Source organism: Sphingomonas kyeonggiensis (assembly GCF_014204495.1).
Lineage (GTDB): Bacteria > Pseudomonadota > Alphaproteobacteria > Sphingomonadales > Sphingomonadaceae > Sphingomonas > Sphingomonas kyeonggiensis_A.
The window spans coordinates 279,413-727,489 of sequence record NZ_JACHLN010000001.1; the positions used below are offsets into that span (position 1 = coordinate 279,413).

428 protein-coding genes, 2 tRNA genes, 1 other RNA gene, 1 pseudogene and 2 riboswitches (2 of these 434 only partly in view) are annotated in these 448,077 nt (G+C 67.2%); of the genes and pseudogenes, 227 read left to right on the forward strand and 205 right to left on the reverse strand.

The features are described from left to right. Positions 1–198: the 5' end (the start) of an opacity protein gene (locus HNP52_RS01395; protein ID WP_184161427.1), read on the reverse strand. 417 nt of this gene lie to the left of the window's left edge; 198 of the gene's 615 nt are visible here — the first part of the coding sequence; the start codon lies at positions 196–198; its stop codon lies off the left edge, out of view. Between the two features lie 254 nt (positions 199–452). Between HNP52_RS01395 and HNP52_RS01400 the strand changes: the two genes are divergently transcribed. Then, the gene (locus tag HNP52_RS01400; RefSeq protein WP_269573851.1) at positions 453–803 is read left to right on the forward strand and encodes a GIY-YIG nuclease family protein; all 351 of its coding nucleotides are present in this window, start codon (positions 453–455) and stop codon (positions 801–803) included. Between the two features lie 839 nt (positions 804–1,642). On the opposite strand, the gene HNP52_RS01405 is transcribed toward HNP52_RS01400, so the two are convergent. The 4 genes from HNP52_RS01405 to HNP52_RS01420 are packed head-to-tail and all read right to left on the reverse strand — an operon-like array spanning position 1,643 to position 3,466. After that, positions 1,643–2,701 (reverse strand): ribonucleotide-diphosphate reductase subunit beta, encoded by a 1,059-nt coding sequence (locus HNP52_RS01405; RefSeq protein ID WP_184161433.1) that lies wholly within the window; start codon positions 2,699–2,701, stop codon positions 1,643–1,645. 5 nt (positions 2,702–2,706) lie between these two features. Next, on the reverse strand, positions 2,707–2,919 hold the full coding sequence (locus HNP52_RS01410) for a hypothetical protein (RefSeq protein WP_184161436.1): 213 nt from the start codon (positions 2,917–2,919) through the stop codon (positions 2,707–2,709). Next, entirely contained in the window at positions 2,916–3,137 is a 222-nt protein-coding gene (locus HNP52_RS01415; protein ID WP_184161439.1) for a hypothetical protein, read from the reverse strand. The genes HNP52_RS01410 and HNP52_RS01415 overlap by 4 nt, the downstream gene beginning before the upstream one ends. Beyond that, a complete protein-coding gene (locus tag HNP52_RS01420) occupies positions 3,134–3,466 on the reverse strand; it encodes a hypothetical protein (RefSeq protein ID WP_184161442.1) in 333 nt (110 codons plus the stop codon). Before HNP52_RS01420 ends, HNP52_RS01415 begins: the two co-directional genes overlap by 4 nt. Positions 3,467–3,582: 116 nt before the next feature. On the opposite strand from HNP52_RS01420, the gene HNP52_RS01425 reads away from it, so the two are divergent. Beyond that, the gene (locus HNP52_RS01425) at positions 3,583–3,846 is read left to right on the forward strand and encodes a DUF2171 domain-containing protein (RefSeq protein WP_184161445.1); all 264 of its coding nucleotides are present in this window, start codon (positions 3,583–3,585) and stop codon (positions 3,844–3,846) included. Between the two features lie 5 nt (positions 3,847–3,851). Here HNP52_RS01425 and HNP52_RS01430 read toward each other — a convergent pair whose 3' ends face one another. Together HNP52_RS01430 and HNP52_RS01435 are read right to left on the reverse strand one after the other, a co-directional pair. Beyond that, on the reverse strand, positions 3,852–4,352 hold the full coding sequence (locus HNP52_RS01430; RefSeq protein WP_184161448.1) for a contractile injection system tape measure protein: 501 nt from the start codon (positions 4,350–4,352) through the stop codon (positions 3,852–3,854). Between the two features lie 8 nt (positions 4,353–4,360). Further along, positions 4,361–6,310, reverse strand: coding sequence for a ribonucleoside-diphosphate reductase subunit alpha (locus HNP52_RS01435; protein WP_184161451.1), 1,950 nt, complete (start codon positions 6,308–6,310; stop codon positions 4,361–4,363). 944 nt (positions 6,311–7,254) lie between these two features. Between HNP52_RS01435 and HNP52_RS01440 the strand changes: the two genes are divergently transcribed. From HNP52_RS01440 to HNP52_RS01450, 3 genes are all read left to right on the forward strand, one after another. Further along, on the forward strand, positions 7,255–8,919 hold the full coding sequence (locus tag HNP52_RS01440; protein ID WP_184161454.1) for an MFS transporter: 1,665 nt from the start codon (positions 7,255–7,257) through the stop codon (positions 8,917–8,919). After that, positions 8,919–10,043 (forward strand): HlyD family secretion protein, encoded by a 1,125-nt coding sequence (locus HNP52_RS01445; protein WP_184161456.1) that lies wholly within the window; start codon positions 8,919–8,921, stop codon positions 10,041–10,043. Before HNP52_RS01440 ends, HNP52_RS01445 begins: the two co-directional genes overlap by 1 nt. A 91-nt stretch (positions 10,044–10,134) precedes the next feature. Continuing rightward, on the forward strand, positions 10,135–11,805 hold the full coding sequence (locus HNP52_RS01450; RefSeq protein WP_184161459.1) for an amidase: 1,671 nt from the start codon (positions 10,135–10,137) through the stop codon (positions 11,803–11,805). A gap of 19 nt (positions 11,806–11,824) precedes the next feature. Here the strand turns inward: HNP52_RS01450 and HNP52_RS01455 are convergent, their stop codons facing one another. Continuing rightward, complete coding sequence (locus tag HNP52_RS01455) at positions 11,825–12,286, reverse strand: DUF2721 domain-containing protein (protein WP_184161462.1); 462 nt, start codon at positions 12,284–12,286, stop codon at positions 11,825–11,827. A 45-nt stretch (positions 12,287–12,331) separates the two neighbouring features. Here HNP52_RS01455 and HNP52_RS01460 point away from each other — a divergent pair, with 45 nt between their 5' ends. The 3 genes from HNP52_RS01460 (at position 12,332) to HNP52_RS01470 (ending at position 14,856) form a co-directional block, all read left to right on the forward strand. Then, positions 12,332–12,688: an STAS/SEC14 domain-containing protein gene (locus HNP52_RS01460; RefSeq protein ID WP_184161465.1), complete on the forward strand. Its 357-nt coding sequence runs from the start codon at positions 12,332–12,334 to the stop codon at positions 12,686–12,688. A 185-nt stretch (positions 12,689–12,873) separates the two neighbouring features. Further along, positions 12,874–14,055 carry a GNAT family N-acetyltransferase gene (locus HNP52_RS01465; protein ID WP_184161467.1) on the forward strand — a complete coding sequence of 394 codons (1,182 nt, stop codon included), beginning with the start codon at positions 12,874–12,876 and terminating at the stop codon, positions 14,053–14,055. 102 nt (positions 14,056–14,157) lie between these two features. Beyond that, positions 14,158–14,856, forward strand: coding sequence for a Crp/Fnr family transcriptional regulator (locus tag HNP52_RS01470; RefSeq protein ID WP_184161470.1), 699 nt, complete (start codon positions 14,158–14,160; stop codon positions 14,854–14,856). Between the two features lie 119 nt (positions 14,857–14,975). On the opposite strand, the gene HNP52_RS01475 is transcribed toward HNP52_RS01470, so the two are convergent. The 6 genes from HNP52_RS01475 to lnt form a co-directional block, all read right to left on the reverse strand. Then, complete coding sequence (locus HNP52_RS01475; protein ID WP_311768380.1) at positions 14,976–16,205, reverse strand: aminotransferase class V-fold PLP-dependent enzyme; 1,230 nt, start codon at positions 16,203–16,205, stop codon at positions 14,976–14,978. Between the two features lie 17 nt (positions 16,206–16,222). Further along, entirely contained in the window at positions 16,223–16,903 is a 681-nt protein-coding gene (locus HNP52_RS01480) for a tRNA (guanosine(46)-N(7))-methyltransferase TrmB (protein WP_184161475.1), read from the reverse strand. Positions 16,904–16,941: 38 nt separating this feature from the next. Further along, positions 16,942–17,772: an EAL domain-containing protein gene (locus HNP52_RS01485; protein WP_184161478.1), complete on the reverse strand. Its 831-nt coding sequence runs from the start codon at positions 17,770–17,772 to the stop codon at positions 16,942–16,944. Between the two features lie 240 nt (positions 17,773–18,012). Further along, a complete protein-coding gene (locus HNP52_RS01490; RefSeq protein ID WP_184161481.1) occupies positions 18,013–18,777 on the reverse strand; it encodes an EAL domain-containing protein in 765 nt (254 codons plus the stop codon). A 231-nt stretch (positions 18,778–19,008) separates the two neighbouring features. Continuing rightward, a complete protein-coding gene (gene metK, locus HNP52_RS01495; protein WP_184161484.1) occupies positions 19,009–20,220 on the reverse strand; it encodes a methionine adenosyltransferase in 1,212 nt (403 codons plus the stop codon). A gap of 71 nt (positions 20,221–20,291) precedes the next feature. Continuing rightward, positions 20,292–21,830, reverse strand: coding sequence for an apolipoprotein N-acyltransferase (gene lnt, locus HNP52_RS01500; protein ID WP_184164883.1), 1,539 nt, complete (start codon positions 21,828–21,830; stop codon positions 20,292–20,294). Positions 21,831–22,000: 170 nt separating this feature from the next. On the opposite strand from lnt, the gene aguB reads away from it, so the two are divergent. Both aguB and HNP52_RS01510 read left to right on the forward strand, forming a co-directional pair. After that, on the forward strand, positions 22,001–22,867 hold the full coding sequence (aguB, locus tag HNP52_RS01505; protein ID WP_184161487.1) for an N-carbamoylputrescine amidase: 867 nt from the start codon (positions 22,001–22,003) through the stop codon (positions 22,865–22,867). A 134-nt stretch (positions 22,868–23,001) separates the two neighbouring features. After that, a complete protein-coding gene (locus HNP52_RS01510) occupies positions 23,002–23,664 on the forward strand; it encodes a sulfite oxidase-like oxidoreductase (RefSeq protein ID WP_184161490.1) in 663 nt (220 codons plus the stop codon). A gap of 10 nt (positions 23,665–23,674) precedes the next feature. On the opposite strand, the gene HNP52_RS01515 is transcribed toward HNP52_RS01510, so the two are convergent. Both HNP52_RS01515 and HNP52_RS01520 read right to left on the reverse strand, forming a co-directional pair. Then, positions 23,675–23,959 carry a hypothetical protein gene (locus tag HNP52_RS01515; protein ID WP_184161493.1) on the reverse strand — a complete coding sequence of 95 codons (285 nt, stop codon included), beginning with the start codon at positions 23,957–23,959 and terminating at the stop codon, positions 23,675–23,677. Between the two features lie 77 nt (positions 23,960–24,036). Further along, positions 24,037–24,630, reverse strand: a complete 594-nt coding sequence (locus HNP52_RS01520) for a uracil-DNA glycosylase (protein ID WP_184161496.1) — start codon at positions 24,628–24,630, stop codon at positions 24,037–24,039. 23 nt (positions 24,631–24,653) lie between these two features. On the opposite strand from HNP52_RS01520, the gene folK reads away from it, so the two are divergent. From folK to HNP52_RS01540, 4 genes are all read left to right on the forward strand, one after another. After that, positions 24,654–25,154, forward strand: coding sequence for a 2-amino-4-hydroxy-6-hydroxymethyldihydropteridine diphosphokinase (gene folK, locus HNP52_RS01525; protein WP_184161499.1), 501 nt, complete (start codon positions 24,654–24,656; stop codon positions 25,152–25,154). Beyond that, positions 25,145–25,220 (forward strand) — tRNA-Lys (locus HNP52_RS01530). The genes folK and HNP52_RS01530 overlap by 10 nt, the downstream gene beginning before the upstream one ends. A 284-nt stretch (positions 25,221–25,504) precedes the next feature. Continuing rightward, complete coding sequence (locus HNP52_RS01535) at positions 25,505–25,702, forward strand: hypothetical protein (protein WP_184161502.1); 198 nt, start codon at positions 25,505–25,507, stop codon at positions 25,700–25,702. A 6-nt stretch (positions 25,703–25,708) separates the two neighbouring features. Then, positions 25,709–26,383, forward strand: coding sequence for a Fic family protein (locus HNP52_RS01540; protein WP_184161505.1), 675 nt, complete (start codon positions 25,709–25,711; stop codon positions 26,381–26,383). 10 nt (positions 26,384–26,393) lie between these two features. On the opposite strand, the gene HNP52_RS01545 is transcribed toward HNP52_RS01540, so the two are convergent. The 13 genes from HNP52_RS01545 to HNP52_RS01605 form a co-directional block, all read right to left on the reverse strand. After that, on the reverse strand, positions 26,394–27,668 hold the full coding sequence (locus HNP52_RS01545) for a tyrosine-type recombinase/integrase (protein ID WP_184161508.1): 1,275 nt from the start codon (positions 27,666–27,668) through the stop codon (positions 26,394–26,396). Then, on the reverse strand, positions 27,668–27,910 hold the full coding sequence (locus HNP52_RS01550) for a hypothetical protein (RefSeq protein WP_184161510.1): 243 nt from the start codon (positions 27,908–27,910) through the stop codon (positions 27,668–27,670). The genes HNP52_RS01545 and HNP52_RS01550 overlap by 1 nt, the downstream gene beginning before the upstream one ends. Beyond that, positions 27,897–28,778, reverse strand: coding sequence for a hypothetical protein (locus HNP52_RS01555; RefSeq protein ID WP_184161512.1), 882 nt, complete (start codon positions 28,776–28,778; stop codon positions 27,897–27,899). Before HNP52_RS01555 ends, HNP52_RS01550 begins: the two co-directional genes overlap by 14 nt. Beyond that, positions 28,775–29,299: a DUF1643 domain-containing protein gene (locus HNP52_RS01560; RefSeq protein ID WP_184161513.1), complete on the reverse strand. Its 525-nt coding sequence runs from the start codon at positions 29,297–29,299 to the stop codon at positions 28,775–28,777. Before HNP52_RS01560 ends, HNP52_RS01555 begins: the two co-directional genes overlap by 4 nt. Further along, the gene (locus HNP52_RS01565; protein WP_184161515.1) at positions 29,296–30,168 is read right to left on the reverse strand and encodes a UvrB/UvrC motif-containing protein; all 873 of its coding nucleotides are present in this window, start codon (positions 30,166–30,168) and stop codon (positions 29,296–29,298) included. Before HNP52_RS01565 ends, HNP52_RS01560 begins: the two co-directional genes overlap by 4 nt. Continuing rightward, the gene (locus tag HNP52_RS01570; RefSeq protein ID WP_184161517.1) at positions 30,165–30,755 is read right to left on the reverse strand and encodes a J domain-containing protein; all 591 of its coding nucleotides are present in this window, start codon (positions 30,753–30,755) and stop codon (positions 30,165–30,167) included. The genes HNP52_RS01565 and HNP52_RS01570 overlap by 4 nt, the downstream gene beginning before the upstream one ends. Then, on the reverse strand, positions 30,755–31,348 hold the full coding sequence (locus HNP52_RS01575; protein ID WP_184161519.1) for a hypothetical protein: 594 nt from the start codon (positions 31,346–31,348) through the stop codon (positions 30,755–30,757). Before HNP52_RS01575 ends, HNP52_RS01570 begins: the two co-directional genes overlap by 1 nt. Further along, complete coding sequence (locus HNP52_RS01580; RefSeq protein WP_184161523.1) at positions 31,345–31,581, reverse strand: hypothetical protein; 237 nt, start codon at positions 31,579–31,581, stop codon at positions 31,345–31,347. The genes HNP52_RS01575 and HNP52_RS01580 overlap by 4 nt, the downstream gene beginning before the upstream one ends. Next, complete coding sequence (locus HNP52_RS01585; protein ID WP_184161526.1) at positions 31,578–32,141, reverse strand: hypothetical protein; 564 nt, start codon at positions 32,139–32,141, stop codon at positions 31,578–31,580. The genes HNP52_RS01580 and HNP52_RS01585 overlap by 4 nt, the downstream gene beginning before the upstream one ends. Further along, the gene (locus tag HNP52_RS01590; protein ID WP_184161529.1) at positions 32,141–32,281 is read right to left on the reverse strand and encodes a hypothetical protein; all 141 of its coding nucleotides are present in this window, start codon (positions 32,279–32,281) and stop codon (positions 32,141–32,143) included. The genes HNP52_RS01585 and HNP52_RS01590 overlap by 1 nt, the downstream gene beginning before the upstream one ends. Continuing rightward, entirely contained in the window at positions 32,278–32,469 is a 192-nt protein-coding gene (locus HNP52_RS01595; protein WP_184161532.1) for a hypothetical protein, read from the reverse strand. The genes HNP52_RS01590 and HNP52_RS01595 overlap by 4 nt, the downstream gene beginning before the upstream one ends. Next, on the reverse strand, positions 32,469–33,110 hold the full coding sequence (locus tag HNP52_RS01600; protein WP_184161535.1) for a hypothetical protein: 642 nt from the start codon (positions 33,108–33,110) through the stop codon (positions 32,469–32,471). The genes HNP52_RS01595 and HNP52_RS01600 overlap by 1 nt, the downstream gene beginning before the upstream one ends. 115 nt (positions 33,111–33,225) lie before the next feature. Next, a complete protein-coding gene (locus tag HNP52_RS01605) occupies positions 33,226–34,047 on the reverse strand; it encodes a LexA family transcriptional regulator (RefSeq protein ID WP_184161538.1) in 822 nt (273 codons plus the stop codon). Between HNP52_RS01605 and HNP52_RS01610 the strand changes: the two genes are divergently transcribed. From HNP52_RS01610 to HNP52_RS01770, 32 genes are all read left to right on the forward strand, one after another. Continuing rightward, entirely contained in the window at positions 34,046–34,330 is a 285-nt protein-coding gene (locus HNP52_RS01610) for a hypothetical protein (RefSeq protein ID WP_184161541.1), read from the forward strand. The two genes, HNP52_RS01605 and HNP52_RS01610, sit on opposite strands and share 2 nt — an antisense overlap. A 228-nt stretch (positions 34,331–34,558) precedes the next feature. Beyond that, complete coding sequence (locus tag HNP52_RS01615) at positions 34,559–35,005, forward strand: hypothetical protein (RefSeq protein ID WP_184161544.1); 447 nt, start codon at positions 34,559–34,561, stop codon at positions 35,003–35,005. A gap of 53 nt (positions 35,006–35,058) precedes the next feature. Further along, positions 35,059–35,241, forward strand: a complete 183-nt coding sequence (locus HNP52_RS01620; RefSeq protein WP_184161548.1) for a hypothetical protein — start codon at positions 35,059–35,061, stop codon at positions 35,239–35,241. Then, on the forward strand, positions 35,238–36,059 hold the full coding sequence (locus HNP52_RS23250; RefSeq protein WP_184161550.1) for a GP88 family protein: 822 nt from the start codon (positions 35,238–35,240) through the stop codon (positions 36,057–36,059). The genes HNP52_RS01620 and HNP52_RS23250 overlap by 4 nt, the downstream gene beginning before the upstream one ends. After that, positions 36,059–36,913, forward strand: coding sequence for a hypothetical protein (locus tag HNP52_RS01630; protein WP_184161553.1), 855 nt, complete (start codon positions 36,059–36,061; stop codon positions 36,911–36,913). The genes HNP52_RS23250 and HNP52_RS01630 overlap by 1 nt, the downstream gene beginning before the upstream one ends. Beyond that, positions 36,910–39,513, forward strand: coding sequence for a DNA methyltransferase (locus HNP52_RS01635; RefSeq protein WP_184161556.1), 2,604 nt, complete (start codon positions 36,910–36,912; stop codon positions 39,511–39,513). Before HNP52_RS01630 ends, HNP52_RS01635 begins: the two co-directional genes overlap by 4 nt. Further along, on the forward strand, positions 39,510–39,755 hold the full coding sequence (locus tag HNP52_RS01640; protein ID WP_184161559.1) for a hypothetical protein: 246 nt from the start codon (positions 39,510–39,512) through the stop codon (positions 39,753–39,755). The genes HNP52_RS01635 and HNP52_RS01640 overlap by 4 nt, the downstream gene beginning before the upstream one ends. Further along, positions 39,752–39,988, forward strand: a complete 237-nt coding sequence (locus HNP52_RS01645; protein ID WP_184161562.1) for a DUF2312 domain-containing protein — start codon at positions 39,752–39,754, stop codon at positions 39,986–39,988. The genes HNP52_RS01640 and HNP52_RS01645 overlap by 4 nt, the downstream gene beginning before the upstream one ends. Then, on the forward strand, positions 39,988–41,109 hold the full coding sequence (gene dnaN, locus HNP52_RS01650) for a DNA polymerase III subunit beta (protein WP_184161565.1): 1,122 nt from the start codon (positions 39,988–39,990) through the stop codon (positions 41,107–41,109). Before HNP52_RS01645 ends, dnaN (HNP52_RS01650) begins: the two co-directional genes overlap by 1 nt. Before the next feature lie 12 nt (positions 41,110–41,121). Then, positions 41,122–41,382 (forward strand): hypothetical protein, encoded by a 261-nt coding sequence (locus tag HNP52_RS01655; protein WP_184161568.1) that lies wholly within the window; start codon positions 41,122–41,124, stop codon positions 41,380–41,382. Beyond that, a complete protein-coding gene (locus tag HNP52_RS01660) occupies positions 41,382–43,895 on the forward strand; it encodes a DNA cytosine methyltransferase (RefSeq protein WP_184161571.1) in 2,514 nt (837 codons plus the stop codon). Before HNP52_RS01655 ends, HNP52_RS01660 begins: the two co-directional genes overlap by 1 nt. Beyond that, complete coding sequence (locus HNP52_RS01665) at positions 43,892–44,821, forward strand: hypothetical protein (RefSeq protein WP_184161574.1); 930 nt, start codon at positions 43,892–43,894, stop codon at positions 44,819–44,821. The genes HNP52_RS01660 and HNP52_RS01665 overlap by 4 nt, the downstream gene beginning before the upstream one ends. Beyond that, entirely contained in the window at positions 44,821–45,375 is a 555-nt protein-coding gene (locus tag HNP52_RS01670; protein ID WP_184161576.1) for a hypothetical protein, read from the forward strand. The genes HNP52_RS01665 and HNP52_RS01670 overlap by 1 nt, the downstream gene beginning before the upstream one ends. A gap of 46 nt (positions 45,376–45,421) precedes the next feature. Continuing rightward, a complete protein-coding gene (locus HNP52_RS01675; RefSeq protein WP_184161579.1) occupies positions 45,422–46,312 on the forward strand; it encodes a DUF1376 domain-containing protein in 891 nt (296 codons plus the stop codon). Then, positions 46,296–46,835, forward strand: a complete 540-nt coding sequence (locus HNP52_RS01680; RefSeq protein WP_184161582.1) for a hypothetical protein — start codon at positions 46,296–46,298, stop codon at positions 46,833–46,835. Before HNP52_RS01675 ends, HNP52_RS01680 begins: the two co-directional genes overlap by 17 nt. Before the next feature lie 67 nt (positions 46,836–46,902). Beyond that, positions 46,903–47,442 (forward strand): hypothetical protein, encoded by a 540-nt coding sequence (locus HNP52_RS01685; RefSeq protein ID WP_184161585.1) that lies wholly within the window; start codon positions 46,903–46,905, stop codon positions 47,440–47,442. Positions 47,443–47,764: 322 nt separating this feature from the next. Next, a complete protein-coding gene (locus tag HNP52_RS01690) occupies positions 47,765–48,262 on the forward strand; it encodes a terminase (protein ID WP_184161588.1) in 498 nt (165 codons plus the stop codon). Further along, on the forward strand, positions 48,231–50,234 hold the full coding sequence (locus HNP52_RS01695; protein ID WP_184161591.1) for a phage terminase large subunit family protein: 2,004 nt from the start codon (positions 48,231–48,233) through the stop codon (positions 50,232–50,234). The genes HNP52_RS01690 and HNP52_RS01695 overlap by 32 nt, the downstream gene beginning before the upstream one ends. A gap of 3 nt (positions 50,235–50,237) precedes the next feature. Then, positions 50,238–50,459, forward strand: coding sequence for a phage head-tail joining protein (locus HNP52_RS01700; protein WP_184161593.1), 222 nt, complete (start codon positions 50,238–50,240; stop codon positions 50,457–50,459). Further along, positions 50,459–51,994, forward strand: a complete 1,536-nt coding sequence (locus HNP52_RS01705; protein WP_184161596.1) for a phage portal protein — start codon at positions 50,459–50,461, stop codon at positions 51,992–51,994. Before HNP52_RS01700 ends, HNP52_RS01705 begins: the two co-directional genes overlap by 1 nt. Continuing rightward, positions 51,995–54,169, forward strand: a complete 2,175-nt coding sequence (locus HNP52_RS01710) for a ClpP-like prohead protease/major capsid protein fusion protein (protein ID WP_184161599.1) — start codon at positions 51,995–51,997, stop codon at positions 54,167–54,169. Between the two features lie 57 nt (positions 54,170–54,226). Then, positions 54,227–54,541 (forward strand): hypothetical protein, encoded by a 315-nt coding sequence (locus HNP52_RS01715; RefSeq protein WP_184161602.1) that lies wholly within the window; start codon positions 54,227–54,229, stop codon positions 54,539–54,541. Next, a complete protein-coding gene (locus HNP52_RS01720; protein ID WP_184161605.1) occupies positions 54,538–54,870 on the forward strand; it encodes a DUF2190 family protein in 333 nt (110 codons plus the stop codon). Before HNP52_RS01715 ends, HNP52_RS01720 begins: the two co-directional genes overlap by 4 nt. A 59-nt stretch (positions 54,871–54,929) precedes the next feature. Further along, entirely contained in the window at positions 54,930–55,271 is a 342-nt protein-coding gene (locus HNP52_RS01725; RefSeq protein ID WP_184161608.1) for a hypothetical protein, read from the forward strand. Further along, a complete protein-coding gene (locus tag HNP52_RS01730) occupies positions 55,271–55,906 on the forward strand; it encodes a DUF6441 family protein (protein ID WP_184161610.1) in 636 nt (211 codons plus the stop codon). The genes HNP52_RS01725 and HNP52_RS01730 overlap by 1 nt, the downstream gene beginning before the upstream one ends. Continuing rightward, a complete protein-coding gene (locus HNP52_RS01735) occupies positions 55,903–56,325 on the forward strand; it encodes a hypothetical protein (protein WP_184161613.1) in 423 nt (140 codons plus the stop codon). Before HNP52_RS01730 ends, HNP52_RS01735 begins: the two co-directional genes overlap by 4 nt. 11 nt (positions 56,326–56,336) lie before the next feature. Continuing rightward, a complete protein-coding gene (locus HNP52_RS01740; protein WP_184161616.1) occupies positions 56,337–57,302 on the forward strand; it encodes a phage tail tube protein in 966 nt (321 codons plus the stop codon). Then, entirely contained in the window at positions 57,302–57,868 is a 567-nt protein-coding gene (locus HNP52_RS01745) for a hypothetical protein (protein ID WP_184161619.1), read from the forward strand. The genes HNP52_RS01740 and HNP52_RS01745 overlap by 1 nt, the downstream gene beginning before the upstream one ends. Positions 57,869–58,080: 212 nt before the next feature. Continuing rightward, complete coding sequence (locus HNP52_RS01755; protein WP_184161622.1) at positions 58,081–60,573, forward strand: hypothetical protein; 2,493 nt, start codon at positions 58,081–58,083, stop codon at positions 60,571–60,573. A 1-nt stretch (position 60,574) separates the two neighbouring features. Then, on the forward strand, positions 60,575–61,171 hold the full coding sequence (locus HNP52_RS01760) for a hypothetical protein (protein ID WP_184161625.1): 597 nt from the start codon (positions 60,575–60,577) through the stop codon (positions 61,169–61,171). A 2-nt stretch (positions 61,172–61,173) separates the two neighbouring features. Next, positions 61,174–61,824 carry a hypothetical protein gene (locus HNP52_RS01765; RefSeq protein ID WP_184161628.1) on the forward strand — a complete coding sequence of 217 codons (651 nt, stop codon included), beginning with the start codon at positions 61,174–61,176 and terminating at the stop codon, positions 61,822–61,824. Further along, positions 61,821–62,255, forward strand: a complete 435-nt coding sequence (locus HNP52_RS01770) for a DUF6950 family protein (protein ID WP_184161630.1) — start codon at positions 61,821–61,823, stop codon at positions 62,253–62,255. Before HNP52_RS01765 ends, HNP52_RS01770 begins: the two co-directional genes overlap by 4 nt. Here HNP52_RS01770 and HNP52_RS01775 read toward each other — a convergent pair. Beyond that, positions 62,252–62,590, reverse strand: coding sequence for a hypothetical protein (locus HNP52_RS01775; protein WP_184161633.1), 339 nt, complete (start codon positions 62,588–62,590; stop codon positions 62,252–62,254). The genes HNP52_RS01770 and HNP52_RS01775 overlap by 4 nt on opposite strands. A 276-nt stretch (positions 62,591–62,866) precedes the next feature. Between HNP52_RS01775 and HNP52_RS01780 the strand changes: the two genes are divergently transcribed. The 8 genes from HNP52_RS01780 (at position 62,867) to HNP52_RS01815 (ending at position 70,352) form a co-directional block, all read left to right on the forward strand. Then, on the forward strand, positions 62,867–66,124 hold the full coding sequence (locus tag HNP52_RS01780) for a hypothetical protein (protein WP_184161638.1): 3,258 nt from the start codon (positions 62,867–62,869) through the stop codon (positions 66,122–66,124). Next, the gene (locus HNP52_RS01785) at positions 66,121–66,735 is read left to right on the forward strand and encodes a DUF4376 domain-containing protein (protein WP_184161641.1); all 615 of its coding nucleotides are present in this window, start codon (positions 66,121–66,123) and stop codon (positions 66,733–66,735) included. The genes HNP52_RS01780 and HNP52_RS01785 overlap by 4 nt, the downstream gene beginning before the upstream one ends. 2 nt (positions 66,736–66,737) lie before the next feature. Next, the gene (locus HNP52_RS23255; protein WP_221416073.1) at positions 66,738–68,087 is read left to right on the forward strand and encodes a tail fiber domain-containing protein; all 1,350 of its coding nucleotides are present in this window, start codon (positions 66,738–66,740) and stop codon (positions 68,085–68,087) included. Beyond that, positions 68,084–68,575: a hypothetical protein gene (locus HNP52_RS01795; RefSeq protein WP_184161644.1), complete on the forward strand. Its 492-nt coding sequence runs from the start codon at positions 68,084–68,086 to the stop codon at positions 68,573–68,575. The genes HNP52_RS23255 and HNP52_RS01795 overlap by 4 nt, the downstream gene beginning before the upstream one ends. A 22-nt stretch (positions 68,576–68,597) precedes the next feature. Further along, on the forward strand, positions 68,598–69,086 hold the full coding sequence (locus HNP52_RS01800; protein WP_184161647.1) for a lysozyme: 489 nt from the start codon (positions 68,598–68,600) through the stop codon (positions 69,084–69,086). Positions 69,087–69,133: 47 nt separating this feature from the next. Beyond that, positions 69,134–69,493 carry a hypothetical protein gene (locus HNP52_RS01805; protein ID WP_184161650.1) on the forward strand — a complete coding sequence of 120 codons (360 nt, stop codon included), beginning with the start codon at positions 69,134–69,136 and terminating at the stop codon, positions 69,491–69,493. A gap of 95 nt (positions 69,494–69,588) precedes the next feature. Then, the gene (locus tag HNP52_RS01810) at positions 69,589–69,957 is read left to right on the forward strand and encodes a hypothetical protein (protein ID WP_184161654.1); all 369 of its coding nucleotides are present in this window, start codon (positions 69,589–69,591) and stop codon (positions 69,955–69,957) included. Beyond that, positions 69,954–70,352 (forward strand): HIRAN domain-containing protein, encoded by a 399-nt coding sequence (locus HNP52_RS01815; RefSeq protein ID WP_184161657.1) that lies wholly within the window; start codon positions 69,954–69,956, stop codon positions 70,350–70,352. The genes HNP52_RS01810 and HNP52_RS01815 overlap by 4 nt, the downstream gene beginning before the upstream one ends. On the opposite strand, the gene HNP52_RS01820 is transcribed toward HNP52_RS01815, so the two are convergent. Together HNP52_RS01820 and HNP52_RS01825 are read right to left on the reverse strand one after the other, a co-directional pair. Further along, the gene (locus HNP52_RS01820) at positions 70,353–70,682 is read right to left on the reverse strand and encodes a hypothetical protein (protein WP_184161660.1); all 330 of its coding nucleotides are present in this window, start codon (positions 70,680–70,682) and stop codon (positions 70,353–70,355) included. A 30-nt stretch (positions 70,683–70,712) separates the two neighbouring features. Beyond that, positions 70,713–70,973: a hypothetical protein gene (locus HNP52_RS01825; protein ID WP_184161663.1), complete on the reverse strand. Its 261-nt coding sequence runs from the start codon at positions 70,971–70,973 to the stop codon at positions 70,713–70,715. A 283-nt stretch (positions 70,974–71,256) separates the two neighbouring features. On the opposite strand from HNP52_RS01825, the gene dld reads away from it, so the two are divergent. After that, the gene (gene dld / locus HNP52_RS01830) at positions 71,257–72,972 is read left to right on the forward strand and encodes a D-lactate dehydrogenase (RefSeq protein WP_184161666.1); all 1,716 of its coding nucleotides are present in this window, start codon (positions 71,257–71,259) and stop codon (positions 72,970–72,972) included. A 12-nt stretch (positions 72,973–72,984) separates the two neighbouring features. Here dld and HNP52_RS01835 read toward each other — a convergent pair whose 3' ends face one another. Continuing rightward, on the reverse strand, positions 72,985–73,827 hold the full coding sequence (locus HNP52_RS01835; protein ID WP_184161670.1) for an amidohydrolase: 843 nt from the start codon (positions 73,825–73,827) through the stop codon (positions 72,985–72,987). Positions 73,828–74,000: 173 nt separating this feature from the next. On the opposite strand from HNP52_RS01835, the gene HNP52_RS01840 reads away from it, so the two are divergent. Then, complete coding sequence (locus HNP52_RS01840) at positions 74,001–74,981, forward strand: bile acid:sodium symporter family protein (RefSeq protein WP_311768422.1); 981 nt, start codon at positions 74,001–74,003, stop codon at positions 74,979–74,981. Here HNP52_RS01840 and speD read toward each other — a convergent pair. The 13 genes from speD to HNP52_RS01905 form a co-directional block, all read right to left on the reverse strand. After that, positions 74,978–75,334, reverse strand: coding sequence for an adenosylmethionine decarboxylase (gene speD / locus HNP52_RS01845; RefSeq protein WP_184161676.1), 357 nt, complete (start codon positions 75,332–75,334; stop codon positions 74,978–74,980). The genes HNP52_RS01840 and speD overlap by 4 nt on opposite strands. Next, complete coding sequence (locus HNP52_RS01850) at positions 75,331–76,941, reverse strand: FAD-dependent oxidoreductase (protein ID WP_184161679.1); 1,611 nt, start codon at positions 76,939–76,941, stop codon at positions 75,331–75,333. Before HNP52_RS01850 ends, speD begins: the two co-directional genes overlap by 4 nt. Then, entirely contained in the window at positions 76,931–78,466 is a 1,536-nt protein-coding gene (locus HNP52_RS01855; RefSeq protein WP_184161682.1) for a polyamine aminopropyltransferase, read from the reverse strand. The genes HNP52_RS01850 and HNP52_RS01855 overlap by 11 nt, the downstream gene beginning before the upstream one ends. Continuing rightward, a complete protein-coding gene (locus HNP52_RS01860; RefSeq protein ID WP_184161685.1) occupies positions 78,459–78,671 on the reverse strand; it encodes a DUF350 domain-containing protein in 213 nt (70 codons plus the stop codon). Before HNP52_RS01860 ends, HNP52_RS01855 begins: the two co-directional genes overlap by 8 nt. Before the next feature lie 10 nt (positions 78,672–78,681). Next, positions 78,682–78,828, reverse strand: coding sequence for a hypothetical protein (locus tag HNP52_RS01865; protein ID WP_184161688.1), 147 nt, complete (start codon positions 78,826–78,828; stop codon positions 78,682–78,684). After that, entirely contained in the window at positions 78,825–80,198 is a 1,374-nt protein-coding gene (locus tag HNP52_RS01870) for a DUF4178 domain-containing protein (RefSeq protein ID WP_184161690.1), read from the reverse strand. Before HNP52_RS01870 ends, HNP52_RS01865 begins: the two co-directional genes overlap by 4 nt. Beyond that, positions 80,188–80,862: a DUF4178 domain-containing protein gene (locus HNP52_RS01875; protein ID WP_184161693.1), complete on the reverse strand. Its 675-nt coding sequence runs from the start codon at positions 80,860–80,862 to the stop codon at positions 80,188–80,190. The genes HNP52_RS01870 and HNP52_RS01875 overlap by 11 nt, the downstream gene beginning before the upstream one ends. Before the next feature lie 7 nt (positions 80,863–80,869). Next, complete coding sequence (locus HNP52_RS01880) at positions 80,870–81,871, reverse strand: SPFH domain-containing protein (protein ID WP_184161696.1); 1,002 nt, start codon at positions 81,869–81,871, stop codon at positions 80,870–80,872. 128 nt (positions 81,872–81,999) lie between these two features. Next, positions 82,000–83,022, reverse strand: coding sequence for an RNA 3'-terminal phosphate cyclase (gene rtcA, locus HNP52_RS01885; protein ID WP_184161699.1), 1,023 nt, complete (start codon positions 83,020–83,022; stop codon positions 82,000–82,002). Continuing rightward, positions 83,019–83,765 (reverse strand): nucleotidyltransferase domain-containing protein, encoded by a 747-nt coding sequence (locus HNP52_RS01890; RefSeq protein ID WP_184161702.1) that lies wholly within the window; start codon positions 83,763–83,765, stop codon positions 83,019–83,021. The genes rtcA and HNP52_RS01890 overlap by 4 nt, the downstream gene beginning before the upstream one ends. 108 nt (positions 83,766–83,873) lie before the next feature. Next, entirely contained in the window at positions 83,874–85,100 is a 1,227-nt protein-coding gene (locus HNP52_RS01895; RefSeq protein ID WP_184161705.1) for an RtcB family protein, read from the reverse strand. 572 nt (positions 85,101–85,672) lie between these two features. Beyond that, on the reverse strand, positions 85,673–87,220 hold the full coding sequence (locus HNP52_RS01900; protein WP_184161708.1) for an RNA-binding protein: 1,548 nt from the start codon (positions 87,218–87,220) through the stop codon (positions 85,673–85,675). An 18-nt stretch (positions 87,221–87,238) separates the two neighbouring features. Further along, positions 87,239–87,316, reverse strand: a tRNA-Pro gene (locus HNP52_RS01905). A gap of 259 nt (positions 87,317–87,575) precedes the next feature. Between HNP52_RS01905 and rtcR the strand changes: the two genes are divergently transcribed. Both rtcR and HNP52_RS01915 read left to right on the forward strand, forming a co-directional pair. Next, positions 87,576–89,174 (forward strand): RNA repair transcriptional activator RtcR, encoded by a 1,599-nt coding sequence (rtcR, locus tag HNP52_RS01910; RefSeq protein ID WP_184161711.1) that lies wholly within the window; start codon positions 87,576–87,578, stop codon positions 89,172–89,174. Between the two features lie 141 nt (positions 89,175–89,315). Then, positions 89,316–90,332 (forward strand): alpha/beta hydrolase, encoded by a 1,017-nt coding sequence (locus HNP52_RS01915; protein WP_260395859.1) that lies wholly within the window; start codon positions 89,316–89,318, stop codon positions 90,330–90,332. 234 nt (positions 90,333–90,566) lie between these two features. On the opposite strand, the gene HNP52_RS01920 is transcribed toward HNP52_RS01915, so the two are convergent. Genes HNP52_RS01920 through HNP52_RS01935 form a run of 4 tightly spaced genes read right to left on the reverse strand, consistent with a single transcriptional unit; the run spans position 90,567 to position 94,660 of the window. Continuing rightward, complete coding sequence (locus HNP52_RS01920) at positions 90,567–91,808, reverse strand: MFS transporter (RefSeq protein ID WP_184161714.1); 1,242 nt, start codon at positions 91,806–91,808, stop codon at positions 90,567–90,569. After that, the gene (locus tag HNP52_RS01925) at positions 91,809–92,531 is read right to left on the reverse strand and encodes an IclR family transcriptional regulator (RefSeq protein WP_184161717.1); all 723 of its coding nucleotides are present in this window, start codon (positions 92,529–92,531) and stop codon (positions 91,809–91,811) included. A gap of 39 nt (positions 92,532–92,570) precedes the next feature. Further along, positions 92,571–93,737, reverse strand: coding sequence for a mandelate racemase/muconate lactonizing enzyme family protein (locus HNP52_RS01930; protein ID WP_221416075.1), 1,167 nt, complete (start codon positions 93,735–93,737; stop codon positions 92,571–92,573). Between the two features lie 2 nt (positions 93,738–93,739). Continuing rightward, the gene (locus tag HNP52_RS01935; protein WP_311768382.1) at positions 93,740–94,660 is read right to left on the reverse strand and encodes a dihydrodipicolinate synthase family protein; all 921 of its coding nucleotides are present in this window, start codon (positions 94,658–94,660) and stop codon (positions 93,740–93,742) included. 210 nt (positions 94,661–94,870) lie between these two features. Here HNP52_RS01935 and HNP52_RS01940 point away from each other — a divergent pair, with 210 nt between their 5' ends. From HNP52_RS01940 to HNP52_RS02050, 23 genes are all read left to right on the forward strand, one after another. Beyond that, positions 94,871–97,546: a TonB-dependent receptor gene (locus HNP52_RS01940; RefSeq protein ID WP_184161720.1), complete on the forward strand. Its 2,676-nt coding sequence runs from the start codon at positions 94,871–94,873 to the stop codon at positions 97,544–97,546. A 27-nt stretch (positions 97,547–97,573) separates the two neighbouring features. Beyond that, complete coding sequence (locus HNP52_RS01945; RefSeq protein WP_311768383.1) at positions 97,574–98,302, forward strand: SDR family oxidoreductase; 729 nt, start codon at positions 97,574–97,576, stop codon at positions 98,300–98,302. After that, positions 98,286–99,203, forward strand: coding sequence for a 2-dehydro-3-deoxygalactonokinase (locus tag HNP52_RS01950; protein WP_184161723.1), 918 nt, complete (start codon positions 98,286–98,288; stop codon positions 99,201–99,203). Before HNP52_RS01945 ends, HNP52_RS01950 begins: the two co-directional genes overlap by 17 nt. Then, entirely contained in the window at positions 99,200–100,681 is a 1,482-nt protein-coding gene (locus HNP52_RS23260) for a 2-dehydro-3-deoxy-6-phosphogalactonate aldolase (RefSeq protein ID WP_184161726.1), read from the forward strand. The genes HNP52_RS01950 and HNP52_RS23260 overlap by 4 nt, the downstream gene beginning before the upstream one ends. 78 nt (positions 100,682–100,759) lie before the next feature. Then, complete coding sequence (locus HNP52_RS01960) at positions 100,760–101,992, forward strand: BNR-4 repeat-containing protein (RefSeq protein WP_184161729.1); 1,233 nt, start codon at positions 100,760–100,762, stop codon at positions 101,990–101,992. Positions 101,993–102,049: 57 nt separating this feature from the next. Continuing rightward, positions 102,050–102,319, forward strand: a complete 270-nt coding sequence (locus tag HNP52_RS01965; protein WP_184161732.1) for a hypothetical protein — start codon at positions 102,050–102,052, stop codon at positions 102,317–102,319. Between the two features lie 59 nt (positions 102,320–102,378). Then, positions 102,379–102,601, forward strand: a riboswitch (cobalamin riboswitch). Between the two features lie 174 nt (positions 102,602–102,775). Next, positions 102,776–104,716: a TonB-dependent siderophore receptor gene (locus tag HNP52_RS01970; protein WP_260395861.1), complete on the forward strand. Its 1,941-nt coding sequence runs from the start codon at positions 102,776–102,778 to the stop codon at positions 104,714–104,716. A 20-nt stretch (positions 104,717–104,736) separates the two neighbouring features. Next, a complete protein-coding gene (gene cobO, locus HNP52_RS01975) occupies positions 104,737–105,345 on the forward strand; it encodes a cob(I)yrinic acid a,c-diamide adenosyltransferase (protein WP_184161735.1) in 609 nt (202 codons plus the stop codon). A 119-nt stretch (positions 105,346–105,464) separates the two neighbouring features. Then, a complete protein-coding gene (locus HNP52_RS01980; protein WP_260395862.1) occupies positions 105,465–106,301 on the forward strand; it encodes an ABC transporter substrate-binding protein in 837 nt (278 codons plus the stop codon). Further along, complete coding sequence (locus tag HNP52_RS01985; RefSeq protein WP_184161741.1) at positions 106,298–107,290, forward strand: iron ABC transporter permease; 993 nt, start codon at positions 106,298–106,300, stop codon at positions 107,288–107,290. The genes HNP52_RS01980 and HNP52_RS01985 overlap by 4 nt, the downstream gene beginning before the upstream one ends. Continuing rightward, positions 107,284–108,057 (forward strand): ABC transporter ATP-binding protein, encoded by a 774-nt coding sequence (locus HNP52_RS01990; protein ID WP_184161744.1) that lies wholly within the window; start codon positions 107,284–107,286, stop codon positions 108,055–108,057. Before HNP52_RS01985 ends, HNP52_RS01990 begins: the two co-directional genes overlap by 7 nt. Continuing rightward, positions 108,054–108,746 carry a phytanoyl-CoA dioxygenase family protein gene (locus HNP52_RS01995; protein WP_184161747.1) on the forward strand — a complete coding sequence of 231 codons (693 nt, stop codon included), beginning with the start codon at positions 108,054–108,056 and terminating at the stop codon, positions 108,744–108,746. Before HNP52_RS01990 ends, HNP52_RS01995 begins: the two co-directional genes overlap by 4 nt. Beyond that, positions 108,745–108,929, forward strand: a riboswitch (cobalamin riboswitch). It overlaps the preceding gene by 2 nt. Positions 108,930–109,070: 141 nt before the next feature. Beyond that, complete coding sequence (locus HNP52_RS02000) at positions 109,071–111,032, forward strand: TonB-dependent siderophore receptor (protein WP_184161750.1); 1,962 nt, start codon at positions 109,071–109,073, stop codon at positions 111,030–111,032. A 14-nt stretch (positions 111,033–111,046) separates the two neighbouring features. After that, positions 111,047–111,583, forward strand: a complete 537-nt coding sequence (locus HNP52_RS02005; protein WP_184161753.1) for a hypothetical protein — start codon at positions 111,047–111,049, stop codon at positions 111,581–111,583. Then, positions 111,583–111,990 carry a DUF1636 domain-containing protein gene (locus tag HNP52_RS02010; RefSeq protein WP_184161756.1) on the forward strand — a complete coding sequence of 136 codons (408 nt, stop codon included), beginning with the start codon at positions 111,583–111,585 and terminating at the stop codon, positions 111,988–111,990. The genes HNP52_RS02005 and HNP52_RS02010 overlap by 1 nt, the downstream gene beginning before the upstream one ends. Beyond that, a complete protein-coding gene (gene cobT, locus HNP52_RS02015) occupies positions 111,987–113,000 on the forward strand; it encodes a nicotinate-nucleotide--dimethylbenzimidazole phosphoribosyltransferase (protein WP_184161759.1) in 1,014 nt (337 codons plus the stop codon). The genes HNP52_RS02010 and cobT overlap by 4 nt, the downstream gene beginning before the upstream one ends. Then, a complete protein-coding gene (locus tag HNP52_RS02020; RefSeq protein WP_184161761.1) occupies positions 112,997–113,566 on the forward strand; it encodes a histidine phosphatase family protein in 570 nt (189 codons plus the stop codon). The genes cobT and HNP52_RS02020 overlap by 4 nt, the downstream gene beginning before the upstream one ends. Then, a complete protein-coding gene (locus HNP52_RS02025) occupies positions 113,563–114,282 on the forward strand; it encodes an adenosylcobinamide-GDP ribazoletransferase (protein ID WP_184161764.1) in 720 nt (239 codons plus the stop codon). The genes HNP52_RS02020 and HNP52_RS02025 overlap by 4 nt, the downstream gene beginning before the upstream one ends. After that, positions 114,279–115,256 carry an aminotransferase class I/II-fold pyridoxal phosphate-dependent enzyme gene (locus HNP52_RS02030; RefSeq protein ID WP_184161767.1) on the forward strand — a complete coding sequence of 326 codons (978 nt, stop codon included), beginning with the start codon at positions 114,279–114,281 and terminating at the stop codon, positions 115,254–115,256. Before HNP52_RS02025 ends, HNP52_RS02030 begins: the two co-directional genes overlap by 4 nt. Then, positions 115,249–116,187: an adenosylcobinamide-phosphate synthase CbiB gene (gene cbiB / locus HNP52_RS02035; protein WP_184161770.1), complete on the forward strand. Its 939-nt coding sequence runs from the start codon at positions 115,249–115,251 to the stop codon at positions 116,185–116,187. The genes HNP52_RS02030 and cbiB overlap by 8 nt, the downstream gene beginning before the upstream one ends. After that, positions 116,175–117,632 carry a cobyric acid synthase gene (locus tag HNP52_RS02040; protein WP_184161773.1) on the forward strand — a complete coding sequence of 486 codons (1,458 nt, stop codon included), beginning with the start codon at positions 116,175–116,177 and terminating at the stop codon, positions 117,630–117,632. Before cbiB ends, HNP52_RS02040 begins: the two co-directional genes overlap by 13 nt. Next, positions 117,629–118,135, forward strand: a complete 507-nt coding sequence (gene cobU, locus HNP52_RS02045; protein WP_184161776.1) for a bifunctional adenosylcobinamide kinase/adenosylcobinamide-phosphate guanylyltransferase — start codon at positions 117,629–117,631, stop codon at positions 118,133–118,135. The genes HNP52_RS02040 and cobU overlap by 4 nt, the downstream gene beginning before the upstream one ends. 68 nt (positions 118,136–118,203) lie before the next feature. Beyond that, a complete protein-coding gene (locus tag HNP52_RS02050; protein WP_221416077.1) occupies positions 118,204–119,172 on the forward strand; it encodes a hypothetical protein in 969 nt (322 codons plus the stop codon). Here HNP52_RS02050 and HNP52_RS02055 read toward each other — a convergent pair. From HNP52_RS02055 to HNP52_RS02085, 7 genes are all read right to left on the reverse strand, one after another. Beyond that, on the reverse strand, positions 119,166–120,716 hold the full coding sequence (locus HNP52_RS02055; RefSeq protein WP_184161779.1) for a sodium:solute symporter: 1,551 nt from the start codon (positions 120,714–120,716) through the stop codon (positions 119,166–119,168). The two genes, HNP52_RS02050 and HNP52_RS02055, sit on opposite strands and share 7 nt — an antisense overlap. Positions 120,717–120,724: 8 nt before the next feature. Continuing rightward, positions 120,725–121,966 carry an exo-beta-N-acetylmuramidase NamZ domain-containing protein gene (locus HNP52_RS02060; protein WP_184161782.1) on the reverse strand — a complete coding sequence of 414 codons (1,242 nt, stop codon included), beginning with the start codon at positions 121,964–121,966 and terminating at the stop codon, positions 120,725–120,727. Further along, positions 121,963–123,165: a serine hydrolase gene (locus HNP52_RS02065; RefSeq protein WP_260395863.1), complete on the reverse strand. Its 1,203-nt coding sequence runs from the start codon at positions 123,163–123,165 to the stop codon at positions 121,963–121,965. The genes HNP52_RS02060 and HNP52_RS02065 overlap by 4 nt, the downstream gene beginning before the upstream one ends. Positions 123,166–123,251: 86 nt before the next feature. Next, positions 123,252–123,617 carry an EF-hand domain-containing protein gene (locus HNP52_RS02070; protein ID WP_184161785.1) on the reverse strand — a complete coding sequence of 122 codons (366 nt, stop codon included), beginning with the start codon at positions 123,615–123,617 and terminating at the stop codon, positions 123,252–123,254. A 29-nt stretch (positions 123,618–123,646) separates the two neighbouring features. Beyond that, positions 123,647–129,727, reverse strand: coding sequence for an autotransporter-associated beta strand repeat-containing protein (locus HNP52_RS02075; protein WP_184161787.1), 6,081 nt, complete (start codon positions 129,725–129,727; stop codon positions 123,647–123,649). A gap of 376 nt (positions 129,728–130,103) precedes the next feature. After that, entirely contained in the window at positions 130,104–130,850 is a 747-nt protein-coding gene (locus tag HNP52_RS02080) for a FadR/GntR family transcriptional regulator (protein WP_184161790.1), read from the reverse strand. A gap of 95 nt (positions 130,851–130,945) precedes the next feature. Further along, entirely contained in the window at positions 130,946–133,846 is a 2,901-nt protein-coding gene (locus HNP52_RS02085) for a TonB-dependent receptor (RefSeq protein ID WP_184161793.1), read from the reverse strand. A 129-nt stretch (positions 133,847–133,975) separates the two neighbouring features. Between HNP52_RS02085 and HNP52_RS02090 the strand changes: the two genes are divergently transcribed. After that, complete coding sequence (locus tag HNP52_RS02090; RefSeq protein WP_184161797.1) at positions 133,976–135,010, forward strand: sugar kinase; 1,035 nt, start codon at positions 133,976–133,978, stop codon at positions 135,008–135,010. A 326-nt stretch (positions 135,011–135,336) separates the two neighbouring features. On the opposite strand, the gene HNP52_RS02095 is transcribed toward HNP52_RS02090, so the two are convergent. From HNP52_RS02095 to HNP52_RS02125, 7 genes are all read right to left on the reverse strand, one after another. After that, positions 135,337–136,110 (reverse strand): TSUP family transporter, encoded by a 774-nt coding sequence (locus tag HNP52_RS02095; protein WP_184161799.1) that lies wholly within the window; start codon positions 136,108–136,110, stop codon positions 135,337–135,339. 82 nt (positions 136,111–136,192) lie between these two features. After that, the gene (locus HNP52_RS02100; RefSeq protein ID WP_184161802.1) at positions 136,193–137,071 is read right to left on the reverse strand and encodes a rhamnogalacturonan acetylesterase; all 879 of its coding nucleotides are present in this window, start codon (positions 137,069–137,071) and stop codon (positions 136,193–136,195) included. Positions 137,072–137,108: 37 nt separating this feature from the next. Next, complete coding sequence (locus HNP52_RS02105) at positions 137,109–137,861, reverse strand: SDR family NAD(P)-dependent oxidoreductase (RefSeq protein ID WP_184161805.1); 753 nt, start codon at positions 137,859–137,861, stop codon at positions 137,109–137,111. Next, positions 137,858–139,150 (reverse strand): MFS transporter, encoded by a 1,293-nt coding sequence (locus HNP52_RS02110; protein WP_184161808.1) that lies wholly within the window; start codon positions 139,148–139,150, stop codon positions 137,858–137,860. The genes HNP52_RS02105 and HNP52_RS02110 overlap by 4 nt, the downstream gene beginning before the upstream one ends. Positions 139,151–139,154: 4 nt before the next feature. Then, positions 139,155–141,350 (reverse strand): alginate lyase family protein, encoded by a 2,196-nt coding sequence (locus HNP52_RS02115; RefSeq protein WP_184161811.1) that lies wholly within the window; start codon positions 141,348–141,350, stop codon positions 139,155–139,157. Next, a complete protein-coding gene (locus HNP52_RS02120) occupies positions 141,350–142,729 on the reverse strand; it encodes a polysaccharide lyase 6 family protein (RefSeq protein ID WP_184161814.1) in 1,380 nt (459 codons plus the stop codon). Before HNP52_RS02120 ends, HNP52_RS02115 begins: the two co-directional genes overlap by 1 nt. Before the next feature lie 121 nt (positions 142,730–142,850). Next, positions 142,851–143,381 carry a hypothetical protein gene (locus HNP52_RS02125; protein WP_184161817.1) on the reverse strand — a complete coding sequence of 177 codons (531 nt, stop codon included), beginning with the start codon at positions 143,379–143,381 and terminating at the stop codon, positions 142,851–142,853. Between the two features lie 246 nt (positions 143,382–143,627). On the opposite strand from HNP52_RS02125, the gene HNP52_RS02130 reads away from it, so the two are divergent. Together HNP52_RS02130 and HNP52_RS02135 are read left to right on the forward strand one after the other, a co-directional pair. Then, on the forward strand, positions 143,628–145,751 hold the full coding sequence (locus HNP52_RS02130) for a TonB-dependent receptor (RefSeq protein ID WP_184161819.1): 2,124 nt from the start codon (positions 143,628–143,630) through the stop codon (positions 145,749–145,751). A 55-nt stretch (positions 145,752–145,806) separates the two neighbouring features. Further along, positions 145,807–146,502, forward strand: coding sequence for a phosphatase PAP2 family protein (locus HNP52_RS02135; protein WP_184161822.1), 696 nt, complete (start codon positions 145,807–145,809; stop codon positions 146,500–146,502). Positions 146,503–146,506: 4 nt separating this feature from the next. Here HNP52_RS02135 and galE read toward each other — a convergent pair whose 3' ends face one another. Next, complete coding sequence (gene galE / locus HNP52_RS02140; protein ID WP_184161824.1) at positions 146,507–147,505, reverse strand: UDP-glucose 4-epimerase GalE; 999 nt, start codon at positions 147,503–147,505, stop codon at positions 146,507–146,509. A gap of 65 nt (positions 147,506–147,570) precedes the next feature. Between galE and msrA the strand changes: the two genes are divergently transcribed. Further along, positions 147,571–148,119 (forward strand): peptide-methionine (S)-S-oxide reductase MsrA, encoded by a 549-nt coding sequence (gene msrA, locus HNP52_RS02145; protein WP_184161826.1) that lies wholly within the window; start codon positions 147,571–147,573, stop codon positions 148,117–148,119. A gap of 43 nt (positions 148,120–148,162) precedes the next feature. Here msrA and aqpZ read toward each other — a convergent pair whose 3' ends face one another. Further along, positions 148,163–148,900 (reverse strand): aquaporin Z, encoded by a 738-nt coding sequence (gene aqpZ, locus HNP52_RS02150; RefSeq protein ID WP_184161829.1) that lies wholly within the window; start codon positions 148,898–148,900, stop codon positions 148,163–148,165. A gap of 132 nt (positions 148,901–149,032) precedes the next feature. On the opposite strand from aqpZ, the gene HNP52_RS02155 reads away from it, so the two are divergent. Further along, complete coding sequence (locus HNP52_RS02155) at positions 149,033–149,689, forward strand: HAD-IA family hydrolase (RefSeq protein WP_184161832.1); 657 nt, start codon at positions 149,033–149,035, stop codon at positions 149,687–149,689. Between the two features lie 277 nt (positions 149,690–149,966). Here the strand turns inward: HNP52_RS02155 and HNP52_RS02160 are convergent, their stop codons facing one another. Beyond that, positions 149,967–150,986 (reverse strand): L-threonylcarbamoyladenylate synthase, encoded by a 1,020-nt coding sequence (locus HNP52_RS02160; RefSeq protein WP_184161835.1) that lies wholly within the window; start codon positions 150,984–150,986, stop codon positions 149,967–149,969. Between HNP52_RS02160 and HNP52_RS02165 the strand changes: the two genes are divergently transcribed. Further along, positions 150,985–152,676 (forward strand): acyl-CoA dehydrogenase, encoded by a 1,692-nt coding sequence (locus tag HNP52_RS02165; RefSeq protein ID WP_184161838.1) that lies wholly within the window; start codon positions 150,985–150,987, stop codon positions 152,674–152,676. The two genes, HNP52_RS02160 and HNP52_RS02165, sit on opposite strands and share 2 nt — an antisense overlap. Before the next feature lie 87 nt (positions 152,677–152,763). Here the strand turns inward: HNP52_RS02165 and HNP52_RS02170 are convergent, their stop codons facing one another. Together HNP52_RS02170 and HNP52_RS02175 are read right to left on the reverse strand one after the other, a co-directional pair. Further along, the gene (locus tag HNP52_RS02170) at positions 152,764–153,066 is read right to left on the reverse strand and encodes a hypothetical protein (protein ID WP_184161841.1); all 303 of its coding nucleotides are present in this window, start codon (positions 153,064–153,066) and stop codon (positions 152,764–152,766) included. 9 nt (positions 153,067–153,075) lie between these two features. After that, the gene (locus HNP52_RS02175; RefSeq protein ID WP_409372610.1) at positions 153,076–154,119 is read right to left on the reverse strand and encodes a glycerophosphodiester phosphodiesterase; all 1,044 of its coding nucleotides are present in this window, start codon (positions 154,117–154,119) and stop codon (positions 153,076–153,078) included. A gap of 97 nt (positions 154,120–154,216) precedes the next feature. On the opposite strand from HNP52_RS02175, the gene HNP52_RS02180 reads away from it, so the two are divergent. Both HNP52_RS02180 and HNP52_RS02185 read left to right on the forward strand, forming a co-directional pair. Then, entirely contained in the window at positions 154,217–155,128 is a 912-nt protein-coding gene (locus HNP52_RS02180; protein ID WP_184161844.1) for an XdhC family protein, read from the forward strand. Then, positions 155,115–155,762, forward strand: coding sequence for a nucleotidyltransferase family protein (locus HNP52_RS02185; protein WP_184161847.1), 648 nt, complete (start codon positions 155,115–155,117; stop codon positions 155,760–155,762). The genes HNP52_RS02180 and HNP52_RS02185 overlap by 14 nt, the downstream gene beginning before the upstream one ends. On the opposite strand, the gene HNP52_RS02190 is transcribed toward HNP52_RS02185, so the two are convergent. Genes HNP52_RS02190 through HNP52_RS02205 form a run of 4 tightly spaced genes read right to left on the reverse strand, consistent with a single transcriptional unit; the run spans position 155,731 to position 160,567 of the window. Then, positions 155,731–156,939, reverse strand: coding sequence for an ABC transporter permease (locus HNP52_RS02190; protein WP_184161851.1), 1,209 nt, complete (start codon positions 156,937–156,939; stop codon positions 155,731–155,733). The two genes, HNP52_RS02185 and HNP52_RS02190, sit on opposite strands and share 32 nt — an antisense overlap. Next, positions 156,939–157,754 (reverse strand): ABC transporter ATP-binding protein, encoded by an 816-nt coding sequence (locus tag HNP52_RS02195; protein ID WP_184161854.1) that lies wholly within the window; start codon positions 157,752–157,754, stop codon positions 156,939–156,941. The genes HNP52_RS02190 and HNP52_RS02195 overlap by 1 nt, the downstream gene beginning before the upstream one ends. Next, positions 157,651–159,093, reverse strand: coding sequence for an efflux RND transporter periplasmic adaptor subunit (locus HNP52_RS02200; RefSeq protein WP_184161857.1), 1,443 nt, complete (start codon positions 159,091–159,093; stop codon positions 157,651–157,653). Before HNP52_RS02200 ends, HNP52_RS02195 begins: the two co-directional genes overlap by 104 nt. Next, a complete protein-coding gene (locus HNP52_RS02205) occupies positions 159,083–160,567 on the reverse strand; it encodes an efflux transporter outer membrane subunit (protein ID WP_184161860.1) in 1,485 nt (494 codons plus the stop codon). The genes HNP52_RS02200 and HNP52_RS02205 overlap by 11 nt, the downstream gene beginning before the upstream one ends. Positions 160,568–160,726: 159 nt before the next feature. On the opposite strand from HNP52_RS02205, the gene acs reads away from it, so the two are divergent. The 4 genes from acs to HNP52_RS02225 all read left to right on the forward strand — a co-directional run bounded on the left by acs (position 160,727) and on the right by HNP52_RS02225 (position 166,052). Then, a complete protein-coding gene (acs, locus tag HNP52_RS02210; protein WP_184161863.1) occupies positions 160,727–162,670 on the forward strand; it encodes an acetate--CoA ligase in 1,944 nt (647 codons plus the stop codon). After that, a complete protein-coding gene (locus HNP52_RS02215) occupies positions 162,667–163,170 on the forward strand; it encodes an O-acetyl-ADP-ribose deacetylase (protein ID WP_184161866.1) in 504 nt (167 codons plus the stop codon). Before acs ends, HNP52_RS02215 begins: the two co-directional genes overlap by 4 nt. Before the next feature lie 73 nt (positions 163,171–163,243). After that, positions 163,244–165,280: a M13 family metallopeptidase gene (locus tag HNP52_RS02220; RefSeq protein ID WP_184161869.1), complete on the forward strand. Its 2,037-nt coding sequence runs from the start codon at positions 163,244–163,246 to the stop codon at positions 165,278–165,280. Between the two features lie 100 nt (positions 165,281–165,380). Continuing rightward, entirely contained in the window at positions 165,381–166,052 is a 672-nt protein-coding gene (locus HNP52_RS02225) for a spermidine synthase (RefSeq protein ID WP_184161873.1), read from the forward strand. A 369-nt stretch (positions 166,053–166,421) separates the two neighbouring features. Here HNP52_RS02225 and HNP52_RS02230 read toward each other — a convergent pair whose 3' ends face one another. Beyond that, positions 166,422–168,215 carry a peptide MFS transporter gene (locus tag HNP52_RS02230; RefSeq protein WP_184161876.1) on the reverse strand — a complete coding sequence of 598 codons (1,794 nt, stop codon included), beginning with the start codon at positions 168,213–168,215 and terminating at the stop codon, positions 166,422–166,424. 239 nt (positions 168,216–168,454) lie between these two features. Here HNP52_RS02230 and HNP52_RS02235 point away from each other — a divergent pair, with 239 nt between their 5' ends. From HNP52_RS02235 to HNP52_RS02255, 5 genes are read left to right on the forward strand one after another with little or no spacing between them, the layout of a single operon-like run. Further along, positions 168,455–169,054, forward strand: coding sequence for a nitroreductase (locus HNP52_RS02235; protein ID WP_184161878.1), 600 nt, complete (start codon positions 168,455–168,457; stop codon positions 169,052–169,054). An 18-nt stretch (positions 169,055–169,072) separates the two neighbouring features. Beyond that, positions 169,073–169,429, forward strand: coding sequence for a GntR family transcriptional regulator (locus HNP52_RS02240; protein WP_116840148.1), 357 nt, complete (start codon positions 169,073–169,075; stop codon positions 169,427–169,429). Positions 169,430–169,437: 8 nt separating this feature from the next. Then, complete coding sequence (locus tag HNP52_RS02245; RefSeq protein ID WP_184161881.1) at positions 169,438–170,067, forward strand: hypothetical protein; 630 nt, start codon at positions 169,438–169,440, stop codon at positions 170,065–170,067. 3 nt (positions 170,068–170,070) lie between these two features. Further along, positions 170,071–170,370, forward strand: a complete 300-nt coding sequence (locus HNP52_RS02250) for a putative quinol monooxygenase (RefSeq protein ID WP_184161884.1) — start codon at positions 170,071–170,073, stop codon at positions 170,368–170,370. Between the two features lie 11 nt (positions 170,371–170,381). Further along, positions 170,382–170,810, forward strand: coding sequence for a DUF5990 family protein (locus HNP52_RS02255; RefSeq protein ID WP_184161886.1), 429 nt, complete (start codon positions 170,382–170,384; stop codon positions 170,808–170,810). Here HNP52_RS02255 and HNP52_RS02260 read toward each other — a convergent pair. Next, positions 170,807–171,517, reverse strand: a complete 711-nt coding sequence (locus tag HNP52_RS02260; protein WP_184161889.1) for a triacylglycerol lipase — start codon at positions 171,515–171,517, stop codon at positions 170,807–170,809. The two genes, HNP52_RS02255 and HNP52_RS02260, sit on opposite strands and share 4 nt — an antisense overlap. Continuing rightward, positions 171,514–172,146, reverse strand: coding sequence for a TIGR02117 family protein (locus HNP52_RS02265; protein ID WP_184161892.1), 633 nt, complete (start codon positions 172,144–172,146; stop codon positions 171,514–171,516). Before HNP52_RS02265 ends, HNP52_RS02260 begins: the two co-directional genes overlap by 4 nt. Before the next feature lie 47 nt (positions 172,147–172,193). Here HNP52_RS02265 and phhA point away from each other — a divergent pair, with 47 nt between their 5' ends. Continuing rightward, the gene (gene phhA, locus HNP52_RS02270; protein ID WP_184161895.1) at positions 172,194–173,063 is read left to right on the forward strand and encodes a phenylalanine 4-monooxygenase; all 870 of its coding nucleotides are present in this window, start codon (positions 172,194–172,196) and stop codon (positions 173,061–173,063) included. Further along, positions 173,063–173,599, forward strand: a complete 537-nt coding sequence (locus HNP52_RS02275) for a DUF6882 domain-containing protein (RefSeq protein WP_184161899.1) — start codon at positions 173,063–173,065, stop codon at positions 173,597–173,599. Before phhA ends, HNP52_RS02275 begins: the two co-directional genes overlap by 1 nt. Positions 173,600–173,707: 108 nt before the next feature. Here the strand turns inward: HNP52_RS02275 and HNP52_RS02280 are convergent, their stop codons facing one another. The 5 genes from HNP52_RS02280 to HNP52_RS02300 form a co-directional block, all read right to left on the reverse strand. Beyond that, the gene (locus HNP52_RS02280; protein WP_184161902.1) at positions 173,708–174,682 is read right to left on the reverse strand and encodes a 50S ribosomal protein L11 methyltransferase; all 975 of its coding nucleotides are present in this window, start codon (positions 174,680–174,682) and stop codon (positions 173,708–173,710) included. Further along, positions 174,682–175,386 (reverse strand): hypothetical protein, encoded by a 705-nt coding sequence (locus HNP52_RS02285; RefSeq protein WP_184161905.1) that lies wholly within the window; start codon positions 175,384–175,386, stop codon positions 174,682–174,684. The genes HNP52_RS02280 and HNP52_RS02285 overlap by 1 nt, the downstream gene beginning before the upstream one ends. Next, positions 175,376–176,077 carry an SDR family NAD(P)-dependent oxidoreductase gene (locus tag HNP52_RS02290; protein WP_184161908.1) on the reverse strand — a complete coding sequence of 234 codons (702 nt, stop codon included), beginning with the start codon at positions 176,075–176,077 and terminating at the stop codon, positions 175,376–175,378. Before HNP52_RS02290 ends, HNP52_RS02285 begins: the two co-directional genes overlap by 11 nt. Before the next feature lie 115 nt (positions 176,078–176,192). After that, positions 176,193–177,563 carry a methyl-accepting chemotaxis protein gene (locus HNP52_RS02295; RefSeq protein ID WP_260395864.1) on the reverse strand — a complete coding sequence of 457 codons (1,371 nt, stop codon included), beginning with the start codon at positions 177,561–177,563 and terminating at the stop codon, positions 176,193–176,195. A 10-nt stretch (positions 177,564–177,573) separates the two neighbouring features. Continuing rightward, positions 177,574–178,917, reverse strand: coding sequence for a methyl-accepting chemotaxis protein (locus tag HNP52_RS02300; protein ID WP_260395968.1), 1,344 nt, complete (start codon positions 178,915–178,917; stop codon positions 177,574–177,576). A 193-nt stretch (positions 178,918–179,110) separates the two neighbouring features. Between HNP52_RS02300 and sdhC the strand changes: the two genes are divergently transcribed. The 10 genes from sdhC to HNP52_RS02350 all read left to right on the forward strand — a co-directional run bounded on the left by sdhC (position 179,111) and on the right by HNP52_RS02350 (position 188,799). Continuing rightward, the gene (gene sdhC / locus HNP52_RS02305) at positions 179,111–179,536 is read left to right on the forward strand and encodes a succinate dehydrogenase, cytochrome b556 subunit (RefSeq protein WP_260395865.1); all 426 of its coding nucleotides are present in this window, start codon (positions 179,111–179,113) and stop codon (positions 179,534–179,536) included. Beyond that, entirely contained in the window at positions 179,529–179,918 is a 390-nt protein-coding gene (gene sdhD, locus HNP52_RS02310; RefSeq protein WP_184161917.1) for a succinate dehydrogenase, hydrophobic membrane anchor protein, read from the forward strand. Before sdhC ends, sdhD begins: the two co-directional genes overlap by 8 nt. After that, on the forward strand, positions 179,915–181,717 hold the full coding sequence (gene sdhA / locus HNP52_RS02315) for a succinate dehydrogenase flavoprotein subunit (RefSeq protein WP_184164912.1): 1,803 nt from the start codon (positions 179,915–179,917) through the stop codon (positions 181,715–181,717). Before sdhD ends, sdhA begins: the two co-directional genes overlap by 4 nt. 217 nt (positions 181,718–181,934) lie before the next feature. Then, a complete protein-coding gene (locus HNP52_RS02320; protein ID WP_184161920.1) occupies positions 181,935–182,486 on the forward strand; it encodes a hypothetical protein in 552 nt (183 codons plus the stop codon). A gap of 84 nt (positions 182,487–182,570) precedes the next feature. Then, positions 182,571–183,545, forward strand: coding sequence for a C13 family peptidase (locus tag HNP52_RS02325; protein WP_260395866.1), 975 nt, complete (start codon positions 182,571–182,573; stop codon positions 183,543–183,545). A 277-nt stretch (positions 183,546–183,822) separates the two neighbouring features. After that, positions 183,823–184,425: an ATP-dependent Clp protease proteolytic subunit gene (locus HNP52_RS02330; RefSeq protein ID WP_184164918.1), complete on the forward strand. Its 603-nt coding sequence runs from the start codon at positions 183,823–183,825 to the stop codon at positions 184,423–184,425. A 58-nt stretch (positions 184,426–184,483) separates the two neighbouring features. Then, the gene (locus HNP52_RS02335; RefSeq protein WP_184161923.1) at positions 184,484–185,269 is read left to right on the forward strand and encodes a succinate dehydrogenase iron-sulfur subunit; all 786 of its coding nucleotides are present in this window, start codon (positions 184,484–184,486) and stop codon (positions 185,267–185,269) included. Positions 185,270–185,273: 4 nt separating this feature from the next. Continuing rightward, complete coding sequence (locus HNP52_RS02340) at positions 185,274–185,738, forward strand: PaaI family thioesterase (protein ID WP_184161926.1); 465 nt, start codon at positions 185,274–185,276, stop codon at positions 185,736–185,738. Then, the gene (gene zapE / locus HNP52_RS02345; protein WP_184161929.1) at positions 185,735–186,847 is read left to right on the forward strand and encodes a cell division protein ZapE; all 1,113 of its coding nucleotides are present in this window, start codon (positions 185,735–185,737) and stop codon (positions 186,845–186,847) included. Before HNP52_RS02340 ends, zapE begins: the two co-directional genes overlap by 4 nt. 119 nt (positions 186,848–186,966) lie before the next feature. After that, the gene (locus HNP52_RS02350) at positions 186,967–188,799 is read left to right on the forward strand and encodes a glycoside hydrolase family 2 protein (RefSeq protein ID WP_184161932.1); all 1,833 of its coding nucleotides are present in this window, start codon (positions 186,967–186,969) and stop codon (positions 188,797–188,799) included. Here HNP52_RS02350 and HNP52_RS02355 read toward each other — a convergent pair. Beyond that, positions 188,796–189,344: a winged helix-turn-helix transcriptional regulator gene (locus tag HNP52_RS02355; protein WP_184161935.1), complete on the reverse strand. Its 549-nt coding sequence runs from the start codon at positions 189,342–189,344 to the stop codon at positions 188,796–188,798. The genes HNP52_RS02350 and HNP52_RS02355 overlap by 4 nt on opposite strands. 52 nt (positions 189,345–189,396) lie before the next feature. Here HNP52_RS02355 and HNP52_RS02360 point away from each other — a divergent pair, with 52 nt between their 5' ends. The 7 genes from HNP52_RS02360 (at position 189,397) to lpdA (ending at position 198,245) form a co-directional block, all read left to right on the forward strand. Further along, the gene (locus tag HNP52_RS02360; RefSeq protein ID WP_184161938.1) at positions 189,397–189,804 is read left to right on the forward strand and encodes a VOC family protein; all 408 of its coding nucleotides are present in this window, start codon (positions 189,397–189,399) and stop codon (positions 189,802–189,804) included. Positions 189,805–190,019: 215 nt separating this feature from the next. After that, entirely contained in the window at positions 190,020–190,982 is a 963-nt protein-coding gene (gene mdh, locus HNP52_RS02365; protein ID WP_184161941.1) for a malate dehydrogenase, read from the forward strand. A gap of 2 nt (positions 190,983–190,984) precedes the next feature. Further along, the gene (locus tag HNP52_RS02370) at positions 190,985–191,599 is read left to right on the forward strand and encodes a hypothetical protein (RefSeq protein WP_184161944.1); all 615 of its coding nucleotides are present in this window, start codon (positions 190,985–190,987) and stop codon (positions 191,597–191,599) included. Between the two features lie 4 nt (positions 191,600–191,603). Then, positions 191,604–192,488: a succinate--CoA ligase subunit alpha gene (sucD, locus tag HNP52_RS02375; protein WP_184161947.1), complete on the forward strand. Its 885-nt coding sequence runs from the start codon at positions 191,604–191,606 to the stop codon at positions 192,486–192,488. A gap of 65 nt (positions 192,489–192,553) precedes the next feature. Continuing rightward, on the forward strand, positions 192,554–195,487 hold the full coding sequence (locus tag HNP52_RS02380; protein WP_184161950.1) for a 2-oxoglutarate dehydrogenase E1 component: 2,934 nt from the start codon (positions 192,554–192,556) through the stop codon (positions 195,485–195,487). 25 nt (positions 195,488–195,512) lie between these two features. Then, positions 195,513–196,718 (forward strand): 2-oxoglutarate dehydrogenase complex dihydrolipoyllysine-residue succinyltransferase, encoded by a 1,206-nt coding sequence (gene odhB, locus HNP52_RS02385; RefSeq protein WP_184161953.1) that lies wholly within the window; start codon positions 195,513–195,515, stop codon positions 196,716–196,718. Positions 196,719–196,850: 132 nt separating this feature from the next. Then, complete coding sequence (lpdA, locus tag HNP52_RS02390) at positions 196,851–198,245, forward strand: dihydrolipoyl dehydrogenase (protein WP_184161956.1); 1,395 nt, start codon at positions 196,851–196,853, stop codon at positions 198,243–198,245. Positions 198,246–198,414: 169 nt separating this feature from the next. Here the strand turns inward: lpdA and HNP52_RS02395 are convergent, their stop codons facing one another. Beyond that, complete coding sequence (locus HNP52_RS02395; protein ID WP_184161959.1) at positions 198,415–199,080, reverse strand: YoaK family protein; 666 nt, start codon at positions 199,078–199,080, stop codon at positions 198,415–198,417. 63 nt (positions 199,081–199,143) lie between these two features. Between HNP52_RS02395 and HNP52_RS02400 the strand changes: the two genes are divergently transcribed. Continuing rightward, entirely contained in the window at positions 199,144–199,779 is a 636-nt protein-coding gene (locus HNP52_RS02400; RefSeq protein ID WP_184161962.1) for a trimeric intracellular cation channel family protein, read from the forward strand. After that, the gene (locus HNP52_RS02405) at positions 199,779–200,153 is read left to right on the forward strand and encodes a hypothetical protein (RefSeq protein WP_184161965.1); all 375 of its coding nucleotides are present in this window, start codon (positions 199,779–199,781) and stop codon (positions 200,151–200,153) included. Before HNP52_RS02400 ends, HNP52_RS02405 begins: the two co-directional genes overlap by 1 nt. Position 200,154: 1 nt before the next feature. Here HNP52_RS02405 and HNP52_RS02410 read toward each other — a convergent pair whose 3' ends face one another. Then, entirely contained in the window at positions 200,155–200,922 is a 768-nt protein-coding gene (locus HNP52_RS02410; RefSeq protein ID WP_184161969.1) for a hypothetical protein, read from the reverse strand. A 156-nt stretch (positions 200,923–201,078) separates the two neighbouring features. Between HNP52_RS02410 and HNP52_RS02415 the strand changes: the two genes are divergently transcribed. Further along, complete coding sequence (locus HNP52_RS02415) at positions 201,079–201,633, forward strand: tetratricopeptide repeat protein (protein ID WP_184161972.1); 555 nt, start codon at positions 201,079–201,081, stop codon at positions 201,631–201,633. A gap of 198 nt (positions 201,634–201,831) precedes the next feature. Here HNP52_RS02415 and HNP52_RS02420 read toward each other — a convergent pair whose 3' ends face one another. The 3 genes from HNP52_RS02420 to sppA all read right to left on the reverse strand — a co-directional run bounded on the left by HNP52_RS02420 (position 201,832) and on the right by sppA (position 204,732). Then, positions 201,832–202,188, reverse strand: coding sequence for a hypothetical protein (locus HNP52_RS02420; RefSeq protein WP_184161975.1), 357 nt, complete (start codon positions 202,186–202,188; stop codon positions 201,832–201,834). Between the two features lie 91 nt (positions 202,189–202,279). Beyond that, positions 202,280–202,843 (reverse strand): GNAT family N-acetyltransferase, encoded by a 564-nt coding sequence (locus tag HNP52_RS02425; protein WP_184161979.1) that lies wholly within the window; start codon positions 202,841–202,843, stop codon positions 202,280–202,282. Continuing rightward, on the reverse strand, positions 202,840–204,732 hold the full coding sequence (sppA, locus tag HNP52_RS02430; protein WP_184161982.1) for a signal peptide peptidase SppA: 1,893 nt from the start codon (positions 204,730–204,732) through the stop codon (positions 202,840–202,842). The genes HNP52_RS02425 and sppA overlap by 4 nt, the downstream gene beginning before the upstream one ends. 218 nt (positions 204,733–204,950) lie before the next feature. Between sppA and groES the strand changes: the two genes are divergently transcribed. The 3 genes from groES to pepF all read left to right on the forward strand — a co-directional run bounded on the left by groES (position 204,951) and on the right by pepF (position 209,300). Further along, positions 204,951–205,238, forward strand: a complete 288-nt coding sequence (groES, locus tag HNP52_RS02435; RefSeq protein WP_184161985.1) for a co-chaperone GroES — start codon at positions 204,951–204,953, stop codon at positions 205,236–205,238. A gap of 62 nt (positions 205,239–205,300) precedes the next feature. Further along, positions 205,301–206,944 (forward strand): chaperonin GroEL, encoded by a 1,644-nt coding sequence (gene groL / locus HNP52_RS02440; protein WP_184161988.1) that lies wholly within the window; start codon positions 205,301–205,303, stop codon positions 206,942–206,944. Positions 206,945–207,437: 493 nt separating this feature from the next. Further along, a complete protein-coding gene (pepF, locus tag HNP52_RS02445) occupies positions 207,438–209,300 on the forward strand; it encodes an oligoendopeptidase F (protein WP_184161991.1) in 1,863 nt (620 codons plus the stop codon). Here the strand turns inward: pepF and HNP52_RS02450 are convergent. Beyond that, positions 209,297–209,632 (reverse strand): HNH endonuclease, encoded by a 336-nt coding sequence (locus HNP52_RS02450; protein WP_184161994.1) that lies wholly within the window; start codon positions 209,630–209,632, stop codon positions 209,297–209,299. The genes pepF and HNP52_RS02450 overlap by 4 nt on opposite strands. Next, positions 209,629–210,177, reverse strand: a complete 549-nt coding sequence (locus tag HNP52_RS02455) for an aspartyl/asparaginyl beta-hydroxylase domain-containing protein (protein WP_221416080.1) — start codon at positions 210,175–210,177, stop codon at positions 209,629–209,631. Before HNP52_RS02455 ends, HNP52_RS02450 begins: the two co-directional genes overlap by 4 nt. A 131-nt stretch (positions 210,178–210,308) precedes the next feature. On the opposite strand from HNP52_RS02455, the gene HNP52_RS02460 reads away from it, so the two are divergent. Further along, positions 210,309–211,421 (forward strand): sulfotransferase, encoded by a 1,113-nt coding sequence (locus tag HNP52_RS02460; protein ID WP_184162002.1) that lies wholly within the window; start codon positions 210,309–210,311, stop codon positions 211,419–211,421. Here HNP52_RS02460 and HNP52_RS02465 read toward each other — a convergent pair. Continuing rightward, the gene (locus tag HNP52_RS02465; protein ID WP_184162005.1) at positions 211,418–212,479 is read right to left on the reverse strand and encodes a mannose-1-phosphate guanylyltransferase/mannose-6-phosphate isomerase; all 1,062 of its coding nucleotides are present in this window, start codon (positions 212,477–212,479) and stop codon (positions 211,418–211,420) included. The genes HNP52_RS02460 and HNP52_RS02465 overlap by 4 nt on opposite strands. A 161-nt stretch (positions 212,480–212,640) precedes the next feature. Here HNP52_RS02465 and HNP52_RS02470 point away from each other — a divergent pair, with 161 nt between their 5' ends. Genes HNP52_RS02470 through HNP52_RS02485 form a run of 4 tightly spaced genes read left to right on the forward strand, consistent with a single transcriptional unit; the run spans position 212,641 to position 219,530 of the window. Next, the gene (locus HNP52_RS02470) at positions 212,641–214,029 is read left to right on the forward strand and encodes a TIGR03013 family XrtA/PEP-CTERM system glycosyltransferase (RefSeq protein WP_184162009.1); all 1,389 of its coding nucleotides are present in this window, start codon (positions 212,641–212,643) and stop codon (positions 214,027–214,029) included. After that, complete coding sequence (prsK, locus tag HNP52_RS02475) at positions 214,029–216,101, forward strand: XrtA/PEP-CTERM system histidine kinase PrsK (protein WP_184162012.1); 2,073 nt, start codon at positions 214,029–214,031, stop codon at positions 216,099–216,101. The genes HNP52_RS02470 and prsK overlap by 1 nt, the downstream gene beginning before the upstream one ends. Beyond that, positions 216,098–217,456, forward strand: coding sequence for a PEP-CTERM-box response regulator transcription factor (prsR, locus tag HNP52_RS02480; RefSeq protein ID WP_184162015.1), 1,359 nt, complete (start codon positions 216,098–216,100; stop codon positions 217,454–217,456). Before prsK ends, prsR begins: the two co-directional genes overlap by 4 nt. Then, positions 217,440–219,530, forward strand: coding sequence for a tetratricopeptide repeat protein (locus tag HNP52_RS02485; protein WP_184162018.1), 2,091 nt, complete (start codon positions 217,440–217,442; stop codon positions 219,528–219,530). The genes prsR and HNP52_RS02485 overlap by 17 nt, the downstream gene beginning before the upstream one ends. Here the strand turns inward: HNP52_RS02485 and HNP52_RS02490 are convergent. Continuing rightward, positions 219,490–220,161, reverse strand: coding sequence for a TetR/AcrR family transcriptional regulator (locus HNP52_RS02490; RefSeq protein WP_184162021.1), 672 nt, complete (start codon positions 220,159–220,161; stop codon positions 219,490–219,492). The two genes, HNP52_RS02485 and HNP52_RS02490, sit on opposite strands and share 41 nt — an antisense overlap. Before the next feature lie 84 nt (positions 220,162–220,245). Here HNP52_RS02490 and HNP52_RS02495 point away from each other — a divergent pair, with 84 nt between their 5' ends. From HNP52_RS02495 to HNP52_RS02510, 4 genes are all read left to right on the forward strand, one after another. Next, the gene (locus tag HNP52_RS02495; RefSeq protein WP_184162024.1) at positions 220,246–220,986 is read left to right on the forward strand and encodes a 3-oxoacyl-ACP reductase family protein; all 741 of its coding nucleotides are present in this window, start codon (positions 220,246–220,248) and stop codon (positions 220,984–220,986) included. Between the two features lie 74 nt (positions 220,987–221,060). Then, a complete protein-coding gene (locus HNP52_RS02500) occupies positions 221,061–221,873 on the forward strand; it encodes an ATP-binding protein (RefSeq protein WP_184162028.1) in 813 nt (270 codons plus the stop codon). Between the two features lie 65 nt (positions 221,874–221,938). Further along, on the forward strand, positions 221,939–222,289 hold the full coding sequence (locus tag HNP52_RS02505) for a DUF3060 domain-containing protein (protein WP_184162031.1): 351 nt from the start codon (positions 221,939–221,941) through the stop codon (positions 222,287–222,289). 109 nt (positions 222,290–222,398) lie between these two features. Next, positions 222,399–223,415: a sensor histidine kinase gene (locus HNP52_RS02510; protein ID WP_184162033.1), complete on the forward strand. Its 1,017-nt coding sequence runs from the start codon at positions 222,399–222,401 to the stop codon at positions 223,413–223,415. A gap of 3 nt (positions 223,416–223,418) precedes the next feature. Here the strand turns inward: HNP52_RS02510 and HNP52_RS02515 are convergent, their stop codons facing one another. After that, entirely contained in the window at positions 223,419–225,197 is a 1,779-nt protein-coding gene (locus tag HNP52_RS02515; RefSeq protein WP_184162036.1) for an ABC-F family ATP-binding cassette domain-containing protein, read from the reverse strand. Between the two features lie 104 nt (positions 225,198–225,301). On the opposite strand from HNP52_RS02515, the gene HNP52_RS02520 reads away from it, so the two are divergent. From HNP52_RS02520 to HNP52_RS02535, 4 genes are all read left to right on the forward strand, one after another. Continuing rightward, entirely contained in the window at positions 225,302–225,607 is a 306-nt protein-coding gene (locus HNP52_RS02520; RefSeq protein ID WP_260395867.1) for a hypothetical protein, read from the forward strand. Positions 225,608–225,627: 20 nt separating this feature from the next. After that, a complete protein-coding gene (locus HNP52_RS02525; RefSeq protein ID WP_184162042.1) occupies positions 225,628–226,296 on the forward strand; it encodes a response regulator transcription factor in 669 nt (222 codons plus the stop codon). A gap of 142 nt (positions 226,297–226,438) precedes the next feature. Next, positions 226,439–227,746, forward strand: coding sequence for a HAMP domain-containing sensor histidine kinase (locus HNP52_RS02530; RefSeq protein ID WP_184164921.1), 1,308 nt, complete (start codon positions 226,439–226,441; stop codon positions 227,744–227,746). Positions 227,747–227,969: 223 nt separating this feature from the next. Next, entirely contained in the window at positions 227,970–228,536 is a 567-nt protein-coding gene (locus tag HNP52_RS02535; protein ID WP_184162045.1) for a hypothetical protein, read from the forward strand. Between the two features lie 63 nt (positions 228,537–228,599). Here the strand turns inward: HNP52_RS02535 and HNP52_RS02540 are convergent, their stop codons facing one another. Beyond that, positions 228,600–229,589: an LLM class flavin-dependent oxidoreductase gene (locus HNP52_RS02540; protein ID WP_184162048.1), complete on the reverse strand. Its 990-nt coding sequence runs from the start codon at positions 229,587–229,589 to the stop codon at positions 228,600–228,602. Positions 229,590–229,702: 113 nt separating this feature from the next. On the opposite strand from HNP52_RS02540, the gene HNP52_RS02545 reads away from it, so the two are divergent. Genes HNP52_RS02545 through HNP52_RS02560 form a run of 4 tightly spaced genes read left to right on the forward strand, consistent with a single transcriptional unit; the run spans position 229,703 to position 233,111 of the window. Continuing rightward, positions 229,703–230,371 carry a pyrimidine 5'-nucleotidase gene (locus tag HNP52_RS02545; RefSeq protein WP_184162051.1) on the forward strand — a complete coding sequence of 223 codons (669 nt, stop codon included), beginning with the start codon at positions 229,703–229,705 and terminating at the stop codon, positions 230,369–230,371. Continuing rightward, complete coding sequence (dapD, locus tag HNP52_RS02550; protein ID WP_184162053.1) at positions 230,368–231,186, forward strand: 2,3,4,5-tetrahydropyridine-2,6-dicarboxylate N-succinyltransferase; 819 nt, start codon at positions 230,368–230,370, stop codon at positions 231,184–231,186. Before HNP52_RS02545 ends, dapD begins: the two co-directional genes overlap by 4 nt. A 57-nt stretch (positions 231,187–231,243) precedes the next feature. Next, the gene (locus HNP52_RS02555) at positions 231,244–232,008 is read left to right on the forward strand and encodes a tryptophan 2,3-dioxygenase (protein WP_184162056.1); all 765 of its coding nucleotides are present in this window, start codon (positions 231,244–231,246) and stop codon (positions 232,006–232,008) included. Beyond that, positions 232,005–233,111, forward strand: a complete 1,107-nt coding sequence (locus HNP52_RS02560) for a class V aminotransferase (protein WP_221416081.1) — start codon at positions 232,005–232,007, stop codon at positions 233,109–233,111. Before HNP52_RS02555 ends, HNP52_RS02560 begins: the two co-directional genes overlap by 4 nt. Positions 233,112–233,160: 49 nt before the next feature. On the opposite strand, the gene HNP52_RS02565 is transcribed toward HNP52_RS02560, so the two are convergent. Next, positions 233,161–233,451, reverse strand: coding sequence for a UrcA family protein (locus HNP52_RS02565; RefSeq protein ID WP_184162062.1), 291 nt, complete (start codon positions 233,449–233,451; stop codon positions 233,161–233,163). A gap of 163 nt (positions 233,452–233,614) precedes the next feature. Here HNP52_RS02565 and HNP52_RS02570 point away from each other — a divergent pair, with 163 nt between their 5' ends. Further along, positions 233,615–235,183 (forward strand): winged helix-turn-helix domain-containing protein, encoded by a 1,569-nt coding sequence (locus tag HNP52_RS02570; RefSeq protein ID WP_184162065.1) that lies wholly within the window; start codon positions 233,615–233,617, stop codon positions 235,181–235,183. On the opposite strand, the gene HNP52_RS02575 is transcribed toward HNP52_RS02570, so the two are convergent. Together HNP52_RS02575 and HNP52_RS02580 are read right to left on the reverse strand one after the other, a co-directional pair. Further along, a complete protein-coding gene (locus tag HNP52_RS02575; protein ID WP_184162068.1) occupies positions 235,180–235,611 on the reverse strand; it encodes a CoA-binding protein in 432 nt (143 codons plus the stop codon). The genes HNP52_RS02570 and HNP52_RS02575 overlap by 4 nt on opposite strands. A 4-nt stretch (positions 235,612–235,615) precedes the next feature. Then, a complete protein-coding gene (locus HNP52_RS02580; protein ID WP_184162070.1) occupies positions 235,616–236,572 on the reverse strand; it encodes a P-loop NTPase in 957 nt (318 codons plus the stop codon). A 70-nt stretch (positions 236,573–236,642) separates the two neighbouring features. Here HNP52_RS02580 and hflK point away from each other — a divergent pair, with 70 nt between their 5' ends. The 4 genes from hflK (at position 236,643) to HNP52_RS02600 (ending at position 241,951) form a co-directional block, all read left to right on the forward strand. Beyond that, positions 236,643–237,773 (forward strand): protease modulator HflK, encoded by a 1,131-nt coding sequence (gene hflK / locus HNP52_RS02585; protein ID WP_184162072.1) that lies wholly within the window; start codon positions 236,643–236,645, stop codon positions 237,771–237,773. Between the two features lie 59 nt (positions 237,774–237,832). Continuing rightward, positions 237,833–238,621, forward strand: a complete 789-nt coding sequence (gene hflC, locus HNP52_RS02590) for a protease modulator HflC (RefSeq protein WP_184164924.1) — start codon at positions 237,833–237,835, stop codon at positions 238,619–238,621. 94 nt (positions 238,622–238,715) lie between these two features. Beyond that, a complete protein-coding gene (locus tag HNP52_RS02595) occupies positions 238,716–240,212 on the forward strand; it encodes a Do family serine endopeptidase (protein WP_184162074.1) in 1,497 nt (498 codons plus the stop codon). Positions 240,213–240,283: 71 nt separating this feature from the next. After that, positions 240,284–241,951, forward strand: a complete 1,668-nt coding sequence (locus tag HNP52_RS02600; protein ID WP_184162076.1) for a helicase HerA-like domain-containing protein — start codon at positions 240,284–240,286, stop codon at positions 241,949–241,951. Positions 241,952–241,989: 38 nt separating this feature from the next. Here HNP52_RS02600 and HNP52_RS02605 read toward each other — a convergent pair whose 3' ends face one another. Genes HNP52_RS02605 through HNP52_RS02615 form a run of 3 tightly spaced genes read right to left on the reverse strand, consistent with a single transcriptional unit; the run spans position 241,990 to position 243,841 of the window. Continuing rightward, positions 241,990–243,051, reverse strand: a complete 1,062-nt coding sequence (locus tag HNP52_RS02605; RefSeq protein ID WP_184162078.1) for an AI-2E family transporter — start codon at positions 243,049–243,051, stop codon at positions 241,990–241,992. Between the two features lie 32 nt (positions 243,052–243,083). Beyond that, on the reverse strand, positions 243,084–243,512 hold the full coding sequence (locus HNP52_RS02610) for an SRPBCC domain-containing protein (protein WP_184162080.1): 429 nt from the start codon (positions 243,510–243,512) through the stop codon (positions 243,084–243,086). Then, a complete protein-coding gene (locus HNP52_RS02615) occupies positions 243,509–243,841 on the reverse strand; it encodes a helix-turn-helix transcriptional regulator (RefSeq protein WP_184162082.1) in 333 nt (110 codons plus the stop codon). The genes HNP52_RS02610 and HNP52_RS02615 overlap by 4 nt, the downstream gene beginning before the upstream one ends. Positions 243,842–243,928: 87 nt before the next feature. Between HNP52_RS02615 and HNP52_RS02620 the strand changes: the two genes are divergently transcribed. Together HNP52_RS02620 and HNP52_RS02625 are read left to right on the forward strand one after the other, a co-directional pair. Further along, the gene (locus HNP52_RS02620; RefSeq protein WP_184162085.1) at positions 243,929–245,962 is read left to right on the forward strand and encodes an OPT family oligopeptide transporter; all 2,034 of its coding nucleotides are present in this window, start codon (positions 243,929–243,931) and stop codon (positions 245,960–245,962) included. 4 nt (positions 245,963–245,966) lie between these two features. Next, positions 245,967–246,584: a hypothetical protein gene (locus HNP52_RS02625; protein WP_184162088.1), complete on the forward strand. Its 618-nt coding sequence runs from the start codon at positions 245,967–245,969 to the stop codon at positions 246,582–246,584. A 155-nt stretch (positions 246,585–246,739) separates the two neighbouring features. Here HNP52_RS02625 and HNP52_RS02630 read toward each other — a convergent pair whose 3' ends face one another. The 3 genes from HNP52_RS02630 to queF all read right to left on the reverse strand — a co-directional run bounded on the left by HNP52_RS02630 (position 246,740) and on the right by queF (position 250,917). Continuing rightward, positions 246,740–248,026 (reverse strand): glycoside hydrolase family 130 protein, encoded by a 1,287-nt coding sequence (locus HNP52_RS02630; RefSeq protein WP_184162091.1) that lies wholly within the window; start codon positions 248,024–248,026, stop codon positions 246,740–246,742. Between the two features lie 39 nt (positions 248,027–248,065). Next, on the reverse strand, positions 248,066–250,327 hold the full coding sequence (locus HNP52_RS02635) for a glycosyltransferase family 4 protein (protein WP_184162094.1): 2,262 nt from the start codon (positions 250,325–250,327) through the stop codon (positions 248,066–248,068). Between the two features lie 143 nt (positions 250,328–250,470). Beyond that, positions 250,471–250,917 carry a preQ(1) synthase gene (queF, locus tag HNP52_RS02640; RefSeq protein WP_184162097.1) on the reverse strand — a complete coding sequence of 149 codons (447 nt, stop codon included), beginning with the start codon at positions 250,915–250,917 and terminating at the stop codon, positions 250,471–250,473. 54 nt (positions 250,918–250,971) lie between these two features. On the opposite strand from queF, the gene HNP52_RS02645 reads away from it, so the two are divergent. Genes HNP52_RS02645 through HNP52_RS02660 form a run of 4 tightly spaced genes read left to right on the forward strand, consistent with a single transcriptional unit; the run spans position 250,972 to position 255,428 of the window. Next, positions 250,972–251,796: a sulfurtransferase gene (locus tag HNP52_RS02645; protein WP_184162100.1), complete on the forward strand. Its 825-nt coding sequence runs from the start codon at positions 250,972–250,974 to the stop codon at positions 251,794–251,796. Next, positions 251,793–252,980: a cystathionine beta-lyase gene (gene metC / locus HNP52_RS02650; protein WP_184162103.1), complete on the forward strand. Its 1,188-nt coding sequence runs from the start codon at positions 251,793–251,795 to the stop codon at positions 252,978–252,980. The genes HNP52_RS02645 and metC overlap by 4 nt, the downstream gene beginning before the upstream one ends. Further along, on the forward strand, positions 252,977–254,248 hold the full coding sequence (locus HNP52_RS02655; RefSeq protein ID WP_184162106.1) for a mechanosensitive ion channel family protein: 1,272 nt from the start codon (positions 252,977–252,979) through the stop codon (positions 254,246–254,248). Before metC ends, HNP52_RS02655 begins: the two co-directional genes overlap by 4 nt. 40 nt (positions 254,249–254,288) lie before the next feature. Then, entirely contained in the window at positions 254,289–255,428 is a 1,140-nt protein-coding gene (locus tag HNP52_RS02660; RefSeq protein WP_184162109.1) for a GNAT family N-acetyltransferase, read from the forward strand. Between the two features lie 70 nt (positions 255,429–255,498). Here HNP52_RS02660 and HNP52_RS02665 read toward each other — a convergent pair whose 3' ends face one another. The 6 genes from HNP52_RS02665 to HNP52_RS02690 form a co-directional block, all read right to left on the reverse strand. Continuing rightward, on the reverse strand, positions 255,499–257,280 hold the full coding sequence (locus HNP52_RS02665) for a hypothetical protein (RefSeq protein ID WP_260395868.1): 1,782 nt from the start codon (positions 257,278–257,280) through the stop codon (positions 255,499–255,501). 65 nt (positions 257,281–257,345) lie between these two features. Further along, positions 257,346–258,869 carry a hypothetical protein gene (locus HNP52_RS02670; RefSeq protein ID WP_184162113.1) on the reverse strand — a complete coding sequence of 508 codons (1,524 nt, stop codon included), beginning with the start codon at positions 258,867–258,869 and terminating at the stop codon, positions 257,346–257,348. Further along, on the reverse strand, positions 258,866–260,578 hold the full coding sequence (locus tag HNP52_RS02675; protein WP_184162116.1) for a hypothetical protein: 1,713 nt from the start codon (positions 260,576–260,578) through the stop codon (positions 258,866–258,868). The genes HNP52_RS02670 and HNP52_RS02675 overlap by 4 nt, the downstream gene beginning before the upstream one ends. Before the next feature lie 52 nt (positions 260,579–260,630). Continuing rightward, positions 260,631–261,797 carry a hypothetical protein gene (locus HNP52_RS02680; RefSeq protein WP_184162118.1) on the reverse strand — a complete coding sequence of 389 codons (1,167 nt, stop codon included), beginning with the start codon at positions 261,795–261,797 and terminating at the stop codon, positions 260,631–260,633. Positions 261,798–261,890: 93 nt separating this feature from the next. After that, positions 261,891–262,721 (reverse strand): hypothetical protein, encoded by an 831-nt coding sequence (locus HNP52_RS02685; RefSeq protein ID WP_184162121.1) that lies wholly within the window; start codon positions 262,719–262,721, stop codon positions 261,891–261,893. A gap of 123 nt (positions 262,722–262,844) precedes the next feature. Next, positions 262,845–264,062 carry an argininosuccinate synthase gene (locus tag HNP52_RS02690; protein WP_184162124.1) on the reverse strand — a complete coding sequence of 406 codons (1,218 nt, stop codon included), beginning with the start codon at positions 264,060–264,062 and terminating at the stop codon, positions 262,845–262,847. Positions 264,063–264,172: 110 nt separating this feature from the next. On the opposite strand from HNP52_RS02690, the gene HNP52_RS02695 reads away from it, so the two are divergent. After that, positions 264,173–264,592 carry a DUF1801 domain-containing protein gene (locus HNP52_RS02695; RefSeq protein WP_184162127.1) on the forward strand — a complete coding sequence of 140 codons (420 nt, stop codon included), beginning with the start codon at positions 264,173–264,175 and terminating at the stop codon, positions 264,590–264,592. On the opposite strand, the gene HNP52_RS02700 is transcribed toward HNP52_RS02695, so the two are convergent. The 8 genes from HNP52_RS02700 to HNP52_RS02735 all read right to left on the reverse strand — a co-directional run bounded on the left by HNP52_RS02700 (position 264,580) and on the right by HNP52_RS02735 (position 271,689). Next, a complete protein-coding gene (locus tag HNP52_RS02700) occupies positions 264,580–265,842 on the reverse strand; it encodes a cyclopropane-fatty-acyl-phospholipid synthase family protein (RefSeq protein ID WP_184162129.1) in 1,263 nt (420 codons plus the stop codon). The two genes, HNP52_RS02695 and HNP52_RS02700, sit on opposite strands and share 13 nt — an antisense overlap. Before the next feature lie 101 nt (positions 265,843–265,943). Then, the gene (locus tag HNP52_RS02705) at positions 265,944–266,681 is read right to left on the reverse strand and encodes a molybdopterin-dependent oxidoreductase (protein WP_184162131.1); all 738 of its coding nucleotides are present in this window, start codon (positions 266,679–266,681) and stop codon (positions 265,944–265,946) included. Beyond that, positions 266,678–267,370: a cytochrome b/b6 domain-containing protein gene (locus tag HNP52_RS02710; protein WP_184162133.1), complete on the reverse strand. Its 693-nt coding sequence runs from the start codon at positions 267,368–267,370 to the stop codon at positions 266,678–266,680. The genes HNP52_RS02705 and HNP52_RS02710 overlap by 4 nt, the downstream gene beginning before the upstream one ends. Positions 267,371–267,387: 17 nt before the next feature. Then, positions 267,388–268,146 (reverse strand): sulfite exporter TauE/SafE family protein, encoded by a 759-nt coding sequence (locus tag HNP52_RS02715; RefSeq protein ID WP_311768385.1) that lies wholly within the window; start codon positions 268,144–268,146, stop codon positions 267,388–267,390. Positions 268,147–268,188: 42 nt separating this feature from the next. Continuing rightward, entirely contained in the window at positions 268,189–268,611 is a 423-nt protein-coding gene (locus tag HNP52_RS02720; protein ID WP_184162135.1) for a GNAT family N-acetyltransferase, read from the reverse strand. 6 nt (positions 268,612–268,617) lie between these two features. Next, complete coding sequence (locus tag HNP52_RS02725; RefSeq protein WP_184162137.1) at positions 268,618–269,520, reverse strand: hypothetical protein; 903 nt, start codon at positions 269,518–269,520, stop codon at positions 268,618–268,620. Then, positions 269,517–270,725 (reverse strand): 23S rRNA (adenine(2503)-C(2))-methyltransferase RlmN, encoded by a 1,209-nt coding sequence (gene rlmN / locus HNP52_RS02730; RefSeq protein WP_184162139.1) that lies wholly within the window; start codon positions 270,723–270,725, stop codon positions 269,517–269,519. The genes HNP52_RS02725 and rlmN overlap by 4 nt, the downstream gene beginning before the upstream one ends. Positions 270,726–270,753: 28 nt before the next feature. Then, positions 270,754–271,689: an NAD-dependent epimerase/dehydratase family protein gene (locus HNP52_RS02735; RefSeq protein ID WP_184162141.1), complete on the reverse strand. Its 936-nt coding sequence runs from the start codon at positions 271,687–271,689 to the stop codon at positions 270,754–270,756. Positions 271,690–271,782: 93 nt separating this feature from the next. Between HNP52_RS02735 and HNP52_RS02740 the strand changes: the two genes are divergently transcribed. Together HNP52_RS02740 and HNP52_RS02745 are read left to right on the forward strand one after the other, a co-directional pair. Continuing rightward, on the forward strand, positions 271,783–272,661 hold the full coding sequence (locus tag HNP52_RS02740; protein ID WP_184162143.1) for a LysR family transcriptional regulator: 879 nt from the start codon (positions 271,783–271,785) through the stop codon (positions 272,659–272,661). A 105-nt stretch (positions 272,662–272,766) separates the two neighbouring features. Further along, entirely contained in the window at positions 272,767–273,189 is a 423-nt protein-coding gene (locus tag HNP52_RS02745) for a DUF4168 domain-containing protein (protein ID WP_184162145.1), read from the forward strand. Between the two features lie 334 nt (positions 273,190–273,523). Here HNP52_RS02745 and HNP52_RS02750 read toward each other — a convergent pair whose 3' ends face one another. Both HNP52_RS02750 and HNP52_RS02755 read right to left on the reverse strand, forming a co-directional pair. Beyond that, a complete protein-coding gene (locus HNP52_RS02750; RefSeq protein ID WP_184162147.1) occupies positions 273,524–273,988 on the reverse strand; it encodes an invasion associated locus B family protein in 465 nt (154 codons plus the stop codon). Then, positions 273,985–274,632, reverse strand: coding sequence for a histidine phosphatase family protein (locus HNP52_RS02755; protein ID WP_184162149.1), 648 nt, complete (start codon positions 274,630–274,632; stop codon positions 273,985–273,987). Before HNP52_RS02755 ends, HNP52_RS02750 begins: the two co-directional genes overlap by 4 nt. Before the next feature lie 309 nt (positions 274,633–274,941). On the opposite strand from HNP52_RS02755, the gene HNP52_RS02760 reads away from it, so the two are divergent. Then, complete coding sequence (locus HNP52_RS02760) at positions 274,942–275,544, forward strand: outer membrane protein (protein WP_184162151.1); 603 nt, start codon at positions 274,942–274,944, stop codon at positions 275,542–275,544. A 151-nt stretch (positions 275,545–275,695) separates the two neighbouring features. Then, a complete protein-coding gene (gene dnaN, locus HNP52_RS02765; protein ID WP_184162153.1) occupies positions 275,696–276,808 on the forward strand; it encodes a DNA polymerase III subunit beta in 1,113 nt (370 codons plus the stop codon). A 189-nt stretch (positions 276,809–276,997) separates the two neighbouring features. Here dnaN (HNP52_RS02765) and HNP52_RS02770 read toward each other — a convergent pair whose 3' ends face one another. Next, complete coding sequence (locus HNP52_RS02770; RefSeq protein WP_184162155.1) at positions 276,998–277,636, reverse strand: hypothetical protein; 639 nt, start codon at positions 277,634–277,636, stop codon at positions 276,998–277,000. Beyond that, positions 277,629–277,847 (reverse strand): helix-turn-helix transcriptional regulator, encoded by a 219-nt coding sequence (locus tag HNP52_RS02775; RefSeq protein ID WP_184162158.1) that lies wholly within the window; start codon positions 277,845–277,847, stop codon positions 277,629–277,631. The genes HNP52_RS02770 and HNP52_RS02775 overlap by 8 nt, the downstream gene beginning before the upstream one ends. 155 nt (positions 277,848–278,002) lie before the next feature. Between HNP52_RS02775 and HNP52_RS02780 the strand changes: the two genes are divergently transcribed. Continuing rightward, positions 278,003–278,767: a Coq4 family protein gene (locus HNP52_RS02780; RefSeq protein ID WP_184162160.1), complete on the forward strand. Its 765-nt coding sequence runs from the start codon at positions 278,003–278,005 to the stop codon at positions 278,765–278,767. Between the two features lie 15 nt (positions 278,768–278,782). Here the strand turns inward: HNP52_RS02780 and HNP52_RS02785 are convergent, their stop codons facing one another. Then, complete coding sequence (locus tag HNP52_RS02785; protein ID WP_184162164.1) at positions 278,783–279,532, reverse strand: hypothetical protein; 750 nt, start codon at positions 279,530–279,532, stop codon at positions 278,783–278,785. Positions 279,533–279,608: 76 nt separating this feature from the next. Between HNP52_RS02785 and recF the strand changes: the two genes are divergently transcribed. Beyond that, a complete protein-coding gene (gene recF / locus HNP52_RS02790; RefSeq protein WP_184164930.1) occupies positions 279,609–280,754 on the forward strand; it encodes a DNA replication/repair protein RecF in 1,146 nt (381 codons plus the stop codon). A gap of 111 nt (positions 280,755–280,865) precedes the next feature. On the opposite strand, the gene HNP52_RS02795 is transcribed toward recF, so the two are convergent. Next, the gene (locus HNP52_RS02795) at positions 280,866–282,257 is read right to left on the reverse strand and encodes a M20/M25/M40 family metallo-hydrolase (protein WP_184162168.1); all 1,392 of its coding nucleotides are present in this window, start codon (positions 282,255–282,257) and stop codon (positions 280,866–280,868) included. A gap of 111 nt (positions 282,258–282,368) precedes the next feature. On the opposite strand from HNP52_RS02795, the gene gyrB reads away from it, so the two are divergent. Beyond that, entirely contained in the window at positions 282,369–284,900 is a 2,532-nt protein-coding gene (gyrB, locus tag HNP52_RS02800; RefSeq protein ID WP_409372581.1) for a DNA topoisomerase (ATP-hydrolyzing) subunit B, read from the forward strand. A gap of 47 nt (positions 284,901–284,947) precedes the next feature. Here the strand turns inward: gyrB and HNP52_RS02805 are convergent, their stop codons facing one another. The 7 genes from HNP52_RS02805 to HNP52_RS02835 all read right to left on the reverse strand — a co-directional run bounded on the left by HNP52_RS02805 (position 284,948) and on the right by HNP52_RS02835 (position 309,958). Continuing rightward, entirely contained in the window at positions 284,948–286,360 is a 1,413-nt protein-coding gene (locus tag HNP52_RS02805; RefSeq protein ID WP_184162171.1) for an HlyD family type I secretion periplasmic adaptor subunit, read from the reverse strand. Beyond that, the gene (locus tag HNP52_RS02810; RefSeq protein WP_311768386.1) at positions 286,357–288,528 is read right to left on the reverse strand and encodes a type I secretion system permease/ATPase; all 2,172 of its coding nucleotides are present in this window, start codon (positions 288,526–288,528) and stop codon (positions 286,357–286,359) included. The genes HNP52_RS02805 and HNP52_RS02810 overlap by 4 nt, the downstream gene beginning before the upstream one ends. 63 nt (positions 288,529–288,591) lie before the next feature. Continuing rightward, positions 288,592–289,089, reverse strand: coding sequence for a toxin-activating lysine-acyltransferase (locus HNP52_RS02815; RefSeq protein ID WP_221416083.1), 498 nt, complete (start codon positions 289,087–289,089; stop codon positions 288,592–288,594). An 11-nt stretch (positions 289,090–289,100) separates the two neighbouring features. Further along, positions 289,101–305,423: a cadherin domain-containing protein gene (locus tag HNP52_RS02820; RefSeq protein ID WP_184162179.1), complete on the reverse strand. Its 16,323-nt coding sequence runs from the start codon at positions 305,421–305,423 to the stop codon at positions 289,101–289,103. 955 nt (positions 305,424–306,378) lie between these two features. Continuing rightward, positions 306,379–307,290, reverse strand: coding sequence for a hypothetical protein (locus HNP52_RS02825; RefSeq protein ID WP_184162182.1), 912 nt, complete (start codon positions 307,288–307,290; stop codon positions 306,379–306,381). Between the two features lie 332 nt (positions 307,291–307,622). Further along, the gene (locus HNP52_RS02830) at positions 307,623–308,486 is read right to left on the reverse strand and encodes a hypothetical protein (RefSeq protein ID WP_184162185.1); all 864 of its coding nucleotides are present in this window, start codon (positions 308,484–308,486) and stop codon (positions 307,623–307,625) included. Between the two features lie 11 nt (positions 308,487–308,497). Then, positions 308,498–309,958 carry a hypothetical protein gene (locus HNP52_RS02835; RefSeq protein ID WP_184162188.1) on the reverse strand — a complete coding sequence of 487 codons (1,461 nt, stop codon included), beginning with the start codon at positions 309,956–309,958 and terminating at the stop codon, positions 308,498–308,500. 356 nt (positions 309,959–310,314) lie between these two features. Between HNP52_RS02835 and HNP52_RS02840 the strand changes: the two genes are divergently transcribed. Then, positions 310,315–311,310, forward strand: coding sequence for a hypothetical protein (locus tag HNP52_RS02840; protein WP_184162190.1), 996 nt, complete (start codon positions 310,315–310,317; stop codon positions 311,308–311,310). 24 nt (positions 311,311–311,334) lie between these two features. Here HNP52_RS02840 and HNP52_RS02845 read toward each other — a convergent pair whose 3' ends face one another. From HNP52_RS02845 to HNP52_RS02855, 3 genes are all read right to left on the reverse strand, one after another. Then, on the reverse strand, positions 311,335–312,006 hold the full coding sequence (locus HNP52_RS02845) for a hypothetical protein (RefSeq protein WP_184162193.1): 672 nt from the start codon (positions 312,004–312,006) through the stop codon (positions 311,335–311,337). A gap of 35 nt (positions 312,007–312,041) precedes the next feature. Further along, a complete protein-coding gene (locus tag HNP52_RS02850) occupies positions 312,042–312,890 on the reverse strand; it encodes a hypothetical protein (protein ID WP_184162196.1) in 849 nt (282 codons plus the stop codon). 120 nt (positions 312,891–313,010) lie between these two features. Beyond that, the gene (locus tag HNP52_RS02855; RefSeq protein ID WP_184162198.1) at positions 313,011–313,151 is read right to left on the reverse strand and encodes a hypothetical protein; all 141 of its coding nucleotides are present in this window, start codon (positions 313,149–313,151) and stop codon (positions 313,011–313,013) included. Between the two features lie 178 nt (positions 313,152–313,329). On the opposite strand from HNP52_RS02855, the gene HNP52_RS02860 reads away from it, so the two are divergent. Both HNP52_RS02860 and HNP52_RS02865 read left to right on the forward strand, forming a co-directional pair. Next, positions 313,330–314,508: a hypothetical protein gene (locus HNP52_RS02860; protein WP_184162201.1), complete on the forward strand. Its 1,179-nt coding sequence runs from the start codon at positions 313,330–313,332 to the stop codon at positions 314,506–314,508. Positions 314,509–314,556: 48 nt separating this feature from the next. Continuing rightward, a complete protein-coding gene (locus tag HNP52_RS02865) occupies positions 314,557–315,573 on the forward strand; it encodes a triacylglycerol lipase (RefSeq protein ID WP_184162205.1) in 1,017 nt (338 codons plus the stop codon). On the opposite strand, the gene HNP52_RS02870 is transcribed toward HNP52_RS02865, so the two are convergent. Continuing rightward, positions 315,570–316,463: a LysR family transcriptional regulator gene (locus HNP52_RS02870; RefSeq protein WP_184162208.1), complete on the reverse strand. Its 894-nt coding sequence runs from the start codon at positions 316,461–316,463 to the stop codon at positions 315,570–315,572. The two genes, HNP52_RS02865 and HNP52_RS02870, sit on opposite strands and share 4 nt — an antisense overlap. Positions 316,464–316,575: 112 nt before the next feature. Here HNP52_RS02870 and HNP52_RS02875 point away from each other — a divergent pair, with 112 nt between their 5' ends. The 4 genes from HNP52_RS02875 to HNP52_RS02890 all read left to right on the forward strand — a co-directional run bounded on the left by HNP52_RS02875 (position 316,576) and on the right by HNP52_RS02890 (position 319,247). Then, a complete protein-coding gene (locus tag HNP52_RS02875) occupies positions 316,576–317,328 on the forward strand; it encodes an SDR family NAD(P)-dependent oxidoreductase (protein ID WP_184162211.1) in 753 nt (250 codons plus the stop codon). A gap of 44 nt (positions 317,329–317,372) precedes the next feature. Beyond that, the gene (locus tag HNP52_RS02880) at positions 317,373–317,798 is read left to right on the forward strand and encodes a nuclear transport factor 2 family protein (protein ID WP_260395869.1); all 426 of its coding nucleotides are present in this window, start codon (positions 317,373–317,375) and stop codon (positions 317,796–317,798) included. Positions 317,799–317,907: 109 nt separating this feature from the next. Then, positions 317,908–318,696, forward strand: coding sequence for a DUF4198 domain-containing protein (locus HNP52_RS02885; protein ID WP_184162213.1), 789 nt, complete (start codon positions 317,908–317,910; stop codon positions 318,694–318,696). 170 nt (positions 318,697–318,866) lie between these two features. Further along, entirely contained in the window at positions 318,867–319,247 is a 381-nt protein-coding gene (locus HNP52_RS02890) for a septal ring lytic transglycosylase RlpA family protein (RefSeq protein ID WP_260395870.1), read from the forward strand. On the opposite strand, the gene HNP52_RS02895 is transcribed toward HNP52_RS02890, so the two are convergent. Continuing rightward, positions 319,244–320,092, reverse strand: a complete 849-nt coding sequence (locus HNP52_RS02895) for an oxygenase MpaB family protein (RefSeq protein WP_184162219.1) — start codon at positions 320,090–320,092, stop codon at positions 319,244–319,246. The two genes, HNP52_RS02890 and HNP52_RS02895, sit on opposite strands and share 4 nt — an antisense overlap. A 103-nt stretch (positions 320,093–320,195) precedes the next feature. Between HNP52_RS02895 and HNP52_RS02900 the strand changes: the two genes are divergently transcribed. Together HNP52_RS02900 and ppc are read left to right on the forward strand one after the other, a co-directional pair. After that, on the forward strand, positions 320,196–321,203 hold the full coding sequence (locus HNP52_RS02900) for a L,D-transpeptidase (RefSeq protein ID WP_184162222.1): 1,008 nt from the start codon (positions 320,196–320,198) through the stop codon (positions 321,201–321,203). A 385-nt stretch (positions 321,204–321,588) separates the two neighbouring features. Beyond that, positions 321,589–324,261, forward strand: coding sequence for a phosphoenolpyruvate carboxylase (gene ppc, locus HNP52_RS02905; protein WP_184162226.1), 2,673 nt, complete (start codon positions 321,589–321,591; stop codon positions 324,259–324,261). A gap of 346 nt (positions 324,262–324,607) precedes the next feature. On the opposite strand, the gene HNP52_RS02910 is transcribed toward ppc, so the two are convergent. The 6 genes from HNP52_RS02910 to HNP52_RS02935 form a co-directional block, all read right to left on the reverse strand. Continuing rightward, entirely contained in the window at positions 324,608–325,003 is a 396-nt protein-coding gene (locus HNP52_RS02910; RefSeq protein WP_184162229.1) for a thioesterase family protein, read from the reverse strand. A gap of 131 nt (positions 325,004–325,134) precedes the next feature. After that, a complete protein-coding gene (locus HNP52_RS02915) occupies positions 325,135–325,527 on the reverse strand; it encodes an MliC family protein (protein ID WP_184162232.1) in 393 nt (130 codons plus the stop codon). A gap of 57 nt (positions 325,528–325,584) precedes the next feature. Next, positions 325,585–325,998, reverse strand: coding sequence for a biopolymer transporter ExbD (locus HNP52_RS02920; RefSeq protein WP_184162235.1), 414 nt, complete (start codon positions 325,996–325,998; stop codon positions 325,585–325,587). A gap of 95 nt (positions 325,999–326,093) precedes the next feature. Beyond that, entirely contained in the window at positions 326,094–326,684 is a 591-nt protein-coding gene (locus HNP52_RS02925; protein WP_184162238.1) for a YdeI/OmpD-associated family protein, read from the reverse strand. A gap of 46 nt (positions 326,685–326,730) precedes the next feature. Further along, positions 326,731–327,069, reverse strand: a complete 339-nt coding sequence (locus HNP52_RS02930) for a DNA primase (protein WP_184162241.1) — start codon at positions 327,067–327,069, stop codon at positions 326,731–326,733. A 76-nt stretch (positions 327,070–327,145) separates the two neighbouring features. After that, complete coding sequence (locus HNP52_RS02935) at positions 327,146–328,378, reverse strand: multidrug effflux MFS transporter (protein WP_184162244.1); 1,233 nt, start codon at positions 328,376–328,378, stop codon at positions 327,146–327,148. 217 nt (positions 328,379–328,595) lie between these two features. Between HNP52_RS02935 and HNP52_RS02940 the strand changes: the two genes are divergently transcribed. The 4 genes from HNP52_RS02940 (at position 328,596) to HNP52_RS02955 (ending at position 333,863) form a co-directional block, all read left to right on the forward strand. Further along, entirely contained in the window at positions 328,596–330,464 is a 1,869-nt protein-coding gene (locus tag HNP52_RS02940) for a hypothetical protein (RefSeq protein WP_184162247.1), read from the forward strand. A 252-nt stretch (positions 330,465–330,716) separates the two neighbouring features. Then, on the forward strand, positions 330,717–331,217 hold the full coding sequence (locus HNP52_RS02945) for a hypothetical protein (RefSeq protein WP_184162250.1): 501 nt from the start codon (positions 330,717–330,719) through the stop codon (positions 331,215–331,217). Between the two features lie 234 nt (positions 331,218–331,451). Next, the gene (locus tag HNP52_RS02950) at positions 331,452–332,402 is read left to right on the forward strand and encodes an isopenicillin N synthase family oxygenase (protein WP_184162253.1); all 951 of its coding nucleotides are present in this window, start codon (positions 331,452–331,454) and stop codon (positions 332,400–332,402) included. A gap of 168 nt (positions 332,403–332,570) precedes the next feature. Then, a complete protein-coding gene (locus HNP52_RS02955; RefSeq protein WP_184162256.1) occupies positions 332,571–333,863 on the forward strand; it encodes a homoserine dehydrogenase in 1,293 nt (430 codons plus the stop codon). Here the strand turns inward: HNP52_RS02955 and HNP52_RS02960 are convergent. Together HNP52_RS02960 and HNP52_RS02965 are read right to left on the reverse strand one after the other, a co-directional pair. Next, complete coding sequence (locus HNP52_RS02960; RefSeq protein ID WP_184162259.1) at positions 333,860–334,162, reverse strand: hypothetical protein; 303 nt, start codon at positions 334,160–334,162, stop codon at positions 333,860–333,862. The genes HNP52_RS02955 and HNP52_RS02960 overlap by 4 nt on opposite strands. A gap of 59 nt (positions 334,163–334,221) precedes the next feature. Continuing rightward, positions 334,222–334,575: a hypothetical protein gene (locus tag HNP52_RS02965; RefSeq protein WP_184164942.1), complete on the reverse strand. Its 354-nt coding sequence runs from the start codon at positions 334,573–334,575 to the stop codon at positions 334,222–334,224. Between the two features lie 148 nt (positions 334,576–334,723). Here HNP52_RS02965 and glpX point away from each other — a divergent pair, with 148 nt between their 5' ends. Continuing rightward, the gene (glpX, locus tag HNP52_RS02970) at positions 334,724–335,689 is read left to right on the forward strand and encodes a class II fructose-bisphosphatase (RefSeq protein ID WP_184162262.1); all 966 of its coding nucleotides are present in this window, start codon (positions 334,724–334,726) and stop codon (positions 335,687–335,689) included. 63 nt (positions 335,690–335,752) lie between these two features. Here the strand turns inward: glpX and HNP52_RS02975 are convergent, their stop codons facing one another. From HNP52_RS02975 to HNP52_RS02985, 3 genes are read right to left on the reverse strand one after another with little or no spacing between them, the layout of a single operon-like run. Continuing rightward, positions 335,753–336,511 carry a DNA-binding domain-containing protein gene (locus HNP52_RS02975; RefSeq protein ID WP_184162265.1) on the reverse strand — a complete coding sequence of 253 codons (759 nt, stop codon included), beginning with the start codon at positions 336,509–336,511 and terminating at the stop codon, positions 335,753–335,755. Beyond that, a complete protein-coding gene (locus HNP52_RS02980) occupies positions 336,501–337,352 on the reverse strand; it encodes a DUF692 domain-containing protein (RefSeq protein ID WP_184162268.1) in 852 nt (283 codons plus the stop codon). The genes HNP52_RS02975 and HNP52_RS02980 overlap by 11 nt, the downstream gene beginning before the upstream one ends. Before the next feature lie 13 nt (positions 337,353–337,365). Beyond that, on the reverse strand, positions 337,366–339,648 hold the full coding sequence (locus tag HNP52_RS02985; RefSeq protein WP_184162272.1) for a ferritin-like domain-containing protein: 2,283 nt from the start codon (positions 339,646–339,648) through the stop codon (positions 337,366–337,368). Between the two features lie 205 nt (positions 339,649–339,853). On the opposite strand from HNP52_RS02985, the gene HNP52_RS02990 reads away from it, so the two are divergent. Continuing rightward, positions 339,854–340,597 carry a CPBP family intramembrane glutamic endopeptidase gene (locus tag HNP52_RS02990; RefSeq protein ID WP_184162275.1) on the forward strand — a complete coding sequence of 248 codons (744 nt, stop codon included), beginning with the start codon at positions 339,854–339,856 and terminating at the stop codon, positions 340,595–340,597. Between the two features lie 56 nt (positions 340,598–340,653). Then, entirely contained in the window at positions 340,654–342,504 is a 1,851-nt protein-coding gene (locus HNP52_RS02995; protein WP_184162278.1) for a CocE/NonD family hydrolase, read from the forward strand. On the opposite strand, the gene HNP52_RS03000 is transcribed toward HNP52_RS02995, so the two are convergent. Then, on the reverse strand, positions 342,501–343,616 hold the full coding sequence (locus HNP52_RS03000) for an NAD(P)/FAD-dependent oxidoreductase (RefSeq protein WP_184162281.1): 1,116 nt from the start codon (positions 343,614–343,616) through the stop codon (positions 342,501–342,503). The genes HNP52_RS02995 and HNP52_RS03000 overlap by 4 nt on opposite strands. 55 nt (positions 343,617–343,671) lie before the next feature. Here HNP52_RS03000 and HNP52_RS03005 point away from each other — a divergent pair, with 55 nt between their 5' ends. After that, the gene (locus HNP52_RS03005) at positions 343,672–344,118 is read left to right on the forward strand and encodes a MarR family winged helix-turn-helix transcriptional regulator (protein ID WP_184162284.1); all 447 of its coding nucleotides are present in this window, start codon (positions 343,672–343,674) and stop codon (positions 344,116–344,118) included. Here HNP52_RS03005 and HNP52_RS03010 read toward each other — a convergent pair. The 6 genes from HNP52_RS03010 to HNP52_RS03035 form a co-directional block, all read right to left on the reverse strand. Further along, the gene (locus HNP52_RS03010) at positions 344,115–344,771 is read right to left on the reverse strand and encodes an FABP family protein (RefSeq protein ID WP_184162287.1); all 657 of its coding nucleotides are present in this window, start codon (positions 344,769–344,771) and stop codon (positions 344,115–344,117) included. The genes HNP52_RS03005 and HNP52_RS03010 overlap by 4 nt on opposite strands. Then, entirely contained in the window at positions 344,771–345,544 is a 774-nt protein-coding gene (locus tag HNP52_RS03015) for an ABC transporter permease (protein ID WP_184162290.1), read from the reverse strand. Before HNP52_RS03015 ends, HNP52_RS03010 begins: the two co-directional genes overlap by 1 nt. Further along, positions 345,541–346,491 (reverse strand): ABC transporter ATP-binding protein, encoded by a 951-nt coding sequence (locus HNP52_RS03020; RefSeq protein ID WP_184162293.1) that lies wholly within the window; start codon positions 346,489–346,491, stop codon positions 345,541–345,543. The genes HNP52_RS03015 and HNP52_RS03020 overlap by 4 nt, the downstream gene beginning before the upstream one ends. A 121-nt stretch (positions 346,492–346,612) precedes the next feature. Beyond that, the gene (locus tag HNP52_RS03025) at positions 346,613–347,395 is read right to left on the reverse strand and encodes a DsbA family protein (RefSeq protein WP_184162297.1); all 783 of its coding nucleotides are present in this window, start codon (positions 347,393–347,395) and stop codon (positions 346,613–346,615) included. Positions 347,396–347,400: 5 nt separating this feature from the next. Next, a complete protein-coding gene (locus tag HNP52_RS03030; protein ID WP_184162300.1) occupies positions 347,401–348,759 on the reverse strand; it encodes a M48 family metalloprotease in 1,359 nt (452 codons plus the stop codon). Between the two features lie 136 nt (positions 348,760–348,895). After that, positions 348,896–351,583: a ribonuclease E/G gene (locus HNP52_RS03035; protein WP_184162303.1), complete on the reverse strand. Its 2,688-nt coding sequence runs from the start codon at positions 351,581–351,583 to the stop codon at positions 348,896–348,898. A 497-nt stretch (positions 351,584–352,080) separates the two neighbouring features. Here HNP52_RS03035 and HNP52_RS03040 point away from each other — a divergent pair, with 497 nt between their 5' ends. From HNP52_RS03040 to HNP52_RS03055, 4 genes are all read left to right on the forward strand, one after another. Continuing rightward, positions 352,081–353,343, forward strand: a complete 1,263-nt coding sequence (locus HNP52_RS03040) for an N-acetylmuramoyl-L-alanine amidase (protein WP_184162305.1) — start codon at positions 352,081–352,083, stop codon at positions 353,341–353,343. Positions 353,344–353,525: 182 nt separating this feature from the next. Further along, positions 353,526–356,042, forward strand: coding sequence for a penicillin-binding protein 1A (locus tag HNP52_RS03045; protein WP_184162308.1), 2,517 nt, complete (start codon positions 353,526–353,528; stop codon positions 356,040–356,042). 128 nt (positions 356,043–356,170) lie between these two features. Then, entirely contained in the window at positions 356,171–357,298 is a 1,128-nt protein-coding gene (gene prfB / locus HNP52_RS03050; protein ID WP_184162311.1) for a peptide chain release factor 2, read from the forward strand. Positions 357,299–357,327: 29 nt separating this feature from the next. Then, a complete protein-coding gene (locus tag HNP52_RS03055) occupies positions 357,328–358,068 on the forward strand; it encodes a class I SAM-dependent methyltransferase (protein ID WP_184164945.1) in 741 nt (246 codons plus the stop codon). On the opposite strand, the gene HNP52_RS03060 is transcribed toward HNP52_RS03055, so the two are convergent. Beyond that, positions 358,054–358,452: a JAB domain-containing protein gene (locus tag HNP52_RS03060; RefSeq protein WP_184162315.1), complete on the reverse strand. Its 399-nt coding sequence runs from the start codon at positions 358,450–358,452 to the stop codon at positions 358,054–358,056. The genes HNP52_RS03055 and HNP52_RS03060 overlap by 15 nt on opposite strands. Positions 358,453–358,592: 140 nt before the next feature. Here HNP52_RS03060 and HNP52_RS03065 point away from each other — a divergent pair, with 140 nt between their 5' ends. The 5 genes from HNP52_RS03065 to HNP52_RS03085 all read left to right on the forward strand — a co-directional run bounded on the left by HNP52_RS03065 (position 358,593) and on the right by HNP52_RS03085 (position 362,559). Then, the gene (locus HNP52_RS03065) at positions 358,593–359,387 is read left to right on the forward strand and encodes a thymidylate synthase (protein ID WP_184162318.1); all 795 of its coding nucleotides are present in this window, start codon (positions 358,593–358,595) and stop codon (positions 359,385–359,387) included. A gap of 141 nt (positions 359,388–359,528) precedes the next feature. Beyond that, positions 359,529–359,999: a dihydrofolate reductase gene (locus HNP52_RS03070; protein WP_184164947.1), complete on the forward strand. Its 471-nt coding sequence runs from the start codon at positions 359,529–359,531 to the stop codon at positions 359,997–359,999. Further along, positions 359,996–361,168, forward strand: coding sequence for a dipeptidase (locus HNP52_RS03075; protein WP_184162320.1), 1,173 nt, complete (start codon positions 359,996–359,998; stop codon positions 361,166–361,168). Before HNP52_RS03070 ends, HNP52_RS03075 begins: the two co-directional genes overlap by 4 nt. A 4-nt stretch (positions 361,169–361,172) precedes the next feature. Next, positions 361,173–361,649, forward strand: a complete 477-nt coding sequence (locus HNP52_RS03080; protein ID WP_184162323.1) for a hypothetical protein — start codon at positions 361,173–361,175, stop codon at positions 361,647–361,649. Then, positions 361,636–362,559 carry a bifunctional riboflavin kinase/FAD synthetase gene (locus tag HNP52_RS03085; protein ID WP_184162326.1) on the forward strand — a complete coding sequence of 308 codons (924 nt, stop codon included), beginning with the start codon at positions 361,636–361,638 and terminating at the stop codon, positions 362,557–362,559. Before HNP52_RS03080 ends, HNP52_RS03085 begins: the two co-directional genes overlap by 14 nt. Here HNP52_RS03085 and HNP52_RS03090 read toward each other — a convergent pair. After that, positions 362,556–362,780: a hypothetical protein gene (locus tag HNP52_RS03090; protein WP_184162329.1), complete on the reverse strand. Its 225-nt coding sequence runs from the start codon at positions 362,778–362,780 to the stop codon at positions 362,556–362,558. The two genes, HNP52_RS03085 and HNP52_RS03090, sit on opposite strands and share 4 nt — an antisense overlap. Before the next feature lie 107 nt (positions 362,781–362,887). Between HNP52_RS03090 and ileS the strand changes: the two genes are divergently transcribed. Genes ileS through HNP52_RS03105 form a run of 3 tightly spaced genes read left to right on the forward strand, consistent with a single transcriptional unit; the run spans position 362,888 to position 366,763 of the window. After that, on the forward strand, positions 362,888–365,791 hold the full coding sequence (gene ileS, locus HNP52_RS03095; protein WP_184162332.1) for an isoleucine--tRNA ligase: 2,904 nt from the start codon (positions 362,888–362,890) through the stop codon (positions 365,789–365,791). Continuing rightward, positions 365,788–366,357, forward strand: coding sequence for a signal peptidase II (lspA, locus tag HNP52_RS03100; RefSeq protein ID WP_184162335.1), 570 nt, complete (start codon positions 365,788–365,790; stop codon positions 366,355–366,357). The genes ileS and lspA overlap by 4 nt, the downstream gene beginning before the upstream one ends. After that, a complete protein-coding gene (locus HNP52_RS03105) occupies positions 366,350–366,763 on the forward strand; it encodes a DUF3035 domain-containing protein (protein ID WP_184162338.1) in 414 nt (137 codons plus the stop codon). Before lspA ends, HNP52_RS03105 begins: the two co-directional genes overlap by 8 nt. A gap of 114 nt (positions 366,764–366,877) precedes the next feature. Here the strand turns inward: HNP52_RS03105 and HNP52_RS03110 are convergent, their stop codons facing one another. From HNP52_RS03110 to HNP52_RS03125, 4 genes are all read right to left on the reverse strand, one after another. Continuing rightward, the gene (locus HNP52_RS03110; RefSeq protein WP_184162341.1) at positions 366,878–367,672 is read right to left on the reverse strand and encodes a TorF family putative porin; all 795 of its coding nucleotides are present in this window, start codon (positions 367,670–367,672) and stop codon (positions 366,878–366,880) included. 252 nt (positions 367,673–367,924) lie between these two features. Next, positions 367,925–368,389, reverse strand: coding sequence for a RidA family protein (locus HNP52_RS03115; protein ID WP_184162344.1), 465 nt, complete (start codon positions 368,387–368,389; stop codon positions 367,925–367,927). 9 nt (positions 368,390–368,398) lie between these two features. Next, complete coding sequence (locus HNP52_RS03120; RefSeq protein ID WP_184162347.1) at positions 368,399–369,034, reverse strand: HAD family hydrolase; 636 nt, start codon at positions 369,032–369,034, stop codon at positions 368,399–368,401. Next, entirely contained in the window at positions 369,031–369,297 is a 267-nt protein-coding gene (locus HNP52_RS03125) for a DUF3572 domain-containing protein (protein WP_184162350.1), read from the reverse strand. Before HNP52_RS03125 ends, HNP52_RS03120 begins: the two co-directional genes overlap by 4 nt. Before the next feature lie 37 nt (positions 369,298–369,334). Between HNP52_RS03125 and HNP52_RS03130 the strand changes: the two are divergent. Continuing rightward, positions 369,335–369,694, forward strand: a pseudogene (locus tag HNP52_RS03130) (response regulator); the annotation flags it as partial. A 153-nt stretch (positions 369,695–369,847) separates the two neighbouring features. Here HNP52_RS03130 and rpmG read toward each other — a convergent pair. Then, complete coding sequence (gene rpmG, locus HNP52_RS03135; RefSeq protein WP_025560997.1) at positions 369,848–370,015, reverse strand: 50S ribosomal protein L33; 168 nt, start codon at positions 370,013–370,015, stop codon at positions 369,848–369,850. Positions 370,016–370,189: 174 nt separating this feature from the next. Between rpmG and HNP52_RS03140 the strand changes: the two genes are divergently transcribed. Continuing rightward, positions 370,190–370,753 carry a TMEM165/GDT1 family protein gene (locus HNP52_RS03140; RefSeq protein WP_184162357.1) on the forward strand — a complete coding sequence of 188 codons (564 nt, stop codon included), beginning with the start codon at positions 370,190–370,192 and terminating at the stop codon, positions 370,751–370,753. 96 nt (positions 370,754–370,849) lie between these two features. Then, positions 370,850–371,347, forward strand: coding sequence for a Dps family protein (locus HNP52_RS03145; RefSeq protein WP_184162360.1), 498 nt, complete (start codon positions 370,850–370,852; stop codon positions 371,345–371,347). A gap of 62 nt (positions 371,348–371,409) precedes the next feature. Here HNP52_RS03145 and HNP52_RS03150 read toward each other — a convergent pair whose 3' ends face one another. Then, positions 371,410–371,739, reverse strand: coding sequence for a hypothetical protein (locus HNP52_RS03150; RefSeq protein ID WP_184162363.1), 330 nt, complete (start codon positions 371,737–371,739; stop codon positions 371,410–371,412). A gap of 34 nt (positions 371,740–371,773) precedes the next feature. Beyond that, complete coding sequence (locus HNP52_RS03155; RefSeq protein ID WP_184162366.1) at positions 371,774–372,619, reverse strand: metallophosphoesterase; 846 nt, start codon at positions 372,617–372,619, stop codon at positions 371,774–371,776. Between the two features lie 49 nt (positions 372,620–372,668). Between HNP52_RS03155 and HNP52_RS03160 the strand changes: the two genes are divergently transcribed. From HNP52_RS03160 to HNP52_RS03170, 3 genes are read left to right on the forward strand one after another with little or no spacing between them, the layout of a single operon-like run. Further along, positions 372,669–374,246: a cisplatin damage response ATP-dependent DNA ligase gene (locus tag HNP52_RS03160; protein ID WP_184164950.1), complete on the forward strand. Its 1,578-nt coding sequence runs from the start codon at positions 372,669–372,671 to the stop codon at positions 374,244–374,246. 14 nt (positions 374,247–374,260) lie between these two features. Beyond that, positions 374,261–374,701 (forward strand): hypothetical protein, encoded by a 441-nt coding sequence (locus tag HNP52_RS03165; RefSeq protein ID WP_184162368.1) that lies wholly within the window; start codon positions 374,261–374,263, stop codon positions 374,699–374,701. Then, positions 374,698–375,531: a DMT family transporter gene (locus HNP52_RS03170; RefSeq protein ID WP_311768388.1), complete on the forward strand. Its 834-nt coding sequence runs from the start codon at positions 374,698–374,700 to the stop codon at positions 375,529–375,531. Before HNP52_RS03165 ends, HNP52_RS03170 begins: the two co-directional genes overlap by 4 nt. Here HNP52_RS03170 and HNP52_RS03175 read toward each other — a convergent pair. Then, positions 375,528–376,838, reverse strand: coding sequence for a S41 family peptidase (locus HNP52_RS03175; protein ID WP_184162370.1), 1,311 nt, complete (start codon positions 376,836–376,838; stop codon positions 375,528–375,530). The two genes, HNP52_RS03170 and HNP52_RS03175, sit on opposite strands and share 4 nt — an antisense overlap. Before the next feature lie 109 nt (positions 376,839–376,947). Here HNP52_RS03175 and HNP52_RS03180 point away from each other — a divergent pair, with 109 nt between their 5' ends. Further along, positions 376,948–377,421, forward strand: a complete 474-nt coding sequence (locus tag HNP52_RS03180; protein ID WP_184162371.1) for an Lrp/AsnC family transcriptional regulator — start codon at positions 376,948–376,950, stop codon at positions 377,419–377,421. A gap of 9 nt (positions 377,422–377,430) precedes the next feature. Here HNP52_RS03180 and HNP52_RS03185 read toward each other — a convergent pair whose 3' ends face one another. Continuing rightward, on the reverse strand, positions 377,431–377,799 hold the full coding sequence (locus HNP52_RS03185) for a hypothetical protein (RefSeq protein WP_184162373.1): 369 nt from the start codon (positions 377,797–377,799) through the stop codon (positions 377,431–377,433). Between the two features lie 73 nt (positions 377,800–377,872). Further along, the gene (locus HNP52_RS23265) at positions 377,873–378,691 is read right to left on the reverse strand and encodes a cold-shock protein (RefSeq protein WP_184162375.1); all 819 of its coding nucleotides are present in this window, start codon (positions 378,689–378,691) and stop codon (positions 377,873–377,875) included. 212 nt (positions 378,692–378,903) lie between these two features. On the opposite strand from HNP52_RS23265, the gene HNP52_RS03195 reads away from it, so the two are divergent. The 8 genes from HNP52_RS03195 to HNP52_RS03230 all read left to right on the forward strand — a co-directional run bounded on the left by HNP52_RS03195 (position 378,904) and on the right by HNP52_RS03230 (position 385,326). Then, on the forward strand, positions 378,904–379,740 hold the full coding sequence (locus tag HNP52_RS03195; RefSeq protein ID WP_184162378.1) for a TerC family protein: 837 nt from the start codon (positions 378,904–378,906) through the stop codon (positions 379,738–379,740). A 9-nt stretch (positions 379,741–379,749) separates the two neighbouring features. After that, positions 379,750–380,370, forward strand: a complete 621-nt coding sequence (locus HNP52_RS03200) for a ribonuclease D (protein WP_184162382.1) — start codon at positions 379,750–379,752, stop codon at positions 380,368–380,370. Then, positions 380,370–381,014, forward strand: coding sequence for an LPS export ABC transporter periplasmic protein LptC (gene lptC / locus HNP52_RS03205; protein WP_184162385.1), 645 nt, complete (start codon positions 380,370–380,372; stop codon positions 381,012–381,014). Before HNP52_RS03200 ends, lptC begins: the two co-directional genes overlap by 1 nt. 3 nt (positions 381,015–381,017) lie before the next feature. Further along, positions 381,018–381,617, forward strand: a complete 600-nt coding sequence (locus HNP52_RS03210; RefSeq protein ID WP_184162388.1) for an LptA/OstA family protein — start codon at positions 381,018–381,020, stop codon at positions 381,615–381,617. A gap of 122 nt (positions 381,618–381,739) precedes the next feature. Then, positions 381,740–382,516, forward strand: a complete 777-nt coding sequence (gene lptB / locus HNP52_RS03215) for an LPS export ABC transporter ATP-binding protein (protein ID WP_184162391.1) — start codon at positions 381,740–381,742, stop codon at positions 382,514–382,516. A gap of 6 nt (positions 382,517–382,522) precedes the next feature. Then, complete coding sequence (gene rpoN, locus HNP52_RS03220; protein ID WP_184162394.1) at positions 382,523–384,052, forward strand: RNA polymerase factor sigma-54; 1,530 nt, start codon at positions 382,523–382,525, stop codon at positions 384,050–384,052. A 17-nt stretch (positions 384,053–384,069) separates the two neighbouring features. Then, positions 384,070–384,888, forward strand: coding sequence for an endonuclease/exonuclease/phosphatase family protein (locus tag HNP52_RS03225; protein WP_184162397.1), 819 nt, complete (start codon positions 384,070–384,072; stop codon positions 384,886–384,888). Between the two features lie 51 nt (positions 384,889–384,939). After that, on the forward strand, positions 384,940–385,326 hold the full coding sequence (locus HNP52_RS03230) for a hypothetical protein (protein ID WP_184162399.1): 387 nt from the start codon (positions 384,940–384,942) through the stop codon (positions 385,324–385,326). Here HNP52_RS03230 and HNP52_RS03235 read toward each other — a convergent pair whose 3' ends face one another. Both HNP52_RS03235 and HNP52_RS03240 read right to left on the reverse strand, forming a co-directional pair. Continuing rightward, positions 385,327–385,776 (reverse strand): hypothetical protein, encoded by a 450-nt coding sequence (locus tag HNP52_RS03235; RefSeq protein WP_184162401.1) that lies wholly within the window; start codon positions 385,774–385,776, stop codon positions 385,327–385,329. A gap of 56 nt (positions 385,777–385,832) precedes the next feature. Next, the gene (locus HNP52_RS03240; protein ID WP_184162403.1) at positions 385,833–386,831 is read right to left on the reverse strand and encodes a ligase-associated DNA damage response exonuclease; all 999 of its coding nucleotides are present in this window, start codon (positions 386,829–386,831) and stop codon (positions 385,833–385,835) included. Positions 386,832–386,849: 18 nt separating this feature from the next. Here HNP52_RS03240 and HNP52_RS03245 point away from each other — a divergent pair, with 18 nt between their 5' ends. The 3 genes from HNP52_RS03245 to HNP52_RS03255 are packed head-to-tail and all read left to right on the forward strand — an operon-like array spanning position 386,850 to position 391,837. Continuing rightward, positions 386,850–389,267 (forward strand): ligase-associated DNA damage response DEXH box helicase, encoded by a 2,418-nt coding sequence (locus HNP52_RS03245; RefSeq protein ID WP_184162405.1) that lies wholly within the window; start codon positions 386,850–386,852, stop codon positions 389,265–389,267. A gap of 51 nt (positions 389,268–389,318) precedes the next feature. Next, positions 389,319–390,344 carry an aspartyl protease family protein gene (locus tag HNP52_RS03250; protein ID WP_184162407.1) on the forward strand — a complete coding sequence of 342 codons (1,026 nt, stop codon included), beginning with the start codon at positions 389,319–389,321 and terminating at the stop codon, positions 390,342–390,344. Between the two features lie 59 nt (positions 390,345–390,403). Next, the gene (locus HNP52_RS03255; RefSeq protein ID WP_184162409.1) at positions 390,404–391,837 is read left to right on the forward strand and encodes a mannitol dehydrogenase family protein; all 1,434 of its coding nucleotides are present in this window, start codon (positions 390,404–390,406) and stop codon (positions 391,835–391,837) included. A 252-nt stretch (positions 391,838–392,089) separates the two neighbouring features. Here HNP52_RS03255 and HNP52_RS03260 read toward each other — a convergent pair whose 3' ends face one another. The 3 genes from HNP52_RS03260 to HNP52_RS03270 form a co-directional block, all read right to left on the reverse strand. Continuing rightward, positions 392,090–393,190, reverse strand: a complete 1,101-nt coding sequence (locus HNP52_RS03260) for an ATP phosphoribosyltransferase regulatory subunit (protein WP_184162411.1) — start codon at positions 393,188–393,190, stop codon at positions 392,090–392,092. A 59-nt stretch (positions 393,191–393,249) separates the two neighbouring features. Continuing rightward, positions 393,250–394,827 (reverse strand): phosphoglycerate dehydrogenase, encoded by a 1,578-nt coding sequence (gene serA / locus HNP52_RS03265; RefSeq protein WP_184162412.1) that lies wholly within the window; start codon positions 394,825–394,827, stop codon positions 393,250–393,252. Positions 394,828–394,926: 99 nt separating this feature from the next. Continuing rightward, positions 394,927–396,087 carry a phosphoserine transaminase gene (locus HNP52_RS03270; RefSeq protein ID WP_184162413.1) on the reverse strand — a complete coding sequence of 387 codons (1,161 nt, stop codon included), beginning with the start codon at positions 396,085–396,087 and terminating at the stop codon, positions 394,927–394,929. Between the two features lie 158 nt (positions 396,088–396,245). On the opposite strand from HNP52_RS03270, the gene HNP52_RS03275 reads away from it, so the two are divergent. Together HNP52_RS03275 and HNP52_RS03280 are read left to right on the forward strand one after the other, a co-directional pair. After that, entirely contained in the window at positions 396,246–396,932 is a 687-nt protein-coding gene (locus HNP52_RS03275) for an extensin family protein (protein WP_184162414.1), read from the forward strand. A gap of 36 nt (positions 396,933–396,968) precedes the next feature. Further along, the gene (locus tag HNP52_RS03280; RefSeq protein WP_184162415.1) at positions 396,969–397,895 is read left to right on the forward strand and encodes an LOG family protein; all 927 of its coding nucleotides are present in this window, start codon (positions 396,969–396,971) and stop codon (positions 397,893–397,895) included. Here HNP52_RS03280 and HNP52_RS03285 read toward each other — a convergent pair. From HNP52_RS03285 to HNP52_RS03300, 4 genes are all read right to left on the reverse strand, one after another. Further along, on the reverse strand, positions 397,892–398,287 hold the full coding sequence (locus HNP52_RS03285) for a nuclear transport factor 2 family protein (protein ID WP_184162417.1): 396 nt from the start codon (positions 398,285–398,287) through the stop codon (positions 397,892–397,894). The two genes, HNP52_RS03280 and HNP52_RS03285, sit on opposite strands and share 4 nt — an antisense overlap. Before the next feature lie 12 nt (positions 398,288–398,299). Further along, entirely contained in the window at positions 398,300–399,385 is a 1,086-nt protein-coding gene (locus HNP52_RS03290) for an HD-GYP domain-containing protein (RefSeq protein ID WP_184162420.1), read from the reverse strand. 144 nt (positions 399,386–399,529) lie between these two features. Then, entirely contained in the window at positions 399,530–400,465 is a 936-nt protein-coding gene (locus tag HNP52_RS03295; RefSeq protein WP_184162424.1) for a hypothetical protein, read from the reverse strand. A gap of 74 nt (positions 400,466–400,539) precedes the next feature. Continuing rightward, entirely contained in the window at positions 400,540–401,214 is a 675-nt protein-coding gene (locus HNP52_RS03300) for a cytochrome c family protein (RefSeq protein WP_184162427.1), read from the reverse strand. Between the two features lie 102 nt (positions 401,215–401,316). Between HNP52_RS03300 and HNP52_RS03305 the strand changes: the two genes are divergently transcribed. The 3 genes from HNP52_RS03305 (at position 401,317) to HNP52_RS03315 (ending at position 403,096) form a co-directional block, all read left to right on the forward strand. Then, positions 401,317–402,213, forward strand: coding sequence for a prephenate dehydratase (locus HNP52_RS03305; RefSeq protein WP_184162430.1), 897 nt, complete (start codon positions 401,317–401,319; stop codon positions 402,211–402,213). Between the two features lie 119 nt (positions 402,214–402,332). Then, a complete protein-coding gene (locus HNP52_RS03310; protein ID WP_260395888.1) occupies positions 402,333–402,575 on the forward strand; it encodes a helix-turn-helix transcriptional regulator in 243 nt (80 codons plus the stop codon). A 14-nt stretch (positions 402,576–402,589) separates the two neighbouring features. After that, positions 402,590–403,096: a hypothetical protein gene (locus tag HNP52_RS03315; RefSeq protein ID WP_184162433.1), complete on the forward strand. Its 507-nt coding sequence runs from the start codon at positions 402,590–402,592 to the stop codon at positions 403,094–403,096. Between the two features lie 135 nt (positions 403,097–403,231). On the opposite strand, the gene nudC is transcribed toward HNP52_RS03315, so the two are convergent. Genes nudC through HNP52_RS03330 form a run of 3 tightly spaced genes read right to left on the reverse strand, consistent with a single transcriptional unit; the run spans position 403,232 to position 406,502 of the window. Beyond that, positions 403,232–404,104 carry an NAD(+) diphosphatase gene (gene nudC, locus HNP52_RS03320; protein WP_184162436.1) on the reverse strand — a complete coding sequence of 291 codons (873 nt, stop codon included), beginning with the start codon at positions 404,102–404,104 and terminating at the stop codon, positions 403,232–403,234. Further along, positions 404,101–405,444, reverse strand: a complete 1,344-nt coding sequence (locus HNP52_RS03325; RefSeq protein ID WP_184162439.1) for a serine hydrolase — start codon at positions 405,442–405,444, stop codon at positions 404,101–404,103. Before HNP52_RS03325 ends, nudC begins: the two co-directional genes overlap by 4 nt. Beyond that, entirely contained in the window at positions 405,432–406,502 is a 1,071-nt protein-coding gene (locus HNP52_RS03330) for an A/G-specific adenine glycosylase (RefSeq protein ID WP_409372582.1), read from the reverse strand. Before HNP52_RS03330 ends, HNP52_RS03325 begins: the two co-directional genes overlap by 13 nt. A gap of 27 nt (positions 406,503–406,529) precedes the next feature. Between HNP52_RS03330 and HNP52_RS03335 the strand changes: the two genes are divergently transcribed. The 8 genes from HNP52_RS03335 (at position 406,530) to HNP52_RS03370 (ending at position 414,024) form a co-directional block, all read left to right on the forward strand. Then, positions 406,530–407,063, forward strand: a complete 534-nt coding sequence (locus tag HNP52_RS03335; RefSeq protein ID WP_184162441.1) for a DUF721 domain-containing protein — start codon at positions 406,530–406,532, stop codon at positions 407,061–407,063. Next, a complete protein-coding gene (locus HNP52_RS03340; RefSeq protein ID WP_260395892.1) occupies positions 407,063–407,812 on the forward strand; it encodes a DsbA family protein in 750 nt (249 codons plus the stop codon). Before HNP52_RS03335 ends, HNP52_RS03340 begins: the two co-directional genes overlap by 1 nt. A gap of 31 nt (positions 407,813–407,843) precedes the next feature. Further along, positions 407,844–408,596 (forward strand): thioredoxin domain-containing protein, encoded by a 753-nt coding sequence (locus HNP52_RS03345; RefSeq protein WP_184162443.1) that lies wholly within the window; start codon positions 407,844–407,846, stop codon positions 408,594–408,596. A 22-nt stretch (positions 408,597–408,618) separates the two neighbouring features. Beyond that, positions 408,619–412,026, forward strand: coding sequence for a chromosome segregation protein SMC (smc, locus tag HNP52_RS03350; protein WP_184162445.1), 3,408 nt, complete (start codon positions 408,619–408,621; stop codon positions 412,024–412,026). Then, on the forward strand, positions 412,023–412,175 hold the full coding sequence (locus HNP52_RS03355) for a hypothetical protein (protein ID WP_184162447.1): 153 nt from the start codon (positions 412,023–412,025) through the stop codon (positions 412,173–412,175). The genes smc and HNP52_RS03355 overlap by 4 nt, the downstream gene beginning before the upstream one ends. A 225-nt stretch (positions 412,176–412,400) precedes the next feature. Beyond that, a complete protein-coding gene (locus tag HNP52_RS03360) occupies positions 412,401–412,877 on the forward strand; it encodes a hypothetical protein (RefSeq protein WP_184162449.1) in 477 nt (158 codons plus the stop codon). A 14-nt stretch (positions 412,878–412,891) separates the two neighbouring features. Continuing rightward, positions 412,892–413,041 carry a hypothetical protein gene (locus tag HNP52_RS23065; RefSeq protein WP_184162451.1) on the forward strand — a complete coding sequence of 50 codons (150 nt, stop codon included), beginning with the start codon at positions 412,892–412,894 and terminating at the stop codon, positions 413,039–413,041. After that, positions 413,038–414,024 carry a D-cysteine desulfhydrase family protein gene (locus tag HNP52_RS03370; protein WP_184162454.1) on the forward strand — a complete coding sequence of 329 codons (987 nt, stop codon included), beginning with the start codon at positions 413,038–413,040 and terminating at the stop codon, positions 414,022–414,024. Before HNP52_RS23065 ends, HNP52_RS03370 begins: the two co-directional genes overlap by 4 nt. A 107-nt stretch (positions 414,025–414,131) precedes the next feature. Here HNP52_RS03370 and HNP52_RS03375 read toward each other — a convergent pair whose 3' ends face one another. The 5 genes from HNP52_RS03375 to HNP52_RS03395 all read right to left on the reverse strand — a co-directional run bounded on the left by HNP52_RS03375 (position 414,132) and on the right by HNP52_RS03395 (position 418,939). Beyond that, the gene (locus HNP52_RS03375) at positions 414,132–415,139 is read right to left on the reverse strand and encodes a glycosyltransferase family 4 protein (protein ID WP_184162457.1); all 1,008 of its coding nucleotides are present in this window, start codon (positions 415,137–415,139) and stop codon (positions 414,132–414,134) included. After that, entirely contained in the window at positions 415,136–416,707 is a 1,572-nt protein-coding gene (locus tag HNP52_RS03380; RefSeq protein ID WP_184162460.1) for an alpha-amylase family glycosyl hydrolase, read from the reverse strand. Before HNP52_RS03380 ends, HNP52_RS03375 begins: the two co-directional genes overlap by 4 nt. 109 nt (positions 416,708–416,816) lie before the next feature. After that, complete coding sequence (locus HNP52_RS03385; RefSeq protein ID WP_184162463.1) at positions 416,817–417,938, reverse strand: glycosidase; 1,122 nt, start codon at positions 417,936–417,938, stop codon at positions 416,817–416,819. A 12-nt stretch (positions 417,939–417,950) separates the two neighbouring features. Then, the gene (locus HNP52_RS03390; protein ID WP_184162466.1) at positions 417,951–418,658 is read right to left on the reverse strand and encodes a hypothetical protein; all 708 of its coding nucleotides are present in this window, start codon (positions 418,656–418,658) and stop codon (positions 417,951–417,953) included. Beyond that, positions 418,655–418,939: a chorismate mutase gene (locus HNP52_RS03395; protein WP_184162469.1), complete on the reverse strand. Its 285-nt coding sequence runs from the start codon at positions 418,937–418,939 to the stop codon at positions 418,655–418,657. The genes HNP52_RS03390 and HNP52_RS03395 overlap by 4 nt, the downstream gene beginning before the upstream one ends. A gap of 76 nt (positions 418,940–419,015) precedes the next feature. On the opposite strand from HNP52_RS03395, the gene HNP52_RS03400 reads away from it, so the two are divergent. Continuing rightward, complete coding sequence (locus tag HNP52_RS03400) at positions 419,016–420,029, forward strand: polyprenyl synthetase family protein (RefSeq protein WP_184162472.1); 1,014 nt, start codon at positions 419,016–419,018, stop codon at positions 420,027–420,029. A 49-nt stretch (positions 420,030–420,078) separates the two neighbouring features. Here the strand turns inward: HNP52_RS03400 and HNP52_RS03405 are convergent, their stop codons facing one another. Beyond that, on the reverse strand, positions 420,079–420,291 hold the full coding sequence (locus tag HNP52_RS03405; RefSeq protein ID WP_184162475.1) for a hypothetical protein: 213 nt from the start codon (positions 420,289–420,291) through the stop codon (positions 420,079–420,081). A gap of 57 nt (positions 420,292–420,348) precedes the next feature. Between HNP52_RS03405 and hrpB the strand changes: the two genes are divergently transcribed. Then, positions 420,349–422,778, forward strand: a complete 2,430-nt coding sequence (gene hrpB, locus HNP52_RS03410; protein ID WP_184162478.1) for an ATP-dependent helicase HrpB — start codon at positions 420,349–420,351, stop codon at positions 422,776–422,778. 11 nt (positions 422,779–422,789) lie between these two features. Beyond that, positions 422,790–423,074 carry an ETC complex I subunit gene (locus HNP52_RS03415; protein WP_184162481.1) on the forward strand — a complete coding sequence of 95 codons (285 nt, stop codon included), beginning with the start codon at positions 422,790–422,792 and terminating at the stop codon, positions 423,072–423,074. Positions 423,075–423,238: 164 nt separating this feature from the next. On the opposite strand, the gene HNP52_RS03420 is transcribed toward HNP52_RS03415, so the two are convergent. The 5 genes from HNP52_RS03420 to HNP52_RS03440 form a co-directional block, all read right to left on the reverse strand. After that, positions 423,239–423,760, reverse strand: a complete 522-nt coding sequence (locus HNP52_RS03420; protein ID WP_184162484.1) for an NUDIX hydrolase — start codon at positions 423,758–423,760, stop codon at positions 423,239–423,241. Positions 423,761–423,765: 5 nt separating this feature from the next. Then, positions 423,766–424,437, reverse strand: a complete 672-nt coding sequence (locus HNP52_RS03425; RefSeq protein WP_184162487.1) for a TPM domain-containing protein — start codon at positions 424,435–424,437, stop codon at positions 423,766–423,768. Position 424,438: 1 nt separating this feature from the next. After that, positions 424,439–425,299: a YgcG family protein gene (locus tag HNP52_RS03430; RefSeq protein WP_184162490.1), complete on the reverse strand. Its 861-nt coding sequence runs from the start codon at positions 425,297–425,299 to the stop codon at positions 424,439–424,441. Further along, positions 425,296–425,739 (reverse strand): TPM domain-containing protein, encoded by a 444-nt coding sequence (locus HNP52_RS03435; protein WP_221416086.1) that lies wholly within the window; start codon positions 425,737–425,739, stop codon positions 425,296–425,298. Before HNP52_RS03435 ends, HNP52_RS03430 begins: the two co-directional genes overlap by 4 nt. Before the next feature lie 134 nt (positions 425,740–425,873). After that, positions 425,874–426,464, reverse strand: a complete 591-nt coding sequence (locus tag HNP52_RS03440) for a LemA family protein (protein WP_184162493.1) — start codon at positions 426,462–426,464, stop codon at positions 425,874–425,876. 160 nt (positions 426,465–426,624) lie between these two features. Between HNP52_RS03440 and mscL the strand changes: the two genes are divergently transcribed. Then, a complete protein-coding gene (gene mscL / locus HNP52_RS03445; RefSeq protein ID WP_184162496.1) occupies positions 426,625–427,056 on the forward strand; it encodes a large conductance mechanosensitive channel protein MscL in 432 nt (143 codons plus the stop codon). Here the strand turns inward: mscL and HNP52_RS03450 are convergent. Beyond that, positions 427,053–427,484 carry an Rrf2 family transcriptional regulator gene (locus HNP52_RS03450; protein ID WP_184162499.1) on the reverse strand — a complete coding sequence of 144 codons (432 nt, stop codon included), beginning with the start codon at positions 427,482–427,484 and terminating at the stop codon, positions 427,053–427,055. The two genes, mscL and HNP52_RS03450, sit on opposite strands and share 4 nt — an antisense overlap. A 61-nt stretch (positions 427,485–427,545) precedes the next feature. Between HNP52_RS03450 and ssrA the strand changes: the two genes are divergently transcribed. Together ssrA and HNP52_RS03460 are read left to right on the forward strand one after the other, a co-directional pair. After that, positions 427,546–427,926, forward strand: a transfer-messenger RNA (tmRNA) gene (ssrA, locus tag HNP52_RS03455). A 94-nt stretch (positions 427,927–428,020) separates the two neighbouring features. Continuing rightward, positions 428,021–428,215, forward strand: a complete 195-nt coding sequence (locus tag HNP52_RS03460; RefSeq protein WP_184162502.1) for a hypothetical protein — start codon at positions 428,021–428,023, stop codon at positions 428,213–428,215. Here the strand turns inward: HNP52_RS03460 and HNP52_RS03465 are convergent. From HNP52_RS03465 to HNP52_RS03475, 3 genes are read right to left on the reverse strand one after another with little or no spacing between them, the layout of a single operon-like run. After that, entirely contained in the window at positions 428,195–429,262 is a 1,068-nt protein-coding gene (locus tag HNP52_RS03465; protein WP_184162505.1) for an NAD(P)-dependent alcohol dehydrogenase, read from the reverse strand. The two genes, HNP52_RS03460 and HNP52_RS03465, sit on opposite strands and share 21 nt — an antisense overlap. 38 nt (positions 429,263–429,300) lie before the next feature. Then, complete coding sequence (locus tag HNP52_RS03470) at positions 429,301–429,525, reverse strand: 4-oxalocrotonate tautomerase family protein (protein ID WP_184162508.1); 225 nt, start codon at positions 429,523–429,525, stop codon at positions 429,301–429,303. Beyond that, complete coding sequence (locus HNP52_RS03475) at positions 429,525–430,022, reverse strand: cupin domain-containing protein (RefSeq protein WP_311768389.1); 498 nt, start codon at positions 430,020–430,022, stop codon at positions 429,525–429,527. Before HNP52_RS03475 ends, HNP52_RS03470 begins: the two co-directional genes overlap by 1 nt. A gap of 98 nt (positions 430,023–430,120) precedes the next feature. Here HNP52_RS03475 and HNP52_RS03480 point away from each other — a divergent pair, with 98 nt between their 5' ends. Beyond that, positions 430,121–431,035, forward strand: coding sequence for a LysR family transcriptional regulator (locus HNP52_RS03480; RefSeq protein WP_184162511.1), 915 nt, complete (start codon positions 430,121–430,123; stop codon positions 431,033–431,035). A 22-nt stretch (positions 431,036–431,057) separates the two neighbouring features. On the opposite strand, the gene HNP52_RS03485 is transcribed toward HNP52_RS03480, so the two are convergent. The 13 genes from HNP52_RS03485 to HNP52_RS03545 form a co-directional block, all read right to left on the reverse strand. Next, positions 431,058–432,626 (reverse strand): PQQ-binding-like beta-propeller repeat protein, encoded by a 1,569-nt coding sequence (locus tag HNP52_RS03485; RefSeq protein WP_184162514.1) that lies wholly within the window; start codon positions 432,624–432,626, stop codon positions 431,058–431,060. A gap of 183 nt (positions 432,627–432,809) precedes the next feature. Further along, positions 432,810–435,155 carry a polyribonucleotide nucleotidyltransferase gene (gene pnp / locus HNP52_RS03490; RefSeq protein ID WP_184162517.1) on the reverse strand — a complete coding sequence of 782 codons (2,346 nt, stop codon included), beginning with the start codon at positions 435,153–435,155 and terminating at the stop codon, positions 432,810–432,812. A gap of 174 nt (positions 435,156–435,329) precedes the next feature. After that, complete coding sequence (gene rpsO, locus HNP52_RS03495) at positions 435,330–435,599, reverse strand: 30S ribosomal protein S15 (protein ID WP_116839282.1); 270 nt, start codon at positions 435,597–435,599, stop codon at positions 435,330–435,332. Between the two features lie 20 nt (positions 435,600–435,619). Further along, positions 435,620–436,501 carry a tRNA pseudouridine(55) synthase TruB gene (gene truB / locus HNP52_RS03500; RefSeq protein ID WP_184162520.1) on the reverse strand — a complete coding sequence of 294 codons (882 nt, stop codon included), beginning with the start codon at positions 436,499–436,501 and terminating at the stop codon, positions 435,620–435,622. A 53-nt stretch (positions 436,502–436,554) separates the two neighbouring features. Further along, entirely contained in the window at positions 436,555–436,962 is a 408-nt protein-coding gene (locus HNP52_RS03505; protein ID WP_184162523.1) for a DUF6491 family protein, read from the reverse strand. 58 nt (positions 436,963–437,020) lie between these two features. Next, positions 437,021–437,596: a thymidine kinase gene (locus tag HNP52_RS03510; RefSeq protein ID WP_184162526.1), complete on the reverse strand. Its 576-nt coding sequence runs from the start codon at positions 437,594–437,596 to the stop codon at positions 437,021–437,023. Positions 437,597–437,667: 71 nt separating this feature from the next. Beyond that, positions 437,668–438,075: a 30S ribosome-binding factor RbfA gene (rbfA, locus tag HNP52_RS03515; RefSeq protein WP_184162529.1), complete on the reverse strand. Its 408-nt coding sequence runs from the start codon at positions 438,073–438,075 to the stop codon at positions 437,668–437,670. 57 nt (positions 438,076–438,132) lie between these two features. Beyond that, entirely contained in the window at positions 438,133–440,868 is a 2,736-nt protein-coding gene (infB, locus tag HNP52_RS03520; protein WP_184162531.1) for a translation initiation factor IF-2, read from the reverse strand. 8 nt (positions 440,869–440,876) lie between these two features. Next, positions 440,877–441,641, reverse strand: coding sequence for a DUF448 domain-containing protein (locus HNP52_RS03525; RefSeq protein ID WP_184162534.1), 765 nt, complete (start codon positions 441,639–441,641; stop codon positions 440,877–440,879). Continuing rightward, on the reverse strand, positions 441,622–441,852 hold the full coding sequence (locus HNP52_RS03530; RefSeq protein ID WP_184162536.1) for a 4-oxalocrotonate tautomerase family protein: 231 nt from the start codon (positions 441,850–441,852) through the stop codon (positions 441,622–441,624). The genes HNP52_RS03525 and HNP52_RS03530 overlap by 20 nt, the downstream gene beginning before the upstream one ends. Continuing rightward, positions 441,852–443,468 carry a transcription termination factor NusA gene (gene nusA / locus HNP52_RS03535; protein ID WP_184162539.1) on the reverse strand — a complete coding sequence of 539 codons (1,617 nt, stop codon included), beginning with the start codon at positions 443,466–443,468 and terminating at the stop codon, positions 441,852–441,854. The genes HNP52_RS03530 and nusA overlap by 1 nt, the downstream gene beginning before the upstream one ends. Next, complete coding sequence (rimP, locus tag HNP52_RS03540) at positions 443,468–444,016, reverse strand: ribosome maturation protein RimP (protein WP_184162542.1); 549 nt, start codon at positions 444,014–444,016, stop codon at positions 443,468–443,470. The genes nusA and rimP overlap by 1 nt, the downstream gene beginning before the upstream one ends. Before the next feature lie 234 nt (positions 444,017–444,250). Then, on the reverse strand, positions 444,251–446,086 hold the full coding sequence (locus tag HNP52_RS03545) for a S9 family peptidase (RefSeq protein WP_184162546.1): 1,836 nt from the start codon (positions 446,084–446,086) through the stop codon (positions 444,251–444,253). A 276-nt stretch (positions 446,087–446,362) separates the two neighbouring features. On the opposite strand from HNP52_RS03545, the gene HNP52_RS03550 reads away from it, so the two are divergent. Beyond that, positions 446,363–447,601, forward strand: a complete 1,239-nt coding sequence (locus HNP52_RS03550; RefSeq protein WP_184162549.1) for a PQQ-dependent sugar dehydrogenase — start codon at positions 446,363–446,365, stop codon at positions 447,599–447,601. 276 nt (positions 447,602–447,877) lie between these two features. Here HNP52_RS03550 and HNP52_RS03555 read toward each other — a convergent pair whose 3' ends face one another. Further along, positions 447,878–448,077, reverse strand: the 3' portion of a protein-coding gene (locus HNP52_RS03555) for a PaaI family thioesterase (RefSeq protein WP_311768390.1). The gene runs 175 nt beyond the window's last position; only the last 200 of its 375 coding nucleotides appear in the window; its start codon lies off the right edge, out of view; the stop codon is at positions 447,878–447,880.

Below are 448,077 nucleotides of genomic sequence, written 5' to 3' on the forward strand. Positions count from 1 at the left end.
GGCATTGGCCTGCTCGTCGAACCGCTCATAGCCGCCGAGGATGCCGACATAGGGCTCGATCCCGAAGGCGCGGGTGCCGTCGGGCGCGGTTTCGGCGACGCTGGTGGTGGTGGCGGTGCTGTCCGTGTCCTGGGCCAGGGCGGCGGGGACGGCGAAGGGCAGCGCGGCGAATGCCGCGGCGGCGAGGATGTTACGCATGTTGGGGGAAACCTCGTGATTACTTCAGACACACGCCCCGCCAATGCCGCCCTGGATACGCGGGCGCTGGCGGCGGGGCTGTAGGGGAAATGCACGAGGAGTCAGTAGGTTGCGGGGTGGGTTTGATTGCGGCTGGGGTGTTGCTTGGGGGACACGGTGCGCGTGGGGCGGCGTCGACAAACTTCGTCCGTTACCGACCCACTTCCGTCACCCCGGCCTTGTGCCGGGGGCCACCGCGCAGCACGCTGCCCCACGTGATCGAGCGCACGCCCTGTGTCTACATCCTCGCGAACCGCTATAACGGTGCGCTCTATGTCGGCGTGACCTCCAACCTGCTCGGCCGGATGATGCAGCATCGTGACGGAACCTTCGACGGCCACACTAAGAAATACGGCATCCGCCGGCTGGTCTATTTCGAGGTTGCCGAGACCATGGACGCGGCGATCGCGCGCGAGAAGCAGCTCAAGCGCTACCGGCGCGAATGGAAGCGCAACCTGATCGAGCGGCAGAATCCGGAATGGAACGACTTGGCGGTGGGGCTAGGACTGGAGCCGCTGGCGGCGTCACCCGGTGGCGCGGTGGACCCCGGCACAAGGCCGGGGTGACGGAGAGATTCTGTCGTCCTGCGTGACTCACGTAGGACAGGTCAGACGCTAGCGGTCATCGCGAAATCGGCAACTACCTTTGCGGATAGCCTGCCGCGGCTAGTCCCCCGCCGATCGTCGATATGGTACCTGCGACACCCCAATCCCTAGTCGTGAAAAGCACAGAAACATCGGTCAGAACGGTCATTAAGCCAGCAGCTTGGGCAGATGATAAGCTAGGCGACGCGATTTTACTCCGGCGCTCATTCTGCAGAGTGTCGATGATGCTCTGCGGCAGAGTAGACACGGTTCCTTTGGGCAGAGATAGCTCACCAATTCTCGCGGCTTCTACCTCCTTTTCATACTTGTCGATGACGGACAAGACTATCGACGAAACCCGCCCCCCCTACGTTGGAACGCGTCAGCAGCAAACGCTCCATTTCCCGAAAATGAGAGTATGACATTTCGTGCGGCGCTCGAAGTATTCCCCTATATCTCGGATTACTCTTAATTCTTCCAAATCTGCGGAGAAAATCGTCCCAGTGCGTGGAAGCCATAGCGCGAGACCTGCCATAGAATTTTCTCCATGACAGGAATATCTCGCGAATATCGGAGTCGTCTCCAATATTCTCCTGCGTCAGCCTCTCTACGAAATAAGAACCTTCAACAAATTTCTTAGTCGAGGCAAATTCTTCAAGCAGCTCGACCAGAAGGGCCGCCTCACTGTCAGATAGGACGGTTCTATCGGCCGGCAGGTTTGGCCCGATTCCAGAGCCCGTGACCAGTTGCGCTAGGAGAACCAGTAAGGATCGCTCCGTGGCGGAAAGCTTAGGTTGGGGCTCGTAGATCGCCACTCGGCCCTACTCCGCCGCAACCCCGGACCCCGAGAACATGTCCGGCCCGCCCTCAGCCGCGTCCTCATTGGCCACCGGGGTGGCCTTGGCCTTCTGGCGCTTGTCGAACGAGTCCCACACCTCGCCCCAGTTGCCGCGGGTCGCTGCCTTCGAATATTCGGTGGCGCGGGTCTCGAAGAAATTGGCGTGCTCGACGCCGTTGAGCAGCGGGGCGAGCCAGGGGAGCGGGTGCTCCTCGACCATGTAGATCGGCTTCATGCCGAGCTGGCCCAGGCGCCAGTCCGCGATGTAGCGGACATACTTCTTGATCTCCTTGGGCGTCATGCCGTTGACCGGGCCCATCTCGAAGACGAGGTCGATGAACGCGTCCTCGATGCGCACCGTCTTCTGGCACATGTCGAGGATGTCGTCGCGGACCGACGGGGTGAGGCAGTTGCGCTCCTTGCAGAAGGCGTGGAACAGCTTGATGATGCCTTCGCAGTGCAGGCTCTCGTCGCGGACCGACCAGCTGACGATCTGGCCCATGCCCTTCATCTTGTTGAAGCGCGGGAAGTTCATCAGCATCGCGAAGCTGGCGAAGAGCTGCAGGCCCTCGGTGAAGCCGCCGAACATGGCGAGCGTCTTGGCGATGTCCTCGTCGCTGTCGACGCCGAAGGTGCTCAGATAGTCATGCTTGTCCTTCATCTCCTTGTACTGGAGGAAGGCGGCATATTCGGTCTCGGGCATGCCGATCGTGTCGAGCAGGTGCGAATAGGCGGCGATGTGGACCGTCTCCATGTTGCTGAACGCGGTCAGCATCATCTTGATCTCGGTCGGCTTGAACACGCGGCCATATTTCTCGTGGTAGCAATCCTGCACCTCGACATCGGCTTGGGTGAAGAAGCGGAAGATCTGGGTGAGCAGGTTGCGCTCGTGATCGGTGAGCTTCTGCGCCCAGTCGCGGCAATCCTCGCCCAGCGGCACTTCCTCCGGCAGCCAGTGGATCTGCTGCTGGCGCTTCCAGAAATCGAACGCCCAGGGATATTCGAAGGGCTTGTAGGTCTTGCGGGCTTCGAGAAGCGGCATGGGGATTACTCCGTGACGAACTGTAAGAGGAAGATCGGGGCAGTGAAGAAGAGCGTTATGCTGCCGCCGAGAAGCGTGAAGAACATGCCCATGGCGCGGACATTGGACGTATCGCGCGCGGGGATCGGGCCGCGGCCGACATAGGGCTTGGGCTGCACGATCATGTGCAGGCCGACGAGCGTCACCAGCGCCATCAGCACGAGCAAGAGCAGGCTCATGCCGCGCCTCCCGCCAAGGTGAAGACGGCGGCGAAACCGCCGAGGAACAGGCCGAGCGCGAGCAGCATCATGCCGGCGATGCGCAGGGCGTAGGTGGTGGCCTCGGCCTCGGGCAGGCCGAGCGCGGCGCGCGCCGTGGCGGGCTTCACCAGCGTGGCGAGGCCGACGGCGCCCGCGGCTCCGGCGATGCCGGCCATCAAGGCGAGGCTGCGGGTCATTCGTGGTCGATCACCGTGGTGTTGCCGCGGCGGACGGTGCGGTCGCGGTAGACGACCTTGGTGACGCGGGTGCCGCGATTGGCGCCGACGCCGAACACGCAGATGCCGAGGAAATAGCCGAAATCATACCAGCCGCCATTATTGGGCACGGCATAGACCGCAACGTCGGGCACGATCAGCGAGAGGAACCAGGCGACCGGGAAGATGAAGCCGTGCCAGAGCCCCAGCAGGAAGCCCGGCGCCTCGGGCTGGACGGCCGTGGGGACCTGCTTCGCGCAGGCGGCGAGCAGCAGGAAGGCGGCGACGGACAGGGTGCGGAACGGCTTCATGCAATCCCCCGAACGGGTGAGTGACAGGGCGCACGGCCGGCTGCATCGTTTCCCCGCCGCGCGCGTTGAGCGTGCGAACGCGTCCCCAAGCGAGATTGGCCCCAAGGAGAATGGCGATGACCGACGTAAGTGCAATCAAGGAGCATATGGAAGTGATCGGCGCCGACGGCGTCCATGTCGGCACCGTCGATCATGTCGAGGGCGAGCGCATCAAGCTCACCAAGAAGGATTCGGGCGCCGAGATCGAAGGTGCCGAAGGCTCGCATGCCGGGCACCATCATTACATCTCGCTCGGCCTGGTCGCCGGCGTGGAAGGCGATCAGGTCCGCCTGAGCGCGAACGCCGATGTGGCGGTCGAGATCTTCGAGGAAGAAGCCTGAGGCCATCACCACACCACCTGCACCGGACCGGGCATCCACCGGTGCAGGACGGTGGTGAAGGACCAGGGGACCTGGTCGACCAGCACGTCCAGCGCCTTGCGCTGCACCTTCAATTGCCAGCCACCCTCCCCGCGCAGGGACAATTGCCCCTGACGCTGCAGGAAGGCCTCGCGCAGCCCCTGCGGCGAGGTGCTGCGTATCGCCGGCCAGTTGGCGATAAGCGATGCGATGATCGTCTCCGCCATCGCCCGATCGTCCTCGGCCAGCTCCACCGCCGGCACGTCCGCGTCCGGCGCCGACCCGCACAGGATCAGCGGCAGCGCGGGATCGCCCGCCTGCTCCGAATGCGTCGCGAGATAGCGCAGCATCGCCACCGCACGGCCGAGCTCCGCCGGAGCGACGCGCTGCGGGTCTCCCGCAAGCACGCCGATCCGGTTGAACAGGGCCGGCAGATAGGGCGTGAACAGCACCAGCCCCGCTTCGCCGACAAGGCGATCGGTCGGCACCGGTCAGATCACTGACAAGCCAGGCATTCGTCATAGTCGGTGCTTTCACCGAGGTTGAACTGCGGCTTGTCGATCGTGTTGTCGGCTTCCACGCCGCCCGCGAAGCCGGCGCGCTGCACCGACTTGGAGCGGAGATAGTAGAGCGACTTGATGCCAAGCTCCCAGGCCCGGAAGTGGAGCATCAGCAGGTCCCACTTCTCGACGTCCGCCGGGATGAACAGGTTCAGCGACTGAGCCTGGTCGATATAGGGGGTGCGGTCGCCGGCGAGCTCGAGCAGCCAGCGCTGGTCGATCTCGAAGCTCGTCTTGTAGACGTCCTTCTCTTCCGGGGTGAGGAAGTCGAGGTGCTGGACCGAGCCGCCCTGCTCGAGGATCGAGTTCCACACCGCATCCGAGTTCTTGCTCTTCTCCGAGAGCAGCTTCTCCAGATACGGGTTCTTGACCGAGAAGGAGCCCGACAGCGTCTTGTGCGTGTAGATGTTGGCCGGGATCGGCTCGATGCAGGCCGAGGTGCCGCCGCAGATGATCGAGATCGACGCGGTCGGCGCGATCGCCATCTTGCACGAGAAACGCTCCATCACGCCCATGTCGGCCGCGTCCGGGCACGGGCCGCGCTCGACGGCGAGCGCCATCGAGGCCTGATCGACCTGCGCCTTGATGTGCTTGAACATCCGCAGGTTCCAGCTCTTGGCCATCGCGCCTTCGAACGGGATGCCGCGTGCCTGGAGGAAGCTGTGGAAGCCCATCACGCCGAGGCCGACGCTACGCTCGCGGCTGGCCGAATAGGCGGCCTTCTCCATGCCCGGCTCGGCACGATCGATATAGTCCTGCAGGACGTTGTCGAGGAAGCGCATCACGTCCTCGATCAGGTTCTTGTCGTCCTTCCACTGGTCCCAGGTTTCCATGTTGAGCGACGAGAGGCAGCACACGGCGGTGCGCTCGTTGCCCAGATGGTCCTTGCCCGTCGGCAGCGTGATTTCCGAACAGAGGTTCGAGGTCGAGACCTTGAGGCCCAGATCACGGTGATGCTTGGGCATGTTCGAGTTCACGTGGTCGCTGAACACGATGTACGGCTCGCCGGTGGCGAGACGGGTCTCGACCAGCTTCTGGAACAGCGCGCGCGCATCGACCTTGCCGCGCTCGGACTGGTCCTTGGGCGAACGCAGCACCCACTCCTCGCCGTTGCGCACCGCTTCCATGAACGCATCGGGGATCAGCACGCCGTGGTGCAGGTTCAGCGCCTTGCGGTTGAAGTCGCCCGACGGCTTGCGGATCTCGAGGAACTCCTCGATCTCCGGGTGCGAGATGTCGAGATAGCAGGCGGCCGAACCACGGCGCAGCGAGCCCTGCGAGATCGCCAGCGTCAGCGAATCCATCACGCGGACGAACGGGATGATGCCCGAGGTCTTGCCGTTGAGGCCGACCGGCTCGCCGATGCCGCGCACCGAACCCCAATAGGTGCCGATGCCGCCGCCGCGCGAAGCCAGCCAGACATTCTCGTTCCAGGTGTCGACGATGCCGTTCAGGCTGTCCGGCACCGAATTGAGGAAGCAGCTGATCGGCAGGCCGCGGCCGGTGCCGCCGTTCGACAGAACGGGGGTGGCGGGCATGAACCACAGCTTCGAGATATAGTCGTAGATGCGCTGGGCGTGCGCCTGATTGTCGGCATAGGCCGAGGCGACGCGCACGAACAGGTCCTGGAAATTCTCGCCGGGCAGCAGATAGCGGTCGCGCAGCGTTTCCTTGCCGAACTCGGTGAGCAGCGCGTCGCGCGAATGATCGACCTCGACATCATACGCACGCGGCGCGACGGTCTTGGAATCGGTCTTCTTGCGCAGCTTGGGCGCGGCCTTCTCGGCAGCTGCCTTGGCTGCCGCATCCGTGGCGGCCTTGACGGCAGCGGTGGGGGCTTCGGCGACGGTATCGTTCACGCTGTTTTCCGTGTCCCTGAATTCCATGACAACACCCCTGATAAAGCTTCACGCGCCTCTCGCATTGGAGAGACATCAAATCCCGACTCAAGGGGCGCCGATACTATCACCGGCTCGGCCGATCGCGAAGAACAAAACATGTCCATCGCACCTCGCCTCAGGCACGAGTCGATCCCTTCCGCATATGGGTATGCGGCGGCGAGTCCACCAGTGCTTGAGCTTGCCCCTCAGTGCAACCACAACAGATTGTGCCAAACCGAGTCCGGGCACAAGAGCCGAAATGGTTAATATCCACAACGCTTCGTCGCTAAAATGACTCGCTTCACAGCAGCTGCGCAACTGCTGCAATGCCGCGACGCGCGGACTTTCCTAGGGTTTCCGAAAGGCAAGGGAACGAACGCGGAACGTAAATTTTTTTAACGTGGAGGACTCAGGGCGACCACAAGGGCTTGTGGTTGACCGTTCGGAAGCACCGCAGATGGTGGCGCTCGCGTCCAACCGGCATCGATCAACGAAGTCATCCCCGAAACTGATCCCCGGCGAAGGCCGGGGCCCAGTCGCGATGCCGTTCGAGAGGTTCCGGCGCCCGCGATACTGCGCCGAAACTGGGCCCCGGCCTTCGCCGGGGAACTAGGTGGGCGCGAGCGCGGGATGGCTGGAAGTACCGACATTCACGGGCGATAGGTTCACGCGCAAAAATCCTCTCCCGGAGGGAGAGGGGGACCGCCGCCAAAGGCGGTGGTGGAGAGGGAACGCCACAGGCGATGTTGCTCGCGGCAAGCCCCCTCCACCAGCTTCGCTGGCCCCCCTCCCCCTCCGGGGGAGGATTGTTGATGCCGATAAAGCCCGCCCCTCACCCCAATAGGCGATCGCCCGCTACACCGCGCGGCAATTGCTGATTGCGCCGCCGCCATGCGACTATACCAAGGTGCGCTTGCGGATCGTTCCGCCGCATGCGGAATTATATCGGGATGGCAACGAACGGGGCAGAAGCGGAGGATCGGGACGCCTGGCAACCGGCGCCGCATGAACGTTCGCCCATCCCCGGATCACCGCCCACCCCCTGGCATCCGCTGCCACGACGCATCGCCTATTTCTCGGTCGCGGTGCTGGTGGTGCTGTCGGGCTCGCTGGGCAATGCGATCGTCACCGCCAATCTGACCACGCTGCAGGGATCGCTGGGGCTCTATTCGGCCGAGATCCAGTGGCTGCCGACCGCCTATGTGATGACCAATGTCTGCGCCAACATGGTGCTCATCAAGTTCCGCCAGCAATTCGGCATAAGGCTGTTCACCCAGATCTTCCTGATCGCCTTCGCGCTGACCACCGCCTCGCACCTGCTGGTCCACAGCTTCGCCAGCGCGGTGGCGGTGCGCGCGATCAGCGGGATCGCGGCGGCGGCGTGCAGCACGGTGGGGCTGCTCTACATGGTGCAGGCCTGGACGCCCGAGCACCGGCTGAAGGGCATCGTGCTCGCCGTATCGCTGCCCCAGATCGCCGTGCCGCTGGCCCGGCTGTTCCCCAGCGAGGCCTTCGAGCCCGATCGCTGGCAGACCATGTATCTGTTCGAGCTGGGGCTGGCGCTGTTCTGCCTGGCCGGGGTGCGGCTGCTGGTGTTGCCGCCGGTCGAGCGGATGAAGGCGTTCGAGCCGCTCGACTTCGTGACCTTCCCGATCTTCGCGGTGGGCATCGCATTGCTCTGCGCGGTGCTGGGGCTGGGCCGCTCGGTCTGGTGGTTCGAGGCGCCCTGGGTGGCGCCGGCGCTGATCGGGGCGATCGTGCTGATCCCGATCGCGGTGGTGATCGAGCACAACCGCAGCAATCCGCTGCTCAACACCCGCTGGCTGGGCAGCGGCGACATCGTGCGCTTCGCACTCGTCTCGATCCTGACCCGGGTGGTGCTTTCGGAGCAGTCGATCGGGGCATCGGGCCTGCTGACCGTGCTCGGCATGGGCAATGACCAGATGCGCATGCTCTATCTGGTGGTGCTGCTCGCCACGCTGGCGGGAATCGTGATCGGCGCGCTCACCATCGATCCCAATTTCCTGGGCGGGCCGATCCTGGTGGCGCTGGCGCTGATCTGCGTCGGCGCGCTGATCGATTCGGGATCGACCAGCCTGACCCGGCCGCACGACTTCTATTTCAGCCAGGCGCTGATGGGGTTCGCCAGCGCGCTGTTCATCGGCCCGGCGCTGCTGATCGGGCTGACCCGGGCGCTCAAGGAAGGGCCGACCCATTTCGTCAGCTTCTCGGCGCTGTTCGGCATCACCCAGAATCTGGGCGGGCTGTTCGGATCGGCGATGCTCGGCACCTTCCAGGTGATCCGCGAGCATGCCCATAACAATGCGATCGTCGCGCAGCTGGCGGATGGCGACCCGCTGGTGGCGCAGCGGCTGCAGCAATATGCCGCCGCCTATGGCCGGGTGCTGGTCGATCCGGCGCTGCGCCAGGCCGAGAGCGCGGCGATCCTGACCCAGACGGTGACGCGGGAGGCCAATGTGCTCGCGTACAACGACACCTTCCTGCTGGTCGCGGCGATCGCGGCGGCGACGATCGTCTGGGCGAGTTTTCACATATTCCGGATCCGGCGCGAGAATCTGCGCCGGGCGGCGGAACAACAGGCGGGAGCATCCTGATGGCAGACGGGCAAGAACCGGCCCCTCCGGCGACCAGCGAAGGCGCCGATCCGCCCCCCGCGCCGGCGGCGGACGCGCGGCGCTGGAAGCCGCCGAAGCTCTCCTGGCTCTCGATCGCGATCGCGGCGGCGCTGATCCTGATCGGCGTGACCGCGGTGCTGATGGCGTGGCAGGCCTGGCCGTTCGGCGGACGCAGCCAGTCGACCGAGAATGCCTATGTCCGCGGGCAGGTGACGATCATCAGCCCGCAGGTGAGCGGCTATCTGACCAGCGTGCCGGTGCAGGACTTCGCGCGGGTGAAGGCCGGCGACGTGCTGGCGACGATCGACGACCGGATCTACGCGCAGCGGGTCGACCAGGCGAAGGCGAACGTCGCCAGCGCCGATGCGGCGCTCGCCAACAATCCGCAGCAGGTGGCGTCGAAGACCGCGACCCTGGGATCGCAGCAGGCGGCGGTCGCCTCGGCCCAGGCGCAGCTGGCCAAGGCGCAGGCCGATTATGCACGGATCGACGCACTGGCGAAGGACGGCTTCGTCACGCGGCGCGACCGGGATGCGGCGCTGGCCACGCTGCGCACCGCCCAGTCGGCGGTGGCGCAGGCGCAGGCGGCGCGGACGGTGGCGACGCAGGACATCCGCAGCGTCGATGTGAGCAAAAGCGGGCTGGTCGCCTCGGTCGACGCCGCCAAGGCCGCGCTGCGCCTGGCCGAGATCGACCTGGCCAACACGGTGATCCGCGCGCCGGTGGCCGGGCAGCTGGGCGAGATCGGCGGGCGGCAGGGGCAGTATGTCACCGCCGGCACCCAGCTGATGGCGCTGGTGCCGGAGACTTTGTGGGTGACCGCGAACTTCAAGGAAGCGCAGACCGCGAAGATCCGGCCGGGGGCGAAGGCGAGCTTCAAGGTGGATGCGCTGGGCGGGGCGCGGCTGACCGGGGTGGTCGAGCAGCTGGCACCGGCGGCGGGATCGGAATTCGCGGTGATCCGCAGCGACAATGCCACGGGCAATTTCGTGAAGATCCCCCAGCGGATCGCGGTGCGCATCCGGATCGACCCGGACCAGCCGCTGGCCGGCCGGCTGCGGCCGGGCATGTCGGTGGAGGCGAAGGTGGAGCTGGCCAGATGACATCTTCCCCTCCCTGGAAGGGAGGGGAGCGGCCTTGCAGCCCCCGCATCCCACGCTAGGTTGCCCTCGAAACGAGATTCGGGGACGGCATATGCGCACGGGACTGACGGCTTTGGCGGTGGCACTTGCCTGGGCATCACCCGCCTGGGCGCAGGAGGCGCCTGCCCCGGCGCCCGGGGCCGCGCCGGTGATCACCCCGACGCCGCTGCCCGCCGACGCGGTGGTCGTCAGCACCGACGACAATCCGGCGAACCTTGTCGTCGAGAAGTCGATCGACGAGCTGCAGGCGATGCTCGCCGCCGGCAAGGTCGAGGCGTGGAAGCTCGCCGACCTCTATGTCGAGCGGATCGGCAAGGTGGACCGCGACGGGCCGACGCTGCGCTCGGTGATCGTCACCGCACCGGCCAAGGACCTGCGCTATGACGGCCGCGCCAGCGACGACCGGCGCAAGGCGGGCAAGACGCTGGGGCCGCTCGACGGCATCCCGGTGCTGATCAAGGACAATATCGAGACGCAGAACATGCCCACCACCGCGGGCAGCCTGGCGCTCGCCAACAACGATACCGGGCGCGACGCGCCGCTGGTGGCGAAGCTGCGGGCGAAGGGCGCGGTGATCCTCGGCAAGACCAACCTCAGCGAATGGGCGAACATCCGCTCGAACCATTCGATGAGCGGGTGGAGCGCGGTCGGCGGGCTGGTCAGGAACCCCTATGCGCTCGATCGCTCGGCCTGCGGCTCGTCGAGCGGATCGGGCGCCGCGGTGGCGGCGAGCCTCGCGGCGGCGGCGGTGGGCACCGAGACCGACGGATCGGTGGTGTGCCCGGCGGCGATGAACGGGCTGGTCGGGTTGAAGCCGACGCTCGGCCTGATCAGCCGCACCGGGGTGGTGCCGATCAGCCATAGCCAGGACACGCCCGGGCCGATGGCGCGCACGGTCAAGGACGCGGCGATCCTGTTCGGCGCGATGATCGGCAGCGATCCCGCGGATCCGGCGACCAGGGATGCCGACAAGCACAAGGCGGACTATGCCGCCGGCCTGAGCCCCGATGCGCTGAAGGGCGTGAAGATCGGCTATTGGAAACCCGAGATGGCCGCCGACCTCGCCGCGCGCTTCGACAAGGCGCTCGAGGAGCTGACCGCGGCGGGCGCGGTGCTGGTCGAAGTGAAGATGCCCGAGCTGAAGGGGCTGGGCGAGGCCGAGGGGCTGGTGCTCTACACCGAGCTCAAGGCGGACATGGCGACCTATCTCGCCACCACCCCCGCCAGCGTGGGGCCGAAGACGCTCGCCGACCTGATCGCGTTCAACGAGGCCAACAAGGCCAGCGAGATGCCGTTCTTCGGGCAGGAGACCTTCATCAAGGCCGAGAAGACCAAGGGGCTGGACGATCCCGACTACAAGGCCGCGCGCGAGAAATCGGCGCGGATGGCGGGGCCGGAAGGGATCGACGCGATGCTGGCCGCCGGTGGCGTGCAGATCCTCGTCACCCCGACCTATGGCACGCCCTGGCTGAGCGACCCGGCGCATGGCGACCAGTTCCAGGGACCCTCGGCGAGCGAATTGCCGGCCGTGTCGGGCTATCCGCACCTCACCGTGCCGATGGGACTGGTGAACGGGCTGCCGGCGGGGCTGTCGTTCATCGGCACGGCCTATTCGGACGGGCTGCTGCTCAAGGCGGGGTACGCCTATGAGCAGGCCACGCACGCCCGGGTGGTGCCGCAATATCTACCGACGATCCCGGCGGACCTGGGGCCGCGGAAGTAACCCGTCGCTCCGGCGACGGTTACCGCTTCTTCTCGAGCTCGAGCAGTTCCTCGCGCACATGGATCGCCTCGAGCGACATGCGCACCTCGACCAGGAAATAGATCAGCCCGGCCATCAGCAGCAGCATCGAGATGATGAAGCTCGACGCCACCCAGATGCCGACATGGAGATTGGTCAGCCGCGCGACGAACATCATCGCCACGACCAGACAGATCGCCAGCGCGCTGGCGGTGCACAGGAAGATGGCGTTGTTGATGACCGAGATGCGGCGATCGATGATGCGCAGCTCCCAGACATGCCGGTCATGCTCGGGCCCGGTCGAGCGCGGGTGCAGCTGCTCGATGTTGCGCGCGCGATCGACGATTCGCGCCAGCCGCCCGACCATGACGTTGAGGAACGCCCCGATGCCGGCGAGCAGGAACACCGGCGCGATCGCGGCCTGGATGGTCTCGGAGACCGTGGAGAGATAGGGGCCTTCCATCGTTATCCTTATGCCGGGTGCGAAACGAGGAGTGAAGACGCGATGATGACCTTCGATACCGATACGCAGGCAGGCGTCGTCGAGTTCCTTGTCGATGGCGGCGTGACCCGCGCCGACTATGACGCGGGGGTGGCCGCGATGGAGGCCGTGATCGCCGACAAGGGCAGCCTGTCGGCGCTGGCGGTGATCCGAAACTTCTCCGGCATGGAGCTGGGCGCCTGGTGGAAGGACATCAGCTGGGGCGCCACGCACATGGGCAAGATCCGGCGCGCCGCGATCGTCACCGACAGCGGCTGGATCGAGATGGCGACCCGGGCGGGCAGCATGATGGTTTCGGCCGAGGTGAAGCTGTTCAAGCCCGACGCGCTGGAGGAGGCGCGGGCCTGGGTGCGGGAGGACTGAGGCTCTTTCGTTCCCCGGCGAAGGCCGGGGCCCAGTCTCGGCGCACCATCGATGGCGCAGGAGACTCACGAAAGACATTGCAACTGGGCCCCGGCCTTCGCCGGGGAACTGAGAAGGGGTCGAAGATGCCCCCCCAAGCTCCGTCATCACGGCTTGGTAACGGGTAGCGTAGTACAAGCACCCGCATGTCGAAGCCGATGCTGCTCGAGGAATTCACGCGCCTGCCGCCGGCGCTCACCGTCGATTGCGTGGACGGGCTGTCCGGCGCGATCGACGCAGTGGCCACGCGCGCGGCGCCGTCGCACCGCTTCCTGCGCTATGGCTGGTTCGCCGCAGGGCTGCGCGCCTATGGCGGCCATGCCCGCACCATCACCGTGTCACGCGAGGGCGAACCCGTCGCCGCGCTGCCGATCGTCCCCGCCGGCCCGGCCTGGGCGAAGCTGGTTGCCATTCCAGGCTGCTACTGGCCGTTCCGCAGCTTCCCCGTGCGCGAAGATGCCGGGGTGGAAGCCGTCGAGGCCCTGCTTCCCCGCCTGGCCCGCGAAGCTCGGGCGCTGCGCGTCGGCCCGGTCTATGATGGCGATCCGGGACTGGAGCTGTTCAAGGAAGCCGCGCGCAACCAGGGCTGGGCGCTGCTCGACCGCTTCGTGGCGGACAGCTTCGCGCTCGATATCGCCGCCGAACGCGCCGAAGGCACCTGGCCGCGCAATTCGACGCTGAAGAAGAACCGCTTCCACGAGAAGCATCTCGGCAGCCATGGCGCACTCGACTGGAGCTTCGTCAGCGGTGGCGACTGGAACGCCGCCGCGTTCGATGCGCTTGCCGAGATCGAGGAGAAGAGCTGGATCGCGGCGCGGACCGACGGATCGGACGCCAAGTTCACGACGACCGGCCACGGCGCCTTCTGGCGCGCGGCGGCGGAGGATCCGGTGCTGGCCGGCATGATGTGGGCGGCGATGCTGCGCGTTGACGACGCACCTTCCGCCTTCTCGTTCGACATGAACGCCGGCGCACTCAAATACGCGATCGCCAACAGCTATGACCCAGCCTTCGCCAAGCATTCGCCGGGCAAGCTGCTCTATTATCGCAACCTGGTCCGCGCGATCGAGGACGGGATCAGCGATGTCGACTGGGGTGCGGGCGACAGCGGCTACAAGCAGGTGATCGGCGCGGCCAAGGGCCCGGCGATCCGCGACTGGCTGTTCGTGCGCCCGGGCATCGACGCGCTGGCCGGCAAGCTGCTGCGCGGCGCGTGGAAGCGCACCGGCAGAAGCGAGACAGGCTCAGCGCCGGCTGAAGCGGAGCGCGTCCTCGATGCTGAGAAAGGCGACGACGCCCGTGAAAAGCGCGAAGGCGCCGACGACTAGGTAGAGGAACATCGCATTGCTCCATGCTGGCAATGTGTTCGCCATGCCCCCTGGGACAATCCGCCGCTTTGACGATTCTCAAATGGCGGCCATAGTAGGGGCATGACCGCTGCCCATATCTGCTCCGACTGCGCCGTGCGCGACCGGGCGCTATGCGCCAGTCTCGACGACGCGGAATTGAACGCGCTCAACACGCTCGGCCAGCGCCGGACGCTGCAGCGTGGCCAGGCATTGATCTGGGCGGGCGAGGAAAGCCCGGTCTGCGCCAATCTGATCTCCGGTGTGCTCAAGCTGAGCGCGACCACCCCCGACGGGCGCGAACAGGTGGTGGGTCTGCTCTATCCCGCCGATTTCGTCGGCCGTCCCTGGGCCAACACCGCCGATTTCACAGTGACCGCACTGGGCGAGGCCGAGCTCTGCGTGTTCCCGCGCGGCCCGTTCGAGCGCGTCCTCGAGGATCATGTCCGCATGGAGCGGCTGCTGCTCCAGCGCACCCTCGCCTCGCTCGACGAGGCACGCGCCCGCATGCTGACGCTCGCCCGGCTCTCGGCACGCGAGAAGCTGGCGGGCTTCCTGCTCGACCTGGCCGATCGCTCGCATGGCTGCCGCGCCACCGCCTTCGGTCCGGTGACCTTCGACCTGCCGCTCACCCGCGGCGAGATGGCCGACGTGCTGGGGCTGACGATCGAAACGGTGAGCCGCCAGCTGAGCAAGCTCAAGGCGGAAGGCGCGATCAACCTGATGGGCGCGCGCGGGATCACGATCCGGGATCGCGCCAAGCTGGAGGCGAGCAGCCAATAGGCTGCCGCACCGGCGCCAATATCGTCATCCCGGCGCACGCCGGGACCTCAGGCGAAGGCGCCGGGAAGGAGCCGCACGAGATCCCTGCTTCGCCGGGATGATGGATGACGCGGCGCAGGCTAGCCCGCGATCTTCCGCAGCGCTTCCACGAAGCGATCGACCTCATCGATCGTCGTCGCCAGCGCCGGCGTCACCCGCACGCAGCTGCCCGAGGCCAGGCCGTCGCGATGGACGGTGAAGATGCCATGTTCGTCGAGCAGCCGCTTCGCCAGCGCGACATTGGCCGCATGGCTGGTCTGCCCCTTCAGCCGGAACGCCGTGATCGCGCCGAAGAAGAGAGGATCGTCGGGGGTGAGCACTTCGATCCCCTTCATCTCGCGCGCCAGCAGCGCCCAGCGACAGCGCAGCATCTGGAGACGCGCCGCCTTGGCCTTGATCCCGATGCTCTCATGAAAATCGAGCGCGGCCGGCACGGTGAGTTGCGCCGCGAAATCGAGCGTGCCGGTATGCACGCGGCTGCGGATGTCGGCCGGGTCCGCGCCGAGTTCGGCAGGGTCGACATCGATGTCCGCCAGCCGTCCGCCGCGGATCACGATCGCCCCGACGCCCAGCGGCGCGCCGAACCATTTGTGCAGGTTGATGCCGATGAAGTCGGCGCCGAGCTCCGGCAGCCTGAAATCGAGCTGGCCGACGCTGTGCGCGGCATCGACGATCACATCGATCCCGTGCAGCTCCGCCATCGCCGCGATGTCTGCGACCGGCAGGACCAGCCCGGTCCGGTGGCTGACATGGGTGAGCAGCACCATGCGCAGGTTCGGATGGGCGATGAACGCCTTGGCATAGGCATCGATCACCCACTGATAGGTGGCGGGCTCGGGCAGCGCGATCTTCACCACCTCCACTCCGCGCCGGGCGTGCAGGCTCTCCATGCAGGCCTGCATCGAATCATAATCGAGATCGGCATGGAGCACCGCGTCGCCGGGGCGCAGCTTGTTGTAGCCGAGGATCAGCGCGCGCATCGCTTCGGTGGCGTTGCGGGTGAAGGCGATCTCTCCCGTCGCCACGCCGAGCGTCGCGGCTACCCGGGCGCGGATCGCCTCGATCTCGCCGGGCATCTCGCGCCGGGCATAGAAGCTGGTTTCGCGGTTCACCCGCTCGACATTGGCACGATAGGCGGCAAGCACCGGCCGGGCCATCATGCCCCAATTGCCATGCTCGAGCTGCACGACCTTGCGGGTGATATCGTACTGGGCGGCGATCTTCAGCCAGCGCTCGTCATCGGCGGCGAAGGCGGGCACGGGAGCGACGGAAGCGGCGGCGGCGGCGCCGAGCAGGGTCCTGCGGTCCATCATCTCCCCTCCCCTGTTCAGACCCGGATGTAGCGGAAGTACCAGACTTCGTGGCCGAGCCGCCGCGCCTTGCGCTCATAGCGCGTCTCGGGCCAGTCGTCAGGGCGGGTGAGGAAGTCCTGCGCGGTCTTCGCCTGCCACTCGAAATCGCGTCGCTGGTTCATGATCATCATCGCCCAGCGGACATAGACCGGATGATCGGTGCCGAGGCGGAACTCGCAGCCCGGCTTCAGCTTGGCGGCGATGATGTCCATCGGGCCGTGATTGACCATTCGGCGCTTGGCGTGGCGGGCCTTCCGCCAGGGATCGGGATGGAGCAGGTAAAGCCGGTCGAGGCTGGCATCGGGCAGCCGCTCGAGCACTTCGAGCGCGTCGCCCATGTGCAGGCGGACATTCTGCAGGTTGCCGTCGCGGATATGGCCGAGCGCGCCGACCACGCCGTTGAGGAAGGGCTCGCAGCCGATAAAGCCGTGATCCGGGCGCGCGGTCGCCTGGCCGGCGAGATGCTCGCCCGCGCCGAAGCCGATCTCGAATTCGACCGGTCGGTCATCGCCGAAGAGGATCTGGGAATCGAGCGGGCCGGATTCGGGCACGCTCAGCTGGGGCAGCGACGCCTCGACGAGCTCGGACTGGCCCTGGCGGAGCTTGTGGCCAGCGCGGCGGCCATAGAGGCGGCGGATGGAAACGGGATCGGACACGGGCCGCCTGTTAGCGTGCCGCGCGGAGAGAACAAGCTTTAGAGCGCCTGGGCGATCGACGCGGCGGCAACGGGACGGGTGGCGCCGCTGCGCTGGTGCGCGGCGAGGCGGCGATGCTGGGGCACGGTGACGCGCGGTTCGCGGCGGGCGATGTGCGGGCGCGGCAGCGGGTGCGCCATGGCCGGCGCGATCCAGTCGCCCTGCATGTGGCGGATGCCCATGGTGCCGAGCATCGCGAGATCCTCGCGGCGGACGATGCCGTTGGCGATCAGCGTCACGTCCATGTTGCGGGCGAGCCGGAGCACGCCTTCGACGATAACCCGGCGCGAGCTGCTGTCGGAGATGTTGCGGACCAGCCCCGAGTCGAGCTTGACGAAACGGGGGGTGAAGCGGCCGAGCAGGCGGACAGCGAGCGGGCCGACGGCGAAGCTGTCGAACGCGATGGCGATGCCACGGTCGACACAGGCCTGGGCAAGGCCGGCGACATGGTTGAGATCCCCGCGCTCGTCGGCATTGATCTCGACGACGATGCGATCGACCGGCACGCGGTGCTCGATCGCGGTGCGGAAGAGATGGGCGAGCAGCGCGTCGGGTGCGCCATGCGCGGCGCCGACCGGGATGGCGAGCAGTGCCTCGCCGTCGAGCAGCCCGGCATCGACCGCGCCGGCGATGGCGGCGCTGATTCGCGCCATTTCGAGGCTGGGGCGGTCCGCGGGGGCAAGCGCGGCGGCGATCTGTGGGAAGCTGCGGCCCTGGGCGGTGGCGATGACGGCCCAGGCGAAGGGCAGGCCGGTGGCGGTGGCGATCATCGGCTGGAAAGCGATGGCGAGACCGGACTGGCTGGCGTGCGAAACAGGATCGGCGTGCATGGAGCTTCCTTTCTGAGCCCCTTTAAAGATGGTTAACGATACCAACTCCATTCCGTGCGGTTGCGAAGGGGGATTCCCCCCATGGGGATTCTACCAAGCGCGACTCGCATGATTCCGCTTGAACCGCGGATTCCCGCGAGTCGCGGGCCGGCGGGAGACCGGGTCCCTAGCGCACGGATAGGGACCGGGAACCGCAAGCCCTTGGGTTTTATTGCAGATTTTTGTCCGGGGCGCCGCGAATCAGGCGGCGTTGCGCGTCGCCGTCTGGGGCAGGATGCCGGCGACCGGGGCGCCGACATAGCTGCCCTGGACCAGCGGCACGCCGAAGCTGCGCAGCCGCTCATAGGCCGATTCGCTGTCCACGCCCGCCGCAACGATGCGCAGGCCGAGGCTCTGCATGCGGCGGACCAGGTCTTCCATCGCGATCCGGCGCGACCAGCTGGAACCGACATTGCTGACCAGCTCGGGCTCGATCGTCACCATGTGCGGGGCGAACTTGCCGCAGGCGGCGAGGCCCGATTCGTTCGGGCCGATGCCGTGGAACGCGACGACCGGACCGAGCTTGTTGAAGACATGCATGATGTCGGCAAGCTGCGAGTTGGTGATCGACTGATAGTGATGCAGCGAGAACACCAGCCGCTCGGCGACGATGCCGTACTGGCGGGCAGTGAGCAGCGCGGGCTGGATATGCTCGGCGGGATCGCCAATCGCGGGCGCGCTCAACGGAATGGCGAGGCGGCCGCCCGAAGTGGCGAAGCCGGCCGTGGCGGCCCAGCGGATCGCGGCGACGGCGCAGCGGCGATCGACATCGCCGCGCTGCTCGGCCGAAAGCTGGTCGAAATCCTGCGCGGCCGGCGCGCCGTTGCGCAGCACCTGCGCCTCATAGGCGTGGATGCGGCTGCCGGCGATCTCCGCGATGGGCTGGAAGGCGATCGCGAGGCCCGCGCTGGCGCCAGCGGATGCTGCCCCGGCTTCCGGACCCATCATCGAATTCTCCGTCTCCACCGACTCGCTCCTTTCCATTCCTTCCTGATGAAGAATTGCGGTTGCTCAGTGCTTTATAGGCGCCTCGGGACGAATACGGAGCCGCGCGCCGCGGATTTTATCGCGTCGCGGAGCAGATATGCACCGATCTCAGTCGCTTCCCGCGCGCTTCTCAGCAACGCGCCCGGACAAAGAAAAGCCCCGCGCCGGTGGTCCGGCGCGGGGCTCCCTATCACTCGCCGAGGCGAAGGATCAGGCCAGGGCGGCCTTGAGGTCCTCGACCAGGTCGGTCTTCTCCCAGGGGAAGAAGTCACCTTCCGGCTTGCGGCCGAAGTGACCGTAAGCCGCGGTCTTGCTGTAGATCGGCTTGTTGAGCTGCAGGTGCGTGCGGATGCCGCGCGGGGTGAGGCCGCCCAGCTTCTCGATGCCCGCGATCGCGGCTTCGATCTTGTCGTCGGCGACGGTGCCGGTGCCGTGGGTGTCGACATAGAGCGACAGCGGCTTCGACACGCCGATGGCATAGGCCAGCTGGATCGTCACGCGCTTGGCGAGGCCGGCGGCGACGATGTTCTTGGCGAGATAGCGGGTGATGTACGCCGCCGAACGATCGACCTTGGTCGGGTCCTTGCCCGAGAAGGCGCCGCCGCCGTGCGGAGCCGCGCCGCCATAGGTGTCGACAATGATCTTGCGGCCGGTGACGCCCGCGTCGCCGTCCGGACCACCGATCTCGAACGAGCCGGTCGGGTTGATGTGGTATTCGGTGGCATCCGAAAGCAGCGCCGCCGGGATCACGTCCGCGACGACCTTCTTCACATAGGCCTTGAGCTCGGCTTCCTTGTCGCCTTCGTCATAACCCTTGCCATGCTGGGTCGACACGACGATCGCGGTGGCCGCGACCGGCACGCCATTCTCGAAGCGCAGCGTGACCTGGCTCTTGGCGTCCGGCTCGAGGAACGGCGCGGCGCCCGAGTGGCGGTCAGCCGCCATCTTGGCGAGGATCTTGTGGCTGTAGTCGAGCGTCGCCGGCATCAGATCCGGGGTCTCGTCGGTGGCGAAACCGAACATGATGCCCTGGTCGCCCGCGCCTTCGTCCTTGTTGCCCGAAGCGTCCACGCCCTGCGCGATGTGCGCCGACTGCGGGTGCAGGTTGTTCTCGAAGCGGAAGCTTTCCCAGTGAAAGCCGTCCTGCTCGTAGCCGATGCGCTTGACGGTGTCGCGGACGGTCTTCTCGACCTCTTCCTGCACGCCCGGGGCCCAGTTGCCCTCGGTGTCCATGATGCCCTTGCCGCGGATTTCACCGGCGAGGACGACCAGCTGGGTGGTGGTCAGCGTTTCGCAGGCGATGCGGGCTTCGGGGTCCTTCGAGAGGAACAGATCGACGATGGCGTCGGAAATCTGGTCGGCGACCTTGTCGGGATGGCCTTCCGAGACCGATTCGGACGTGAAGAGATAGTTGGAACGCATGGTTTTCCTCAGACAATGGGAGGAAAGCGCGGCCGTTGCCATGCCATATAAAGCTTTCCTTATATCCTGCCCTAGCGGGCCAGGCGCCGGAAGGCAATTGCCAACACTACGCAAGCGAGCGCGGCGAGCAGCGCCAGCCAGTTGCCCAGGCGGGAGAACAGCGTCGGCGGCGCGGCCTGCGGGAGCGGCGCTTCGATCGCGCCTTCCTGCTCCGCCGGCACTGTGCCGAGCAACCGACCACGCGCATCGATGATCGCGGAGATGCCGGTGGGCGTGGCGCGCAGGATCGGCAGCCCCTCCTCGATCGCGCGCAGCCGTGCCTGCGCCAGATGCTGCACCGGCCCCCAGCTGCCGAACCAGGCATCGTTGGAAGGATTGAACAGGAAATCGGGCCGATTGCGCTGATCGATGATCTGGCCCGAGAAGATGATCTCGTAGCAGATCGCCACGCCCGACTTGCCGAACCCCGGCACGTCCAGGGTCTGCGGGCCCGGGCCGGGCAGGAAATCGAAGTCGCCCATCACCACCCGGGCGAGGCCAAGCGGCGCGAGCAGCGTGCGCATCGGCAGATATTCGCCATAGGGCACCAGATGCGCCTTGTCGTAGCGCTTGCCGAGCATCCCGGCGGAATCGACCGTCCACACCGAATTGCCGACGCCGGCAAGCTTGCCTTCCGAGAAGATCAGCGCGTTGCCGCCCACCATCGCGCGATCCCGCGGCCCCAGCAGCCCGCCGATCCGCCCGCGCACCCATCGAGGATCGGCGTCGCGATAATATTCGCGCGGATAGCCGTCCTCGATCAGGTAATTGACCATGCCCTCGGGCCATACGACCAGCCGCGGCACCGCGCCCGGCTGGCCGCTCCAGTCCGCCAGCTTGTTGAGCACCCGCGGCGCATAGTCGGGCTGATCCACGCCCACCTGGCCGATATTGGGCTGGACGATGCGGACATGCGGGCGAGTCATATCCTCGACCGGACGACCGGGATTCAGCGCGAAGCCGGCGACCAGCAGCAGCACGGCGGTGGCCAATGGCACGCGATACTGGTGCTGGCTGGCGAGATAGAGCGCACCGGCAGCGAACAGCGTGACGCCCGACAGCGCATAGGTGCCGGTGAATGCCGCAAGCTGCGCGATCGGCGTCGGCACCCAGATCACGCCCATCGGATTCCACGGATAGCCGGTGAACAGCGTGCCGCGCAGATATTCGGTGACGATCCAGGCGCCGGCTGCGGCAAGGACAAAGCCGAGGTCTGGCTCCTCCCAGCGCGCCTTGACCAGCCGGGTGAAGCGCCAGGCCAGGCCCATTGCCACCGCCGGATACACGGCCAGATAGAGCGCGAGCAGCACCACGGCGAAATAGCCGAGCACCGGCGGCATCTTGTCCTGGAAATCGAAGGCGTGCTGGATCCAGTTGTTGCCGAGGGTGAAATGCCCGACCCCGAACAGCCAGCCGCGCAGCAGCGCGCTCTTCGTCGTCGGCGCGTGCCAGGTCAGGTGCAGCAGTACCGCGAGGCAGATCAGCGTTACCGGCCACCAGTCGAGCGGGGCGAATCCGGTAGCGGAGAGGAAGCCGGCGATCAGCGCGATGAGCAAAGGGCGGTTGAGCATCGGGTGGGTGCTTACCCGATCCATGCCCTTTTCGTCATCCCCGCGAAGGCGGGGATCCAGAGTCACAAGGGGCATCGCTCTGCCACCCTGGATCCCCGCCTTCGCGAGGATGACGGCTGAGGAGGGCGAACGGGTAGCGAATCCCCCTCGACCGCACTACATGGCGCGCCATGACCGAGATCACCGTCGCCGCCCTGCAGCTCGCCTTTTCCGACAATATCGACGCGAACATCGCGAACGTGTCGCGGCTTGTCCGCGAGGCGGCCTCGCGCGGCGCGCAGGTGGTGCTGCCGCCCGAGCTGTTCGAAGGCGAGTATTTCTGCCGGGTCGAGGACGAGGGCCTGTTCGCCAATGCGAAGCCCACCGCCGAGCACAAGTCGGTCCTGGCGATGCAGGAGCTGGCGCGCGAGCTGAAGATCCATATCCCGACCAGCTTCTTCGAGCTGGACGGCCATCATTATTACAACAGCCTCGCGATGATCGATCCGGACGGCAAGATCGCCGGCGTCTATCGCAAGAGCCACATTCCCGACGGCCCCGGGTACGAGGAGAAGTTCTACTTCCGCCCCGGCAATACCGGATTCAAGGTGTGGAACGGCCCAGCCAATGAATCGGGTGGCAAGACGACGCTCGGCGTCGGCGTGTGCTGGGATCAATGGTATCCCGAGACCGCGCGCGCGATGATGCTGATGGGCGCCGACATCCTGTTCTACCCGACCGCGATCGGCAGCGAGCCGCATGACGACAGCCTCGACACCGCGCGCCTGTGGCGCCGGGCGATGGTCGGCCATGCCGTGTCGAACGTCGTGCCGGTGGTCGCCGCCAACCGCATCGGCACCGAGCATGGCCAGACCTTCTACGGCACCAGCTTCATCACCGACGAGCGCGGCGACATCCGCGCCGAGCTCGGCCGCGAGGAAGAAGGCGTGATCACCGCCACGCTCGACCTGACGCTGGCCAAGCGCCACCGCGCCGCCTTCGGCTTCTTCCGCGATCGCCGCCCGGAACTGTACGGGCGGCTGGTGCAGGATATCTGATCGTCATCGGCTAGCCTGTTCCCCGGCGGAAGCCGGGGAACAGCAATAAGGGTTCGGCGGCTCTACACTTTCGGGTGGCTTGCGCGGAGCTGCAGGCGGGGCGCATGCTCCACGCCTGACCAGGAGCCGCGCCGATGGACGATCCCGAGCCCCCCGAGGACAGCAAGCTCACCCGCTCCAAGCAGCAATGGGCCGAACAGGGCAGGTTCCTGACCGGCGTTCACACAAGGGCCGAAGAGGAGCGGCTGCCGCCCGGCCAGCACCTGACAGTCAAATGGCCGGTGCTCGATCTCGGCCGCCAGCCCGACATCGCCCGCGAGCGCTGGAAGCTGGAAGTGACCGGCATGGTCGCCCGGCCGGTAACGCTCGACTGGGCGGGGCTCATGGCACTGCCGCAGACCCGACTGACCAGCGACATCCACTGCGTCACCAGCTGGTCGCGCTACGACAATGACTGGCAGGGCGTGCTGACCCACGACCTGCTGGCGCATGTCGAGCCGCGTGACGAGGCGCAGGCGGTGATGCTCCACGGCTATGATGGCTATACCACCAATGTGCTGCTCAGCGACTTCGCCGCTCCGCAAGCGATCGTCGCGCATGGCTGGGCCGGCCAGCCGCTGGCGCGCGATCATGGCGGGCCGGCACGGCTGGTGATCCCGCACCTCTATTTCTGGAAAAGCGCCAAGTGGATCCGCAAGATCGAGCTGATCGGCGCGGACAAGCCCGGCTTCTGGGAAGTGAATGGCTATCACATGCGCGGCGATCCCTGGACCGAGCAGCGCTACAGCCGGGATTAGCCGCGCAGGTTCACCGCTGCCTGTCGCCCAGCTCGTCGGCGATCTTCACGGGCTTGTCGCAGCCGTCTTCCATACGCTGCACGGCAAGGAACAGGCCGGCCTTTGGTTCCCGCCCGAGCGTGCCCGCACGCACCGGGTTACCGAAGGTGGGTATCGCGTAGCCCATGCGCGCATTCTGGCACTCGGCCTTGGGCGCGGCAGGCAAGGCAAGGTGCGACGCCGGAACCGATACGGCCCGCTCGCCCGCGAAAGCGGGGACAGACGCGAGGGCCAGACCGAGAAGCACGATACGCATGGGCACCTCCTTTAGCTGGAGCCATGCTAGCAGGGTTGCCGCCACCCGGCGTACCGCGAGATATCACCGATCCGGTGCTATGCGTCGCGCAGCGCCACGGCACGGGCGACCACCGCCTCGAGCATCTCTGGGGTCAGCCGGCCGGTATTCTGGTTGTAGCGCGAGCAGTGATAGCTATCGAGCAGCAGCTGCCCGCGGTGCATGCGATGCTCGGCCCCATGCGCGAAGCGATGCTTGGGCAGCTTGCCGCCCATCGCCTTGACCGCCGACTGGTGCGCGACCTGGCCGAGCGCGATCACGATCGGCGCCTTGAGCTCGGCGGCCAGGAATGGGCGGCAGGCATGGATCTCGGCCGGCTCGGGCTTGTTCTCGGGCGGCAGGCAGCGGACGGCGTTGAGGATCACCACGCCCCTGGGCTCGCCTGCCTCCGCCAGCCCGAACCTGGCGAGCGTCGCGAACAGCAAGTCACCCGAGGCATCGCCGGTAAAGGCGCGGCCGGTGCGGTTCGCGCCATGCTTGCCGGGGGCAAGGCCGACGATCGCGATCGGCGCATCGGGCTCGCCCAGCATCGGCACCGGCGCATTCCACCAGTCGGGATGGGCCGCACGCAGCTCGGTGCGAAGCGCGACGAGGCGCGGACAGAGCGGGCAATCACGGCTTGGCTCGAGCATCCGCGCGCGATAGTCGCCGAAGCGTGCCGAGGACAAGCTATGCCATCGCGATCGGATCGAACCGGCCGGGCCGCCATGGCGGGCCGCGGCGCGAAGTGCTGGCGGCGATCGCGGCGCTGGAGGGGGTCAGCGCGGTCTCGCCAATCCTCCTCACCCCGCCGCTCGGCCCGTCGAAGCGCCGCTTCGCCAATGCGGTGGCGCTGGTCGAGAGCGACGACGAGCCCCCCGCCCTTCTGCGGCGATTGAAGGCGATCGAGCGCAGCTTCGGCCGGCGACGCGGGCAGAACTGGGCGGCGCGGGTGATCGACCTGGACATCGTGCTCTGGTCGGGCGGCAGCTGGGGCGAACCGGGGCTCACCGTGCCGCACCGCCTGTTCCGCACCCGCGGTTTCGTGCTGGCGCCGCTGCTGCGAGTGGCGCCGGAATGGCGCGATCCGATCACGGGCCTGAACATCCGGCAGCTTCACGCCCGGTTGACCCGCCGCAAGCCCGCATCTAGGGGCAGGGCCGGTGTGGGTCCGTAGCTCAGTCGGTAGAGCAAGCGACTTTTAATCGAGAGGTCCCGGGTTCGAATCCCGGCGGACCCACCACCGGAAAGCCGCAGAAAACATGGGTTTTTCGCGCGTCCTCGGCCCCTCAGCCAAGGCGCGTTTTGACATGCATTTTGACATGCATTTTGACATTCCCGATTCGTTCTGACGCAAATATTGCGCAGCGGCATTGCGACTATCGTAGACAGAGTGTATCTAATCTCCGGCCGGCGCCAGTCGGCTCAGGGGGTCCGAACATGCCCATCCACGGGTCCTGAACATAACAGAGGGATATTCGTTAACCGGAGTGCCATTAATTTGGCAGTCCGAGGTGGAGGTGCGCCATGCCGACTAATTTGGTAACTGATCAGAACCTGCTCGAGCGGCTAAATGCGGCTGCTCGCCGCGGCGTCTCGCTCCAGGAGCGCCGTCGGCAGCGCGTGTCGTTCGTATACGGAAACCTGCCCAAGGGCAGTGCCATGACGAAGATGCAGGTAGAGAAAGAGCTGGAACGAATCGATGACACGGAGGGGCGGCGCTAAGCGGCCTTGTTCGTCTTCGAACTCGTCGGGCGGGAGGATCATCCCGTTTACCAGAAGCTGGCGGTCGAAAACCTCGACCGCCAGTATAGTTTCCTACAATCGATCGTGGAGGCCTCGCTGGGCCTCGGGCAGCCGATGCTTTCCATCGAGATCATCAAGGCGCTCAACTACCACGCGATATCATGCCTCCATTTCAGCCCAGGGGAGTTCCGGCCTTGCCCGGTGCGGGTTGGTCCCTACGAGCCACCACCGCACTTCCAAGTCCCCGCGCTCATGCAGATGTTCACAAACCAGGTGAACCGCGCATGGGAAAGCGCCGACGCCGTAGAACTTGCCGCGTTCGTATTGTGGAAGCTCAACCATATTCACCCGTTCGTGAACGGAAATGGTAGAACCGCCCGCGTAGCAGCGTACTTCGTGGTCTGTGTTAAGGCTGGCGGCTGGCTACCTGGCGAAAAGCTGCTGCCAGAAAGAATCCGTGAGCGCCGGACCGATTACGTCGCGGCGCTACAAGCGGCGGATACCACCGGCGACCTCAAGCCCTTGCACGCGCTCCTTTCTGAGCTTCTTGCTCAGCAAATGGAGGAGGCCGAGGCCAGCGCTGCAGCAGAGCTTCACGGGCCACCGCCACCGCCCGATGGGGCGGCCGAGCCCGCCAAAGGGAGCCTACCGCCGGCGTAGTGCGCCAGCGCTACGGTTCTTGTTCCGCCGTACTTCCTCCGGTGATTTTCTCGATATGCGCGCGGCGCGTGACGGCGATCCGGCGCGCCTTCTCCTGGCTGGCTTTGTCGTAGATCTTCGTCGTTCTGATCTCGGAGTGCCCGGAGACCGCGCGCATGTCGGCCTCGCCCGAATCGCCGATCTCGGTCAGGCCGCCGTGCCTGAAGCTCGTGAAGCGCAGGTCGGCCGGCAGCCCGGCCTTGATGCGGATTTGGCGGTGAAGCTTCTGGACGTAGCCGAGCGAATAGGGCTTGCCGGTGCCTTCGTTGACGACGATCATCTGGGGCTCGCCCTCGGCGGCATCGGGCCGCCAGGTGCGCGCCAGTTCCTCCTCGAGCTCGGGATAGAGGGGGACGGCGTCGTCGCCCTCGCCATCGACCAGCGGTAGCATGATGCTCTTGCCAGTCTTCGACTGGACCACCCGGATCGAAACTCCCGGCTTATAGTCGGCCCACCAGAAGCCGCGAACCACGCGCCCATCAGGATCTGCGATCCCGAAAACGTCGAACACGCGCTGGCAGGTCTCGAAGCATAGCGCCGCGGCCGTCGCCATGGACTGTCGCCCCATTGCGCGGGCCGTTTCGCGGTACAGGTCATATTCCGCGCGCGTCGCGGCGCGGTTGCCTTTTCCGTGCCCGCTGCTTGCGACGATGCCCATGCCCTTGAACGGGTTCACCTTCACGCCGGTCAGCTTCGAATATCCGGGGCGGCTGGCGAGGCTCCAGACTAGCCGGCAAACCTGCATCATATAGGAGCCGGTGCGCTCGCCGTGCTTCGCGATCGCGTTCTTGTAGAGCTTGTCCGCGACCGGCCCATCGACCGCTCCCGCCTGTCGCTGACCGAAGGCGCCAATCTTCATCGCCATGGCCTCGACGAAGTCCATCTGCTTCCGGTAGCCGACGCGGGTCTGGTGGCGCTTCGAGGTGAAGCGGTCCTGCTTGCGATACCAGTCAAACAGCCAGGCGACCGTGCCGTGCGTCAGCTCCTGCTGCTCGCCCAAGCGCCACGCCGAGAATGTCTCGTTCAGCACCCGGGCGCGGACGATCGCCTCCGGCAGGTCGGTGCCGAGTGCGGTGCTCTCCACCGGGCACGTCTTGCCGTTCCGCAGCGCTTTCCGGCGCACCAACTCATCCTTGGACGCGGCGAGCTTAGGGTCCGCCCAGGCGGGCCGGCACCAGAAATAGCCGGTCTTCCCACCGGCGAGGCGGCGCGGGTTCACATACGCGGGCAGCTTAGCGGAGGCCATCAGTCGGGGAATTCCATGTCTTCGGCGACGCCGGCGAATTCGAGGTTGAGCGCCTCGTCCAGCTGGGCGCGCTGGGTGATCTTCGCGCCGTTCGGTCCGATGGCGCGGAAGCGCACGAGCCCGCGCCGCTCCCAATCCTTGAGCTTCGTCTCGGCCGCGCCGGTATAGGCGAGCGCCATCGGCCGGGTCAGGCCGGCGGGCGGGAACGGCAGGGTGTATTCGGAGCGTTCAGCGCCGGGCATCGGCCTCTCCATGCTCTTCCGCGCCAGCAAGCGCGGCGAGCAGTTGTTCGACCAACGCTTCCTCATCCGGGCCACAGCCTCGCATCGGGCACACGGTGGTGTCCCAGCCATGCTCGCAGGCTACGCCGGACAGGATGCCGGAACGGGCCGATGCGATCTGTTTGGCCAATCCACGCAGTCTTGCCAGCTCGCCCAGCAGAGCGCCGACGTTGCCGGGTGAGGCTGCTGCGATCCACGGCGCGATGTTGTAGCCCTTCACATAGGGCGCGATCGCTATGGCCTGCCTTCCCATCCCATGACCATCGTCTCCGCAGACGGCCTCGGTCTTGACGCGCTGCTCACCAAAGGCGGGGCGGTCGACGACGAACAAATAGTCGCGGAAGTGGTCCGGCATCGCGGCCAGGGCGGCGGTCAGCAGCTCGATGCGAGCTGCAGGCTGCAGCGCTGCCCACGCAAGCACAGGCTGCATCGTCTCGGGATCCCGGGGCATGCCACGCCAAGGCGTCTCCCCGAGCTTGCGAATGAGGGCTTCGAAGCGGCGACGAACCTCCGCAGGATCCTGATCCGGCCACCGTTCAGCGATCCACGCGTCAGAAATCGCTGGCGGGGCCGCCGGCGTGGCCGCGAGGGCGGCGCGGAAGTCAGCGACGTGCAACTCCATCAGCGGACCGTTGCCAGCGTCCGCGCGGTCGCCGTCGTCATAGTCGGCGATGAACCGCTCTGCCGCATCCCGGAGCGCATCCTCCCCCGGCTGCGCAGCTCGGAAGACGAGCGAGCCTTCGAACGATTCGCGCGACCACTTACGGATATGGTCACCAGCGAACGCGACGTAGATCGCGGCCGGCACCTGATGCTCGGGTGCAGTCATGCGAGGTCTCCAAACGGAATGAACGGCTGATCGCCGGGGATGTAGAGCGGGTGCTTGGGGTGTCCGGCCTTCGTCGTGCCGAGACAGACAAGGCGCGCGCCGTGCAGCTGCGCCATGCCCTGGACATAGACCGCGCGCGCCCGGTGCTCGCCGTGGACGCCCCAGGCGGCCATTATCGGCTTGCCAGTGGCGCTGGCCACCTTGAGCGCCCGGATCAGCCACATATCGTTGTCCGGGCCGACAGGATCCGGCGCCGCCTTCATTTTGTCCGGCGAACTCGTGCGGAAGGCGAACAGGTTGATGACGTTGATGCCGCCGAAGCCGTCGCGCCGCGCGAACTCCATGCACCGCCCGATCGTGCGGTCATCCACCTCCGCGTCCGCGGTCGAGGGGTTCAGCATGATGATCGTCAGGCGCTGGGCAGCCGGGTCCCACTCGCGGGCCAACCAGTAGCGGTAGCGGCCGCACGGGGAGATTTCGGCATGCTTGGCGATGACGCCGCTGGTAAGGGCGAATGTCATGCGGCCACCTGCTCGGCAGGCTGGAGACGGCGCAGCGCGTTGCGGTAGCGGATGGCCGCTTCGAAATCCTCGGCCTTGACCGCGCGATCGCGCAGGCCCGTGAGCCGCTGGATGGCTTTGCGCAGCGGGATTTCCCGCCGCGGCATCTCGGCCGGATTGCCGTCGAACAGCTCACTGCTGGACAGCTGCCGAAGCTCGCTTCGCCCGGGCCCGAACCTGACCAGCCACATGCCATTGATGCCGCCATAGCAACGTCCGCGCCGGATCCTGCCGTCATAGTCCCTGAACAGCCGGTCCTCGCCGGTGACTATCAGCCGGCCGCCGCGATCGGTGAGCCGCCAGCTGCAGCCCTGCAACTGTTCGGTGGACGGCCATCCGCCAGGACCATCGGCATAGCGCCCCCCAAAATAGTCGGCCGGGTCCAAGCGACCGCGGTTCGGGGTGAAGTCGAAGCCGCGCTCGACCAGGGGCGCGGTCGCGCGCCGGATCGCCACTTCGTAGGCCTTGCCGATCAGGTAGGGCATCTTTTCGCGCTTGCCGAAGTCCCAACGGCCACCGTTGCGGTTCTCGGTCACCTGCTCCTGGAAGAACTCGAAGCTGCAGCCGGTAGGCGTGCTTTCGGCCTTCACGAACAGCGTCCCTGCCGGCGTTGCCCGGGAGCCAAGTCGATGGGATTTGTTCAGCGACGGCCAGCGCTCAGCGATCCAAGGATCCTTGCCGAACGTGAAGCCGCACGCTTCGAGCGCGTGCATCAGGCGGTTGAAGGTCTCCCAGTCCTCCTCCTGCCAGCCCCAGTTCTCGCGCTGGCGTCCTGATTGGACGGACACGTGCAGGGTCGTGTCGTGGATGCGGAAGGTGCGGTTGTTCATGATGGCAATCCCATCAGCAGCGCGTCGCGAGCTGCGTTCAAGTCAGCCATCGCTTGGCCGTCACCGTCCTGCCGGTCCGGGTGCAGCTTCATCGCGAGTGCGCGATGCGCCGCAATGACATCTTCCCGGCCGAACGACCGGCCATCGATGCCCAGGACCTGAGCGGGCGTGCGTCCGTTGATGTCCGCGGGAGCGGGGAGCGCCACGAACCCCGTGAAGGTCTGCTGGACGATGCGCAGGCCCCCGTGCCGCGCCTCAGTTACGCGCGCCTCGAGAACGTGATGGATCGCCTGCAGGTTGTGCTGCAGTCGCGGATAGCGGTCGACGGCGATGCAGCGCTCCTTGCCGTCCCAGAGAAACCACACGGCGACGCCCGGGTCAGCCGGGTTCGACACACCCAAGGTGTAGTTGGACGAGATGACGACGCTGCTGACGGCTTTGCCGGTCGCCTCGCCAAACCGGCGGAGCGAGTTCTGGACGTTCTTCAACGCCGCGGGCAGCTCCGTCTTGAACTGGCTCGCGACGCGGCGGCCGGCTTCGGTGCGCGGAAGCCCGAACGGCCAAGCGAGGGGAAAGGCGGTCGCCATTATGCTGCCTCCGGCCAATATTCGAGCTCGCGCGACGGGAAGATGTTCGCCAGCTGAGAGAAGCGATCGAGCCACCGCTCTTTCGCCTCCATCGGGTCCCAGAACTTGAAGGAGATCGGCACGGCGTCGATGCCGGCGAGACAGGCCCATTCGCCCGCCTTCCCCGGCATCAGCTCACGCTGCTCCGCGGCGAGCATGGTCATATCGGCGCGCTTGACGAGCGGATCCGAACAGCTCTCGCCCAGCCCGAAGCGCTCAGCGATGACGCGTTCGATCTCGCCCTCGATGGCCTTGTAGGCCGGGAGCAGGGACTTCAGCGGCCGCGTGACGTCCCCGATGAAGCCTTCCGACGCGTCGTGCATCAGCGCGGCCAGGCGAAGCTCGTCCGGCACCAGATAGCTGGCGTGCCAGCAATGCTCCGCTACCGAGTAGAACCGGCGGCACTGTCCAGCGAAACGACAGGTGTTGGCGAGGCCGTGCGCTATGTCGTCGAGCTGGAAGCGGGACCCGGCCGGGTCGGTCAGGTCGAAATAGTGGCCACTCTGGAGCAGGATCGTCGGCCCCTTCGCGGTCTTGATGCGAATGTCGGTCATCGGGTTCCCTCGGATTGAGCGCTCCGGCCGGCCATCACGGCCGGAGCTGGGGGCACGGGCTGGGCAACGATGGCACCCGCGTGGGGAAGCTGCGCGGCGATCACCGCGCGGAAGAGCATGGAAGCGAGCAGCGTTGCCCCCAGCCCGGCTGCGCCGATCGCGGCGCGCCGGCTGGCTTCGTCAGCTGCACGGAACTTCGGTTCCGCTTTCGGGAATTGCGGTTCCGTTTTCATCGGCCGTCCCCGCGCAGATACTCGCGGACACCGCGACCCGCGTCTGTGAAGCGGAAGCTTTGGCCGCTCGCCTCGAGCAGGCCGAGCGCCGCCAGTTCATCGCATTCGGCCAGGCAGTCACCAGCAGCGAACGGATGCAGGTTGATGCGCGACGCGAGGACCTGGCCCAAGCGGCCATCCAGCGTGGCGGCGATCTGCTCCCCCAGCACCTTCAGGTTGAGCCGGCTGGGCATGCGAACCCATCCGTTCGCCAGCACGAACTTGCCCTCGCCGCTCGGCGACAGCACCTTGACCTTGCCGTCGGCGCGGCGGCCCAGCACCGGGCAGTCGAACTGGAAGACCGGCGGCGGCATGCCGATGCCCCACGACATCTCCCGCGAGGTCGCCTCGCGATAGACGGTGATCGCCTCGCACGTCTCTGGATCGAGCAGCAGCTCGCCCATCCGATAGTGCTGCATCTTCGTGAAGCGGGCATCGGGCCCGCCGAGGTAGCCGATCCAAGAGCTCTGGTTCGACGGCGTGATGACGAACTTGTCGGGCTGGCGGGGGAAGATGCGCATTACCGCCCTCCCCGCGCCGACAGCACGGCGATCTTGCGCTCGAACAATGCCGGCAGGCGCGGCCAGTCGCCGGCCCACACGCGCGCCCACCGCGCCTGGCTCTCGGGGTTCTCGCTGGCGCGGCGGCGCGGCGCGGTCATCGGCGCACCCGCTCGACGCGCACGGCGAACAGGTCCCCGTCGATGGTGAGCAGGATCCCGCCGGACATCTCCGGCACGGGGTCGATCGAGTGTTCGCGGCCGTGAAGCTCCGGCGCATCCTCTATGAAAAGGTCGAGCGTCGATCGCACGGCCGTCTCGACGGCGCCGAGCAGGATGGCGCTGCCCATCAGGCGGCCGCCTTCGCCGGCTCGACACCGGCGCGAAGCTGCTCGATGAAGGCAAGCGCATCGGCGCGGGTCGGGAAATCCTCGATCAGCTCAGCATGTCCGATGATCTGGATCTGCCGCACGTCGAACACCGCGAAGATCTCGGCGTCAGCCTCGGCGCAGGCCTCGAAGCAGGTCGAGCCATCCTCGCCGTCCGGCTCGCCCTTGAAGAGATCGCGCTGCGGCTCGATCGCGTAATCCTCACCGAGGATCGGGCCGCGCTCCATGTCGTGGACATAAAGCCAGCACTGGACCAGCACGCCGTCGCCATCGGTCTCGATAACCTGCGCGCCGTCCCGCACCTCCAGCTTGTCGTCCAGACCTTCGGCGGCGAGCTTGCGCGCGCCCTGCCGGAAAGCTTCTGCCAGCTCGGGGCCATAGGAGCCGTTGGCCGGAGCCGCCGACATCGGCGCGGCATCGGTCGCCGGGCGCGTCGCCAGCTGGGTCTCGCGGTGGCACTGGTGGCAGAACGCGAAGTCGAAAGTCTCGCTCAGCGTCCAGAGCTGGTTCTCGCGATCCCACTCGGCCCACGCATCGCGCGTGACCGCGGTGCCGCCGCAGTGGGCGCAGGCATATTCGATCCGGGTTGATTGTTCGGCCACGTGGCCACCTCCCAAAGCGGGTCCGCATGCCGCACCGTGCGGCAAATGAGACGCCTTGGAAGTGGATTACTGCGGCATATATGCCGTGTCAACAGAATACGGCATATATGCCGCTTTAGATACTCAGCACGTCATCCCAGGGCACGATCGTGTGAACGTGCTTGATACGGTCGCGGGGGACTTCGAACTCCAGCGCGGGATTGAACTGGCGCATGACGATGGCGCCCGCCTTCTCTTTTACCAGCTGCTTGATGAGCACAGCGGCTACCTCTTCGGTGTTGTCGATCGGCGCGCGAAGCTGGACAATGATGTCGTCGTTGACCCGCGCGCGCTTCTTGCTGCTCACCAAAACCCGGCGCCCGGAGTCGAACCGGGGCTCCATCGAATGCCCGGCGACCTCCACCACATAATATTCGTCACGCGCTGCCAGCGCAGTGGGCCGCGCCATATAGTCCCTAGGCTCGCTCAAAAATAAGTCCGTTTGTTCAACCGCGTGCGTGGCACCGTCCGACGAAATGACGTCCAGATCCGCACCCAGCGCCGTGCCGTAGATCGGCAAGTTCTTGGGAAAGCGCCGAAAGTCCGGGAGGGACGGCTGGCCCGGCAAATCGTCCCCCGGCGAAGAGACGGTATCGGGACCATCGCCACCTAGAAGCCACTCGGGGGTGGTGCGCAGGGTCTGTGCCAGCTGCTGCAATCGCTCGGCAGAAGGCATGGCATTCCGCGAGCGTATATAACGGATAGCATCGGGCTTGCCGGTGGCGTCTATCGACGCCTCGCGCTCTGTGAGGTTAAGCTCTGCGAGCTTCGCTGCTATGCGTTGGGTGAGTACATCGATCTTGCTGGACACGCGGCGATAATGCCGCACATCAGCAAAAATGTCGTGCGGCAGATATGCCGTTGACGATGCGGCATCTATGCCGTATTCGGTGCCCATGGACACTTACGAAGCCGCTCTTCTGCTGGTAGCCGATGCGTACGCTGCGGCGGTCGACGCCAATGGCGGCAAATCGCTCGCCCGCGTTGCGACCATCGTCGTCAACCGAGGATCGTTCTTCGAGCGGCTCCGCGATGGCGGCGGCTGCACCGTCCAGAACCTTGAGCGTCTCATCGAGTGGTTCCGCGTGCCGGGGAACTGGCCGCTTAACATCATTCCTGACGTTGCGCGCACTGCGCTCGTTACGATGGGGCGCCCTGCGTTCGAGGCTGCGGCAGCATGAGCGGCGAAGGCTTCGTCCCGGCGGCTCCCAGCTGCGCGACATGCGGCGTCGGATCTTGGCATCCTGACGTTCACAGCTGCTCGCTGGCCGATTGTTCGTTCCGTGCATGGAAGGCGCGGGACGCGAGCGCGGAGGGTGCCTCCCTCCTTCCCTCCGCGCTCACTGCGCCCGCTGCTGTTCTGTTCCCTGTTCATGACGCATCCGTAGCGGATGCCGGAGCGCGAAATCATGCGTGACGAAGACACGATCCAGCGAAATCTCGAAGCGAAGCAGGCGGCTTTCTTCCTCGGCTGCGAGAAGCGCGGCCTCACGCTGGCCGCGCTCGGCGAGGTGCTCGACGTGTCATCCTCGACGCTCAGCGCCTACCGCCCGACGCGGGCTCGGCCCAAGCCGTCGCTGATGCCGCTCGCGCTCTTCGTCCGTATCGCCCGCTGCGACGCGGTGCCGACCGAGCTTGCCAACCTGCTGATCGAGGATAGCGGGCACCAGCTCGCGCCGATCGACGCCGTGCAGACCGACTGGCTCAGCCTGGGCGAGCGCGCCGCGGGCTTCGCGGCCAAGGTCTGCAAGTTTCAGGCGACCGGCGGGCACATCGACCACCGCGAGGACGCGGAGCTTCGCGAGGACATCCTGATCATCGTTTCGGAGGGTGCGGGCGCCGCAGGCGTCGGCTGATCCACAGAGCTTAACCAACAGCGCCGGGCGCGGGGTCCGGCGAGGAGAAGAACATGAGCGCCATTCACGGCGCGGGCGCGGCGATGGCCGCTTCCGCGATGGGAAACTTGCGTCCCGCGATCATGCGGCCGCAGCCGATCGACCGGTCCACGCTTCGCCAGCGTGACTTCGACCACCCGTACCCGTTCCGGACGCACCGCAACTGCGCCGAGCTGATTGCCGCAGGTGCGATGTGAACGCGCCCGCGACCAATTTGCGCATTCCGCAAATTGCTCCGGCCGGGCCGCGCAAGGGCTATGGCCACGGCGGCAAGCAACGCCGCTTCGAGAGCATCGAAGCGCGCGGCGCCCGCGCCCGCCTGGCCGACGATCATCCCGCGATCGTCGAGGGCCGCACCATCATGCCGAAGCGCGTGTATCAGCCCGGCGACCTGCCGCGCCTGCTGGTGTTAGGGAAGAACAGCCGCAAGATCGGCGCGACCGTCGAGCGCGGCCGGTGGGCCGGATCGCCGATCTTCACGCTGACGCTCGAGGAACGCGCAACCTGCCCGCGCAGCTGCGCTGAGTGGAACACCTGCTACGGCTCGAACATGAACTGGGCCAGGCGCATCGCGCACGGACCCGAGTTCGAGGCCATGCTCTGGGCCGAGCTGGAAGCGAAGCAAGGCGAGCACCCGGCCGGCTTCGTCGTGCGGCTCCACGTCCTGGGTGACTTCTACTCGGTCGGCTACGCCGAGCTGTGGGGCGAGGCGATGGCGGCGTTCCCCGCGCTACGGGTGTTTGGATACACCGCGCACCCGCCCGCCAGCGAAATCGGTCGGATCGTCGGCCGGCTGAACGAGCGGCATCCTGATCGCTTCGCCTACCGGTTCAGCGGGCACGACGCCGCGACGCGCGGCTCCGTCGTGATCGAGCGCGGCGAGGACACCCCCCACACCGTCTGCCTGGCGCAGCGCACCCTCACCGACGCGGCCGGCAATGCCAAGGCCGACTGCTGCGCCACCTGCGCCCTCTGCTGGCAGAGCGATCGCACGATCGCCTTCTGGAGGCACTGATGGCCCGCACCTGCTCCAGCTGCGGCACGGGCATCGGTCCCCGCGGTAAGACCGGTCGCTGCCGGCCTTGCCATACCGCATGGCTGCTCACCGATCCGGAGATGGTCGCGAAGCGGGCGGAGGCTCGCCTTGCGTTCAACACCGCGCGCCGGATGGACCGTCCCCACTGTGCCGAGTGCGGGATCGAGGTGGGCCTCAAGTCGAAGTGGTGCCGCCCGTGCGCCCGTTCGAAGTTCGGCCGCGATCCCGAGGTGCGCAGCCGCGCCGCCGCCACGCTCGCCGAGAAGCACCGGACGGATCCGGCGTTTCATGAACAGCACCGCGCCCGCGTGCAGGCGGCGATGGACCGCTGCAAGCAGGATCCAGCATTCTCGGCCCAGCGCCGAGAGCACGGGCGCCGGTACGGCAAGCACAACATCGAGCTGACCCGCTCGCCGGAAAGCCGGGCTAAGGCCGGAAAGACGAACTCAGCTCGCCGGCTCGCACATATCCCGCCGGGCTATCGCGCCTATTATCGCGAGCTCATCAAGAAGAAACTGCCGGCCACCGAGCGGGCCCGGCTGGCGATCGAGCGCTATCACCTCGACCGTGCGCACGCGCTGGCTGCCCAGGCGGCGGTGTTCCTGCAGCGCACCAGCTCCGTCTACCGCTGCGACGAAGGCGGCCAGCCCTGCAAGACGGGCAAGTTCTGGCGCCGCGGCACCGCAACGATGACCGACGCCGATCTCGTCCAGCGCGCGATCGGGCTGGGCTGGGACCCTGACGCCTGGCGCCGCGTGCCGGGCACGTCCTCGCCGCACGCATCCCCCTCCTCCACGAACCGTCGCGCCTCGGCGCCGGAGATCCGCGCATGACCGTCGACAATTATCAGGCCTTCCTTGAGGCGAAGATCCCGCAGGCCCTGCTGGCCGGGTTCGAGTGCGATCTGGACGAGGTACGCACCCACCTGACCGATGGGCGCGAGATGCGGCCGCATGTCCGGGCGATTGTCCAATGGGGCGTGCGGGGCGGCCGGCGAGGCTACTTCCTGGCCTTCGGCCTGCACAAGACGATGATCCAGCTCGAGACGGTGCGGATCGTCGCGGACAAGGCCGGCGGGCCCGCGATCATCGTGCTTCCGCTCGGCGTGCGTCAGGAATTCTTCGCCGACGCCGAGCTGCTCGGGACGATGGTCGCCTTTTGCCAGAGCGATGCCGAGATCGAAAAGCTGGCCGACCGCATCCACTGGCCCGCCGACCAGCAGCCGATCATTCTCACGAACTACGAGAGCGTCCGCGAGGGCAAGATCGACGTGTCGCGCTTCGTGGTCGCGAGCCTGGACGAGGCGGACGTCCTCCGCAGCTATGGCTCGAAGACCTATCAGGAGTTCCTGCCGCTCTTCGAGGCGGTACCCTACCGCTACGTTGCCACCGCCACCCCTAACCCGAACCGGCACAAGGAGCTGATCCACTATGCCGGGTTCCTCGGCATCATGGACACCGGCCAGGCGCTGACCCGGTTCTTCCAGCGCAACAGCGAGAAGGCGGGCGACCTGACCCTCTACCCCCACAAGGAAGAGGAATTCTGGCTGTGGCTCAACAGCTGGGCATGCTGTGCGAACCGGCCCAGCGATCTTGGCTTCAGCGATGACGATTACGAGCTGCCGCCGATCGAGGTGCGCTGGCACGTCGTCGCTGCCGATCTCGCCGACGCGGGGACGGACAGCATGGGACAGGGCAAGCTGCTGCGCGACGCGGCGCTGGGTGTCCAGGAAGCCGCGCGCGAGAAGCGCAGCACCCTGCCGGCCCGCATTGCCAAGGTGACCGAGATCGTCGCGGCCGCCCCGGCGGACCACTTCATCCTCTGGCACGATCTCGAAGATGAGCGGAAGGCGCTGGCCGTCTCCGTCCCCGAAAGCGAATTCGTCTATGGCTCGCAGAAGCTGGGCCAGCGCGAAGACATCGTCGAGCGGTTCAAGACCGGCCTCCTGCGCAACCTCGGCGCCAAGCCGAGCATGCTCGGTGCGGGCGGCAACCTTCAGCGCCACTGCCACCGGGCGATATTCGCGGGCGTCGGCTTCAAGTTCCGCGATTTCATCCAGGCTATTCACCGCATCCAGCGGTTCGGCCAGCCCCTGCCCGTCGTCATCGACATCGTGTCCGCGGAGACCGAAACCGAGGTCGTTCGCGACCTGCAGATGAAGTGGGCGCAGCACGACGAGATGGCCGAGCGTATGAGTGGCATCATCCGCCGCTTTGGCCTGCAGCATGATGTCGCACTCGCCGGGCTCAAGCGGAGCATCGGCGTGGAGCGGCGCGAGGCGGCCGGCACCGGCTGGGCGCTCGCGAACAACGACTGCGTTGATGAGGCGGCGCGGCTCGAGGAGGGATCGGTCGACCTGATCGTCACCAGCATCCCCTTCTCGAACCACTACGAATACACGCCGAGCTACAACGACTTCGGCCACACCGACGACGATCGGCATTTCTTCGCACAGATGGATCATCTGACGCCCGCACTCTTCCGTGCGCTGGCGCCCGGCCGGCTGGCCTGCATCCACGTCAAGGACCGGATCCTGTTTGGCTCGGTGACCGGCGAGGGCGTGCCGACGGTCAACCCGTTCCACGCCAAGGCAATCTTCCACTACCTGAGCCACGGTTTCCAGTTTCTCGGCATGCGGCACGTCGACACCGACGTCGTGCGCGAGAACAACCAGACCTATCGGCTCAGCTACAGCGAGATGCTGAAGGACGCGACCAAGATGGGTTGCGGCTCGCCGGAATACATCCTGCTGTTCCGCAAGCCCCAGACCGATCGCTCCAAGGGCTATGCCGACAATCCCGTCGCGAAAGACCCGGCCGGCTACAGCCTGGCGCGCTGGCAGGTCGATGCCCATGCGCATTGGCGCAGCAGCGGCGACCGGCTGCTGACCCCCGAGGAGCTGGCGCACGAAACGCTTGCCGATCACGTCGAGCGCTTCGCGAACATGCCCATCGGCACGCTGGTCAAGGCGTTCCGCGAGCAGAGCCGCGGCATCGTCTATGACTATGACGCGCACGTCGCGATCGGCGAGACGATCGAGGAGCGCGGCGCCAGTGACGGCCGGGGCAAGCTGCCCCGCACCTTCATGGCGCTGGCGCCCGGATCGACCGATATCGGCATCTGGGACGACATCGTGCGCATGCGCACCCTCAACGCCGAGCAGGCGCGGAAGGGTGCTGAGAAGCACGTATGCCCGCTCCAGTTCGACATCGTCGACCGGCTGATCGACTTCTACTCGATGCCGGGCGAGCTGGTGTTCGACCCCTTCGCCGGGCTCGGCACCGTGCCGATGCGCGCGGTGAAGCTCGGGCGCCGCGGCGCCGGCAGCGAGCTGAACCCAACCTATTTCGACTTCGCCTGCCAGTACCTGCGCGAAGCGGAGGCAGAGGCGGCCGTGCCGTCGCTGTTCGACCTGATGGGCATCGCGGCATGACGGAAGCCCATCCCCTTCTCGACGCCGCCGCCCAGGGCGCCCGGCTCGAGGCGCTCGTGCAGCACGCACAGAAGCGCGTGGCCCGCGCCGACGAACGCCGCGACCGCGCGAACCTCGAAGTGACCGACGCCTTCGACGGGCTCGAAGCCGCGAAGGCCAATCTTGCCGCCTGGCTGGCGGCCAACCCCGATCCGCAGCTGAGCATGATCGAGGCCATCACCCCCAAGGGAGACGAAGAATGAGCGACAGCATTTCCGCTGAACAGCTTCGCCTCTTCATCGAGCGCATCGAGCGCCTCGAGGAGGAGAAGAAGGGCATCGCCGACGATGTGAAGGATGTCTATTCGGAGGCGAAGTCGACCGGCTTCGACGTCAAGACGATGCGCGCCATCGTCCGGCTCCGGAAGATGGAGAAGCACCACCGCGACGAGGCGGAGATGCTCCTCGAAACCTACAAGCAGGCGCTGGGCATCTGATGGCCGGGCCCCTCTTCACCTGCGAGGCCAAGGCCCTCGCCGGCGCGCTCCGCTCCGTCCGCGAGGTGGTCGAACGCACCAACACCATCGTCATCCTGGGCAACGTGCTGATCGAGGCCGATGCGGCCGGCACCGTCCGGGTGACCTGCAGCAACCTCAGCATCGAGGCGACGCGCGTCGTCGCCGCGCAGGTGCGCGAGCCGGGCGCCATCACCGTGCCGGCGAGCCGCTTCACCGATGTCGTCGGCGCAATGGAAGATGGCGCCCAGGTCGAGTGCGATGCCAGCGGCGACGGTGGCAAGATGCTGGTCAAGTCCGGCCGTAGCCGCTTCACCTTCGCGACGCTGCCAGCCAAGGACTTCCCGGGCATGGTGTTCGGCGCCTCGGCGACCACCATCGAGATGCCGGCGCTCACCCTCAACGACGCGCTGGTGACCGTCCGCCCGGCGATCTCGACGGAAGAGACGCGCTATTACCTGTGCGGCGTGTTCTTCCACGTCCGCGAAGAAAAGCTGCGCTTCGCCGCGACCGATGGCCACCGTTTGGCCCGCGTCGTCATTCCGATGCCGGACGGTGCCGCTGACCTGCCCGACACGATCGTTTCCACGGCCGTGATCGACCTGGTCAAGAAGAACCTGCCCGATGGCGATGCCAACGTCCGGATCGAGTTTAGCGGGGCGAAGGTGCGGTTCAGCATCGGCGATCTGGTGATCACCGCCAAGGCGGTGGAGGGCACCTATCCTGAATACACCCGGGTCATCCCGCCCAAGCCGTCCCAGCGCATCGAGGTCGATCGCGATGCGCTCTCGAAGGGGCTCAAGCGGGTGCTGCTCGCAAACGACGACAAGACGCGGTCGGTCAAGCTCAGCGTCACGCCGTCGGCGCTGGCGATCACTTCCGCCTCGACGGTGGTCGACGGCAGCGAGGAAGTGCCCTGCGAGGCCAAGATCAAGGGCGGCGAGTTCGTCGTCGGCTTCAATGGCCGCTACCTGAGCGACCTCCTCGGCGTGCTCGACGTCGATAGCGTCATCTTCGAATCGGACGAACCCACCGCTCCCACCCTGATCACCAGCCCCGGCCGGCCGGACGCAACGCTCGTCCTGATGCCGATGCGCGTCTGAGGAGAAATCGAAATGTCTATGGATATTACCGTCACCTGCGACATGTGCCGCAAGGACATCACCGACAGAAAGACGATCTGCGAAGGCTGCGCGCATGACGACGAGGTAGTGCCCGCGGATCACACCGTCCTGCACGACCTTTCCGCAGCAATCCGCCGCGGGGACTGTACCGAGGCTGGGCACCTCCTCGACCGCCTGGTCGCCAAGGAACAGGGCGCCCGCGAGGCGGTCGAGCGCGGCCGGTTCTCGCCTGCAGCGAGGAAGGCAGCGTAATGGCCGCACTCCTCGGCTCCCATACCTCCGAGCGGATCGTCCGGCACGCCCATGTCTTCTGCGGCATCGGCGCGGGCGCGAAGGGCTTCAACATGGCCAAGGCCCGCGTCGGCAATGTCGTCGCGCGCTTCGTCTGCACGGGCGGCATCGATGTCGACGCCGGCGCAATCCGCAACTTCGAGCGCCTGACCGGTGTGCCTGGCACCGTGATGGATCTATTCTCGCGCGAGCAATACATCGCGTTCCACGGCAAGGAGCCTCCGGCCGGCTGGCGCGAAGCCACGCCCGCAGACATCCGCGCCGCGCTCGTCGGTCCGGACGGCGTTCGGCCGGACGTCATCTTCCTCTCGGCGCCGTGCAAGGGCTTCTCGGGCCTGCTGAGCTCGAAGCAGTCGCTCACCGACAAGTATCAGGCGCTCAACGCGCTGACCCTGCGCGGTGTCTGGCTGGTGTGCGAGGCGTTCAAGGACGAGCCGGTCCCGGCGATCCTGTTCGAGAATGTGCCCAGGATCCTGACGCGCGGCCGGTGGCTGCTCGACCAGATCGGCGCCATCCTCCGCGGCTATACTTATAACTGCGCCGAGACGGTGCACGATTGCGGCGTGCTCGGCGGCCTCGCCCAGAGCCGCAAGCGCATGCTGCTGATCGCCCGCCAGCGCGAGATCATCCCGAACTTCATCTACGAGCCCGAGAAGAAGCGCCTGCGCGGCGTGGGCGAGGTGATCGGCAAGCTGCCCATGCCCGGCGATCCGGTCGCCGGCGTCATGCACCGCATGCCGATGCTGCAGTGGAAGACGTGGGTCCGCCTGGCGCTGGTGCCGGCCGGCCGCGACTGGCGCGCGCTGAACGAGCTGGCCGTGGTCGATGGCGTGCTGCGCGACTATGGCATCGTTCCCGAGCAGGCGCTGCGCGATGGCGCGCTGGGTGTCATGGGCTGGGACGAGATGTCCGGCGTCGTAATCGGCAACCAGCGCTCGCCGCTTCACGGCCGGCATAGCGTTGCTGATCCGCGCACCAACGAGCTTCGCAGCGGTGGATACGGCGTGCTCGGCTTCGAGGGCCCGGTAGGCACGGTCGCTGGCGAATCTCTGCCCAGCAATGGAAAGTTCGCGGTTGCCGACCCTCGCGCGGGCGGCTGGCACAATGAGGCGCTGGGCGTGCGGGCGTGGGAGGATGTCGGCCGGGTGGTGGCAGGTTCCTCTCGACCGGCCAACGGCGCGCATAGCGTCGCCGACCCGCGCTATGCCGCCCGAGACCAGACACTCGGCGTCGCAGCGTGGGCCGAGGCGGCTGGCACCGTCCAAGCCAAGAGCGGCCCGACGAACGGCGCATTCTCCGTCGCGGACCCCCGGCCGGGCTATGGGGCAGCGACACATGGCAACATCATGCGTGTGTCCGAATGGGACCGGCCATCGCCCACTGTCACCACCGGACACGGCCCGACGAACGGAGGCCACGCGATCGCTGACCCGCGCGTCGACGGCCACCCGCGCTCAGTGCAGCTCGGCGTTCGGGCATGGGATGCCACCGCACCGTGCATCAAGGGCGACGTGTCCGTCGGCACCGGCCCCTACGCGGTCCAGGATCCGCGCATGCTCGGGCGCCCGCGCTTCAACAACATCTTCCGCATCGTGCCCTTCGAGGATGCCTCACCCGCGGTGGCCGGCCCAGGCGGGGCGGCTGGCGGCGTTTGCGTCGCTGACCCTCGGCCGCTCGACAAGGACTATACGACTACCAAATACAAGGTCACCCCTTGGGAAGGCCAGAGCCGCACCGTTATCGGCGCGTCGACCACGGGCGACGGCGCCTTCGCGGTGGCCGATCCCCGGCCCACGCACGGCCCCCACGCCCACCAGAACAAGATGCGGGTCGTGTCGGCGGAGGATCCCGCCCCGACCATCACCGGCAGCGATCGCGTGGGCTCCGGCGCACTCAGCGTCGCCGATCCCCGCCCTGTCGGCTTCCGCGATGGCCGCGAGCACTTCGGTGCAGGTGGTCATTACGGGGTGGTGCCTTGGGCAGAGCCGGCCAAAACTGTTACCGGGCAGCCGTGCTCGTATGACCGCGGCTTCAACTCGGTCGCGGACCCGCGCGAGGCGGCCGGTGAAGCGTTGCCCGCCCTGCCCGGCCCTGACGACCGCCTGGTCGCCCACATCATCGCGCTCGACGGCACCTGCCATCGCCCCTTCACCACGCTCGACCTCGCCTCGCTGCAGTCGATCGTGGATCCGGAGCTGACCTTCTACCGGGACGCGGACGGCATCTGGCACATGCGGACGCCGTTCGAGCTGGACAGCAAGAGCGACGCCGAGAAGCGCGAATGGATCGGCAATGCGGTGCCCAGCGAGAGCGCGGCGGAGATCGGCGGCGTCATCGGCGAGGCGATCCTGCTGGCCGATCTGGGCGAGACGTTCAGCCTGTCGGCCAGCACCATCTGGGTTTCGCCAGCGCGCGTCGCGCTCGCCGTTGACACCCAGCAGCATGCCTTCCTCATGGAGGCTGGACGCGCGTGATCAACAAGCAGGCGGCCACCGCGCCCATCGCCCTAGCAGACGCTGGCACGAGCTCGGTCGACTGGCCCGCAGCTGATCCTACCAGCCCGTTCTTCTGCCACGGCCCGACCGTGATCAGCCTCAGCGGCGGCCGGACGTCGGCCAAGATGCTGTTCCGCGTCCTCGAGGCGCATGGCGGTCGGCTGCCCGAATATGTGCATGTCTGCTTTGCGAACACGGGCAAGGAACGCGAGCCCACCCTGCGCTTCGTGCACGAAATCTCTACCAGGTGGGGCGTCCGGGTCCGCTGGCTCGAGTTCCAGACGGACCTCGCGAGCGCAGGCGCCGAGGGCCGGTTCATCGAAGTCGGGTACAACAGCGCGTCGCGTAAGGGGGAGCCGTTCGATCGTCTGATCGCGCGCAAGCAGGCGCTGCCCAGCGGGCGGCAGCGTTGGTGCACTGAGTTCCTGAAGGTCAAGGTCCTGTTCGACTTCGCGGCGTCGATCGGTTTGGGCCAGCCCGGCGATTTCATCGAGATGATCGGGCTGCGCGCGGACGAAAAGACGCGGATCGATCGCCTGCTTCGTGATGCTCGCAATGAAGCGAGCCATCTCAGCTTTCCCTTGTCAACCGCAGGCGTGGTGAAGGACGATATTTTTTCGTTCTGGGGCTCGCAACCGTTTGACCTGCAGTTGCCGCGCGGGCTTGGCAACTGCGATCAATGCCCATTCTTGGGCACAAAGGCGCGCATTGCCCGCGCCCAGATCGATCCGGCCAGCTGCGAGCAGTGGGCCCGTTGGGAGATCGTCACCGGCTACCGGTTCGGCCGGTATCACACCTTCGTGGAGCTGCTCGGCGTGGTGGCGAGGTCGCCCCGGTTGGAGCTGGACGAAGAGGTGGACACCGAGTGCGGCGCTTGGTGCCCGTCGATCATGGGCGGCATCTGATGGCGCCAGTATTTGAGGCTCCGCGGTCGAGCAACCTCGTCATCGGAAAGCACGTGCCGTGGAACGCCATGTGGAGCGGTGAGGAAGCCGGCGGCTATGAGATCCGTCCGTGTCGCTCGGTCAACGGCCGGCTGGCGGTCTGGCAGCGTCACGCGCCTAGCAAGGGCACGCCGATCTTCGCCAAGCCCCATATGGTTCGCCAGCGCCGTTCCATCGCAGAGATGCGTTGCACGGTATGCGGGGAGTGCACGCCGGCAAATGACCGCTGGTGGTTCGGGCTCGGTCGCTTCCAGGACGGCTGGTTCATGACGACCGAGGCGCCCGTGCATCATGCATGCGCGCTGCACTCCGAGAAGGTCTGCCCTCACCTGCGCGCGCTCGGCGCCCAGCTGCGGCGCTTCCCGGAAGGTCACTCTATCCTGCAAGCCCTCGTCGGCGGGCCCAAGGTGGCGGAAGATTTCGGCCTCGAGATCGACCCGGCGCGGCCGGTGATCGGCAACCTGAAGATCGCGTGGCCCGAGGATGCCGCGCAGATCAGGCGCCGGCACCTATGACCGATCGCATCATCGCCCACATCATCGAAATCGAAATGGTCGCGCCATGAATACCCTCTCCGCTCCGTTGCCCCTGACGCCGCCCGACGCCGATCTGCAGGACTTCGCGTTCATGCCGCTCCACGTCGCGCGCCTGCGCGATAGCGACCTCGCCGCCGAGGCTGCTCCGGAGGCATGCTGGTATGCCGTGCTTCTCTGGGCCGCATCCTGGCACCAACTGCCGGCAGGGTCGCTCCCGGATAACGATGCGGTGCTCGCGCGCCTCTGCGGCCTCGGTCGCGACCTGCGCACCTTCAAGAAGCATCGGGCTGATGCCATGCGCGGCTTCGTCCGGTGCTCCGACGGCCGGCTATATCACCCGGTAGTGGCGGAGCAGGTCGTAGCCGCCTGGCAGAAGAAGCTTGAGCAGCGCTGGCGCACCGAGCTGGCGCGCATCAAGAAGGCCAATCAGCGCAACGGCACCGACCTCCCGTCCCCGACCTTCGATGAGTTCATCGCTGGGGACAAGGCTATCCCGGTCCCCGATGTGTCCCCGGGGACAACAGCCGATGTCCCCGGGGAAATCACCTCCAAGAGACAGGGAGAGGGACAGGGACAGGGAGAATATAGTTCCGATGCTAACGCATCGGGCGCCGCGGCGCCGCCCGCCGTGATCGATCCGGAAAAGGTCATGTTCGATGCCGGCCGCACGCTGCTCACCTCGGCCGGTATCAGCATCGAGGCGGCCGGGCGCCTGCTGGGCAGGTGGAAGCGAGACCATGGCGCCGAGGCGGTGATCATCGCACTCGGCAAGGCGCAGCGCGAAGGCGCGATCGACCCCAAATCATTCATCGAAGGATGCCTGCGGAATGGCCAACGATCTCTCAGTGCTGGACGCGGCGGGGACGGGTTCCTCGCTGCCGTTATTGACGCCGAGCGTGATGACCGTGCTGGATAAGGCATATGCCGACGACGCGGTGTTCACCGCGGCCGAAATTGCGCTGATCGAGCCGGTGGCACAGGCGGTCGCCCCGATCGTGCCGGCAAGCGAGCGAACGCTTCGCCAATCGCTCGGGGCGCTAAAGGCGGTGCTGCCAGCCTCGTCCAAGGCTGAGATCGTCGGCGTGCTGCAGTTCAACACCTACATGAAGGAGCTGGCGGGCTGCGATCGGGATGCCTTGGCTGCAGCATGCAAGCGGTGCATCGATGAACTCGACTGGTTCCCGACGATCAAGCAGATCAGGGAGCGCATGGCGCAGTACGTCAGCCGGGAACAGCATGCGATCAACCTGGCGCGCTACATCCTGATGTCGGGGCAGCGCGAGCCTCTCACTGAGGCGGATGTGATCCCGCTGACGGACGAGGAGGTTCGCCGTCTCAAGCCCGAGTTCATCAGCCTTGGGCTGAAGAGCGGCGGGCTGACGCAGGAGCAGGTCGACCGCGCTTTCGCCGGTGTGCCACCGGACCAGCAGGCAGCATAGAACAAACAGTGAATCACAACACGAATTCGGGTATAGCGAGGATATGATGAGCGGGGCTTCGACTTGGGTGATCCTGCGGACCAATGTGCTGCGCACGCTGCCGCTGATGCGTTCGCTAGCGGACGCCGGCATTCAGGCATGGACGCCGGTGCGCGTCGAGCGGCGAGCAGGGCGTGGCAGGAAGCGGCGCGAGATCAGCCAGGTGGAGGTGGCTATCACGCCCACCTTCGTGTTCGTGGCTGAGGCAGACCTGCCCGAGCTGCAGCGCATCCGCGCCCTGCCGACGAGCCCGCATCCCAGCTTCACCATTCTGCGTCACCGCGATCGCATCCCGGTTGTCAGCGAGGCCGGCCTGACGCCGTTGCGTGCGGCCGAGGATCGCTTCCGGCTATCACTGCTCAAGGCGACCCGGTATCGGGTCGAGGCTGGTACCAGCGTGCACATGAAGACGGGGCCGATGGCCGGCATGTCCGGCGTGGTTGAGCGCGGCACCAACAAGGAAATGGTGGTCAACTTCGGTGGCTTCCGAGTGTCGATTGCCTCTTACATTGCCGGAACAGATGCAGTACAACTCGGCGAACAGCCCGTCTCGGGCACCGCCGCATGAGCGGCCCTGACGTGCTAGCGTCGGCTGATCCCTGATCGTGCCGCCTACGTCGCCCCCGCTTCGGCGGGCGTGCGACGCATTTCCCGATACCGCGCGAGCGATGCCCGATCGAGGGCGACCAGAGGGGGTGTGACGCCTTGGCAACACACCCCCTCCCTTGGGTCCTTCCGGGACCCGAGGATAATGCGGGGGGCGAAGGCGCATCTTCGGTCTAGGCGCAGGATTTCGTATGACTGCCGCCGCCTAGTGGCAGAAAACGGCTGATTTCTGCGTGTTTCAGCCTGCCTCACCCGGCATTTTCGCCCCACTAGGGGATTTCAGCATGGGCATCGAAACCGAGACACTCACCCGGGCAAATGTCGCCTGGTTGCTCGGCATGTCGGACAGTTGGGTCCGCGACAGGATGCAGGCCGGCGACCTTCCCCGCCCTGGCTGCACCGCGGAGGAGTATGTCGAGGCCTTCCTCGCCTTCAAGCTTCGGAAGTTTGAGGACGCGGAAGCCGATGGGACCCTCGACCTCCAGGCAGAGCGCGCTCGGCTCGCGAAAGAGCAGGCCGACGAGAAGGCGATGGATAACGCGGAGCGTCGGCGAGAGATCGCCTCGCTCCCCAACATGACGGCCGCTGTCGTTGGCTTGATCTCGCTGGTGGTGGGCAAGCTGTCGCAGGTTCCGGCGCAGGTTGCGAAGGGCGACCACAAGCTCCGGGTCAAGATCGAAACGGCCATCAGCGACGCGCTTGAGGAACTGAGCCTCACCCGCGTCGAAAAGGCGATGGGCGGGGGCTTGGATGAGGAAGAGTCCCCCAGCGAAAAGGAATAAGGCTCTAGCGACCCTCGCCGTCATTGGCGACGAGATCGCCGAAGCCGCGCGATACTGGTTTTCCACCCTCAAGCCCCGCAAGCCGCCACCACTCAGCGAATTCATGACGGACCATGCGCGCAGCGATGACGGCGCGCGCATCCGTCCGTTTCCATTTCAGTCGGATATGGCCGACGCCTTCACAGACCCGCAAACGGAGCAGGTCTCGTGCCGGAAGAGTAGCCGCATCGGCTACTCGACCATTCTGCAATGCTTCGTGGCGTGGCGCATCAGATGGAGCCCGGCGCGCACGCTGTTTTACCAACCGACGATCGACGACGCGGAAAAATTCAGCCGCGACGACCTCGACCCGGTGCTGCAATGGGACATTGTCCGGCAGGTTGCTGAGTTTAAACCTCGGCATCCGGACAACCAGATCCGCGCCAAGCGCTACAAAGGCGGATGGATCCAGATCAAGGGTGCGAACAGCCCCAAGGAATTCCGGCGCGTCACCGCAGACGACGTGTTGCTCGAGGAATGCGACGGGTACCCGTGGGCTACCAAAGAGGAAGGTGACCCGGCTCGGCTGGCATTCAAGCGAAACCTCACCTCTCCCCGCCGCTTCAGTGCGGCCGGCTCGACGCCGAAGGTCAAAGGCTTCAGCCGGATCGATGCCCTGTTCGAGCAGGGTAGCCAGGAATACCGATACGTCCCATGTCCGCATTGCGGTCATATGCAGTACCTGGTGTTCGGCGACGGCACTGGAGCTGGCATTCGGTGGGAGCCGAAGAAGAATCCAACCCGCGTCTGGTATCAGTGCCAGCAGGGTTGCGAGATCGACGAGGCCGAGAAGGCCTGGATGGACGAGAATGGCGAGTGGCGCGCCCACAACCCGGCCGCCTTCCCGCGTCATCGTTCATTTCACATCTGGGCGGCCTACAGCCAGCACCCCGGCGCGGCCTGGGGCGAGATCGTCCGTGAATTCTTGGAGGTTCGGCACGATCCCAATCTCCTACGCACTTGGGTCAACCAGGTGCTGGGCGAGGCCTGGCAGGAGAAGGGCGAAGCGCCAGAATGGCAACGCCTCTACGATCGCCGGGAGAAAGCCATGGCGCTCGGCACCGTACCGTCATGGCCGTGTATCCTCATCGGCTCGATCGACGTGCAGCGCGGGGCTGGCGCTCGCCTAGAACTAGACGTCTGGGCGTTCGGATCGGATCGCAAGCGGGCGCTCGTCGACCATATTGAGGTAGATGGCGCAGTTGCGAACCAAGAAACATGGAAGCAGCTGGACCGCCATCTCGCTCGTGAGTGGCCTACACAGGATGGCCGTCGCTTCCGTCTCGCTCGCGCTGCGATCGATTCCGGCGACGGCACGAACACGATGTCCGTTTATGCCTGGGCCCGCCGCCATCCCGGCTTCGCCATGGCGATCAAAGGACGGCACGCCGTTGGCGTGGGCCAAGCGATCGCCGGCCCGACATGGCAGGATCTCACGATCGCGGGCCGCAAGATCAAGAAGGGCGTCAGGCTCTGGACCGTCGGAACGTCGATGCTCAAGCTCGAGCTGTATGGCGCCCTCAACCTAGAGAAGCCGGTCGACGGCGATCCATATCCGGATGGGTATGTGTTCCTGCCAGACGGCACCAGCGACGAATGGATCAAGCAGCTGGTCGCCGAGCAGCTGGTGCAGAAGAACCTACGAAACGGTCGGTCGCGCGCCGAGTGGGAACAAACCCGCCCCCGCAATGAAGCGCTCGACAACGCCATTTACGCTCGCGCCGTCAGCATCGCGCTAGGGGTTGATGGATGGGGCGAGAAGAAATGGCGCGCCGCGGCCGGCATCGAGCGCAAGCGTCGGAAAATTCCACCGCCTGATGAGCAGTCCGAGCTGACCGATGTCGAAACCGCCACCGTCGGCACCAAGGCCAAAGCCGCGCAGTCCAAGAAGCCGCCGCGGCGCGCAAATCCTTTCACGTCTCGAAGGAGGTAGAGCATGGCCATCTGGACTGACGCCGACCTCGTCAACATTCGCGCCGCGATCGCTTCGGGCGTGCGGTCGATCACTTTCGCTGATGGCCGGAAGACGGAGTATCAGTCGCTCGATCACATGATCGCCGCGGAAAAGGTCATTGCCGCGTCGCTTATGATGCAATCGGTATCGAAGAGCTCCGTCATTCGGCGCCGCACGCCGTATTACAAGAGCGGCCTGCGCTGATGGCCCGCCAGTCCATTCTCGGCTGGCTTTTCGGTGGACGAGCAGCCCCGGTTGATGCTCCGAAGACCAAGGTCATCCGTGTAGGCCGTGGCGCTCGCGCCGAATATGATGGTGCTACCGAGGGGCGCAGGGCTGCGGGCTGGCGGCGCTCCATTCGCGACGCCAATGGCGAATTGACACCCCGCGCACAGCGCCTTCTGCGGTCGACGGCGCGCGATCTCGTCCGCAACAACCCCTTTGCGGCGCGCGGCATCGCCTCAATCGCGGGTAGCATCGTCGGCACGGGCATCACATTCCAGGTCTATCGCGACGGAAAGATCGATGATCGTCTCAACGCGTTGGCGCGTCGGCATTTCGACACCACCGCATGCGACGCGAGTGGGCGGCATGACCTTTATGGCCTCCAACTCCTTGCCGCGCGGGCCGTCGTGGAGGGTGGAAGCGCGGTCATCCGCCGGCGCTACCGCCGGGTATCGGACCGCTTGCCGCTGCCCTTCCAGATTCAGGTGCTGGAAGCCGACTATATCGATCCCTCGCGCACGGGCGCGGTAACCGCGACCTCCGGGGCAACGGGCGGCTACTCGATCTACGGCATTCAGTTCAGCCCGATCGGCCGGCGCGAGGGGTACTGGCTTTACAACACGCATCCCGGCGCGGTGACGGTTGGCCGTACCGGATCGACTTTCGTCGCTGCCGCCGACATCGCGCACGTCTTTCGTACTGATCGCCCCGAGCAGGAGCATGGCGCGACATGGTTCGCCCCGGTGATCCTGCGCATGCGAGATTTCGCTGATTTCGAGGATGCCGAACTCACCCGCCAGAAGTTGGCGGCCGCCTATGTCGGCGTCGTGACCGGGGAGGAGGTCGACGCGCCCATACCGGGCATCGTGTCTGATGACGATGAAGGCGGTGACGCCCCGATCGATGAAGAGCGCGAACCGCTTGATTATCTGGAGCCCGGCACGTTCCAATACGCCCGACCAGGCGAGGAAGTCACCTTCTCCACGCCGCCGAAGTCGGACGGTTACCCCGATTTCGCCAAAGTCTCGACCCGCGCGATCGCGGTAGGCCTGGGGCTCCCCTATGAGGAGCTATCTGGCGACTTGTCCAACGTGAGCTTCATCTCGGGCCGGCTGGGCCGCCTTTCGTATCGCCGCGACGTCCAGAACTGGCAGTGGCTGATGTTCATCCCGCAGTTTTGCGGGTCGGTGGAGCGATGGTTCATCGAAGCGCTCGAATTCCTCGGCGAGGACACGCGCGGTGTGACGATGGAATGGACGCCGCCGGCAACCGAGATGCTCGACCCGTCGCAGGAAGTGCCCGCTATCCGTGACGCGATCCGGGCTGGCCTGTCGACCATTTCTGCGGAAGCTCGCAAGCGGGGCGAGGATCCAGACAAGTTCCTGGCGGAGTGGGCAGCCGACGCGGAGCGCCTCGATGCGCTTGGCCTCACCTTCGACAGCGACCCGCGCAAGGTCACCTCGGTCGGTAACGCCGTGACCCTCCCCAAGCCGGACAATGCGAAAGGCAAGTAGATGACGGAAATCCTGATCTACGGGATCGTCGGCGACAGCTGGGACGGTCTCGATGCGGCGACGCTTGTGCCGCTCATTACCGAGGGCGACGACGACCTCGACATCCGTATCAACTCGCCGGGCGGCTACGTCATGGAAGGTCTGGCGATCTACAACGCCATGATCCGGGCAGCCGCCTCCGGTCGCAAGGTCACCACCCATATCGACGGCCTCGCCGCGTCGATGGCCTCGGTTATCGCCATGGCCGGTAGCGAAGTCATCATGGCGGACAACGCGCTCGTGATGATCCACAACCCCTGGGATTGTGCCTGCGGCGACGCGAACGAGTTGCGCCGCGCTGCAGACCAGCTCGACCGCCTCCGCGATCAGATCGTCGGCATCTACGCCAAGCGCACCGGCCTCGCGGCGGACGAGCTCGTCGCGATGATGGACGAGGAGACGTGGTTCTCCGCGGCCGATGCGCTCGACAAGAAATTCATCACGTCGGTGTCGGAGGGCCTCACGGTCGCCGCGTCGAACGTCAAGCCATTCGGGTTCCGCAAGGCCCCCGATAGCCCGCTCATCACCGCGATGGCGATGGGCACCAAAAGGGCGCCCGCGCCCGCGCCTAAACCCAAGGACACGATCATGAACCTTTTCACGACCCGCGTGGCGCTGGTTGCCGCCATCGCTGCATTCATCCCGCCCGGCACGCCGGAAGAAATCGGCAAGATCCGCGCCTCGGCGGTCGCGCTCGATGCGATGGACGCCCTGCCCGCCACCGGCCCGCTCGCGCTCATTGCTCCCAACCCCGTCACTCCCGAGACTGCGCCGGCGGCGCTCAGCGCTACCGATGTGCAGAACGCGGTTGCAGCGGAGCGCACCCGCGTTTCGTCGATCCGCGCGCTGGGCAAGAAGCACGGCATGGCCGACGAATTCATCGACGAGCTCGTCGAAGGCGGCAGTGCCGTTGCCGCGGCCGGCGAGAAGATCCTCGACAAGCTCGCCGAACGTGACGACGCCCAGGGCATCGGCCACAGCGGTCCGAACGCCCGCATCACCAAGGACGAGCGCGACAAGTTCTCCGAAGGCGCGCAGAACTGGATCCTGGTGCGCGCGGGCGTCGCCAGTCTGGTCGAGAAGGCCGCCAAGGCCCGCGGCGAGACCCTGAAGATCGACCCGGGCGAATTCCGCGGCGTCAGCATGGTCGATCTCGCCCGTGAATCGCTGGTGCTGTCTGGCACGCGCATGACCTCGCGTGCGCCGCGCGAGATCATGGGCCAGGCCTTCACCGCCCGCAACGCGATCACCCAGGGCACCGGCGACTTCCCGCTGCTGCTCGAGCAGGCCCTGCACAAGGTGCTGATCGCGTCGTATCAGGTCACGCCGGACAAGTGGTCGCGCTTCTGCGGCAAGACCACGGTTACCGACTTCCGCGCGCACAACCTGTACCGCCGCGGCACCTTCGGCGTGCTGGATGCCGTCGATGAGAACGGCGAGTTCAAGCAGAAGCCGATCCCCGATGGTGCCCGCGAGCAGCTGATCGCGTCGACCAAGGGCAACATCATCACGATTTCGCGTCAGGCGTTGATCAACGATGACCTCGGCGCGTTCTCCGACCTTGCCGTCGACCTCGGCCGGGCCGCCAAGCTCACCATCGAAGTCGATGTTTTCGCCTACATCAACTCGAACCCGAACACTGGTGACGGGCAGCCGTTCTTCTCGGCCGCGCACGGCAACCTGCGCGCCGCCGGCGGCCCGCCGACGGTTGCGGAGGTCGATGCGATGCGCCAGCTGATGGCGTCGCAGAAGGACATCAGCGGCAACGAGTTCCTGGAAATCGACCCGTCGATCTTCCTCGGCCCGCTGTCGCTCGGCGGCCAGGCGCGCGTCACCAATGGCAGCCAGTATGACCCGGATGCGGCCAACAAGCTGCAGCGCACCAACATCGCGCTGGGCATCTTCGACGACATCGTCGACACGGCCCGCCTGACCGGCAACCCCTGGTACACCTTCGCCGATCCGGGCGTCGCCCCTGCGATCGTCGTCGGCTTCCTCGATGGTGTGGAGGAGCCTTTCCTCGACAGCGAGGAAGGCTGGAAGGTCGATGGCACCGAGCACAAGGTTCGCCTCGACTACGGCGTTGCCGGTGTGAACCCGGCATCCGCCGCCAAGAACGCCGGCACGGGCGCCTGATCCCTGTAACCCGCGGGGCGGCGCGGTGCGTCGCTCCCGCACATCGGGAGAGTTCCCATGTCCAAGATCGTGATGCTCACCGTCGCAGCGGCCTATGTGAACGGCGTGATGCGGCACCCGCACGAGGGGCCTCGGCACCTCGAGGATGGCGAGGCCGACCGCCTCATCAACGGCAAGGAGGCTGACGACGTCACCTCCGATTTCACCGCCGAACAGCGCAAGGCCATGCCGGTCGAGCGGAGCGACGCCGATCCGGTGCCGGCTGCTGCCCTGCTCGCAGCCGACGCCACCGACCACCAGGCCAATATTCCGGCGACCGAGCCCGCTGCTGCGGGCGAGGCGCCGAAGTCGAAGAAGGAGACTTCCAAGTGAGGGGTTATATCCAGGATGGGGACACGCTCCCCTTCGTCGCGCCCTATGACGTCGCCGCTGGCGGCGGCGTGCTGGTCGGCGCAATCTTCCTCGTCGCCATCGCGGCGGTGCTCACCGGCAAGGGCGGCCAGGGCCGTCGCCGCGGCGTCATGGACATCGCCAAGACCACCGGCGAGGCATGGACCCAGGGGCAGAAGCTCTACTGGGACAACGCGGCCAAGAAGCTGACCACTACGGCCGCCGGCAACACGCTGGTGGGCGCAGCGGCTCAGGTGCAGGCCGCCGGCGACGCCGTCGGGCGCGCGATGATCACCGGCCAGATCGCCTGATAGGCGAGTTCGCGGGCGGCGGGCCGATGCCTGCCGCCTGCACCCATCCGGAGGTGCGCATGGATCCGTTTCAGGCTGCCCTCGATGCCATGTTCAATGGGCCCGGCTCGCTGGCGGCATCTTACCAGCATTCGACCGGAGATTTTCCCGCCATCCGTGTCCTGCTCGCGCGGCCCGATGAGGCTGCGACCTTTCGAGGATCTCGGATCGTTCAGGCGACCTATGAAGTCAGTATCCGAAAATCAGAGATCTACGCCCCCATCGCGGGCGCCGAACTGACCATCCCCGGCCAGGAATTCCCGCAGGCTTCGGGGGTGATCACTGATCGGCTGCGGCTCACCGGTGATCCGATGATCGACGCGGAGGGGCTGACCTGGAATTGCGGCGCCGAGCCTATCTGATGCGCGTCACCGCCGGTTTCGGCGACCTCCGTCTCCTCGCCGACGATATCGAGGGCGATGTCGCCGGTGCTGCGACCGAGGCCATGCGGGAAACCACCTACAAAGCCCTCCTCACGCTCAGGCGCCAGGTGGTGTCGGCCGGCCTCGGCCAGCGCCTTGCGAACACCTGGCGCGATCGCGTCTATCCCGAGCAGCGGCGCAGCATGAACCCCAGTGGGTACATCTGGTCGAACGCCCCGGACATCATCGACGCCTTCGGTCGAGGCGCCCAGATCGTGCCGCTTGCCGGTCGCCGATACCTCGCCATCCCCAGCGACAACGTGCCACGCCGCCGGGGCGCGAAGCGCATGACGCCGTTCGAGGTGGAGAACGCCTTCAACCAGGACCTCACCTTCCTGCGCGGCAAGAACGGCCGGGTCCTCGCCTTCGTCGAGGCGGTGCGGTCCCGCAATCGCCGCGGCTATCGACCAGGTACCAAAGGGCGGCTGGCGCAGGGACGCCAGCTCGACCGCATCCTGATGTTCACGCTGGTCCCGACCATCCGCATGCCGAAGCTGCTCGATATCGACGATGTCGCTGCCAGCTGGGCAGCGAACTTCGAAGCTCGGTTCCTGTTTCGATTGGGGGCAAGATGAGCCGTCGCCTCGATGTCCTCTCCGCCCTCAAGGCCCTGATCGCCGCAGCGCTGCCGAACGCCGACGTGCTCGGCCTGGACAATGATGCGAGCCCGCCCGCGCGGATCTATCCCGGCGGCCGGGCAATCGTTCGCAGCGGCGACCCAGGCGAACCCGATATCGATCTTAGCCCCCTCGCTTACAATTACGGCCACCGCGTGCCGGTCGAGCTGCTCGCCAACGATGAGGCGATGCTTGACGCAATGCTCGTTGCGATCGGCAATGCTGTCGAGGCCGACCGCACGCTCGGTGGTCTCTGCGATTGGCTGGAGCCCATCGCGCCGGAGACCGACGTGATCGCCGCCGACAATGCCGCTGCCCAGCGCGGCTGCGAGCTCCTGATCATCGCCAGTTACGTCACCACCAATCCCCTGACCTGAAGGAGTTCGTCATGGCTTTGACGCCCACCACTCGCGCCCGCGGCTCGAACGCCAAGGTCATCGGGTGCTTCGAAACCACCCCCGGCACTGTTCCCGCCAACAATGCCGGCTGGGGCACGATCCCGCTCGTCAGCCATTCGCTCGGCGAGGAGCGGCCTCTCATCGAGAGCGACCTGCTCGGCCAGGGCCGCGAGATGCAGGATCCGATCACGGACGTTGCCACCGACGACGGCGACATCGTCGTGCCGGTGGATGTGCGAAATTTCGGCCGGTGGCTGAAACTCTTCTTCGGCGCGCCGGTGACCACGGGCGACGCTGAGGATGGCTATGCCCACATCTTCACCTCTGGCGCTGCGGCTCTCCCTTCGATGTCGATAGAGGTGGGCTCGCCCGAGGTGCCCGCCTTTACCGTAAACCGGGGCGCCCGCGGCAATCAGTTGCGCATTTCCATGGCCCGCTCGGGCCTGCTCAATGCGACCTGCAGCCTGATCTGCATCGGCGAGACGGATCCGGTGAATGCCTCGGTTGGCCCGGTGGGCCCCGCCGCGCTCGCGGTGACGCGCTTCGCCCAGGCCACTGGCTTCGTGAACAAGGACGGCGCCGCGCTCGGCAGCGTGGTTGCCGCCGACCTCACCTATTCGAACAACCTCGAGAAGGTGGAGACCATCCAGGCCGACGGCCGCATCGAGGACAGCGACCCGGGAATGGCGCAGATTTCCGGTTCGATCACGGTAAAGTTCGCCGATACCGCCCTTCTCGCTGCCGCGACCGCCGGGCTGCCCATCGACGTCGAGTTCGGCTGGACTAAGGGTGAGTTCTCGCTCGTATTCCGGGTTGAACGCCTGTTTCTCCCGAAAGCGAAGCGCCCGATCACTGGGCCGAACGGCATCCAGGCGCAGTTCAACTTTCAGGCGAGCGCGCCGGCGGGCGGGCACTGCTGCGTCGCGACGCTCGAAAACGACGTGGCGACCTACTGATGCTGGTTGCACCGCGAAAGGCCGCTGGGCCTGAATGGCTCAAGATCATGGGCGCGGAAATTCTCTTCGCGCCAATCGATCGAGGCATGTTCCGCCGCGCGAGGCGAGCCGCGCTCGAAAAGCTCGGCCGCTCGGAGGTCCCAGCGACAGATGAGAGCGCCGCCGAGCAGCTCGAGGACCTGGGCGACGCGCTGAGCGAATCGTTAATCCTGGAGGGGGCCCGCGATTGGCGCGACGTCGGCCAGCAGCGCTTCAAGGACACTGGAGAGCCGCTTCTCGACGATATCGGCAACCCGCAATTCGAGCCCCTGCCTTTCTCGCTTGAAAACCTTCGCGCGGTGCTTTCGGACCCGATCGTATTTCAGGCATTCGATGCGGCCTATGTCGTGCCGTTTGCTGCCCGGGAACGCGCAAAAAACGGCTTCGCCGCCTCTCCAGTTGGCACTGGGGTGGCGGGGACGCCGGGCAAAGATACTGCCAACTTTCGTGCTCGGCCGGGCAAGGCACGCGGTGCGAAGCCTGCCCATACGAGGTCGAAGGTTTCGAAGGCGACGAAGCTGAAATAGTCTGGGAAGTCCTGACGACCTGCGACCGACAGCTGCGCGTCGCCGGCGCGGGCCAGCCGTTCGCGCTAGACTTCGGCGCAGTGATGCTGGTCGGCGCGGCGCTTGGAGCCGATCCGGAAATGCTGGCCGATGTGCTCCCCGCGGCTGAGCGGGCCATCATCGCAGGCCTGTCCGACGATATCGACAACGAAGGTTGAAGGGAGGCTGGTGGCATGGCGCGTAACGTCTCCATTCGGCTAGGCACGGAGGGCAAAGCTCAGGTCCGCGCGGATCTGGACGAGATCGCAAACGGTGGCGATGCCGCGGCGAAGCGCTGGGCAAAGTCCTTCGAGCGCGCGGACGCGGACGTGCAAGCGGCCATGCAGCGGCAGGCCAATGCGGCGGCGAAGCTCGCAATGATCATGCCGCAGTCGCAGATGCAGATGCGCATCAACGACGCCAACGGCACGGGCTTCGGGCAGTGGGAGGGCTCCGCTCGGCAGTCGGCGGCCGCTTTCCGCGAGCTATTCGCCGAGCAAGAGCGCCTCGAGGCCGGCGCGCGCGCCCTCCGCGCCGCGATCGATCCTCTAACCGTCGCGCAAGGCCGGTTCGACGCCGAGATGGCAGAGGCGCGGGTGCTCATTTCCGCCGGCGCGATCTCGCTGGATGAATATGTGGCGAAGCTGCGGATAGAGAAGACCGCACTGGACGCCGTTACGGCAGCGCAAGCGCGCGGTGGTGCGAGCGCCAACGCGCATCGCGCCGCCATGCAGGGGCTATCTTTTCAAGCGCAGGACGCCTTCACCCAGATCTCGATGGGCACCAACATCCTCTCGGTGCTCGCCATCCAGGGCGGCCAGGCCGCCGGCCAGATGGTCCACCTCGAGGGCAAATTGGGCGCGGTCGCCAATTTCATGGTCGGCCCTTGGGGTCTCGCGATAACCGGCGGCCTCCTGGTCCTCGGGGCGCTGACGGATCATCTGTTCAAGGCCAGTGCCGCTTCGGAAGGAGCTGCAGACGCCGCGAAGAAGCACGCCGAAGCGGAACAGCAGCTGCAGAAGGCCATCGAGGACCAGGAGTCCGCGCTTCGCCGGAGCATCCAGACCTCAAGGCAGGCCCGGGCTGAGTCTCTCGCTCTCGCGCAGCAGCGCGTGGAGGAGGCCAAGGCGACCCGGGATGCGACCGCTGCGACGCTTAGAAAGGCGCTTGCGGATCTCAACGCGCAGAAGTCGGGACTGGGAATGGGCGGCATCACCGGCACCGCGAATGTTCTCGCGCCCACCCAGCGGCTCAATGAGCTCACGACCGCGCGCGACGCGCTCTATCGGCAGCTGAATGACAACGAGAAAGCCATCGCGGCCCGCGTCGCCGCAGTTCGCGTTGCCGAGGTGCCGATTTTGCGCGCTGAGGCGGAAGAGCGCGCTGACAAGGCGGCCGCCGCCACTGCGCGGTACGAGCGCGGCCTGGAGGCTCTCGAGAAGCGATACACGGCCGGCAAGATCAGCCAACAGCAATACGGCCAGGAGATCGACAAGCTGCGAGCGGCCCGAGATGCGGATACGGAGGCGGCTCGGCGCGCTGACCGCGGGGGGCGCAGCTCAGGATCGACGCATAGCGCAGATGTCAGCGCGGTGCGCGACCTAGCGTCCGAACTGCGCGCCCTGGAAGGCCGCTATGATCCAGTGGCGGGCGCCGCGCGTACGTATCGGGAGGAATTGGAGAAGATCGCTAAGCTTGCGGGCGCCGGCCTGATTGATGGTGATCAGGCTGCGATGTTTCGCGATGGCGCGTTCGGCATCTACGCGGGATCCAGGGCCGATGCCTTGGGTAAGGCCATCGGGATTGACGGCATCCGATCGGATGCCGGGGCCGAGAAGAAGGCGATCGACGACATCATTGCTGCCGAAGATCGGCGCACCAAGGCGCGGGATCAGTTGTTTGGCGATCAGGAGGACCGGCTCGAGCTCCTCCGCCGCGAAGGTCAACTGATTGGCGCAAACGACAACCTGCGATCCGCCGAGCTCGAGAAGCTCAAGCTTATCCAGGATGTTCGGCGCGGCACGCTCGACCTGTCAGAGCAGGACCTCGCGACGGCGTTGCGCAACATTGACGCCCAGGCCGCACTTGCCGAGGAGGTTCGCCGCACCAGCACCGCGATGGACGAGCTGCGATCGTTTGGGGCGGACTTCGTCGATAGCGTCCTCAGCGAGAACACCTGGTCGAGCTGGGGGAATGCTGGGAAGACCATCCTCAAGATGATCCAGGACGAGTTCATCAAGCTCGCCCTGCTCAACCCGCTCAAGAACCTGATTAACGGCAACGACGCGCTGCCGACGGTCACCTCCCTGTTCAGCAGCGTCAGCAAGCTCTTTGGTGGCGGTAATTCCGGCCTGAATCTGGTGCATGAGATCGGCCACAACGCGGCCGGCACTGAGTATTGGTCGGGCGGCATGTCGCTCGTCGGCGAGAATGGCCCGGAGATCGTCAGCATGCCGCGCGGCTCCGCGGTCACGCCGGCGGGTGAGACCCGCCGTCTGCTCAGCGCGGGTCAGCAGCCGGTCAAGGTGTTGGTCCAGGTGGCTGCGAACGACTATTTTGACGCGAAGGTTGCCAGCATCTCGGGTGCTCAATTGGAGGCGGCTGCGCCCCATATCGCAGCCGGCGCAGCCACGCTCGCCGGCGTGCAGCAGGCGCGCCGGGCTCGCCGGCGCCTGGTGGGAGGCTGACATGGCAATAGAACTGCCTCAGCCGCGCCTTCCCAAGGTCGCGGTCCCCAGATTGCTCGACTGGGGGGCTGACCAGAAGGCTCCGCAGGGTGGCGCGTATCAGCGCCTCAATCGACTTGGGAATCGCTTCGCCCTCGATATTTCCTATCCCCGTCTCAAGCCGGAGCCTGACGGCAGGATCCTCGCGAGTCGCCTTCGCCGGGCGAAGACTGAGGGTGCACTATTTCCAGTTCCCCAGCCAGGGCTTTCGGTCGGCGTGCCCGGCAATCCGGTGGTCGATGGCGCTGGGCAGGCAGGGGCGGCGATCCTGCTGCGCGGCTTTACGGCTGGTTACCAGGTGCGTGAGGGCCAGTTCTTCAGCATCATCCATGGTGGCCGGCGCTATCTGCACTGTGCGAGCGCAGACGCGGTAGCCGGTGGTGATGGCAAGGTGACATTGAGCATCCACCCGATGTTGCGGATCCAGCCCTCCAACGGCGCGATTTGCGAATTCGCCAAGCCCTATATCGAGGGCATCGTCGGTGGCCAGAGCATCGATGTCGAGCTGAGCATTGCCAAGATGCAGGTGCCGTCCATCACCATCACCGAGCGCGCCTGACCATGACCGCGCTCACACCCGCTCTCGACAGCGCCCTGCGCGCTGACGCGCCGACCGTTTTCGGCGCGGTTTCGATCGACCTCCCCGCCGCCCAGGTCAACCTGCTCGATGGTGCCGGCCTCCTTTCCTTCGGCGGCCGCACCTATGTCGGTGAGGACGCAACCTACGGGGTGCTTTCCGACGTCGAGGACATCACCGACGGCACTGGCGACAGCGCGCCAGCATTCTCGCTGACCATTCTGCCGAGCGGCGACGCCGCCGCGGCGGCGCTCGCCGCACCCGACATGCAGGGTTCTCAGGTGCGCGTCTGGTTCGGGGCAATCAATCCGCTTACCGGGTTGGTGATCCCTGACCCTCACCTCCTGTTTCTGGGGGAGCTGGACGTTCCGTCGCTGATCTCGTCCGGTGACGGCCGCCGGCTGGATTACGAGGTGGTCAGTGTCTTCGAGCGCCTGTTCGAGGATGATGAGAGCGCCCGCCTGTCGGACGGCTTCCACCGCAGCATCTTCCCGAACGAGTTCGGCCTCGAATACGTAACCGGCGTTGCGGAGCCGGTTTACTGGGGAGTGGCCGGCAACCCGTCGGCTGTAGTGCAGAACGCCTTCGGCAAGTTCTACAAATTCGAAGACGGCAGCCTCGAGTACCGCGAATGACAGACCCTCTCGTGCGCCGGCGTGATGCCGCGCAGCAGATCCTCGATGCCTGGAAGGCAAGGCCGCTTCGGCTGGGCACGAACGATTGCGTCCGGATGATCGCGGCGCATCTGCGGAAGCTCGGCTATAAGGTGAAGCTGCCGCCGTCAGGATCCTACCGCACCGTGGCGAGCGCGACTAAGGCGCTGCGGGCAGCGGGCTTCTCGTCGGTGGGCGCCGCGCTCGATGATTTGGGCCTGGAGCGGATTGCCCCAGCGGCTGCCATCGTCGGCGATATCCTGGAATTGCCAGCGGTTGATGGCCTCGGGGCGTTTGCCATCGCGCTCGGGAACGGTCGGGCAGCAGCTTACCACGAAGACGTCGCTGGGGGCGTCCAGGTTATCCAGCCACTCGAATATGTTGACGCGTGGAGGGCTCCGCCGCGGCATTAGCTGGCGCAGAACCTTATCCGATTACGCCATTTCTTGTTCAATGCGAATGATCGCCGCACTTCGATTCTGGTCGGCGTCTCTTCGTAGATCGTAATCAGCACTGGCGACGTCTCGATATTTCCGAACGTAACGAAGCGCTTGCCAGGTTCACGCGAAGCCAGCGGCCGCCCGATCCCGTCAAGAGCGAGCCCGACGCATTGCTGCACTGCATCTGGGCTCTGGCCGCTCGTCAGCGTCATGACGGGGTCCCTTGCAAGCATTTTTGGCGAAGGCGCACCCGCGCTCACTTGCGTGAGCACTCCTACGAGCAGTGCCGCCAACTGCGTTGCGATCATCGAATCTCCCCTGTTTAAGAGGAGGCTATCACGTCCAAAGTTCTCAAGACAGCCGCCATAGTCGTTTCGGTGGTCGCGTTGGCAGTCGCCATTCCGGGTGTTGGTGCCGCCGTTGGTGCAACACTTGGCGTTTCAGCCGCTACCGTTACGGCAGTTGCCTCTATCGCTGCCGCCGGTCTGGCCTTGGCAGCGAGGCTGACTGCAAAACCCCCATCGGCGCAGGCGACAGGGTCTCAAACAAGTTTCAGCGCCGATCCCGACGCCGGCCTCCCCTATGTGGTTGGCAGGACGGGGTCGGCGGGCAACATCGTGCTGCGCAAAGGCTTCAACACCAGCGACGCCGGCGACAACGACCGGCAGTCCTTCGTGTCGGTGCTCTCTGTCGGGCCGGTGAAGTCGGTGGGCGGGTTCACCGCCGATCGCACCGCCGTTGCGTTCAACGGCGTCGGCCAGGCCATCGGCACCTTTGCCGGTTTCATGTGGATGACGACGCAGCTCGGCCTGTTGCCGCAGCCGGCTGCGCTTGGCTTCGGTACGGGTGCCGGCACGCCGCCCGGATGGTCGGCCGCCCACAAGCTCTCAGGCCTCGCGGCAGCCGCCTGGACCCTGCGCTTCGATACGAAGGCCAAGCTTTACCAAAATGGCGTGCCCGCCCCGATGTGGGTGGTCGAAGGCGGCCTTTGCTACGATCCGCGCAAGGACAGCACCTATCCTGGCGGAAGCGGCCCCCATCGCATGGCCGACCCGGCGGACACTGCAGCGTACGACGCCGCCGTCGCGACCTGGGAATATTCCGAGGACCCGTATCTTCATGGCCTCAAGTGGGTGCACGGCATCTGGCAGCGCGATCGAAACGACCCGACGTCGAAGTACCAGCGCGTCATGGGCATGGGTGCTCCCTGGGCTGGGATCGACGTCGCATCGTTCGTCGACGGGGCCAACATCGCCCAGGCGAACGGCTGGAAGGTCGGCGGGGTCATCTTCTCGGGTGACAACAAATGGGACAGCCTGAAGAAGCTCTTGCAGGCTGGCATGGGCGAGCCCCTCGCACTGGGAGCAAAGATCAGCTGCCTTGTGAATGCGCCCAAGGTCAGCTTGGCCACGATCACCATCGACGATGTCGTCGGCGAGGCTTCGGTCGCGGCAACGCAGCCGCGCCGCGCGCGCATCAACACGGTCACGCCGCGCTACCGCCTCGAGGCGAACAACTGGCAGCTGCTGCCCGGTCCTCCAATCTCTGTGCCCGAATATGTCGCAGCCGATCGCGGCAAGCGATCGAAGGTGCTCGACTATGCGTTCATCCAGGACGCGAACCAGGTCGCCACGGCGGTCCGCTACGACATCGAGAACGCGCGTGAGTTCGGCCCGATCGTGCTGCCGCTCAAGCTGTTCTGGATGGGCTTCAAGCCCGGCGACTGTGTAACCGCGCAGCTGCCGGAGATGGGCCTCAACGGCCAGACGATCCTCCTGCTCAACCGCGATCTCGACCCCGGCTCTGGTATCGCGACGATGACGGCGCGGAGCGAAACGCCGGGCAAGCATCCTTTCGCGCTCGGCCAGACTACTACGCCCCCGTCGACTCCCGCCCTCTCTGGCCCGCCGCTGGTCCCGGTGCCCGGCGCGGCGGCCTGGGATATCTCCGAGACAGGCCTGACGAAGGACGGCGTGACCTTCCCGGCTCTGGTAGTTACGGGCGCCGTCGATGCCGGATCTGCAGAAAGCGTGGTTTTCGAATACCGGCGGTTCGTCAACGGGCAGGCGGCCGACGCCAATTGGAGCGTGGCCGGTGTCGAGCCGGTCACGACTGCGCGCAAGGAAATCTCGGGGGTGCTTCCCTCCACAGCCTACGAAGTCGCCGTCAGCTATCGATCGCGCGGAGTTCTGGGCGGTCGGCGCATTCTGGGGCCAGAAGTCACCACCGCGGACACCGCTGCGGACAACGCGGCTGCCGCGCTCGGCCTTGCCGAAGCGGCGCAGGATCTCGCCAGCGGCAAAAGCACCATCTTCTACCAGGTGTCGCCGCCGACCGCCGCAGAGAGCGCCGAGAATGATCGCTGGGTCGATACCGATGCGGGCAACTTCGAATATCGGCGCCTCCCTGGCAGCGGCCGGCTCTCGATCGGCGGCACCGTGGTCACCTTCGGTGGTGCTGCGATCGTCTATCCGCCTTGGGCACCGGCGCCTGACCAGCGCATTGCGCAAGCGCTCACCGACGCGGCGGGCGCCCAGGCGACCGCCGACGGCAAGGTTGCCACCTTCAACCAGGAGGCCACGCCCACCGCCGAGAGCTTCGGCGACCTTTGGTATCAGCCGAGCACCCAGTCGCTGAAGCGCTGGAACGGCGCATCCTGGTCGGAAGTGGCGACGGTGGGTGCCACGCCCGCGCAGATCGCTCAGATCACCCAGGCACTATCCGACGCGGCCAATGCGCAGGCGACGGCCGACGGGAAGATCGACTCCTTCTATCAGCCCGGCGCACCCGCTGTTTTCGGCGAGGGCGACCTCTGGACCGACACCGACGACGGCAACAAGCTGTACCGCGCATCGGCCAACTCAGCGGCCGGCGGAGCCTGGGTGCTGGTGCGCGATACGGGCATCGCGGCCGCGATCGCGGCGGCCGCCGGCGCCCAGGGGACTGCCGACGGCAAGGTCACCACCTTCACCGGAACCGGCGTGCCGGCGGCGACAGCGGTAGGCGATCTCTGGTACAATGGCAGCACCGGCGTGCTCGCGCGCTGGAACGGCGCCGCATGGATCTCGACAGCCGACAACACCGCGCTCGTGCAGCCTTCCGTCACTGGGCCGACGCCACTCAGCTTTAACGCCAACTATCTCGGCGTGCTCGACGCGGGCGCGGTGCCGAAGGACTTCCCCTACAAGCGACTGCAGGGCTCGACCGATGTCACCACTGCGACCGCATGGTCGATCATCGCAGCGGACGGGGTGACGCTGACGATCGGCGCGGGCGACGGCGTGGCGAACATCACGGCCGTCAGCAAGGACTCGGCCAGCTTCACGATCCGATCGACCTACAATGGCGTGACCCGCGACTTCCCTGTCATCGTCCAGCGGTCCCGCGCTGCGGCGCCGGTCAACACGGGCAGCACCGGCAATCCGGGCACCTCCGGATCGGTCAACGCAAGCGCGTCCAGCACCTCCACCAGCTATGGCGGGGCGGACAGCGCTTCCTTCACCTGCGTCGCCGGCACAGCCGGCCAAGTCGCGCTCAGCACCTCGCTCACCGTTTCGCTTTACGCGCCAAGCGGGGTCTATTCGCAGTCGGGTTACGCGAAGCCCCAATGGCGGGTGCCGGGCGGCAGCTGGGCGGACGTCGGTTCAGAGTATCTCAGCAACGGCCCCGCCAGCTACGACAAGACCAACGGCCCGACGGACACCACGCTCGACGTCAATGTGACGAAGACCGGGCTGACGGCGGGCAGCACCTATGAGTTCCGCCTCACCTTCCGAAAGGCATCCGGCACCAGCGGCCAGACGATGTCGTTTTCGGGCACGTTCGCGGGGACCGGCTCGTGACCTGGTGGATGGTCCGCGATCGCGCCACGGGCGAGGAGCAACTCGTCAGCTGCGACGGCCCTTACGCGCCGTACGACGGTGATCTCTTCGAGCTCGCGGAGCTGGAGCACGAGCTAGACCTGACGCGAGAGCGCTGGGATTGGGAACTTGACGCTGTCGTGCTGCGCGCAACGCCCGAGCAGGCGCGGAATGATCGGTGGGAGGCGGCGAAGGTCTACCGCGAGCAGCGCCGCAACGCGCCATTGCCGATCATGGGTGTGCTCGCCGGCGACGTGATTATTGCCGATTGCGACCTAGAGAGCCGCCTCACGATCGCCGGAGCGGTCCAGATGGCCACGCTCGCGCAGGCGGCGAACGAGCCGTACTCTCTGACGTTCACCGATCACGACAATCGCCAGCACACCCTCGATGCCGGCCAGGTGATCGCGCTGGGTGTCAGCGTGGCGACATTCCAGGGGCTCTGCCACGCCGCGAGCCAGAGCGTGCGCAACGCGCTCGATACGGCGGTCGCCGAGGGAGCCACCGCTGCCGAGATCCTGCTGATCGACATCACCGCCGGCTATCCCGAACCACCCGAAGCCGGCGATCCACCCACTGAACCGGAGAGCTGACCGTGGCCGATACCGACTATTCCGCGCTAGCCGCGACCAACACGATCGCCGCGACGGACGGGATCGTCCTTGTGCGCGGCGGGGTTCCGTACCGGTTCACGGGCACCCTCCCGATCATCACCGCAGCGGCCAATTTCGGATGGGGAGACACGCCGATTGACGGATATGGCCGATCGCTCACTGTCAGCCAGGGCGGCGCACACCCGACCCTGCTGCATCAATCCGTCGATACCAACGATGAGCGGTTCTACATACTGAACAACCTGGATCGACCGACTGGCGGCTTTGCCGGCACCTTCCAGTATCGGAAGACGGGTGCCGCTGGCTCGGCCTACCAGCAGAGCGCGGGCCGGCACATCTTCCTGACGGCGGCCGTTGGCACTGCCGGCGCGACCGCGACCATGGTGGAGAGTGCTCGGCTGGACGAGTCCGGGAACCTTGGCTTGGGCACCACCAACCCCGGCGGGTGGCGGATCAATGCTCGGCAGGGAAGTACTTCGCTGCTGGCGCTCGAGAACACTGCCGGCGTCGGCGCGACGATCCAGTTGGCGGACACCTCCTATTCCGGGCGCATCGTTCAGAATGCCGGGGCGATGATCATCCAGGTGGCGGGCACGACAGAGGCCTTCCGCTGCGACACGTCGGGCAGCATCATCCCGGGTGCCGATAATGCGCGTAATCTGGGCTCCGCGTCCCGCCGCTTTGGTACCGTCTATGCGGCAACCTCGACCATCAACACGTCGGATGCCGCGCTCAAGACCGTCCGTGGTGAGGGTGAGCTGACGGCCGAGGAGATCGCCTGGGCACGCGCGATCCGCATCCTTCCCTATCGCTTCAACGATGCGATCGCGGCGAAGGGTGATGCGGCGCGGCTGCACTTCGGCGTTCTCGCCCAGGAGGTGCATGCCGCCGGCCTCGCCGCCGGCATCGAAGATCCCTTCGCTTACGCCTTCCTGTGCCGAGATCCTCTCATGGCGGAGGTGGAGGTGATGGAGCAGGTCCGCGTGCAGAAGACCGAGCCCTACGAGCGAGACGAAACCACCATCGTGGTGGAGGACGGCGTCGCGCGAGCGCTGGTGCGCACCGTCAACGATATGCGGCCGGTGTTCGAAGAGATCCCGGTCGTCGATGAACACGGGGCGGCCGTCATGCTCCGGATCGGCGAGGATGCGGAGGGCGCTCCCATCATGCAGCAGGCCGTGCACCTGGAGCCGGTCATGGTGACGATCGAGCAGCCGGTGACCAAAGCTGTGCCGGCGCTCGATGATCAGGGCAGGCCGGTCGAGCGCTGGGGCATCCGCTACGAGGAACTGGCCATGTTCCTGCTCGCAGCGTCCGCTCGGCAGGCATGATCATGACTATCGCATTTGAAAGGGGGCGGACGATGACGCCAGTGTTTGAAGGGGTCGCCGCGAAGTACGGCTGGATCCTGCTTGGGGTGACCTGTGGCCTGGCCGCACGCTACGCACTACTCCTCAAGAAGGGCGTTAAGATAAGGGCGTGGATGGTGCTGTCCGACGTGCTGTTGCTGCCCACCGTAATATTGATCGCCTACACCCTGGCCAAGCAGGCGGGCATCCAGGGGGAGCCGGCGGCCTTGGTGAGCGCGCTTTGCGCCGTGGGTGCAGATCGGTTGGTGAAGCTCTATGCCGACCGCTTCGTGGCCAAGGTGGATAGCGAAGTGCGGGTGCTCGCCGAAGAGACGATCGGGGTTGTTCGACAGGAAGTGCAGGTAGCCCGCTCCGGGGAGGCGATCGTCGCCGACACGATCGATGGGCGTGCGCCTGACCAGTATGTGGCGCTCAAGCCTCACCCGCAGGCCCCCATTCCCCCGAAGTAACCGCATCGAAAGGAGTACCAGCATGGCAACCACGCTTCAGGCGGGGGCGAAGGCTCGCGCCATCATCAAGGGGTTCGAGGGCTGCGAGAAGAGGCAGCCAAACGGCAGCTTCCTGGCCTATCCCGATCCCGCAACCGGTGGTGCACCCTGGACGATCGGATGGGGTTCCACAGGGCCGGACATCAAGCGCGGCACCGTCTGGTCGCAGGCGCAATGCGATGCCCGTTTCGAGCGCGACCTGGTGGCGTTCGCCGCCCAGATCGCAGCGTTGCTCGGCACCGCGCCGACCGATGCGGACCAGTTCGATGCGATGGTGAGTCTCGCTTACAACATCGGGGTGGACAACTTCCGCTCGAGCACGCTGCTCAGGCTTCACCGGGCCGGTGACCATACCGGCGCCGCGGCGCAGTTCGCGCGCTGGAACAAGGCGAACGGGAAGGTGATGGCGGGCCTGACCCGCCGGCGCACCGCCGAAGCTGCAGCCTACCAGGGCAGGTCCTTCTCGATCTGAAGCCATCCGTGCCGCGCGGCCTCGCGGCAAATCCCAAGGAGACGATCATGAAGATGATCCTGATGCTCGCCCTAGCGGCGAGCCTTTCCGCGTGCGCGTCGTTCGGTCCGCGGCCACCGACCGAGGTGAGCATCGCCAAGGCGGCCGACCGAGCCATCGGCATTGAGACGGGCTACGCGGTCACGGCCGAGCTTGCTTCATTCGGTGCTGGCGCGCTCGATAGCGCGACACGAAGCAAGGTGGCCCTCGGCGACCGCGCCGCGTTTGAGGGCTTGACCGCTGCCCGGCTAACCTATCCTCCGGGCGACGCGCTCAGTCCTGCGGACAAGGTCCGGCTTATGAACGCGGTCGAGCGGAGCAATGAAGCGCACGAAGCCCTGCAGGTTGCGATCGAGCCACCCGGCTGAATGCCCCGATCATTATCGACAGGCTGAGCGCCCCGGGGGAACCCTCGGGGCGTTTTCGTTTGGGGCGAATCGGATGTTCCTGTCATGTTCCGGGCATGCGAGTTGATCTGTCCCGGCTGACCTTCCATGCCCTTTGCGTTCTTGAGGACGAGGCGCGACGCGCGACGCGCGAGGGCCGGTTGCGTCCGAGCGCAGCCGTGCGCCTGGCTCTGGGCTATCTCTACGCCATCAGCCGCGACGATCGCGGCGTTGATCCCGCGCATGCCAGCCGGACCTATTGGGAGTATCTCACCCGAGAGGGCGACGTCGATACGCGCACCTCGGCCGGGTTTGGTCGATGGCAGATGATGAACTCTTGCCTTAACGCGATCGCCACTGCGGCCGGCATGCCGCGCGACCACAAATATGAAGCGGCCCGTTCCCAGCTGCTGGACGGGCGCGAGCGCGAGGAGATGTCCGATTGAACACGGAACGCGAGTTGAGCCTGGCCGTCGTTGGCATCGGCTATGCGAATGCCGACGGCAGCAACCGCCGGTTCGAGTGCCAGCTATGCGTTCCCGGCGAGCCGGTCGAGCTCCGGCCGGAGCCGAAGAACAAGCACGACGAATATGCGGTAGCGGTATTTAGCAGCCGCGGCGTCCAGCTCGGCTACCTCACGGCCGAGCGAGCGCCATGGATCGGCGGCAAGCTGCGATCCGGTGAGCCGGCTGAGGCAGTCTTTCAGGAGCTGATGCCCACTGCGGCGGCAATTCGCGTCCGGTTCGGCGGCGGTGCTCCTACCCTTCCCCAACGCGCTTCGGCGGGCGATCCCGAGCCGGACTTCTACCCGGATGAACCTGCGCCCGACTGGGGCGCCTGATCAGGGCTTCTCGCGGTTGCCGGCGGCAAGCCAGGCGATGATCTCCAGCGCGTGCCGGCGCAAGCAGTTGGGCTCTTGGATCAGCGTGACCACGGCGGCGTCAGGATCCAGCTCCGCGCGCGTCGCCAGCTCGGTGAGGCATCCGCGATAGTTCCGGACGATCCGGATCGCCTGCGAGCCTAGGCCGGCCGTCTCTTCCGCTTTCACCACCAAGGCCCGCTGATAGATGACGTTCGCCCGGCTGGGGCTCACCCCAAGTGCCTCGCCGATCGCGCGGAAGGTAGCGCCCTCATCGCGCATGCGCAGCGCGGTCTGGTGCCGATCTCTCATGCGAAAGGGATAGCATCGGCATCGCCGATGTTACCAGCGCTGGCGATATTGGCCCTGCCTCGGGCGCGGCTTGGGCGGCACCGGCCGGAGCGTGTCCTTGTCGACGCCGAAGTATCGGGCAAGCAGATCCCGATCCTGCTCGGTCAGGTCGTAGGGGACGCTCCGGGTCAGATAGTCAGAGAGATAGCTGTCGCCTCGCCCCATGAAACGGGAGAGGTCGCGCCGGTTCGCCTTATGTTGCCGCACCAGCTCGCCCAGGCGCGCACGCCGTTCATTGGGAAGCAGGATCATCGTTACGACCTGGGCGTGACAAGGGACCGGAACATTGATAGAACATATCAGCGCTTTTGCATTTTGACAAATCCTGCTACCCCTCGGGGCAGTGGTGTGGAACGGAACGGGAAGATGTAGAAATACCCTTTGAAATATAAGGCTTTCCAATCGACTTTTAATCGAGAGGTCCCGGGTTCGAATCCCGGCGGACCCACCACCGCCTCTCCGCGCACATGCGCCCATCCGGATCCGCGCAATTTCCATTTGGGCCCGGCCTGCGCACGCGCTGCAGCTGACGGGAATGACGGTGGGCGAAGAAACGCAGGTTCGGGACGATCTCCTCAAGGCGCTCGAAGGCGCCGTCGGCGCGCGCCATGTCCTGACCGATCCCAGGCGCACCCGCTTCTATCGCACCGGTTTTCGAACCGCGGCGGGCGATGCCCTTGCCGTGGTCCGACCGGGATCGCTGGTGGAGATGTGGCGCGCGATCGAGGCCTGTACCCGCTTCGGCGCGCCGATGATCGTTCAGGCCGCCAATACCGGCCTGACCGGCGGCTCCACGCCGGCGCCGGGCGGATATGACCGGCCGATCGTGATCATCAGCACCCTGCGGATCGGCGGCATCACCCCGATCAACGAGGGGCGCCAGGCGATCTGCCTTCCCGGGGCGACGCTTCACGCGCTCGAAAGCGCGCTGAAGCCGCTGGGCCGGGAGCCGCACTCCGTGATCGGCTCCTCCTGCTTCGGCGCGTCGATCGTCGGCGGCGTCTGCAACAATTCGGGCGGGTCGCTGGTGCGACGGGGCGTCGCCTATACCGACTATGCTTTGTTCGCCCGGTCGACGGCCGATGGCGGCATCGAACTGGTCAATCATCTCGGCATCGACCTGGGGGACGACCCCGTCGAGATCCTGCACCAGCTCGACACCGGGGCATTTCCGCGGATGGCGGACGAGACCCCCGGCAAGTCGGCCAGCGACAAGGACTATGCCAGCCAGGTCCGCGATGTCGATGCGGATACGCCCGCGCGCTACAATGCGGACAAGAGGTGCCTGCACGAAGCCTCGGGATCCGCGGGCAAGCTCGCGGTCTTCGCGGTCCGGCTCGACACGTTCGCGCTGGAGAAGGACACCCATACCTTCCTGGTCGGCTGCAATGATCCCGCCCAGTTCGCGACGCTGCGTCGCGCCATCCTGAGCGACGATCGCCCGCTCCCGATCGCCGCGGAATATCTGCATCGCGAAGCGTTCGATCTCGCCGACACCTATGGCAAGGACCAGTTCCTGCTGATCGAGAAGCTGGGGACGGACCGGCTTCCCAGGTTCTTCGCGCTGAAGAGCCGCGTCGACGCGATGCTCGAGCGCTGGCGGTGGATGCCGGCCAATGCCGTCGATCGACTGCTGCACGGACTGGCACGCTGGCTGCCGGACCATCTGTCCCCCCGGCTGCGCGAATGGCGCGACCGGTTCGAGCACCTCCTCCTGATCAAGGTGTCGGCCGGCGCGGTCCCGGAAATGCGCGCGCTGCTCGACGAATGGGGCGCCGGCAAGGATGCGGCGCACGTCGAATGCACGCCGGCGGAAGCGGCCAAGGCGTTTCTCCACCGCTTCGTGATCGCGGGCGCGGCGATCCGGTATCGAGCGCTGCACACGCGGCAATCGGCGGGCGTCCTGTCGCTCGACATCGCGCTTCGCCGCAACGATGCCGACTGGTTCGAGACGCTTCCGGCCGAGATCAGCGAGCAGGTCGCCCACCGCATCTATTACGGTCACTTCCTCTGCCATGTGCTGCACCAGGACTATGTCCTGACGGCAGGCGCCGATCCCGATGCAATCAAGACAGCGATGCTCGACCTGCTGGACAGAAGGGGCGCGCGCTATCCGGCCGAGCATAATGTCGGCCATACCTATCCCGCGGCGCCAAACCTGGCGGCCTTCTACGAGGCGCTCGATCCGGCCAATCTCTTCAATCCCGGGATCGGCAAGACCTCGCGCCGGAAAAACCACAAGGCGGGATAAGGCGCCGCTGGATCAGGCCGGCAATCGATAGATGCGCTCCGCATTGCGCCAGAAGAAGCGCTCGCGATCGGATTCACCCCAGTCCTCGCTCAACGCTTCCGCGAGCCCGAACCAGGCCCTGTAGCCGCCCGCGACTTCGCAAACCGGCCAGTCGCCGCCGAACAGGATGCGATCGGGGCCGAACGCATCGGCCGCGGCGTGGGCGTACCAGAGGATCTCGTCGGGCACCCAGCCCGTCCAGTCCGCCTCGGTAAGCAGCCCGGAGATCTTGCAGGCAACATTGGGCAGAGCCGCCATCTCGCGCATCTGCGCGTGCCAGGGCTCCCGCAGCCCGGCCAGGATCGCCGGCTTGGCGCAATGGTCGAGCACGAACTGTCCGTCGGGACATTGCCGGACGAGTTCGATCGCCTCGGCCAGCTGGTCATGGGTGAGGCAAAGCTCGAAATGCAGCCCGGACCGATGCACCTCGCGCACGCCGGCGACGAAGCCGGGCTGTACCGCATAGCCCGCGGGATGACCCTGGAGATTGTCGCGGATCCCGCGCACCAGCGGCATGGCGCGCACTGCCTCGAACGTTGCCGGAGCGGCATCGTCGAGCAGCGCGACGCGCGCGACAATGGCCTGAATGCGCGGATCGGCCTCGGCCAGGCCGGCCACCCAGGCCGCCTCCTGCACCGAACAGCGCGGATGCGCATCGCACTCCACAAAGACCATCCGGGCAACCGGCACGTCGGCGGAGGCGCGCCGATATTCGGCGGGAAGGAAACTGCGGTCGAACGGCGAGCCCTTCTCGATCCAGGGATAGTCGAGCGCATCGACATCCCAGAAATGGACGTGCGTATCGATGACCTGCAAGCAGCCTTCCCCTCGAGAGATTTTCAGGGCCGCATATTGCGTGCCGATACGCCCGTTCCGCAATCCGCCGCAGCATCCCCGCGCACGAAATTGCCATCGATCGATCAAACCAAGGGATGGATTGCACCGGTGCCCTCCCGTCCCCAAGGTCCAGTCTTCCCTGGTTCCCGAGTATCGCCTTGCTTCGTTCGCTTCTCGCCCGCTTCTCCATCGATCCCTATCTCCTGCTGCTGATCGGCACCGTGATCCTCGCGCTGCTGCTTCCGGCACGCGGCGCGGCGCAAGGCATCGCCGAGATGGCGGTGACGCTCGCGGTCGGGCTGCTGTTCTTCCTCTATGGCGCAAGACTTTCCGCCTCGGCGGTGTGGGCAGGCATCGCCCATTGGCGACTCCAGTCGCTGGTGCTGGCGAGCACCTTCGTCCTGTTCCCGCTGCTCGGCCTTGCGGTCTATTTCCTTGCCGGCGCCTGGGTGCCGCATGATATCGCGATCGGTCTGCTCTATCTCTGCCTGCTGCCCTCGACGGTGCAGTCCTCGATCGCCTTCACTTCGATCGCGCGCGGCAATGTGCCGGCGGCCCTGTGCAGCGCATCGGTATCGAACCTGCTCGGCGTGGTGCTCACCCCGATCCTGGTCGCCTGGTTGCTGCCGGCCTCGGGCGGCGGCTTCTCGATGGGGGCGATCGAGGACATCGCACTGCAGATCCTGCTTCCCTTCCTCGCCGGCCAGGCGCTGCGCCGCTGGATCGGCGGCTGGATCCTGCGCCACCGCACGCTCACCTCTATCGCCGACCGGGGCTCGATCCTGCTCGTCGTCTATGCCGCGTTCAGCGCCGGCGTGGTGGCGGGTGTATGGAGCAGCCTGAGCGTGCCGGACTTCGTCATCGTCCTGCTGCTGAGCACACTGATGCTCGCCATCGTCATCGCGATCACCACCGCGCTCAGCCGCGCGCTCGGCTTCTCGACCGAGGACGAGATCGCGATCGTCTTCTGTGGTTCGAAGAAGAGCATGGCGAGCGGCATCCCGATGGCGACGATCCTGTTCGCCGGCCACGCGGTCGGCCTGATCGTGCTGCCGCTGATGCTGTTCCACCAGATCCAGCTCTTCGTCTGCGCAACGCTCGCCAGGCGCTATGCGAAGCGCCCGCAGGCCTAGCCCGCCACCGCCTGTTTGCCGAAGTTGCGCTGTACCAGCGAGCGCTGGTCGATTCTCGCCGCCAGGCCGGTCACGATGGCATCGAGGCCCGCGTCGAGGTCGTGCGCCGGCCCGCACATGAAGATGTCGACACAGGCGGTGCCATATTCGGGCCAGGTGTGGATCGAGATGTGCGATTCGGCGAGCAGGGCCACGCCGGTAACCCCCTGTCCGGGACCGAAGCTGTGCAGCCGCACTTCGAGCAGCGTCGCGCCAGCCGCCGCCGCGGCAGCGACGAGGCAGGCCTCGATATGATCGGCCTCCGTCAGCCGGGTGGCGCCGACAAGATCGGCGATCAGGTGGTATCCGGTCACAACAGGGACTCATGCGCGTGGCGTAGCAGGGTCATCGCGCCCTCGGCGGCGCGGACCCCGTGATAATGGGCTTCCTCGAACAGCGACAGTCCGCTGAGGTCGGAATGGGCGAGGAACAGCGGCGGCGCGGGCTGATGCGTCGTGCCGCGATCGAGAAAACCCGGTGTGGGACGGATCATCGCATGGCCCCAGCGCCAGAGCTCGATCGCACCGATCGCGCCGTCCAGCTCGGGATGCAGCGCTAGCAGATCGTCGCGCACGATGCGCTTCCATTCATCGGCCGATCGCTCGACCAGCAGCCGGCGCGCGGCGGCGGGCTCCATATTCGACAGCGGCAGATACCAGGTGAGTACCGTCTTCTCGGAGATCGCCGCGGGCCCCTGATGGGTGGCGACGACATAGCCGAGCGAGTCGCTGGTGCTCGACACATTGTCCCAGGCCAGCGGCACGCCGCGCCCGCCCGGCAGGTGATCGACCGTGACATTGGCGATCAGCCAGGGCGCATAGCTAAACGCCTTGGCGTCGCCGAGCTCGGGGCAGACCCGGGTGGCGATGAAATGCGGCATGGCGAGGATCGCAGCGCGCGCGCGGGTGCGGACGGTGCGATTGGCGGCGACGTCGAAACTGTCGACCAGCACCCGATCTCCCTCGCGAGTGACCCGGTGGACGATGTGGCCGCGCGCGATCTTCCCTGGAAAGAAGCCGGCGAGCTGCCCGACCAGGCGGCCATTGCCCTCGGGCCAGGTCAGCTCGTTCTCGCCTGCACCGTTCGCCGCCCAGCCGCGGCGGCCGGCGAAATAATGGATACCCGCCCAGGCGGAAACATGCTGCGGCTCGGTGCCATAGTCATCGCGCATCGCATAGCGGACATGGGCGCGCAGCACCGGCGAATGCCAGCCCTGCGCGTCGAGCCATTCGGCGAAGGATTGCCCGTCGAGTGCGCGCAGATGGGGCTCCTGCGAGCTATAGGCCATGGGCACGGCGAAAGCCGGCTTGCCGTCGGTGCCGACATAGCTGGAAAAGCGCTTCATCTGCGCGTCGAAGGCAGCGAGATCCTCGCGGTCCCGCCGGGTGAGCCCGGTGCGCGGGATCAGCCCCTCCTGCCAGCGCCCCTGCCAGAACAGCCGCTCCTGGAGATCGGCGCAGAGCTGGACGGGATCATAGACCGGCACGCCGTCCGCGTCGCCGATGATCACGCCGAGCTGGCGCAGCAGGTGCCGGAGCGCCTTCGCCTCCCGGTTGGCGACCGGCAGATAGTGCGCGCCGAGCGGATAGGCCGACACGGCGTTGCGCCCACACCGGGCATTGCCGCCGACCGCGTCCTCCAGCTCGAGCAGCTTGAAATTGGAGAAGCCGGCATCGGTGAGCCGCCAGCCTGCAGACAGCCCGGCCACGCCACCCCCGGCGATGACGAGGTCGACTTCCTCCTCGCTGCTCGGCGCGGGAAAGCCGCCATCACGCAGCCGGTGGCCGCGCGCCATGTCGGCACCGCCCAGCGCGCCCGGCGGCAGCGGTGCCTCATGGTTCAGCGCATAGGCAAGCCCGCCGCCGGCGACTGCGATCGCCGCTGCGCCCAGGCCCAGCGCCGTGCGCCGGTCAGCCTTCATATTTCCCCCAGGCATCGGCGAACTCGCGCACCAGCACCTGGTTGTCGAGCCGGTTCACCGGAGTCGGCCGCCGCGCCATGTCGGGCGGGAAATCGAACAGCCGCTGGTCGATGGTCGGGGTAAGGAATCGCCCGCCCGGCAGGGTGCGCGCCTGATCCGGGATCGGCCTGGCCGCCGCCAGCACGAAGCCCCATTCGCCGAAGCTCGGTACATAGACATGATAGCCGCGCGTCTGCAGCCCCACCGCCTCGAGCGTCGATGCGACGGTCCAGAAGGCGTTGGGCGCAACCAGCGGGGAAGTGCTCTGCACCACCATCATGCCGCCCGGAGCAAGCAGCTTGCGCGCCGCGCGATAGAAGGTGTCGGTATAAAGCTTGCCCACCGAGTAATCGACGGGATCGGGGAAATCGACGATGATCGCGTCATACTGGCCGCTATGCTCGCGCGCCCAGCGAAAGCCGTCGGCGTTGATCACGGTCATCCGCTTGTCGGTCAGCGAACCGCGATTGAGCGCGGCGAGGGTCGGCGTGTTCGAGAACAGGCTGGTCATCTCGCCGTCGAGATCGACCAGGGTCAGCTTCGCCACTTCGGGATGCTTGAGCACTTCGCGTGCCGCCAGCCCGTCGCCACCGCCGAAGATCAGCACGTTGCGCGGATTGGCCACCCGGCCGAGCGCGGGATGCACCAGCGCCTCGTGATAGCGATATTCGTCGCGCGACGAGAATTGCAGGTTGCCGTTGAGATAGAGCCGCAGGTCGTCGTCGCGGCGCGTCAGCACGATGCGCTGGAAGCGCGTGGTCTGGGCATAGATCACCGGTTCGCCGTAACTCGCCACCTCCGCCCAGCGCTGGAGCCGGTCGGACGCAATGAAGCCGGCGATCAGGCCGATCAGGATCAGCACCCCGGCCAGCTTCTCGCTGCGATAGCCGGTCGCGCGCGGCAACACGAACAGCAGCGCCAGCGCCACCGCCGCATTGGCGATGCCGAACAGGAAGCCAGTGCGGATCATGCCGAGATGCGGCATCAGCAGCAGCGGGAACAGCAGGCTGGCAACGAGCGCGCCGACATAATCGAAGGTCAGCACGTTCGACACGGTCTCGCGGAAATCGAAGCCCCGCAGGATGCGGATCAGCAGCGGAATCTCGAGCCCGACCAGGAAGCCGATCGCCAGCACCAGTCCGTAGAGCGCCACGCGGAAATGCTCGACCAGCGGAAAGAGCAGGAACAGCGCGGCGGCCGAGCTGCCGCCGATCAGCGCGATCAGCAGCTCGACCCGGACGAACAGCCGCACTTCGTCGCGCTTCACATAGCGCGAGCACCAGCTGCCGACGCCCATCGCGAACAGATAGGAGCCGATCACGGTGGAGAATTGCGTGACGCTGTCGCCGAGCAGATAGCTGGCCAGGGTGCTCGCCAGCAGCTCGTAGATCAGCCCGCAAGTGGAGACGACGAACGCGGACGCAAGCAGCGCCGCCGCGGGTGCGGAGGCGCGGAACCGTGGATGGGCGGGATCGCCTTCAGCCATGGATGGCGGCGGCGACGATCATCGCGAGCCCGATCGCGACGGCACCGGCGAAGATCGCAACGGCGATATTCTGCTTCTGGTGGATCTCCTGCCACAACTTGCCCGGGGTGAGCAGGTCGAGGACGAGGAAGCCGATGGCGAAGATGACGATGCCGACCACCGCATAGACAAGCGTGGCGAGCAGGGCTGGAAAAGAAGTGAACATATCCAACTCCTTATTTGTGGGTGGGGCCAGAGATGCGGGAATAGCCGTGCGCCCGCCCGCCTTCGGCGAAGGGGGACCAGGCGAAGATGCCGCTCAGCACGAACAGCGCGGCCACGCCGAGGCACCAGAGCGCATATAGGAAAGTGCGGGTGCTCATTCTTCGTCATCCTCCGAGGATTGCGTCAGCGCGGCGAAGCCGGTCGGTGCGAAATCGCTTTCCGCCTGGCGGGCCTTGTCGAACTGGATGTGGCGGATCAGGCCGATCAGCAGCGGCAGGCCAAGCAGGAGCAGCGCGATGAAGAAGCTGGAGGCGAACAGCGCACCGCCCCGCACTTCCACCACGACTTCCGGCTGGTTGTCCTGGTTCAGCCAGCCCGGATCCTCGACCGACATGCCCCTGGCGTAATCCCAGGTCGTGCTGCTGTTCCAGCGATTGCCCTTGTAGTCGACCACTAGGTCGTAATCCCCGGCCGGCACGCTCGCCACCGAGATCGAGGAACGCCGTGAGCCCTCCGTCCAGGGCCCGTCGGAATCGCTGCCCGAATAGCGCTCGGCCGCGCCATAGGCCTCATAGACCTGCTGCGTCTTGCGATCGACCAGGGTGTAGTCGAGATCGACCCAGCCATTCTCCAACCGCGGCACATCGGCGCGGATCTCGACGCGTTGATAGAGATGACCAAGGTGGATCGGGCCGAGCGTAACGGTACGCTCGGTGCCGTCCGGGGCGATCGGGAAGCGCCCGGCCGTGACCCAGCTTGTGCCGCCGAACGCCAGGATCAGCACGGTCAGCAGCAGGAACATGCCCGCGAAGATCTTGAACCCGGTGCCGAGCCATGCGGCGTTGGGTGAGGGCTGGTGCGGCATCGGCGGCCAGCTGGCGCCCTTCTGCACGCCGAACGCTTCCGCCATCTCCTTGTGGTCGAGCAGGATCGACCGGGTCCAGCTCACTTCATGCGCATTCTTCTCGCGCGAGAGCATCGAGCCCGGGCGGACCCAGTCGGCACCCACCACTTCCTCGCCCACCGCCACGCGCCAGTAGAATTCGCCGAGCACATAGTTCACCCGCGCGGAGCTGTCCTCATAGAAGCGGGTATAGGCCCGGTCGCCGAGCATCATCGTCTCGTAATCGGAATAGCTGGGCGAAACGGTCAGCTGCTCGCCCAGGCTCCAGCCGCGGCCATCGGTGATCAGCCAGCGATAGCCGTGATAGGGATTGAACAGCAGATACTCGTCCCAGGCCCCGCCGTCCGCCGCCGAGCGCTGCAGATAGCCGATCGCTTCCCATTCGATCCCGCGCAATGTGCCGCGCGAACCGAGCTGGATCTCCAGTGCCTCGGCGGCCTGGCGATATTCGGTGATCAGCTTCACCTGCGGATCGGTGACGTCGAGGATCGAGCTGCAATATTGGCAGACGACGCTCACACTGTAGCCGGCCGCGCGCAGCGCGACCGATCCGCCGCATGCCGGGCAGGCCAGGGCCTTCACCGCAGGAGCCGCGGGCAGCTGGAGTTCGGTTTCAGGCGGCATAAGCGGGAAGCGTCCAGCCTTCGAACGCGCGCAGCCCGGTAGGCGCGAGCTCGGCGAGCGTCACATAATGGCCCTGGTAGAAGCTGGTGGCGAGCGTATCGCGCTGGAGCGACGCACATTCGCCCTTCGGCCCGCGCAGATCCACGCTGTAGACCCGCCAGCCCGGCGTCGGCGTGAAGGGCAGCTCGCCTTCCGCCGCGATGCAGAGCACATCGCGCGCATCGACGATCGTCAGCTTGCGCGCGTCGAGCGTGATCTCGGCGCCCGGCACCGCCTCCTTGCCCTTCCCGATGTCCTTGAGCGTGCGGGTCTGGACCTGGCTGAACGGGCGCTCGCGCATCAGCATGAACTGGCCCATCGCATCGCCCAGCCAGCCATGGCTGCCATCGCCGAACAGCAGCAGCCACTCGTTCCACGCACCGTCGGTCCAGGCCCAGCGAACCCGGCCGATCACTTCGAACGGCTGATCCTCGATGCGGCCCCGCATCCCGATCTGCACCGGGCTGACATCGAAGGGCAGCGGCGAGGACTTGCCGACCACCATCACGCCGGTGTCGCTGCGGGAAAGCAGGCTGTGACAATAGTCGCAGACGCGCGCGGGCAATGCCGCCGAACGAAACACGACTTCGGCGCCGCAATTGGGGCAATTGACGCTCAGGCTCATGACGGCTTCAGCGGATGCGCGAAAGCAGCTCGGCCTTCTTGGCGTCGAACTCCTCTTGGGTGATCGCCCCGATCGTCAGCAGCTTGTGGAGCTTCTCGATCTGGGCATAGGCATCCTCGCCCGGCGCCGCAGCGGCACCCGGCGCCGGCAGCGCACCGCCGCCGATCCCGCCCGCCATGCTCTGGCCGATCGCCACGCCGGCCGCAGCACCCGCGCCGATCCCGGCAATCCCGCCCGACTGGGCCGCCGCCGTCTCGATCGCCTCGGCACTCTGGAAGCGCACGAACCGGTCAAGATCCCCGACCACACGCATCGAGCTGGCCTTGTCGAGCATCGCCTGCACTTCGTCGGGCAGCGACAGGCTCTCGATGAAGAAGCTGGTGCAGCTCAGCCCCCATTGCGCGAAGGCCGGCTCGACCGCTGCCTTGAGCTTCTCCGAAAGCGCGCTCTGGTTCGCGGCGAGATCGAGGAAGGCGATCTCGCCGGTGCCCAGCGCCGAGGCGATCGACGTGGCGATCGCGGCGCGCAGCTGCGGCTCGATATCGCTCACGCTCAGCCGCTCGAGCGAACCCATCATCTTCACCGCAAAGGCGGTGACGTCCTCGATCCGGAAGCTGTAGCTGCCGAACGCGCGGATGCGCAGCGGACCGAATTCCTTGTCGCGCACCGTGATCGGCTGGGTGGTGCCCCATTTAAGGCCCGTCTGTTCCTTCTGGCTGTAGAAATAGACATCGGCCTTGAACGGCGAGGCAAAGCCCTTGTCCCAGTTCATCAGCGAAGTGAGCAGCGGCAGGTTGCCGGTCTGCAGCGTGTGCAAGCCGGGCAGGAAGGCGTCGGCAATCTCGCCCTGGTTGAAGAACAGCGCCGTCTGGCCGCTGCGCACCGTCAACTGCGCACCGTTCTGGATCTCGCGATCCTGCATCGGATAGCGGATCGCCAGCGTGCCGGGCTCGTCGACCCAGTCAATGACGTCAACGAACTGCTTCGAAAGGAAGTCGAAAATGCCCATGATGCCCCTCCTGCACTGCAGGATAGGCGATATATTGCCGGCACAAAACTGCAAAGCGACATGCCCATCGGCATTTTGACATTCGAGCAACTGCCCGGCCGCTTGCGCAAACCGGGCAGTTGCTGGTCTCAGCCGCCCGCCAGCCGGACGAGATGGCAGCCATCGGGCTGCTGCTCGAACAGCCAGCGCTGGCCGGTGAACCGCTCGATGATGTCGGCGGCGGTCCGTGCATGCTGGCTCGGCTTCACCGTGGTGAAACTGCCTCCACCGGCGAGCGCAAAGGGCAGCAGCAACTGGTCGGCAAGATATGGCCCCGCGAACGCCCGCGACTCCAGGAACCCCGCCATGCGCTGCGCCGCCGTTTTGGCGAGCGATTCCGCCGACACACCCAGCTTGCCGAAGCCAGTCACGACCTCGGTCGCCTGCTCGAACTCGGCGGCGAGCAACAGCGCGTTGCCCGGCCCCTGCCCCTCGGGGAGCTGGTGCATGGCAAAGGCGTCCTCGGGCCAGTCAGGCAACAGATTGCGGGCGGTCCGCAATTCGCGCTCGGCGATATTGCCCGGAAGCGCCGCGAACAGCGCCGTGGCCGACACCGAACGCACCGCACCGCGATCGACGCAGTCGATCGGCGCGAGCTTGCCCGGCACGATATCCACTTCGATCCGCCCGCCGCCACGCGGGTAGAAGCCATGGCGGACCAGCCGCATGTCGATACCCGCACCCATCCGCCGCACGACCGGCACGAACACCTTCGCGATGAAATCGAAGGGGGGTGCAAGCATGTTGTGCGTGCCGCCTTCGAGGACGATCCGCGAGGATCCGCCGGCGAGCAGCAACGGCATCAGCAAGGTCTGGAAGACCAGCCCGGTGCTGCCCGCAGTGCCTACCGCGAAATGATATTCGCCGGGCGTGACGCGGCCGGGCGTGAAGCTGAAATCGGACGCGCCGACCTCCAGCCCCTCGCAGACCGCGCCGCCGATCGCCAGCGCCGCTTCGATCGCGGTCACGTGCTGGCGCATCAGCCCCGGCTTCTCGCGCTTGCCGCGCACATTGATGATGCGGAAGGGCTGGCCGGTCACCAGCGACAGCGCGCAGCTGTTGCGCACGATCTGGCCGCCGCCCTCGCCCTCCGATCCGTCGATGATGATCATGGGTTCACCAGTTCCAGAAATAGTTGGTTCGCGCGATCGACGAAGCGATCGCGCAGCTTGCGCGCCGGAAGCTCCCCCGCCCGTTCGAGCTCGCCGCGGATCAGCGCATCGATCTCGGGCAGCCGGGTGCCGTTGGCCCGCTCGCTGGTCCGTGCCTTGGCCTCGACCAGCGCCTGCAGGTTCATCGGCGGCCGCGCCGCCGGGTTGAGCCGGATTGCACGGATCGCCAGCGCGGGACGCAGGGCGTAGAAATACTTCTTCACCGGCACATCTCCTTCGCCGTCGAGCCACCGATCCGCGGCCAGCTTGCCCGACCGCGCATAGTGATAGGCGATCGCCCGCGGATCGAGCAGTTCGTCCGCCAGTTCCGCCAGCCGGGCGATGAACGGATCATCGGTCCGATAGCGGATCGGCGAGAGCATCCATTCGCTGACCACGGCATTCGACTTGAGCAGCAGCGTGAGCGCCTTGCGCACGTCCCAGCCGTTCAGGTCGATCTCGTCCTCGATCGGTGTCTCGATCACGTCGCGGCCGGGCGCCAGCGACAGATACCAGTCGCGCGGCCGCACATAGAGGAAGCGCACGTCATAATCGCTGTCGGGCGAAGGAAAGCCCCAGGCCCGCGAACCGGATTCGACCGCAAGCAGCAGGCGCACGCCATGCTCCGCCTCGATCCGGTCGAGGCGGGTCTCGATCTCCTGCCGCACGGGTGGAGCAATGGTCATGTCGGCCTTGGTCGTCATCTTCCGTCTCGCAAACTCGGGGACACGCCACCGCCCTTTCTGGGCAGCGGCGTGTCCTTTTCGACCCTTTCGGGAAATCGGCGGTGTGCGCGCTGGGCCGACGAGAGCTTAGCCCTTCACGCACACCACCTGCTTGAGCGTATGGACGATCTCGACCAGGTCGGCCTGCGCCGCCATCACGGCCTCGATCGGCTTGTACGCCTTCGGCGTTTCATCGATCACGCCCTCGTCCTTGCGGCACGCCACACCCGCGGTGTCGCGGATATGCTCGTCGAGGCTCACCAGCTTCTTGGCCGCGGTCCGGGACATCACGCGCCCAGCGCCGTGGCTGCAGCTGTCGAACGATTCCGCGTTGCCCAGGCCGCGCACGATGAACGACTTGGCGCCCATCGATCCGGGGATGATCCCCAGCACGCCCTTGGCCGCGCGGACCGCGCCCTTGCGGGTGACCAGCACATTCTCACCGAAGTGGTTCTCGCGCTGGACATAGTTGTGGTGGCAGTTGACTGCCTCCAGCTCCGCATCGAACGGCTTGGCGATCTGCCCGCGCAGCGCGCGGATGACGTTGGTCATCATCATCCGCCGGTTCAGCGCCGCAAAGTCCTGGGCCCAGCCGACCGCCTCGACATAGTCATCGAAATGGTCGGTCCCTTCAGGGAAATAGGCCAGGTTCTCGTCGGGCAGGTTGATGTGCCACTTGCGCATGTCCTGCTTGGCCAGTTCGATGAAGAACGTGCCGATCGCATTGCCCACGCCGCGCGATCCCGAATGGAGCATCACCCACACGCGCTGGTCCTGATCCAGGCACAGCTCGATGAAGTGGTTGCCCGTTCCCAGCGTTCCCAGATGCACCAGGTGATTGGTGTTCCGGAGCTTCGGATACTTCTCGACGATCCGGTCGAAGCGCTGGGCAAGCGTCGCCCAGGCTTCGACGATCGCCGGGGGCGGATCGCCCCACGAACCCGTGTCACGCTTGTTGCGGTTCATCGATCGGCCGTGCGGAACGGCACGCTCGATCGCCGAGCGAATGCCCTCCAGATTGTCGGGCAGGTCGCTCGCCACCAGCGAGGTTCGCGCCGCCATCATGCCGCAGCCGATGTCGACGCCCACCGCGGCGGGGATCACCGCGCCCTTGGTCGGGATCACCGAGCCGACGGTGGCGCCGATGCCGATATGGACGTCGGGCATCGCGGCGACATGCTTGAACACGAACGGCATCTGCGCCGCGCGCGCCAGCTGGTCGCGGGCCCCGTCTTCCACGGGCACGCCGCGTGTCCACATCTTGATCGGCACGCCCCCTTCGACGTGCTGTAAATCATACAGCGTCTCGGTCATCGCGACCTCCTTCAAACTCGATCATGGTACCGGCGACAAGCGGTGGCGAGACAGTTTCCTGAGCTATCCGGTTGCCCGGAGGCGGAGTTGAACCGCCGGCCTCCCGCCGTAAGAGGGCGGGTGCTCTGTCCTGTAGTCCCGCCGGCATTCGCCAGCGTATTGGGGTTCCGGCGACGAGAGATGCGATGGACGTTCCCCGAGGGGACACTTTGGAAAAATGTAGTCCAACGCGGCATTCGCCGGGTTTTGCCGGTCACGGCGACGAGGTTTGGGAAAGACTGCCCCGAAGGGCCGGTGCTCTATCCGCTGAGCTACCGCTCCCTAGGGAGCGAGCGGGATTCGAACCCGCGACAGCCGCATTACCAATGTAGTCCTTGCCCGGCATTCGCCGTGATGTTCGTGTTGGGCCGTGGCGACGAGGGATGACGAGAACGTCCTTGAGCTACCGCTGCAACGGGGGGACTCAAACCCCACCTCCCGTTCGGCCGAAGCCTCCCGGGCGCTCTTTCCGGACTTTCGGGTTTCCCCTTGGTGCAATGTAATCCCGCCGGCATTCGCCACGGCCCTGTTCGTCAGATCTCCACCTGCTTGACGATGCCCACCCAGTCGCGCGTGTCGCCGGAGACGAAGCGCGCGATGGTGTCGAACACCGCGTCGGAGAAGCCCCCGACATTCAATATGTCCGCCCGGTCCTGCGCCTGGCTGGTGCCATGCGGCTGGATGTCGATGCAGACGAGCTTGGCGGCCGGGTTGCGGCGCTTCAGCGCATTCCACTCGCGCATCGTCGCCGTCGCGCCATACCGGTTGGCATCCACCCAGGACTCATTGTCCGAGACGATCACCACCAGGTCCACCGGATCGCGCAGCAGGTTGAGTGCAGCCAGCGGCGCCGAGACATTGGTCCCGCCCCCACCGATCGCCGCCAGCTTCGCCGCATTGACGGCGACCCGGGCACGCGGATCGAGCTGCACCTTCACCACCGCCTGCTCGAACGGCAGCACGCGGGTGTCGCGATTGGTGCGCAGCATCGCTGCAGCAACCAGCGCCGCGACATCGATGCACCGCACCTTCGACGAGCCCCCCTTGCGGTAGCCCGTCGCCGGCGACGACATCGACCCCGACACATCGGGACAGACCACGACGCGGCCCGGCACCTTCGGCACGCGCGCAAGCGACTGCTCGAGCGCATCCTCCAGTGCAGCCTGGACCTTGAGCGGCACGCTCTCGCGCGCCTGGTCCAGCGCCACCATCAACTGGTAGGGCATGGGCCGTACCTTCGCGATCGCGTCGCCATCGGCAAGCCGCGCAGCAACCGCATCGGTGACTCCCGCCACGTCGAACACGCCGTTGCGCGCCAGCGTGTTGAGATTCATCCGCAGCGCCTGCCAGCCGATCCGCGTGGACAGCACCGCCCAGTCTTCCGCGGTGAGCGGAAAGGCGGTCAGCCACTCGAACGGCACGTTCGGCAGCGGGAGCGACCGATCGGCCTTCCACGCCTCGAACCCGGCGATCTCGGCAGGCAGCGCGGCAACGTCGTACGGACGCCCGATCAGCCAGCCGTAGAATGCGCGCCGCGCCGCATCGGCGGGCTTGGGGTGCACCATGCGGACAATGTCCGCCAGGCTCGGATCCTTGCCCGTCGCCGCGGCCATCAGCTGCGCCATCGAGGCCTGCTCCAGCCAGCGCTGGACCAGCCGCTTCGGCCGCGAGCCGAGCGAGGTACGCCCCACCTGCCCCGAACGCATGATCTGCACGAAGTTGCGCAGCATGCGGCCATTGTCGATCACCCGGTTGAACACGCGGACCGCAAGATCCGGATCGGCAACCGTGAGATACGCCGCAAGCAGCGCCGGCATGTCCTTCATCGCGCCCGACTGCCGGGCATAGACCGCGGCCTGGGCAACGAAATACGGATCGCAGGCCCGTGCGGCATCGAGCATCTCCGCCAGCTGCGTTTCCGCCGCCGCGTAGAAATTGTCGGCCAGCGTGCCGGTCGCGGCAAGCTGGGCGAGCTTGTGCTCGGGCCCATAGGCATAGGCCGGCGCGCCTTCGCGGTTCCGCGTATCCGCGGCCGGCATCAGCTTTGCGATCGCCGAAGCGAAAAGTCCCTTGTTGGCCATCGTCCAACTCCTCGTATCTGGTCAGGGCGGCAGGATTTGAACCTGCGACCTCCCGCTCCCAAGGCGGGCGCTCTGCGCAGCCTGAGCTACGCCCTGTGAAATTTCCCGGGGGCGGCCAGCCCATTCCGGCCGCCCCGCGTTTCCGCCGCCGGCTTGGGAGGTTCGACCGCTCCGTCCGACGCCAGGTACATTGCAGTGGGCGTGCCAGTTTCCGGAACACGAGCACGAAATTCTAACAAGATACTGTTATATCGATGTTTTACTCCACATCCGTGCGGAACGCCGTATTTCACGACCCGCGAAGACCGGATATTTTTCGATCGCAGAAGATCGTATTTTATCCTATTGTATAAACATGAAGCCACTCACCGTTATCGGATTCCTCGGATCGACGCTCGATGCGAGCAAGTTCGGGCCCTCGCGCTGGAACAAGTGGCGCCCATCGGTGGCGCTGGCGATGCACGAGGATCTGCGCGTCGATCGCTTCCTCCTGCTCCACGGCGCGCCGCACAGCCGGCTCGCCGAATATGTGGCGGAGGATATCCAGTCGGTGTCGCCCGAAACCCAGGTCGAGCTGCGCCGGCTCGATTTCAACGACCCGTGGGATTTCGAGGAAGTGTACGGCAAGCTGCTCGACTTCGCCCGCGCCGAGCCGTTCGACCCCGATGTCGAGGACTATCTGGTCCACATCACCACCGGCACGCACGTCGCGCAGATCTGCCTCTTCCTGCTTACCGAGGCGCGCTACCTGCCCGGACGCCTGCTCCAGACCCAGCCGGCCAAGCGCGGCGAGGATGGCGGCGCGCCCGGGCGCTGGACCGCGATCGACCTCGACCTGTCACGCTATGACAGCATCGCCACCCGCTTCGCCGTTGCCGCCGAGGAAAGCACCTCGTTCCTCAAATCGGGCATCGAGACGCGCAACGCCGCGTTCAACCGGATGATCGACGAGATCGAGCATGTCGCCCATCGCTCCAAGGCGCCGATCCTGCTGATGGGGCCTACCGGCGCGGGCAAGAGCCAGCTTGCGCGACGCATCTACGAGCTCAAGCGCCTCAAGCACCAGATCGCCGGCACCTTCGTCGAAGTGAACTGCGCGACGCTGAAGGGCGATGGCGCGATGTCGGCGCTGTTCGGGCACCGAAAGGGCGCCTTCACCGGCGCGGTCGCCGATCGGCCGGGGCTGCTGCGCGCCGCCGACAAGGGCATGTTGTTCCTCGACGAGATCGGCGAGCTGGGCCTCGACGAGCAGGCGATGATCCTGCGCGCGATCGAGGACAAGCGCTTCCTGCCCGTAGGGTCGGACAAGGAAGCCGCATCCGACTTCCAGCTGATCGCCGGCACCAATCGCGACCTGGGCGAGGCCGTCGCCGCCGGCCAGTTCCGCGACGATCTCTATGCCCGGCTCAACCTGTGGACCTTTCAGCTGCCCGGTCTTGCCGAACGGCGCGAGGATATCGAGCCGAACCTCGACTATGAGCTCGAGCGCTTCGCCGAGCGCGAGGGCGACAGCGCCAGCTTCAACAAGGAAGCCCGCCAGCGCTACCTGGCCTTCGCGACCGGACCGGAGGCACCGTGGCCGGGCAATTTCCGCGACCTGGCCGCCAGCGTGACGCGCATGGCGACGCTCAGCGCCAAGGGCCGGATCGACCTGGAATGCGTGGAAGCGGAGATCGAGCGACTGAAGCGACTCTGGTCGGGCCAGCGCGAGGACGAAGCCGGCGTGCTGGGCACGATCCTCGCCCCCGAGGCGCTCGCCGAAATCGATCCGTTCGACCGCGTCCAGCTGGCGGAGGCGATCCGCACCTGCCGGCGCAGCCGCTCGCTATCCGAAGCCGGCCGCACCCTCTTCGCCGCCTCGCGCACCCGCCGGACCAGCGCCAACGATGCCGACCGGCTGCGCAAATATCTGGCGCGGTTCGGGCTGGATTGGGCGGTAGCGTCGGGCCGATGAGCCAATCAGACACATATATAGCAACATTTATGGCCAATACTGCGTATTACAGCAGGAAATCGTCCATTTTCGTTGCTGCAAACGCAACGCCAGCTAGGATGCCTTCGCCCGCATCGACAAGGGCCGCGCAGGGAGAGGATGATGACCCGCATCGTGGAAGCCGGTAGCCGCCGGAACATGCTCAAGGCGGCGGCGCTGTTGCCCGTCGTGGCGGCGGGCGCCGCCAGGGCACAGGCCGCGCCGCCAAGCGACCTCCTCGTCTTCGCCCGCGACACCCGCGAGCCCGACCTCGTCCTGCCGCTCTGGCCCGAGGGCAAGATGCCGGGTGGCCCGATCCCGGCGATGACCGAACGCGTCGACGACCAGACCGACAATGCCGGCCTGCGCTACCGCGTCGCCGAGCACGTCACGCGCCCCACCCTCTCCTTCTTCGCTCCCACCGCCAATCCGACCGGCGCCTCGGTGCTGATCCTGCCCGGTGGCGGCTATTCGCGCGTCGGCATCGACCGCGAAGGCTATGAGACCGCGCGCTGGTTCAACGCACAGGGCATCGCCGCCTTCGTGCTGCGCTATCGATTGCCCGCGGATCGCTGGGGCGGCGGCGCGCTGGTCGCGCTGCAGGATGCGCAACGGGCCATGCGGCTGATCCGGGCGGGCGGCAGATGGAGCGTCGATCCCAAGCGCGTTACCGTGCTCGGCGGATCGGCTGGCGGGCATCTGGCGATCAGCCTGTGCGTGAAGGTCTATGACCGCACCTATCCGGTGATCGACGCAGCCGACCGGCTGCTGACCCGGCCCGATGGCGCGATCCTGCTCTATCCGGTCGTGTCGATGGGCGCGGGCGCGCATACCGGATCGAAGCTGGCGCTGCTCGGCCCCGACGCCTCAGCCGCCGATGCCGCCGCCTGGTCGTTCGACCAGCGCCTGCCCGGCATCACCCCGCCGATCTTCCTCGCCCATGCGGTGCACGACCGGGTGGTACCGGTCGACCACGCCCTCGCACTGTTCGGCGCGGTGCGCGGATCGGGCGGAGCCGTCGACATGCATCTGTTCGAGGACGGCGCACACGGCCTCGGCCTGCGCGGCGATCCGGCCTGGCCGATGTCCGACTGGCCCAACCTCGCCCGGCGCTGGCAGGTTCGGAACGGGCTGGCCTGAAGCAGCCCCTTGCAATGTAGGATTTCGCCTGCTTGGCTCGGCGGGCCGGAGCCATGCCCGGCCGCTCTTTAACCCTGCAGGAGGAATAGGATCCCGCGCACGCAACAATGTTGCGAGATGAATCGCGCTTCCGTCAACAAGGTCAAAATTCGAGCGCGGAAAGCCCGCTCTTGGCCTGTACTTTGTGTACTTTCGCGAGTCGGCTCGCATCCGATGTTGGAAGAGCCGCGCCCGTCAGGCCGGCCGCAGCTCCGATTTCGGCTGGCTGCGCAGCGCCACGAAGGCGATCAGCATCGCCAGCGGATGCAGGCACCCCATCAGCAGGAAGATCTGCCCGTAATTGCCCGACTGGGCGAGGTGCCCCACGAGCTGGGTCGAGAAGATCCCGCCCAGCCCGCTGCCCGCCGCGACGATGCCGAACACGGTCGCGACGACCCGGGTCGGGTAGAGATCGACCACCAGGGTGCTGATGTTGATCTGGAAGACGAGGTGGGCGAACGCCACCAGCGCCGCCAGCGCGAAGGTCACTTCGATCCCCGGATTGGTCGAGATCAGCATGCCCGCCGGCGCCAGCACCGCCGCGACCGCAAGGCCGACCAGCCGGCTGTTGGGTGGCGTCATCCCGCGCTTGATCAGCTGGCCCGAGAAGATGCCCCCGCCGATACTGCCGATGTCCGCAGCGAGATAAACGATCCACGCCGTCGCCGCGATCGTCATCAGACTCAGCTCGCGCTGGTCGGCAAGGTATTTTGGGAACCAGAACAGGTAGAAATACCACACCGGATCGGCGAGCATCCGCGATAGCGCAAAGCCCCACAGGGGCCGCTCGCGCAGGATTGCCCGCCACGGCGTCGGCTCAGCCGGGCCAGCAGCCTTTTCCTTGCCGCGCGGATAGATGGCGAGCCAGGCGACCAGCCAGACAAAGCCCAGCGCGCCGGTCGCCACGAATGCTTCGCGCCAGCCATAGGTCAGCGCCAGCCAGCCGATCAGCGGCGGTGCGATCGTCGCGCCAACCATCGCGCCGGCGGTATAGGTGCCGAAGGCGAAGCCCCGTTCGCGCGGCGGGAAATGCTCGGAGACCGCCTTGGGCCCGGCGGTATAGTTGCCCGCTTCGCCCAGCCCGAGCATTGCCCGGGCGCCGCCCAATGCCGCGGCGCTGCGCACGAAGCCCGTCGCCATGTTGGCGAGCGACCACCAGCCGACGAACAGCGCCAGCGCCGTCCGCGTGCCGAGCTTGTCGGTCAGCCAGCCAGCGACGAGATAGGCGATCGTATAGGCGATCAGGAACAGCTGGACGACATGCGCATAGCCGATGTCGTCGATCTTGAGGTCGCGCTGCACCATCGGCGCGAGGATCGAAAGCGTCTGCCGGTCGACATAGTTGAGCACGGTCGAGGCGAAGAGCAGCGCGAGGATCGCCCAGCGCAAAGGGCTCGGCGAACGGGTCTCGCCGATGGGCACAGCCGGATCGGACATTCAGCCTCCTATTTCGGGTGCAGCTTCGCGCAGCGCGGCAACCAGCGGCTCGGTCGCCGCCTCGGGAATCCAGCCGGAAAGCGCGATGCCGGCATGGGCGGGATCGCCGGTCGAAACCGCGACGACATGATGGTCGCGCTCGTCGGCGACATGGACGCGGGCGTAGCCCAGCCGCCGCACCTCGGCGAGCTTGGCGAGCAGCTGCTCGATCCCTTCCGGGAACATCGGGATGTCCTTGTCGCGATAGATGTCGCGCACTTCGTCGTCGTCCAGCTCGGAGAGCAGGACGATGCCGATGCCGCTGGTCGTGGCGGGCAGCAGGCCGATACGCCCCAGGCCGCGCGATGCCTCGATCCCCGGCGGCGCGTGAAACAGATAGCTGACGCTGTCGCCCCACAGCACGCCGAGCGCTACCGTGTGGCCAAAGCGGCGGAGATTCTCGAGCACCGGCAGCGCGCGCCGGATCAGGCCCGATGCGAACAGGCTCTGCGCGGCAAGCACATGCATGCCGGCGCCGGCGGTGTATTTGCGGTTGGCGGTCTGTCGGGCGATGCCGAGATAGGCGAGCGTCTTGAGCAGCCGGTTGATCTTGGTCGGATCCGCATCGAGCCGCCGCGCGAGCTCGCGGCAGCCGACCGGCTCGGGCGAAGTTGCGAGCGCCTGGAGCGTGGCAATGCCGTCGATCAGGCTCTGGTTCGGCTGGGCGTTGAGTTTAGCGCGCATGGTTGCATCCTATGCACCCGCGCGGAGGCGCCGCATAGCTCACGCCACCCGCTCCGCATGGCCCCAGAAACGTGCGTTCGGCTCGACGCCGAGGCCAGGACCAGTGGGCAGGACATAGCCGCCCTCGCCATGCCCCATATCGGTGTCGAGCAGCGCCAGGTTCCGCTCGAAGACGGAGTGCTGCCACTCATGCTTCCACAGCCCTGGGATCGTCGCCGAAGCCTGGAGGCTGGCGGCAAGGAAGATGCCGGTACCCACCGTCGCATGCGGCGCCACCGCGACGCGCTTGGCGGCGGCGAGCCGGGCGATGCGGACGAACTGGGTGATGCCGGTATGGCCCATCTCGGGCTGGATATAGGCAAGCGGCCCGGCGGCGAGGCGGTTGGTCGCCTCATATTCAGTGTACCATTCCTCGCCCGCAGCCACCGGAACGGGGCTGGTCGCGGCTAGATGCGCGAGCCCGGCAATGTCCTCGGGCTTTACCGGCGCCTCGACGAAGCCGGGGCGATAGGGCGCCAGCTTCGCGATCAGGTCCGCGGCCTCGGCAGGCGAGAATTTCCAGTGCAGGTCGATCAGGATCTCGGCCTTGTCGCCCAGCGCCTCGCGGAGCGCAGCCATCTCGGCAACGATCCCCTCATGGCTGACAACCGCGGCGAACTTGAACGCGTCGATGCCGCGCGCCTGCCATTGCTGCGCCAGCGCAACCCGGTCCTCGAGCGTCGCCGCCGGCAGTCCCGAGAGATAGCCCGGAATCGCCCTATGCACGGTCTCGCCGATCAGCTCGCGGACAGGCTTGCCCGCTGCCTTGCCCTTCAAATCCCACAATGCGATGTCGATCGCCGCGATTGCATCGACATGGAAGCCGCCCCAGGCGCCGCGCACGCGCATCAGCCCGTAGAGCAGGTCCCAGCTCGCGCCGATGTCGCCGACCTTCGCGCCGACAAGCACCGGCGCAAGCAGATCGTTGACGATCTCGCAGGTCGCTTTGGGCGCACAGATCCCATAGGTCTCGCCCCAACCAACGCTACCGTCCTCGGCGGTGACGCGCACCACGATCGAGCGGTCGACCGTCGGGTAGATCGTGCCATTGCCCTTGCGCACGATATAGCCGCGCGCATTGACATGCTCGCCCTCCGCGAGCGGCCCCAGATAGGGCGTGTCGCGGGGGACGGTGACGATGAACGTGTCGATCGCGGCGATGCGCATGGTCAGGCGAGTGCCCCCTGGGGTGCTTCCATCGGCAGCAGGTCTGCCAGCCGGCCGAGCAATGCGTCCAGCTCCGCGCGATCATAGCGGTCAAGTTCTGGTCCCGGCGCACGCACATAAGTGCTTTCGATCAACCCGCGGCGCTGGAGCACCGCCTTGGTCAGTCGCCAGCGGAAGATCGCCTGCATGTTGAGCAGCGGTAGGGTACGCTCGAACAGGTCGCGCGCCTTGTCCTCTTCGCCCGCCGCATAGTCGGCGAGCATGCGGACGTGCAGCTCGGTGATCTCGCAGGCCGGCATCGTACCACGCGCGCCGCGCGCCAGTTCGTCGATCACATAGCGCGCGCCCGCGCCGCCGAAAACGGCCTCGAGCGAATCGCCCGCCAGCTCCGTCAGCCGCGTGATGCGCTGCCCCGAGGGCGGCGCCTCTTCCTTGACGTACTTGATGCCCGGCACCTGGTGCGCGAGCTCGGCGACCTGCTCGAGCGGCATGCCGATGCCCATCGGCGCCGGCGCGTTCTGCAGCATGATCGCGATGCCCGAGCCTTCGTGCGCGGCGCGGAAGAAACCCGCCATTGCGGCGAGATCGCCGGCAAAGGTCTTGGGCGTGAGGATCATCGCGGCCGAGGCGCCAGCCTTCGCGCCGGCTTCGGCATAGGCGATCGCCTCCTTCGTATCGCCAGTGCTGCCGCCGACCACGAAGGGCACGCGACCATCCAGCCATTCGCCGATTCGCGCGGTGAGGTGCAGCCGCTCCTCGACGCTCAGCATGTCATATTCGCTGGCGAGGCCCGGGAAGACCACGCCCTGCGCGCCGGCCGCGACGATATAGTCGAGCACGCGGCGCATGCCCGCTTCGTCCACCGCACCCGACTCGGTGAAGATCGTCGGCAGAATCGGCAGCACGCCTTGCAGCTGGATCACATCCCCTCCGGAATATTTTGTTGCTATATTTGTCATATGCGCCCGCAAATTCACCCTTGTCAACTCAAGTGTTGCGCCGTTGTCACGGCAACACCCTCTGCCAATGAGGGGGTTGCACGATCCCTATTGTTGCTTTAGTAGATACGTCAAGCGGAAGCCAAAGGCGAAAAGCCGGGCCCGCCAACCGCCGGGTTGATAAGGGGAGAGGATATGAAGAATCGCACCATCCAGCGCCTGCTGGTGTCCACCATTCTCGGGTCGGCGGCATTGCTCGCCACACCCGCAGCCGCGCAGACCGACTCGGCCGCGCCGGTCACCCAGGCAGCCGATCCCGCCGAACAGCAGGACGACGGCGCCATCATCGTCACCGGCATCCGCCAGAGCCTTGGCGCCGCGCGTGACATCAAGCGCGACGCGATCCAGTTCGTCGACGCTATCGTCGCCGATGACATCGGCAAGCTGCCCGACCGCAACGTCGCCGAATCCCTCGCCCGCGTCTCGGGCATCCAGGTCGATCGCGGCATCGCCGAGGGCACCAACGTGTCGGTGCGCGGCCTTCGCCAGAACGTCTATTTGTTCAACGGCCGCGAGATCGTCGACGCCACCGGCCGCGGCGGCGTCGGCCTCGATCAGCTCGGCAGCTCGACCTATGGCATCCTGTCGCTGGTGCCTTCCGAGCTGATCTCGCGCCTCGAAGTGACCAAGCTCGCCGGCGCCGACGACATCGCGGGCGCCCTCGGCGGCATCGTCGACATCAACACGCGCAAGCCGCTGGATGGCCCGAACAGCATCGCCGCCCGCGCCGGCGCCAGCTACGACACGCTGACCGAGAAGCCGAGCTACGAGCTGTTCGGCCTGGTCTCGCAGAAGTTCGCCGGCGACACGCTCGGCGTGCTGGTCTCGGCTTCCTATGGCCGGCGCAGGCTTTCTCAGCAGGGACTCGATACCTTCTCGGGCTATACCCGCTTCACGGACTCAAACGGCGCTGTACATTTCGGTCATTCGGACGTTCGCCCCGAGGAAATTTCCGAGACGCGCACCAAGTTCGGCCTGGACGGCGTGATCCAGTGGAAGCCGGGCCCGGGCGTCGAGATCACCCTCGACAGCTTCTATTCCAAGCTGATCTCGGACCGCGAGCGCTACTGGATCTCGTTCAACCCGCAGACCGGGCTGACCAACGCCACCTATTCGCCGAACAACATCCTGATCTCCGGCAACTCGACCGCGCCGGTGCTGACCAACAGCGAGTTCGCCTATACCAAGGCCGACACCTGGTCCTCGGCACTGAACGGCAAGTTCGACGTGACCGACCGGATCAAGGCGAGCGCCGAGGTGTCGTACAACCGCTCGACCTCGAGCTACGACCAGAATTACCTCCGGCTCCAGCCGCTAACCACGATCACGCCGAGCACCAGTTTCGACTTCTCCAAGGGAGATCTGGGTGCCTATTCGATCAGCGGCATCAACCTGAGCGATCCGTCGCAGCTGCGCTTCACCATCCTGTTCGACAATCTCTACCGGGCGAAGACCGAGGCCACCGCCGCGCGCACCGACTGGAGCGCGGACCTGGGCGAAGGCTTCCTCGACAAGCTGAGCGTCGGCGTGCGCTACCAGAAGCTCGACACGCGGGTGAACCCGGCGCTCGCCGATATCCGCCCGACCGGCGGCATCGTCGCGACCTCGCTCGCGCAATATCTGACGCTACGCTCGAACCCCAAGTTCGCCGAGGGCGACTTCGCGGGCCTGACCCGCACCTTCCTGGCGGGCAATGACACCATCGCCGATGGCTGCAGCGCCTGGACCACGGTCACCGCCGTCTCGCAATCGGCGGCCTGCCTCAATCCGACCCAGACGGCCACCGCGCTCGCCGGCACCTACCGGATCAACGAGAAGTTCACCGAGGGCTATGCCAAGCTCGACTTCAAGGTGGAGGGCGGCCTCGATCTCGCCGGCAATATCGGCGTGCGCTACCTGCATCGCGACATGACCTCGATCGGCAACCTGATCGGCGCCACCGGCGGGGTCACCCCGGCCAGCTTCGAGCGCACCGATGACGAATGGCTGCCCTCGGCAACCGTCCGACTGAACGTCGCCGACGGGATGATCGTGCGCCTGGGCGCGGCGAAGGTCGTCGCCTTCCCGAACACCGCCGATCTCAACAACGGCGTCACACTCAACAACACCGCGATCTTCGTCGGCGGCGTGCAGACCACCCCGGGCACCGGCAGCGGCGGCGCGCCGAACCTCAATCCGTTCAAGGCCAACCAGTTCGACGCCTCGCTCGAATATTATTTCGGCCGCCAGGCGCTGTTCTCGGTCGGGCTTTTCTACAAGGACGTCTCGACCTTCATCGTCGCCAAGCAGAGCCCCGAGACGTTCAACAACGTCAACTACCTCATCAATCGCAAGATCAATGGCGACGGCGCCAAGGTGAAGGGCATCGAGGCGCTGCTCCAGCTGCCCTTCTACTTCCTGCCCGGCGCGCTGGACGGGTTCGGCATCGTCGCCACCTATTCGTACATCGACTCCTCGACGCCGATCCGCGACGCGGTGGGCCGCGTGCTCGCCTTCCCGGGCCTGTCGAAGAACAACGCCAACCTGGTCGGCTATTACGAGAAGGGCCCGGTGTCGTTCCGCGTCGCATACAACTGGCGCGACGACTATCTGGTCGGCCTGTCGGGTGCGAACACCGGCATCTACAACGATGCCTATACCGATCTGTCGGCGACCTTCCGGTACGACATCTCGAAGAACTTCTCGCTCAACCTCGAGGCGAACAACCTCCTCAACGAGCACCAGCGCACTTATGACGGCTCCTCGGAAGCGCTGCGGACGAACCTGTTCTTCGGGCGCATGTACAAGGCCAGCGTGAGCGTCAAATTCTGACGCTGGCCTGCCGGGAGGAGATCGAAGGTGAGCGATAGCGAACTGGCCGGGCGCACGGCGCTGGTAACCGGCGCCGCGAGCGGGATCGGCGCGGCGATCGCCCGGCGGTTCCGCACTGCCGGCGCCCGGGTTGCCGGGCTCGATCTCCAGCCCGCATCCGACGCGGACGAGGCGCTGGTCGCCGATCTCCGCTCGGATGCGGACGTGGCCGAAGCGGTGGCGCGGCTGGGCGGGATCGACATCCTTGTCCACGCCGCCGCCATTTCGGTCCATGGCGGGGTGATCGATACCGATACCGCCGCCTGGGCCGACATCTACGACGTCAACGTGATCGGCGCGGTGCGGTTGCTGCGCCAGGCCGTGCCCGCGATGCGGGCGCGGGGCGGCGGGTCGATCCTGCTGCTCTCGTCGATCAACGCCGATTTCGCGACGCCGACGCTCGCGGCCTATGCCGCATCCAAGGCAGCGATCGAGAGCCTAACGCGCACCGCCGCACTCGAATTCGCGCCGGACGGGATCCGGATCAACGCGATCGCGCCGGCATCGGTCGATACGCCGCTGCTGCGGGACTCGTTCGATCGCGCCGAAGACCCGCAGGCGGCGCGCGCCGCCAATATCTTGCGCCATCCGCTTGGCCGCCTCGGCACCCCCGAGGATGTTGCCGAGCTGGCGCTGTTCCTCGCCTCGGATCGGGCGAGCTGGATCACCGGGGCCATTCATCCCCTGGACGGAGGTGCAAGTGTCACACGCCGCTGATGCCGAGATTGTCGGCGTCAATTGGGGAAGCTCGAACTTCCGCGCCTGGCGGATCGCCGGCGACGGAAGCGTAGTCGACGAGATCGTCGCGGCGAAGGGCGTTGCGGGGCTGAGCCGGGAAGGCATGGCCGAGATGATGGCGACGCTCGCAGCGCGCTGGCCCGGTCACGGCCCGATCTACGCATCGGGCATGATCGGATCGAACATCGGCTGGGCCGAGGCGCCCTATGCGATTGCACCAGCCGGCATGGCAGACCTCGCCCGTGCGGCGATCCCGGTGGAGATCGGCGACAGCCCGGTGCGGATCGTACCTGGCATCGCCTGCAACCGCGACTTCGACGCCGCGCCGGACATCCTGCGCGGCGAGGAAACCGAGTTGCTCGGCCTGATGGAGCTGGCACCCGGCAACGGCGTCGCCGCGCTGCCCGGCACCCATACCAAATGGGTGCGACGCGAGAATGGACGCATCGGCGAGTTCCTCACCGCCATGTCCGGCGAGATCTTCGACCGGCTGACCGCGCAGGGGCTGCTTGCCTCGATCGTCGAAGGCGAGGCGGCGGACGGACCGGCGTTCCGCGAAGGCGTCGCGCGCGGACGTGCCGGTGGGCTTGGGCTGTCGAGCCTGCTCTTCGGCGCCCGCGCCCGCGTGATCCGCGGCGAGCTCAGCCGCGCCGACGCCGCATCCTATATCCGCGGACTGCTGATCGGTTCGGAGATCGCCGATGCGATGGCCGCCTTCCCCGATATGGGCGATGCCGTGGTGCCGCTGATCGGCAACGGGCCGCTTTCCCGCCTCTACGCCGCCGCACTCGGCTCGGCCGGGATCGAGAGCGAACTCGTCGAATCGCGCCGCGCCTGCCTGCTCGGCTTCCGCGCGCTGCACCGGGCGAGCATCGGATGAGCGACGGCGCGGCCGCCCGGCTCGATGCAGCGCTGGCCGAACTGCCGATCGTCGCGATCCTGCGCGGCCTGCGCGCGGAGGAAGCGGTAGCGGTCGTCGACGCGCTCTACGATGCCGGCATCCGCATCGCCGAAGTCCCGCTCAATTCGCCCGACCCGTTCGACACGATCGCGCTGCTCTGCCGCGAATTCGGTGACCGGATGGCGATCGGGGCGGGGACCGTCACCGATCCGGAGCAGGTACGAAAGCTTGCCGCATGCGGCGCGACAATCTGCGTCTCGCCGAATATCGATGCCGCGGTTATCGGGGAGGCACTGCGCCTCGGCCTGGTTCCGCTGCCCGGTTGCGCAACACCGAGCGAAGCGTTCGCCGCACTCGCGGCCGGGGGGCGCCACCTGAAGTTCTTCCCTGCCGCCGGGCATGAAGGAGACATCGCCGCGTTGCGCACGGTGCTGCCGAAGCATGTGGCGGTGCTGGCGGTCGGCGGCGTCGGCCCGGCCAATATCCCGGCATTGCGGGAAGCCGGCTGCAGCGGATTCGGCATCGGATCGGATCTCTACAAGCCAGGCCGCTCCGCCGAGGAAGTCGGCGCCCGTGCCGGTGCGCTGATCCGCGCCATCCGGCACGCCCCTCGCGCGCGGCTGATCGCCAACCCGCAGGCGATCATCGGCGAGTCCCCGGTAGTGCAGGGCGATACCGTCACCTGGACCGACCCGGTACGCCGCCGCGTCTATCGTTTCGCCGAAGGCGAGGTGACCGAGCAGCCCACCGAACGGTCGATCTTCGGTCTCGCCGAGCTCCCCGACAGCCGCATCGCCGGCACGCTCGAAAGCGCCTTCTGCACCCTCGACGGCACCACCGGCCCACAAGCGGAGATCGGTCCCGGCTGCCGCTTCAACGACCTGACCGTCGATCCCAAGGGCGGCCTGTGGGGCGGCACCATGCACAAGGCGATCCTGGCCGGCCGCGGCGCGATCTTCCATGCCGCCGGTCCCGAAGCCGCGCCGCGCCGCGTGGCCGAAGGGCTGGGCGTGCCCAATGGCATGGCCTTCTCCGAGGACGGCAGGACGCTGTTCGTCATCGACACGCTCTCGCGCACGCTGATCGCCTACCCTGCCGATATCGACGCCGGCACGCTCGGCGAGCCGGTGATCGTCAGCGACTTCATGAATCTGCCCGGCAAGCCCGACGGCATGACCCGCGCGGCCGATGGCCGTTTCTTCGTGGCGATGTGGGGCGGCGGCTGCGTCGCCGAACTGGCACCCGACGGCGCCATGCTGCGCAGCATAGCGGTGCCGGCACCCAATCTCAGCAGCGCCGCGCTGGCCGGCGACACGCTCTACGTAACGAGCTCGCGCATGCGGCTTTCGCCTGCCCAGCTCGAGGCTTTCCCCGCCAGCGGCGGGCTGTTCGCGATTGACCTGACGGGCGGCGGATCCGCCCGACACACCCGGTCCAAGGAGACGCGTACCGAGTAACCAAAACCAGAATCAGGAGAGAATGCCATGCGCTTGCGCTTGATTGCCAGCACAGCGTTGCTGTGCCCGCTTGCCCTTTTGACGCCCGCCACCGCCCAGGCCCAGGTGGCCGTCGATACGGTGCCCGCGGAGACCGATTCCTCCAACGCCGCCGCCTGGTGGCGGCCGATGGTGGTGAAGGGCAACACCACCTATGTCGCGTTCAACGCGCCCGGCGATACCGCCGGCACCCACAAGATCAAGATCGGCGTGAAGGTGGGAACCGGCGCCTGGACGATCGACTATCTCAAGGACGAGAACGGCAATGTCTGGAGCCATGCCGACGATGTCGGCCACGACCAGCCGACGATCGCGGTGGACGGTGACGGCTATATCCATGTCTGGACCGATCATCATGTCGACGACTGGCGCTATTTCCGCTCGAGCGCACCGAATGATCCGACGGGCATGCTGCGCCGCATCGGCGACATGCCGGGCACCGTCGGCGCAACCTATCCGATCGCCGAGGACGCGCCCAATGGCGACATCTTCCTGATCATCCGCAACCACTACAACAATGCCGGCCAGGGCGAGCTCTATCGCTGGGACAATGCCGCGAACAGCTGGTCGAAGATCGGCATCTTCGCGCGCGAGAACACCAACTATGTCTATCCCGACGACCTGAAGATCGACGATGCCGGCAACGTCCATATCGCCTTCGAATGGGCCTATGGCACGCCGCGCTCGCTGCGCCACTATGGCTCCTACCTGAAGTACGATGTCGCCGCCGGCGTATTCCGTACCGCGAACGGCGTCGCACTCAGCGCTCCGGCCACGCGCACCACCGCCAATGTCCTGTTCCAGGGGCTCGGCACCGGCGAGGTTTGGAACAACTCGAACGACGGCGTCGGCATCCAGGCGGCAGGGCTCACTGTCGACCAATATGCCCGACCGAGCATCGCCTATCGCTATCGCACCGCGGGCGGCACCAATGCGTACAACTTCGACGTCTACCGCGTGCGCTGGAACGGCGCCTGGGTCGACCGGGTGAAGATCTACACGGCGAACAACGACGTGCCCGCCGCCGTGGAGACCACGCACAACGGCACCCGGGCGCGGGTCTATTTCACCGTGCTGGGCAGCGGCCTGATGGCGGCGGAAAGCCCGACCTGGGCGGTGCGCCAGGTGGCGCCGGCCCAGAGCTCGGTGACCCGCATCTCGGGCATCCTCAAGTCGACGACCGAGGACGTGATCTACGCCGCGGCACCGACCGAGATCGACGCCAATCGCGGACGACTCCACGTCATCAGCATCGGCAACACCCTGCCCTGACCGAACGAACGCTCCGGCGGGTCCCGCCGCCGGAGCGCTTCCGCATGGAGATCGCCCTTGATCCGCAAACACTTGCTCTGGCTGCTGCCGCTGGCGGGCTTGTCCGGCCTGGCGCTGTTCCTGACCCGCACCGCCGATGCGCCGGCAAAGAGCGGCAACGTGATCGTTTCGCCGACGCCCGACGCCGCGCCGAGCCCGGCGCCCACCCTCACTCCGCCGCCCGTCGCCACCGAGACGCCGAAGCCGAAGACGGTCCTCATTCCCGAGGCTCCCGCAAAGGCGGCGGACGGCACGATCGTCACCCGCTGCACCGATCCGGAGTGCTGAGCGGCTTGGCGCGGCGTTCCATTTGCCCTATGCGCCGCGCCGTGGAGGGCACACGCCCTCCACGACAAGATCGCGCCGGTGCCCCGAAAGGGGCTTAAACGGGAATGCGGTGCGGACGGGCTTTCCGTCCAATTCCGCGGCTGTCCCTGCAACTGTAAGCGGCGAGCGCGATGCACTGGCTCCCCATTCGAGGGAGCAGCCACTGGACCATCGGTCCGGGAAGGCCGTGCATCACGCCCTGACCCGCGAGCCAGGAGACCTGCCGGCGCAACGGTCGCTCTTGCTTTGGTCCAGGGGATGGCCAGGGCACGGTATCTCTCCGTCTGAGCGACGAATCAAGCGGCAGGGGCCGCTTCGGTACGTGCGCGACGGCGAACAAGCGCCCGCCTCGCGTCTCGCACCGGCCGTTCGCGGCAGGCCCCCGCCCTCGTTGCACGGGCGCCGGGGGGACTACCCATGTTGAAGACCAGTTTCGTCTCGCTGCTCGCGATCGCCGCCGCCACGCCGGCCTTCGCGCAGAGCGAAGACCAGTCCGGCGATCCGCAGGACACGATCATCGTCACCGCCTCGCGCTCGGGCGAGGGCACCGAGCTCAAGGACCTGCCCGCCTCGGCCACGGTGATCACCGCGCAGCAGCTCGACCAGCGCCAGACGCGTATCGTCTCCGACGTGCTGCGCGACGTGCCCGGCATCTCGGTCAGCCGGATCGGCGCGATCGGCGGCCAGACCCAGATCCGCATCCGCGGCTCGGAGAGCAACCACGTCCTCGTCCTGATCGACGGGATCGAGGCGGCCGATCCCTATTATGGCGAATATGACCTCGGCACGCTGATCGCCGATCCCGCCGCCCGCGTCGAAGTGCTGCGCGGCCAGCAGAGCTCGCTCTACGGCTCGGACGCGATCGGCGGCGTGATCAACTACATCACCCTGTCGGGCCGCGAAGCGCCGGGCTACAGCGCGCGCATCGAAGGCGGCTCGTTCGGCACGCTCAGCACCGCGGCCCGCGCCGCCGGCGCCTCGGGCGATTTCGACTATGCGGTGTCGGGCAGCTGGTACCACACCAGGGGCTATCCAACCGCGCGCGGCGGCAGCCGCGACATCGGCTCGGACAATGTCGGCGCGACCACCAAGCTCAACTGGACCCCGGCGGAGAATTTCAAGCTGAGCGGCGTGCTGCGCTACAGCTATACCGACGCCGAGACCAACGACAGCGATGCCAATCCGGCGAGCCCGCGCTTCGGCTACACGATCGACAGCCCCGGCACCTATTTCACCAATAAGGCACTTTACGGCCTGCTCAGCGCCGAGCTGACCGCGCTCGACGGGCGCTGGACCAACACGCTCTCGGGCCAGTTCTCGGACACGACGCGCAAGGGCTACAACGCCTTCGGCTTCAACTATGGCGACAAGGGCCAGCGCTACAAGGGATCGTTCGTGTCGAGCTTCCGCTTCGGGACCGACGCGATCAGCCACCGGCTGACCGGCGCGGTCGACTGGGAGCGCGAGCAGTTCCAGAACATCGCGCCGTCGACCGGCTCGCCCTATGACGCGTTCCGCGGCCGCCGCGACACCGACAATCTCGGCCTGGTCGGGCAATATGAGCTGACCGCGGGCGGCTTCACCGGCGGCGCCTCGATCCGCTACGACGACAATAACCGCTTCGCCGACACCACCACCTGGCGCGTCCAGGCCGGCTATCGCCTGCCGACCGACACGCGCATCCACGCGGCCTATGGCACCGGCGTGAAGAACCCCGGCTATTACGAGCTCTACGGCTATTCGAGCGGCACCTATATCGGCAATCCGGACCTGAAGCCGGAGAAGTCGCAGGGCTGGGAAGTCGGCGTCGACCAGAGCTTCTGGGACGGCAAGGCCGTGATCGGCGCGACGTACTTCGATTCGAAGCTGACGGACGAGATCTACACCAGCTATCCGGCGCCGAACTTCACCGCGACGCCGGCCAATCGGACGACGGACTCGAAGCAGCACGGCGTCGAAGTCACCGCCAGCCTGCGCCCGATCCGGCAGGTGCAGATCGAAGCGGTATATACGCATCTCGATGCGACCGAGGACGGCGTCACCGAGGTCCGCCGCCCCGGCGACATCGCCAGCTTCAACGCCACGCTGTTCAGCAAGGACGAGCGTTTCTCGACCACGCTGACCGTGCGCTACAATGGCCGGATCGACGACGTCGCCTATACCGACCCGAGCTATGTGCCGGTGCGCGTGTCGCTCAAGCCATTCACGCTGGTCAATCTCAACGCGCAGTACAAGCTGACCGATCGCTTTTCGGTGTTCGGCCGCGTCGAGAACCTGTTCGACGTGAAGTATGAGGAAGTGTTCAGCTTCGCGACCCCGGGTGCCGCTGCCTATGGCGGCGTGCGCGTGGCGTTCTGAAGCATCAGGGGGAAGCGGCCGTGAAGCAGCGCACCGACGAAGAGCATAACGCCAAGATGAAGAAGCTTCAGGTCGCCCAGGCCAAGAAGCTTGCCACCAAGACGGTCGAGAAGGGCCTGATCATCGTCCATACCGGGCCGGGCAAGGGCAAGACCTCCGCCGCGCTCGGCATGGCGGTGCGCGCGATCGGGCACGGCATGAAGGTGGGCATGGTGCAGTTCGTGAAGGGCGCGATGGCCACCGGCGAGAAGGCGGTGTTCGACCGCTTCCCCGACCTGATCGAGTTCAAGCCGATGGGCGAGGGCTTCACCTGGGACACGCAGGACCGCAGCCGCGACATCGCGGTGGCGCGCGAGGCGTGGGAGGAAGTGAAGCGGATGATCGCCGACCCCGAATACGCGATGGTGATCGCCGACGAGCTCAACATCGTGCTGCGCTACGATTATCTGCCGACCGAGGAAGTGCTTGAGGCGCTCGCCGCCAAGCCCGAGATGAAGCACGTCATCATCACCGGCCGTAACGCGCCCCAGGCACTGATCGACGCCGCCGATCTCGTCACCGAGATGGCGCAGGTGAAGCACCCCTTCCGCGAGCAGAACGTCAAGGCGCAGGCGGGGATCGAGTTCTGATGCGTCCCCCGCGCCTCCCCCTGGCTGCTTCCCGGCGAAAGCCGGGGCCCAGGGCCTCAAGCGGTGCAGCAGGGAAACCCTGGGCCCCGGCTTTCGCCGGGGAACGGATAATTCTTGCCTTGCCGCTGCTCGCCCTAGGTGGTGCCGCACTCTGGGCCGCCGCCCCTTCGCCAACCCCTCTCCCCACAACCAAGCCCAAGCGGATCGTCTCGCTCAACCTGTGCGCGGATCAGCTGATCCTCGCGCTCGCCGATCGCGACCAGATCGCCGGACTCACCCGCAACGCCACCGACACCGAGATGTCGGGCGAGGCCATGAAGGCGCGCGGCCTGCCGGTGCTCAAGAACTCGGCCGAGCAGATCCTCGCAATCGATCCGGACCTGGTCGTCGGCATGCCGGCAAAGCGCAGCGCCGCGATGCGCGCGCTCAAGGGCCACAAGTACAACATGCTGGACCTAGAGACCGCCAATACGGTCGACGAGATCTATGCCTCGATCCGCCAGACCGCAGTGGCGGTCGGCCATCCCGAGCGCGGCGAAGCGCTGGTCGCGCGCATGCAGGCGGCACTGGCCAGGATCGGCAAGCCCGGCGGCGGCAAGGTCGCGGCCTATTACCAGCGCCGCGGCTTCATGACCGGCACCGGCACGCTGATCGACGACCTGATGCAGCGCATGGGGCTGGTGAACCTGGCCGCCAAGCTCGACAAGCCGCCGCTCTCGCAGCTCAGCCTCGAGGAGATGGTCGCGGCCCAGCCCGATTACCTGATCGTCGAAAGCGCGACCGACAAGATCGCCGACCAGGGCACCGAGATGCTGCACCACCCGGCGATCGCCAATATCCCGCGCATCTCCATCCCCCAGGCATGGACCGTGTGCGGCAGCCCCGCCTATGTCGAGGCCGCCCAGGGGATGGCAGCCCAACTGACCCGTTATCAGGATCGGACCCACGCCCGATGACCCTATCCCGTCCCTTGTTGATCGGCGGGCTGCTCGCCCTCACGCTCGTCGCCGCGATCGGATCGCTGCTGTTCGGCCCGGTCCATCTCTCGCTCGCCCGGATGCTCGCCGCCTTTACCGGGCATGGTGACCGCATCGCCTCCACCATCCTGCTCGAACTGCGCCTGCCGCGCATGCTGCTCGGCCTCGGTGTCGGCGCGATGCTCGGCCTGGCCGGTGCCGCGCTGCAGGGTTATCTGCGCAATCCGCTCGCCGAACCGGCGGTGCTCGGCACTTCCAACGCCGCATCGCTCGGCGCAGTGGCAGCGCTCTATTTCGGGCTGGCCGAGCTGCACCCGATCGCGCTGCCGGTGCTTGCGGTGCTGGGCGCATTGCTGTCGCTGGTCGGCCTGTCCGCACTCGCCGGACGCTCGGAAAGCCCGCTCACCCTGATCCTCGCCGGCATCGCCATCGCGACGCTGGCGACGGCGGGAGTCAGCCTCGCGCTCAACCTCTCGCCCAATCCCTTCGCGGCGATGGAGATCATGACCTGGCTGCTCGGCAGCCTGGAGAACCGCTCGTTCGAGCATGTCTGGATCGCCTATCCCTGCATCGCGATCGGCGCGCTGCTGCTGTTCTGGGACGGCCGTGCGCTCGATGCGCTGACGCTGGGCGAGGACGGCGCGCAGGCGCTGGGCGTCGATATCCAGCGCACCCGCATCCGCCTGCTGCTCGGCACCGCGATCGGCGTCGGCGGCGCGGTGGCGGTATCGGGCGCGATCGGGTTCGTCGGGCTGATCGTCCCGCATCTCGTCCGCCCGCTCACCGACCGGAGTCCCTCGGCGATCCTGCTGCCCTCCGCGATCGGCGGCGCGGCCCTGCTCACCTTCGCCGATCTCGCCGTCCGCCTGATCGACACCAAGAACGAGCTCAAGCTCGGCGTCGTTACCGCGTTCCTCGGCGTACCGGTCTTCCTGATCCACCTGATGCGGGAGCGCCGCCTGTGGTGAACATCCGTCTCGAACAGGTCGGCGTGTCGCTCGGCAAGCGCCATGTCGTCCGCAGCGCCAGCGCGGGTTTCGCGCCCGGCACGCTCACCGGCATCGTCGGCCCGAATGGCGCGGGCAAGTCCACCCTCGCCCGCGCCATGCTGGCGCTGGTGCCGCACAGCGGCAGCATTCTCGTCGACGACACGGAAGTCGCGACGATGCCACGCGCGGAGCTGGCCAGGCGCGTCGCCTATCTCCCCCAGGGCCAGACCCTGCACTGGCCGCTCACCGTGGAGAGGCTGATCGAGCTGGGCCGTCTGCCGCATCTCGCGCCGATGTCGCGGATCAGCGACGCCGACACCGCCGCGATCGAGCGGGCGATCACGCGCGCCGACGTCGCGGATCTGCGCGACCGGGTCGCCACCGAGCTTTCGGGCGGCGAGCGGGCCCGCGTGCTGCTCGCCCGCGCGCTTGCGGTCGAGGCCCCGGCGCTGATCGCCGACGAGCCGCTCGCCAGCCTCGATCCCGGTCACCAGATCGACGTGATGGAACTGCTCCAGTCCGAGGCACGCGCCGGCGGGCTGGTGATCGCAGTGCTCCACGACCTGACCATGGCCGCGCGCTATTGCGACCGGCTGGTGCTGATCGACAGCGGCACCGTCGTCGCCGACGGCACGCCCGCCGAAGTGCTGACGCCCGCCAATCTCAAGTCGGTCTACGGCATCGAGGCGAAGGTCGAGCTCAGCGGCGACTGGCCGACGATCACGACCCTGGGCCGCAGCCGATGACCGATCCCGCCTTCTACCGCGCGCAGGGCTATGCCGCCCTGCCGTTGTTCGATCGCGCGCTGGTCGAAGCCGCCCAGGCCGACATCGCCGAGCATATCGACCGGCTGTCGCACGCCTTCTACCTGCCTTTCGACAAGAGCTGCCCCGACGCACCGCTCGCCGAACGGCTCGACCGGATCTATGCGAGCGACCGCAGCCAGGCGAACCTGCTGCGCGTGGCGATCTGCACCGATGCGCATCGCGGCCCCCGGCTGCAGGAGATCGCCAACGATCCGCGCCTGCTCGCCGAAGCCCAGCGGCTCAGCGAGCGCGAACTGGCCGGCAAGGTCGTCCGTATCCGTGCCAGCATCGCCAGCTTCCCCGAGCACCGCCATGCCTGGCACTCCGACGTCGCCCGTGACGACGGCACCTCGTGCGGGCAGGTCTGGACCACCGCCTGGATTCCGCTCTGCGACGCCGGGCCCGGCAATGGCGGGCTGGAGATCATCCCCGGCCGCCAGCCCGCGCCGCTCGCCAGCGAGACCGACCAGGGCCTTCGGATCACCGACGAGGCGATCGCCGGCATGCCCCGGCTCCAGCCCGAATGTCCGGCGGGCACCGTGCTGTTCCTCGATCGCTTCACGCCGCACCGCACGCTGCCGGCCAACAAGGCACGCTTCGCGCTTGTCGTCTGGATGAAGGCCGCCTAAGGGCAGCGCCGCGACAGGTTCCCCGGAGACGGGGATGAAAAGGGAACGGGAAAACCCCGGCTGCCCCTGCAACTGTAAGCGGTGAGTCATCGGCCATTTGCCATTGGGTGTTGCAGCCCGAGAAGGCGGCCGACCGGCATCGACCCGCGAGCCAGGAGACCTGCCCGTCGCGGTCGTCTTTCGTGCGGACAGGGTGTGCCGGACGGACGGGGGTGAACCCGAGCGACGACAAGGTTGGCCGCGCGCATGCGCGGACGCTGTCGTGCGCGCCCAGGCGGCCCAGGCAGCGTTCGCGCGTACCCGGCATGTCGATTGGGTCGAATAATGCTGAAGTCCGTTTTCCGTCTCTCCGTGTCCGTCCTCGCCCTCGCCGCGGCTCCCGCCGCCTTCGCGCAGCAGGCCGCCGCGCCCGATGCCGCCGCAACCGAGAGCAATGACGACATCGTCGTCACCGCCACCCGTGCGCCGGTGAACATCGATCAGGTCCCGGCCTCGATCACCGTGCTCGACAAGGCCGCGATCGATCGCAGCCAGGATGTCGGCGCGACCGAACTCCTGCTCCGCACGCCCGGCATCAGCATCTCGCGCAACGGCGGCTATGGCACTTCGACCTCGCTGCGCATCCGCGGCGCCGAGCCCGACCAGACCGTGGTGGTGATCGATGGCGTGAAGCTCAACGATCCCGCAGCCACCGGCGGCGGCTATAACTTCGCCAACATGCTGATCGGTGACAGCGCGCGCATCGAAGTGCTGCGTGGCCCGCAGTCGATCCTGTGGGGCAGCCAGGCGATCGGCGGCGTGGTCAACATCGTCACCGCCACGCCCGAAAAGCCGCTCGAGGGCAGCTTCGACATCGAAGCCGGCTCGCGCGAGACGGTCAGCGCCCGCGCCGCGATCGGCGGCAAGACCGGCCCGCTCGCCTGGCGCATCGGCGGCCAGCGCTTCACCACCGCCGGCATCTCGGCGATCGCCCCTGAATTCGGCGGCAAGGAAGCCGATGGCTACACCAACAGCAGCGCCAGCGGTCGCGCGGAGCTGACGCTGACCAGCAACCTCAGCGTCGAGGTCCGCGGCTATTATTCGAACGGTCGCACCGAGATCGATTCGACCAGCGGCGACAACAGCGACTATTCGACCAACGAGGAGTTCGTTGGCTATGCGGGCATCAACCTGTCGCTGCTCGACGGCCGGTTCCGCAACCGCTTCGCCTATGCCTATACCGACACCGATCGCGACAGCTATGGCCCGACCCGCGCGCGTCCGCTGAGCTTCGAGTCCGACGGCAGGAACAAGCGCTTCGAGTACCAGGGCAGCTTCGCGTTCACCAAGCAGATCTCCGCGGTGTTCGGCCTGGAAAACGAGAATTCGGACTTCCGCAGCCGCTCGCCCGCGGCATCGCTGGCGACCCCGCTGCCGGCCTTTGCGCGCGGCGAAGCCGAGCTCACCAGCGCCTATGCGCAGCTCAGCGTCGAGCCGATCACCGGCCTGACCCTGAACGGCGGCATCCGCTATGACGATCACAGCCGCTTCGGCGGGCAGACGCTGTTCCAGGCCGGCGGCGTGTGGCGCTCGTCCTGGGGCACGATCGTCCGCGCGAACTATGGCGAAGGCTTCAAGGCACCCTCGCTGTACCAGCAGTTCAGCGAGTATGGGAACACCGCGCTCGACCCGGAACAGGCCAAGGGCTGGGAAGCCGGCGTCGAGCAGCAGCTGTTCGGCCGCAAGCTGGTGTTCGGCGCGACCTATTTCGAGCGCAAGACCACCAGCCAGATCATCTTCAACAGCTGCACCACGACCTCGACCGCGCCGCTCTGCTTCGTGCCGGGCAGCACCACCGTGCGCCGCTTCGGCTATTATTCGAACGTCTCGCGTGCCGAAGCACATGGCATCGAAGCATCGGGCGCGCTCAACCTGGGTGGCTTCACCCTCGACGGCAACTACAGCTGGACCGTCGCCGAGGATCGCTCGGCCGGCACCGCGACCTTCGGCAAGTGGCTGCCGCGCCGCCCGCAGAACACCGCGAACGGCTCGATCAGCTATGCCTTCCCGTTCGGCCTGACCACCGGCGCGGCGGTGCGCTGGGCAGGCCACAGCTTCGACAATGCGGCGAACACCACGAAGCTCGACGACTATACGCTGGTCGACCTGCGCGCCGAGCTGAAGGCCGGCGACAATCTCAGCGTGTTCGCCCGCGCCGAGAACCTGTTCGACGAGAAGTACATGACCGCCTATCGCTACGGCACGCTGGGCCGCAGCATCTATGCCGGCATCCGCGGGCGCTTCTGATGGGAGAAGGCAATATGACGCAGGCACGCGCATCCACGCTGTGGATCATGCTGCTCACCCTGGCGAGCATGGCGACCAGCTTCGCCCTTGCCTGCACGGCCCCGGTGGCGGCGCTCGCCGCACTGGCGGCAGTGCACATGCGCCGGCGCGACGGAATCGCGCTGGCGCTCGCCGCCTGGGGCGCCAACCAGGCGGTGGGCTTCCTCGTCCTTCACTATCCGCATGACCCGAAGACGCTGCTCTGGGGCGTCGGGCTCGGCACCGCGGCGGCCGGATCGGCGATCGGCGCCTATGCCGCGCTCGGCCGGCTCCGGATCCAATCGACCGTCGCGAAGCTGGCCATCGCCTATGTCGCGGCGTTCGTTGCCGGCAAGCTGGTCACCTTGTGCTGGGCGGCGATTCTGGGCGGCGTGGCGATCACGCTCCACCCCGGCTATTCGCTCGACCAGTTCCTGCGCAACGGTGCGATCCTGATCGGGCTCTATGCCTTTTACCGGCTGCTGGTCGCGCTCGGCGTGCCGGCGCCGGGCGGCAAGCTGGCCACCGCCTGATGCTTACCCGCGTCGCGGACGGCCCGGCGGTCGTCGCCTGCAACACCTGTCGCCATTCCGCGGACTCACGCGAGGATGGCGCAGGGGTGCGCGGCGGCGCCCGGCTGGTCGCGACGCTCCGGGCCGTGCAGGCGGAGGATCCGCGCTATGCCGGTGTCGCGGTGCAGGAAATGCCGTGCCTGTTCGCCTGCACCGATCACTGCACCATCCACCTGCGCGCACCCGACAAGGTCGGCTATGTCCTGGGCCGTTTCACGCCGGACGAGGACAGCGCGCGCGCCATTCTCGACTATGCCGTGCAATATGCGGCAAGCGAGCATGGCCGTGTCCCCTATTCCGCCTGGCCCGAGGGAATTAAGGGCCATTTCATCACGCGCACCCCGCCCCCAGGATTCGTCGCAGAATGATCTTCGCCTCGCCCGCCGATTTCCGTGTCGCACTCGCCGATCTTTGTGTTCCGGACGAAGGCGCGATCGCTGCGGCGCGAGCACGCCAGGCCGAGCTGACCAAGCCGGCAGGCTCGCTCGGCCGGCTCGAGGATCTCGCGGTCTTTATCGCCGGCTGGCAGGGCGATCCGCGCCCCAGGATCGGGCGTGCCCGTACCGCGATCTTCGCCGGCAATCACGGCATGACCGTCCACGGCGTCAGCGCCTTCCCGGCCAGCGTGACCGTACAGATGGTCGCCAATTTCGAAGCGGGCGGCGCGGCGATCAACGCGCTGTCCGGCGCGGCCGGCCTTGAGCTCGAGGTGATCGCGCTCGATCTCGACACCCCCACCGCCGATTTCACCATCGCCCCGGCAATGACCGAGGCGGAGTGCCTTGCCTCGCTCAACGCCGGTGCGGCCGTGGTGGCCAGCGACCTCGACCTGCTCACCGTGGGCGAGATGGGCATCGGCAATTCCACCGCCGCCGCCGCGCTCTGCCTGCGCGCCTTTGGCGGCACCGCGGCCGAGTGGATCGGCCCGGGCACCGGCGTCGATGCCGAGGGTATCGCCCGCAAGACCGCGGTCGTGGAGCAGGCACGCGCCTTCCACGCCGATGGGCCGGCGGACGCCTTCGAGACGTTGCGCCGGGTCGGCGGGCGCGAGATCGCGGCGATCGCCGGTGCAGTGTTGCACGCCCGGCAGCTCGGCATCCCCGTGGTGCTCGACGGCTTCATCAGCAGCGCGGCCGTGGCCCCGCTCGCGGCCGACAATGTCGAGATCACCGACCATTGCATCGCCGGCCATGTATCGGCGGAACCCGGCCATGTCCGGCTGCTCGCCAGGCTCGGCCTGGATCCGTTGCTCGAACTCGGCATGCGGCTCGGCGAAGGCAGCGGCGGTGCCCTCGCCGTCAACCTGATCCGCTCGGCACTGGCCGCGCACAACCAGATGGCGACCTTTGCCGAGGCACAGGTCGCCGCCAAGCTGTGACGCCCTGGACACTGCATCTGCTGCGCCACGGTGCACCGGCCTTGCCCGGACGGCTGATGGGGCGCACCGATTGCGGATCGACACCCGAAGGCATCGCCGCCTGCGTCGCGCGTGCTGCCGGTCTGGATATCGAGCACATCGTCAGTTCCGATCTCCAGCGCGCGCGTCACGCCGCCGCGGCGATCGCCGACGCCGGCAGGATCTGGCCGGCTATCGACCCGCGCTGGCGCGAACTCGATTTCGGGGCCTGGGACGGTTTGGCACCGGACGAGGTCGAGTCCGGCGCGATGCTGCGCTTCTGGGAAGACCCCGACGCCAATCCGCCACCCGGCGGCGAGCGCTGGTCGGAGCTGGTCGCGCGCGTCTCTGCCGCCATTGCCGCACTCGAACCCTCGCCCACGCTGGTCGTCACCCATGGCGGCGCGATCCGCGCGGCGCTGCACCTGCTGTGCGGCTTCGGCCAGCACAAGCTCTGGGCCTTCGACCTGCCCTATGCGGCTTTGGTCTCGCTGCGCGTATGGCCGGGCGAGAAGCCGAGCGCCCAGATTTCCGGGCTCGTCACATGAAGGGCCTGATCGTCGCGATCCAGTTCCTGACGCGACTCCCGACTCCGCGCCTGTCGGTGAGCGGCGCCGAGTTCGCGGCATCGATGCGCTGGTTTCCCGCGGTCGGGCTGATCCTCGGTGCGCTCGTCGCGGGCGGATGCTGGCTCGGCGCCGCGATCGATCCCTGGACAGGCACGCTCGCCGGCCTGGTCTTGTGGGTAGCGGTCACCGGCGCGCTGCATCTCGACGGGCTCGGTGATATCGCGGATGCCGCAGGCGCCGCGCACAAGGACCGAGACCGTGTCCTCTCGGTGCTCTCCGATCCGCATATCGGCAGCTTCGGCGCGGTGGCGATCGGCGTGCAGCTCATCGCCAAGCTGGTATTGCTTCACGCCCTGGTCGCGACCGGTGCCTGGCTGGCCATCGCGCTGGTCCCGTTCGCGGCGCGCATCGCCCCGCTGTTCTGGACGCGCTGGTTGCCCGACTTTCATGCCGGTCTCGCCTCGCGCTTCCGTGACGCGGTGCGCCCGATCGACCTTTCGATTTGGAGCGTGACGCTGCTCGCTGCCTGCTGGTTCTCCCCCAGCCTGCTCGCCGCCCCGCTGCTGTGGTTCGGCTGGGCCGCCTGGCTGTGGCGCAAGCTCGGCGGCATCTCGGGCGACGGCCACGGCGCCGGGATCGAGCTGACCGAAAGCGGCCTGCTGCTCGCCGCGCTTCTGCTGGTCCGCTTCGCATGAGCGCGAGCTGGACCTGGCACGGCGGCGGCGTGGAAGCCGCCCGCGCGCATTTCGGCGGCGAGGACTGGGTCGACCTTTCGACCGGTATCAACCCCCATCCCTGGCCCGGCACCGACGCCATCGCCATCGCCATCGCCATCGACTGGCAGCGCCTGCCCGAACGGCACGAACTCGCGACGCTGGAAGCCGCCGCCGCCGACTATTTCGGGATCGACCCGCGCCATGTCTGCGCGGTACCCGGCACCGAAATCGGGCTGCGGCTCGCGGGTAGCCTTGTCGGCGGCGGCGCCCACTATGCCGTGCCGACCTATCGCACCCATGGCGAGATGATCGCCGGCGCAATCCCGACGCCACTCGACGCGGCCGGTACCGGCACGCTGATCCTCGCCAACCCCAACAATCCCGACGGCCGCGCGCTTTCTCCCGAGCAACTCCGCGGCCTGCTCGCCCGCCGCGAGCCCGGCGCCTGGCTGCTGCTCGACGAAGCCTTTGCCGATACCGACCCCGCGCTGAGCCTCGCCGATCATGTCGACGATGCCCGCCGCCTGCTGGTTTTCCGCTCCTTCGGCAAGTTCTTCGGACTGGCCGGCGTACGGCTCGGCTTCGTCCTCGGCCCCAGCCCGATGCTCGACGCGATCCGCGCGGCGCTTGGCGCCTGGCCGGTCTCCGCTGCCGCGATCGCGATCGGTACCGCGGCCTATCGCGATCAAGCCTGGGCCGAGGCCATGCGCGCTCGGCTCCGGAATGACGCCACCGCACTCGACGCCGTGCTTGCCGGTACCGGACACACCGCAATCGGTGCCTGCCCGCTCTTCCGCCTGATCGAAGTGCCGAGCGGCATCGCGCTGTTCGAGCAGCTCGCACGCCACGCCATCCTGACCCGCCCCTTCGCCGAGCAGCCGCACTGGCTGCGCATCGGCCTGCCCTCGACGGGCGAAGCGCTCGTCCGGCTCGAAACCGCGCTTCGTGGCTGAGCCGGTCGCCCTCGCCGCGCTCGCGCTCGACGCCACGCTGGGCTGGCCCGGCAAGCTCTATCACCGGATCGGCCATCCGGTCGGCCTGTTCGCAGCGATCATCGGCACCTGCGAGAAGCTATGGAACCGCCGCGAGCGCGGCTTCGCGGCCCGGCGCACGCTCGGTGTCCTGACAGTCCTGCTGCTCGTCATCCTGATCGGTGGCACTGCCTGGCTCCTCCAGAGCCTGTTGCTGCGCCATCTCGGCACCTGGGGCTGGCTCGCCGTCGCGCTGCTGGCCTGGCCGGCCCTCGCCCAGCGCAGCCTGTTCGACCATGTCCGCCCGGTCGCCCGGGCCCTGTCCACGAACGACCTGCCCGAAGCCCGCCGCGAAGTCGGCAAGATCGTCGGCCGCGACACCGCGCAGCTCGACGCACCCGGCATCGCCCGCGCCGCGATCGAGAGCCTGGCCGAGAGCTTCTGCGACGGCGTCGTCGCCCCTGCCTTCTGGTTGCTGCTGCTCGGCTTGCCCGGGGTGTGGACCTACAAGGCGATCAACACCGCGGATTCGATGATCGGCCACCGCGAGGAACGCTGGCGCGCATTCGGCTGGGCTGCGGCGCGCAGCGATGACCTGCTCAACCTGATCCCCGCCCGCCTGTCCGGCCTGCTGCTCTGCCTCGCCGCACCGGGGGGCTGGCGGACATTGCTGCGGGACTCGCACAAGCACGCCTCGCCCAATGCCGGCTGGCCGGAGGCAGCGATGGCGGGCGCCTTGGGGCTGCGCCTTGCCGGCCCGATCGCCTATGACGGCGCGGTGCAGAACAAGCCCTGGATCGGCGACGGCCGCAGCGACGCCAACGCAGGCGACATCGCCCGCGCGCTGCGCCTCTATGTCCGCGCCTGCCTCCTGCTCTGGATCATCGCGGGGATCGTCGCATGGGCGCGCTGATGCTGCAGGGCACCGGCTCCGATGTCGGCAAGTCGGTGCTGGTCGCCGGGCTCTGCCGCGCCTTCGCGAATCGCGGGCTCACCGTACGCCCGTTCAAGCCGCAGAACATGTCGAACAACGCCGCGGTGACCAGCGACGGTGGCGAGATCGGCCGCGCCCAGGCGCTCCAGGCAATCGCCTGCCGGGTGCCCCCCCATACCGACATGAACCCGGTGCTGCTCAAGCCCCAGGCCGATCGCACCTCGCAGCTGATCGTCCACGGCAAGGTGCGCGGCACGCTCGGTTCGGGCAACTTCCGTCAGGCGCGCGGCAGCCTGATCGGCGAGGTGCTGGAGAGCTATCAGCGCCTCCGCAGCCAGTGCGACCTGGTCGTGGTCGAAGGCGCCGGCTCCCCGGCGGAGATCAACCTGCGCGCCGGCGACATCGCGAACATGGGCTTTGCCCGCGCCGCCAATGTGCCGGTGGTGCTGGTCGGCGATATCGACCGGGGTGGCGTGATCGCCGCGATCGTCGGCACCCGCGCGGTGATCGAGCCCGAGGACGCCGCGATGATCCGCGGCTTCCTGATCAACAAGTTCCGCGGCGATCCCGCGCTGTTCGAGGACGGCTATCGCGCGATCGAGCAGCGCGCGGGCTGGCGCGGCTTCGGGGTGATCCCCTGGCTGCCCGCAACGGTCCGCTTGCCGAGCGAGGATGCCGTCGTTCTCGATCGCACCGCGGCCCGGGGCGAGGGCCGCAAGCTGGTCGCCTGCCCGATCCTGCCGCGCATCGCCAATTTCGACGATCTCGATCCATTGAAGCTCGAACCCGGCGTCGAGCTGGCGATGATCCCGCCCGGCACGCCGATACCGGGCGACGCCGCGCTGGTCGTGCTTCCCGGCTCCAAGGCGACGATCGCCGATCTCGCCTTCCTTCGTGTCCAGGGCTGGGACGTGGACATCCTGGCGCATCATCGCCGCGGCGGCGCGGTGCTCGGCCTGTGCGGCGGCTACCAGATGCTCGGCCGCACGGTTGCCGATCCGCTCGGGATCGAGGGACCGCCGGGCGAAGTCGCCGGTCTCGGCCTGCTCGATGTCGAGACCAGCCTCGCCCCCGCCAAGATATTGCGCCACGCCAGCGGCACCGCGCTCGGCGCGCCGGTCACCGGCTATGAGATGCACATGGGCGAGACGACCGGCCCGGACACCGCCCGTCCCTTCGCCGATCTCGACGGTCTCGGCCCCGAAGGCGCGGTCAGCCGCGACGGGTCGGTGATGGGCAGCTATCTCCACGGCCTGCTCGCCACGCCCGGAATGCGCACAGCATTGCTCGCCCGGATCGGCGTGGCCGGCGCGGGCCGCGACTATCAGGCGGACGTCGATGCCGCGCTCGACGAGATCGCCGCAGAGCTCGAGCGTCATGCCGATATCGACGCGCTGCTCCAGCTTGCCCGGGAGGCCCAATGACCAGGTTGTTCGTCCTTGGCGGCGCCCGCTCGGGCAAGAGCCGCTATGCCCAGCAGCGCGCCGAGGCGCTGACCGGCAATCATATCTTCATCGCCACCGCCGAGGCATGGGACGAGGAGATGGCCGATCGCATCGCCCGCCACCGCGCGGACCGTGACGCCCGCTGGCAGACGGTGGATGCCCCCCGCGATCTCGTGGCTGCACTCGACGCCGCCAGCGGCACCGGCGCGGTGGTGCTGGTCGATTGCCTGACGCTCTGGGCCAGCAACCTGCTGCTCGCCGATACCGATATGGATGCCGCCACCGTGGCGCTGGCCGAAGCCGTCGCCCGGTTCGACGGAGCGCTGATCCTCGTCGCCAATGAAGTCGGCCTCGGCATCGTCCCCGACAATGCCCTTGCCCGCCGCTTCCGCGACGCCGCCGGGCGGATCAACCAGGCCGTGGCAGCGACCGCCGACGAAGTGATGCTGGTGGTCGCGGGCCTGCCGATGCGCGTCAAGTAACCCTTTCGGAGTGCTGGAGCGCTCCGGGGCGGCGTGATATTCCAGAGATGCTGCTTGGGGAGTTCAACATGGCGTCGCCGATCAAGATCCTGCTCCAGACCACGATCCCGCCGGTCGAGGATGACTGGAACATCAGCCGCTTCTCGATGCTCCACGCGCATCTTGCCGGCCTGACCGACGAAGATGGCGCGCCGCTGTTCGAAGTGACCGCGCGTGATCGCACCGCCCCTGGCACGCCCGACCCGGTGCTCTCGACCCTCGACGATTCCGATTTCGACCAGCTCTGGCTGTTCGCGGTCGATACCGGCGACGGGCTGGCCGACGAGGACTGCGCCGCGATCAGCCGCTTCCGCGAAAAGGGCCGCGGCCTGATGGTGACGCGTGACCATATGGATCTGGGCTGTTCGGTCTGCTCGCTCGGCGGCGTCGGCGCGGCGCATTATTTCCACACCCACCATCTCGATCCGGACGAAGCGCGCAGGGTGATCGACGATCGCGAGACCAGCTATATCTCCTGGCCCAACTATCATTCGGGCGCGAACGGCGATTTCCAGGAGATCGCGATCCTCGGCGATGCCCATCCGGTGCTGCGCGACGATGACGCCCCCGGCGGCCTGATCCGCTATTTGCCCTCGCACCCGCATGAAGGCGCGGTCGGTGCGCCGGCGGACGATCCTTCGGCCCGCGTCGTCGCGATCAGCACCAGCAAGGTCAGCGGCAACGCATTCAACATCGCCGTCGCCTTCGAGCCTTCGGATCAGGGCGGCCCGGCCTGGGCGGAATCGACCTTCCACCATTTCGCCGATTACAATTGGGATCCCGCCAAGGGCTGCCCGACCTTCGTCAGCGAGGCGCCCGGCAACGCGCTGGCCGCATCGCGCGAAGCCCAGGCGTCGGTCCGCAACTATGTGCGCAACCTGGCACTCTGGCTGGCCGGCCAGCTGCCGATCGACGAGCGCGCCCAGCAGCTCGATCGTGAGCTCGACGAAGCGCTCGAGGAAAGCTTCCCCGCGAGCGACTCCCCCGCGATCTACTGATCCGCGGTCCTGCCCGGTGGCGCGACGGCGACGAGGAACGCGACCGCGCTGCCGATGCAGAGCTGGAACGGGAAGGCAAGGTGCGCAAGCGCCCCGGGCAGGCCGATCTTGCCCGCGATCGCCGGCTGGAGCAGCAGCACCACGAAGAAGCCGGCGATCAGCGCGGCGATCACCGATCCGGTCGTCCCGCGCGGCGTAAAGATCGCGGTCATGTAGACGCCGATCAGCCCGGCATAGGCGAACACCATCACCGACAGCGCGAATTCGAGCAGCCCGAGCTTCGCGTAATGCTGCCAGTAGAAGGACAGCACCGCGACGATCAGCATCGCCACGCCGATCACGCCCATGCCCGCGCGTCCCGCCTGGACATAATGATGCTCGGGCACTTCGCTCCGCCCGGCCCGCCATGGCCGGTAGAAGTCCTCGATCAGCACCGACGACATCGCGTTGAGCGCCGAGTTGGTCGTCGCCACCGCCGCGGCGATGATCCCGGCGGTCACCAGCCCACGCAGGCCAGGCGGCAGCTGGGTGAGGATGTAGTGCATGAAGATGCTGATCTTCTCGCCGTCAAAGGCAAGGCTCGCGCCCGCCGTCGCACCGCCCATCAGCTCGGGCCGGTCGTAGAAGACATGGAGCAGCAGCCCGATCGTGATGAACAGCGCCACCACCGGCACCGTCGCGATCACCGACCAGTAGAGGCTGCGCGCGCCGGTCTTGGCGTCCTTGCAGGCGAGCAGGCGCTGGGTGGTGTCCTGGTCGAGTCCCGAGGACGCGATGTAGAGCAGCGCGATGCCGGTCACGATCGCCAGCAGCGAGAAGGGCTTCGACAGGTCGGTGGTCAGGTCGAACAGCCGCAGCTTGTCCGCCCCGTTCGGCGCATGGGCGAGGCCCTGCAGGATCTCGGCATTGGTCGCCGGAATGCCCGCGCGCAGATAGACCAGCACCGCGACCGCCGATCCGACGAAGATCACGAACTGGACCAGGTCGATCCACAGCACCGACTTGAGCCCGCCGACAAAGGTCGAGAGGAAGGCAGCGGCAACAAGCACGGTAGCTGCGATGAAGATGCCCTGCGCGCTCACCGTGCCGGTCATCACCATCGCGATGGCAATGGCGGCGAGATAGATGCGCGCGCCGCCCGCCAGCACCCGGCCGAACAGGAACATGCCGCCCGCCCAACGCGTCGCCAGCGGCCCGAAGCGCTGGCCGAGCAACTCGTACACCGTCGTCACCCGCGCCGCGTAGAAGCGCGGGATCAGCACATGCGCGACGAAGATCGCGCCGATCAGCCCGCCCAGATTGGTGCCGAGATAGGTGAAGTCGCCGTGGTAGCCGAAGTCCGGCGCGCCGAGGAATGTCGCCGCCGATTGCGTGGCGGAAAGCACCGAGATCGCGGCGAGCCAGGCGGGCACATTGCCGCCGGCGAGGAAATACTCCTTCGCCGTGCCGGTATGGCGCGGCGTGAACAGCCAGCCACCGGCGATCAGCACCGTCAGGTAGAGGAGGATGACGACCCAGTCGGTCAGGCTGAAAGGCAGGTGCATCGCGGTCCTCAGTACAGCAGGTAGCGCGCACGCCGCGCCTTGAAGCGGTTGAGATCGGCTTGCCAGCCGGCGGCGATCCTCTTCGGGTCGACACCCGCCTTGATCTGGTCGAGCACCGCGCGGTTGCGCAGCAGCCGGTCGACCTTCTCGATCTGGAAAGTGGCGCCATAGAGTTTCCACAAGGCCGCAACCGCCTCGACGCCCAGCGCCGGCGCGTCGATCCGGTCACGGTCGAGCAGCAGCACTTCGACGCCCTGCACGCGCTGCCCGGCAAAGGGATAGAGCTTGTCGTTCGCCGGCACATAGGTGACCGGCAGGAACCGCACGCCGGCAATCCCCCGCGCGTTCAGATAGGCGGCCAGCTCGGTACCCTTGATCCAGGGCGCGCCGAAGCGGAGGAACGGCGCCTCGCCCGGTCCCTTGATGTTGACGTTGGTGCCCTCGAGCAGCGCCGTCCCCGCATAGGCGGTGGCCTGCGTGATGCTGCGCAGGTTCGGCGAGGGATTGATCCACAGCAGCCCGGTCTGGTCGTACCAGTCGGCGCGCTTCCAGCCGGTCGTCCGCACCACGGTCAGCTTCGCACCGATCCGGTCCTCGGCGTTGAACATCGTTGCCAACTCGCCCATCGTCATGCCCGGGCGCATCGGCTCGCTATGGGCATTGGTGTAGTCCTCACGCCCCGGCGTCGAGACCGGCCCCTGCACTGCCAGCCCGCCCAGCGGGTTCGGCCGGTCGAGTATGATCACTTCCACGCCGTTCGCCGCGCAGGCCTGGAGGAAATATTTGGTGAGCGTCTGGAAGGTCCAGTAGCGCACGCCCGCATCCTGCAGGTCGATCACCACCGCGTCGAGCCCGGCAAGCTGCGCCGCGCTCGGCCGTTTCTCGGCATCGGTGCGGCCATAGAGGCTGGTGATCGCCAGCCCGCTTGCCGCATCGACCTTGTCGTCGATGTCCATGTCGTCGGTCAGCGCGTTGATGCCATGCTCGCCGCTGAACAGCTTGACCACGGCCATGCCGGGCACCGCAGCCTGCCCCTCGGTGCGAAGCACGTCGATCGTCCGGCGCCCCTCGCGATTGACGCTGATCGGATTGGCGAGGACCGCCAGCTTCAGCTTGCCGCCATGCCGCGCGGCCACCGCCCGCAGCTGGGCGAAGCCGTTCTGCTGCAGTACATCGATCCCGGTGCGCACCTGCGCCGCCGCCGGGGTCGCCACCAGCAATGCGAGCAGGAGGACAAGCAGCCGCCTCACTTTGCCGCATCCAGCGCGGTCAGCACGGCGGTATGGATCGCCGGCCGCGCCTTGAAGATCTCGGCATTGTTGCGGGTCGGGTTCACCCGGTTGGTAAGCAGGATGATGAACGCGTCGCGGTCCGGATCGATATAGATCGATGTCCCGGTAAAGCCGGTATGGATGATCGCGCGAGGCGAGCCCAGCGGCCCTGTGAATCCCTTCTCCGAAGGCATGTCCCAGCCCAACGCCCGGCTGCTCCCGGCGGGCAGGCCCTGGGGCTGCATGAACAGCTTCACCGTCTCGGGCTTGAGCAATCGCCGCCCATGCCAGCGGCCGCGATTCAGATAGAGCTGCGCGATCTTCGCGAGGTCGGCAGCCGTCGAGAACAAACCGGCATGGCCGGCAACGCCGCCCATCATATAGGCATTCTCGTCATGCACCTGCCCGCGCATCATCCGGTGGCGGTAGATGTCGTCCTGCTCGGTCGGCACGATCCGGGACATCAGCTTCGGCGACGGGTTGAACCCCGTGTCCTTCATGCCGAGCGGCCCGAACAATTCCTTCTTCAGGAACCCATCCAGCGGCTGGCCGGAGATACGCTCGACGATCTCGCCGACCAGGATCAGGTTGAAGTCCTGATAGACATAGACGGTCCCCGGCGGGCTGCCGACCGGCATGGTATGAATCTGGCGGAGGATACCGGCACGGTCGCCGGCATGCGTCCAGAGTGGCCCGCCCGGCGCCTTGAACCCCGAACTGTGGCTGAGCAGATGCCGCACGGTGATCGCCTCGTGCCCCGGCGTACCGGCGAATTCGGGGAGGTAGCGCTGCACCGGCGCATCGAGGTCGAGCTGCCCGCGATCGTAGAGCAGCGCGGCCGCGCTGGTCGTCGCCACCACCTTGGTGAGCGAGGCCAGGTCGAAGATCGCATTGCGGGGCATCACCGGCGCGCCCGCTTCGCTGTCGATATGGCCGAACGCCTTCACCGCCAGCAGCTTGCCATGCTGCCCGACCGCGAGCACCGCGCCGGGGAACGCCTTGCCGACCCAGGCATCGACTTCGGCAAAGGCAGGGGCCAGTTGCACATGGCGCGCGGCGGCATGGGAAGCGGGCGGCGGCGCGGGATTGGCCGCACCGGGCAGGAGCAGCGCGCCGGCGACCAGCAGCGGCCAGTATCGTCCCGTCGCGGCCATCTTCTTCTCCCCAGCGTCCCGCATTTCGCGGCAGCATGGGGTGGGCGCGGCCACGGGGTCAAGGAACCGCGCCTTGCCCGCCTATAACCAGCGGGCAAGGCGCCAGTGCATCACTGCGCGGCTTCGTCCGCGTCGATCACGCCATTCTTGTTGGCATCGGCCCGGTCGAACTTGGCGAGGTCCTCGGCCGCCAGCTCGTCGGCGCTGACACTGCCGTCGCCATTGGTGTCGAGCCGCTTGAAGCGGCGATCGACCTTGGCCTGGTCCATCGTCTCGCCGCGCTTCTCGGCTGCCTTGGTCATGAACGCCAGCAGCTCGGCCGGGCTCGCCTTGCCGTCGCCATTGGTGTCGAGGTTCTTGAACTTCTTGGCCGATGCCGCCTGGGCATCGGCGCGGGTCTGGCCGGCCTTCTGCGCCAGCGCCTGGCCCGAGATCAGCAGCGCGCCCATGGCAATCGCGATCTTCAACGTCTTCATGTCCAACTCTCCTTGGTTTTTCTTCTCGATCAGAACCGGAACCCGGCGCTCGCACGTGCGGTCACGCCCGATCCGCCGCTACCGGTCTCCCCGCGCACGCCCATGCCCAGGACGAAGCGGCCGACATTGGTGGAAGCATCGATCCGCCCGGTCACCACCGTGCGGCCGAACCGCGCCCCGCTCGCTTCGAAACCATTGCCGGTATCGACGAACTTGAACAGCCGCCGCGCTTCCGGATCGCCCAGATAGGAGCGCCCGCCCAGGTCGCCGCTCAGCGTCACACCGTTGATCGTCGCAGTGCCGCGCACGCCGTAATTGGCCAGCGTCGTGGTGCTGCGCGCCTTGCCCGCGACCAGCGCCGCGGCACCGCCCCATTCCTGCACCCGGTCGAAGCTCGCCGAACTCACGCTGGCGCCGACATAGGGCCCGACGCGCGCGTTCTTGCCCATCGGCGCCATCCAGGCGAGCTCGCCGAAGCTGGTATAGCTATGGCCGTCGCCGTCCGAGGTCAGGTGATTGGTGAGGCCGCCGAATGCGATCCGCCGATCGGTGGACAGGGTATGCGCCGAATAGCCCGCGCCGCCGGCGATCCGCAGCCCGCCCCAGCTGTAACCGAAATAGGCAAAGGCCGAATTGCTCACCAGCTTGCCGTCGCTCGCCCGCGCATCGAGGCTGAGATCGTTCTTCGCATAGCGATAGGAGAAGCCGTAGCGCAGCGTATCGCCGGTCACTTCGATGCCACCCGAGATCACCTGGCGATCGGACTCGATGCCCGCCAGGCCATCGCGTGCACCTGCCTTGAGCTGGCCGAGGTCGCCCGCGATCCACGCGGTCCTCTTCTGCCCGCGTGGCCCGTCGATCCGCCCGATCAGCTCGCGCGCGGTGTCATGTCCGTCGCGCCCGGCAACCGTCATGCCGGCCGCGAACACTTCGCCCGAAAGCTGGTCGAACGCATTCCGCGCGTCACCGGCGTTGAGCCCGATCACCGCGTCGAACACCTCGCCCGAGCTCCGCGCGCCGACCGCAGCGGCAACCGCGACCTGGTTCGGCGTCTGCGCCACCGCGCCCAGGCTCACATCGTTGCGCAGCAGCCGCAGCTGTACGCTCGCGGCGCTGTAGACCAGCGACGGCGTCAGGAAGGCGAGATCGGTGACGACGCTGCCGAACGTACCGGTCACGCTCGATCCGGACAGGATCGTGTAGGTGGTGAGCGGCAGGAAATTGGTCGCCCCGCCAGTCAGCACCGAGACCGAGCCGCCATTGATCGTCACCGTGCCGGTGGCGATGATCTGGTCCGAGATGCCGGTCGGCGACACTTCGACCTGATAGGTCGAACCCGCCGCGAAGGTCAGGCTGCCCGCCACGTTGAGCGTGCCGATCGAATTGCCCGGCGCCACCGTGCCGGTGACGCTCAGCGATCCCGTCCTGCCCGATCCGCCCAGCCGCCCGTTCGCGCCGATCGTCAGCGTGCCCGCCAACGAGCCGTTCACCACCAGCAGGCCCTCGTTGATCGTGGTCGAGCCGGTGTACGTGTTGGCGCCGTTCAGCGTCAGCGTGCCGGCGCCCGACTTGACCAGCCGGCCGGTTCCCGAGAGCACGCCTGAATAGCTCGAGCCGTTCACGCTGTTCACGGTCAGCACCGCGCTGCCGAGCGCGATGTTGCCGTCACCGGCCAGCCCGCCCACGGTCGTCGCGAAGTTGGCCAGGTTGACCGCGCCCGGCGCCGTCACGGTAAGCACGCCGCTGCCGAATGCGTTGGCGATGCCCGCAGCCAGCGTGCCGCCGGTCACAGTCGTGCCGCCGGAGTAAGTGTTGGCGGCGCCAAGCGTCAGCGTGCCGGTCCCGGTCTTCACCAGGCTGCCGGTGCCGCTGATCACGCCGGTGAAGCTGCTGTTCGCGCTCCCCCCGGCGCTCAGCGATCCGCTGCCGAGCAGCACGCGTCCCGCGCCGCTCAGCGTGCCCGCGACCAGGCTGCCGCCATTGACGTCGAGCGTCGCCCCGCTCGCCACGCTCAACGCACCGCCGCCGGTGATCGAGCCGCCATCCAGCCGCAGCGTTCCCGCCGAGACATTGGTGGCGCCGGTATAGCTGTTCGCTCCGGCCAGCGTGAACACGCCGCTGCCCGCCTTGGTCAGCCCGCCGCTGCCGCTGATCGTGCCGGCATAGCGCGTGTCGGTATTGCCGCCGCCGGTGGTCAAGCTCCCGCCCGAAAGCGTGACGCTACCCGCGCCGGCGAGGCCGGCAATGGTCTGCGAGGCAGCAAGATCAAGCGTTGCACCCGCCGCGATGGTCACATTGGTGCCCGTCGGCAACGCCCCGCCCACGCCGGCACGAAGGATGCCGCCGGCAACGGTGGTGGCCCCCGCATAGCTGTTGGCCCCGCTCAGGATCAGCGTGCCCGTGTCGAGCTTGTTGATCCCGCCGCTGCCGCCGATCCCAGCGCTGATCGTCGCCACCACGCCCGGATCGACACGGATATTGGTCTGGGCATCGGCCAGGCTCAGCGAACCGGTGCCCGCCGCGATCACATAGCCATCGGTCATGAACTGCATGCCGGTGACGCTGATCGCGCCATCCACCGTGACCGTACCCGCAGCGCCCTGGAACACAGCGAAGCGCCCGCCCCAGCTGTCGTTCGCGGCCCCGTTCGCGTTGGTCCAGTTGGTCCGAGCGCTGGACCAACTGCCCGAACCGCCGCCGATCGCGCCATTCGCGCTGGTGCCCGCACCGTCCCAGAACTGAATCTCGGGGACGATATTGTCATAGACCAGGTTGACCTGGTTTCCGATCGAGGTCTGCAGGTTGATGTGCGGGACGTTGGAACCCGCCGGCAACGCACCGATCGCCAGCCCATTGTCGGTCAGCGCACCCGTATAGTCGATCAGGCGATAGACGCCGACGCCGAAGCCGCCGAGATCGGTCACGTTGAGCGTGCCATCGAGCGTCAGGTCGCCATTGACCTGGATCCGGTCGCTTACGCCCGCAACGTTCGGCGCGCCGAGCCCCATGTCGAGCGCCGAGCCCGCGGAGAGGACCAGCCCGCCGGTGGTCAGCGTCCCTGCGCCCGCGCCACCGGCCGCGAGATGCGCGCCGTCGGCGATCGTCACTATGCCGCCCGCACTGCCCGATCCGCTCAGCGTCGCGCCGCTCGCGACATTCACCGCGCCCGCGACGCTGCCATCGAGCTGCAGCGTGCCCGCATCCACCTGGGTCGCGCCGAGATAGGCATTGGCGCCGCCCAGAGTCAGCGTGCCGGTGCCCGTCTTGGTCAGCCCGCCGGCACCGCTCGCGATGCCGCTGAAGCTGTCATTGGCGTTGAGCCCGCCGGTAATGAGGTTCGCGCCGAGCAGCACGCTGCCCGCGCCGTTGAGCCCGCCGACACTCTGGTCCGCGCGGATATCCAGCGTCCCGGCCGCGGCGACATTGACGTTGCTGGTCACCGGCAGGGCACTGCCGTTCAGCGCGACCAGCGTGCCGCCGAGCACATTGGTCGCGCCGGCATAACCGTTGGCCCCCGACAGGATCAGCGTGCCGGCATCATTCTTCACCAGCCCGCCGCTGCCGCCGATGCCCGCGCTGATCGTCGCGGTCACGCCCGGATCGACGCGGATGTTGGTCAGCGGGCTGTCGGCGCTCAGCGTGCCGGTACCGTCGGCGATCTCATAGCCGTCGGTCATGAACTGCGCGCCGGTGAACAGGATGGCGTCGTCCACCGTCACCGTGCCGGCGGTGCCGCCGAACACGCCGAATGCGCCGGACCAGGCGCTGTTGTTGGTCGCCGCCGCATCGGTCCAGTTGGGGAAGCTGTTGGTCCAGCTGCCGCTGCCGCCCTGTGCGATGCCGTCGCCCGAATTGTCGGTGCCATCCCAGAACTGGATCGTGGTCGCCGCCGGCGTGCCGTAGATCAGGTTCACCTGGGTCGCGACCGAGGTCTGGATCGTCATCAGGCTGCCATTGGCGCCCGCCGGTACCCCGCCGATCACCAGGCCATTGTCGGTCAGCGCGCCGCTATAGTCGATCAGGCGATAGACGCCCTCGCCGAACCCGCCGACATCGTTGATGTTGAGCGTGCCGTCGAGCACCAGGTCGCCATTCACCTGGATCCGGTCGCCGGTCCCCGGCGCAGCCAGATCATAGGCGAGCAGCGAGCCCGCGGAGAGGACCAGCCCGTCGACATTGAGCTTGCCCACGCCATTGCTGCCCGGCGCGAGCGTGCCGTTGTCGACGCTCAGCACGCCATAGATCCGCGCCGCACCCGTCAGCGTCGCCCCGCTGGTGACGCTGGTCGCGCCGCTCCACCGGGTGAGCGCCACGGTGCCGCCGGTCACGCTGAGCTGGCCGCTGGCGGTGTTCGCGCCCGACAGGGTCAGCGTGCCGCTGCCGACCTTGGTCAGCCCGCCCAGGCCGCTGATCACGCCGGAGAACTCGGTGTCGCCGCCGCCCGCTCCGGTGGTCAGTATCGCGCCGCCGGAACTGCCGCTGCTGGTCCGGATCGAGCCGTTGCCCGAGATGTTGGCGACCGTCTGGTTGCGCGCGACCGGGGTGCTGACATTGACGGTCTGGCCATCGACGATCGTCGGCGTGGTCGTCGTGTCGGTCATGTCGATGACGCCGAGATTGGTGACGATCAGCGCCGAATTGGCCGAGAAGCTGTTGTCGGTCATGCCCGAGCGCAACCGCCCGTTGCTGACCACCGTGTCGCCGGAATAGCTGTTCTGCCCGAACAGGGTGAGCTGGCCGGTGTTGACGATCTGCACGCCGCCGCTGCCGCTGATCGTGCCGGTGTTGGTCACCGTGCTGGTGCGGTTCTGGATCAGCGTGCCGTCGTTGACGATCGTCCCGGCGATCGAACCGCCCGAGCTGCCGCTGTCGTCATAGCGCAACGTCGCGCCGGCCGAGATCGTCGCGCCGTTCCGCAGCGTCTGGCTGTTGGTGATGCCCCAGGTACCGCCCTGCACGTTGAGCGTGTCGACGCCGCTGGTGTTCACCAGCAACTGCGATCCGGTGCCGGTCAGGTTGAGGATGTCGGTGGAATTGGCGTTGGTGGTGATCGAGATGTTGCCGTTGATCACCGCGCCGGTCTCGATGGTCAGCGTGTTGACAGTGCCGGCGACGGGCGAGCCGCCGATCGCCACCGCATTACCGCTGGCATTGCTGCCCGTGCCCGCCGAGGTGACGCTGCCGGCCGCCAGGGTGACGCTGTTCAGCGTGCTCGTCGCGCTCAGATTGATCCGGATCGCTTCGCGCGTGAGGGTCGAGGTGGTCAGCCCCCCCTCGCCGCCGCTCATCGTGCCGCGGTTGATGATGGTGCTGTTGCCGGCACCGATCACGCCATAGACGCCGCTGATAACGCCTCCGGCTTCGTTGGTGAGCACCAGGGTGCCGTTCGCGCGCACGCCTTCGCCCTGCGTCGCGCTATAGACCGGCTGGCCGTTGGTGTCGGTTCCCGTCTGTACCACCGCGCCGGTGCCGGTGATCGTGCCCGCGTTGACGATCGTCGCGCTCGCGGAGGTGAGCACGCCCTGATTGCCGCTGATCGATCCGCCGGCGAGGTTGGTGAGGTTGAGCACCGCGCCCGGGATCGTCACTTCCACCCCCTGCGACGCCTGGCCGATCCCGGCCGTGTTGGTCGCGCCGGTGCTGACGATCGTGCCCGAATTGTTGATCGTGATCACGCCGCTGTCGGCGGCAGTGGCGGTGATCTGGATCGCGTCGTTCGCGCCGCGGATCAGGCCGCTATTGTTGATCGTGATCGTCCGCTCCCAGACGGGCGCCGGCGTGTTGCCGCTGGCCGCGCCGCCGGTGCCGCTGATCGCGCGGCCATTGGTCGTGCTGGTCGGCGTGCCTTCGATCGTGCCGTTGTTGGTGATGACGATGCCGGTGCCGGTGCTGGCACCGTTGATCGTCACCGCGCGGTTGCCCGCCACCTGGATCGTCCCGCCTGCCGCCACGGTCAGCGTGTCGTCGGCGTCCAGATTGGTGTTGCTGGTCTTGGTCGTGCCCGCGGCGATCGTCGTGTTCTGGGCATGCGCCACCGTGGGCAGCGCCACGAAGCAGGCGGAAAGCAGCAGGCGGGTGCGCAGGCTGCGCGCGCGGATCGTTCTAGTCATGAGTCATCCCCCCATCGCGGCACCTGCCGCATGGCCAAGTCCAGCTCCGGGCTGGCGTTCACGATTTCTGGCTGGGGCTATGCGCGACGACCGCCGCGACCCTGTGGCCCCTCGTTGCGTGCGCTTATCTTCGCATCCGCATCCGGCATCTCTCCCTGGCAGCGTCCGGCTTGCCCGTGCATGCGGGTGCCGCTTTTGTCCTCAGGGATAAGGCCAGACCTTCAATCCGGAGTCAATAGAATGGTTAGTCCAGATTTGGCATATTGGTTCGTATACCAGTAAACAGACCAATGCGACCGGCTTGCATGCGAAAACGCGCGCCACGGCAGGAACCGGGCGCGCGCTGGAGTCGCGGTATCGAAAGGAGTCCGGTCGCTCAGCTCAGCTGGGCGCTGATCAGGAAGCGGTTGCGGCTGGCCTCGGCCTTGCGGCGCAATTCCATGATCTCGCGCTCTTCCGATGCCTTGAGCATCGCCTCGAGCAGCCGGCTGAAATGCTTGCGCATCGCGCTGCGCGCCGCGACCGAATCGCGGTTCTTCAGCGCCTCGAGCACCGCGGCATGCTCGTCATGCCGGCTGTCCTCGTCCTTGCTGCACACCGAGGCGTGGAGCGCGCAGATCTCCGGGATCTCGGTGCGCATCCGCCACAGGGTGGTGATCACGAACATGATCGCCTGGTTGCCCGAAGCGCCGGCAATGGCGAGGTGGAAGGCGCGGTCCGCCTCGGTGGCGGCGGCGCTGCCCTCCTCGGCTTCGTCCATCGCGGCCACCAGCGATTCAAGCACCTGGAGCTGCTCGTCGCTGATCACCGGCGCGGCGAGCGCTGCCGCCTCGGACTCGAACAGCGAGCGCGCCTCGGTCAGCTCGAACGCGCTCACCACCGGCAGCTGGCCGACGCTCGGCTCGTTGCGATCGCAGACATAGACGCCCGAACCGGTCTTGATCCGCACCAGCCCCTGGGCCTGGAGCGCGATCTCCGCCTCGCGGATCGTCACCCGGCTCACCCCCAGCCGCTCCGCCATCTCGCGCTCGCCGGGCAGCCGCGAGCCGGGAGGGAAAGTGCCCTCCGCGATCATCGCCGCGATGCGTTCGGCGATATCCTGGAAGAGACGGCGTTCGGCCATTGGGTCCTCGGGTAGCTTGGTCTGACGATCAGCAATGCCCCAGGCTGCGGGATTTTGGAATAGGCAATTGGTCCGCAGCCTGCTTCCGGTCCGCCTTAACGGAGACGAACGCGGAAGCTCAGGAAATATTGCGGGCCGTAATATTCCACGTTCCGGGTGCTGCCGACGACCGGCATATACTCGACGCGCGGCTCGTTGAAGATGTTCAGCGCCTGGAAGCGGATGTCCGCCTGCTTGTTGATCTTGTAGCTCATGTTCACGTCGAAGGTGTTGTTACCCTCGACATAGCGCAGCTGGGTGTTGTCGCTGGTGAACGACTGATAATAGCGCGAGCGATAGCGATAGATGCCCTGCAGCGAGATCGGCCCGATCTCGTAGAAGGCCTGGGCCGAGAAGACATGCTTCGAATAGCCGCTCAGGCCTGCCGCCGGGATCAGTCCGGGGATCACGTCGCCGGTCGCGCTGTCGATGATGTCGCCGTAGCGGATGTCCTGCGTCTTGTAGTTCGACCAGGCGTAATTGTAGCTCAGCTTGACGCCCAGCCCGTCGAGCGGATGCGGCAGCCAGCTGAACCGGTTCGACGCGGTGAACTCGACACCGTACAGGTCGGACTTGTCCTTGCTGTTGGTCGTCTGGGTGACCGGCACCGCATAATCCTGGCCGCCGATCGTGAAATTCTCGTCGGTCGTGATCGGGATCTTCCCGCCGGTGAAGCGCTTGTAATAGGCGGTCGCGGCGAACAGCGTGTCCTTGTTGGCATAGTATTCATACGCGAGGTCGGCGTTCCACGACATCACCGGCTTCAGCCGCGGGCTGCCGGTGGCGATGATCGAGTTGATCGCATCGGTCACCGACGTGAAGCCGTTGCCCACTTCCAGCGTGATGTTGCGGCCGGCGCCCAGCGCGCTCGGCGCGGGACGCGACATCGCCCGGTAGATGCCGGTGCGGATGCGCGACTTGGGGCTCAGGTCGAAGATCGCGTTGACGCTCGGCAGCCAGCGCATCGAACCGGAAGTGACCCGGGTCGGCGTGAAGGTGCCGTTGGCGCGCAGCGAGATGCTGCCGTCATTGTTGTTGATCACGTCGAGGCCCGAGCGCAGGCCCTCCGCCGTCACCTGGGTATGCACGCCGCGCACGCCGAAATTGCCGCGCACCGCCAGCCCGCCGATATGGCCCGAATAGGTCGCCATCGCATAGCCGGCCCAGGTCTCCTCGGTGACGTCCGAATTGTCGACCGAGCGCAGGTCGCCAGTGTTGCCGGGGTCTTCCTTGCCCAGATAGTTGCGGAACTGGCAGAGCGCGTCGAAGGTCGCATAGCTGCCGATGCTCGGGCTCGGCGCGTCGCCCAGGAAATTGCGCTCGGGGAAAGGCGTGCGGCAGGCCAGGTTGACCGCGCGGTCCACCGCCAGGTCCGCCTGCTGGATGATCAGGTCGTTGCTGTAGCCGAAGAAGCCCCGCTTGGCCCAGCGCCCGCCGATGTCGATCCGCTCGATGAAGCCGTCGAGCTTGTAGCTCGCATCCAGCCGCGCCGAATGGATCTCGTCGTCGCGCCCATCCTGCGAGCGGGTCAGCTGCGTATCGTCGCTGAACGCGGTGTAGTCGGCCGGGTTGAAGCGCGCATCATAGGTGAAGACCGGCAGGAAGCTCTGCGTGAAGTCGACATGATAGGGGATGCGCTGGTTGTTGATCGCGGTGCGCACGCCGTAGATGTCGAGCGGATCGGTGCGCAGCCGCACCGTGCGCGTGATGTCGAGCCGCTTGGTGTGCGAATAGCCATAGTCGGCGCTCACCGTCAGCCGATCGGTCGGCTTCCATTCGATATTGCCGCCAAAGCCCAGATATTTCTCGTCGCGCTGGAACAGGCCCGACAACACCTGCAGCGTCGCCGACCCGTCGGCCGACAGCATCTGGTGGTTGTCGCCGATCACGACGTTGCGCAGGTTGTAGCGGCCTTCCGCCGTGCCGAAGTCGTTGCGCGCCTCGCTGTACTGGCGCCGCGAATATTGCAGGTCGAGATTGACGTCGATCGTCGGGCTCGGCTGCCACTGGACCGCACCGAACACCGCGTTGCGCAGGTCCGAGGTGGTCATCTGGCGATAGAGATACGAGTTGGACGCGTGGTAATAGGGCGTGCCTGAATTGCCCTGCTGGCGGGTCACTTCGGTGCAGTTGGTGGTCGAGACCACCGCCGCGTTGCAGGTGAACCAGGTCGAGCTGGTATAGAAGCGCTCGACCGGATCGCTCACGTCGTTGCGCTGGTAACCGATCGAGATACCGATCTTGCCCAGGTCGCCCGCGTTGAACTGGTCGATATAGCTGATCGTCGCGCGGTAGCCGTAGGGGCTCTTGCCGCTGATCCGGTCCTGATAGGGATTGTAGTTGCCCTTGATCTCGGCCTGGATGTTGCGGCGCTTATAGTCGAGCGGCTTGCGCGTCTCGAGCTCGATCAGGCCGGCCACGCCGCCTTCGATCAGGTCGGCCTGCTGCGTCTTGTAGATCTTGATCGCGTTGAACAGCTCGGAGGGGAACTGGCCGAAATTCACCGCGCGGTCGCCCGAGCCGTTGGTCGCCTCGCGCTTGTTGAGCGTGGTCATGCTCAGGCCCGAGCCCAGGCCGCGGATCGAGACTTCGGTGGGGCCGTAATTGGCGCGGTCGATCGAGGCGCCGGTGATCGTCGCGATCACTTCGCCGACCGACTGGCCGGGCAGCTCGCCGATCTCCTTGGAGGAGACCGAGTCGACGATCGCATCGGAATCGCGCTTGGACTGGATCGAGCTCTGGATCGTCTCGCGGATCGCGGTGACGATGATCTGGTCTTCCTGCTGCGTTTCCTGCGCCACTTCCGGCGCGGCCGCTTCGGCCGGAGCCTTGCCGGCGGGTGCCGGCTGCGTGTCCTGCGCCCAGGCAGGCGCCGCCGTCAGCGCCGCGGCGATCGACACGCCGGTCAGCAGGGCCGAGCGAGCGCGCATGCGCGCACGGATGGTGCCCAAAGCCATTCGAATCCTCCCCAATCTTCTTTTTATACCAATTCTAGGTACCACAGGTCCGAAGACTGTCAATGATATCTTGATACCAATTATCCAATCCGCTTAGTGCAATGCAGCAAAGCCATAGGGGAGGATTGGATGACAACCGGACTAACCAGCAGCGGACCAGTGCGCCTCATCGGCTTTGGCGAAGTGCTGACGCGGCTCGCGACCCAACGTCGGGTACAGCTGCCCCAGGCGCAGAGCCTGGACCTGCATATCGGCGGGGCGGAGGCCAATGTCGCCGCCGCGCTCGCGGCGCTCGGGCACCGCACCGCGATGGTCTCGGCGATCCCGCGGGGTGGGCTTGGCGACGGCGCCTGGCGCGCACTCGCCGCCGCTGGCGTGGACCTCACCCGGAGCTTCCGCGCGCCAGGCCGCCAGGGCCTGTATTTCCTCAGCCCGGGCGGGTCGCTGCGCGCCTCGGAGATCCTCTACGACCGCGCCGGCAGCGCCTTTGCCGCGCACGACTGGTCCGCGTTCGACTGGTCCGCGGCATTCGAAGGCGCCGAATGGCTGCACGTCTCGGGCATCACCCCGGCGCTCGGCCCCGATCTAGCCGCCGCCACCGGCGCGGCGATGGCTTCTGCCCGCGCCGCCGGGTTGCGCGTGTCGTTCGACGGCAATTACCGCGCGAACCTGTGGGAGAGCTGGGACAGCGATCCGCGCGCGATCCTCACCGGTCTGGTCCGTCAGGCCGACCTATTCTTCGCCAATCACCGCGACATGGCGCTGCTGCTCGACCATCCCTTCTCGGGTGATGGCGAAGCGCGACGGCGCGAGGCCGCGCTGGCCGGGTTCGAAGCGTTCCCCAACCTGAAGTGGATCGCCTCCACTGCCCGCCATGTCGAGACCAGCGACTGCCATCGCCTCGCCGCGCGCATCGACACGCCAGAGGCCGGCTTCCAGACCGCCGAAGTCGCGATGCCCGGCATCATCGACCGGATCGGCGGCGGCGACGCCTTTGCCGCCGGCGTGCTGCACGGCCTGCTCGAAGGTGCCTCGATCCCGCGCGTCGCCGAACTCGGCCTGGCCCTGGCCTGCCTCAAGCACAGCGTGCCCGGCGACATGGCGCTGTTCCCGCGCGCGGATGTGGAAAGCTTCTCCGGCGAAGGCGCCGACGTGAAGCGCTGAGGGCCGCCCCCAAATCCAATCCGTTCCCCGGCGAAAGCCGGGGCCCAGAGTCACAAGCGACACGGCAGATAAACCCTGGGCCCCGGCTTTCGCCGGGGAACGACGGGCCCCTTGCAATGTAGGATTCCCCCTGCTTGACTCCCCCGGCCGGGCCACCACCCGGCCGCTCTTTCAATCCGCAGGAAAAATAGGATCACGCGCCCGCAACAATGTTGCGAGATGGGGAGCGTTACCGGGAACTATGTCAATTTCGGCCCGGCAAAAACCCGCTCTTGGCCTGTACTTCGTGTACTTTCGCGAGTCGCCGCCGCAGCGGTGTTGGAACGCTAGAACCAGCCCCAGATCGGGTTCGCCGGATCGGCCAGCAGCTTCACCGTCAGCGCCGCCGAGAGCAGCACCAGCAACGGCCGCACGCCCTTGCCCCCGAACCGGATCGCCAGCCGCGCGCCGATCTGGTTGCCCGCCATGTTCGCCAGCGCCATCGCGATGCCCAGCCCCCAGAGCAGCTTGCCGCCGGCGATCATCGCCAGCAACCCGGCCAGGTTGGTCGAAAGGTTGAGGAACTTGGTGTTGCCGATCGCCCGCACCAGCCCGAGACCGGCAAGCGCGACCAGCGCGGTGGTCAGGAACGAGCCCGTGCCCGGCCCGAAAAAGCCGTCATAGAAGCCGATGCCGGTCACGATCAGCGTCAGCCCCTTTGTCCCCACCCGGGCATGCCGGTCCGCCTCGCTCATCTTCGGCGCGAGCAGGAAATACAGGCCCATCAGGATCAGCAGCACGGGCACGAAGGCGGCAAGGAAGTGCGAGTCGATCAGCTGCAGCGTCACCGCCCCTGCCGCGGCGCCGACAAAGGCACCCGCCGCGGGCAGCGCGAAGCGCCGGAAGTCGACATGCCCGGCCCGGGCATAGGTGAACAGCGCGGAGCCGGTGCCGCAGGCGCTCGCCAGCTTGTTGGTGGCGATCGCCGAGACCGGCGGCACGCCCATCGCCATCAGCGCGGGCAAGGTGATCAGCCCGCCGCCGCCCGCCATCGCATCGACGGTCCCGGCGAGCAGCGCCATGGTGACGAGGAAGGCGAGGATGTCGGGGGTAAGGTGCATGCGGCCCCGTTAAGGCGATGCAGCGGAATAAAAAAGGAGGCGCGACCCGAGGGAGTCGATGCCGCGCCTCCAGGGACGGAGCTCAGGGGAGCAGCTGGCTGCTCAATTCGGGCACGGCGATCGCAAGATCGTACGCAACGATCTTGGCGAAGGCCTTGGCGCCGGCTTCGCCGACATGGGTGTAGTCGAACTTCTCGACGATCCGGCCGCGCGGGCCGGTCCTGGGCAGGGTCGACGCCGGCGGCGATTCCGGGGCCGGGCGCGGGCGCAGCGTGGTGCCGGCCTTGCCCGCCGCGACTTCCTCGGGAAGCGGCTCGGCCATCGCCAGCTTCATCGATTCGACCGCACCGAGCTGCTCGACCGCCCTGGCGCTGTCGCGGTTCAGCTCGATCACCGGCGCTTTCATCTCGACGCCGATCTTGCGCACCGCATCGGCCCAGGCGGCGAGCGTGTTGTTGAGCTTGCCGCCCCGGAATTCGCGGCGCGACAGCGGGGTTACCAGCACCGGCACGGCGCCGGCGGCGCGGACGTCGGTCACCATCTGGCGCAGGTTCGACTGGAAATCGGTGTTGAGGTCGGTCCAGCGCTCGGCCTTGGTCGACTGGTCGTTATGGCCGAACTGGATCAGGACGTATTTCTTGGCATAGCCGGGCGCCGCGGCCTCGCCGAGCGCGATCTTCCACGAGCCCTCGGCCTGGTAGCTGCGGGTCGAGCGCCCGCCCCGGCCCATGTTGAGGCAGGCGATGTTCGACTTCACATGATAGGCGCAGAAGGCCGATGCCCAGCCGCTGCCCGGCGCCATGGTCGAATCGCCGACCAGGATGATCTTGTAGGCGGAGATCGGCGGCGCATCGGTCCGCTTCTCGCGCTTCTCGAGCGGAGGCTGGGCCTCCGAAGTCTGGGCGAAGGCCGCCCCCGGAACCGCCAGCAACGCTGCCAGCGTGATCGCCATTTTCAGCATGTGTAATCCCTCCCAGTTGCGGCCTTCTGTCCCTCGGTCAGGAGAAGGCGAGGCCGCCGTTGATGTCCATGTTGACGCCCGTAAGGAACGACGAGTCGTTCGAGGCGAGGAAGACCACCGCCGACGCCACTTCGTCCGGATGGCCCTCGCGGCGCAGCGGCGTGTTGCCGGCCACCGCCTTGCGGCCCTCAGGCTTGGAGAAGGTATCGTGGAAGCTGGTGCCGATCAGGCCCGGGCACAGCGCGTTGACCCGGATGCCCTGCGGCCCCAGTTCCTTGGCGAGGCCGCGGGTGAAGGTCATCAGCGCGCCCTTGGCGGTGGCGTAGATCGACGCGCCCGGCCCGCCGCCGTCGCGGCCGGCGAGCGACGACAGGTTCACGATCGCGCTGCCCTCGCCCAGATGCGGCAGCACCGCCTTGGTGACGAGGAAGGCGGACTTGAGGTTGAGCTCCATGACATGGTCGAAGAACGCCTCGTCCATGTCCGCCAGCGTCTTGCGGGCGACCATGCCGCCGGCGACGTTGACCAGCACGTCGACGCGCTCGCCGAACGCGGCGGTGGTCTCCTCGACCAGCTTGGCCACTTCGGCCGGCTTGGTCACATCGGCCTGGACCAGGATCGCGGTGCCCCCCGCGGCCTCGATCTCGGCGACGGTCGCCTTGGCAGCCTCGGCGTCGCTGCGATAGTTGACCGCGACCTTGGCGCCCTGCGCTGCGAGCTGCAGCGAGACCGACTTGCCGATGTCACGCCCGCCGCCGGTTACGATGGCGACCTTGTCCTTCAATTTCATGCTGGATTCCGTTCTGGGGAGGTAGTGCCCGCGGCGCGCGGAAGCCCGCGGCCGAGGAGCAGGATGGAGAGGAGCGCGAGCGGGACGATCGCCGCGGCCAGCGCGAAGATCGGCGCATAGCCCTGGGTGGTCATCACCGGCACGAGCCAGGTGGTGATGAGGGTGCCGGCCACCGCAGCGGTGCCGCTGATGCCGGCGAGCGAGCCCACCGCGCCGCCGGCGAAATAGTCGCCGGGCATGGTCTGGATGTTGTTGATCGCCACCTGGAAGCCGAACAGGATCACCGCGATCAGCAGCACGGCGCTGAGCGGGGTCGATGCCTGGGCCGTGAGCAGCAGCGCGGGCAGCATGATCACGCAACCGATGGCGATGGCGAGCTTGCGCGCCGCCAGCGCGTTCCAGCCCCGGGCGATCAGCACGCCGGAGAACCAGCCGCCGCCCAGGCTGCCGAGCATCGCGCCGACGAACGGCACCCAGCCGAACATGCCGATCTGCTTCACGTCGAAGCCGAAGGTCTCGGCCAGGTAGATCGGCAGCCAGGAGACGAACAACCACCAGACCGGATCGAGGAAGAAGCGGCTGAGCAGGATCGCCCAGCTCTGGCGGTAGCGCAGCAGCTCGAGCATGCCGGGCGCGTGCGCCTCCGCCGCGGGCGCATCGGCAGTGGCGGGGCGCGCATTGATATGGGCGCGCTCCTCGTCACTCAGCCAGGGATGGCGATCGGGATCGGCGCGGTAGACGAACAGCCACGGGATCAGCCAGACAAAGCCGAGCACGCCGACCAGCACGAAGGTCGCCCGCCAGCCGAACGAACCATAAAGCGCCGCCACGGCAGGTGCGGCGATGATCGCACCGATCGCGGCACCGGCGTTGAAGATGCCCTGGGCAAAGGCGCGCTCCTGCGGCGGGAACCACAATGCATTGGCCTTGACCGCGCCCGGCCAGTTGCCGGCCTCCGACACGCCGAGCGTGACGCGCAGGCAGAGCAGGGCAGCGAGCGAGCGCACCAGCGCATGCGCGCCAATCGACAGCGACCACACCGCGATCGCGATGACGAAGCCGATGCGCGTGCCGATCCGGTCGAGCAGCTTGCCGAACAGCGACTGGCCGAACGCATAGGCGACCATGAACATGGTCACGAGCAGCGCGTAATCCGCCTTGTCCGCGCCGATGTCCTTCGACACCGCCGGCCACATCACCGCCAGTGCGTTGCGGTCGATATAGTTGATGACGGTGACCAGCCCGATCAGGCCGATCACGAGCCAGCGAAGCCCTTTGACCCCGGTCATCGGCTCAGTTTCCCTTCGCCGCATCGAAGCGCGCGAAATGGTCCTTCCAGTCGAGCTTCCTGCCGTCGACCGTCGCCGAATGCGCGGCATTGGCATCGGCCGAGAAAGCGATGGCGAGCGTGATGCTGCGGCCATCGGCAAGCTTGATCGTCACCACGTCCGCGTCGTTCGTGCGGACATGAGCGAAGCCCTTCACCCGGCTGTTGCTCGCCGTGGTCTTCTCCTCACCCGCGTCATAATTGCCATGCGGCTCGAGCAAGTTGACGAACTGGGCGTTGGTCGCCCCGGTCACGCGCTCGATCAGCAGCGGCTCGCGGCGCAGGTTGAAGCGCGGATCGTTCGCCCCGCTCTCGCCCAGGATCACGCTGGCGCCAGCCGGCGCGATCATCCGGTAGGTGTAGAAGCGGTTGTCGTTAATCCAGGTGATCGCGCCATTGTCCGCTGTAGGCGTGCCGGTCGCATCGACCCAGATGTGCTGATAGCCCGCAGCCTTGCCGAGCACCGGCCGCTCGGCGGTGTTCGACTGGAGCGGGAAGCCGATCGCGGTGATCTGCCCGGCATAATGCAGCGGCAGGTCATAGGTGGCGGGCTTGTCGCCGGTCACGTCGAGCAGGTCGACGATCATCGGGCTCTCGATGCCGTCGACCGGCAGCTGGATCAGCGTGCGACGATAGCGAACGCCCGGATAGGCGCCGACCATCTCGGCGGTGCTGACCGTCGCCTGCGGGGTGCTCGCCCAGAAGAGCTGCTTGGGCGCGAGCTTGTCACCCACCTTCCACTTGCCGCCGAAATTGCTGGTCTCGTTCACCACCAGCGTGTTGTGGGCGACGGTCTGCTTCGCCCAGCTCTCGTTTTCCTTGAGGTAGCGCCCGCCGTCCTTGCTCTCGACATTGAGGAAGCGCGCCGCGCCGTAATCGGTCACGATGGCATGGCCGTTGTCGTAGAGGATCCAGTTCAGCTTGTCGAAATGGCCATGGCCCATGCCCATCGCCGCGTTCTTGGCGACGAGCACCTGGTCCGTGTCGCTCGGCCCCGAGCGCATGATGGCGAGCCCGCCCATGTCGCCCTTGGGCCCGTCGCTCAGGAACTGCGATGCGAAGGGGAAAGGCTTGGCCTTGCCCGCCGCGAGATCGCGCGCGACCATCAGCCCGTCGGGCGTCAGCACGGTGCGGCCCTGCCACTGCGCGATCGACAGCAGCGCCGGATCCTTGGTCACTTCATAGCCGATCGCCACCGACTGATAGAGCTCGTCGGTCTTCAGGCTCTTGTCCGGCATCGCGTCGTTGAACGGGAAGAAGAAGCCGTCGTACGTCGTCTGGATCGAGGTCCGGATCGCCTTCAAGAGCACCCCGCCGCGATGCTCGAAGATCTTCTGCTCGGGCTGGTTCGCTTCGATGAAGCGCGCGAACAGCACGAAGGGCAGCATCGCGTAGCGCTGGTAATAAGGCCCTTCGACATAATAGCCGTCGGGCGAGAAGAGCTGGTCGATCTGCGCCAGGAAGCCGAACTTGCCGTCGCGGTGCAGGCCCTTCAGCGCGACCTCGACAAAGTCCTTGTCGCGCAGCGTATAGCCGATCATGCCCACCGCGGCGCAGGCCCAGGTCGCGTGGTTGTGGATTTGATCGAACTCTTCCGCCTGCCCCGCCGACAGGAAGGTCGCCATCGGGCGGAAGACCTTGTCGTCGATCGTCGCGCGATCTGCAGCGCTCAGGCTGTCGCGGATCGCGTCATAGCCCTGCACCGCATAGACCGCCCAGACGGCGTCGTTGAGGCTCTGCCAGAACAGCCGGCCCGGCCGCTGGTCGCTCGCCGCCGGATGGTTGCCGAGCGTCGGATAGAGCTTGGCGTACTCCAGCAATTCGGCCTTGGCGAAATCGGCATAGCGCTGCTCGCCGGTGATGCGGAACAACAGCCCGGCGCCATAGATCGCCGTATAGTTCCGCTTGTGCTGCTCATGCGTGTACCCGCCACCCGGATCCTTGGGCTGGGGCACGATCACGCCCGCCTTGATCGCCTTGTCGACTTCGCGGCGGACCCGCTTCAGCTCGGCGTTGAACAGCGGGTAGGCCGTGGCGTCCTTGGCCGTAGCCGCCATCTCCGACGCGCGGAACAGCGTGGGCTGGGTACCAGGCGCGGTCTGCGCCAGAGCAGGCGTGACGAACAGGGCGGAACCGGCGAGGAGAAAAGCGAAACGAGTCATCAATTGCTTCCCGGAAGCGGCGAGGCCGCAGGCTTGGCGTACCAGGAGACACCCGTCTCCTCGCGCGTGATGGGCTTGAGCGTGCGATCGACACCGAGCTTGGCCAGCGCTGGATCGCTCGGATAGAGCAGGCCGTTGGCGGCGCGCTTGAGCGTCACCTGGCGGCGGTCGATCTGGATCGGCAAGGCAGCGGGTCCCGGCACGGACAGGACATTGCCGGTGAATGTGATCCCGGCGATGTCCGCCTTGGCGATAAAGGGATCGCCGCGCTTCTGGTTGACGAAGAGATTGCCAACGAAGCGCGTCGAGACCGGCGGCAGCGACAGCTCCGCGTCGGCACCATTGCCCAGGGTCACCGTCGCCGCATCGATCAGGCTGTTCCGCTCGATCAGTGCATCCTGGACCTGCTCGTAACGGTTGATCGGCGAGTTGGGCACGCCGTTCATCAGCGAGAGCGCGCTGTACGATCCGTCGCCGGCCAGGCCCTCGAGATAGTTGTTCCGCACCACCTGGCGGCGGTTGATCACGCGGATGCCACCGGTGTGCTTCACGCCATTGCCGAAGAAGACATTGTCCTCGATCCGGTTGCCATGGCCGTGGCGCATCACGAAGGCACCCTGGCTCTCGACCACGACATTGCGGCGCAGGATGTTCGCACCCGACTTGATCGAGACGATCTCGACCTCGCCGTTGCAGCGCTCGAAGAAATTGTCCTCGACCACCGTGAACGAGTCGCTCTGCGATTCCTGGCTGGTGCCGATGCGGATCGTCTCGCCACCATTCTCGCCAAGCGGTGGGCGGGGGCCGAAGTAATTATGGTCGATGCGGTGGCGGTTCTCGCTCGGCCCATAGGCGGCACGCACAACCACGAGCATCGCCCCACCATGCACCTTGCCAGTGAAGTGCGAATGATCGACCCGGTTGTTGCGCCCGTAAAGCGAGACCCAGTGATCGGTCTTGGCTTGGGTGGGCGCGCCATAACCGTCGACAACGATCCCGGTAAGCCGCGAATTCTCCGCCCAGCGCTTCGTATTGAAGCGGAAACCGATCAGGTCCTCGCCGGTGCCGTGGCCGTCCCTGAACACCAGGTTCGACACGACCAGCCAGTTGCCCGCCATGCGCAGGCTCGAGGCACCGGTCAGGATAACCTTGCCCGGCGTCTCCGCGGTAAGCGTGATCGGCTTGGCCTCGCTGCCCTGGCCCGAGAAGCGGACCGAGAAGTCGCGCCATTCGCCATTGGCGAGGATGATCCGATCGCCCGGCGCCAGCGCCTTGGCAGCTGCTGCATATTCCTGCTGATTGTGGACCAGGGTGTCGCGTGCAGCCGCCGGACTGGCAGCCACCGCAAGCATCCCCATCGACAGCGCCCAGAGTCGCAACGAGTCCTCCCCACCGGCTCTTTTGGCCGATACGGATACCTACCAGTCGCGCGAATTACGTGCAAGCCAATTTGAATACCAATTTACTGGACCAGAATTGGTGGAGTGGTTCTATACCAGATCAGCCGCGTGCGCTGCCTCCGAACAGCGGCGCCAGCGTCACCGCCACCGCGCCGACCAGGATCGCCGACACCATCGGGTCGAGTTCATCGGCCAGCCAGAAATAGCCGGCAACGCCCGCCACGCCGGCCAGTCCAACCGCCGCCAGCAGCGACGCCGCGCGCACCAATGCGCCCGCACGGCGCGGCCAGCCGTCGATGACGCGCCGCACGCGATCGAGCATCACGGCACTCAGCCCCGCGGCTTCCGCCCGTGCGATCTCACCCGAGTCGAGCGCCGCGCCGTCGAGGCGATAGAGAATGGCGAAGCGCCGCAGCGCCTCCAGCCGGGCATTGGCGAGGCCGGACACCCGGCGCGAACCGAACAGCATGGCACCGATCCGCTCGATCCGGCGCGGCGCACGCAGCGAGGCGCGACCATCGGCCTGGGAGAGCTGGAGCGTGCGCAGCTCGAGCGAAGTGAGCGCGGCTTCGGCCGAGACGGTTCCGGCGAGCCCTTCGAGCAGCACCGCCCTGGTATCGAGATACGCCATGATGTCCTCCTGTTTGCAGCCGGGCATCTAGGCGCGTCGAACGCCGTTGATTAGCCGTGCGCGTGGCATCGCAAGGTTTCCGCAACTGCACCGATCCGCAGCGATGACGTTGCGGTTGCCTCGCTTCCGCATCTCGCCCGGTCTGAACCACCTGCTATCCGGAAGTATGACGAAACAGGGCTTGATACCTTATATCATCACGGCTACCGCAACGCAGCACGTTCCATGGTTCGGGAAGATTCGTTGATGTTGTTGCGTCCGCTGTTGCTCGCCTCCGCCGCCCTGCTCGCGCTGCCCGCGCACGCCGAAGAGACTCCGGCCAACGGCAACACCGCCCCGGCGACCAGCAACACCGAATCCAAGGCGCCGGCCGCCAGCGACCAGGACCACGACCAGCCCGGCGCGCAGATTGTCGTCACTGGCACCCGCGCCCGCAACACCGCGGACGTGCTCGGCGGCACCGCAGTGCTCGCCAAGGAAGAGCTGACCCGCGACCTGCGCCCGACGATCGGCGACACGCTGGCCAACCAGCCCGGCGTCTCGGCTACGTCCTTCGGTCCCAATGCCTCGCGCCCGGTGCTGCGCGGTTTCATTGGGGCCCGCGCGCCGCTGCTCACCGACGGTATCGGCAGCATCGACGTTTCGAACACCTCGGCGGATCACGCGCCGATCATCAACCCGCTCACCGCCGACCGCATCGAAGTGCTGCGCGGCCCGACCGCGCTGATCTTCGGCCCCTCGGCGATCGGCGGCGTGGTCAACGTCATCGACAGCCGCATCCCGCGCCATATGCCCGAGGAAGTGGTCCATTTCGACGGGATCGCCAGCTATGGCAGCGCCGCCAATGAGCGTTCGGTCTCGGGCGCGGCGGACGTGCCGGTGGCCAGCAAGATCGTCCTCCATGCCGATGGCAGCTTCTCGCAGACCGGCGACCAGCGCACTGGCGGCTATGTCCTCAGCCGCGAGCTGCGCGCCCAGGCGGCCGCCAGCGCCGATCCCGAAATCCAGGAACTGGCCGACCTCAAGGGCAAGGTGCCCAACACCGCCGGCAAGACCTGGGACGTCGCCGGCGGCGCCGCGATCATCGACGGCAACAACAATGTCGGCTTCTCGGTCAGCCATTTCGACACCTTTTACGGCGTGCCGGTCCGCTATTCGCTCGATCCGGCGATCGAGGCGGAGAATGTCCGCCTCCACGCTCAGCAGACCCGCGTCGACATCCGTGGCGAGGTCGATACCGGCGGCGGCATCTTCAAGCAGATCCGCACCCGCTGGGCCGCAGCCGACTACAAGCACTCGGAGATCGAGGAAGACGGCGCCGTCGGCACCACCTTCTACAACCAGGGCTATGAAGGCCGGCTCGAGCTGGTCCAGACCGCGCGCGGCGGCTGGGACGGCCTGATCGGCGGCCAGTTCTCGCTGCGCGACATGCATGTCGTCGGCGACGAGAAGTTCCTGCCCAAGAACTCGGCGCAGCAGTTCGGCCTGTTCACCCTCCAGTCGCTCGATCTCGGCGCGTTCAAGGCCGAGGCCGCGGCGCGCTTCGAGCACAACAATGTCAGCGCCCAGGCGGATGCCGACATCGGCAACCCGGCGTACAACCGCAATTTCAACAGCTTCTCCGCCTCGCTCGGCGCCAGCTATGCGGTGGCCGACGGCATGCGTTTCGGCGTCAACGTCTCGCGCGCCGAGCGTGCGCCGACCCCGGAAGAGCTGTTCGCCAATGGCCCGCACGCCGGCACCCAGGCGTTCGAGATCGGCAACCCGAATTTCGGCACCGAGAAGAGCTGGGGCGTGGAAGCCACGTTCAAGGGTTCGGGCGATGGCTTCGCCTTCTCGACCGCGGCCTATTACAACTGGTTCAAGGGCTATATCTACGACACGCCGACCGGCGCGACCGAGGATGACCTGCCCGTCTTCCAGTACAACCAGGCCGACGCCCGCTATTACGGCTTCGAGGCCGAGGGCTCGCTCCGCCTCGCGACGGTGAAGGACTTCACGATCAACGCCACCGCGCTGGCCGATTACGTTCATGCCGAGATCGTCGGCACCGGCCCCGCCCCGCGCATCCCGCCGCTGCGCATCAATGGCGGGCTAGAAGCGACCTCGGACGCCTTCACCATCCGCGGCGAAGTCGAGCATGTCTTCGACCAGACCCGCATCTCGGCCTTCGAGACGCCGACCAACGGCTTCACCTTCGTCAACGCCTCGGTCTCGTGGAAGCCCTGGGGCGCCGGCTCGAACACCAGCCTGCAGCTCTCGGCGAACAACATCTTCGACGTCGAGGCCCGCCGCGCCGCCAGCGTGCTCAAGGACTATGCCCCGCTTCCCGGCCGCGACATCCGCGTGACCGCGCGCATCCAGATCTGACCTTGCACCAATCCTCCCCCTCCCTTTGCGGGGGAGGATTGGATAGGGTCGGCCGATGCACGCCGCTCCCGAAGCCCCGCCAGCCTCCCGCCGCCTGCCCTGGCCGATCCTCGCCGGCGCCGGGCTGGCGCTTTTCCTGCTCGCCCTGCTCTGGTTCGGCCACGAGCTCGCCGAGGGCGACGGCGCGACCATCGACCGTGCGATCATGCTGGCGATGCGCGTCCCCGGCCATCCGCTCCAGCCGATCGGCCCGGCCTGGCTTCCCTCCGCGGTGCGCGACGTGACGGCGCTCGGCAGCACCACCGTGCTGAGCTTCATCGTGCTGGTCGCGGCGATCTTCCTCGGGCTCGCCGGGCGCCTGCGCACCGCCCTGCTCGTGGTCGGCGCCTCGCTGCTCGGCTCGGTCGCGGTCGAGACCATCCGCGGCTTCATCGCCCGCCCCCGGCCGCAGCTGACCGGCCAGCTGATGGAAGTGAACTCGGCCAGCTTCCCCAGCGGCCATGCCGCGATCAGCGCGATCGTCTATCTGACGCTCGCCACCCTGCTCTTCCCGGTGCTGCCCGACCGCCGCATCCGCGCCTTCGTGCTGATCGTCGCGCTGGCGCTGACCACCTCGGTCGGCCTCAGTCGCCTCTATCTCGGCGTTCACTGGCCGAGCGACGTCCTCGCCGGCTGGGCGTTCGGCGGGGTCTGGGCGATGCTCTGGTGGCGGATCGAGCTGGAACTGCTCGGCCGCGCCCAGCGGCGCTGAACCGTCAGCCCTGCCGCTCGGCGAGCTTGCGTTCCCAGGCGAGCGCGTCCTTGACGATGCCTTCCAGGTCGTCGTGCTTCGGCCGCCACGGCAGCGCCGCCAGGATCGCGCTGTTGTCGGCAACCAGCGCGTCGGGATCGCCCGCACGCCGCCCCTCGAGCTTGCGCTCGATCGTCAGGTTGGTCACCCGGTCCACCGCGTCGAGCACCTGCAGCACCGAGAAGCCGCGACCATAGCCGGCGTTCATCGTGTGGTTCTCGGTCGGTTTCGCGATCAGCAGATCGAGCGCGTCGACATGCGCGGCGGCGAGATCACTGACATGGATATAGTCGCGCACGCCGGTGCCATCGGGCGTGTCGAAATCGGTGCCGAACACCGAGACATGGCCGCGCTTGCCGGTCGCCGCCTCGGCCGCGATCTTGATCAGGTGCGTCGCGCCCGCGGTCGACTGGCCGGAGCGGCCCTGCGGATCGGCGCCGGCGACGTTGAAGTAGCGCAGCGCCGCATAGTTGATCGGATGCGCCGCGGCGACGTCCTTGAGCATGATCTCGGTCATCAGCTTGGACATGCCGTACGGGTTGATCGGCTGCTTCGGGCTGTCCTCGCGCACCGGCACGACTTCGGGGATGCCATAGGTCGCCGCGGTCGAGGAGAAGATGAAGTGCTTCACGCCCTCCGCCACCGCGCTCTCGATCAGCGAGCGGCTGGCAGCGGTGTTGTTGCGATAATATTTGAGCGGGTCACTCACGCTCTCCGGCACCACCACCGAACCCGCGAAGTGCATGATCGCGATCACCCCATGGTCGCGGATCGCGGCGCGGACCTTGTCGTCGTCGGCGATGTTGGCGACCACCAGCGTGGCGCGCGGATCGACGGCCCAGTCGAAGCCGGTGACGAGGTTGTCGACCACCACGACCTTCCAGCCCGCATCGAGCAATGCCAGCACCGCATGGCTGCCGATATAGCCCGCCCCGCCCGTAACCAGCACCGTGCCTTCGCGCATACCAAACTCCGCATTGTTCTTCGCGCGTCCAATCCTATCTTTGCGCCGATAGCAAGGAGTTCGCGATGAGCATTGAAACCGCTACGCTGGCCGGAGGGTGCTTCTGGTGCACCGAGGCCGTGTTCAACGATGTGATCGGCGTCCAGTCGGTCGAAAGCGGCTATATCGGGGGCACCAAGGAAAACCCGACCTACAAGGAAGTCTGCTCGGGCACGACCGGCCATGCCGAGGCGATCCGGGTCAGCTTCGATACCGACCAGATCTCGTATGGCGAGATCCTCGACATCTTCCTGGCCACGCACGACCCGACCCAGCTCAACCGGCAGGGCAACGACATCGGCACCCAGTATCGCTCGGCGATCTTCCCGCATTCTGCGGAGCAGGAGCGCGAGGCGCTGGATGCGATCGACCGCGCCCGGCCGGACTGGCCCGCGCCGATCGTCACGGCGATCGAGCCGCTGGGCGAATGGTGGTCGGCCGAGGACTACCACCAGGAATATTGGCAGGGCGAAGGCCAGCGTAACCCGTACTGCCTGTCGGTGATCCCGCCCAAGCTGCGCAAGCTCCGCAAGAGCTTCGCCGCGCGCAGCAAGGAAGGCGCGACGGCAGCCTGACTTGGACAATCCTCCCCCGGCATCGCCGGGGGAGGATCCTGGCCTATTCCGCGCCTCCCGGCAGCGCCGCGCCCTCGATCGGCGGACGCTTGCCCGCTTCGGCACCGAGCGCCTTGTAGACGAAGCCGCCGAGCAGCCCGCCGACGATCGGCGCAATCCAGAACCAGAGCAGTTGCTGGAGCGCGATGCCACCCTCGAGCAGCGCCGGCCCAGTTGAGCGCGCCGGGTTGACCGAGGTGTTGGTCACCGGGATCGAGATCAGGTGGATGAGCGTCAGCCCCAGGCCGATCGCGATCGGCGCGAACCCGGCCGGCGCGCGGCTGTCGGTCGAGCCCATGATCACCATCAGGAACATGAAGGTCAGCACGACCTCGATGACCATGCCCGCCTGGAACGAGAAATGGCCGGGCGAATGTTCGCCGAAGCCGTTGGAGGCAAGGCCGCCGGCATAGCCCGGCGCGCCGCTGGCGACGTACCAGAGCAGGCCCGCCGCGATCACCGCGCCGATCACCTGCGCGATCACATAGAGCGGGATGTCCCTGGCGGGAAAGCGTCCGCCGGCCCACAGGCCGAAGGTCACCGCCGGGTTGAGATGGCAGCCCGAGATATGGCCGATCGAATAGGCCATGGTGAGAACCGTGAGACCAAAGGCGAGGCTGACGCCCGCCAGCCCGATACCGACATCGGGAAACGCCGCGGCCAGCACCGCGCTGCCGCATCCACCGAAAACGAGCCAGAACGTGCCGATCAGTTCGGCAAGACCACGTTGCACATTACTCATGCTTGTTGCCCTCCTGCTGTGTTCGGTCTCTCCCATCCAGACCTGCGCAAATTTGTAGGTCTGCGCGGCAGAAAAGCAAAGCCGGGCGGATGGCGGTTGCGGCGCCGCGGCGGCTGTGGTGAGGGGAAGGCGATGAGTCTCCCCAGTCGCAGCTTCGCCGCCTTCCTGTTCGACATGGACGGGACGCTCGTGAACTCCATGGCGGTGGTCGATCGCGTCTGGCGCGCCTGGGCCGCCCGCCACGGCGTCGAGACCGATCCGTTGATGGCGGCACTCCACGGCGTTCGCGCGATCGAGACGATCCGCCGCTTCGCGCCCGCCGGCGTGGATGCCGAGGCCGAGACCGAAGCGCTGACCCAGGCCGAGATCGACGATATCGAAGGGCTGTCCGAAGTGGGCGGCGCGGCGGCCTTCCTGGCGCAGATCCCCGCCGGGCGCTGGGCGCTGGTCACCTCGGCTCCGCGCGCGCTGGCGCTCCGCCGGCTCGAGGCCGCCGGCATTCCCCTGCCCGAGATCGTCATCACCGCCGAGGATGTCGCCCATGGCAAGCCGGCGCCGGACTGCTTCCTGCTCGGGGCCGAGCGGCTGGGCGTCGCAATCGCCGATTGCCTGGTCTGGGAGGACAGCCTTGCGGGCCTAGCCGCCGCCGATGCCGCTGGTGCAGCGGCGATCGCGATCACCGAGACGCATCATGTGGCGATCGAGACCGGCCATGCGGCGCGGGTCGATTATCGTGGTCTCGACGTGGAGATGGACGCGCGGGGCTGGCTCAGGCTGGTCGCTCGGTAGAACTTAAGCTGCTCCCCGGCGAAGGCCGGGGAACTGACTGGAAACGCGACACGGGCTTCCAACATCAAAACGGCCACGACTCGCGAAAGTACACAAAGTACAGGCCAAGAGCGGGTTTTCGCCGGGCCGAAATTGACATAGTTCCCGCTAGCGCAGCGCATCTCGCAACCTTGTTGCGTGCGCGTGATCCTATTTTCCCGACAGCGTGAAAGAGCGGCCGGGCACTGGCCTGGCCGGATCAACCAACCCGACCAAATCCTACATTGCAAGACCCGGTTTAGAAGGCGGCGCGGCGCAGGCGGTCGTTGATGGCCAGGCCGATGCCGGTGGCAGGGATCGGGGCAACGGCAATGGCGGGCGCGTCGCTCGCATCGGCGCGGTGGAGCGCGTCGAACAGGTTGGCGGCGGCTTCGGTGAGGTCGCCGGCGGCGGAGAGGGTTTCGGTACCAGGGATCGGGCCGAAGCCGATGAAATACTCGCCGTCCCGCGCGCTATCGGCGTTGAGGCGTACCGGCTTGGAGGGGGCATAATGGCTGTCGAGCTGGCCGGGGGCGATGATCCCTTCCTTGCTCCCCGGCGAAAGCCGGGGCCCAGGGTCACCGGGGACATCGATCTGCAACCCTGGGCCCCGGCTTTCGCCGGGAAACAACTCCGCCTGGGTCAGCGGCCCGGGCCGCAGGATCTGGTCGCCCATCACGATCGTCGATTCCACCCCTGCTGGCGTGGCGCCATCGTCGATCACCAGCGGGATGCGCCCGGCCAGGCTCTTCGCGACATGCTCGGCGCGGGTCGGGCTGATCGAGCCGCTGGCATTGGCGGAGGGCGCGGCGAGCGGCTTGCCCGACGCTTCGAGCAGCGCCTGCATCGCGCGGTGGCGCGGCACCCGGATCGCGATCGTGTCGAGCCCGGCAGTGACGAGCGATGCGATCCCGGCGTCGGGGCGTACCGGCAGCACCAAAGTCAGCGGCCCCGGCCAGAAGCGCGTCGCCAGATCGCGCGCGCGATCATCGAACACTGCGATCCGCTCGGCGGCGGCGAGGTCCGGCACATGCACGATCAGCGGGTTGAAGCTCGGCCGCCCCTTGGCCGCATAGATGCCCGCGACCGCGCGCGACTCGGTGGCGTCGGCGGCCAGGCCATAGACCGTCTCGGTCGGCACCGCGACGCATTCGCCGGCGCGAATCAGCGCCGCCGCCTCGGCGATCGCGGCCGTGCCGTAGGGTAAGATTCGCGGATTTGTCGGGCTCACTTTTCGCGAGCTATACGGCGCGAAACCAGACCACAAGAGAGGCCCCATGTTCACGCCAGCCACCGCCGATCAGCGCTTCGTGCTCGAGACCATCGTCCGACTGGGCGAGATCAGCGAGGAAGCCGCCGAAATGACCGATGCGGTGCTGGAGGGCGCGGGCCAGTTCGCCGCCGGCGAATGGGCGCCGCTCGAGCGGCTCGGCGACACCGACGGGCCGAAATGGACGCCCGAGGGCGTGAAGATGCCGGCCGGGTTCGCGGCGGCGTACCAGGCCTATGTCGAGGGCGGCTGGGGCACGATCGGCTCGCCGGCCGAGCATGGCGGCCAGGGGCTGCCCGTCAGCCTTTCGATCGCGGTGCTGGAGACCTTGGGCACCGCGAACATGGGCTTCGCGCTCGCCCCGATCCTGACGGTCGGCGCGGTCGAGGCGCTGATGCATCACGGCACGCCCGAACAGCAGGCGCTCTATCTGCCGCACCTGTCGACCGGCGCCTGGACGGGCACGATGAACCTGACCGAGCCGCAGGCGGGCAGCGATGTCGGCGCGCTCAAGACCCGCGCCGAACCGGTCGGCGACGGGACCTTCCGGATCAAGGGCACCAAGATCTTCATCAGCTTCGGCGACCACGACATGGCCGAGAATATCGTCCATCTCGTCCTCGCACGCACGCCGGGCGCCCCGGCCGGGACCAAGGGCATCTCGCTGTTCCTGGTGCCGAAGTATCGGTTGAACGCCGACGGCACGCCCGGCGAATTCAATGATGTCCGCACCGTCTCGATCGAGCACAAGATGGGTCTGCATGCCTCGCCGACCTGCGTGCTCTCGTTCGGCGACAATGACGATTGCATCGGCGAGCTGGTCGGCCCCGAGCTGGGCGGCATCCGCGCGATGTTCACGATGATGAACAATGCCCGCCTGAATGTCGGGCTGCAGGGCGTGCAGGTCGCCGAGCGCGCTACCCAGCGCGCGGTCGCCTATGCCCGCGAGCGCGTGCAGGGCTATCGCGGCGGGGAGCAGGTCGCGATCGTCGAGCATCCCGATGTCCGCCGCATGCTGCTGCGGATGAAGGCGCAGACCCAGGCGGCGCGGGCTTTGGTCTACTACGCCTTCGGCCAGCTCGATCGCGCCCGCGCCGGTGATGCCGAGGCGGAGAAGCGTGTCGAGCTGCTCACCCCGCTGGCCAAGGCGCACGGCACCGATCTCGGCAACGAAGTCGCCAGCCTGGGCGTCCAGGTCCATGGCGGCATGGGCTATATCGAGGAGACCGGCGCGGCCCAGCATTTCCGCGACGCGCGGATCACGCCGATCTACGAAGGCACCAACGGCATCCAGGCCGCGGACCTGGTCGGCCGCAAGCTGAGCATGGACAATGGCGGCACGCTGCTCGGGCTGATCGGGCAGATGCGCGGGGACGCCGAGGATACCGGCCTCGTCAACCTGATCGACGCCTGCGAGCAGGTCGCGCGCAACCTGTTGTCGAGCGAGGCGAATGACCGGCTGGCGGCGAGCTATCCGTTCCTCACCATGCTCTCGACCGCCGTGTGCGGCTGGCTGATGGAAGCGAGCGGCCGCGCGGCGGCGCGCAGCGAGGGCGATCCGGCGTTCCTCAGGATGAAGCAGGCGGCGGCGCGCTTCTATGTCGCGCAGATCGTGCCCGAGGCGCTGGGCCTGATGCCGGCGGCGATGGCCAAGGCGGAAATGCTCTACGCGATCGATGCCGAGGGCTTCGCCGCGTAGAGCTTCCCCCTTTTGAAGGGTCCAGCATAACAAAAGCCGGCGGGATGCCCGCCGGCTTTTACCGCCGAAACGGCTGGAATTACGCGGTTAGTTGTAGCGGTTGCCGCCCGGATCGGCGCGGAAGCCATTGTCGGCGGCGCCACCCTGGCAGCGCTGGTCCTCGGGGTGCTTCTTGCAGAGCTTGCGCAGCTCCTTGCCCTCGCGCGCTTCCTTCTCGCGCATCTTGCGGCCGTAGTTGCGGTCGGCCTCGTCCTGGCTGGTCGTCGCCCAGTCGGCGGCCTGCGCGCCGGCGCGGACCGGCATGGTGGCGACATCGACCACGGTCTTGGCGATACAGCCGCCGCTCAGCAGCGGCAGGGCAATGATGATCGGCACCAGAAACTTGCGCATGGAAAACCCTTATCCCCCCTTGTGTGCGCCCGCCGCGGCATCGCGCGCTTCAACACCAATATAGGGGAAATCGGTGAAGAAACCGTCCACGCCAAGCCCGATGAAATACAGGATCTCTTCTTTCAGGCGACCATGATCGGCCGGATTTGCGCCGGAACGGTAGCTGGGCAGGAGGAAGAAGTTCTCCGCCCGGAACGTCCAGGGATGGAGCTTGAGCCCCGCGGCATGCGCATCGGCGATCAGCGTGGTCGCCGGGCCCGTGGCCGGCTGGATCATCGTCAGCTCCGGCCCGATGCCATAGGCATAGGCGGCGACTGCCTTCAGCCCCTCGGGCGTGATCATCGCCTTGTAGCTCGGCTGCGCGCCGTCCGCCGGGGCGCCGGCGCCGGCCATCAGCTGGATCAGGCGGACCTTGGTCATCGCCTTGAGCTTCTTGAGATTGTTCACCTCGAACGACTGGATGAACACCGGTGCATCGGCACGGTCCCAGCCCGCCGCCTTGAGCTTGTCGACCAGGCGCTGCTCGAGCGGCAGCCCGATCGAAGCGAAATAGCTGGGATGCTTGGTCTCGGGATAGATGCCGATCGTGCGGCCGGTTTCCTTCGACGCCTGTTTGGCCAGCGCGATCACTTCGTCGAGCGTGGGCACTTCGGCCTGGCCGTCGAACTTCGTGTTGCCGGGACGCAGCTTGGGCAGGCGCTCCTTCGCCCGCAGCGTCTTGAGCTCGGCGAGGGTGAAGTCCTCGGTGAACCAGCCGGTCATCGTCTCGCCGTCGATCGTCTTGGTCGCCTTCCGGCTGGCGAACTCGGGATGGCTGGCGACGTCGGTGGTCTCGGTGATGTTGTTCTCGTGCCGGGCAACGAGGACGCCGTCCTTGGTCGGCACCAGATCGGGCTCGATGAAATCGGCACCTTGCTCGATAGCGCGCTGGTAGGAGAGCAAAGTGTGCTCAGGGCGCTCGCCCGAGGCGCCGCGATGCGCGATGACGATGGGCTTGTCGGTCTTCCCGTGCATGGCGTGATCCTGCCCCAGCGCGGCGCCCGGCACCACCATCATCAGCGACAAAGCGGCAATCAGCGATCTCGTCACGAAACTCTCCACTCGTTACGGGGTTGGGCCTAGGCTGCGGATGTGACGGTTACGAGGCGATATGGCGGATAATGACAGCGTGCTGGCGGCGGCGCGCGCCTGGAAGGGCCAAAGGCTGGCGCTGGCCACCGTCGTATCGACCTGGGGATCGGCGCCGCGCCCGCGCGGCAGCCATATGCTGGTGCATGAAGACGGACGCTTCGAGGGATCGGTCTCCGGCGGCTGTGTCGAGACCGATATCCTGCAGGCCGCCGCCGAGGTGATCGCGGGGTCGCACCCGGTAATGAAGACCTATGGCGTCGCCGATCCCGCCGCCTGGGAAGTCGGGCTGCCCTGTGGCGGCCGGATCTCGGTGCTGGTGCAGCCGGTCTCCGAGGCCGGCTTTCCGCCTGACCTGTTCGATGCGATCGATACGGCGCGGAGCCGGGGCGAGACGCTGGATATCGGCACGGACCTGGCCAGCGGGCTTTCGGCCCAGGGGCCGGCCGAATTCGTCAATCGCTACGATCCGCCGCGCCGGCTGCTGATCGTCGGGGCGGTGCAGATCGCCCAGACGCTTGCCGGGCTCGCCCGCGAGCTGGGCATTGCGACGACGGCCATCGATCCGCGCGGGAGATTCTTGACCGCCGAACGGTTCCCCGGGGTGATGCTCGACGACCGCTGGCCCGACGAAGCCGTGACCGCGCTGCAGCCGGATCCCGCCACCGCGGTGGTGACGCTCAGCCATGATCCCAAGATCGACGATGCCGCGCTCATCGCCGCGCTGCGCGCGCCCACCGGCTATGTCGCCGCGCTCGGCTCGCGCCGCAGCCAGGCCGCGCGGCTGGAGCGGCTCGCCGCGGCGGGAATTGCCCCCGCCGATCTCGACCGTATCGAGGGCCCCGCCGGCCTCGACATCGGCGCGATCGGCCCGGCAGAGATCGCGCTGTCCATTGCCGCCGCCATGGTGAGGAGATTCCATGCTCAAGCCTGACCAGGTCGCCCTGATCCTGCTCGCCGCCGGCCGCTCGCGCCGCTTCAATGATGGCGACAAGCTCGCCGAACCGTTCCTCGACAAGCCGCTGGCCTATCATGTCGTCACTGCGCTCGAGCCGGTGCATTTCTGTGCGCGGATCGCGGTGGTCTCGGACACCGAGCTGGATTTCGCCGCGCTCGGCTATGACGTGGTCGAGAATCCCGATCCCTCGCTCGGCCAGGCGCGTTCGCTTTGCCTGGGGGTGGCGCGCGCGAAGGCGCTGGGCGCCGAGGCGGTGCTGGTGGCGCTGGCCGACATGCCGCGCGTCACTGCCGCGCATATCCGCCGGATGATGGACGCGGCCGACGGTCCCGCGACGATCGTCGCCTCGTCCGACGGTACCCAGCCGATGCCGCCGGCGCTGTTCGGCAAGGACATGTTCGATACGCTGCTCAAGCTCGAAGGTGACCAGGGCGCCCGCGACCTGATCCGGCGCGGGCGGCACGTGATCGCGCCGCCCGCCGAGCTGGTCGACATCGACACGCAGGAAGACCTGCGCGAGCTGCGCGAACTTTACGGGCTGCGCACCGACGGGCTGCCCGAGCTGCCACCCGCGCTCGTCATTCGTGACGAAGCGCGTCGATCGGATTGAGGCTCGCCGCGCGCCGCGCCGGGAAATAGCCGAACACCACGCCGATGATCGCCGAGATCGCAAAGGCGATCACGTTGATCTGTATGTCGAACAGGAAGGGCAGCGAGCCCAGCCACGACATCAGTGCGACGGCAAATTGCGCGATCAGCAGGCCGATCACGCCGCCGAGCATCGACAGCACCACCGCCTCGACCAGGAACTGCATCAGCACTTCGCTGGCCACCGCGCCGATGGCCAGCCGGATGCCGATCTCGCGTGTCCGCTCGGTGACCGAGACCAGCATGATGTTCATGATGCCGATACCGCCGACGATCAGGCTGATCATCGCCACGGCGGCGACGATCTGGGTGAGCAGCGTGGTCGTGCCGGTCAGCGTCTGGCTGATCTGGGCCGTATCGAAGATGTTGAAATCATCCTGCTTGCCGCCGGTGATGTTGCGCCGTTCGCGCAGCAGATCGGTGATCGAGGACTGGATCTGCGCACTGTCATAGGCCGGATCGGTGCCGACCAGCATCAGCCTGATGTCGGTGCTGCCGGTGAAGCGGCGCTGGACCTGCTTGATCGGCATGATCACGACATCGTCCTGGTCGCCACCGAAGCCGGCCTGGCCCTTGGTCTTGAGCACGCCGATCACGTCACAGGAGATACCGTTGACGCGGATGCGCGAACCCGCCGCGCTGCCGCCTCGGAAGAGGTTGGTCTGGATCGTGGTGCCGATGATGCACACGGCCTTGCCCGCCTGCTCCTCCGCCCGGGTCCAATAGCGCCCCTCGATCAACGGCCAGGGCGAGACCTCGAAATAACCATTGGTGGTGCCGTTGACCGTCGTCGACCAGTTGGCGCCGTTGTAGATCACCGTCGCGGTGGTCTGCGCCTGGGGGGCGACCGCGGTGACACCGGCAACCTGATCGCGGATCGCGGTGACGTCGGCCGGCTTGAAATCGGGCGGGCGCGGGCCGCCGCCGCCGCGGCCGAAGCCCTGGCCCGGACGGATCTGGAGGATGTTGGTGCCGAGCGCCGATATCTGCTGCTGCACCGCCGCCGTCGTCGCCTTGCCCAGCGTCACCATGGTGACCACCGCGGCGACGCCGATGATGATGCCGAGCGCCGTCAGGATCGAGCGCAGCTTGTGGCGCAGGATCGAGCGGATCGCGAGGAGGAAGGTGGTACCGAACATTATCCCGTCACCGCCTGACCTGCGTGATGGTTGCTGTCGATCCGCTCGACCAGCCCGTCCTTGAAATGGACGATCGTGTGCGCGAACGCCGCCATGTCGGGCTCGTGCGTGACCATCAGCACGGTGATGCCGCTGGTCTTGTTGAGGTCGGTGAGCAGTTGCATGATCTCCACCGAACGCTCGGAATCGAGGTTGCCGGTCGGCTCGTCGGCGAGCAGCACATCCGGATTGGTGACGATCGCCCGGGCGATCGCGACGCGCTGCTGCTGTCCGCCGGAGAGCTCGGCGGGGGTATGGTCCCACCAGTCCTTCAGCCCGACCTTGTCCAGCGCCGCCATCGCCATCTCGCGGCGCTGCGCCTTGGGATCCCCGCGATAGAGCAACGGCAGCTCGACATTCTCGAGCGCCGAAGTGCGCGCGAGCAGGTTGAAGCCCTGGAACACGAAGCCGAGATATTTCCGCCGCAGCAGCGCGCGCTGGTCGCGTTCCAGCTTCTCGACATGCACGCCCTTGAACAGGAACGCGCCCGCGGTCGGCACGTCGAGGCATCCCAGGATGTTCATCGTGGTCGACTTGCCCGAACCCGACGGGCCCATCACCGCGATGAAGTCCCCGGCATTGATGTCGAGATCCACGCCTTTCAGCGCCTGGAATGCCGTCGGCCCCTCGCCAAAGGTCTTCACGATCCCGCGCAGCCGGATCAGCGGCGCATCACTGTCCGCCACGCTGGCCTCCGGCGCCCGAACCGCCCTGGCTGCCCTGGCCGCCGCCCTGACGACGCTGCCCGCCCGAGCGGCGCGTGGTCGAGGCGCCATTGGCGAGCTGGCCGGTGATCACCTTGTCGCCGGGCTTGAGATTGCCGCCGGTGATCTCGGTGACGGTGCCGTCGGTGCTGCCCGTCGTCACGTCCACAGGCTGCGGCTTGCCGTCGGCGCCGAGGATATAGACGGTCTTCTGTCCGCCACGATCGCCGCCCGTCGCGGTCTTCTGCTGGCCGCTATTGCCGCCGCGCCGCGGGCGGCTGGGGACCAGCGCGCCGGCAATGCCGCTGTTGGAACCGCCACTGCCCGCGCCCTGCGTGGCCGCGGTCGGCGTGAAGCGCAGCGCTGCATTGGGCACCAGCAGCACGTTCTGGCGGGCCATGGTCACGATATCCGCCGTCGCGGTCATGCCCGGGCGCAGTTGCTCGTCGGCGTTGGAGACCGAGAGATCGGCGGCATAGGACACGACCTGGTTGGCGGTCGAGCTGGTGGTGGTCGAAGAGGACGAGCTGGCATCCTGCACCGACAGGTTCGAGCCGACCTCCACCCGGGTGATCTTCGCCGGGAAGGTCTTGCCCGGGAAGGCATCGACCGTGAAGCTGGCGAGTTGCCCTTCGCGGACCTGACCGACATCGGCCTCATCGATCGCGACTTCGAGCTTCATCTGCGACAGGTCCTGCGCGATCACGAACAGGGTCGGCGTGTTGAACGAGGCGGCGACGGTCTGGCCCGGATCGACCTGGCGCGCGAGGATCACGCCGGTAACGGGAGAGCGGATGATCGCCCGGGTCCGCTGAGTCTGCGCCGAAGACAGCTGCGCGCGCGCCGACGTGACATTGGCATTGGCGGCGTTGAGATTGGCGAGCGCGCGATTGCGGTCGCCGATCGCGCTGTCCATCTCGGTCTTGGCGGGCACCTTGCCGCCCGACAGCCGGCTGACTTCCTGGTAGCGCGCCAGCGTGGCGTTATTCTGCTGCAGCGTCGCCTTGGCCTGGCCGACCGCGGCGATGTTCGCCGCCAGCGTCGCCTCGGCCTGCTTGACCTGATCGTCGAACTGCGAGGGATCGATCAGCGCCAGCGGCTGACCGGCGGTGACGCGGTCGTTCACGTCCGCCAGCACCTTGATGACCTGGCCCGAAAGCTGCGAGCCAACGGTCACCTGATTGGTCGGCGCCAGCTTGCCGGTGGCGGAGACGGTGACGGTCAGGTTGCCGCGCGCGACATCGTCGGTAGCGTATTTCACCTCTTCCTTGCCGCCGAGGAAGTGCCACAGCAGCAGCACGACAAGCAGCGCGCCAAGGCCGATCAGGCCCCATTTGAGCCAGCGCCGCCACCACGGGCGCGGGGGCGTGCCGAGAAAGGCGTCGAGATTCTGGTTGGGATCAGTTGCCATTCGTCGTGCCGCCTGTCGTGGAAGTCGTGGAGACGCTGGGGGTGGTGCTGGCATCCCAGCCGCCGCCAAGCGCCTGATAGAGCTGGATCAGCGCGGTCGATTCATCCGACCGGGCCGAGACCAGGCCGTTCTTCGCCGAGATCAGCGAGGACTCGGCCTGGTTGAGCGTGGTGAAATCGGTGAGACCCGAGCGATACTGCATGCGGGCGAGCAGCGCCTGGTTGTTCGCCGCATCGAGCGCGACGGCGAATTCCTGCTCGCGGCGCTGCGCCGTCTGCATCGCGACGATCGCGTTCTCGATATCCTCGAGGCTGGTCAGCACGGTCGACTTGTAGGCAAGGAAGGCGCCGTCCGCCGCCGCCTCTGCCGAACGTACCTGGCTGCGCCGCGTGCCGCCGTCGAAGAGGGTCTGGGCGATGTTGCCGAACAACCGCCCGGTGATCACGTCGAACAGCGAGGAAAGTGCACTGCTGCCCGAATCGATGCTGCCGCCGATCGACAGCGAAGGATAGAGCTGGGCGGTGGCAACGCCGATATTGGCGCTGGCCGCGGCAAGGTTGCGCTCGGCCGCGCGGACATCAGGCCGCTGGCGCAGCGTGTCCGCGGGAATGCCGGCGGCAACTTCCGCCGGCCCCTTGGGGATCGGCTTAATCGCCTCCATCTCGGCCTTGAGTGCACCGGGCGCCTGGCCGGTCAGCACGCCGAGCCGCGATACCGCGCTGTTGTAGCTTGCCTCCAGCGTGGGGATGGTCGCGGCGAGCTGCGCGCGGCTGGCGCGGGCCTGTTCCTGGTCGACCGAGGAGACGAGCCCGGCCTGGACGCGCCAGCCCGCGATCTCGAGATTGTCGTCCGCGATGCCCAGGCTCTCGCGGGCATTGGCGATCTGCGCCTGCGCCGCGCGAGCGAGCACATAGTTGCGCGCGGTCTCGGCCTCGACCGAGATCAGTACCGTCGCATAGTCGAACCCGCTCGCTTCATAGGAAGCGCGCGCATTCTCGACGCCGCGCCGCACCCCACCGAACAGGTCGACCTGATAATTGGCATCGCCGCCGATCGTGTAGCTGGTGCTGCCGCCCTGCGAGATGCTGGTGACCGTACCGTCCGGCAGGGTGGTCGTCCGCGTGCCGCCTCGGAGGGATTCACTGTGCGAGACGCCACCGGACGCACTGAGGCTTGGAAGCAGGTTCGCACGCTGCTGGATCAGGCCTTCGCGGGCCTGGCGCAGCCGGACGACGGCTTGCGCGACATCAAGGTTCGCCGCCTGGGCGCGCTGGACCAGGTTGCCGAGCATCGGATCGTCGAAGCGCGTCCACCACTGGCTGAGATCTTCCCGCGCCTTCTGATCGGCGGAGACCGACCAGGCATCGGGCACGCCCAGCTCGGACGCCGCGCGCGGATGATAGTCCGGGCCCACCGCACAGGCGGCAAGCGGCAGGGCGAGCAACAGGCTCAGGGTCAGCGGACGGTTTGCCATGGCACTCTAGATGTTTCCGAAGCCGTTTCGGTTCCAGAAGAATATTGTCGCAATATGTCGCGGGTCATCCCGGATCGTGCGCGGAATGGAGATTCTGCGCTTGGCGTGGCGCCTTCGCTTCGGCAGAGAGGCGCCAAATCAAAACGAGGAGCCGCAGCGATGAGCGATACCGTCAGCGTACACCCCGTGCCCGAGAGCTGGGCGCGCACCGCTCGGGTGGATGCTGCGGGCTATGAGAAGCTCTACGGCATGAGCCTGGCCGATCCGGGCAGCTTCTGGCTGGAGCAGGCGCGCCGGCTCGACTGGATCAAGCGCCCCGAGATCGCCGGCGACTGGTCGTTCGACGAGGCCGATTTCCGGATCAACTGGTTCGCCGACGGCAAGCTCAACGTCGCCGCCAACTGCGTCGACCGCCACCTCGCCAAGCGCGGCGACACGATCGCGATCATCTGGGAACCGGACGCGCCGGACGAGGAGCCCAGGCGCTTCACCTATCGCCAGCTTCATGCCGAGGTCTGCCGCCTCGCCAATGTGCTCAAGGCGCAGGGCGTCAAGAAGGGCGACCGCGTCACCATCTACATGCCGATGATCCCCGAGGCGGCATTCGCGCTGCTCGCCTGCGCGCGGATCGGCGCGATCCATTCGGTGGTGTTCGGCGGCTTCTCGCCCGAAGCCCTGGCCGGCCGCATCACCGATTGCGACTCCTCGGTGGTCATCACCGCCGACGAGGGCCGGCGCGGCGGCAAGAAGGTACCGCTCAAGACCAATGTCGATGCGGCAGCAGCGCATGTCAGCTGCCTCGAGAAGGTCATCGTGGTGAAGGCCACGGGCGGCGACATCCCGATGCAGGAAGGCCGCGACCTCTGGTATCACGAGGCCGCCGCCGAGGTTCCCGCCGACTGCCCGATCGAGCCGATGGGCGCCGAGGACCCGCTGTTCATCCTCTACACCTCGGGATCGACCGGCAAGCCCAAGGGCGTGCTCCACTCCTCGGGCGGCTATCTGCTCTGGGCGAGCCTGACCCACGAGCTGGTGTTCGACTATCGCCCCGGCCAGATCTACTGGTGCGCGGCGGATATCGGCTGGGTCACGGGCCATAGCTATATCGTCTACGGGCCGCTGGCGAACGGCGGCACCACGCTGATGTATGAGGGCGTGCCCAACTGGCCGGACGCCAGCCGCATCTGGCAGGTGGTCGACCGCCACAAGGTCGAGATCCTCTACACCGCCCCCACCGCGCTGCGCGCGCTGATGAAGGAAGGCGACGGCTACGTCACCAGCACCTCGCGCAAGTCGTTGCGGCTGCTCGGCTCGGTCGGCGAGCCGATCAATCCCGAGGCCTGGCGCTGGTACTATGATGTCGTCGGCGAGGGGCGCTGCCCGATCGTCGACACCTGGTGGCAGACCGAGACCGGTGGCCAGATGATCACCCCGCTGCCCGGCGCCACCCCGCTCAAACCGGGCTCGGCGACCAAGCCCTTCCCCGGCGTCGATCCGCAGGTGGTCGATGCCGACGGCAATGTCCTGCACGGCGCGACCGAGGGCAATCTGGTCATCGCGCGCAGCTGGCCGGGCCAGATGCGCACTGTCTGGGGCGATCATGAGCGCTTCTTCCAGACCTATTTCAGCACCTATCGCGGCAAGTATTTCACCGGCGACGGCTGCCGCCGCGACGAGGACGGCTATTACTGGATCACCGGCCGGGTCGACGACGTGATCAACGTCTCGGGCCACCGCATGGGCACCGCCGAGGTGGAGAGCGCGCTGGTGCTGCACCCCAAGGTGGCCGAGGCCGCGGTGGTCGGCATGCCGCACGACATCAAGGGCCAGGGCATCTATGCCTATGTCACCCTCAACGCGAACTGCCAGGCCGACGACGCACTGCGCGCCGAGCTGATCAAATGGGTCCGCACCGAGATCGGCCCGATCGCCACCCCCGATGCGCTCCAGTTCGCGCCCGGCCTGCCCAAGACCCGCTCGGGCAAGATCATGCGCCGCATCCTGCGCAAGATCGCTGAGGGCGACGTCTCGTCGCTGGGCGATACCTCGACGCTCGCCGATCCGAGCGTGGTCGATGACCTGGTGAAGAACCGGGTGGGATGAACGAGGATCGCATCCAGATCCTCGAGGGGGACATCACCCGGCTCGAGGTGGATGCGATCGTCAATGCCGCGAACAACGCGCTGCTCGGCGGCGGTGGGGTGGACGGTGCGATCCACCGCGCCGCCGGGCCCGAGCTGCTGGCCGAGTGCCGCACGCTCGGCGGCTGCGCGACCGGCGACGCCAGGCTGACCAAAGGCTATCGCCTGCCGGCCGGCCACATCATCCACACCGTCGGCCCCGTCTGGCAGGGCGGCGGCAAGGGCGAGCCCGAACTGCTCGCCGGCTGCTATCGCCGCTGCTTCGAGATCGCCCGGGCCAATGGCTTCAAGACCCTCGCCTTTCCGGCGATCAGCTGCGGCGTCTATGGCTATCCGGTCGAGGCCGCGACCGGGATCGCGGTGGCCGAGACCCGCAGGGCGCTGGCCGAAGACCCCGATCTCCGGGTGATCTTCGCGACCTTCGGCGCCGAAATCACAGCCGCCTACAGACAAGAATTGTAACCCGAATCCCGTTGCGGGCGTTACTACCCGGCGTTACACTCGCCTAATACAGTCTTACGGGGGAATCCGCATAATGAAGATGAGCAACTGGGTGCGTCTGGCCGCCGGCGTGGCGCTGGTCGCCGTTTCGCCGGCGATCGCGCAGACCGCCAAGCCGGCGCCGCGCTATGGCAGCTTCGGCGTCGACCTGTCCGCGCAGAAGCCGAGCGTGAAGCCGGGCGACGATTTCTGGAGCTTCGCGAACGGCGGCTGGAACGACCGCACCGAGATCGCCGCCGACCGCGCCTCGGCCGGCTTCGGCACCCAGCTCTCGATCGAGGCGGAAGCGAATGTCCGCGCGATCCTCGACGACATGGCGAAGAACCCGTCGGCCTATGGCGCCAGCGGCAAGCAGGTCGGCGACTTCTATGCCAGCTGGATGGACGAGGCCGCGATCGAGAAGGCCGGCACCGCGCCGCTCAAGCCCTATCTCGCCAGGATCGCCGGGGTGAACAACCTCGACGCGCTGCAGGTGCTGTTCGCCACCACCGGCTATGCCTCGCCCGTCGAGCTCGGCATCATCCCCGACCTCGCCGACCCGACCCATTACACCGCGGTCACCGGCCAGGGCGGCCTGGGCATGCCGCGCGACTATTACCTGCTGGAAGGCGCCAAGTATGACGCGTTCCGCACCGCCTATCGCGCCTATGTCCAGAAGATCCAGGAACTGGCCGGCATCCCGGATGCCGCCGCCAAGGCCGATGCGATCATCGCGCTCGAGACCGCCATGGCCAAGGTCCAGTGGTCGCCGGCCGAGAGCCGCGACATCGCCAAGCTCAACGATCCGCAGACGCTGGCCGGGCTCAAGGCCAAGGCGCCGGACTTCAACTGGGCGCTGATGCTCAAGACCGCCGGGCTCGAGAGCTCGCCTTCGGTGCTGATGACGCAGAACACCGCCGTCACCGCGCTCGGCAAGCTGATGACCGCGACGCCGCTCGCCACCTGGAAGGACTATGTCGCCTATCGCTTCGTCAGCGATCATGCGCAGTTCCTGCCCAAGGTCTTCGACGACACCCGCTTCGGCTTCTATTCGCAGACCCTGTCGGGCGTGAAGGTGCAGCGCGAGCGCTGGAAGCGCGGCATCCAGCTGGTCAATGGCGCGCTCGGCGAAGCGGTCGGCGCGATCTATGTCGCCAAGTATTTCCCGCCGGCGGCCGAGAAGCAGATGGCCGAGCTGATCGAGAATCTGCGCGGCGCATACAAGGACCGCATCACCGCCTCGACCTGGATGGACGACGCCACCAAGCAGAAGGCGCTGGCCAAGCTCGCCGCCTTCGAGCCGCGCATCGGCCACCCGGACAAGTATATCGACTATTCGTCGTTCAAGGTCGTCCGTGGCGATCTGCTCGGCAATGCGATGCGCTCGGGCGAGTTCCAGCACGAGCTCGAACTGTCGCGCTTCGGCAAGCCGGTCGACCGCACCCTGTGGGACATGACCCCGCAGACGGTGAACGCCTATTACAACCCGCTGTCCAACCAGATCACCTTCCCGGCCGCGATCCTGCAGCCGCCCTTCTTCGATCCCAACGCCGATCCGGCGGTGAACTATGGCGCGATCGGCGCGATCATCGGCCATGAGATGGGCCATGGGTTCGACGACCAGGGCAGCCAGTTCGGCCCGACCGGCAAGTTCGAGAACTGGTGGACCGACAGCGCCAAGAAGGCGTTCGGCGAGCGCACCGCCGCGCTGGTCGCCCAGTATGACGGCTATGAAGCGGTCCCCGGCACCAAGATCCAGGGCAAGCTGACGCTCGGCGAGAATATCGGCGACCTTGGCGGCGTCGAGGCGGCGTACGGCGCGTTCCAGAAGTACCAGGCCGAGCATGGCAAGGCCCCGGTGATCGGCGGCCTGACCGGCGACCAGCGCTTCTTCCTGTCCTATGCCCAGGCCTGGCAGACCAAGCTGCGCGAGGACACCGCCCGCCAGTACGCGCTGATCGATCCGCACTCGCCGGCCAAGTTCCGCGTCAACGGCATCGTCCGCAATGTCGATGCCTGGTACAAGGCGTTCAACATCCAGCCGGGCGACGCGCTCTATCTCGCACCCGAGCAGCGCGTGCATATCTGGTAAGCCTTTCCAGCCTTACCGACACGAAGCGGCCCGGCAGCGATGCCGGGCCGTTTTCGTTTCCGGCATTGCCAGCCGGGCCCGGCAAGCGCCAAAGGGGCACATGACTCCACGCGAACTCATCGATACCGCGATCGTCCCCGGCGGGGGCGAGGCGCTGCGCCTGTTCCGGCGCGGCGGCGACTTCATGATCGTGCTCGATCGCAACGAGCTGATGTCGAGCCGGATGAGCGGTTCGGAGGAAGCGCTGGCGACGATGACCTGCGAGCGGCTGAAGACGAAGGCGCCGCATCTGCTGATCGGCGGATATGGCATGGGCTTCACCCTGCGCGCGGCCCAGCAGGTGCTGGGGCCGGACGCGAAACTGACCATCGCCGAGCTGGTGCCAGAGATCATCGAATGGGCGAAGGGCCCGATGGCCGAGCTGGCCGCGGGCTGCCTCGACGATCCCCGCGTCGAAGTGGTGCTCGACGATGTCGCCGCGGTGATCGGCCGGGCGCGCGCGACCTATGACGCGATCCTGCTCGACGTCGACAACGGCCCGGACGGGCTGACCCGCGATGCCAATGACCGGCTCTATTCGCCCCGCGGGCTGCAGAAGCAGTGGGAAGCGCTAAAGCCTGGCGGCGTGCTGGCGGTGTGGTCGGCCGCGCCCGACAACGCCTTTGCCCGGCGAATGAAGGAAACCGGCTTCCAGGTGGAGGAAGTCGGCGTGCGGGCACGCAGCAACGGCAAGGGTCCGCGGCACGTGATCTGGTTCGGGCGGAAAGGCTGATTGCACAAACTGCAATCCACACCCTGATTCATTGCAGTTGCAGAAAGCGCATGTCCGAACCATTTCCGTCTATGTTGCATTGCAGCAAGCAAATGCACGCAGAAGGGTTTTCCGATGTTCTCGCTTATCTCGCTCTTCCTCGCCGCACGTCGCCCGGTGATGTTTGCGGTGCCGGCACCGGTTGCCGCCGCCCCGGTTGAGGAAACGGTCGAGCTGCGCCTCGCCGCCTGATCCGGCGCCGCGCACGACCGAAAGAGGGGGAGCCGCCGCGCTCCCCTTTTTTATGCCTGCCGGCGGTGGGGTAGCCGCCCAACAAAAAGGCCGGCGCTTTCGCGGCCGGCCTTTCCGTCATCTGCAATGCGGCATCGCTTACTTCACGCCGTGCATCCAGTATTTCAGCGGCCAGCTCAGCAGCAGGAGCAGCACGCCGAGGATGATCGCGGCGATCGAGATCGTCGTGAACACCTTTACATAGACATCGAGGCTGACCTTGAGATTGGTCACCTGGCCACCGACCGTATCGACGCTGGCGAACTGCGCGATCACACCGGCGACATACTGCGCCACCGAGATCGACAGGAACCACACGCCCATCATCAGGCCGACGATGCGCGCGATCGAGAGCTTGGTGATCATCGACAGGCCCACCGGCGAGATGCACAGCTCGGCCGCCGAGTGGATGAAGTAGAGGCCGGCCAGCCACCAGATGCTCACCTTGAAGCCGGCATCGGCATAGGCCGCGCCCCAGACCAGCAGCAGGAAGCCCGCCGCCACGCCGATCAGCGCGATGCCGAACTTGACCGGGATCGACGGCTCGAGCCCGCGCTTGGCCAGCGCGCCCCACATGATCGACATGAACGGCGCGAGCAGCACGATGAAGGCGGCGTTGAAGAACTGGGTCTGGCCGGCGGTGATCGTGAACAGGCCGAAGACCGAGAGGTCGGTGTTGCGATCGGCGAACAGGGTGAGCGACGAGCCCGCCTGCTCGAACAGCGTCCAGAACACGACGTTGAAGACGATCAGCACCATCGCGGCGAGCATCATCTGGAACTCGGTCCTGCTGCCGGCGACGAACGACCAGATCAGGATCGCCGGCACGCCGAGCAGGAACGAGCCGAACAGCAGCTTGCCCATCAGCGGCAGCGAGGCGACATAGCCGAGGAAGCCCGAGCCTTCGGCCGGCGCGGCCGAGTGCATCAGGTTGACATAGAGCAGGTAGAAGAGCGGCACGACGCATAGTGCGGCCGCATAGATGATCCACTGCTGCGAGTTCACCTTGGGCCCGGCCGGGGGCTCGCCATAGCCGTTGAGCTTGCCGCCGTTGAACTGGATCAGCGCCCAGGAGATCATCATGCCGATCGCGGCGAGGCCGAAGCCCCAGCTCCAGCCATAGGCGACGGCCAGCCAGGGGCAGAGGATCTGCGAGAAGAGCGAGCCGGTGTTGATGCCCATGTAGAAGATGGTGAAGCCGCTGTCGCGGCGGCGGTCGCCCTGTTCGTAGAGCTCGCCGACCATGGTTGAGATGTTCGGCTTGAAGAAGCCGTTGCCCACCGAGACCATCGACAGCGCGATGAGCAGCACCATCACATAGAGCGGGCTGCGGTCCGCGTTCGACTCGAACTTGCCCTTCTCGACCTTGCGCTCGACGGCGCCGGCATTGAGCAGGTCGACGCTGCCGTCGTCATTGCCCTTGATCTCGAGCTTCTTGCTGCCATCGACGACATAGCGGACTTCCTTGTCCGCCTGCTTCTCGATCGACACTTCGTAGCGCTGGCCGTCGATCGTCGCATAGGGCGTCGCGGTCGGGCCGCCGAAGCAGAGGATGGCATAGCCGAGCGACATGATGATCGCGCCGAACTTCACTGCGCGCTTCGAGCCGAGATACTGGTCCGCCAGATAGCCGCCGACCAGCGGAGTAAGGTAGACCAGGGCGGTGAACCCGCCATAGATGCCCGTCGCCTCGCGGTCGCCGAACATGAAATGCTGCGTCAGGTAGAGCGTGAGCAGCGCGCGCATGCCGTAATAGCCGAAGCGTTCCCACATCTCGGTGGTGAACAGGCGCGCCAGCTGACGGGGATGCCCGAACCACGTCGCTTCCTTCGCAGGATTGACGTGGGTGATGTCCGGCTCTGCCGGACTATCGGCGGTTGGAGTGTCTACCATGCGGTGTAATGCCCTTTGAAATCGGTTCCGGGTCTGGAGCCCGGCGCATGGGCGGCCAAACTAGACGGAATGAAGCTGCTGTAAAGCATGCGCGATTCTGCGCGGCATGGCGCCCCGACCCGTCATCCGGCGAAAGCCGGAGCGGCGAAGCAAGCGGGAAAGACGATCCGATCAGCCGGGGATCGCTTTCGATCGGTCGCCAGCTTGGCGGGGCGGCCCTCGCACCCTAGATGCCCGGCATGACCTTCAACGACACCACTTCCCCGCTCGCGCTGCTCCGCACCCGCCGCTCCGGCAAGCCGCGCGATCTGGGCGCACCCGGCCCCAGCCCCGAGCAGCTCGACGAAATGATCGCGGTCGCCGCGCGCACGCCCGACCATGGCAAGCTCTTCCCCTGGCGCTTCGTCGTGGTGCCGGACGAGGCGCGCGTCGCGCTGGGCGAGAAGCTTGCCGCGATATTGCGCAGCGAGAAGGAAGGCTGCACCGAGCGCGACGAGGAAGCGGCGATCCAGTTCGCCACCCAGGCCCCCGCGCTGGTGGTGGTGCTTTCCGCCCCCGTGGTGCCGCACAAGATTCCCGTGTGGGAGCAGGAGCTCTCCGCCGGCGCCGCCTGCATGAACCTGCTCCATGCCGCGCATGCCATGGGCTTTGCCGGCGGCTGGCTGACCGGCTGGGCCGCCTATTCGGACGCGGTGCGCGACCTGTTCGGCGGCGAAGGCCAGAAGATCGCCGGATTCGTCTTCATCGGAACTCCGGAACGGCCGCTGGAGGAGCGCCCCCGCCCCGAATTGTCCGAAATCGCACATAGGTGGAATCCCGGGTATGGACCTGGCGCCTAATTGGTGTATTATAGCACCATGACAGCGCTAGAGCACGAGGACAGCCCGGTCTACCTCAAGCTGCGCGCCAGCATCGCCGCGGCGATCCTGCGCGGGCAATACCGGGCAGGGGATCAGCTTCCGTCGGTGCGCGCGCTTGCCGCCGAACATGGCGCCAATCCGCTGACGGTGGCCAAGGCCTATCAGAGCTTCCAGGACGATGGCTATGTCGAGGTCCGTCGCGGCGTCGGCATGTTCGTGCTGCCGGGCGCGGTGGAAAAGCTGCGCATCGCCGAGCGCGAGCGCTTCCTCACCGGCTATTGGCCGCGCGTGAAGGAGCATATCGCCCTGCTCGGCCTCGACGTGCACGAACTGCTCGACCGCGAAACCGCCTGAACCCGGCAATGACGCGCTGGCCCGGCGCGGCGGCGCTGCTGTTTCTCGCCGCGCTTTCCTGGCTGTGCCTCGGCGCGCATGAGCTGATCCACCATGCGACCGGCCGCATCCTCTGCGGCGCCTGGGGCGGCATGACGCTTTCAACCTTCGTATTGCCCGACAATTGCCTGGCCTCCGCCGCCTGGATCGCCGCACTGGTCGGCCCGGCGCTGAGCTGGGCGCTGATCTATGCCGGCGTCGCGCTGCGCGGGCCGATCGGCCTGTTCCTGATCTTCGCCAATCTGCCGCTCGCGCGGATCGTCACCGTGGCGAGCGGCGGCGGCGACGAACGGATCATCGGCCGGGCGCTGTTCGGCGAGACGTTGGGCTATCCGGCGATGCTGGCGATCACGCTGGCGCTGGCCGCGCCGCCGCTGATCCATGCCTGGCGCCGGCTCCCGCCGCGCCACCATATCCTCGGCTTCGTCGCCCTGCTGGTGCTGCCGCTGCTGTGGGACCTTTTCTTCAAGCGCATGCTGTTCGGCGCATTGCTGCCCGCCGAACCGGCATGGGGCGGCGTGCCGGTGGCGATCCTCGCCAGCCACGCGATCGCGCTCCTGCTGCTTGCGCTGAGCTGGCGCAGCACCCGAGTGGAGTAACCCATGCTGATCATCACCGGCACTTTCCGCCTGCCTCCCGCCAATCTCGACGCCGCGCGCCCGGTAATGGCGGCGATGGTGGAGGGCAGCCGCGCCGAAGCGGGATGCGTCCACTACAGCTATGGCGAGGATGTGCTCGATCCCGGGCTGGTCCACGTCACCGAGCAATGGGCGGACCGCGCCACGCTGGAGGCGCATTGGGCGAGCCCGCATATCCAGGCCTGGCGCGCCGCCTGGCCGGAACTCGGTATCGGCGAACGCGACCTGACTTTGTTCGAGACCGACGCCGGCGCGCCCTGCTAGGTTCCTCCCGCATGGCCAAGGCTGACCAGATCCCCGTCCGCTTCCGGATCGTCATCGAGCAGCCGGTGGCCGGCGTGCGGCACAGCCTGCAGGCGAAGGACGACCTGCCGCTCGATCCGAAGACGTCCCTGGCGGGCGAGGCGCTGCATTTCGACTTCCCCGTGCGCTTCGAGCCCGGCCCCAAATTCTTCGGCGACCAGGTGCGTCGTGAAGGACCGGAACGGCGCTTCGTCTATATCCGTGTCGGCCAAGCCGCGGGCGACCATGGCTCGCCCTGGTCGCGCCGGATGAAGATCGACATCCATGATATCGAGCCGGCGCTGCTGGAGCAGGCGGCGCGCGGCGGCGTCCTCGAGATCATCGTCAACGGCACCGGCAAGGACGGCACCCCGGCCTGCGCCACGGTGCGTGCGACCGGACGGCGCGTCGTCCCGGCCTAGATCCAGCTTCCCAGCGTCTCCGCCACGGCGCGCAACACCTTCGGTTTCATCTGGACGAAGAGATGGCTGCTGCGCACCTCGATCGCGCGGCAGGCGGCGCCTTCGCCTTCGCGGCAGATCAGCCCGTTCACGAACCCGTCGCTGCGGCTCCAGATCGCGGCGGAGGGCATGGGCAGCGGCCGCGCCGCTTCCTGGAGCCGCCCGACGACGACGGGATCGGTGATCTTCTCGCCGGTGAACAGCTGGAAGGGGCGCCAGACATTGGTGGCGCTGGGCAGGCCGGCAAAGGGCGAACTGATCGTCAGCACCGCGCGCACCAGCTCGGGATGGCGATGCGCGACGATGCGGCTCATCACCCCGCCCAGCGACACACCGACCAGCGTGACCTTCTGCCCGGTCTCGCGCTGGATCTCCTCGACTCGCGCGATCAGCCGCTCGCATTCGGGGCCGACGGTGCGCACGCCGAAATTGCGGCCGAGCTTCCAGGGATAGGGGCGGTAGCCGAGCCGGCGCAGCATCGCGCGCAGCACGAAGTTCGAGCGATCGGTGTTGCACAGGCCGGGCGAGACCAGCACCGGGCGGCCGTCGCCCCGAGGAAGCCCGGCGAGGCGGAAACCCACGAGTTCGGCGATGTTGAGCGCGGCGCGCGCCGGCTCGATCGCGAGCGTTAGCCTGGGCGGCGGATCGGCGGCGGTCCTCGGTATCATAGCCACAGCATCACCCCCCAGGGCAGCGGCGTCCAGACCCCCATGCGCACCCCTGCCTTGCGCAGGCCCCGCCCGGTCCACGCGTTGCAGGTGTTGATCGCGCTATAGCCGCCCTCGGCGCTGTAGAAGGCGTCGCGCCCGCCATAGCCGCGCACCACCGGCCCGGCCGCGAAGGTGCCGCGGACATATTCCACCAGCCGGCGATATTCCTCGCGGCTCAGCACCAGCGCGCGGACCGATCCGCCGGCACGCGGCTCGGGGATATGCGCGACATGGAGCACGGTCGATCCGACCCCGGCCAGCGCCTTGGCGGTGCGCCACAGGTTGAGGTCGCTCCACTGGGCGGTGTGCAGGTAGAAATCGCGATTGCCCCAACCAAACGCCATGTACGGCTCGGCGCCGTAGCGCGGATCGGCGAGATGCTCGGGCCTGGCGACATCGCGGAAGGCGGCGGCGGGCAGGATCAGATCGGTATGCGCGCCATTGTCGGCGACATAGATGCGGACGCCCGTGGTCACCGGCTCGCGCCCGCCATTCACCGCCAGTCCGGCGCCGAGTCCGGCGGCCGAGAGATAGAGCACGACCACCAGCACCAGTGCTCCCGCCAGCCGCAGCAATATCCGCAACATCGCCCTCCCCATTTCACGTCCGCCCCGCACCATGCTATGTCAGATCCATGGCGCAAGACACGCATGTACTCGACCGTCCGCCCGAAGGCGCGTCGGCAGACTGGACGATCCCGCAGAACTGGCAGGCCTATACGGCCGAGGAACACGCGACCTGGGACAAGCTCTATGAGCGCCAGGCGAAACTGCTGCCCGGCCGCGCGAGCCAGGCCTATCTCAACGGCCTCGACGCGCTGCGCCTGTCCGAATCGGGCATCCCGAATTTCGAGGAGCTGTCCGAGCGGCTGATGAAGCTGACCGGCTGGCAGGTGGTGGCGGTGCCGGGCCTGGTGCCCGACAATGTGTTCTTCGACCACATGGCCAATCGCCGCTTCGTCGCCGGCAATTTCATCCGCCGGCCCGACCAGCTCGACTATATCCAGGAGCCGGACGTCTTCCACGATGTCTTCGGCCATGTGCCGATGCTCGCCGATCCGGTGTTCGCCGATTATCTCGAGGCCTATGGCCGCGGCGGCAACCGCGCGCTCGAGCTGGGCGCGTTGAAGCAGCTCGGCCGTCTCTACTGGTATACGGTGGAGTTCGGGCTGATCCGCGAGGACGATGACCTGCGCATCTACGGCGCCGGCATCGTCTCTTCCTCGGCCGAAAGCGTCTTCTCGCTGGAGAGCGGCAGCCCCAACCGCATCGGCTTCGACATGAAGCGGGTGATGCAGACCGATTACCGGATCGACGATTTCCAGCAGAATTACTTCGTCATTCCCAGCTTCGGCGAGCTGCTGCGCCAGACGGTCGAGACCGATTTCGCGCCGCTCTATGACGAGATCGTCGGCAAGCCGGACATTCCGATCGCGGAGATCCTGCCGGGGGATGATGTCATCACCCGCGGCACGCAGGAATATGCGAAGGGCAAGGCTGCCTGATGGTCGGTTTCCTCAGGAAGCTGTTCGGCGGCGGCAAGCCGGCGCCGGAAGCGGAGACGCTGCCCGAGCCGGACCTGACCCTCGCCCGGGCCGAGGAAGAGCTGAAGCTCAAGACCGAGTTCGCGATGGCGACCTGGGGTCTGGGCGAGGGCGGCACCTGGGAAGCCGATCTCGATGCCGGCACGATCAGCTTCACCAACGACAAGGGCTGGGAGATCACCGCGCCGGTGCAGGTGATCGGCACGTTCAACACGCTCGACGGCAGCTGGCTATGGGGCTGGGATCACCCGTCGGTACCCGAGTCGGCTTCGCATGATGCGCGGCGCGTGCTGGAATTCGGCGAGCGCTATGGGCTGGCGGCGCTGACCACGCGCAAGATCCAGACCGACGAGACCGATGCCTGGACCTTCACCGCGCTGGCCTGCCATCTCGCCGGCGCGCAGGGCGGCTATCGCGGGCCGGCGGGCAGCACGCATGTGTTCATGACCTATGGGACGGTCTCGATCCGCAAGCCGGACGGGACTGACGCAGGATAACCGTTCCCCGGCGAAAGCCGGGGCCCAGGGTCACAAGCGGTTCGGCAGAGAAACCCTGGGCCCCGGCGGACGCCGGGGAGCCGGAAGGCATGCCGGTGAGCTGGCGTACTACCAGCTGCCGAAACCCGGCGCCTCGCCCTTGCCGCGGCTGAGGCGGGTCACGCGTTCGGTGCCGTACCGCACGCGCTTGGTGAGCGTCAGCGTCGGCCAGTCGCCGCGATCGGTGCGGTTGACCAGGCGAAGCCCCTGGCGGCGATAGGCCTGGGCGACCGTCTCGGCCTGGGTCCCCAGCAGCCCCGCCAGGATCAGCGTGCCGCCCTCGGCCAGCACCGCGCCCAGGCTCGGCGCCAGCTCGACCAGCGGGCCGGCGAGGATATTGGCGATGACGAGGTCATAGGGTGCCCGGCCGAGCAGCAGCGGATGCTCGACGCCGGCGGCGGCTGCGAGCGCCAGTGCGCCCTGCCCGCCGCCGAGCGGCACGCGGTTGATATCGGCGTTCTCGGCCGTGACCTCGACTGCGCGCGGATCGATGTCCGATGCGGTGGCATAGGCGCGCGGCCAGAGATGCAGCGCAGCGAAGGCGAGCAGCCCGGTGCCGGTGCCGACGTCGAGGACATTCTCGAAGCGCTTGCCCTCGGCCTTGAGCCGGTCGAGTGCGATCAGGCAGCCCGAGGTGGTCTCGTGGGTACCCGTGCCGAAGGCGAGGCCGGCATCGATGCGAAACGCCTTGGCCCCGGCCGGCACCTTGCCCTTGTTGGTGGCGGTGTGGACATAGAAACGGCCAGCCTGGACCGGCTCGATCCCCGCCTGGCTGAGCGTTACCCAATCGGCGTCGCGGATCTTCTCGGCGACGGCCTTCACGCCCTTGGAACTGGGCGCCAGCGCCTGCACCGCGGCGAGCGCGGCGCTGTTCGGCTTGGAGTCGAAATAGGCCTCGAGCTGCCAGGCGAGCGGATCGTCGGCGATCACTTCGCTGGTGAGCAGAACCGGCGACGGCTCGATCTGGAACACCACCTCGTCATCGGCATCGATCGCCTCAGCCTCGGCACGGGTGCAGGGCAGGATGAGCTTCCAGCTCGACATCAATCAATCTCCACAGGGCGCGCGACGACCACCTTGAGGGCGGGAATCTCGATCGCGCGATATTGCAACTTGCGGCCCTGGCGCATCAGCAATGCGACGCGCGTCGGGCTCTGCATCCAGATCTTGTCGACCCCGTCCAGCCCGGTGAGCAGGAAGGCCTGGCGCCCGGTGGCGAGATCGCCGACCAACACATCCTCCTTGCCGCCCTGCGCGCGGACGCGGAACAGATAGTAAGCGAAGGGCGGCTCGGGCTTCTGCTGCGCCGCGTCACCGCCTGAGGCCCCGGCAAGATACTGGCGCTCAAGGATCCGCCGGCTGTTGTCGGGCAGGACCTTCCGGCTCGCGCCGCTGGCCTTGTCGAGCAGGATAACGTTGCGATCGTCCGCGGGTTCGCCGGCCGAATAGCTCCCGCCACCCCGTCCGATCGAACGCTCGGTCGCGATCACGATCTCGGTGAGATTGATACCGCGCAGCGGCGTGACTTCGGAGACCGCGAAGACCTCATTGGCGACCTTGGCCTCGACCTGCGCTGGCGCTTCCCGGTGGTGGGGGCCATCGTAGAACATCACCACGGCCATCACGATCGCCAGCAGCCCGACGATCGCCCCGATCATCGCCAGCGCACCGATCACCAGCGCCCCCATCTGGCCGCCGAACGAGGGACGCCACGGCTTGGGGGCTTCGACCGGCGGGCTATCGGACATAGCTGGCTCCGTTGATGTCGAGCACCGCCCCGGTCATCGAGGGCGGCGCATTGAGGGCACAGAAGCGGGCGAGCACCGCCACTTCGTCAGTATCCGCCACCCGGCCGAGCGGGATGTCGGCGAGCAGCTTCTCGCCACCGCGGCTGGCGAGATACTCGTCGGCCATGCCGGTCATGGTGAAGCCCGGGCAGATCGCGAAGGCGAGGATGCCCTGGCGCGCATAGCCGCGCGCGATGCTCTTGGTCATGCCGACCATGCCCGCCTTGGACGCGGCATAGTGCCAGTGCGCCGGGCTGTCGCCGCGATAGGCCGCGCGGCTCGCCATGTTGACGATGCGGCCGGGGCGGCCCTCGGCCTGCCAGTGGCAGATGGCGAGGCGGCAGAGCTCGGCGGAGGCGGTGAGGTTCACCCGCATCGTCCGCTCCCAGTTCGCCACCCAGTCGTCATGGTCGATGTCGAGCGGATTGCTCTCGAACACGCCGGCATTGTTGATGACCACGTCGATCCGGCCGTCCAGCGCATCGAGCGCCTTGCTCCACAGCGCCTTGGGCGCGGAAGGATCGGCGAAATCGGCGGGCATCCCGCTTCGCGTGCCCTGGCCGATCAGGCGGACATTATCGTTCTTGAAGCTCTCGGCGATCGCGGCGCCGATGCCGCGGCTCGCGCCGGTGAGGAGGATATGGGTGGCCATGCGCCTGCGTAGCGCTTCCCCCTGTCCCCGTCATCCCCGCGAAGGCGGAGGTCCAGAGTAGCAAGTGCTGTCCTGCTTGCCCCTGGATCCCTGCCTTCACGGGAATGACGAAGTTCTAGGCCGCCACGCTGCTCGAGAAGCTCTCCGCGGCGGTGCGCAGCTTGTGGAGGCGATCGTCGACTTCGGCGACGTCCTTCTGGAGCGTATCGATCTCGTGCGTCACCGACTTGGTATCCTCGCGGATCGCACCGATCGTGGCGGACATCGAGTCGGCGGCAAGCGCGGTCTCGTCGACCGCCGCGGTGATCGCGGTCACCGTCTGCGCCTGGACTTCCATCGCGCCGCGGATGCGGTTGGCACTTGCCTGGACTTCGCTGACCGTCGAGCGGATCGAGGCGTTGGTCTCGACCGTGCTCTTCGTCGCCGACTGGATCGCCGCGATCTTGGCGGCGATGTCGTCGGTGGCGCGGGCGGTCTGGTTGGCGAGGCTCTTCACTTCCTGCGCGACCACCGCGAAGCCGCGGCCGGCGTCGCCGGCGCGCGCCGCCTCGATCGTGGCGTTGAGCGCGAGCAGGTTGGTCTGGCCGGCAATGTCGCGGATCAGGCCGAGGATCGACTCGATCGACTTGGCGTGATCGCTGAGCGCTTCGCTCATGCCGACCGCATCGGTCGCCTGGCTGGAGGCGCGCGTGGCGATACCGGCAGCAGCCTCGACTTCCATGCGCGCGTCCTCGATCGCACGGATCAGGCCCGCGGCGGTCTGCGCCGCCTCGCGCATCGCCACCGCCGACTGCTCGGCCGCCGCGGCGACTTCGCTCGCCTTGCCCAGCATCCCGCGCGCCGAGCCCGAGGCGCCCTGCGCTTGCACCCGGATGCGGTTGGCGAGGCCGGTGGCCCCTTCGATCGACTCGGCGATGCTCGCCTTGAACTTCTGTGACCGGTCGCGGCGCGCCTGGTCGGCATAGAGCGCATCGCGCGCACCGAGATGACCGGCCATCAGGTCGGCCTCGGCCATCGCCATGCGCTGGACGATGTCGCAGAGACGCCCCAGCTTCTCGGCATCGCCGGGCAGCGCCTCGCGCAGCGCGCGCATCGTCGCGCTATGGGCATAGGAGAATGCCGCCACCACCGCCGGCAGCGGGATGCCCGCCGCATAGGTCTGGGTGGCATAGGCGCACACCATCTCGACCCATTCCTCGCTGAACGGCTTCTCGAACTTCACCGTGCCATAGCGCGTGCCGTTGGCGACCTGCGCTTCGTAGAGCGCGGGATCGTCGAACACTTCGCGCATCGCCTGGCTCGCCGGCATCGCCTTGAAATGGACCCAGAAGCCCTCGGCGATCTCGCGCTGGCGATGACCGATCAGCGTGACGATCTCGCGGCAGCCCGCTTCGATCGCACCATCCCAGTCATATTCGCGGCGATGGTCCTCCACCGTCCGCGTGCCGCCGCTCCAGCGGCCGGGTTCGCGTGCAACTACCATCATGTCCTCCCCCTCAGGCCGCGACCTTGGCGATGAAATCGCTGGCGCTGCCCTTCAGGCTGCCGAGCTGCCCCTCGAGCGCGGCAAAGCCCTGGCCGACCCGGTCGATCTCGCTCGCCACGGCCTCGGTATCCTCACGGATCGCACCGATCGTGGCGGACATCGAGTCGGCCGCGAGCGCGGTCTCGTCGACCGCAGCGGTGATCGCGGTCACCGTCTGCGCCTGGACTTCCATCGCGACGCGGATGCGGTTCGCGCTTTCCTGCACCTCGGTCACCGTCGAGCGGATCGAGGCATTGGTCTCGACCGTGCTCTTCGTCGCCGACTGGATCGCCGCGATCTTGGCGGCGATGTCGTCGGTGGCGCGGGCGGTCTGGTTGGCGAGGCTCTTCACTTCCTGCGCGACCACCGCGAAGCCGCGGCCGGCGTCACCCGCGCGGGCCGCCTCGATCGTCGCATTGAGCGCGAGCAGGTTGGTCTGGCCGGCAATGTCGCGGATCAGGCCGAGGATCGATTCGATCGACTTGGCGTGATCGCTCAGCGCTTCGCTCATGCCGACCGCATCGGTCGCCTGGCTCGAAGCGCGCGTGGCGATACCCGCCGCCGCTTCGACTTCCATGCGCGCGTCTTCGATCGCGCGGATCAGGCCCGCGGCGGTCTGCGCCGCTTCGCGCATCGCCACCGCCGACTGCTCGGCAGCCGCAGCGACTTCGCTCGCCTTGCCCAGCATCCCGCGCGCCGAAGCCGAGGTGTGGCTGGCCTGGACGCGGAGCTGCTCGCCTTCGCGCGAGGCGCGCTGGACGGTGCCGCCGATCGAATCGCGGAAATCCTCGGCGAGCCGGTCGCGCGCCGCCTGGGCGCTGTGCTCGCGGTACATGTTGTAGATCTCGACCGTGATGTCGCCCTCGAGCGCCGAGAGGCGCATCAGCGTGTCGATCAGCCCCGCGAGTCGCGCATTTTCGGCGCCGACACGGCGGATCAGGATCTCGAGCGCCGCCCGGTCGCTCGCGCTGATCATCGAAAGCAGCGCCATCGGCGGCACATTTGCGGCATAGGCAGCGGCGACCGAACGCTCGATCGACTCGATCCAGGCCCGGCCCTCGGGATCGAGGAAGCGGTTCTTGAGGAAGACCACGCCGACATCGATCATCTTCTGCGTGTCGTCGGGCGCCCAGTTGCGCTCATCGGCGAAGCAGCGCAGCCACTGATGCCAATAGGCCTCGGAAACCGCGCGGATCTCGGGCTCCAGCGCTTCCCAGGCGGCGCGGCCGGAAGCGGCGAGCGATCCTTCGATGTCGAAGATTCGCAGGCGCGCACGCACGTCGATGCGGGCAGCCACGGTGCCCGGCATGGGCAGGTCTTCGGACGAAACGGCGTTGGTCACGGAACAGTCCCCTGTGCGGCCGCGGGACGATCGGCCACTTGCTCCGCGATATGCGGGCGAACTGGTTAAGACCGGGTTAGTCAAGGCTCGATGTTGCGCATGCCAGCTTGCATCCGGCGACATGCGGACTAAGGAGACGGGCACCGACCGAGGAAGGACTTCAATCTTGGCCAATGTGCGCAACACCGCGCGACCCCTGTCGCCGCATATGTCGATCTGGAAATGGGGCCCGTCGATGGCGGCCTCGATCACGCACCGCGTTACCGGCAGCGGGCTGGCGACCGTGGGAACGATCCTGTTCGTCTGGTGGCTTGTCGCGCTGGCTTCCGGCCCGGCGGCCTATGCCTGCTTCCTCGACCTGTTCACGGTGAAGTCCGGCGCGCTCAACATCGTCGGCTATGTCTTCGGGATCGGCCTGACCTACTCCTTCTTCCAGCACCTGAGCACCGGCGTGCGCCACTTCTTCCTGGACCAGGGCGCCAATTTCGAGCTCAAGGCCAACAAGACGACCGCGCTGCTGACCTATGTCGCCGCGATCCTCCTCACCATCGCCTTCTGGGGCTTCATCATCTGGGGTAAGACCAATGGGTAACGGCACCAGCATCGGCAAGGTCCGCGGCCTCGGCTCCGCCAAGGAAGGCGCGCATCACTGGTGGCACCAGCGGCTGACCGGCGGCGCCAACCTGATCCTCACCTTGTGGTTCGTGCTCAGCATCGCGCTGCTGCCGGCCTATGATTTCGAGACGGTCCGCCACTGGCTGGCCCAGACCCAGGTCGCCGTGCCGCTGATCCTGCTCGTCATCGCCACCTTCTATCACTTCCGCCTCGGCCTGCAGGTGGTGATCGAAGACTATATCCATGACGAAGTGCACATCGTGCTGATGGTGCTGCTCAACTTCTTCACGCTGACGACCGGCACGCTCGCCATCTTCTCGATCCTCAAGATCGCCTTCACGGCAGGAGCTGCGCTCTGATGTCCGCCTACAAGATCATCGACCACACCTATGATGCCGTCGTCGTCGGCGCCGGCGGTTCGGGCCTGCGCGCCACCATGGGCTGCGCCGAAGCCGGCCTGAAGACCGCCTGCATCACCAAGGTGTTCCCCACGCGCTCGCACACCGTCGCCGCCCAGGGCGGCATCGCCGCGAGCCTCGGCAACAACACGCCCGATCACTGGTCGTGGCACATGTTCGACACCGTCAAGGGCTCCGACTGGCTCGGCGACCAGGACGCGATCGAGTATATGGTTCGCGAAGCGCCGCAGGCGGTGTACGAGCTCGAGCATGCCGGCGTGCCGTTCAGCCGCAACGACAATGGCACGATCTACCAGCGCCCGTTCGGCGGCCACATGCAGAACATGGGCGAAGGCCCGCCCGTGCAGCGCACCTGCGCCGCGGCGGACCGTACCGGCCACGCCATGCTCCACGCGCTCTACCAGCAGAGCCTGAAGTATGACGCCGACTTCTACGTCGAATATTTCGCGCTCGACCTGATCATGGAAGACGGCGCCTGCCGCGGCGTGATCGCCTTGTGCATGGAAGACGGCTCGATCCACCGCTTCCGTTCGCACGCCGTCGTGCTCGCCACCGGCGGCGGCGGCCGCGTCTACCAGTCGGCGACCTCGGCGCACACCTGCACCGGCGACGGCAACGGCATGGCGCTGCGCGCGGGCATCGCACTGCAGGACATGGAGTTCGTCCAGTTCCACCCGACCGGCATCTACGGCGCCGGCGTCCTCATCACCGAGGGCGCGCGCGGTGAAGGCGGCTACCTGACCAACTCCGAGGGCGAGCGCTTCATGGAGCGCTATGCTCCCTCGGCCAAGGACCTCGCCAGCCGCGACGTCGTCGCGCGCTCGATGGCGATGGAAATCCGCGAGGGCCGCGGCGTCGGCAAGGAGAAGGATCACATCTTCCTTCACCTCAACCATATCGATCCGAAGATCCTGCACGAGCGCCTGCCGGGCATCACCGAGACCGGCAAGATCTTCGCCGGTGTCGACCTGACCCGCCAGCCGCTGCCGGTGGTGCCGACCGTCCACTACAATATGGGCGGCATCCCCACGAACTATCACGGCGAAGTCGTCCGCAATAAGGACGGCGATCCGGATTCGGTCGTCCCCGGCCTGTTCGCGGTCGGCGAAGCGGCCTGCGTGTCGGTCCACGGCGCCAACCGCCTCGGCTCCAACTCGCTGATCGACCTCGTCGTCTTCGGCCGCGCCACCGGTCTCCGCCTCAAGGAGATCATCAAGCCCGGCACCAAGCACAACGAGCTGCCCAAGGGCTCGGAGGAGTTCGCGCTCAGCCGTCTCGATCACTTCCGCAACGCCAAGGGCGAGAAGCCGACCGCGCAGATCCGCGCCGACATGCAGAAGACGATGCAGCGCCACTGCGCCGTGTTCCGCGACAGCGCGCTGCTGGCGGAGGGCGTCGAGCACATGAAGGAAGTCTACAAGGGCTTCCAGGACGTGGGCATCCAGGACCGCTCGCTGATCTGGAACACCGACCTGGTCGAGACGCTCGAGCTCGACAACCTGATCGGCCAGGCCGTCGTCACCATCGAGTGCGCCGCCAACCGCAAGGAAAGCCGCGGCGCGCACATGCACGAGGACTTCCCCGAGCGCGACGACAAGAACTGGATGAAGCACACCGTCGCCACCTTCGAGGGCTGGGGCGGCAAGGGCGGCAAGACCGAAATCGATTACCGCCCGGTCCACGACTACACGCTCACCGACGAGATCGAGTACATCAAGCCGAAGAAGCGGGTGTACTGATCCTTCGACAGCAGGTTTCCGAAAGGGCCCGTTCGCCATATGCGAGCGGGCCCTTTTGCATTTCATCTGCACGATAGCTCCTTTTGACCGGTGATCACGCGTCGCCAGACTGGCCGCGACCCAATGGAACGCGCCGATGCAGTCTTCCCCTTCGACATCGCGGGTGCGCTTGACACCGCCCAGCCCCCCACGAAAGTGGACCAACAAGGGGGCACCAATGAGCGCATTCGAATTCATCTTCAGCTTCTTCGGGCTGCTGCTCGGCCTCGCGCTCGCCGAGGGGCTTGGCGGTCTCTCCCGCGCGCTCAAGGCGAGCCACAAGGTGCGGATCGGCTGGGCGACCATCCTGCTCGGCGTCTTCGTCTCGTGCGATGTCGTGTCCTTCTGGATGTATGGCTGGGCGCTGCGCGATCTGCTGCCGCTCAACTGGCCGGTGCTGTTCTGCGGCTTCCTGGTGACCGCCGTCTATTATGTCGCCGCCTCGCTGATCTTCCCCGACGACCCCGAGGAATGGGGCGATCTCGACCTCTATTTCGACCGGCACCGCGGCAAGGTGCTGACCGCCGTGCTGCTCTGCAACGTCGCGCTGATGGCGACGACGATCGGGCTGGCGGGAACGAAGGGCCTGTTCACCTTCCGGCTGTTCGTCCTCACCTGGTCGTTCTTCCCGGTGATCCTGCTGGCGATCGCCGCGCGGGACCGGCGGATCGTCATCGCCTGCCTGGCCTGGCTGATCGCGGTCTATCCGCTCACCGCCATCTGGCATTGAAGCCCGGCGCTCCCCAGATGGCTTGACACCGCTCTCGCACCCGCGAGAGTGGTCGTTAACTAAATCGGGGGTTCTCGCCTGCCCATGCGTATCGCGTTCGCCATGCTTGCGGCGGTTGCCGCGCTCGCCGTCACGCCAGCCGCCGCCCAGTACAAGGCGCCGGAGCACAAGGCGGACTGGCCGGGGATGGTCTCCGGGCCCGACGGCATCGAAGGGCTCGATCCCGGCCCCGAGCTGCAGCGCGGCCGATCGGCCAGGGCGATGCTCGCCGATACCCGCAAGCTCAACGTCGCGCTCAATGCGCTCCAGCCGCAGCGCAAGACGCTGGTCGACGCCTATGTCGTCTCGGTCGCGCTCGACAGCGATCCGGTGTTCGGGCGCGAGGCGCGCGAGGCCGGCAAGGTGCTGTCGCGCCGCTTCGACGCCGCCGGCCGCACCATCGTCCTTGGCGGCACCGCCGGCTCCATGCCGAGCGAGCTGCCGGGTGGTTCGCTGACCAGCCTCACCCTCGCCCTCGCCCGCATTGCCGAGGTGATGGACAAGGAGCAGGACGTCCTCGTCCTCTACACCACGAGCCACGGTGCCAAGGTTGGCATCGCTTATCATGACGGCGACGAGGGCTATGGCATCCTCAGCCCTCGGCGGCTCGAATCCCTCCTCGACGAACTGGGGATCAAAAACCGGCTGCTGATTCTCTCGGCCTGTTATTCGGGCATCTTTGTCAGCCCGCTCTCCAGCCCCACCACCGCGCTGTTCACCGCCGCCTCCTCGGATCGCACGAGCTTCGGCTGCCAGGCCGATAACGACTGGACCTTCTTCGGCGATGCGATGATCAACCATGCGCTGCGCAAGGGCCAGCCGCTCGAAAAGGCGTCGGACGAGGCGCGCATGCTGATCAACGACTGGGAAAGCATGGCGCGCGTCATGCCGTCCAACCCGCAGGTGACGATCGGCGCGGATGTCGCGACCTGGCTCGCCCCGCTCGAGGCGCGCATGCCGCAGACCGACACCCCACCCGTCGGCCGCCCGGCGACCGACATGCTCAAACGCGGCGGATAGCATGGCAGCCGAGGAAACTCTTCTGGAGCGGTTGATCCCGGGCGATCTGGAACACCAGATCCCCGCGGCGATCCAGAAGGCGCTTCCCGGCGGCTTCCGCAATCGCGTGCTCCAGGTCGGCCTCGGCCTGCTGATCACCTTCGGCTTCGCCTTCCTCGTCCGTCGCTGGGTCGAGCGGCGCGAAGCCCAACGCCGGGTGATCGCACCCCGGCCCACCGCCCCCACGCTTCCGCCCGCGCCGCTGGAACCCGATCCGATCGCGGAAGTTACCGCGGCGATGACCGACGCGATCGACGCCCCCGCCAGCCCGCAGGACGACAGCCAGGCCGCGCGCTACCCGCTGCTCGCCCGCCCGCATGTCGCTCTGTCCGGCCCGGTCGACCAGGCGATGTACGCCAGCTTCCGCGACCAGCTCGCCGCCGCTCCGCGCGAAGGCAGCCTCGTCGTCTCGCTTTCCACCCTGGGCGGCGACCCCGAAGTCGCCCGGCTGATGGGCGACGAGATCCGCCTGCTACGCGACTATTCTGGCCGCGAGACGCTGTTCCTCGGCAAGGTCGCCGTCTACTCCGCCGGCGCGACCTTCATGGCCGCCTTCCCCGCCGACAAGCGCTTCCTCACCCGCGGCACTCGGTTGATGATCCATGAGCGACAGATCCAGTCGACGCTCGATCTGTCCGGCCCGCTGCGCATGCAGGTCGCCAGCCTCAAGGCCAAGCTGCACGAGATCGAGGAATCGGTGCGGATCGAGGAAGAGGGCTTTCGCGACATCATCGCCGGCTCGAAAGTGCGCTTCGAGGAAGTCGCCGAGCGCGCGCCGGCCAACTGGTATATCGAGGCGGAAGAGGCCCGTTCGCTCGGTCTGGTGCTTGATATCATCTGAGAGGTTGAGCCCGGCGGTTCGATTGGCTATCGCGCGGCCAAGCATAAGGAACCCCTCGATGGCCGAATTCCGCCTTCCCAAGAACAGCCGCATCTCCACCAAGGGCAAGGAGCACAAGGCGGACCCGGGCGCGAAGAACGTCAAGAAGTTCAAGATCTACCGCTACGATCCGGATTCGGGCGAGAATCCCCGCTACGACACGTTCGAGATCGACCTCGACGAATGCGGCCCGATGGTCCTCGACGCGCTGATCAAGATCAAGTCGGAGCAGGACAGCTCGCTGACCTTCCGCCGCTCGTGCCGCGAAGGCATTTGCGGCTCCTGCTCGATGAACATGGACGGGCGCAACGGCCTCGCGTGCACCACCGCGATCGAGGACATCAAGGGCGACATCCGCATCACCCCGCTGCCGCACATGGACGTGATCAAGGACCTCGTTCCCGATTTCACCCACTTCTATGCGCAGTACGCCTCGATCAAGCCGTGGCTGCAGACCGTGTCGACCACGCCCTCGGGCAAGGAGCGGCTCCAGTCGCCGGCCGACCGCGAGAAGCTCGACGGCCTGTACGAGTGCATCCTGTGCGCCTGCTGCTCGACCTCGTGCCCGAGCTACTGGTGGAACAGCGACAAGTTCCTCGGCCCGGCGATCCTGCTCCAGGCCTATCGCTGGCTGGCCGACTCGCGCGACGAGATGACCGGCGAGCGCCTCGACAATCTCGAGGATCCGTTCCGCCTCTATCGCTGCCACACGATCATGAACTGCTCGAACGTCTGCCCGAAGGGCCTGAGCCCGGGCAAGGCGATCGCCGAGATCAAGAAGATGGAAGCCGAGCGCACGCTCTGATCCTGTGAACCAGCCCGGCCCCGAGCATTTCTTCTACGAAGACGATCCGGACCTGCCGGGCTGGAAGCGCTGGCAGATTCTGGACCAGGGCCGGTTCAACAGCTTCATCGGCGCGCTTTCGGTGAAGGCGAGCGGTGAGCGCACCGCGCTGGTCCGCCACCGCTTCGAGCGCCAGCACTCCAATTTGCGCGACCATATCCATGGCGGCGCGCTCGCCGGCTTCATCGACATGGCGCTGTTCGCCGCCGCGCGCGGCCTCGGCGTGCTCGCCGGCCCTGCCTCCACCGTCGACATGTCGATCCAGTTCATCGCCGGCGGCGCGATCGGCACCGATACCGAAGCCGAGATCGACCTGCTGCGTGAGACCGGCCGCATGCTGTTCCTGCGCGGCGTGGTCCGCCAGGGCGATGTGACCGTCGCCAGCTTCCTCGGCACCATCCGCAAGAGTTCGCCCCCGCCCAGATCATGACCAGCGTAATCGAGAAATACCGTGCCCTCGTCGCCGCGGGCGAGCTTCGCCCCGACCCCGAACAGGCCGCCGCCGCCGAACGGCTGAACAGCCTGGCCGGCGAACTGGAAGCGGTGCCGAAAAAGGGCAGCATCCTGTGGCGCGCGCTCGGCCGCCTGCCCGAGCCGCCGCGCGGGCTCTACATCTGGGGCAGCGTCGGCCGCGGCAAGTCGATGCTGATGGACCTGTTCTACGAGACGGTGAACATCCGCCGGAAGCGCCGCGTCCATTTCCACGAATTCATGCTCGAAGTGCATGAGCGGCTCAACGAGGAGCGCAAGAGGGACACGCGCGATCCCGTCGTCGCGGTCGCCGATGCGATGGTCGAGGATACCCGCCTGCTCGCCTTCGACGAGATGGTGGTCAACAACCCCGCCGACGCGATGATCCTCTCGCGCCTGTTCACCGAGATGATGGGGCATGGCCTCACCATGGTCGCCACCTCGAACCGGGCGCCGCGCGACCTCTACAAGGACGGGCTCAACCGCCAGCTGTTCATCCCCTTCATCGAGCTGATCGAAGCGAAGATGGACGTGCTGACGCTGAACGGCCCGACCGACTATCGCCTCGATCGCCTCGGCCGGATGGACACCTGGCTGGTGCCGAACGGGCCCGAGGCCACAAAGCAGCTTTCCGAAGCGTTCTTCCGCCTGACCGATTATCCGGTCGAGGACCGCGCCCATGTCCCGACCTGCGAGCTGCCGGTGCAGGGCGGGCGCGAGCTGCATGTGCCGAAATGCCTGAAGGGCGTCGCGGTGTTCTCGTTCAAGCGGCTGTGCGGCGAGGCGCGCGGCGCCGCCGACTATCTCGCCATCGCCCGGCGCTTCCACACCGTGATCCTGGTCGGCATCCCCAAGCTGGGGCCGGAGAACCGCAACGAGGCAGCGCGCTTCGTCACGCTGATCGACGCGCTCTACGAGCACAAGGTCAAGCTACTCGCCGCCGCCGATGCCCAGCCACAGGACATGTACGAGACCGGCGACGGCCGCTTCGAGTTCGACCGCACCGTCAGCCGCCTGATGGAAATGCGCTCGGAGACGTACCTGGCCGAAGGGCACGGCGAGCAGTGAATGCCATTCCCATCCCTGGAAGGGAGGGAAGCAAAAGAAAGAACCACCCCGGTATATTGGTCTGGCCGAATGGCCTGACCCGCGATAGGCTCCCCGCAAAAGCAAAATAGGGAGAGACTATGCGCCTGATCGGGTTCGCGCTTGCGGCGTTGCTGGCACCCATGAGCGCTTCGGCGCAGACCCTGGTCGCGGCCGACCTTCGCCCGGGCCAGAGCCTGGACGGCGCCTGGCACTGGTCGGTCGATCCCTATCGCGACGGCGTCGCCGGCTTTCATGGCGGTCCGCCTTCCGAAAGCACCGCGCGCTATCAGGACAGGATCCAGGCCGATGAAGCCGAGAAGCGCCCGACCGCGCTGTTCGAGTTCGACATGCAGCGCTCGGCGATCACGCACCTGCCCGGCAGCTGGATCGGCCATGCCCCGGAGATGCGCTATTATCAGGGCCTGGTCTGGTACCAGCGGACCTTCGACTACACGCCGGCGGGCCCGGGCAAGCGCGTCTATCTCCGCTTCGGCAGCGCCGATTATGCCGCCAGCGTGTTCCTCAACGGCAAGCCGGTCGGCAAGCATGTCGGCGCCTTCACCCCCTTCGCCTTTGACGTGACCGACAGGCTGCGCCCGGGCAGCAACCAGATCACCGTTGGCGTCGATTCCGCCCGCACCGACAGCGACGTGCCGCCGCCGGTCACCGACTGGGAGACCTATGGCGGCATCACCCGCTCGGTACGCCTGGTCACCGTGCCCGAGACATTCGTGGACGATGCGTTCGTCCGGCTGGGCAAGGACGGCCGCATCGCGGTCTCGGCGCAACTGCTTGGGCCGCAGGCCGCGAACGCGCCGATCCGCCTCGCCATCCCCACGCTCGGCGCCACGCTCGAAGGGCGCACCGATGGCGAAGGCAAATGGAGCGCCAGCCTGCCGGCGCCGCGCGCCCTGCAGCGCTGGTCGCCCGAGAACCCGAAGCTCTACGACGTCGAGATCGCCTCCGGCGCGGACCGCTTCGCCGACCGTGTCGGCTTCCGTACGATCGAAGTGCAGGGCGACCGGATCCTGCTCAACGGCAAGTCGATCTTCCTGCGCGGCATCTCGATGCACGAGGAGGAATTGGGCAAGGATCCCGTCCGTGCGATGAGCCCCGCCGCCGCGCGGGCGCTGTTCTCCGAGATCAAGCAGGGGCTGCACGGCAACTTCGTGCGCCTCGCGCATTATCCGCATGACGAGGGCACCACCCGCCTCGCCGACGAGATGGGCCTGCTCGTGTGGAGCGAGGTGCCGGTCTATTGGCGCGTCGCCTGGGGCAATGCCGATACGCTCGCCACCGCGCGCCGGATGATCGCCGAGAATATCCGCCGTGACCGCAACCGCGCCGCGATCGTGCTGTGGAGCGTCGCCAACGAAACGCCGGTATCGGACGCCCGCAACGCCTTCCTCCGCACGCTGATCGGCGATGTCCGCGCGCTCGATGACAGCCGGCTCGTCACCGCCGCGCTGCTCAGCGATCGCAAGGGCAAGGAGATGCGGATCAATGATCCGCTGGTCGGCGATCTCGATGTGATGGCGATCAACACCTACAATGGCTGGTATTCGGATGATCCGCTCGCCGCGATCCCGAGCTTCACCTGGGCCAGCCCGGTCAACAAGCCGCTGATCTTCTCCGAGTTCGGCGCCGATGCGCTCTATGGCTATCACGACGGCACCGCGGCCCCGCACAAGTTCAGCGAGGAATATCAGGCCGAATATTATCGCCGCACGCTGGAAATGGCGGCCAAGGTGCCGTTCCTGCGCGGCCTCAGCCCCTGGATCCTCAAGGACTTCCGCTCCCCGCGCCGCCAGCACCCGGTCTATCAGCAGGGCTGGAACCGCAAAGGGCTGATCTCGGAGACCGGCCAGCGCAAGCAGGCGTTCGGCGTGCTGGCCGAAGACTATGCCGCGCGGGAGAAGGCGGAACGCTAGGCCGCCAGCGCCGCTGCCAGCTCCTGCCCCTTCCCCGTCAGCGCATAGAGCGGCAGCGGTGGATAGCGGTCCTCGAGCCGGCGACGGACCAGTTCCTCATCGATCACGGCCTTGAGCGTGGTCGAGAGGGCACGCGGGGTGACCGGTGCCAGCCGCGCCTGGAGTTCGCCGAAGCGCGCCCAGTCCGGCCCCAGCCCGGCGACCAGCGGCAGCGACCAGCGCGGCAGGTCGCCCGCTCCCAGCCGCAGCCGCGCCCGCGCTTCCTCGATCCGTGCGCACAGCGCCGCGACCGGGCGGCCGGCATCGCTCAGCACATATTCGGGGCGCAGCGGATGGCCATGACCGGGGTTGGGCTGCACCCAGCCGCATTCCCGCAGCCAGGCCAGGCAGCGCGACAGGCTGTTGTGCGGCAGGTCGAACGCGCGCGCCATCACCGCGAAGCGCGCGCCCTGCTCGCGGTGGAGCAGCGCCAGCACCGGGATCGCCCAGCGATTGGACTCCAAGGTGCGCAGGAGCTGCGCCGGATCAGAGGGAATTGACTCCATCACCAAATTCATATCGACTATATAAATGTAACCGTAGAGTCGGAGAACCCGGATGGCAACCACGCTCGAACCCTCTGCCCGCGCCGCACTCGGCTATGACGGCGGCCTGACCTGCGCGATCAACGTCACCGATCTAGATGCCGGCATCGCCTGGTATCGCGACGTGCTGGGAATGAACCTGCTCTACCGCGTCGACGAGATCGCCTGGTGCGAGTTCGAGAGCCCGGTGGCGCGCGTCAATGTCGGCCTTGCCCAGCGCGAGAGCGTGATCCAGGGCGGCGGCGCCACGCTCACTTTCGGGGTCGTCGACATCGAAGCGGCGCAGAAGGTGCTCGACTCCGCGGGCGTGCGGCAGGATGGACCGATCCAGGATATACCAGGCATGGTCCGGCTGCTCACCTTCTACGATCCCGACGGCAATGCGCTGATGCTCTACCAGGATCTGATGCAGGGCGGCTGAGCCCGATCCGCCAGGCCGGGGAAGCGCCGCATGCCCGCGAGCAAGGCGGCGCAACCCCTTATTGCAGTTGCGAATTAGTTGCAAAGATAATCGCAGCCCATCCTTTTTCATGGGTTGCGACTCTCCTATTATGGGCCTAAGCCGCCACCGCTTTCACCGGCACGCCGGTACGTGCGTGCTGGTGTCCGGTTGAACCAGACCCATAGGGAGTATCCATGGCCCGCAAGAAGATCGCGCTGATTGGCGCCGGCAACATCGGCGGTACGCTCGCGCACCTCGCAGCACTCAAGGGCCTGGGCGACATCGTCCTGTTCGACGTCGTCGAAGGCGTGCCCCAGGGCAAGGCGCTCGACCTGTCGCAGTGCGGCCCCGTCGAGGGCTTCGACGCCAAGATCATCGGCTCGAACGACTATGCCGACATCGCGGGCGCCGACGTGATCATCGTCACCGCCGGCGTCGCCCGCAAGCCGGGCATGAGCCGCGACGACCTGCTCGGCATCAACCTCAAGGTCATGAAGGCTGTCGGCGAGGGCATCGCCGCCCATGCGCCCGACGCGTTCGTGATCTGCATCACCAACCCGCTCGACGCGATGGTCTGGGCGCTGCGCGAATTCTCGGGCCTGCCGCACACCAAGGTCGTCGGCATGGCCGGCGTACTCGACTCGGCCCGCTTCAGCCACTTCCTCGCCGAGGAATTCGGCGTGTCGGTCAAGGACGTGAACACCTTCGTGCTCGGCGGCCACGGCGACACCATGGTCCCGGTCCTCGAATATTCGACCGTGTCGGGCATCCCCGTCGCCGATCTGATCGAGATGGGCTTCTCGACCAAGGAAAAGATCGACGAGATCGTCAAGCGCACCCGTGGCGGCGGCGGCGAGATCGTCGCGCTGCTCAAGACCGGCTCGGCCTTCTATGCGCCCGCCACCTCGGCGATCGCGATGGCCGAGGCCTATCTCTACGACCAGAAGCGCATCCTGCCCGCAGCCGCGCACCTGACCGGCCAGTACGGCGTCGACAATCTCTACGTCGGCGTGCCGGTCCTGTTCGGCAAGGACGGCGTCGAGAAGATCGTCGAGGTCAAGCTGTCGGACGAGGCCAAGGCCAATCTGACGGTCTCGGTCGACGCGGTGAAGGAACTGCTGGTCGCCTGCAAGGCGATCGACGGCTCGCTCGCCTGATCATGACTGCGCAGCGCTCCGGCCTGCTCGCGATCGCCGCGCTTGCCTGTGCAAGCGCGGCTTCGCTGTTGCCGGCGCCTGCAATGGCCCAGGAGGCCACGCCCACGGCCCCCGCCGAGCCGGTGCCGCTGTTCCAGGCTGCCTGCATCAGCGGCGCGGTCCGGCTGAGCAAGAGCGTCGCCGAGCCGATGACCTTCGCCTCGCTGCCCGCCGCCGCGCAGCGCGCGCTCGGCGCCGGCACCGTCGCGACGCGTGCCGAGGCCGAGAAGCTGCCCGCGCCGACCGCGGCGCAGGTGCCCAACACGATTTACCGGATCGCCGGTGGCCAGCTCTATCTGCTGCCGCCCACCGCCCAGCCCAGCCACACTCCGATCGGCGATAGCTGCATCGTGCTGTGGTACGCGCTGTCCGACGAGGATTATCCCGCTGCACGCAAGCTCGTCCTCCCCGATGAGGACGCCGTGCCGCTCTCCGCACGCCCCACCGCCAGCGCGGTCGGTGCGTCGGTTGCCACTTCCGCTCGCGAGGACGTTCGCGTGACCGCCGCCGCCTATGGCGGCTGGGTCGTGCTGCGCTCCTCCTCCCTAACCGAATCCAAAGCGCCTGGAGCCCAGTGAACGCATGAGCATCCTGATCAACAAGAACACCAAGGTCATCACCCAGGGGATGACCGGTGAGACCGGCACCTTCCACACCCAGCAGGCGCTCGCCTATGGGACGCAGATGGTCGGCGGCGTGACCCCCGGCAAGGGCGGCACCGAGCATATCGGCCTGCCCGTGTTCGACACCGTCGCCGAGGCCGTCACCAAGACCGGCGCCGACGCCTCGGTCATCTACGTGCCGCCGCCCTTCGCCGCCGACTCGATCCTCGAGGCGATCGACGCCGAAGTGCCGCTGATCGTCTGCATCACCGAGGGCATCCCGGTGCTCGACATGGTCAAGGTGAAGCGCGCGCTTTCGGGTTCGAAGTCGCGCCTGATCGGCCCGAACTGCCCCGGCCTGCTGACCCCGGGCGAGTGCAAGATCGGCATCATGCCGGGCTCGATCTTCTCGAAGGGCTCGGTGGGCGTCGTCTCGCGCTCGGGCACCCTCACCTATGAGGCGGTGTTCCAGACCACCAATGCCGGCCTCGGCCAGACCACCGCGGTGGGCATCGGCGGCGACCCCGTCAACGGCACCAACTTCATCGACGTGCTCGAGCTGTTCCTCGCGGACGACGCGACCAAGTCGATGATCATGATCGGCGAAATCGGCGGCTCGGCCGAAGAGGAAGCCGCGCAGTTCCTGATCGACGAGGCCAAGCGTGGCCGCAAGAAGCCGATGGCCGGCTTCATCGCGGGCCGCACGGCGCCTCCGGGCCGCCGCATGGGCCATGCCGGCGCGATCGTCTCGGGCGGCCAGGGCGGTGCCGAGGAAAAGATCGCGAAGATGGAAGAGGCAGGCATCCGCGTCGCAGCCAGCCCGTCGGAGCTCGGCTCCACGCTGGTCGAAGTGCTCAAGGGCTGAATTACAACGTGCGCGCTCCTATCTCCTTCACGGAATGGGAGCGCTAACACAGACTGGAATTGACTATGGGCTATGAGGGCCTGGACTTCGACGAGATCGCCGGCGGTGTGAGCCCCGCCTTCGTCGAGACGATGTACCGCCGCTACAAGGCGGATCCGACCGGCGTCGAGCCGCAGTGGCAGCAGTTCTTCGACGGCCTCGAGAACGCGGCTTCGGGCCCCAGCTGGGCGAACCCGCGCTGGCCGCTCGCCGAAACGGATGCCCTCACTGCCGGGCTCGATCCCACCCAGATGGAGCCCGCGCCCAAGCCCGCCAAGGGTGGCGCTGCCCCGGCCAAGCCGGCCGGCCCCGCCGCGTCGGAAGCCGACATCGCCCGCGCCGCCGGCGATTCGATCCGCGCGATGCTGCTGATCCGCACCTACCGGGTGCGCGGCCACCTCGCCGCTTCGCTCGATCCGCTCGGCCTGGCCCGCCAGGACCTGCCTGCCGACCTGACGCCGGAATATCACGGCTTCACCGGCGCCGATCTCGATCGCCCGATCTATCTCGGCGGCACGCTCGGCCTGGAAAAGGCGACCGTGCGCGAGATCGTCGCGATCCTGCAGGCGAACTACTGCGGCAATGTCGGCCTCGAGTACATGCACATCGCCGATGTGGAGGAGCGCCGCTTCCTCCAGGATCGGATGGAGGGCAAGGACAAGGCCATCCAGTTCACCGCCGACGGCAAGAAGGCGATCCTCTCCAAGGTCATCGAGGCCGAGGAGTGGGAGAAGTTCTGCGGCAAGAAGTATGTCGGCACCAAGCGCTTCGGCCTCGACGGCGGCGAAGCGATGATCCCGGCGATGGAAGCCATCATCAAGTACGGCGGCCAGCTCGGCGTGCGCGAGATCGTGTACGGCATGGCGCATCGCGGCCGCCTGAACATGCTCACCAACGTGATGTCGAAGCCGTATCGCGCGATCTTCCACGAATTCTCGGGCGGCTCGTCCAATCCGGACGACGTCGGCGGCTCGGGCGACGTGAAGTATCACCTCGGCACCAGCACCGATCGCGAGTTCGACGGCATCAGCGTCCATATGTCGCTGGTCGCCAACCCGTCGCACCTTGAAGCGGCCGATCCGGTCGTACTCGGCAAGACCCGCGCGATCCAGACGATCGCCAACGACCTGGAAGCGCATACCGGCTCGCTGCCCGTGCTGCTGCACGGCGACGCCGCGTTCGCCGGCCAGGGCATTGTCTGGGAGTGCCTCGGCTTCTCGGGCATCCGCGGCTACAACACCGGCGGCTGCCTGCACTTCATCATCAACAACCAGATCGGCTTCACGACGAGCCCGCAGTTCGCGCGCTCCTCGCCCTATCCGTCGGACGTCGCCAAGGGCGTCCAGGCGCCGATCTTCCACGTCAATGGCGACGATCCCGAAGCGGTCACCTTCGCCTGCAAGATGGCGATCGAGTTCCGCCAGACCTTCAAGCGCGACGTCGTGATCGACATGTGGTGCTATCGCCGCTTTGGCCATAACGAAGGCGACGAGCCCTCGTTCACCCAGCCGCTGATGTACAAGGCGATCCGCCAGCATCCGTCGGTCAGCGTCGTCTATTCGAAGAAGCTGATCGCCGAAGGCACGATCGACCAGGGCTTCGTCGACGAGAAGGTGAAGCAGTTCAACCTGCTGCTCGAAGGCGAGTTCGAAGCGGGCAAGTCGTACCTCCCCAACAAGGCGGACTGGTTCGGCGGCCGCTGGTCGGGCCTGTCGGTTCCGGGCGATGCCGAGACGGCGCGCCGCTCGGTCGAGACCGGCATCGAGAAGAAGCTGTTCGACAGCCTCGGCCGCACGCTGACCGAAGTCCCCTCGGACCTCGAGATCCACAAGACGCTCGGCCGCGTGCTCGATGCGAAGCGTGCGATGTTCTCGTCGGGCGAGAATTTCGACTGGGCGACCGGCGAAGCGCTGGCCTTCGGCTCGCTGCTCTCGGAAGGCTATGGCGTCCGCCTCTCGGGCCAGGACGTCGGCCGCGGCACCTTCTCGCAGCGCCACGCGGTGTGGGTCGATCAGAAGGATGAGCATCGCTACATCCCGCTCTCGACCATCCCGCACGGCACCTTCGAAGTGCTCGATTCGCCGCTCTCGGAGTACGGCGTGCTCGGCTTCGAATATGGCTATGCGCTCGCCGATCCGAAGACGCTGGTGCTGTGGGAAGCGCAGTTCGGCGACTTCGCCAATGGCGCGCAGATCATGATCGACCAGTTCATCGCGGCGGGCGAGGCGAAGTGGCTGCGCGCCAACGGCCTGGTGATGCTGCTGCCGCACGGCTATGAAGGCCAGGGCCCCGAGCACAGCTCGGCGCGTCCGGAGCGCTATCTGCAGCTCTGCGCGGAAGACAATATGCAGGTCGTCAACATCACGACGCCGGCAAACTACTTCCACCTGCTGCGCCGCCAGATGCACCGCACCTTCCGCAAGCCGCTGGTGCAGATGACGCCGAAGTCGCTGCTCCGCCACAAGCTGGCCGTGTCGAAGGCCGAGGACTTCCTGGGCGACAGCCACTTCATGCGCATCCTCAGCGACCCGTCGGCTCCGGCGGATACCGAGGTGAAGCGCCTGGTGCTGTGCACCGGCAAGGTCGCCTATGACCTGATCGAGGCGCGCGATGCCGCCGGTGACAAGAACACCGCGATCGTCCGCATCGAGCAGCTCTATCCCTTCCCGGGCGAGGCCCTGGCCAAGCGCATCGCGCGCATGACCAACCTCGAGGAAGTGATCTGGGCGCAGGAAGAGCCGAAGAACAACGGCTACTGGTTCTTCGTCGAGCCCTTCATCGAGGCCAGCCTGGCCGAGGCGAAGTGCAAGGTGCAGCGTCCGCGCTATGCCGGCCGTGGTCCGGCCGCAGCGGTCGCTACCGGCCTGATGAAGCGCCACCAGGCCGAACAGGGCGCGCTGATCGCAGACGCGCTCGGCCACAATGTCCGCGAAGAAATTCGCCGGACCCGCAACAACTGAGATCCCCAGGGAACGAGGAAAGACAATGGCAGACGTTAAAGTCCCGGTGCTGGGTGAATCGATCACCGAAGCCACGCTTGGTGAATGGCTGAAGAACCCGGGTGACCCCGTCGCGCTCGACGAGCCGATCGCGAGCCTCGAGACCGACAAGGTCTCGGTCGAAGTCGGCAGCCCGGTTGCCGGCGTGATGGGCGATCAGCTCGTCAAGATCGGCGACACGGTCGAGGTCGGCGCGGTGATCGCCGTGGTGACCGAGGGCGGCGCTGCCGCCGCTGCTCCGGCGCCCGCCGCAGCCCCGGCTGCCGCGCCCGCTCCGGCCGCGGCACCCGCGCCCGCAGCTTCGGAAGCCGCTGCGCTGTCGCCGTCGGTGCGCCGCGCGGTGCTCGAGACCGGTGTCGATCCGTCGACCGTGCAGGGCACCGGCAAGGACGGCCGCCTGACCAAGGACGATGTGCTGACCGCGGCGAGCAACAAGCCCGCCCCGGCCGCCGCGCCGGCACCCGCCGCTGCTCCGGCAGCTTCGGCGAGCGGCCGCAAGGAAGAGCGCGTCAAGATGACGCGCCTGCGCCAGACCGTCGCCAAGCGCCTCAAGGAAGCGCAGAACACCGCCGCGATGCTCACCACGTTCAACGACGTGGACATGACCGCGGTGATCGAGGCGCGCGCCAAGTACAAGGATCTGTTCGAGAAGAAGCACGGCGTTCGCCTCGGCTTCATGGGCTTCTTCGTGAAGGCCGCCTGCATGGCGCTCAAGGACATCCCGGGCGTCAACGGCTCGATCGAGGGCGATGAGATCGTCTATCACGATTATTGCGACATCTCGGTCGCCGTCTCGGCCCCGCAGGGCCTGGTCGTCCCCGTGATCCGCGACGCCGAGACCCTGTCGGTCGCCGGCATCGAGAAGACGATCGGCGACTTCGGCAAGCGCGCCAAGGACGGCACGCTCAAGATGGAAGAGATGAAGGGCGGTACCTTCACCATCTCGAACGGCGGCGTGTTCGGCTCGCTGATGTCGACCCCGATCATCAACCCGCCGCAGTCGGCCGTGCTCGGCCTGCACCGCATCGAGGACCGCCCGGTGGTCCGCGACGGCCAGGTCGTCGTCCGCCCGATGATGTACCTCGCGCTCAGCTACGACCACCGCCTGGTCGATGGCCGCGAGGCGGTGACCTTCCTCGTCGCGCTCAAGAACGCGATCGAGGATCCGACCCGTCTGCTGATCGACCTCTGATCGACGAAACCAGCTGTTCCCCGGCGAAGGCCGGGGCCCAGTTGCAACGACGTTTGAAACTAAGCGAGACGCGCACCAGATTCCGTCTCGAAACTGGGCTCCGGCCTTCGCCGGGGAACAAGGGAATGAAAAATGGCCGACTATGAATTCGACGTCCTGGTGATCGGTTCGGGCCCCGGCGGCTATGTCGCGGCGATCCGCGCGGCGCAGCTGGGCCTCAAGACCGGCTGCGTGGAAGGCCGCGAGACGCTGGGCGGCACCTGCCTCAACGTCGGCTGCATCCCCTCCAAGGCACTGCTCAACGCGTCGGAGAAGTTCGACGAGGCCGTCAACGGCACCCTCGCCAAGCACGGCATCAAGCTGACCGGCGTCGAGCTCGACCTGGTCGGCATGATGGCCGACAAGGACAAGGCCGTGAAGGGCCTGACCGGCGGCGTCGAGTTCCTGTTCAAGAAGAACAAGGTCGAGTGGGTGAAGGGCTATGGCACCTTTATCGACGCGCACACCGTCCAGGTCGGTGACCGCACCGTCACCGCCAAGAACATCGTCATCGCCACCGGCTCGTCGGTCACCCCGCTGCCCGGCGTCGAGATCGACCAGAAGGTCGTCGTCGATTCGACCGGCGCGATCGCGCTCGACAAGGTTCCCGGCCACATGGTCGTCATCGGCGGCGGCGTGATCGGCCTCGAGCTCGGCTCGGTCTGGCAGCGCCTCGGCGCCAAGGTCACCGTGGTCGAGTTCCTCGACCAGCTGCTCCCGGGCATGGACGGCGACGTCCGCAAGGAAGCCGCCAAGATCTTCAAGAAGCAGGGCATGGAGATCAAGCTCTCCACCAAGGTGACCGGCGTCACCGTCAATGGCGGCAAGGCGACCGTGACGGTCGAGCCCGCTGCCGGCGGCGCTGCCGAGACGCTGGAAGCCGATGCCGTGCTGGTGTCGATCGGCCGCCGTCCGAACACCGAAGGGCTCGGCCTCGACAAGATCGGCCTCGAAGTGAACAAGCGCGGCCAGGTCGAGACCGACCACGACTTCCGCACCAAGGTCGACGGCGTCTGGGCGATCGGCGACGTGATCCCGGGCCCGATGCTCGCGCACAAGGCCGAGGACGAAGGCATCGCGGTCGCCGAGAACATCGCCGGCCTCACCGGCATCGTGAACCACGACGTGATCCCCTCGGTGGTCTATACCCACCCCGAGATCGCCGGCGTCGGCCTGACCGAAGAGCAGGCCAAGGAGCGCGGCGAGGTCAAGGTCGGCAAGTTCCCGATGGCCGGCAACAGCCGCGCCAAGGCGATCGACGACACGGTCGGCTGGGTGAAGGTGATCGCCGACGCCAAGACCGACCGCGTGCTCGGCACCTGGATCATCACCTCGGTCGCCGGCACGATGATCGCGCAGGTCGCCCAGGCGATGGAGTTCGGCGCGACGTCGGAAGACATCGCCTATACCTGCCATGCGCACCCGACGCACAGCGAGGCGATCAAGGAAGCCGCGATGGCCGTGCTCGGCAAGCCCATTCACGTCTGATCGCACCCGGTCTTCCCCTCCCTGCAAGGGAGGGGCAAGGGGTGGGTTAGGAAAGGCCGGGCTCGATGCCCGGCCTTTTCCTTTTCTGCACGCCGGCTGGCCGGGCTCGCTGCGCTCGCAACCCACCCCCGACCCCTCCCTTACAGGGAGGGGAGAAAGAAGTGGGCAATCAATGCACCGCCCAGGGCCCGCTGAGCTTCGGCCGCACGCGCAGCAGCGCGAAGGCGAGCACCGCGCTGGCGATCGGCGCCAGCCACAGCGCGGTCCAGCCCCAGCGGCCATGGCTCGCCGCGCCCATCACCGCCCCGGCGACGAAGCCGAGCCACAGGAACAGATAGCGGGTCCACGCCCAGCGCTCGGGATCGCCCATCAGCGCGCCCGCGAGCCCCTGCCCCAGCTTGACCAGCGATCCGGTCATATAGGTCACGCCCACCGTCACTTCGCCCTCGCGGTGGAGGATGCCGTTCTCGCAGCCCATCGCCATCGCCAGGAAGATCAGCACGAGCGGCCCCGGCACCAGGCTGGCCAGCGTCGCCGCGATCACCAGCAGCAGCGTCACCAGCGCCATGATGCTCTCGCGGAAGCGCGCCTGGCGCCAGCGCGTCACCACCGCGGCGAGGATCACGCCGCTGATGAAGCTCATCACCAACGCCCCCGCCACCGCCGCGACGCCGGGCATGTCATTGCCCAGGCCCACCGCCATGCGGGTGGTGTTGCCGCTCATGAACGAGGCGAAGAAACCGCCCAGGCTGGTAAAGGCCAGCGCATCGACGAAGCCGGCAAGCGCGGCGAGGCAGATGGCGATGACGACGAGCGGGGACTCTGTACGCTGCATGGCAGCCCTCATGCCCCAGCCGCGCATTTGACAGCAAGCCGTTCCAAGCATGAAACATTGGTCATGGAAGCCGTAGACGCCGCCGCCCGGATCGGGCCGATCCTCCCCTGGCTCGACATGCTCGGCATCGCCGTGTTCGCCGCCACCGGTGCGCTGGCCGCCGCGCACCGCGCCCAGACCTTCGTCACCGCCGCCTTCTTCGCGCTGGTCACCGGCGTCGGCGGCGGCACGATCCGCGACCTGCTGATCGGCGCCCCCGTCTTCTGGGTGCATGACGCCACCGTCGCCTCGTTGATCCTCGCGGTCGCGGTGCTGATCTGGATCACCCCGCAGCGCTGGTGGAACGATTCCACCTTCGCCTGGCTCGATGCCTTCGGCCTGGCCGCCTATGCCGCGTTCGGCGCCGCCAAGGCGCTGGGCTACGGCATCCCGCCGGTGCCCGCGGCGGTGATGGGCGTGGTCACCGCCTGCGTCGGCGGCATCATCCGCGACGTGCTCGCCGGCGAGCCCTCGATCCTGATGCGCCCCGAGCTCTATGTTACCGCCGCCGCGCTCACCGGCGTGCTCCAGGTGGTGCTGACCCTGGCCGGCCTGCCGGTCTTCGTCGCCGGGCTGCTCGCCGCCAGTGCCGGCTTCGGGATGCGCGCCGCGGCGATCATCTGGAAGCTCGGCCTGCCGGCCTATCGGGGAAGGCGCTGATGCTGCTTCCCCTGCTCCTCCTCGCCCAGGACCCGCTCGCCCCGCTCGATTACTGGGTGGGCAGATGCTGGCGCACCACGCTCGCCCCCGAGGTGACCGACACCCATTGCTTCACCCGCGTCGAAGCGGGGGTGCGCGATCACCACGAAGTCATCGACAAGGGCGAGAAGGTCTATCAGGGCGATACCGACTATCGCTGGGACGGCACCCGCATCCGCTTCGCCTATCGCAACGACCAGGGGCCGGTATCCGAAGGCGTGGTGACCCCGACCGCCACCGGGCTCGACATGGAAGGCGTCCAGCTGGAACGCACGGCCACGGGCTTCGCGATGATCACCGAGCGCGGCCGCCGCGAGTTCACCCGCACGGAATGAGCTAGATCGTCGCTTCCGGACTCTCGTGCGCGACACAGCTGGTCATGCCCCGTTTCCGCTCCTGGAAATCGGTGCGGAACTCCGTCTCCAGCGCTTCGATCTCCGCGCGCACCCGCCGATACTCCTCGACCGCGCGCGCCAGGTCCGGCGGGTGGAAAGCGCCTGTGACCAGCTCCTTGCCGGTCGCGTCGGTCACGCTGAACGCCCAGCTCTGGGTCCGGTAGAGCGCCTGCAGGATCGGCCCCTTCGACAGGCCCCCGCTCAGGCCGAACATCTTGCCATCCTTCCCGGTCGAGCGCCGCACCTCGCGCGCGCTGAACAGGCGCTGGCTCCCGACCGGGACGCCGTCACCCCGGAAACTGACCTGCACCGGCCCGACAACCTGGGTGTGCCAGGCATAGTTGATATGCACGTAATCGGGGCCGTCGCGCAGCACCTCCGCTTCGCTGCGCCCCTTGCGCCCGTTGTCGGGCTCATTGGCTGGAGGGCCGTCCGGGCGCGGATCGATCATCCAATAGGTGCCGTGCGGTTCGTGGTCATAGGATTGGATGAGATAGGGGTTTATCGTCCCCGAGGCCTCGAAATCGCGCAGGATGGTGACGGTTTCCCCCTCGACTTCGAACCGGCTCCAGCAACGCCAGCCCCATTCGGGCGCCCATTGCCCCGAAGATGCGAGGCCGGACTGGCGCAGGCGCTGCGCGTCGGAAGAACAGCCGCCAAGGGCGAAGACGGCAGCGGCCAGGGCCAAATAGCGGATCGCATTCGCCACCATGCATCTTCCCCCGGTGCCCGCCATTCCAGCCAGGCTAGTTCGCCTCGACCATCCTGTCCATTTTGGCGTCTCGCGCCCGGCAGCGGAAGGTCGTGCGGGTCCCGTGAGATCCGTGCAATTGCCTGCCCCCTCCACACCCCGCATACTCCCCGCATGGAAGAGTCGAGTCGCGGCCAGCAATTGCTGTCCACGGGCGAGGCCGCCCGGCGAGACGGAGACACCGAAGCGGCACGCGCCGCCTTTTCGGAAGCGCTGCTCATGTTCCGCCGGGAAGGCGACTTGTCGGGCGAGGCGCTGGCGCTCACCCGCCAGTCGCAGGTCGCCCGCGACACCGGCGACCTCGACTGGGCGCTGCACGACCAGGCCGAAGCGATCGCGCTCTATCGCCGTGCGGGCGACGGGCTGGGTCTCGCCAGGGCGCTGCGCCATGCCGGCGACATGTTCCTCGAGCAGCAGGAACTGCCCCGGGCCACCGCCTATCTCCACGAGGCGCTCGACATCTACCGCGCCGATATCGACACGCCGCCGCTGGCCATGGCCAACATGATCCGCAGCGTCGCGCTGCTGGCGACGGCGCTCGGCGAGACCGAGGCGGCGCGGGACTATTGGACGGACGCCCGCGAACGCTACGCCGCGCTCGGCCCGCTCTTCCCGGACGGCAATGCGGGCGTGCGCGAAGCGGAGCAGCGGCTCGCGGCTTTGGGGTAGGGAAATGCTGGCTGCCGGACCTTCGCGATTCCCCTCCCTGCAAGGGAGGGGTTAGGGGTGGGTTAGAAAAGGCCGGGCTCGATGCCCGGCCTTTTCTGTTTGGGGATGCCGTCTCGTTGGGCGCCTCCGGAAGACCGGAGGCGCAACCCACCCCCAGCCCCTCCCTTGCAGGGAGGGGAGAAAGAGCCAAACGCCCCCCTAAACCTCCATCAGCCAAGCGATCGCGCTCTCGCGATCGTCGAATATGCCCAGGTCGGGCCGCACCTCGCGCAGCCGTTGCGCCTGCAGCCGGGCGAGCGCGGTGCTCACCACGAACGCGATCTTGCGCGCCCACAGCTTGCGCACCTCGGGATTGTCGAGCGTGTGCTTGATCAGCTCCACCGTCTCCTGCGGCACGACGTGCACGCCGCTGCCGTCATAGAGCGTCACATGCTGCCCGACATGGGGGCCGAGCGTGCGGATCGCCGCGCGCAGCTCCTCGCCGATCCAGGCGGCATCCTCGGGGCTGATCAGCCCGCCGATGCGCAGGTCGATCAGCTTGCGGTCAACATCCACGTGGATGCTGTGGGAAACGGAGTGGGGCATCTGGGACCGGACCACGCGTTTACTGGGAGACCGCGCCGATAGCGGTCAGCCCCCCGCATGCTCAATCCCGGACAATCCCCATATCGGCGAATTTGCGTGGTTCCACAGGGGGTACGCGCGGTTCGTTCAGTTCGCACTGCCAGAAACCGATATCGATCCACTGGCCATGCTTGAAGCCGACTTCGCGGTAGACGCCCTGGCGGCGGAAGCCCACCGCCTCGTGCAGTCGGATCGAGCGGTCATTGGGCAACGCGATCGTGCCGATGGCATGGACGAAGCCCTGCGCGCGCAGCGTGTCGACCAGCGCCTCGTAGAGCAGCCGCCCCACCCCCGATCCGCTCGACGCGTCGGTCAGGTAGATCGAAGTCTCGCAAACATAGCGATAGGCCGGCCGGTCGCGGAACTTGCTGGCATAGGCATAGCCGATCACCCCGGCATCCTCGCCATCGCCGGTCGTGGCGACCAGCCAGGGATAGAGCCCGTCGCTCGATGCCATGCGCTTGCGGATCTCCGCCTTTTCGGGCGGCTCGATCTCGAAGCTGGCGGTGCCGGTGAGCACGTGCGGCGCATAGATCGCCGCGATGGCGCCAGCGTCCTCCGGCGTGGCTGCGCGGATACCGATCACAGCGCGAGCCGCGCGGCGATGGCGTCGAACAGCCGGGCGTCGTCCAGGCTGCCGGTGGCGGGGCCGAAGCCTCCGCATTCGAGGCAGCGTGCCTGCACCGATCCGCCACGGGCGAGCCGGCGCGCATCGCCGATCGCCTGGATCAGCAACCCGCGCTGGGCGATCGCGGTGCGGGCGAACATGTCCGCCCCCGCCGGCTGGTCGGCCCAGTCGCCTTCCTGGTCATTGTCGCCCAGGAAGCCCTCGATCATCTTCGCCCAGCCCGACGGCTCCTTCTCGAGATAGACCGCATGGACCTTGGCCGGATCGAGCTTGGCAAGGCGCGCCGCCTCGGCGATCGCGTCGTTGATCCCGCCGAACCGGTCGACCAGCCCGAGCTGGTGCGCGGTGCCGCCGATCCAGACGCGGCCCTGCGCGATCTCGTTGACCCGCTCGGGGCTCAGCTTGCGGGCGCCGGCCACCAGCCCGATGAAGCGCGCATAGCCCGCTTCGATCGCCGACTGGAGCAGCTTGTCGGTCTCTTCATTGGTGCCGCCATACAGGTCGGGCTGGCCGCTGAGCGGCGTGGTCCGCACCCCGTCCACGCCGACGCCGATCTTGGCGAGCGTCTTCTCGAAGGTCGGGATCACGCCGAAGATGCCGATCGAACCGGTGATCGTGTTCGGCTCGGCGAAGATCGTCTTGCCCGCGGTCGATACCCAATAGCCGCCGCTGGCGGCCAGGCTGCCCATCGAGACGACCACCGGCAGGCCCTGCCCCTTGGCCTGCTCGATCGCCTGGCGGATCTGCTCGGAAGCGAGCGCCGAGCCACCGGGCGAATCGACGCGGACCACCAGCGCCTTGAGCTTCTTCTCGGCCAGGCCCTTGAGCAGCGCCGCGCTGATCGTGTCGCCCGCCGCCTTGCCGGGGCCGGCCTTGCCGTCGACGATCTCGCCGGCGATGGTCAGCACGCCGATCGCGTCGCCGCCGGTCGGCAGCGGATGCGCGGCGACGAAGTCGGCCAGCTTGATCCGGTTGAAATTGCCCGCCGGCTTGCCGCTGGCGACGCCGGCGATCTCGGCGACGCGCTTGCCGAAGGCCAGCCGGTCGCCCAGCTTGTCGACGATGCCCAGCGCTAGGTTCGACTTGGCGATATCGCCCTTGGTGCCCGCCACCACTTCGGCCGGCTTGGCGATATAGTCGGCCAGCTTCGCCTTGGGCCGCGCCTTGGCGACTTCCGCCTGCCACTGCGCCCAGATCGGCTGGTAGATCGCGAGCTCGGCTTCCTTGGCCTCGGGCGACATGTCGTCGCGCATGTACGGCTCGACCGCCGACTTGAACTTGCCGACGCGGTAGATGTGCGCGTTGACCCCCAGCTTGTCGAGCAGGCTCTTGTAGAACAGGCGGGTGCCGCCCGGGCCGGTGAACATCGCGCCCCCCAGCGGGTTCACCCAGATCTCGCTGGCATTGGCCGCGAGCGCATAGCTGTCATCGGTATAGGCGGTCGCATAGGCCAGCACCGGCTTGCCGCTCTTGCGGACTTCGCCCACCGCGGCGGCGACTTCGCTGATCGCGGCGGGGTAGCCGCCCATGAAGCGGTCGAGGTCGAGCACCACCGCCTTCACATGATCGTCGGTCTTCGCCGCGTCGAGCGCGCGGACCACGTCGCGCAGCCGCTGCTGCTTGGCGACATCGCCGCCGCCGAGCTTGGCGAAGGGATCGGCTTCCTCGGGCTGCTCGACCAGTGCGCCGTCGAGCGAGACGAGCAGCGCGCCGTCGCGGATCGCCGCGGCGTTGGGCTTGGCGGAGAGCGCCGCGAACAGCACCGTGAAGAACAGGAGCATGAAGACCAGGACCAGAAAGTCCTTGATCCCCACCAGGATCTTCCAGGCGCCTTTGACAAGCTTCACTTCGCCGCTCTCCCATGGAAATGCCGGTTCGGGCTACTAGATATGGGCTGTGGAGTAAACGCCCGTATTAGCGGACCAACACGCCCGTTCGGGGACTCCGAAAAAACGCACTTAACGCCCGTTGACGCCGGGCAGGGGCGTACGCATATGCCGCTCCGTTGGCAGTCGGCGAGTCCGAGTGCCAGAACCATAAACCATTGCATAGAGGATCACTCGCAATGAACTTCCGTCCGTTGCACGACCGCGTGCTCGTCCGCCGCGTCGAAGCCGAGGCGAAGACCGCCGGCGGCATCATCATTCCGGACACCGCCCAGGAAAAGCCGCAGGAAGGCGAAGTCGTCGCCGTCGGCTCGGGCACCAAGAACGACAAGGGCGAGGTCACCCCGCTCGACGTCAAGGCCGGCGACCGCATCCTGTTCGGCAAGTGGTCGGGCACCGAGGTCAAGGTCAACGGTGAAGACCTCCTCATCATGAAGGAAAGCGACATCCTCGGGATCGTCGGCTGAGACTTCGAATCCCTCGCCCTGCGCGGCGAGTCCCCATTTTTCGCAATTGAAAGGGCAGTCAAATGGCAGCCAAGGACGTAAAGTTTTCGCGCGACGCACGTGAGCGCATCCTGCGCGGCGTGGACATCCTCGCCGATGCGGTGAAGGTGACCCTGGGCCCGAAGGGCCGCAACGTCGTGATCGAGAAGAGCTTCGGCGCACCGCGCATCACCAAGGACGGCGTCAGCGTCGCCAAGGAAATCGAGCTCAAGGACAAGTTCGAGAACATGGGCGCCCAGATGGTGCGCGAAGTGGCCTCGAAGACCAACGACATCGCCGGTGACGGCACCACCACCGCGACCGTTCTCGCCCAGGCGATCGTGCGCGAGGGCATGAAGTCGGTTGCCGCCGGCATGAACCCGATGGACCTGAAGCGCGGCATCGACCTCGCGGTCCACAAGGTCGTCGACGACATCAAGTCGCGCTCGAAGCCGGTTGCCGGCACCAATGAAGTCGCGCAGGTCGGCATCATCTCGGCGAACGGCGACACCGAAGTTGGCCAGAAGATCGCGGAAGCGATGGAGAAGGTCGGCAAGGAAGGCGTGATCACCGTCGAAGAGGCGAAGGGTCTCGAGTTCGAGCTCGACGTCGTCGAGGGCATGCAGTTCGACCGCGGCTACCTGTCGCCCTACTTCATCACCAACCCCGAGAAGATGGCCGTCGAGCTCGCCGATCCGTACATCCTGATCCACGAGAAGAAGCTGTCGAACCTCCAGTCGATGCTGCCGATCCTCGAGGCGGTGGTGCAGACCGGCCGTCCGCTGCTGATCATCGCAGAGGACATCGAGGGCGAGGCCCTGGCCACGCTCGTCGTCAACAAGCTGCGTGGCGGCCTGAAGGTCGCTGCGGTCAAGGCACCGGGCTTCGGCGATCGCCGCAAGGCGATGCTCGAGGACATCGCCGTCCTCACCAAGGGCGAAGTCATCTCGGAAGACCTCGGCATCAAGCTCGAGAGCGTTACCCTCGGCATGCTCGGCACCGCCAAGCGCGTCACGATCGACAAGGACAACACCACCATCGTCGATGGCGCCGGTGAAGCCGATGCGATCAAGGGCCGCACCGAAGCGATCCGCCAGCAGATCGAAGTCACCACCAGCGACTATGACCGTGAGAAGCTCCAGGAGCGTCTCGCCAAGCTCGCCGGCGGCGTGGCCGTGATCAAGGTCGGCGGTGCGACCGAGGTCGAGGTGAAGGAGCGCAAGGACCGCGTCGACGACGCGCTGCACGCAACCCGCGCAGCCGTTGAAGAAGGCATCGTCCCCGGCGGCGGCACGGCCCTCCTCTATGCCACCAAGGCGCTCGACGGCGTCACCGGTGCAAACGAGGACCAGACCCGCGGCGTCGACATCGTGCGCCGTTCGCTCTCGGCCCTGGTGCGCCAGATCGCTTCGAACGCCGGCCATGACGGTGCGGTCGTCTCGGGCAAGCTGCTCGACCAGACCGACACTTCGTTCGGCTTCAACGCATCGACCGACACCTATGAGAACCTGGTTGCGGCCGGCGTGATCGACCCGACCAAGGTCGTCCGCACCGCGCTCCAGAACGCGGCTTCGGTCGCCGGCCTGCTCATCACCACCGAAGCGGCGGTGAGCGAGCTGCCGGAAGACAAGCCCGCCATGCCCGCCATGGGCGGTGGCATGGGCGGCATGGGCGGCATGGACTTCTAAGTCCTTCGCTCTGCGCACAAAAATGGAAGGGCCGGGGAGCGATCCCCGGCCCTTTTCATGCCCGCCGGCCCGGCGCGGGCGACGTTTCGATACTTTTCCGAAACATTTCTGATTTGCGGCAAACCGAACCGATACCTGCTTGACCCTCTTCCGAGGATCAGGGAGGTAGACGGCCATAGACCATTGGGGGTGGTTACGTGATTAATTGGATTGCCGGGCGTGCGCGTTGCATCGGAGGCCGGCACGAACGTTCCGAAAAGCATGCACAACGCATCGGCGGGGACGACAAATATGTCAGCAAGTGCCGCTATTGCGGGGTCCACATGACCCGCCGCGCCAAGCGCGACTGGATCGTCACACCCAAGGCCGCACGCTGATCGCCGCCGTCGCGGCGTTTTAGGTCAACAAAACACTTTCCCGCATTCCGAAACCGCGACAGACTGGCGCCTCTTGCAACGGCGCCGGCCTACAGGCGCGATTTCAGGGACTGGAAATGACCGACCTTACCCGCCGCGAAGCGCTGGCTGTAGCCGCCTTCGCCAGCGCCACCGCCGCCCTGCCCGCCTGGGCCCGCCAGGCCGCCGCACCCGCCGGCGCCGAATGGGACCTGACCGAGCTCTATCCGAACGAAGCCGCCTGGGAAGCCGCCCGCAAGCAGGCGCTGGCCGCCGTTCCGGGGATCGCCAAATACAAGGGCCGCCTTGGCGAGAGTGCCGATGTGCTGGCCGAGGCACTGAGCCTCCAGTCCGATCTCGGCCGCACGATCGCCCGCATCTACACCTATGCCAGCCTGAAGGGCGACGAGGATGTCCGCATCTCCGCCAACCAGGAGAAGCTGGCCCAGGGCCGCGATCTCTATACCGCGTTCGGCGAGGCCAGTTCCTGGGTCGCACCCGAGCTGCTGACGCTGGGCAAGGCCAAGATCGACAGCTTCCTTGCCGCCAGCCAGGTGCTGCGCGCCCGCTTCGACTTCGCGCTCGCCGATGCACTGCGCCAGGCCGCGCACACGCTTTCGGCCGAGAGCGAGGCGATCCTCGCCAGCGCCGGCTCGCCGCTCGACGCGGCCAGCGACATCGCTGGCCAGCTGCGCTCCTCGGACATCCCCTGGCCGACCATCACCCTGTCGACCGGCAAGCAGGTCCGCCTCGATTCACAGGGCTATTCGCTCAACCGCGACGCCCCCAATCGCGAGGACCGCAAGGCGGTGTTCAAGGCGTTCTGGACCGAGCACGGCAAGTTCCAGAACTCGTTCGGCGCAACCTATGGCGGCCAGGTTCGCTCGGACATCTTCTACGCCAAGGCGCGGAAATACCCGACCTCGCTTGCCCATGCGCTGGCCGGCAACAATGTGCCCGAGGCGGTGTACCGCACGCTGGTGGCTGAGACGAACAAGGGGCTGCCCCAGCTCCACCGCTATTTCGAGCTGCGCCGCAAGATGCTCAAGCTGCCGGACATCGGCTATTACGACATCTACCCGCCGCTCGTCTCGATGGACCGCAGCTACACGCTCGACCAGATGCGCGCGACCACGCTGGAAGCGGTGAAGCCACTCGGCGCCGACTATCAGGCGCGCATCGCCAAGGCGACCGCCGCCAAGTGGATGGATCCCTGGCCGCGCCCCGGCAAGCGCCCGGGCGCATACATGAATCCCGGCGCGTTCGACGTGCATCCCTATCTGCTGCTCAACTTGAGCGACAAATATGACGGGATGAGCACCTATGCCCATGAATGGGGCCATGCGCTGCACTCGCTGCTCGCCAACTCCACCCAGGTCTATGACAAGGCGGACTATCCGATCTTCCTCGCCGAGATCGCCTCGACGCTGAACGAGCAGTTGCTCGTCGCTCACCTGCTCAAGGGCGCGAAGACCAAGGAGGAGAAGCTCTTCTACCTCGGCCAGCAGATGGAGAATTATCGCGGCACCTTCTTCCGCCAGACCATGTTCGCCGAGTTCGAGCTCAAGGCGCACGACATGGCGGAAGCGGGCGAGGGTCTGTCAGGCGAGAAGTTCACCAAAGTCTATGGCGAGCTGCTGCGCACCTATCACGGCCCGAAGATGATCCTGGAGCCCGAATACGCCAATGAATGGGCGTATATCCCGCACTTCTACAACAGCTTCTATGTCTACCAGTACGCCACCTGCATCTCGGCGGCGACGTTCTTCGCCCAGTCGATCCTGAAGGGCGGCGCCAAGGAGCGCGACAACTACCTCTCGGTGCTCAAGGCGGGCGGATCGGACTATCCGACCGAAATCCTGAAGCGCGCCGGCCTGGATATGGCGAGCCCGGCCCCGTACCAGGCGCTCGTCGCCGACTTCAAGAATGTGCTCGACCAGGCGGAAGCGCTGATCGGCTAAGCCTGTTTCCGCCGCGTCGGCGCATGGAAATCGGGCGGCTTGTCCGCGATCCATGCGACGAAGCGGCGGATATCCTCGCGCTCAAGCAGCGCGTCGAGCGTAGGATAGAGACGCGCCAGCTCGGCATTGCTCGCGCTGGCGTGGATCGTGCGGTGGCAGATGGGATGGAGCGGCACCGTCTCGCGACCGCCTTCGCTTTTCGGCAGCACATGATGCCATTCGAGCCGCCGGCCGAGCGGGCGGGCACAAAGCGCGCAGGCTTCGGGCGGCGCAGCACTCGCGGCGGTTTCCAGCGCCGCCGCGATCTGTTTGCGCCGGACGCGCCCGCTCATCCCGCCAGCTGGCGCAGCAGCCAGTCATTGACCACAAGGTCGATCACCAGATGCACGCGGGCCGTATTGCCCGCATTCGTGACGCTGTGCGGATCGGCGAGGCGGAGATACCAGGCCTCGCCCGGGGCCATCGCCACACGCGCGCCATTCAGGCGGAAATCTACATCTGCATTGGTCACGATCGGTACATGGATCCGCGCGAAGCCATCGGCGACGTCGAGGTCAAGATCCTCATGCTCCTTGATCACCGATCCCGCCGCCAGCCGCATCAACCGCGCGGAACGGATCGGGCAGGCAAAGGCGTCGATCACGGCCGACACCCCCGGCATGCGCGCGCGCCACACCGTGTCGACGAATTCGGTGACGCCCGGCGCGGCATAGATCAGCTGGATCGGATGGGAGACGCCCGCCTGCGCGCGCAACGGCAGCGCACTCCATTCCCCATCATAATTCTGCTTCACGAAATGCTCGGTCCAGTCGCCCCGTTCGAGAGCCTCGACATCGGCGACGAGCGGCGCGGGATCGAAGGCAAGCGGCAAGCGCACCCGATCGGGCCAAGCGGATTGTGTGGGTGCCGTTGCCATATTAGCCTGACTGCTCCTTCCCAGAGACCCTATCCCAGCGCCCGATGATTGCAACGCCACCAACTCCGATCGAGGCGTTCCGCGCCGCAGTCATGGCCGACCCCGCCGCCCAGGCGCAGCTGGCTGAACCCTTTGACCCAGCCGTGTTCGAGGCAGAGGCGATCGCCTGGGCCGCGGCACGGGGCATCCCCCTCACCGCGCAGGATCTGGCCGGATGCGGCTGTCCCGATCCGATCGGCATGTTCCGTTTCAGCGCGGCCCCGGTCATGCAGGCCGAATGGCCGCCCGAAGGCTGGCTCCCGGTCGGCTTCGTGCGCGGGCCACAGCCCGCGATCCAGTGGTTCCACTTCGCCGGCATCTCGCCCAGCACGCCCTTCTTCGAGGATGCGGTGCTCGAGGCGGGCGGGCGGCCGTTCAACCGCCTGTTCCGCACCGCCACGCCACTTGAAGGCTTTGTCGGCCGGACGGACTTGCGCGCGCCTTCGGGCCTGATCTTCCATATGTCGCGCTGCGGCTCGACGCTGGTCTCGCAGATGCTCGGGGCCGCGCCCGGCCATGTCTCGATCTCCGAGACTTCGGTGCTGGACGCGATGATCCAGTACCCGTTCGAGGATCCCGACATGCACGCCGACGCGCTGCGCGCGCTGGTCCACGCCTATGCCCGCGGCGCCGGGCATTTGTTCCTCAAGCTCGACAGCTGGCATACGCGGGCGCTGCCGCTGCTTCGCCGTGCCTTTCCGACCACGCCCTGGATCTTCCTCTACCGCGACCCGGTCGAGGTGCTGGTATCGCAGCTGCGCCAGCGCGGTGCCCAGACGGTGCCCGGCATCGTGCCGCTGGAATGGTTCGGCCTGGCGCCAGAGGACGCCTGGCTACCCGAGCGCAACTTCATCGCGCGGGTGCTCGAGCGCACCTGCCAGGCCGTGATCGAGCACGGCGGGGGCCAGGGGTTGCTCGTGAACTATGCCGAGCTGCCCGGTGCCTTTTTCGATCGGATTCTGCCGCATTTCGGCGTGGCACCGGAAGCGCCGGCGCGGAAGGCGATGGAAGCGGCGGCCACACGCTATTCCAAGGCGCCGGGAACCCGTTTCACCGCCGACGGAGAAGCCAAGCGACGCGAAGCCGATCCCGAGCTCCGCGCTGCCGTGGATCACCATATCGCACCGGTCTTCGCCGAGCTGGAGGCCGTCCGCGCGGCGAGCTAGCCGCTCTTCTGCATCGCCTCGATGATCTTCTTCACTTCCTGGCTGCGCCCGCGCGGCAACACCAGCACGTCATCGCCCGAGACGACCACGATCAGGTCCTCCACGCCGACCAGGGCGACACGCTTGCCGCCCTCGGCACGCACCAGGCAGTTGCTCGATTCGATCACCACGGCATCGCCGCGCACCACATTGCCGCCGGCATCGGCATGGCTGATCGCGTGGAGCGCGTCCCAGCTGCCGACATCGCTCCAGCCCATCGTGACCGGCACCACCGCCACGCGCGGCGCCTTTTCCATCACCGCATAGTCGATCGAGTCCGAAGGACTGGCGGCAAAGCTGTCCGCATCGGGCCAGATCCGCGCGCCGTCGCGCCGGCCCTTTTCCATCGCCTGCTGCGCGGCCGCGAGCATTTCCGGCGCGTAGCTCGCCAGGGCTCCCAGATAGATGTCGGCGCGGAACAGGAAGATGCCACCGTTCCAGGTATGCCCGCCATGGGCCAGCATCTCCTCCGCCTTTTCGCGCGGCGGCTTCTCGACGAAGCGCTCGACCCGGTGGACGCCGTCGCCGATCGCTTCGCCCACCTTGATCCAGCCATAGCCAGTCTCGGGCACGTCGGGCGTGATCCCGAAGGTGACCAGCCAGCCGTCGCGGACCAGCGGCAACGCCGCCTGGATCGCGGCATGAAAGGCATCGACATCGGTGATGACGTGATCGGACGGCATCACCAGCAGCGGCTCGGCCCCGCCGCCCGCGGCAATCGCGGCGAGCGCGATCGCGGGCGCGGTATTGCGGCCGATCGGCTCGAGCACCAGCGCACGCGCCGTGCTGTCGGCGGCCGCGAGCTGCTCCTCAACCATGTCGGCATGATGCGCATTGGCGACGACGATCGGCGGACCGAACTGCTCCCCGGCGGCGCGGCGCGCGGTGAGCTGCAGCATCGTCTCCTCGGCGGTGAGCGAAAGCAGTTGCTTCGGCTTCTCCGCCCTGGACATCGGCCACAGGCGCGTGCCCGATCCTCCCGACAGGATGACAGGGACGATCGGTTGCGAATCCGACATGAGTTACGGACCTCCTGAGAAAATCTGATTTGGTGCTTTGCCCGCACAATCAAACACATGGCTTTGACCACAGTTTCGTGACGGCCTCCAGATTTTTCATCCCGCCGGCGTAACGTCCGCCATGTCGGATTTGTTTACACTTCGCCCGTACAAAAGGCGGCATGATCCGGCTGTTCAAGCATTACGTGCCCAATGCCGTGCTGCTGCTGGGCTTTCTCGATATCGTCCTGCTGGCGATATCGGGCGAGCTTGGCTGGATGCTGCGCGCGCATCAGCTGGGCATCGGCCTGCCTCCCGTCCAGGAGCGCTGGCCCCAGCTCGTCAGCTACGCGCTGTTCCTCGAAGTCGCGATGGTCGCGGTCGGCGTCTATGGCTCGGATGCGCTCCAGTCACTGCGCTATGCGATGGCGCGGCTGATCGTCGCCATCTCGCTCGGCGTGATCGGCCTCAGCGTCCTCTACTTCCTGATCCCCGAGATCGGCTTCTGGCGCTCCAACCTGCTCTACGCGATGGGCTGCTCGATCGGCCTGCTGATCGCGCTGCGCATCCTGCTCGGCAAGGCACTGGGCAGCCAGGCGTTCAAGCGGCGCATCGTCGTGCTCGGCGCCGGCGCGCGGGCGCAGCGACTCAAGGACCTGTCCAAGGCGCCTGGCGCCGGCTTCGTCGTGGTCGGCTATGTCGCGATGAGCGAAGCCAATCGCGTGATTCCCGAGGCGATCGCGCGCGATGCGATCTATAATCTCGCCGATCACGTCGTCGTCCTCAACGCCAGCGAAGTGGTGCTGGCACTCGAGGAACGCCGCAATGCGCTGCCGCTCAAGGATCTGCTGCGCATCAAGACCACCGGCGTCCACGTCAACGAGATCTCGACCTTCCTCGAGCGCGAGACCGGCCGCGTCGACCTCGACAGCGTCAATCCGAGCTGGCTGATCTTCTCGGACGGCTTCTCGTCGGGCCGCATGTTCTCGAGCATGTTCAAGCGGCTGTTCGACATCGGCGCGAGTGCGCTGCTGCTGGCGCTGATGCTGCCGATCATCCTGCTCACCGCGATCCTGGTGAAGCTGGAGAGCAGGGGCCCGGCCTTTTACCGCCAGCGCCGCGTCGGCCTCTACGGCACCGGCTTCGACGTCATCAAGCTGCGCTCGATGCGCCAGGATGCCGAGGTGAACGGCCAGCCGGTCTGGGCCGAGAAGGACGACCCGCGCATCACCCGCATCGGCCGGATCATCCGCAAGACGCGGATCGACGAGCTGCCGCAATGCTGGAGCGTGCTCAAGGGCGAGATGAGCTTTGTCGGCCCGCGGCCCGAGCGCCCGCAGTTCGTCGAGGACCTCGAGACCAAGCTGCCCTATTATGCCGAGCGCCATATGGTGAAGCCGGGCATCACCGGCTGGGCGCAGATCAACTATCCCTATGGCGCCTCGATCGAGGATTCGCGCCAGAAGCTCGAGTTCGACCTCTACTACGCGAAGAACTATTCGCCGTTCCTCGACGTGCTGATCCTGCTCCAGACCATCCGCGTCGTATTGTTCCCCGAAGGCGCGCGCTGATGGCCGCCCTGCTGCTCTGGCTGCACGCCCTGGCGGCGCTGCTGTTCGGGGCACTCGCGCTCTGGGCATGGCGCGCCGACCTGGCCGGGCTGCCGCGCCGCCCGCTCGCCATCGCGCTCGCCGCCACCGCGCTCTGGGCGCTGGCCATCGCCGGGATCGGCGCCGCCGATGTCGCCAGCTGGTTCGCCGAGACGCTGCGCAACCTTGCCTGGCTCGGCTTCATGCTGGTGCTCCATCGCCGTGACGCGCAGTCGCGCCCGCCGATCGCGCTCGGCACCGTCTATGGTGTGGTTGCGCTCGTCCAGGTCGCCGCGCTGATCCTGACGCTCATCGTCTATACCAATCCCGAGCCGGAGCTGGCCGTCCCGGTCGCCAACGCCGCGCTGCTGATGCGGATGCTGGTCGCGGTCGCCGCGCTGGTGCTCGTCCAGGCGCTATGGTCCGCGCTCAGCCCCGGCGCGGGCGGGCCACTGCGCACACTGGTGGTCGCGCTCGCGGCGATCTGGTGCACCGAATTCGCGCTGTACACCGTCGCCTATGTCGCCGCGGAGTGGCGGATCGAGCCGCTGGTGCTGCGCGGCCTTGCCTATCTCGCCGTCGCGCTCGCCATCGGCACCGCGCTCCAGCGCAAGGGCGAGTGGAAGATCGAGGTGTCGCGCGCCGTCACCTACCAGTCGCTCTCGCTGGTCGCGATCGGCGCCTATTTCGCCCTGCTCGCGCTTGCCACCTCCGCCATCGCCACGATCGGCGGCGCCAATGCCCGCGTGCTGCAGACCGCCTTCGTCCTCGGCTCCACGGCGGCGATCCTCACGCTGGTCGCCAACAGCTGGCTGCGCGCCTGGCTGAAGGTGAAGCTCGCCAAGCATCTCTTCCGCCACCGCTATGACTATCGCACCGAATGGATGCGCTTCACCGAGACGCTCGGCAATCCGCAAGGTGGCGCCGCGCTCGACGAACGCATCGTCAAGGCGATCGCCGACCTGACCGAAAGCCCCGCCGGCGTGCTGCTCGTTCCCGATGCGGGCGGGCTGGGCGTCGGCGCGAGCTGGAACTGGGACCGGGCGACCCTGCCGATCGCCGGCGATACGGCGCTTGCCGAACATCTCCGGCTGACCGGCCGCATCGTCGAGCTCGATGCGATCCGTCGCAACGAGGATCATCTCGACGCCGCCGCCGTCCCGCAATGGATGCTCGACCTGCCCGAGGCGTGGGCGATCGTGCCGCTACCGCATCTCACCGAGCTCGCCGGCGCGATCCTGCTCGCCCGGCCGACACTGGACCGTGCGCTCGACTGGGAGGATTTCGACCTGCTCAAGGTCGCCGGCCGCCAGGTCGCCTCCTATCTCGCCGAAGCCCGCGCGCAGGACGCGCTCGCCGAGGCGCAGCGCTTCGACGAGTTCAACCGCCGCTTCGCCTTCATCCTCCACGACATCAAGAACCTTGTGAGCCAGCTGACCCTGACCGCCCGCAATGCCGAGCGCCATGCCGACAACCCTGAATTCCGCGCCGACATGATCGCGACGCTGCAAAGCTCGGCCGAGCGGATGAACGGGTTGCTCGCCCGCCTCTCCCAGCATCATCGCAGCCGCCCTGAGGCGCCGCACGCGATCGAGGTGGTCGCGCTGGTCGAGCGCGTCGCGGCACACCGCAAGGGCCAGCACCCGGTGGTGACCGCCGGCGTGCGCAACGCCATCGCCCATGCCGATCCCGCCAGCCTCGAGCAGCTGCTCGCCCATCTGCTCCAGAACGCCATCGACGCCAGCCCGGCAAACGAGCCGGTGACCCTGTCGGTTTCGGCGGATGGCGAGCGGGTGGCAATCGACGTGGTCGATCAGGGCTGCGGCATGTCGCCGGGCTTCATCCGCGACAAGTTGTTCAAGCCCTTCGTCTCGTCGAAGGAAGGCGGGTTCGGCATCGGCGCCTTCGAGGCGCGCCAGCTCGCCCACGCCATGGAAGGCCGCATCGAAGTGACCTCGCGCGAAGGCCGGGGCACCCGCTTCCGCGTGATCCTCAAGGCCGCGCATCCCGCCGATCTCGGTACCCGGGGCGACAATTGGGGGCGTGCCGCATGAGCGACAGCCGCGCCCTGCCCAAGCTGCTCATCGTCGAGGACGATGCCGGCCTCCAGCGCCAGTTGCGCTGGGCCTATGACGGCTATGAGATCTTCACTGCCTCCACCCGCGAGGAAGCGATCACCGTGCTGCGCGCCGAGGAGCCGCCGGTGGTCACGCTCGATCTCGGCCTGCCGCCCGATCCCGACGGCACCACCGAGGGCTTCGCCACGCTGGAGACGATCCTGTCGCTGCGCCCCGATACCAAGGTGATCGTCGCTTCGGGCCACGGCGCGCATGAATCGATGCTCCGCGCGATCTCGCTCGGCGCCTGGGACTTCTACCAGAAGCCGATCGACATCGACGCGCTCGGCCTGATCGTCGCCCGCGCCTTCCATGTCCATGCGCTGGAGGCGGAGAACCGCCGCCTCGCCGAGCGGGTCGAGGCGGGGGCGGTGCTGGGCGGCATGCTCACCGGCGCGCCGGAGATGCTCAAGGTCACCCGCACGATCGAGCGTGTCGCCAGTGCCGACGTCTCCGTCATGCTGCTCGGCGCCAGTGGCACGGGCAAGGAGCTGCTTGCCCGTGGCCTGCACGACCGGAGCGGGCGCAAGGGCCGCTTCGTCGCGATCAACTGCGCGGCGATCCCCGAGACGCTGCTCGAATCCGAGCTGTTCGGGCACGAGAAGGGCGCTTTCACCGGGGCGGTGAAGACCACCGAAGGCAAGATCGAGCTCGCCCAGGGCGGCACGCTGTTTCTCGACGAGATCGGCGACGTGCCCCTGCCGCTCCAGGTCAAGCTGCTGCGCTTCCTGCAGGAGCGCGTGATCGAACGGGTCGGCGGGCGACAGGCGATCGCGGTGGATACCCGCATCGTCTGCGCCACCCACCAGGACATTGACGCGATGGTGGCCGACAATCGCTTCCGCGAAGACCTTTATTACCGCCTCGCCGAGATCGTCGTCCGCATCCCGAGCCTCGCGGAGCGCCCGGGTGACGCGGGGCTGCTCGCGCGCCATTTCCTGCAGAAATATGCCGCGCAGATGAACACGACCGCGCGGAGCTTTGCGCCCGATGCGCTTGCCGCGATCGATGCCTGGGGCTGGCCCGGCAATGTCCGCGAGCTCGAGAACCGCGTGAAGCGCGCGGCGATCATGGCCGAGGGCAAGCATGTCACCGCCGGGGATCTCGACCTCGAGGCCCAGGCGGAGATCGAGCCGGTCAACCTCAAGGCCGCGCGCGAGCTCGCCGATCGCAAGGCGATCCGTCACGCGCTTGCCCGCGCCGAGGGCAATATCTCCGGCACCGCGCGCCTGCTCGGGATCAGCCGCCCTACCCTCTATGACCTGATGAAGGCCTATGACCTCCAGCCCTAGGCGCCGCCGGCGCACTTCCCGCTCCAGCGGCCTCCCGATCCGGCGCGTGCTGGTGATCGGCGGCGCGCTCGTCGTGCTGCTTGCCGTGCTGGCCGGCGGCTGGTTCGCGCTGAGCCCCGGCAGGATGGGCACGGCGGAAGTTGCGGAAGCCACCACCCGCGCCGAGGCGATGCTCAAGGCCGACAACGCCACCGGCGCGCGCGACCTTGCCGCGGAAGCGGTGCGCGGAGATCCCGACAACGAGAACGCCCATATCGTCCTTGCCCGCGCGCTGCTCGCGCTGGGCGACGGCGTGGGAGCCGAGGGCGAGATCCAGCGCGCCGTCGATGCCGGCTATGATCCCAAGGCGGTGCCGCAATGGCGCGCAGAAGCCTGGGTGCTGCAGGGCAAGACCGACAAGGCCCCGGCAGAGGCAGATAAGGCCCCCGCCGCGATGCGCCCCTACGGACTTCGAATCCGTGCCCGCGCACTCACCGCCCAGGGCAATTTCGCCGGCGCCGGTGCCGCGCTGGACGAAGCGCTGCGCCTGGCCCCGGACAATGCCGGCGTCTGGATGGACATGGGACGCTATCGCTACGCGGCGGGCGACCTAATCGGTGCCGCCCAGGCATCGGACCGCGCGGTAAAGCTCGCCCCCGGCTATATCGACGCGCTGATCCTGCGCGGCGAGATCGTGCGCAGCCAATATGGCCTGGTCGCCGCCCTGCCCTGGTTCGAGCAGGCGCTGAAGCGCGATCCCGCCCGCCACGATGCGCTGATCGAATATGCCGCGACGCTCGGCGATATCGGCCGCACCGTGGATGCGGTCGCCGCCACCCGCCGCGCGTTGGCGGCGCGGGCGGGGAGCCCGCAGGCATTCTATCTTCAGGCGGTGATCGCCGCGCGCGCGGGCAATTTCGACCTTTCCCGGGCTATCCTCGAAAAAACCGGCGGCGCGATCAACGATATGCCGGGCGTAATCCTACTCGGCGGCACGCTCGCCCTGCAAAAGGGCGACTACGAACAGGCGATCGACAAGCTGGGCGACCTAGTCGGCATGCAGCCGATGAACATCACCGCGCGCAAGCTGCTCGCCTTCGCGCTGCTGCGCACCGACCGCGCCCGCAACGCGATCGACACGCTGCGCCCGGTCGTCGCCCGCGCCGATGCGGACAGCTACGCGCTCACCCTGGTCGCCCGCGGCTTCGAGCGGATCGGCGACCGGGCAAGCGCCGCCCGCTTCCTCGATCGCGCCGCCTTCCCGGCGATCGGCGAAGCGAGTGCGTTCAGCGCGGACGACAGCACGGCGACGCTCGCCGCCGATGCCGACCAGCGCCCCGACGATCCCCAGGCGACGCTGCCGCTGATCCGCGCCCTGGTCGCCAGCGGCGACAAGGGCGGCGCCCTCACCCGCGCCCAGGCCATCGCGGCGAAGAACCCCGGCGCGCCCGCCGCCCAGGTCGTGCTCGGCGACATGCTGATGCTGCTGAACCGCCCGGCCGACGCCGTCGCCGCCTACAAGCGCGCGGCGGACCTGCGCTTCGACGAGCCTACCCTGCTCCGCCTGGTCGAGGCGCTCGACCGCAGCGGCAAGCGCGAGGACGCCGCCAACGCGCTCGCGCTGTTCCTGTCGCAGAACCCGGGCAGCATCGCCGCCCAGCGCATCTCGGCGCACTGGCAGCTCGCCGCCGGCGACTATGACGCGGCGATCGACACGCTGGAGGATATCCGCGCCCGGATCGGCGACGGCGACGCCGCGCTCAACGGCGAGCTTGCCGCCGCCTATGCCGGCGCGGGCGAAACCGGCACCGCGGTCGATTTCGGCGAGGCTGCCTATGGTCTGGCCCCGGCCAATCCGGCGGTGGTCGACGCCTATGGCTGGGCGCTGTTCAAGGGTGGCGACAAGGAAGGCGGGCTGGAGCTGCTCCAGAAGGCCGTGATCCTGGCGCCGAAGCATCCGGGCCTGCGCTGGCACCTCGCCCAGATCTACGCCGCGCTTGGCCGCAAGGCGGAAGCGAAGCAGAATGCGGCGGCCGCGCTTGCCGATCCGAGCTTTACCGAGCGGGCCGAGGCCCAGGCGATGGCAAACGGGTAACGTCCACCCGGGTATCCCAGCCGAGCATCGCGACCTCGGCGACGCCCTCCAGCTCGGCCCGGCCCGCGCCATCGCGCGCCAGGATCGACATGCCGCTCTGTACCGTCTGAACGAAGCGGGCGAGCGCATCGAGATCGACAGCAGCAGGGATTTCCCCCTGCGCGACGCCACGATCGAGACGGGCGCGTAGCCGTTCGAAGGTGATCGCTCGCGCCGAGCGCACCCGCTCGCCAAGTTCGGCATTGCCTTCGCTGCCCACCGCCGAGAGCGTGACCATGCAACCGCGCGGCATATCGGCAAAGCAGCCCGTCAACGCCGCGGCGCTATCCATCAGCAGCGAGGACACCGCACCGCGCGCCGTGTCCGCCGCAAAGAAGCCTGCCCAGACAAACGCCTCGTTACTGTCGCGATAATGGCCCAGCGCTTCGGCATAGAGTGCCTCCTTCGAGCCGAAGGCGGCGTAGAGGCTTGGCGCGCCGATCTCCATCGCCTCTGTCAGGTCGGCGATCGACGTCGCGGCATAGCCCTTTCCCCAGAACAGCCGCGTCGCCCGTTCGAGCGCACGCGCGCGATCGAAGGCGCGCGGGCGCCCGCGGGATCGGGTTTGCGTCTCTTCTCCAGAATTTTGCATCGATCGTTACATAATTCCCTTGACGCCCGCCTACAAGCTTCCCAGCTATTCTGTATCGATCACTATAGAATAAGGAACGGACGAATGACTGAGCTTCTCGGCAAGCGTGCATTGGTGACCGGCGCCTCGCGCGGCATCGGTGCGGGTATTGCGCTGGCGCTGGCGGACAAGGGCGCGGATGTCGCCATCACCTATGAGCGTTCGGCCGATCGCGCGGCCGAGATCGTGCGCGCGATCGAAGCGAAGGGCCGCCGCGCCATCGCCATCCAGGCCGACAGCGCCGATCCCGAAGCAGTGAAGCGCTCGGTGACGGAAGCCGTCGCGGCACTGGGCGGGCTCGACATCCTGGTCAACAATGCCGGCATCGCCCGCTACAGTCAGGTCGTCGACCTCAACCTCGAGGAGATCGACGCACTGCTCAACGTCAATGTCCGCTCGGCAGTGATCGCCACCGGCGCGGCGATCCCGCATCTCGGCGAAGGCGGCCGGGTCATCACCATCGGATCGTGCCTGGCCGAGCGCGTGCCCTTTGCCGGCTCGACGCTCTATTCGATGACCAAGTCGGCTCTGCTTGCCTTCACGCGCGGCCTGGCGCGCGACCTGGGCCCGAACGGAATCACCGCCAATCTCGTCCAGCCCGGCCCGATCGACACCGACATGAACCCGGCGGATGGCGATTTCGCCGACACGCTGCGCGGCCTCACCGCGCTTGGCCATTACGGCAAGCCCGAGGACGTCGCGGCAGTCGTCGCGTTCCTTGCCAGCCCGGCGGCGCGGTTCGTGACCGGATCGGTTGTCACCGTCGATGGCGGCATCAACGCCTGAGGAAACCCAGGCAATAGGCGCCGATAGGCAAGTTGGGGGTGAGCCGGCGGCGGCGCCACGCTATAGCCACCCCCATGCACGAAGAAGTCCTTGCCCGCATCGCCGACGCCCTCGACCGGCTGGCTCCGCCGCCGCCTCCGCCAGCCGACCTCGAGGCACATCCGGCCTATGTATGGCGCGGGCACGGACTCGCCCCGGCGCGCGTGTTCGATCCGCTGCCGATCGGGATCCTTCGCGGCGTGGACAGCCAGCGCGAGGCGCTGGTCGGCAATCTCGCGCGGCTGTCGCAGGGCCATGCCGCGCAGGACGTGCTGCTCTGGGGCGCGCGGGGCACCGGCAAGTCGGCGCTGGTCAAGAGCGCGGTCGCAGCGGTGCAGGCCGAGGGCGGGCGGCTGGCGCTGGTCGAGGCGGTGACCACCCAACTCGACACGCTGCCCGAACTGTTCGCGCTGCTCGGCACCACCGACCGGCCTTTCGCGATCTTCCTCGACGATCTCGGCTTCGACGGCGTCGGCGATGCGCGGGCGCTGCGCTCGCTGCTCCAGGGCGGGGCGGAGGCGCGGCCGGACAATGCCCGGCTGCTGGTCACGTCCAACCGCCGCCATCTCGTCACCCGCGACATTGCCGAGCAGGCGAGCGCGATCAATCCCCGCGATTCGGTCGATGACGGGCTGGCGCTGGCCGATCGCTTCGGGCTGAGCCTCGGCTTCCATGCCGTCGACCAGGATACCTATGTCGATATCGTCCGCGGCTATGCCGAGACGCATGGGCTGAGCTTCGATCCGGCCGAGGCGATCGGCTGGGCGACGCGGCGCGGCAGTCGATCGGGGCGCGTCGCCTGGCAATATGTCATCGATCTCGCGGGACGGTCCGGCCGAAACCTCTGACCAGCAGAGGAACACCGCCCTCCGCCGCGCGTCTCCTTTCGGATTCGCAACGATGGGAGACGGCAATGCATGATTTTCGGAAACTGGCAGTGATGATCCTGGCGCCGATCGCGGCGAGCTGGGCATTGCCGGCCCAGGCGCAGACCGAGTTCAGCGGCGCGGGCGAGAATTCCGAGATCGACTGTAACGGCGGCACCGTCCAGGTCGAAGGTGCCAGCAACACGCTGACGATCCGCGGCGCGTGCACCGGCCTGAACCTGACCGGCGCAGGCAACCGGATCGTGATCGACCTCGCCACCAAGTCCACGATTCAGGTGGAAGGCGCGGACAACCAGATCCGCTGGCGTGCTCCCGGCGAGGCGCGGCCACGCATCAGCATGACGGGCGCCGGCAATCGGATCATGCGCGAGAAATGACCAGGAAGCTGACACCATGTCGTTGATTCGGCTTCACATAAACTAATCTGGATCAAAGCGACCGGCGGGAATGCTTGACTCTCGCCGGTGGCCGATGCCTCCTCCCTTCATGGGGCGAATAGGCGAAACCGATCTTGCCGACCGGCTGGCGCCGAGCGGGCGCGGCGCGTTGCTGGTGCAGCTGAGCTTCGGCCTGCTCATCACCGGGCTGGCCATTGGCCTGCGCGCGGTGATCGATGCGATCGCCCCCGCCGCCGGTCCCTTCTCGCTCGGCTTCCCCGCCGTTCTGATCGCCACGCTGTTCGGCCGCTGGCAGGCGGGCTTGCTCACCGGCGCGCTGACCCTGCTCTACAGCTGGTATTTCATCCTGCCCGAGCAGCACAGCTTCCTGCTGAAGAGTCCCGACGACATGGGCCGGCTGGTGCTCGCGACGATCAACTATGCCGCGGTGCTGCTGATCGCCGAGCTGTTCCGCCGCGCCGTGCGCCGTGCCACCCAGGAGCGGGATCGGGAGCTGGCCGAACGCGACCTGTTCCTTGCCGAATTCGACCATCGCGTGAAGAACAACTTCACCCTCGTCGCCGCGCTTCTGGACATGCAGCGGCGCCGCACGAAGGATGCGGAGACGCAGGAGGCGCTGTCCTCGGCGCTGACGCGGGTTGAGAGCATAGCCCGGGCGCATCGGCATCTCTATCGCGGCGGCGCGGCTTCGCCGGGCAATGTCGACATGGCGGTGTATCTGGAGGAGCTGAGCGCGGCGCTGGCCGAGGCGCTGTTCCTGCGCGGGGCGATCACGCTCCACTGCGTGTGCGACCATGCCGCCCTGCCCCGCGACCGCGCCGTCTCGATCGGGCTGATCGTCAACGAACTCGTGACCAACGCCGCCAAGCACGCCTTTGCAGGGCGCGAGAGCGGGCGGATCGAGATACGCTTCGAAACCGCCGCGCCGGGCTGGCTGCTTTCCGTGCGCGACGACGGAGTCGGCCTGCCCGCCGAGCCGAAGCCGCGCAAGGATGGGGGACTGGGGCAGAAGCTGGTCGACGGCTTTGTCCGCCAGGCCCGGGGCACCGCGACCACGGAGACCGGGCCCCTGGGCACCAAGGTCACCGTCGCGCTGGAAGCCTGAACCTCAGCCCAGCGCGTCGACCATCTCGGCCAGTTCCAGCCAGCGCATCTCCGCCGCGTCCTTTTCATCCCGCAGCTTGCCGACGCCGTCGCTCAGCTTCGCGAACTTGTCGGGATTCTTCGTATAGAGGTCCGGATCGGCCATCGCCGCTTCGTCCTTCGCGATCTGCGCCTCGATCTCCTCGATCCGCCTGGGCAGCAGGTCGTAGTCGCGCTGGTCCTTGTAGCTGAGCTTGGTCGCCTTTTTCGGCGCCTCCGGAGCGGCGGCAGCCTTGGGCGCCGCCTTCTTCGCATCCACCTTCGGGCGGCGCTTGGCCTCCCAATCGGCATAGCCGCCGACCACCACGTCGACCGTGCCCGACCCGTCGAGCCCCAGCGTCACCGTCACCGTGCGATCGAGGAAATCGCGATCGTGGCTGACGATCAGCACGGTGCCCTCATAATCGGCGATCACTTCCTGGAGCAGGTCCAGCGTCTCGAGATCGAGATCGTTGGTCGGCTCGTCGAGCACCAGCAGGTTCGAATGGCGGGCGAACTCGCGCGCCAGCAGCAGGCGCGAGCGCTCGCCGCCCGACAGCGTGCCGATCTTGGCTTCAGCGATGCTCGGATCGAACAGGAATTCCTTGAGATAGCCATGGACGTGCTTGCGCACGCCGAGCACGTCGATCCAGTCGCCCCCGTCCGCCAGCACGTCGCGCACCGTCTTGGCGGGGTCCATCAGGCTGCGCTGCTGATCGATGATGACGCCGTTCAGCGTGTTCGACAGCTTGACCGTGCCCTCGTCGGGCTGGATCTCGCCGGTAAGCAGCTTGAGCAGGGTCGACTTGCCCGCGCCATTGGCGCCGACGATGCCGATCCGGTCGCCCTTGGTGACCCGGAAGGTCAGGTCCTTGATGATCGTGCGGTCACCAAAGCGCTTGGTGACGTGCTTGGCGTCGATCACCACCTTGGTGTTGCTGTCATCGGCGGCGGTGACCAGCTTGGCGGCGCCCTGCGGCCCGATCATCGCGGCGCGGGTGGCGCGCATTTCCTTGAGCTTTTCGAGGCGCCCCTGGTTGCGCCGGCGCCGGCCGGTGACACCGCGCTGGAGCCAATGCTCCTCGATCTTCAGCTTGGCGTCGAGCCGCTGGGCGTTGCGCTCCTCCTCGGCATAGACCTGGTCGGTCCAGGCTTCGAACCCGCCAAAGCCCACTTCGGCACGGCGAATCGTCCCGCGATCGAGCCACAGCGTGGAGCGGGTGAGGCGCGTGAGGAAGGTACGGTCGTGGCTGATCACGATGAACGCGCCGTTGAAGCGGCTGAGCCAGTCTTCGAGCCATTCGATCGCGGCAAGATCGAGATGGTTGGTCGGCTCGTCGAGCAGCAGCACGTCCGGGTTCATCGCCAGCGCGCGTGCGATCGCGGCGCGGCGGCGCTCGCCGCCCGACGCGGTCTTCGCCTCGCGGCTGAGATCGATGCCGAGCTGGTCGGCGATCGCCTCCGCCTCGTGCCGGGGCGGCGCATCGCTGCCCGAAAGGACATAGTCGAGCAAGGTCGCGCAGCCTTCCATGCGCGGCTCCTGCTCGAGCAGCACGACATGAGTGCCCGGCACGATGGTGCGGCGGCCCTCGTCCCCCTCGATCGTGCCGGCGATCAGCTTGAGCAGGGTCGTCTTGCCCGCACCGTTACGCCCGATCAGCGCCAGCCGGTCCCGCTCGCCGACATAGAGGTTCAGCCCGCGGAACAGCCAGCCATGGCCCTGGACGAGACCGAGATTTTCAAAGGAGAGAACAGGTGCAGCCATGCGGGCCACCTAGGGGGTGGGACGGTGTCCGGCAAGTTACAGCCGGCTGACTGGCACGTTCAGGGGCTATTCAATGCCCGGACCCTATGCCATCTCGCATGAAGATGTTGGTGACGCCCATCCTTTGCGCCTGCCTGGCGGCATTCGTGCCCGCCGGGGATGCGGCTGCGCAAGCGAATTGGCGCCAGGATTCGGACGGACCGCGCGCCGCCCGGCGCCAGGGCCCACCGCTCTCGGTCCGCGAGATCGAGCGCCGGGTCGTGCCGCGCCTGCCGGGTGCCCAATATCTTGGTTTCGACTTCGATCCCGCGACGGAAGTTTACACACTGAAGTTCCTGCGCAATGGATCGGTGATCTGGGTGGACGTCGATGGCCGCACCGGCGCGATCGTCCGCAAATCGGGCAGTTAGGGCCCGCCGAGGGGAAACACATGCGACTTCTGATCGTCGAGGATGAGCCGACCCTGGGGCAGCAGCTCCGCAATGCGCTGGAAGGCGCGGGCTATGCGGTGGACCTCGCCACCGATGGCGAGGAAGGGCTCTATCTCGGCTCCAACGAGCAATATGACGCAATCATCCTCGACCTCGGCCTGCCCGAGATCGACGGGCTGACCGTGCTCGATCGCTGGCGCAAGGAAGGCAAGACCACCCCGGTGCTGGTGCTGACCGCGCGCGACAGCTGGTCGGACAAGGTGGCGGGCCTCGACGCCGGCGCCGACGACTATGTCGCCAAGCCCTTCCAGACCGAGGAGCTGATCGCCCGCCTGCGCGCGCTGATCCGCCGCGCCTCGGGCAACGCCTCGGCCGAGCTGATCGCGGGGGACATCCGCCTCGACACCCGCTCGGGCAAGGTCACCAAGGCCGGCGAGCCGGTGAAGCTGACCGCGCAGGAATACAAGCTGCTGTCCTATCTGCTCCATCACAAGGGCAAGGTGGTGAGCCGCACCGAGCTGATCGAGCATATCTACGACCAGGATTTCGATCGCGATTCGAACACGATCGAAGTGTTCGTCACGCGTATCCGCAAGAAGCTGGGTGCCGACGTGATCACCACCATTCGCGGGCTGGGCTACAGCCTGGACGAGCCGGCCGACGCCTGAGTTGATGTCGAAGCTCGCCCAAAAGCTAGGCGAGCTGCGCCATCGCCTGTTCGGCCGTTCGCTGACCGAGCCCGAGCCGGTCGCGCCCGGCGAGCCACAGCCGCGCCACTATACCCAGTCCACCGGATCGGTGAGCCGGCGCATGCTGCTGGTCGCCACCGCCTGGATCATGATCCTGCTGATCGGCGGCGGCGTGGCGCTCGACCGGGTACTGGTGACCACCGTCACCAAGAATTTCGACGAGCAGCTCGACTATCTGCTCAAGGCAATGATCTTCTCGGCCGAGCTCGACCAGAATGGTGAGGTGATGCTCAACCGCGAACTCGCCGACCAGCGTTTCCTCGAATATAATTCGGGCGCCTATTGGCAGATCAGCGGCAAGGGGCATGAGGTGTTTCCGTCGCGTTCGCTGTGGGACCAGAAGCTCGCGGTCGACCAGCAGCACAACGACACCAACGTCCATGTCTATGACAGCCGCCAGCTGCCCGGCCAGCTGCTGCGGGTCGCCGAGCGGGACGCGACGCTGCCGGGATCGAATGTGCGCTGGCGCTTCCAGGTGGCGCAGAGCCGCGCGACGCTCGACGCGCAGATCGCGACCTTGCGCCGCACGCTGGTGCGCAGCTTCGTGCTTCTGGGGCTCGGCCTCATCATCATGGTGGCGCTGCAGACCTGGTACGGCCTGTTGCCGCTGCGCCGGGTGCGCCAGGAGATCGCCCGGCTTCGCGCCGGCGAATCGACCCGCGTCGAGGGCAAGATGCCCGCCGAAGTGGCGCCGATGGTCGAGGAGCTCAATGCACTGGTCGAGCACAACGACCGCCAGGCCGAGGAAGCGCGGCTGCACGCCGGCAACCTGGCGCATGCACTCAAGACGCCGCTCAGCGTGATCATGAACGCCGCCGCCGCCGGTCAGCCCGACCTCGCCCAGGCGGTGATCCGCGAGGCACGGACGATGCGCCGCCAGATCGACCACCATCTCGCCCGCGCCCGCGCCGTCGGCCGTCGCGGATCGGCACACAGCCGCGCGGCGGTGTGGCCGTCGATCGAGGCGGTCGAGCGCGCGGTCGCGCGGCTCTACCCCAATGTCCGCATCGACATCGACGGGCAGAAGGATCTGGTCGCGCATATCGAGCGGCAGGACCTCGACGACCTGCTCGGTAACCTGGTCGAGAATGCCGCCAAGTACGGCGGCGGCAGCGTGTTCATCACCGCCGGCGTGCAGGCCGGGTTCGTCGAGGTGCTGGTCGAGGATGACGGGCGCGGCATTCCCGAGGCGGACCGGATCCGCATCTTCGATCGCGGCGTGCGACTGGACAGCGGCAAGCCGGGCACCGGCCTTGGCCTCGCCATCGTGCGCGACGTCGCCGAGATCTATGACGGCACCGTCAGCCTCGAGGAGAGCGAGGACCTGGGCGGACTGCTGGTACGGCTGCGGCTGCCCGCGGCGAGCTGAGCCGAACTGCAACAAACTGAAATTCTGGCGCGACGAACCGGACGCAAACCGTCCGGGAACTCGCGGATTGCCCTCTTAATGTCCGTCGGGTCGCGTGGCGGCGCTGGTTCTGGGGCCAGCGCCGCCCAAATACGAGGGTTTGAGATATTATCTTTCGTTTACAATATTTTAGCAATGATCTGCTAAACTGCCCGTTGGGGATTGTAGACGCAAAGGGACCAGCATGACTTCCATTTCATCTTTATCGCAGCGGCCCGATCCGCGCGCGCAGATGGATGCGCGGATCGGCGCGGCGGCATCGGCCGGCACGATCAGCAGCGACGACCAGAATGCGCTGAGCAGCGCGCTCGACACGATCGATACGAGCCTGGCTTCGGATCGCGCCAGCGGCGGCAAGCCCGGCGACATGAAGGAGAGGATCAACGGGCTGATCGACAGCCAGGTCGAGAGCGGCGCGCTGACCGACGATCAGGCCGAGGAGCTGAAGAGCTTCTTTGCGCAGGGCCCCGATGGCGGCCAGGGCGGCCCCGGTGGCCCGCAGGGCGCGGGCGGCCCGCCTCCCGGACCGCCGCCCTCGGGCACCAGCGATTCGGACGAGGATTCGACCGACGATACCGACACCACCACGCAGATCAGCGAAGCGGCGGCGCGCCAGCTCGAGGCGATGACCGCCTTCCTCCAGAAGCTGCGCGACGCAGCGGCATCGGGCTCCGCCACCTATGGCAGCAATGCGGGGACGAGCAGCAATGGCAGCTCGGCGACCGGCTGGGTGATCGACCGCCAGGCCTGATCGCTCGCGCCTGCGGCGCTGAGGCGCGGCGCCGTTCCGGGGGGATCGGCGCCGCGTTTTGATTCAGAGGCCGCGCATTGCCTCGGCGGCGAGGGAGAGGCTCTTCTTGCGCGCCTCATGATCGAACATCGCGCTGGTCAGCATCAGCTCATCAGCGCCGGTGCGGGCGATGAAGGCGGCGAGCTGCTCGCGGACCCTGTCGGGCCCGCCGATCGCGCTGGCCGAGAGCACCTGGTCGAGCATCGCGTTGCCATGTCCGCCCAGGCTCTCGCGATAGCCGAGCACCGGCGGCGGCAGCTGGATGCCCTTGCCGGTGGTGCGGATCGCGACGAACGCCTGTTGCTGCGAGCTGGCGAGCAGTTCGGCTTCCTCGTCGGTATCGGCGGCGAAGACGTTGAAGCCGAGCATCAGATGCGGCTTTTCCAGCACGTCGGACGGGCGGAAGTTGCGGCGATAGACGTCGATCGCCTGGTCGAGCTGGCCGGGCGCGAAATGCGAGGCGAAGGCATAGGGGAGGCCGAGCATCGCGGCGAGCTGCGCGCCGAACAGGCTGGAGCCGAGGATCCAGATATCGACCTTGGCGCCAGCGCCGGGCGTGGCCCTAATGCCAGTACGGCCGTCATCGGCGAAATAGCTCTGCAACTCCGCCACGTCGCGGGGGAACTCGTTGCCGTCGCTGTCGAGCCCGCGGCGGATCGCGGCGGAGACGCGCTGGTCGGAGCCGGGCGCACGGCCGAGGCCGAGGTCGACGCGGCCCGGGAACAGCGCATCGAGCGTGCCGAACTGCTCGGCGACCTGGAGCGGCGAGTGATTGGGGAGCATGATCCCGCCGGCGCCGATGCGGATCGTCGAGGTCGCCTGGCCGACATGGGCGATCACCACGGCGGTGGCGGCGCTGGCGATGCCGTCCATCCCGTGATGCTCGGCTACCCAGTAGCGGGTATAGCCAAGGCCCTCGACGTGCCTGGCGAGATCGGCGGCGTTGGCAAGGGCTTGCGATGCGGTCCCGCCTTGGATGATCGGGACGAGGTCGAGCAGGGAATAGGCTGTCATGCGAGCGGAGATGGGGAGCCGGTTGCGAGGCTGCCATAAAGTTTTGGTCGTGCGGCCCCAAGCGAAGAAACACTTGCTTGATAGCCGCGCCCGCTGGGCCTAACCGCGCGGCCATGACCCCTGCCCTGTCGCACGTCCGCAACTGGATCTTCGATCTGGACAACACGCTCTACCCGGCGAGCGCGAACCTGTTCGCGCTGATCGACGCGCGGATCGGGCAATATGTCCAGAACCTCCTCGGCCTCGATCCAGTCGCCGCGCACAAGGTGCAGAAGGGCTATTTCCACGCGCACGGCACGACGCTGGCCGGGCTGATGGCCGAGCACGGCACCGATCCGCATCACTATCTGGCGGACGTTCACGACGTCGACATGAGCGTGCTCGAAGTGAACGCGGCGCTGGTCGAGGGGCTGGCGCGGCTGCCCGGGCGCAAGCTGGTCTTCACCAATGGCGACGCACCCTACGCGATGAAGGTGCTCGACCGGCTGGGCATGGGTGAGACCTTCGAGGCGATCCACGACGTGCACGCCACCCAATATCGCCCCAAGCCCGATCCGCTCGCGTATCAGGGGCTGTGCGAGGCCTATGACCTCGATCCGCATACCAGCCTGTTCGTCGAGGACATGGCGCGCAACCTCGCGCCGGCAAAGGCGATCGGCATGACCACGGTGTGGATCGACAATGGCTCCGAACAGGCGCCGGACGTCGATCGCAGCTTCATCGACTATACCACCAACGACCTCGGAGCCTGGCTCCACAGCATCCTGGAGACTTCCGAATGACCGACCTGCAGACCATTATCGATGCCGCCTGGGAAGACCGCGCCAATCTGGGCTTCGGCACCGAAGGCGCCGTGCGCGAGGCCGTGGCGGAGGCGCTGAACCTGCTCGATCGCGGCGAGGCCCGCGTCGCCGAGCCCGTCGAGGGCGGCTGGCAGGTCAACCAGTGGCTCAAGAAGGCGGTGCTGCTGTCCTTCCGCCTCAACGACAATGTCGTCATCCAGGGCCCGGGCGGCGCCAACTGGTTCGACAAGGTGCCCTCCAAGTTCGCCAACTGGGGTGAGGACGCCTTCCGCCAGGCCGGCTTCCGCGCGGTGCCCGGCAGCGTCGTCCGCCACGGCGCGCATGTCGCCAAGGGCGCGGTGCTGATGCCGAGCTTCGTCAATATCGGCGCCTATGTCGGTGAAGGCACGATGGTCGATACCTGGGCGACTGTCGGCAGCTGCGCGCAGATCGGCCGGAACGTCCACCTCTCGGGCGGCGTCGGCATCGGCGGCGTGCTCGAGCCGCTCCAGGCCGATCCGGTCATCATCGGCGACGGCGCATTCATCGGTGCGCGCGCCGAAGTGGCCGAGGGCGTGCGCGTGGGCGAAGGCGCGGTGCTGTCGATGGGCGTCTATCTCGGCGCCTCGACCAAGATCATCGACCGCGCCACCGGCGAAGTGCATCGCGGCCATGTGCCGCCTTATTCGGTGGTGGTGCCGGGCACGATCCCGGGCGAGGCCGGCAAGCCGGGGCTCTACTGCGCGGTGATCGTCAAGACGGTGGACGCGCAGACCCGGAGCAAGACCGGGATCAACGAACTGCTGCGCGACTGATTTAGTATCCAGCGTTACCGCTTTCATCCGGGCGGCGAGATGGCGTAGGGACGGGTCATGACCGAAAGCATGACCTATGGACGCTATCTCGCGCTCGACGAGCTGCTCGCCGCCCAGCACCCGCTGTCGGATCGGCACGACGAGCTGCTGTTCATCATCATCCACCAGACCAAGGAGCTGTGGCTGAAGCAGGCGATCGCCGAGATCCGCCTGGCGCTCGACCTGGTCCGTGCCGACAAGCCGGTGGAGGCGTACAAGAGCCTTGCCCGGGTCAGCCGCATCCAGGCGGTGATGACGCTTTCCTGGGAAGTGCTGACCACGATGACGCCGAGCGACTATACGCGCTTCCGCGACGTGCTCGGCGCCAGCTCGGGCTTCCAGTCCGACCAGTTCCGCGCGGTGGAGACTCTGCTCGGCGTGCGTGGCGGCGGCGTGCCGGGGCCGCTCACCACCGAATTCTCCGCCCTGCCCAGCCTGTGGGACGAAGCCAATGCCGCGCTGGCCCGCGCCGGCTTCGACCTGCCCGCCGAGGTGCTGGCTCGCGACTGGGCCCAGCCCTACGAACCCAATCAGGCGGTCGAGGATGCCTGGGCGCAGGTCTATCGCGAGACGGACAGATATTGGGAACTGTACCAGCTCGCCGAGAAGCTGGTCGATATCGACGACGCGCTGGCGACGTGGCGGCACAAGCACGTCCTCACCGTCAGCCGGGTGATCGGGATGAAGCCGGGGACCGGCGGCACGCCCGGCGTGCCCTATCTCGCCTCGACGCTGTCGAAGCGCGCCTTCCCGGAACTGTGGACGCTCAGGACGCAGCTTTGAGCTACAAGCACCTCTTCCAGCGCGCGCTGGCGGCAGCGCCCGAGCGGCTGCACTTCGCGGCGCATTCGCATCATCTCTGGCCCGACGCTTCCTATCTCGGCCAGCTCGCCGCCTGGGAAGACGGGGTACGTCTTGCCGACCGCAAATGGGAGCGGGTGATGGGCGAGATCTGGCCCGCCGCCCAGCAGCATGTCGCCGCCGAGCTCAAGCTGCCTGATCCGGGCAGCATCGTCTTCGCGCCGAACACGCATGAACTGCTGCTGCGCATCGCCTCGGCCCGCCCGGGGCCGCTGCGCATCCTCGCCAGCGACGGCGAGTTCCACAGCTTCCGCCGCCAATCAATGCGCTGGGAAGAAGCCGGCAGCGCGACCGTGGAACGGGTCCCGCTCGAGGCAATCGTCGCGCGGGCGAAGGCCAGCGACCATGACCTGATCTTCGTCAGCCAGGTGCAGTTCGGCACCGGCCACGTGTTCGATCGAATCGCCGAGATTGCCGCGCTGGCGTCACCAGACGGCCCCTGGGTGGTGATCGACGGCTATCACGCCTTCATGGCGATGGAGGTCGACCTGTCGGCCGTGGCGGACAAGGTCTTCTACCTCGCCGGCGGCTACAAATACGCGATGGCCGGGGAAGGCTGCGCCTTTCTCCATGCCCCGCCCGGGTTCGGCATGCGACCGGAGATCACCGGCTGGTATGCCGAGTTCGAGGACCTGGCGCTGCCGCCCGGCAGCATCGGCTATGCGCCCGATGCACGCCGCTTCCTGGGCGCTACCTTCGATCCGTCGGGCATCTACCGCTTCGTCGGGGTGCGCGACATGCTGCGCCAGGAAGAACTGACCACCGCGAAGATCGCGGCGCATGTCGACACCTTGCGCGCGCAACTGCTCGCCGAGCTGCCGATCGAGGCCGAGCTGCTCAACCCGAACAGCCCCGCGCGCTTCCTCGCGCTGCGCTCGCCCAATGCGCAGCGCTGGAAGGCCGAGCTGGAAGCCGAGGACGTGATCACCGATGTGCGCGGCGATGTGCTGCGGATCGGTCTCGGCCTGTACCAGGACAGCCGCGACGTGACCCGGCTGATCGAGGCGCTTTCCTGGCTCCGCTGACAAAGCGACCGGGCACGCAATGCGCGTCGCGCCCGGTCGTGAGGGAAGGTCAACGGCGGGCAACCTGCGCGACGCCCCAGCGCGCAGTGAGCTGGCGGGCGACGTCGCGCTGGACGCCGTCGCGACAGCGCTTGATCGCCACCGCCTCATCGGCGCCCGCACTCGCATAGGAACCGCAGACCTGCTCGGTTGCGGTGGCGAGGCGACGATTGAGCTCGGTGCGGCCCGCCTCGCTCTTCAGATCGAGATCGGCATGGCGGATGGCGACGCTGCGGTCCCCGGCCAGGGCCGGCGTGGCGAACAGCGTGGCGGCGGTGAGGGCGGCGATGAACTTGCACATGGGATGGCTCCTTTCCGTGGAATGCCGGCGTCGTTGCCGGATGCCTCCTGATTGCCGGAAAGCCCGCGGGGCGAGAGGATGAGGAGCCGATGAAGAGCTGATGAAATGCCGATGATTCGCCGATAGGGTGGATTTCGACGCTTGTTGCGGGGATGGGGGAAAGGTGGAGAGCCGCATCGACCTTGCGCATGAACCGGTATTTCGCCTCGGGCCGATCGAGGTGCGTCCCGCCCTGCGCCAGCTCGCGCGGGAGGATGGCAGCGAGGAAGTGCTCGAGCCGCGGGTGATGCAGGTGTTGGTCGCGCTCGCCCGGGCGAACGGGGCGATCGTCAGCCGCGATGACCTTACCCGCAGCTGCTGGGAAGGCCGGGTAGTGGGCGAGGACGCGATCAACCGCGTGGTCTCGCGCCTGCGCCGCGCCGCCGAGGGGATCGGCCAGGGCAGCTTCCGGATCGAGACGATCACCAAGGTCGGCTACCGGCTGCTGCGCGCTGACCAGCACGACGCGCCTGCACCCGCACCCGGCAGCCCGCTGGCGCAGGCACGCGCCGAAGCGCACCGGCTGCGGCTCGATCGCCGCGCGATGCTCGCAGGAGCCGGACTTGCAGTGGTCACCACTACCGGCGCGATCGGCTGGTATCGCTGGTCGCAGCCCCACAAGACTGTGCCCGATGATGTGAAGCCGCTGCTCGATCAGGCGATGGCCTCGATCCGCCAGGGCACACCGGAAGGGCTCAGCCAGGCAACCGGCCTGTTCCGGCGCCTGACCGAGCTGCACCCCGACCAGCCCGATGCCTGGGGAGCACTCGCGATCGCCTATGCGATCGGCGCGGGCGGCGGCAGCCCCCGGAACGAAGCGGCGATGCGCATGCGTGCCGAGCAGGCCGCTGCCCGCGCGCTGCAGCTCAATCCGGCCAATCCCTATGCGCGCCTTTCGCGGGCGATGCTCGACGCTGCTACCGACAGCTGGCTGCGGGACGAGCAGCTTTGTCGCTCGATCCTCACCACTCGCCCCGACATCGAATTCGCCTGGGGCATGCTCAGCGGCGTGCTGCTCTCGGTCGGGCGCTGCCGCGAGGCGGCCGACACATTCGTCCAGTTCTGGGGAAAGGGGCTCCCCGATCCTTCGCGCGCCTATACCCGTGCCGTAGCGCTTTGGGCCGCCGATCGGCTCGACGAGGCGGACAAGGCGATGGAGGAAGCGATGGCGCTGTTCCCCACCCATTTCGCGGTGTGGTTCACGCGCTTCTACCTGCTGCTCTATACCGGCCGCGCCGCAGATGCGCTGGCGATGTCGCGCCGGGCCGACCAGCGGCCCACCGGCATCCCGGCCGATAATTTCGCGATGATCGAGGACGTCGCCCAGGCGATGATCACCCGCGCGCCCGCCGATATCGATCGGGCGATGGCAAGCAACCTGGCGGCGGCGCACAGGGGCGCGGGCTTTGCCGAGAACACGATGCAGTTCGCCGCGGCGCTGGGCCGGGTCGATACCGCGTTCGAAGTGGCCGAGGGCTATTATTTCGGCCGGGGCTTCGAGGTCGGGGAGCTGCGCTTCCAGCCGGAGCAGCGCGTCTGGACCCGGCGGGCCAACCGCCGCACGCGGCTGCTGTTCATGCCCTCCACCGCGGCGATGCGGAGCGACCCGCGCTTCGGCAAGCTGGTCGGGGAGATAGGGCTGGAGCGCTATTGGCGCGAGACGGGATCGGTGCCCGACTACCGCAAGACCTAGCCCTGCTCGATCGGCGCGACGCCGAGCCGCGGGATCTCGATCGCCGGGCAGCGGTCCATCACAACCTTGAGCCCGGCCGCCTCGGCACGGGCGGCCGCTTCCGCGTTGATCACGCCGAGCTGCATCCACACCGCCCTGGCGCCCGCGGCGATTGCTTCGTCCACCGCTTCACCGGCGGCCTGGGGGCGGCGGAAGATGTCGACCAGGTCGACCGGCTCGATCTGCGACAGGTCGCGGAACACGAACTCGCCATGCACATGCTCGCCGGTGATCTGCGGGTTGACCGGGATCACCCGGTAGCCATGCCGCTGGAGGAAGGCCATCACGCCGTAGCTCGGACGATCGGGCCGATCCGACGCGCCGACCATCGCGATGGTACGCACGCTTTCGAGCAGCGCCTTGATGTCCTCGTCGCGTGTCAGCGGCATGCCTCTATCCTTTCAGCCAGTCGTCCACCTGCCCGGCCAATCCTGCAAACAATTCGGCCTGCGGACCGTTCCCGGCCGCCGGCGGCTCGCCCGCATCGGAAGCCGAACGGATCGCCATTTCGAGCGGGATCCGGCCGAGGAAGGGGATGCCCAGTTTCGCCGAAATATCCTGGGCGCCGCCGGTGCCGAAGGGATTCGAAACGCCCTCGCAGTGCGGGCAGACATAACCCGACATGTTCTCGATCAGGCCGATAATCGGCACCCCGGCCTTGTTGAACAGGTCGATCGCCCGCGTCGCGTCGATCAGCGCGAGATCCTGCGGGGTCGAGACGATCACCGCGCCGGCCGGCTTGTGCTTCTGGATCATCGTCAGCTGCACATCGCCGGTCCCCGGCGGCAGATCGAGCACGAGCAGATCGGTCTCGCCCCAATCGGCATCGACCATCTGGCCGAGCGCACCGCCCGCCATCGGGCCGCGCCAGGCGATCGCCTGCCCCTCGGCAACCAGCCCGCCCATCGACAGCATCGGCACGCCGAACCGGGTCTGGACCGGCAGCAACACTTTATCACGCGCCTGCGGCTTCACCCCTTCGACGCCGAGCAGGCGCGGCTGCGAGGGGCCATAGATATCGGCATCGACCAGCCCGACCCTGCGCCCGCGGCGCTGCAGCGCGATCGCCAGGTTGGCGGCCACGGTGGACTTGCCCACTCCGCCCTTGCCGCTCGCCACCGCGATCAGGCGCCGGGTGCGCCGCTCGCTGGTCATCAGCACACGCACTTCCTCCACCCCGGGGAGCGTGCCGGCGGTGCGGCGGATATCGGCTTCCAGCTCTTCGCGGCTGGCCTCGGCCAGGCCGGTGACGTCGAGGACGATGCTGGCGCGGCCGCCTTCGAGGCGGCCGGTGGCGCGGCCGGCGGTGATCGGGGCGAGCGCGGCGTTCAGGGCTTCGGTATCGGTCATCGCGTGGCAGATAGGCGCACAATCGCCGCGCGCCACTGTAAATCCGCGCGCGCCTGCTTATAAAGGTCGAATGGCAAACCTCTTTGGCTGGCTCAACAAGGCCGGCAACTTGCAGAACGAGGCTCCGAAGAGCCCCTGGGGCTCTGGCAGCGGCGGCGGAAATGGCGGCGGCGGCTCGGGCGATGGCAAAGGTGGCTCCGGCGGATCGGGCGGCGGCTCGGGTCCCCGCAATCCCTGGTCCTTCCCGCCCGAGGGGCGGCGCCCGCGCTCTGGCGGCGGTGGCGGCGGAAATGGCGGCGGCAACGGTCCGCTGGAGGACCTGATGCGCCGCATGGGCGGCGGCGGCCTGCCGGTGCCCCCGGGCGGCGCCAAGCTCTGGCTGCTCGTCGTTGGCGGCCTGTTGCTGGCCTGGATGGCCTTTACCAGCTTCCACGCGATCGGCCCGCGCGAGCGCGGCGTGGTCACCACGCTCGGCCGCTATAGCGGCACGCTCGGCTCGGGCCTGCAGTTCACCCTGCCCGCACCCTTCCAGATCGTCGAGACCGTCGATGTCGGCAGCGTACGGACGCTGAAATTCCCCGAGAGCGGCGCCAACCTGATGCTGACCGGCGACCAGAACATCGTCGATCTCTCCTATTCGGTGAACTGGTACATCTCCGACGCCGCCGACTATTCGTTCCAGATCAAGGATCCGACCGAGACGGTGAAGGACACCGCCGAAAGCGCGATGCGCGCGGTGATCGCGACCACGACGCTCAACGAGGCGATCGGCGAGGGCCAGGGCCGCATCTCGACCGATGTCCAGGCCGCGATGCAGAAGATCCTCGACGAATATCATTCGGGCATCCGCATCCAGAGCGTCGCGCTGACCAAGGCTGCCGCGCCCGAGCAGGTCGACGACGCCTTCAAGGCGGTGCAGGCCGCGCAGCAGGGCGCGCAGGGCGCCCGCAACAACGCCAATGGCTATGCCCAGCAGGTGATCGCCGTGGCGCAGGGCGAGGCCGCCGAGTTCGACAAGATCTACGAACAGTACAAGGCCGCGCCCGAAGTCACCCGCCGCCGTCTCTATTACGAGACGATGGAGCAGGTGCTCGCGCGCACCAACAAGACGATCGTCGAGGCGCCCGGCGTCACCCCCTATCTGCCATTGCCGGGGATCCGCCCCGATGCGGGCAAGGCCCAGCAAGGAGAGCAGAAGTGAGCTGGCTGCGTAGCCCCATCGGCATCGCGGTTTCCGCGATCCTCGTGCTCATCGTCGTGATGAGCACCGTCGCGATCGTGCCCGAGACCAAGCAGGCGGTGATCCTGCGACTCGAAAAGCCCTATCGCACGGTCAATCAGTGGCACGCGGGCGAGCAGTTCGGCCGCACCAATGCCGGCCCGATCCTGCGCATCCCGTTCTTCGACCGGATCGTCTGGGTCGACAAGCGGGTGCTCTCGGTCGACCTGCCCAACGAGCCGGTACTCTCGACCGACCAGCTCCGCCTGCAGATCGATGCCTATGCGCGCTTCCGCGTGACCGACCCGCTGAAGATGGTCGTCACCATCGGCACCGAGGACCGCGCGCGAGACCAGCTCCAGCCGCTGTTCCGCTCGGCACTGCGCAACGAGCTCGGCAAGCGCCCCTCGGCGATCCTGCTCAGCCCCGAGCGCGGCCAGGTGATGGACAACATCCAGAACTCGCTGCAGCAGCTCGCCGCGCAATATGGCGTGTCGATCGTCGACGTGCGGATCAAGCAGACCGAGCTTCCCTCGGGCTCGCCGCTCGACAGCGCGCTCGAGCGGATGCGCACCGCGCGCAACCAAGAAGCCAAGACGATCGAGGCCCAGGGCATGAAGGATGCGCAGATCATCCGCGCCAATGCCGATGCCCAGGCGGCGCAGATCTATGCCCAGGCGTTCAACAAGGATGCGGACTTCTACAATTTCTGGCGCGCGATGCGGTCTTACCGGACGACGTTCCTGAACAACGATCCCGCAAAGGGCGAAACGTCGATCATCCTGAGCCCGCAGAACAGCTATCTGAAGGAATTCATGCAGCAACGATGACGCTGTCTATCCGTTCATATTCAATCGCCGTTCAGCATTTCGGCGCAAAAATCCGTTTCGAACGCTTTTCCTTCGTCTGAGAGGACTCACTCACGTGCGTTATGCCTACGCCCTGACCACCGCCATCCTGCTGAGCGGCGCCGCCGCCACGATGACGCTCAACCAGCCCGCCGGCGCCCAGACGGCGCAGAACGAGCCGGGCGCCATCCAGGCATCGGCGCCCCGCTCCGGCGCGCCGATGAGCTTCGCCGACATGGTCGCCAAGCTGCAGCCGGCAGTGGTCAACATCTCGACCACCCAGCGCGTCACCACCAACGCCAATCCGCTCGCCGGCACGCCGTTCGAGGCGTTCGGCGGTGGCGGCCAGCCGGTGACCCGCCAGGCCCAGTCGCTCGGCTCGGGCTTCATCATTTCCGCGGACGGCTATGTCGTCACCAACAACCATGTGATCGCGGCCGGCGCGCAGGGCGCCACGGTCGAATCGATCACCGTCACCCTGCCCGACAAGCGCGAGTTCAAGGCCAAGGTGATCGGCAGCGACGTCCAGTCCGACCTCGCCGTGCTCAAGATCGAGGGCGCCAACCTGCCCTTCGTGAAGTTCGGCGATTCGGCCAGCGCCCGCGTTGGCGACTGGGTCGTCGCAATCGGCAATCCCTTCGGCCTGGGCGGCTCGGTGACTGCCGGCATCGTCTCGGCACTGCACCGCGTCACCGGATCGGGCGGCGCCTATGACCGGTTCATCCAGACCGATGCCTCGATCAATCGCGGCAATTCGGGCGGCCCGATGTTCGACCTGAACGGCAATGTCATCGGCATCAACTCGCAGATCCTGTCGCCGACCGGCGGCAATGTCGGCATCGGCTTCGCGATCCCCGCGGAGGAAGCCAAGCCGGTGATCGACACGCTGATGAAGGGCCAGAAGATCGCCCGCGGCTATCTCGGCATCCAGATGCAGGACCTGACCGACGACATCGCCGACGGCCTGGGCGTGCCCAAGGGCCGCGGCACCGTGGTCGCGCGCACCGAGCCGGGCCAGCCGGCGGACAAGGCCGGGCTCAAGCAGGGCGACGTGATCGTCAAGGTCGACGGCAAGGACGTCACCCCGGACCAGACCCTGTCCTATCTCGTCGCGAACGTGAAGCCGGGCACCAGCATCCCGCTCGAGCTCTACCGCGACGGCAAGCCGATGAAGCTGACCATCACCGTCGGCACCCGCCCGCCCGAGGAGCAGCTCGCCCAGTTCGATCCGAACGACGAGAACTCGCAGGCGCCGGGCGCCGATTCGGACACGATGGCGGCCGCCTCGCTCGGCGTGCAGGTCACCCCGCTTACCCCGCAGATCGCACAGAGCGTCGGCGTCAATCCGAGCACGACCGGCGTGGTCGTGGTCCAGGTGAACCAGGCCAGCGACGCAGCCGGCAAGGGCCTGCAGCGCGGCGACGTGATCACCACGGTGAACCGCGTGGCCGTGGCCAATGCAGGGGACGTCGCCAAGCAGGTTGCCGCCGCCAAGGCCGCGGGCAAGACCAACGTCCTGCTCTGGGTCCAGCGCCGCGCACTCGGCCGCTTCGTCTCGGTCGGCATCAACTAAAACCACGCCCAATCGGGCTGACGAATGCCCGTTTCTCCTCTATTCCGATCTCCCAACCAAGGAGATCGGACATGGCGGGAGAGACGGGCATCTTCATTGGCGCAGGTGCCGGCGGCGCAAATCCCCAGAGCCTGGTGCTCAAGCGCGCCAACCGCCACGGGCTGATCGCCGGCGCCACCGGCACCGGCAAGACGGTGACCATCCAGGGGATCATCGAGGGCCTGTCGAACGCCGGCGTTCCCTGCTTCGTCGCCGATGTGAAGGGCGACCTTTCCGGCCTGGCCATGGCCGGCTCGCCCACCGCCAAGACGCACGAGATCTTCAAGGCGCGCGCCGCCGAGATCGGCCTGGCCGACTGGGCCTATGCCGACACCCCGGTGCAGTTCTGGGATCTCTATGGCGAGCAGGGCCATCCGATCCGCACCACCATCTCCGAGATGGGCCCGCTGCTGCTTTCGCGGCTGATGGACCTCAACGAAGTGCAGGAAGGCGTGCTGACCATCGCCTTCACCGTCGCCGACAAGGACGGGCTGCTGCTGCTCGACCTGGACGATCTGCAATCGATGCTCGCCCACTGCGCCGAGCGCGCGGACGAGCTGACCGCGACCTATGGCAATGTCTCCAAGCAGTCGGTCGGCGCGATCCAGCGCGCGCTGCTCCAGCTGCGCAGCCAGGGCGGCGCCAATTTCTTCGGCGAGCCGGCGCTGTCGATGGAGGATTTCCTCGGGCTCGACGACAAGGGCCGCGGCGTGGTCAACATCCTGGCCGCCGACAAGCTGATGGCCAGCCCCAAGCTCTACGCCACCTTCCTGCTCTGGCTGCTCTCGGCGCTGTTCGAATCGCTTCCGGAAGTGGGCGATCCCGACAAGCCCAAGCTCGCCTTCTTCTTCGACGAGGCGCATCTGCTGTTCGACGATGCGCCCAAGGCGCTGCTCGACAAGATCGAGCAGGTCGTCCGCCTGATCCGCTCCAAGGGCGTCGGCGTCTATTTCATCACCCAGAACCCGATCGACGTGCCCGACACGATCGCCGGCCAGCTCGGCAACCGGGTGCAGCACGCGCTGCGCGCCTTCACCCCGCGCGACCAGCAGGCGGTGAAGGCGGCGGCGACCACCTTCCGCGCCAATCCCGATGTCGATGTCGAGAAGGCGATCACCGAGCTGAAGGTCGGCGAGGCGCTGGTGTCGGTGCTGCAGGACGATGGCTCGCCGAGCCCGGTGCAGCGCACGCTGATCCGGCCGCCGGCATCGCGCGTCGGACCGGTCACCCCGGTGGAGCGCGGCGTGCTGGTGCAGACCGATGCGATCGGGACCAAGTACGACACTTTGGTCGATCGCGAATCGGCGGAGGAGCTGCTTGCCGCCAAGTCGGCCGAGGCGTCGGCCGCAGCGGCCGAGGCCAAGGCGCAGGACGAAGCCGAGAAGGCCGCCGCGGCCAAGGCCAAGGAAGACGCGCGGCTCGCCAAGGAAGCCGAGCGCCAGCGCCTGGCCCAGCAGCGTGACGCCGATCGCCAGGCCCGGCTCGACGCCCAGGCCCAGAAGGCGGCGGAGCGCGAGGCGGCGAACAATCCGTGGAACCGGGCGATCACCTCGGCGACGCGCTCGGCCTCTTCGGCGGCGGGCCGCGCGGTGGCGAACGAAGTGTCCAAGGCGGTGTTCGGCAAGAAGAGCGGCGCGGGCGCGAGCATCCTCGGCGGGCTGGTCCGCGGGGTGCTGGGCGGGTTGTTCAAGGGGCGGTAATCGTAAAGCCCCTCCCCTTCAGGGGAGGGGTTTGAAGCCTATGTCGTCGGCTCGGCCGCCGGCGCCAGGAACTCGCGCCACAGCATCACCAGCACCGCCATCACCGCCGGGCCGATGAACAGGCCGAGCAGGCCGAGCGTCTCGACGCCGCCGAGGATGCCGATCAGCACCCAGAGGAAGGGCAGCTGGGTCGCCCCGCCGATCATCGCCGGGCGGAGGAAGTGATCGGCGATGAAGATGATCACCAGCCCGATCGCCACGACGGCAACCGCGCCGACCACCGATCCCTGAAGCAGCAGCAGCACCGCGGCGAGCACGAACAGCAAAGGCGCGCCGAAGGGGATCATCGCGGCGATGGCGGTGGCGCCGCCGAGCAGCAGCGGATGCGGCACGCCGGCGACCAGGTAGACGATCGCCATCAGCGCGCCGACGCCGAGGCCGACCAGCACCAACCCGTCGATCGTGCCGCGCACCGATCGGATCGCCTGCGTCCCCACCCGCTCGCCGGCGGGGCCGAACAGCCGCGACACGGCGATGCGGCCCTGCGCAATCAGCGCGTCGCGGTCGCGCAGCACGAAGAACAAGGTGAGCAGGGTGAAGCCGAACACCACCGCGCGGTGCGCGACATTGGCGCCGATCGCGCGGGAATGGGTCAGCCATTCGCTGTTGCTCAGCAGACGCAGCTGCTCGGCGGCATCCTCGGGCCGGGCGAGATGGGTCAGCCACCAGTCGCGCACCGCCTGGCTGCCGACCGGCAGGCGGTCGACCCAGTCGGGCACCGGCACGCCCTGCGCCTGGGCCTCGGCGATCAGCCGGGTGATGTCATGCGCCTCGCGCAGCGCCTGGCCGATGCCGAAGCCGAGCGGGATCAGCACCACCAGCGCCGCGAGCAGGGTGATGATCAGCGGGATGACGATGCGGTGGCTGCCGTGCAGCATCGCGCGCAGCTTGAGGTGCAGCGGATCGACGGCGATCGTCAGCACCACCGCCCAGAGCAAAGCCGCGATGAAGCCATGCGCGACCCAGAGGCCAAGGAGCAGCAATGCGCCCACCAGCGCCAGGCGTGCGGCGCGCTGCGCCGTCTCGGTTCCCGTGTTCATTCCGCCAGCGTAGCGTCGCAACGCCCGATCGTTCAAGCGAGCGCGGCGGCAACCCCCTCCAGCCGATCGAGGAACTTGCCCCAGCCGAAGCGCGCGCCGCCATAGTTGCTGGCGTTGGTGAAGCCGCTCTGCTCCATCCGCAGGCGCGTGCCGCCCGCTACGGGCTCGAGCGTCAGCGTCACCACCGATTCGAAGCGCGGCATCGCTTCCTCGCCGCCGCCGGTATCCCAGCTATACGAGAGCTGGCGCCCCGGTTCGATCTCGCGCACCGCGCAGTCGATCCGCCCGCTCCAGCCCGGCGCACCTGGGCTCTGCAGCGTGAAGCGGTGGCCCTGCTCGGCAGCGAAGTCATTGGGCAGCAGCCATTCGGCGATCAGATGCGGCTGGGTGATCGCGCGCCACAGCTTCTCCGGCGGATGCGCAAAGTCCCGCTCCATCACCAGGGTGCGCGTCTCGGTCATTGATCCATTCTCCTGAGCAGGTCCTCGAGCCGATCGAAGCTGTCGGCCCACATCGCCTCGTGCAGGCGCATCCAGTCGAGCAGCGGCGCGAGGCCGCGGGGATTGGCGCGGTAGTGCGTCTCGCGCCCCTGTGGCCGGTCGAGCACCAGCCCCGCGCCCTTCAGCACCGCGAGATGCTTGGACACCGCCGGCTGGGAGATTCCCGCTCCCTCGGTTAGCGCACGCACCGTCAGCTCGGATCGCGCCAGCCGCTCGAACAGCGTCCGCCGGGTGGGGTCGCCCAGCGCGCGGAACAGCGCGTCGGCGGCGGAGTGGGCTATCGGCTCCATGCGCCAATCCATAACCATGTGGTTATTCAAATCAACCCGCCGCAAAAAATGCTGTCCTCGCCGGGCCTGCGGTGCCAGTTTCCCGCGATGACCGAACCATCCAGCTCCGCTCGGCCGACGGCCGAGCTCACGCTCCGCGGCATCATCCTCGGCGCGCTGATCACCATCCTGTTCACCGCGGCGAACGTCTATGCCGGCCTCAAGGTCGGCCTGACCTTCGCTACCTCGATCCCGGCCGCGGTCGTCTCGATGGCGATCCTCAAGGCGTTCAAGAGCGGCACGATCCTCGAGAACAACATCGTCCAGACTATCGCATCCGCCGCGGGTACCCTCGCCGCGATCGTGTTCGTGCTGCCGGGCCTGATCATGGTCGGCTGGTGGTCGGGCTTCCCCTATTGGACGACCGTCGCGGTGTGCATCACCGGCGGTGTGCTCGGCGTGATGTTCTCGGTGCCGCTGCGCCGCGCGCTCGTCACCGGAACCGACCTGCCCTATCCGGAAGGCGTCGCCGCCGCCGAAGTGCTCAAGGTCGGCTCGGGATCGGGCGCGGGCGACAAGGAGAATGCGGCGGGCCTGCGCACCCTGATCGTCGGCACGATCTTCTCGGGCGTGTTCGCGCTGCTCGGCAAGATGAAGCTGGTCGCCGAGGAAGCGGGCAAGAATTTCGCGGTCGGCGGCACCGCCACCGGCTGGTCGACCAGCTGGTCGATGCTGCTGATCGGCGTCGGCCATCTCGTCGGCATCTCGGTCGGCGCGGCGATGTTCTTCGGCATGCTGATCTCCTGGACGGTGCTGGTGCCCTATTTCGCCCATGGCGGCGACATCAGCGGCGGGATCGACGCGCTGGTCGGCTCGACCTTCCGCGGCCAGGTGCGCTTCATCGGCGCGGGCACGATCGGCGTCGCGGCGATCTGGTCGCTGCTCAAGATCATCGGGCCGATCATCGCAGGCCTGCGCTCCGCCCTTGCCGCCTCGCGCGCGCGCCAGGACGGCCAGGCGCTCGACATCACCGAACGCGACATGCCGATCGGCGTGGTCGCCCTTATCACCCTCGCCACGCTTGTCCCGATCGCCTGGCTGCTGTGGACCTTTTCGGCCGGCGGGCCGGTGCACGATCATGCTTTTGCGGTGATCGGCGGATCGCTTGCCTATGTCCTGATCGTCGGCGTGCTGATCGCGGCGATCTGCGGCTACATGGCCGGCCTGATTGGTGCGTCGAACTCGCCGGTCTCGGGCGTCGGCATCCTTGCCGTGCTCGGCGCCTCGCTGCTGCTGGTGGCGGTGTTCGGGCATGAGGCCGATCCGTCGCGCACCAACGCGCTGATCGCCTATGCGCTGTTCACCACCGCGATCATCTTCTCGATCGCGACCATCTCGAACGACAATCTCCAGGACCTCAAGACCGGCCAGCTGGTCGGCGCGACGCCGTGGAAGCAGCAGCTCGCGCTGATCCTGGGCGTGGTGTTCGGCTCGCTCGCCATTCCGCTGGTGCTCGACCTGCTCAAGAACACGCTCGGCTTTGTCGGCATGCCCGGCGCCGGCCCCAATGCGCTGTCGGCGCCGCAGGCCGCGTTGATCTCGTCGATCGCCAAGGGTGTGCTCGGCGGCGACATCGACTGGAACCTGATCGGGCTCGGCGCGCTGATCGGCGTCGGCGTGATCATCGTCGACGAAGTGCTGGGCAAGACCGGCAAGATGCGCCTGCCGCCGCTCGCCGTCGGCATGGGCATCTATCTGCCGATGGGCCTGACCCTGCTGATCCCGGTCGGCGCGCTGATCGGCCATTTCTACGATCGCTGGGCCAAGCGCCAGGCCAACCCGGAATTCGCCGAGCGGATGGGCGTGCTGGCAGCGACCGGCCTGATCGTGGGCGAGTCGCTGTTCGGCGTGGCCTTTGCCGGCATCCTTGCCTGGGCCAACCGCAACTCGCCGATCCCGCCCAACGACGCACCGCTGGCGATCATGCCCGAGAGCTTCGAGAGCGTCGCGCTGTGGATCGCGCCGCTGCTGTTCTTCGGACTGATCGCGGTGTCGTACGCGATGACGCGCAAGCTGGTCAGCAAGACGCCGACGGGCTCGGGGCCGGAGACCCCGGCGGACGATATCGCCACCTATCGCTGAGCTGATGCGCCGCCTCGACAAGTTGCCGCCCGCCTTCAAGCGCTATGCGAAGGTGGGCGGCGCTTTCGACTTTGCCGTGTTTGACGATGCGGAGGACGGTGAGGAGGCGGCGGTCGCGGCGATCCACGGGCTGCTCGGCGACGGGATCGACGCAGCGGCACTGCGGTCGATCGGCCATCGCCAGATCGAGCTCGCCGAATTCCTCGGCGCGCATTGCCATCCGGAAAGCCGCAAGCTGATCAAGCGCGGCACCTGGCGGACTACGGACGGCCAGGAACTGGTCGATCCGCCATTCAAAAAGGTCGCGCGGCTCGTGCTTTCCGGCGGTGGCTATGCGATTCCGCTTCCCGGCGAGGGCGGCCAGTTCGCCCGCGCCTTTGTCGAGCCGCCCTATGGCCTCGACGCGTCGCCGCGCGAGATTCAGGAACTGTTCGGCGAGATCCTCGGTTTCCTGCTGCCGCCGGACGAGCCGCACCGCATCCTCGACTGGGCGAGCCCGAGGCTGGCCGAGGTCTCGCCCCGCTTCGAGGCGGGCATGGAATGGTGGGGCGCGTTCCTCTTCACCATCCACCAGCCGGAGCGCGGCCGGCTGATCGCCTTTGCCGCCTCGACAACCGACTAGCGTCCGTACCACGACTTGGCTGTTCCCCGGCGAAGGCCGGGGCCCAGCTGCGATGTCGTTCGAGAGGTTCCCGCGCCATCGAGGGTCCGTCGATACTGGGCCCCGGCCTTCGCCGGGGAACTGATGAGCGGGACGTTGATCGCCCCGCCCGCGCCTCAGGCCATCTGCGCAAGCATCGAGGTGATCGGGACGAAGGCGAAGGCGACCGAGCTGTCCGCCACGCCGTAGGGGATGAACAGCTTGTCGCCGTGCTTGATCGCGCCGCAGGTGTAGACGACGTTGGGCACATAGCCCTCGCGGTCCTGGTCCGCCGCCGCCAGCAGCGGCTCGGCCGAGCGTGCCAGCACTTTGGACGGGTCGTTCTTGTCGAGCAAAGCCGCGCCGATCGAATATTTGCGCATCGCGCCGACGCCGTGGGTGAGGATCAGCCAGCCTTCGTCGAGCTCGATCGGCGGGCCGCAATTGCCCATCTGGACCAGCTCCCAGGGGAATTTCGGCTTGATCAGCAGCTCGCCGCCTTCCCAGGCGGTGATGTCGTCCGAGGCGTGGAGGAAGATGTTCTCGCCGTCCTGGCGCCCGAGCATCATGTAGCGGCCGTTCACCGTGCGCGGGAACAGCGCCATGCCCTTGTTGCGCGAGGCGCTGCCCGACATCGGCACGAGATCGAAGGTTCGCCAGTCGCGCGTGCGCAGCAGCTCGGACTGGATCACCGAGCCGTTATAGGCGGTGTAGGTGCCGATCCACTCTTCCTCGCCATCGTCGTGGCGGAAATGGGTGATGCGCAGATCCTCGAGCCCGTTCGACTGGGCGCGGGTGATCGGGAAGATCACCGTGCCCGACAGGGTGGAATCGCGGTGGCGATAGACGGTGACCGGCCCCTCGGGCACATGCGCCTCGTCCTCCTCGCGCGCGTCCGCCGCTGTGGCGAAGGGCGGCTCGGGCGCCAGGGTCAGGTCGTTGCCGTCGGTGATGATGCCTTCGCGGAAGGCGACCGAGGAGATATGCCCCTCTCCCACCGCGCGCAGGCTCATCAGGATACGCAAGCTGCCCGGCGGCATGCCGGTCTGGTCATAGTGCGGCACCGCGCTGGGGTTCATCAGCGCGGCGGCGGCATAGCTGTATTCATGGCAGAAATAGGCACCGATCAGCTGGCGCTTCTCATCGCCGATCTGGCTGCCGTCGAGCCCGAGCATCCCCTCGATCTCGTCATAGCGCGTCATGAACACGCGGCGCGTCTGCCAGTGGCGCGCCTCGAAATCCTTGAGCACGATCTCGAGCTGGCTGCGCGCCTCGCCCGGCGACATCGCCAGCACTTCGGTCACCAGCCGCTCGCTGCGGCTCGGGCCCGACCCGTTGGAGGTCCAGGCGATATGGAAAGGGCGGACCACAACACGCGAAGGATCGGCCTTCAGGCGCAGCGCATGATTGAAAATATCGAGCATCCGGCTCCCAGCCATTGTCCCCGCACCGGCGCGAAATCGTTACGCGACGGCGGCTCGCAACGGTGTTGCCATGTTTTCGGTCGCTTTTGAAAGAGCCGAAATCGCGCAATTCGCCAGCTGGAGTGCCAGAATCGACTCGGCGCCCTGATTCCGGTTCAAGCCGTGCGGCATCAGCCCGTCGAAACAGCCGCCATCCTGGGCGCTGGCGAGCGGCAACTCCAGATCATTGGCGCCGAGATACCAGCGATAGGCGCGCACCGCTTCCTCGACCCAGCGATTCTCGCCGGTAGCCTCATGCGCGGCGACACAGGCCTCAACCGTCGCCTGCGCCTCGAGCGGCTGCTGGTCGAACTGCATCGGCGCGGCATAGGCGCGGCCGAAACTCTCGGTGCCGACGGCGCGGAAGCGTCCCTCGGGCGAGGTCTGCTGGGCGACGATCCATTCGAGCGTCTCCAGCCCGACGCTGGTGAACTCGCTGCGCCCCAGCGCCACGCCGGCGCGCAGCAGCGCCTCGGGCAGGCGGGCATTGTCATAGGCCAGGACGATCTCGAACCAGCTCCATTCCGGACGACGATTGCCGTCGAGCAGCTCGATCAGCTCCGCGCCGAAGCGAGTGAGGATCTCGCGGCTGCGGGCGTGGCCCGGATGCGCATCGAGCATCGCGGCGGCCCCCAGCATCGCAAAGGCGCGGGCGCGCGGGCTGCCCAGCTCGAGGGCGATGCCGGCCGTGGTATCGAACAGCGCCGAGGCCCAGTCGCGATGCTTCTGCGCCCTGGCATCGCGCGCGGTGACGCCAAGCGACCAGAGCGCGCGGCCGTTCGAATCCTCGGAGCCGACATCCTCGCACCAGGTGCGATCGAAGTTCATGAAGTTGCGGAAGCGCCGGAGATCCTCGTTCCAGGCATATTGGACGAAGGCGGCATAGACGCTGGTCCATTTGTCGCGCAGCGTCTCGTCGATATCGTCGATCTTCGACATCAGGATCAGCGCGCGGGCATTATCGTCGATGCAATAGCCATGGCGGCGATCGGGCACCGAATAGATCGAATGCTGGAGCATGCCGGTGGCGTCGCTCATCCGCTCCACCGCGGCGATATCGGGCTTGAGCGGACGCAGCTCCTGCTTCGCCCGGCCGACCCGGCGCGGGCGCGCGGCGACGATCCGGACCAGCGCATCCATCGCGGTTTCGGCAAGGCGCGGCCACAGCATCGTGCGGCCGCGGGCATAGGCGCGCTCGGCCAGCGCCATGCGCGCCGGCTTGTCGGCGAGCAGGCGGCTGATCTCGCGGGCGAAGGCATCGCTGTCGCCGAAGCCGACCAGCACGCCGTGATCGTCGGCAAGGATTTCGGTGGCGTGGATATAGGGAGTGGAGACCACCGGCTTGCCGACCGCGACCGCATAGGAAAGCGTGCCCGAGGTGATCTGCGCGGGATTGGGATAGGGCGTCGCATAGACGTCCGCCGCCTGGAGATAATCGAGCAGTTCGTCCTGCTCGACGAACCCGTCGACAAAGGCGACATGGTCGGCGACGCCCAGTTCGGCGGTGAGCGCCTTCAACCGGTCGCGATAGGCTTCGCCTTCATGCGCGACGAGATTGGGATGGGTGGCGCCGAGGATCACATAGAGCGAATCGGGCCGCGCCCTGGCGATCGCCGGCATCGCGCCGATCATCGTCTCGATGCCCTTGCTCGGCGCGAGCAGGCCGAAGGTGAGGATCACTTCGCGGCCCTGCCAGCCGAAGCGCGGCTTGAACGCCTGCGGATCGGCGAACGGGCGATCGGGCACGCCGTGCGGGATCATCGCGACCTTGCGATCGTCGACGCCGTGGACGCGCTTGAGGATCTCGCGGCCCTTCTCGGCCATCACGATCACCTGCGAGGCGCGGCGCAGCAGCGCATCCATCACGCGGCGCTGATCGGCATTGGGGTTTTCGAGCACGGTGTGCAGCGTGGCGATCACCGGTATCGACAGGCGATCGAGCAGCGCGATCAGATACTCGCCGGCGGGGCCGCCATAGATGCCATATTCATGCTGGACCCAGAGCGCCTGGGCGCCCGACGCCTCGATCACCCGGGCGGCGCCGAGATAGGCGGCGCGGTCCTGCTCGGGGATCGAGGCGGTCACGGCATCGGGATAGTCATAGCGCCCGGGATGATCGTCCATCGCATAGACGTCGACCTTGAGGTCCGGGAAACGCTGCCGGAGCGCGGCATAGGTATCGGTGGTGTAGGTCGCGAGTCCGCATTTGCGCGGCAGGAAGTTACCGATCAGCGCGATGTGCTGGATATTCGGGGCTTTCATGCGCCGATCTTTCCTTTCGCTGCCGCAAACCAAGTTGCGTGGGTTACTCCGCTCGCCTCTCCAAACTCACTGATTTCAATAAGGTTTCATCATGCTGCAATGCAGCACAATACGACTATCAAGTCGTCTTGTAAATCTGGCGTTCAGCCGCGACCGCGATAGCCCGGCACCCCCTGCTCGGGTACCCAGACACCTTCCGGCGGCGTGCCGGACTGCCAGAAAACATCGATCGGAATACCACCGCGGGGATACCAGTACCCGCCGATCCTGAGCCATTCCGGTTTCATCTCGTCGAACAGGCGCTGGCCGATGCCGACGGTGCAATCCTCATGGAAGGCGCCGTGGTTGCGGAACGATCCGAGGAACAGCTTGAGCGACTTGGATTCGACGATCGTGTCGCCGGGCACATAGTCGATCACCAGATGCGCGAAATCGGGCGCGCCGGTGATCGGGCAGAGCGAGGTGAACTCGGGTGCCGCGAAGCGGATGAGATAGCGGGTGCCCTTGCGCGGGTTGGGCACATAATCGAGCTCGGCCTCTTCCGGGGTGGCGGGGAGAGTCGAGGTTTTTCCGAGATGCTTGGCGTCCATCCAGGCCATGTAGGCGTTTGCGCGCCGCTTTGCATCCTCCTAGGACATCCCGCCATGGATAGCCTCGTAACGACCGAATGGCTGGCCCGGGCCGACAATGTGCTGGTGCTGGACGCGACCTATACCTCGACGATCCCCGGATCGCCGCCGCGCGATCCCCGCGCGGAGTTCGAGGCCGAGCATATCGCCGGTGCGCGCTTCCTCGATCTCGATACGCTGATCGACGAGACCAGCCCGCTGCCCTCGACCGTGCCGACCGTCGCCAAGATCGCCGAGCGGCTGCGCGCCCTAGGCGCGGATACCGAGACGCAGATCGTGCTGTACGACAATGGCCCGCACCATACCTCGTGCCGGGCCTGGTGGGTGCTGCGGCTCGCCGGCGTCGATGTCGCGCTGCTCGATGGCGGCATGGCCAAATGGAAGGCCGAGGGGCGAATCTGCGAGGAAGGCCTGCCATGGACCGAGCCGGGCGGCTTCGAGGTCCGCCCGCCGCGTTCGCGGGTCCGCACGCTCGACGAGATGAAGGCCGAGACCGGGCAGGTCGCCGATGCCCGCTCGGCGGCGCGCTTCACCGGCGACGAAGCGGATCCGCGCGCCGAAGTGGCGGCGGGGCATATCCCGGGGTCGCGCAACGTGCCCTATCCCAAGTTCTTCAACGCCGACGGCACTTGGAAGACGCCCGAGCATATCCGCGCGGTGTTCGAGGAGCATGGCATCGACCTGGGCCAGCCGCTGGTGACCACCTGCGGGTCGGGGATCACCGCGGCGATCCTGGCGTTCGGCGCGCACCTGCTCGACAACGAAGCCGCACTTTATGACGGCAGCTGGACCGAATGGGGTAGCCGTCCCGAGACCGCCAAGGCATTGGGCCCGGCATGAGCAGCGAAAAGCACGACAAGACCAAGGTCGTTTCCGCCGGGCGGCGCAAGGAATGGACGCAGGGCATCGTCAACCCGCCGGTGTGGCGCGCGTCGACGATCCTCTATGACGATGTCGCGCATCTGCGGGCGAGCGGTGCCCGAGACACGCATCACCGGCTGTTCTACGGCCGGCGCGGGACGCCGACCCAATGGTCGCTGGCCGACGCGCTGACCGAGCTGGAGCCGGGCGCCGAGGCCACCCTGCTCTATCCGTCGGGCGTGGCGGCGATCGTCTCGACGCTGCTCGCGCTGCTCTCGCCGGGCGATCACCTGCTGGTGCCCGACAGCGCCTATGACCCCACCCGCAACTTCGCCAACGGGCTGCTCAGGCGGATCGGGGTGGAGACGACCTATTACGACCCGCTGATCGGCGAGGGCATCGCGACGCTGTGTCGCGAGAATACCAAGGTGATCCTGCTCGAGAGCCCGGGCAGCCTGACCTTCGAGGTGCAGGACGTGCCGGCGATCGTCGCGGTGGCGAAGGATCGCGGGATCGCGACGGTGCTCGACAATACCTGGGCGACGCCCCTGCTGTTCCCGGCAATCGCGCTGGGCGTCGACTATACGATCCTGGCCGCGACCAAATATGTCGTCGGCCATTCCGACGTGATGCTGGGGTCGGTCACCGCGACGCAGGGCAGGTACCAGGCGCTGCGCGACACGACCTACCAGCTGGGCCAGACCGCGAGCCCGGACGATGCCTGGCTTGGCGCGCGCGGCCTCAGGACCATGGCGATCCGGCTCGAGCAGCATGGCCGCGCCGCGCTGCAGATCGCCGAGTGGCTCAAGACCCGGCCCGAAGTGGCGCGGGTGCTCCACCCGGCGTTGCCCGATTGCCCGGGGCACGAGATCTTCCTGCGCGATTTCCGGGGCGCGTCGGGGCTGTTCTCCTTCGTGCTGGACGGCGGCGGCGAGAAGGAGCGCGCGGCACTGATCGACACGCTCGAGCATTTCGGCATCGGCTACAGCTGGGGCGGCTATGAGAGCCTGGCGCTGCCGGTGGACCCGCAGCGCTTCCGCACCACGACCGAGTGGAAGGCCGAGGGACCGGTGGTCCGGCTGCAGATCGGGCTCGAGGATCCGGACGACCTGATCGCCGACCTCGACCGCGGCCTCGCGGCATTCCGGGCGGCGCGCGGATGATGCAGCGCTTCGGCGACTGGCTGGCGGGGCACAATCTGCCCTCGCCACCCGAGCTCACCGAAGCGGGGGTCGCCGTCGGCCTGGTCGTCGCGGCGCTCGGGCTGGGCTGGATCGCCGGGCGCAGGATCGGGCCGCGGATCGCCGAATACTGGTCGCGCGACGCCGATCACGGGCCGTTGTTCAGCGGGCGGATCTGCGAGGTGCTGCGCTACGGCGTCGCCACGCTGCTGCTGGGCATCGTCCTGGCCGGCTGGGCCTGGCATCCGCTCGCGGCGCTGGGGCTGGGGCTGGCCACCGGGACGACCGCGGCGATGTTCGCGGTGGCGGTGCTGCGCGGACTCCACATGCCGCGCTCGGTCGCCTGGACCGCAGCCGCGATCGCCTTTGCCGCGATCTTCAGCCACGCGATCGGCGGGTTCGCCGCGACGCGCGAGACGCTGGAGCGGGTGGGCATCGACATCGGCACGCGGCGGCTGACGCTGCTCTCGCTGCTCAGCATCGGGGTGACCGTGCTGACCCTGTTCGCCGGCGTGCGGCTGTTCAACCGCATCCTCACCCAGTGGATCGCCGGCGCGCGCGGCTTCGACCCGACCCAGAAGCTGCTGTTCCAGAAACTGGCGGCGATCGCGGCGGTGGTGATCGCCTTCTTCGTCGGCATCGACCTGCTCGGCATCGACCTGACCGCCTTCGCGGTCTTCTCCGGCGCCTTCGGCCTGGCGATAGGCTTCGGGCTGCAGAAGACGATCGGCAATCTGATCGCCGGGATCATCCTGCTGATGGACCGCTCGATCAAGCCGGGCGACGTGATCGTGGTGGGCGACAGCTTCGGCTGGGTGAACAAGATCGGCGTGCGTGCGGTCAGCGTAGTCACCCGCGACGGCAAGGAGCATCTGATCCCGAACGAGATCCTGATGACCCAGGAAGTGGAGAACTGGTCGTACACCGACCGCAACGTCCGCGTCCGCATCCCGGTGACCGTCTCCTATGACTGCGACCTCAAGCTCGCCCAGGAGCTGATGCTGCGCGCGGCGAAGGAAAGCCCGCGCGCGCTCAACGACCCGCCGACCAATGTCCGCCTCTCCGCCTTCGGCGAGAATGGCGTGGAGCACGAGATCCTCACCTGGATCAGCGACCCCGAGAGCGGCGTCGGCAATGTGAAGAGCGACGTGCTCAATCGGCTCTGGGCGATGTTCAAGGAGCACGGCATCGCGCTTGCCTTGCCCCAGCGCGAGGTGCGGCTGCTCGGGCGCGACGAGAAGCAACCTTAGGCCATTGCCCTGGACGGGGGGCCGCCCCTATCTTGCCCGCGTGCCCGCCTCGTCCGTGACCGCCCGCATCGCCGATGGAGTCAGCTCGATCCTGCCGGGCGACTGGGATGCGTGCGCGGGCAACCGCAATCCGTTCGTCAGCCACGCCTTCCTGTCGATCCTCGAGCGCTCGGGATCGGTGAGCCCGCGCGCGGGCTGGCAATCGCTACCGATCGTGATCGAAGATGGCGAGGGCCGCCCCGCCGCGATTGCGCCAGCCTATGCCAAGAGCCACAGCCAGGGCGAATATGTGTTCGACCATGCCTGGGCCGATGCCTGGGAGCAGGCCGGCGGCCGATATTATCCCAAGCTCCAGATCGCCGTGCCCTTCACTCCGGTGCCCGGACCGCGCCTGCTGCTGCGCGACGGGGCGCTGGCGCCGGGACTGATCGCGGGGATCGAAGCGGTTACCGACCAGAACCGGCTGTCCTCGGCGCATGTGACCTTCCTCGACGATGCGCAGTTGCCGCTGTTCGAGCAGGCAGGCTGGCTGGTGCGCGCCGGCACCCAGTTCCACTGGGCGAACGAGGGCTATGCCAATTTCGACGATTTCCTGGGCGCGCTCGCCAGCCGCAAGCGCAAGGCGATCCGCAAGGAACGCGCCGCCGCGATCGACGGCCTGGAGATCCGCCACCTGAGCGGCGCCGAGATCACCGACGCGCATTGGGACGCGTTCTGGAATTTCTATCAGGACACCGGCAGCCGCAAATGGGGCCGCCCCTATCTGACCCGCAGCTTCTTCACCCTGCTCGGCCGCGAGATGGCGGACAAGGTGCTGCTGATCCTCGCCTGCCGCGACGGCCTGCCCATCGCCGGGGCGCTCAACCTGATCGGTGCCGACACGCTCTATGGCCGCTATTGGGGCTGCACCGAGGAAGTGCCCTTCCTCCATTTCGAGCTCTGCTATTACCAGGCGATCGACGCGGCGATCGAGCGTGGCCTGCGGCGCGTCGAGGCCGGCGCGCAGGGCGAGCACAAGCTGGCGCGCGGCTATTCCCCGGTCACCACCTGGTCGGCGCATTACCTGCCCGATCCGGGCTTCCGCCGCGCCGTGGCCGACTATCTCGAGCGCGAGCGCGAGGCGGTTGCGCAGGAGCAGGAATATCTCGGCGAGATGACGCCGTTCCGGCGGGGTGGGTAGAGGCTAACGGCTCCCCCAAGCTGATCCCCGGCCTTCGCCGGGGAGCTAAGGTGGCTGAATGCCGTATGCCCTAGTGTTTTGGCTTCTTGTGCTTCGCCGCCTTGTGGGTCGGGCTGGGCGACGGCGTCGGCTCGGGAGTCGGCACCGGCGATTCGATCGGCTCGGGCACCGGGCTCGCCTCGGGATCGGGGAGACGGCTTTCGCCGCCATGGCCTTCGCGCAGGATGATGTCGCGTTCCCAGCGCGGCACCGGCAGCTCGCCGGGCTTGATCACCGGCGCGGGCACCGAATGATCGATCTTGAACAGCGCGCTGGCGCCGTCGCGCCATAGCGGGATCAGGCCCTGCTCGAAGCGTGGATCATAGTTCGGCGTCTCGATCATCCAGACATAGTCGAACGCATCGCGCGGGAAGCGGGCAAGCGCCCAGGCGACCGGGCGCCAATATTCGCGCGGGCACTGCACGTCGGTGACGATCTGCGAGGGATCATGGGCGAAGCGCTTGGCCGCTTCGTAGCGCACGGTGAGCAGCTGGCCGCCGGCCATCGACCATTGGTCGTTGGTGTAGGCGAGCTTGCGCTCCAGCGCGAGCGCGGGGACGTGCTGGAGGCGGGTCTGCTTCCACTCGTAGCGGCAGGTCTCGCCGACAAAGGTGATCAGGCGAGCGCCCTGCGGCAGATGCTCGAGCGCCTTCAGTTCGCGATCATAGGTGCCGCTGTAGAGCAGGAAGCTCCAGGTCGTCGCACCGATGCGGACGCAGAAGAACGCCATGCCGAGCGCCGCGACGGTGGCGGCGCCGCGGATCGACAGGCCGGGCTTGGGCCGGATCGCAAGGATGCCGACCGCCAGCAGGAACGGCACCAGGCGCATGTCCGCATAGGCCGAGCCGAACACGACGCGCGGCAGCAGCGCATAGACCAGGGTCAGGAAGATCGCCGACAGCGCCAGGTTGCGCGAATACTGGATGTTCGGATCGCGCACCGCCTTGAACAGCAGCAGGAACAGCACGCCGACCGAAGCGAGGTCGAACAGCTGCCAGCGATCGCGGAAGACCTGGGTGATCCAGAGCATCTTCGCGCGCCAGTTGAACATGTCGAAGGTCTGGCCGGTGACATGGCCGCCCGAGCGCCATGCCACCATCAGGATCGCGGGCGGCACCAGCACGAGGCACTGCAGGCCCGCGAAGAAGCAGGGCAGGATCCAGCCGCCGACGATATCCTTGTACCAGGGCAGCCCCGGATCGCGGCGCAGATCATGCTGGCGGATCAGCTCCGCCGAGAAGGCCAGCACGCCGAGCAGGCCCCAGCCATAGGTATGGCAGACCCAGATCAGCACCGAGATCGGCAGGAACACCATGGTGCGGAAGGCGAACTTGCCGAGCCGCGCCAGCCGCAGCCACCAGCCGAAGGCGAGCAGCGCGAATGCCATCGACAGCGCGAAATTGACGAAGCCGAAATGGAAGGGGAAGGCATAGGCGAGCGGCAGCGCGAACAAGGCGGTGGCCGGGATCCGACCATGCACTTCGCGCGCGATCCACAATATGCCCGCCACGGTCATCGCCGGAATCGCGACGACGATGATCTTCACCGCCAGCTCGAGCCCGAAGACATAATGGAGCGGGATGACCAGCAGGTCGACGCCCAGATTGCCCATCAGGCTCCAGCGGAAGTCGTACCACTCCTGGAGGAAGGGATATTGGTCATAGGTGAACTGGACACGGTAGCGCCCCATATGACCCGGCAGATCGACCAGCGGAGGGATGGTCGGCCAGATCAGCGGAATAATGGCTATGAAGGTGCAGAGCGCCACGAACCATCGTGTCTGCCACCATTGCAACGCGTCGCCCCTGTCCATCGTGGCTCTTTAGGCCGAGCATGGCCGTGCCTACAAGCCAGTCTTGTCCATGAATCCGATGGGAATCAGCGGTTCACCCGGTAGAGATGGTCGGTGCCGTCGCTCCAGACCTCCGAAAGCCCGGCCAGCACGCGCGGATCGTCGATCTGCGGCTCGATCAGCCAGACATAGTCGAACCGGCCGCGCGGCAGCCCGGCGAGCGCGCCGCGCAGGTCGCGCAGCCCCGCTCCCGTTGCGCAGGGCCGGTTGGTGATCATCTCCGACGGATCCACCGCATAGCCCTTCACCCCCGGGGCGATGACATGCATCAGCCCGGTCGAGCCGAGGTCGAACTGGTCATTGGCGAAGGCGCCGCGGCGGACCACGACCATGCTCGGCAGGTGGTTCTTGCGGAACAGCGCCCAGGGCGGCTTGCAATTGTTGGTGACGAAGCCGGCGACGCGGCTGCCATAAGGGATGTGCTCGACCGCTGCGAGGTGGCGATCCCAGTCGCGGGCCTCGATCGTCATGCTGGTGAAGGTGCCGGCGATGCGGATCAGGCAGAAGACCATGCCGATCAGCGCCATCCTGCGCAGATCGTGTTGGCTCGCCTCGGCGCGTGGCACCACCGCGAGCAGCGCCATCATCACGCCATAGGGCGCCAGCCGGGCATCGGCATAGGCCGTACCGAACGGCATCGCGACAAAGGCGGCGCACAGGCCGAGCGTCACCACGCCCAGCTGCGGCGCGAACCGCCATTTGGGCGAGCGCGCGGCATGGTAGAGCAGCAGGCCGATCGTCGCGACCGAGGCGACGTCGAACCATTCCCAGCGATCGCGCAGCACCATGCCAACCCAGCCGGGCTTGAGCCGGAAGCTCTCCAGCCAGTCGCTGGTGCCGGCGCCGTCCCCCGGGGTCCAGCGCAGCAGCATGACGAAGGGAAGCGCGAGCGGCAGGCAGTTCAGGCCGGCCCACCACGTCGCCGCGATCCAGCCGCGCCCGGCGGCGCGCTCGCGCATCAGGTCGGACAGGAAGGCGAAGCAGCCGAGCACCAGCCAGCCGAACAGGTGCGCGCCCCAGATGAGCCAGGCGATCGGCACGAACAGCGCGGCGCGCAGGCGGAAGCGCTGCTGGCGGCCGAGGCGCAGCCACAAGGCGAAGGCGTTGAGCGCCAGCGCCATGGCCAGCGTGTAGTTCAGGAAGCCGTAGAGAAAGATCATGCTGTAGGCGAGCGGCAGCGCGAACAGCGCCGCGGGCTGCACCCGGCCATGCGCCTCGCGCGAGACCCACAATATGCCCGCCACGGTGAGCATCGGGATGGCGACCACGATCAGCTTCACCGCCGGCTCGAGCCCGAGCAAGGGCGCGAGCAGGTACACCAGCACATCGACGCCGAGATAGCCGATCGCGCGCCAGTGGAACTCGTACCATTGGTCGAGCGTCGCGGCATCGGTGCCCAGCATCACCCGGTAGCGGGCCATGTGCCCCGGCAGGTCGAGCAACGGCGGCAGGCTCGGCCAGAGCAGCGGCACGGCGGCAGCCAGGATCGCGGCGAGCGCGAACCAGCGGGTCTGCCACCATTCCAGTTCGGGCCGTTCCATGTCGATCAATGCCGCGTGCCGATCCGGTAGATGCGCGGTGCGTCGCCCTTGTCGAGCGGCACCAGCCATTCGGGGATTACCCCGCGGCCGAGCTGCGCGGCAAGGCTTTCGGGCTGATCGGCGGCCTTCGCCATATGATCGAGGTCGCCGGGGCAGAAGGCGACATAGTCGACGCCCCAGGCACGGGCGATCGCTTCGGACTGGGCAGGCTGGCGCATGAAGAAGTCGTACATGGCACGGTTCCCCTGGTTGTTGCGGTGATAGGGTGCGGCGATCACGCGGTGCGGCGTCGCGGCGATTGCATAGGCGCCGAGGTCCAGCGGCGTGAGCAGGCGGCCGGGCGGGAGCGCGGCGAGCCGGGCAAGCGCATCGGGCGCGGTGCAGTTCGGGCCGGGCTCGACTTTCGGCGGGAAGAGCGCTGCGGCGGCGATCGGATAGAGGATGCCGGTGGCGGCGATCCAGGCACCGGCCAGCGCCAGGGCGTTTCGCGCGCGGGCCGCTGTGATCATCACCGCCAGCGCGGGGGCCGCGAGCAGCGCGCCGGCATAGGCGCCGCGGAGCTGGAGCAGGGTGATCGCGAGGCTGGCCAGCTGGAGCGCGGCGAGCAGCCACCAGCCCGGGCTGCGGGACTTCCACGCGAAGCGGGCGCTGGCGAGAAGGCCGACCAGCGCAAGGCCGGCATAGGCGATGGTGTTGGCCGGCGGGGCCGCGAACAGGGGCTGCGCCTCGCCGACCTCGGCCAGCCAGAGCCGGGCAAGCAGCGGATCGACTTCACCATAGGGGTGGAGGCATTGCGGGGCGAATGACAACATCGCGACGAGGACGAACAGGCCGGCAATAGCCGTCGCGATCAACCGGGCGCGCAGGCTGCGCGGAGCGGATACGGCGAACAGAGCGAGGCCGAGCGGCGCCAGTGCAGCGCACTGGGCCGCGCGCCAGAGCAGGCCGGTAAAGCCGTCACAAGCGAGAACATTCCAGCCGCTGGTGCGGAATACCACCCCCGCCCCGACCAGCGCGAGCGGCAGGACAAGGCCGAAGCCAAACAGGCGGCTACCGGCACCGGGAGCGTCCGTGACCCAGAGAAGCACCATCGCGGCGCCGGCCACCGCGAGCAGCGGCAACGTCTCCAAACCGATGACCAACGATGCGGTGATGGCGAGCGCGGCAACCAGGCCGGCGGTGAAGCGGCCGGCGCCGAGCAGGGCATGGACCAGCAGCAGGAGCAGCACCATCTGCAGCGCGTGGTGATCGATGCGACCGGGCATGAACAGACTGATCGCCGGATAGGCCAAAGCGGCGAGCAGGATCGCGGTTGCCGAGGGCGCACCGAGACGGCGGGCGATGGCGCCGGTCAGGACCAAAGCAGCGAAGAAGTGGAGCGCCGGTGAGACGGTGACCGCCGCCAGCGTCGCCCCATGCGCGCCCAATAGCGGCGTGAGCGCGAGGATCAGCGCGGCCGGCACCAGGTCGGCCAATCGCGACCAGTGCATCTCGAGCCCCGGCGCGGCGCCGAGGCGATGCTGGGCGAGATCGGCATATGCCTGGCCGCCGAGCCAGTCGCGAACCTGCTGGAGACGGACCATGTCGTCGGTATCGGGCAGGCGCAGCGCAGTCAGGTCCTGCCAGTCGCGCAGCGCCCAGGCCGCGCTCAGCACCATAGCCAGCAACAGCGCGACGCACAGGTCGCGCCACGCTGCTCGGGGCGGGCTGGTTTCCATGCCCCGGTGGTAAGGTGCTTTGGTTAATTGCGCGTTAGAGGCTGGTTCCGGGCTAGCACTTCCTATGGTCATGCGCGTGGCCGTGCGACGCTATCCGCACCTTGCCGATCCGGTTGATGCCCAGCTCGCTGAACCAGATATCGCCGTCCGGCCCCTGGACGATCCGGTGCATCACCGTGCCGCGCGACGGCGCGCGATAATAAAGGATGTCGACACCGCTCAGGTCGCCCTTCTCGGCATGGAGGATGTCGGCGGAGAGGCGGACGATATAGTCGTCGGCCACCGGCCCGGTCGGCGGCGGGCTGACATATTGCTGGACCCAGAGATTGCCGTCGGTGTCGAAGGCAAGCCCGGCCAAGATCGCATTCGCTGCGGTAAGCGGCACCGGGAACTCGGTGATCGAGCCATCCGCCTCGACCCGGCCGACCTTGCCGCCCGCCTCTTCGCTGAACCACATCCGACCGTCCGGCCCTGCGACGATCGCGATCGGGCGGCTGTTGGCGGTGGGAATAGCGATCTCGGCCGGCGTGCCGCCCTCGGCCGGGATACGCGCGATCTTGCTGCTGGTCAGTTCGGTGCACCACATCGCGCCGTCCGGCGCCGCGGCAAGGTAGATCGGGACCGCGCCCAGGGTGGGCAGCGCATAATGATGCACTTCGAAGCTGTGCGGATCGACACGGCCGACCGTGTTGGTGAGCTTGCCGGTGAACCACAGCGCGCCATCCTTCCCGATGCCGAGCCCGTGCGGGCGCGTGTTGATCGGCGGTTCGATGCCGGAGCCATGGAGGCGGACATCGACAAGCTGGACGATGTTGCCGTCCGGATCGATCCGGGCGAGCTGGCCATACCCCTCGAACGTAACCCAGAGCTGCCCATCCAGGTCGAACTTGATGCCGTGCGGCAGGCTTCCCTGGGGCATGGCGAAATAGGTCGCTTCCCCATCGAGCGTCACGCGGGCGATATGGTCGTAATTCTGGCCAGAGACCCAGAAGACCTGCCCGTCATGGCGTTGGTCATAGACCAGTTCATGCGTCGATCCGCCGCCCTCGACACAGCAATGGGTGGAATCGGCGGCAGCGCAGCCGGTGGTCGGCGCGGCGCCCGGCCAGGCGAGCGGATATTCGATCACCTGGCCGGCGACGCACGGCGTCGTGTCGATCGCGGCACCATGATCCATGTGATCCATGCCGTGATGCATCGTCATGTCGTGCATAGCCATTCCCCCCGAAAGTCGCGGAGAGGCTATGCCTGGCCCAACGACTCCACAATGCGCCACGCCGGGAGAAGCATCGGTTTCGGCAATATCGCGCCGTCAGTGCGACACGACCCACCGGCCATCGCGGAAGCGATACAGGTTCGGCGAGATGCAGCGCTGCTGGCTGGCGCAATCCTCGCGCACCGTCTGCTTGAACTGCTCTAGCCGGGGTCCGTCGGGCATGCGGGCGACGAAGACCATGTCGTCCGCGACGACGGTGACGAACAACTCGGGTCCGGCGACATCGGCGATGGCACGCCAAGCCTTGGTGTCGGCAAGCAACGTGGCGAGATAGGGCTGCTCCGCGAAGAGGACCGGGTTCTGCGCCACGGCGGCAGGGCTGGGCAGCGCGGGAAGCCCAGCTCGGGTCTGCTGCCAGGCGCGCGCCCAGGCCTGACCGCGGGTGAGCTTGAGCGTGCCGAGCACCTCCGGCGGCACCGTCGATACGCTGTCCGGGGCGTTGGACACCAGCACCGCGAACAGATCCTCGCCGATCGGCTCCGCGACGATCGCCGGGACGTGCCGCACATATTGCGCGTCGCGCACAGCGATCCGCAACGATTCCGGAGTCGGCGCCGGCGGCATCGGGTTCCGCAAAACCTTGTCGAGGAATTCGGTCCGCACCGCCGTGCAATCCGCGGCCGAAGCGTGGCGGCAATAGCCATAGACGCGGTGGAAGTTCAGCGTGCTTTCGGCCCGGCCGCCACCCTTGAGCGATACCGACAGCGGATCATCCCGCTGCACAACGGTGACGCCGGGTACCCGCTGCTGAATCTGCCGGATCATCTCGGCAACGAAGCGCTGCTCGTTGCTGACCTGAGCGCTGCATCCCGTGCCGGAGAGCAGGGCGCCGCACGCCCCCAAAACCGCCGTCCGCCTGATCGCCATCTCGCTTCCCCTCGAATCGATGAGAACAAAGCGATAACAGAGTGCCGCCGGAACGGACGGGAACCATGTCCGAACCGGACATAGTTACGGCGGGTACCCAAGGGCACCCGCCGGATATCGGAATCAGCCCTCGCGGCGGCCGAGCAGGCGCAGGCGGAGCGCGTTGAGCTTGATGAAGCCCGCCGCGTCGCGCTGGTCATAGGCGCCCTGGTCGTCCTCGAAGGTCACGACCTTCTCCGAGTACAGGCTGTACGGCGACTTGCGGCCGGTGACGTTCACGCTGCCCTTGTAGAGCTTCAGGCGGACGGTACCGGTCACCTTTTCCTGGCTATAGTCGATCGCGGCCTGGAGCATCTCGCGCTCCGGCGCGAACCAGAAGCCGTTATAGATCAGCTCGGCATAGCGCGGCGCCAGCTCGTCCTTGAGGTGCGCGGCGCCGCGATCGAGCGTGATCTGCTCGATGCCGCGGTGGGCCAGGTGATAGATGGTGCCGCCCGGCGTTTCGTACATGCCGCGCGACTTCATGCCGACGAAGCGGTTCTCGACCAGGTCGAGACGGCCGATGCCGTGCTTGCGGCCGAGCTCGTTGAGCGCGGTGAGCAGGGTGGCCGGGCTCATCGCCACGCCGTTCAGCGCCACGCCGTCGCCACGCTCGAAATCGATCGTGATCACTTCCGGCTCGTTCGGCGCGTCTTCCGGGTTCACCGTGCGCGAATAGACATAGTCGGGCACTTCCTCCCACGGATCCTCGAGCACCTTGCCCTCGGACGAGGTGTGGAGAAGGTTCGCGTCGGTCGAGAAGGGCGATTCACCGCGCTTGTCCTTGGCGACCGGGATCTGGTGCTTCTCGGCGAACTCGATCAGCTTGGTACGGCTGGTCAGGTCCCACTCGCGCCAGGGCGCGATCACCTTGATGTCCGGATTGAGCGCGTAATAGCCGAGCTCGAAGCGGACCTGGTCATTGCCCTTGCCGGTGGCACCGTGGCTCACTGCATCGGCGTTCACCAGCTTGGCGATCTCGATCTGGCGCTTGGCGATCAGCGGGCGCGCGATCGAGGTGCCGAGGAGATACAGGCCTTCGTAGAGCGCGTTGGCGCGCATCATCGGGAAGACGAAGTCCTTGACGAACTCCTCGCGCAGATCGTCGATGAAGATGTGCTCGGGCTTCACGCCGGCCATTTCGGCCTTCTTGCGCGCCGGCTCGAGCTCCTCGCCCTGGCCCAGGTCGGCCGTGAAGGTCACGACCTCGCACTGATATTCCTGCTGGAGCCATTTCAGGATCACGCTCGTGTCCAGGCCGCCCGAATAGGCGAGGACAACGCGGTTGATCTTGTCTGACATGGGCGACTCCGAAGGATGTGCGGGAAAACCGGGGCGCTCTAGGGTCCACGCGCCGCTTCCGCAAGTTTTGCGGCTGGGGCATGCTATGCCCGACGGACATGGAGGGGCGAATGGCCGAGCTGAAGACCAGGGCGACCGAGGTGAAGGCGGCGGATTTCATCGCTGCGGTGCCCGATCCGGTGCGGCGCGCCGATGCGGAGATCGTCTGCGAGATGCTGCGGCGGCTGACCGGCGAGGCACCCCGGATGTGGGGGCCGACGATCATCGGCTTCGGCAGCTATCGCTACACCTATGACAGCGGCCATTCGGGCGAGATGTGCCGGATCGGCTTCTCGCCGCGCAAGGCGGAGACGGTGCTCTATGTGCTGACCGGCAAGCCCGAGCAGGAACCGCTGCTCGCCCGGCTGGGCAAGCACCGGACCGGCAAGAGCTGCCTCTATGTCCGGAAACTTGCCGATGTGGACCTGGCGGTGCTGGAGGAGATCGCCCGCACCGCCATTGCCCATATGGACGCGACCTACCCCGCCTGACCGGCCTGGCGCAGGGTCACCTTGTGCGGCTCGTGCAGCGCGCGCTCGCCTTCGAACATGTAATCGCGGGTGAGCGGCAACGCGTCGCGCGAGCGCGAGAATTGCAGCTGGTAGTTGACCAGGCCGCCATATTGGAAGCTGACATGGCAGCCGGCCAGGTAGAAGCACCACATCCGGTAGAAGCGCTCGTCGTACAGGCCGACGATCGCATCGCGCGAGGCGACGGCGCGCTCGTACCAGTGCCGGAGCGTCTCGGCATAATGGAGGCGCAGCACCTCCACATCGGTCATGAAGTAGCGCAGCCCCTCATAGCCCTTGGCGATCTCCGACAGCGCCGGGATATAGCCGCCGGGGAAGATGTACTTGAGCGTGAACGCATCGGTGACGCCGGGGCCGCCGGCGCGGCCGATCGTGTGGAGCAGCATCACGCCTTCCGGCGTCAGCAGCTCGCGCACCTTGCGGAAGAAGGTGCGGTAATGCGGCGTTCCGACATGCTCGAACATGCCGACCGAAACGATCCGATCGAACTGGCCGGCGAGGTTGCGATAGTCGATCAGCTCGAACTTCACCTTGTCCGCCACGCCCGCATCGAGCGCGCGCTGGCGGGCGACCTTGAGCTGTTCCTCGGACAGAGTGACGCCCAGCACCTCGGCACCGGTCTTCTGGTGGATGTAGAGCGCCATGCCGCCCCAGCCGCAGCCGATATCGAGCACCTTCATGCCCGGCTCGATCGCCAGCTTGGCGACGATATGCGCCTTCTTGTCGAGCTGGGCCTGCTCGAGGCTGATGCCCGGCCCACTGAAATAGGCGCAGCTATATTGGCGATCGGTATCGAGGAAGAGATCGTAGAGCTTGCCCGAAAGGTCGTAATGGTGCGCGACGTTCTTCTTCGAGCGGTGCTGCATGTTGATCCGCCCGATGCGGAACAGCAGCTTGTCCAGCACCGCCTTGAAGGCGCTGGGCGACAGGGCCGAGCTATTGTCCTCCCAGAGATTGTTCGCGGCGAACAGCACCACCATGTCGAAGATGTCGCCATGCTCGATGACCATGTCGCCGTCCATGAACGACTCGGCAGCGCCGAGCGAGGGATCGCGCAGGATGCGGCGCACCGCGCGTGCTCCGAAACGGACCGTTACGGGCTTGAGTGTGGCGTCCGGTTCACCGAAAACCCGCTGCGTGCCATCCGCGTGGATGACGGTCAGTTGTCCGCGCTTGATTGCGCGTGCGAAAAAACGATCAATCAACGCCATTTAGCCGTCACCACCATCCAGGGTTAACAGCCCCCCATAGGCACCTTAGGGATGTACGGGATTTCCGCAATATTTCCGCACCTGCGAAGAATCCGACACAATCAGATGCCGGCGTACCATTCATAGCCGGCGATATCCTCCCAGAAGCCGCCCTTGCCCCGGCCGATTCCGGCCAGGCTGGCCACCGCTTCGATGCGCATGACGTATTTTGCGTGCTTGTAGCCGAGCTGGCGCTCGACCCGCAGGCGCAGCGGGGCGCCGTGGCCGACACCGAGCGGCGCATCGTTCATCGACCAGGCGAGGATGGTCTGGGGGTGGAAGGCGTCGACCAGGTCGATCGACTCGTAGTAGGGAATGCGGCGCTGGCCGAACACGTCGGCACAGTGGAAGACGATATAGCGGACGCCGTCCTGCAGACCGGCGAGGCGAAGCACTTCCTCCAGCCGCGGCCCCTGCCATTTGCCGATCGCGCTCCAGCCCTCGACACAGTCGTGGCGGGTGATCTGGGCGCGTTGGGGCATCGAGCGGAGCTGGGCGAGGCTGAGCGACAATGGTTGCCGGACCATCCCGCCCACCTGCAGGCGCCAGTCGGCGAAGCGATTGGCGGCGAGCGCGTTGTACTCGGGCGTGTTGGGGTTGTTGGTGCCGTTGGTCCGGAAGCGCGGGCTACGCTGCTCGGGACGGAACTCGGCGGCGAGCGCGCCGCGACCGACCACCGCGCGCTGAAGATAGCGATGCGCTTCATCGGCATCGAGCAGCAGCGGGCTGCCCGTCCAGGCATCGCAGCCGGCGAGCAGGGTCGCACCGCCGGAGACGATCAGGCCGCGCCGGGTGATCATGCCGCTTCCCCCATGTCCTCGGGCGCCTTCCACCAGCCGGTGATCATCGAGCGGACCTCGTTGACGGGACCGGCGAGGATCACCAGCGTCAGATGCACCACCGTGAACAGGCTGAGCAGCGCCATCGCGATGAAATGCAGCGAGCGCGCCGATTGCCGCCCGCCGAACATGTCGGCCAGCCAGGGCCACATGCCCGGCGCCAGCGCGAGGCCGGTGAAGATCAGCAGGGGCAGCAGGATGAAGAGCACCCCGGCGTAACTGGCCTTCTGGAAGATGTTGTACGCCTTCGGATCGGCGGGATCATGGAAGCGCAGCTGCCAGTGCGCTTCGAGATCCTGCGCGAGATGCGCCGGCGCCAGCTCGGCCCCGCGGATGCGCAGGTCGCGCTGGATGTGGCGGTTGAGCAGGCTCCAGGGCAGATAGACCAGCAGCGAGAAGGCAAGCACCAGCGCAAAGGCCAGGTGCCAGTGCCGCGCACCGGCCAGGTCGTAGGTGGAAGGCAGGGTCAGCCAGCCGGGCCATTGCGGCAGCTTGAGCCAGGCATGGTCGAAATTGGCGCCGTAATTGCCCCAATAGAGCCGGGGATGGGCGTTGAAGATCATCAGCCCGCTGGGGATCATCACCAGCACGGCAAGCGCGTTGAGCCAGTGCCAGAGGCGCGTGATCAGCCGGTGGCGATAGACCTGCATGGTCCCTCCCTAGCGCATCATCCGTAGGCGCGCATGAAGAAGACAATGGTGGTGCCAGCAGTCACCAGCAAGGTCCAGATCCGCACCAGCCGGTGCGACAGCTTCTTGCCGACCCAGGCGCCGAGCCAGCCGCCCAGGATGCCGCCGAGCAGCATCGGCAGGCAGGCGGTCCAGCGCACCATCCCCATGCCGATGAAGATGAAGGCCGCGGCGAAATTGGCGACGGCGAGCATCAGCGTGCGAATCGAGAAGAGCGAGCGCGGGTCGGCCGCCGCCAGCAGTCCGTAGACCGCAGTGGTGATCAGCCCCACCCCGCCGCCGAAATAGCCGCCATAGACGCCCAGCAGGCTCTGCGCGGTCACCAGGGTGCGCGGGCCGATGGTGACGCGGGCGTGCAGCCAGTCCGAGGCGCGCTTGCCGAAGATCATCACCACCAGCGCGAACAGCAGCAGCCAGGGGATGATGAGGTCGAAGGCGCGGGTGGGAGTAAGCACCAGCAAGGTGCTGCCGACCAGCCCGCCGGCAAAGGTGATCCCGGCCAGCACCCGCACCGGCATGCCGCCGACCGGGGCCAGCTCGTCGCGATAGGCCCAGGCGCTTGCGCCGGCTCCGGGCAGCAGCGCGACGTTCGAGGTGGCGTTGGCGATGTTCGAGGGCAGGCCGAGCGCGATCAGCGCGGGCAAGGTGGCGAAGGTGCCGCCTCCCGCCAGCGCGTTCATCGCGCCGCCCAGCGTGCCGGCCACGGCGGCGAGGATCAGGTCGGAAAGGTCCAGCACTGGGCCCCCTTCCCGTGACGGCCGGCGTTTGTCGAGGCGTTTCTAGGGCTGGAGCGGCAGATGCCAGTGCAGCGCGTCCGTCGCCTGAGTGCGGACAAAGCCATGGCGCGCGAAGAAGCGGCCCGCCTCGGGATTGTCGGCAAGCGTCTCGAGGCGAAGCGCGGACAGGCCCTGCTCACCGGCCCAGGCCCGGGCTTCGCCGAGCAGACATTGCCCCACGCCCTGGCCGCGCCGGGCGCGATCGATCTCGATGCGGCGCACTTCGACCGAATCGCCGTCGCGCGTGCAGGCAATGTAGCCCGCGACCTGGCCATCGACCCGGGCCAGCGCGAGCATCCGTGCTGCCCTGGGCACCGCGAAGGCGTTGTCGAAGGGATAGGCCCTGCCTGACGTTCCCAAGCCGAAATCGCATCCGGCAAGCAGGGCCGGATCAAGACTGGCAATGCGCTCGATCTCGACGCGCACCTCCACTCAGCCGAACGGCAGCAGATGGCGATAGGGGAAGTCGCTCGTCCCCCAATGCGAGACATATACGTGCGGCGACGCGAGTACGACGCTGAACTGGCATTTCGGGCGGATCGCTGCCAGCGCCCGATATTCCGCTTCGGTGAGCCGGGTGTTGCGCAGTCGGATGCCCCAGGCGCGCTCCAGCACCGGCGAGCGGAACAGCCGCTCATAGTCGGCGAAGGGCGTCGAATCCCATTCCGACGCCTGAGCAGACTGTAGCGACATGAATGGTGCGCTCGAGTCGGCGAAGTCGATGAAACCCAGCGCCGGCAATCGGGTCGCCTCTGCGAGATGGCCGACGAAACCTCGGGTGTCCCAGTCGCCGCCGGTGCGGATGCGGCGGAGTTCGGACAGGTCGAGCGCGAAGAAGCCGGGCTCGGGCGCTTGCGGCAATTCGAGCGTGCGCAGCGCCGGCATGCGGGCGATCAGCGCGGGGAGCTGACCGTCGGTGATGCAGGCCTGGTTGTGATCGCCGGGATCGGAGATCGCGACCTGGAAGGCGCGCAACCGGGAGAAATCGGGGTCCGCTTCGATCAGCGGGGCGAAATCCCATTCCTTCAGGCCATTGGCGCCTTCGTCCGGCCCGGAAATGCGCAGCTGGACGATGTGGCGCGCGACCCCCGGCCGGCCGAGCAGGTCGAGGAACTCGCCCCAGCCTTCATATTCCGAGCCGCGATAATCCACCGCCAGCGCGCCGCCGAGATCGGCGACCGACAGGCGCGTGCAATAGTCCGGCTCGAGCAGACGCTGGGCCAGCCATTCGGCTTCGTCGCCTTCCTCCACTTCCTGGGCTTCGGCGGCAGCTTCGTTGAGCGTGACCTGGAGGCCGCGCAGTTCCGCCAGCGCCGCTTCCAGGGACAGGCTCACCCGAGCGCCGCCATCTTCTCCTCGGCCTCGCGGTCGAGCTGGGCGCGGCTCTTCTTCTCGGCGGCGGTCTTGAGCTGGCCGCAGGCGGCGTCGATGTCGCGCCCACGGGGCGTGCGCACCGGCGCCGAGATACCCGCCTCGAAGATGATGTTCGAGAAGGCGCGGACACGCTCGGGCGTGGAGGTGTCATAGGGCGCGCCGGGCCAGGGGTTGAACGGGATCAGGTTCACCTTGGCGGGCAGATCATATTTCTTGAGCAGACGGACCAGCTCGCGCGCCTCGGCATCGCTGTCGTTCTTGTCCTTGAGCATGACATACTCAAAGGTGATGCGGCGGGCATTGTTGGCGCCGGGATAGTCGGCACAGGCCTGGAGCAGCTCCTCGATGCCGTATTTGCGGTTCAAGGGCACGATCTCGTCGCGGACTTCCTTGGTGACCGCGTGGAGCGACACCGCCAGGTTCACGCCGATCTCCTCGCCGGCGCGGGCCATCATCGGCACCACGCCCGACGTCGACAGGGTGATGCGGCGCTTCGACAGCGCCAGGCCATCGCCGTCCATGACGATCGACAGGCCGTCGCGGACATTGTCGAAATTGTAGAGCGGCTCGCCCATGCCCATCATTACGATGTTGGTGAGCATGCGCCCCTCGGGCTGGCTCGGCCATTCGCCGAGCGCGTCACGCGCCAGCATCACCTGGCTGACGATCTCGCCGGCGGTGAGGTTGCGCACCAGCCGCATCGTGCCGGTGTGACAGAAGCGGCAGTTGAGCGTGCAGCCAACCTGCGAGGAGACGCAGAGCGTGCCGCGGTCCGCATCGGGGATGAAGACCATCTCGTAATCCTGGCCGTCGGCCGAGCGGAGCAGCCATTTGCGCGTGCCGTCGGTGGAGACCTGCGCCTCGACCACTTCGGGGCGGCCGATCACGAACCGCTCTTCCAGCCACGGATGCTGGGCCTTGGCGATGTCGGTCATCACCGAGAATTCGGTGGCGCCGCGATTGTAGATCCAGTGCCAGATCTGCTTGGAGCGCAGCTTGGCCTGCTTGGGCTCGAGCCCGGCATCGGCGAGCACCGCGCGCATCTGATCGCGGGTGAGGCCGATCAGGTCGGTACGGCCGTCCTCGCGCACCACCGCGGGGCGGGGCACGGGCACGGGATCGATGTGCCCGGGAATGGGCATGGGCGCGGCCGAGGCTGTCTGCATGGCCGCGCACATAGTCGATCTTGCGCGATTATTCCAGTGACCCCAGCCCCTTGAGCGTAACGCGAAGCGATTCGACCAGATCGGTGCGGGGTTCCTCGCCGAGAAAGGCGACCAGCTCGCGATTATCGAGCCGCATGGGGTGGCGCCAGAAGGGGCGCATTTCCAGCAGCTCGCGGATCGTCGGATTGAAGGGCGCGGCGAGCGGGAGCAGGGCCCAGGGGAGCGGCTTTGCCTTGACCGTGCGACCCAGAGCCGCGCCGATCGCCGCCACCAGCTGGGTGCCGTCGCCGTCCCAGTGGCCGGCGAAATGATAGCGGGCGAAGCGCGGCAACTCGGCCTCGCGATCGAGCAGCCGGGCGAAAGTCTCTGCGACATCAGGGAGATAGGCCCAGGCATGGCCCGCGCCCTTCGACCCCGGATAGGTGACCGCACCGACCGGCTTGCCCGGGGTGATCATGCCCTGGGAGAGCCAGCCATTGCCGGGCTTTGGGCCATAATAGTCGCCGGCGCGCAGGATCAGGGCACGGACCCCGGAATCCTCGATTCGTGCTTCCATCGCCTTGCGAATCAGGCCCTTGCGGGTGGCCGGCTGCTGGGGCGAGTCGACCCGGGCGACCGGCTGTGCGGCGGGGTCGTAATTGTAGATCGTGCCCGGCAGAGCGAGCCGCGCGTCATTGGCCCAGGCGGCCTCGATGCTGCTCTCGATCATCGGCAGGACCAGCTTGCCCCAGTCGCGATAGCCCGGCGGATTGACCGCATGGACCAGCGCATCGACGCCCCTGGCCGCGGCCAGCACATCGCCGCGATGCATCGCATCCCCTTCGAACCACGTGATATTCGGGTCGAGCCCGGGGCGTAGGCCGCGGACCAGCCCGCGTACCTTCCAGCCATGCGCGCGCAGTGCCCGGGCAGTCTCGCCCCCCACCCCGCCGGTCGCGCCGAGCACCAAAGCCGTCCTGTCCATTCCGTCCTCCAATGTTCCCAATGGTGACGGGGATGACCAAATCCGGCCTAGAAGAAAATTGTCGAACCTTGGCAGGCCGCTTATAAGAAATTGATGAGCGAGGTGGATTGGGAGCAGCAGCGCGCCTTCCTGGCGGTGCTGGAGACGGGGAGCCTGTCCGGCGCGGCCAGACGGCTGAACGTTGCGCAGCCGACGGTTCGTACGCGGATATTCGCACTGGAGGCCGCGCTGGGCACGGCGCTGTTCACTCGCTCGCCCGGCGGGCTCACTCCCACGGAGAGGGGCATGGCGCTGCACGAGCACGCCCGCGCCATGGCACTCGCTTCGGACGCTTTTGTTCGCACCGCCTCCGCCGCGCCCGACGAAGTGGCCGGCACGGTGCGGATCACCGCCAGCGAAGTGATCGCGGTGGAGGTGCTCCCCGCCATCCTGCGCGCGGTGCAGCGCGAACATCCGCGTCTGGTGATTGCACTGAGCCCCAGCAACCGCAACGAGGACGTGCTGCGCCGCGAGGCGGACGTGGCAGTGCGGATGGTGCCGCCGAAGCAGGAAGCGCTGGTCGCCAGGCGGATCGGCGCGGTGAATCTGGGTGTGCACGCCCACCCCGACTACCTGGCCGGACGCCCCCTCCCGACACGCTTCGAGGAACTGGCCGGGCACCGGCTGATCGGGCCCGAGCGCGACTCGGCGATGCTCCGCCAGGTGCAGGAAGCGAACTTTCCCGTCCGCATCGCCGACTTCAGCTTCCGCGCCGAAAGCGACCATGCCCAGCTCGCCGCGATCCGCGCGGGGCTGGGAATCGGCGTGTGCCAGGTGCCGATCGGCGTGCGCGACGGACTGGTGCGCCTCCTTCCGGACTTCGAACTTCCCCTAGAGACCTGGGTGGTCTGCCATGAGGATCTGCGCGGGCTGGCACGGGTGCGGACGGTGTTCGACGCGCTTGTAAACGGTCTCAGGGCCTATCTCGGCTAGCCCCGCACAGGCCACGACACACCGCGCTTTGCTTGCAGCCATGCATCCCGGGACCCCAGCCTTGCGTTCCTGGGGGCGAGTTCTTGTGAGTTTTGGAGTGCAGTAATGAAGCTTATCGCAACCCTTCTTGCCGGCGCGACGCTGGCGATCGCCCCGGCCGCCATGGCGCAGGACGCGCCGCAGACGACTCCGGCAACGCCCGACGCTCCCGCGGCACAGCAGGCCGCCCCGGCGGCGCCTGCCGCAGCCGCGCCGGCGACCAACGCATCGGTGACCGACGCCGAGGTGGGCCAGTTCGCCACCGCCGCGCTCGAGATCGAGAAGATCCGCAAGGACACCGCCACGCCGGAAGCCGACAAGGGCGCCAAGATGGCGGCCGCCGCTTCCTCGGCTGGCCTCACCTCGGAGCGCTTCAACGCGATCGGCCAGGCGATGCAGGGCGACGCGGCGCTCAACCAGCGCATCCAGAAGGCAGCGACCGACAAGCTCGCGGCCTCGGGCGGCGGCGCGGCGGCGAAGCAGCCGTAAACGATTGTCACTACGGACACTGTGGCGGATCGCTTCCTTGGGAGCGGTCCGCTTTTTTGTTTTTCCTTGGCGGTTCCCCGGCGAAAGCCGGGGCCCAGGGTAATAGAGCGATCCGGCAGAGAAACCCTGGGCCCCGGCTTTCGCCGGGGAGCAGCTCGGGATATTGGCGCCCCTCTTTACTCCCCTCCCTGCAAGGGAGGGGTTGGGGGTGGGTTGCGCCTCCGGTCTTCCGGAGGCGCCCAGCGAGACGGCATCCCTAAACAGAAAAGGCCGGGCATCGAGCCCGGCCTTTTCTAACCCACCCCTAACCCCTCCCTTGCAGGGAGGGGAATCCTTATCGCCCCGCACACCCCAGCGCCGCCGCGTCGATCGCCGTCGCCGCACCCTTGAGAGCGTAGCTGTCGGCGAAGGGCGCGCCGTTTGCGCCGACGGTTTCCACGCTCATGCTGCGCCCCGCGCGCATCGCCGTGACGATCGCGGCATCGGTGCGGGCATCGGGCGCCCAGGCATCGGCATCGCCGGCCTGGAGCTCGAAGCGGCGCTCGCCGATCGACAGGGTGACGCGGGCATTGGCGGCACGGGTGCGGCTCAGGCGGATATGGAGCTGGTTGCGCACCCCGTCGCGTGGCCAGCTGGCGATGCTGGCGAAGGGTTTCGCCTCGCGATATTTCTCGACCGGCTGGGCGATGGCGAAGCAGCGCAGCGGCGAGGAATCGCGGAAGGCGCCCCAGCTGTCGAACGTGCCGAGCGGGGTGCGCGCCTGCGCCTGCAACAGGAGAAGGAGCGCCAGCGCGCTCATGCCGGGGCGGCGCCGCGCCCGGTGCCGAGATGGACCACCGTTTCCACCCCGCCCTCGATCCTGACCACCGAGCCCTGGGGCAGGTCGGGCGCGACCGGCGCGCCGAAGAGGGGCGAGACCGGCAGGCCGGTCATCACCCCGCGCAGCACCCGGCTCGACATGCCGTGCATGATCACCAGCCGGTCGCCCGGATCCGCGTCGGTATCGGCGAGCCAGGACGAGACGCGCACCGCGATGCCGTCATACCATTCGCCGCCCGGCGGCGGGCGGGTGTAAAGGCCGTGCTCGATGTCGAGGAAGCCGGGCGCCTCGTCCATCAGGTCCGCATAATAACGCCCGCTCCATTCGCCCATGCCGATCTCGACCAGCCGGTCGTCGTGGCGGGCCTGGTGCCAGTCGAGCTCGAGATGCTCGGCGATCACCGCCAGCGTCTGCAGCGCGCGGCCGGCGCTCGACGACCACAGGGTGAGCTTCGGCTTCGGCCCGAGGATCTCGCGCAACGCCGCGCCCATCGCATCGGCCTGGGCGAAGCCGGCGCGGGTCAGCGGGGTATGGGGATGATCGCCCTGCATGCGGCGGGCGATGTTGAACACCGTCTCACCGTGGCGGGCGATGAAATCGCGGCCTTTGCGCTGGGTCGTCATCACTTGCTCACAAGCCCGCATGGCAGCGGAAAGGCAAGTGCCCAATTTGCGCCCCCTTTGGTTCATCTCCCGATCAGGTGCGGTAGTTCACTACCACACCAGCCCCGTTCGGGGCGCAACGAAAAGAGGGAGGTACCATGTCCAACACAAGCGACGCATCGGTCTGACCGCGCGACAGGCGCCTGACCTGTTGCCCGTAAGTCACGCTTTTTGTTGTTTATCTGGGGTTCATGAAACAGCGCGGGCCTCCCCCGGTTTTGAACCCTGCCCATGCCGGACAGCATGGGTGCGTACCCAAGGAGTTCCGTTATGCGTACCAAGTTCATCGCCGCCGCCGCGACCCTGCTCGCCGGCACCGCCTTTGCCGCCCCCGCCTTCGCCCAGAGCACCGATGCCGGCTTCACCGGCCCGCGCGCCGAAGCCGTGGTCGGCTGGGACCATGTGAAGGGCGACAATACGGGCGGCGTCGACGGCGCGCTCTATGGCGGCCAGATCGGCTATGACTTCCAGGCCGGCAGCGCCGTGCTGGGCGTCGAAGGCGAAATCACCGGCTCGACCGCGCGCCGCACCAAGAACAATGTGATCGTCGCCGGCGACAGCGCCCGGCTGAGCACCGGCCGCGACCTTTATGTCGGCGCGCGCGCCGGCTTCACCGTGGGCGGCAACGCCCTGATCTATGCCAAGGGCGGCTACACCAACGCCAAGCTCAACAGCCGCTACACCTCCGGCACCACCGACGTTCGCTTCGACGACAATGTCGATGGCTGGCGCCTGGGCGCGGGCGCCGAAGTGAAGCTCAACGACAAGGTCTATCTGAAGGGCGAATACCGCTATTCGCAGTACAAGGATGACGATGCCGGCATCGATGCCAAGCGCCACCAGGTGCTCGGCGGCGTGGGCGTGCGCTTCTAAGATCGCTGCCGCGACGCATTAACTACGCATTTAAGGTGTGAACTATAGGGCCGGAGCGCTTGCTCCGGCCCTTTTTACCGTTAAGGGTATGGTCCGGAAAATTCCCGCAAGCGGGTTCAGATTCGGGCGATAGCTGCCCCGGGGGTTCTTGATGAAGGCGACGATCGAACGCGCAACTCTGTTGAGGGGCTTGAGCCACGTCCAGTCCGTGGTCGAGCGGCGCAACACGATCCCCATTCTCTCCAACGTGCTGATCGAGGCACAGCCGGGCGGCGCGCTGCGCCTGATGGCGACCGACCTCGACCTGCAGATCGATGAGACGATCTCGGCGGCGGTTGACCAGCCGGGTGCGATCACCGTGCCGGCGCACACGCTGTTCGACATCGTGCGCAAGCTGCCCGAGGGCGCGCAGGTCGAGCTGACCGCCGCGGAAGGCCGCATCACCGTCAATGCCGGGCGCGCGCGCTTCACGCTGTCGACGCTGCCGCGCGACGATTTCCCGATGATCGCCGAGGGCGAGCTGCCGACCGTGTTCGAGCTGCCGGCCGAGACGCTCAAGCAGATCATCGACAAGACCCGCTTCGCGATCTCGACCGAAGAGACGCGCTATTATCTCAACGGCATCTACCTGCATGTCGTCGACGAGGCGACGCCGGTGCTGCGCGCCGCCGCCACCGACGGCCACCGCCTCGCCCGCGTCACCGTGGCGCGTCCGGACGGCGCCGACGCGATGCCGGGCGTGATCGTGCCGCGCAAGTGCGTGGGCGAACTGCGCAAGCTGCTCGAGGAAGTCGACGGCTCGATCGGCGTCTCGCTCTCGGCCTCGAAGATTCGCTTCGACCTGGGCCAGGCGATCCTGACCTCGAAGCTGATCGACGGCACCTTCCCGGATTACACCCGCGTGATCCCGACGGGGAACGACAAGCTGCTCAAGCTCGATCCGAAGAGCTTCATGGAAGGCGTCGACCGCGTCTCGACGATCGCGACCGAGAAGACCCGCGCGGTGAAGATGGCGCTGGAGCGCGACAAGATCATCCTGTCGGTGACCAGCCCCGAGAATGGCGCGGCGGCCGAGGAAGTGCCGGGCGACTATGCCGCGCTGCCTTTCGAGATCGGTTTCAACAGCCGCTACCTGATGGACATCCTCAACCAGATCGAAGGCGACCTGGTCGAAGTCCATCTGGCCGACGCCGCGGCGCCGACGCTGATCCGCGAGAACGACAAGTCGCCGGCGCTGTACGTGCTGATGCCGATGCGGGTGTAAGCCTGCTGAAGGGTTGAGCCTGTCGCCATTCCCCTCCCTGCAAGGGAGGGGTCAGGGGTGGGTTAGAAAAGGCCGGGCTCGATGCCCGGCCTTTTCTTTTATCACCACCGGCGAGCAGGGCTCGCTACGCTCGCAACCCACCCCCAACCCCTCCCTTTCAGGGAGGGGAGCAAGAAGAAGACCCTCGCGTCAGGCGAACATGCCCCGGCGGATCGCCGCGATGATCGACACGACCATGTAGATCGCCGTCGAGAGCGTCATCAGCGTCCACAGGCTGACCTCGCCGACCAGGCCGAGCCGGGCGAGCGCGGCCCAGCCGAACAGGCCGAGCTGGGACAGCCAGAAGCTGCCGATCGACGCCTCGGCCAGCGCGGCACGGGTGAGCTCGTCGCTGCCGCGCCGGATCCGGGCGTTGAGCCAGACCTGGAGCGCGAGCAGCGCGGCGAGGCCGATCGCGACCGGGATCGCCGCATCGCCGGTATAGCCGAAGCGGACGGCGAGCGGCGGGGCGAGCAGCAGCGCCGCGCCGAGGAGCAGGCCGATGCCGTTCAGCCGCAGATAGCGCAGCACCGTGCCGTCGAGCGGATCGCCCTCCTGATAATTCTCGGCCATGCGGCGATAGAGCGTGCTGCTCGACGCAGCGACGAGCGCGAACAGGCCGAGGAGCAGCAGCAGCGCGGCGAGCGCGGTCGAGGCGATGTCCTCGCCCGGCATTTGCTCGATCCAGTCGAACAGGCCGAATTGCCCGGCGGCGAAGCCGAGAACGAGACCGAACACGGCGCCGACCGCGGCGCGGACGAGCCGGCGGCGGGTCCCGGAACTAGCCATTGGGGAGCTCGGGCGGGGTCCAGTCGTCGAGGAAGATGACATCGATGGGCACTCCAAAGATCTTCGAAAGCCGCATCGCCAGCGGCAGGCTCGGGTCGTATTTGTCGGTCTCGACCGCATTGATCGTCTGGCGCGAAACGCCGAGCAGCCCGGCCAGATCGCCCTGGCTGAGGCCGGCCTCGGCCCGCAACACGCGCAGCCGGTTCTTCATGCGTGGTGTCCAGAACTCTGTACCATATGACAAGAGTTCTTGTCATGCCTCGGTGGCAGCTGTCAAGAACTCTTGTCATCCGGGTTTCCGCTACGGCAGCATTGATTCCTTAACCCGACTCCTGTATTGACACTCTTGTCAGTAAGGAATCGCATATGGCCACCCAGCCCGCCCCGCAGGTCTTCAACCCCGGCATCCCGATGAAGCGGGAATGGGGCACCGCGTTCCGTGCATTGGGGCGGCTGCTCGCCAATGGCGACGATACCGAGCAGGTCTTCCGGATCATGCGCGCGCTCAATGGCGACGCGACGCAGAAGAGCTATCGCAAGCTGCTGACCATGCCCAATGGCGGGCGGATCGCCTTCCAGCATGTCGAGATGGCCGAGCGGCTGGGCGACCGCGCCTGGATCGAGGGCTTCGCCGAGGGCACGGTGGGCGCGGCCTATCGCAACTTCCTCGATTCGACCGGCTATTCGGCCGACGGGCTGGTCGCGGTGAGCATGGCCGAGGGCGCGTTCCAGAATGCCGACATCCAGCATCCCTATGCCTGGATGGGCCGGCGCGAGCGCGACATCCACGATTTGTGGCACGTGATCACCGGCTACCAGGCCGACGAGCATCTGGGCGAGGCCTGCCTGGTCGCTTTCTCCTATGCGCAGACCGGTGGGCTCGGCTGGGGGTTCATCGGCATGGGCGCGGCGCTCAAGAGCATCCGCATCACCCGCAAGCTGGATTTCTTCAAGGCCGTGATCGAGGGTTATCGCCACGGCAAGGCCGCGCAGTGGCTGCACGGCGAGGACTATGAGACCTTGCTCGCCGAGCCGCTCGATCAGGTCCGCAAGCGGCTGAACATCGGCGATCCGGTCAGGTACCGCAAGGCGCAGGCCAGCCTGGAAGCGGCCGGCCTGAAGGGGATCTAAACCCCGCGCCCTTGCTTACGGCAGGTCCTTGATCGCGCCGCCGGCGTTCGGCTTCATCAGCGCGTCCATCGCACCGAAGATCTCGTCGGCCGACGTGACGGGCGCGGGCAGCTCGAAATGCTTGGCGTCGATCTCGGCGGTGTCGAGCGACTTGAACTCGATCAGCGGGCCGTCCTGCTTGGCCGCACCTTCCTCGATCGGCGTGACGCGCAGCGGCGTGCCCTTGGCGAACAGCTCGGTCAGACGCGCGGAGAAGCCGGTCTCCTCGGGGAACATCGCACCGAAGAAGCTGTTCACCGTGTCGATCGCGCGGCGGAACACATTGCCGACGGGCGTGAGCCTGGGGTCGGCGCTGACCACCATCTCGATATGCTTCTTCTTCGAAGCCTCGTCGCCCTTGAGCATCAGCAGCTTCCACGCCTCGCCCTGCTGGCCGGCGACGACTGCGGCGGTGCCCGGCGCGATGCCGAACTGGAACTCCTTGGCCTTGGGATCCTCGCTCTTGGGGATGAAGCCCTTGACCAGATCGACCATCGCCTGGAGCTCGAAGACCTTGGTGCCTTCCTTGTCGGTGACGGCGATATAGTCGACGCCGTCGCGGTGGATGATCGTGAACTTGCCGCCGACGTCGAGCCGCGAATTGCCCCCGTCATCGACTTCGATCACCAGCTCCTTGCCGCCGGCATTGTAGCGCGCGGTGACGTCGGCCAGCGCCGGCATCGGCGCGAGCGCCAGGATCGTGGCAAGGAACAGCTTGGTACGCATGGTGGAACCCCCTTATTCGACGCCGGCGATCATCCGCGATGTCGCGCGCGGCGGCAATAGCGGCTATCGGCGGGGAATGGCAGTGTCCCGCCTCGTCCTGACCGACTTCCGCAACCATGAAGACGCCGTGCTCGTGCCCGGGCCCGGCTTCGTGGTGCTGAGCGGCGAGAATGGCGCGGGGAAGACCAATGTGCTGGAGGCGCTCTCGCTGCTCGCCCCCGGCCGGGGCCTGCGCCGCGCGCCGCTGACCGAGATGGCGCGGCAGGGCGGCAGCGGCGGGTTCGGCGTGGCGGCGCGGCTGACAGCCCCTCCCGCAATGCCCAGGCGCGGCGCACTCGGTGAGACTTCCCCCACCCCCAACCCCTCCCCTGAAGGGGAGGGGCTTGTAGATATAGGCACCGGCACCCAGGCGAGCGCGCCCGAACGGCGGCTGGTGCGGATCAACGGCGCGACCGCCGCCGCCACCAGCCTGGCCGAATGGGTTAGCGTTCTGTGGCTGACCCCGGCGATGGACCGGCTGTTCGTCGATGCGGCGGGCGAGCGGCGGCGCTTCCTCGACCGGCTGACGCTGGCGCTGAGCCCCGGCCATGCGCACCATTCGACCCGATACGAAGCCGCGATGCGCGAGCGCAATCGGCTGCTGGCGGAGGATGCCGCGCCAGACCCCGACTGGCTGACCGCGCTCGAGGCGCGGATGGCCGAGCATGGCGCGGCGATCGATGCCGCCCGGCGTGCGCTGGTCGTGGCGCTGGCCGAGCGGCTGGCGGCGCAGCCCGAGGGACCGTTCGCGCGGGCGGGGCTGGCACTGGAAGGCTGGCAAGGCGATGCCGACGCGCTCGCCCGCGAGCTGGCGGCCGGTCGCCGGCGCGACGCGGCGGCGGGCCGCACGCTGGCGGGTCCGCACCGCGCCGACCTGCTCGTCACGCATCTGGGGAAGAATCAGGCGGCGCATCTCTGCTCCACCGGCGAGCAGAAGGCGCTGCTGCTTGGGCTCGTCCTCGCCCATGCCGAGCTGGTCGCCGAGCGCGTGGCCCGCGCACCGATCCTGCTGCTCGACGAAGTCGCGGCGCATCTCGACCCGGGCCGGCGTGCGGCACTGTTCGAACGGCTGGAAGGCCGCGGGCAGGTGTGGATGACGGGGACCGAGCCGGCCTTGTTCGAGGCGGTTCCCGGGGGTGCGACGCGGTATCGGGTCAGCGATGGGGCGGTTTCGGTCGAGTAGCTGAGGATACCAGGTGCTCCCCGGCGAAGGCCGGGGCCCAGGGTCACGAGCGACACGGCAGAGAAACCCTGGGCCCCGGCCTTCGCCGGGGAGCAGGTTAATTGGATAGCGTCAGTCCTGATTGCCGAGAACTGTCACCAGCTCGAACAGGAAGGCGCGGCCCGAATAGAGCGCGTCGACCGCGAGCCGCTCGTTGAGCCCGTGGGTACCGTTTCCATCCGGGTCGGAATAAGTGCCCGGCGGGCCATAGGAGGGAATGCCGATCGCCTCGAGGAACACGCCGTCGGTAGCGCCGGTGGACATCATCGGCACCAGCGGCACGCCGGGGCGATGCTTCGCCAGCAGCTTCTCGATCGGCTTGACGATCTTCGGATCGAGCGGCACCGGCCGGGCGAGCGGGCCGCGCAGCTCGGGCAGGGTCACCGTCATCCGGGGATCGGCGATCACCCGGACCAGTTCGTCGCGCACCGCTTCCGCCGACACGCCGGGGAAGATGCGGCAATTGATGTTGGCACCGGCGCGCTGGGGCAGCGCATTGTTGGCATGGCCGCCATCGATCAAGGTCGCCACGCAGGTGGTGCGCAGCATCGAGTGGAAGGCCTTGTCGGTGTTGACGATCGCCTCGGCCGCCTTGTCGCCCGGATTGGCGGCGAGCGCGATCATCGCCTTGCCCATGTCGTCACCGCGCGCCGCGCCGGCCCGGGCGAAATAGGCCTTGGTCGTATCGGTCATCATCAGCGGGAATTCGAACTCGCGGACCTTCACCAGCGCGTCGGACAGCTCGTAGATCGCATTGTCCTTCACCGGCGCGGAGCTGTGACCGCCGGGATTGGTCGCCTCGATCCGGTAGTTGACCGCGGTCTTCTCGCCGACATGGAGGTTGGCGGTGAGCAGCTTGCCCTTGCCGTCGGTGCGGCCACCGCCGCCTTCGTTGAGCGCGAACTCGGCGGCGATCAGATCGGGCTTGTTCTCGGCCAGCCACTTGGCGCCGTTGAACGCCCAGCTGGTCTCCTCGCCGCAGGTGAGCGCCAGCTTGAGCGTGCGCTTGAGCTTCGCCTTGCCGAGCTTGAGGCGGAGCATCGTGTCGATCCAGATCGCATCCAGCGCCTTCATGTCGGCGGTGCCGCGACCCCAGAAATAGCCCTTCTCCTCGACCAGCTTGTACGGATCGCGGGTCCAGTCCTCACGCTTGGCGGCTACCACGTCGATATGGCCGAGCAGCAGGATCGGCTTCAGCGTCTTCGACGTGCCGGGCAGGACGACGACCAGCCCGCCCTCCTTGGGATGATCGGGCACCGCGAAGCGGGTGATGTCGGCATCGCCATACCCCGCCGCGCGCAGCCGCACCTCGACCTTGTCGGCCAGCGCGGTGCAGCTACCGGTGGTGATGCTGGTGTCGGTCTCGACCAGTTCCTGATAGAGCGAACGCAGCGCTTCATTGTCCTGGGCCTGGGCCGGGAAAGACGCCAGCAGCACCGCAAGTCCCACCGCCAAACGCTTCATCGACCGCCCCTTTTCCGCCCCGGAATCTCGTCCACAATTCATCATGTTTCCCCGCGCGGGCAAAGCGCCATTTTGCTTCCGTTTCGTGACGCCAATACCTATATGCTGGGCATGGCAAGCGACGACACCACTCCCGAAAATACCCCGAACCAGAACAGCTACGGCGCAGACTCGATCAAGGTCCTCAAGGGACTGGACGCAGTGCGCAAGCGCCCCGGCATGTATATCGGCGACACCGACGACGGTTCGGGCCTCCACCACATGGTGTTCGAGGTCTCGGACAACGCGATCGACGAGGCGCTGGCCGGGCATTGCGACAAGATCATCATCCAGCTGAACGCGGACGGCTCGGTCTCGGTCGAGGACAATGGCCGCGGCATCCCGACCGGCATCCACAAGGAAGAAGGCGTCTCGGCGGCCGAAGTCATCATGACCCAGCTCCATGCCGGCGGTAAGTTCGAGAACACCAGCGACGACAACGCCTACAAGGTATCGGGCGGCCTGCACGGCGTGGGCGTCTCGGTGGTCAACGCGCTTTCCGAGTGGCTCGACCTCAACATCTGGCGCGACGGCGAGGAGCATTGGATGCGCTTCGCCTATGGCGACGCGACCGCGCCGCTCAAGGTGATCGGCAAGGCCCCCGAGGGCAAGAAGGGCACGCGCGTGACCTTCCTCGCCTCGACCGAAAAGGCCCCGGGCGACGGCGGCACCTTCCGCAACCAGATCGAATATGACTTCGACAAGCTCGAGCACCGCTATCGCGAGCTGGCCTTCCTCAATTCGGGCGTGCGCCTGTTCCTGCGCGACGCGCGGCACGAGGAAGTGAAGGAAGTCGAGCTTTATTACGAGGGCGGCATCGCGGCCTTCGTGAAGTGGCTCGACCGCAACAAGCAGCCGCTGATGCCCGATCCCGTGGCGATCGCCGGCACCCGCGACGACGTGACCATCGACGTGGCGCTGGAGTGGAACGACTCCTATTATGAGAACGTCCTCTGCTTCACCAACAACATCCCGCAGCGGGATGGCGGCACCCACCTCGCGGCGTTCCGCGCGGCGCTGACCCGCACGATCAACAGCTATGCCGACAAGAGCGGCATGCTGAAGAAGGAGAAGGTGACGCTCACCGGCGACGACATGCGCGAAGGCCTGACCGCGATCGTCTCGGTCAAGCTGCCGGATCCGAAGTTCAGCTCGCAGACCAAGGACAAGCTGGTCTCGTCCGAAGTGCGCCAGCCGCTCGAGAGCCTGATGGCGGACAAGCTGGCCGAGTATCTCGAAGAGAACCCGGCCAACGCCAAGACGATCATCCAGAAGGTGATCGACGCTGCCGCCGCCCGCGAAGCCGCCAAGAAGGCGCGCGAGCTGACCCGGCGCAAGGGCGTGCTCGACATCGCCAGCCTGCCCGGCAAGCTTGCCGACTGCCAGGAGCGCGATCCGGCCAAGTCCGAACTGTTCTTCGTCGAGGGTGACTCGGCAGGCGGCTCCGCGAAGCAGGGCCGCGACCGCCAGTTCCAGGCGATCCTGCCGCTGCGCGGCAAGATCCTGAACGTCGAGCGCGCGCGCTTCGACCGGATGCTCGCCAGCCGCGAGATCGGCACGATCATCACGGCGCTGGGCACCGGCATCCGCGACGACTTCAACATCGAGAAGCTGCGCTACCACAAGATCGTCATCATGACCGACGCAGACGTGGACGGCGCGCATATCCGCACGCTGCTGCTCACCTTCTTCTACCGGCAGATGCCCGAGATCATCCAGGCCGGGCACCTCTATATCGCCCAGCCGCCGCTCTACAAGGCGACCAAGGGCCGCAGCGAAGTGTATCTGAAGGACGATACCGCGCTCGACCAGTATCTGGTCGAAGGCGGCGTGGGCCTCACCCGGCTCGAGACGCATGAAGGCCCGATCTTCGGCGAGGAGCTGATGAAGCTGGTCGACCATGCCCGGCGCATGCGGACCCTGATGCGCTACGTGCCGCGCCGCTATGCACCCGACATCGTCGAGGCGCTGGCGCTGGCCGGCGCGTTCGATCCGGACGCGAGCCGCGAGCAGCGCGACGAGCGGCTGGGCGCGGTGACCCGCCGGCTCGACCAGACCGACGAGGATGCGCGCTGGAGCGCCCGCGTGACCGAGGATGGCGGTTTCCACTTCGAGCGGCTGTGGCGCGGCGTGACCGATCACCACATCATCGAGGCGGCGTTCCTGGTCTCGGCCGAAGGGCGCAAGCTCCACACGCTCGCCGCCGAGCAGGCGCAGAGCTATGCGGTGCTCGCCAAGCTGGTGCCGGCAAAGACCGCCGCGACCGAGGAGGTTGCCGCGCCGGCAGCCGAGGATGGCGAGGAACTGGTCGCCGCCGCCAAGGGCGAGACGCTGGTCGCGCGCCCGAGCGAACTGCTCGACGCGATCCTGGCGGCGGGCCGCAAGGGCCTGTCGATCCAGCGCTACAAGGGTCTTGGGGAGATGAACGCCGAGCAGCTGTGGGAAACCACGCTCGATCCGGCAAACCGCTCGATGCTGGTGGTGCAGATCGACCAGGCCGATGTCGCCGACGAGATCTTCACCCAGCTGATGGGCGACGTGGTCGAGCCGCGCCGCGACTTCATCCAGGAGAACGCACTGAGCGTGGCCAACCTGGACGTCTGATCCGGGCCGGGCGCGGGCTGGAATCGCCCGCGCCCGCCTTGTGAAAATCAGCGCTCGCGCCCGGCCTCGTCGATGGTCTCGGCGATGGGCGACAGGAGATACTGGATGATCCGGCGCTCGCCGGTCCGGATCTCCGCCTGTACGGCAAGGCCAGGGCCGATTGGCATCTCCCGGCCCCCTATCGCGATCGTGCGACGCTTCAGGCGGACGCGCACCGCGTAGATCAGGCCGCGCTTCTCGTCCTCGATGGCGTCACGGCTGATCGACGCCACTTCGCCGTCGATCAGGCCATAATCGGTGAATGGGAACGCCTCCAGCTTCACCCGCACCGGCTGCCCCTCGCGGATGAAGCCGATGTCGCGATTGAGGATCTGCGCCTCGACCTCGACTTCGTCCGCCGACGGCACGATCACCAGGAGCGGCTGGGCGGGCTGGACGACGCCGCCCACGGTGTGGATCGCCAGCTGCTGCACCACCCCGTCGACCGGCGAGCGGAGCTCCTGATATTGCCGGCGCCGCAGGGTCTTGCGGATTTCCTCGCTCGCCACCGCGCCCTTGTCCTCGGCTTCGGAAAGGTCGGAGAAGGCCGCCTTGCCGAAGGTCTCGCGCAGCCGGGCGATCTGCGCATCGGTATTGGCGATCGCCGCGCGTGCCTTGGCGGCGGCGCTGCGCTGCACCGCGATGTTCTGGACATGCTCGACGCGCAGCTGCTCATATTCGAGCAGCTTGAGCCGCGAATAATAGCCCTTGTCGGTCAGGGTGCGCCGCCCTTCCAGCTGCTTGTCGACCAGCGGCAGCGTCTGCAGGAGCTTGGCGAGCTCGGCATTGGCCGCGGCGAGATCGGCGCTGCTCTGCGCGCGCGCTTCCTGAAGGCTGGCGCGCTCGGCTTCATATTCGGCGACCGCAGCCCTGGCGAGGCCGGCCTGCGTCGCCGCGGCCGCCGCCGGCGTCCCCGCGGGCGGGACATAGGCCAGGTGCCCGGTCGCGAGATAGCGCACCAGCGCATCGCTGCGCGCCTGGGTGAGCCGTGCCGAGAGCAGGCCCTGGCTCGCCTGGGCATCGTCCGCGCCGGCGAGCGTCGGATCCAGCTCGATCAGCAGCTGCCCGCGCTTCACGCGCTGGCCGTTGCGGACATGGATCGCGCGGACCGCACCGATCTCGATCGGCTGGATGATCTTGATCTTCGCGGACGGCACGACCTTGCCGGTGGCGACGGCGACGGTATCGACCTTGCCGATCCACGACCAGAGCAGCGCCACGCCGAACAGCGAGCACAGGAGCAGCATCAGCCAGCGCAGGCCGGGGCTCGGCGGCTTCTCGATGATCTCGAGCGCGGCGGGCAGGAACTCATGGTCGAGCTTCGGCCGACGCCGCGCCTTTGCCTCGCTCTCCATCCGCCAGGCGGTGCGCAGGACCTGCCAGTGATGCGCGAGATTGGGGAAACGCTCCGCGAAGCTCACAGCGCGACTCCCATCTGCTTGGCATAGAGCTGCGCGTAGCGCCCGCCCGCGCGGATCAGGCTGTCATGATCGCCGTCCTCGGTAAGCGCTCCCGCCTCGACGGTCACGATCCGGTCGCACTGGCGCACCGCGGACAGGCGATGCGCGATGATGATCACGGTGCGCCCCTTGGCGATGACCCCGAGGTTGCGCTGGATGATCTCCTCGCTCTCGGCATCGAGCGCGCTGGTGGCTTCGTCGAGGATCAGGATGCGCGGATCGGTGACGAGCGCGCGGGCGATGGCGAGGCGCTGGCGCTGGCCGCCGGACAGGTTGCCGCCGCGCTCGTCGATCACGGTGTCGTAGCCGTGCGGCAGCTCCAGCACGAAATCATGCGCGCCGGCCATCTGCGCGGCGGCGATAACCTGCTCCATCGGCCGGGTCGGATCGGTGAGCGCGATATTCTCGCGGACCGAACGGTTGAACAGGATGTTCTCCTGCAGCACCACGCCGATCTGGCGGCGCAGCCATGCCGGATCGACCAGCGCCAGATCGACGCCATCGACCAGGACCCTTCCCTGCTCCGGCACGTACAGCCGCTGGACGAGCTTGGTCAGGGTCGACTTGCCCGATCCGGAGGGCCCGACAATGCCCAGCGTCTGCCCCGCGGCGATCTCCAGCGCGACCCCGCGCAGCGCCTCCGGCGCGTCGGACCGATAGCGGAAGCGCACGGCATCGAAGCGGATGTCGCCGCGGATCGCCGGCAGGCTGGCGCGATTGGGGTTGTGCTCGGGTTCGGCGGGCGCGTTGAGCACATCGCCCAGCCGATCGACCGAGATGCGCACCTGCTGGAAGTCCTGCCACAGCTGCGACAGCCGGAGGATCGGCGACGCGACCCGCCCCGACAGCATGTTGAAGGCGACGAGCGCCCCGACCGACAGGTCCCCCGCGATGACCTGCTTCGCGCCGAAATAGAGGATCGCGACGGTGGTGAGCTTGGAGACGAGCTGGATGCCGTGGCTGCCCCAATTGGCCAGCGTCATCACCGAGAAGCCGGTCTGGGTGTAGCCGGCGAACTGCCGTTCCCAGCGCGCGCGCATCTGCGGCTCCACCGCCATCGCCTTCAGCGTCCCGATCCCCGTCACGCTCTCGACGAGGAACGCCTGATTCTCCGCGCCGCGCCGGAACTTCTCGTCGAGGCGCGCCCGCAGCGTCGGCGTGATCAGGATCGAGATCGCCGCGTAGAGCGGGATCGACAGCACCACGATCAAGGTCAGGATCGGGCTGTAGAGATACATCACCGCGAAGAACACGATGGTGAAGAAGAGATCGATGACCACCGTCACCGCGTTGGAGGTGAGGAACTCGCGGATCCGCTCCAGCTCGCGTACCCGCGCCACGCTGTCACCGACGCGGCGCGCTTCGAAATAGGAAAGCGGCAGGTTGAGCAGGTGCCGGAAGAGCCGCGAGGAGAGCTCGGCATCGACGCGATTGGTCGAATGCGCGAACAGCCAATTGCGCAGCGCCGACAGCGCCGTCTCCCAGGTCAGCACCACCGCCAGGCCGATCGCCAGCACATCGAGGGTGGACAGCGACTGGTGCACCAGCACCTTGTCGATCACCAGCTGGAAGAAGATCGGCGAGACCAGCCCCATCAGCTGCAGGAAGAAGGAGGCGATCAGCACGTCGCGCAGCGGCTTGCGATATTTGACGAGCGCCGGGATGAACCAGCTGATGTCGAACGGCCGGCCCGTGCCCGCGATCGCCTCGCGCGTGGTCATCAGCAGCAGGCGGCCGGTGAAGTCGGCGGCGAACTGGTCCTCGCTCCAGATCTCCGGCGCCGCCGCGCCGCCGCGCTGGACGAGCAGCCGCCGCTTCTCCTCGCTCTCGTCCACCTTGAGCAGGATCACGGCTTCGCCGTCCTCGAGCTCGGCGAGCGCGGGAAGCGGGCGCTTGATCAGATCGCGGATGGCGCTGGACTGGATGCGCGCGACGATGCCGATGCGCTTGGCGGCACGCGCAAGCCCTTCAAGGCGGAAGTCCGTCCCCTGCCCCTGTTCATGGGCAATCTGCGCAGGATCTGCGGGCACCCCCAGAAAGCGGGCGACAAGCACGAATGCATCCAGCGAAGCCGACGACGCGGCTTTCTCCCCCTCGATCACAAATCCCCCCGAACGCGTTACGCGCACAACATTTGAGTACCGTCAGCCGGTTGTTCGCTGCCCCCAGCGCCCTGGAACCAGGGTATGCAGCTATTCCTTGAGCTGCGCCGCGATCGCCTCGACCAGCCGGTCTCCCGCATCCGCCTCGATCCGCTGAACGGAGCGCACGCCCGTCTCGAGATCGGTGCGGTGGAGATTGAAGGCCTGGCCGCGCAACGGCTTGGCGATGAGATCCGCGATCATGATCTCGAGATGGCGATTGGTCGCATCGGCGAAGGGCGCGATGAGATCGACCAGCCAGAGGCGGTCTCCCTTGCTCCATTCGTCCATGGTCAGCCGGTTCTCCGGCTCGATCATGCCGCGCTGCAGCTTGGCCTCGCCCTCCGCGGTGGTCCTGGCCCATAGCGCCAGGCCCACGGGCCGATCGCCGTCGCGGAAGATGTAGAACTGCTCGTTGAGCAACGCCGGCATCACCAGCCATTCGAGATCGCCGATCGCAAGGCCGCGGTGCAGCGGCGACTGGGTGAGCAGCCAGGTCATCTCGCCCAGGAGGTGGCTGACGGTAGGAGGCGTAGTCATCTGTTCCATGGTCTTCTCTGTCATGCCGCGGTTGCGGCATAGAAATCATATGCCGGCGCGATACCGGCCCGTTCGAGACGCATCTCGGCGGACGAGCCCGCGCCGAACCCGCTCATCGCTTGTCGCATCAACGCGAGCCGCGTGTCGAGAAGATCGGCGCCATCCCCGGCTTCTTCGCGCGACAGGCCATCCGGCGCATCCAGTTCCTGCGGCCATTGCAGATTCTGCGCGGGCACCGCGGACTGCAGGTCGGCCGAGGGCGAGAAGGCAAAGGCCACGTCGCCCATCGTGCGCGTCTTGCCGTTCTGCGTGAACAACGCCGTCGACATCAGGACGTTCGAGCCCATTTTCTGGTTCGCGACGCTGGTTGCGATGCCGCTGGTGCGGATCTCGGTGATGGAGAAGTCGCTGAGCGACCGGAGCTCCCCTTCGTCGCTGCGGCCATTATAGTTCGCGTCGAACCACACCTTGAGCTCGCCGAAGCGCGTGTCCGCCGCGGTGATCTTGCCGTCCTTGTTGCTGTCGAGCGCAGCCAGCCCCTCGAGATTGGTGCGGGCACCGGCCTTCTCGCCCAGGAAGGAAAGCTCGGCGCCGCTGGTGATCAGCCCGTCATTGTCGCGGTCGATGACCAGGAAGCCGTCTCCCCGCGCGACCCAGCCCGTGTTGTCGCGCGCGCCATTGCCGTCCATGTCGAACGACGCGTCCGAATTCACCTGATGCTCGAGGTCCATCCCGTCGCCGTCGAGATCGAGGACGAACGCGCCCAGCATGCCGATCGTCTTGTCGCGGAGGTGGATATAGGTCGCAGCGGCCATGGCGCCGGCGCCCGGATCGTACATCGTCGAAGCGTTGCGCGGGCGGACGATCAGCTGTCCGTTCGCCGCGCCGATGCGGGTCTTGCCCGATTTCCAGTCGAAACTGTCCTCGGTCATGGCCGGCTTCATGCTCGTGCCGGGATCGTTGCCGGCATTCTCGAAGCTGAGCCCGGCGTCGAACAGCCTGCCGACCGTTCCGTTGCTCCGCATGAAATTGCCGATGCCGTAGATCACATTGCCATTGGCCCCGGCCTGATCCGCAGCCGTCGAGCTGAGGTTGATCGAGACGATATCCGCCTCGGCGAGGCTGCGGATCTCGCCGGCATCGGAAACGCCGTTCGAGTTCGTATCGAACCACAGCTTGAATTCCGCGAAGCGCGCATCGAGCGCCGTCAACGCGCCGTCGCCGTTGCTGTCGAACGCCTTGAGGCCCTCAAGGTCGGTCTTCGCCCCGGCCAGATCCCCGACGAACGAGATTTCCGAAATGCCGGAGATCTTCCCGTCGCCGTTGCGATCGAGCGCCAGGAACGCATCGCCCGATTCGATCCACCCGGTTCGCTCCAGCGCACCATCGCCGTCCATGTCGAAGCGCGTCGTGCTGCCGGCCAGCGATACCAGCCCGGCACCGTCCCCGTCGAAATCGAGGATCACCGGCGCCGCGATGTCCCGCGGCTTGGACGGATCATAGACGAGGAAGACGTCACCGACGGTTCCCGTCGTCCCGTCGGCGCGCAGATATTGCGTCGTGCCGTAGATCGTGTTCTCGACCTCGCCGGGCTCCGCCCCCGTAAGATCGAGTGACAGGTTGATCTGGACGATGCCCAGCTGCGCCAGGGTGAGGAGTTCGCTCGCCTGGCTGATCCCGTCCTGGTTGGCATCGCGCCACACGCGGAATTCGCCGAAGCGCGCATCGCCTGCATCGAGGAAGCCGTTCGCGTTGCTGTCGAACGCGCGAAGCCCCTCGAGATCGGACATGGCGCCTTCGGCATCGGATGCGAACGAGATCTCGCTGGCGTCGTCGATGATGCCGTTGCCGTTGCGATCGAGCGCCAGGAAGCCATCGTCGCTGCCCACCCAGCCGGTCTGGTCGCCGATACCGTCGAGATCCATGTCGAAATAGATCGGCGAGTCCGGCGCGCTGACCAGCTCGATGCCGTCCCCGTCCAGATCGAGGACGATCGGGGGAACGCTGTTGGTGTCGTGCTTGAGGAAGGTGATGGTCAGGTCGGTGGTGCCGACCGTGCCCGAGCTATCCGTCATGACGAGCGTGAACTTGTAGTCGAGATAGAAATAGCGCCGTCCGCCGAGCACCGGATGGTCGCGCACCCCGCCTTCCCATTCGCCGTCATTGGGCACGGTGAAGGAAAGGTGCCCGTTGGACGTCACGAAGACGTCGGGATACCCGTTGTCGACATCCTCGCTGCTGCCCGACGAGATCTCGTACTCGCGCTTGATCAGGTTGGTGAGCTGGAAGGTGATGTTGGTGCTGCCATTGTCGGGATCATAGGCGTAGAGCCAGCCGAAATCGCCTTCCGCCTGATCGTCGCGGATGGTGAAATGGTTCGGGCCGGACAGCACCGGCGCTTCGGGCTGATCGGTGACGGTGATCGTCGCAATCGCGTTGCTGGTGAACTGGCCGTCGCTGGCCGACACCTCGAGGTTGAACACCGCCCGCGAGGGATCATTGCCCACGAAGACCTGCTGGGACTCATAGTGCCCGCCCGCGTCGGGATCCTCCACCCAGACATCGCGCCACTCATAGACCGCGATCAGGCTCTCATAGTCGACCGAGGCGTTCTTGAGGCTGATCTTGCCCGTCGTCGGATCGATGACGAACATCCCATATGCCTCGTCGCTGCCGTCCGCGAAGGTCCAGGTGATGTTGGGCGTGGTCGCATCGACATCGCTCAGCACCAGGTCCAGCCCGGCGATCGGGACGAGCGGCCCGGGGGATGCGCCCTCGGCCAGGAAGGTGGAATCCGAGGCGACGCTGTGGGCCTCGTTCCTGTTCTTCAGGCCGATCGTCAGCGTCGAGGTGACCTGATTATATCCCGCCCCGCCCTGGTTGTCGCGCACGGCAACCGTATAGACGCTGGCCGACATCGTCTCGAAGTTGAGCGCCGCTGCAGTCTTGACCATGCCGGTGACCGCATCGATCGAGAAACGGCCATCGCTCGACGTGCTGCTCGCGACGCCGTTGTTCAGGAAGTAGTAGCGCTGCTGCCCCGCCACGCTCGCGGGGCCGTCAATGTCGCTCGCCACCACCTGGGCGATATCGGTACCGATGGGTTCGTTCTCGAACACCTCCATCGCCAGCGCCGACGCCACGCTGTTGGCTTCGTTGACGTCCGCCAGCGCGATCGTGACCACAGAGCTGGCCTGCCGGTAGCCGGCCGCGCCCTGATTGTCGCGGGCGATCACCGTATAGGCTGTCGATACCGGCCCGGCCTCGAAGTTCATCGCGGCAACGGTCTTGATGACGCCGCTGATGGCGTCGATCGTGTAGCGGCCGTCGCTCGAGGTGCCGCTCGCAACGCCCTGGTCGAGGAAATAATAGCGCTGCTGGCCAAAGGCGGTGCCGGCCTTGTCGACGTCATAGGCCGAGACGGTGCCGACCACCGCGCCGCCGGCGAGGTTCTCCGCCACGCTCATCGCATAGGCGCCGGGCAGGCTGTTCGCCTCGTTCACGTCGACGACACCGATCGTGACGATGGAAGTCGACTGGGTATAGCCGGGGTTGCCCAGATTATCGCGCGCCGCGACCGTATATTCGCCGCTGGGAGTGCCGAGCTCGAAATCCAGTGCGATCGCGGTCTTGATGACGCCGGTGATCGCATCGATGGTGTAGCGCCCGTCATGCGAGGTCGCGCTGACCGCACCATTGTTCAGGAAGTAATAGCGCTGCTGGCCGAATGCCGCGCTCGGGCGGTCCACATCGCCGGCCGCGACCGTGCCGACGGTGGTGCCGATCGCGAGGTTCTCCGCCACGCTCATCGCATAGGCCAGCGGGAGGGAGTTGGCTTCGTTCGCGTCGGTGACGCCGATGGTCACCGTCGAGGTCGCCTGATTATAGCCGGCCGCCCCCTGATTGTCGCGCGCGGCAATCATGTAAGAGGTATTCGCGACCGTCTCGGTCTCGAAATCGACCGTCGCCACCGTCCGGATCACTCCCGTCACGACATCGATCGCATAGCGCCCGTCATGGGAGGTGGCGCTCACCACGCCGTCCTTGATGAAATAGTAGCGCTGCTGCCCGAACATGCTCCCCGGCGCATCCAGGTCGCCGGCCTTCACCGTCCCGACGGTCGTACCGCTCGCGACATTCTCGGCCACGTTCATCGCGTAGTTCGACAGGCTGTTCGCCTCATTGGCGTCGGCGATGGCGATGCTGACCGTCGAGGTGACCTGATTGTACCCCGCCGCGCCCTGATTGTCGCGGGCGGCAACGGTGTAGGCGACGTTGGTCGTCCCCGCCTCGAAGTCGAGCCCCGTCTTGACCCGGATGACGCCGCTCAGCGCATCGATCGTGTAGCGATCGTCGAACGATGTCGCGCTCGCCACTCCCTGGTGGAGGAAATAGTAGCGCTGCTGGCCGAACGGCATGCCGCTGCCGTCGATGTCGCTGGCTGCCACGGCGCCGACACTGGTGCCGGCCGCCGTCCCTTCGACCACGCCCATCGCGTAGCTTTCGGGAATGGCATTGGCCTCGTTCACGTCGGTGACGCTGATGGTCACCGTCGAGGTCGCCTGGTTATAGCCCGCGGCGCCCTGGTTGTCGCGCGCGGCCACGATGTAGCTCCGGCTCCCGGTCTCCATCTCGAAGTTCATGGTCACCGCGGTCCGGATGACCCCGGAGACCGCATCGATAGCGTAGCGCCCGTCCGCGGACGTGTCACTCGCGACCCCGTCGTTGAGGAAATAATAGCGCTGCTGCCCGAACAGCACGCCGACCGCATCGAGATCGCTAGCCACCACCGTGCCGACGCTGGCGCCGACCGGAACATTCTCGGCCACGCTCATCGCCAGCTCCGCCGGCAGGCTGTTGGCTTCGTTGAGGTTGGTCACATCGATGGTGAGCTGCGACGACACCTCGTTATACGGGCCGTTCCCCTGATTGTCGCGCGCGACGACCGTGTAGGTCATGCTGGCCGGGCCGCCCTCATAGTTGAGCGCCGCCGCGGTCCGGACCGCGCCGGATATCGCGTCGATCGTGTAGCGCCCGTCGAAGGACGTTCCGCTCGCCACGCCGTCCTTGACGAAATAATAGCGCTGCTGCCCGAACGCGGTCCCCGCGCCATCGGTATCGGTGGCGTGCACCGTGTCGACCAGCGTCCCCACCGCGACATTCTCGACCACGCTCATCGCCAGGCGCGACGACAGGCTGTTGGCTTCGTTGACGTCGTTGACCGCGATCGTGAAAGTCTGCTCGACATAGGCGCCAAGCTGGTCCGTCGCGCGGATGACGATCGTGTGCGAGCCGGCATTCTCGGAGTTGAGCAGACCGTTGTTGGCGACCCTGAGCTCGCGGCCGAACAGCGCGAAACGCCCGCCCGCATCATCCTTCAGCTCATAGGTGATGACGTCGCCAGAGTCCGGATCGACAGCGCTTACCATTCCGACCACGGTCGCGTTCGCCGCATTCTCGCTCACCGAGCCGGTGAAGACTAGGTTCGCCGGAGAGGCATTGATGGCAATTGTCGTCTGGACGGCATCGGACACCGCCAGCGTTCCGCCCTCGGACGCACGGGCGGTCACGGTGAGCAGGAGGTCCTGGCTCCACCCGGCCGGCGCGATCACCTTCAGGCCATCGGCCTGGTCCGCCGGCAGCTTCCAGACATTGTTCACCGCATCGAACGCCCCGGCGCTGAGCGTCACGCCCGCCGGCACGCCGGCAACCCAGATTTCCTGGGTCTCGGACCCGTCGGTATCGGGGAAATTGACGTCGATCGTGAGAGCAATCCCGCCCTGGCCCGACGTCCCCGACCCCCCGGAGAGAAGCGCGATCGTGGGCTTGTCCGCCTTCGGCTTGATGGTGAGCTGGAACTCCTCGGTCGACGTCACGCCGCCGGCATCCTTGGCGACGATCCGGATCGTAACCGTGCCGCTGGCATAGTCCTTGGGCGAGATGGTGAGGGTGCGCTGGCCCTGCGAATTGGCGAGGCCGAGGACAAGCCCCTCGGGATCGATCAGCGACTGAGTCCCGATCGCCTCGGCGGTGACCTGCACCCCGGCATCCGGGGTGATGTCATCCGTCGCCGTCACGGTGAAGGTCAGATCGCCGCTTTCGTTCATCTCCTTGTCGGGGATGGCCTCGATCACCGGCGGCGCGTTGACGCCCCAATAGGTGGCCCATTCCACCCGATAGTTGAGATCCTCCATCAGCGCATCGCGCTGGGCCACCGTGGTCGGCTTGGTCTTGGTCGCCATCAGGGCGATCAGCCCGTCGACGTTCACCTCGCTGGTATAGCGCACGTCGGCGATGATGAAGTCGATCCGGTAATTGGCCCGGCTCTGCGCGTCCGAGATCAGATACCAGTCCTTGATCAGTACACTCGACGTAGTGCCGATCACGCTGACCCGCATGTCGTCATTGACCTGCTCGAACCACAGATCCTTGTCCTGGATGCGCACAAAGTCCTGGAAACCCAGCACATCGATATCGTCGCCCGACGGATCGTAGTTATAGATCGTGTCGGCTTCGGAGCTCCGCGTGACGATGTAGGTGTCGTTGTCGACCCCGCCATTGAGGATGTCGTTGCCCGCCCCGCCATCGAGGAAATCGTCGCCACTCTCCGCGTAGAGCGTGTCGACGCCGGCGCCACCGAGCAGCGTGTCGTTGCCGGAGCCACCCCAGATGATGTCGTCGCCGTCTTCCCCGACCAGCATGTCGTCGCCGTCATCGCCGTACAGCGTGTCGTTGCCGGCGCCGCCCCGCAATGTATCGTTGCCGCCACGGCCGCGCAGCATGTCGTCGCCGTTACGCCCCCACAGAGTGTTGCTCTGGCCGTCGCCCAGCACCGTGTCGTCGCTGTTCGTGGCCATGACCGATTCGATGCTGTCGTAGACATCCCCGGCTGCCGAGCCTGCATTGGCGGCGTTGTTCTCGAGATCCACCACCAGGGCGGGCATGTTGACCACCCAGTCGCCATATTGGGCCGTGTCGTTGCCGGCGCCGCCGAAGAACTGGTCGGCACCATTGCCGCCGGACAGGAAATCGTTGCCGGCGCCGCCATACATTATGTCATCGCCGTCGTCGCCGAGCAGCATGTCATAGCCGTCATTGAGATCGTTGCCGTCGACGTTCCCGCCATAGAGGATGTCATTGCCGCGGCCGCCCATCAGCTGGTCGGTACCGTCGCCGCCATACAATATGTCGTTGCCGTCCTCGCCGGCAGCCCAGTCATCGCCGGCGCCGCCTTCGATCCAGTCGTTGCCCGCGTCGCCGAAGATGGTGTCGCGACCACCGAAGCCGAATATCCGATCCGCGCCGCTCTGACCGCGCAGCGTATCATTGCCGGTGGTGCCCTCGAAAATATCGGGCAGGTCCGCAATCGAGATATTCCAGGATTTGGCGATCTTGAACGGGCTATTCACATCCTTGGCCGTGATGGTCAGGCCGATGGTCTGACCCGCCTCGTAGTTTACCGCCGCGCCCATCTTCAGGCGCACGACATTGCCGACGACTTCAAACCGCTCGTCTTGCACCGAATAGGTGTAGCTGTTGTTGGCTCCCTCGATGTCGGGATCGGTCACCGAGACCGTTCCGATCTCGATCGCGGGCAAGGTCGTGTTGGTGGCAACATGGTCGCGTTCGGCCAGGCTGGTGATCGAAGGCGTGAAGTTGATCGCGGTCGGCGCCTCGTTGGCATCGGTGATGACGATCTTGACCTGCGAGGTCGTCAGATTGGTGATCCCGGTATCACCGCCATGGTCCAATGCGCCCACGGTATAGGTCCTGGGGCCGGACTCGGTTTCGTAGTTAAGCGCGTTGATCAGCCGGATATTGCCCACCGCATCGATCACGTAGCGCCCATCGAACGACCACAGGCTCCATACGCCGTTGTTGATGAAGAAATATTCCTGCTGCGCGAATACCGACCCGCCAAGATCGCCGTCGGTTGCCACCACCGTGCCGACGATCCCCGCCTGGTTCTCCGCGAAGCGCACTTCGATATCGGCCGGCAGCCAGTTCGGATCGTTCCGGTCTTCGACCGTGATCGTGACGGTACTCGTGACCTGATTATAGGCGCCCTCGCCGAGATTGTCCCGCGCCACCACGGTGTAGGCAATCGGCTCGGGCACGGCTTCGAAATCGATCGCCGCCGCCGTCTTGATCACGCCGGTGATGGCATCGACCGTGTAGCGGCCGTCGATCGACGTGCCGCTCGCCTCGCCATTGTTGAGGAAATAATAGCGCTGCTGGCTTCCGGCGCTTCCGGAACCGTCCACGTCACTCGCCGAGACCTGGCCCAACGCCGTGCCGATATCGACATTCTCGGCCACGCTCATCGCGTAGCTGCCCGGCATGCTGTTCGGCTCGTTGGCGTCGGTGATGCCGATCCGTACGGTCGAGCTGGTCTGGTTGTAGCCGGCAGCGCCCTGATTGTCGCGGGCAATGACGACATAGTCCGTCGGAGCTGCCTCCGCCTCGAAATCGAACGTCGTCGCGGTCTTGATGATGCCGGATACGGCATCGATGGTGAAGCGTCCGTCGAACGACGTCGCACTCACGCCCCCGTCTCTGGAGAAGTAATAGCGCTGCTGGCTGAAGGCACTGCCGCTGTGGTCGGGATCGCTCGCGACGATGGTGCCCACCTGCTTGCCGGGCGCATTGTTCTCGGCGACGCTCAGCAGATGGTCGGCAGGCAAGCTGTTCGCTTCGTTCACGTCCGTGATGCCGATCGTGACCGTCGTCGTTATCTCGGTAAAGCCGCCAGCACCCAGATTGTCGCGCGCCGCGACGATATATTCGCCGCTGGTCATGCCCTCGAAATCGAGGTCCATCGCGGTCTTGATGCGCCCGGTGATGGCGTCGATCGTGAAGCGGCCATCGAACGACGTCGCGCTGACGACGCCCTGGTGGAGGAAATAATAGCGCTGCCCGCCCAGTGATACGCTGCCGATGTCAGGGTCGCTCGCCAGCACCTCGCCGACCACTACGCCGATCGCCTGGTTCTCGGCCACCTGCATCGCATAGCTGGATGGCATCGAGTTGGGCTCGTTCACATCGCCGATGTTGATCGTCACCGTCACCATCGCCTGCGCGAAACCCGGATTGCCCTGGTTGTTGCGCGCCACGATCCTGTAGGCGCTGCTGGACTCGCCTTCCTCGAAGTTGAGGGGGGCTGCCGTGCTGATTGCGCCGCTCACCGCGTCGATGGCGTAGCGCCCGTCCGCGGAGGTCGCATAGGCCCCGCCGGAATAGTAGAAATAATATCGGAGCTGGTCGGAAGACCCGCCCGGGCTGTTGAGATCGATCGCGGCGACCGATCCTACCGCGGCTCCCGCCGCGAGATTCTCGTCGATATGCATGGGCTCGACGGGAGCCATCGTCACGCCTTCGTTCCCGTCGAGAACCGTGACCGTGAAATTCCGCGTCACGATCGCGCCGCGGGAATCGACGACACGCACGCCGATGGCATGCGAAGGTTGGGTCTCGAAATCGAGGCCCCCTGGGTTACGCAGGATCAACTGGCCGTCGCCGGTGATGTCGAACCGCCCCTCGGCGTCGTCGGTCAGCGAGAAGGTGAGCGCATCGCCTTCGATATCCGTCGCCACGAACCGGGCGATCGGGCTGTCGACCAGTGCGCCTTCGATGACTTCAAGGGCTTCGCCCGCAACGAGCCGCACGTCGCGCGGCGCATCGTTCACCGGCTGGACGACAACGGTCACCGGCACTTCGGTCGTGTTGCCGTCCGCATCCTTCACCAGGATCGAGAAGCTGTCCTTGCCGGTGAAATCCGCAACAGGCGTGTAGACGAACTGGCCAGTCTGCGGATTGAGCGTGACCTGGGCATTGGCCGGCGACGTGCCGAGCACATAGCTCGTGATGTTGTCGTCGTGATCCACCGCCGCGACCGAGGTGAGCGCGGAAGCGCTGTCCTCGTCGACGGTCAGCGTGATCGGCGCGGCCTGGGGCTTGGCCTTGCCACCGGCGTGCCAATATTCCGCGAGCATCGCGACGATCGACTCCGGCATCACCGCCGGCGGGGATGCCGCGGAGATCGCAGTCATCGCGCTGACGAGCGGCTGTGCGTGGCCGAGGAAGAGCGTGTGCGTCTGTGTCGACACCTCTCCCATCAGGGTCGGCCAGGAGGGTGCGAAATAATTCTGGAGCGTGACGCGGTCCGTCGTGCCGATGACGGTGATCTGCAGGTTGTTGCCGACCCGTGCGAACCAGAGCGTCTCGAGGCTCACTTCCGCAGCGAACAGGATCCGGTTCTGGCCGCCGAAATCGATGACCGTGTCGGCACCGAAGGCCGCTTCGAAGATATAGAGGTCATCGCCGTCGCCGCCGGAAAGCGTGTCCGCGCCAGCACCGCCCGAGATCGTGTCGTTGCCGTTGCCGCCATCGATCCAGTCGACGCCGCCGCCGCCGCTGATGTTGTCGTCGTCGTCTCCGCCGTAAAGGCTGTCGCTGCCTTCGCCGCCGGTGAGCACGTCCTCGCCCGCATCGCCATAAATGGAGTCGCCGCCGTCCCCACCGGACAGCAGGTCCTTGCCGTCGCCGCCGTTGAGGTTGTCGCCGCCATCACCGCCAGAGATGTTGTCGTCGCCCTGATCGCCGTAGATGTTGTCGCTGCCGCTGCCGCCGATCAGGACGTCGTCGCCGCCCCTGCCATAGATGATGTTGCTGCCATCGAGCCCGTCGATCACATTGGCACTGTCGTTGCCGGTCAGCGTATCGCCGAATGCCGAACCCGTGAGGTTCTCGATGCCGACCAGGATGTCGCCGGCGGCATCGCCCCCCGCCTGGGCGGTGGTCTTGTTCAGATCGACCCGCACCGCCGCCGTCGAGCGTACGTACCGGGCGGTGTCTCCCCATCCCTTCACGCTCGAGGCGGAATTGCCGCCGCCCTCGAGCAGGTCGGCGCCCGCGCCGCCTTCGAGCACATCGTCGCCGTCGCCGCCCCGCAGGGTGTCGGCACCCGCGCCGCCGCTCAGCACATCGTTGCCCGCACCGCCGTCCAGCAGGTCGGCCAGTGCACCGGCCTGGCCCATCATCAGGTCGTCGCCGGCGGTACCGGCAAGCAGGTTTCCGTCGGTCGCGGTCAGGATGCTGGCCAGCGATACGGACAGACCGTCGCGGAACTGGAGCGTCTCGATCCGGCTATTGGCGGTGAAATGGTCCTTGATCGTGACCTGGCTGGTCGCCAGGCCGCCAAAGCGGACGATGAGGTCGCTGCCGCTGACGAGGAAGCTCAGGTCGCTGAGGCTGATCCCCGCGCCGAATTCGAGGATATCGTCGCCCGCATCGATCGACGCGTCGAAATGCGCGCGGGTTACCTGCTGGCCGTTGGTCCGGGCGAAGCCGCCGAGCCAGCCTGCCTGGTGATAGCTTGCCGGCTGGGGGTCGGGCTGCGTCGCGCTCGCATTGTTCGGCGCGAAAAGATCATAATCATATACGATCTCGCCGTTCGGGCCGGTGATCTGCAGGTGCCAGTAATAGCGGTCCTCATAGCCGGGCTGCAGGATGTCGGTCGCTTCCCAGAGGGTCTGGGAATAGCCGCTGGCAAGCGCGCCGGCCGCGGTAACGGCTTCCTCCATGGCGAAGCTGGCGTCGCGGATCGTGTCGGCGCCGTCCCCGACATTCCAGATATAGCTGTCGTCGCCCGCGCCGCCCCACAGCGTGTCGTCGCCCTGGCTGCCGCTGAGCTCGTTGTCGCCCGCGTCGCCGCCGAGCAGGTCGGCCCCGCCGCCGCCGCTCAGATTCTCGATGCTCGAATAGCTGTCGCCCGCGGCGTCGCCGATATTGAGTTCGGCATTCGCCAGATACGCGCGGACGCCCGCTCCGGCCGAAGCATAGGAAGCGGTATCGAATCCGGCGCCTCCCACCAGCACGTCCGCGCCGGTGCCGCCGTCGAGCACGTCATTGCCCGCGCCGCCGTACAGGACATCGTCACCGACCTCGCCCTTGAGCGTGTCGGCTCCACTATTGCCTGCAAGGATATCATTGCCGGCACCACCGGCGATCACGTCATCGCCCGCGCCGCCGGTAATCCAGTCGGCCGCGGTCGAGCCCGAGAGCGGGGTGGCGGCGACACCGTCCGCACCGTCGGTTCCCGCGATCAGATTCGTCGCGCCCGCGGAAATGTCGAGAATGCCCGTCTGATAGAAGGCCAGCTTCTCGATCTGCCCCGGCAGCGCGTACCAGTCCTTGATGGTGACGCTATCGGCGAAGGAGGTCGCGCTCGCGAACTCGGCATTCTCGCTTGCAATGGAGATGACGAGGTCGTTCGAACCGGCCGGCCGGTACAGGATCAGGTCCTGGATATCGATGCCCGGCGCGAATTCTATCGTGTCGACACCGCTATTGGCCACGACCGGAGCGCCCGCCGGCGGATTGAACCAGCGCAGCGTGCCCGTATCGCTGTCATAGTCGAACCGGCCGACCCATTGCAGGTCGGGGAAAGCGGCGGTGCCGACATTCTTGCGCAGATAGGTGCCGCCCGGGCCGGTGACTTCGCCGGTCGCCGAGACATAGGCGAAGCCGGCCGCCGCATTCCAGTTGCCGTTGCTCCAGACAACGTCCCAGTTCGCCGAGAAATCGTCGAACATCATGTCCCGGCCATCGCCGCGGCCATATTTGAAGGTGTCGTTGCCGGCGCCGCCGACAACCTGGTCCCCGTCGCCGCGACCGCCCGACAGGATGTCGGCATCGTCACCGCCATAGAGATCGTCGCCGCCGCCATCGCCCGACAGGGCGTCAGCGCCCTTGCCGCCGATCAGCTGATCGACGCCGAGGCCACCGACGAGCAGGTCCCGTCCCGAATGCCCGGCGATCAGATCATTGCCGGAGCCGCCGTTCCCGATATCGTCGCCGCCGAGAAGGTGCAGCTGGTCGTCGCCCTCGCCTCCATAGACGAAGTCATTGCCGTCCGTGCCGATCAGCACGTCGTTGCCGGCGCTGCCGACGATGAAGCTGGTGATGTCGCCGATGCGGACTTCGTTGCCGTCCATGAAGCGCAGCCATTCGATGCGCTTGAACGGGTTGGAGAACCAGTCCTTGACCGTCAGCTGCGTGCCCGAGAAGCTCGTCACGCCATCGACCGTCTGCATGACCCGGATGACGAGATCGTCGCTGTCGGTGCTCGATCGGAACAGCTGGAGGTCGCCGATATCGATACCCTGGCCGAAGACGATCGCGTCCTCACCACCGCCGATCGTCGTGCCGTTCACCCCGGCGGCGTTGCCCACCCAGTTGCGCTTGACGATGCCCGAGATCAGATCGGCGAAGCGCTGGCTGACATAGTCGCCGCCCGACTGCGCCACCGGCGTGCCCGCGGCATCTTCCTCCAGGACGTCCACGCCGTCGCCGAGGCGGACGATATACTGATCGTTGCCCGCGCCGCCGCCCATCTGGTCGCCGTCGCCGCCACCGCCCGCCAGGATATCGTCGCCACCGCCGCCGGTCAGTATGTCGGTGCCGACACCGCCCTCGAGCCAGTCCGAGCCCTCGCGGCCATGCAGGATGTCGTTCCCCGCGCCGCCGTCGAGATAGTTGCCGTCGCCGCCAAGCCCGCCGGCCGCCGCGCCGGCATCGAGCGTGTCGTCGCCGTCATCGCCGAACAGCCAGTCGTCGAGCCGGCCGCCATAGAGCGTGTCGTTGCCCGCACCGCCGAAGACGTTGTCGCCCAGGTCGGAGGCATGGACGACGTCGTTGCCGGCGTTCGCGAAGACCACTGCGGCGATCTTGATGTCCAGCCCGCCGAACATCTCGGTTCGAAGATCGATGAAATCGCCGGTCGCCTCGTCAGTGGCGCCGTTGACGATCGTCTGCTTGTCGATGGCGATGTCGTCGGTAAGCGTCCCGCGATAGCTGCCATTGCCGTTCGCGACGAACCACTCGCGTCCATTGGTCGTGAAGTTGAAGCGCATCTCGACGGCGCTGGCGGCAACCGAGACGTCGTCGAACCGGCCGTCGTTGAGCTCGTCGAGCCAGGTCGCATAGCCGCCGATCCAGTCGGTCGCGCCGCGCCGGTCGAGATGGAGATCCGCGGCCATCGCCAGCGTGGTCGCCCAGCCCAGCGCGAAATTGCTCTGGGGATCGTTCGCGATCGCCGAGGCGATGACCTTCGCGTTCTCCGCGAACATCGCATAGTCGCGCGCCGTCGAGATGACCGCCACGATCTGCTCGACGCTGAAGTTGCCGGTCGCATCGCCCAGCTGGCCGTCCACCACGCCGTCGCTTGCGTCCAGCGCGCTGAACAGGGCGCGCTTCACAAAGACGTCGCCCCCCGCGGAATTGGCGACGATGTCCTTCAGGCCCTTGGCCGCGCCATAGGCGATCAGCGCGTCGGCATCATGGAATCGCGCCTCGATCGCGGATTCCGACTGGGTGGAGATCGACCGGTAGACCCAGTCCTTCTTCCGCATGCCATAGTTGCCGGCCTGCACGCTCTCCGGAGCGAGCAGCTTCGACTCGGTAGCCTGCAGCACCGAATTGTAGATGTTCGCCACTGCGTCCGAAACCGACTTGGCAGCGTCCTTGCTGCCGCCTTTGCGGGCATAGGCATTCGCGACGATGAACTGGTTGTTCGAAGCGTCCCATTCCACATCGGCGCCGGAGCGCGGCGTTCCCCCGAACACCGATCCGATCAGTCCGCCGACAAGGAAGCCGACGAACGCGCCCACCAGCGCGCCGACAGGACCGCCAACCGCCGTGCCAAGCCCCAGCGCCTTGATGGCGATGGCAGAGCCCGCGATCGCACCGGCGGCTGCGCCGATCGACGATCCGAGCTGGCCGCCGATCGTATCGAATTCGGCGATTTCGGAGGCCAGCGTGCTGCCGAGCCAGGAGGCGGCGATCGAAAGCGGATCGATGCCCTTGAAGACCGCACTGAAGCTCTTCGTTCCGGCAAGGAGTTCAGGCAGGGCCTCGATGGCCGCCGACAGATAGGCGCCGCCCACCGCCTGGCCCAGCGCACCCGGCACGCCGCCGATACCGATGGCATTGAAGATCTCGCTGAGCAGGAACGAGGAAAGCGCGCCGGCGCCCGCGGCCTTCAGGTTCTGGAGGAACTCGCTACCGATATCGCGAAGCGCCTCGTCGACCTTGGTCGCCGCGCTCAGCGGCGTGACCCCGTCCAGTCCATAGACGTCGTTGAGGAGATCGTCCGCCAGCTCGCCGAGATTGCCGCTGACCGTCGAAAGGACCGCACCCAGCGCGATCTGCGCCGCTACGTTGTCGCCGGCCAGGTACCGGCCGATGTTCGAACCGAAGATCGAGCCGAATTGCTCGAGCGTGAGGATGTGGTTCTCGAACTTGATGTCGACCTTGGGATCTTCCTCACCAATGTCCTCGTGCGAGGGGGCTCGTTCACGAACATAGGTCACGGTGGCATCATCGCCGGTCCGCGTGACCGACGAATAGATCGTTGTATCCTGCCCCTCGAATACGGTCTGCTTGGTGACCTGAACGATACGATCCCCGACACCGGTCGTGCCGTTGTTCAGGTAGAAGGTCGTGACCGCTTCCTTGGTCCCGTCGGCATTGATGCGCATCTGGTACGTCACGGGACCGTCAGGATCGACGATGTCCTTCAATTCCAGCAGCGGCCCGTCATCGCCTCCCATTCCGGATGGCGCATCCGCCCGACCGAGGATCTTGGCGAGCACATAGGCATTATCGAGGCCCGGGATGTTTTCGAAATCATTGGCGGCCCATTGGCCCTGATAGGCGCCCCCGCTTAGAAACAGACCTCCAGTCCGTCCGACCACGATCGGCTGATCTGGAGCCACCTCGTAGTCATGAGATACACCATTCTGGTCCACGAAATGGACCTGCACATGCTCTCCCGCCGAGTCCGTCGTCGATGTCGCGGTGAGCACGTCGCCATCGAGGAAGGATATCCGATAGCCGTTCCCCGAGCGCTCGAAATTGGTGATCAGCTGTGCACTCTCGACCACCGCAAGCGTGCGATCCGCGCCGTTCACAAAGGTGACCGCAGGCGTGTCCTCGATCGAATTCGTCAGGAAGGTAACGAACTGGCCGGAATCATGATCGTACTTGACCACGCGGCGCTGGCCACTGGTTGGCTCCGGTAGGCCGCCCAGCGAATTGCCTCCGCTGACTTCCTTCGGCGTTCCAGTCGGCACGAGGAAAACCTCGTACGGCGCGAAGGTGCGATCGCCGTAAATGAGCCGCAGATGCTCCGACGGGACATGCGCCTCCATCGCCGCCTGGCTGAGCGAAACGGCATGATCCGAATTGAGCTGAAAGCCATGGGCCGCCAGCACGGCTCGTCCCGGTGCCAGCACGTCAGCGAGGAACTGATTCCTGGCGTTGACTGCCGCCGGGTCGCTCAAGCTAGCGCCCCCTGACTGGATATCCGCCCAACGCGTCTGGAGAGCGGTTGCAAGGTTCAAAGACGCCTGGAGGGCCTTGTCTGTGACCGGAACGTTGAGCGGCGCCCCCGCCAGGGCGTCCATGCCCTCAGCGTAATCCGTAAAATCAGCAAAGAGCGCATTGCTATCGGTCAGCATCTGCGAAAAGAACAGGACGCGCGCCCGTGTGACGTTGCGTTGATAATTTCCCGAAACTGCCGAACTACTGTCAATAAGCGCCAGATGAACGGCAGCACCTACAAAATCACCTCTATCTATTAAGTTGTATAGTTCATGTCTATATATCTCACTGGCGTTACCGGGATGCTCAACTTTTGTAAGGAGATACCCCTGAAATCTAAGATCAAAAGCTATAGCTCTTTCGATAGATTCCGGTAGATTCTTAAATAGATTATCAACATAACCTTCAAATTTAGGTTCAATAATCTTATATAGCTTTATAGCTTGCTCAAAAGATATCGACTTACCCGTAAATATATCATGCATCAGGGAATTTATTTGATCCTGATCCATATTTTTTGCGTTGTTAAGTCGCGCAATGATTCCGGGATTATTGGGTATTTCGATTCCAGCCGTTCGAAGGTCCGCATAGAGTGTTGCCTTCTGCTTGTGCGGATCATACCCAAAACCAAGCGCGTAATTTCCCGCACCATCTTCAGAAGTCCAGCCATCGCCGGTACCAATAGTAAGAGGAATATTTTCCAGCGTAACGAGGAGGAATTTAAACTGATCGTAATTTGACCAGCCGAGTGGCGCGACAGCCTGCACCCATTTGCTGTTAAACGGCTGAGCATTCGCTCCTAGGTTAACATTATGCAGGACCGCATCCATGAGGATCTGCACGTCGGAGAAATCGACTTTATTCAGATCAACAAAATGACCGAATGCACCGTCTACAAGCAAACGACGTCCCATATCAGTTACTCCTGGTGCATTCTGTAAATCCAACAGCATCGTCTATCGTGCTTATGGCGGCGGCTATTATTATAGGCTTTCCCAAATGGGCGACGATATCATCCCCCACATATGCAATAGCTATTTTCTCTTTAGGCGGTACATTCCTGAGAACATCGAGGAATTTACTCGATATCACCTGAGCGCGCTCATACTTCGTTCCAGTGGTGCCCAGCCGCAATTCACGCGCCTTCTGCCGCGCATCGAAGCCATCGCCGCGCCCCCAGATATTCTCCCCCCGGGTCGCGAGGAAATTGAGCACGGAGATGAAATTGCGGCTGAAATTGTTCCCCTTCGGAAAGGGCTGATCGACGTCGTCCGCGTCGTGGAACGGGATCCTGGCCAGGTCGAGGAAAGGGAAGGTCGCCCCCATGGCGCGCTGGTGACGGAGCTGTCGGTGCGCGGAAAAGGGATGATCGCTTACCGCAAACGGCATTGCCCATGTATCAAACGAGAAATGCGGCGCCGCCTGCTTCGCCTCGACTTCGATTTCGATGTCGCGGAAGATCGTCGCCTCGACCTCGTCATAGATGGTCGCCGCAGAGCCAGCTCCCTTTGCCAGCACTTCGGCGTAGCTGCCGGACACCCTTACCGGCAGGCCACTGTCGTAGATGAAGTCGTACGATTGGAATTTCTTGAACCGCATCTCCTGCAGTTCAGCCTTGCAAAGGTCGCTCAGATGGAAGTCAGAAGCAAAATCGATAGGCTCGGCCACGTCCGGGCCGGGCTTTGCCGGCTGCGTTGCCTTTTCGGGCCGCGCCGATTGCGCCGCCTGATCCGAGCGCGGCTCCGCCGGCCCCGCGCGACAAGCGCCCAACGCAACCGTGGCGACACTCACGCACAACAGAACCGAGATGTCGCGCCCGAAGCTCATCGCCGCACGCGGCCCACGCGCAGCGCAGCCGCCAGGCTTCCGCGCAACGCGCCGCCTCCCTCCTGCAAGCTTCGCATGACACCCCCGACTGCGACGACTGAGTTCGTTATCGCATAGATCTCAGCAGCCTATGCCGCACTTCGCACAAGTCAATCGGTGAGAAAGGACCAATTCGGCGCCTTCTCCGTAACCCTTTGGATTGCTGTTTTGACCGCTTGTGACAGGGGCATCTTTTTCCGCTCGGGCGAGTTCCCGACGCGTGCGTCATGAGAACTTGCCCCCAGACGTAAAGCCGCCCGGGGGGCAAGACATCGAACGGAAGAGGCTAGGCCCTACCGCTCCGCCGGCACACCCCAGGCCGGGACCGCGTAACCGGGCGCATACATGTTCACCTTGGCGCCCGCCGCCTCGAACCACGCCTTCCACGCGGCACGGACAACTGGCGTCTGGAGCGCACTGTTCCTGGCGCTCGCGAGCTCGAAATAGTTCACCGTGACACCGCGCAGCAGATCGGACGGGGGCGGCGGCAACACGATCTTGCCGCTGGTGTAGATGGGCGACGCCGGCGTGTTCTCGAGGCCGTCGGTCATGAGGTTCAGGATACGCTCCTCGCCACGCCACCCGATCGTGGGATCGTTCGCCGCGCGCAGGATCTGATCGGCGATCGGAGACTGGTTACTCTCGCGCGGAACCGCGAGTTCGGCTGCAGCCTTGCTCAAGGGGGCGACGAAGCGCGTCTCATAATCGCGCTGGAGCCGCACCGCTCCCTCGCTCAGCGTATCGGCCTCCGCCCCCTTGCCCGGCGAGCAGATGTCGAACGCCACGGCCAGGGGCTGGCCGAGGTCGCCGCCGAACGGAACGATCGTCAGGCGGCCGTTGCGCGGCAACGTATCCCGCACATGGTTGATCAGCCGAGTGAAATGCTGCCCGGCGCCCGCCGCCAGCGCGTCGGTCTGGTCGAGCAGCGTCAGTTCCGCGCGCGAGGCCGGGGCCCGCAGGAGGCACAGGGTGGCGGGATCGCGCTCCGTCGCATCCCCCTGCTGCGCACCGCTTGCATACCAGGCCGCCATACCCAGCAGCATCGCCACAATGGCCGCGCCGGCCACGATCAGCCGCCAGGGAGAAGGCCGGTCGCCGGGAAATGCATTCCAGGAGGTTTTCGGAGCGCTGTCGAAGCGGACGGATCGAAATGCCATGACCTATCTCCTTACCTGCCGAACCGAAGGATATTGTCGCCCCGACCACGCGGGTTGCTGCGCGCCGCTTCCTCGGCCGCCGCGCCCATCTCGCCGATCCTGGAAATGGCTTCGTCGGTCGCCGTCCCGATCTCGTCAGTCATGATCGGCATGGCGTCCCGGATCTTGGCGAGGCGCGCGAGGAGCGAGCCCTGCGCATCGGTCTCGCCCGGGTCGATCGCGAGGGGCACCACGGCGATGCGCGGCGGATCAGCATTGAAGCGGGTCAAGCTGCCGCGCTTGGGATGCACCATCTCGACAGCCTCGCGATAATCCTGTTCGCGCGCGATGGCCGCATCCGCGATCGCGTTGGCGTCGCCGAGAAAATCGTCGCGAATCTCCTGCGCCTTCGCGGTCAGCGCATCGCCCTGCTCGACATGATCCTCCGCGACCTTGAGCAGCCGGTCGACCATGTCGAGCGCAAGGCCCCGGGCGGCATTGCACTGCGCACGCGCGCGCTCCTTGGCAGCCTCGAAGCGCGCGGTCGCCGTGGCCGCCGCGCGCTCGAGGCGCTTGAGGTCCAGGAACCCCCACATGGAGATCGACTTCCAGCAGACCAGCGCGAAGCCGGCGAGGTTGAGGATCAGATAGGGCATCAGCGACGTGTCGGTGAGCGGGGCGAACGGGGCGCTTGCCATCGTTGCCTGCGCCATTGCGGCGGCATCCGCACTCTTGTCGGCCAGCGCCTCGCGATAATGGGCGATTCCCAGCATGAAGAAGCCGACGACACCCAGCGCGACGGCGAACAGGCCATATCCCCCGATCCGACGCTCAAGCTGGGGCCTTCGGAATTGCGCCCAGCCGATGCCCGCGGCAATGCCGATGAGCGCGATCGCCCCGCCGACCCCGAGCGCGAAGCTGAACGCATCGCGAAACCCCATCTCCCCCTTGAACAGGTGCGCGTTGACCACCGCCTCGGCGAGCGCCGTCGCCAGGGTCGTGGCGAACCACTCGAGCGCCGATCGGGCGGTGGGAACATCGTGGACGGCGTTGAGCACCTTGAAGCCCGAAAGCGCGGATTCCGTCTGCACCTTGGCGCTTGCAAGGCCGGGCAACCGCCCCGACAGGCCAGTCAGCACCTCCGCGATGCGGGACGCGAGCCCGGCCTTGATGCGCTTGAGCTCGGCATCGCTCGCATCGATGGTCATGCCCAGGAGGCTCGCAAGAATGCGCCGAACCTTCCGGTTCGCACGGCGCCGGCCGACCTCGATCTCGCGCGCATGGGTCATCCGGATATCGAGCTCGATCGCGGTCGGGCGCAAATCCTCCGGCGCCGGCAGGCCTACCCGCGCCTGCGGTACCGCGCGCTGCGGAATCCGGAGCTTCTTGGCAAGCGCGTCGCAGGTTTGCGAGACGTTGCGCCACAGGGCGGAGATGTCGAGCGCGACCCCCGGCCCTTCGAAGACACTGTACACCAACGAGACGATGCCCATCGTTAACCCCTTCTGCCTCCCTCCCCATTTTCAAATGGGCTGCAGGTCGGCTCTTGCGACCGCATCGAGGCCACTACCTCGAGCTCGGTGCTAATTTAACCAATAATTAGCGATTATACTATCGACTTTATTATTAGATTAGCCTAGCTGGGCCGATTTTTAGCGAATCAATCTTCGACCGACGATCATCTTACTACGTATTACTGTCCGACAATTTGGACGGTAATGCTGGGAACCCGCTTCGCGATGCGAACTCGGGACTTCGCCCTGCGCCCGACTCCGGCGTGACTAAGAAAAATAGCGACATCGATACGATTTTGCGTAGAACCGTCCGATTAGGCGTATGGGGGAACGCAATGTTGGAAGAGGAGGATGCCCAGGCAACTGGTGCAGGTGAAGTTACGATTGACGATAAGTCGCTGATGGGATTGACGACACGCATCCTGAAGGCCGTCAATTCGACGGGCGACAAAAACCGGGTGAAGAAAGACGACCTCCCGGGCCTGACAGGTCTGACGCGTGCCCAAGTGAATGCAATTCTCAATCCGGATTCACAGCGTTCTACGAAGATCTCGCTAGAATCGATCGCGAAAGTCGTCGACTTCGGCCAGAAGTTCGCCGGGAAACACCCGGACGAAGGCGTACGAAACCAGGTTTCCACCTATTGCAGCGTCATCACGCAGCGCCTTCACGGGTATCTCGAGCGGGGCGGGTTGAACCCGACCGAGCTTGCCTTCGTGGTCAATCTTCAACTCGACGATGACCACAAGCAAAGGCACTTCAGCGAGCGCCATGCCGGCGTCTACGCCCTCGTCCGCCTCGATCGGGAAGGGCACATCCTGATATCCCGCCTCGACATCTTCCCGCGGGTCAACCGGCTCTGCCGCTTCGCGACGGACAGCAAACATCCGGGGACGCGGGAGCCGACGGTGGAGGGATTCGTATTCGCCGTCGATGACGTCGTCCAGGCGGTCGGCAGGCCGGACAATTCGGGCCGTCTTCGCACATCGATCCTGCGTTCGCGCCGGCACGAGGCCTCATGGGACCTTATGGGACTGCGACTGGGAACGTCCGACTATGACGGCGGCCCCTATGCCTATCGCATCTACTGCCGACGGATCGCGGGAGGCGAGCATGCCGGCAAGGAGCTGCCCGACTGGGCCAAGCTCTTCGGCGCCCGCAAGTTCGAGGCGATCGAAGACATCGAGCAGCGCATCCAGGATATCGGCGAGATCCTGAAGCTGCTGAAGGAAGAGGAAGACGAGGACACGCCCTGGGGAATCCGGATCCCCACGGGCATCATGTCGGACGACACCATGGGGACGGCCCCCGCCGGCATCGACGAGGACTGAGCCGGCCGCCCCAAGGCGGCGCGATCAATAGACTTCGTGCCAGTTCTCCACCGACGAGGCGCTGCTGGCCAGCCCCCAGCAGATCAGGCTCGGGCGGCTGGCCGAGGCCTTGCCCCTGACCAGCCGATATTCGAGCCGGCGGCAGCGGAAGCCGTCGACGGTCTCCTCGCGGAGCAGGGTCAGCGTGCCGACCGAGGCCTTGCCCTGCCAGCGCAGACTCTGCCCGACCGTCCAGGTGCCGAGGCGCATCGCGCGCTCGTTATACTTGCCGCTGAATTCGTCGAACTCGAATTTCGGACGGCCGTCGAAGTCGATCCCGCCTTCGCAATCGTTGCAGCTGACTTCGCCGAACTTGTTGTATCGCGTCTTCTGGGCCTCCACGTCCGCCGGGACGGCGATGTCGCCGACATAGCGAACCGCCCTGGCGGCCGCAGGCGCCGGCGCAGGCTGCCCGTTCCCACCGGTGTCGCTCGCCCCGGCATCGCCTTCGGGTGCCGCCTCGGGGTTGCGCGCGCGCTTGCGGCCGGCACCGTCCACGGCGCTGGTGACACCCTGGCGGACCTTCTGCTCGGGCTCGCTCTCGGCATGACCCACGGCGCGTTCGGCGAGGCGCTTGAGGAAGCCCTGGGCCTGCGCGGCCTGGGTGGTGGCGAGAAAGGCAGCGGCAAGCGCCGCCGCACGATAGAGATGCTGCATGGTCTACTCCTGATCGATGCGGGTGATGCGCGCGGTTACCGGACCGCCTTCATGCGGCGCCGGACGTCTTCCCAGTCGGTCATGAACATCGCCGCGGCGAGGCGGGCGACCGGGCGCTCGGGACTGAGCCGGTCGCTGCGCAGATCGTCATTTTCCTGGGAATAGCTCGAGACATTGACGAGCAGCGGATGCACGCCCGCCGCGCCGGGCTGGTACCAGCTGCGATCCTGCTGGAGCTGCAGCGCGAGCGGCCGCGGGGCCCAGGCATATTCCGCATCGGGATCATAGTCGGGCAGCTGATCGGCGACGTAGAGGCCATAGGCGGCGCCGGTGCGGATCTGGAGGCCGCCGCCCCACAGCCCCTCGGCCTGGACCCGGCGGCGGGCCATCATGTCATAGGGATTGAGGTGGACGTTGAGCACCGCACCCTCTTCCGAAGGCGTGATGTAGCGGCCATCGCGCAGCACCGTGTCGGGCTTGCCGGCGATGACGCTCTTGGCGCGGATGCTGAAGATCGCCGCGACCAGCCGCACGCCCTCCAGCGTCGGCACCACCGAGATGTTGATGTCCGCCTGGAGGCTGGTGCCGCGCACGTCGCGCAGCGAAGGCTGCCGCATCAGCGCCTCGAACGCGACCATCGCGCGGCGGCGCAGCAGGTCGATCTCGGCCACCGGAATCCGCGCCAGATTGGCCGGCTGGTGGACATGGATGTCGGGCGCCTTCGAGGTCCAGCCGGGCAGGCCGGCGCCCGGATCGGCCGCGCCGGCGGTCCAGCGCTGGACCAGCTTCTTCGGGGCGCGACTGTCGACGGGCGCGGCCAGCGCTGTAGGCACCGGCGCGGCGGAGGACGCCGCGAACAGGCCGAGCATGGCAAGGTTGAACATCTGTCTCATCCGTCCGGCTTTCACAAAGTGGCGTGGCTCGGCTGCGCTTCGTGAGGCGCGGCGAAGGCAACGCGCAGAAGCCATCGCCCCCGATGGCGAAGAGCCGAGAACGGCGCTCCGCTAGGTCTGGCGCCCGGTGCTTTCCATGTGCGCACGCCCAAGCCGGTCATCGGCGCTGCGGGCGAACCGCTCCGCGACGAAGCCCGCCGCATGCGCGACCAGGCCGGACATCGCGCCGCCCCGCGCATCCTTCCGCCGCATGGGGCACAGGAGCGGACGGGCGAGCCCAGCCGGTTCGCATCGGGTTTCATCGCCATGGCGGCGGGCCCCATCGCGGCAGCGCCCTGCCCGTCGCGCCCGCGCCCGCCCCCGCAATTTCCGGGGCGACAGCGAGCCGCGCCGGCGACAGCTGGCCGCAGCACCAACGGGAGTTTCCGGTATGATCGTCCTACGCACCTTGCCGGCGCTGGCAGCGGGCCTGATGCTGTCGAGCGCGACCGTGCCGGCAGCCGCGGGGATGAAGGCCGCGCCGGCGAAATGCACCAGCGGCTGGGTGGGCAACGTCCAGTACAGCCGGCACATGGCGAACAGCCAGAACAAGACGGTGGCGCGCGTATCCGGCAAGGGCACGGACACGACCAGCTGGTCGATGACCTATGACTATGCCGCGCAGGTGACGGTGCGCGCGACGGACAATCCGGACATCAGCTTGGGCCGGGCGAACATCAACCTGAAGTCGATCTCCACCGAGACCAAGGCGGCCGAGGACAGCGACATGTGCATGCAGCAGCGCGTGTACCGCACGGTATCGGGCAATTTCGTCTCGAAGAGCGAGACGCGCGCCAATGGCAACGGGCTCGACGCCGACGTCAATATCGGGATGGACGCCGAAGGCACCTATCGCGTCAGCGTGCGCCTGCCCGAGATCAAGGGCGTTGTGTCCGGATCGGAATCGGGCAGCTTCCGCGGACAGTGCAAGGCGAAGGAGGGCGTGAACCGCACCATCGCCGACCTGCCGACGACGATCGACCCGGTGCAATTCTCGAGCGACGGATCGGACCGGGTCGATCCGCGCGAGCCCGACCGGCTGACCGGCAGCCATTCCGAGACGCTTGCCGGGGCGACCGACACGATCAGCTGGAACCTGCGTCGCTGCGGCGGGGCGCTGCGGCTGGTCGACCTCAAGTTCGAGGACATGCGCTTCCCGACCTGGGGCGCCTGGCAGAAGATCACCGAGCAGACCGGCACGATCGACGGCAATCTGGTGCGGATCACCGCCACCGTCGCCAATGACGGCCCCGAAGAGAAGCTGGCGACGCTCAAGCTGCGCGAGACCTACAAGGGCGACAAATGGGATGGCGCCAAGCCGGACAGCACGCTGGACGAAGGCACGATGAGCGTACCGGCGGGCGAGCAGCGCGACATCACCTTCGAATGGGACAGCTCGGGCTATGCCTGGTACGACGACGGCCGCCCCCGGCTGGTCCAGCGCATCCGCGCCGAAGTGGAGGACAAGGGCAGGAAGGCCGACGAGATGACGCGCAACCTGAAGGTCGCGCCGAAGCCGGTCGTGCTCGTCCACGGCCTGTGGTCGAACTGGCAGGCCTGGGAAATCTAGCAGAACATCCTGACCACCAGCCATTCCTATGACTGGAAGGCGTTCCCGGTGGGCGAGAAGCCCGAGCATGGCCGGATGCGGACCGGCGACGAGCCCGGCAATTTCGCGCCCACCAACACGATCGACGAAAATGCCGCCCAGCTTTCGCGCTATGTCGAATATGCCCAGACCGATCGCAATGCCTGGCATGTCGACATCGTCGCGCACTCGATGGGCGGACTGATCAGCCGGCGCTACATCCATGCGGCGATGCCGATCTATCCGGACGGCAAGCCGCAGGTGGGGCACCTGGTGATGCTGGGCACGCCCAACCGGGGCAGCAGCTGCGCCGACCTGATCAGCATCCCGCTGGAGCTGGCCGGCAAATCGATGGATGCGCTGCGCGAGCTGCGGCCGGTATCGGTGCTGCGATTCAACCAGGTGAACGTCAACCGCAAGGGCGTGCCCTTCTCGATCCTGGCCGGAAACCCGTTGCCGCCGGTGTGCAGGATGCTGGCGATGAACGACGGGGTGGTTGCCGAACCCTCCGCGATCTGGACGATCGAGGATCATGCTGTGGAGCGCACCATCCACACCAGCCTGACCGGGGCCGCGCAATTCTCGTCCTTCGTGAAGCCGCGCCTTGCCATCGGCCCGGGCAAGCAGGGCGCGCAGGACAAGCTTGCCGCGCTACTGCCGGGCGGCGGCGGCGGGCGGCTATTCGAATTCGCCCGCGCCTGCCTGGAATTCCTCGGGCTCGCGGATCCGAAGGATCCGGATGCGGGGGATTTCTCCAAGGTGGCAATGCTTGCACCGGGGCAGGTGATGGAGATCGCCATCCCGGTGGAGGATGCCCGGAACTTCGGAGTCACCTTCGTCGCCGCCAATAGCGTCTCCGTGACGCTGGCCGACGACAAGGGCGCACCGCTGGGCAGCAACCTGGCGGGCAAGCCCGAGGCGAGCCAGCTGTTCCGCGGCATCCTGGTCGACCGGGCGATCGCTCGCGCCACCTGGAAATTGACGCTGCGCAACGACGACAAGGTGGAGCGCCAGGTCGTGCTCTCGACCTGGTCGAACGCGCGCTAGGCGCGGGCGCGGGGGAAGCCGGCGGCGAGGTGATCGATCAGCGCGCGCACCGCGGGCGGCAGCCCGCGGCGGGTGGTGAAAACCAGATGGACGATGCCCTGCACCCCGCGCCATTCGGGGAGCACGCGGACGAGGCGGCCGGACTCCAGCGCATCGAAGCAGACATGATCGGGCAGGATCGCGACCCCCAGCCCGTCGATCGCGGCGCTGCGCACCGCCGCCATGTCCTCGCAGCCCAGGCGCGGTTCGACGCGCAGCACATGGCTGCGCCCCGCTTCGGTCTCGAGATGCCATTCGAGATCATCGGCCGCGTCACTGGTCGCGAGCGCCGGCACTTCGCCGAGCTGCTCGATCGTCTCGATCCGATTGGCCAGTTGCGGGCTGGCGACGACGATGCGGGTCGACTTGCCGAGCGAGCGCATCGTCAGCGCGGCATCGCTGGCGAGGCTGGCGCGGACCCGCAACGCGAGATCGACACGCTCGGCGATCAGGTCGACCGGGCGATCGGTCGCCACCAGCTGGAGCCGGACCTTGGGATAGCGCTGCAGGAAGGACGAGATCAGGCCGGCGATCGGCTCGAGCATGCCGGTGGGGCAGCTGAAACGGATGCGGCCATGCGGCTCGGCCTGGGCCTGCAGCACCAGCGCCTCGGCCTGCTCGGCCTCCGCCAGCATTGCCCGGCAGCGCTCGTAAAAGGCCTGGCCCGTATCGGTGACGCGGAAGCGCCGGCTCGACCGCTCGATCAGCCGCAGGCCCAGCCGCGCCTCGAGCCCAGCGATGCGGCGGCTGAGCTTCGACTTGGGCTCGCGCAATGCCCGCCCCGCCGCGGCGAACCCGCCATGCGCGACGACCTCGGCGAAATAGGCATAGTCGTTGAGATCCACCCGCATCATCGTTCCTCCAATGGAACGCTAAGTGCCATATTAGCCGACTACACGCATCATCGTTCACGCTGCATCTCGTGCGGGCAACGGCGCTTTGCCGAACCGAAGGAGACAGACGATGGCGAACAAGTTCCAGGACAAGGTGGTGGTGGTGACCGGCGGCACGAGCGGCATCGGCCTGGCCACGGCAAAGGCATTCGCGGCCGAAGGCGCATCGGTGTTCATCACCGGCCGCCGCCAGGACGCGCTCGACGCCGCGGTGAAGGCGATCGGCGGGCGGGTGACCGGGGTGCGTGGCGACATGGCGCAGCTCGCCGATATCGACCGGCTCTATGACGCGGTCCAGCAGCAGCACGCGCAGATCGACGTGGTGTTCGCCAATGCCGGCGGCGGCGAGATGGCTCCGCTGGGCGCGATCAGCGAGGAGCATTACGAGAAGACCTTCGCCACCAATGTGAAGGGCGTACTGTTCACCGTGCAGAAGGCGCTGCCGCTGCTCAAGGACGGCGCTTCGGTGATCCTGACCAGCTCGACCACCAGCATCTCGGGGACGCCGGCGTTCAGCGTCTATTCGGCGACCAAGGCGGCGATCCGCAACTTCGCGCGCAACTGGATCCTCGACCTCAAGGACCGTCGCATCCGCGTCAACGCCGTCAGCCCGGGCGTGACCGACACCGCCGGCCTCAACGAGCTGTTCGGCGGCGGCGAACAGGCCGAGGGCACCAAGGACTATCTGGCCAGCCTGATCCCCGCCGGCCGCGTCGGCCAGCCCGAGGAGATCGCCAGGGCGGTGCTGTTCCTCGCCTCGGACGATGCCAGCTTCGTCAACGGCGTCGAGCTGTTCGTCGATGGCGGGCAGGCCCAGATCTGAGGACGAAAGCTCCCCGGGGCCTGGCTCCGGGGAGATTCCTGTTGATGGAGGACGAGATGGTACCGAACAGCGAATCCGCCGATCGCATCCGCGAGCTGCTGCTGCGCAACCTCGAGGAAGTCTTCGGCGAGAGCGATGCCGGGCTGCGCCGCGCCGCGATCGAGGAACTCTGGGCCGAGAACGGCGTGCTCTACGCCCCCACCGGGCCGGTCACCGGCCATGCCGCGATCGCCGACTTCGCCGGCACGCTGCGGGCGATGCATCCCGACTTCGCCTATGCGCCGGGCAATCCGCAGATGCTCCACAATGCCGGGCGGCTCGGCTGGGGATCGGGACCGCGCGGCGAAGCGCCGGCCTATACCGGCTGGGACTTCATCCTGGTCGAGGGCGGCAGGATCGCCGCGCTCTATGTGTTCCTCGACGAGGGATCGGCGGAATCCCGGCGGATGCGGGACGCTGCCGGAAACTGAGACCGGGGGGCGGCCTTTTTCCGGAAAGGCCGCCCTGTTCCCGATCCGCACTTGCGATTGATAGTGAATCGCAATAATCGATCGCCAACTGCTTTCACGGGGGCCGATCATGCGATTTCCGAAACTGATCCTGCTGGGCGCGCTCGGCGCCATCGCGCTGGGCAGCGCCGCCCAGGCGCACATGCCCTATCTGCTCCCGACGCTGTTCGACGTGGGCAAGGGCGATCATGTGACCGTGACCTCCTCGTTCGGCGAGGACCCGTTCGTGCCCGAGATCGGCATGAAGGACGCGCCCTTCCACTTCATCAAGCCGGACGGCACGCGCGGCGAAGTCGGCAAGCCGACCTATCTGCGCGACCTGACCGTGTTCGAGGCGGACCTGTCGGCCGAGGGCACCTACCGGCTTACCACCGGCCAGCGGCTGGGCCGGATGGGCAAGATGTACTCCGTCGGCGGCAAATGGATCATCGCCGGCGAGGATGGTGCGCCGCCGGCCGGTGCCAAGGAAGTCGCGGTGCAGAGCACGACGCTGGCCGAGGCCTATGTGACGCGGGGCGCGGCGAGCAACGGCGCGCTCAAGCCGATCGGCACCGCGCTGGAAGTGCAGGCGATCACCCATCCGAGCGAGATCAGCGCGGGCAGCGACGCGAAGTTCCGGCTGTTCTTCGACGGCAAGCCGCTGGCCAATACCGAAGTCACGCTGTTCCGCGCGGCGGGCAATTATGACGGCAAGAAGATCGTCGCCACGGTGACCTCTGATTCGCAGGGCAATTTCGCCCTGAAGCCCAGCGATGCCGGGATCTACCTGATGCTGGTGCGCCACCGCACCGAGGCGCCGGCCGGATCGGCGACGCCCTATCGCAGCTATACCTACACCCTCGCCTTCGACGCGGCCTGAAAGCGCGGTGGTTGCGCGGTTCGTCGCCGCGCAACCACCATATGCCGCAGGATCAGTCCTCCGGTGTGGATTTGTTCACCGATCGGCGGCAGGTCCGCGGCGGGGACAACTGCAAGGCACGGGTAATGGGGGCAGGATTTGAGCGGGGGCTGGCGATTGCCATTGCGGCAATGCTGCTTTCCCCTTGCGCGATCTCCCATGCCAATGCCCCCGGACTGGCACCCGAAGCCGCGATCGCCACCGGCGAGGCCAGCTATTATGCCGACCGCTTCGCCGGCAAGCGCACCGCCAGCGGCGAGGCCTATGATCCCAGCGACTTCACCGCCGCGCATCGCAGCCTGCCCTTCGGCACCCGCGTGCGGGTGACCGACGTGCAGACCGGGCGGAGCGTGGTGGTGCGGATCAACGATCGCGGGCCCTGGGGCAAGGACCGGCTGATCGACGTCTCGCGCGCCGCCGCCAACGAGATCGGCCTGGCCCGTCGCGGCCGGGGTACCGTCTCGATCGCGCTGGCCCAGGACGACACCGACACCGACACCGCCGAGGACTAACGGAACGCCCAGCGCAGGGTGCTGGCGACGCCGCGGGTGCCGATGCGTACCGCCGGCGTAGCCAGGCCGGCGCTGGAGAGACCGTGCATCGCCCGCGCCCAATCGGGCAGCAGATCGACCGCCGCACCGAAGGTCAACGCCTGGAAGGGCTTCACCGCCATGCTCGGCGCCGGCTGGTCGAGGACCATGCGGGCAACTTCCCGCGTACGCGCATCGACGACCAGCTCGGGACGCATTTCCGCGATAAAATTATCCGCGTCGGCCCGGCGGCGAGGGATTCGAACCGCGCCCAGCGCTTCGGCGATACGGGCGAAATCGGCGAAGTAACGGTCCTGATCCGCGAGACTCATGTTCGGCTCGGCATAGCGGATCCACGCATCGAGGAAGCTCACCGCCTCCGTCACATGCACCCAGGCGAGCAGGTGCGGATCGTCCGCCGCATAGGGCGTGCCATCGGGCAGCACCCCCTTCACCCGCGTGTGCACGTCGCGGACCTTGTCGATCATCTCCCCGGCCTCGACCGCCGAGCCATAGGTCGTCACCGCGATGAAGCGCGCGGTGCGGCGCAGCCGGCCGAGCATGTCGCCACGGAAGGTCGAATGATCCCACACGCCCGCAAGCACCGCGGGATGGAGCATCTGGAGCAGCAGCGCCGCGACGCCGCCGACCATCATCGTGGTGACGTCGCCGTGCACCCGCCACACCACCGACCGGGGACCGAACAGGCTCTCGTCCGGCTTGCGCTGGACCGGCTTCTCCCCGCGCGCCTGATCATTGAACACCGCGCGCACTTGCCCGATCAGCGCGGTGCGCAGCCGGTTCGCGATGCCGTCCGCCGGAGTCATGCACCCAAGTTAGGGTGTCCCGCACGTCGTGCAACCGCCCGGTTTTCGGAACGCCTCCGTGCTGATAGGATGTCATGACGTCACTCCCCCGGGGACCCCAGCCTTGTTCCGATCGACGCGCTTCCGCGCGCTTGCCCTCACTACCGCCACCGCGCTGCTCGCCACCGCCGGCGCTGCGCAGATGCAGCCGATCGGCGACGGCACGGTGATGGCATCGGTCGAGCGGCTGCGGCCCGGCCAGTTCCTCTGGGTGCCCGAGATCGCCCCCAGGGGACCGATGCTGGTGGTGGTCAACATCGCGACGCAGCGCGTGGTCGCGTATCGTAATGGGGTGCCGATCGCGGTCTCGACCGTATCGACCGGCAAGGCGGGGCACCGCACGCCGACCGGGGTGTTCACCATCCTGCAAAAGGCGAAGTGGCACCGATCGAGCAAATATTCGAACGCGCCGATGCCGTTCATGCAGCGGCTGACCTGGTACGGGATCGCGCTCCACGCCGGAAACCTGCCCGGCTATCCCGCCTCGCATGGCTGCATCCGCCTGCCGCACGAATTCGCGCGGCTGCTGTTCGACGAGACCGCGCTGGGGATGACGGTGATCGTCACCAACCAGGCCCCGGCGCTGCGGATCGGCGCCCAGCCCAATATGCCCGCCCTGCCCGCCGGCCCGGCGGTGTGGCGGCCCGAGCTTTCGCGCTCCGGCCCGGTCTCGATCGTGGTGAGCGGCGCCGACCGGCGGATGGTGGTGCTGCGCGGCGGCGTGGAGATCGGATCGGCGCCGGTGGCGTTCAACGGCGTGATCGAGCGCACCCAGGCCTATGTGCTGCAGGACGTGACGGCGGGCCGGTATAACTGGAAGCGGCTGGCGCTGCCGGGCGAAGGCTATGCGGGCGGCAATGGCTTTACCGCGCAGGCGGACGGCTTCCAGGGCAGCGACCCGTTCCGCCGCGCGCTGGCCGAAGTGGTCGGCCCCGGCACCACCATGGTGGTGATCCCCGATTCGCTGGGTCTCGGGCCGGATCTCGCGCCGCCGCAGGAACCGGACGTGCTGATCGAGAATGATCCGGGGGTGGCGGACTGGCTGGAGGATGCCAGCGTGATCGCGCGCTGAGAGGCAGTGCCTTCCGCTCCCCGGCGAAAGCCGGGGCCCAGGGTAACGGAGCGATCCGGCAGAGAAACCCTGGGCCCCGGCTTTCGCCGGGAAGCGGCAGGTGGATCGGTATTCGAATTCCCCTCCCTGCAAGGGAGGGGTTAGGGGTGGGTTAGAGAAGGGCGGGCTCGATGCCCGGCCTTTTCTATTCTCCGCAGCCGTCTCGCCGGGCGCCTCCGGAAGGCCGGAGGCGCAACCCACCCCCGGCCCCTCCCTTGCAGGGAGGGGAGAAGAAAAGAATTCCGGCTCAGGTCGCCGCAATCCAACCCGAAGAAGCGAAACTAAACGCACCCCCAAGCGCTTTGCCGTTGACCCCGTAACGTTTCGCAGTGCAGCAACGCGCCTCATGGCTAGCCTCGCAATCGCAAATAACGAGGATGTTCGCTTCCTCGGTCGGCTCCTCGGCAACGTGATCCGTGCCTATGGCGGCGAGGAGCTGTTCAAGCGCATCGAATATATTCGATCGACCTCGGTCGACCGGGCGCGTGGCGTGGCCGGATCGGGATCGGTCGATCGCGGGCTCGACCGGCTGAGCCTGGACGAGACGCTCGATTTCACCCGCGGCTTCATGCTGTTCTCGATGCTCGCCAATCTGGCCGAGGACCGGCAGGGCGTGGCGAGCGAGAAGGATGCCGATATCGCCTCCGCGCTCAAGCGGCTGGAGAGCGAAGGCATCGGCCGCGACGCGGTGATGGCGCTGCTCGACCATGCGCTGGTCGCCCCGGTGCTGACCGCGCACCCGACCGAAGTGCGCCGCAAGTCGATGATCGACCACAAGAACCGGATCGCCGAGCTGATGCTGCTGCGCGACCAGGGCGTGGCCGAGACCGAGGATGGCGACCAGGTGGAGGAAGCGATCCTCCGCCAGATCGCACTCCTTTGGCAAACCCGCGTGCTGCGCCGCGAGAAGCTGGGCGTTGCCGACGAGGTGGAGACCGCCCTCTCCTATCTGCGCGACATCTTCCTGCCGGTGCTGCCGGCGCTCTATGCCCGCTGGGACCGCGCGCTGGGCAACCGCACGCCGAGCTTCCTGCGCCCCGGCAGCTGGATCGGCGGCGACCGCGACGGCAATCCCTTCGTCACCGCCGATTCGATGCAGTTCGCGCTGGCCCGCGCGGCCGAGGCGGTGCTCGGCTATTATCTCGACGCGGTCCACGCGCTGGGCGCCGAGCTGTCGATCTCGACCGAGCATGTCGAAGTGAGCGAAGCGCTGCTCAAGCTGGCCGAGGCCAGCCATGACGAAGCGCGCAGCCGCGCCGACGAGCCCTATCGCCGGGCGATCACCGGCGTGTACGCACGGCTTTCCGCCACGCATGAGAAGCTGACCGGCAAGGCGCCGCCGCGCCCGGCCGCGATCGCCGCCGAACCCTATGCGACGCCGGGCGAGTTCCGCGACGAGCTGGTGACGATCGCCCGCGCGCTCGCCGACGAGGGTGCCGGCCCGCTCGCCACCGGCGGTGCGCTGGGCCGGCTGATCCGCGCGACCGAGACCTTCGGCTTCCACCTCGCCACGCTCGACATGCGCCAGAACAGCGCGGTGCACGAGCGCGTGGTCGCCGAGCTGCTCAAGGCCAGCGGCGTGGTCGAGGATTATGCCGCGCTTTCCGAGGACGACCGCATCGCGCTGCTCCGCAAGGAGCTGGCCAATGCGCGGCCGCTGACCAGCCCCTATGCCGAATATTCGGAGGAGACCGCTTCCGAGCTGGCGATCGTCCGCGCCGCGGCGCAGGCGCATGCGAAGTACGGCCGGGCCTGCATCACCCATTACATCGTCTCGATGGCGCAGTCGGTGTCGGACCTGCTCGAGGTCCATATCCTGCTCAAGGAAGCGGGCCTCTACATCCCCGGCGACGAGCCGCAGGCGCATATCATGGCGATCCCGCTGTTCGAGACGATCGGCGATCTCGAAGCCGCGCCGCCGATCATGGAAGCCTGGCTCGGCCTGCCCGAAGTCGCGGCGATCGCGGCGAAGCGCGGCCACCAGGAAGTGATGATCGGCTATTCCGATTCGAACAAGGATGGCGGCTACCTCACCTCGACCTGGCAGCTGTCGCGCGGATCGACCGCGCTCAAGCCGGTGTTCGAGAAGGCCAATCTGGGCATGCAGCTGTTCCATGGCCGCGGCGGCGCGGTGGGCCGCGGCGGCGGATCGAGCTTCGCGGCGATCCTGGCCCAGCCGCGGGGCACGGTGCAGGGCCGCATCCGGGTGACCGAGCAGGGCGAGATCATCGCGGCGAAGTACGGCACGCGCGAGAGCGCGCGTACCAACCTCGAGGCGATGGCTTCGGCGACCCTGCTTGCCAGCCTGGAGCCGGAGAAGCTGAACAAGGCCGATGCCGAGCGTTTCGCGGCGGCGATGGACCAGCTCTCCGACGCCGCGTTCAAGGCCTATCGCGGGCTGGTCTATGAGACCGAGGGCTTCACCAGCTTCTTCCGCCAGGCGACGCCGATCGCCGAGATCGCCGGGCTCAAGATCGGCTCGCGCCCGGCCAGCCGCAAGAAGAGCGACGCGATCGAGGACCTGCGCGCCATTCCCTGGGTGTTCAGCTGGGCGCAGGCGCGCGTGATGCTGCCGGGCTGGTACGGCGTCGGCCAGGCGATGGAGCAGTTCGAGGACAAGGGGCTGCTGCGCGAGATGGCGACGGCCTGGCCGCTGTTCGCCTCGACGCTGGCGAACATGGAGCAGGTGCTGGCCAAGTCCGACATGGAGATCGCCGCGCACTATGCCGCGCTGGTCGAGGATGCGGGCCTGCGCGACAAGATCTTCGGGCAGATCCGCGAGGGCTGGCAGAAGACGCATGACGGGCTGCTCCAGGCGACGCGGCAGACGCGGCTGCTCGAGAAGCACCAGGCGCTGGAGACTTCGATCCGGCTGCGCCTGCCCTATATCGAGCCGCTGAACCTGCTGCAGATCGAGCTGCTCAAGCGGCATCGTGCGGGCGAAGAGGATCCGCGGATCGGCGAGGGCATCCTGCTGTCGATCAACGCGATCGCGACGGCGCTGCGGAACAGCGGGTAAGGCTTCAAATCCTCCCCCAAAGCGCAGCGGCGGGGGAGGTGGCATGCGCAGCATGACGGAGGGGGCGGCGCGGCGAAGCCACGCCGTCCTGCGCTTGCCGCACGCGGTGGACGCGCCGTTGGCGCGCCCCCTCCACCATTCGCTTTGCGAATGGTCCCCCTCCCCCGCCGCTTCGCTCTGGGGGAGGATTTTCAAGGCAGGCGCCACCACCGGCACAAAGCAGTTCCCCCGGCGAAGGCCGGGGCCCAGTTGCAATGTCTTTCGAGAGGTTTGGCCGTCCCAACCCGATGCGCCGAAACTGGGCCCCGGCCTTCGCCGGGGATCGGGGCAGGACCGCGCGGCGCGTTCAGTCCGCCAGGAACGGCGCGGCCACTTCGGGGGGCACGCGGATCAGGCGCTGGGTCGCGCGGTCGATGATCGCCCAGGTGGTCTTGGCCTCGACCCGCACCTTCCCGTCGGCGCCGGTGAACTTCATGTGGCGATCGAAGCGCGCGCCGCGCGGGGCATGGGGGACCCAGGTCTCGGCGGTCACCGTCTCGCCTTCGCTGACATTGCCGCGATAATCGATCTCGTGCCGGGTCACGACCCAGAAATAGGCCGCCTCATGCTCGGGCGCGGCGACCGCATACCAATGCGCCACCGCCACGTCCTGGATCCACTTCACCCAGACGGCATTGTTGACATGGCCGAGCTCGTCGATGTCCTCGGGCCCGGCGGTGATCGTCGCGGTGTAGCTGGGCATCTGTCCTTCCGGCTTGATCGGAGGAGTTTCCCCCGCTTCGCCTTGCGCGGCAAGATGCCGCTGCACCCTATTCGGGATTCCTCGTCACCCCGGCCCTGGGCCGGGATGACGGTGTGGGAGTATATTCCGTCTCAGCCGCGAATGGCGGTGCAGGCGATCGGCGGCTGGCCCGGCGCCTCGTACGACATGGCGTCGCCCTTGCCCTGGAAGGTGACCTGGCCGTCCGAATAGCGGATGCCCGACGCCATGACCTGCTGCTGGAGGGTGATCGTCGTGCCCGCGCGGGTGACGACGGCGCTGCCCTTCTCGGGATCGAAACGGGCGACGATGCGCACGCCGTCCATGCAGCGGAAGCGCGCGGTGATGGCCTTGCCCGCGCCCTTCGCGGGCGCCTTGTCGAGCGGCGCGGGCGAGGCATCGGTGGTGATGTTGGTCTCTTCGGCCTGCGCGGCGTTGACCGGTGCGGCGGGCTGCTGGCTGGAGCAGGCGCCGAGCGCGAGCAGGGCGATAAGGGGTAGGCGCATCGGGGAAATCCTTGGTTCGTTCGGCAGCGTAACGAACGCCCGATGCGCCCGTTCCCGTCAATCTTCCAGGGGTCGATTTCCGACAAAGCCGAGCTTGGTGATGCCCGCGCGCTTCACGGTCGCGAGCACGCCGTCGAACCGCTCATAGCGTGCTTCGGGATCGGTCTGGAGATGCAGCGCGGCGCCCGATTGCTGGAGCGTGGTCAGCTTGGCGGGCAGCGCCGCATCGGCGAGCGCGGCGCCGTTCCAGTAGAGCGAACCCTGGCGATCGATCGCGAGCACCGCGGGCGGCTGCGGATCGACGGTGCCGCGGCCGACGGGGAGATCGACCGGCACCTTGTGGCTGGCGATCGGGATGGCGATGATGATCACGACGAGCAGGACAAGCATCACGTCGATCAGCGGGGTGATGTTGATCGCGCCGATCGGGGCGGCATCGGGAAGACGACGGGCGCGGATTGCACGGGCCATGGCAGCTCTCCTCGTTATGATGATATACCGTAACATATCGGAGGGCGTTGGCAAGCGGGCTTGGCCGCGCTTTCGCGGGGCGCGGATCTAGCGGTTCAGCAATTCTCGTACTTCCAGTTACGGCGCTTGCCCTCGCGCATCCAGGCGACTGCTTCCGCCACCCGCTTGGCCTTGGTCTCGGGCCGCTTGGCCTCGGCGATCCATTCGCAATATTCGCGGCGGCAGCCGGGCGGGAAGGCGGTGAAGGCGGCCTGGGCGGCGGCGTCCCCGGCCAGCGCCTCGGCGAGCTCGGGCGGGACTTCGGCCTCGCCCTTGGGGGCGGCGCGGGGACGGGCGGGCTTGGCTTCGCCGAGCCGGGCCACCGCGTCGCGGATCAGCTGCTCGACCTCCTCGGCCGGCGGCAGGTCGGCGAGCGTTTCGATGCGGCCGAACTGGCCCATCGCCTCGCCTTCCTTGCCGGTTTCATTCTCCTGGCGGTTCCAGAAGCCGAAGCTCGCATGCGCCTTGAACGCGGCCATGTTGGCGAGCGGCTTGCCAGCCAGGGTGAAGAAGGGGTGCGACCATTTGATCGTCTCCTCCACCTCGGGCACCGCGGCGTGGAAGCGCGCGCGCAGCCATGACAGGATCGGCCGCGCGAATTCGGCGCGGCTCTCGATATAGGCGTCCACCCTGGGGTCCCTGGTCATGGGGCGGCATGGTCTGCCGCTCCATGGGCCAGGTCAAGACAGGCTTTCAGGGCTCGAGCGAGTCCTCGTCGGCATCGTCGAGATCGTCGTCATCGTCGAGCTCGTCCTCGTCGAAATCGTCCTGGACCTCGTCCTCGGCGATGGCGCGCTCGGTCTGCTCGGCCTCGTCATCCTCCTCGCCGATCTCGTCATCGACCATGCGGAGGTCGTCCGCGTCGTCATCGTCGTCGTCGCCGAAATCGGGGGACAGGTCGGTCAGGATATCGCCGTCGCTCGGGCCGTCATTGGTCGCCTCGAGGATCTCGGCGCGCTGGCTCTCGTCATAGCCTTCCTCGTCGAAACCGTCGTCACCCGAACCACGTCCCGGAACCTGGTAACCGCCCATTGCCTGTCCTCACGTAACGCGCCCGCCACCGCGGCGGGCCTCGTGAGTGCGAACGGCGATGGCGCCCGAGCGTTCCCTAGCCGGGGCGGAACATGCGTCCGCGCTCGGTCACCGCTACTACCACGAAAGCGATGACCCCCATAAGCAGGAATCCGGTGTAGAGCGGCACGGTGGTGCCGTCGAACGCTTGGCCGATCGCCGCGCCGATCAGCGCCGAGCCGAGCGTGGTGACGAAGCCCTGGAGGCTGGACGCGGTGCCGGCGATCTCGCCCATCTTCTCCATCGCCATCGCCGAGAAGTTCGAGGTGGAGAGGCCGACACAGCCCATCATCAGCGCCTGGAGCACGGTGAAGCTCCAGATCGATTCGAAGCCGGCCAGCGCCACGGCGAGGTGGATCGCGGCGAAGGCGATCATGCCGGTGAGCGCCGTGTGCGAGATCCGGCGCATGCCGACCTTCATCACCAGCCGCGAATTGAGGAAAGAGCCGAGCGCCATGGTCGAGGCGACGCAGGGGAAGACCACCGCGAGCAGCTCCGGCGCGTGGAACACGTCCTCCATCACCTGCTGCACCGAGCCGAGGAAGCCGAACATGCCGCCCGACAGCAGCATGATGCCGATCGTATAGCCCACCGCCTGGCGATCGCGCAGCATCAGGCCGTAATCGGCGACGATGCGCGCGGGGTTGAGCGACAGCCGGTTCTCCCGGTCCAGCGTCTCGGGCATGCGCAGCCAGAACCACAGCACCACCGCGGCCGCGACGCCGCCGATCGCCCAGAAGATCAGCCGCCAGGAACCGGCATAGAGGATCAGCTGCCCCAGGCTGGGCGCGACGATCGGCGCGGCCATGAAGACGATGAAGGCCAGGCTCATCACCCGCGCCATCGCCCGGCCGGCGAAACAGTCGCGGACCAGCGCCACCGAGACGACGCGCGCGCCGGCCGCCGAGGCCCCCATCGCCGCACGGGCGACCAGCAACAGGGTGAAGCTGCCCGACGCCGCGGCGATCACGCTGGTCACCACATAGGAAGTGAGCGCGATCGCCAGCACCGGGCGGCGACCGAAGCGATCCGACAGCGGGCCATAGGCGAGCTGGGCGAAGGCGAAACCGATCAGGAAGGCGGTGATGACGTACTGGCGGTGATTGGGCTCGGCCACGCCGAGGCTGTGGCCGATCGCCGGCAGGGCAGGCAGCATCGAATCGATGCCGAGCGCGGTGAGCGCCATCATCGCGGCGACGAGGCTGACGAACTCGCCGAACGCGAGCGGCGCCTTGTTCTGGGCGCTTGCTGTGAGGTGCGGCTCTTCCATAGCGGCGCAAATGGCGCATCCTCGCCGCTACGTCACCCCCTGTTGCATTGCCGGCATGCGTCCGCCCTTGCGTCCAAGGCCGTCATTCCGGCGACCAGGGGGCCGCGCCCCGCTTGGTTGGCGCCAAAGCCCATAGTAGCCCGGCCGGGAGGTGCATCGGGGGGCCGCCGCAGCCATGCGCTGGCCCGCACCAGACCGACCGCGTTTGGGAGAGCCGATGAACAAGCTGCGCCTTATCCCGCCCCTGGCTTTCGGCCTGCTTCTCACCAGCGCGGCGAACCCGCCGGCACCCGCCGGAACGCCAGGCGCCGCGCAATGCCCCAGAGGATGGTCGGGGTCAGTCCAGTTCACGCGGAAGCAGATTAGCACGATATCCAAATCGGAGCCGCGGCTCTCCGGCAAGGGCGTCCAGACCTCCAGCTCGACGACGAGCTATGATTATTCCGCACGGATCCGGGTGCGCGAGACGCCCGAACGGCGCGGCTACAGCACCGCTACGGCCAACGCGACCTCGCTGCTGAGCTTCTCCGAAAGCCGCTCGTCCACGGACCAGGGCATGTGCAGCGGCGAACGCCAGCCCCGCACGATGTCTGGCTCCTTCACCACGCAGCGGGAGACGCGCGCCACCACCCCCGGTGTGGAGGCAAATGTCAGCGTCACGATGAGCGCAAACGGCGCCTATTCGATCGGCATATCCGTGCCTTCGCTCCATTCGACGAATACCGGGTCGAGCTCGAGCAGCTATAGCGGCCAGTGCTACCCCAAGAAGGGCGGCACCACCGACGTGCCGGTTTCCTACGGCCGCACCGACCCCGTCTCCTTCTCCACCGACGGCTCGCACCGGGTGCCGCTCTCGAACCTGGACCATCTGTCGGGCACCTATTCGAAGAAATACGGCAACGTCACCGACACGCTCGTCTGGGACCTTCGGCGGTGCAGCACGCCGCTGCGCTTCGTCGACCTCAAATTCGAGGACATGAAGTTCCCGCTGTGGGAAGCATGGCGGGAAGTGACACCGGAGATGAGCACGGTCGACGGCAACATCGTGCGGCTGAAAGCGATCGTCGCCAATGACTCGGACGAGGACCAGTCCGCCACCCTGATGTTCAAGGACGGGGACAGTCGACTAACGAACCTGCCCGAAGGCCATCCCGACCTGCTGGAGGAGGTCTCGTTCAACGTCCCGGCCGGCGAGGAGCAAACCGTCGAATTCCTGTGGGACACATCGGGTTATGCGTGGTTCGACAGCCGCCAGGCGCGGCGATTCCAGAAGATCAAGGCCGAGATCTGGGACAACAACAAGAAGATCGACGAAGTCACGCGCAATCTGAGGCTGGCGCCCAGACCGCTGGTGCTGGTCCATGGCTACTGGGCCGATTGGTCGATGTGGAGAAGCTGGCCTTACATGATCAGGCAAACACATGGCGATTGGTCGGCATTCGCGGTCGGCGAAAGGCCGGGAAACGGGAGGATGGACATGGGCGAAAGCGCGACGTCGCTGAAGCCCACCAAGACGATCCGCCAGAATGCCGCGGAGCTGGCGCGCTATATCCGCTATGCGCAGGAATTCTCCAATGCCTGGCACGTCGATATCGTCGCGCACACGATGGGGGGCCTGGTAGCGCGGCAATATATTCACCAGTCGATGCCGATCTATCCAGATGGCAAGCCGCAGGTCGCGCACCTCATGATGCTGGGGACGCCGAATATGGGCAGCCCATGCGCCGACGTGATGAGCGCGCCGCTGGAAGCCATCGGCAAGCCGGTCGAGGCGTTGCGTGAAATGCGGACGAGCGTCGTCGCGCAGTTCAACAAGCAGATCTTCGAACGCAAGGGCGTGGAATTCTCGGCCCTTGCCGGGACCCTTGGCATTCCGAGATGCTACTCGCTCGACTTCAATGACGGCTTCACACCGGTGCCGTCTGCGCTCTGGACGATCGCTGACACCGCCAAGATGAACATCCTGTACGACGCCATGGCCAGCGGCGCCGTGTTTTCGGAGTTCGCGATGCCAAGGGTCGCGAAGGGGCCCGGGGTACGACCTCGCGGGATCAAGCTGGAAGGCCCAAAATCCGGCACCCCATAGCGCCGGTGGGCGCTGAACCGCAGGAGCATCCAGCCTCTTCGGTTCCCCGGCGAAGGCCGGGGCCTAGTCGCAACGTCGTTCGAGGGGCTTTTGCGCCATCGATAATTCATCGAGCCTGGGCTCCGGCCTTCGCCGGGGAACCGCCAACCCTGGCGCGGCCCTTCCGTCACCGCGCCGCTGCGCCACGCCCTGTTGCGCTGCCGGCATGCTTCCGTTAGTGTGTTGTGTAGATAATACGCCGGAGACTGGTCGATGCGTTATTTGCCGCTGCTGCTCCTTCCCCTCGCGCTTGCCGCCTGTGGCGGCGAGGGCACCTCGATCTCGATCAACGCGCATTCGGACGATGACGACAATGCCGTGTTCGCGATGAACAACGGCGCCGTATCGGTGAAGAGCGACGGGTTCGAGGGCAGCTTCAAGGTGCCGAACATCAAGATGACCGCCGAGAATTTCGACATGGACGGGGTGAAGCTCTATCCGAACTCGACGATCACCAGCTTCAACGTCGATGCTACGGACCATGCCGGCAAGCAGAAGGACGAAGGCAAGGTGACGGCCGCCTTCTCCAGCCCCGCCGACCTTGCCAAGGTGCAGGGCTGGTTCCGCGACAAGCTGACCGCCAAGGGCTTCAAGTTCAACGAGAAGGGCAATGGCTTCGCCGGCACCACCGATGACGGCGAGAGCTTCACCATCGACCTTTCGGCGGACGGCGCGGCGAAGACCAGCGGCAAGATGGTGATTGTCGGGAACTAGGGCTGGGCGGTTCGCCGCCTGGCTGCTCCCCGGCGAAAGCCGGGGCCCAGGGTAACGGAGCGACACGGCAGAGAAACCCTGGGCCCCGGCTTTCGCCGGGGAGCGGTTCGGATGTGTGGCGCTTTGACCGCGCGCAAGTCGCGCGGCGGCCAATCGAGTCATGGCAGCACCGGGCGCGCCTCTTGTCGCGCCGGTACCGGCGGGTCTAACTGACCGCCAAGGAGACTCGATAAAATGGCTACTATTCTCGACGAGGTGCCTCTCGTCTCGATGGCCGAGCAGGCGAACGACCCCGAGGGGTTCGCCCAGAAGTTCGGTCAGTCGTTCCGCCGCTTCGGCTTCGCGATGGTCGCGGATCACGGCGTGCCGCAGGAGCTGATCGATCGCGCCTGGGCCAAGACCAAGGAATTCTTCGCGCTGAGCGAGGAAGAGAAGCGCCAATATCACATCCCCGGCGGCGGCGGCGCGCGCGGCCTGACGCCGTTCAAGACCGAAATCGCCAAGGGCGCGACGCATGTCGATCTGAAGGAATTCTGGCACATCGGCCGCGAGCTGGCCAAGGGCCACCGCTTCGAGGCGCAGATGGCGCCGAACATCTGGCCGCACGCGCCGGAGGGCTTCAAGGAGACCTTCCTCGAGCTGTTCCAGGCGTTGGATGATGCCGGCGACCGGCTGCTCTCGGCGATCGCGGTCTATCTCGGCCTCGAGCCCCACTGGTTCGACCGCGCGGTGAAGGACGGCAATTCGGTGCTGCGCCTGCTCCACTATCCGCCGGTGCCGGCCGATGCCCCCGAAGTGCGCGCCGGCGCGCATGAGGACATCAACCTGATCACGCTGCTGCTCGGCGCCGAGGAAGCCGGCCTGGAACTGCTCGACAAGGACGGCCGCTGGCTACCGGTCAAGCCGCCCGAAGGCGCGATGGTGGTCAATGTCGGCGACATGCTGCAGCGGCTGACCAACCATTACCTGCCCTCGACGACGCACCGCGTGGTCAACCCGCCGGTCGAGCGCCGCGGCACCCCGCGCTATTCGATGCCCTTCTTCCTGCATCCGGCGCCGGACTTCCTGATCGAGACGCTGCCGTCGACGATCACCGAGGAAAGCCCGAACCGCTATCCGACGCCGATCACCGCGCACGACTATCTGTTCGAGCGGCTGGTCGAGATCGGGCTGATCAAGAAGTAAAAAAGCAAAACTTGCTTCCCCTCCCTGAAAGGGAGGGGCTAGGGGTGGGTTAGCGGCGGTCGAGGCTCGATGCCTCGGCCGTCGCTTTCGCATCGGGCGCCAAGCTCGCTACGCTCGCAACCCACCCCCAACCCCTCCCTTTCAGGGAGGGGAGTGAGAAGAAGATAGATGACCGAACCGCTTCGTATCGCACTTGCTGGCCTTGGCACCGTCGGGGCGGGCGTGATTCGCCTGATCGACGCGAATGCGGCGCTCATCGCCCGCCGTGCCGGCCGGCCGATCGAAGTGGTCGCCGTCTCCGCCCGCGACCGCGCCAAGGATCGCGGCGTCGACATCACCCGCTTCGACTGGGTGGACGACACCGCCGAGCTGGCGCGCCATCCCAGGGCCGATGTGGTCGTCGAGCTGGTCGGCGGATCGGACGGCCCCGCCCTCACCCTCGCCCGCGCTTCGCTGGCAGGCGGCAAGAGCTTCGTTACCGCCAACAAGGCGATGATCGCGCATCACGGGCTCGAGCTGGCCAATGCCGCCGAAACCGCGGGCCTGGCGCTCAAGTTCGAAGCCGCGGTGGCCGGCGGCGTGCCGGTGATCAAGGGGCTGCGCGAAGGCGCCGCCGCCAACGAGATCGCCCGCGTCTATGGCATCCTCAACGGCACCTGCAATTTCATCCTGTCGAAGATGGAAGCGGAGGGCCGCGACTTCGCCGAGATCCTCGCCGAGGCGCAGCGGCTTGGCTATGCGGAGGCCGATCCGAGCTTCGACATCGACGGCGTCGATGCCGCGCACAAGCTGTCGATCCTCGCCAGCCTCGCCTTCGGCACCCAGCCGGCGTTCGACCAGGTGGCGATCACCGGCGTGCGCCATGTGCTCGCCGCCGACATCGCCGAGGCGGCGTCGCTCGGCTATCGCATCCGCCTGCTCGGCGTGGCCGATGCCGGCAGCGGCGGGCTGTTCCAGCGCGTCCACCCGCACCTGGTGCCGCTGAGCCATCCGCTGGCGCATGTGACCGGCTCGACCAACGCGGTGGTGGCCGAAGGCAATTTCGTCGGCCGGCTGCTGTTCCAGGGCGCCGGTGCCGGTGACGGCCCGACCGCGAGCGCCGTGGTTGCCGACCTGATCGACATCGCCCGCGGCGAATTCGGCCCGCCCTATGCAATGCCGGCCGCCGCCCTTGCCGCGCCCGGCGCCGCCGACACCGGCGAGCGCACCGGTCGCGCCTATGTGCGCTTCACCGTGGCGGACAAGGTGGGCGTGCTCGCCGAGATCGCCGCGGCGATGCGCGATGCCGGCGTCTCGATCGAGAGCCTGATGCAGCGCGGCGCCAATCCGGACGGCAGCGTGCTGGTGGCAATCGTCACGCACGAAGGGCCGGAGCGCGCGGTGGCGCAGGCGCTCGACAAGCTGCGCGGCTCGGCCAGCCTGACCGGCGAGCCGATGTGGATGCACATCCTGGGCGGTTAATCGCTCAGGCTGGTCTTCACCAGCGCCTTGCCCTTGCTCGGGCAGACCGGCGCGCCGGTGGTACCGCAGGCCATGCCGGTGTTGCGCACCGCATCGCCCTTGGCATCGGCGATCTCGGTGCTGGGCAGCGGCAGGCGGTAGCGCTGGTTGGGATCGACCCGGACGACCGGGATCGCCGCCACCGGCCGGGCGCTCGCGGGGATGCGCGTGACCCGCGTCACCCGCGCCTTGGCACGGCGGCGCTGCGGATCGATCGCGGGCGTGGCACCGGACAGGGTGAGGGCGACGAGCAACAGCATATCAGGACTCTCCGAAGCGGGTTCATCGCGCCCAACGCACGTCCCGCCGTCCGGGTCCCTCAGGGGGCGAGGTCGCGGCGGACATAGCGCACGCCGCGCGCGCTGACCGTGGCGGTGACGCCCACCGATCCGCAGCGCACGGTGAAGGCGCCCTGGCCGCAGGGCAGGCTGCCATCGGCGCGATCGAACAGCCGGTCGAGGCGGCCCTGATCGGTGTCCGGGCCGTTATAGGTCGCCTCCAGGGGCACGCGGTACCTGTCCGCCTCACGCCGCGAGCAGACGACGATCTCGTTCTCGTCGCGGGCGCGCCTGCAGGCCGGGCTGGCCGACCAGCGCTCGCGGTGCAGCGCCAGCACCTCGGCGGGCGTCGGGGCATGGTCCTGGGCAAGCAACAGCAACGCGATCACCAGCATCTGCACGTCCTCCGCCCCCGGATTTCGTTACGCTAGCGCCATGTTGTGGCGGAATTGGGAGCAGCAGCCGGCTGACAACGTTAGCGGCATCGACAAGCGCCACGGCGCTGCCTAATCGCCGCCGCAAGTCCAATCACCGGGGTACCCCATGACTCAGCTCAGCCACGCCCTTGACCGTGTCCTCGTCCTCGAAATGGTACGCGTGACCGAAGCGGCGGCGATCGCCGCTTCCACCCTGGTCGGGCGCGGCGACGAGAAGGCGGCCGACGCCGCCGCGGTCGAGGCGATGCGCGACGCCCTCAACAAGCTCTATCTCGACGGCACCGTGGTGATCGGCGAGGGCGAGCGCGACGAGGCGCCGATGCTGTTCATCGGCGAGAAGGTCGGCGCGGCGCAGGGCAAGGGCCCGGCGATCGACATCGCGCTCGATCCGCTCGAAGGCACCACGATCTGCGCCAAGGCCGGCCCCAATGCGCTGGCCGTGCTGGCGGTCGCCGAGAAGGGCGGCCTGCTCAACGCGCCCGACGTGTACATGGACAAGATCGCGGTCGGCCCGGGCTATCCCGAGGGCGTGATCGACCTCGCCAAGTCGGCGACCGAGAATGTCTGCGCGATCGCCAAGGCCAAGGGCGTGCAGCCGCACGAGATCATCGCCTGCGTGCTCGATCGCCCGCGCCACGAGAAGCTGATCGCCGAGCTGCGCGAGATCGGCTGCGGCGTGGTGCTGATCGGCGACGGCGACGTGGCCGGCGTGATCGCCACCACCGATCCCGAGACGACGATCGACGTCTATATGGGCCAGGGCGGCGCCCCCGAGGGCGTGCTCGCCTGCGCGGCGCTGCGCTGCGTCGGCGGCCAGTTCAAGGGCCGCCTGGTGTTCCGCAACGACGACGAGCGCCAGCGTGCGCGCAAATGGGGCATCGAGGACCTCGACAAGATCTACGACCTGACCGAACTGGCCAAGGGCGACTGCATCTTCGCGGCGACGGGTGTCACGGACGGCTCGCTGCTCGAAGGCGTCAAGCGCTTCGCCACCAAGATGACCACCGAGAGCGTGGTGATGCGCGCGCATTCGGGCACGGTGCGCTGGGTGAAGGGCGAACACCGGCTGTAGGGGCTGGCGGTTCGGCTGGTCCAACAGCTCTCCGACGAAAGCCGGGGAGCGGGTAGGGGTGAGTCAGACGCTCGCCACCAGGCCCTGCGCCACTGCGAAGGGTAGCCAGTTCGCCACGGCGGCATCCGCCGGCACCGCTTGCGCCGGATCGTCGGGCAGCAGCACCAGCCAGTCATATTGCCAGGGCTCGAGCGGCAGGCAGGAAACGCGGTAGTTCGCCCGCGCCACGGCGAGCAGCGTCGGATCGGGCCTGGGCGGAATCGGCTCGCCGCCGGCGAGCATCTCGCTGAAATCGAACGGCAGCGCGAGCAGGCGCATGCTGTCCGGCCGGTAGAAGCGCCGCGTGCCGGCCATCGCAAGCAGTTCGGCGATCGCGGGATCGATGCCGGGCCAGGCCGGTCCGGCGCCCTCTACCCCCCGCGCGCGATGGACCTCCGCCCTGGTCCGCTCGATCCGCGCCAGCGCGCCGGGTATCGCCTCGACCGCCTGGGGATTGCCCGGTGGACGCGCAGCATCGAGCCAATCGGCGAAGCGCGCGCCGAAATCGTAGAGCGTGTAGCTGCGCGACGGATATGCCGCGATATAGCCCTGGGCGAAAAGCTGGAACGCAGTCGGCCCGGCCAGCCCGGCGAGCAGCGGATATTCGCTCTCCAGGCACTCGACCAGCCGCTGGCGATAGCTGCGGGCATAGATATGGATGCGGTCCTCGGCGGTGAGGCGGTTATCGCCGCGGACATGGTCGCGCGCGCCCTGATCGGACGCGGCGAGGATCGCTTCCTGCATCCAGTCCTGGAGACCGGCGAATTCGGGTTCAGGCGGCAAGCGGCAGCCCCTCGCGCACGCGCCGCGCCTTCGCCAGCTCGGCGGCGACAACATCGAAGGCCGGGATATTGGCATCCCACTCGACCATGGTCGCGACCGGGCCGCAGCGCTGCCAGACATGCGCATAGAGCGGCCACACTGCATCGGGCACCGGCGCATCATGCGTGTCGATCAGATGGGTGCCGTGATCACTTGGGCCCGCCAGATGGACCTGGACGACGTGCTCGGCCGGGATCGCATCGAGATATTCGAGCGGATCGAGCGCGTGGTTGAAGCTCGAGACATGGACATTGTTGACGTCGAGCAGCAGACCGCAGCCGGTGCGTTCGCACAGCCGGGCGAGGAACTCCGCCTCGGGCATCTGGCTGGCGCGGAACTCGAGATAGGTGCTGGGGTTCTCGACGATCAGCGGGCGGCCGAGGAAATCCTGCACTGCGCGCACCCGATCGGCGACATGAGCGAGCGCCGCCTCGGTGAGCGGCAGGGGCAGCAAATCGTGGCTGTTCACCCCCTGCACCCCGGTCCAGCAGAGATGATCGGAGATCCATAAGGGACGGAACCGCTCGGCCAGGTCGCGCAGCTTGCCGAGATAGGCCAGGTCGAGCGGCGCGGTGCTGCCGATCGACAGCGACACGCCGTGGAACACCACCGGCCGGTGCGCCGCGACATGCTCGAACACCCGCATGCCCCAGCCGTGATTGTCGAGCAGGTTCTCGGTGATCGCCTCGAACCAATCGACGCCCCAATTCTCCGGGGGCGTCGACATCAGATGCGGGAAATGCTCCTCGCGCAGGCCCAGTCCGTCGCCGGGATTGGGCAGGCCGAGCCGGGGCTGCGTCATCCGCCTGCCGCTCCTAGGTCGAGGGCGGATAGGCGAGGCGCAGGTCGTTCGGCGGCTGCTGGACCAGCCCCTCGACCGGCTTGTCCGGATCGCCATTGACCTTGAAGGCGACGACCTTGGCGAAGGCCTGGAAGGCGATGTCTTCCACCTTATCGCCTTCCTTGAAGTCGATCGTGGCGATCTTCTTCGAGGAAGGCGCGCCGCAGCCCGGGGGGGTGGGCGTCGGCGAAGGTGAAGGGGTACCGCACAGATTCTTGTCGGCCTGGGCCTTGGGCGCGCCGCAGAGCACCGGCTTGGTGCTGCCGACCAGTGCCCAGACTTCCATCGTCCCCGACTTGGGATAGAGCTGCATCGCCGAGATCGGCACCGCGCAGCCCCCGAAGCCGCCGCAGATATTGTCGCTGGGCGCGGTGTACATCGGCCCGCTCGGGGTCGGAGTGGGCGACGGCGAGGGTGTCGGCGTGCCGCACAGGCCGCCATAGGTCCGGATCGTCACCGCCGAGCAGCCGCCGCCCTTGACCGTGGTCGGCGTGCCGCAGCTGCCGCTCGCCACCGGATTGGCCTTGGGCGCGTTCGAGGTCTTGGAAGACGCCGCGCCGCACCCACTGCTCGCCCCGCCGCAGCTGCCGCCGCCGCTGGTCAGCTGGACGAAGCCGCAGCCGCCCTGACCCTTGCACAGGTTCGAGCCGCGGCAGGTGTGGTAGATCGAAGTCTCGGCGCAGGCATTGGCGCCCCATTTCCCGCCGATTTCCTCGACATCGAGTCCCTGGCAGGCGTGGTTGACGATGTACTTGTCCGGCTCGCCGACGCCGACCGAAAGGTCCGGCGTCTTGCCGAATACCGCCCAGGCAGTCGACATGCGGTCGCCCGATCCGGCCATCGACGGGAAGGGGAAGGACACGGTGGCACCCGCCGGGTTCCAGTAATTGTCGAGCACGGTGGTGACGCCCTTGATCGCGCCGCACACCGCCTGGCTCATCTTCTGGAAATTGGCGGCCGCGTCGCCACCATTGTTGAGCGCATTGAGCGCCCCGGCAATCGCCTCTGGCGTGGGCAGGCCATAGGGGTTGTCGTTCGGATCATAGCCTTCGGTGGTGAGATCCGCGGCGGCCCATTTGCCGACCTTGGGCGACTGGTTCCAGGTCTCGAGCCCGCCGCTGCCGCGGATATCCTCGATCTCGCGGAAGCGGGTATAGTGATCGACACCGTCATTGTCGGCGCGCGCCGCAGCGTCTGCCGAGGGGACCAGCTTCCCTTCCATCGAATAGCTCGGATAGTCGGAGGCGAGGGCATCGCGGTTCGGGCAGTAGCTCGGGTTGACGTCGCCCTGGACGAGCTTGGCCTTCTCGTCGGTGAGCCGCTGGCCCTTCTCGTCATAGCGCGCGCCGAGCGTCGCGCCTTCGCCCTGATCGGTGATCGCGTTCATCATGTTGAGCGCCTGCTTCAAGGCGATCTCCGGATCGGTCATCGCGATCGTGGTCTCGAAGCCCATGAACTCGCGCATCGGATGGCCGGGGAAGCTGAAATTGTTGAACAGGTCGTTCTGCTGGCCGCCGGGGTTCATCACATGATCCCAGAGCCGCGTGCCGTCCGCGTAGCGGATCAGCAGATAGTCGCGGTAGCACTGGTACATATAGCCGATCGAGCCGAACATGATGTTGGCGTCGAGCTCCGCCACCGTGTCGTACTTGAACGGCACCTTGGGGAAATAGCGGTCCTTGTTGCGGACGATGTCCTGCTCCGCCGTCTCCTGCGGCTGCTCGATCGCGAGGAACAGCTTGATCCGCTCCTCGTCGAGCGGGCCGACATTGACCTTCACGTCCTTGAACCGGTTGGTGTCTGTCAGGTCGACGATGCCGGGGATCGCGGTGAGGCTGGGGCCATAGCAGGTCCAGCCATGATCGCCGCTCTGCAGCGTGGTCGCGGTGAAGCTGGGCACGGCGCCGATCGACGTGGCGAGGTTCGCCGCCATCTGCAGGTGGAGCATCTCCTGGATGAACACCGAGAAGACGATGTTGAACGCCTTCTTGTTACCCCAGCCCTTCTTGCCCGGCTTGTAGTCGGTGAAGGCGCTGGTCTTGGCGCCGGGCCATTGCCGGCCCTTGTAGAAGCTGTTCCCCTGGCTGGTGATCGGGTGCATGCCGGTGATCGAGTAGAGCGACGTCATGTAGAGCGGGATGGTGAACAGCTCGACATTGACCGCGGCCTGGGCGATCCAGCGCACCACCAGCTTGTCGGTTTCGAGGAAGGAAATAGGGCGCGCGGAAAGCTCGCCTGCCTTGTGCGTCAAATGCATGACAATATCCCCCAAGCTTCACAGATTACTGCGATGCCATTGGGTTCCACCAATGCAATTGCTCCGTCAATCGACGAAAGAACCGATATAGTTGGAAGCACTATTTGTTACGGTTGCCACTCGATTTACTTTCTACTTGCGTAAATTCGAAGAACTTGCCCCACCGTCGCCACCCGCTATCCCTGTTCGCATGGGCGGAGGGGAAATGACGCATGCTCTGATCGCGCCGGCGGTGCTGGCGGTGACGCTGACGGCGCTTGCCTGGCTGCACCGGGGCGGCCGTCGCCGCTTCGATCGCTTCCGGGGGATCGAGGACAGCGCCGACCGCAGGCGCACCTATCTGCGCTGGGCCGCGCATGGCTGCCTGAGCAATCTGGGCATCCCCCTGGTCGGCCTGGCGCTGCTCGGCCGGATCGACGCGATGTGGTCCTTTCCGGGGGAATTCGCCGCGCTCGCCTGGACCCTGCCCTATTTCTCGATGGACGACCCGACGCTCCTTCCCATCCTGCTGATCGGGCTGCCGCTGGGAAGCCTGTTGAGCATCTGGATCGCGCTGCGCGGTCCGTCGCCCCGGGCACGGCGCGGCTATGACCTTACCCCGATGCTGCCGCGCAACCGCGCCGAGCTGCTGGCGATCCTGCCGCTGGTGATCAATGCCGGGGTCAGCGAGGAAATCTATTTCCGGCTCTACCTGCCGCTGCTGCTGGTGCTTTGCGGGGTTCCGGACTGGGCGGCGTTCCTGATCGCCCTTGCCATCTTCGCCGCGGTCCACCGCTACCAGGGCTGGCTGGGGATCGTGCTGACCGGCGCCGGCGGCGCGGCGTTCACCCTCTTCTATCTCGGCGGCTGGGGCCTGATGCTGCCGATCCTGCTGCACCTGATGGCGAACCTGAACGCGCTGGTGCTGCGCCCCGCCGTGCGCCTGCGCTTTCGGCCGCGAACCGATTGACAGCGGCAACACACCGATTACCCCTCCCGCATTCGAGTTTCTTGGGGAGGTAAAACATGCGGTTGGTCAGTCTGCTCGGTCTCGCGATCGCCCTTGCTCCGGTCACCGCGGCACCCGCGCAGCAAGCGGGCACCACCAATCCCGACGAGACCCTGTTCGTCCGCGAGGAGGCGATGATCCCGATGCGCGACGGCGTGAAGCTGCACACCGTCATCCTGCGTCTGAAGAGCCAGACGGGCCCATTGCCGATCCTGCTCACCCGCACGCCCTATGGCGCGCCGTCGGGTGCTCCGCCCCGAATCCCGGCCAGCTGGGCCGCGCTGATGAAGGACGGCTACGTCATGGTGACGCAGGACATGCGCGGCCGCTTCGCCTCCGAAGGTGGGCCGTTCACCCTCTCGACCGAGATCAAGACCGGCAAGAACGCCGTCGATGAATCGACCGATGCCTATGATACGATCGACTGGCTGGTGAAGAATGTGAAGCCGAACAACGGCAAGGTCGGCATGTGGGGCGTCTCCTATCCCGGCCTGACCGCCGCGATCTCGCTCGCTCGCCCGCACCCGGCGCTCAAGGCGATCAGCCCGCAGGCGGCGTGGATCGATTACTGGAAGAATGACGACCTGCACCGCTGGGGCGCGATGCGGCTTACCTATGCCAGCGACTGGGTGAACAGCCTCCAGGCCGACAAGACCAATGACGGCATCGACCTGTACGATCGCTACGACACGTACGAGTGGTTCCTCAAGGCCGGCTCGCCCGCCGATATCGAGGAGAAATATTTCAAGGGCCGGGTGCCGCTCTACAAGCAGATGATCGAGCATCCCGACTATGACGAATTCTGGAAGAAGCAGGTCTGGTCGGACACGCTGAAGAAGACCACCGTGCCGACGCTCAACGTCGCCGGCTACTGGGACCAGGAGGACCCCTGGGGCAGCTGGCAGATCTTCTACAAGCAGCGCGAGAACGACCCCAACAACCTGGCGCTGATGGTCGCCGGGCCGTGGAACCATGGCAGCTGGCGCTCGCCGGGCAACGCCGTGGGGCGCATCCCGTTCGGCGTGGATAGTGGCACCCAGTTCATGCAGGAGGTGGAGGCGCCGTTCTTCGCCTATTGGCTGCACGGCAAGGGCAGCAAGCCGGACTATCGGATGAAGAGCTTCCAGTCGGGCAGCTGGCAGTGGAAGACCTACAATCAGTGGCCGCTGGCCGGCGCGACCAGCAAGAGCCTGTACCTCCACGCCGATGGCAGCGTGTCGTTCACCGCACCGGCGCAGGGCGAGGGCTGCCGCGAATATATCTCCGATCCCGCCAACCCGGTACCGTTCCGCGCGCGGCCGATGTCGGCGACCTATGCCACGCCCGAATGGCGCTGGTGGGAAGCCGAGGACCAGCGCTTCGTCGATTATCGCCCGGACGTGCTGAGCTACACCAGCGCCCCGCTCGATGCCGACCTGACCGTGACCGGCGCGATCACCGCCAGCCTGATGGCGGCGACCAGCGGGACGGACAGCGACTTCGTGGTCAAGCTGATCGACGTCTTCCCGGAGGACTACGAGAAGCCGCCAACGGCCGCGGGCGCCTATGCGCGCGGGCTCAACGGCTATCAGCTGCCGATCGCGATGGAAGTGAAGCGCGGCCGCTATCTCCAGTCGTTCGAGAAGGCGACGCCGCTGGTGCCGAACCAGGTGAACGACTGGTCGATCCCGCTGCGCGACCATGACCATGTCTTCAAGAAGGGCCACCGCATCATGGTGCAGATCCAGTCGAGCTGGTTCCCGATGATCGATCGCAACCCGCAGACCTTCGTGCCGAACATCTACAAGGCCAAGCCGGCGGACTACCAGAAGGCCACGCAGAAGGTGTGCTCGGGCTCGGCGATCATGCTGCCGGTGGTCGGCAACTAGGCGAGGACGCGCTCCCGATAATGCTCGAGCACAGCATCGAGCGCGTCGGGGGAGATGGAGAGGCGCAGCCCCTGGGCTGCGCCCTCCGCCGCGACGGCCGCGCGATCGGCCATCGCGACCTCGTAGCGCGCCACCGCTTCCCACCCCTCGCCCGAGAGCAACGCCTCGGCGAGGTCGGCGGCATCGGCGAGCGCGAGATTGACGCCCTCGCCGCTGAACGGCGACATCACATGCGCGGCGTCGCCGAGCAGCGTAGCGCCCTGGCACGGCTCCCAACGATGGCCGATCGGCAGCGCCACCATCGGCCGTACCGCCAGTGCATCGCCCTCGGCGATCAGCGCCTGCAGCTCGGGTGCCCAGCCGGCGAATTCGGCCAGCACCTTCGTGCGGACTTCCTCGAGCGGCATCGCCTGCCAGGCCTGCACGGTCGCTTCGGGGACGCGCAGCCCGGCATAGCCGCGGATATGGCCGGCGCCATTGCGCTGCGCGATCAGCAGCCGGTTGTCGCCCGCCGCGAACATCTTGCCATGGCCGGTCAATGCATCGACCCGAGGATGGCGCGCCACGTCGAAGCCGAGTTCGAACAGGGTCGCGCCCTCATAGGCGGGCACCGCGTCGGAGAGTAGCGGCCGCACCCGCGACCAGGCACCGTCGGCGCCGACAACCACATCGAAACGCTGCGCCGTGCCCTCGACAATAAGCTCCCAGCCCGCGCCCGACGGCCGGATCGCCTCGACCCGGCGGCCCCAGCGCACCGTTCCCGGCGCCAGCGCGGCGAGCAGGATGGTGCGCAGCGCCGTGCGATCGATCTCGGGCCGGTCATGGCCGGCGCCGTCATGGTCGAACACCAGCCTGCCGGCGGAATCATAGAGCCGGTCGCCCTGATCCTCGGGCCGCGCCTCCGCCATGAACTCGGCCTCGAGCCCAGCCAGCCGCATCGCGCGCTGGCCGGTTTCGGCATGCAGGTCGAGCGAACCGCCCTGGGGGCGCTCACCGGCATGAGCATCGCGCTCGAACACGGCGACGGCGCGGCCGCCCCGCTGCAGCAGCCGCGCCAGCATCAGCCCGCCAGGGCCGCCGCCGATGATCGCGATCGAAGGATTGGTTGTCATGGTGAGTCGCTCCCGTTACATAGGAGCCTATACATTAAACATAGGATGCTATTCAATGCCCGTCGACTTCACCGCCGAGACGCATATGCCGGGCCATTATTTCAGCCGGATCGCGCGGGCGATGGCGCGGATCGGTGACTCGCGGTTGAAGCCGCTGGGCTTCGCCACGGCCCAGTTGCCGGTGCTGACTGCTCTACGCGACGGCTCGGCGAGGTCGCAGGGCGAACTGGCGCGCTGGGCCAAGGTCGAGCAGCCGACCATGGCGCAATTGCTGGCGCGGATGGAACGCGGCGGCATCGTCCGGCGCGAGCCCGATCCACGCGACCGGCGCAGCAGCCTGGTGTCGCTGACCGAGGAGGCCCGTGCCAAGCTGCCTGCCGGACGCAAGGTCCTGGAGGAGGGCAATCGCGACGCCACCGCCGGGCTTTCCGAGGCGGAGGTGGCGACGCTGGTCGGGCTGATGCAACGCGTGCTGGCGAACCTCGACGCGCTGGAGGCCTAGGCGGCCGCCTCGCCCCTGGCCGCGAGGATCTGCACCCAGGGATTCGGCTTCGCCACGCCGACCCGATGCAGGGTGTTGCGGTCGTGATGATCGAACGGCCCCTGCCCCTTCACTTCGAGCGTGGTGTGGATGTCGTAGCTCCAGCCACCATCCTCGGCGAAGGCGATGTCGATCGTATAGGCGTCGGTGCGGAAGGCATATTCGAGGAAGTCGGTCGAGCAGATGCCGTAGCTGGTCTGCCCGCGCTTCGCCTCGACATGGATCGTCCTGTCGCCCGCAGCGCCCTTGCCGCTGGCAAGCAACACCTGGCCGCGCGGAATCGCCAGCGTCTGCAGGATCAGGCCGGTAGCCGGCTCCCACAGCCAATATCCCACCTGGTCGTGGAAGGTGATGTCCTCTTCCTCGGTGGTGATGTGGATATGATAGCGCAGCCCGTAGAAGAGCTGCGGCCCGTTGGCCTGCGGGTCGATCGGCACGCACTCGATCCGCTCGATGAACTCGCGCCGTTCCGGCCCCTCGGCCTTGGGGTTCAGGTCGATGCCCTTCTTCCCCTCCCAGCGGCCGGCGAGCGGCGCAAGGGGACCGAGGTTGGCGAGGGTGTGCGGATCGACGTCCTCGGGCTCGGTGAAGATGTCGAGCGGGAAGGGTTGCATCAGTTCTTGAGCCTGTAGCCGGTGCGGAAGATCGTCACGATAAGCCCAAGGCACAGCGCAAGGAAAGCCGCGACGAACCCGAGGCTCCAGCGCACGTCGATATCGCCGACATCGCCGAAGAAGGCCCAGCGGAAGCCGCTGATCAGATAGGCCACCGGATTGAACAGGCTGACCGTGCGCCACGGCTCGGGAAGGAAGCTCAGCGGATAGAAGCTGCCGCCCAGGAAGGTCAGCGGCGTCAGGATCAGCGCCGGCACCACGTTCAATTGCTCGAAGCCCTTGGCCCAGATGCCGATGATGAAGCCGAACATCGAGAAGCTGATCGAGGTGAGCAGCAGGAAGGCAAGCATCGCCAGCGGATGATCGACGCGCAGCGGCACGAACAGCCCTGAGGTGAGCAGGATGATCAGGCCGATCACCATCGACTTGGTCGCCGCAGCGCCAACGAAGCCAACCACCAGCTCGACCGCCGAGATCGGCGCCGAGAGCAGCTCGAACACGGTACCGGTGAACTTGGGGAAATAGATGCCGATCGAGGCATTGGCGACGCTCTGGGTGAGCAGCGACAGCATGATCAGCCCGGGCACGATGAAGCTGCCATAGGTGACGCCGTTGATGTCGGCGATGCGGCTGCCCATGCCGGCGCCGAACACGATGAAATAGAGCGAAGTGGTGATCACCGGAGTAGCGATCGACTGCCAGAGCGTGCGCAGCGTGCGCGCCATCTCGAACTTGTAGATCGCCCAGATGCCGTGGAAGTTGATGCCGGTCATGCCGCGGCTCCCTCGTTGGAGGTTTCGCGCTGTTCGACCAGCCCGACGAAGATATCCTCAAGGCTCGACTTGGAGGTATCGAGATCCTTGAACGCGATGCCCATCTCGCCGAGCTTGCGCAGCAGCGAGGGAATGCCCGTGCGCTCGGCCTGGGCATCGAAGGTGTAGCGCAGCCGCGTGCCTTCATCCTCAAGGCTGAGGTGCCATTCCTCGAGGCCCGCCGGGATCGCGGTCATGGGCTCGACCAGCGAAAGATCGAGCTCACGCTTGCCGAGCTTCTTCATCAGCTCGGCCTTGTCCTCGACCAGCAGCAGCCGGCCCTTGTTGATCACGCCCACCCGGTCGGCCATTTCCTCGGCCTCCTCGATATAATGGGTGGTCAGGATGATCGTGACGCCGCGCTCGCGCAGCTTGCCGATCATCTTCCACATGTCGCGGCGGAGCGACACGTCGACACCGGCAGTGGGCTCGTCGAGGAACAGGATGTCGGGCTCGTGCGACAGCGCCTTCGCGATCATCACGCGGCGCTTCATGCCGCCCGACAGCTCCATGATCTTGGCGTCGCGCTTGTCCCACAGCGACAGATCCTTGAGGATCTGGTCGCAATAGTCCTGGTTCGGCGCCTTGCCGAACAGGCCGCGCGAGAAGCGCAGCGCGCTGCCGACGGTGGAGAACATATCGACCGCGATCTCCTGCGGCACCAGCCCGATCCTCGAGCGCGCCTCGCGCGGGGAACGGATCGCGTCATGCCCGTCGACCAGGATCGTGCCGGTGCTCGGCGTGACGATGCCGCAGATGATCGAGATCAGCGTGGTCTTGCCCGCGCCATTCGGCCCGAGCAGCGCGAAGATCTCGCCGCGGCGGATCTCCAGGTCGACATGATCGAGCGCCTTGTGGCCTGAGCCATAGGTCTTGCTCACGCCGTTTATCGAAAGAATGGATGTCATGATGCCCCCGGCCGGGAAAGGACCCGCTAATTAGGCACGGCAATGCGGCGCGGCAACCGGTCGGTACAAAAATCGGATGACTTTAGATCCTCCCCGGCGAGGCCGGGGAGGATTTATGATGTCACTTCTTCCGCGCCTCGGCCACCGCTGCCGCGAGGCCGGCATAGTCGCGCATGCCGTAGAGCAGCTTGCCGCCGACCACCCAGCTCGGCGTGCCGGTCATCGCCAGCCTCTGGCCGAACTTGTGGTTGGCGATGATCTCGCCCTCGACCGCCTTCGATGCGATGACCTGCCTGGCCTTGGCCATGTCGAGGCCGGCCTTGCCGGCGGCCGCCTCGACATTGGCGGCGCTCGGCCCGTCCATCGCGAACAGCGCGTCGTGGAAGGCGCGGAACTTGCCCTGCTCGGCCGCGGCCAGCGCCCAGCGCGCCGCGACCAGGCTGTCCGGTCCCAGCACCGGATATTCGCGGTAGACGACCTTCACATTGGGATCGCGCTTCAGCAGTTCCTCGATCGCCGGCAGGCTGGCGCGGCAATAGCCACAGGCATAGTCCATGAAGGCGACCAGCGTGACGTCGCCGTTCGGGTTGCCCGCCCAGGCGCCGGCATAGGGCGCCTCAAGCTTCGGCCGCTCGGCGGGGAGGAGCTTCTCGGCCGCCGCCGCCGCATCGGCCTGGGCCTTTTCGGCATTGGCGCTCTGCTTCTGGTTGTAGCGCTCGACGGATTCGAGAAGCACTTCGGGATGGGCGAGTACCCAGTCGTGAATCGCGCGTTCGCTGGCGCCGCGCGCGCCCATTCCGGGGACCAGCGCCTGGATGCCCGCGAAAATGCCCGCGCCGAGCAGCGCGCACAGCACGAACGCGCCGGCCAGCGCCAGCGGCGACCGCAGAAGCCGTTCGATCATTGCCTCTATCGGTCCTTCTTCTTTTTCCGGATTTCGTCCCAGGCGGTCTGCGAGACCATGTTGAGGTCCTGCGCGCGCACCCAGTCGGCCGAGCCCTGGGGCAGGCCCGACATCGCCGCGCGCGAGCTCATCAGCGCCGTGCCGACATCGCCCATCAGATGCGCGCGTTCCGCAGTAGCCAGCGCGGTGCGCGGCTCGTCGCCCTTGCGATCATAGACCGTGCCCAGGTTCATCCAGGCAAAGGGATTGTCATTGTCGCGCGCCACCGCCGTCTTGAGCACGCGCTCGGCTTCTTCCAGATTGGCCTTGTCCTCGGTGGCGAGCAGCGCGTGGCCGAGCGTGGCGGCGATCAGCGGCTGGTTGCCCGACAGCGACGTCGCCTCGCGCAGGGGCACGATCGCACCCCTGGGATCGCCCGATTCGAGCATGATCTGCCCTTCGAGCTCGAGGAAATAGGGATCCTTCGGCGCGGCCTTGACCAGCGCCTGGGTCTCCGCGGCCGCCTGCTCGGGATAGCCCGATTTGTGATAGGCATAGGCGCGGGCATAATGCGCCTGCACGGACTGGTCGCTCGTCGGATATTTGGTCAGCGTGTCCTTGGGATCGCTGACATAGCCGCGCAGCTTGGCCTGGACGCGCTTGAAGCGGCGCTCGAGATCCTGGTCGAGCGGCTTGTTCCAGCTCGGCGCGTTCATCAGGTCCGCCTTGAGCGTCTCGACGCGGTCCTGCGACATCGGGTGGGTCTGGGCGAAGGGATCGACCTCGGGATTGGTGCTGTAATAGCCGTAGCGGTGCATCTGGGCGGTGAGCTTGTTGAAGAAGCTCAGCATGCCCTTGCCGCTGATCCCGGCGCTGTTGATGAACCGGGCGCCGGCGGCGTCGGCCGAGCTTTCCTGGACGCGGCTGAACGCGAGATACTTGCCGATAGCGGCGCGCTGGCCGGCCATCAGGATGCCGGTGCCGGCCTCGCCGCTGCCCGCCGCCATCGCCGCGACGCCGAGCAGCAGGCTGAGGATCGAGATGTTGGTGTAGCCGCCGTCATTCTGGAACACGGCATGGCCGCCGACGATATGGCCGATTTCGTGCGCGATCACGCCCTGCACCTCATTGGCGCTGTCGGCCGCGTCGATCAGCCCCGAATGGACATAGACGATCTGGCCGCCGGCAACGAAGGCGTTGATCGAGCTATCCTGGATCAGCACGACCTTGCCGTTGGCGGGCGAAAGGCCGGCCGCGAGGAACAGCGGCTTGGCCATGTCGTTGAGCAGCGCCTCGGTCTCGGCGTCGCGCAGGACCGACTGGGCGACAGCCGGCTGGACCCAGAGCAGCAAGGCGGCCGAGAGCAGGGCGAGGATGCGCTTCATGGGGCCTCGTATCCTCCGAATTCCGCCGGCGATCAATGGCATTGGCCGTGCCAGCGGCTCGATGAACCGCGTGTGAAGTCATGAAAAAGGGCGCCGGTCCCTGTCGGACCGACGCCCCTTTTTTCAGTCCCTCGGATCAGGCGCCGAAGGTGCGCTGCCACCAGCCGCGACGCGGCGTGCCGTCCTCACCTTCGCCTTCGCCTTCCGCTTCGGCATCAGCCTCCGCGGTCGACTCCGCCGGCGCGGCCTGCTCGGCGACCGGGGCGGCTTCGACTGCCGGGGCGGGTTCCGCCTCGACGGCCTCGACCTTCTTCTTGCGGGTCCGCTTCGGCTTGGCCGGCGCTGCCTCCTCGGCGACCGGCTCGGCGACGACTTCCACCGGAGCTTCGACCGCGGGCGCGGCTTCGGCCTCGACAGCCTCGACCTTCTTCTTGCGGGTCCGCTTCGGCTTGGCGGGAGCTTCCTCGGCGACCGGCTCGGCCACGACCTCGACCGGAGCTGCGACCGCAGGCGCGGCTTCGGCCTCGACAGCTTCCACCTTCTTCTTGCGGGTCCGCTTCGGCTTGGCGGGAGCGGCTTCCTCGACGGCCGGCTCCGGCGCGACTTCGGCCGGCTCGGCGACTTCGGCCTCAGCCTCGGTCACGTCTTCGCCGCCGTCCTCGGCGCCCTCGCCACCCTCGGCGCGGTCGCCACGACGACCGCCGCGACGGCCACGACGGCGACGCTTGCGGTTGCCTTCACGGCCTTCACCCTCGGCGGCAGCGGAGACTTCCTCGCCCTCGACAGCTTCGCCTTCGGCTTCGACTTCCTCGCCGGCCTCGGCCTCACCCTCGGTGCCCTCGCCTTCCTCGCGACGGCCACGACCGCGGCCACGGCGGCGGCGGCGGCGCTTGCCACGGCCCTCGCCATCCTCGTCGCGTTCGCGGCGCTCGCCGCGGCCTTCGCGACGATTGCCGGCTTCGGCCTCTTCCTCGAGCTCCTCTTCCTCCTCGTCGATCTCCTCGACGTAGTCGTCGTCCTCGGGCTCTTCGATCAGCTTCTCGAACTTCGGCGCGTGCGCCGGCGGCGGGCCGGAGCATTCGACCGACATGCGCGCGCCCTCGAGCTCGCCATCCGACAGGATCTCGACGGTCACGCCGTAGCGGTCCTCGATCTCGGCGATGTCGGCGCGCTTCTTGTTGAGCACGTAGAAGGCCGCTTCCTGGCTGGCGCGCAGCGTGATCACCGAGCCGCGGCCGCGAGCGGCCTCGTCCTCGATCATGCGCAGCGCGGACAGGCCGGCCGACGAGGCGGTGCGGACCAGGCCGGTGCCTTCGCAATGCGGGCACTGCACGGTCGACGCCTCGAGCACGCCGGTGCGCAGGCGCTGGCGGCTCATTTCCATCAGGCCGAAGGCCGAGATGCGGCCGACCTGGATGCGGGCGCGATCGTTCTTCAGCGCCTCCTTCATCGCCTTCTCGACCTTACGGACGTTCGAGCCATGATCCATGTCGATGAAGTCGATCACGACCAGCCCGGCCATGTCGCGCAGGCGCAGCTGGCGGGCGATCTCGTGCGCCGCTTCGAGGTTGGTCGCAGTCGCGGTCTGCTCGATATTGTGCTCGCGCGTCGAGCGGCCCGAGTTGATGTCGATCGAGACGAGCGCTTCGGTCGGGTTGATGACCAGATAGCCGCCCGACTTCAGCTGGACGACCGGGTTGTACATCGCCGAGAGCTGGTCCTCGACGCCGGCGCGCTGGAACAGCGGCACCGCGTCGGCGTACTGCTTCACCTTCTTGGCGTGGCTCGGCATCAGGAGCTTCATGAAGTCCTTGGCCTGGCGATAGCCGTCCTCGCCCTCGACGATCACTTCGTCGATGTCGCGATTATAGATGTCGCGGATCGCGCGCTTGAGCAGATCCGAATCGCCATAGACCAGCGCCGGCGCGGTCGACTTGAGCGTCTCCTCGCGGATGCCGTCCCACAGGCGCGCCAGATAGTCGAAGTCGCGCTTGATCTCGACCTTGGTGCGCTGGAGGCCCGCGGTGCGGACGATGCAGCCCATCGTCGGCGGCAGCTTGAGGTCCGCCATGATGCCCTTGAGGCGCTTGCGATCGGCAGCCGACGAGATCTTGCGCGAGATGCCGCCGCCATGCGCGGTGTTCGGCATCAGCACGCAGTAGCGGCCGGCAAGGCTGAGATAGGTGGTGAGGGCCGCGCCCTTGTTGCCGCGCTCTTCCTTGACGACCTGGACCAGCAGCACCTGGCGGCGGCGGATCACGTCCTGGATCTTGTAGCGGCGGCGCAGGTTCATGCGGCGCTGGCGCAGGGCCTCGGCCGGGCTGTCCTCGCCGCCATTGCCCTTGCCGCGGCGCTTGCGCGAACGGCCGCCTTCACGAGCTTCCTCGCCTTCGCCGGCTTCGGCATCGCTCTCGCCTTCGCCGTCCTCGTCGTCGACCGGACGCTCGAGCACTTCCACGCCGCCTTCGTCGTCATGGTCGTGATCGTGATCGTCGTCGCCATCCTCCTCGGCGCGCAGCGCGGCTTCCTCGGCCGCATGCTCGGCTTCCTCGCGGAGCAGCGCTTCGCGATCTTCCTTGGGGATCTGGTAATAGTCGGGATGGATTTCGCTAAAGGCCAGGAAGCCGTGGCGATTGCCACCGTAATCCACGAACGCCGCCTGGAGCGACGGCTCCACGCGGGTCACCTTGGCCAGATAGATATTGCCCTTGAGCTGCTTGCGCTCGGCGGACTCGAAATCAAACTCCTCGATTCGGCTTCCCTTGACGACGGCCACGCGGGTTTCCTCCCGGTGGCGTGCGTCGATCAGCATACGCATGGTCATTTATGATTCTCCGGGCGCGCCGGCCCCAGCCCTCTGGACTTTTGATGCGGAGGGCTCGCGCAGGCGCGCGACATACAATGCGGCCCTGGCCGGCGGATTGGCCGGCTGCGGTCTCGCGGGTTTCGAAAACTGCTGCTGCTCGCAGGGCACGCGCGAACCGGTGGTCCGCAGGCTCCGCCGCCATCACGCGACCGGCCGGTTCGGCCAATCGGTGCAGACGTTGCGGAAATTGCCTCATGTGAGCGTCAACCTGAACTGTCGCGACAAGATGTGGCCGCGAGAAAGGTCCGGCGCAAGGGCCGGGACAATGCTGCCTAGCATTACCGTAACGGCGCGGCAACCTTGGCTAAAAACGGCAAACAGACCGGCAAGCCCTTGCCGCCTTGCCGGCAAAAATATGCCGAATCCAAAATTAACCGCACAATTTCACGGCGATTTGAGGCGCGCCCTCTAGTCCGGTCTCGTCAGGGCAGACGCGTAACTCAGAGTATCAATCTATGGTTTTGGGCTGGACCCCCAGAGCCCCGGCGCGGCATAGCGTCAGGGTGCTGTTCCTGCTCGCCTTGCTCTCCGGCTGGTTGACCGGAGTCCCCAGCTGGGCGGGCGTCGTGCAGGAAGTGCGCGTGAAGGGCGACCGGGTGATCGTCAGGTTTGACGCACCCGTTTCCCAGGCAAGCGCTTTCATGCTCGCTGGACCACAGCGTATCGTGCTGGACGCCAAGGGCGCCGAGCCGGGTGATCGCGCCTATGCCGAAGGGCCGGTGACGAGCATCCGACAGGGCTCGCAAGGCGCCGAGGGCGCGCGCATTGTGCTCGACCTGGCACGCCCGGCGATCGTGACCGAGGGCCGCTTCGGCAACGACGGCCGCACGCTCACGCTCCAGCTGCGCACCGTGGACGACGCGCAGTTCGCCCGTGCCGCCGCCGAGCGCCGGATGAGCTTCCTGCCGCCCTTCTCCTATGTGCAGCCCGCGGGCCACAGCCGCTACAGCGAGACGATCGCGTTGCCACGGCGCGCGCCGCCGGCCGCACTGCCGCGCGTCTATGGCGAGGCGGACCGTCCGCTCGTCGTGATCGATGCCGGCCATGGCGGGCACGACCCCGGCGCGATCGGCGCGAGCGGCCTGCGCGAGAAGGACCTCACGCTCAAGACCGCGCTGGCGATCAAGGACGCGCTGCTCGCCTCGGGCCGGGTGCGCGTGGCGCTCACCCGCGAGGACGATCGCTTCCTGGTCCTCCAGGAACGCTATGGCCTTGCCCGCAAGCTGGGCGCGGACCTGTTCATCTCCGTGCACTGCGACAGCGCCGGCAATGGCGATGCCTCCGGCGCGACCGTCTACACCCTGTCCGAAGTCGCGTCCGACAAGGAAGCGGCCCGGCTGGCGGCGCGCGAGAACAAGGCCGACATCATCGCCGGCGTCGACCTCGGCACGCAGAATCCGGATATCTCCTCGATCCTCATCGACCTCACCCAGCGCGAGACGATGAACGCATCGGCGGGCTTCGCCCGGCTGCTCGGCCGCGAGGCCCAGCCGCTGATCCCGATCAAGGCGAACTTCCACCGCATGGCGTCGCTGATGGTGCTCAAGGCACCGGACATGCCGTCGATCCTGTTCGAGACGGGCTATATCTCGAACGAATCCGACGCCGCATTCCTCGCCTCGGACGAAGGCCGCAGGAAAGTGGCGCAGAGCGTGCGCAAGGCCGTGGAAATCCACTTCGCGACGCGCATGGCGTCACGGACTTTAGCTTCTCGGTGAAACCATCTCCTCAATCCCCTTGTGCCCTCATTATAGGCGGGTACGAGGGGAAGTGGTTTCACATTGGGAATAAACCCGTTTTGGGGCAATCGCGGGCAATTCCCCTCCACGGCAGGGGCGTGCGGCGAGCCGCCAGACTCCCGGCTTCCTTCCCCGGCCAATCCTGCTAAACCGCGAGCCGCATGTCCGACGGTTCCACCACTTCCAGCGTAAAGATGCGCATCAAGCGCGAGATCGGAGGCTTCAAGGGGCTGTTCGGTCGCGTCCGCCACCGCTGGTGGTTCCGGATTCTCGCGGTGCTCGCCCTGCTCTCCGGCCTGTTCGTGTTCCTTGTCTGGCTGTTCATCGCGCGCAACCTGCCGTCGGTCGACACGCTGAAGAACTATGAGCCGCCGCTGCCGACCAATGTCCGCTCGGCCGAGGGCCTGCCGATCTACAGCTATGCCCGCGAGCGCCGCGTGCAGCTGAGCTTCCCCGAATATCCCAAGCTGCTGGTCGAAGCGTACATGTCCGCCGAGGACAAGACCTTCTTCGAGCATCACGGCGTCGATTTCCCCGGCCTGGTCCGCGCGGCCTTCCAGGGACTGGTCAGCGGCTCCACGCCGCGCGGCACCTCGACGATCACCCAGCAGGTCGCCAAGAACCTGCTGGTCGGCAACGAGACGAGCTACCTGCGCAAGGCCAAGGAGGGCATCCTCGCCTGGCGCATGGAAGACGTGCTCACCAAGCAGCAGATCATGGAGCTGTACCTCAACTCGATCGAGCTGGGGCGCAACGCCGGCGGTGTCGAGGCGGCGAGCCAGGCCTATTTCGGCAAGGAGCTCGACCAGCTGACCCTGCCGCAGATGGCCTATCTGGCGATCCTGCCCAAGGGCCCGTCCAACTATGATCCCGAACGCCACACCCAGCGCGCGCTCGATCGCCGCAACTGGGTGCTCGGGCAGATGCTCGAGAACGGCTTCATCGACCAGGCCCAGCATGATTCGGCGGTCGCCTCGCCGCTCGGCACCGTGCCGCGCCAGACGCCGAAGTTCGAGCGCGTCGGCGGCTATTTCACCGAGGAAGTGCGCCGCCAGCTGATCGACAAGTTCGGCGAGACCAACGAGACCGGCCCCTACAGCGTCTATTCGGGCGGCCTGTGGGTGCGCACCTCGCTCGATCCCAAGCTGCAGGAATATGCCCAGAAGGCCCTGCGCGACGGCCTGCTGCGCTATGACCGCGGCCGTGGCTGGTCCGGGCCGATCGGCCATGCGGATATCGGCAAGAGCTGGCTCCAGTCGTTCCTCAACACCAATATCGGCCTCGACTACGAGAATTGGCGCGCGGGCGTGCTGATCGATCGCACCGGCGACAGCTGGCAGATCGGCTTCGACGACGGCTCGACCGGCACGCTGCCCAAATGGGCCGCGACCATGCCGGTGCGCGGCAAGGGCGGCCAGGCGTTCGATGCGTTCAAGCCGGGCGACATCGTCGCGGTGGCGCCGGAAGCGAACGGCCAGTACGCACTGCGCTCGGTCCCCAAGGTTTCGGGCGGCATGGTGGTCGAGGATCCGCGCACCGGGCGCATCCTCGCCATGCAGGGCGGCTTCGATTCGCGCATCCAGAGCTTCAACCGCGCCACCCAGGCGCAGCGCCAGCCGGGCTCGACGATCAAGCCGATCGTCTATGCCGCCGCGCTCGAGCAGGGCATGACCCCCGCCTCGATCGTGGTCGATGGCCCGTTCTGCGTGTGGCAGGGGGCCAGCCTCGGCCAGAAGTGCTTCCGCAACTTCGGCAATGCCCGCGGCGCCGGCCCCAAGACGCTGCGCTGGGGCATCGAGCAGTCGCGCAACCTGATGACGGTGCAGATCGCCAACCAGACCGGCATGGATCACGTCGTCGACCTGATGCAGCGGATCGGCGTGTCGCGACAGAAATTCCCGCCCTATCTCAGCTACGCGCTGGGCGCCGGCGAGACGACCGTGACCCGCATGGTCAATGCCTATTCGATCCTGGTGAACCACGGCCGGGCGCTCAACCCGTCGCTGATCGACTTCGTCCAGAACCGGAAGGGCGCGGTGGTGTGGCCGGAGAACTGGCGCCCGTGCGAAGGCTGCAACGCGCCCGACTGGAAGGGCGGCGCGATGCCGCGCCCGGTCACCCGCGCCAAGCAGGTGCTCGATCCGCTCTCCGCCTATCAGATGGTCCATATCGCCGAGGGCGTCGTCCAGCGCGGCACCGCCACGGTACTGCGCGACCTGGGCCGCCCGATGATGGGCAAGACCGGCACCACCTCGGGCCCGACCGACGTCTGGTTCGTCGGCGGCACGCCGCAGATGATCGGCGGTCTCTATATCGGCTATGACACGCCGACCAACCTGGGCGGCTATGCCCAGGGCGGCTCGATCGCCGCGCCGATCTTCAAGCAGTTCGCCATCCCCGCCTTCGAAGGCATGGAGAAGGTCCCCTTCACCGCGCCGCAGGGCATCCGCATGGTCCGCATCGACCGCGCCAGCGGCAAGCCGGTGACCGGCGCCTGGCCGTCGAGCGATCCGCTTTCGGGCGTGATCTGGGAAGCATTCAAGCCCGAGACCGACCAGCGCCGCGGCCGCCGCGACCAGGAAGAACAGCCCGAGGCCAAGGCCGTCGAGAAGAAGGCCGCCCCCAAGAAGCAGGAAGGCGACAGCGACTTCTTGCAACGCGAGGGCGGAATCTACTAGCGGGCGTAACTATATACCCGTCATCCCCGCGAAGGCGGGGATCCAGAGCCAAGCAGGACGCGGCTCTGTTACCCTGGATCCCCGCCTTCGCGGGGATGACGAAGAATTAGGTTCGAAAGGTACTTCTCATGCGCGCCGAAGCGCAGGCTCATGTCGACAACATCAAGGAGTCGCTCGCGCTGCTCCGCCGGTTCCTCGATTGGGACCGCGCGCTGCGCCGGCTCGACGAGCTCAATGCGCGCGTCGAGGACCCGACCCTGTGGAACGATGCCAAAAAGGCCCAGGACGTGATGCGCGAGCGTCGCCGGCTCGACGAATCGATCACCGCCACGCGCGCGATCGAGACCGAGCTCAACGACACCGCCGAGCTGATCGAGATGGCCGAGGCCGAGGGCGACGAGGACATGGCGGTCGAAGGCACCGCCAGCCTTGCCGCGCTCGCCGCGCGCGCCGAGAAGGACAAGGTCATGGCCCTGCTCTCGGGCGAGGCCGATGCCAACGACACCTATATCGAGATCAACTCGGGCGCCGGCGGCACCGAGAGCAACGACTGGGCGGGCATGCTCCAGCGCATGTACACGCGCTGGGCGGAGCGCCACGGCCTCAAGGTCGAGCTGATCGACTATCATGCCGGCGAGCAGGCGGGCATCAAGTCGGCGACGTTGCTGGTGAAGGGCGAGAACGCCTATGGCTATGCGAAGACCGAGAGCGGCGTGCACCGCCTGGTCCGCATCAGCCCCTATGACAGCGCCGCGCGTCGTCACACCAGCTTCTCCTCGATCTGGGTCTATCCGGTGATCGACGACAATATCGTGGTCGAGATCAACGAGAGCGAACTGCGCATCGACACCTATCGCGCCTCGGGCGCGGGCGGCCAGCACATCAACACCACCGATTCGGCGGTGCGCATCACCCACTTGCCGACCGGCATCGTGGTGCAGTGCCAGAACCAGCGCTCGCAGCACAAGAACAAGGCCGAGGCCTATAACCAGCTGCGCGCCCGCCTCTACGAGCGCGAGCTGGCCGAGCGCGAGGCCGCGGCCAACGCGACCAACGCCACCAAGACCGATATCGGCTGGGGGCACCAGATCCGCTCCTATGTGCTCCAGCCATATCAGCTGGTTAAGGACCTGCGCACGGGCGTTACTTCCACTGCGCCCTCGGATGTGCTCGATGGGGACCTCGACGCGTTCATGGCCGCCGCGCTATCCCAGCGGGTGACCGGCGAGACGGTCGAAGTGGAGGATGTCGATTGAGACGCGGCCCCGCGCTGTTCCTGGGACTGATGCTGGCGGCGTGCAGCGGCGCGCCGGTGGCGATCGACAACAAGGAACAGGGCACCCCCGCGGCCAATAGCGGCTTCCCCGCCGCCGACCGGCCGGTGGCCGGCATCCTCTCGCCGCGCTGGTCGACCGAGGAAGCGCGCGACCGGCTGAACGAAGCGGGCCAGGTGATGGACCTGGCCGGCATCAAGCCGGACATGACCGTGGCCGATATCGGCGCGGGCGAAGGCTATTATACCGTCCGCCTGGCGGCGCGCGTCGGCGACAAGGGCCGCGTCGTCGCCGAGGACATCGTCCCCGAGACGCGCGACTATCTGGCGACCCGCGTGCTGCGCGAGAAGCTCGACAATGTCAGCGTCCGCCTGGGCCTGCCCGCCGATCCGCGCCTGCCCGAGAACAGCTTCGACCGGGTACTCATGGTCCACATGTACCATGAGATCGAGAGCCCGTACGAGTTCCTGTGGCGACTGCGCCCCGCGCTGGCCCCGGGCGGCCAGGCGGTGGTGGTCGATGCCGATCGCCCGACCCAGGACCATGGCACCCCGCCCGAGCTGCTCAAATGCGAGTTCGCCGCGGTCGGCTATGCGCTGGTCTCGATGAAGCCGATGCCCTCGGCGGGCGGCTATATCGCGATCTTCGAGGCGAAGGGCGAGCGTCCCGAGCCGAGTGCGATCCGCGCCTGCAAGAGCGGCAAGACCGCGACGCCGGCGGTGCTGCCCAAGGAAGAATCAAAGGAACCCTAGGCTGCGGAAGCTGGTGATGCCGTTTGCGGCGACCACCAGGTGATCGAGCAGCCGCACCCCCAGCGTATCGAGCGCGCGGGCGAGCCGGTCGGTCGCCTCGCGATCGGCGCGGCTCGGGGTGGGATCGCCGCTCGGATGGTTGTGCGCCATCACCACCGCAAAGGCATGGAAGGCGATCGCATCCGCCGCGATGTCGCGGATCGGCAGGCTGAGCTGGTCGCGCCGGGCCGAGCGGGCATGGCGCATGCCCAGCACCTGCTGGGCCCGGTCGAGATAGGCGAAGGCCATCACTTCCACCCGCTCGCCCGCCAGCGGCGCGAACAGCGCCTGCGCCGCTTCGATATCGGGCAGGCGCAGGGGCGGATTGTCGGCACCGAACAGCATCGCGACCGGCTGCCACCGCGCCGCCTCCGCCCGAAGCGCGACCGGCTCCGGAACGGACCGTGGCGGAGAGGTGTGGTTTCTCCACAATGGATGTGTCTCGCCCGCTTGGCCTCGCGCGGAGGCAGGGCTAGGCTGTGCCCATGCAGCAGTACCTCGATTTGATGGCCCGTGCGCTCGACACCGGCGCCGAGCAGATGGACCGCACCGGCACCGGCACGCTGAGCGTGTTCGGCCACCAGATGCGCTTCGACCTGTCGCAGGGCTTCCCGCTGCTCACCACCAAGAAGCTGCACCTGCGCTCGATCCTGATCGAGCTGCTGTGGTTCCTGCGCGGCGACACCAATGTGAAGTGGCTGCAGGAGCGCAAGGTCAGCATCTGGGACGAATGGGCCGACGAGAATGGCGATCTCGGCCCCGTCTACGGCAAGCAGTGGCGCGACTGGGAAGCGGCGGACGGCCGCCATATCGACCAGATCAAGGAGTTGATCGAGACGCTGAAGACCAATCCCGGCTCGCGCCGCATGGTCGTCTCGGCCTGGAACCCCGGCGAGCTCCACGCGATGGCGCTCGCGCCCTGCCACTGCCTGTTCCAGTGCCATGTCGCGAACGGCAAGCTGAGCCTCCAGCTCTACCAGCGCTCGGCCGACATCTTCCTCGGCGTGCCGTTCAACATCGCCAGCTACGCGCTGCTCACCCATCTCCTCGCCCAGCAGGCGGGGCTCGAGGTCGGCGACTTCGTGTGGACCGGCGGCGACTGCCACCTCTATTCGAATCACCTCGACCAGGCCCGCGAGCAGTTGAGCCGCACCCCCGGCCCGATCCCGCGGCTGGAGATCCTGCGCGACCCGGGCTCGATCGATGCCTATGAATATGAGGACTTCGTGATCCACGACTACGTCGCCCAGCCGCATATCAAGGCGCCGGTGGCGGTTTAGGAGAAATCGTCACCCTGAACTTGTTTCAGGGTCCAACCCTCCGCTTGGGAAGCCGGCGCCCGTAGCGCGCTGGATGCTGAAACAAGTTCAGCATGACGGGTTCCCATGCCGGACCGCATCTGCTTCTGTCGCCGGATGCAGGTGATTTCCTTCCATCTCGCCCGTGCCGACAATGGTGTGATCGGCGTCGACAACCAGCTGCCCTGGCACCTGCCCGCCGATCTCAGGCGCTTCAAGGCGCAGACGATGGGCAAGCCGATGATCATGGGACGCAAGACCTTCGAGAGTTTTCCCGCACCCCTGCCCGGCCGCCGCCATATCGTGCTGACCCGCGATCGCGCCTGGCAGGCCGAGGGTGCCGAAGTCGTCCATTCGCCCGAGGAAGCGCTGGCGCTCGCGGGCCCCGGCGACGTCGCGGTGATCGGCGGCGCGGAGGTCTTCGCGCTGTTCGCGCCCGACCGGATCGAGCTGACCGAAGTCCATGCTTCCCCGGAAGGGGATGCGCATGTCCCCGCTTTCGGGGTTGAATGGCGCGAAGTTGCGCGCGAGGATTTCGAGCAAGAAGCGGGGCGCCCTGCCTACAGCTTCGTGACATTGGAGCGGGCAGGATGAAGAAGAAGATCCTCTGGGGCGTGCTCATCGTCCTCGTGCTGGCCGCGGTCGGCTTTTTCGGCTTCGCCCCGGGGATCGTCGAAGGCAGCATGAACAAGGTGGTGCCGACGAAGCTTGTGCGCCCAAGCGACGCGGTGAAGAAGCTCCACGCCTCGCTGCAGATCGCCGACATGCATGCCGACACGCTGATGTGGAACCGCAGCCTGCTCGAGCGCTCGAATACCGGCCAGGTCGACCTGCCCCGGCTGCTCGAGGGCAATGTCGCGCTCCAGGTCTTCTCCTCGGTCACCAAGACGCCGAAGCACCAGAATTACGACGCCAATTCGGGCGACACCGACAACATCACCCTGCTGACCATCGCCCAGCTCCAGCCGCCCAAGACCTGGACCTCGCTGCTCGAGCGCTCGCTGTTCCATGCCCGCAAGCTCGATCGCGCCGCCGCCGGTTCGAACGGCAAGCTGCGGGTGATCCACAATCCGCAGGAGCTCGACCAGCTGCTCGCCGATCGCGCGGCGGGCAGGAAGGTGGTCGGCGGCATGCTCTCGATCGAGGGGCTGCAGGACCTGGAGGGCCAGCTTGGCAATCTCGACAAGCTCCACGCCGCAGGCTTCCGCATGGCCGGCCTCGCGCATTTCTTCGACAATGACGTCGCCGGATCGATGCACGGGATGAAGAAGGGCGGGCTCACTCCGCTCGGTCGCCAGGTGCTCGCGCGGATGGAACAGCTCGGCATGATCGTCGACATCGCCCATTCGAGCCACGAATCGGTCGCCGAGATCCTCAGGCTGGCAAAGCGCCCGGTCGTCTCCAGCCATGGCGGCGTGCAGGCGACGTGCAAGGTCAACCGCAACCTGACCGACGAGGAGATCAAGGGTGTCGCGCGCACCGGCGGCGTGGTCGGCATCGGTTACTGGGACGCGGCGGTGTGCGGTACCGAGCCGGCCAATGTCGTCCGCGCGATCCTGCACGTGCGCCAGCTCGTCGGCATCGATCATGTCGGCCTGGGCTCCGATTTCGACGGCGCGGTGACCACCGGCTGGGATTCGTCGCAGCTGATCGCGATCACCGGCGGCCTGCTCGATGCCGGCCTGTCACCCGACGAGATCCGCAAGGTGATGGGCGGCAATGTCCTGCGCGTACTCCGCGCGGGAATCGTGCCGGGGACGTGAAGCGATGCGGCACCGCGCCACCCGAATCCAGGCGATCCTGGCGGGCACGATCACCGGCGTGATCGCCGCCGGCGGCATCGCGATCGCCCTCCTGGCCCTCTCCGTCGGGCCATCGTCGCCGGCGATGGCCCTTTCGGCGGCACCGGCCGTGCTCGCCATCGCCACGCTGGTGGCACTCCCCACGGCGGCGCTGATGGTCTGGTGCCTGACCGAGGCCGCACGGGCAGTGCCGCTCTTCGATTCGCTGGTCGCCTGGGTGCTGGCCGGAATCCTGTTCGCCTCGCCCACCGCCCTGCTCTTCTCCTATGGCCAGCCGGGCGCCGATCAGTTCGCGCTGGCATCGCCCTGGTCGTTCTTCCTCGCGGTCGGGGCGCTCAGCGCCTTCGCGGCCTGGCTGTGGCGCCGTGAACCGCTCCGGGATGCGCCGGGGCTTTCGGAACCTGCCGCCCCTCCCTATAGCCCGCCTGATGGAGCGGCTTGACGGCGGCTCGGCAGTCCCGCCCCGCTATCGGGGTGCGATCGTCGCGCTCGGCAATTTCGACGGATTTCACCTGGGGCATCAGGCGGTGGTGGGCCATGCGGTAGCGCGTGCGCGTGCCGAAGGGCGGCCGGCGATCGTCGGCACCTTCGATCCGCACCCCCAGCGCTATTTCCGCCCGGACAGCCCCTGGTTCCGCCTGACCACGATGGACCAGCGCCAGCGCCTGCTCGCCGAAGCCGGTGTCGATGCCATGCTGGTCTTTCCGTTCAACGCCGAGCTGGCGGCGCTCAGCGCGCGCGGCTTTGCCGAGGAGCGGCTGGTCGACTGGATCGGTGCCGGCGGCGTCGTCACCGGCGGCGACTTCACCTTCGGCAAGGGCCGCGAGGGCGATGTGTCGACCCTCGCCGCGCTCGGCGCCGAACTCGGCTTCTCGGCCGAGACGGTGGCGCCCGTGCAGCTCGACGGCGAGACCGTCTCGTCGAGCCGCATCCGCGACCATCTCCGCGAGGGCCGGCCGGCCGATGCCGGCCGGCTGCTCACCCGCCCCTTCGCGATCGAGGGCATTGTCCAGCATGGCGACCAGGTCGGCCGCACGCTCGGCTTCCCGACCGCGAACCTCAGCCTCGCCAACTATCTGCGCCCCGCCTACGGTATCTATGCGGTGCGCGGACGGCTGCCCGACGGACGTGTGGTCGGCGGCGTCGCCAGCCTGGGCATCCGCCCGACCTTCGAGCCGCCGGTCGAGCTGCTCGAGCCCTATTTCTTCGATTTCTCGGGCGATCTCTACGGCCAGACCATCGAGGTCCAGCTGATCGACTATCTCCGCCCCGAAGCGAAGTTCGATTCGCTCGATGCTCTCAAGGCGCAGATCGACGCCGACGCGGCAAAGGCGCGGGAACTGCTGGGCTAGCGCGAATCGCGCACTGCCAGCTGGTGCAACCGGATCAGCCGGAAGCGCACCCGGTGCCATTTGCTGAGGTCGTCCCAGCGCGATTCGTCGGTGGCCGCGGCGATCTCCGTGTCGATCCGTGCCAGCCCCTCCGCCTCGGGGAGCAGCAGATAATGCCCGGCCAGATCGGCAATCTCGTCACCGCCTCCGGGCCCAGCGACGCTCTGGACCGGAATGTTCATGCAAAGGGGACTCGCGAAGCCCGGCGGGGTTCCCCAAATTGGTGGTTAAGCGCACGCGCAACATCTGCTTTGCATGGAGCGCGGCTTCCTCTAATTCCCGCGCACTCATGAGCGACGAAAAAGACTACCGCGACACCGTCTTCCTTCCGAAGACCGAGTTCCCCATGAAGGCAGGCCTCGCCCAGAAGGAGCCTGCCATCCTCGATCGCTGGGCGAAGATCGGGCTGTACGACAAGCTGCGCGCGCAGCGTGCCGGCCGCACCCGCTTCATCCTGCACGATGGCCCGCCCTATGCGAATGGCGACATTCACATGGGCCATGCGATGAACAAGGTCCTCAAGGACATCATCGTCCGCTCGCAGAGCCTGATGGGCAAGGACGCGCCCTATATCCCGGGCTGGGATTGCCATGGCCTGCCGATCGAGTGGAAGGTCGAAGAGGCCTATCGCGCCAAGAAGCTCAACAAGGACGAAGTCGACCCCGTCGCCTTCCGCGCCGAATGCCGCGCCTATGCCGAGAAATGGGTCGGCGTGCAGCGCGAGCAGTTCGAGCGGCTGGGCGTGATGGGCGACTGGACCAACCCGTACCTCACGATGAACTATGAGAGCGAGGCGATCATCGCCGGCGAGCTGCTCAAGTTCGCCGAGAGCGGCCAGCTCTATCGCGGTGCCAAGCCGGTGATGTGGTCACCGGTCGAGAAGACCGCGCTGGCCGAGGCCGAGGTTGAGTATGAGGACATCACCTCGACGCAGATCGACGTGGCGTTCGAGATCGTCGAAGCGCCCAACGCGCCCGAGCTGGTCGGCGCGCATGCAGTGATCTGGACGACCACCCCGTGGACGATCCCGGTGAACCAGGCTTTGGCGTACGGGCCGGAGGTTGAGTATGTTACGCTTGAATTCTCACCGAAGCTGATCTCGGCAACTGCCTCCACCATTGAAGACATCAAGGCCTTTGAGCACCCTGCTCTGGCCGGGCGCTATCTAATTGCGGCGGAGCTCATCGAGTCATTCGTTCGCCGTTTTGAGACCGAAGCACGCAAGCACATTGACCTGCCTACCGGGCAAGGAGCTCTCGTGCTGGATCGCATCCTGAGTGATCCCATCAAGGGCTCGCAGCTCGCCGGCGCCATCGCCCGCCACCCCATGCACAAGCTTGGCGGCTTCTTCGCCAAGCCGCGTCCGCTGCTCGCCGGCGACTTCGTCACCACAGACGCGGGTACGGGCCTCGTCCATATGGCGCCCGACCACGGCGAGGACGACTTCCTGCTCTGCAAGGCCAATGGCATCGATCCGGTGTTCGCGGTCGATGCGGCAGGCATGTACCGGCCGGACTGGCTGTGGCTCGGTGGCCAGGGATCGGTGATCAACAAGAAGTTCACCGCCTCGGACGGCCCGATCTGCACCGATCTGCGCGAAGCGGGCGCGCTGCTCGCCGCCTCGGACGACTTCACCCACAGCTATCCGCACAGCTGGCGCTCAAAGGCCAAGGTGATCTTCCGCTGCACGCCGCAGTGGTTCATCCCGATGGACCGTCCGAGCGGCGCGACCCACGACACGAGCTGGGACGACGAATCGCGCGAGGGCGCCGCATCGAACGGCGCCACGCTGCGCGGCATCGCGCTCGATGCGATCGAGAACACCCGCTGGGTGCCGGAAAAGGCGCAGAACCGCATCCGCGCGATGGTCGAGGGGCGCCCGGACTGGGTGATCAGCCGCCAGCGCGCCTGGGGCGTGCCGATCGCGCTCTATGTCCACCGCCAGACCGGCGAGTATCTCCGCGATCCGGAGGTCAACGCCCGCATCCTCAATGCCTTCGAGACCGGCGGGGCCGACGCCTGGTTCCAGGCCGATCACCAGCAGCTGCTGGGCGAGAAATATGATCTCGCGCACTATGAGGTGATCACCGACATCCTCGACGTCTGGTTCGATTCGGGCTCGACCCACAGCTTCGTGATCGAGGCGCGCTACGGCGTGGGCACCCGTGCCGATCTCTATCTCGAGGGTTCGGACCAGCATCGCGGCTGGTTCCAGTCGTCGCTGCTCGAAAGCTCGGGCACGCGCGGCCGGGCGCCCTATGACGCGGTGCTGACGCATGGCTTCGCGCTCGACGGCAATGGCCGCAAGATGTCGAAGTCGCTCGGCAACGTCGTCGATCCGCTCAAGATCATCGACGAGAGCGGCGCGGACATCCTGCGCCTCTGGGTCGCGCAGACCGATTATTTCGAGGACGTCCGCATCGGCAAGGAAGTGCTTGCCGGCACCGGCGATGCCTATCGCAAGATCCGGAACACCTTCCGCTACCTGCTCGGCGCGCTCGACGGGTTTAGCGAGACGGAACGCCTGCCCGTGGCCGAAATGCCCGAGCTGGAGCGCTATATCCTCGCCAAACTCGCCGATTTGGACGCGGAACTGCGCAGCGCCGCTGACGGTTTCGAATTCAACCGCTACAGCCGCGCCCTGACGGATTTCATGAACGAAGACCTGTCGGCCTTCTTCTTCGATATCCGCAAGGATTGCCTCTATTGCGAGGCGGAAAGCTCGGCCAAGCGCCGTGCCTATCGCACCGTTCTCGATGTGCTGTTCCACGCGCTGGTCCGCTATGCGGCGCCGGTGCTGGCCTTCACCGCCGAGGAAGTGTGGCAGGCCCGCTTCCCGAGCGAGGACGAATCGGTGCACATGCTCGAATGGCCGGTGCTGCCGGAAGGCGCCTCGGTCGAGAGCGACTGGACCGCGATCCGCCAGCTCCGCCAGCAGGTGACCGAGGCGATCGAGCCCTATCGCCGCGAGAAGCAGGTGCGCTCGAGCCTCGAGGCCGAAGTGACCGTGCCGGTGCTGCCGGCATCGGAAGCCGATCTCGCCGAGCTGTTCATCGTCTCGAAGGTGAGCAAAGGGGACGCGGTCACGGTCGTGCCCACCCAGCGCCATAAATGCGGCCGCTGTTGGCGGCATCTCCCGGAAGTTGCGCAGGACGGCGCCTTGTGCGACCGCTGTGCCGGGGTGGTGGAATGAACGTGACTCGTGGAATCGGCTTCGCCGTGGCGGCCCTTGTTTTCGTCATCGATCAGGTGACGAAGCTGCTGGTCGTGCGCGCGCTCGGAGTCGACCTGGCGTTCGTCCAGACCCTGATCCAGCAGAAGCTCGGCCTGGACGGGCTCAACCATGTCCAGGAAGTGCTGCCGATCTTCGACCTGCGCTTCGTCGCCAATATCGGCGTGTCGCTCGGCCTGTTCGCCGCGAACAGCGATGCGACGCGCTGGATGCTGGTGCTGCTCACCGGCGCGATCGCCGCGGGCGTGATCTGGTGGATGTTCCGCGAGAAGAAGCTGCCCGATGTCTGCGCGCTCGGCATGGTGCTGGGCGGTGCGCTCGGCAACATCCTCGACCGGGCCCGGCTCGGCTTCGTCGTCGATTTCGCCGACCTGCATTTCGGGACATGGCGCCCGTTTTTGGTCTTCAACGTCGCCGATGCGGCGATTACCATCGGCGTGCTGATCCTGTTGATCCGCGCGCTCCTCGTGCGCGATAAGGCCGCAGGCGAAAGCCCGGCCGCTGTGGAGAATGAAGTCAATGCGTAAGACCGTTACCATCGTGAGCGCGATCGCGCTTGCGGCCTCGCTCTCCGCTTGCGGCAAGAAGGGTTATGACCGGGCGCGTCCCGACGAGTTCGCCGTCGCCCGCCAGGCGCCGCTGGTGATCCCGCCCGATTTCGCGCTGGTGCCGCCGCAGCCGGGCGCTCCGCGTCCGCAGGAAGGCAATCCGGCCAACCAGGCGCTCGACGCGATGTTCGGCGGCTCGGCGGCGCGCAGCCCCGGCGAGCAGGCAGTCATGGACCAGTCGGGCAGCACCGGCGCCGATGTCGGCGCGCGCTCGACCGCGGGCAGCCCGGGCACCAGCGTGGTCGACAAGGGCACCACCACCCGCGACATCGTCGCTGCGCCGGAAGGCGACGGCAAGGATGCCAAGGCCAGCACGCCGCAATAAGCGGCACTGCTCCTCAAGCGCACGAAACAAGAAAGGCCGGCCTGCATCCCCCTGCAGGCCGGCCTTTCCCTATGGCGGGGAGCGCGCGGGGCGCTCCCCTTCCCCCCAACCGAATTAGAAGGCGACGCTCACCGAGCCGAGGATGCCGCCCTTGGCCGCATCCTTGCTGCTCGGCGTGATGAAGGTCGTGTCGGTGTCGACATAGTTCACACCGAAGGTGAGCGACTTGTAGGTGAAGGTCGCGCCCACGCCCCAGTCGGTATATTCGTCGGTCGGACCCGAAAGCCAGCTCGGACCCCAGGTGTGGCCGAGATGGGCGGTGAGGCCGATCGGCGTCTTCGGGATCGCGACCGAAAGGTCGCCGGCCAGGTAGAAATTGTCTTCCTTCTTCAGGAGACCGGTCTGGCCCTGATCGATCGCCAGCGCCTTCTGCTTCGGCGCGTAGTTGCCGGTGACCTTCCCGGTGACCGGGCCGATCGCATAGGAGACCGAGGCATAGGGCTCGATGAAGTCCGAAGCGCTCTTGTCGCCGGTGAAGCCCGGACGCGTGCCCGGATAGACATAGTAGAGCGCGCCGACGTCGACGGTGACGCCGCCGTCGAAGGCGTGCTTGTAGCCGGCGATCAGGTCGAGTTCCTGATGGGCGGTGCCGTGCACGGTGACATAGTCATCGATCGACGAGCCCCAGGCCGAGACATAGAAGCCCGATGCGTGGCTGATGGTGATGCCACCCTGCACGGCGAAATTGCCGTCGGTCTGCGAGATGCCGCGGAACTTGTAGTCGCTGACGACGGCGACGCTGCCGCTGATCGTCACGGCGGGCGCCGGATCGGTCTGATCCTGGGCCATCGCGGGGGTGGCTGCGACAGCTGCCGCAAGAGCGGCGAGGCTGATCATGGTGTAGCGCATGGAATACCCTTCCCGTTTATTCAAAAGGGTTCCCGCCTGCTGCGCCCGGTGCGGCGTCATGCGGCTCGAGAGCCTGCGCTGCTTGCGGGTACGCCTTGTTTCTAGACGGGCGCCGCTGCACCGCACAACATTAATTGCTGTTCCGTCACGGGATCGTGACGAACTGTTGCTGACCAGCAACAGGCGGCCGAGCGCACATGAAAAAGGCCCACCCGCGCGAGCGGGCAGGCCTTATGCCAAGCTACGGTAAAATCAGCGAATCTGGACGATCGCGTCCACTTCGACCGCCGCACCAAGCGGCAGGGTGGGCACGCCCACCGCGCTGCGGGCATGCTTGCCGGCATCGCCGAACAGCGCCTGCATCAGCTCCGAAGCGCCATTGGCGACCTTGGGCTGGTCGGTGAAATCGGCCGCCGAGTTCACGAACACGCCGAGCTTCACGATTCGCTCGACCCGCGAGATGTCACCGTCCAGATACTTCTGGATCTGCGCGACGAGCATCAGGGCACAGCGCTGCGCGGCCTCGGTACCGAATGCCAGGTCGCGATCCTCGCCCAGCCGGCCGGCCATCAGCGCGCCGTCCTTGAAGGGAAGCTGGCCGGAGATGTGGAGCAGGCCATTCGCCTCCACCACCGGCACATAGGCGGCAACCGGTGCCGCGGCTTCGGGAAGGGCGAGGCCAAGCTCTTCGAGCTTGCGGGCGACATGCGTGGTCATGGGCCCTGCTCAACCACTCGCCGCGTCGGCGGTCAAGCCTGCGTCGAAGCGCGCCTCGATCCAGTCGCGCGCCACCAGCCAGTCGTCGATTCGGGCATGGGCATGTGCTGCCGGCACGACGCTGGGCGCCAGGCTCGGCTCGGCGACCATGTGCAGGCGGAACACCTCGGGCGCATGCTTCGCCACCGATTCGTGGTGCACGGCAAGATCATCGACGAACACGGCGACCGTGGGCGCGAATTCCTCGATCAGCCTCGCGACGGGCGAGCCCTTGCCGCCCTGGTTGCACTCCACCCGGTGCGCGATGCCGTGAGTCGCCAGCTGAGCGATACGATGCTCGCGGCAATGATCCTGGAGGTTGGTCAGCACGACGATATTGGCGCGCTCCGAAAGCGCGGCCAGCGCCTCGCGGGCATGCGGCACCAGCGTCTGGCGCTCCATCTCGGCGGGGAAGAAGCCGTCGAGCAGGCCCCACATCTCCTCGCGCTGGATCACCGCCGAATCGCTGCGCCGGCGCATCGAATTGGCGAAATCGGCGCCATCGGGAGTGAAGTCGATATCATGCGCCTCCCCCAGCCAGGTGCCGAAATGGCGGACCATGTGGAGCAGGACTTCATCGCAATCGGTGATCAGCAGCGGTTTCATGCACGTTCCAGTATCGCCCGGGCGGCGACCAGTTGTTCGGGGCTTATTTCGAGTGCCTCGGCGCAGGCGACAAGGTCGGGCTCGTACGATTCGAGGAAGGACAGGGTGGCGGCGAGCACCACCGCGTCGCCGGCCCGCGCGCGCAGGTCCGAAGGTTCGAGCCCGGTCAGGTCGAGCAGGCGCCGGGCCCGCGATTCGTCGCCCAGGGTCCAGACAAGTGCCTGCAGCGCCAGCGCTTCCGCATTTGTTTCCGCGCTCGCCATAGCCTACATCGCCCAAATTGGATCCTGGGGGTAGCGCGTGGCAAAAAGGGTGCTCGTTGTCGAGGACAACGAACTCAATCTGAAGCTGTTCTGCGACCTGCTGCGCGCGCACCAGTTCGAAGCCGAGCCGGTGCGCGACGGACGCGAGGCGGTGGCGCGTGCCCGCGAGTTCGATCCGCAGCTGGTGGTGATGGACATCCAGATGCCGCACATCACCGGCCTCGAGATCATCCAGCACATGAAGCGCGATTCGCAGCTGCGGGCCATCCCGATCATGGCGGTGACCGCCTATGCCGGGCGCGAGGACGAGGAACGGATTCGCGCGGCGGGCGCCAATGCCTATGTCTCCAAGCCGATCAGCCTGGTGCGCTTCATGGAGGAAGTGCGCGCGCTGATGCCGGCTGAAGCGCCTGCGGCCCCCGCAGCGCCGGAACCCGCGCCTGAAGCGCCGGAAACGGGCACAGAAGAAGCCCCGCAGCCTAAGGGCCCGGGGCTTCTCTTCTGATCAATCCCCCGCGCGAAGCGGGGGCAAGGCAGGCCGGAGCCTGGCTTACTTGATCTTGGCTTCCTTGAACTCGACATGCTTGCGCACGACCGGGTCGTACTTGCGGAACGAGAACTTCTCGGTCTGGGTACGCGGATTCTTCTTCGTGACGTAGAAGAAACCCGTGTCCGCCGTGCTGACGAGCTTGATCTTGACAGTGGTCGGCTTGGCCATGACCCGTAACCCTTGAATCTTGTAAAAGAAAAGAGCGGCACGCTGAGCGCACCGCTGCCAGACGCGGGCACCTGTGCGATTCTCCATCAAAAGTCAAGGCTGGGTGCCCATCGCCGGATGCTTCACACGGGTTTAACCCTGGTCCGCCACAATATCCGGCGAAAGGGAAGTGCCATGGAAGCTCTGGTCCCGGCCTTCCTCCTGGCCGCCATCACCCAGCTTTGCGACAAGCCGGCGTTGCTCACCGCGATTCTCGCCGATCGCTACGGGCGGCCACTCACCGTCGCAGTCGCGGCGGGGCTCGCCCATGCGGCCGGCAATTTCATCGCTGCGGGCGCCGCCACCTTCATGGCGCCGATGATGACGCCCAACGCTAAGTCGCTGCTACTGGCCCTCGCACTGATCTTCGGCGCACTGGGTGCAATCGGATCGGGCAAGGCGCCGGACCGGCTGAGCGGCTGGAAGCTCGGCTCCTTCCTCACTGCGCTGCTCGGCGTGCTGATCCTGTCCTTTGGCGAGCGCACGCCCTTCTTCACGCTGGCGCTGTCGACCGGCGGCCAGCCCTGGTTCGCCGCGGCCGGCGCCTCGATCGCCAGCTTCGCTGTCGCCTTTGTCGCCGCGGTGCTTGGCGAGCGGGTCTGGCGCGACGCGCCGCTCCGCTGGCTGCGCATCCTCAGCGGTATCGCCTTCCTGGTCGCCGGATGCTGGATCGGCGTGAACGCGCTCCGTTTGACCTGATCGATTTCTGAGATCGGCAAATTGCAAGTGCATCGCACGGAGCCGTCCCTATATCCCGTTCGTTGACCCTGCGAACCGATTATCCGGGAGGAAGATATGGCTGACACGAACGCGGCGCTCCGCACCCCCACCGACCTCAACCGCAACGACACCAGGAGTGTCGCCGATGCGCTGAACAGCGCGCTGGCGGACTGCTTCGCGCTCTATTTCAAGACGAAGAACTTCCACTGGCATGTGTCGGGCCCGCATTTCCGCGACTATCACCTGCTGCTCGACGATCAGGCGGCGCAGATCTACGGCATCACCGATGCGATCGCCGAACGCGTGCGCAAGACCGGCAACATCACGCTGCGCTCGATCGGCGACATCGCGCGCCGCCAGACGCTGACCGACAATGATGCGGATTACGTCGCGCCGGGCGACATGCTCGCCGAGCTGCGCGAGGACAATCTCAAGCTGGTCGAGAGCTTCCGCGTGGTGAAGCAGGCTGCCGAGGATGCCGGCGACAACGCGACCAGCGGGATCGTCGACGAATGGACCGACCAGGCCGAGGAGCGTGCCTGGTTCCTGTTCGAGGCATCGCGCAAGGGCTGATCGCCCAGGGAAGCAGAATCAAAAAGGGGCCGGGCTCGGGAGAGTCCGGCCCCTTTTTCATGTTACTTGATCTTGGCGAGGTCCGTGTCGAGCTTGGCGAGCAGCTCGTCGGTGATCTTGCCTTCCGAGAAGGGCTGCACGGCGCGGAAGCTCATCGCCTTGAACTGGTCATAGGCCGGGTGCTTCTCGACATCGCCCAGGCCATCGGCGACCAGCACTGCTTTGGCGGCTTCATTGGCGAACAGCGCCTCGATCGGCGTGTCTGCGCTGAACTTCGCGGCAGCGGCCGGCGCCGCGGCGGGTGCCGGGGTCGTCGCCGGTGCCGGCGCGGTCTGGGCAAAGGCAGCGGCAGGCGCGCAGGCGAGCGCGGCGGCGGTAAGGATAAGCTTCATTACGGGAGTCCCCTCCGGTGGTGGAGCCGCGAGCCTAACCCGCTTTTCGTGTCGGCGCCATTGCAACTGGCACGAGTGTAAGCAGCCATAGATCGGGCGGGGCGCCGATGCGCAGCGAAACCCCGCTCGCGCCGAGGCCACCGGTGACGACAACGGTCCGCGACCCTTCGCGCACCAGCCCGCAGCGATAGCGCGTGCCGTAGCGGCTGACCGGCGGCGCGATATTGTGACCGAACACCACGCCCTGGCCGCAATGGGTATGCCCGGCAAGCAGCAGGCGCGCGTCGGCGGGGAGACCAGGCGCGATGTCGGGCGAGTGGGTGAGCAGCACCATCGGCTTGCCCAGCGCCCGTGCCGCCCGCAGCGTCGCCACCACATCGGCATGACCCGAGAAATCATCGCTGACCCCGCCCAGTGCGATCGGCCCGCGCAATGCCGCGTCATTCTCGAGCACGGTGATTCCCGCCCTGCCGAGCTGCTCGCGCACCGCCTGCGCGCCCGTCCAATAGTCGTGATTGCCCAGCACCGCGGTGACGCCCATTGGCGCGCACAGCTGGCGCAGCGGCGCGATCATCGCCGGTCCGAGCTTCGCGGCGCCTTCCGGATCGTGGCCGAAGATGAAATCGCCGGCGATCACCACCAGGTCCGGCTTCAGCGCATTCACCTGGCCAACGATTCGCGTCAGCCGGGCCGGGCCCATCGCGGCAGTGCCGATATGGATGTCGCTGAGCAGCACGATCTTCATCGGCCGCTCCAGCCCCGGCAGCACCACCTCGCCGCGGCGGACGATCGGATCGCTTGTCGCCTCGCGATACCCCCAGCCGGCCAGCAGGAGGATAAGGAGGGCAATGCCCGCTGCGATGCCAAGGAGAATACGCATGCGAACATCGTAACGGGAGCGCATCGGCTGCGCTATGCGTTGGCGCATCATGCGCGCCTTTGCCGATCTTCTCGACAGCCTGATCTACACGCGGTCGCGCAACGCGAAGCTCAAGCGGATCGGCGACTATCTCCGCGCCACGCCCGATCCCGATCGCGGCTGGGCGATGGCGGCTCTCACCGGCACGCTCGACCTGCCCGCGGTGAAACCCGCCTTGCTCCGCGCGCTGATCGAGGCGCGGGTCGATCCGGTGCTCTACGCGATGAGCCGCGACTTTGTCGGCGATTCGGCCGAGACCATCGCCTTGCTCTGGCCCGAACCCGTGCCCCCGCCCGAGGATGGCGCACCGCTCACCGTCTCGCAGGTGATCGCCACGCTCGGCAGCATATCGAAATCCGATGCCCCCGCCGCGCTCGCCGCGATGCTCGACCGGCTGGAGGCGGACGAGCGCTTCGCCCTGCTCAAGCTCGCCACCGGCGCATTGCGCGTCGGCATCTCCGCCCGGCTCGCCAAGACCGCGCTCGCCCAGGCCTTCGACCTGGACGTCGATGCCGTCGAGGAAGTCTGGCACGGCCTGACCCCGCCCTATGCGACGCTGTTCGACTGGGCCGAGGGGCGCGGCGAACAGCCGACCACGCGCAACGTGCCGGTGTTCCGCCCGTTCATGCTCGCCCATCCGCTCGAGACCGAGAGCGTCGACCTGGCCGACTATGCCGCCGAGTGGAAATGGGACGGCATCCGCGTCCAGCTCGTCCATGTCGCGGGCGAGACACGGCTCTACAGCCGCGCCGGCGACGACATCACCCACAGCTTCCCCGAAGTCGCCGCCAGCTTCGCCACCCCCGGCGTGCTCGACGGCGAGTTGCTGGTGAAGGGCGAGTTCCAGGGCGGCGAAGCGGCCAGCTTCAACGCCCTCCAGCAGCGCCTCGGCCGCAAGGCGGTGAGCGCCAGGACGCTCGCCGACTATCCCGCCTTCGTCCGCCTCTACGACATCCTGTTCGACGGCGAGGAGGACCTGCGCGAGCTTCCCTGGAGCGAGCGCCGCACCCGGCTCGAAGCCGTCATGCCCCGCCTCGATCCCGAACGCTTCGATCTTTCCGCGGTGATCGAGGCCGCGGACTTCGCCGCGCTGGAAGAAATCCGCGCCGGCGCCCGCGATGCCGCCATCGAAGGCGTGATGCTCAAGCGCCGGACATCGCCCTATGTCGCCGGGCGCCGCGCCGGGCTCTGGTACAAATGGAAGCGCGATCCGCTGATCGCCGATTGCGTGCTGATGTATGCCCAGCGCGGCTCGGGCAAGCGCAGCAGCTTCTATTCGGACTATACGTTCGGCGCCTGGACCGGCGAAGGCGAGCTGCTCCCCGTCGGCAAGGCCTATTTCGGCTTCACCGACGAGGAGCTGAAATGGCTCGACCGCTACGTCCGCAACCACACGGTCAACCGCTTCGGCCCGGTGCGCGAGACCGACAAGAGCCTCGTCCTCGAAGTCGCCTTCGATTCGATCCACGAATCGAAGCGGCACAAGTCGGGCCTGGCGATGCGCTTCCCGCGGATCAGCCGAATCCGCAACGACAAGCCCGCCGGCGAGGCGGATACGATCGAGACGTTGCGCAAGCTCGCCACCTGAGCCAGTCTCGAATCATGGGGGAAGAACAACGCATCGCGCCCGTGCCGCTGATCGCCGCCGTTCTGGCGGGGCCGGTGATCGCGTCGCTGCTGCCCGGCATCTTCGCCGCCGGATCGAACGCGGGTGACAGCTTCCTGCGCATATGGGGCACGCTGGCGCTGTTCGGGATCTGCTATGCCGCGATCGTCGGCGTGCCGCTGGCGCTGCTGCTCCTGCGCGACCCCGCCCTGCCCTGGCGCCGCTGGTTCGGCACCGGGCTGCTCGCCGGTCTGGTGACCGCCGCGCTGGTGCTGGGCTGGACCGCCTTGTCGAGCGCGCGGCACCTGGTCGCCGGGCAATGGTCCGAAGTGCAGGTGCTCACCTTGTGGATCGTCGTGCCGCTGGTGCTGCTCTCGGCGATCGTTTCGCGGATCACCCTCGCTTTGTGGCTGGGCCGCCGCCAGATCGAATTGTGAGCCCCGAATTCCTCGCCCCGGCGATGATGATCGCCTCGGGTTCGATCCACGCGGTGGTCAACGCCATCCTCAAGGGCGGCAAGGACAAGATGACCGGCCGCGCGATCATCGACGGATCGAGCGCGCTGATCCTGCTGCCCGCCACCTTGCTGGTGCCGCTGCCGCACGGCGCCTGGGGCTGGCTCGGCCTCAGCGCCGCGATCCATTGCCTCTATCTCTACGCGGTCGTCCGCGCCTTCGAGGCCAGCGACTTCTCCGCCGCCTATCCGGTGATGCGCGGCGCCGCGCCGATGCTCACCGCCGCGCTGGCGATCCTGGTCTTCGGCGAAGCGGTGCCGATGCGCGAAGTGCTGGGCATCGCCGTGATCGGCGGCGCGGTCGCCACGCTGGTGATCGGCCGGCACCTGGGCCGGGCCGGCCTCGGCTGGGCATTGCTCACCGCCGCGATGATCGGCTGCTACACCGTCGCCGACGCCCATGGCGTGCGCGCCGCGCCCCGGCCGGTCAGCTATATCGTCTGGTCCTTCGTGCTTTCCGGCGCGGCGATCGTCACCATGTTCGGCCTGGTATCGCGCGGCCGGATCTTCGCCGCCGCGCTGGCCCAGTGGAAGCCGGGCACCGCGGCGGGGGCGCTGTCGATCCTGACCTACGGCCTGGCGCTCAACGCCTTCGCGCTTGGCGCCGTCGCCCCGCTCGCCGCGCTGCGCGAGACCGGGATGATCACCGCGCTGGTGATCGCGGTGGTCTTCCTCGGCGAAAAAGTGACGCTGGTCCGCGCACTCAGCGTCACCGGGATCCTGGCCGGCGCGGCGCTGATCCTGACCGCCTAGCCCCTGGGCGCGGGCGTGCTCGTCCCGTCCGCCCGCTCGATCGTCACGCCGGTTACGCCGCCCTCGCCCGTGAAGCGCACACGGGTGCGCGGATCGCCGTCCAGCGTGAACAGGTCGCCGCCCAGCGGGACGAGCACCGACTTGGGGCCGCCATCACGCTGCCAGGTGAGCGCGCCATTCTCCAGCGCCACCGTGCGCGGCCCATAGCGCCCGGCATAGCCGGCAAGCGCCCGCGCCGGCGCCACCGGAGTCAGCCGCGCGCCATAGAGCGCCGCCGTCCATTCGAGCTCGGTCTTCTGCGGCCCCTGCGCTTTCGCGGCGAGCGCCAGTGCGGCTTCCTGCTGCGCCCGGTCCAGCGCCTTGTCGACCGGCACGGCGATCTTCGGCGCCACGCCCGTGCCTTCCCAATTGCCGCCGCCCGGCAGCTCGGGATAGCCGACCGAGACGCTGATCAGATAGCCGCCCGGCACCGCGAAGAACTCGTTGCGATAGGCGGCCCCGGCCGTGGGCGCGCCGATCAGCGTGCCGAAGCCGAGTCGCGCGACATGGCTGACGAACTCCTCCGCCGCCGACGCGGCGCGACCGCTGGTCAGCACATAGAGCGGCAGGTTGAGCTGGCCGCCGGGAACCGCCTCGCTGGTCGACGTGGTCGGCGCGTCGCTGCGCATATGGAAGGTCACCAGCTTGGTGCCGGCGGGCACGAAATAGCTGGTCAGCCGACGCACCGCCTCGGGGCTGCCACCGCCATTGCCGCGCAGGTCAAGGATCGCGGCATCGCCATCGCGCAGGAACGCCATCGCTCCATCGATCGCCGCCTTGCTCTCGTCGCCGGTCCAGCCGAACCCGTCATAGCGGACGTAGCGGACATTGCCGGGCAGCAGCTTCATCTCGGTGATGCCGTGATTGCCACGACGCAGCAGCGCCTTGAAGAAGGGCGTGTTCTCGATCTCGTCGTCCTGGCTGCCGCGCTTGGCGATTTCCGCCGAAGCGCGCGGATCGAAGGACAGTCCCAGATGCTTGTCGGCGGCGACGGCGAACATATCCTCGTTGATCCGGCGGGTCAGCTCACCCGGATCCTCGACATTGTAGCGGCCCGACTTGAGCCCCTTGGCGAGCGCGGCATCGAGCGGGGCACGCTTGGCGGCGAGCACATAGTTCTCGGCGATCGCCTTGCGAATGCCGGCGACGATCTCGGCCTTGCCGGCCTTGGGCGCGGCAACCGGGGCCGGGCCGGGGCCCTGCTGCGCCTGGGCGACGACGGAAAGACCGGCCGAGAGAGCCAGTGCCGTGACGAATGCGATCTTCATGGGTCATCCCCCGACTGTGTTACTTGACCAACACTCTATGGTCCGAACCACGGGCGCGTGGCGCGCAATTTCGCCTGCCTGCTTGCCAAAATCTGGCATAGTGGCGGCGATGACCAATGACGACATGGACCTGCGCATCCTCGCGCTGCTGCAAGAGGATGCACTGATGACGGCGGACCTGCTCGCCGAGAAACTGCCGCTCTCCCCCAGCGCTATCGCGCGCCGTATCCGCCGGATGCGTGCCGACGGGACGATCGCGGCGGACGTCTCGATCGTCTCCGAGGAGGTCGGCCCGTTCCTGTCGGCGCTGGTCCATGTCCAGTTCGACCGGCATTCGCTCGACGCGCTGCAAGGCTTGCAGCGCCGGCTGATCGCCAGCCCGCACGTCCAGCTTGTCGCCGAAGTGACCGGCAGCTTCGACCTGGTGCTGGTGGTGAGCGCTCGCGACATGGATGCGTTCAACGCGCTGGTCGATTCGCTGCTCGGCAATGATCCGGTGGTGCGTCGCTACGAGACCAGCTTCTTCAAGCGCCGCCGCAAGTTCACCCCCGCGCTGCCCTTGCACGAGCTGCTTGGGGACTAGGTTCGCCGGCTAGGAGAAGTGATACCAGTAGATCCCTTCGCCTACCGCCCGGTAGCCGGACCTGCGCCTGGGGAGCCTGGCAGGATCGCGCGGGACCCAATAGCCCCAGCTGTCGTCGAAATAGACCTTCACGGGGATGTCCACACCGTCTTCATCGATCCGCACCCATTCGGGCCGGAGCGACCCGATCGTACGCGGCCAGTGCGATTCGGGGACTCGCGACGATGCATCGACGTGCGGATTGGCCATGAGCGCCCGTGCCTCGGCACGAATCGCGGCCAGCGTCGCGGGATCCTGCGCGGGGTTCGGGCTGCACCCTGGCAACACCAGCACCGCGACGCAGATCACCGCCTGCGCGCGCATCCGTCCGAACACCATGCGCCTCCCCCCAAAAGCAAAAGGGCCGGACGTTTCCGCCCGGCCCCTTCGTTTGTCTGCCTGAAGGCTGACCTCAGCCCTGCGGCGTGAGGTTCACCGCGGCATACTTGCCGCGGCGATCGACTTCGAGTTCGAACTCGAGACGGTCGCCTTCGTTGAGCGTCGGCATGCCGGCACGCTCGACGGCCGAGATGTGCACGAACGCGTCCGGCTGGCCATCATCGCGCTGGATGAAGCCGAAGCCCTTCATGGCGTTGAAGAACTTGACCGTGCCGGTCGCCTTCTCGCCAGTCAGCTGACGCTGCGGGCCACCACGGTCGCCGCCGCCGAAGCCGCCACGATCGCCGCGGTCTTCACGCGGTGCGCGCTCTTCGACCGGCATCGGCTCGCCGTCGATCTTCAGTTCGGTAGCCGAGATACGGCCGCCGCGATCGACAAGCGTGAACCCAAGCGGCTGGCCTTCGGCCAGGCCGGTGAGGCCTGCCTGCTCGACCGCCGAAATGTGCACGAAGACGTCTTCGCCGCCATCATCGCGAACGACGAAGCCGAAGCCCTTCTGCGCGTTGAAGAACTTAACGACACCGGTGCCTTCGCCGATGACCTGCGGGGGCATCCGGTTGCCGCCGCCGAAGCCGCCGCCACCACCGCCGCCGAAGCCACCACCGCCGCCGCCGCGGTAACCACCGCCACCGCCGCCGCCGAAGCCGCCACCGCCGCCGCGGTAACCACCGCCGCCACCGCCACCGAATCGGTCACCGCCGCCGAAACCGCCGCGATCCTCGAAACCGCCGCCGAAGCTGCTGCCGCCACCAAAATCATCGCCGCCGAAGCCATCACGCTTGTCGCGGCCACGTCCGCCGCGATCCCCACGGCGCCCTCTATCGAAACTCATGCCCTGTTCGTCTTCCCGGTTCGCCCACAAATCAAATCAAAAGCCAAGCGCCGGACGAAAAACGCAGGTCTTCCAGCGCAAAAACTTGCGCCATGGAATCGGCCATAGCCCAAAATCGTACAGCGAGCGAACGAAATTCGACTTGAAATGGCCGAACTATCGTTAATCGCAGCGCTTGCGCCACATTCCGTCGCAGGGCAGAGCTGTTCGCCATGGACGCGATCGCCGAATTGCTCGCCAGTCCGGCCGCCTGGGCCGCGCTCGTCACCCTTGTCGTGATGGAGGTGGTGCTCGGCATCGACAACCTGATCTTCATCTCGATTCTCTCGAACAAACTGCCCGAGGAGCAGCGCCAGCGCGCCCGCCGGGTGGGCATCTCGCTTGCCCTGGTCATGCGGCTCGCGCTGCTCACCGCGATCAGCTGGATCATCAGCCTGAAGAACACCGTGTTCAGCCTGGGGCTGACCGGCCCGCTCGACGCGCATGGCCTGCCCAGCTTCGAGACCGATTTCTCCTGGAAGGACCTGATCCTGCTCGCCGGCGGCCTGTTCCTGATGTGGAAGGCGACGACCGAGATCCATCATTCGGTCGACGCCGATGCGCCGGGCGAGGCGGACCAGCTGCTCGACAAGAAGAAGGTCGCCTCGATCACCTTCACCGCCGCGATCGTCCAGATCCTGCTGCTCGACATCGTCTTCTCGGTCGATTCGATCCTGACCGCGGTCGGCATGACCGAGCATGTCGAGATCATGTACGTCGCGGTGATCGCCGCGGTGGCGGTGATGCTGATCGCCGCCGATCCGCTGGCCAACTTCATCAACCGCAATCCCAGCGTCGTGATGCTGGCGCTCGGCTTCCTGCTGATGATCGGCATGGTGCTGATCGGCGAAGCGTTCGGCGCGCATATCCCCAAGGGCTATATCTATACCGCCATGGCCTTTTCGGCGGGTGTCGAGGGGCTCAATATCTGGGCGCGGACCAACCGCGCGCGCAGGCAGGCGGCGAAGCATGCACCTCCGGCCATTGAGCCCGGCGGCGAACAGGGCTAGGCGACCCGGATGACTGTGCATTTCCACGAAGAAGATATCCCCGAGGGCCTGTTCGCGCCGGGCGCCTCGATCGCCGTCGACACCGAGACGATGGGGCTGATCACGCCGCGCGACCGGCTGTGCGTCGTCCAGCTGTCCGACGGTTCGGGCGACGAGCATCTCGTCCGCTTCGGCCCGCGCTCCAGCTATGACGCGCCGAACCTGCGCATGCTGCTCGCCGATCCCGAGCGGCTGAAGCTCTATCATTTCGCCCGGTTCGACCTGGCGGCGATCCGCTTCTACCTCGGCGTCATCGCCGGGCCGGTCTATTGCACCAAGACCGCCTCGCGCCTGGTGCGCACCTATACCGATCGCCACGGCCTCAAGGAGCTGGTCCGCGAGCTGGTCGGCGTCGAGGTGTCGAAGCAGCAGCAGAGCTCGGACTGGGGCGGCCCCGAACTTTCCGAGGCGCAGCGTGAATACGCAGCGTCCGACGTGCGTTACCTGCACGCCATGAAGGAAGAACTCGACAAGCGCCTCGAACGCGAAGGCCGGACCGACCTCGCCCAGGCGTGTTTCGAATTCCTCCCCTGGCGCGCCGAACTCGACCTGGCCGGCTGGCCCGAAACCGATATCTTCGCGCATATCTGATGTCCGAGGTCGCCGCCCGGCTGAAATCTCAGAAGCGCGGCTGGGCGCATCCCGGCAGCGCGCACGACCGCGTCGTGCGCCTGTCGCTGATCTTCATGCCCGTCGGCATCGGCGTACTGTCGGCGTTCCTGATCCTCGCGCCGTTGCTCACCAAGGGCGATGTGAGCTTCGTGCTCGACAAGAACAAGGTCGACATGGCGACCGAGCGGCTCCGCCTCGAATCGGCCGTGTATCGCGGTGAGGATTCGAAGGGCCAGGCGTTCCGGCTCAATGCGGGCTCCGCGATCCAGAAGAGCTCTGCCGAGCCGATCGTGCAGCTGCGCGACCTGAACGCGGAGATCAACCTGCCCGAGGGGCCGGCGACCCTCAAGGCGGATCGCGGCCACTACGACCTCGACAAGGAACAGGTGTCGTCCGACGGGCCGATCAAGTTCCAGACGACCGACGGCTATGTCCTCGACACCACCAACGCCACCGTCGACCTGAAGACCCGCAAGATGGAAAGCGGCGGCGCAGTAACCGGCAAGACGCCGACCGGCGTGTTCAGCGCCAACAAGCTGACTGCCGACTTGGAAAACCGCACCATCTCCCTAGATGGCAATGCACGCTTGCGGATTACCCCCAAGCGCGCGAATAGGCGCTAGAACATGATCCGTGCGACTGCCCTGCTTCCGATCGGCTTCACGCTGGCATTGCTTGCCGCGTCGCCCGCGGCTGCGCAGCAGCGGCACGACAGCAACGCGCCGATCGATTTCGACGCCCAGCATATCGAGCTGCAGGACAAGGCCAACCGGGTCATCCTGTCGGGCGGCGTTCGCATCAAGCAGGCGGAGATGACGCTCACCGGCGCGCGGGTCACCCTCGCCTATACCGGCCAGATCACCGATGGCTCGCCCGAAGTGTCGCGGCTCGACGCCTCGGGCGGTGTCACCATCACCCGGCCCGACCAGAGCGCGACCGGCCAGTACGCCGTCTATGACGTCAACAAGCGGATCATCACCATGGTCGGCGGCGTCACGCTCAAGCAGGGTCCGAACAATGTCTCGGGCGGTCGCCTGGTCATCAACCTCGACACCGGCCGGGCGACGATCGACGGATCGGGCGTCGGCGGATCGAGCGGCGCATCCGGCACGCCGGGCGTGCAGAGCCGCGGCGGCCGCGTGACCGGCCGCTTCTCGGTGCCCAAGCGCGCCGGCAGCGGCACCACCGCCCCGGCACCTTCCGCCACGCCGGCTCCGAAACAGTAATCGCCCTTTTTCCACGGCACGCCGCTCGGGGCTTCCCTTCCCCGCCGTCTTCATGCAGGAATCCTGCCAAACGGCTGCGGGAAACCCGTCGGTAACGCGCACCGTCCATACAGGAACCACGTATGACCGACGTCGCCACCCTCGAAACGCCCGTCGCCGATCCGGCGCCGCTGCCCGACAAGGGGCTTGCGGTCGTCTCGATCGCCAAGTCGTACGACAAGCGCGTCGTGCTGACGGACGTGTCGGTCTCGGTCGGCCGCGGCGAGGTCGTGGGCCTGCTCGGCCCCAATGGCGCCGGCAAGACCACCTGCTTCTATTCGGTGATGGGCCTGGTGAAGCCCGACAGCGGCCGCATCATGCTCGACGGCGAGGACATCACCCGCCTGCCCATGTATCGCCGCGCGATCCTGGGCCTGGGTTATCTGCCCCAGGAGACCTCGATCTTCCGCGGCCTCAGCGTTGAGGGCAACATCTCGGCGGTGCTCGAGCTGGCCGAGCCCGACAAGGCAGCGCGCAAGCGCCGGCTGGACGAGCTGCTCGAGGAATTCGGCCTGACGCGGCTGCGCACCGCGCCGGCGATGGCGCTGTCGGGCGGCGAGCGCCGCCGCGCCGAAATCGCCCGCGCGCTGGCCGCCGACCCGACGATCATCCTGCTCGACGAGCCGTTCGCCGGCATCGACCCGCTTTCGATCTCCGACATTCGCGACCTGATCATCCAGCTCAAGCAGCGCGGCATCGGCGTGCTGATCACCGATCACAATGTCCGCGAGACGCTCGACATCGTCGATCGCGGCTACATTATCTATGACGGCCGGGTGCTGTTCGCCGGCTCCCCGGGCGATCTCGTCCGTGACGAGAATGTCCGCCGCCTCTATCTCGGCGAGAGCTTCGAGCTCTAACCGCCGATGAGTCTCGCGCCTCGCCTCGATCTGCGCCAGTCGCAATCGCTGGTGATGACGCCGCAGCTCCAGCAGGCGATCAAGCTGCTGGCGCTGTCCAATCTCGAGATCGAGACCTTCATCGCCGAGGAGCTCGAGAAGAACCCGCTGCTCGAAAGCAGCGGCACCGGCAATGACGAGCGCGACAGCGAGCCCGCCGATGCGCCCGAGCCCGATGGCGATTTCCAGGAGCGCGACGGTCCGGCCGATGCCAGCGAGCTGATCGCCGGCGGCGGCGAGGCGGCGGGCGAGGCCGCGCTCGACGTGGATTTCGCCGCCGAGACCTTCCACCACGACAGCGGCAGCGACACGCTGGGCGGCGCGGGGATGGACGGCAGCCTGGGGCTTACCGGCGCGAGCGGCGGTGGCGCGCCCGAGGACGGGCCGGACTTCGACAATCTCGGCAGCGCCGACCTCAGCCTCGCCGATCACCTGATGGCGCAGGCCGGCGCCAGCGTGGCCGGGCACGACCTGTTCATCGCCGCGCACCTGATCGACCAGATCGACGAGGCGGGCTATCTCACCGCGCCCTTGCTCGACATCGCCAACCGGCTGAACGTGCCGCTCGCCCGGGTCGAGGGCGTGCTGGCGACGATCCAGACCTTCGACCCCACCGGCGTCGGCGCGCGCAACCTCGCCGAGTGCCTGGCGCTGCAGGCCAAGGAAGCCGATCGCTACGATCCCTGCATGGCGCGGCTGATCGACAATCTCGATCTCGTCGCACGCGGCGACCTGCCCCGGCTCAAGCGCATCTGCGACGTCGACGACGAGGACCTGGCGGACATGATCCGCGAGCTGCGCAACTATGATCCCAAGCCCGGCTGCCGCTATGGCGGGGAGCCGACGCTCGCGGTCACCCCGGACATCTTCGTCGCACGCCGCGGCATGGGCTGGGCGGTCGAGATCAACGCCGCCACCCTGCCCCGCCTGCTGGTCAACCGCGCCTATTACACCGAAGTCTCCGCCGGCCCGCAGGACAAGGCGAGCAAGGCCTGGCTCTCCGACATGCTGGCCAGCGCCAACTGGCTGGTGAAGGCGCTCGACCAGCGCCAGCGCACGATCATCAAGGTCGCATCCGAGATCGTGAAGCAGCAGGAAGCCTTTTTCCTCAAGGGCGTCGCGCACCTCAAGCCGATGACGCTGCGCCAGGTCGCCGAGGCGATCGAGATGCACGAATCGACGGTGAGCCGCGTCACCTCGAACAAGTATCTCAGCTGCGCGCGCGGCCTGTTCGAGCTCAAATATTTCTTCACCTCGGCGATCCAGTCGTCCGAGGGCGGCGACGCGGTTTCGGCCGAAGCCGTGAAGAACGCGATCCGTACGCTGATCCAGGCGGAGGATCCCAAGAAGATCCTGTCCGACGACACGCTGGTCGAATTGCTCAATGCCAAGGGCTTCGACATTGCCCGGCGCACCGTCGCCAAATATCGCGAGGCGATGGGGATCGGCAGCTCGGTGCAGCGACGCCGGCAAAAGGCATTGGAGGGCGTGGGTTGATTCGGTTCCTGTGGTTGATGCTCGCGTTGCTCCTGCCGATAACGGCGCAGGCGCAGGACAGGCTCGTCGTGATGAGCTTCAACGTCCGCCTGCCCGCGCCGACCGACGGCGCGAACATCTGGGAAAAGCGCCGCGACCTGTTCGTCGGGACGATCGCAGCGGCGGCGCCCGACGTGATCGGCACGCAGGAGCTGTTCAAGCTCCAGGGCGATTATCTGGTCGAGCGGTTGCCCGGGTACAGCTGGTTCGGGATCGATCGCCGCGGCGGCCATGCCGACGAGCATATGGGCGTCTTCTATCGCCGCGACCGGCTCAAGCTGATCGAGCATGGCGATTTCTGGCTGTCGGACACGCCCGAGGTGCCGGCCAGCATCAGCTGGGGCAATCTCTATCCGCGCATGGTCACCTGGGGCCTGTTCGAGACGCGCTCGGGCAAGCGCTTCTACCTGCTCAACACCCATTTCCCCTATCGCGCCGAGGACGAGGCGGCGCGCGAGAAATGCGCGCGGCTGCTGCAGGCACGGATCGCCGCCCTGCCCAAGGGCGTGCCGGTGGTGCTCACCGGCGACTTCAACACCGTCCCCGAATCGACCTCGCACGCGCTGCTCGGCGAGACGCTGGCCGATGCCCGTGGCGCCGTCGCCAGGCCGGTCGGCCCGGAAGCGACCTTCCACGCCTTCAAGGGCGTGCCCGATCGCCGGATCGACTGGATCTTCACCCGCGGCTTCACCGTGCGCGGCTATCGCACGATAGATACCCACAACGGCCCGCTCTATCCCTCGGATCACTATCCGGTGGTCGCGACGCTCGGATGGTCGAAGCCGGCCCGGCGCTAGGGAAGGTGCGCCTTAGGATTTTGGTAGGTGGATAACGCTATCGCAGGTGCCATGTCCGCGGATTTCACCATCGACGTCGAGCCCGAGCGCGATCTCGTCCGCATCCGGATGCGCGGCTTCTTCACGACTGAGGACATCGACGCCTTTCTCGTCGAGCGTGCCACCGCCCATGGCCGGTTGACCTGTGGGCCCAACCAGCATCTCACGCTCAATGACCTGCGCGAGATGAAGATCCAGGCGCAGGAAAGCGTCGAGACGTTCCGCACCATGCTGGCCGACCCCGCCTATCGCTCGCGGCGGCTGGCTTTCGTGATGGGCAAGACACTGGCCCGCACCCAGCTGAATCGCGCGCTCGACCAGCGCTATGCCCGCTGCTTCGAGGATGTAGCGACGGCCGAAGCCTGGCTGTTCGCCGGCACGGATCGCGCCGCCGCCTGATCAGTTCGCCGGCTTGTTGGCCCCCGCGACCATCGCATCGAAATCCTTCTTGGTCAGCGCGAGCAGCAATCCCTTGTTGTTCTTGCCGAACGCCTCGAGTGGCACCTCGACCTTGCCCGCCTCCGCGACGATCACCGCGGCGGCCATGCTGACCGACTCGACCTTGCCGAGCACCACGCCCTTCGAATCGCGCACTTCGCTGCCGGCGGTGACGTCCCCGGGCTTGGCGGGCACCGCCCGCGCCGTCTTCGGCTTCTCGGCGTCGAGGCGCGAATCGCGCACCGCCTTGTCGATCCGCGCCGCGCTGTCGTCCGGTCCCTTGAGCTCCGGCGCGTCCACCGATCCAACCAGCACCGGCATGCCCGGCCCGGTCGATCCCTGCTGCGCCTGCGCCGCGCCGGCACCCAGCGTCAGTCCCGCGGCAATCGCCGCCAGCTTCACTGCTTTCATCTGTCCCTCTCCTGTCTTTTGCTGGGAATGGTATCGGTAACAGGAGCAGTGGGCAATCAGTCGTCCTCATCCTCGAATCCGGCCAGGTCGAGCGCCCGGGCCTTGACCTGGTGGAGCCGGCACCAATGGACCAGCGCATCCTCCCGCCCATGCGTCACCCAGACTTCGCGGGGCTCCAGCTCGCGGATCGTGCGGGTCAGCTCGTCCCAATCGGCATGATCGGACAGGATCAACGGCAGCTCGACATTGCGCTGCCGGGCACGCTGGCGGACGCGCATCCAGCCCGATGCCATCGCGGTGATCGGATCGGGCAGCCGGCGTGACCAGCGATCATTGAGCGCGCCGGGCGGGCAGAGGATGATCCGCCCCTGCAATTCGGCCCTGGCGACGCCCGTGGCCGGGCGCAGCTCGCCAAGGTCTACGCCCTGCTCGACATAGAGGTCGCACAGCCGCTGCAGCGCGCCGTGCAGGTAGATCGGATCGTCGAACCCCATCACCCGCAGCTCGGAGATCACCCGCTGCGCCTTGCCCAGCGCATAGGCACCCACCAGCACGCAGCGCTCCGGATTGGCGCGGAGCGCGGCAAGCAGCTTGTCGAGCTCGTCATGCGTCTCGGGATGGCGGAAGACAGGGAGCCCGAACGTCGCCTCGGTAATGAACACGTCGCAGGGCACCGGCTCAAACGGCGCGCAAGTGGGATCCGGGCGGCGCTTGTAATCGCCCGAGACGACGATCCGTTCGCCGCGATGCTCGAGCACGATCTGCGCCGAGCCGAGGACATGGCCGGCAGGAACGAAACGGATATCGATGCCGTGCATGCTGATCCGCTCGCCATAGGCAACGGGATTGCCGCTCTGCGGCCCGTAGCGCGCTTCCATGATCGCCAGCGTCTGGGGCGTGGCCCACACCGCCTCATGGCCGCCCCGGGCGTGATCGGCATGCCCGTGGGTGACCAGCGCGCGGCGGACCGGCTGCGACGGATCGATCCAGATATCGGCCGCCGGCAGATAGATGCCGGTGGGTCTAGGATCGATCCAGTCGCCGAGCTTCGCCATCATGCCTATATGGTCGGGATGGCCGCCGGTTCCCAGCTCCCCCCAACATTGTCGAACTGGTTCGCGGCCCGTGGCTGGGCGCCGCGCCGCCACCAGCTCGAGATGCTGGAAGCGGGCCAGCGTGGCGAGCATGCGCTGCTCGTCGCCCCCACCGGCGCGGGCAAGACGCTGGCCGGCTTCCTGCCGACCCTGGCCGACCTGATCGAGAACCCGGTCGACGGGCTGCACACGCTCTATATCTCGCCGCTCAAGGCGCTGGCGGTCGACGTGCAGCGCAACCTGCTCACGCCGATCGAGGAGATGGGCGCCCCCATCCGCGTCGAGACGCGCACCGGCGACACGCCTTGGGAGAAGAAGGTCCGCCAGCGCGCGCGGCCGCCGCAGATCCTGCTGACCACCCCCGAATCGCTCAGCCTGCTGCTTTCCTATGAGGACAGCCTGACAATGTTCGAGGGGTTGCGGACGGTGGTGATCGACGAGGTCCACGCCTTCGCCACCGGCAAGCGCGGCGACCTGCTGGCATTGGCGCTCGCCCGTCTCCAGCGGCTTGCCCCAAACCTGCGCCGGGTGGCGCTATCGGCTACGGTCGCGGATCCGGACGGCTATCGCGCCTGGCTGGCCCCGCATGGCGATATCGATACGGTCACCCTGGTGCAGGGCGAGAAGGGCGCCGAGCCCAATATCGCGATCCTGCTGCCCGAGGACCGGGTCCCCTGGGCCGGCCATTCGGGCGTCTATGCGATCCCCCAGGTGATGGCCGAGATCGAGACACACCAGACGACGATCGTCTTCTGCAATACCCGCGGCCTGGCCGAGCTGGTCTTCCAGCAATTGTGGAAGGTCAACGAGCTCAAACTGCCGATCGGCGTGCATCACGGCAGCCTCAGCCTCGAGGCCCGCCAGCGCGCCGAGCAGGCGATGGCCGACGGGCAGCTGCGCGCGCTGGTCGCCACCGCCAGCCTGGATCTCGGCGTCGACTGGGGCGATGTCGATTGCGTGATCCAGATGGGCGCGCCCAAGGGTTCGTCGCGCCTGCTCCAGCGCATCGGCCGCGCCAACCACAGGCTCGACGAGCCCTCGGAAGCCGTGCTCGTGCCCGGCAACCGCTTCGAGTATCTCGAGGCCCGCGCCGCGCTCGACGCCGTCGAGCAGGGCGAGCTCGATCCCGACGTCTTCCGCCCCGGCGCGCTCGACGTGCTGGCGCAGCATGTCATGGCCTGCGCCTGCGCGTCGCCTTTCGACCGTGACCAGTTGCTGCACGAAATCCGCGCAGCATTGCCCTATTCGGCGCTCCCCGACGAGACGTTCGATCGGGTGCTGAGCTTCATCGCCGATGGCGGTTATGCCTTGCGCGCCTATGACAAGTTCAAGCGGCTGACCAAGGGCCGGGACGGGCTGTGGCGCGTCACCACCCCGGCCTTTGTTGCGCAGCATCGCCTGAATGCCGGCATCATCGTCGAATCGCCGATGATGGAGGTGCGCTTCAAGAATGGCCGGCGGCTCGGCAAGGTCGAGGAAGCGTTCGGTACCCAGCTTTCGCCCGGCGACGCCTTTGTCTTCGCCGGCATGGCGGTCGAGGTCGAGCGGGTCGAGCTGACCGACCTGATCGTCCGCGCTACCGCCAAGCCGGCGCGCTATGTCTCGTACATGGGCGCGCGCCTCGCGATCACCGCCACCCTGTCCGAACGGGTTCGCCATTTCCTGCACGACCGCAGCCAATGGCGGCGCTTTCCCGACGATGTCCGCGAATGGCTCGAGGTGCAGGAACGTCGTTCGGCGATCCCGGCGCCAGGCCAGCTGCTCGTCGAGACCTTCCCGCACGAAGGCAAGCACCACATGGTCGTCTACAGCTTCGAAGGGTGGAACGCGCACCAGTCGCTCGGCATGCTGGTGACGCGGCGGATGGAGGCGCTGGGGCTCAAGCCGCTCGGCTTCGTCGCCAATGACTATGCGCTCGCCGTCTACGGGCTGGAGAAGATCGAGGACCCGGCCGCGTTGTTCTCGCCCGACATCCTCGAGCATGAGTTCGTCGAATGGGTGCAGGGCTCGGCCCTGCTCAAGCGCGCCTTCCGCGAAGTGGCGATCATCGGCGGGCTGGTCGAGCGCCAGCATCCGGGGAAGAAGAAGACCGGGCGCCAGGTCACCTTCTCGACCGACCTGATCTATGACGTGCTGCGCAAGTACGAGCCCGATCACCTGCTGCTGCGCGCCGCCTGGGCCGATGCGCGGGCGCGGATGACCGATGTCGGTCGGCTCGGCCATCTGCTCGATACCGCCGCCGACACGATGCTGCATGTCGACCTGCCGCGCGTATCGCCGATGGCGGTGCCCGTCCTCATCATGATCGGCCGCGAGAATGTCGCGCAGGGCATGACCGAGGATGCGCTGTTGATGGAAGCCGAGGACATCGCGGCGGAGGCAATGCGGCTCGATTAGACACAATTCAGACAATTGCTGCGCAGCATGGATGGGTGTACCTTCACAGGCATGAACAGGCTCGCAGCGCTTCTCCTGCTCCCGCTGGCCGCCACCGCCGGAGCCCATGACCTCCAGAATCCGAGCGAGCGCACCCCGCCGCCCCAGGATCCCGAGCTGACCATGCCCAGCCCGGAAGATGTCGAGGCGACGCTGCTGGCGCTGGGCGAGCTCGACGCGCGACTGACCGTTCCGGTGGCCGTCGGGGCGAGCGGCCCCTACAATTTCATCATCGACACCGGTGCCGAGCGCACGGTCGTGTCGCGCGAACTGGCCGGCTCGCTGAAACTCGGCGCTTCCTCTCCGGTGGTGATCACCTCGATGACCGGCCGCGACACGGTCAACACCGTGCTGGTCCCCGGGCTGAGCATCAAGTCGATCGGCGAGCAGCACAATATCATCGCCCCCGCCCTTGAGGCGCGCAACCTTGGCGCGCTCGGCCTGCTCGGCATCGACACGCTGCGCAACCACCAGGTCACGATCGACTTCGAGAAAGGCGTGATGGCCGTGCGCCCGAGCACGAAGCGCAACGCCTTTTCCAAGCGCGACCGCGACGAGATCGTGGTCACGGCCAAGAGCGTGTTCGGCCAGCTGATCGTGACCGACGCCTATTACGACAATACCCGCATCCAGGTGGTGCTCGACACCGGCAGCCAGGTGACGATGGGCAACAGCGCGCTGCGCAAGCGGGTCGGCCGCGACACGCCGCGCTCGCAGAAGATCCTGCTGACCAGCGTGACCGGCGACCAGACCACGGCGGACTATACCCAGGTGCCCAATGTCACGGTCGGCCAGGTGCGCTTCGGCTCGATGCCGGTCGCCTTTGCCGACGTCACGCCCTTCGAGCGCTTCGGCCTGGTCAAGCGACCGGCACTGCTGCTCGGCATGGATGCGCTGCGCAGTTTCCGCCGGGTCGAGATCGACTTCCCCAATCGCCAGGTCCGCTTCCTGATGCCCAAGGACACCAAGCCGAAACAGGCGGGGACCGGATCGATGCTGCCGGGGGTGCGCGGCATGGGTACGATCCATACCTATTGAGCGGCGCAAAGGGCTACTGCCATTGACTTTGCCCGCCCGGGCGCGTTGACACCGGGGTCATGACCAGCCTTTCGCGCGCCGCGCTCGCATCGCTTCCCGCATCCGTCATCCGGCCGGGACATGACATCGCCTCGGTTCGCACTGGCGTGGTCCATTTCGGCCCCGGCGCCTTCCACCGCGCACACCAGGCGGATGTGTTCGATCGGGTGCTCGACAGCGATCCGCGCTGGGGCATCGCCGCGGTTTCGCTGCGCAGCGCGGGCACGGTCGATGCGCTCAAGGCGCAGGACGGGCTCTATACGCTGGCGGTGATCGACCGCGAGCCGAGCACCCGCATCATCGCCGCGCATTCGGACGCGGTCGGCCCCGGCGAAGGCGCGAAGCTGCGCACGCTGCTCGCCGATCCTTCGGTCAAGATCGCGACCAGCACGGTGACCGAGAAGGGCTATTGCCTGGGCGCCGACGGTTCCCTCGACTTCAATCACCCGGACATCGTCCATGACCGCGCCCGCCCCGACGAGCCGGCGAGCGTGATCGGCTGGATCGCCTCGGGCCTCGCCGATCGCCGCGCGGCGGGCGCACCGCCCTTCGCCATGCTCTGCTGCGACAACATGACCGGCAATGGCGGCAAGCTCCGCGCCGCCTGCCTCGCGCTCGCCGGCGAATGGGACAAGGGACTGGCCGACTGGATCGCGGGCGAAGTCGCCTTCCCCGATTCGATGGTCGATTCGATCACCCCGGCAAGCGACCCGGCCTTCCTGGCCAAGATCGCCGAAGAACTGGGCGTGACCGACGCAGCCGCCGTGCAGCGCGAGCGCTTCACCCAGTGGGTGCTGCAGCGCTTCGACCTGGCCGACGGGCCGGACCTGGGCGCGGCCGGCGTCACCCTGACCAACGACGTGCAGGGCTATGAACAGGCCAAGCTGCGCATCCTCAACGGCGCGCATTCGAGCCTCGCCTATATCGGCCTGGCACTGGGCCATGAGACGGTGTTCGAGGCGGTGAGCGATCCCGCGCTCGGTGCCTTTGTCGGCCGACTGATGCATGAGGACATCGCCGGCTCACTCAAGCCGGTCGAGGGGCTGGACGTGCAGGGCTATGCCGGCGCGGTGCAGGACCGCTTCCGCAACCCGGCGATCCGGCACCTGCTCAGCCAGATCGCTTGGGACGGTTCGCAGAAGCTGCCCTATCGCCTGCTCGACACCGTCCGCGACCGGCTGGCCGCAGGCGAGAGCGTGGAGCGGCTGGCGGTGCCGGTGGCGGCATGGATCGCCTTCCTCCACCGCAAGGCGACGCTGGGCGAGAAGATCACCGATCCGCTGGCGGAGGTGCTGGCCCGGGCCGCGGCGAGCGCCGATCCCGCCAGCGCGGTGCTGGCGCTGCGCCAGGTGTTCCCCGCGCAGCTCGCCGAGGATCCTCGCTTCCGCGACGCCGTGACCGATGTGGTGCCGGCGTTCCTTGAAGGCAGGGCGACGGCGCTGCTGGCACGCTGATCCTACAGCGGCTGCGCGACGACTCGCGGAAGTACACAAAGTACAGGCCAAGAACGGGTTTTGCGGCGCCTCAAGCTGACATAGTTCCCGCGAATGCACGGCATTTCGCAACATCGTTGCGCGCGCGGGATCCTATTTTTCCTACGATCGGCAAGAGCGGCCGGGTAGCGCCCGGCTGCGTCAGGCAAGCAGGCGAAATCCTACATTGCAATACCCATCGTCACCCCGGCCTTGAGCCGAGGTGACATCGGACTAAACTGCCGCCGGCGCCCCATCGCGCAGGACATGGGTGCAGAGCTGCGCCTCGGGCGTGTCGTCTTCCTCCAGCGCGGCGACGGTGACCCAGCCCTCGGCGCGCAGGCCTGCACCAATCCCGGCGGGAGTGCCGAAGGGCAGGAACAAGCGGCGGCGCTCGTCCGCGCCGATCGCGGCGTCGAGGATCGGATCGGCGAACAGCGAGAAGCCGACCGCGGTTTCCTCGCGGCCATTGCCGTGGAGGATCGTATAGGTGCCGCCGCGGCCGATCTCGGCGCGGGCGCCTTGGGCGAACAGCGAGAAGCCGAGCCAGCTCTGATATTCGAAGCCGTGGCGCTCGGTGGGATCGAGGGTGAGCGCGGCCTGGCCCCGGATGCTCGCGGCGATCTCGGCGAGGCCGTCGAGGCGCGTGGCGAGTGCCTTGCCGGCGTCGATCGCGCGGAGGCGCTCGATCGCGGCATCGAAGGGCCCGGCCGCCTCGATCAGCGGAAGGTAGCGCGGATCGATCGCGGCGACGCCGGCGGCGTCCTTGGCATCGAGCCGCTCGCGCAACGTGGCGAGCTGGGCCGGCGTCAGGCTGTCGCTGGCGAGGCAATCGACCAGGTCCGGCAGAGTGAAGTCGAGCGCGATGCCCTGGACACCGGCGGCCTGCAGCGCCTCGATCGCGACGCGGACGATCTCGGTGGCGGCGGCAACGGTGTCGAGGCCGATCAGCTCGGCGCCGATCTGGCGGGTGGCGCGCAGCGGATCGAGCTCCGAAGCGGAAAGCTTCATCACCGGCCCGGCATAGGAGAGGCGCACCGGGCGCGGATGGTGCGCCATGCGCGTGGCGGCGATGCGGCCGATCTGGGCCGTGAGATCGGGACGGATCGCCAGCGTGCGCTGCGACACCGGATCGACGAACCGCACCGCGTCGCGCAGGCCGCTGGCGGCCTTGAGACGCGCGCTCAGCTCATCGGCGAATTCGGCGAGCGGGGGATCGACCTGCTCATAGCCATAGCCGCGCGCGACACCGAGCACGCGGGATTCCAGCCGCGATGCCGCATCGGCCGCAGGCGGGAGACGATCGTGGAAGCCTTCGGGAAGTAAACCGCTCATCCGGCTCCCCTAGAACATTCCGCCGCCCCGGTGAAACCCGGGACGGCGGATATCGTGCATCAGAACGACAGCGCCATCGCGGTCTTCACGCCCGGGAGCGCGCGGACCTTGGCGAGGAGCTCCTCGCTGACCTTCTCGTCGACCGAAAGCAGCAGGATGGCTTCGCCACCCGCTTCGCGGCGGCCGAGGTGGAAGGTGCCGATGTTGACGCCCGCCTCGCCCAGCGTGGTACCGAGGCGGCCGATGAAGCCCGGCGCGTCCTCGTTGACGATGTAGAGCATGTTGCCGGCGAGGTCGGCTTCGACCTTGATGCCGAACAGCTCGACCAGGCGCGGCGCGGAATTGCCGAACAACGTGCCCGCGACCGAGCGATCGCCCTGCGCGGTGCCGACGGTGACGCGGACCAGCGTGTGGTAATCGCCTTCGCGGTCATGACGGACTTCGCGCACGTCGAGCCCGCGCTCCTTGGCGAGGAACGGCGCGTTGACCATGTTCACCGTGTCCGAATGGACGCGCATCAGCCCGGCGAGCACCGCGCCGACGATCGGCTTCTGGTTGAGCTCGGCGGCAGCGCCTTCGCTCTCGATCGCGATGTTCTTGAGCTCGCCATGCGAGAGCTGGCCGACCAGCGAGCCGAGCTTCTCGGCAAGCGCCATGTACGGCTTGAGGCGCGGGGCTTCCTCAGCCGAGAGGCTCGGCATGTTGAGCGCGTTGGTGACGCCGCCCGAAACGAGGAAATCGGCCATCTGCTCGGCGACCTGGATCGCGACATTGACCTGCGCTTCAGTGGTCGAGGCGCCGAGATGCGGCGTCGAGACGAAGTTGGGCGTGCCGAACAGCGGATGCTCCTTGGCGGGCTCCACTGCGAACACGTCGAGCGCCGCGCCGGCGATATGGCCCGATTCGAGGCCCTGCTTGAGCGCAGCCTCGTCAATCAGGCCACCGCGCGCGCAGTTGATGATGCGCACGCCGCGACGCGTCTTGGCGAGGTTCTCGGCCGAGAGGATGTTGCGGGTCTGGTCGGTGAGCGGGGTGTGCAGCGTGATGAAGTCCGCACGCAGCAGCAGGTCGTCGAGCGAGACCTTCTCCACGCCCATCTCGATCGCGCGTTCGGGCGTGAGGAACGGATCGAAGGCGACGACCTTCATGCGCAGGCCGAGCGCGCGATCGGCGACGATCGAGCCGATATTGCCGGCGCCGATCAGGCCGAGCGTCTTGCCGGTGAGCTCGACGCCCATGAAGCGGTTCTTCTCCCACTTGCCGGCCTGGGTCGAGGCGTCGGCCTCGGGCAGCTGGCGGGCGAGCGCGAACATCAGCGCGATGGCGTGCTCGGCGGTGGTGATCGAGTTGCCGAACGGGGTGTTCATCACGACGACACCGCGCGCCGAGGCGGCGGGGATGTCGACATTGTCGACGCCGATGCCGGCGCGGCCGACGACCTTGAGGTTCGGTGCCGCGTCAAGGATCTCCTGGGTCACCTTGGTCGAGCTGCGGATGGCGAGGCCGTCATAATCGCCGATGATCGCCTTGAGCTCTTCCGGGGTCTTGCCGGTGATCTCGTCGACCTCGACGCCGCGCTCGCGGAAGATCTGCGCGGCCTTGGGATCCATCTTGTCGGAAATCAGTACCTTGGGCATTTGGTTTCTCCACCCCGTCATCCCCGCGCAGGCGGGGATCCAGGGTTACTGAGGGAATCGCTTTATGACTCTGGATCCCCGCCTTCGCGGGGATGACGATTACGCGCTGCGAGCTTCGGCGTAGGCCCAGTCGAGCCAGGGGCCGAGCGCCTCGATATCGGCGGTGTCGACGGTGGCGCCGCACCAGATGCGCAGGCCGGCCGGAGCGTCGCGATAGCCGGCGACGTCATAGGCCGCGCCTTCCTTCTCGAGCAGGCCGGCGAACTTCTTGATGAAGGCTTCGTCCGCACCCTCGACCGTGAGGCACACGCTGGTCTTCGAGCGGATGCCGTGCAGCTCGGCGAGATGGCCGAGCCACGGGCGCGCCGCGACGATCTTGTTCAGCGCGTCGGCATTGGCGTTCGAGCGGGCCATCAGCCCGTCGAGGCCACCCAGGCCCCTGGCCCATTCGAGCGCGAAGATCGCGTCCTCGACGGCGAGCATCGAGGGGGTGTTGATCGTCTCGCCCTTGAACACGCCCTCGGCGAGCGCGCCCTTGGAGACCAGGCGGAACACCTTCGGCAGCGGCCAGGACGGGGTATATTCGGTGAGGCGCTCGACCGCGCGCGGGCCGAGGATCAGCACGCCGTGGCCGCCCTCGCCGCCCAGCACCTTCTGCCAGGAGAAGGTGGCGACGTCGATCTTGTCCCAGGGCAGGTCATAGGCGAACACCGCCGAGGTAGCGTCGGCGAAGCTCAGCCCCTCGCGATCGGCGGGGATCCACTCGCCGTCCGGCACGCGCACGCCCGAGGTGGTGCCGTTCCAGGTGAACAGCACGTCGGTCGACCAGTCGAGCGCGTCGAGATCGGGGAGCTGGCCGTAATCGGCGCGGACGACGTTCGGCTCGAGCTTGAGCTGCTTGACCGCATCGGTGACCCAACCTTCACCGAAGCTTTCCCAGGCGAGCGTGGTGACGCCGCGGGCGCCGAGCATCGTCCACATCGCCATTTCGAAGGCGCCGGTGTCCGAGCCGGGCACGATGCCGATACGGTGCGTATCGGGCAGGCGCAGCATCTCGCGCATCAGGTCGATGCAATATTGGAGGCGGGTCTTGCCGATCTTCGAGCGGTGCGAGCGGCCGAGCGACTCGGTGGCGAGCTTCTCGGGCGACCAGCCGGGCGGCTTGGCGCAGGGACCGGAAGAGAAATAGGGACGCGCTGGCTTGGTGGCGGGCTTTGCGACAGGCGCAATGGTGGCGTCGGCGGCAGTCGAATCAGTCATGTAGTCTCTCCTTACAGAGAGCGCGCGCGGCGTTGGGACCGCGTGGCCCGCCGACGGCCCTAGCGGCGGCCCCGTGAAAGTCAATTGCGCGCAAGCCGCGATCCGCGCACATTTCTGACGTTAACCATGTCGTACGGCTATGCTGCTAGGGTGAGGCCATGCGCGTATTCAGCCTGTTCCTGCCCCTGTTCCTCGCCGGCTGCATCTTTGGCGGCGGCGACGATCGCCCCGCCCCGCGACCCGCATCGGGACCGATTCGCGAGCGGCCGGGCGGCCCGATCACGCTCAATGGCCCAACGCCGCGCGAGACGCAGCAATGCTTCGCCGACCTGTCACGCGAAGGGGTGCGCTACAGTGGCCTGCCCGACCGCGATTTCGGCAGCGGGTGCGTGGTGACCGGCGCTGTGCAGCTGCTCGACATCGGCGTGCCGGTGACCGGGTTGAAGTCGATGAAATGCGGCCTTGCGCGCAGCTTCACCGCCTGGGTGCGCTTTGCCGTTGCGCCCGCCGCCCGGCAGATGCTGGGCAGCGACCTGGTCAAGGTCGAGACCTATGGCACCTATTCGTGCCGCGGGATCATCGGCAACGGCGCGGCATCGGCGGCGCGCATGTCCGAGCATGGGCTGGCCAATGCGGTGGATGTCTCGGGCTTCGTGCTCGCGGATGGCCGGAGGGTCACGATCGAACGCGACTGGCGGACGGGCGATGGCCAGGTCCGCGCGTTCCTGGAGACGATCCACGGATCGGCCTGCAAGCGCTTCGGCACGGTGCTGAGCCCGGACTATAACGCGGCGCACTACAACCACCTGCACCTCGACATGGGGAGGGGTCCGTTTTGCCGCTGATTGCAGGGCGCCTCGGATCGGCTTAAGCCGGTCGAAATGAACGATACGAGAGTCCCGAGCCGCGTTTTCCGCCCTGCCCAGCAGGAAGTGCAGAACGCCAACACCGCCAGCGGCACGCCCCAGACCGAGCATCCCGCCTACCGCCTCGCCTTCCAGGACATGGACTTCCTGTTGCGCGACGATCTGCGGCCGATCCGCTTCCAGCTCGAGCTGCTCAAGCCGCAGCTGCTGCTCGACGAGGCTCATATCAAGTCGACCTTCGTTATCTATGGCTCGGCGCGCATCCCCGAGCCGGACAAGGCCGGCGCGCTGCTCGAGCTGGCCGAGACCCCGCAGCAGAAGAAGATCGCCGAGCGGCTGGTCGAGAAGTCGAAATATTATGACGTGGCCCGCGAGCTGGCGCAGCTCGCCTCCAACTTCCCGCTCGACGAAGCCGGCAACCGCCACTTCGTCGTGACCTCGGGCGGCGGCCCGTCGATCATGGAAGCGGCGAATCGCGGCGCGCGCGATGTCGGCGCCGATACGATCGGGCTCAACATCCTGCTGCCGCACGAGCAGGCGCCGAACCCGTATGTGACTCCGGGCCTGTCGATGCAGTTCCACTATTTCGCGCTGCGCAAGATGCACTTCCTGCTGCATGCGCGCGCGGTGGCGGTGTTCCCGGGCGGCTTCGGCACGTTCGACGAATCGTTCGAGCTGCTGACGCTGATCCAGACCGGCAAGATCGAACCGATCCCGGTGATCTTCTACGGCAAGGACTTCTGGACCCGCGTCGTCAATTTCGAGGCGCTGTGCGAGGAAGGCGTGATCTCGCCCAAGGACCTCAACCTGTTCCACTTCTGCGAGACCGCCGAAGAGGGCTGGCAGATCGTCCAGGACTTCTGGAAGGACAAGGATCACACGGTGATCGCACGGCCGCGCCCGGGCATCGACAAGCCCGAGACCGTGCTCAAGCAGGGCTAGGCAAGCGTGAGGTAGAGCTCGGCCTCGATCACCCAGTCGTCGCCGAGCTTGCGCCATTTGGCGGTGTAGGTGCCCGATGCCTGCATCGCCCCGTCCTGCGCGGCGACGCCCTCCCAATGGCCATGCTCGAAGGCGATCGGCGCGACCGGCGACACCGTGATCGCATCGGGCATGCGCGTGTAGATGCTGCGGTCCCGCATCGCGAACTCGCGCTTCCAGGCGTGCAGCTGCGCCTTGCGGCCGGCGATCAGCGCGCTGTCCGTCCCCGCGACCAGCACGACGTCGTTCGCGAGCAGCGGACCGATCGCGGCAAGGTCCGCCTCGGCCAGCGCGCGGTTGAACGCCGCCCGGCGGATGCGGATGTCGAGTTCGGGGGTCAGGTGCTGGGCCATGCCCATCCCTAATCAGGCCGGGCCGAAATCGTCCAGCAGCTGCGCGCGGCTCGGCTCGAAATCGGCGAGACCCCATTTCGCCGCCACCTCCAGCCCGACGATCGGATCCGAGCGAGTCGAGACGCGCTGCGGGACGAGGTCGCGCCCGGTAGCCGCACAGAGGAAGACCGCGACATCGGGCGTTGCCGGCGAATCGGCGGGCTCGTCGACCACCACCGCAAGGCGCTGGCTTTCGAGCAGGACCAGCGCGCCGACGGGGAACACGCCGAGCAGCGAGCGGAACGCGCGCAGCACCCGCGGATCGAAATGGCCGGTGGTGCCCATCATCCAGTCGAGCGCTGCGCCGGGCGACCAGCTGCGCTTGTAGCTGCGGTTCGACGTCACCGCGTCGAACACGTCGCACACCGCCGCCATGCGCGCGTGGATGCTCAGCGTCTCCTGCGAGATACCGGACGGATAGCCGCTGCCGTCGATCCGCTCGTGATGATGCAGGCAGACGTCGAGCGCGATCTCCGAGTCGATCCCCGAATCGCGCAACAGCTCATAGCCGCGCAGCGTATGCGCCTGGACCCGGGCATATTCGTCGAGGTCGAGCGGACCGGGCTTGTTGAGCAGGTCCGCATCGATCCGCGCCTTGCCGATATCGTGGAGCAGCCCGGCCAGGCCGATCTCCTGGGTCAATTCGGCCCCGAGCCGCAGCTCGTTGCCGAGCGCAAGCATCAAGCCGCAGACCGCAACCGAATGGAGATAGGTATATTCGTCGTGCAGCTTGATCCGGGTGACGCTGGGCAAAGCCGTGGGACTGCGCGCCACCGAGGCGGCGATCGCCGAGACGATCGGCGCGAGGTTCGCCGCCTGGATCTTCCGGCCGAAGCGGATGTCGGCAAAGGTCTCGGTGACGGTGTCCTTCGCCATGCCGACGATCTCCCGGGCACGGTCACGCTCCTGGGCGAGGCTGGCGGGGCGGGCATTGATGTGGAGCCTCGCGCTGGACAGGCGGCGCGGCGACGGGCCCCGCGCGGCGGCTTCCTTGGCCGGCCCGGCGCTGCCGAGGGCGCGCCATTCGCCCGCGTTCAGGCCATCCCGCGCGCTATCCATCCACCAGGCCCAGACATGCGGGACGGGTGGCGCAACTGCACCTTGTAGCGACCACTTAACCCCCCCGGGCATGCGGCATTAATTCCAGGATTCACGTAATTTACCGCCGGTGGCGGGATCAATCGGCCGACCCGCCGAAATGGGTCAGCCGTGCGGCTCCGTAGCCAATGCCGCGAGCGTGGCCAGCATCTGGTCGAAGTGCAGGGTGATGCGGCGATTATTGGCGAGGTGGCGATCGTTGCGCAGCACCTGGGCCGGCACGAACACCCCGCCATCCTTCCACGCCACGACCTCCTCCGAGACCAATGCGGCGACCCGGCGGCGCACCGTCTCGAACGGCAGGTCGATCGCGCGGGACAGCGCGCGCAGCGAAACCGGCTCGCGCAGTTCATCGGGCGGCGGGGTATCCTCGCTCGAATAGAGCTGCGACAGGCGGGGATCCCGGGTGACTCCACGGACATTGATCGCGGTGATCGCCGCGACGATCGTGCCAGCGGTAACATCGCCGTACAGCTCGGTCAGCGTCTCCAGTGCCCGCAGCGAGAAGGCCAGTATCAGCCGCTCGACCACGCCCGCCGGCAGGGCGGCAACGCCCGCGCCGAGCGTCGCGATCGCCGGGGCATAGCCTGTCTCGGCCAGCCGCTGCAGCACATGCAGCAGCTCGGCCTTGTCCTCGACGGCCAGGCGCGCCAGCACATCGCTATCGAAAAACCCCGGCGCGACACTGAACCCGGCATCGCCGCGCACCAGCATCCCGACCTCGACCAGCTCGGCCGCACGCCGGCGCACCGTGGTGTGCGGCAGGCGCATCGAATGGGCGATGGCGGTGGCATTGACCGGGCGGCCGAGCGCCTGGGCATCCTCCACCCCGATCCAGCGGCCGGTTGCCGAATCGCGATAGGGATGGTGCGCGATGCTACCGCCGAGCACGACTTCGAAGACGAAGCCCGCCAGCCGCTCCTGCGGCACCAGCGCCAGACCGCGCCGGCTGCGCGCCAGCAGCAGCTCCGATACCTGACGCGCGACGAGCCGGGTGGACAGCTTGCGGGAGGGCGGCGCGGACGGGTCGGTTGCAAGCATGGATGCGGGCCAAAAAGAAAGCGCCGCGGGATGGCCCGCGGCGCCTTGTTCATTCCATCAGAGCGGAAGCGTCTTCAGACGCCCTTCTTTTCCGCCTGCGCCTTGGCGGCGGGGTCCTTGCTCGGCATGCCCTCCGCCGGAGTCGCCTCGTTCGAGAGATTGCCGCCCGCGGCGTGGTCGGTCGCGTTGCCCTCGGCGGGCGCAGGCGCGGCGCCGGCGGCCGGCGGGGCCGGCAGCGGCAGGTTCGAGCCCTGCGCGTTGAGATAGGCGATCACGTTCGCGCGCTCCTGCGCATCCGGGATGCCGGCAAAGGTCATCTTGGTGCCCGAGGCGAACTTGCGCGGATTGCTCAGCCACGCGTCCATCTTGTCGAAGTCCCAGCTGCCGCCCACGGCCTTGAGGGCATCGGAGAAGGCGAAGCCGGCCTTGCCCTGGGCAATCGCCTCACCCATCGTGCCGTAAAGGTTCGGGCCGATGCCGTTGGCGCCGCCCGAGGCGATCGTGTGGCAGGCCATGCACTTCTTGAACGAAGCTTCGCCCTTGGCGAGATCGGCGCTGGCCAGGCGGGTGGCGATCGGCGCGACCGCGACGGCACCGCCCTCGCTCGCTTCCTCAACGCCTTCAATCACATAGCCCATGTGCTCGGGACGTTCGGCATGGAAATACATTCCGCTCGCGATCGAAAGCCCAAGTGCAGCAATCCCCCCTGCAAGTGCCCAGCCCGCGATCGTATTGAAGCGATTGTCCATGAAATGCCCCTGCGGATATGTTGCGCTTCTTTAAAACCGCCCTTGCAATGAAAGCAAGCGGGGCTTGCGGTGCGAAGTTCGGGCAGCTAGCGCCCGCGCACTATGGAGAATTTCGCAAGCCCGGCGAGAAAGCTCGTCGCGGAGATGACCGAGGCCGCAGCCAGGACCCCTGTTCGGGCCGTCGCCTTCCAGGGCGCGCCCGGCGCCAATTCGCACATCGCGGTGCGCGAAGTGTTTCCCGACGGCCTGCCGCTCCCCTGCTTTTCCTTCGAGGACGCGATCGACGCGGTGAAGGAAGGGCGCGCCGGCTGCGCGATGATCCCGATCGAGAATTCGCTGCACGGCCGCGTGGCGGACATCCACTTCCTGCTGCCCGAATCGGGGCTGTCGATCATCGGGGAGCATTTCCTCCCCATCCGCTACGCGCTGATGGGCCTGGGCCCGGTCGAGGGCGTCAAGCAGGCTATGAGCCACCCCCAGGCGCTCGGCCAGTGCCGCCACTGGCTGAAGGCGCAGGGCATCCAGCCGCTCGCCTATCCCGACACCGCCGGCGCCGCCGCGATGGTCGCCGAGGCCGCCGACCCGGCGATCGCCGCCCTCGCCCCGCCGGGCGCGGCCGAGCTGTACGGGCTGCAGACGCTCGGCTCCGACATCGCAGATGCCGCGCACAATATGACGCGATTCGTGGTACTTGCCCGTGAGCCGCTGGCGGCCGAGGACAAACCCGAGGGACCGTTCATGACCACCTTCGTCTTCGAGGTGAAGAACGTCCCCGCCGCGCTCTACAAGGCGCTGGGCGGCTTCGCGACCAACGGGGTCAACATGACCAAGCTGGAGAGCTACCAGCGCGGCGGCAGCTTCGCGGCGACCGAGTTCTACACCGACATCGTCGGCAGCCCCGACGAGGCACCGGTGGCGCGGGCGCTGGAGGAGCTCAAGTTCCACACCAAGTGGATGCGCGTGCTCGGCACCTACCCCCAGGCGCGCGCCCGAGCGTAACAGACACCGATCGTAGCAAAGGTTGCGCGGCCGGCGGATTCCGCCGAGCGTCCACCCTTGCTTGACTCACGCGACGAATCGTTGTGTATAGACAACATATCGTCGTGTGAGTCGCCATATTGCCGCAGATACACAACCGTATTGCCCTGTTCCGCACCGAACGCGGGATGAGCCGGCGCGCGCTGGCCGAGGCGGCCGGGGTGAACCCCCAGACGATCGGCTATCTCGAGCGCGGCGACTATAGCCCCAGCCTGGAGCTGGGCATGAAGATCGCCGAGGTGTTCGAGGTTCCGGTGGAGCTCGTCTTCTCGTTCACGCCCTTCGAATCGGTCGCGAGCGCCCTGCGCCGCGCGGCCGAATGATGCCGGAGACCGCCATGTCCCGTTTCAACCAGCGTTTCCTCGCCGGGCTCGACGCCGCGGCCGACCGCACCGGCGTGCCCGCTCTCGCCATGGGAGAAGTCCGCCGCAGGCATCTGCGCTGGCTGCCGATTGTCGCGCTGGCGCTGGCGATCGGCGGCTGGATCTGGGGGATGGCCGCGCCACAAATGGTGCATTTCGCCTATGCCGTGATGTCGCTCGGCTTCGCGATCGGCGCGTTCCTGCCGATCTTCGGGCCGATCAAGCCCTGGGGCGCGGCGAAGCTGGTCGACGAGTATGACCGGCAGGTGCGGCTGCGGGCGTTCCTCTACGGCTATGCCAGCGTGACCTTCACGGCCTATGCCGGCATCTGGCTGCTGGTCGGGCTCGCGCTGCTCGACCGCTGGACGACGCTCGACTTGATCAACCAGATGCGGAACTTCGCACACCTGCTTTTCGTGCTCTACCTCGCGGTGCCGACGCTGCAGGCGAGCTGGGCGACGCAGCCGGTGGAAGAAGACTAGGCGGGGGCAACCGGGACACCCTGTTCCCCGGCGAAGGCCGGGGCCCGGGGTAACAGAGCGATTCGGCGGAGAAACCCTGGGCCCCGGCCTTCGCCGGGGAGCAGTTAAGCAGCTGAACCAGACGGTTTCGTCCGATTAGGCCCCCTCGACCCAGGCCGTCAGCAGGGTGTGTGCAATGGCATAGGGCGGCGGTGCGACGAACGGGGCGTCCGGATCGCGGGCGAGCGCCCTGCGCACATCTTCGCGACTGAACCAGTCCGCATGCTCGAGTTCGTGGACATCGATCCGGATGTCGTCGTTCAGCGCTTCGCCGATACAGGCGACCATCAGCGAGGCCGGGAAGGGCCAGGGCTGGCTGGCGACATAGCGGACCGCGCCGATGCGGACGCCCGATTCCTCGCAGGTCTCGCGCCGCACCGCCTCGTCGATCGATTCGCCGACTTCGAGGAAGCCCGCGAGCGCCGAGTAGCGGCCCGGCGGCCAGCTCGGCTGGCGGCCGAGCAGCGCCATGTCGCCGCGCTCGGCGAGCATGATGACCACCGGCTCGACCCGGGGGAAATGCTCGGCGCCGCAATGGGGGCAGCTCCGCCCCCAGCCGGCATGCGACACCGAAGTGTGCGTGCCGCAATTTCCGCAGAAGCGGTTGCGGCCATGCCAGAAGACCAGCCCGCGCGCCGACGCGTAATTGGCGGCATCGGCCGGCGCGAAGCGATCGAGCATCGCGAACAAGGCCGGCGAGCGGCCCATCGGCACCGGCATCCCCTCCGGCAAGGTCGAGACGAAGCGCGGCTCGCCCGCCTCGAAGCCGAGGAAGAGCAGCTCGCCCTGCGCCTCGGCGAGGCTGGTCCAGGTCAGGTGGCCGTCTTCATCCAGCACCGGATCGAGCCCGTCGAGCACCAGCAGGCGCGCGTGCGGATCGGCCAGCGCGGTGGCGAGCAGCTCGGGATCGTGGCGAACCCGGTCGGCACGATCGAGCGTGCCGCCAGTGAAACCTGGGGTGAGCGTCACTTGGTTCGAATCACCTTGGCGAGGTCGGCGTACACAGCCTTGGAGACTGCGCGCTTGAGCTCGGTGTCGCCGAACAGGTTGATCATCGCGACGACATCGATCTTGTGGACCGGATCGACCCAGGCGATCGTGCCGGCGGCGCCGCCCCAGCCGAACGTGCCCTTGCCCGGACCGCCCGGCACGTCGGCGAGATAGACCGAGCCGCCCGCGCCGAAGCCAAGCGGCGCGCCGGTATCGCTGGTCATGTCGTTGAGCAGCGAAGTGTCGGTGCCGGCCGGCAGCAGGTTCGACATGGCGAGGACCACTGTCTCGGGCTTGAGGAGGCGGACGCCGTCGAGCCAGCCCTTGTTTCGCAGCATGCGCAGGAACCGCCCATAGTCATGCGCCGACATGACCAGGCCGGCGCCGCCATAGGGAAATTCCGGCTTCTGCAGATAGACCGAGCCGACCGCCGGATCGGCCGGGACGCGGGTGGAGCCCATGAAGACATAGTTGGTGGCGAAATTGCCGACCTTGTCCGCCGGCACCGTCCAGTAGCTCTGCTCCATCTTGAGCGGCTTGAAGATGCGCGTGTTGACGAACTGATCGAAGGGCATGCCGCCGGCAACCTCGATCACCCGGCCGAGGATATCGAGGCCGATCGAATAGCTCCACTTGGCGCCCGGCTCGGCAATCAGCGGCAGCGAGGCAGTGCGGTTGGCGAACTCCTCCAGGCTGCCCGGGCGGGCGGCCGCCATCTGGACTTCCATCTGGGCGTTCACCTGGGCCGGGTTGATGCCGAGCTTGTTATACTCGTCGAGCAGGGGGCCCTTGGTGATGATGTTGTAGCCGAGACCCGCGGTGTGGGTGAGCAGGTTGCGCACCGTGATCGGCTTCGTGGCGGGGCGGCTGGTCAGGTCCTTGGACGGATCGACCAGCACCTTCATGTTCTTGAACGCCGGAATGAAGTCGCTGATCGGCTGGTCGAGCCCCAGCTTGCCTTCCTCGATCAGGATCATCGCGGCGATGCCGGTGATCGGCTTGGTCATCGAATAGACGCGCCACAGGCTTTCATCGTCCGCCCGGTGCGCAGTCGGCGCATCGGCAACGCGCCCGTGGTTCGCCGTCGTGATGGTGTTGTACGCATCGGCATGGCCGACCTGAATGACGATGCCGGGAACCTTGCCCTCGGCGACGTAGCGCTTCGCCAGCGCCATCTGCGCATCGGCGCCGGGCATGTCGGCAGGCATCCGAATCTCGGTAGTCTGCACTGGCTGCACCGGCGGCTTCGGCTTGGTCTGCGCGAAGGCGGGAGCCGCCAGCATTGCCAGGCCGAAGCCGAACCCGATCACTGCGCGCATAATCGTCTCCTGAATGTCCGTGCCGCCTTGGCGAATACGGTGGGCAGGCCGGCCGATTCGAGATCGGCGACCGGCCACCATTCGCCGGGCAGCGCGGCGCCTGCATGCGCTGCGATTGTTGCAGCCGCAAGAGCGACGTCGAGGTTGAAATGGGTGAAGCCGTGGCTGACCTGCTCGTCCAGCAACTGCCATCCGGCGGCGGCGGGGGCGCCTTCCAGCCTGGGCGGCGAATCGGCCCAGGGACCGGTGGGCAGTGCGCGCATGCCGCCGAGCAGCCCCTTGTCCGGGCGGCGGACGAGCAGCACCCGGCCATCGCGCTCGAGCCAGAACATCGTGCCGTGGCGCTGGGGCTTGGGTGGTTTCGCGCTCTTGATGGGGAAGCGCTCGGGCGTGCCGCCCGCGAAGCCGGCGCAATGCGCGCGCAACGGGCAGAGCAGGCATTTGGGCGACCGCGCGGTGCAGATGCCGCTGCCCAGATCCATCATCGCCTGGGCGAAATCGCCCGAACGCAGCTCCGGGGTGATCGTGTCGGTAAGCGCGTAGATCCGGGCCTTGGCGCCGGGCAGCGCTTCCTCGAGAGCGAACAGCCGCGAGACGACGCGCTCGACATTGGCGTCGACCACCACCGCGCGCCGGCCAAAGGCGATCGCGGCGATCGCGGCGGCGGTATAGCCGCCGACACCGGGCAGCTCGCGCAGGCCGGCTTCGGTGTCCGGGAACTCCCCGCGCCGGGCCACTTCGCGGGCACAGGCGAGCAGGTTGCGGGCGCGGGCATAATAGCCGAGGCCCGCCCAGGCGGCCATCAGGTCGGCATCCTCGCTGGCGGCGAGCGCCTCCACCGTCGGCCAGGCGCGCGTGAACTTGTCGAAATAGGGGATGACGCTGGCGACCTGGGTCTGCTGGAGCATCACTTCGGACAGCCAGACGCGATAGGGATCGGGCGCATTGCTGCCGGGCCGCGCGCGCCAGGGCAGGTCGCGGGCGTTATGGTCGTACCAATGGAGCAGCGCAGGGGCGATGGCGAGGGGAACGATTGTACGGGGGGCGTTGTCGGGCACAGGGCCCTATGGCATGGGTTGGCGGAAATGACGAAGCCCCCCCGCGCCACGACCCGCCAGCCGAAGCCCGAGCCGCAGCGCGCGCTGCGCGCCCGCTCGGTCTCCGAGCTGCTGCCCGATGTCGGCGCGGCCAGCTTCCGCAAGTTCGGCTTCATCCAGCATTCGATCGTCAGCCGCTGGGGCGAGATCGTCGGCGAGCGCTATGCCCGGGTGTCGATCCCCGAATCGATCAAGTTCCCCCAGGGCAAGCGCGAGCAGGGCGTGCTGAGCCTGATCGTCTCGGGTGCCTTCGCGCCGACGATGCAGCATGTCGCGCCCGAGATCATGGACCGGGTGAACCGCTTCTTCGGCTATCCGGCGGTGGCGAAGATCGCGATCCGCCACGGACAGGTGAAGGCGCCGGCCAAGGCCGCGCCGCCGCCCAGCCTCAAGCCGCTGAGCGAAGCGATGGGCGAGAGCCTGCGCGGGATCGTCGACCCTGAACTCAAGGCCGTGCTCGAAGCGCTGGCCGCCGGTGTCGCCGCGAGCGACGAGAAGCCCAAGATCGGCCGGATCGACTGATGCGTATTCTGATGATGACTGCCGGCGCGGTTGCGCTTGCCCTGGTTGGCGGCGCTTCGGCGCAGCAGGCGCGCAAGCCGGCGGCGAAGCCCGCGGCCAGGCCCGCTGCCAAGCCCGCTGGTGCGCCGAACTGGACCGCGACCGTCGCGATCACGCCGGAGGGCGGCTTCCGCCAGGGCAATCCGAATGCGCCGGTGAAGCTGGTCGAATATGGCTCGCGCGGATGCCCGACCTGCGGGCGCTTCGCCGCCGACGGGGTGCCGCCGCTGCGCAGCGACTTCATCGCCACCGGCAAGGTGAGCTATGAATATCGCGATTACCTGATCCACGGCGCGCCCGACCTGGCGATGGCGCTGGTCAACCAGTGCGTGCCGACCGCGCGCTTCTTCCCGGTGCTCGACGCGATCTACGCCAACCAGAAGCTGTTCGATGACCGGCTGCACAAGCTGGTCGACGGCCAGCCCAAGCAGGTCGAGGCATGGCAGAAGCTGCCCCCGGGCCAGATGGCGACCAAATTCGCCGAGGCGATGGGGCTGATCGCCTTCATGAAGACTCAGGGGCTGCCCGAGGCCAGGACGCGCCAGTGCCTGGCCGATCCGAAGCTGATCGGGCGGATCGCCAAGACCAATGCGGACGCGGTCAACGTCTATCAGGTGGACAGCACGCCCAGTTTCATCATCAATGGGCGCAAGCTGCGCGCCTTCACCTGGGACAGATTGCTGCCCGAGCTGTGGGCCAATGGCGCCTGATCGAATCGAATACCCTGGAGAAAGCAGAGCTATGCGTATCAAATTCGCCCTGATCCCGGTGCTGGCGCTGGCCGGCCTGCTCGCGGCCTGCGGCGGCGGCGGCGAGGGCAACGTCACCGCTTCGGCCCCGGTGAAGGCGGTGACCGCGCCGGCGGGCAAGGCCTGGACCGACGTGATCGTGAAGACCACCGATGGCGGCTATCGCCAGGGCAATCCCGACGCGCCGATCAAGCTGGTCGAATATGGCTCGCGCAACTGCCCCTATTGCGGGCTGTTCGGCCGCACCGCGCCCGAGCCGCTGCGCAAGAACTATATCGCCACCGGCAAGGTCAGCTGGGAATTCCGCGACTTCCTGATCCACGGCGCGCCCGATCTCGCCGCGGCTCTGCTCAACCAGTGCGTGCCCGACGAGAGCTTCTTCCCGGTGCTCGACAAGTTCTTCGAGAACCAGGACACGTTCCTGAGCCGCACCGAGCAGCTGGTGAAGACCCAGCCGCAGCTGATCCAGCAGCTCCAGCAGATGCCGCCGCCCCAGGCCGCGGTCGCCTTTGCCGAGCAGCTCGGCATGATCGACTTCATGAAGCAGTACGGCGTGCCCGAAGCCAAGGCGCGCCAGTGCCTGGGCGACCAGAAGAAGATCGACGAGATCGCCAAGGTCAATGCCGACGGCGCGACCGTCTATGGCGTGACCGGCACCCCGAGCTTCTTCATCAACGGCAAGAAGGTCGAGGCCGGCAGCTGGGAGCAGCTCGAGCCGCTGCTCAAGGCAGCCGGCGCGCGCTGACGCCTAGGGGGCGGGGGACGCCGTGCAGATCAAGCGGCTGCGGCTGACAGGCTTCAAGAGCTTCGTCGACCCGGCCGATCTGCGCATCGAGCCGGGGCTGACGGGGATCGTCGGCCCCAATGGCTGCGGCAAGTCCAACCTGCTCGAGGCCCTGCGCTGGGTGATGGGCGAGACCAGCGCGAAATCGATGCGCGGCGCCGGCATGGAAGACGTGATCTTCGCCGGCACCGCCACCCGCCCCTCGCGCGACTTCGCCGAGGTTACCATCCAGGCCGACCAGGTCGGCAGCGACGACGAGCTGGAAGTCGTCCGCCGTATCGAGCGCGGCGCGGGCTCGGCCTACCGGATCAACGGGCGCGACGTGCGCGCCAAGGACGTGGCGCTGCTGTTCGCCGATTCGGCGACGGGCGCGCATTCGCCGGCGCTGGTCAGCCAGGGGCGGATCGGCGCGATCATCCAGGCCAAACCGGGCGAGCGCCGCGCGATGCTGGAAGAGGCCGCGGGCATCGCCGGCCTGCATGTGCGCCGCAAGGACGCCGAGCAGCGGCTGCGCGCGACCGAGGCGAACCTCACCCGGCTCGACGAGGTCATCGGCGACCAGGAGACGCGCGCCGCGCAATTGAAGCGCCAGGCGCGCCAGGCCGAGCGCTACCGCGAGCTCTCCGACCGGATCCGCGTCGCCGAGGCGCGGATGATCTTCGCCCGCTGGCGCGACGCGGCCGTGGCGGCGGACGCGGCCAAGAAGGAAGCGAGCGCGGCCGAGACGCTGGTCGCCGAGCGGACCAGGGCGCATGATTCGGCGGTGGCGGTGCAGCTGGAGGCGGCGGAGAAGCTCGCCACGCTGCGCGCCGAAGCGCTGGCCGTGCGCGACAAGGCGACCGAGGCGATGCACGGGCTCGCGACGCTGCGCTCGGACAAGGCGGCGGTCGAGCGGCGGATCGCCGAGGTGCAGGATTCGGTGCGGCGGCTCGAGGAGGATCGCGGCCGCGAAGGCGCGCTCGCCAGGGACGCCGCCGAGGCGCTGGCCCGGCTCGACGAGGAACTGAAGGCGCTCGACCGGCGGATCGCCGAGGCGACGGCGCGGATGCCGAACCTCGATGCGGCGCTGGCGGATGCGGAGCGCGCGGCGCGCGATGCCGAAGTCGCGCTCGCCCAGGCACTGGCGGCGCAGGCGAGCGAGGCGGCCGAGGCGCGCGTCGCCGAAGCCGCTCTGGCGGCGGGGCGGACCCGGGTCGAGCGCTCGGAGCGCGACCGGGCGCGGATCGACGCGGAACTGAAGGCGCTGCCCGATCCCGAGCCCCTCCAGGCCGAGAAGGCACGCGCCGCCGAGGCACGGGCGCAGGCGCTCCGCCAGGCGGAAAGCGCGCGGACCGGGCTGGCGCGGGCCGATGCCGAGGAACGCAGCGCGATCGAGTCGCGCAACCATGCCCAGGCGAAGCGCGCCGGCGCGCATGCCGAACTGGCGCAGCTCGACAGCGAAGCCGCCGCGCTCGCCAAGGCGACCCGGCCTTCGGACAAGGACCGGCTGCTCGACAAGCTCAAGGTCGATGCCGGCTATGAGCGCGCGCTCGCGGCGGCGCTGGGCGACGATCTCGAAGCCGGGCTCGATACCAGCGCCGAGCGCTATTGGGCCGGTGCCGAGCCCCAGGCCGGCGATCCCGGCGCGCCTTCGGGCACCACGCCGCTCGGGCAGCATGTCCAGGCGCCGGCAGGATTGTCGCGGCGGCTGGCGCAGGTGCTGGTGGCCGAGAGCGATGACGGACAGAAGCTCGCCGTGGGGCAGCGACTGGTTACGCTGGCGGGCGTGCTGCGGCGCTGGGACGGCTATGTCGCCAAGTCCGGGGGCGCCGCGGCCGCGGAGCGGCTGGTGCGGGTCAACCGGCTCGCCGCGATCGAGAAGGCGCGGCCGGCGGCGGTCCGCGCGGTCGAGAGCGCCGATGCCGAGCTTACCCGGATCGAGGAGAATATCGCCGAGGCGCGGCGTGCGGCGGCGGATTGCAGGCGGGTGCTGGAGCATGCGGACAATGCAGGCCGCGAGGCGGGGCGCGCCGAGGACCGTGCCACCGCGCAGCTCGAACGGCTCGATTCGCAGCGCGCCGATCTCGACACGCGCATCCGCCGCGTCGCCGCCGAGCAGGACGAAGCGGCGACCGAGCTGAACCGCGCCGAGGCAGCCAAGGCGGCGCTGCCCGACGGCACCGAGACGCGTGCCCGGGTGCAGGCGCTGTCGCTCGATGCCGAAGGCAAGCGTGCTGCCTCCGCGTCCGCCCGCGCCGAGCGCGGCACGCTGGAACGCGAGATCTCGGCATCGCGCGAACGCCATGCCGCGGCGGGTGCCGAGGCGAAGAGCTGGAAATCGCGCGCCGGCGATGCGGCACGGCGCGCCAATGAAATGGACAAGCGCGCGCTCCAGCTCGCCGAGGAAAGCGAAGCGCTGGCCGGCAAGCCCGCGGCACTCGAGGCGCAGCTCGCCGAGGCCGAGGCCGCGACCGAGAAGGCACGAACCGAGAGCGCCGTCGCCCAGGCCGCCGAACGCGACGCCGAGATCGCGGTGCGCGAGACCGAAGGCGCGGTGCGAGGCGCCAATGAAGTGCTGGCCCAGGCCCGCGAGCAGCGCGCCGGCGCAGTCGCCCGCGCCGAGAACCAGGAGATGCGCCGCATCGAGATGGGGCGGATTTCGGGCGAGCGATTCGAATGCCCGCCGCCACTCCTCCCCCAGAAAGCCGGTTTCGACGAAGCCACGGTGCGCACGCCCGAGGAAGAATCGACCGGCCATGAGAAACTCAACGCCGAGCGCGAGCGGATCGGACCGGTCAATCTGGTCGCCGAAACCGAGCTCGCCGAGCTCGAAGCCGCCTTCACCAGCAACGCCGCCGAGCGCGACGAGCTGCACCAGGCGGTCAACCAGCTGCGCGGATCGATCGGGACCTTGAATCGTGAAGGCCGGCAACGATTGCTGGCGGCGTTCGAAGCGGTCGACCAGCATTTCCGCAGGCTGTTCTCGACGCTGTTCAACGGCGGTGCGGCGCATCTCGAACTGATCGATTCGGACGATCCGCTGGAAGCCGGGCTCGAGATCATGGCGCAGCCGCCGGGCAAGAAGCTCCAGTCGCTGACCCTGCTTTCGGGCGGCGAGCAGGCGCTGACGGCGGTCGCGCTGATCTTCGCGCTGTTCCTGACCAACCCGGCGCCGATCTGCGTGCTCGACGAAGTCGATGCGCCGCTCGACGACGCCAATATCGATCGATTCTGCGACCTGCTCGAGAAGATGACCGAGGAGACCGCGACCCGCTACCTGATCGTCACCCATAATGCGGCGACGATGAGCCGCATGCACCGGCTGTTCGGCGTGACCATGGTCGAGCGCGGGGTCAGCCGGCTGGTATCGGTGGACCTGGGCGGGGCCGAGAGCCTGTTGGCGGCGGAATGATCGACGAGAGCGCTATTACCGGCATCGTCGAATGGCTGATGGGGAAAGCTCGGGATCGCTTCGGGATCGGCGGTGCCTCGATAGCGTTCATCCTGTGCCTCGTCGCGCTAATGCCGCTGGTGGTGTTTCTCTCCATGTGGCTGGGATAGGCGCTGAGAAGCTACGGGTGGCGGAATAGCCGGGTCTGGCTCCGCATAGCTGTTCCCCGGCGGAGGCCGGGGCCCAGTTGCGATGTCGTTCGTGAGGTTCCCGCGCCTTTGCTAGTGCGCCGAAACTGGGCCCCGGCCTTCGCCGGGGAACAAGAAGTGGCAGGCTCCGTTGCGATGGCTCGCGCGCTTCCTATCTCGAAACGGGGCGGCAACAGGAGGAAGTGCATGCGATCGAGCCTTTGGATCGGGTTTGCGGTGGCGATGCTGGCGAGCAGTCCTGCCTTTGCCCAGGACAAGCAGCAATCGACCGCCGAGCGCGCCGGCGACATCGCCGAGCAGCCGGCCAAGGATGTCGGCGCGGTGAAGACCAAGATCCCGCCGGTTCTCCAGAAGGCGGCCGCCGCGCCCTACAGCCTGTCCGGCCTGTCGAAATGCACGCAGATCGCCGACGCTTTCGACGATATCGGCGAAGCGCTGGGGCCTGATTTCGTCCAGGGCGTCAATCGCAAGAAAAGCCGCAAGGTCAGGGTGACCGGTGACACCGTGGCCGGGCTGATCGTGCCGTTTCGCGGGCTGGTCCGCGAAGTGAGCGGCGCGGCTTCGGCGCAGCGCGAGCTCAACGCGGCGGTCGATGCCGGTTTTGCCCGTCGCGGTTTCCTGCGCGGCGTGTATCAGACGCGTGGGTGCAAGCCGGCGCTCTAAGGAGGGGTATCACCATGGACCAGGTTTTCCTCGGCGTGTTCGAAACGCTGATCCAGGCGGTTCGCGAGCGGTACGGCCTTGCCGCGGCCTGGGTGGCGGGAGTTGGCGGAGTCGCGCTTGTACTGCTCGCGGTCGCGCTGCTCCTCTGGTGGATCGTCCAGTGAACCTCGACGCCTTTCCCCGCATTGCCCTGTTCGACGCGCCGACTCCGATCCAGCGGCTGGAGCGGGTGGAGAATGCGCTGGGGCTGAAGGGCGCGCGGCTGTTCGTGAAGCGCGACGACCTGATGGGGCTGGGCGGCGGCGGCAACAAGCTGCGCAAGCTGGAATATCTGCTCGGCGCCGCGATCGCCGAGGATTGCGACACCTTCATCACCACCGGCGCGCGGCAATCCAACCATGCCCGGCTGAGCGCGGCGGCGGCAGCACGGATGGGGCTCAAGGCCGAGCTGATGCTGACCGACACGGTACCGCGTGACGATCCCGCCTATCTCCACAACGGCAACCAGCTGCTCGACGGGCTGTTCGGCGCGGTGGTGCATCATTTGCCGCGCGGAGCGGATTCGCTGGCGGCTGCGCAGGCGCGGGCCGAGCTGCTGCGGGCCGAGGGGCGCAAGGTCTATGTGGTCGGATCGGGTGGCTCCTCGCCGGTGGGGGCGCTCGGCTATGCTTCATGCGCGGCGGAGATCGAGGCGCAGGAAGCCGAGCTGGGACTGCGGTTCAGCGCGGTGATCGTCGCCAATGGCAGCCATGGCACGCATGCCGGGCTTGCCGCCGGGATCGACGATCCCCGGCGCGTGCTGTCGTTCACCGTGCTGGCCGAGCTGGCGGAGGCGGAACGCGGCACGCTGGCGCTGGCCAACGAGACGCGGGCGCTGCTCGGGCGGCCGGCACTGGAGGCGGAGCATATCGGGATCGACGGTTCGCAGCGGGGCGAAGCCTATGGCATCCCGACCGAGGCGATGCTGGCGGCGGTGCGGCTGATGGCGCGGCAGGAAGGGCTGCTGATCGACCCGGTCTATAGCGGCAAAGCCTTCGCAGGCGTGCTGGCGGGGCTGCGCGAGGGGGTGCTGAGCGGCGATGTGCTGTTCGTGATGACGGGTGGGACGCCGGGGCTTTATGCGTACCAGCCGGCTTTTTCCGGCTAGCGTTTGGGGAAGCTGTTCCCCGGCGAAAGCCGGGGCCCAGGGCCACAGGCGATACGGCAGAGAAACCCTGGGCCCCGGCCTGCGCCGGGGAACTGCCGTGGGAATGGCTAGGTGCCCAGGATGCGCCGGTAGAGCTGGATGTACTTGTCCGCCATCGCCTCGACCGAGAAATGCTCGGCAACCCGGGCGCGGCAGGTGGCGCGGTTGATGCCTTCGACCTGGCCCAGCGCGGCGATCGCCTCGCCTACCGAATCGACCAGGAAGCCGGTTTCGCCGTCGACGATCAGCTCGGGCATGCTGCCCCGGTTGATCGCGATCACCGGCGTGCCACAGGCCATCGCCTCGATCACCGACAGGCCGAAGGGTTCGTCGAAATTGATCAGATGGAGCAGCGCCTGCGCCTTGCCGAGCGCGCGCAGGCGCTCCGCGCCGCCTACGGGGCCGTGATAGGCGATGCGCTCGTCGAGGAAGGGCGCGACTTCGCGATCGAAATAGCCCTGGTCCTGGATGATGCCATACAGGTTCAAACGCCGGCCGGTGGCGCGGGCGAGCTGGATCGCTTCGGCGGCGCCCTTGTCCGGGTGCATGCGGCCGAAGAACAGCAGGTCCTCGCCGCCCTCGGGCTCGAAGGGGAATTCCTCCAGCCGGATGCCGTGATGGATGGTGTCGGCATAGCGCAGCGCCGGGTGGCGATCGGCGTTGCTGATCGCGACATAATGCACCCGGTCCTCGAACGGCTTGTACATCGGCAGGATGCGCTCCGAGGAGAAGCCGTGGATCGTCGTCACCATCGGCGTGTCGATCAGCGGGGCATAGGCGTGCGCGGGGAAATCGGCCTGGTTGTGGATCAGGTCGAACCGGGCCGCCTGGGCAAAGAGATGCGACTGGTGCGCATATTCCCAGACCTTGGCGTCGATGTCGGGGCTCTCCTCATAGCCCATCGGCACCACGCCATCGAGCTTGCCGTCGGTAACCGAATCCCGCGTGGCGAACAGGGTGACATCGATCCCGCGCGCGACCAGCGCCTCGGTCAGCAGGCTGGTGACCAGTTCCCAGGGGCCGTAATGGCGCGGCGGCGTGCGCCACGCGATCGGCGCCAGCATCGCGATCTTCATCCCAGGATATAGCCTTCGTTCGGAGAGAGCAGCGCCGGGTCATGGCCGCCGCGTGCCGAGGCGAGCACGGTGAAGTCCTCCGCCCATTCGGGGATGGCGAAGCCCTGGGGCGTGTCGCCGAGGTTGAGCACGACCAGCAGCCGGTCATGCTCGTAGCGCCGCTCGAAGGCGAGCAGGTCGCCGCCGGCATCGACCGGGTGGTAGTCGCCGAGCGCGAGCGCGCGGTGCTCGTGGCGGAGGAACAGGAGCTTTTGCGTCAAGCGCCACATCGAGGCGGGGTCGCCGCGCTGCGCCTCGACATTGCGGGCGATCCAGTCGGGGTGGAGCGGCAGCCAGGGGTCGGCGGGGCTGAAGCCGGCGTTCGGCGATTCGTCCCAGGCCATCGGGGTGCGCACCGGATCACGGCCGAGGCCGATGCCGGGATCGCGGATCTCGCGCGGATCCTGGACCAGATGCGCGGGGATTTCGCCATCCTCCATGCCGATCTCGTCGCCATAATAAAGCGTGGGCGTGCCGCGCAGCGTGAGGAGCAGCATCATCGCGACGCGGGCCTGTTCGGCGCCGACGCGCGTGGCGATGCGGGGGCGGTCATGATTGCCGAGCACCCAGTTGGGCCAGCCGTCGGCGGGGAGCGCGGCTTCGTATTCGGCGATCATCTTCGCCAGGCCGGGGGCGTTCCACGCGGCGCCGATCAGCTGGAAGTTGAAGGGCAGATGGACGCCGGGCTGCTCGGCGGTGCCGTAATAGCCGACCAGTTGGGGCACCGGCAGGTAGATCTCGCCGATCAGGACGCGGGCACCATAGTGATCCGCAATTGCGCGCATCTCGCCGGCGATGCCATGGACTTCGGGCTGATCGGTCGAGTGGAGCTGGTGGACGCGAGTGTAATCGGGCTGGCCGGGCGTCCAGTCGAGGTTCACCGGATTGTCGGGCAGGTCGACATGCTTGACCATGTGCCACAGCACATCGATCCGGAACCCATCGACGCCGCGCTCGAACCAGAAGCGCAGCACATCCAGCATCGCCGAACGCACCGCCGGGTTGCGCCAGTTGAGGTCGGGCTGCTCCTTGAGAAAGGCGTGGTAATAATATTGGCCGGTGGCTTCGTCCCATTCCCAGGCCGAGCCGCCGAAATCGCTGATCCAGTTGTTGGGCGGCGAACCGTCGGGCCTGGCGTCGCGCCAGATATACCAGTCGCGCCGGGGATCGTCCTGGGCGGAGCGGCTCTCCTGGAACCAGGGATGCTGGTCCGAGGTGTGGTTGGGGACGAGATCGAGCAGCAGGCGGATGCCGCGTGCGTGCGCGGCGGCGAGCAGCGCGTCGAAATCGGCGAGGGTGCCGAAGCGCGGGTCGATCCCGCAATAGTCGGCGACGTCATAGCCGAAGTCCGCCATCGGGCTGGGGAAGATCGGCGAGATCCAGATCGCGTCCACGCCGAGCGCCTTGAGGTCGTCGAGCCGGCGCTCGATGCCCTTCAGGTCGCCGATGCCGTCGCCGTTCGTGTCCTGGAAGGAGCGCGGATAGATCTGGTAGATGACGGCGGATTTCCACCATTCGCTGTCCGTCATGCGCCTTCTCCCTTCCCGTCATCCCCGCGCAGGCGGGGATCCAGGGTAATGAGGGACAGCGCTATTTGGCTCTGGATCCCCGCCTGCGCGGGGATGACGGCGGTGGGGATCAACGGAACCGCTCCTTTGACAGGCGGGTGATGCGGCAGGCGAGATCGGCTTCGCCGCTGGCCGCGATATAATGGTCGCCGGCATCGGCCACGCCGGTGGTGAACACCACGGGGGTGGGCAGATAGAGCTGGTGGGCGATCGGATCGGTGAGCGCGGGATTGGCCTCGATCAGCGGGTTCTCGTCCTCGAGGCGGAGGATGCGCGAGGGATCGTCCTTGTCGAGCAGCGCCCAGAAGCTGCGATAGACGCCGACCGCGCCCCGCTTCTCGACGCCGTGATAGATCAGCATCCAGCCCTGGGGGGTAAGCACCGGCTGGCTGCCGCCGCCGATCCGCTGGGTCGAGCTGGTGCCCTTGCGCGCGCGGATGCCGGGGGTGTCGAGCGGCTTCCAGTGGAGACCGTCGGGCGACTGCGCCATGTTGATCGAGGGGCCGCCGAGCCAGGGGGAGTCCTCCGGGTAGGCGAAATAGACTTCACCCAGGGGGCGGGTGAGCGCCATGTACTTGCCGCCGGGCTTGCCCTCGAACAGGATCATGTCCTTGTTCTGGTGATCGAGGACCACGCCGAGCAGCTTGTAGTCGAGCCCGTTCACGGAGTGGTACATCGCGGTGCAGTGGCGCTCGGCGGAGACGCCGCACACGGTCATCCACCAGCTGCCGCCGACCAGGCTGATCCGGGCATCCTCGACGCCGCAATCCAGGAACGAGGCGGAGGGCTCGATCGCCTTGTCGTAATGGATCTTCACGATCCGGCTGGCATCCTTGCTCAGCTCGACGGGGAGCAGCCAGGAGAGCGAGGTGAGGCCGAGCAGGCGCGGGTTGCGGTCCTTGAGCGCGAACTGGCGGGGGTCGTCCATCTGGATGCCCGCCACCGCATGGCGATCGAGGACATAGCCCGAAGGCGTCCAGCGCACCGCCCGGGCATGCTCGCCGTCAACCGGATCGCGCAGCGCCTCGGCCACGCGGACCATAAGCAGCAAATTGCCGTTCGGCAGGCGCGCGAAGCCGGGGTTGAAGGCGCCGAGGACATGGGTCGCCTCGTCCACGCCCTTGCGCAGCGGGGAGCGGGACAGGTCGACATCGTCGGGGCGGAAGATCAGGAAATCATCGTCCGCCGCCACGTCGCTACCCCCTCAACAGGATGGAACCTGGCTTTCCCCGCCTTCGCGCTGGTACTTGCCGTCTCTCCAGACGTATCGCTCGGCGAAGGATCGGGTTCCCTCGAACTTCACGGTGAAATCGACGCCCTTGCGGATCGCCCCGATCTTGCCCCGGACCGACTGGGCATTGTCCTCGACCGCGCCGCCATTGTCGTAGACGGACTGGAAGGAGGCGACTTCCTTCGGCCCCTCGGGTTCGAGCGCGACCAAAGTGGTGAAGCTGCAGGTGTACCCCTGCCAGGTGCCGCCACCCTCGACATAGATCACCGGCCGGTCGAGGAACTTGTCGCTAACCGACCATTCGGCAAGGTCGCCGAAGCTGCCGCTCTCGGCCGCCTTGGGATAGGCCTTGCGCAGCTTGAAGCCGGTGCCGTCCGCATCGAGATAATGGACCGCGATCGTGCCGGCATCGACATGCGCGGGATCGCGGACATGGCCGTGGCTGACCAGCACCGGGCCGAACGCCGTATCGACCAGCTTGTTGTCGTCGAAGGTGATCGGGCCCTGGTTGACGCCTTCGGGGAAGGACGCCTTGACCGCCGCCGCGAGCCGCGCGGCGGGATCGAGCGCCGGCGCGGCGCTGGCGCTCGGCGTGGGGGTCGGCGCCGGCTTCTGCGCCTGGTTGCCGCCGCAGCCCGCCAGCATCAGTGCCGGCAGCAGGAGCGCGGCGGCCCGCCTCATTTCTCGTCCCGCAGCTGCTCGTGGTGGCGGATCACCTCATCGATGATGAAGCGCAGAAACTTCTCGGAGAATTCCGGATCGAGATCCGCTGTCTTGGCGAGCTCGCGCAGCCGGGCGATCTGGCGGTCCTCGCGGCCGGGATCGGCGGGCGGCAGGCCCGATTCCGCCTTGTAGCGCCCCACCGCCTGGGTGACCTTGAAGCGCTCGGCGAGCAGGAACACGAGCGCGGCATCGATATTGTCGATGCTCTGGCGGTAGCGGTTGAGGGTCTCGTCGGACATCGCCCTCCTCTTTGCGCAGGACGTAAGGTCACGCAAGTCTTGCCTTTGTGCGCCGCACCCGCCAGAGGCTTGGCCCATGAGCGCTACCATCCATCGCCTTGGCGGCGGCCCCGCCCCCTCGCTCGATCCGATGATGGCGCTCGTCGCCCAGGACATGAACCTCGTGAACGCAGTGATCCTCGATCGCATGCAGTCCGAGATCCCGCTGATTCCCGAGCTGGCCGGCCATCTGATCGCCGGCGGCGGCAAGCGGATGCGGCCGATGCTGACGCTCGCGGCGGCGCGCCTGCTCAACTATCCGGGCACCCGCCACCACCGGCTCGCCGCCGCGGTGGAGTTCATCCACACCGCGACGCTGCTGCATGACGACGTGGTCGACAGCTCGGACCTGCGCCGCGGCCGCCGCACCGCCAACATCATCTGGGGCAACCCGGCGAGCGTGCTGGTCGGCGACTTCCTGTTCAGCAAGTCGTTCGAGCTGATGGTCGAGAGCGAGAGCCTGAAGGCGCTCCACATCCTCAGCAACGCCAGCGCCGTGATCGCCGAGGGCGAGGTCAACCAGCTCACCGCGGTGCGCCGGCTCGACCTGGGCGAGGAACGTTATCTCGACATCATCGGCGCCAAGACCGCCGCGCTGTTCGCTGCCGCCTGCCGCATCGCCGCGGTGGTCGCCGAGCGCTCGGAAGCCGAGGAACTGGCGCTCGACGCCTATGGCCGCAACCTGGGCATCGCCTTCCAGCTGGTCGACGACGCGATCGACTATGTCTCGGACGCGGGCACGATGGGCAAGGATGCTGGCGACGACTTCCGCGAAGGCAAGATGACCCTGCCGGTGATCCTCGCCTATGCGCGCGGTGACGAGGCTGCGCGCGCCTTCTGGAAGGATGCGATCTCCGGGCACCGCAATTCGGATGCGGACTTTGCCGAGGCGATAAAGCTGGTGCAGGCCAGCCGTTCGGTGGACGACACGCTCGCCCGCGCCCGCCACTACGGCCAGCGCGCGATCGATTCGCTCGGCATCTTCGCCAATGGCACCGCCAAGGACGCCATGGTCGAAGCAGTCGAGTTCGCGGTCGCCCGGGCTTATTGATTCCAGGTCGCGGCGGCGGGACCGCGGCTCCAGGCCGGGGTGACGAAGGTCATTCCTCGACGTCCTCGCCTTCATCCTCGTCGTCGTCGAGAAGATCGTCCTCATCGGCATCGAGCACTTCCTCGATCGCCTCGACGATCAGATCGAGCTGCTCCTCGCTGGCGGTGAACTCCAGCGTCTCGCCGTCATCATCCTCGAGATGCAGCGTGTAATCGCCGTCGCCATCGGCGGTGATCGAAAATTGAGCCAGGGTTCGCGCCATGTCCGGTCCTCCTTCGCTTGCGCGTAACACCGGCTTGGGGAAATGGTTGCAGCGCTCATGAACGATTTGCTGCCGATCCACGCCATATTGCCCGAACTGCTCGCCGCGCTGCGCGGCGGGAGCAATGCCGTGCTGGTCGCCCCGCCCGGTGCGGGCAAGACGACGGCGGTGGCGCCGGCGCTGATTGGCGAGGACTGGTGCACCGGCGAAGTGCTGCTGCTCTCCCCGCGCCGGCTCGCGGCGCGGGCGGCGGGCGAGCGGATGGCGGCGCTGGCGGGCGAGCAGGTCGGCCAGACCTTCGGCTACGCGACGCGGATGGACAGCAAGCGATCGGCCGCGACGCGGGTGACGGTCGTCACCGAGGGCATCTTCGTCAATCGCATCCAGGCCGATCCCGAACTGGCGGGGGTTTCCGCCGTGCTGTTCGACGAAGTGCATGAACGCAGCCTCGACAGCGATTTCGGGCTGGCGCTGGCGCTCGACGCGCAGGCGGCGCTGCGTCCCGACCTGCGGCTGGTGGCGATGTCGGCGACGCTCGACGGCACGCGCTTCTCCGGGCTGATGGGCGATGCGCCGGTAGTCGAGAGCGAGGGGCGGAGCTGGCCGCTGGAGTTGCGCCATATCGGTCGCGCCGCCGAAGCGCGGATCGAGGATTCGATGGCGGCGGCTTGTCGGCTCGCGCTGCGCGATGCCGAGGGCGGGGTGCTCGCCTTCCTGCCGGGCGTTGCCGAGATCGAGCGCACCGCCGAGCGGATCGGCGAGGTGCCGGGCGCCGTGGTGCACAAGCTGCACGGCAGCCTTGAGCCCGGCGCCCAGCGCGCGGCGATCGCGCCCGATCCGCAGGGGCGGCGCAAGATCGTGCTGGCGACCTCGATCGCCGAGACTTCGTTGACGCTCGACGGCATCCGGGTCGTGGTCGATTCGGGCCTCGCGCGGCGACCGCGCTATGACCGGGCGGCGGGGATGACCCGGCTGGTCACCGAGCGGGCGAGCCAGGCATCGGTGACCCAGCGCGCCGGCCGTGCCGCGCGCCAGGGACCGGGCACCGCCTATCGGCTGTGGGAGGAAGCGGCGACCGCCGGCCTGCCGCGCTTCGATCCGCCCGAGATATTGAAAGCCGATCTCTCGGCATTGGTGCTCGATTGCGCGCTCTGGGGGGTGAGCGATCCGCGCGACCTGAACTGGCTCGATCCGCCGCCCGAGGCCGCGGTGTCCGAAGCGCGCAAGCGGCTGGGGACGCTGGAGGCATTGGATGAGGACGGCCGTCCCACCGCGCATGGCAAGGCGATTGCCGGGCTGCCGCTGCCGCCGCGGCTCGGCCATATGCTGGTGCGCGCGGCCGAGCGCGGCATGGCAGGGACGGCGGCGCAGATCGCGGTGCTGCTCGGCGAGCGTGGTTTGGGCGGCAATGATGCCGATCTCGAGCTGCGGCTGCGCCGCTGGCGGAACGAACGCGGGCCTCGCGCCGAGAATGCGCGACGGCTGGCGCAGCGCTGGGCGAAGCTGGTGGGGAATGACGGGATCGGCGATCCCGCCGCCTGTGTCGCCCTCGCCTTTCCCGACCGGATCGCCAAACGCCGCGATGCCAGCGGCGAGACCTGGGCTTCGGCCGGCGGGCGCGGGTTCAAGCTCGACCCGACCTCCTCGCTCGCCCGCGCGGAATGGTTGGCAGTGGCGGAGACGCAGGGCATGGCGGCGGGCGCGCGCATCCTCTCCGCCGCGCCGATCGACCCCACCGAAGTCGAATCGCTGTTCGCCGATCGGATCGAGACGCGACGCAGCGTCCGCTTCGATCCCGCGACCGGGCGGATCGAGGCGCTGCGCGAGCGCAGGCTCGGCGCGATCCGCTTGTCGAGCGGGCCCGATTCGGCAGCCAACCCGGCCGAGATCGAAAAGGCACTGCTGGAGGGCGTGCGCGAGCATGGGCTGGCGCTGCTGCCCTGGTCCGACACTGCCCAGGCGCTGCGCACCCGCGCCGCCTATGCCGGCAATGATTCGCTGTCCGACACGCGGCTACTCGACGCGCTCGACGAATGGCTGCCCGGGCTGCTCGCCGGCAAGCGGCGGCTGGATGCGGTCGAGGGGCTGACCAATGCGCTCAACAACCTGCTCGGCTGGGACGGGCAGAAGGCGCTCGACCGGCTTGCCCCTGCCCGTTTCGAGACGCCGGAAGGATCGACCTATGCGATCGACTATGCCGCCGAGGGCGGGCCGACGGTGGAGGTGCGGGTGCAGGCGCTGTACGGACTCGACACGCATCCGGTGCTGGGCGACGGCACGCCGCTGGTGCTCAGCCTGACCTCGCCCGCCGGGCGGCCGATCCAGACGACGCGCGACCTGCCGGGCTTCTGGAAAGGCAGCTGGGCCGCGGTCGCCAAGGAGATGCGCGGGCGCTATCCGCGCCATCCCTGGCCCGAGGATCCCGCCGCGGCATCGGCGACGCTCAGGACGAAAAAGGCAGATGCAAGGGCCGCCGGGCCGCGCTAAGGGAAATGACCATGACCAAGACCGCTCGCATTTTTCAGAAGCCCAAGAACGCCATGCAGTCCGGCCGTGCACGCACGACCAGCTGGATCCTCGAGTTCGAGCCGGTCCGCCAGCAAAAGGCCGATCCGCTGACCGGCTGGGCCGGCGGCGACGCGACCGCGACCCAGCTGCGCCTGAGCTTCGAGACGCTGGAAGCCGCCACCGCCTATGCCGAGCGCGAGGGGCTGGCCTTCCATGTGATCGCCGCGCCGGAGCGCAAGCTGAAGCTCCAGGCGTACGCGGATAACTTCCGCTGATTCGTTTTCCCCTCCCTGCAAGGGAGGGGATCAAGGGGTGGGTTAGAAAAGGTCGGGCTCGATGCCCGGCCTTTTCTGTTTTCCGATGCCGTCTCGTTGGGCGCCTCCGGAAGACCGGAGGCGCAACCCACCCCCGGCCCCTCCCTTGCAGGGAGGGGAGTTGGTCAGTTCCCCAGCAGCGCGCCCGACAGCAACAGCAGCAGCTTCACGTCGATCGCCAGCCCCTCGGCGCGCTTCTTCGCGACGAAATCGGGGAGGCCCGCCAGCGGCACGCGGTGGACGATGATGTCCTCGTCCTCCAGCCCGCCGCCTTCGCCGACCTTGGTCAGCCCGCGCGCGCGGACCAGAGTGAAGCTCTCGCTGACCAGCCCGGGCGAGGAGAAATACTCGCCGAGATCCTCGATCTCCGCGCTGTCATAGCCGGTTTCCTCGATCAGCTCGCGGCGAGCAGCCTCGAAGGGACTGTCATTCTCGCGACCCGCTTCATCGCCGACGAGGCCGGCGGGCAGCTCGAGGCAGCGCTTGCCGAGCGGCACGCGAAACTGGTCGACCAGCAGGACATGATCGTCGGCGTCGATCGCGACGATCACCGCGGCGCGGATGCCCTTGGCACGCGAGACATATTCCCATTTGCCCCGGCGCTTGGCGGTGATCCACTTGCCGGCCCAGGCAATCTCTTCTTCCATGTCGCTCACAGTTCGATCACCCGGTCGGGAAGTTCGTTCACATCGTCCGCGCTGCGCGGGAAATGCTCGGCAAGCACCAGGCCGATCTGGTGGACGGCCTCGGCCATGCCCTCACCGGCCCTGTCCGCCTTCACGCCCTTGAGCAATGCCGCCATCGCGGCGCCCCAGACGTCGGGCGTGACTTTCGAGTGGATCGCCTCGTCGGCGATGATCTCGGCGCGGTGCTCGGCAAGGCTGAGATAGAGCAGCACGCCGGTCGAACCGCGCGTGCGCTTCTCGGCGGCGGCGCGGAACAGTTCGAGCGCACGGCGATGGACGCGGCGGTTCTTGGTCGCGGCAGGCGTGAGGAACAGGCGCAGCGCATCGAGCGCCAGCACGACGCGGGCGACCAGGAAGGTCGCGGCCATCAGGATCAGCGCGATGGTGAGGTACCAGCGTGCCGGCACGACCTGCGCCCAGCTGTCGATGAAGCGGGAATGGAGCCACTCGGCCGGCCAGGGCTGCCAGGCGAGCAGCGCCAGGACGAGCAGCATCGCCAGCACCGCCCAATGCAGCGCAACGTCGTGATAGGGATCCGAGCGCCCAGCGACGACCGTGACGATCTCGCCATTGGTGGTGAGCTCGGCGGCGGTTACGGCCTGGGTGACCGCCATGCGGTCCTGATCGGTCAATCGCATCTCACCAGCTCCCCGAGGCGCCGCCGCCCCCGAACGATCCGCCGCCGCCGGAGAAGCCACCGCCGCCTCCGCCACCACCACCCCAGTCGCTGCCGCCACCACCGCCCCAGCCGCCGCCGCCACGGCTGGCCTGATGGCCGATCTCGTTGGCGATCGACCAGAGGATGATCGGCAGCGCGCCGCTGTCGTCGCTACGGTAGCGCGGGCCCCAGGGGCCGCGCCGCTTGCGCCGGCCGAGCCCGAGCATCGGCAGGATCACGAACAGCAGGATGATGCCCCAGAAGATCAGCCCGATCGGAAACCCGCCGCCGCTAGAGCGCTGGCGACTGGTCTGGCTGACCTTCGCCTGACTCTGCTGGGCACGCTGTTCGGCGGCCTCGAGCGGCAGCTTCATCTGCTCGGCGATCGCCTGCGCGCCGGCGACGATGCCGCCCGCCATGTCGTTCTGCTTGAAGCGGGGGATGATCGTCTCGTTGATGATCTGGCTGGACAAGCCATCGGTCATGATCGGCTCGAGCCCGTAGCCGACCTCGATCCGGACCTTGCGCTCCTTGGGAGCGACGATCAGCAGGATGCCGTTATTGGCGTCCTTCTGGCCGATCCCCCAGGCGCGGCCGAGCTGATAGCCGTAATCCTGGATGTCATAGCCCTGGAGATCGGGGATGGTCGCGACGACGAACTGGCGGGTCGAGGCCTTCTGGACGTCCTCGGAGAGCTGGTTGAGCTGGGCGACCTGGGCGGGCGAGAGCAGATGCGCCTCGTCGACCACCCGGCCACTGAGCTTGGGGAAACTGGGCTGCGCCTGTGCCGAGAGCGGCACCAGGACCAGCAGCAATGCGAGCAGGCTACGCAACAGACTCATTCAGTGATCTCGCGAATGATGGCTTCGCTGCCGGCGAAGATGCCGTCGGCGAACTTGCCTTCCTTGAAGCGCGGCAGGATGTCGTCGCGGATGATCGCGCCCGCTTCCTCGTCGCGCAGCGCCTTTTCGAGGCCGGTGCCGACTTCGATCCGGACCTTGCGTTCATTGGGCGCCACGATCAGTAGCACCCCGTCATTGAAGCATTTGCGGCCGATGCCCCAGGTGCGGCCCAGGTTCACGCCATAATCGGCGATCACATGCCCGCCGAGGCTTTTCACCGTGACCACCACGAACTGATGCTTCGACTTCTTCTCGGCATCGACCAGCTGGTTCGACAGCCGTCGCCGCTCGCTTACCGAAAGCAGGTTGGCGGAATCGACCACCCGGCCGGTCAGCGCCGGAAAATCATAGCCGGCGGGGGCGGGCCGCGCATTGGGCACCGCCGCCCCCTCGACCGCACCGGCGACGGGCGTCGTCTCCGCTGCAGGCGTGCACCCCGCCGCAACGGCCTGCGGATCGTGCGCCAGCGGCTTGCAGGCCGCCAGCGCACCGCAGAGGAGAAGCGCCCGCAGGATCAGTTGCTGTTCCCGAAGCTGACGTCGGGCATCTTCTCCGCGCCGGCCTGGGCCTGGAAGGGCACGATCGGCTTGGCGCCGTAGAAGATCTTCGCACCGATCGCGTCGGGGAAGGTGCGGATGCGGGTGTTATAGGCCTGCACCGCCGTGTTGTAGTCGCGCACCGCGATGGTGATGCGGTTGTTGCTGCCTTCCACCTGGTCCATCAGCGTCTTGAACGTCGCCTGGCTCTGGAGCTGGGGATAGGCCTCGACGCTGGCGATCAGGCGCCCGATCGAGCCGCCGAACTGGTTCTGCGCCGCCTGGAAGGCCGCGACCTTGTTGGGGTCGGTGAGGTCATTCGCGGTGATCTGCACAGAAGTCGCCTTGGCGCGTGCCTCGACCACGTCGGTCAGGATCTTGCCTTCGGAAGCCGCTGCGCCCTTCACCGTATTGACCAGCGCGGGAATGGTGTCGGCGCGACGCTGATAGGCCGCCTGCACGTCCGCCCACTTCGCCTTCGCATTCTCCTCGGCGGTGGGAACGCTGTTGAGGCCGCAGCCTGCGAGCAGGGCGGCGCCGGCAAGAGCAAGAAGGGCACGAAACTTCATCACGTCAGGATCCTCCGGATCGGGTTCGAAGTGTCTTATACAGTGGCAACACCTCGGTTCGAAAGCTAAATCGGAAACGCAGGCGGTTTGCGCAAGCTCCACAAGCGTGCTTCATGGCAAAGATGCCGCGCGCTGGCGGCAGGGGTTGGGAGCCGAAGCGATGTTCAAGGAATTCAAGGCGTTCATTTCGCGCGGCAACGTGCTCGATCTGGCCGTGGCGGTCATCATCGGCGCCGCGTTCAGCAAGATCGTCAGCTCGCTGACCGACGATCTGCTGATGCCGCTGATCGGCAAGATCTTCGGCGGGCTCGATTTCTCGAGCTACTTCATCGCGCTGGGGCCGATCCCCGCCGCGCTGGCCGGATCGACCGACTATGCCGCGCTGAAAAAGGCCGGCGTGCCGCTGTTCGGCTATGGCGCGTTCATCACCGCGGCGGTCAATTTCATGATCGTCGCCTTCATCATCTTCCTGCTGGTGCGCGCGGTGAACCGCGTGATGCCGAAGCCGGAGGAAGCCGCCGCCGCCGAACCGGCGGACGTAACGCTGCTGCGCGAGATCCGCGACGAGCTGAAGAAGAAGAACGCGGCCTAGGCCGCAGCGAGATCCTCGGCGGTGGCATCCGCAAGGCTGGTGCCGTCGAGAATACGTGCGGTCTCGTCGCGCACCCGCGCCATCGCGTGGCGGATCGCGCAGCTCGCTTCGTCCTTGCAGTCATTGCACGGGCGATAGGCGGTGCGGCTGACGCAGGGGACCAGCGCCAGCGGCCCCTCGATCACCCGGATGATCTCGCCGAGCGAGATCAGGTGCTTGGCGCGTGCAAGGCGATAGCCGCCCGCCTTGCCACGCGTGGACGTGAGGAAGCCCGCCTCGCGCAGATCGGCCAGGATCAGCTCAAGGAACTTGCGCGGCACATTCGCTTCGGTGGCGATGCGGTTCATCGGCGTTGGCGCGCCCGCAAGGGGCTGTCCGGCCAGATAGAGCATCGCACGAAGGGCGTAGCGGGAACGCTGGGTCAACATCGGTCAAAAACGTCCATGCCAATAGTTTGCGGCACTGTGAAGACCTTAGGACATCCCGCCTGACCTTTTCATTAATGAATCCCGCCCCTATATGGGTCCTGCCGGCTTCGGTCGGCTATGGGGATAAACGAAGGCGTGCAATAGGCGCAGCGGACCCGGGGGCGGTACCCGGCGGCTCCACCACCAGCTACCTGCTTCAGGCAGTTGCTGACGGGGCCGAACTAGGATCGACGTGTGTTGAAAAGCGCTATCTATCTCTCAGCGTGGGCCACTGTGACGGTCCATTACACAAGTGCCAACGATAACGAAGCACTCGCTATTGCGGCGTAACCCCAAGGCCTAACGGCTTAAGGTTACTCTAAAATGCGCGGTTGGACCCCACCGGGCAACAGAAGGGGAATCCAGCGGTACGGGAGGCACCGGGCAACAGAAGCCTCCCACTTTCCCATTCTACTTAAGTGCAATGCCGCAAGGGCGATCCCGGACAGGCGATCTCCCGAATGTCGCGCGCGCGCCGCGCATGGTTTCGTGCGCACATGGACCGGCAGACCCACAAAGTGACGGCACTGATCGCCTTCGGGGTGATCGCCTCGGCGATGGTCGCCGAGGGTGCGCGGCCGCCGCGGCTTCCCCGCAGGGAAGCCACGGCGCCGGTGGCCGGCAGCCGGCGCCGCCGTGGCGGCCCCGGAGGAGGACGCCGGCTGGCGCCCTCAGCCTTCCTGCTTCAGTGACGCCATGTCGATGACGAAGCGGTACTTCACGTCGCTCTTCACCATCCGGTCATAGGCCGTCTCGATCTCGTCCATGCGGATCATCTCGATGTCGGCGGTCAGCCCGTGCTGGTGGCAGAAATCGAGCATCTCCTGCGTCTCGGCGATGCCGCCGATCAGCGAGCCGGCGATCGAGCGGCGCTTGAACACCAGGTTGAAGACGTTCGGCGACGGGTGGGCATGCTCGGGCACGCCGACGAGGGTGAGCGTACCGTCGCGCTTGAGCAGGCCGGTCAGCGCATCGAGGTCATGGCTCGCCGCCACCGTATCGAGGATGAAATCGAAGCTGTTGGCGTGGGCGGCCATCTCGTCCGCGTTGCGCGAGACGATCACTTCATGCGCGCCGAGCTTCTTCGCGTCCTCGATCTTGGCGGGCGAGGTGGTGAAGGCGACGACATGCGCGCCCATCGCCGCGGCGATCTTGATGCCCATGTGACCGAGGCCGCCGATGCCGACGATGCCGACCTTCTTGCCCGGCCCCGCATTCCAGTGGCGCAGCGGCGAATAGGTGGTGATGCCGGCGCAGAGCAACGGCGTGACCGCGGCCAGGTCCTTCTCGTCATGGCTGACCTTGAGGACGAAGCCTTCCTTCACGACGATATGATCGGAATAGCCGCCAAAGGTGTGGCCGCCGAGATGCGCGTCCGGGCCATTATAGGTGCCGACGAAGCCGGTGGTCTCGCAGAACTGCTCCTCGCTCTCCTGGCAGGACGGGCAATGGCCGCAGCTGTCGACCATGCAGCCGACGCCGACCAGGTCGCCGACCGCGAACTTGGTGACGTCGCTGCCGACGGCGCTGACGCGGCCGACGATCTCGTGGCCGGGCACGCAGGGGAAGATCGTGCCGTCCCATTCGCTGCGCGCGGTGTGCAGGTCCGAATGGCAGACGCCGCAGAACAGGATGTCGATCGAGACGTCATCGGCCAGCAGGTCGCGGCGCTCGAAGGTGAAGGGCGCGAGCGGAGTGCTCGCCGACTGGGCGGCATAGGCCTTGGCTTGGGTGGTCATGTTGGTCCTCTGTTGCTTGATATCGGGGTTCAGGGGGGTCAGAGCGTGTAGCCGGGCGGCTTGAACAGCAGCTCGGGATGCGCGGCGATCTCGCTTCGGTAGAAGCCAGGCCAGTCGCCCATCGCGACATCCTCGATCGCCACCGAGATGCTCTCCGGTGGCGACCCGATCGCGGCGGTCACGGCCTCGGCCAGCGCATCGGCGAGGCGCTGCTTGTCCGCATCCGAGCGGCCCGAGGCGAGCCGGAGCGTGACGTGCGGCATCAGCGCGCCTCGGCGGGGCCGGCGAGATAGACGGCGTCTGGGACATGCTCGAACCACTCGACCATCTTGCCGTTCAGCGATTCCTGGATGGCGATATGGGTCATCGCACTGCCGGGGCTGGCACCATGCCAGTGGCGATGGCCGGGCGGGCACCAGATCACGTCGCCGGGGCGGATCTCGACCACGGCCTCGCCCTCGCACTGGGTCCAGCCGAGCCCGGCGGTGACGATCAGCGTCTGGCCGAGCGGATGGGTGTGCCAGGCGGTGCGGGCCCCGGGCTCGAAGGTGACGCTGGCGACGCCGAAGCGCGGATCCTCGGCGATGGTGAGCGGATCGATCCGCACCGAACCGGTGAACCAGTCGGCGGGCCCCTTTTGCGACGGCTGGCTGCCGTTCCGCTGAATGCGCATCTGCTGCTCCTGTGCCTGGGGCGCCTGCTGGGCGCAGGCAGCGAAGACGGGAAGGAGCGACGCCGCAGCCAGGACCAGCCGTTTCATGCGATCACCCCTTTTCCCTGATGCGCGCAGAAATGGGGTGCGAGCGCTCCGCCGATTAGGGGCTATAATGTGAACGCGCTTATGAGTATTTTTCAGCAATGAATCGCCAGGACCTTGCCGATCTTTCCGCCTTCGTCGCGGTGGCGCGCGAGCGCAGCTTCACGCGGGCCGCGGCGCAGCTGGGCGTCACCCCTTCCGCGCTGAGCCATTGCATGCGCTCCCTGGAGGAGCGGCTGGGCGTGCGGCTGCTCAACCGCACCACCCGCAGCGTGACGCCGACCGAGGCGGGCGAGCGGATGCTGCGCACCGTTGCCTTCCATCTCGACGAGATCGCCACGCATGTCACCGCGCTCAACGACCTGCGCGATCGGCCGGCGGGCAATATCCGGATCACCGCCGACGAGTTCTCGCTGCAGACGGTGCTGTGGCCGCGGCTGCGCGGCGTGCTGGCCGAGCACCCCGACATCCATGTCGAGATCGAGACCGATTACCGGCTGGTCGACCTGGTCGCCGAGAAGTTCGATGCGGGCGTGCGGCTGGGTGACATCATCGACAAGGACATGATCGCGGTGCCGATCGGGCCGCCGGTGCGGATGCTGGTGGTGGCGACGCCAGCCTATTTCGAGAGATATGGCCGCCCGCAGACGCCGCAGGACCTTGCCGAACATAATTGCATCAACCTGCGTCTGCCGACGCTGGGCGGGCTGTACGCCTGGGAGTTCGAGCGCAATCGCCGCGAGCAGCGGGTCCGGGTCAGCGGCCAGCTGATCTTCAACAGCATCTTCCACATCCGCGATGCCACGCTGGAAGGCTTTGGCCTGTCCTACATGATGGAGGACCTGGTGCGCGACGCTTTGGCCGACGGCAGGCTGGAGGCGGTGCTGGAAGACTGGTCGCCGCCCTTTGCCGGCTACCATCTCTATTATCCCAGCCGCCGCCAGCCCACGCCGGCCTTCGCGGCGATCGTCGAGGCACTGCGCTGGCGCCCGGGGCGCGAGGCCCGGTCAGGCTGACCGGGCTCCGCCTCCCCTTGCATCAACGCAGCGAATAGGCCGTGATCGTGCCGCCGGGCGCCGTGCCGTTGATGATCGGCGTCACGATCAGCCGCCCCTCCGCGCCGATCGCCAGCGTGCCCGGCGTGGGTGCCGACCAGACGGTGGCATGCGTGTCGAGCGACACCGCATAGACCTTGGCGGAGGTGGAGAAGAGGACGAGATTGTCGGTGACGAGAATGTTGCCGAGGAACGTCTCGCCGGCCGGAACCGGCCAGGACCAGCGCACCACGCCATCATCCTCGCCGATCGCATCCAGCTGGCCGCGCGGATTGCTCGCGGCGAACAATACCCCCTTCGCCAGCGCCGGTGCGTTGCTGTAGGTGCCGGCGGTGCGCCAGGCGATCTTGCCGCCCTCGATGTCGTAGCTGACCAGCGGGAAGGAAATGGGATAGATGCCCATTCCCGTGCCCGAATAGGCGATCGCGTTCTTGCGCGCGCCCAGGATCGGGCCGCCGGCATAGGAATAGCCGTTCCACACCCAGAAGGGATCCGCGATGCTCTTGACCAGCGCGCCGTCCGAGCGGCGATAGACGTCGAGGCTGCCCGAGTAATAATAGACATACTGGTCGTCGGCCGCGGGCGTGGCGCCGTCCCACACCTTCCCGGACACGCCGTTCGCCGTCCAGCGGGTGACGCCGTTGTCGAGATTGTAGCTGTAGACGACGTTGCCGTAATAGCCGGATGCCAGATACAGCTCGCGGCCGACCGCGGTGGGCTGGGCGAAGACCGACCATTGCGAGGCGAACAGCATGTTGCGAACGAACTGGCCGTTCGCGGCCGTGAGCGTGACGATCCGATTCTCGCCGGAGGACGTGAACATGGTGACGACCTGCAGCTGGTCGCCGCTCACCGTCGGGCCGCTGCCGTCCGAGATCGGGCCCAGGTCATAGGCCCAGCGCTGCGCGCCGGTGGCGCTGTCCAGCGCGTAGACGCTCGTGCCCGCGCTCGCCTTGCGCGTCAGGAAGATCGTGCCGCCCTTGGTCGATACCGGGCGGAAGCTGCCGGCATCGGCAAAGCTCTTGTCCCACAGTTTCGCGAACTTGGCCGGATCGAAGCTGGCATGGACATAGGCGGTGTGCCCGGCCGAGCGCTGGAACATCTCCCAGTCGTTGAGCTTGACGTCGAGCGTGTAGCGGAAGGTCTGGGTGGAGCCGGGATATACTTCCGCGCACGCCGTGTCGCGGCAGAGCCGGAAGGTTACATCGCCGCTGCGCGATTCCGCGCTGAGGCCGGCAAGGCTCTTCAGCGAGACGGTGTAGCTCTTGCCCGACTGGACGATGTCCCCATCCTGCGACAGCAGTTTGTCGTCGAAGCTGATCCGGGGATAGATCGCCGTGCTCGCGGTGCCGCTATAGGTGGCGACGAAGGAGAAGCTCGCCCGGCTGTCGCTCTCGATGGCCGACTGGCTCTGCGCCGCCTTGTCGAGCGTGACCGCCAGGGTCGGGACGGGCGTGGGAGTCGGCGTCGAGACGCTGCCGCCCGTGCCTCCACCCCCGCCGGAACAGCCGGCGAGCAACAACATCCCGCCGAACGGCATCAACTTGCGCATGGAAATCCCCCTCTTTGCCGCGCCACCGCCGGGCCATCGGCACCGGCGGATGTGACAGGCTGAGGAGTGTTCAACAAGGTACTGAGAAAAGGGATTATCCCGATTTGGTGAAATCGCCCGGGCAAAGAAAAGGGCCCGCGTTGCCGCGAGCCCCTCTCATGCTTTTCGGGTTTCCCCGGACGATCAGTCGTCGGCGCCGGTGAGGAACGCCGGCAGGCCGATGTCCTCGCCGCCTTCGTCCTTCGACTCCGAGCGCTCACGGCGCGGGCCGCGATCGCCACGATCGCCACGCGGACCACGATCACGATCGCCGCCTTCGCGACGCGGACCACGGTCGCCGCCACGGCCACCGTCGCGACGACGGTCACCGCGGTCGCCACGATCACCGCGCGGCTCGCGCGGTTCGCGGGCGGGACGGGTATCTTCGAGCTCTTCGCCGGTCTCCTGGTCGACGACGCGCATCGACAGGCGAACCTTGCCGCGCGGATCGATCTCGAGGACCTTGACCTTGACTTCCTGGCCTTCGGTCAGGGCGTCCGAGACCTTCTCGACGCGCTCGTTCTTGATCTCCGAGACGTGGACGAGACCGTCCTTGCCGCCCATGAAGTTCACGAAGGCGCCGAAATCGACGAGGTTGACGACCTTGCCGGTGTAGATCTTGCCGACTTCCGCCTCTTCGACGATGCCCTTGATCCAGTTGATCGCGGCTTCGATCTGCGAGACGTCGCTCGACGAGACCTTGATCACGCCCTCGTCGTCGATGTCGACCTTGGCGCCGGTGGTGGCGACGATCTCGCGGATCACCTTGCCGCCGGTGCCGATCACGTCACGGATCTTCGACTTGTCGATCGTGAAGGTCTCGATGCGCGGTGCGTGCGCCGAGAGCTCCGAACGGGTCGCCGACAGGGCCTTGTTCATCTCGCCCAGGATGTGGGCGCGACCGTCCTTGGCCTGGTTCAGCGCGGCTTCGAAGATCTCCTTGGTGATGCCGGCGATCTTGATGTCCATCTGCATCGTGGTGATGCCTTCGGACGTGCCCGCCACCTTGAAGTCCATGTCGCCGAGGTGATCTTCATCACCCAGGATGTCCGACAGGATCGCGAAGTCCTTGCCCTCGAGGATCAGGCCCATGGCGATGCCCGAGACCGGACGCTTGATCGGCACGCCGGCGTCCATCATCGCGAGGCTGCCGCCGCAGACCGACGCCATCGACGACGAGCCGTTCGACTCGGTGATGTCGCTGGTCAGGCGGATCGTGTAGGGGAACTCTTCCTTGGTCGGCAGCACCGGGTGCAGCGCGCGCCAGGCGAGCTTGCCGTGGCCGACTTCGCGACGGCCCGGGGCGCCGAAGCGGCCCACTTCGCCGACCGAATAGGGCGGGAAGTTATAGTGCAGCATGAAGTTCTGGTACGACAGGCCACCCAGGCCGTCGATCATCTGCTCGGCGTCCTTGGTGCCCAGGGTTGCCGTTGCGATCGTCTGGGTCTCGCCGCGGGTGAACAGGGCCGAGCCATGCGCACGCGGGAGGAAGTGCGTCTCCGCCTCGATCGGGCGGATCTGCGTAGTGGTGCGGCCGTCGATGCGCTTGCCGTCCTTGAGGATGGCGGTGCGGACGATCTCGGCTTCCAGCTTCTTGGTCAGCTTGATGCCGGCCATGACTTCCTGGGGCGAGAGGCCGTCTTCGGCGAACTTCGCCTTCGCCTTCGCACGCGCCTCGTTGAGGGCGTTCGAGCGGGCCGACTTGTCGGTCAGCTTGTAAGCGGCGGTGATGTCCTTGCCGATCAGCTTCTTGATCGAGTCCTTGAGCTTGGCGTTGTCGTCCGACTTCGCCATTTCCCACGGATCCTTGGCGGCCTGCTCGGCGAGCTTGATGATCGCCTTGACGACTTCGCGGCACGCATCGTGCGCGAACAGCACGGCGCCGAGCATGATCTCTTCCGAAAGCTCCTTGGCTTCCGATTCGACCATCATCACCGCGTCATAGGTAGCGGCGACGACGAGATCGAGATCGCCGGCGGCGACCTGCTCGTCGGTCGGGTTCAGGATGTACTCGCCATCGACATAGCCGACGCGCGCGGCGCCGATCGGGCCCATGAACGGCACGCCCGAGATGGTGAGCGCTGCCGAGGCGGCGACCATCGCGAGGATGTCCGGCTCGTTCTCGCCGTCATAGCTCAGGACCTGAGCGATGGCGTTGATCTCGTTGTAGAAGCCTTCCGGGAACAGCGGGCGGATCGGGCGGTCGATGAGACGCGAGACCAAAGTCTCCTTCTCGGTGGCGCCGCGCTCGCGCTTGAAGAAGCCACCCGGGATACGGCCGGCGGCCGAGAACTTTTCCTGGTAGTGGACGGTCAGCGGGAAGAAGTCCTGGCCTTCCTTCACGCTCTTGGCGGCGGTCACCGCGCAGAGAACCACGGTTTCGCCGAGGGTCGCCATCACGGCGCCGTCAGCCTGGCGGGCAACCTTGCCCGTTTCGAGAGTCAGCGTCTTGCCGCCCCACTCGATCGATACAGTCTTCTTGTCGAACATTGTTTTTCCTTCACACCCGCTGCCCGATGCAGCGGGGGCCTATGGAGAGAGCCGTACGTGGCTCGTGGGACTGGCCGAATTGCCGATCCCCCGTCTGCTCCGCTGCGTGGGAGCCTGACGCCGGCACTAGCCTGCCGGGATGACAAAAAGGCGACCCGAAGGCCGCCTTTCCGGTTACTTGCGAAGACCGAGCTTCGCGATGAGGTCGGTGTAGCGACCCTCGTCCTTCTTCTTCAGATAGTCGAGGAGGCTACGGCGCTTGTTGACCAGCATGAGCAGGCCGCGACGCGAATGGTTGTCCTTGGCGTGCGTCTTGAAGTGCTCGGTCAGGTTGGCGATGCGCTCCGAGAGGATCGCGATCTGCACTTCGGGGCTGCCGGTGTCGGTGCCGCCGCGTGCATGTTCCTTGATCAGCGCTTCCTTGCGCTCTGCAGTGATCGACATAGTCTTTCCTTCGACATCGCTTAGATATTGAAGCCGCGGACGACCCGGATTTCACCGGATAGAGCCTCCACCAGCGCGATCGGGGTATCCCCCAGGCACGCGAAATATTGGCCGTCTTCCTTGGCGATCCCGGCCAGAACCTGCCCTTGTCGGAGCAGCCCTGCCTGGTCGGGGGTGAGGGATAGAGCCGGGATGTCGTCCAGCCCCGCCCTCAATGGCAGGAGAAGTTGTTCAAGGGAGCGGCCCTTAGCGGCTTCGTCCAGTTTGTCCAGCGAAATCGCAGACTCCAGGGTGAAGGGACCGGCCTTCACCCGGCGCAGCATGGTGACATGGCCGACGCTGCCGAGCGCCAGCGCGATGTCCCGCGCAAGGCTGCGGATATAGGTGCCCTTGGAAACATGCGCGCGCAGGGTCACCGAGTCCGCGTCATGCCCCTCGATCGTCAGCGCATGGATGGTGACCGCACGGCTGGCCAGCTTCACCTCTTCGCCGGCGCGGGCGAGGTCATAGGCGCGCTCGCCATCGACCTTGAGCGCGGAATAGGCGGGCGGCACCTGATCGATCGGACCGGTGAAGCGCGGCAGCACCGCTTCGACCTGCGCAAGCGTGGGGCGCACATCCGACGTCGCGACTTCCTTGCCTTCGAGATCGAGCGTGTCGGTCTGCACGCCGAACCCAATGGTGAAGTCATACACCTTGTCGCTGTCGAGCATCCGGCCCGCCAGCTTGGTCGCCTCGCCCAGCGCGATCGGCAGCACCCCGGTCGCCAGCGGATCGAGCGTGCCGCCATGACCGACCTTGAACTTGCCGTACTTGCCGTCGCGCAGCGCGCGCTTGACGGCGCTCACGCCCTGGGTCGAGCCGAGGCCCAAAGGTTTGTCGATTATGATCCAGCCATGCATCCGCGGCGCCCTAGCGGAGCCGCGGGCACAGGGCCAGCATCACTGGGCCAGCATCAGGCTGCCGGCTTGGCCTTCTTCGCTTTCTTCGCCTTCACCGGCGGCGGTCCGCTGTGCACGATATTGGCGATCTGGCAGCGCTCGCGCCCGGCGAAGATCGTGTCGCCGCGATCGATCTCCGAGGCGCCCGGGAAGGTCTTGAAGCCGACGCCGATCGCGAAGGGCAGGTTGTTGCAGCGGCTGAGGAACGAGACGTAGTACCAGTTGCGCCGCGCATCCTGGACATAGACGCCGTCGCCGCTGTCGGTGGCATCGAAGGTGCGGATGTCGCTCTGGGTGAAGAACGGGATCGAGGCCTGCTCGCCCGACTTGGGCCCGGGCGTCGGCCCCGATTGCTGGGCCGAGGCGGCGGTGGCGGCGAACATCAGCGGCAGGGCACAGGCGAGAATGGTCTTGCGAAACATGGGTCTTCTCCTTTGCGGAGAACGAGATGGGGCGCTCCTTGCCGCGCTTGTATAATACTTAGGCTGTACGCTGCATGAAGTGGCGGCGGCACAGCGCCACATAGCGCTCATTGCCCCCGACCTCGCGCTGCTCGCCCTGGCGCACGGCATTGCCCTCGCCGTCGACGCGCAGATTCATAATCGCCTTGCGCCCGCATTCGCAGACCGACTTAATCTCGACCAGCGAGTCGGCCAGCGCGAGCAGCTCGGCCGAGCCGGGGAACAACGCCCCCTGGAAATCGGTGCGCAGGCCATAGCAGAGCACCGGGATGCCGACTTCGTCCGCGAGATGCGCCAGCTGGCGAACCTGGATGGGCGAGAGGAACTGCGATTCATCGACCAGGATGCAGGCGAGCGGCGCCTCGTAATGCGCATCCTCGGCGATGCGGCGCAGATCGGTGTCTTCCTCGAACGGGATCGCGCTGGCGCTGATGCCGAGCCGCGAGTCGATCACACCCTTGCCACCGCGATCATGGATGCCCGCGGTGAACAACAGGGTGCGCATGCCGCGCTCGCGATAGTTGAAATCGGCCTGAAGCAGCGTGGTCGATTTGCCCGCGTTCATCGAGGCATAGTAGAAATAGAGCTTGGCCATGGGGCGATCTGCGCCCGCCGCCGCCGCGCGGTCAATCGCCGCGCGCGCTTATCCTGTGGATGCAGGAAGCCTCAGCCCGCAGCGCCGTCCTCGTCGCCCAGGTCCTGCGCCACCTTGGGATCGCGCAGCAGCTTGTCGATATGGCTGCCCTCGTCGAAGCTCTCGTCCGCCAGGAACTTGAGCTTGGCCGCGTATTTCATCTTCACCCGGTGGGCGACTTCGCGCTGGAGATAGGCGGTGTTGGTGCGCAGCGCCTTGATCACCACTTCCTCGTCCTTGCCGAGCAGCGGCTTCACGAACACCGTCGCGTGGCGCAGGTCGGGCGACATGCGCACTTCGGTGATCGAGACCATGTGCTTGGCCAGCACCTCGTCATGCACGTCGCCGCGCTGCAGGATCTCGCTCAGCACATGACGCACCTGCTCGCCCACGCGCAGAAGGCGGACGGAACGTTCTTCGGTGGTGGTCTGCGTCTTCATGGCCTGATCTCCGCTCCCTCCCCCACCTTGCAGGCAAGGAGAGGGAGGGAAAACAGCTTAGAGCGTACGCTCGCGCATCTCGACTTCGAAGGTTTCGAGATAGTCGCCCGCCTTGATGTCGGTGAAGTTCTGGCTGAACGTCACACCGCACTCCAGGCCGGCGCGCACTTCGGGGACATCGTCCTTGAAGCGACGCAGCGACGCGATCTCGCCCTGGTAGATGATGACATCGTCCCGGGTGATGCGCGCCTTGAGCGCCTTGCGGATCGCGCCCTCGGTGACCAGCAGACCGGCAGCCTTGCCGTGCTTGCCCGCCGAGAAGACTTCCTTGATCTCGGCGCGGCCGACGACGGTTTCGAAGGCTTCCGGGCCAAGCTGGCCGGCCATGCCCGCGCGGATCTCGTCGGTCAGGTCGTAGATCACGTCATAATATTTGAACGCGACCTTGTTGCGCTCGGCGATCTCGCGCGCCTTGGCGTTCGGGCGGACGTTGAAGCCGATGATCGGGGCACCGGCGGCGCCGGCGAGCGACACGTCGCTCTCGGTGATGCCGCCCACGCCCGAATGGAGCACACGTGCCTTGATGTCGTCGGTGCTGATCTTGTTGATCGCAGCGACGATCGCCTCGACCGTACCCTGGGTATCCGCCTTGACGACCAGCGGATATTCCATCGCCTGCTTTTCCTTGAGCGCCGAGAACATGCTCTCGAGGCTGGCAGGGGCCTGGGTGGTGCGCTTCTGGAGCGCGACGCCCTGGCGATATTCGGCGACTTCGCGGGCACGCGCTTCGTTCTCGACGACCTGGAGCGGATCACCCGCCATCGGCACGCCGGAGAGACCGAGCACTTCGACCGGAACGGCCGGGCCGGCTTCCTTGACCTGCTGGCCCTTGTCATTGACCAGCGCGCGGACCTTGCCGCTCTCGGCGCCGACGACGAACACGTCGCCGACCTTGAGCGTGCCGCGGTTGACCAGGATGGTCGCGACCGGGCCGCGGCCCTTGTCGAGCTTGGCCTCGATCACCGTGCCTTCGGCCTCGCGGTCCGGATTGGCCTTGAGGTCGAGCAGCTCGGCCTGGATCTGGATCTTGGCGATCAGGTCGTCGAGGCCGATCTTCTTGAGCGCCGAGACTTCGACGTCCTGGGTCTCGCCGCCCATCTCCTCGACGATCACCTCATGCTCGAGCAGACGCTCGCGCACGCGCTGCGGATTGGCGCTGTCGAGGTCGACCTTGTTGATCGCCACGATCATCGGCACGCCCGCCGCCTTGGTGTGATTGATCGCCTCGATCGTCTGCGGCATCAGGCCGTCATTCGCGGCGACCACCAGCACGACGATGTCGGTGATGTCGGCACCGCGAGCGCGCATCTGGGTGAACGCCTCGTGGCCCGGGGTGTCGAGGAAGGTGATCTTCGACTTGTCCTTCAGCGTGACCTGATAGGCGCCGATATGCTGGGTGATGCCGCCGGCTTCGCCCTTCACCACATCGGTGCCGCGCAGGGCATCGAGCAGCGAGGTCTTGCCGTGGTCGACGTGACCCATGATCGTCACCACCGGGGCGCGCGGCTTCAGCGTCTCGGCCGCATCGGCCTCGGCCACGTCCAGGTCGACGTCGCTCTCGCTGACGCGCTGCAGGTTGTGGCCGAATTCGGTGACCAGCAGCTCCGCGGTATCCTGGTCGATCGTCTGCGTGATGGTGACCGGCATGCCCATCTTGAACAGTGCCTTCACCAGGTCGCTGCCCTTCTCGGCCATACGATTGGCGAGTTCCTGCACGGTGATCGCCTCGGGGACGACCACGTCACGGACCTGCTTCTCGCGCGGCGCCGACGAGCCACCATAGGAACGACGATGTTCCTTCTCGCGGGCGCGCTTCAGCGCGGCGAGCGAGCGGGCACGCGCGCCGTCCTCGCCACCCAGGGCGCGATTGACGGTGAGCTTGCCCGACTGGCGGCGGTCGTCGCCCTTGCGGTCGCGCTGCTGCGGGCGCGCGGGCTCGGGGCCACGGCGCACCGGTGCGCCGCCCGTGGGGGCTGGACGCGATGCAGGCGCACCGGCGCCGGCCGGGCGCGCGGCCTGAGTCGGGGCCGGGGCAGCAGCCTCGGGCTTCGGCTCGGGCTTGGGCTGCGGCTTGGGGATCTCGGGACGCTGCACCGGGGTGAACAGGCGCGGCGCCGGGCGGCTCGGGTCGAGCTGCAGCGCGACCGGAGCCGGCGGCGGGGCCGGAGTCGGCGCGGGTGCCGGAGCAGGCGCGGGCTTGGGCGCAGGCGCCGGAGCGGCGGCCTCCACCTTCGGCGCTTCCGGAGCGGGCGCAGGCGCGGGTGCCGGAGCAGGCGTGGGCTCGGGCGCCGGCGGCGCCTTGGCGGCCTCCGCTTCGGCACGGGCCTTTTCCTCTACGCGGCGCGCTTCGGCCTCGGCGGCCTCGGCACGCTCGCGCTCCTCGCGGCGGCGCGCTTCCTCGAGCGCCTGCATGCGCTGCTCGTCGGCCTCGCGCAGCAGGCGGGCCTGGCGCTCCTGCGCGGACTCGTTCGAGACCGGCGGGCGCGGGGCGGGCGGCGGAGGCGGCGGCGCGACCGGCTGCGCAGGTGCTGCGACCTGCGGTTCAGGGGCGGGCGCTTCCGCCGGGCCTTCGCCCGGCTTGCGGAAGACGCGCGCCTTCTTGGTCTCGACGATCACCGTGTTCGAGCGGCCATGGCTGAAGCTCTGCTTCACCTGGCCCGTCTCGACCGTGCGCTTGATCCCCAGCGGCGCGCGCATGCCCAGTTTCGGCTTATCGTTGTCCGTGTCGCTCATGCGGCTGCCTAAAGTCCTTCAGTCTGTCGTTCGTCTACGGACGCTTCCGACGGAAGCGCCGATGCGCCTTGCGAAGCGGTTTCGCAAGGGCGGGAGGTGGAATCGGGTCCGATAAAGTGCAGCCACCGATCGAGTGCTTCGCTCGTCCGGGCGGCTGCTTTGGCGTCGGTCAGGCCGGCATGTACCACATTTTCGCGGCCAAGCGCCAAGGACAATATGGTGCGCGGGATCGGCAATGTTAAGCCCTTGCGCCCGCTTCCTTCTTCATCAAGGCCCACGCGCCATGCCTGGGCGAGCTTGCGCGCCCCGTCCTCGCCCGCGTCGCTCGCATGGAGCAGCAGGTGCAGGCGGCCGCTGCGCGCGGCTTCCTGGATGCGGTCGCCGCCGATCGCGACATGGCCGGCCTTGAACTCGAGGCCCAGCCGATCGAGCGCGTTGCGCTGGAGCTGCTCCTCGATCCGCGCGCCGAGATCCTCGGGAATCCGCAGCTCTGCGCCCTTGAAGGCACGCGCCAGCACGCCCCGGAGCTTCTTGCCCGATGCTTCGAGTTCCGCCCGCGTCACGCCGATCCAGGCACCGCGGCCCGGTGCCTTGGCACGGACATCGGGCAGCACTTCGCCGTCCGGCGACAATGCGAGTCGGACCAGCCCGTCGCGCGGGGCTTCCTCGCGCGACAGCACGCAGGTGCGCACCGGATCCTTCCCCTCCCGCGCCGCGGAAGAGGAGGTCCCCTTGGCCTTTAGCCGCGCGCCATCATTGTGAGGGTTCCGCATGCGCGTCTCCCTGCACCGGCGCGGCGTTGCGATCAGCGATCAGCTGCCCGCCCGCACCGTAATTCTCGAGGCTCAGTTCCGTGATGTTGACCTGCACGGCAGCCGCCGGCTTGCCCAGGCGCGCGACCATGGAGGCCGTCACGTCAGCGACGATGCCGGCCTTCTGCTCGCGGGTAGCCGGGCCGGCCAGACGGATGTCGATGAACGGCATCAGGCATCACCCTCCGAGGCTTCGGCGGTCTCGGCCGCGGGGGCCTCGTCCTCGAACCAGTGGGCGCGAGCCGCCATGATGATCTCGTTGCCCTGCTCGTCGCTGAGGCCGTACTCGGCGAGAATCCCGCCCTTGTCCTGCTCGCGCTTCGGCGCGTCCTCGTTGCGGCGGCGCGGCTCGGCGCGCTTCTTCTGCACCAGCTCGTCGGTCGCCAGGTCGGCGAGGTCGTCGAGCGTCCGGATGCCGGCCTTGCCGAGCGTGACCAGCATCGCCTCGGTCAGGTACGGCATGGTGGCGAGGTCGTCCTCGACGCCCAGCTCGCGGCGGGCGGTGCGATTGGCTTCCTCGCGGCGCTCCAGCGCTTCCTGCGCGCGGCTCTGCAGCTCCTGGCCGAGCTCCTCGTCGAAGCCCTCGATCGAAGCGATCTCGTCGAGTTCGACATAGGCGACTTCCTCGAGGCTGCTGAAGCCCTCGGCGACCAGCAGCTGGGCCAGCGTCTCGTCGACGTCGAGCTCGTTCTGGAACATCTCGCTGTTCGCGACGAACTCGGCCTGGCGCTTCTCGCTGGCGTCGGTCTCGGTGAGGATGTCGATCGCCTTGGCGGTCAGCTGCGAAGCCAGGCGCACATTCTGGCCGCGGCGGCCGATGGCGAGGCTGAGCTGGTCGTCGGGAACGACGACTTCGATACGGTCCTCTTCCTCGTCGATCACGACGCGGCTGACATTGGCCGGCTGCAGCGCGTTGACGACGAAGGTCGCGGTGTCGGGCGACCAGGGGATGATGTCGATCTTCTCGCCCTGCATCTCCTGCACGACGGCCTGGACGCGCGAGCCCTTCATGCCGACGCAGGCGCCGACCGGATCGATCGACGAATCATGGCTGATCACGCCGATCTTGGCGCGCGAGCCCGGATCGCGGGCAGCGGCCTTGATCTCGATGATGCCGTCGTAGATCTCGGGCACTTCCTGCGCGAACAGCTTCTTCATGAAGTCCGGATGCGCGCGGCTGAGGAAGATCTGCGGGCCGCGGTTCTCGCGGCGGACGTTGAGGATGATCGAGCGGACGCGATCACCGACGCGAACCACTTCGCGCGGGATCTGCTGGTCGCGGCGGATCACACCCTCGGCACGGCCCAGGTCAACGACCACATGGCCGAACTCGACGCGCTTCACCACGCCGGTGATGATCTCGCCCATCCGGTCCTTGAACTCGTCGAACTGGCGCTCGCGCTCGGCGTCGCGGACCTTCTGGAAGATGATCTGCTTCGAAGCCTGGGCCTGGATGCGGCCGAACTCGATCGGGGGCAGCGGATCGACGATGAAGTCGCCGATCGCGGCGCCCTTCTGCAGCTTCTGCGCCTGGTTGACGTCGACCTGCTTGAAATAGTCATCGACCAGCTCGACCACCTCGACGACGCGCCACAGGCGCAGGTCGCCGGTGTTCGGGTCGAGCTTGGCGCGGATGTCGTTCTCGACGCCGTAGCGATTCTTCGCGGCACGCTGGATCGCGTCTTCCATCGCCTCGATGACGATGGCCTTGTCGATCAGCTTTTCCTTCGCGACCGAATCGGCGATGGCAAGCAGCTCGGCCTTGTTGGCGGAAATGGCGGTGGCCATCAGTCGTTTTCCTCTGCTTCGTATTCTTCGGCGCCCTCGGCGGAGAGCGGCACGGTTGCGGCAATGAGCTTGTCGGTCATCAGCAGCTTGGCGTCGGCGACGGCGCCGAACGGAACGCTGACCACCTTGTACTTGCGGACATCGATCGAGATCATGTCGCCCTCGGCGCCGATCAGGTCGCCGGTGAGCTGCTTGCGCCCGTCCTCGAGCGGCTCGACCAGGTTGAGGCGCGCCTCATGGCCCTTCCAGTCCTCGAAGTCCTGCGCGCGGGTCAGCGGCCGGTCGATGCCGGGCGAGCTGACCTCGAGGCGATAGGCATGGTCGAACGGGTCCTTGCCCGCTTCCTCCAGCGCATCGAACACATCGGAGATGCGGCGCGACAGGTCGGCGCAATCGTCGATGGTGAGCTGGCGGGTATCCGGGCGCTCGGCCATCACCTGCAGCGTCGGATCGCTGGTCCCGCCGAACATCTTGACGCGCACCAGCGCGAGCCCGAGCGCCTGTGCTTCGGGTTCGATCAGCTTGGTGAGGTCGGCAATATTCGCCACGCGGGACTCCGGTAATGGTCAAGCAGCTTCGGAGCCGGAGCCCTGCGGGCCCCGACCTCGGCATGTTTGACGATGTCGAGAAAGCACTGGCGATATACGCACTTGCCCGGTTGGGGGCAAGAGGGGTTGGGAATCGCGTGCTCCCCTGTTCGTCATCCCCGCGAAGGCGGGGATCCGGAGCCTCAAGGACAGCACTTCATTACCGTGGATCCCCGGCTTCGCGGGGATGACGGCTCAGGGATTATGCGCGTCGAGGAACCTGCCCACCCTCTGCAGGAAATCCGCCTCGTTCGCCGGATCGCGCATCGTGTGATCCTCGCCCGGATAGACGACGAACTCGTGCGCCTTGCCCATCCGGGTCAGCGCATCGTGCAGCCGCTCGGACTGGTCGACCGGCACCGTCTCGTCGGCGGTGCCGTGCGCGATCAGGATCGGCATGGCGAGCTGGCCGGCATAGGTGACCGGCGAGATCGATTCGAGCGACGGCGCCTTGCCCTGGATGCGGGCCCGCCAGGCACGAAAGGCACGCTCCTCGAAGGTCTTGTGGTCATAGTCGAGCTGGGCGCGAACGTCGGAGATGCCGGCATAGCTGATCGCGCAGCGATAGGTCCGGTTGTCGCGTGCCGCCGCCCACATCGCGGCATAGCCGCCATAGGAGGCGCCCATGATGCACACCCGCTTCGCATCGATCGTGCCGCGCCTGGCCAGCCACGCGACGCCGTCATCGACATCGTCCTGCATGCCGCGACCCCATTCGCCGTCGCCGCGCGCGGTCATCGCCCGGCCGAATCCGGTCGAGCCGCGATAATTGGGCTGGAGCACCGCATAGCCCTTGCCCGCAAGATACTGGACCCAGGGATCATAGTCCCAGCTGTCGCGCGCGAATGGCCCGCCGTGCGGCATCACGATCAGCGGCAGGTCCTTCGCCGCGCGCCCGGCGGGCAGCGTCAGATAGCCGTCGATCTTCAGGCCGTCACGCGCCGCGTAATGGATGGTCGTCACCGGCGCGAGCAGCTTGCCGTCCAATGCCGGGTTGATCGCGGCGAAGCGCCGGGCCTGGCCGCCCGCGAACAGATAATAGGCGCCCGGATCGCTCGCCGAAGCGCTGTAGACCAGCAACTCGCGCTGGTCGTCGCTGGCCGAGACCACGCGGTTGACCCGCCCGGGCAGCGCCGCGTCGATCGCCGCCTGGCGGCTGCGCATCGCTCCGTCGAACCACAGCATCCGGTCGCGATCGTCGGTATAGGCAACGCCGGCGGGCTTGCCGTCCGGAGTCAGCTCGAACCCGTCGAGATCGGCCTTGCCATTCTCATAGACCAGCGCCCCCAGCCGGCCGGCGCGGAAATCATAGGTGTAGAGGCCGATCCGCCCGGACGGCGCCTCGGCCAGCGCATAGCCCTGGTCGCTGCCCTGGACAGGCGCGAACTGGGCGATCTCGGGATCGGTGCCGGCAACATCATTGCCCTCGCGGCTGAACCCGTCAGCCTCGCCCCGGCGATAGACCAGCCAGGCCTTGTCGTCCTTGGCGCCCACGCCGGCGCGCACCACCCCGGCGCCATCGACCACCCAGTCCTGGACATGCGGCTGGGCCGCCACCGCGAGCGTCGCCGCGCCGCTGGCCAGGTCGATCCGCCACACCGAAGGCGTGTCGCGGCGGCGATCGCGCGTCTTGAGCAGCAGGAAACCGGCCTTGCGATCGATATGGAGCAGCTCCTCGCCCCTGCCCGCCGCACGCGCCTGCCCGAGCTGCGCGAACTGGCCGCGCGCCACATCGATCTCGACCAGCCGGGTGGCCGGCTTGGCGGCGTCGCGTGTCAGGCTGGCGAGCAGCCGGCCCGGCGCCAGCCAGAAAACCCATTCGAGCCGCTCGCCCTGGGGCAGCGCCACGGGATGCGCGGCAAGGTCAGGGCGGTTCGGGTCGAACAGCATCAGCCGGCCCTCCGCCCCGATCCGGGCGACGATGCGGCTGCCATCGGGGGAGAGCTGCGGATCCTCGATCGCCGCCGGGGCGAGCAGTTCGGCCGCGCTCGGCGGCGTCGCCGGCCCGGGATCGGCCCGCGCCACGGTCATCAAAGCGAGAATGGCCGCCAATCCGGCGGCGCCTGCCCGGCGAAACTGCGTCAACGAAACCCCCACCCGAGTTCGAGAGCGAGGATGATGGGAGATCGAAAATTGCGCAATACCGTAGATTTGCGCAACTTATTGAAACGGCAGCGTTATGACCTGCAATGCGCCGGCAAGCTTGGCCTTGGCAGCGCGCCCGCGACTGCACAGAATGGCGCGGCATGCGGAGCCGGCGCCCAAACGGCGCGTTGGCCCCGCCGGAACCAAAGAGGGATCGTGGACATGAAGACGAAGCTTCGCGCGGCACTGCCCGCCATCGCCCTGCTCGCGGCGTGCAATGCCGGCGCGGGCGTATCGGCCGAGCCCCAGGCGACGCCGAGCCCCGCGCCCGATCCCGAACTGCCTTTCACCATGACCCAGGTCGCCGATTTCGACACGCCCTGGGCACTGGCTTTCCTGCCCGACGGCCGCATGCTGGTGACCGAGAAGGCGGGCAAGATCCTGCTCGTCTCGGCCGACGGCAAGCAGTCTCAGGTGATCGCCAATGTCGATGTTGTCTTCCAGGGCCAGGGCGGCCTGCTCGATGTGATTCCGGCGCCGGACTTCGCGAAGAGCCGCCAGGTCTATTATACCTATGCCGAGCCGCGCCCGGACGGCTCCAGCCTCGCGCTGGCCCGCGCCACCTTCGTCGATGGCGCCGCGCCCGCGCTCACCAATCCGCAGGTGCTGTGGCGCGCCGGGGCGGACGGCAAGGGCGGCCAGTTCGGCGCGGTCATCGCCTTCGCGCCCGACGGCAAGTCGCTGTTCCTCACCTCGGGCGAGCGCCAGCGCTTCACCCCCGCCCAGGATCCCAACCAGGCGCTCGGCAAGATCCTGCACCTGACGCTCGACGGCAAGCCGGCTACGGGCAATCCCTGGGCGGGCAAGACCGGCAGCGCGACCGTGACCGTCACCGATCCACCCAAGAACACCGAGATCGCCAAGACTGCGCCGGGCCGCACCGTCGCGGTGAAGGGCAAGAACCTGGTTCCCGCCGAGACCTGGAGCCTCGGCCATCGCAATCCCTATGGCCTGGTGTTCGATGGCGGCGGCCGGCTCTGGGAGGTCGAGATGGGCCCCAAGGGCGGCGACGAGATCAATCTGATCGTCAAGGGCCGGAACTATGGCTGGCCCAATGTCTCCAACGGCGACAATTACGACGACACGCCGATCCCCGATCATGCGCCGGGCGACGGCTATGAAGCGCCCAAGGTGTTCTGGAACCCCGCCATCTCGCCCGGCGGCATGGCCTATTATTCGGGCAACCTCTTCCCGCAATGGAAGGGCTCGCTGCTGATCGGCGCGCTTTCCGGGCGCGGACTGATCCGCGTGGCGCTCAACGGCGACAAGGCTAGCAAGGCCGATCAATGGGTGCTGAACATGCGCATCCGCGACGTCGTCCAGGGACCGGACGGCGCGGTATGGCTGCTCGAGGATGCCGGACGGGTCAACGGCCGGCTGTTCAAGCTGATGCCGAAGTAAGAAACCCGTTCCCCGGCGAAAGCCGGGGAACGGCAGCTGTGGTGAGCGACCACCGCTTGCAATGTAGGATTTCGCCTGCTGGGCTGATGCGGCCGGTTCCCCACGGACTGGCTGCTCTTTGCCCCGTAGGAAAAATAGGATCGTGTGCACGCAACAATGTTGCGAGATGCGACACGGACTTGAGAAAGTGGGGAAAATAGCGGCCCGGAAACCCGCTCTTGGTCTGTACTTTGTGTACTTTCGCGAGTCGCGCTCAGGCCGATGTAGGACGCCGCCCTAACGCAGGATCAGATAGTTCATCCGCGCCGCCGCGATCGGCCGGTCGGGCTCGTCCTGCCAGGCGACTGCCTCGACATTGGCGACGCGGGTGCCGAGCCGGGTGACGATGCCGCGGGCACGCGTCGGCTTGTCGCGGCCGCCGCGCATGTAATCCACCGTCAGGTTGATCGGCTTGACCTGGGTCTCGTCGGAGCCGA

Excerpts from the sequence above, each read along its gene's own strand:
- HNP52_RS01405 (WP_184161433.1), bottom strand. The coding sequence starts at position 2,701 with ATGCCGCTTCTCGAAGCCCGCAAGACCTACAAGCCCTTCGAATATCCC.
- HNP52_RS01410 (WP_184161436.1), bottom strand. The coding sequence starts at position 2,919 with ATGAGCCTGCTCTTGCTCGTGCTGATGGCGCTGGTGACGCTCGTCGGC.
- HNP52_RS01415 (WP_184161439.1), bottom strand. The coding sequence starts at position 3,137 with ATGACCCGCAGCCTCGCCTTGATGGCCGGCATCGCCGGAGCCGCGGGC.
- HNP52_RS01420 (WP_184161442.1), bottom strand. The coding sequence starts at position 3,466 with ATGAAGCCGTTCCGCACCCTGTCCGTCGCCGCCTTCCTGCTGCTCGCC.
- HNP52_RS01425 (WP_184161445.1), top strand. The coding sequence starts at position 3,583 with ATGACCGACGTAAGTGCAATCAAGGAGCATATGGAAGTGATCGGCGCC.
- HNP52_RS01435 (WP_184161451.1), bottom strand. The coding sequence starts at position 6,310 with ATGGAATTCAGGGACACGGAAAACAGCGTGAACGATACCGTCGCCGAA.
- HNP52_RS01440 (WP_184161454.1), top strand. The coding sequence starts at position 7,255 with ATGGCAACGAACGGGGCAGAAGCGGAGGATCGGGACGCCTGGCAACCG.
- HNP52_RS01445 (WP_184161456.1), top strand. The coding sequence starts at position 8,919 with ATGGCAGACGGGCAAGAACCGGCCCCTCCGGCGACCAGCGAAGGCGCC.
- HNP52_RS01450 (WP_184161459.1), top strand. The coding sequence starts at position 10,135 with ATGCGCACGGGACTGACGGCTTTGGCGGTGGCACTTGCCTGGGCATCA.
- HNP52_RS01455 (WP_184161462.1), bottom strand. The coding sequence starts at position 12,286 with ATGGAAGGCCCCTATCTCTCCACGGTCTCCGAGACCATCCAGGCCGCG.
- HNP52_RS01460 (WP_184161465.1), top strand. The coding sequence starts at position 12,332 with ATGACCTTCGATACCGATACGCAGGCAGGCGTCGTCGAGTTCCTTGTC.
- HNP52_RS01465 (WP_184161467.1), top strand. The coding sequence starts at position 12,874 with ATGTCGAAGCCGATGCTGCTCGAGGAATTCACGCGCCTGCCGCCGGCG.
- HNP52_RS01470 (WP_184161470.1), top strand. The coding sequence starts at position 14,158 with ATGACCGCTGCCCATATCTGCTCCGACTGCGCCGTGCGCGACCGGGCG.
- HNP52_RS01475 (WP_311768380.1), bottom strand. The coding sequence starts at position 16,205 with ATGGACCGCAGGACCCTGCTCGGCGCCGCCGCCGCCGCTTCCGTCGCT.
- HNP52_RS01485 (WP_184161478.1), bottom strand. The coding sequence starts at position 17,772 with ATGCACGCCGATCCTGTTTCGCACGCCAGCCAGTCCGGTCTCGCCATC.
- metK (WP_184161484.1), bottom strand. The coding sequence starts at position 20,220 with ATGCGTTCCAACTATCTCTTCACGTCCGAATCGGTCTCGGAAGGCCAT.
- lnt (WP_184164883.1), bottom strand. The coding sequence starts at position 21,830 with ATGCTCAACCGCCCTTTGCTCATCGCGCTGATCGCCGGCTTCCTCTCC.
- aguB (WP_184161487.1), top strand. The coding sequence starts at position 22,001 with ATGACCGAGATCACCGTCGCCGCCCTGCAGCTCGCCTTTTCCGACAAT.
- HNP52_RS01510 (WP_184161490.1), top strand. The coding sequence starts at position 23,002 with ATGGACGATCCCGAGCCCCCCGAGGACAGCAAGCTCACCCGCTCCAAG.
- HNP52_RS01515 (WP_184161493.1), bottom strand. The coding sequence starts at position 23,959 with ATGCGTATCGTGCTTCTCGGTCTGGCCCTCGCGTCTGTCCCCGCTTTC.
- HNP52_RS01520 (WP_184161496.1), bottom strand. The coding sequence starts at position 24,630 with ATGCTCGAGCCAAGCCGTGATTGCCCGCTCTGTCCGCGCCTCGTCGCG.
- HNP52_RS01535 (WP_184161502.1), top strand. The coding sequence starts at position 25,505 with ATGCCGACTAATTTGGTAACTGATCAGAACCTGCTCGAGCGGCTAAAT.
- HNP52_RS01545 (WP_184161508.1), bottom strand. The coding sequence starts at position 27,668 with ATGGCCTCCGCTAAGCTGCCCGCGTATGTGAACCCGCGCCGCCTCGCC.
- HNP52_RS01550 (WP_184161510.1), bottom strand. The coding sequence starts at position 27,910 with ATGCCCGGCGCTGAACGCTCCGAATACACCCTGCCGTTCCCGCCCGCC.
- HNP52_RS01555 (WP_184161512.1), bottom strand. The coding sequence starts at position 28,778 with ATGACTGCACCCGAGCATCAGGTGCCGGCCGCGATCTACGTCGCGTTC.
- HNP52_RS01560 (WP_184161513.1), bottom strand. The coding sequence starts at position 29,299 with ATGACATTCGCCCTTACCAGCGGCGTCATCGCCAAGCATGCCGAAATC.
- HNP52_RS01565 (WP_184161515.1), bottom strand. The coding sequence starts at position 30,168 with ATGAACAACCGCACCTTCCGCATCCACGACACGACCCTGCACGTGTCC.
- HNP52_RS01570 (WP_184161517.1), bottom strand. The coding sequence starts at position 30,755 with ATGGCGACCGCCTTTCCCCTCGCTTGGCCGTTCGGGCTTCCGCGCACC.
- HNP52_RS01575 (WP_184161519.1), bottom strand. The coding sequence starts at position 31,348 with ATGACCGACATTCGCATCAAGACCGCGAAGGGGCCGACGATCCTGCTC.
- HNP52_RS01580 (WP_184161523.1), bottom strand. The coding sequence starts at position 31,581 with ATGAAAACGGAACCGCAATTCCCGAAAGCGGAACCGAAGTTCCGTGCA.
- HNP52_RS01585 (WP_184161526.1), bottom strand. The coding sequence starts at position 32,141 with ATGCGCATCTTCCCCCGCCAGCCCGACAAGTTCGTCATCACGCCGTCG.
- HNP52_RS01590 (WP_184161529.1), bottom strand. The coding sequence starts at position 32,281 with ATGACCGCGCCGCGCCGCCGCGCCAGCGAGAACCCCGAGAGCCAGGCG.
- HNP52_RS01595 (WP_184161532.1), bottom strand. The coding sequence starts at position 32,469 with ATGGGCAGCGCCATCCTGCTCGGCGCCGTCGAGACGGCCGTGCGATCG.
- HNP52_RS01610 (WP_184161541.1), top strand. The coding sequence starts at position 34,046 with ATGGACACTTACGAAGCCGCTCTTCTGCTGGTAGCCGATGCGTACGCT.
- HNP52_RS01605 (WP_184161538.1), bottom strand. The coding sequence starts at position 34,047 with ATGGGCACCGAATACGGCATAGATGCCGCATCGTCAACGGCATATCTG.
- HNP52_RS01615 (WP_184161544.1), top strand. The coding sequence starts at position 34,559 with ATGCGTGACGAAGACACGATCCAGCGAAATCTCGAAGCGAAGCAGGCG.
- HNP52_RS01620 (WP_184161548.1), top strand. The coding sequence starts at position 35,059 with ATGAGCGCCATTCACGGCGCGGGCGCGGCGATGGCCGCTTCCGCGATG.
- HNP52_RS01630 (WP_184161553.1), top strand. The coding sequence starts at position 36,059 with ATGGCCCGCACCTGCTCCAGCTGCGGCACGGGCATCGGTCCCCGCGGT.
- HNP52_RS01635 (WP_184161556.1), top strand. The coding sequence starts at position 36,910 with ATGACCGTCGACAATTATCAGGCCTTCCTTGAGGCGAAGATCCCGCAG.
- HNP52_RS01640 (WP_184161559.1), top strand. The coding sequence starts at position 39,510 with ATGACGGAAGCCCATCCCCTTCTCGACGCCGCCGCCCAGGGCGCCCGG.
- HNP52_RS01645 (WP_184161562.1), top strand. The coding sequence starts at position 39,752 with ATGAGCGACAGCATTTCCGCTGAACAGCTTCGCCTCTTCATCGAGCGC.
- dnaN (WP_184161565.1), top strand. The coding sequence starts at position 39,988 with ATGGCCGGGCCCCTCTTCACCTGCGAGGCCAAGGCCCTCGCCGGCGCG.
- HNP52_RS01655 (WP_184161568.1), top strand. The coding sequence starts at position 41,122 with ATGTCTATGGATATTACCGTCACCTGCGACATGTGCCGCAAGGACATC.
- HNP52_RS01660 (WP_184161571.1), top strand. The coding sequence starts at position 41,382 with ATGGCCGCACTCCTCGGCTCCCATACCTCCGAGCGGATCGTCCGGCAC.
- HNP52_RS01670 (WP_184161576.1), top strand. The coding sequence starts at position 44,821 with ATGGCGCCAGTATTTGAGGCTCCGCGGTCGAGCAACCTCGTCATCGGA.
- HNP52_RS01675 (WP_184161579.1), top strand. The coding sequence starts at position 45,422 with ATGAATACCCTCTCCGCTCCGTTGCCCCTGACGCCGCCCGACGCCGAT.
- HNP52_RS01680 (WP_184161582.1), top strand. The coding sequence starts at position 46,296 with ATGACCGTGCTGGATAAGGCATATGCCGACGACGCGGTGTTCACCGCG.
- HNP52_RS01690 (WP_184161588.1), top strand. The coding sequence starts at position 47,765 with ATGGGCATCGAAACCGAGACACTCACCCGGGCAAATGTCGCCTGGTTG.
- HNP52_RS01695 (WP_184161591.1), top strand. The coding sequence starts at position 48,231 with ATGAGGAAGAGTCCCCCAGCGAAAAGGAATAAGGCTCTAGCGACCCTC.
- HNP52_RS01700 (WP_184161593.1), top strand. The coding sequence starts at position 50,238 with ATGGCCATCTGGACTGACGCCGACCTCGTCAACATTCGCGCCGCGATC.
- HNP52_RS01705 (WP_184161596.1), top strand. The coding sequence starts at position 50,459 with ATGGCCCGCCAGTCCATTCTCGGCTGGCTTTTCGGTGGACGAGCAGCC.
- HNP52_RS01710 (WP_184161599.1), top strand. The coding sequence starts at position 51,995 with ATGACGGAAATCCTGATCTACGGGATCGTCGGCGACAGCTGGGACGGT.
- HNP52_RS01715 (WP_184161602.1), top strand. The coding sequence starts at position 54,227 with ATGTCCAAGATCGTGATGCTCACCGTCGCAGCGGCCTATGTGAACGGC.
- HNP52_RS01725 (WP_184161608.1), top strand. The coding sequence starts at position 54,930 with ATGGATCCGTTTCAGGCTGCCCTCGATGCCATGTTCAATGGGCCCGGC.
- HNP52_RS01730 (WP_184161610.1), top strand. The coding sequence starts at position 55,271 with ATGCGCGTCACCGCCGGTTTCGGCGACCTCCGTCTCCTCGCCGACGAT.
- HNP52_RS01735 (WP_184161613.1), top strand. The coding sequence starts at position 55,903 with ATGAGCCGTCGCCTCGATGTCCTCTCCGCCCTCAAGGCCCTGATCGCC.
- HNP52_RS01740 (WP_184161616.1), top strand. The coding sequence starts at position 56,337 with ATGGCTTTGACGCCCACCACTCGCGCCCGCGGCTCGAACGCCAAGGTC.
- HNP52_RS01745 (WP_184161619.1), top strand. The coding sequence starts at position 57,302 with ATGCTGGTTGCACCGCGAAAGGCCGCTGGGCCTGAATGGCTCAAGATC.
- HNP52_RS01755 (WP_184161622.1), top strand. The coding sequence starts at position 58,081 with ATGGCGCGTAACGTCTCCATTCGGCTAGGCACGGAGGGCAAAGCTCAG.
- HNP52_RS01760 (WP_184161625.1), top strand. The coding sequence starts at position 60,575 with ATGGCAATAGAACTGCCTCAGCCGCGCCTTCCCAAGGTCGCGGTCCCC.
- HNP52_RS01765 (WP_184161628.1), top strand. The coding sequence starts at position 61,174 with ATGACCGCGCTCACACCCGCTCTCGACAGCGCCCTGCGCGCTGACGCG.
- HNP52_RS01770 (WP_184161630.1), top strand. The coding sequence starts at position 61,821 with ATGACAGACCCTCTCGTGCGCCGGCGTGATGCCGCGCAGCAGATCCTC.
- HNP52_RS01775 (WP_184161633.1), bottom strand. The coding sequence starts at position 62,590 with ATGATCGCAACGCAGTTGGCGGCACTGCTCGTAGGAGTGCTCACGCAA.
- HNP52_RS01795 (WP_184161644.1), top strand. The coding sequence starts at position 68,084 with ATGATCATGACTATCGCATTTGAAAGGGGGCGGACGATGACGCCAGTG.
- HNP52_RS01800 (WP_184161647.1), top strand. The coding sequence starts at position 68,598 with ATGGCAACCACGCTTCAGGCGGGGGCGAAGGCTCGCGCCATCATCAAG.
- HNP52_RS01805 (WP_184161650.1), top strand. The coding sequence starts at position 69,134 with ATGAAGATGATCCTGATGCTCGCCCTAGCGGCGAGCCTTTCCGCGTGC.
- HNP52_RS01810 (WP_184161654.1), top strand. The coding sequence starts at position 69,589 with ATGCGAGTTGATCTGTCCCGGCTGACCTTCCATGCCCTTTGCGTTCTT.
- HNP52_RS01820 (WP_184161660.1), bottom strand. The coding sequence starts at position 70,682 with ATGAGAGATCGGCACCAGACCGCGCTGCGCATGCGCGATGAGGGCGCT.
- HNP52_RS01825 (WP_184161663.1), bottom strand. The coding sequence starts at position 70,973 with ATGATCCTGCTTCCCAATGAACGGCGTGCGCGCCTGGGCGAGCTGGTG.
- dld (WP_184161666.1), top strand. The coding sequence starts at position 71,257 with ATGACGGTGGGCGAAGAAACGCAGGTTCGGGACGATCTCCTCAAGGCG.
- HNP52_RS01850 (WP_184161679.1), bottom strand. The coding sequence starts at position 76,941 with ATGAAGGCTGACCGGCGCACGGCGCTGGGCCTGGGCGCAGCGGCGATC.
- HNP52_RS01855 (WP_184161682.1), bottom strand. The coding sequence starts at position 78,466 with ATGGCTGAAGGCGATCCCGCCCATCCACGGTTCCGCGCCTCCGCACCC.
- HNP52_RS01860 (WP_184161685.1), bottom strand. The coding sequence starts at position 78,671 with ATGTTCACTTCTTTTCCAGCCCTGCTCGCCACGCTTGTCTATGCGGTG.
- HNP52_RS01865 (WP_184161688.1), bottom strand. The coding sequence starts at position 78,828 with ATGAGCACCCGCACTTTCCTATATGCGCTCTGGTGCCTCGGCGTGGCC.
- HNP52_RS01870 (WP_184161690.1), bottom strand. The coding sequence starts at position 80,198 with ATGCCGCCTGAAACCGAACTCCAGCTGCCCGCGGCTCCTGCGGTGAAG.
- HNP52_RS01875 (WP_184161693.1), bottom strand. The coding sequence starts at position 80,862 with ATGAGCCTGAGCGTCAATTGCCCCAATTGCGGCGCCGAAGTCGTGTTT.
- HNP52_RS01880 (WP_184161696.1), bottom strand. The coding sequence starts at position 81,871 with ATGGGCATTTTCGACTTCCTTTCGAAGCAGTTCGTTGACGTCATTGAC.
- rtcA (WP_184161699.1), bottom strand. The coding sequence starts at position 83,022 with ATGATCATCATCGACGGATCGGAGGGCGAGGGCGGCGGCCAGATCGTG.
- HNP52_RS01890 (WP_184161702.1), bottom strand. The coding sequence starts at position 83,765 with ATGACGACCAAGGCCGACATGACCATTGCTCCACCCGTGCGGCAGGAG.
- HNP52_RS01895 (WP_184161705.1), bottom strand. The coding sequence starts at position 85,100 with ATGACCGAGACGCTGTATGATTTACAGCACGTCGAAGGGGGCGTGCCG.
- HNP52_RS01900 (WP_184161708.1), bottom strand. The coding sequence starts at position 87,220 with ATGGCCAACAAGGGACTTTTCGCTTCGGCGATCGCAAAGCTGATGCCG.
- rtcR (WP_184161711.1), top strand. The coding sequence starts at position 87,576 with ATGAAGCCACTCACCGTTATCGGATTCCTCGGATCGACGCTCGATGCG.
- HNP52_RS01915 (WP_260395859.1), top strand. The coding sequence starts at position 89,316 with ATGACCCGCATCGTGGAAGCCGGTAGCCGCCGGAACATGCTCAAGGCG.
- HNP52_RS01920 (WP_184161714.1), bottom strand. The coding sequence starts at position 91,808 with ATGTCCGATCCGGCTGTGCCCATCGGCGAGACCCGTTCGCCGAGCCCT.
- HNP52_RS01925 (WP_184161717.1), bottom strand. The coding sequence starts at position 92,531 with ATGCGCGCTAAACTCAACGCCCAGCCGAACCAGAGCCTGATCGACGGC.
- HNP52_RS01930 (WP_221416075.1), bottom strand. The coding sequence starts at position 93,737 with ATGCGCATCGCCGCGATCGACACGTTCATCGTCACCGTCCCCCGCGAC.
- HNP52_RS01940 (WP_184161720.1), top strand. The coding sequence starts at position 94,871 with ATGAAGAATCGCACCATCCAGCGCCTGCTGGTGTCCACCATTCTCGGG.
- HNP52_RS23260 (WP_184161726.1), top strand. The coding sequence starts at position 99,200 with ATGAGCGACGGCGCGGCCGCCCGGCTCGATGCAGCGCTGGCCGAACTG.
- HNP52_RS01970 (WP_260395861.1), top strand. The coding sequence starts at position 102,776 with ATGTTGAAGACCAGTTTCGTCTCGCTGCTCGCGATCGCCGCCGCCACG.
- HNP52_RS01985 (WP_184161741.1), top strand. The coding sequence starts at position 106,298 with ATGACCCTATCCCGTCCCTTGTTGATCGGCGGGCTGCTCGCCCTCACG.
- HNP52_RS01995 (WP_184161747.1), top strand. The coding sequence starts at position 108,054 with ATGACCGATCCCGCCTTCTACCGCGCGCAGGGCTATGCCGCCCTGCCG.
- HNP52_RS02000 (WP_184161750.1), top strand. The coding sequence starts at position 109,071 with ATGCTGAAGTCCGTTTTCCGTCTCTCCGTGTCCGTCCTCGCCCTCGCC.
- HNP52_RS02005 (WP_184161753.1), top strand. The coding sequence starts at position 111,047 with ATGACGCAGGCACGCGCATCCACGCTGTGGATCATGCTGCTCACCCTG.
- HNP52_RS02010 (WP_184161756.1), top strand. The coding sequence starts at position 111,583 with ATGCTTACCCGCGTCGCGGACGGCCCGGCGGTCGTCGCCTGCAACACC.
- cobT (WP_184161759.1), top strand. The coding sequence starts at position 111,987 with ATGATCTTCGCCTCGCCCGCCGATTTCCGTGTCGCACTCGCCGATCTT.
- HNP52_RS02025 (WP_184161764.1), top strand. The coding sequence starts at position 113,563 with ATGAAGGGCCTGATCGTCGCGATCCAGTTCCTGACGCGACTCCCGACT.
- HNP52_RS02030 (WP_184161767.1), top strand. The coding sequence starts at position 114,279 with ATGAGCGCGAGCTGGACCTGGCACGGCGGCGGCGTGGAAGCCGCCCGC.
- HNP52_RS02040 (WP_184161773.1), top strand. The coding sequence starts at position 116,175 with ATGGGCGCGCTGATGCTGCAGGGCACCGGCTCCGATGTCGGCAAGTCG.
- cobU (WP_184161776.1), top strand. The coding sequence starts at position 117,629 with ATGACCAGGTTGTTCGTCCTTGGCGGCGCCCGCTCGGGCAAGAGCCGC.
- HNP52_RS02050 (WP_221416077.1), top strand. The coding sequence starts at position 118,204 with ATGGCGTCGCCGATCAAGATCCTGCTCCAGACCACGATCCCGCCGGTC.
- HNP52_RS02055 (WP_184161779.1), bottom strand. The coding sequence starts at position 120,716 with ATGCACCTGCCTTTCAGCCTGACCGACTGGGTCGTCATCCTCCTCTAC.
- HNP52_RS02065 (WP_260395863.1), bottom strand. The coding sequence starts at position 123,165 with ATGCGGGACGCTGGGGAGAAGAAGATGGCCGCGACGGGACGATACTGG.
- HNP52_RS02070 (WP_184161785.1), bottom strand. The coding sequence starts at position 123,617 with ATGAAGACGTTGAAGATCGCGATTGCCATGGGCGCGCTGCTGATCTCG.
- HNP52_RS02075 (WP_184161787.1), bottom strand. The coding sequence starts at position 129,727 with ATGACTAGAACGATCCGCGCGCGCAGCCTGCGCACCCGCCTGCTGCTT.
- HNP52_RS02080 (WP_184161790.1), bottom strand. The coding sequence starts at position 130,850 with ATGGCCGAACGCCGTCTCTTCCAGGATATCGCCGAACGCATCGCGGCG.
- HNP52_RS02085 (WP_184161793.1), bottom strand. The coding sequence starts at position 133,846 with ATGGCTTTGGGCACCATCCGTGCGCGCATGCGCGCTCGCTCGGCCCTG.
- HNP52_RS02090 (WP_184161797.1), top strand. The coding sequence starts at position 133,976 with ATGACAACCGGACTAACCAGCAGCGGACCAGTGCGCCTCATCGGCTTT.
- HNP52_RS02095 (WP_184161799.1), bottom strand. The coding sequence starts at position 136,110 with ATGCACCTTACCCCCGACATCCTCGCCTTCCTCGTCACCATGGCGCTG.
- HNP52_RS02100 (WP_184161802.1), bottom strand. The coding sequence starts at position 137,071 with ATGCTGAAAATGGCGATCACGCTGGCAGCGTTGCTGGCGGTTCCGGGG.
- HNP52_RS02105 (WP_184161805.1), bottom strand. The coding sequence starts at position 137,861 with ATGAAATTGAAGGACAAGGTCGCCATCGTAACCGGCGGCGGGCGTGAC.
- HNP52_RS02110 (WP_184161808.1), bottom strand. The coding sequence starts at position 139,150 with ATGACCGGGGTCAAAGGGCTTCGCTGGCTCGTGATCGGCCTGATCGGG.
- HNP52_RS02115 (WP_184161811.1), bottom strand. The coding sequence starts at position 141,350 with ATGACTCGTTTCGCTTTTCTCCTCGCCGGTTCCGCCCTGTTCGTCACG.
- HNP52_RS02125 (WP_184161817.1), bottom strand. The coding sequence starts at position 143,381 with ATGGCGTATCTCGATACCAGGGCGGTGCTGCTCGAAGGGCTCGCCGGA.
- HNP52_RS02130 (WP_184161819.1), top strand. The coding sequence starts at position 143,628 with ATGTTGTTGCGTCCGCTGTTGCTCGCCTCCGCCGCCCTGCTCGCGCTG.
- HNP52_RS02135 (WP_184161822.1), top strand. The coding sequence starts at position 145,807 with ATGCACGCCGCTCCCGAAGCCCCGCCAGCCTCCCGCCGCCTGCCCTGG.
- galE (WP_184161824.1), bottom strand. The coding sequence starts at position 147,505 with ATGCGCGAAGGCACGGTGCTGGTTACGGGCGGGGCGGGCTATATCGGC.
- msrA (WP_184161826.1), top strand. The coding sequence starts at position 147,571 with ATGAGCATTGAAACCGCTACGCTGGCCGGAGGGTGCTTCTGGTGCACC.
- aqpZ (WP_184161829.1), bottom strand. The coding sequence starts at position 148,900 with ATGAGTAATGTGCAACGTGGTCTTGCCGAACTGATCGGCACGTTCTGG.
- HNP52_RS02155 (WP_184161832.1), top strand. The coding sequence starts at position 149,033 with ATGAGTCTCCCCAGTCGCAGCTTCGCCGCCTTCCTGTTCGACATGGAC.
- HNP52_RS02165 (WP_184161838.1), top strand. The coding sequence starts at position 150,985 with ATGTTCACGCCAGCCACCGCCGATCAGCGCTTCGTGCTCGAGACCATC.
- HNP52_RS02160 (WP_184161835.1), bottom strand. The coding sequence starts at position 150,986 with ATGGGGCCTCTCTTGTGGTCTGGTTTCGCGCCGTATAGCTCGCGAAAA.
- HNP52_RS02170 (WP_184161841.1), bottom strand. The coding sequence starts at position 153,066 with ATGCGCAAGTTTCTGGTGCCGATCATCATTGCCCTGCCGCTGCTGAGC.
- HNP52_RS02175 (WP_409372610.1), bottom strand. The coding sequence starts at position 154,119 with ATGGTGGTGCCGGGCGCCGCGCTGGGGCAGGATCACGCCATGCACGGG.
- HNP52_RS02180 (WP_184161844.1), top strand. The coding sequence starts at position 154,217 with ATGGCGGATAATGACAGCGTGCTGGCGGCGGCGCGCGCCTGGAAGGGC.
- HNP52_RS02185 (WP_184161847.1), top strand. The coding sequence starts at position 155,115 with ATGCTCAAGCCTGACCAGGTCGCCCTGATCCTGCTCGCCGCCGGCCGC.
- HNP52_RS02190 (WP_184161851.1), bottom strand. The coding sequence starts at position 156,939 with ATGTTCGGTACCACCTTCCTCCTCGCGATCCGCTCGATCCTGCGCCAC.
- HNP52_RS02195 (WP_184161854.1), bottom strand. The coding sequence starts at position 157,754 with ATGGCGCCTCGACCACGCGCCGCTCGGGCGGGCAGCGTCGTCAGGGCG.
- HNP52_RS02200 (WP_184161857.1), bottom strand. The coding sequence starts at position 159,093 with ATGGCAACTGATCCCAACCAGAATCTCGACGCCTTTCTCGGCACGCCC.
- HNP52_RS02205 (WP_184161860.1), bottom strand. The coding sequence starts at position 160,567 with ATGGCAAACCGTCCGCTGACCCTGAGCCTGTTGCTCGCCCTGCCGCTT.
- acs (WP_184161863.1), top strand. The coding sequence starts at position 160,727 with ATGAGCGATACCGTCAGCGTACACCCCGTGCCCGAGAGCTGGGCGCGC.
- HNP52_RS02215 (WP_184161866.1), top strand. The coding sequence starts at position 162,667 with ATGAACGAGGATCGCATCCAGATCCTCGAGGGGGACATCACCCGGCTC.
- HNP52_RS02220 (WP_184161869.1), top strand. The coding sequence starts at position 163,244 with ATGAAGATGAGCAACTGGGTGCGTCTGGCCGCCGGCGTGGCGCTGGTC.
- HNP52_RS02225 (WP_184161873.1), top strand. The coding sequence starts at position 165,381 with ATGACTCCACGCGAACTCATCGATACCGCGATCGTCCCCGGCGGGGGC.
- HNP52_RS02230 (WP_184161876.1), bottom strand. The coding sequence starts at position 168,215 with ATGGTAGACACTCCAACCGCCGATAGTCCGGCAGAGCCGGACATCACC.
- HNP52_RS02235 (WP_184161878.1), top strand. The coding sequence starts at position 168,455 with ATGACCTTCAACGACACCACTTCCCCGCTCGCGCTGCTCCGCACCCGC.
- HNP52_RS02240 (WP_116840148.1), top strand. The coding sequence starts at position 169,073 with ATGACAGCGCTAGAGCACGAGGACAGCCCGGTCTACCTCAAGCTGCGC.
- HNP52_RS02245 (WP_184161881.1), top strand. The coding sequence starts at position 169,438 with ATGACGCGCTGGCCCGGCGCGGCGGCGCTGCTGTTTCTCGCCGCGCTT.
- HNP52_RS02250 (WP_184161884.1), top strand. The coding sequence starts at position 170,071 with ATGCTGATCATCACCGGCACTTTCCGCCTGCCTCCCGCCAATCTCGAC.
- HNP52_RS02255 (WP_184161886.1), top strand. The coding sequence starts at position 170,382 with ATGGCCAAGGCTGACCAGATCCCCGTCCGCTTCCGGATCGTCATCGAG.
- HNP52_RS02260 (WP_184161889.1), bottom strand. The coding sequence starts at position 171,517 with ATGATACCGAGGACCGCCGCCGATCCGCCGCCCAGGCTAACGCTCGCG.
- HNP52_RS02265 (WP_184161892.1), bottom strand. The coding sequence starts at position 172,146 with ATGTTGCGGATATTGCTGCGGCTGGCGGGAGCACTGGTGCTGGTGGTC.
- phhA (WP_184161895.1), top strand. The coding sequence starts at position 172,194 with ATGGCGCAAGACACGCATGTACTCGACCGTCCGCCCGAAGGCGCGTCG.
- HNP52_RS02275 (WP_184161899.1), top strand. The coding sequence starts at position 173,063 with ATGGTCGGTTTCCTCAGGAAGCTGTTCGGCGGCGGCAAGCCGGCGCCG.
- HNP52_RS02280 (WP_184161902.1), bottom strand. The coding sequence starts at position 174,682 with ATGTCGAGCTGGAAGCTCATCCTGCCCTGCACCCGTGCCGAGGCTGAG.
- HNP52_RS02285 (WP_184161905.1), bottom strand. The coding sequence starts at position 175,386 with ATGTCCGATAGCCCGCCGGTCGAAGCCCCCAAGCCGTGGCGTCCCTCG.
- HNP52_RS02290 (WP_184161908.1), bottom strand. The coding sequence starts at position 176,077 with ATGGCCACCCATATCCTCCTCACCGGCGCGAGCCGCGGCATCGGCGCC.
- HNP52_RS02295 (WP_260395864.1), bottom strand. The coding sequence starts at position 177,563 with ATGATGGTAGTTGCACGCGAACCCGGCCGCTGGAGCGGCGGCACGCGG.
- sdhD (WP_184161917.1), top strand. The coding sequence starts at position 179,529 with ATGGGTAACGGCACCAGCATCGGCAAGGTCCGCGGCCTCGGCTCCGCC.
- HNP52_RS02320 (WP_184161920.1), top strand. The coding sequence starts at position 181,935 with ATGAGCGCATTCGAATTCATCTTCAGCTTCTTCGGGCTGCTGCTCGGC.
- HNP52_RS02325 (WP_260395866.1), top strand. The coding sequence starts at position 182,571 with ATGCGTATCGCGTTCGCCATGCTTGCGGCGGTTGCCGCGCTCGCCGTC.
- HNP52_RS02330 (WP_184164918.1), top strand. The coding sequence starts at position 183,823 with ATGACCGACGCGATCGACGCCCCCGCCAGCCCGCAGGACGACAGCCAG.
- HNP52_RS02335 (WP_184161923.1), top strand. The coding sequence starts at position 184,484 with ATGGCCGAATTCCGCCTTCCCAAGAACAGCCGCATCTCCACCAAGGGC.
- zapE (WP_184161929.1), top strand. The coding sequence starts at position 185,735 with ATGACCAGCGTAATCGAGAAATACCGTGCCCTCGTCGCCGCGGGCGAG.
- HNP52_RS02350 (WP_184161932.1), top strand. The coding sequence starts at position 186,967 with ATGCGCCTGATCGGGTTCGCGCTTGCGGCGTTGCTGGCACCCATGAGC.
- HNP52_RS02355 (WP_184161935.1), bottom strand. The coding sequence starts at position 189,344 with ATGGAGTCAATTCCCTCTGATCCGGCGCAGCTCCTGCGCACCTTGGAG.
- HNP52_RS02360 (WP_184161938.1), top strand. The coding sequence starts at position 189,397 with ATGGCAACCACGCTCGAACCCTCTGCCCGCGCCGCACTCGGCTATGAC.
- mdh (WP_184161941.1), top strand. The coding sequence starts at position 190,020 with ATGGCCCGCAAGAAGATCGCGCTGATTGGCGCCGGCAACATCGGCGGT.
- HNP52_RS02370 (WP_184161944.1), top strand. The coding sequence starts at position 190,985 with ATGACTGCGCAGCGCTCCGGCCTGCTCGCGATCGCCGCGCTTGCCTGT.
- sucD (WP_184161947.1), top strand. The coding sequence starts at position 191,604 with ATGAGCATCCTGATCAACAAGAACACCAAGGTCATCACCCAGGGGATG.
- HNP52_RS02380 (WP_184161950.1), top strand. The coding sequence starts at position 192,554 with ATGGGCTATGAGGGCCTGGACTTCGACGAGATCGCCGGCGGTGTGAGC.
- odhB (WP_184161953.1), top strand. The coding sequence starts at position 195,513 with ATGGCAGACGTTAAAGTCCCGGTGCTGGGTGAATCGATCACCGAAGCC.
- lpdA (WP_184161956.1), top strand. The coding sequence starts at position 196,851 with ATGGCCGACTATGAATTCGACGTCCTGGTGATCGGTTCGGGCCCCGGC.
- HNP52_RS02395 (WP_184161959.1), bottom strand. The coding sequence starts at position 199,080 with ATGCAGCGTACAGAGTCCCCGCTCGTCGTCATCGCCATCTGCCTCGCC.
- HNP52_RS02400 (WP_184161962.1), top strand. The coding sequence starts at position 199,144 with ATGGAAGCCGTAGACGCCGCCGCCCGGATCGGGCCGATCCTCCCCTGG.
- HNP52_RS02405 (WP_184161965.1), top strand. The coding sequence starts at position 199,779 with ATGCTGCTTCCCCTGCTCCTCCTCGCCCAGGACCCGCTCGCCCCGCTC.
- HNP52_RS02415 (WP_184161972.1), top strand. The coding sequence starts at position 201,079 with ATGGAAGAGTCGAGTCGCGGCCAGCAATTGCTGTCCACGGGCGAGGCC.
- groES (WP_184161985.1), top strand. The coding sequence starts at position 204,951 with ATGAACTTCCGTCCGTTGCACGACCGCGTGCTCGTCCGCCGCGTCGAA.
- groL (WP_184161988.1), top strand. The coding sequence starts at position 205,301 with ATGGCAGCCAAGGACGTAAAGTTTTCGCGCGACGCACGTGAGCGCATC.
- pepF (WP_184161991.1), top strand. The coding sequence starts at position 207,438 with ATGACCGACCTTACCCGCCGCGAAGCGCTGGCTGTAGCCGCCTTCGCC.
- HNP52_RS02450 (WP_184161994.1), bottom strand. The coding sequence starts at position 209,632 with ATGAGCGGGCGCGTCCGGCGCAAACAGATCGCGGCGGCGCTGGAAACC.
- HNP52_RS02460 (WP_184162002.1), top strand. The coding sequence starts at position 210,309 with ATGGCCGACCCCGCCGCCCAGGCGCAGCTGGCTGAACCCTTTGACCCA.
- HNP52_RS02465 (WP_184162005.1), bottom strand. The coding sequence starts at position 212,479 with ATGTCGGATTCGCAACCGATCGTCCCTGTCATCCTGTCGGGAGGATCG.
- HNP52_RS02470 (WP_184162009.1), top strand. The coding sequence starts at position 212,641 with ATGATCCGGCTGTTCAAGCATTACGTGCCCAATGCCGTGCTGCTGCTG.
- prsK (WP_184162012.1), top strand. The coding sequence starts at position 214,029 with ATGGCCGCCCTGCTGCTCTGGCTGCACGCCCTGGCGGCGCTGCTGTTC.
- prsR (WP_184162015.1), top strand. The coding sequence starts at position 216,098 with ATGAGCGACAGCCGCGCCCTGCCCAAGCTGCTCATCGTCGAGGACGAT.
- HNP52_RS02485 (WP_184162018.1), top strand. The coding sequence starts at position 217,440 with ATGACCTCCAGCCCTAGGCGCCGCCGGCGCACTTCCCGCTCCAGCGGC.
- HNP52_RS02490 (WP_184162021.1), bottom strand. The coding sequence starts at position 220,161 with ATGCAAAATTCTGGAGAAGAGACGCAAACCCGATCCCGCGGGCGCCCG.
- HNP52_RS02495 (WP_184162024.1), top strand. The coding sequence starts at position 220,246 with ATGACTGAGCTTCTCGGCAAGCGTGCATTGGTGACCGGCGCCTCGCGC.
- HNP52_RS02500 (WP_184162028.1), top strand. The coding sequence starts at position 221,061 with ATGCACGAAGAAGTCCTTGCCCGCATCGCCGACGCCCTCGACCGGCTG.
- HNP52_RS02505 (WP_184162031.1), top strand. The coding sequence starts at position 221,939 with ATGCATGATTTTCGGAAACTGGCAGTGATGATCCTGGCGCCGATCGCG.
- HNP52_RS02510 (WP_184162033.1), top strand. The coding sequence starts at position 222,399 with ATGGGGCGAATAGGCGAAACCGATCTTGCCGACCGGCTGGCGCCGAGC.
- HNP52_RS02515 (WP_184162036.1), bottom strand. The coding sequence starts at position 225,197 with ATGGCTGCACCTGTTCTCTCCTTTGAAAATCTCGGTCTCGTCCAGGGC.
- HNP52_RS02520 (WP_260395867.1), top strand. The coding sequence starts at position 225,302 with ATGTTGGTGACGCCCATCCTTTGCGCCTGCCTGGCGGCATTCGTGCCC.
- HNP52_RS02525 (WP_184162042.1), top strand. The coding sequence starts at position 225,628 with ATGCGACTTCTGATCGTCGAGGATGAGCCGACCCTGGGGCAGCAGCTC.
- HNP52_RS02530 (WP_184164921.1), top strand. The coding sequence starts at position 226,439 with ATGCTGCTGGTCGCCACCGCCTGGATCATGATCCTGCTGATCGGCGGC.
- HNP52_RS02535 (WP_184162045.1), top strand. The coding sequence starts at position 227,970 with ATGACTTCCATTTCATCTTTATCGCAGCGGCCCGATCCGCGCGCGCAG.
- HNP52_RS02540 (WP_184162048.1), bottom strand. The coding sequence starts at position 229,589 with ATGACAGCCTATTCCCTGCTCGACCTCGTCCCGATCATCCAAGGCGGG.
- HNP52_RS02545 (WP_184162051.1), top strand. The coding sequence starts at position 229,703 with ATGACCCCTGCCCTGTCGCACGTCCGCAACTGGATCTTCGATCTGGAC.
- dapD (WP_184162053.1), top strand. The coding sequence starts at position 230,368 with ATGACCGACCTGCAGACCATTATCGATGCCGCCTGGGAAGACCGCGCC.
- HNP52_RS02555 (WP_184162056.1), top strand. The coding sequence starts at position 231,244 with ATGACCGAAAGCATGACCTATGGACGCTATCTCGCGCTCGACGAGCTG.
- HNP52_RS02565 (WP_184162062.1), bottom strand. The coding sequence starts at position 233,451 with ATGTGCAAGTTCATCGCCGCCCTCACCGCCGCCACGCTGTTCGCCACG.
- HNP52_RS02575 (WP_184162068.1), bottom strand. The coding sequence starts at position 235,611 with ATGCCGCTGACACGCGACGAGGACATCAAGGCGCTGCTCGAAAGCGTG.
- HNP52_RS02580 (WP_184162070.1), bottom strand. The coding sequence starts at position 236,572 with ATGACCGATACCGAAGCCCTGAACGCCGCGCTCGCCCCGATCACCGCC.
- hflK (WP_184162072.1), top strand. The coding sequence starts at position 236,643 with ATGGCAAACCTCTTTGGCTGGCTCAACAAGGCCGGCAACTTGCAGAAC.
- hflC (WP_184164924.1), top strand. The coding sequence starts at position 237,833 with ATGAGCACCGTCGCGATCGTGCCCGAGACCAAGCAGGCGGTGATCCTG.
- HNP52_RS02600 (WP_184162076.1), top strand. The coding sequence starts at position 240,284 with ATGGCGGGAGAGACGGGCATCTTCATTGGCGCAGGTGCCGGCGGCGCA.
- HNP52_RS02605 (WP_184162078.1), bottom strand. The coding sequence starts at position 243,051 with ATGAACACGGGAACCGAGACGGCGCAGCGCGCCGCACGCCTGGCGCTG.
- HNP52_RS02610 (WP_184162080.1), bottom strand. The coding sequence starts at position 243,512 with ATGACCGAGACGCGCACCCTGGTGATGGAGCGGGACTTTGCGCATCCG.
- HNP52_RS02615 (WP_184162082.1), bottom strand. The coding sequence starts at position 243,841 with ATGGAGCCGATAGCCCACTCCGCCGCCGACGCGCTGTTCCGCGCGCTG.
- HNP52_RS02620 (WP_184162085.1), top strand. The coding sequence starts at position 243,929 with ATGACCGAACCATCCAGCTCCGCTCGGCCGACGGCCGAGCTCACGCTC.
- HNP52_RS02625 (WP_184162088.1), top strand. The coding sequence starts at position 245,967 with ATGCGCCGCCTCGACAAGTTGCCGCCCGCCTTCAAGCGCTATGCGAAG.
- HNP52_RS02630 (WP_184162091.1), bottom strand. The coding sequence starts at position 248,026 with ATGCTCGATATTTTCAATCATGCGCTGCGCCTGAAGGCCGATCCTTCG.
- HNP52_RS02635 (WP_184162094.1), bottom strand. The coding sequence starts at position 250,327 with ATGAAAGCCCCGAATATCCAGCACATCGCGCTGATCGGTAACTTCCTG.
- queF (WP_184162097.1), bottom strand. The coding sequence starts at position 250,917 with ATGGACGCCAAGCATCTCGGAAAAACCTCGACTCTCCCCGCCACCCCG.
- HNP52_RS02645 (WP_184162100.1), top strand. The coding sequence starts at position 250,972 with ATGGATAGCCTCGTAACGACCGAATGGCTGGCCCGGGCCGACAATGTG.
- metC (WP_184162103.1), top strand. The coding sequence starts at position 251,793 with ATGAGCAGCGAAAAGCACGACAAGACCAAGGTCGTTTCCGCCGGGCGG.
- HNP52_RS02655 (WP_184162106.1), top strand. The coding sequence starts at position 252,977 with ATGATGCAGCGCTTCGGCGACTGGCTGGCGGGGCACAATCTGCCCTCG.
- HNP52_RS02665 (WP_260395868.1), bottom strand. The coding sequence starts at position 257,280 with ATGGACAGGGGCGACGCGTTGCAATGGTGGCAGACACGATGGTTCGTG.
- HNP52_RS02675 (WP_184162116.1), bottom strand. The coding sequence starts at position 260,578 with ATGGAAACCAGCCCGCCCCGAGCAGCGTGGCGCGACCTGTGCGTCGCG.
- HNP52_RS02680 (WP_184162118.1), bottom strand. The coding sequence starts at position 261,797 with ATGGCTATGCACGACATGACGATGCATCACGGCATGGATCACATGGAT.
- HNP52_RS02685 (WP_184162121.1), bottom strand. The coding sequence starts at position 262,721 with ATGGCGATCAGGCGGACGGCGGTTTTGGGGGCGTGCGGCGCCCTGCTC.
- HNP52_RS02690 (WP_184162124.1), bottom strand. The coding sequence starts at position 264,062 with ATGTCAGACAAGATCAACCGCGTTGTCCTCGCCTATTCGGGCGGCCTG.
- HNP52_RS02695 (WP_184162127.1), top strand. The coding sequence starts at position 264,173 with ATGGCCGAGCTGAAGACCAGGGCGACCGAGGTGAAGGCGGCGGATTTC.
- HNP52_RS02700 (WP_184162129.1), bottom strand. The coding sequence starts at position 265,842 with ATGGCGTTGATTGATCGTTTTTTCGCACGCGCAATCAAGCGCGGACAA.
- HNP52_RS02705 (WP_184162131.1), bottom strand. The coding sequence starts at position 266,681 with ATGATCACCCGGCGCGGCCTGATCGTCTCCGGCGGTGCGACCCTGCTC.
- HNP52_RS02710 (WP_184162133.1), bottom strand. The coding sequence starts at position 267,370 with ATGCAGGTCTATCGCCACCGGCTGATCACGCGCCTCTGGCACTGGCTC.
- rlmN (WP_184162139.1), bottom strand. The coding sequence starts at position 270,725 with ATGCAGACAGCCTCGGCCGCGCCCATGCCCATTCCCGGGCACATCGAT.
- HNP52_RS02735 (WP_184162141.1), bottom strand. The coding sequence starts at position 271,689 with ATGGACAGGACGGCTTTGGTGCTCGGCGCGACCGGCGGGGTGGGGGGC.
- HNP52_RS02740 (WP_184162143.1), top strand. The coding sequence starts at position 271,783 with ATGAGCGAGGTGGATTGGGAGCAGCAGCGCGCCTTCCTGGCGGTGCTG.
- HNP52_RS02745 (WP_184162145.1), top strand. The coding sequence starts at position 272,767 with ATGAAGCTTATCGCAACCCTTCTTGCCGGCGCGACGCTGGCGATCGCC.
- HNP52_RS02750 (WP_184162147.1), bottom strand. The coding sequence starts at position 273,988 with ATGAGCGCGCTGGCGCTCCTTCTCCTGTTGCAGGCGCAGGCGCGCACC.
- HNP52_RS02755 (WP_184162149.1), bottom strand. The coding sequence starts at position 274,632 with ATGACGACCCAGCGCAAAGGCCGCGATTTCATCGCCCGCCACGGTGAG.
- HNP52_RS02760 (WP_184162151.1), top strand. The coding sequence starts at position 274,942 with ATGCGTACCAAGTTCATCGCCGCCGCCGCGACCCTGCTCGCCGGCACC.
- dnaN (WP_184162153.1), top strand. The coding sequence starts at position 275,696 with ATGAAGGCGACGATCGAACGCGCAACTCTGTTGAGGGGCTTGAGCCAC.
- HNP52_RS02770 (WP_184162155.1), bottom strand. The coding sequence starts at position 277,636 with ATGGCTAGTTCCGGGACCCGCCGCCGGCTCGTCCGCGCCGCGGTCGGC.
- HNP52_RS02775 (WP_184162158.1), bottom strand. The coding sequence starts at position 277,847 with ATGAAGAACCGGCTGCGCGTGTTGCGGGCCGAGGCCGGCCTCAGCCAG.
- HNP52_RS02780 (WP_184162160.1), top strand. The coding sequence starts at position 278,003 with ATGGCCACCCAGCCCGCCCCGCAGGTCTTCAACCCCGGCATCCCGATG.
- HNP52_RS02785 (WP_184162164.1), bottom strand. The coding sequence starts at position 279,532 with ATGCGTACCAAGCTGTTCCTTGCCACGATCCTGGCGCTCGCGCCGATG.
- recF (WP_184164930.1), top strand. The coding sequence starts at position 279,609 with ATGGCAGTGTCCCGCCTCGTCCTGACCGACTTCCGCAACCATGAAGAC.
- HNP52_RS02795 (WP_184162168.1), bottom strand. The coding sequence starts at position 282,257 with ATGAAGCGTTTGGCGGTGGGACTTGCGGTGCTGCTGGCGTCTTTCCCG.
- gyrB (WP_409372581.1), top strand. The coding sequence starts at position 282,369 with ATGGCAAGCGACGACACCACTCCCGAAAATACCCCGAACCAGAACAGC.
- HNP52_RS02815 (WP_221416083.1), bottom strand. The coding sequence starts at position 289,089 with ATGGAACAGATGACTACGCCTCCTACCGTCAGCCACCTCCTGGGCGAG.
- HNP52_RS02825 (WP_184162182.1), bottom strand. The coding sequence starts at position 307,290 with ATGAGCTTCGGGCGCGACATCTCGGTTCTGTTGTGCGTGAGTGTCGCC.
- HNP52_RS02830 (WP_184162185.1), bottom strand. The coding sequence starts at position 308,486 with ATGGCATTTCGATCCGTCCGCTTCGACAGCGCTCCGAAAACCTCCTGG.
- HNP52_RS02835 (WP_184162188.1), bottom strand. The coding sequence starts at position 309,958 with ATGGGCATCGTCTCGTTGGTGTACAGTGTCTTCGAAGGGCCGGGGGTC.
- HNP52_RS02840 (WP_184162190.1), top strand. The coding sequence starts at position 310,315 with ATGTTGGAAGAGGAGGATGCCCAGGCAACTGGTGCAGGTGAAGTTACG.
- HNP52_RS02845 (WP_184162193.1), bottom strand. The coding sequence starts at position 312,006 with ATGCAGCATCTCTATCGTGCGGCGGCGCTTGCCGCTGCCTTTCTCGCC.
- HNP52_RS02850 (WP_184162196.1), bottom strand. The coding sequence starts at position 312,890 with ATGTTCAACCTTGCCATGCTCGGCCTGTTCGCGGCGTCCTCCGCCGCG.
- HNP52_RS02855 (WP_184162198.1), bottom strand. The coding sequence starts at position 313,151 with ATGCGGCGGAAGGATGCGCGGGGCGGCGCGATGTCCGGCCTGGTCGCG.
- HNP52_RS02860 (WP_184162201.1), top strand. The coding sequence starts at position 313,330 with ATGATCGTCCTACGCACCTTGCCGGCGCTGGCAGCGGGCCTGATGCTG.
- HNP52_RS02870 (WP_184162208.1), bottom strand. The coding sequence starts at position 316,463 with ATGCGGGTGGATCTCAACGACTATGCCTATTTCGCCGAGGTCGTCGCG.
- HNP52_RS02875 (WP_184162211.1), top strand. The coding sequence starts at position 316,576 with ATGGCGAACAAGTTCCAGGACAAGGTGGTGGTGGTGACCGGCGGCACG.
- HNP52_RS02880 (WP_260395869.1), top strand. The coding sequence starts at position 317,373 with ATGGAGGACGAGATGGTACCGAACAGCGAATCCGCCGATCGCATCCGC.
- HNP52_RS02885 (WP_184162213.1), top strand. The coding sequence starts at position 317,908 with ATGCGATTTCCGAAACTGATCCTGCTGGGCGCGCTCGGCGCCATCGCG.
- HNP52_RS02890 (WP_260395870.1), top strand. The coding sequence starts at position 318,867 with ATGCTGCTTTCCCCTTGCGCGATCTCCCATGCCAATGCCCCCGGACTG.
- HNP52_RS02895 (WP_184162219.1), bottom strand. The coding sequence starts at position 320,092 with ATGACTCCGGCGGACGGCATCGCGAACCGGCTGCGCACCGCGCTGATC.
- ppc (WP_184162226.1), top strand. The coding sequence starts at position 321,589 with ATGGCTAGCCTCGCAATCGCAAATAACGAGGATGTTCGCTTCCTCGGT.
- HNP52_RS02910 (WP_184162229.1), bottom strand. The coding sequence starts at position 325,003 with ATGCCCAGCTACACCGCGACGATCACCGCCGGGCCCGAGGACATCGAC.
- HNP52_RS02915 (WP_184162232.1), bottom strand. The coding sequence starts at position 325,527 with ATGCGCCTACCCCTTATCGCCCTGCTCGCGCTCGGCGCCTGCTCCAGC.
- HNP52_RS02920 (WP_184162235.1), bottom strand. The coding sequence starts at position 325,998 with ATGGCCCGTGCAATCCGCGCCCGTCGTCTTCCCGATGCCGCCCCGATC.
- HNP52_RS02925 (WP_184162238.1), bottom strand. The coding sequence starts at position 326,684 with ATGACCAGGGACCCCAGGGTGGACGCCTATATCGAGAGCCGCGCCGAA.
- HNP52_RS02930 (WP_184162241.1), bottom strand. The coding sequence starts at position 327,069 with ATGGGCGGTTACCAGGTTCCGGGACGTGGTTCGGGTGACGACGGTTTC.
- HNP52_RS02935 (WP_184162244.1), bottom strand. The coding sequence starts at position 328,378 with ATGGAAGAGCCGCACCTCACAGCAAGCGCCCAGAACAAGGCGCCGCTC.
- HNP52_RS02940 (WP_184162247.1), top strand. The coding sequence starts at position 328,596 with ATGAACAAGCTGCGCCTTATCCCGCCCCTGGCTTTCGGCCTGCTTCTC.
- HNP52_RS02945 (WP_184162250.1), top strand. The coding sequence starts at position 330,717 with ATGCGTTATTTGCCGCTGCTGCTCCTTCCCCTCGCGCTTGCCGCCTGT.
- HNP52_RS02950 (WP_184162253.1), top strand. The coding sequence starts at position 331,452 with ATGGCTACTATTCTCGACGAGGTGCCTCTCGTCTCGATGGCCGAGCAG.
- HNP52_RS02955 (WP_184162256.1), top strand. The coding sequence starts at position 332,571 with ATGACCGAACCGCTTCGTATCGCACTTGCTGGCCTTGGCACCGTCGGG.
- HNP52_RS02960 (WP_184162259.1), bottom strand. The coding sequence starts at position 334,162 with ATGCTGTTGCTCGTCGCCCTCACCCTGTCCGGTGCCACGCCCGCGATC.
- HNP52_RS02965 (WP_184164942.1), bottom strand. The coding sequence starts at position 334,575 with ATGCTGGTGATCGCGTTGCTGTTGCTTGCCCAGGACCATGCCCCGACG.
- glpX (WP_184162262.1), top strand. The coding sequence starts at position 334,724 with ATGACTCAGCTCAGCCACGCCCTTGACCGTGTCCTCGTCCTCGAAATG.
- HNP52_RS02980 (WP_184162268.1), bottom strand. The coding sequence starts at position 337,352 with ATGACGCAGCCCCGGCTCGGCCTGCCCAATCCCGGCGACGGACTGGGC.
- HNP52_RS02985 (WP_184162272.1), bottom strand. The coding sequence starts at position 339,648 with ATGCATTTGACGCACAAGGCAGGCGAGCTTTCCGCGCGCCCTATTTCC.
- HNP52_RS02990 (WP_184162275.1), top strand. The coding sequence starts at position 339,854 with ATGACGCATGCTCTGATCGCGCCGGCGGTGCTGGCGGTGACGCTGACG.
- HNP52_RS02995 (WP_184162278.1), top strand. The coding sequence starts at position 340,654 with ATGCGGTTGGTCAGTCTGCTCGGTCTCGCGATCGCCCTTGCTCCGGTC.
- HNP52_RS03000 (WP_184162281.1), bottom strand. The coding sequence starts at position 343,616 with ATGACAACCAATCCTTCGATCGCGATCATCGGCGGCGGCCCTGGCGGG.
- HNP52_RS03005 (WP_184162284.1), top strand. The coding sequence starts at position 343,672 with ATGCCCGTCGACTTCACCGCCGAGACGCATATGCCGGGCCATTATTTC.
- HNP52_RS03010 (WP_184162287.1), bottom strand. The coding sequence starts at position 344,771 with ATGCAACCCTTCCCGCTCGACATCTTCACCGAGCCCGAGGACGTCGAT.
- HNP52_RS03015 (WP_184162290.1), bottom strand. The coding sequence starts at position 345,544 with ATGACCGGCATCAACTTCCACGGCATCTGGGCGATCTACAAGTTCGAG.
- HNP52_RS03020 (WP_184162293.1), bottom strand. The coding sequence starts at position 346,491 with ATGACATCCATTCTTTCGATAAACGGCGTGAGCAAGACCTATGGCTCA.
- HNP52_RS03025 (WP_184162297.1), bottom strand. The coding sequence starts at position 347,395 with ATGATCGAACGGCTTCTGCGGTCGCCGCTGGCGCTGGCCGGCGCGTTC.
- HNP52_RS03030 (WP_184162300.1), bottom strand. The coding sequence starts at position 348,759 with ATGAAGCGCATCCTCGCCCTGCTCTCGGCCGCCTTGCTGCTCTGGGTC.
- HNP52_RS03035 (WP_184162303.1), bottom strand. The coding sequence starts at position 351,583 with ATGACCATGCGTATGCTGATCGACGCACGCCACCGGGAGGAAACCCGC.
- HNP52_RS03040 (WP_184162305.1), top strand. The coding sequence starts at position 352,081 with ATGGTTTTGGGCTGGACCCCCAGAGCCCCGGCGCGGCATAGCGTCAGG.
- HNP52_RS03045 (WP_184162308.1), top strand. The coding sequence starts at position 353,526 with ATGTCCGACGGTTCCACCACTTCCAGCGTAAAGATGCGCATCAAGCGC.
- prfB (WP_184162311.1), top strand. The coding sequence starts at position 356,171 with ATGCGCGCCGAAGCGCAGGCTCATGTCGACAACATCAAGGAGTCGCTC.
- HNP52_RS03055 (WP_184164945.1), top strand. The coding sequence starts at position 357,328 with ATGCTGGCGGCGTGCAGCGGCGCGCCGGTGGCGATCGACAACAAGGAA.
- HNP52_RS03060 (WP_184162315.1), bottom strand. The coding sequence starts at position 358,452 with ATGCTGTTCGGTGCCGACAATCCGCCCCTGCGCCTGCCCGATATCGAA.
- HNP52_RS03065 (WP_184162318.1), top strand. The coding sequence starts at position 358,593 with ATGCAGCAGTACCTCGATTTGATGGCCCGTGCGCTCGACACCGGCGCC.
- HNP52_RS03075 (WP_184162320.1), top strand. The coding sequence starts at position 359,996 with ATGAAGAAGAAGATCCTCTGGGGCGTGCTCATCGTCCTCGTGCTGGCC.
- HNP52_RS03080 (WP_184162323.1), top strand. The coding sequence starts at position 361,173 with ATGCGGCACCGCGCCACCCGAATCCAGGCGATCCTGGCGGGCACGATC.
- HNP52_RS03085 (WP_184162326.1), top strand. The coding sequence starts at position 361,636 with ATGGAGCGGCTTGACGGCGGCTCGGCAGTCCCGCCCCGCTATCGGGGT.
- HNP52_RS03090 (WP_184162329.1), bottom strand. The coding sequence starts at position 362,780 with ATGAACATTCCGGTCCAGAGCGTCGCTGGGCCCGGAGGCGGTGACGAG.
- ileS (WP_184162332.1), top strand. The coding sequence starts at position 362,888 with ATGAGCGACGAAAAAGACTACCGCGACACCGTCTTCCTTCCGAAGACC.
- lspA (WP_184162335.1), top strand. The coding sequence starts at position 365,788 with ATGAACGTGACTCGTGGAATCGGCTTCGCCGTGGCGGCCCTTGTTTTC.
- HNP52_RS03105 (WP_184162338.1), top strand. The coding sequence starts at position 366,350 with ATGCGTAAGACCGTTACCATCGTGAGCGCGATCGCGCTTGCGGCCTCG.
- HNP52_RS03110 (WP_184162341.1), bottom strand. The coding sequence starts at position 367,672 with ATGCGCTACACCATGATCAGCCTCGCCGCTCTTGCGGCAGCTGTCGCA.
- HNP52_RS03115 (WP_184162344.1), bottom strand. The coding sequence starts at position 368,389 with ATGACCACGCATGTCGCCCGCAAGCTCGAAGAGCTTGGCCTCGCCCTT.
- HNP52_RS03120 (WP_184162347.1), bottom strand. The coding sequence starts at position 369,034 with ATGAAACCGCTGCTGATCACCGATTGCGATGAAGTCCTGCTCCACATG.
- HNP52_RS03125 (WP_184162350.1), bottom strand. The coding sequence starts at position 369,297 with ATGGCGAGCGCGGAAACAAATGCGGAAGCGCTGGCGCTGCAGGCACTT.
- rpmG (WP_025560997.1), bottom strand. The coding sequence starts at position 370,015 with ATGGCCAAGCCGACCACTGTCAAGATCAAGCTCGTCAGCACGGCGGAC.
- HNP52_RS03140 (WP_184162357.1), top strand. The coding sequence starts at position 370,190 with ATGGAAGCTCTGGTCCCGGCCTTCCTCCTGGCCGCCATCACCCAGCTT.
- HNP52_RS03145 (WP_184162360.1), top strand. The coding sequence starts at position 370,850 with ATGGCTGACACGAACGCGGCGCTCCGCACCCCCACCGACCTCAACCGC.
- HNP52_RS03150 (WP_184162363.1), bottom strand. The coding sequence starts at position 371,739 with ATGAAGCTTATCCTTACCGCCGCCGCGCTCGCCTGCGCGCCTGCCGCT.
- HNP52_RS03155 (WP_184162366.1), bottom strand. The coding sequence starts at position 372,619 with ATGCGTATTCTCCTTGGCATCGCAGCGGGCATTGCCCTCCTTATCCTC.
- HNP52_RS03160 (WP_184164950.1), top strand. The coding sequence starts at position 372,669 with ATGCGCGCCTTTGCCGATCTTCTCGACAGCCTGATCTACACGCGGTCG.
- HNP52_RS03165 (WP_184162368.1), top strand. The coding sequence starts at position 374,261 with ATGGGGGAAGAACAACGCATCGCGCCCGTGCCGCTGATCGCCGCCGTT.
- HNP52_RS03175 (WP_184162370.1), bottom strand. The coding sequence starts at position 376,838 with ATGAAGATCGCATTCGTCACGGCACTGGCTCTCTCGGCCGGTCTTTCC.
- HNP52_RS03180 (WP_184162371.1), top strand. The coding sequence starts at position 376,948 with ATGACCAATGACGACATGGACCTGCGCATCCTCGCGCTGCTGCAAGAG.
- HNP52_RS03185 (WP_184162373.1), bottom strand. The coding sequence starts at position 377,799 with ATGGTGTTCGGACGGATGCGCGCGCAGGCGGTGATCTGCGTCGCGGTG.
- HNP52_RS23265 (WP_184162375.1), bottom strand. The coding sequence starts at position 378,691 with ATGAGTTTCGATAGAGGGCGCCGTGGGGATCGCGGCGGACGTGGCCGC.
- HNP52_RS03195 (WP_184162378.1), top strand. The coding sequence starts at position 378,904 with ATGGACGCGATCGCCGAATTGCTCGCCAGTCCGGCCGCCTGGGCCGCG.
- HNP52_RS03200 (WP_184162382.1), top strand. The coding sequence starts at position 379,750 with ATGACTGTGCATTTCCACGAAGAAGATATCCCCGAGGGCCTGTTCGCG.
- lptC (WP_184162385.1), top strand. The coding sequence starts at position 380,370 with ATGTCCGAGGTCGCCGCCCGGCTGAAATCTCAGAAGCGCGGCTGGGCG.
- HNP52_RS03210 (WP_184162388.1), top strand. The coding sequence starts at position 381,018 with ATGATCCGTGCGACTGCCCTGCTTCCGATCGGCTTCACGCTGGCATTG.
- lptB (WP_184162391.1), top strand. The coding sequence starts at position 381,740 with ATGACCGACGTCGCCACCCTCGAAACGCCCGTCGCCGATCCGGCGCCG.
- rpoN (WP_184162394.1), top strand. The coding sequence starts at position 382,523 with ATGAGTCTCGCGCCTCGCCTCGATCTGCGCCAGTCGCAATCGCTGGTG.
- HNP52_RS03225 (WP_184162397.1), top strand. The coding sequence starts at position 384,070 with ATGCTCGCGTTGCTCCTGCCGATAACGGCGCAGGCGCAGGACAGGCTC.
- HNP52_RS03230 (WP_184162399.1), top strand. The coding sequence starts at position 384,940 with ATGTCCGCGGATTTCACCATCGACGTCGAGCCCGAGCGCGATCTCGTC.
- HNP52_RS03235 (WP_184162401.1), bottom strand. The coding sequence starts at position 385,776 with ATGAAAGCAGTGAAGCTGGCGGCGATTGCCGCGGGACTGACGCTGGGT.
- HNP52_RS03240 (WP_184162403.1), bottom strand. The coding sequence starts at position 386,831 with ATGGCGAAGCTCGGCGACTGGATCGATCCTAGACCCACCGGCATCTAT.
- HNP52_RS03245 (WP_184162405.1), top strand. The coding sequence starts at position 386,850 with ATGGCCGCCGGTTCCCAGCTCCCCCCAACATTGTCGAACTGGTTCGCG.
- HNP52_RS03250 (WP_184162407.1), top strand. The coding sequence starts at position 389,319 with ATGAACAGGCTCGCAGCGCTTCTCCTGCTCCCGCTGGCCGCCACCGCC.
- HNP52_RS03255 (WP_184162409.1), top strand. The coding sequence starts at position 390,404 with ATGACCAGCCTTTCGCGCGCCGCGCTCGCATCGCTTCCCGCATCCGTC.
- HNP52_RS03260 (WP_184162411.1), bottom strand. The coding sequence starts at position 393,190 with ATGAGCGGTTTACTTCCCGAAGGCTTCCACGATCGTCTCCCGCCTGCG.
- serA (WP_184162412.1), bottom strand. The coding sequence starts at position 394,827 with ATGCCCAAGGTACTGATTTCCGACAAGATGGATCCCAAGGCCGCGCAG.
- HNP52_RS03270 (WP_184162413.1), bottom strand. The coding sequence starts at position 396,087 with ATGACTGATTCGACTGCCGCCGACGCCACCATTGCGCCTGTCGCAAAG.
- HNP52_RS03275 (WP_184162414.1), top strand. The coding sequence starts at position 396,246 with ATGCGCGTATTCAGCCTGTTCCTGCCCCTGTTCCTCGCCGGCTGCATC.
- HNP52_RS03280 (WP_184162415.1), top strand. The coding sequence starts at position 396,969 with ATGAACGATACGAGAGTCCCGAGCCGCGTTTTCCGCCCTGCCCAGCAG.
- HNP52_RS03285 (WP_184162417.1), bottom strand. The coding sequence starts at position 398,287 with ATGGCCCAGCACCTGACCCCCGAACTCGACATCCGCATCCGCCGGGCG.
- HNP52_RS03290 (WP_184162420.1), bottom strand. The coding sequence starts at position 399,385 with ATGGATAGCGCGCGGGATGGCCTGAACGCGGGCGAATGGCGCGCCCTC.
- HNP52_RS03295 (WP_184162424.1), bottom strand. The coding sequence starts at position 400,465 with ATGCTTGCAACCGACCCGTCCGCGCCGCCCTCCCGCAAGCTGTCCACC.
- HNP52_RS03300 (WP_184162427.1), bottom strand. The coding sequence starts at position 401,214 with ATGGACAATCGCTTCAATACGATCGCGGGCTGGGCACTTGCAGGGGGG.
- HNP52_RS03305 (WP_184162430.1), top strand. The coding sequence starts at position 401,317 with ATGGAGAATTTCGCAAGCCCGGCGAGAAAGCTCGTCGCGGAGATGACC.
- HNP52_RS03315 (WP_184162433.1), top strand. The coding sequence starts at position 402,590 with ATGTCCCGTTTCAACCAGCGTTTCCTCGCCGGGCTCGACGCCGCGGCC.
- HNP52_RS03325 (WP_184162439.1), bottom strand. The coding sequence starts at position 405,444 with ATGCGCGCAGTGATCGGGTTCGGCTTCGGCCTGGCAATGCTGGCGGCT.
- HNP52_RS03335 (WP_184162441.1), top strand. The coding sequence starts at position 406,530 with ATGACGAAGCCCCCCCGCGCCACGACCCGCCAGCCGAAGCCCGAGCCG.
- HNP52_RS03340 (WP_260395892.1), top strand. The coding sequence starts at position 407,063 with ATGCGTATTCTGATGATGACTGCCGGCGCGGTTGCGCTTGCCCTGGTT.
- HNP52_RS03345 (WP_184162443.1), top strand. The coding sequence starts at position 407,844 with ATGCGTATCAAATTCGCCCTGATCCCGGTGCTGGCGCTGGCCGGCCTG.
- HNP52_RS03355 (WP_184162447.1), top strand. The coding sequence starts at position 412,023 with ATGATCGACGAGAGCGCTATTACCGGCATCGTCGAATGGCTGATGGGG.
- HNP52_RS03360 (WP_184162449.1), top strand. The coding sequence starts at position 412,401 with ATGCGATCGAGCCTTTGGATCGGGTTTGCGGTGGCGATGCTGGCGAGC.
- HNP52_RS23065 (WP_184162451.1), top strand. The coding sequence starts at position 412,892 with ATGGACCAGGTTTTCCTCGGCGTGTTCGAAACGCTGATCCAGGCGGTT.
- HNP52_RS03375 (WP_184162457.1), bottom strand. The coding sequence starts at position 415,139 with ATGAAGATCGCGATGCTGGCGCCGATCGCGTGGCGCACGCCGCCGCGC.
- HNP52_RS03380 (WP_184162460.1), bottom strand. The coding sequence starts at position 416,707 with ATGACGGACAGCGAATGGTGGAAATCCGCCGTCATCTACCAGATCTAT.
- HNP52_RS03390 (WP_184162466.1), bottom strand. The coding sequence starts at position 418,658 with ATGAGGCGGGCCGCCGCGCTCCTGCTGCCGGCACTGATGCTGGCGGGC.
- HNP52_RS03395 (WP_184162469.1), bottom strand. The coding sequence starts at position 418,939 with ATGTCCGACGAGACCCTCAACCGCTACCGCCAGAGCATCGACAATATC.
- HNP52_RS03400 (WP_184162472.1), top strand. The coding sequence starts at position 419,016 with ATGAGCGCTACCATCCATCGCCTTGGCGGCGGCCCCGCCCCCTCGCTC.
- HNP52_RS03405 (WP_184162475.1), bottom strand. The coding sequence starts at position 420,291 with ATGGCGCGAACCCTGGCTCAATTTTCGATCACCGCCGATGGCGACGGC.
- hrpB (WP_184162478.1), top strand. The coding sequence starts at position 420,349 with ATGAACGATTTGCTGCCGATCCACGCCATATTGCCCGAACTGCTCGCC.
- HNP52_RS03415 (WP_184162481.1), top strand. The coding sequence starts at position 422,790 with ATGACCAAGACCGCTCGCATTTTTCAGAAGCCCAAGAACGCCATGCAG.
- HNP52_RS03420 (WP_184162484.1), bottom strand. The coding sequence starts at position 423,760 with ATGGAAGAAGAGATTGCCTGGGCCGGCAAGTGGATCACCGCCAAGCGC.
- HNP52_RS03425 (WP_184162487.1), bottom strand. The coding sequence starts at position 424,437 with ATGCGATTGACCGATCAGGACCGCATGGCGGTCACCCAGGCCGTAACC.
- HNP52_RS03430 (WP_184162490.1), bottom strand. The coding sequence starts at position 425,299 with ATGAGTCTGTTGCGTAGCCTGCTCGCATTGCTGCTGGTCCTGGTGCCG.
- HNP52_RS03440 (WP_184162493.1), bottom strand. The coding sequence starts at position 426,464 with ATGAAGTTTCGTGCCCTTCTTGCTCTTGCCGGCGCCGCCCTGCTCGCA.
- mscL (WP_184162496.1), top strand. The coding sequence starts at position 426,625 with ATGTTCAAGGAATTCAAGGCGTTCATTTCGCGCGGCAACGTGCTCGAT.
- HNP52_RS03450 (WP_184162499.1), bottom strand. The coding sequence starts at position 427,484 with ATGTTGACCCAGCGTTCCCGCTACGCCCTTCGTGCGATGCTCTATCTG.
- HNP52_RS03460 (WP_184162502.1), top strand. The coding sequence starts at position 428,021 with ATGGACCGGCAGACCCACAAAGTGACGGCACTGATCGCCTTCGGGGTG.
- HNP52_RS03465 (WP_184162505.1), bottom strand. The coding sequence starts at position 429,262 with ATGACCACCCAAGCCAAGGCCTATGCCGCCCAGTCGGCGAGCACTCCG.
- HNP52_RS03470 (WP_184162508.1), bottom strand. The coding sequence starts at position 429,525 with ATGCCGCACGTCACGCTCCGGCTCGCCTCGGGCCGCTCGGATGCGGAC.
- HNP52_RS03475 (WP_311768389.1), bottom strand. The coding sequence starts at position 430,022 with ATGAAACGGCTGGTCCTGGCTGCGGCGTCGCTCCTTCCCGTCTTCGCT.
- HNP52_RS03480 (WP_184162511.1), top strand. The coding sequence starts at position 430,121 with ATGAATCGCCAGGACCTTGCCGATCTTTCCGCCTTCGTCGCGGTGGCG.
- HNP52_RS03485 (WP_184162514.1), bottom strand. The coding sequence starts at position 432,626 with ATGCGCAAGTTGATGCCGTTCGGCGGGATGTTGTTGCTCGCCGGCTGT.
- pnp (WP_184162517.1), bottom strand. The coding sequence starts at position 435,155 with ATGTTCGACAAGAAGACTGTATCGATCGAGTGGGGCGGCAAGACGCTG.
- rpsO (WP_116839282.1), bottom strand. The coding sequence starts at position 435,599 with ATGTCGATCACTGCAGAGCGCAAGGAAGCGCTGATCAAGGAACATGCA.
- truB (WP_184162520.1), bottom strand. The coding sequence starts at position 436,501 with ATGCATGGCTGGATCATAATCGACAAACCTTTGGGCCTCGGCTCGACC.
- HNP52_RS03505 (WP_184162523.1), bottom strand. The coding sequence starts at position 436,962 with ATGTTTCGCAAGACCATTCTCGCCTGTGCCCTGCCGCTGATGTTCGCC.
- HNP52_RS03510 (WP_184162526.1), bottom strand. The coding sequence starts at position 437,596 with ATGGCCAAGCTCTATTTCTACTATGCCTCGATGAACGCGGGCAAATCG.
- rbfA (WP_184162529.1), bottom strand. The coding sequence starts at position 438,075 with ATGAAGACGCAGACCACCACCGAAGAACGTTCCGTCCGCCTTCTGCGC.
- infB (WP_184162531.1), bottom strand. The coding sequence starts at position 440,868 with ATGAGCGACACGGACAACGATAAGCCGAAACTGGGCATGCGCGCGCCG.
- HNP52_RS03525 (WP_184162534.1), bottom strand. The coding sequence starts at position 441,641 with ATGCGGAACCCTCACAATGATGGCGCGCGGCTAAAGGCCAAGGGGACC.
- HNP52_RS03530 (WP_184162536.1), bottom strand. The coding sequence starts at position 441,852 with ATGCCGTTCATCGACATCCGTCTGGCCGGCCCGGCTACCCGCGAGCAG.
- nusA (WP_184162539.1), bottom strand. The coding sequence starts at position 443,468 with ATGGCCACCGCCATTTCCGCCAACAAGGCCGAGCTGCTTGCCATCGCC.
- HNP52_RS03545 (WP_184162546.1), bottom strand. The coding sequence starts at position 446,086 with ATGACCGTGGCGCGGGCCGATCCCGGGCCGGCGACGCCGCCGAGCGCG.
- HNP52_RS03550 (WP_184162549.1), top strand. The coding sequence starts at position 446,363 with ATGAAGACGAAGCTTCGCGCGGCACTGCCCGCCATCGCCCTGCTCGCG.